The following is a 372295-nucleotide window of genomic DNA, read 5'->3' on the forward strand; positions in this document are numbered from 1 at the left end:
TATACGCTGAATCTCTTCCGTACGCTGGACTGAGCCATATATCATCATCTCTCACGTAGCGGCATTCAATTGGGAAGTGTACCTTATACTTTTTCTTTTCAATAAGATTTGAAATCTCTTCTACAACAGTCCTCATATACTTTGAAGGAACACTATACTCCATTTCATAAAATGGAACTGTACGTGATGTAGCGAACACTTCATAGCTTGCGCCAATTACTTTCGTGTTCGGTACAGCCTTAGCCGATAATCGGCTTACTCCTTTACTTATAGAAGGAAACCATTTACACCCTTTAGATAACAAAGCGAACATCCTATTTTCAAGTAGCTCCACCTTTAGTTTATGCCATTTCAAATCACTTTCTTTACTCGTTGTTTTGTTTGTAAATTTCACTTGCACTTCATCTGAATAAGGAAAAACGAAAAATTCAAAATGACGATTCTTCTTATATTCTTCTAGCTTGTTCATTACAGTAGTTAATGACTGTTTTTCGCTTTCATAAACGAGAGAATACGCTGGGATAACCTTCAATTTTATCTTTACAATGATACCTAGCATTCCAAGCGATAACTGCAATGCTTTCCAATATTCGGCGTTCTCGGTTTCTGAACAAACTATACTCTCACCTGTTGATAAAACTGCCGTGATCTCTATAACTTGTGTTGATAAACTCCCAAATGTAACACCCGTCCCATGAGTCCCCGTACTAATCGCTCCTGCAATAGATTGTGAATCAATATCCCCTAAATTTTCTTGCGCATAACCTTTTTCCTGAAGTAACTTCCCTAAATCATGTAACTTTGTTCCCGCCCACACTTCAACAGTCATCTTCTCTGCATCAATATTTGCAATGCCCTTCAATTCATCTAAAGAAACTAAAATTTCTTCCGTTTGCACAAGAGGTGTAAAAGAATGCCCTGAACCGACAACACGAATTTTCTTTCCTTTTTTTCGTGCAAGCCCCACAACTTCTACTACATCTTGTATACTTTTTGGATACATCGTATAATGCGGCGTTCCTTCTACATTCCCTGTCCAATTTCTCCATTTTTGTCCCTTTATAGAAAGCATTGTCCATCCCCCCGATATGTTGAATACTCTCCAACAATTTCCCCTTGTTTAATGCGATACAAAACAGGAAAACGCTCACATAACTCTCCAGCTTTACTATGACGAAACAAGATAGAATCTCCTATCGCTACTCGTTCCTCACCGTTATAAAAAATTGGTGTTTGCACTTCACCAGCACCTTCTAAAGCTAATAGTTTTGCACCACCCGGTCGCCAAACCTCAGGCTCTTTATCTTTACCAACTGCACCTGAGGCAATATATCCGCCACCTAGGCAAGTATAAATAAAAGGAGCCGGTTTGCGTACAACTGGTAAAGCAAATCCGGCAGCTGGCTGAAATTTCACTTCTTTATAATAGTCAAACAGTTTAGGAGAGTAAAAAGCGGATCCTACAGTAATCTCCGTAACTGAGTTATCTTGCTCAGTTGTTTTTATACTTCCTGTTCCTCCCCCATTTACAAATCTTAGTTCAATACCAAGGTTTTGTAGTTCTTTTACGATACGTCCTCTTCTTTCTTTAACCTCTAACACTGATTTCTTCTTTAAATACGAAACCACTTTACTTTTCATCCATTGATTCGGTATATGATCCCCCACCCCGGCAATTTGAGCTTCATATCCCATTACACCATCTAGTATTAAATATGATGAGCCCTTCACCTTTTCTACTATTTTCAAAGCGCTCTGCACATCTTTTACCGGGGATCTTTTTACACCAAAATGAAATTTCAAAAAACGACTACTCATATCAATATCCAAACAAACGCGAAAACACCCTTTAGACTTCTCAGCAATTTTTTCTAAATAAGTAATATGTTCTTCACAATCCACCATACAAGTTATAATGTGCCCTTGCTTTGTCAGCAAACTAATTTCATGTAAAGCTCTTTCATCATAAACAGGATATCCGAGCAATAAATCATTAAACCCTTGTTCAATTAAAAACAAAACCTCTCTAGGTGAAAAACACATAATCCCTTGAAATCGACCACTTGCAGCTAAAATCCGTTTCATAATTGGAACAGATCGTAACGATTTACTCGCTATACGGATCTTCTTATTTCCACTTAACTCTATAATCGATTGAATATTTCTATCTAAAGCCACTTCATCTAAAAATGCACACGGTAATGGAACTTCTTTAAAAATTCCTCTATCCACATTTTTCTCTCCTCTTCTATATATGTCTTATACATATTGGAAAGAAAGAATGATTTTCCTGTTTTCAAATAAAAAAAGTTTCTTCTTTACGAAGAAACTTTTTTAAGGCTACTCTACTTCATAGAAATAGTCGCCTCTACTGGATAATGATCCGAGTAATCATTATATGTATATTTTTTGAGCCATGACGTAACAGTCCATTGTGGCGATTTCGACTGTAACACCTTATTCTCTATATACGATGGATTAGCATGGTCCTTACTTGTAATAATATAATCTAAATACTCGGCAGGGCTATCGGGGAAGTTATATTTCGCAATACTGTTTGTCGTCGCATCCCAAGTTGCAGTATGTCCAGTATAAGATGGAATAGAAGCGTGCAATGTTTTGAACATGGATGCGTACTCTGAGTCACTATTGTTCTCAGCATTTATTTTATTCACATTCATATCACCACCAATTAACACATACTCGTTATTTGGTATATTTTTATTTTTAATAAACTCTTGAATTTCTTGTAGCTGTTTTGTACGTACAGATGCTGGCGAAGTTTGTCCACACATATTATCTTCAGCTTGTAAATGAGTCCCAATTACATGCACAAAACGATCATTTTTCTTAACTTTTGTGTATACAAATCCTTTATTTGATAAGTTATCTGGCCCGCAGCCTTTTTCGAATACATATTGAATCTTTTCAACAATTGGCCATTTACTCACAATCGCTACCCCTCCATCTTCAGGAGTCGAAGATGAATAGTTGCCTAACGTCTTATCCCACTCGCTTCCACTACTACGACCTAATACTGCCGTTTGATTTGGATATTCTTTCTTCAAATTTCCTAATAAGCGATTTGAAGCACTATTATCAAATACTTCATTTAATATAACAACATCTTGATTTTTCATATAATCCGCTGCCCCAATTAAATCCGCACGCTCATTTTGTCCCCAGTTTGGATATAAATTCGTTGATAACATATATACATTATGGGTCATTACTTTTAACGTATCATTTTGATTTGTAGACATTTCTGCTTGAGCTGAAGATCCACTATATAAAGCTCCTAAACCAATACCAAAGCTAAGTACACCTTTTAGCAATTTACCTTTCACGCTTCATACCTCCATGTACTGTGTAGTGATAAAAAGGCCAAATACTCTATTCTGAGATTTGACCTTTTTCAAATACTTAACGATTTCCGTACGTATCAAACCAAAGCTGGATGTACCCAGCAGTAACACGTTGTGCATCCATTAATCGCGTACCTGTCATTGGTGTAACTTCAGCGCGCCATTTATCTGCATATTCTTGTGATACAGCTGCTTTCACGAACCAATCTTTCGTATTATCATTTACAATGCCAGAGTAATCTTGTTTCGCAGCTACTGCCGCTCCATGAATCCAATCTTCTGGATTTGTACCTTTCCAGTTCCAATATCCATTTCCATCCGTTACTTTATAATTATCTTTTATCGTATCTACAAAGTTTTCATATTTAGAATGGAACCCTTGTGGATACGAAAGATTTGTAAAGTTTGCCGCATGCATCGGTTGATTTACATCCCCTAAGTAATGAAGAGATAACCCCAAATAGAAGAATGCTTGTTTCATATCTTTATTTTTGTATGACTCACCTGCTAATTTGAAATATTTAGCTCCAGTTTCCTTTGCCTGCTTTGCAAATGGAATATAAGTTTTTCCATTGTCTGGGTCATAGAAGTGTGAAGCAAATGTGCTATTATCATAATAAGGATTTTCATAGTCAGCAGCATAAATACCGTTCTCTAACTCCGTACGCCATTCATTTAATAGTGCAACTTGATCTTGTTTTACAAGTGTTGTATTACGAGACATAATATCCATTGCACGGTTTACAATCCATAAATGAGAGTTTACGCCTTCTTTATGCTTATCTTCAGCAGACCAGCGCGGAATAACTCCAACTCTCTGTCCTCCATCGTTTTCATGAGCAAATGCAACGCTTTGTAATGGCGCTACTAACGTAATAGCTGCTGCTAAAGCAAGAACTTTCTTTTTCATCTGAAATCCTCCATTTTATAATTGAATTATTGTTCATATTTTGTTAGGATCCTATGATGTCTTCCGGTTAACCTATGATTAGAATATCCCACCTTTCACAAAATTTCTATCAATAAATTAAAATATGCAAATGTTCATATCACTATAACTTTATACATAGTGAACGTAATGAATGAATACACTTACATTTTAATAAAGTATTGTTAAGCTACTGCAAATACTTGTCTAAATTAATGTAAAAAAAGAGTAAAGCGATTAACCGCTTTACTCTTTTTTTCTTTTCGATAATATACTTGGCAGTTGTACATTAACTGCCAATTTATGAATAAACCCAAACACTAATCCAATCCCGATAAATATGTATAAGATCGTAAATACCTTTCCAAAATCAGTTTGCGGACTAAAATTCCCATCACCGACAGTCGTCAACGTGACCACACTAAAATATAAAGCGTCAAGAGGACGTAATCCTTCAACTGTACTATAAAAAATCGTCCCCGATGTTAATGTCAAAATTGTTAATACGAATAACACTTGAAACTCTTTATCTTTCCATGCTCGTAAACAGGCTCTTAACATCCGTTTCAATGTCAACATAAATGAAAGCATTGGACTTCCCCTTCCAAACAAAAATACCTTTAGTTAAAGGAAAGTCTATCACTTTTCAGTATAGAAAAAAAGTAGCCCTTTTCTATTTCTAGAAAAGGGCTACTTTCTTCTATTATATATTATTTAGGTGAAACAAGAATTTTCACTTGTTTTTTATCTTTTACAAGTGCTTCAAAGCCTTCTTCAACAACTTGGTCCACTGTAATTTTTTTCGTAATTAATTTCTCTGCTTGAATTTGGCCAGAGCTAATTAATTTAATAACAGCTGGGAATATATGACGATATCCAAGAATACCGATAACTTCTTTTTCTTTTAATACAAGGTTGTTCGGAGTAATTGTCGCATCTTTTTCCCACACACTAACAATTACAGTTTGGCCTTCAAAGCTTGTACTTTCAATTGCTTGACGAAGTACAACTTCAACACCTGTTACTTCAAAGCTAACATTTACACCTAAACCATTTGTTAAGTTGCGAATTTCTGCTAGTACATCTTGAGTTGCTGGATTTAATACGTAATCAGCACCTGCTAATTTAGCTAGCTCTTGACGTTCTTTAGAAAGTTCCACTGCGATAACAGGAGTTGCTCCTGCTGCTTTTGCTGCTTGGATTACAAGAAGCCCAATCGGACCACAACCAAATACAGCTACAGCTTCACCCTCTTTTAATTTACTTTGACGTACTGCATGAACTGCTACTGCTGCTGGTTCTACAAGCGCACCTTGTTCATACGTCATTTCATCTGGAATATGATGAACCATATCTTCTGGTACTACTGTATATTCAGAGAAACCACCGCCATCTCCACCAAGACCGTGGAAAACAAGTTGTTCACAAACATTGTAATGTCCATGTTTACAAGCTTCACATTTACCACAAGAATAAATTGGTTCTACAACAACGCGGTCTCCCACTTTATGAGATGTAACGCCTTCACCGATTTCTACTACCTCACCACTAAACTCATGACCTAAAATAACTGGTGCTTTTACGTGTGTTAATGGATGTTCTTCTGTTGGAATAAAAATAGGACCTGCTAAATATTCATGCAGGTCTGTCCCGCAGATACCACACCATTTAACTTTAATTTTCACTGCTCCTGGTCTTACAGTTGGTTCTGGTACTTCTTCTACTCGTACATCATGTTGATTATGCCAAAGTAATGCTTTCATTTTATACATCCCTCTCTATGTATATACTTAACCTGGTGAAGTTTACAAATCTATTATAATACTTTTATCCATATATTTCAAAAAATAATCTCGTTTCCACTAATTTTTAACAAATAACGTTCAATATTTTGTCACTTTGTACTTTTTTCCACATCTGTTAATTCAATTTCATTGCGGTTGAAATTAACATTATGCCATAATAGCATAGGAGAGGTGAATATCGCTTGAAATATTTTATTTACTTTATTGTTATCGTAGCGTTTTTAGATACATTTTCACAATTACCTATTATGAGTACTTTCGCTCAAAGCCTTGGAGGAACCCCTCTTGTTATCGGGCTAGTTGTCGGTATGTACTCATTCGCTAATATGATCGGTAATATTATTGCTGGAGCCGCTGTTGATAAATTTGGTGCAAAAAAAATCCTTTATATAAGCATGGGAATTACGAGTTTCATAGTCTTGTTATACACCGTTGTTCAAAGTGGTGAACAACTATTAGTTGTGCGCTTTATGCACGGTTTTAGTGACGGATTTTTAATTCCTGCTGCCTTTACGTTTTTATCAAAACAAACAAATTCAGCAAGGCAAGGTAAGGCAATGGCTCTATCTGGTGCTGCTGTTGGAACAGCGGCAATCGTAGGACCTGCTTTCAGCGGCATTATGAAAGCAACAGCTGGTATAGAGTGGGTGTTCATTACCATTTCTATTTTAATGGTCCTTGGTACAATCGTATCTCTATTCTTCTTACCAAATAACGTATCAAGGAAGGATACATCAAGAACACAAATGATGAACAAAGAAGATATGATTGAACTATTGAGATCTGAACCTTTATTACAAGCATATATTGGTGCTTTCACACTAATGTTTTCACAAGGGATTGTCACTTATATGTTACCAGTAAAAGTTGAGGCGTTAGCACTTAAAGCATCTACAACAGGCATGATGTTAAGTGTATTCGGAATTACCGCTATCCTCTTCTTCTTACTGCCAACAAATCGCATTTACGATCGATTTAATCGTTCAAAACTAATGCTAATCGGGATTGCAGTAATGGCACTAGCGTTATCTTTACTCGGATTATTTGCAACAAAAGGCATGCTCTTTATCGTTATGATGATTTATGGAATTGGATTCGCTATCCTCTTCCCAGCAATTAATGCTTTACTTGTTGAAAATACAACAGATGGTAACCGAGGGAAAGCATTCGGATTGTTTTATGCATTCTTCTCGTTAGGAGTTGTTGCTGGCTCCTTTACAGTCGGAGCAATCGGGGCATCACCTAGCGCTAGCTTTGTTATCGGAACTGCATTCTTATTAACATTTGCTGGAATGATTTATGTAAGAAGCAAAGTAAAAAAGACAATGATGGGTTAATTCCATCATTGTCTTTTTTTCGCCTAATATATATTACTTTTGCATATAACCAAGTAATACTGTAAATAAACTTATGTATAAAAGCAATACTACTTTCTTTCTTAAAAAAAGAACCTGAATAAATACTGACGATACTTCGACAATTTCCTCGGAAATATTTCCTTTCCCCACATAATTTGATACACTATACATGAATCAACTGTTGTATTACATTAGCTAAAATAATAACTTACTGTACAAATAAAAAAGCACATTCTTCATATGAAGAACGTGCTTTTATTTTAGCCCGATTAGTGGGGGATGGACCCCCCCACACTGATTAAAGTTTCACTTTATTAACGTCTAATCCAAACAGCACCTGCAGACTTATCATCTGCTTGTCCAACAACTTGGAATTTAAGGCCAAGTTTTGGAACTTTGCGTCCTGCGTCAGCAATTTGTTTGTTGCTGTATACTTTTGAATCATCAAATGTTGTAACACCTTGTAATCCAGTATAATTAAATTGTCCACGTGTTAATGAATTTGCACTCCATGCTGGCGTTTGATCAAATGAAAATGCAGCATCCGCAATTTGCATTCCAGTATTACCGTACGCTGGTTTCCCGTTTAGATTGCCAACTAACGCTTCTGGATGAGAGTCAACAACACCCAGGAATCCTTCACCTGGATGCACCCCAACCCAGTTATCTTTGAAGCTATCATCTGCATACCAAACGACAAGACCTGTATTATACACCGGACCTCTTCCCGCTTTTAATCCATTATCTGACCCAGCATAGTTTCTCCATTCTAGATAATAATAATGTTGTTTCTTTTCTGTCCCATCAGAAACAACGAATCCATTTAACTTCATTTTAGATTGTCCTTCTGCATCATCTGAAAATACTACTTGTCCATCAACTGTTACATTTACATTATCCATTGCAAAACCCTTATATGTTAAAGCTGGATCTGTAATATAGTCGAATTGTAGTTTAACTTTCTTCCCTTTGAACTGACTTAAATCGTATGATTTATCAATCCATTTCCCATCTGTTGTATCTTTATCATCTTGTACTATCTTTTCTCCTAATCTATCAATCAATGTTTTCGTTCCATCTTCAGTTACAGCATGTACTTCGATGAAATCACACTCAGCTTCTAATTCATAATTCGCTTTATAATCAAACTTCACATTTGTTCCCTTCGTTAAATCCAAGAACGGTGTTTCTAATTTCGTATAAATATCATCGCCTCTTGTACTATAGTATACCTGTTTTCCAAACCCAGGCTTAATCGTTTCAACACTCTTATCTGGTAAATTGACACGTACTACACCTGGACGATTTGATTTTGTAACACTTTGATCAATATATGTAGGAATTCCTGCACCAAGCTTAATTTTATCGTAATCTACTTCTAAAATTTTTGCCCAGTTGCCGCCCATATTCTTTTGTAAGAAATCTTTATTTTGTGGTGAAAAACTAGTCGGCTCTGTTCCTGCAATTTTCCCAGTCCAGCTACCTCCACTCATTAACGACCAAGCTTCAACAGGAGATCCATTTCCAGTATATTTCGTATCATATTCATCTGGTAAACCAAGGTCATGCCCAAATTCATGTGCAAACACACCTACTGCACCGTCTTCTGGTTCAATTGTGTAATCATGCGCTGCTACTTTTCCACCAAAGTAATCTACCTTTGATTTTGTACCTTCAATCGCTACTGGATCTGTAGCTAATTTTGAACGATGTGACCAAATTGCATCATCGCCTAATTTACCGCCACCAGCTTCTTGACCAACACCAGCATGGATTACCATTAAATGATCAATTACACCGTCAGATTCATTTTGATTACCGTCACCATTTGTATCATATCTATCGAATTGATCAAATTGAGATAAATCTAATCCCTTTTCAGCTGCCGCATTTAAAGCTTCCTTCACTAAATCACGTGCTCCTTTTGGTCCTTTATTATCGTGACCACTACTACCATCAGCACCGTAGTCAGACGCTTTTCCTGGAACAGTTAGCCATTCCGTTACATATCCATCTGTCGTATAACTACCACCAGACTGCTCTTCATAATATTGTTTAAATGTTTTTACTTTCGAACCATCGAATAACGCGTATGGTTCCTTACCGAATAACATCTTTTGATAATGTTCTCTACTAAAGTCTTTCGAATACATATAACCTGGTATTTGTTCAATATTATTATGTTTATAATCACTAAATTCAACGAGTAACACTAACACTTTATCATTGCGAACAGGTCCACTATATGGAGCTTGTTTCGCCTTAGAAGTCGGAACTTTCCCATCTAATTGCTTTTTATTTGGCTCTGGCTTTTGATCAGGGCTAACATTTTTTTCAGCTTTCTTTACTTTTTCCTTTTCTTCCATCTTCTTGTCTTTTATCTTTTTCACGAAATCAGATGCTTCTTGGGCAGCATCATCTGGAAGAATTTCTTTATTTGCCTGATCCCCTTGTTTCTTTTCAATATATTGCTCTACAGCCTTTTTTGTCTCTTCTTTAGACGATGCTGGATTAATTGTTCCTCTTTCTTTCAGCGCTTCCGCTAAACGATCTTCTTGAATTAAATTATGATCAATCGGTGTTGTAGACACACTTTCTTTTGCGGGCGTTTCTGCGTATGCTAACGGAGCACTCATTACAGCTGAGCATCCGATGAGTGTCGCGATCGTTAATGATGACAACACTTTAAATGGAGCTTTTTTTCTCATTTTAATCATCCCCTTGTATCAATCTTAAACTTCAGATAAAAATATGTAATCTATCCTCCCTTGTATAATAAAAGACATGATTCTATAAGCAATAAGCTTTCTGTTATAGAATCATGCCCTCCAGTTTTCTGGTCAGACCCTCTATCTTTTTATGTCGAAATGTGAAAAATAAAGAGTGATTTGTTATATATTAAATAGCTTATATTAAAAATTTAAAAGACAATATGCACAATTGCATGAAAATTCTTTCAAACAAAAAAAAGAACCCAAGTTAATTAAACTTGGGTTCTCCATTTCGTATTATTTCTCTTGTGTTTTTTCCCAATCAGCTAAGAATTTCTCAATTCCTTGATCTGTTAATGGGTGCTTCACTAATGAAGCGATTACGTTTGCTGGGATTGTTGCAATATGTGAACCGTTTAATGCTGCTTCTGTTACGTGAACACTGTGACGTACAGATGCTGCAATGATTTCTGTTTCAATGCCGTGAATTGCAAAGATTTCTGCGATTTGGCGAATTAAGTCCATACCGTTATGACCGATATCATCTAGGCGACCTAAGAACGGTGAAACGTATGTCGCACCAGCGCGAGCTGCAAGTAATGCTTGCACTGCTGAGAATACTAATGTAACGTTTGTACGAATTCCTAAATCTGAGAATGCTTTTACTGCTTTTAAGCCTTCTGTTGTCATTGGAACTTTTACAACAACGTTTGGAGCGATTTTTGCTAACTCTTTTCCTTCTTCAATCATTTTATCAGCTTCTAAGCTAATTACTTCTGCGCTTACAGGTCCTTCAATAAAGCTGCAAATTTCACGAATACGCTCATGGAAATCTACGCCTTCTTTTGCTACAAGTGATGGATTTGTCGTTACTCCAGCTACTACACCTAATGCATTTGCCTCTTTAATTTCGTTAATGTTTGCTGTATCAATAAAAAATTTCATTTGTTATTCTTCCTTCCTAATTTTCATTTTATATTTATTTTTTCTTAATAAGCTCTAATTCAATCGGAATAAATTTGTCCACTTTTTTACCTTGTGTTATTTCTTTCGCTGTTTCCATCGCCTTCTCTCCAATTAATTCCGGTTTTTGAGCGACTGTTGCTGCCATGCGTCCATCTTTAACCGCTTTTACAGCATCATCCGTTGCATCAAATCCAACAACGACTACATCCGTTTTACCAGCAGATTTCAACGCCTCAAGTGCGCCTAATGCCATTTCATCGTTATGAGCAAACACTGCTTTTATATCGCTATTTGCTTGCAAAATATTTTCCATAACGGATAACCCTTTTGCACGATCGAAATCAGCTGCTTGTTTTGCTACTACTTTTAAAGACTTATCAGCTACGTTATGGAATCCTTTCCCACGCTCACGAGCAGCAGACGATCCAGGGATTCCTTCTAACTCAGCGACATTTGTTCCTTCACCAACTAATTCCCGAATGTAATCACTAGCCATTTGACCACCTTCGACATTGTTAGAAGCAATGTGAGAAACAACTTTACCTGAATTCGCAACTCGGTCTACTGTAATAACAGGAACATTGGCTGCATTAGCTGCACTTACCGCTGAAGCAACGGCATCTGAGTCAGTTGGATTAATAACAACTACATCGACACCTTTTTGAATTAAATCTTCAACATCGTTTGTTTGCTTCGCTGCATCATTTTGTGCATCAACAGCAATTAATTCAATGCCGCTATCTTTTGCTTTCTTTTCTGCACCTTTTTTCAACGTGACGAAAAATGGATTATTTAAAGTTGAAACAGAAAATCCAACTTTAATAGTTTTATTTCGACCTTTATCGCCAGAATCCTTTGCCCAATCTGGTGGTTCCATTGAACAACCAGCAGTAACTACCATGATGCATGCAACGAGTATCAGTAACCATTTTTTCATGAATTGCCCCTCCATTACGCTTCTTTTCGACGATCAATTAGTACAGCTAGTAAGATTACAAGTCCTTTTACAACTTGTTGGAAGAAAGAAGATACACCTAATAAATTTAAACCGTTATTTAGTACACCAATAATAAGCACACCGATGAATGTACCAACAATCCATCCTCTTCCACCTGAAAGACTCGTTCCTCCTAACACAACTGCAGCAATTGCATCTAATTCGTAAGAAGTACCAGCAGTCGGCTGTGCAGAATCTAATCTTGATGTTAAGACAATACCTGCAAGCGCTGCCAAAGTTCCGGAAAGACCGTAAATCATTACTTTAATTCTCGTAACATTAATACCTGATAAAGCTGCCGCTTCTTCATTTCCACCAATCGCAAACGTACGGCGACCAAACGTTGTTTTCTTTAAAATAAAGTACAGTACTGCAAAAGCGATCATCATTGTAACGGCTGGCACAGGAATACCAAGGAAATAACCACGGCCAAACATTTGGAACATTAAATGATCACCAAGACCAGTGATCGGACGTCCGTCCATATAAACAAGCGTCAACCCGCGAAAAATAGTCATTGTTGCTAAAGTCGCAATAAAAGGAGCTACTTTTCCCTTCGCAATAATGATACCGTTTACAATCCCCATTGCAAGACCTGCTAATAATCCAACTGCCATTGCAAGGAACGGATCCATACCACTTGCCATCATTCCGGCAACAAGTGCACTTGATAATGCTAAAATAGAACCTACCGATAAGTCAATACCCCCTGTTAAAATAACGAAGGTCATTCCAAATGCAATGAGTGCATTAATCGATACTTGGCGCAGTATATTAAATAAATTTGGAATTTCAATAAATGCTGGATTTAAAGCTGTAATTACTACGATAATTAATACTAACCCAATTAAAGAACCAAGTTGTTGTAATACATTCCCCTTCTTAGCCATATCTTACTCTCCCCCTGTTGCTAGTGCCATAATAGACTCTTGCGATGCCTGTTCTTTCTCTAAAATACCACCGATTTCACCTTCATGAATGACGAGCACACGATCACTCATTCCTAAAACTTCTGGAAGCTCAGACGATACCATAATAACGGCATCTCCTTGTTCGGTAAGTTTATTCATAATAGAGTAAATTTCTTTTTTAGCTCCAACGTCTACACCTCTTGTTGGCTCATCTAAAATGAGTAACTGTGGATGAATACCTAGCCATTTTGCAATTACAATCTTTTGCTGATTTCCACCAGAAAGAGATTTTACCGCTTGCTCTCCGTTTGCTGCTTTCACATTAAGAAGCTTCATCATATCCTCTGTAAATTGACGTTCTAAACCTTTATTAACAACGCTTCCCTTTGAAATATTTTCTAAATTTGGTAAAGCTAAATTTTCACGAATCGAAAAATCTAACACAAGCCCTTCAGATTTTCTATCCTCTGTAATAAAGGCAATTCGTTGTCTAATCGCATCAATTGGACTATCAATTTTCACTTCTTGTCCATTCATAAAAATTTGTCCTGAATCAAGCGGTTCATATCCAAATATCGCTTTCATAATATCCGTGCGACCAGCTCCCATCAAGCCGGCAACACCAAGGATTTCACCTTTTCTAACTTGAAACGAAACATTTTCAAATTTTCCCTTTTTCGTTCCGTTACGCATTTCAAAAATCACTTCGCCAATTTGACTATTTCGTTCTGGATAACGTTCACCAATACTGCGGCCCACCATCATGCTAACTACTTCATCAAATGACGTTTCTGGAATTAATCTCTTCCCTACATATTCTCCATCACGCAAAATCGTAATGGCATCACATATTGAAAAAATTTCTTCCATCCGGTGTGAAATATAAACGAACGAAACGCCCTCTTTACGCAATTTATTAATAACAATAAACAGCGTTTCAATTTCGCGATCTGTTAATGCTGCTGTAGGTTCATCCATAATGATAACGCTCGCATTTGTCATTAATGCTTTAGCAATTTCAATAATTTGCTGTTGTCCAACTGATAATTCACCTGCTAGCATAGCGCCTCTCACATGTAGACCAAGATCTGCCAATTGATGTTGGGCAATCGCATTCATTTGACGCGTACGTAAAATGCCCGTTTTCCCATACATTAACTCTTTTCCAAGAAACATATTTTCAGCTACCGTTAAATTCGGTAATATGTTCAACTCTTGATGGATAAATGCAATACCGTACTCTTCCGCTTCTTTCGCATTTTTAAAAGTTCGTTCTTGTCCATCAATTGTGACTGTTCCACTGTCTTTTTTATATACACCTGTTAGAATCTTCATGAGCGTCGATTTCCCCGCTCCATTTTCCCCCATCAATGCATGGACTTCTCCTGTTTCAATCATAAACTGTGCGTTTTTTAGAACAGGATTACCACTGAACGCTTTTGAAATGTTCTTCATTTCAATATGCATTCTCATCACATCCCTTTATTAAAAAATCACGCCTGCATGTAAAATAACATTCGCATAAGGCGTTGCTTCTCCGGTACGAATAATCGCCTTCGCTCTCTTTGTATACTCTTTAAATTCCTCATGAGACACATATTCAAATGCTGGCTCTATTAATCGCATCTCAACTTCTTTATTTACCTCTGCATTATTCATAATAACTTCTTCTGCTAACGTCACTTTCTCAATTGCCATATCATCAGCAACTACTTGTACTACGTCTAAAAAGCTAGGCTTTCCGATTTCAACTGCTAAATCAATTCGTTTTACTCCATCAGGAATAGGTAACCCGCAATCAGCAATTACAATCGTATCTGTATGTCCAAGTGAAGCAAGGACTGCCGCGATTTCGCTATTTAATACACCGTGCTTTTTCATCCAACAATCACCTGCACTTCACGTACTCTATCTCTCGTTGGCATACCGCCCTGTGCTCCAAGTTTCGTTACAGAAAGACCACCAGCAATATTTGCGAAACGAATAGCCTTTTGAAGTGTTTCTCCTTCAGAAAGCGCAACTGCTAGCGCGCCATTAAATGTATCACCTGCTCCAGTCGTATCTACTACATCTACGGCAATACTTGAAACTTGAACAACTTCCGTTCCGTTATGGAAACGAACACCATTAGAACCTTCTGTCATCAGTAGTTTGTTTGGATATTTAGCCAGTAACTCTTCAATTGGTGATGTGAAATCATTTAATACAATGCGACATTCATGCTCATTCGGCGTAATATAAGTCGCTTTTTCTAAAATATCTTCTGATAAGATTTGTGCTGGCGCTGGATTTAACATAACTGGAATTTTGTGCTCCTCACAAATAGACAGAACGTATTTTACTGTTTCAAGCGGAATCTCTAGTTGAAGAACAACCATATCTGCTTTTACAAGAAGGTCTTTTGAACGATCTACAATGGACTCATTTACAAGAGCATTTGCTCCTTGTACGACAACAATGCTGTTATCCTCTTCTGCTAAAACGATATGAGCGATTCCTGTCGTTCTATCTGTAACCGGTACCACATAGTCGATAAAAACGCGTTCGTTCTCTAAATTTTTTCTAACTACTGTTCCGTAATCATCATTTCCTACTGCACCAACCATCGCTACATTTGCTCCTAATCTAGCTGCAGCAACTGCTTGGTTGGCCCCTTTTCCTCCTGGAATCGTATGAAACGCTTCACCAATTACCGTTTCTCCTGCTTTCGGCCGTATTTTTGAAACAGCCACTAAGTCCATTGAAATACTACCCACTACTGCAATATTTGGCATCTGTCTCATCTCCTTACTTCGTTGTATTTCGTTCTATAATTTCAATCGGTAAACGATAGTGTTTCTCTTCTAATGGATTTCCTTCCATCTGCTCTAACAACAATTCTGTTGCAATTTTCCCCATTTCATAAATTGGCTGTGCAACAGTTGTAATAGATGGATACATCATTTCTGTTAAAGAAATTCCATCGAATCCGATAATTTGTAAATCGTCTGGAATAGAAATCCCCTTTTGAAGTGCAGCCTTTACGACGCCGATTGCAATTAAATCATTCCCAGCAACAATTCCATCAATATGCGGATATTCTTCCAATAATTCCACCGCGACCTGTTCACTATTAGCTGGATCGAATGTACTCTCTGCAATCATATAAGAAAGATTATTTTGCGTAATAACGTCTACAAAACCTTCAAAACGTTCATTTGCTGTGCTCACATCACGTGGTCCGCGAATATGTGCAATATGTTTACACCCTTTGTCTATTAATAACTTTGTCGCCGCCTGACTCCCTGCATAGTTATCTGCATATACAGTAGGAATGCGCTCATTAAACATACGGTCAATCGCAACAACTGGAATAGACAAATTCATGTAATTAACACTATTTTGTGGATTCGTTGCCACAATAAACCCATCCACATTATTTTGTCTAAGCACATCAATGTATTGTTTCTCTTTTTCTAAATTTTCATCAGAGTTACAAAGGACAACTGTGTAACCTTGCTTATGTGCTACATCTTCTACGGCACGTGCAACTTCTGGAAAGAATGGATTCACGATATTTGGAACAACTAAGCCAATTAAACGAGATTTTTTATTATATAAAGATCGTGCTACTGTACTAGGCTTATAATCTAGCATTTCAATTGCTCGCTCTACTTTTTTTAATGTATCCTCATGAACATATCCATTTTTATTTAACACTCTGGAAACGGTCGCAACAGATACCCCTGCTAATTTTGCAACGTCTTTAATCGTACTCATTCTCTTTTCTCCTCATTTCATGTAACCGTTTACAGAAAATAATATAACGCATTTATAAAAATACGTCAATCATTTCTCACTAAAAAGCTTTTAAGGTTATACTCAAAAAAAGCACCGCCATAAGGCGATGCTTTTTCATTATGAATATGATACAGTTTTTTCTTCCTCTTCTACAGCAGGCTCTTCAGCAACTTTTTTACGATCAGATAGTTTAATCTTCTGTAAGAAAATCGTGAAGATGGCACCTACTACGATAAATACCAATCCTGTTAAGAATACAGTATGAAGTGAATCCACTAAAGAACTTTTTAAAATTGGTACGATGCTATTAGAAAATGCTTCTGGCATTTGTTTTAATGCCTCAGGACTAAATAGCATAGAATATAAACTTTGTGGATCTGTATGAATCATATCTTTTAATTTTGTTACCATTTCTCCCGCTTCTTTTGGGAATGTGTCTAATACAGGTACTAATTTATTTGTTAACGTTGTACCTGAAGTGTTATTCATAATTGATCCTAAAATTGTAATCCCAAACGTTCCACCGATTTGACGGAAGAATTGACTTGATGATGTTACAACACCAAGATCTTTTTTCGGGAAGCTTTCTTGTAATGCTAATGTTAATATCGGCATAACAAGACCCATTCCTAAACCGATAACCATCATATAAGAAGTAGCGGTAAGCTTAGTTGTATGCATATCCATCGTTGTTAATAACCAGAAACCACTAGCCATAATAAGCATACCTGTAATAATTTGTGGTTTCACACCAATTTTTAATACAAGCTGACCACCGATAATACTCATAACGATCATTGTGATCATCATCGGTGTCATAATCGTTCCTGATTCAGCAGCACTTACGCCTACAATTCCTTGCATAAAGAACGGTACGAACATAATTGCTCCAAACATTCCGATACTCATAAAGAAACCGATCGCATTCAGTAGTGTAAATGTTCGGTTTTTAAAGAAGTGCATCGGTAAAATTGGTTCTTCAGCCTTCGTTTCAACGATAACAAAGCTAACAATACCAATGGCAGCTAGTGCAAATAACCCGATAATTTGCCAAGAACCCCATGCATAATCTTTCCCGCCAAACGTTAACGCAAGTAATAAACTTACAACACCGAGAATCATCGTGAAGATTCCAGCGATATCAATTTTAATTGGTCCTGTTTGTTTATGTGCTTTTAATCCCATTGCAATAAAGATTGTCGCTAAAATACCAACTGGTAAGTTAATATAGAATACCCATCTCCAGTTCACTGCGTCTACAATCCAACCACCAACTTGTGGTCCAATTACAGAGGCAAGACCGTATAGAGCTCCAAAAATACCTTGCCATTTAGCACGTTCTTTTCCCGTGAACATATCCCCGATAATAATCATAGCCATTGGCATCATAATACCGCCACCAAGACCTTGAATACCACGGAAAATAATTAATTCTGTCATACCGTTTGCCATACCACATAACGCTGAACCAACCATAAAGATAATTAATCCTGCTATATATACGTTACGACGTCCAAGTAAATCCGCTAATTTACCTGCAATCGGTACAACCGTTGTTGATGTTAACATGTAAGCTGTTGTTAACCATGTCATTAAACTTAATCCGCCTAGTTCACCGACGATACGGGGCATTGCTGTACCAACGATTGTTCCGTCCAATGCAGCAAATAGCATTGCGATTACTAAACCGATTAACAACAACTTTCTATTCTGATTTTCTTGTTGCTCCATGTAATCTCCTCAATTCCTCTTAGTTGTTCTCTTTTTTCTCTTGTGTCCCGCAAATAATTGTTTCTAGCTTTTCAAAGAGGCGTAACAAATCTTCCCTCTCTTGTAATTCTAAGTGTGAGAAGTATTTTGCAATATGCTCATTACGAGCCGCCATCGCTTCTTCTACTGTAGCTTTCCCCTTTTTCGTTAGCTCAATGATAACAACGCGGCGATCATTATCGTCGTGATAGCGCTCTACTAACCCATGATCAATTAAACGATCAATCATTACTGTAATCGCGCTCGGTTTCACGTACATTTTCTCCGCCAATTGTGTCGCTCTTGAAGCTCCGTAATGATCTAAAATCTTTAAAATATAAAACTGCGGTGGTGTAAGTCCTGATGCTTGCATTTGTTCTAATAGCTCTGTTTGCATTTTCTTTCCTATAGCGAATGTAAGAGCTTGAATCTTATCAATATGAGTCATATCATTTGGCATGTTATCCACCTCTTATTTAAGCAATAAAATATTTAACGTATTTAAATATTAATCCCACAAACAAAATACGTCAACAACTTTCTTTATAAAAACGTTTACATTCCTGTCGCAAAGTTGTATAATTTCTGGCTCATTTTCTTTCATTACAACGAGCATTATACTTATGTTTGTACTTAAGTTTTTAAATGGCTGGGTACAAGGTATGGGGTGGCGGATTCATTTTTCTCCTTGCTTCTTGTGTGCTTGCAATGTTCTTCCTTGCTCTTACTTTAAATACAGGATCTGCAAAATCAAAAGAAGTTTAAACAAAATATAATGTGTAGAAAAATAAACATAAAAATAGCTCTCAGCATTTACTTACATGCTAAGAGCTATTTTTTATTTATCGTTCTTCTCTTGCTATTTATATTAATCAATTCCCTTCTATTTTCTATTCATACGATTAAAACATTTGCTGAAACATCTTTATTAAAACAGCTAACATAACAGATCCAGCAAATCCACCTAAACAAATTAAACTTACCCCTTGGCTATAAGACAAATTTTGAAATGATTTCATACCTTCCATCCTCCCTATATCCCCTTTGATATTCTTATTTTATCAATGGAAAAAATTTCATAACATCGATTTCGCTGACAACTAACTTACAAATTTGTAAGTTAACAATTTCCCTCTAAACTTATACCTAGTATGTCCATAACCTCCCCCTCTATACATCAAAAAAGACCCCGAATTATATCAAGGTCTTACTTACACTACAGAATATCTCACTCAATTTATTTTATCCAGCTATTCGCCGGGCAGTAAGACCCCACCTCGAAATTCAGTGAAAGCAAAGAAGTTAGGTGGGGGATCAACTGCCCGTAAAAGCCCGATTGGTGAAGGCTAATAATCAGTGGGGATACCCCCCCACACTGATTAAAGTTTCACTTTATAATCATCACCGGGCATTTCACACGCTTTGCTATTTTATGACTTACACTACCAAGCACCATCTCTTGCAGTGTATTTAGACCTCTACTCCCAGCAATAACAAGATCTATATCTCCTGTATTTACATATTGAACGATTGTATCTCCTGGATCGCCATGTAGAATCGTAATTTTGTAGGAAATGTTCTCTTTCTTTAATAAACTCTCAATCTCTTTTAATTTATCTTTTCGACTAGCTGATATTGTTTCTAAATCCGTTTGTCCTTGTATAATATCTGATTTGGCCGTTCTATTATCTACTACGTACACAACTTCAACATGTGTTTCTTCGTTAAATTTCGCAATATATGTTGCATGCTCTGCTGCCCGAAGTGCATGTTCAGAACCGTCACATGCTAATAAAATTTGTTTGTACATATGCTGAATCCCCTTTTCGTTATCCTACTCGTATTATATAATAAAGCCCCCTAAAAAGGAGGCTTCTAACTAGCAATTCTCTTATTATAGGTAGCTAAATTTGAAACAATCTTCGAGCTTCGTTCATTTAACCCTGTAATCCTTACTTTCACACCGTTCTGTTCATACTTCATTATAACTTTATCAATTGCCGCTACTGCTGAATCATCCCATACGTGTGCGTGAGTAAAGTTCAGCTCAATTTCTTTCGCATCTTCATTGTATGAAAAAGCATTTATAAAATCTGCCGTAGATGCGAAGAATAGTTGGCCGTGAATTTCGTATATTTTCTTATTTTCAATATACAAATGTTTCACGTGAATCTTTGCCATATTGAATGCAAATAAAACTGCACTAATTATCGTTCCGATAATTACACCTAATCCTAAATTATGTGTAATTAGGACAATCACAACTGTTACGATCATAACAAATGCATTTCCTTTTGGTACTTTATGAATCGTTGCTACAGAGTTCCAATCAAACGTCCCAATCGAAACCATAATCATAACAGCAACTAAAGCTGCCATCGGAATATGAACAACGTAATCACCTAAAACAAATAGCGTAACACTCCTCTACTCTTTTATCATTTGATTTTCTCCGTAAGAAAATCAAGGCCGACTGTACGAAGGCTATTATATAACGAGCAAAGGATGTTGTGCTATGTAAAAGTTTCCTAAAGAAAAGACGCTACCTTAGCAGCGTCTTTTCTCATTTCATTAATGTCCACCGTGACCTTGACCACTTTCCTGAACAATTTCTAACCTCTCATCCAATATACCTTGTGTTTCAAATGAAACATCACTACTACTTCCTAATAGGAAACCATGGTTATATGGTCCAAGTGTTGGATCATCTTTAAACTTCGGCTGAATAGTAGCAAGGAAGTCATAAACTGGTTGTGAAGCTTTTCCTTCCTCAAGCAAAACAACAGGGGCATGTTTACCCATATGTGAAAACGGTGCTCCCGCAATTGCTAAGTCTGGTGTTTTGCTTGAAACAAATGACAAACCGTGACCTGGTTTTGTGAATCCCCAGCCAAATTTCGTTTTTTCATCTTTAAATTTCGCAAATGCAACCGAATTTTCTGTTGGAGTCTCCCCACTAATACGCGTTACTTTCCCGTATTTACTTAACTCTTTTTCTACTTCTTTCGAAACGATTTTTTCTGGTCCTAACACATATATATTCGCTTTATCTTTTCTCGTCTTTAATGCCTCTATTGTCGCTTCTGGCACTTTATTTTTTTCAGTATATAGAAGAGGTTCTGGCATATGAGAAATCCAATTTACAGCTGGTGTTGTATATAAACGTCCTTCTTCTTCAGACGAACCGATAATAACGCTATTTGGATAATTTCCTGTTATATCGGCATATTCTTTATCAACATCTTTAGCAAATGTAGCTGGGTCCGTTTCTTTTATTTGCTTTACTTTATATTCTTTTAATTGCTCTAGGCTAGATGCCCCTATATCCCCCATCACCATAATTTGCGTTCCATCTTTCGTTCCGAGCGGATTTAATCGTTTTATTTCTTTTAACGTCATTTCGGGTACCTTTTCTTTTTCTATAAATAAAATCGGTCCGTTATTCGGGTGATGAATAAGATCCGCACTTGCAATACCTAATTGCCACTCGCTTACTGGCACTAAAATAATAGCGCCTGGCTGATTCTCTTTATGCGTTGCTGGCCATATCGTTTGCGAAGTTAATACTGCCATTTGCAGAGGATCATTTGTATTTAATCTCGTTACATTTTTTAAACTTGTCGTTAATAAATCATTCGATGCACCTTGATTCATTTTTTTCGGCGCAGTTACCTCCTGATTCATTTTCATTTCCTTTTGCTCTGTTTTCTTCTCTCCTGTAGATTCATGATTTTTATGATCTGTACTCGTTTGTCCGCATGCCGCAAGACCGACTGCTGCAATTATTGTTATCCCCAAAATTCGGGTCATCTTTTTCACTATATCACCTCCGTATTATTCGTTTTCGAGCCAATATTATTACCTAAAATGGAATTTCAACTTTACAATAACAAGCAATTCTGAAGAAATTATGCAGATGCATTATAATCTGCACCATTTCTTCATGATTTTGACTTACAATTTAAGTAATAACTACAAATGCGGAGGTACTCTATGATCGATATACTACTCGTAGATGATGAACCGAGAATGCTTGAATTATTAACGCTTTATCTTACTCCAATCGGATATAACTGCGTATGTGCAGTATCCGGAGAAGAAGCTATTTCACATATAGAAAATCGAAACTTCAAATTTGTTTTACTCGATATTATGATGCCAAAGATGGATGGGTGGGAAACTTGCAAAAGAATTCGATCATTTAGTAACGTTCCTATCATTATGGTAACTGCTCGTGATCAAACGGTAGATGTCGTTCAAGGGTTAAAACTTGGAGCAGATGATTACGTGACGAAACCATTCCACGAAGAGGAGCTCTTCGCAAGAATTGAAGCTGTTTTACGCCGAACCAATCAACATGCACAAATCCAATATCACGGCATTTTATGGGATGAGGCCAAGCATTTCATTTCTGTCCATAATGAAGAACTTCTTCTCACCCCAATCGAATTCTCTTTACTCGGATTATTTTTACGTCATGTGAACTACGTATTAAGCCGTGATCAGCTCATTGAACGAATTTGGGGATTAAATACAAATACAGAAGATAGAACAGTCGATTCACATATTCGTAATTTACGTGATAAATTACGAAAAGTAAATTTCCCCATTGATCACCATTTAAAAACTGTTTACGGAGTAGGATATCGATGGATTGATATTGAAAACTAAGGAGCAAAACGATGAAGCGAATTTCTATTCAACTCGGATTTTATTTTCTAATTGTTACACTTTTAATCGAAAGTGTTCTATTTGTCTTGCTCTATTATAGCCTTGTAAACAATAGAGTGAATGAAGAAATGACTGCTTTATTAAAGCGTGGAAATAGTCACCGAGATGTCCTTGAAAAATATTTTGACAGGCAAACAATCTCCCATGTTGCTTTAATGGAATCCGAAGCTGAAACAACTGTTATTATTACAACTGCAAATAAGGAAATACTAGCTAAATCCAATGAAATAAATACTACTATAAAAAAACATATTGAAGGAATGCAAACACGAACAGATCATGATGGAGCAATTATAGAGAATCATTGGAAAACATCTAATTATATATGTACAGTTAGCCCAATTGTAGTGGCAGGAAAAACGGAAGGCTATGTATATATGTTTCTCGGGACGGAATCAATCGAAGAAATGGTTAACGGGCTCACACGGCAATTCATTATCGCTGGAGTCATTACTTTCCTATTAACAGCCATCACCATTTTTCTATTATCACGTTTGTTAACAAAACCATTGTTACACATGAAACAAGCGACTGAAAAAATGAGTAAGGGCGATTTATCCGTTTCATTAACAACTACTCGAAATGACGAAATTGGTGAACTAGCACAATCTATCCAAACTCTCGCAAATGATTTACATTATATGAAAACGGAGCGAAGTGAATTTCTGGCAAGTGTTGCTCACGAATTACGAACACCATTAACGTACGTAAGAGGTTATGCTGACATTGCATTAAAAGAAAACACACCCCCAGAGCAACGTTTACGATACTTATCCATTATAAAAGACGAGTCTGATTATATTACAAACTTAGTTCAAGATTTATTTTCACTCGCTCAAATGGAAAAGCATAACTTTTTCATTCAAGTACAGGAAGTGCATTTACACACCTTCCTTACTCGCATCACTGAAAAAATAAATGTGATGTACGGAGAAAAACAAATTAAAGTTGTTTTCACATGTCCTTCCTCACTCTTAGTAAAGCTAGATGAGCAACGCTTTGAACAAGTTATGGCTAACATTTTAAATAACGCGTATAGGCATTCAAAAGAACATTCTCATATTAATATTTCTGTTACAGAAGAACATAAACATATTTCCATCAAAATTAAGGACAAGGGAGAAGGTATTCCCCCTGAAGACCTCCCTCACATTTTCGATCGCTTTTACCGTGTTGATAAAGCGCGCTCTAGAGCTACAGGAGGCACTGGTTTAGGGCTCTCCATCGTAAAAGAAATCGTAGAACTACACGGCGGGAATATTACTGTCACAAGTGAAATTGATCACGGATCTTGCTTTACAATTTCATTGCCATCTATATAGAAACACGACTATCATCAATAGTCGTGTTTTCTTATCCTTTAGGACTTTACTTTATAATATAAATTTACGAATTGGCCAAAACGTTTCGTATCCGTTAAAGTTAAATGAATTTCCGGGTTCTTTTCTTTAAATAACGGAACTCCAGAACCTAATATGTGAGGTGTAATCGTAACAACATATTCATCAATTAAATTATTCTTAAAGAACTCTCTCAGTAGACTCCCTCCACCGACCATCCATATTTTAGATCCTTCCTGCTCTTTCAACCTTTTTGTAAACTCTAATACATCTTCATTTACAAACTCTACATGTTCGTTTGAACCTTTTTCTGAATTAGAAAAAACATAACATTTTTTATCTAGGTACGGGAATGTTTCCGTATGCTCTACCACATAATCGTACGTTCTCTTTCCCATAATTATCGTATCAATTGTTTCGTACATTTCTGTATAACCGTTGTCTCCCTCACCTTCTGTTTCCATTAACCACTCTAAATCATCATCTTCTTTCGCGATAAATCCATCTAAGCTCGCTGCAATAAATAAAACAATTTCACGTGACATATCTTTTCCTCCTTACAGCTTCTATTGATAAAATCATCTTATAAGCACTATACTAACCATAAAACATGACAACTTATGTCATGTTAAAAAAGAAAAGGTGATATCCTTGTCAAAAACAAAACGTTTACTAGACATTCTTATATTTGCTTCTACGAAAAAAACATTTACAGCTCAAGAAATAGCTGATGAATTTAATATTTCCGTTCGTACGGTCCATAGATATATTTTAGATTTAAGTGATATGGGATTACCCATTTACGCTGAACAAGGTCGTAATGGAGGATATAAAGTATTAACAAGCAGCATGCTTTCCCCCATTTTATTTACCGAAGAAGAAGCCGTCTCCATCTTTTTTGCTTTCCAATCTTTAAGCCACTATCGTAACTTGCCTTTTAATACAGAAATCAATTCTGTTACTCATAAACTGTATAGCTCTCTACAAAATGATGCGAAAGCTAAAGTTGATAAAATACGTTCTTATATCGCTTTTTGGAATCCGAAAAGAACAATTGATACACCTCTATTAAACGAAGTGTTAACTGCCGCTATTGAAAATAAAAATTTACACTTTCAATACGAATCTAAATCGGGGATAAAAACAAAACATGTTCATCCTATCGGTGTATATGCCCACGATGGTTTATGGTACTTGCCATCCTATGACTATAGTCGAAACAAAGTATTACTGTATCGCGTAGATCGTATTCTTTCCATATTATCGACCGAAGAAAATAAAGATAAGTTTATGAATTTAGAAGAATGGTTCGCCTCTAACTCTAACGTAATAAACATTCCTACTCGGTTACATGTTTTACTAACGACAGAGGGTGTGCGCCAATGCAAAAGCGTTCCTTACCTTGAAGAATTCGTTATAGTAGACGAAGATGGGACAGGATATATAAATTCAACAATTGATAAAGGTGAAATTAACTTTATTACTCCTTTATTTTATAGACTTGGAAAAGATGCAAGAGTTTTAGAACCGAAAGAATTGATAAATGGTTTACGTATACGTGCAAAAGAGGTTTTACATATGTATGAAGACGAAAAAAGCTGCTAAATATAAGCAGCTTTTTGTGTATTTGTTCCTATTGTTTTGACTGTTGACGAATATCAATCCACCAACGATATGACGCATTCATATTTTCAGTACTTCCATTCCCTCTGTAATGAAAAGCATCAAGGAAAATTGAATCTAGTTTATCCTCATCCACAAAATAACCCAAGTTAACTTTCATCGTTTGGCCAGGTCGGATACTGCCAATATTGTAAAAGCTTTTTCCATCTCCATGAGGTTCTAAATAATCGACTTCGCCCGTCATAATACGCGTTGCGTCCATTCCCTCTTCTTTAGCGTAGTTCCATGCATTTCCTTCAAATTTAAGCTGTTTTATGGATGGAGTCATATAGATTTCTTCTGTCACCTGTTTACCTATATTTTTCACTGTTGTTGTCAAGTAGACAAATTTAACATTAACTAATTTCGAATCTACTAATGTATCAATTGAATCTTTACCATTCCCTAATTTATATACATCCCGTCTGTACGATAGCAATTTTCCCGTCTGATCTAAAGCCTTCTTCTTGCTTAATATCCCTAAGCCAAGTTCATTAAAGTTCTCTTGTTTAAAATCTTTAATCGAATCAAAAACTTCAACTTTTTCTATCACATATTCAATTTGGCTGTTATCCATAGATATCGTTACTGGAACCTTTTGTCCTATGTGAAATAGTCGTTTACTATCTTTTTTCAAAGGAATCGCCTTAGTTTTTTTAGGTTCATCCGCTTCACTAAAATACTTTTTATCATAATCTGTTATATGTGCTGCCTTTTCTTTTGACGTAGGCTCAAGTGAAATGTTCCCTAACACATCCATCATTTGTTCTTCATTTACATCTGATCCAATAAAACTTTCTAACATAATCCCTTCTTTCTCAAAAAAGAGAAAGACCTTCCTATCAAACATTACATTGTTGTTTCCAGTTTCTTTATGAACAATTACTGCTTTCCTGCCATTTATCTCTTTTTCTTCATAGCTTTTTGAATATAAAGTTTGAAAGTCCGCATTTCCCCCCACTCTCCAAAGAGCGAATGAAAATCCACCCATTGCGTCGTTATCTTTAAATGAATATTTCATAGCCGAGTCATCAATTGCTTCCATATTTTCTAGTAATTTACCAACTTTCAACTTATACCACTTATCAATATTATTCGATTCCTTATTCGTTACTGAAACATTTACTTCGTAATTTTGTTTTTGAACAATCATATTATAGACTTTTACTGCACCAAAAACGGTTGTCGGCATACCAATCAATAAACAGGCCGCAGCGATTAACATACGATGTCTTTTACGCTTTGTCTGTGGTTGTCCATCTTTCAGCTTCATTTCCTCCATAAACAATTTCTTTTTGCGCGTATATGTATGTGAAAATTCATGTTGTTCATCCAGTTTATCAAAATCATCTAAAGCAATTTTTTCAGCAAGGTCATACATTTCTTTGGAGTTCTTTGAATTCGTCATTTTGTATACCTCCTATAATACTTTGTACTCGTTTTCGAGCGCGCTCAAATTGCTTGCGGACATTAGCCTCTGTTATCCCCATTACACTTGAAATTTCTTGATACGTTAAGTTATAGAAGACTTTGTACTTAAACACTTGTCTGTTAGATTCATTTAGCTCTTTTAGCAATGTATCAATCTGAACCTCAGACATTAGACGTTTTTCCCACTCTTCAATATTTTCATCTACTACCTCTGTTGATTCTCGTTGATATTCTTCTAAAAATGTTTCATGTCGTTTATTTTTCCGGTAACTATCAATCGCCTTGTTTTTCGCGATCCTCAAAATATACTGTTTAAGCTCTTGAGTGTTCAAACTATGCAGCTTTTCCAAATTCTTATAAAGAGTAATAAACGTCTCTTGAACCGCATCTTCAGCTTGCTGAATATTATTTAAAATAGAATAAGCTACATAATAAATTTTTTGCTCATACAACTCGTATAGCTCTTCCATCTTTTCGTAATCTTTGTTTGTAACTTTCATATAATTCCTCCTCTCATTCTATATAACGAATGAGCGATATACTTTGTGACACTGCAGAATTCTTTAATAGAGAAAATTGAATAATAGAATAAGGAAAAGCCCAATTTCTCTATTTTAACTGAGAAATTGGGCTTTTTAATATTAATATTTTCCTGACTGTTCCCTTAAGAACATCCCTCTTATGCCTTTTTAGTAAGTAATATTTTCTCTATTGATTCTCGTAACAAATGCTTTGTCTCTTCAAAGTTATGATTCTGCTGTTCTCCTGGCTGCACCGTATAAAACTCAGCAAACGAACGCTCTTTATATCTCAGCACAACATGCATGTGATAATGAGTTAACTCGTTAAAGATTCCACCATTTTGATAAAGTGAAACTTTAATCAGTGGGGGTTTTGTTCATCCCCCACTGATTATTAGTTGAACCAATCGGGCTTTTACGGGCAGTTGGATTCCCAACTAACTTCTTTGTTTTCACTGAATTTTGAGGTAGGGGATCTTACTGCCCCGTTAATGCGGGGCAAATTGTAATTCCGTCTGGTTTATATAATGCCTTAATCGCTTTTGCAATAAGCTTAGAAGCATCCATAATTGATTTTGCTACAACATCATCTAATTCGTCTACTTCTAAAACATGCTGCTTTGGCACGATTAAAGTATGTCCTGGATAGAAAGGCGCATGATCTAAAAAACAAGTTACATAATCATCCTCATACACTTTATATATAATTTCTTCTTCATTTGCTAATTTACACCCTAAACATTCCATCATACTTCCCCCTCTGTCAAAAACATAAAAACGTGAGCGCCCTATTCTCACGTTTTTACATTTCACTTCATTAATTCAATTGTTTCTGTAACTTTTATACTATCCTTTACAGATTGAACAATTGTGCAATTTTTCACCGCCAGTTGCAGTGCCTTGTCTAATTGTTCTTCTGTAATGTTTTGCGCTTTAATTTTATAGTGCAAATGAACACTTTCAACTGGTTTTGATAAAGCTTCACTTCTCCCAATTTCAGTTTCAATTGTAAACGTATCGTATGTAATACGTTTCTTTTCTAAAATCGTTCGAAAAACAATTGCACTACACCCTGCAATAGAAGAAACGAGTAATTGTAACGGTGAATACCCATTTTCTTTCCCAATCGCTAAGTGACCATACGATAAATCTGCCTCTATATCATCATGCTTAATTTTTATTTTCATACTTTGCTTCCATCTCCACTTTCATCGGTTTCTGCCGTTTCTTACTCATATAATAATATATGTAGCAGAAAATGATAAATGGAATACCACAATATAACGCCATTCGTTGTTCTGGAATAAACGCTAAACTAATAACAACGATGCTATTTGTAATTAAAGCTAAAATTGGAACAAGCGGATATAGTGGTGTTCTATACTTTAAGTCCTCTAATTTCCCTCCGCCTTTTAAATACTGACTTCTAAAGCGAAGTTGTGATAAAGCAATAATGATCCAACTTGAAACAGCAGATAAACCAGCTATAGATAATAAGTACATATATACTGTATCTTCTGCAAGGAAACTTGTTAATAAAGATAATGCCGCTACAGCAATCGTTACGACTAACGCTGTAATCGGAATACCACGTTTATTTACTTTCTTGAAAGAAGTTGGTGCCATTCCTTCATTTGCAAGTGACCATAGTATACGCGTTGCTGCATATAATCCTGAGTTCGCTACAGATAATAAAGCGGTAATAATAACGAAGTTCATAATATCAGCTGCATATGGAATACCGATTTTATCAAATACAACTACAAATGGGCTTTCAATTATCCCTGCTTCTTTCCAAGAAATTAACCCTACTAAAATTGTCATTGTTAAAATGAAGAATAACATAATGCGCCATACTGTATTACGAATTGCGCGTGGAATTGTTTTTTCAGGATTCTGACTCTCGCCTGCTGCAATCCCGATTAACTCTGTTCCTTGGAAGGAAAAGTTAACTGTAATCATCGTAAGAAGCACCGCAGCTAGTCCATTTGGGAATAGCCCGCCATCACTTACAAAGTTAGAGAAAAGAGGCGCTGCTTCTTTTCCATCGTATGGTAAAAATCCTAGTAATGCGCTACCACCAAGTAGAATGAATGCAATAATTGTAACTACTTTAATACTAGAGAACCAAAACTCTAATTCAGCATAACTCTTCGCTGATATTGCATTTGAAGCATATAAAATAACCCCGAATACGAGACACCATACCCAAACATCCACATTCGGAAACCATCTTTTCATCATTAAACCGATCGATGTTAATTCTAATCCTACTGTTACTGCCCATCCAATCCAGTATAGCCAACCGATCATAAACCCAGTTCCTGGTCCAATAAACTTCGTCGCATACTTTTGGAAAGACCCTGAAACTGGCATTGCTACCGTTAGCTCTCCGAGACAAAGCATTGTTAAATACATAATAACTCCGCCCACTAAATATGAAAGGATGGCTCCCCCTGGTCCAGCCTGATTAATGGTGTAACCTGAACCTAGAAAAAAACCAGTTCCGATTACACCACCTAGTGCGATCATAAATAAATGTCTACTCTTCATCGTACGATGTAATTGCTCATTCGTTGTTTGCTGCATCTTAATCCTCCCCTACAAGTACCCCTATATCTTGTTAAAATTTTCTGATAATAAAAATATACACGAAAGCGGTTACAATTTCTATATAAAATTAAAACTTTTCTGATAAAATAATATAAAAATCCAATTATTAAGAGTTTAATATACTAATTTGAGGTAAAAAAGGATTTATAAGTAAAAACCCTTACATTTATTGTAAGGGTTAACGTATTTCTAATCTTCTAGATAAAATTGATAAACCGTAGTTTACAACGAAATACATACAAGCTACTAGTATAAATGTCGGAATCATATAATTTACATTCTGCCCGCTAATAATTTGAGCATTATGCATAAGCTCTGGCAATGATATAACAACCGCTAATGACGTATCCTTTAACAATGAAATAAATTGACTAACAAGCGGAGGAACCATTCTTCTAAGTGCTTGCGGTAAAATAATGTGCCAAAGCGTCTGGACATATGTTAATCCCGAAGAGCGCGCCGCTTCAATTTGTCCTTTGTCGATAGATAATAAACCGCTTCTAACAATTTCAGATATCATCGCTGCTTCAAATATCGTTAAAGCAACAATTGCGGCTGTTATAATTTCTAACTTCAAACCTGCCTCTGGAAGTGCAAAATACGTAAAAAATATAATTAAAAGAAGTGGTAAATTTCGAATAACTTCAACGATAAAGCCTAGTATTGGTGAGATGACGGGTATTTTTGTATAGCGCAAAGTTCCTATTACACTACCTATAATAAAACTAAGTACAATCGCTACAAGAGCGACTTCTAGCGTGATAAGCAATCCTTTTAATAAAAAGAGTATATGATCTCCTGTAATAGCACCTTGAAAATCCATTTACACCCCCTCCTTTGCCAAGCGTCTTTCTAAATAACGCACTAGCATACTTAGCGGAATTGTTAATACTAAATAAAACATCCCGACAAATATATATACATCAAACGTAACGAATGTCTTCGTTGAAATTAAGTCTCCTTGATACATTAAATCCGTTCCAGCAATAATTCCGAGTATTGAAGAGTTTTTTACTAAATTGAGAAATTGATTTCCTAGAGGAGGAATTACGATTTTCATCGCTTGAGGTAAGACGACATAATACATCGCTTGCGTATAAGTTAATCCTGAAGAACGTGCTGCTTCCATTTGACCTTTCGCGACTGATAAAATACCAGCACGAATTACTTCCGCAATAAAAGCCGCTGTATAAACTGTAAGTGCAACTGTCCCTGCTACAAAACCGTTGAAAGTAATTCCTATTACAGGCAAAGCAAAATAGAAAATGAATGCAATTAATACAAGTGGAATATTTCTAACAAACTCTACAAAGGCGGATCCAATCCAATTCAAAATACGAATAGGTGAAATTCGCATCACTGCCATAATAATCCCTAAAACAAAACTTCCTATTAGCGCAACTACACTAGACATTACCGTATATTTAAATCCTTCTAAATACATATCAATATTATTCGTCAAAATAGAAAAATCAGGCACATATTCTCCCCTCTTTCTTTATAAGAAGAGGATGAGCATCCCCCATCCTCTCACTCTTACTATTTATCCCAATTAGTATAGGCTGCTAATCATCAGTGGGAGATAACCCTTCCCGACTTATTAAAGTTTCACTTTACCCCGCTATTTGCCGGGCAGTAAGACTCCCACATCAAAATTCGGCGAATGCGAGGAAGGTAGGTGGGAGATAACTGCCCGTAAAAGCCCGATTGGTGAAGGCTAATAATCAGTGGGGGATGGACAATCCCCACTGATTAAAGTTTCACTTTATTTTTCTTGCTTTTGACCGATCCATTTTTCATACAATTTATCGTATTCCCCATTAGCTTTCATATCTTTTAATAAACTATTAATCTCTTTCGTTAAATCGTCTGCACCTTTTTGTACTGCAATTCCATACGGTTCATCCGTGAAAATTTTCCCTACAACTTCATAATTAGAATCTTGTTTTGCCATTCCATAAAGAATCGCATTATCTGTCGTTAAAACATCGCCTTTACCTGCTTTTAAAGCTGTAAATGCCTCACTATAATTCTCAAACTCTAATACTGTTGCTTCTGGTGATTTTTGACGGATGTTATTTGTTGACGTTGAGCCTTTTACAGCCAATACTTTAACGCCTTGTTTCACATCATCAATATCTTTAATATTACTTCCTTTTTTCACAAGTAACGATTGACCCGCTTTAAAATATACATCTGAAAACTCCACTTCTTTTTTACGCTCTTCCGTAATTGTCATTGTCGCAATAATGGCATCAATATCACCATTTTTCAGCATTGGAATACGTGTTTTAGACGTTACCTCTTTCAGCTCTAGTTTCTTTTCATCACCAAGAATTTTTTTCGCAAGCGCCTTCGCGATATCAATATCGAATCCTTCTACCTGCCCTGTTGAAGGATTTTTCAATCCAAATAAATTCGTATCATTTTTCACTCCGACTACTAATTTCCCGCGCTTCTTAATTTGTTCAACAACTCCGCCTTGTTTCGTATTTGTTTCTTTCGCCTCGTCTTTTTTACCCCCGCATCCAGCAACAATAAGCACGAATAAACATGAGAATACGATTAGGGTAAACAGCTTTTTCATTTTAAGCATGAAATTCCTCCTTTAATGATTTAACACTCGGCTTAAAAATAGACGAGCTCTTTCTTGTTCAGGATTTGCAAAGAATTTTGCTGGTGTTGTATCTTCAATAATTTGACCATCATCCATAAATAAAATCCTATCTGCTACCTCACGTGCAAATCCCATCTCGTGTGTGACGACAACCATCGTCATGCCCTCTTTAGCCAGCGCTTTCATAACATCAAGCACTTCCCCAATCATCTCTGGATCAAGAGCAGACGTAGGCTCATCAAACAGCATAATTTCCGGTTGCATCGCGAGCCCCCTAGCAATCGCCACCCTTTGCTGTTGTCCACCAGATAGTTGATGTGGATATACACCTGCTTTCTCCGGGATTCCCACTTTCTCTAAATAAAACATCGCTGTTTGCTCCGCTTTTTCTTTGGAAACTTTATTTACTTTAATCGGTGCTAGTGTAATATTTTGAAGCACTGTTTTATGCGGGTATAAATAAAAGTGTTGAAAGACCATCCCAATATTTCGGCGCAATTCATTCATATTTGTTTTCGCATTGTGTACTTCCGTATTTTGTACAATTAATTCTCCATCGGTAATTACCTCCAATTGATTTATACACCGAAGCAACGTGCTTTTTCCTGATCCCGAAGGGCCAACTACTACTACCACTTCACCTTTTTTCACTTGTACATTAATATTTTTCAAAACTTGAAAGTTACCGTAATATTTATTAACTTTACGAAACTCAATCAACATACTCCCTCCTTCCCCTAACAAAGCATGTACATTCTTTTTATATTCAAAAATAGGCGAAAAAATAACTTTCATCTACATTTTGTCCATAAAAAAAGCAAAGGGATTTCCCTTTGCTCTCTCATTCCTATTCTATTAAGATACTTCTTCTTTTTTATCTTTCCCGTATTCATGCTCCCAGAAATCTGCATTTTTAATTCCTAACGACTGCGGATCGAATACTGGATCTTTTCCTTCTTTTTTCTGCTTTTCATAATCCTTTAATGCGATCAATGCCGGTTTTTGTAATAATAAAATCGCAATAATGTTAACCCATGCCATAATTCCTACACCAATATCTCCTAAAGCCCATGCTGTTTCTGCTGTTTTTACACAACCGTAGAATACAACTCCTAAGAATACAAACTTTAGTACGATAGACATCCAAGGGCGGTCTTTATCACGGTTTAAGTAAGCTATATTCGTTTCTGCAATGTAGTAATAAGCCATAATTGTTGTAAATGCGAAAAATAGTAGAGAGATTGCGACGAAACCGTTTCCAAATCCAGGGAAAACAGATTCTACCGCTGCCTGTGTATAACCAGGACCTGGCTGTGCACCATTTAATTTATTGACGATAAAGTTTTTTCCGCTTGCATCAAATACGTTATACATGCCTGTAATAATCATCATAAATGCTGTTGCTGAACAAACAAATAATGTATCAATGTAAACGGAAAATGCTTGTACTAACCCTTGTTTAGCTGGATGCGATACTTCAGCAGCTGCCGCTGCATGAGCCCCAGTTCCTTGCCCTGCTTCATTTGAATAAATACCACGTTTTACACCCCAAGAAATTGCTAAACCAATAATCCCGCCAAAAGCTGCTTCTAATGCAAATGCACTTTTTAAAATTAACATGAAAGCGTCTGGTAATTTTTCAATATTCATAGCTACAATTACACAAGCTACTAAAATATAACCAAGTGCCATAAACGGCACTACAACTTGCGCTACGTTAACAATTCGCTTAACTCCACCAAATATAATAAGTGCTAATGCCGCTACTAATACCGCTCCTGATACGGAAGTATTAATACCAAAAGCTGTTTCTAAACTTACAGCAATACTATTCGCTTGAACACCTGGAAGCAGCATCCCCGTCGCAAGAATTGTCGCTGCAACGAACACTAATGCGTACCATTTAACACCTAGTCCTTTTTCAATGTAATAAGCAGGTCCACCGCGAAACTGTCCTTGATGTTTCGTCTTATATATTTGTGCTAATGTAGATTCTACATAAGCCGATCCTGCTCCTAAAAAGGCTACCGCCCACATCCAAAATACAGCTCCTGGCCCACCGAATGCAACCGCTGTGGCTACCCCAGCTATATTCCCTGTTCCAACGCGTCCTGATAAAGAAAGTGCTAACGCCTGGAATGAAGAAACACCAGCATCTGATTTTTCTCCTTGAAATGTAAGCTTCACCATTTCCCCTACATGCCTTACTTGTAAAAACCTCGTTCGAATGGAAAAATATAGACCTACTCCTAAACATAAATAGACAAGTGCCGGACTCCAAACAATATTATTTATCCAACTTACGATAGCTTCCAACATTCCTCCCCCTTTTTATAAAGAATATTCAGAATATACATAAAATTATATAATGTATACCGAATCTATGACAATATTATTTTAATAAAACAAACATATTTTGTATAAAAAAACAAAGTATACATTTATTTTGTATACTTTGTTCCCTTATCTCTGTATTATATATTCACTATTGCCTCTTGCTTTATAATTCTTTCATACAACTCATCTGATAACTTTTGAAAATCCTCTGGCATATCTTTCCCTTTAAATTTCTTTTGAAGCGTACCGTATAAACCAATATCACGTAGACGTAAAAATAACGGTAACGATTCATACCAACTATCTGCTAATCTATTTTCAGACTCATAGCCTTTTCGTAATACTTGTAACTGTTTACGAGCAAATTCCGTCTTTTTCTCCAATGTCCACGGTGTAAAAAGAACAGAGTAATAAAGAACCATTGCAAAATCATGAATGAAGTAATTATAAGCTGCGTCATCAAAATCAAAGATTGTTAGCTCTTTTCCATCATAATGAAAATTACCTGGATGAATATCGCCATGCATAAGGCCGAATGTTTCTCTTTCAATTGGAAGAGCCTTTATTTCATCCATTAATATAGCAGCAATCTCTTTCACTTTCTCATCTTCTAATTCATTAACAATTGCACTCTCATCCTCTTCCCACGTATCACGGTAATCTGTTTTAGGATAATTCATTGTAAGGCGATGCAGTTGTCCAATCGTTTTTCCCCACGCTTCAAAGTAAGCATCTCCCCAATAAGGCGATTCATCTCCTTTTACTTGCTCCCCTTTTGCATATGTAAATAAGGAAGCGAAAAAGAAAGTCCCATCTTCTGCTACAATTTCTTCTACAAGATTTTGAGATGTTGAGTAAAGTGGTCCTGCTACCTTTGCCCCGTTCTCCGCAACATATCGTAAAAAATCTAATTCAGCTTCTACCTCTTTTTTTGAGCGATGAGAAGAATGCGTTAAACGTAATACGTAATCTTCATCATTTTTATCTTTCGCCTTAAAAATATAATTTTCAAAATCACCAAGTGGCTTTTCTTCTACTTTCACATTAAATATCTTTGCAGCTTCTGCTAAAATCTCATTTGTAAAAACTCGTTCCACAGCTATTTCCATATTTATTCCCTCCTATATGTACCCTCTAATTAATTCGACATGAATGTGAGAAGTACTGCTATGAAATTAAATAGTGCGTGAAGGATGAGATACCGTAAATTACAAGTAATTTTTTCCAAATAATCCAAGCATAAATTTCTCCCAAACAACAAAAATTAACAGAAGGAATTTTATTCTAAAAGAGGTGGAAATTATGATACAACAAGAGGAACAGCAAAAGAGCAAGAATCAAAAGCATATGTTTCCATCACTTCCGGAAAATATTAATTACATTGAAAATAAGCTCTGTCATTCAGATGATATAAAAAAAATAGATATCCCTTTTCAAAACGGAAAAGGAACAATTTTATATATCGAATCTTTAGCAGACCCAAATTTAAATTATGGTGTGCAACTTTTATTACAGGGTAAATCATTGTATTTCCATGAGCATGTCGAAAGCTTTTGTATTTTTGAAACAGCATTATCTTTAAAGAGAGCTATAACAGAGCCTGATAATGAAGGGATTGTACGCGGACCACATACTGGTTTCGTAGAAGATTTAGCAACCAATTTAGCGTCTATTCGTAAACTCATAAAAAGTCCAAATGTCGTCGTTAAATATTTCACACTTGGTGAAGAAATGCACACGAAAGTGGCAATTGCTTATATTCAAAATATAGCTAATGACGATCTCGTTGCAGAAGTGAAAAGAAGATTAGAAATGATTAAGACAGATGCACTCATACCACCAGGTTACATACAAGAATTTATAGAAGATACGTCTTTCTCACCATTTCCACAACAATTAAACACAGAACGCCCAGATAGAACAGTTGCAAATTTAATGGAAGGAAGAGTTGCCATTTTATCAGATGGTGATCCAACAGCTCTTATCGTTCCTGTTACGCTATTTGCTTTTTATCAATCACCAGATGATTATAATAACCGCTGGATTGTCGGTTCTTTCGTGCGAATGATTCGCTTAGTAAGTTTTTTAATCGCCTTTCTCTTACCAGCTATATATATCGCAACGGTCGCCTTTCATCCTGATGTATTGCCACTCGAACTCGTTTATACAATTAAAGCTTCATTAGAAAAAGTACCACTCCCTCCTATTTTTGAAGCTCTCTTAATGGAATTGATCTTCGAATTGTTACGAGAAGCTGGTATTCGTCTGCCAAGCCGAGTTGGACAAACAATTGGTATTGTAGGCGGCTTAGTCATTGGTGATGCGATCGTAAAAGCTGGACTCGTTTCTTACACGATGATTATCGTTGTAGCTTTAACTGCAATTGCTTCTTTTCTCGTGCCATCAAACGATATGAGTTCAGCAGTTCGGATTCTTCGTTTTCCGTTAATGATCCTTGCTGCCATATTCGGATATGTAGGAATTTCATTTGGCCTAATTATAACTTTCGTTCACTTATGTAAACTTCATTCTTTTCATACACCATATCTTTCTCCTCTTGCACCAATGCGTATAAAAGATATGAAAGATTCTTTTGTAAGACTTCCAATTTGGTCGTTTTGGGAACGACCACATGATTCAAAGCCGAAAAAAATGCAACGACAACATGTAACGAGAGAGGATGAGAACGGTGACAAACACGCAAAGTAAAATTTCATTAGTTCAATTGACCTTTTTCATTATTCAATGCCAAATCGGTGTTGGTATACTTTCTCTACCGAACCGTCTTCACCCAATAGCTAAAGGCGGTGGATGGATTTCTACACTCGTAGCGGGTCTTGCGATTCAAATTATTATTTTACTTATGTGGTTTTTATTAAAAAGATTTCCTAATGCAGATATATATAAAATTGTTTGTATGATGTTTGGTAATAAATTTGGAAAACTATTAGGATTCTCTTATGTTTTTTATTTTACCCTTATCGGTATGACCGTTATGTTAAATGCTTGTAATGTCATTAAAATATGGGTTTTGCAAGCAACTCCTTGGTCTGCAATCCTCATATTATTTACAATAGCTTGTTGTTATGTAGCTTATAATACGTTTAAAGTCATTGTACGATTTTATGTTATGGCCTCTATTCTCATTTTGCCCATGGCTCTTTTAATTGCCCTAGGGCTTACACGGGCTGATTTTTCTTATATTTTTCCAATTACAGAGGCTGGATGGTGGAATGTTATTCAAGCATCCAAAGAAACAATTACAGCAATGTATGGTTTTGAAATTATTCTTATTGCTTTTCCAAAGGTAAATGGGAATCCTGTGGAACGGCTGAAAGCAATTTCCATTGCTAATGGATTCGTAACACTTTTTTACACTTTTACGGTTTGGATTTGCTTTATCGTATTTAGCCCAAAGCAAATTGAGCTTATTCCAGATCCAGTCGCTTACTTATTGCGCTCCTTACATATCGGGATTATAGACCGCACTGATTTAATATTCATACCAATTTGGATGATAACTGTCGTAGCTTCTATTGCCAGTTGTTACTGTGCTGCTTCTATAGGTATTGGGCATATATTCAACCTTGCTAATCATAAAAAAGCTGTTCCAATTGTTGGACTTATCTCTTTTAGTATCGCCTTATTTATAGATACACCTGAAGAATTAAAAGTGATTGCAAATTTCACTGATAAATTCACTTATATTTTTATTGTCTTTCTTCCTTTTTTATTTCTTCTTTATTCCTTATTAAGAAATAAGAAAGGAGCTCCATATGCACAAAAAAACAGTTAAATTATGTAGCATCTTATGTGCTAGCTCTCTTCTTTCTGGTTGCTGGGATCAAGAACCTTTAAGGGAGGCTAGATTAGCTTATAGTATTGGATTTGATATTACAGAAGAAAATAAACTTCAACAAACCATCGAACTTGTAAGAAGTTCAGGAAGCGAACAATCTTCATTTGAAAATGAAATACATTCAGCAACCGGCCATAACATACGAGATACTAGCGATACTTTGAAAGAAAATGTGACTGGGAATATTCGCTATTTCAAATACGGTTTGCAACTATTGGGAACAAAAATTCAAAAAAAAGGAATATTACCTTTTTTAGATATTAGTTTTCGAGACCCAACAAACCCTACTGCTCTGGTAAAACTTATTTCAGTAGATGGTGAAACAGCTGAAATACTAAAAAAAAAGAAAGTAGGAAATTTACTAATTGGAGATTTTCTAAAGAAAAAAATTAAAAGCTTAGAGGACATGAGTGTATTTCCGAAAGAAACTTTAGAAACAGCCGCTACAAAAATGTTAGATCCGGGTAAAGATTTCACTCTCCCTTCTATAAAAATAAAAGGAAAAGAAGTTATTACAGACGGGTTAGCTTTATTTAATAAAGACAAATTAACTGGACATTTACCCCTGAAACAAGCTGTTTTATTCGTGTTATTAACCGGAAAAATGGGAACAAGTGCCCGTATAACCCAAAAACTTACTAGTGATGAATCAGAGAAGACATCTGATTATTTAACAATGGAAGTGAGCAATCAGAAATTAAAACGAGAATTAAAAATAACAACAGATAAAAAAGGAAATGTTTATGCTCACATTAAGCTCCAACTAAAAATTATAGCGCTTGAAGCTCCAAGGGATAATCTTTATAAAATGGGTGAAAGAGAAAAGCTAAATAGAGAATTATCGAAACAACTTACGAAAGAAGCTAAACAAATAACGAAAAAGCTACAAAAAGCAGATTGTGATGCTTTCGGTATCGGAAGACACCTTATCGCTTATCATCCTGATTTATGGAAGAAAAAAAATTGGAATAAAGATTATGCAAAAGTGAAATTTAAGCCCGAAGTAGAAGTAAGCATTTTATATAGTGGTGTCTTAAAATAAAAAGTTGTATGCCACTTGGGCATACAACCTTTTATTTCGTATATCGATATACAATTGATTCATATGGTCTTAAGTTAAGATTTGTAATATCCTTGCTTGAATCTTTATAATTTGACAATAATACTTCTTGTTTCATTCCATCTAATTGAACATTACCTGGTACAGAATATGTTATTTCTTCTCCATAGAAGTTATTTATAACAAGTAGTACTTCATTCTTTACAGTACGAGTATATGCCCAAATCTTAGAATGATTTTCATCTAAAATAGCATATTCCCCTTCTGTAATTACATCATAAGTTTTTCTAAGTTCAATTAACTTTTTATAATGATAAAATACAGATTCTTTCTCTTCTAACGCTTTTTCTACATTAATTTCTTCATAACTATCAGCCACTGAAATCCAAGGTGTATTTGTTGTAAAACCACTGTTCACCTCTTCATTCCACTGCATTGGAGTACGGGAATTGTCACGAGATTTTTGTTTTAAAATCCCTATAATCTCTTCTTTTGATAATCCTTCTTCTAGCTTTATATCATATATATTTAACGATTCCACATCACGATACTGCTCGATGGACTCGAATTTAGGATTCGTCATACCGATTTCTTCCCCTTGATAAATGTAAGGTGTTCCTTGCAACATATGCATAGCTGTCGCTAACATTTTAGCAGATTCATTTCGGTACTTACCATCATCACCAAAGCGTGACACAATGCGGGGCTGGTCATGATTACACCAAAATAACGCATTCCATCCCTCGCCCTTTTGCATTTCAATTTGCCAATTAGACATAATTTCTTTTAATTTAATAAAATCAAAATCAGCTTTCGTCCACTTATCACCATTGGGATAATCCACTTTTAAATGATGGAAACTAAACGTCATACTTAGTTCATTACGCTCTGGGTTTGAATATTTAATACAATTATCAATTGTCGTAGATGACATTTCTCCAACTGTAATTACATCTTTCCCTTCAAAAACATTTCGGTTCATCTCTTGTAAATATTCATGGACGCGTGGACCATCCGTATAATATTTACGCCCATCACTTGTAGCCAGGGTGCCTTCATCACTTAAAAATCTTTGATCTTTTGAAATTAAATTAATAACATCAAGGCGGAATCCTTTTACACCTTTCTCCAACCAAAAGCGCATCATATCGTACACTTCTTCACGAAGGTTTTCGTTTTCCCAGTTTAAATCAGCTTGTGTCTCATCAAATAGATGTAAAAAATATTGCTTAGTTTTTTCATCGTACTTCCAAGCTGATCCACCAAACTTAGACTGCCAGTTATTTTTTTCATCACGCCAAATATAATACTCACGATACGGACTATTTTTGTCTTTGCTCGCCTCTTTAAACCACTTATGCTCCGTCGAACTATGGTTTACAACAATATCGAGCATAATCTCAATATCACGTGCTTTCGCTTCTTCTAAAAGCTCTTCAAACTCTTCCATCGTTCCGTAAGATGGATCAATACTGTAATAATCACTTACATCGTATCCATTATCGTTTTGTGGTGATTCGTATATCGGTGTTAACCAAATATAATCCACTCCGAGTTCCTTTAAATAATCTAGTTTCTCTGTAACTCCTTTTATATCACCGGTTTCTTTATTGTAGTAACTATTAAAGCTCTTCGGATAAATTTGATAGACTACACTTTTATGCCAATCCTTCATGTTTAACTTCCTCCTACTTCTGTTTTACTCGTTTTGCAAATAACCATGTTAACGTAAATGGAATTACAACCGCGATAATCATCCCGACAATAAATATTGGAATCGATTTCGGAATGATAGAAATAAATGCTGGTAATCCGCCAATCCCGATAGCAGGTGCTAATACACCATTTAAAGTAATGAATATCGCCGCAATAGCAGATCCAATGATCGCTGCATAGAACGGGAATTTATTTCGTAAGTTTACACCGAACATCGCTGGCTCCGTAATACCGAAGTACGCTGAAATTGCTGATGTTGATGCCATACTTTTATCATTTTGACTTTTAGAAATCCAGAACATCGCTAGTGCCGCACTACCTTGTGCAATGTTAGAAAGAGCAATCATTGGCCAAATAAATGTACCGCCGTGCTGCGCGATTAATTGTAAGTCGATTGCAATAAACATATGATGCATTCCTGTAATTACAAGCGGTGCATATAATGCTCCAAATAATATTGCCCCAAGTGCTGGTACCGTTTCATATACTCCTACTAATCCGGCTGTTAATAAATCTCCAATATGACGTGTAACTGGACCGATAATCCCTAATGCTAATACACCCGTTACAACGATTGTTGTAATTGGCACAACTAATAATTGAATTGCGTTTGGCACATGTTTCTTTAAAAAGATTTCCACTTTACTTAATACGAATGCCGCTACTAAAACCGGCAGGATTTGACCTTGATATCCTACCTTTTCAATTTGGAATAACCCTAAAATATCGAAGTACTCAATCTTTTGTCCCTCTAAACCAGTCGCTGCTTTTCCATAATCCCACGCGTTTAATAAGGCCGGATGCACAAGCATTAATCCCATAACAATACCTAGTATTGGACTACCACCAAAACGTTTCGTCGCTGACCAACCAACAAGTGCCGGTAAGAATACGAATGCTGTATTGGCCATCATATTAATTAAGTCCCAAAGCCCGCCTAAGTTCGGATAAACATCTAATAAATTTTTACCATCAAAAAATAAGTCCTTTGCCCCTAATAAATTGTTAATCCCCATCAGTAAACCAGCTGTTACAATCGCTGGTAATATCGGCATAAATACATCTGAAAATACTTTTACAAACTTTTGAACTGGATTTAATTTTTTATCTCCTGAACCTTTTACGTCAGCTACCGTCGATTCTTCCATACCTGCAAGCGTTATCAATTCAGCGTATACTCGATCGACATCACCTGGACCAATTACAATTTGAAATACCCCAGCGTTATGAAACGCTCCCTTTACTAATGAAACAGACTGTAATTTATCATTATCTATTTTATTTTCATCTTTTAAAGCGATACGTAGCCTCGTTACACAGTGCGCAGCTTGTTCAATATTGTCTTTCCCACCAATATACTGCAACACTTCTTCTGCTGTTTTACGATAGTCTTTCCCCATATTCCCGTCCCTCTTTTCTTTTTTTGATACCGTTTACACTTACATATTAACTCGTATATATAAGTTAGTCAACACTCGTATATATAAGTTGATGATTTTTTTTATAAATAAAGAGATGGAACGATTATTTCGCTCCATCTCTTTATTTTCTTCGCGCCACATCCGAAAAGTGAAAAATATCTAAACGGTGACGTGATTCCGTATATTCGAACTGACTCCCATCGTATAAATGAGTAAAGTTTTTTACAACGACAACATAGTCTGTTCCATTTAAATCTAAATACTTTCGGTCATCATCTGTACATGGTTGTACTTCAATTACCCGCTGTGAATAGCTAATATGTAGCCCTAATTCTTTCTCAATGTATTTATAAATCGATGCAGTTGCAATTTCTCTCGTTAATCCTGGAATATACTCCGATACAAAATGGTTTATATCTAAAATTACTTTTTCTCCATCAATATTTCGTACACGTTTAATATGATCTATTTCCGTTTTTTCTTTCACGTTTAATAACTTTGCTACATCTTGTGTCGCTTTCATTTTCTCTATTTCCACGACTTCTGTAATACAGTAACGTCCTAAACGCTCATTTTCTTCTTGAAAACTTACAATACCACCAAAGTTAAATTCAATGTTTTTGCGCTTTAATACAAAAACACCTTTTCCGTGTATTTTTTGAACATATCCACGCTCTTGCAATAAATCTACAGCTTTTCTTACAGTACCCCTACTTGCCTCATACTGCTTCATTAATTCCGTTTCTGATGGAATTTTACATCCTTCTTTTAATTGTTTATTATCAATAGACTTGCTGATTTCTGTATAAATTTGTTCATACTTACTCATCATCTACAATAGCCCCTTGTCACCTTCTAATTCTATATGTATTATACCATGCTATACTCTTCTGCCAATCTCTCACTTATTTTCCAGTACAAGAAAACTATAGGTAAATATTTAGTCTCTAAAACGTATTTTTATAAATTTTTTTATATTTCTCTTTTCATTCAAAAAAACATGTAGTATACTAACTTCAAAATCAGAGGAGAAAGGGAGCAAAAAACTATGCTTACTTATACAACTGTAGTTACATTTGCACAAAAACATCATCATCATACTTAACCCTTGAAACCTAGCGGAAAAATTACGCGTAGGTACAAGGGTTATTCCCATTGTACCTACGCTTTGGCAAAGAGCCATGTAGGTATTTTTTATCTACATGGCTCTTTTTTTATTGCAAAAAATGCTAGTAAAAAATGATGTTTAAGCAAAACTTACTACAAAGGAGTTAACAAAAATGGAAACGAAAAAATGGGGATTATGGATTTTAACAGCTTTTGTTATCGGGAATATGGTTGGCGGTGGCGTATTTATGCTCCCAGCAAATTTAGCACACGTATCAGGTCCAATGGGATCTACACTTGCATGGAGTATTACAGGACTTGGTGTATTTATGATTGCACTCGTATTTGGAAATTTAGCAATTCGTAAACCAGAATTAAAAGCAGGACCACAAAGTTACGCCCAAGCAATGTTTACCTCCCAAAAGGCAGGTAAAGTTGCAGGATATAGTATGGCTTGGGGGTACTGGGCTGCTAACTGGGCTGCTACAGCATCTGTAATTATTTCCTTTGCAGGATATTTATCAACATTCTTCCCAGTTTTACAAAGTAAGCAAATTCTCTTTTCAGCAAACGGATTTTCATTAGAACTTGGAAAAGCTTTAACCTTCATAGTATGTAGTATGATGCTATGGGGAATTCAATATATTCTTTCTCAAAATATTGATAGAGCAGGAAATATGAACCTTCTTGCAACAATCGCAAAAATCATCGGATTTACAATGTTTATTGTAATCACATTATTCATTTTCAATGCCTCTAATTTCGGGGACGGTCAAACATTTATGAATGAAGCTGGACAACCTATTTCGTTGGGTGGACAAATAAATTCAGCTGCTATTGCAACACTTTGGGCGTTTATCGGTATTGAGTCAGCAGTTATGCTCTCTAACCGCGCAAAATCTCAGCACGATGTTAAGAAAGCTACGATTTTCGGATTAATCATCGCTCTTCTTATTTACATGGCAATTACTCTATTAACAATGGGTGCTCTTCCACAAGACGTTTTAAAAGAGTCTCAAAAGCCATTAGTAGATGCATTAAATTTAGCAATTGGTACTAAGGGTGCTTATATAATGGCCTTACTTGCACTCGTATCTTTATTCGGCTCTACTGTAGGATGGATCGTTGTTAGCTCAGAAGTACCTTACCAAGCAGCAAAAAATGGGGTTTTCCCTAAGTTTTTCGGAAAAACAAATAAAAAAGGAAGTCCTTCAAAATCATTATTTATTACAAATGTGATGACACAAATTTTCTTATTTTCAACGATTTCTGGTACTGTTTCCGAAGCATATAATTTCGCTATTGTTGTAGCGACATTAGCATATTTAATCCCGTACCTTGTTTCTACCTTGTACCAGTTAAAATTAGTTATTACGGGAGAAACGTATGATATAATGCCTGGATCTCGAATAAAAGATGGGATCATTACTGCACTAGCGTTTTTATATTCCATTTGGGTTATTAAAACAGGAACTGCTGATTTAAAAACGTTCTTCTTAGGAATTGGGTTGTTTGTATTAGGCCTTATTCTTTATCCAATTTTAATGAAAGATTCACAAAAAAAATAATAAAAAAGAGAAGCTTTCCGCTTCTCTTTTTTTTATTAAAAGTCAGTTAATAACTTTTCTTTTAGTTCACCTACATCTAACGGTTTCGCATAATAAAAACCTTGTACAAAGTCGCAACCCATTGATTTTAATAAACTTTCTTGTTCTACCGTTTCTACCCCTTCAGCAACCACTAATAAATTTAAACTATGGGCAATTTCAATAACCGATTTTACAATCGTTCGCTCTGGCTGTGCGTGATCATAATGAAACTCACGAATAAAATTACGATCAATTTTCACAATATCCAGTGGTAGTTTTTTCAAATAATATAATGAGGAATACCCTGTTCCGAAATCGTCTAAAGCGATTAAAATCCCCATACTTCTTAATTCTTGTAATGTAGCAATAATATAATCAAAATGACGTACAGCTATACTTTCTGTTATTTCTAATATTAAACGATTTGGCGGAAACCCTGTTCGCTTCAATATACTACGAACAGATAAAATAAATCGTTTTTGCATCAATTGTTGTATTGATAAATTAACAGATAACTTCAGTCCCTCTTGATAATCTGGCAAAGTTTTAAACAATCGACATGACTTTTCTAGTACCCAGTCTCCTAGTTTTATAATAAGTCCACACTCTTCAGCTACAGGTATAAATTCACTTGGTGAAATAGGACCTTCTTCTGTATTACAGCGTACTAAAGCCTCAATACCAGTACATTTCTTTGTTTTTAAATCAATAATGGGCTGTAATGCCACTTTTAATTCTTCGTCATGAATTGCTTTTTGCAAAGCAAACTCTATTTTCATTCTACGATTTATTTTCGCACGTAATTCATCTGTAAAGAAGCACGCCCCATTTCTTCCTTGCTCTTTCGCACTATACATGGCTAAATCTGAATTTTTCAATAACGTTTCGACGTCTTTTCCATCTTGCGGATAGGAACAAAGCCCTAGACTGGCTGAAATGTATACTTCATGACCTTCAAGCATAAATGGTGCTTGAAAGCATGACAACACAGATGTCGCTAACTGCCTCATCCCATCTTGTGTATGTTTGTTTGTTAATAGTACAAATTCATCTCCACCAAGCCTAGCCAGAACATCTTTATCTCCTAGTACGTAATGCAATCGTGAAGCGACTTCACTTAAAAGTAAATCTCCTATCATATGACCTAACGTATCATTCACTAATTTAAACCGATCTAAATCAAAGTAAATCATACCAAACTCTAGTTTCTCTGCAATCATCTTATTTACAGTCGTAATTAACTGTAAACGGTTTGGTAAACTTGTTAACGCATCGTGATAAGCAAGTTCCCTATAACGACTTTCGCTTAATCGTAATCTTTGCTCTGCTTCTTTCCTACTACTTATATCATTTCGAATTGCAATAAATTGATAGGGTTCTCCCTTTTCATTTAAAAATGGAACAATTGTTGTTTTAACCCAATAATACGTACCATCTTTTGCTTGATTTCGAATTTCCCCCGTCCAGACTTTTCCACTCAAAATACGCTTCCATAGGATTTGAAAAAATGCTTTCGGATGATATCCGGAATTTAAAATACGGTGATCTTTTCCTATTAACTCTTCTCTTTTATATTTTGAGATTTTACAAAATTTATCATTCACATATGTAATAAGACCATTTCGGTCTGTAATAGCAACAATTGAAGACTCATCTAATGCTAATTTTAAATCTTGCAATGAAGAGTCATATAATGCATGACCTCTTTGTTCTAGCATGCGCACCTCTCCTTGCTTCCTATCTGACTAAAACACAATTCGTTTCTCTTCATAGAAATAGAGATATTTCATTTTCTAACAATATGCCTTCACATAAAGTGAAACTTTAATCAGTGGGGTTTTGTCCATCCCCCACTGATTATTAGCCTTCACCAATCGGGCTTTTACGGGCAGTTATCTCCCACCTAACTTCCTCGCATTCACCGAATTTTGAGGTGGGAATCTTACTGCCCACAAATAGCGGGATAAATAACAAATTTTTTCTAAATAGGCCGATTAAAATAACATAATATTATTTATAAAAAAAAGCAATATAGTGCTGTTTTAATTATAGTAGAAGCTTCTCATCTCTCTGCTTATTTAAGCTTATTATACAGTATTCCCTTACATTTTTTTACTTTTTTAAGCGACAATTTCATCACTATTAGCCTCTGCTCCCTACTAACATTGCCTCACACCTAATCTCTTTTATTTCATGAAATGTTAAGATATAAATCTAACTGCCGATACATAATGAAATAGAGATTAAAATACAAAATGCAACGATTCACGAATAATAATATAAAGTGAAACTTTAATCAGTGGGAGTTTTGTTCATCCCCCACTGATTATTAGCCTTCACCAATCAGGATTTTACGGGTAGCAGGGCTTCCACCTGAATTTTGAGGTGAGAGTTCTACCGCCCACAAATAGCGGGATAAAATCAAAATTTGCATTTAATATACTGTATTACAATAACAAAATATTAACATATTTTCACCTTAATTTTGGAAGTATTTTATAAATAAATTATTAAACTAAAAAAAGAGGATATCCTCTTTTTTTAGTTTAATAATTTGAATACGGTATTTGCTGATAACCTGGGTATGGTGCCGGATATGGTGCTGGGTAAGTTACTGGATACGGCGCTGGGTAATATCCCCCACCACTAGCTGCACCTGTTAACGCTCCAGCTGTAAGTCCTCCTAATACTCCACCAGCAAAACTTCCTGGAAAGAATCCTCCCCCCCACGAGCCGCCACCCCAGCTGCCGCCCCAGCCGCCGCCGTGATGGTGGTGATGATGATCATAATGATTGTGTCCACCATGGTGATGATGTCCTCCCCCACCATGATGATTACGATAATATCCTCCGTGATTTAGCATATAGTTCATTTCTCTTCCTCTCCTTTTCAATTTCCCTACTTTAATATGTGTTGTATGAATAGTAAGGATACTGTTGATAATCCGTATAGTATGGATAACCATATCCGCCATAACCAAACGCAGGACTAAGTAAAGCCCCTTCCGGGAAAGAATCCTCCTCCCAAAAATGGAGAATGTACAAATCCACCAAATGGAAGACCATACATTTTATTCATCCCCTTTTCTATATAAAAATGTAATAATATACTGTATGTAGGACAAATGCGGAAAGCATGGGGAAAATGTCTATATTTTGTAAAAAAAACAAAACACTTTATAATAAGAATATCAGATTACACCTTTTATATAAGAAGTCTATATTTAAGAAAGATTAGAGGAATTTTATAGAAATGAAGAAGCCTATCGTTCAATTATTATTAATATTTACAATCGTATCTATCGTTCTTTTCCTATTAAATACATCGGTTATTTCGTTATATACGTTTGTTGGTGCTCTATGGTCCATCACAATCGTAGGAATTTCATTCGTTATTTTTATCGAAAACAGATCACCCCAAAGCACCTTAGCGTGGTTTTTAGTATTAGCACTTCTTCCTGTTGTAGGTGTGCTTTTATACTCCCTCTTCGGTCGTAGCCGTTGGAGAAGAAAAAAACATCTTCATCGTTCAGAAGAACAAAGAAAATTATTCCGTGAAATATTAGAAGGAAGACGACTAGAACTGTCTCTTACAGTTCCATTACATGAGCGTTCTATACATTTAACAGACGTAGTACAAAGATTTGGAGGCGGCCCTGCCGCAGATAGAACGACTACAACACTTTTAACAAACGGAGATCAAACATTTTCAGAAATTCTGCACGCTATTGAGCATGCAGAACACCATATACATATTCAATACTATATTTATAAAGCCGATGAGATTGGTACAAAAGTTCGGGATGCTTTAATAAAGAAGGCAAAATCCGGGGTTATTGTACGCTTCCTTTATGATGGACTCGGAAGTAACACGTTAAGAAGACGATTTTTACAGCCTATGAAAGAAGCTGGAATTGAAATTGTGGAATTTGATCCTATTTTTTCAGCTTGGTTACTTGAAACAGTCAATTATCGTAACCATCGTAAAATTGTTATTGTGGATGGAGAAATTGGATTTACTGGAGGACTCAACGTCGGTGACGAATATCTCGGCCGTTCAAAGAAATTTCCCGTTTGGCGTGATAGTCATTTAAAAATAGAAGGAAAAGCATTATATAAATTACAAGCAATCTTTCTAGAAGATTGGCTCTATGCCTCTAGTGGTTTAAGTAACTATTCTTGGGATCAATTTATGAATGTACAATACTTCCCTGGTAAAGAAATTTCGAGTGCAGAAGGTGCTGTTCAAATTGTAGCAAGTGGACCAAGCTCAGATGATAAAAGTATTCGTAATACATTACTAGCTGTTATGGGCTCTGCCAAAAAATCTATTTGGATCGCTACGCCATACTTTATTCCAGATCAAGAAACTTTAACATTATTACGCTTAAGTGCAATATCCGGCATAGATGTACGCATTTTATATCCAGGTAAAAGTGATAGTATTATTAGTGATCAAGCATCTCAATCCTATTTCACTCCACTTTTAAAAGCTGGTGCTTCCATTTACAGTTATAAAGATGGTTTTATGCATGCGAAAATTGTACTCGTTGATGATAAGATCGCAACAATTGGAACAGCAAATATGGATGTACGTAGCTTTGAATTAAATTATGAAATTATTAGTGTACTTTATGAATCAGAAACCGTTCATGATATTAAACATGATTTTGAAGAAGACTTTAAGCATTCCACTGAAATTAAATGGAACTCGTTCCAAAAAAGAAGTATCAAAAAACGAATATTAGAGTCTTTCATGCGACTCATTTCTCCTTTGCTATAAGCAATCAATATAATATTGATTGCTTTTTCTTTTACATTTCCCCTCTCTCCTTTTCTTTGCATACCATATTAAAACAAGTTATCATAAGATGTATTACTTTATGAAAATAATGTTAGGTGGGAAATACATGTTAGAACAATTTCATATACACGCTGATTTAAAACAACAGCTCTCAGCCCTTCACGAAAAAAACAAACAAGAAGCTGGCGAAAATGCACATTTAATTGGAAAGAAAATATATAAAGCATCTGATAACAGCATTATTGAAGATGCCATTACAGCACTTTTACTTGGTAAAAACATTCTACTAAAAGGACCAACTGGTAGTGGTAAAACAGTACTAGCGGAAACTCTTTCTTCTTTATTCCAAAAACCAATGCATAGCATTAACTGTTCTGTCGACTTAGATGTAGAAGGTATTTTAGGATACAACACATTACAAACAAAAGAGGGTGCATCTGAAGTTACATTCGTTAACGGTCCTCTTATGAAGGCAATGAAGAACGGTCATTTCTTATATATTGATGAAATCAATATGGCAAAACCTGAAACATTACCACTTCTTCATGGTGCGTTAGATTATCGTAAAATGATTACAAACCCATTTACACAAGAAGTTGTATACGGTGATGACGAATATCGCGTAATTGCTGCGATTAACGAAGGGTATGTTGGGACAAGCGAACTAAACGAAGCGTTAAAAAACCGTTTCGTTATTATTGAAGTTCCTTACATTCAAGGTGATACATTAAAAGAGCTATTACTATCTGAATCAAAATTAAATGATGTTGCAACAATTGAAAAGTTCGTTGCATTCGCAAGCGATCTTATGCCTTTAGCTCGTGATGGACGCGTAAGTGAAGAAGCAGCTAGTATTCGTGGCATTATCGATGCATGTGATTTAGGTGTATATATTCCTGTTATGCGTGCAATTGAACGTAGTATTATCGCAAAATTAAACGATGAAACAGAACAAATGACTGTCCGTGAATTAGCAGAAAGTTATTTCTTTGAGGGATAATTCATGAGACAAATTTTTAGTGACAAAAAAATTGATGCGTCGCTGTTTCTACAAATGGAAAACTTAATGTATGCTCTTCTAAAAGAAGACGATGCCTATCTTGAGTATGGCTATAAAGCATACTACGACGAAATTGAAAAAAAGGTTGTCATTAGTCACTTTTGGGATGATCGAAAAGAAGAGGATACAGTAATCGGATTAAAAAGCGAAGTGTTCTTAAAGGCACTTGGTAATAAACATTACTCGGACATGACTTTAATTCGTTCTTATGCGATTGAATTACAAGAATCGCCTCTAAAAAAGTTTTTAACACAATTATTTGTTCTATTAGAAGATTTACGTGTTGAGGAAATCGTCAAAAGTTTACGACCTGGCACAAAGCATATTTTTAAACGCCGAAAAGAAATGTATCGCAATTACTTTGGCTCACAAAATGAAATAAATCGTGTTCGTAACTATCACGGTGACCGTCTATTTTGTCTATGCTATCTTTCATTAACGAGTGATAAATATGAAATGTTTAATAATGAATATTTCGAGCAAATTGAATCAATTTTGCATGAAACATTCCAAGCTCGTAATACGGAAGATATTATGTATATCGTTGAGAAAATTCGCTATCGCTTAGAAGGACTTCTTGAAAGTGATATGCTTAATAATTATTTCGGACATGCCCCGCTTTACTTATCTGTTATTGCAGATGAGAAAGACAGTCGCGCTGAAAAATTAGCAAATGATGATACGCAGCTCCTAGATGACGATGATAACAAAAACAAAATGGATGAAAGCTTCTCGACATGGCACCGTGAAAATAAAAACAATGAAAACGAGAACTTTTTACGCTTTGAATTAGAAAGCGGAACAAAAACAAATATGATGGGTGATACTGCTCGTGAATCGGAAGATGGTGACCAAGCACTTGGTTCTGTACAAGGTACTTCCCAAAAAAGTACACAATCTAACTTTGATGGTGCTGATACAGAGGAAGCAAGAGCGTCTCATGCTTCTAGCCAAAACGACGGTGCATACGGCAAGTATAATGTGGGAGCTTCTCATACATTTAAAGAAGCTCGCAAATCAAATCCTGATGAGAAAAAAGATTACCAAGCTATCAAATCAGTCGTTAATAAAGATGTAAAAGAGTTAAAGAAAATTATCGAAAAAACGATTGAAAACAAAACGAATGCAAATAGTGATAAATATTACGGAAGACTTCGTAAAAAATTCCTTCGTATTTATACTGAAAAGCAGCCGCGTATGTTTTATAAAAAAGGGCAAGAATCTCAAGAATTAGACGTTGCATTCCAACTATTAGTGGACTGCTCTGGTTCTATGTATAACAAAATGGAAGAAACAAAGAAGAGTGTGGTCCTATTCCATGAAGCTTTAAAATCTTTAAAAATCCCGCACGCTATTAGCGGATTTTGGGAAGATGCTTCTAGTGCTAAACCTGAAGATAAACCGAATGTTATCCATGAAGTTGTTACGTATAAAAACTCAACATTACCAAACGTCGGTCCAGAAATTATGCAACTTCGCGAAGAAGAAGATAACCGCGACGGGTATATTATTCGTATCGTTTCTGAAAAGCTTGCGAAAAGACCAGAAAAACATAAATTCTTACTTGTCTTTACAGACGGTGAACCTTCTGCACTAGACTATCAACAAGACGGAATTTTAGATACGCACGAAGCAGTCAAACTCGCTCGTAAAAGTGGTATGGAAGTAATCGGCATCTTTATCGAAGAAGGCGAAGCGAAAGAAGCGACGTATCAACTAATGAAAAACATTTATAACCATCACTTCTTAGTTGCAAATCATGCTGAAGATTTACGCCTGAAGATTAAACCATTGTTGAAGAAACTATTACTGAAGACGATTGAATAGAAAAACAGGAGCCTCGTGGCTCCTGTTTTTCTTCGTTAACTTACTTTGTTTCTGGTTGAAACTTGTATGGAATGGAAACTTCTAATAATAATTCGAACCCTCCATCATAGTATGGGAATCGCTCATTCGCGATTTTTCTATCCACCCACTCGATTGCGGAAATTTCTCCTTCATCTTCTGCACGAAGTTCACCTGTTACTACATTTGCTCGGAATGTAAAAAATAATGCATGATGCCCTTTCTCTTCAAAAAACTTCTCATTTATTGCAACAAGTCCACTGAGTGTAGCAGCTAAACCTGTCTCTTCTTTCACTTCTCTTACTAGTGCTTCCTCTAACGTTTCACCTTTTTCAACAGCCCCGCCCGGTAGTGACCAAACGTTTTGTTCTACATTATGTACCATTAATATTTTATCTTTTTCGCTATCGTATATTAGTGCATATACAACATCAACTCTTTGCATGTTGCTTTTCTCCCTTCATAAAAAAAAGAGCCAATTCCTAAGAATCAGCTCTTCCTATTAATTCATCACTAACTCATCTGCAAGCTTTTTTTTTAACTTAGCAAGCATGTCAGTTGTCATTTTGTCTAAATCATATTCTGCTTTAAAGCCCCACTCTTTCATTGCTGCAGTTGCATCAATAGAGTTTGGCCAGCTATCAGCGATTGTTTGACGAGCTAGGTCTACTGCGTAATCCATTGTAAAGTTCGGGATGTGTTTACGAATTGATGCTGCAATTTGCTCTGGTTCAAAGCTCATTGCTGTAATGTTAAATGCATTTCTATGAACTAGTTTATTTGGATCAGCTTCCATTAATGAAATGATCGCTTGTAAAGCATCTGGCATATACATCATATCCATGTATGTTCCTTCTGCAATGTATGAGGTGTATGCGCCTTTTTTAATCGCCTCATAATAAATTTCAACTGCATAGTCAGTTGTTCCGCCTCCTGGAGGAGCTACGTAAGAAATTAAGCCTGGGAAACGTACGCCGCGCGTATCAACGCCAAACTTTTGATGATAATAATCACATAGTAATTCTCCTGCTACTTTGTTTACCCCATACATTGTAGTAGGACGCTGAATTGTATCTTGTGGTGTATTATCTTTTGGCGTTGATGGACCAAATGCACCGATAGAACTTGGCGTGAAAAACTTACAGTTTAATTCACGTGCTGCTTCTAATGCATTTACAAGTCCGCCCATATTTAAATTCCAAGCAAATAACGGATTTTTTTCTGCAGTTGCTGAAAGTAAAGCCGCTAAATGAATAATTGTATCTACTTCATTACGCTTTGCAATATCATGTAATTTTTGTCCATCTGTTACATCTAACGTTTCAAATGGACCAGACGTTACCACTTCACTATCTGTTTCACGAATATCTGTTGCAATAACATTTGATGCGCCGTATACATCACGAAGTTTCATTACTAGTTCAGAACCAATTTGCCCTAAAGAACCGGTTACTAGAATTTTTTTCATTTTTCCCACTCCTCATTTGCAAGCTATTCACAAGATGTCGTTAATTAAATGATACCCATTTCTTTCCCTACTTTTTCATACTTACGAATTGCTTCATCTAGCATTTCTTTCGTATGAGCTGCTGTAGGCATATTACGAACACGTCCCATTCCTTTTGCTACGGTTGGGAATACGATAGATTTTGCGTATACGCCTTCTTCATTTAGACGTTTACTAAACTCTTGTGTTAATACTTCATCACCAATAATACAAGGTGTAATTGGTGTTTCACTTTCTCCAATGTTAAAGCCAAGTTCTTTTAACCCTTGTTTTAAATAGCGACCATTTTCCCATAAACGATCGTGTAACTCTGTGCTTTCCATTAGAATTTCAATTGATCTCATACAAGCAGCTGCATCAGCTGGTGTTAAAGCTGTTGAGAATAAGAATGGACGTGAACGCACTTTTAACCAATCGATTAAGTTTTGTTTCCCAGCTACATATCCACCAATTACCCCAATTGCTTTTGATAATGTACCAATCTGGAAATCAACTTTATCAGAAAGGCCGAAATGTTTTACAGTACCTGCACCTTTGCCAAGTACACCTGAACCGTGTGCATCATCTACATATGTCATTAAATCCAGCTCTTCTGCAATTTCAACAATCTCTGGTAATTTTGCAATATCTCCATCCATTGAGAAAACACCGTCTGTAATAACCATTAATTTATTATAAAGACCTGATTCTTTTGCCTCGATTGCTTTTTTACGTAAATCTTCCATATCAGAATGCTTATAAACGATGATTTTCGCTCTTGATAGACGACTACCATCAATAATAGATGCATGGTTTAATTCATCTGAAAGAATCGCATCATTTTTATCCATAACAGCTGAAATCGCTGCCATATTACAGTTAAATCCTGATTGATAAGCAATTGCTGCTTCTGTATGTTTAAACTTTGCAATTGTTTCTTCTAATTTAATATGCAAATCTAAAGTACCGTTAATTGTACGAACAGCTCCTGCTCCAACGCCGTACTTATGAATTGCACCAATTGCTGCTTCTTGTAAGCGATTATCAGTCGCTAATCCAAGATAGTTGTTTGAAGATAAGTTAATATATTCTTTTCCACTAATTGTAATAATCGGTCCATTTGGACTTTCAAGCGGATCAATTACGTTATAAAGCCCCTTTGATTTTAAATCCTCTAAATTTTCTTCTAAAAAGTTTGCAAGTGTTTTACTAGACATTGTGAAGCCTCCCATCGTTCATGTAAACGGATTATTGTCTTAATAGTTCTAATAATCCCTCTACTAGCTTAACACGTTTTCAGAATTTATTATAGAAAAATAGTTTAAAGAAACCGCTTACAATTTTAGATTATATACGATTCATTACAAGAAATCTATCATTTACTTTTCATATTTGATAGAATAAAAAAAATATTTAGGGAGGCTTCAAACATGGCATTTACAGAATCTGATGTATATAATAACGAGGCATTTTTTGAGCAATATATGAAACGAAGATACCGCGAAAATAGCCCCAATGAATCCATTGAAAAGCCAACATTCTTTCAGCTCATTGGTAATGTGCAAGGAAAGCAAATTCTCGATTTAGGTTGTGGTGACGCTAAGTTTGGTGTGGAATTATTAGCAAATGGTTGCCACTCTTACACTGGCATTGAAGGCTCCGAGCTTATGTATGAAAAGGCTACAAAACAACTAGAAAATAAAAATGGCACCGTTCATTTTATAAACATCAAAGACTATGCCTATCCTCCTTCTACTTTTGATTTAGTAACATCTAGACTCGCCTTACATTATATTGAACATCTTCATATTATTTTTCAAAATGTATACCAAACGTTAAAAACAAACGGAACTTTTACCTTTAGCGTTCAACATCCCGTTATTACCTCTTCGTTTGAAAGCTTACAAACAAGTGGTAAAAGAACTAGCTGGCTCGTCGATGATTATTTCAAAACGGGAAAACGAGTTGAGCCGTGGATTGATCAAGAGGTTATTAAATATCATCGGACAACGGAAGAATATTTTACATTATTACAACAAGCCGGATTTACAATTACAAACTTAAAAGAAGCCACACCAAATCGAAACTGTTTTCAGGATAAAGTAGAATATGAACGTCGCTTACGTATTCCCCTTTTCCTACTATTTTCTTGCAAAAAATAACAAAAAAACGATGAATTACTCATCGTTTTTTTGTTATCTCATCGCCTGAACAGCTTCTTTACGTACACTTCTTCCTCTTCCATGCGGGATACAGAGCGGTGTTCCAAATAACGGATCAGCGCTTATTTGACACTCCATACGGAATACATCACGAACTAACTTTTGATCAACAACTTCTTCTGGTTTACCTTGCGCATATATTTGTTTATCCTGAATAGCTACAATGTTGTCTGCATAACGGCATGCCAAGTTCAAATCATGCAATACCATAACAATCGTTCTTTTCTCTGTTTCATTTAATTCGAATAATAAATCTAACACTTCAATTTGGTGAGTCATATCTAAATATGTAGTTGGCTCATCCAGTAAAATAATATCGGTATCTTGTGCAAGGGTCATTGCAATCCAAGCACGTTGACGTTGTCCACCTGAAAGAGCATGAACATCACGCTCAGCAAATTCTGTCATACCCGTTGCCGCAAGCGCTTTTTGTACCATTTCCTCATCTTTTTCTGACCATTGCTTCAGCCATGTTTGATATGGATAACGTCCTTGCTTAACAAGTTGTAATACCGTAAGTCCTTCCGGTGCTTGTGGCCCTTGCGGTAAAATCGCCATTTGACGAGCAATTTGCTTCGTTTGCATACTTTGAATTGCTTGATTATCTAACAAAATGTCACCGGTTGTTGGCTTTAATAATCTAGCTAGTGAACGTAATAAAGTTGATTTCCCACAACCGTTAGAACCGATGAAGATTGTAATTTCCCCTTTTGGAATTTCTAAATTCAGCTCATCAATAATAATCGTTTCACCATACGACAGCGTCAAGCGTTTCGTCTCCAATGCTTTTTGCATATTCATCTCCCTTTATGAATTCCGACTTTTATAAAGTAAATAAATAAAATAAGGTGCACCAATTGCTGATGTAAATACCCCTGCTGGAATTTCAAGTGGTGTGAAAATTGTGCGCCCAATTAAATCTGCAGCAAGTACTAAAATTGCACCGATAATCGCCGCAACTGGGAGCAATGCACCGTAGAAAGAGCCAACTAACCTTCGTGAAATATGAGGTGCCATTAAACCAACAAATCCAATTCCTCCTGCAAAGGCAACTGCCCCGCCAATTAAAGCTGTACTAAGTAACAACATAAATACACGCGACTTCGTTAAAGGAACACCAAGTCCCACTGCTATATCATCCCCTAGCTCTTGTGCATTTAAATGTCTCGCAGCGATAAATGATATTGTCGTTAAAATGAGAACCCACGGCGCAAGTACCATAACATTTTGCCATGAAGAACCGTAAACAGTACCTGTGATCCATACATTTGCTTGACTTGCTTGATAAATTGGTGCTAACAACATAAATAAAGTTGTTGCTGCTTTCGTTAATGCCCAAAATCCAACACCTATTAAAACGAGACTAATCGGTGATAATCCATCATTTTTCCAGGCAAATAAATATACAAAAAACGCTACAATTGTTGCCCCAGCAAAAGCTGCTAGCGGCATATAGTGAATGCTTACTGTTAGCGCATTGTTTTTATCACTAAATATAGCTAAAAAGAGTACAACTGCTACACTTGCCCCGCCCGTAATTCCGATGATATCCGGAGAAGCAAGTGGATTTCGAACGAGCCCTTGTAAAATACAACCTGCTACTGCAAGCGCAATTCCTACGAGAATAGCAATTAAAATACGCGGCATACGAAATTTATTTACAACCATATTTGACATCGCATCGCCATTTCCGGTAATCGCTTGCCATACGTCATAAGGAGCAATTTTCATATCTCCCATACCTGCGCTCGCAAAAAATAACCCTATTAAAATAGCTAGTAAACTGAATAAGACTAGAACAGCTCGTTTATACATCAAAAACGAGAGCCCCTCTTTTCCTATACGAAACGGAATATACTTCTTCATTTGCTAAGCCCTCTCTTACGTGCAATATAAATAAAGAACGGTGCACCAATAAATGCTGTCATAACCCCTACTGGTACTTCTTGTGGCATAATGACATATCTTGCTGCTATATCAGCCAAGATTAGTAGTATTGCACCTAACAATCCGCTATAGGGTACTCTCCACCTGTGATCTACTCCAACAAGAGATCTTGCAAAATGCGGAGTAACGATACCGATAAATCCAATTGGACCAGCGACCGCAACTGAACCACCAGACAGCAGTACAATAATAAGTAGTACGAATGATTTCATTAAAATTGTTCGTTGTCCAAGTCCTTTTGCAACGTCTTCCCCCATCATTAATGTATTTACTTTCCCTGCCATCATAAAAGATGCAATCCAACCTACTAATAAGTATGGGAATACAGATTGTAAAATCTCTAACTTTCTCCCCTGTACAGATCCAGCAAGCCAAAATAATACTTCCTCAAGAGCTTTTTCATTTAATACAAGTAACCCTTGTGTTAATGATGAAAATAAAGCGCTTATCGCTACACCTGCTAAAGTTAACTTGAGCGGCGTTGTCCCTTCTTTCCCTAAAGAACTAGAAGCGAATACTAGTACTGCTGCAACTGCCGTTCCTAAAAAGGCAATCCAAGTGAAAGCTGATAATGATGTGACGGAAAAAATCACAATTGCTACAACTATGAAGAAAGCAGCACCTGAATTTAATCCGATGAAATCTGGAGCAGCAAGCGGATTCTTTGTTAAAGTTTGCATTAAACAACCCGCAATGGCTAAACTAGCACCAACACTAGCCGCAATTAACGCCCTTGGTAGACGCACATTTTGAATAATAATATGTTCATTGGAACCATTAAAATGGAAAAAAGCATCTAGCGCTAATTTCCAACTCGTATTTGTATATCCGAAAATAATACTTCCCCAAATACAAATAACGACTGCAATGATTCCAACAAATAATCCAATCCATTTTGCTTGATTTGTTTTTAATAACATGCAGCGTTTCCCCTTCAATGTATAATGATACGTTGTTAGTTTATTTCAACTTAATTCGCATTGTCAACGATAATGAGAACTATTTTCAGTAATATATATTGACAATCAAAAGATAAAGGCTTAATATCATGCTTGCTATTGAAAAATATTCTCAACATGTAGGGGGTACATAATGAATTTCATGAAAAAGAAATCGTTTACAACATTTGTATTTTTACTAGCATTTTCACTTCTTTTAAGTGCTTGTGGAAAATCAAATAACAAAGAAGAATCAACAAAAGAAGATAATAAAAAAGAAATGATTACGGTTGAACACGCAATGGGTAAAACAGAAGTTCCGGCCAATCCAAAACGTGTAGTTATTTTAACTAATGAAGGAACTGAAGCTGTACTTGAATTAGGTGTGAAACCAGTTGGTGCTGTAAAGTCTTGGACTGGTGATCCGTGGTATCCACATATTAAGGACAAAATGAAAGATGTCAAAGTTGTTGGCGACGAAGGACAAGTTAACGTTGAAACGATTGCTTCTTTAAAACCAGATTTAATTATCGGTAACAAAATGCGTCACGAAAAAGTGTACGAGCAACTAAAAGCTATTGCACCTACTGTGTTCTCAGAAACATTACGTGGTGAATGGAAAGATAACTTCAAATTTTATGCAAAAGCATTGAATAAAGAAAAAGAAGGTCAAAAGGTTTTAGCTGATTACGAATCACGTATGAAAGATTTAAAAGGCAAACTTGGCGATAAAGTAAATCAAGAAATTTCTATGGTACGTTTTATGCCTGGTGATGTTCGTATTTATCATGGCGATACATTCTCTGGTGTTATTTTAAAAGAACTTGGATTTAAACGTCCTGGTGATCAAAATAAAGATGATTTTGCAGAGCGTAACGTATCTAAAGAACGTATTTCGGCAATGGATGGCGATGTATTATTCTACTTCACATTCGATAAGGGTAACGAGAAAAAAGGTTCTGAACTAGAAAAAGAATATATAAACGATCCTCTATTTAAAAACTTAAATGCAGTAAAGAACGGAAAAGCATACAAAGTTGACGACGTTATTTGGAATACAGCTGGCGGTGTAATGGCTGCTAACTTACTACTAGACGACATTGAAAAACGCTTTGTTAAATAATTTCATTCTAACCAGCTCCCTCTTTTATGGAGCTGGTTTTTTCATTTCACTGAAGTGTCACATTATTTCATTTTGTATTTTTATTCCCGATATGTTATATTATAAAAGTAAATATAGTTTATTTTCTCTATATCAGAATAAATATTCTAATCTAAATTTTCTGATTTATCACTATTTTACTTTCTTTTAGAATTCAATTACTACATTTGAAAACGCTTATTATCTTGTTTTCAGGGAAAAATACAATAACGGTTGAAGGAAAATAGATTTTTTTAGAAATTTTCTTGCTATTTCCATATAATTCTATTGACTTCTAAATATTTTGTGAATTAAAATAATTACATAAATATCCGTTATACAGGATTAGGGGGAAACAAACATGGATGCAGCTTTAAAATTAGACAAAGCTGGAGAGCAACAATCACCAAAAAAACATCCACCAGGATTATATTTGTTGTTCTTTACAGAGGCATGGGAAAGATTTAGTTATTACGGAATGCGTGGCTTATTAGTTCTTTATTTAACAACGAGCTTAGTAAGTGGCGGTTTAGGCTTTGATAAAGCAGTTGCTGTACAGATTTACGGTCTTTTCACAATGTTTGTATATTTCACACCGATTATTGGTGGTTGGCTAACTGACCATTTCATTACGAAACGACACGCCATTACTATTGGCGGTATCATTATGGCGATTGGTAACTTCGTACTATTTTCAATGAACACGAAAACTGGACTATTTTTAGGATTAGGATTATTAGTTATTGGTAATGGATTCTTCAAACCAAATATTTCGACTTTATTAGGTCAATTATATAGCGAAAATGATTCTCGTCGTGATAGTGCCTTCACTATCTTCTACATGGGAATTAACTTAGGAGCTTTTATCGCTCCATTCATTTGCGGTTATTTCACAGATTATAAATACGGATTCTTAACAGCTTGTATCGGTATGATTATTGGTCAGATTGCCTTTAATTTCTTAGCACCTCGTTACTTAGGTACAATCGGAACAACTGTTGTCGGTAAACAATCTAAAGAGCAAAACGCAAAAGTAATTGAGAAAAAACCTTTAACACCACAAGAGAAAAAACGTACAGCTGCAATTTTAATTTTAACTTGTTTCGTTGTATTCTTCTGGGCAGGATTTGAACAAGCTGGTAGTTCTTTAACACTTTATACAGATAAATTCGTAGATCGTACAATTGGTGGATTTACAATTCCAACACCTTGGTTCCAATCTGTAAACCCATTGTTCATCATCTTATTGGCATTACCTGTTTCTGCATTATGGATTAAACTTTCAAAAACAAAAAATGGTGATTTAAAAATTCCAACAAAAATGGCATTAGGTATGATTTTACTAGGAGTTGGATATTTAATTCTAACTTTAGCTGTTTTAAAAACTGGTAGCGATGAAGGTAACATTACAATGAAAGCAAACTTACTGTTCATTGTGTTCACTTACATGTTCCATACAATTGGTGAATTATTCTTATCACCAATCGGATTATCTATGGTAAGTGCAATCGCTCCTCTTAAATTAGCATCTTTATTAATGGGTGTATGGTTAGCTGGTACTGGCTGTGCAAACTTATTAGCAGGACAATTAGCTGCTTTCACTCAATCTTTAGGATATTTAGAAGTATTCGCAAGCATCGGTGTTATCGTAATCGTGCTAGGATTAGTACTTCTTATGTTCTCTAAGAAAATTGCACATATGATGGAATAGTAAATAAAAAAGACGCTTCTAAAATTAGAAGCGTCTTTTCTATTACATCTCTTCTAAAGCCGTCACATCCACGTGAACGCTCTCTCCTGGGTTGGATACGTCATACACTTGAGCACTCCCCTTCTGCTCATCACAGCTCTCAATCCATACGGGGACTCCCTCATATGTAACATCAATTCTACTTGAAGAAGATAATATCTGTTTCACACGTTTTACATCCATTATATTATTCCTCCTTTGGCTTACAACACTCCTTTCTATCTTTTCATATCCCTTCAGAATATATTCCGTCAATTTAGCACTTCAACCGATAGTTTGTTTCTTCCTAACGCGCTAATATATACGCTCTCAAATCTTCTTATTATTAGATCCTTTCCAAATAAAAAAAGACGTATATTTCACACGTCTTCTTTCCATAATATTCAAAAATTAAGAAAATAATGTTTTTACTACTTCACTTACTTTATCGTTATGAATTTGATAGTACACTTCTAACCCGCGTCTCTCAAAGCGTACTACTTTATTTTGTTTTAATTTCGTTAAATGCTGCGAAACAGTTGATTGCGGAATTTCTAATACCTCTTGTAATTGTGTTACATTACATGTTCCACGCTGCATCAGTTCCATTACTAAACGTAGACGCAATGGATGAGCTAATGCTCTTAACATCTGTACGTCTTCTTCTGAAATACGACAGTCAAATTGGTTTTGGTTCATAAAGTTCCCCTCATTTTCGTTTTTATTTTCTTTATTATTTATTTATATATCTGTTCTTATATTTCCTGTTACGACATAACTTTATCAACCTATAATGCTGAAAAATTTTTCCTCCTTTTATCAGCACACAGTTCAGGAAAAAATCCCTGCTGATTTTGAATATTATACTATATGATATAAAGAAAAAGCAAAACAAAGGGATAGTAATACTTTGCTTACAAATGTTGATTTATCAGCCTTTTTGTTATATTTTCACCTTACTGAAATGTACAGTAATGATATTGTAAAATACCGTCCATAATTGATAAACTTTCGTAAAGTAGTTGGAGCATACTTAACCTCTTTGTTACGTTAAAAGGAATTTTCAGTAAAAAGAGATGACGTTGTATTAAAAATTTGCTTCTTATTTTTTATTCGTATTGCAATCGACCGGGCTGTTATTCAAAACTTCCTATTAAATAAATACACCTTTCCTCCCCCACTAAATCAAAGTACTTTGCATCAAATATCCTTTATACTCGATACAAAAGACCTCATCTAATATAAGCATGTGGGGACAATGACATATAAACAAGTAAAAGAATATGCAAATAAATTATACAGCGCACTCAAATTCATCTGAATGCGCTTTTTGTCTACTTTATGAACAAAGCTTTTCTTTTAACACTATTATGGAATAATTATACTTTTTTACGTTGACAATAGTGTTGAAGGAGAATATACTAAGCATGTAAGTTGATTGTGAATTATTTCACAAATAATGTGAATTTCTTCACATATAATAGATAGGAGTTGTCATTATTATGAGTACTTGGACACAAATTTATGACCCATTAAACAACATTTGGTTATCTGCACTAATCGCAGCACTCCCAATTTTTTGCTTCATTATTTGTTTAGTGGGATTCAAAATGAAAGGTTACATGGCTGGGCTTTATAGTGTGATCGTCGCTATTATTCTTGCTATATTTGTTTATAAAATGCCCGCAACTGTAGCTGTAGCATCTGCCGGATTCGGTGTTTTATCTGGATTTTATCCAATTTGTACTATCGTTATCGCAGCTATCTTCCTTTACAAATTAACTGTTAAAACAGAACAATTCAATGTCATTCGTGATAGCATTTCAAGTATTACAAATGATCAGCGTTTACAAGTATTATTAATCGCTTATTCTTTCGGTGCTTTCTTAGAAGGCGCAGCTGGTTTCGGTGTTCCAGTTGCTATTACAGCTGCATTACTTGTAGGTATGGGCTTTAATCCATTAAAAGCAGCAGGTATTTGCTTAGTAGCTAATATCGCTGGTGGTGCTATGGGTGCTATGGGTATTCCAGTTACAGTACCTGCACAATTAACTGGGCTAGATGCATTAACTGTCGGTCGTCAAGCTGTTTACATTTTGCCATTCATTAGCATTGTTTTACCGTTCTTACTTGTTTCAATGGTAGATGGAATTAAAGGTATTAAAGAAACTTGGCAAGGTATTCTTGTAAGTGGTGTTTCTTTCGCAATTACTCAATTCCTTGTAACTTATTTCTTAGGTGCAGAACTTACTAATATTTTCGCAGCCGTTGTAAGTATGGTCTCTCTTGCATTATTCTTACGTGTGTGGCAACCAAAATCTTCTGCTAAAGAAGAAAAACAAGAAGAAAAAGAATCTCATACATTCAATCAAATTTTATATGCTTGGTCTCCATTCGTATTCTTAACTGCATTTGTAACAATCTTTAATTTAAAACCAATTAAAGCTTTATTTGCTCCGGATGGTCCATTGGCAAACTTAGTATTTAACATTCAATTCCCTGGTCTTCATAATGCGGTTATGAAAACTGCACCAATTACAAAGGCTGATACACCTTTCGCAGCTATTTTCAAACTAGATGTATTCTCTTCTACAACTACTGCGATTGTATTAGCAATTATCGTTTCACTTATCGTCTACCGCGTAAACGGCAAAATGATTAAAGAATTAATGATCGAAACAATAAAAGAATTAAAAGTTCCAGTATATACAATTTGTAGCGTTATCGCTTTAGCTTACGTAGAGAACTACTCTGGTATGTCATCTACACTTGGACTTGCATTCTCTTCTACAGGAAATGCATTCCCAGTTCTTTCTCCAATTTTAGGATGGATTGGCGTATTCATTACAGGTTCAGTCGTATCAAGTGGTTCATTATTCGCACCACTTCAAGCAGTAACTGCCGATCAGTTAAACCTCGTTCCATCTACTCTCGTTTCATTAAACGTAGTTGGTGGTACAATCGCAAAAATGGTTTCACCACAATCTGTAGCAGTTGCTTGTGCAGCAGTTGGACTAGTTGGTCAAGAATCTGCCTTATTTAAAACAGTGATGAAATATAGTTTAATCTTCTTAGCTATTATTAGCTTACTTCAACTTAACTCTGTATTTAATATCTTTTAAAATAAAACACCGATCCCTATATAAGGGGGATCGGTGTTTTATTTTATACTTTTTTATTTTTTAATAAAGATGCACCAGCAATTTCAGGATGCGTCATTTCGTATGGATCCAAAATAATATCAAGCTCTTCTGCTGTAAGTACACCATGTTCTAAACATAGCTCCCTAACAGATTTTCCTGTCGCAATTGCTTCACGTGCAATGCGAGAAGCTGCTTCATAACCAATATGAGGGTTCACTGCTGTAATAACTCCAACACTTTTTTCAACATATTGCTTAAGCAACTCTTCATTTGCTGTAATTCCTTTAATACAATATTCACGGAATACACGGAATCCATTGTTCATAATACTGATGGATTGAATTAAATTAAATACTAATACCGGCTCCATTACATTTAACTCTAATTGTCCAGCTTCTGACGCTAAGCAAATGGTATGATCATTTCCAATTACTTGGAAAGCAACTTGGTTAATTACTTCTGCCATAACTGGATTTACTTTACCCGGCATAATAGATGAACCTGGTTGACGAGCTGGTAATTGAATTTCCGCCAACCCAACACGTGGGCCAGATGCCATAATACGAAGGTCATTCGCAATTTTAGACATGTTCATCATACATACTTTTAATGCTGCAGATACTTCTGTGTATGCATCTGTGTTTTGCGTTGCATCAACTAAATGCTCTGCACCAACAAGTGGGAATCCGCTAAATGTTCGTAAATGTTTAACCACTTGTTCAATGTACATAGGGTTTGCATTTAATCCCGTACCGACAGCTGTCGCACCCATATTAACTTCGTATAAATGTTGACGAGACTGTTTAATTCTTTTTATATCACGCTCTAGCACTCTGCTATATGCTTCGAATTCTTGCCCAAGGCGAATTGGAACTGCATCTTGCAAATGTGTACGCCCCATTTTAATAACGTGATCAAACTCTTTTGCTTTATCATGAAAAGCAGAGTGAAGTTCTTCCATTGTAACAAGAAGTTCTTCTAGCATCATAAGAGTTGCAATATGAATCCCAGTTGGGAACGCATCATTTGTTGATTGCGCCATGTTCACGTGAGTGTTTGGGCTAATTTTCGCATATTCACCTTTTTCGTATCCCATACGTTCTAACGCTCTATTAGCAATTACTTCATTAGTATTCATATTAATTGAAGTACCTGCTCCGCCCTGAATTGGGTCTACGATGAATTGATCATGGAACTTTCCATCCACAATCTCTTGTGCCGCTTCTGCAATTTCTTGCCCGATATCTTTAGCTAAGTAACCTGTATCTATATTCGCAAGCGCTGCCGCTTTCTTTACAATTGCCATTGCCGTAATGAGTGACGGATGAATGCGGTATCCTGTAATAGGAAAGTTTTCTACGGCACGTAATGTTTGTACACCATAATAAGCTACACTCGGTACTTCCTTTTCACCTAAAAAATCTTTTTCTATACGTATATCCTTCGTTGCTATCATTTTTCATCACCTATACTTTTCATTCTAAACCCTTATCTAAAGAATTCGCCCTATAAAATACGAGTATCATTAAAAGAACTCTTCAGTATCCACCTTCACTATATAGCACCTTTTTTGAAAGCGCAAACATTTATTTTTCTATATATACTTTTTATTAAAGTTTATATAATAAAAAACCCATTCATTCTTCTACTTTCTTTATTTCAACTCGCTTAATTTGATGCATATCCTTTTCAAGAACTTTAAAAGAAAAGCAGTGTTTCTCAATAATATCCCCCTCAGCAACGATCTGTTTTTGTACCATAATCCAACCACCAATGGTATCAACATCATCAGCGACCAAATGTATGCCCAATAAATCATTTACTTCGCTAATAAGCACTTTCCCCTCTACAATTTTACACACTTCACTTATATGTTCTATAGGTGGATGCTCATCTTCATCGTATTCATCTCGGATTTCTCCAACAATTTCTTCTAAAATATCTTCCAATGTAACAATCCCTGCTGTGCCACCATATTCATCATATAATACAGCTAATGGAATGCGCCTTCTTTGCATTTGTAATAGTAAATCATGAATTGGGATATTTTCTAACACTTCAATAACTGGACGTGTATATGGTGTAATCGAACACTCTTCATCTCGATTACCATCCATATAACGAATAAATAAGTCCTTTACATTAACCATCCCAATAATTTCATCTTTATCTTCACCAAATACTGGATATCTCGTATATTTTTCTTGTGCGATTACTTTAATATGTGTCTCAAACGGCTCATCTTCATATAAACCAACAACTTCAGTACGAGGTACCATAATTTCCTTTGCTACCCTGTTATCAAATTCAAAGATGTTATTTACATATTTAAATTCAGTTTGATTAATCTCGCCACTCTCATAACTCTCAGACAAGATTAATCTTAGTTCCTCCTCAGAATGCGCAACTTCATGTTCAGAAGCCGGATGTAAACCAAATAAGCCTGTCACAAATCGTGCAGAGCCATTTAAAGCCCAAATAAATGGATACATAACTCGGTAAAAATAAATAAGGGGCTTTGATAATAATAAGCTAACTTGCTCTGCTTTTTGGATTGCAAAAGTCTTTGGAGCGAGTTCACCAATTACAACATGTAAAAACGTAATAACTGCAAATGCAATAATAAATGAAACTGTACTTGCAATTGCAGCAGATAAATCCAATTTTAAAAACAGCGGTTCGAGTAAATGTTTAATCGTCGGTTCTCCTAACCACCCGAGCCCTAAAGCAGTAATCGTAATTCCTAACTGACATGCCGATAAATACTCATCTAAATTTGAAGTTACTTTTTTAGCTGCCAATGCGCCTCGTCTTTTTTCACTAACGAGTTGATCGATACGACTGCTACGCACCTTTATAATTGCAAACTCTACAGCTACAAAGAAACCTGTTAGCGCAATAAGAACAGCTACCATCAATAATTTTAAAATATCCACATATGTCCTTTAGCTTTTCTTAGCTAAAGTTACACCTCCTTTAAATAAAGAAGTTTCACTTTAGTTTCTTCATTTACTTGAAAGCAACCCTATATAAAATTCACCAATTTTCAGCCCTCATACAATTCTAATGGCAAACCGTCAGGATCTTGGAAAAAGACGAATTTTTTTCCCGTTATCTCATCAACACGTATCAATTCCGTCTCAACATCGCATCGGTTTAAATGTTTAACAGCTTCTTCTATATCAGTAACCGCAAAAGCTAAATGTCTAAGTCCAGCAGCCTCTGGAAAACTTGCGCGGTCAGGCGGACTTGGAAATGAAAATAATTCAATTTGATACTCTCCTCCTACACATAAATCTAACTTATACGAATTTCGTTCCTTTCTATATACTTCATTCTTCACTTTGAAACCTAATATTCGTGTATAAAAATCCTTTGACACTTCATAATTTGAACAAATAATTGCAACGTGATGTATTCTACATATATTCATGATTCCTCTATTCCTCTCTTTACCAAACATGTATATTCTCACTTTAAATGAAAAACATATATATCAGAATATCTCTTTTTAGGGGGCTTATTATGAAATTTATCACTTTTTTCGTTGGACTTATCGTTGTTTTTTTCCTTGCCTACATTGCTAGTAACAATAAAAAACATATTAAATTCAAACCAATTTTTATCATGCTTATTATACAGTTAATTTTAACCTATTTATTATTAAATACAGAAGTTGGCCTCATACTTATTACGATAATTTCCAACCTGTTTACGAGGCTACTTGAATATGCTGCCAGTGGTATAAATTTTGTATTTGGCGGTCTTGCAAATAAAGGGGAAATGCCATTTTTCCTTAACGTATTATTACCGATTGTCTTTATCTCCGTCTTAATTGGTATATTACAACATTTCAAAATATTACCATTCTTCATTCGTTGGGTTGGTTTCTTTCTTAGTAAAATAAACGGTCTTGGGAAATTAGAATCTTACAACGCCATCGCTTCCGCTATTGTCGGCCAATCAGAAGTTTTTATTACGGTAAAAAAACAATTAGCCCAAATTCCAAAACATCGACTATATACACTTTGCGCCTCTGCTATGTCAACAGTATCTATGTCCATTGTCGGTGCCTATATGACGATGATCGAACCAAAATATGTAGTAACCGCACTCGTTCTCAATTTATTTAGTGGTTTTATTATCGTACTCATTATTAATCCTTACGACGTTAACGATGATGAAGACATTTTGGAAATCAAAGGGGAAAAACAAAGTTTCTTTGAAATGCTTGGAGAATACATTCTTGATGGTTTTCGCGTAGCAATTGTCGTCGGCGCTATGCTCATTGGATTCGTCGCATTAATGAGTTGCATTAATGACCTATTCCTCATTATATTCGGCATTACTTTCCAACAACTAATAGGCTATGTATTCGCCCCTATTGCATTTCTTATCGGCGTACCAAGTTCTGAAATTGTCACAGCGGGTAGCATTATGGCAACAAAGCTTGTAACAAATGAATTTGTAGCAATGATGGATCTTAGTAAAATTTCCAGCACTCTCTCTATCCGTACAGTTGGTATTATTTCTGTCTTCCTCGTTTCTTTTGCCAACTTTTCTTCCATTGGAATTATTTCCGGTGCGGTAAAAGGGTTAAACGAAGAACAAGGAAATGTTGTTGCCCGCTTCGGCCTAAAATTACTATATGGAGCTACTCTTGTTAGTATTTTATCTGCGATTATTGTAAGTATTATGCTTTAATTAGGAAAAATTTTATCATTTTCTTATCCCTGTCTTTTGTATACAATAACGAATAGATGTCTTATAAAGTGAAACTTTAATCAGATGGGGGCTATCCCCCACTGATTATTAGTTGAACCAATCGGGCATTTACGGGCAGTTATCTCCCACCTAACTTCCTTGCATTCGCTGGACTTTGAGGTGGGAGTTTTACTGCCCGTTAATGCGGGATAAATAATCAAGACATCTATTTTTTATACATGTACAATACCTTTTATTTAGCGTAAAATATTTTTTATGTGTTTTAATACGCTTCTAGATGTATACACTTTGATTGTTTTAAAGGAGAAAAAATGATGAAATCCGACATTAACAACGAAACTCGAGCCAAAAAAGGACGTTCAAAGAAAAAGCGCCTACTTTGGTTCATTCTTATTCCCTTACTTATTGTAGCAATGGGAGCAGGAGGCTATTCCTTCCATATATACAGTAAAGCAAAATCCGTCTTAAGCAACGCCTATTCTGAACTCGGCCGAGGAGATAAATCCAGCAAACGTGAAAAAGCTGTTAAACCTATGACTGACAATATTTCTGTCCTGATCATGGGTGTTGATGAAAGTGATATTAGGGAAAAAGGTTACGGAAAAGCGACTCGTACAGATGCATTACTACTTGCAACAATTAATAAAAATGATAAATCTGTTAAACTAGTTAGCATTCCACGTGATTCACGCGTCTACATTAAATCACGTGATAAATATGATAAAATTACACATGCACACGTATTTGGTGGTGTAGACAGCACAATTGATACAGTAGAAAAATTTTTAGATGTCCCAGTTGATTACTATGTAAAATTTAATTTCAAATCCTTTATCAAGATCGTTGATTCTCTAGGTGGTATAACTGTCGACGTTCCAGTTGAGTTCACAGAACAAAATAGTAGCGACGAAGCAGATGCAATTCACCTAAAAAAAGGGCGTCAACATTTAAATGGAGAAGAAGCACTTGCACTAGCTAGAACTCGTCATATTGATAGTGATTATATGCGTGGTCAACGACAACAACTTGTTTTAGAGGCTATTGCTGAAAAAGCCCTCTCTCTCAATTCCATTAATAAAATCGGAAGCCTATTAGATGCTGTCGATAAAGATTTAAAAACAAATTTAACTTTTGATGATATGATGGCTATTGCAAAAAATTCAATGGATTCAAATTTAAAAATGGATAAATTACAAGTAGAAGGTACTGATAAATATATAGGTGGTATTTATTATTACGTTCCAAACGAAAAAAGTGTTAATGATATATCGACAACACTTCAAGAACATCTCGGTGTTACGAATAAAAATGAGCATAAAAAATTATAATAAAAAGGCTGCTAGATTTTTCTAAGCAGCCTTTTTATTATAATTTTCAACATATTTCTCATGCATATTGTGACAAAAAGAGACAATTATTACAGCAGTGTAACATTTTTTATGAAAACATTACACGCATAGTGAAAATAATAGTATACTAGTACGTACATAATGTTATTTTCATCATTTTTATACAAAAAATGTAATACATATATTTATACAAATTTTTCTGGGGGGAAATAAATGAAGCTAAGCAAAATACTGATTGGTTCCGCTATTGCTGGTGGCATATTACTTTGTGTTGGTGGTGTTGGTGGATATCAATATGTATCCAAATTAAATAATCAACTAAATACAACTGCACTACCAAACACTACATTTGAAGGTATTTCTCTTGATGGAAAAAATAAAGCAGATATCCAAGCTATTGTTAATCAAAAGGTGAATGAATTAGATCAAAAATCTCTTAACTACGTATTCCAAAATGATAAACAAAATTACACGTGGAAAGATTTAGGAGTAGATTATAAAGAGAAGGATATTGTCGACAATATCTTTAAAGAACAAGAAGGGAACGTAATGAATCGTTACAACATGCGTAAGCAAGCTGAAAACGGTGAAGTAAAACGTGACTATAAATTAACACCACAATTAAATACAACAACTTATGAAACCTTTATAAAGGATAAATATAATGAAACATTAAAAAATCCTGTCAATGCCGAATTGAGTGTTGAAGGCTCTACAGTAAATATTAGCCAAAGTCAAAATGGGGAAAAAATTGATAAAGGAAAATTAACCGATTTAACAAGCGCAGCTATTACTTCTGGCACATCCGATGTTGCATTACCAGTTACACTAATAAAACCTGAACGTTCTACAGAAGATATACAACAAATGGGGATTAAAGAAGTGATTGCTGAATACTCTACCCCAATGGCTGGCCGTAATGGAAATCAGTCCTATAACGTAAATAAGTCAGCTAATACTTTAAGTGGAGTTATTGTAGCACCTGATGAAACGTTTAGTTTTAATGGCCGTGTTGGCGTAACTGATGCTGCAAATGGCTATAAATCCGCAGCAGTATATTCACAAGGTAAAGTTATACAAAGTGCAGGCGGAGGCGTTTGCCAAGTAAGTAGTACTTTATACAGCGCAGCTTTAAGGGCAGATTTAGGAATTGTTTCTCGAAGTAATCATTCTATGCCCGTAAATTATTTACCACTTGGGCAAGATGCAGCAGTGGCAGATTATGGTCCGGATTTAAAATTTAAAAACAATACAGGTAAGCATATTTACATTCAAGCATTTTCAAATGGCGGCAGTATTACTACACGTATTTTCGGTACAAATACTGGTAAAAATGTTGAAGTTTCTTCTCAAGTAATTAGTAATACTGGTGATAAAATAACAGCTGTTACGTATAAAAAAGTAACACAAAACGGTGAAGTAATATCGAATGGACAAATTTCAAAAAGCGTATATAAAAGTGCCCCAAAACAATGAGATAATATCAAACGGACAAATTTCAAAAAGCGTATACAAAAAGGCGTGATCTACTCACGCCTTTTTCTTTTGCAATAATAGTAAAAAATTTTCCAGATGATCTTTCGTTTCTTCTAAAGACCACACACGATTTCCTTGCTTCGCAGCTAATACGCACGCTTCTTCCCACGCGTTCTTTTTCTTCATATTTACTAATTCATCGCGTAATTTCAAAACAATTTCTTCGTCTTCTTGCTCTATGAACTCTTCCATCACACTTACTATTTCATCCTCATGAATACTTAACGTACAGTACGATTTAAGAAAGTATTGTAATGTTGGATACATATATACTCCCCCCTTTATTTATCTGATGGATAAGAAGTAATAATCTTAAATCCTAGATCTCCTGATTTATCTCTCGCTAAAACAGTAACAGTCTTTACTAGTTTGTCTTTTACATTCATATTTTTCTTTATTACTGTTTTTCCAACTGGGAATGAATGAGTTGTATTCAATACAAGGCGAGCCTCTTTAGAGTTTTTCAACCAATCCTGAATTTCTTTATCATGTTGTTTTAAACTATCTTTCACAGCCTTTGTCGCTGTTTCCTTATCATAGTATGTACTTGCCGCTGAAACTTTATCTGTCTTCAAACGATTCTTCAAATCCTCTTCTGATTTGCCTACATGCCTTTCAATCGTATGACCATTTTTAGGTGGCCCTTCCATTTCATCTAAAATATTATCACTAATTTTTTCTACTGATGTAGAATGATCCTCTTTTGTTTTTTCTGTTTTTTGTTCTTTTCCTGCACATCCACTTAAAATCAGCATTAGTGCTAATAAACTACTTAGGAAAAGACTACTTAGTCGTTTCATCGTATCACCTCTTCCATGATTATTATCGTAACTCTATTAAAAGTCAATTTCACAAAGGAAAAATGTATACAGTTTTAAAATGCCCCATTCATTTTTCTATATTTTCCAATCAAATTTCATCAAACCACTGTTTTCCGCCCACTTTAAAATATACCCCCATGTTTTTCGAATTATTTCCCAGATAAAAATGATAATCATAATACTCCATAAACCCCTTAAACAAGGGGTTTATGGAGTATTTTTTAAACGGATTAAATATACCCATACTTTTATATACCCAATACCTATATAAGGTATATAGACCCCTTTCCATCAACTGTTTTCTACATTATGTGAATTTACACTTGCCTATACAATGAAAATATGGTGTAATGCAAAAAAAGATAAAGGATCTTATAAGATGGCTGAAACAATTCAAAACTTCTTAACAGACTATTATTCAATCGCAATTCCACTTAGTATCTTAATCAACATCATCATCAGTCTTTTAGGTTTTATCCCTAGTATTTTTTTGACCGCCATTAATATACAGCTCTTTGGTGTAACAAATGGAACAATCATTTCGATCGCAGGTGAGGCATTAGGGGCTATTATCTCGTTTTATATTTATCGCATAGGCCTTCAAAAGTTCACTCACGATACAGTAAATAAGTATCCAAAGGTAGAACGCCTTCTTTACGTAGAAGGCAGAGAGGCATTTCTACTCGTCCTATCTTTTCGTTTTATTCCTTTCATTCCGTCCAGTATCGTTACTTTATTTGCAGCTCTAGGCAAAATGTCATTACTCTCTTTCAGTATTGCTAGCACAATAGGGAAAATACCGTCCTTATTGATTGAAGTATATTCTGCATATCATGTCATAAACGGAACAAATGAAGCGAAGTGGATTATAACAATCGCGGGTTGCGTTGGATTATTTTATTTGTGGAAAAAATGGAGAAAAAAATAAAGAAGGAGCATAGGCTCCTTCTTTATTTTTTGAAGTATATTCTATTAATACATATATATCTTACGAATAGAAATATCTTAGTTTACACCAACAGCACTAAATGATTGCTTAACTGCTGCTACTTCTGCAGAGCTAGCACCATATAAATCAGCTGCAGCTTGCACTAAGCCAGCACGCGCTTGGCTAAATGTAGTAGATTGCGTGAAGTACTGTGTATTTGCACGGTAGTAAATTGCACCTAATTTATCTTTGCCGATACCATTTACAGTTACACCAGAATGCGTACCGCCATTTGCTAATAAATAAGCTTGTTTGTTAATAATTCCACTGTTTGTATGAACACCGCCGTTATCACTTGAACCAGTGTAACGCTTAGAATAATGGTCTGGGTCACCATACTTTGCAGGATCACTCATAGAACGAAGTGCATCTCCCGCTTTACCAGGCGTGTAAATATCTTCACCAATCTCCCAATCTGGGTTACGATTATCATAATACTCTACTAATGTACCAAAAATATCAGAAACCGCTTCATTTAACGCTCCCGATTCATTCTGATAAATTAAATCCGAGCTATTTTCCGTAACAGCATGTGTTAATTCATGCCCAATTACATCAATGCCACCAGATAACGAAGTAAATGTTACACCATCACCATCTCCGTATACCATTTGCGAGCCGTTCCAGAACGCATTATTATATTTACTTCCATAATGAACTGTTGATTTTAATGGTGCTCCCGCATCATTAATAGAATTTCGGTTAAATGTAGCTTTATAGTAATCATATGTTCTGCCTGCATAGTAATGAGCATCAACTGCCGCTGCATCATATGCTGCATTGAAAACATTATCTGCATCTGCCCATAATGTTCCTGGTAACGTCGAACGATTTTTCGCATCATATGTGAAAATTGTTGCTCCGCGCGTATTATCTTGCAAGTAGTAAGATGATCCAGATAACGTTGTATTAAGCGATTTCGTATCTCCTAATACACCTTTACCAGTTCCCACTTTATTCGTTCCTGTTACAGGCTTTACAACCGCTTTCGCTTCCTGTTTAGGAGCATCTTGCTTAACTGGTGACTTATCATCATTCGTTACATGATCAAGTTTATTATATTTATTTAACACTTTACCGCTTTCCGCTTCAATGAAATAGTAATAGTTTCCTGGATTTGGCTCTAAGAAGTTTAAATTCACAACATATGCATATGTTGTTTCTTCACCGTTTTGATATACATATAAGTCCGCTTTTGGTTCCACCTCATATTTCGGTGTTACTCCTAAATCTTGCTGCGCGATTTCAATTGCTTTTGCGCCTTCAATCTTATTTTTATTTTTCAACTTTTCCTTTTTGTCTAAATCAGGCGCAACTGTTCCAGACAGTACTTTTAAAGAACCATCTTTACTTACGTGAGCTACTTGAGTAGACCCCCATACAGGTACTCCCTCGTAAACTTGTTGCATACGTACTACTGTTGAATCAGTGACAGAGTCTTTTTTCACTTGTTTCACTTTGAAAGAATCTTGCGCACTCTTTTCCCCTAACTTATAATCACCTTTTGCCGCATTTAAGTAATCAAACACAACAGATTCCGCTTTCTTACCAGTCGCTCCAGTTAGATCACCAGAAATAAACTCAGGTGACTGTACCGTCTCATTGTACTTCTTAGTAGAGAGCACATTTTTAGAATCCGCAAATGCAGAGCCTGTCCCTCCGAACGCTGTAACTGCCATTCCTGTCGCTAACACTAACGCTAAACTCTTCCTTTTCATATAACCTTCCCCCTAATAATTTTTTTTGAAAAAGAGTAGTTTCATATTAGCATTATGTTTCCACTATTAATATACTAAAAATTCAAATAATTGATTTCTCAAGTTTTGTATAATTTTTGGGAGCAAATATTGAGAAACCCCTTTCCGTTTGGAAAGGGGTTTTTTGGTTACGAATTAATTTGTTGAACTGTTTTAGCTTCTTGACCCAGAGTATCTGGCTTCCAAGCATACTGAATATCCAGTACTACTGCTGCAATCGCCATAACTACAAATGTTCCTGCAAGTAACTTTTTCATACTATCCCTCCTCTTTATTCTTCTAATAAGTTTATCGCTAACTTATAATAGCGATTACTTTCTTTAAAATCTGAGCACTCTTCTAAGTATTCAGCTAGTTCTAAGTATACTTTCTTTAAATCTTTTATATTTTCCTCTGTTTTAAAGAAAGGAACTACTTCTGTTTCTAGAAATTTTTTATAGACGTCTCTTTCTTCAAAATGCTTATATCTTAAACTTAATAATAAATATAGCATCCCTTTGTATCGATCATCTTTCCTGGCAGCAAGGATACCTTTTTCAATCCATTCAGCCGCTTCCTCAAGTTCTCCTAATTGAATACACTGTAACGAAAGTTCATACATAGCATCAATATAATTCATATCTTCTTCTTTTTTATATTTTAAGCATTCTATATAATATTCTTTTGCTTTGGTATAATTTTTTTGGCAATAGTATAGATAACCAATATTATTTAAAGCAATAGACAGAATATTATCTTTATCAGCAAAAGAAGTTGCTTCCCTTATGATATGATTATAAATTTCCATAGCTTCATTATATTGTTTTTTTCTAGTATAACTAAACGCAATTAAAAACTTACAATTAATGATATTCCTAAATTTATATTCACTTTTAAAACCTTCTAAGGCCACATTAGCAAAGTATAGTGTCATATGGTCTATTTCCATCTGACTATATGTCAATGCTAAATTATAATATATTCCTGTTTCATAATAGCCTAACTCTTTCGCCATCGCTTCTGTCTTTAACAAATATTCCAATGCCTGAGTGTATTTATACTGTACAGAATATAATAATGCCTTACTGTACGTATACAACATCTTCTGAAAAGGTGAGTATTTCTTGTACACTTTCTTCAATCTGTCCAATTCTTCTTCAATAGCAGGTAAATCCCTTTTCATAATTAAATAACGTGTATAAAGCAGTTTATAATAATTTATAATTTCAAAATCTACAACATGTTTCATTTCACCTTGTAACTCTTCATATATGCGTTCTACCTGTTGCTTGTCCAAATGAACTAGTGCATTCAACCACTCGTCCAACTTCACCTTCACATCTTCTTCTACATCTCTCAAATCCGTCACAGCAATTTCTAGTCTTGTGCAGAGCAATTGTAGAATTTCTTCTGATGCTTCAATCTTTCCATTTTCGATCTTACTTAAGTATGAGACAGAACAAATGCCCTGACATAATTCTTCTTGTGTCATTTTTTGCTGTAGCCGTTTATAAAAGACTTGTTTGCCTATTTTTTCTAATGTTTGTTGCATTGTCCTCCTCCATTCTCATTACCCCCATTACTCTAATAATACATAAAATCTAGAGAAATATAAATTAATAAATGTAAATTTTCTAAAAAATATGCATTATTTCATTTTTTCCTCTCTTGACTTCAATCCCCTATTACTTCTTTGCTACGAAAGGGGGAAAATTGGTATACTATAACCAAATTACGGAGGTGTTTTCGCAATGAATCATTATAAAGACGATAGTTACGCCTTACATACAGATTTATATCAAATCAACATGGCTTATACATATTGGAAAGATGGTATTCATACTCGCCGTTCTGTTTTTGATCTATACTTTCGAAAGCTTCCATTCGAAAACGGCTATGCTGTTTTTGCTGGTCTTGAAAAAATTGTAGAGTACATAGAAAATTTCAGCTTTACCGAAAGTGATATCGCTTATTTAGCAGAGCTGCAATTTGAAGAAGACTTTCTTCATTATTTACAAAATATGAAGTTCACTGGAATAATTCGTAGTATGCAAGAAGGCGAAGTTGTTTTTAATAATGAGCCTTTATTACGTGTCGATGCCCCACTTGGCGAGGCACAAATAATTGAAACCGCCCTCTTAAATATTGTAAATTACCAAACATTAATTGCTACAAAAGCTGCACGTATGAAGCACGCTGCAAATAATGATGAACTTTTAGAGTTTGGTACAAGGCGTGCTCATGAGTTTGACGCTGCCCTTTGGGGCACTCGCGCTGCCTTTATTGGTGGATTTTCATCTACAAGTAACGTTCGGGCAGGGAAACGTTTTGGCATCCCTGTAGCTGGCACACATGCCCACTCTTTCGTTCAAGCATATCGTGATGAATATGTTGCGTTTAAAAAATATGCTGAAACACATAAAAAATGTGTATTTCTCGTCGATACATACGACACTTTAAAATCTGGTGTTCCAAATGCGATTCGTGTTGCAAAAGAGTTCGGGGATCGTATCGATTTTTATGGCATTCGCCTTGATAGTGGTGATATGGCATATTTATCAAAGGAAGCAAGGAAACAACTTGATGAAGCTGGATTTACAAACACAAAAATTATCGCTTCTAGCGATTTAGACGAATATACGATTATGCACTTGAAATCTCAAGGGGCAAAAATTGATGTATGGGGTGTTGGCACAAAGCTGATTACAGCCTTTGAGCAGCCAGCATTAGGTGCTGTCTATAAACTAGTCGCTATTGAAGATACCAACGGGAAATTAAATGATACGATTAAAATTTCATCTAATCCTGAAAAAATTACAACCCCAGGACTTAAACGAATTTATCGTATTATTAACCGTGTTAACGATCATGCAGAAGGCGATTATATTGCTTTAGAGTCAGAAGAACCCGGAAAAGAAGAACGTTTAAAAATGTTCCATCCTGTTCATACATATATAAGTAAATTCGTAACAAACTTCGAAGCACGCGAACTGCATCAAGATATTTTCGTTAACGGTAAAAGAACGTATGAATTACCTAGCATATTAGATATTCAAAAGTATAACGAACACAGCCTCTCAGTATTTTGGGAAGAATATATGCGAACTTTAAATCCTGAAGAGTACCCGGTCGATTTAAGCCAAGAATGTTGGGATCATAAAATGAATTACATTCAAACCGTTCGAGAAAAGGTTGCGAAAAATATACAAAAATAAAGTGAAACTTTAATCAGTGGGGGGTTTTGTCCATCCCCACTGATTATTAGCCTTCACCAATCGGGCTTTTACGGGCAGTTAACTCCCGCCTAACTTCCTCGCATTCGCCAAATTTTGAGGTGGGAGTCTTACTGCTCGCCAATAGCGGGATAAACAGAGAAGTTTCTCCTTCTCTGTTTTTTTCAATATTATGTTACCAACAGTCACCATCAATAACACGGTAAAATAATAAAAATAAGCGAGGGCGTAATCGCGCCCTCGCTTATTTTTATAAATCTTTCACTCTCAGTACACGCATTGCATTTAAAACTGCAAGTAGTGTCACACCAACATCTGAGAAGACTGCTTCCCACATTGTTGCAATACCAAAGGCGCCGAGTAATAACACTAATCCTTTTACCCCTAATGCAAATATAATATTTTGCCATACGATGCTACGTGTACGTTTTGCAATTTTTACTGCTGTCACAATTTTTGAAGGCTCATCAGTCATAATAACGATGTCAGCAGCTTCAATTGCTGCATCTGACCCTAAACCGCCCATCGCAATACCAACGTCCGCCCTTGCTAGTACTGGCGTATCATTAATACCATCACCGACAAATGCAATCTTTTCTTTACCGCGTTTTGCTGCATCAATTTTTTCGATTTCTTCTACTTTTTGGTGTGGTAATAATTCGGCATGAACTTCATCTAAACCTAATTCTTTACCAATAGCTTCACCAACTGATTTTGCATCACCAGTTAACATGACTGTTTTCTTAATACCCAGTTCTTTTAACTTTTGAATTGCTTGTTTTGAATCCTCTTTTACCTCATCAGAGATAACAATATAACCTGCATATTTACCATCTACAGCAACATGAACTAGTGTACCTACTGTATTTGGTTGCTTAAATGTAATGTTTTCTTTTCTCATTAATTTAGCATTACCTGCGAAAATTTCTTTTCCTTGTACTTTTACAACCGTACCATGACCAGAAATTTCACTATAGTCTTCAATAGTATTTTCATCGATTGATTTTCCATATGCATTTCGAATAGATTGTGCAATCGGATGATTTGAATATACTTCTGCAAATGCTGCATATTCTAATAGCTCTTCTGCTGTAATACCTTCACTAGGCTCCATCTTCGTAACTTTAAAGACACCTTTTGTTAATGTTCCTGTTTTATCAAAAACGATATATTTCACATCATTCAATGCTTCTAAATAGTTACTTCCTTTTACTAAAATACCACTTTTAGATGCCCCACCAATACCGCCAAAGAATCCAAGAGGAATCGATACAACGAGCGCACATGGACAAGAGATTACTAAGAACACTAAAGCTCTATAAATCCAATCGGAGAATGTAGCACCCTCTAAAATAAGTGGTGGAATAAATGCCATTATTGCTGCTGTTATAACTACAACAGGAGTATAATAACGTGCAAACTTCGTAATAAAGTTTTCTGTTGGCGCTTTTTTGCTACTTGCATTTTGTACTAAGTCTAAAATTTTCGATACAGTCGATTCACCGAACTCTTTTGTAACTTCAACAGTTAATACACCATTTTGGTTTACAAAACCACTTAATACGTCATTACCAACTTCTACTTCTCGCGGTACAGACTCACCTGTTAACGCTGAAGTATCCATCATTGATGTTCCCTCAATTACTTTCCCGTCTAACGGTACTTTTTCACCTGGTTTTACGATAATATACTCACCAATTTGCACATCTTCTGGTGATACTTGTTTCGTTTCGTTTCCAACTTTCACATTCGCATAGTCAGGACGAATATCCATTAATGACGTAATTGATTTTCGAGAACGATTTACTGCAATACTTTGGAACAGTTCCCCCACTTGATAAAATAGCATAACTGCTACCGCTTCTGGATATTGTTGAATCGCGAAAGCTCCTAAAGTTGCAATTGCCATTAAAAAGTTTTCATCGAATACTTGGCCGCGAGTTATGTTTCTTACCGCTCTCCAAACGATATCTCCACCTATTAATAAATACGCAAGGACGAATAATGGAATTGTTATCATTTGCGGTAATCCGGCTAATGCAGCAATTCCTGTCAAAATTCCACCGACTACTAATCGTCCTATCATCTTTTTCACATTTCCATCACCATGATCATGACCGTGGTCGTGTCCCTTTTCCTCTTCACGAACAACTTTTACATCCGGCTCTAACTTTTGAACAACATTTTTTATATTTTGCACAGTCGATTCAAGTTCTCTTTTATTCGCAACTTCTACTCGTAATTTCTTTGATACGAAATCAACAGTCGCTTCTGAAACTGTTGGCATTTCCTTTACCTTATTTTCAATCTTCATTGCACAATTTGCACAATCTAAGCCTTCTAATACAAATACTTCTTTTATTGATTTTGTTTTTTGTTCTTCTTGTACTTTAATATGCGGCTCTAATTTTGTAACAAGTTGCTTCGCTTCCGTAACAACTTGATTTTCTTTATTTTGCGGTGTTTCTAAAAGCATCGTTTTTGTTGCAAAGTTTACGGAACAAGATGTTACTCCTTCTATATTCCCAACACCTTTTTCAATTTTCATTGCACAATTTGCACAATCTAAACCTTCTAGCATAAGTTTCTTTTTCACTAATGCTTCTGCCATCGTTTTCCCTCCTCGCGTTTTTATTCTTCCTCGTTTACGTGTTCAAACGCTTGCTCGAAGATATGAATTACGTGTTGATCAGCTAATGAATAATAAACTACCTTTCCTTCTTTACGGTTCTTTACAAGCTTTGCTTGCTTTAATACACGAAGCTGATGTGAGATTGAAGATTGCGTCATTCCTAATAAATAAGCTAAATCACAAACACACATTTCAGCTTCAAATAATGCATGTAATATTCTCGTACGTGTACGGTCACCTAATACTTTAAATAATTCTGCTACTTTACTTAAACTTTCATCAGCCGGAATTGTTTGTTTTACTTGATCCACGATTTCCTCGTGAATTACCGTTTGAGAACATGCTTCCTGTTGCGTTTCTACTTTATTTTCAGCCATCACAGCTCACCTCTTTATTTGAACATATGAACAACTATTCATATATCTTATACCTTTATTATATGAGCGTCCATTCATATGTGTCAATGAATTCTCATACATTTTTTAAAATATTCCGTTCACATTTCAAAATAAACATATAAATATTCTCAGCATCTATCATGATCTTCATACAAAAAGGATGCACGAAAGCTATCGTGCATCCTTTTCTTATGTATTAACTTTCACTGCATCCACGATTAGCGAAGCGAATCCTAACTTTCCATCTTGATTTCTATGGTCAAAGCGCTTCGAGCGATAAATAAAACCTCCTTGCTCATTCCAATCATTATAATGAAATTCTCCATTTTCATCGCAATACTCTAGCAACTTCACTTGAAAACCCGCTGCTTCAAACATAGATACAATCGTTTTATAGTTATGTACAATTTTATGACTTGCAGCCGGATGATCTAACGGGCCAGGTCCTCCCACTTGCACACCACGCTGATATTCTTCATTGGGGAAACATGCATCCGGCACTGCACACCGAATATAACCATCATCTTGTAAAAACTCATAGCATATTTTAGCTGCTTCTATACCTTCTTCATACGATAAATGCTCCCATACGTGCTCAGCCAAAATTACTGATAAAGAATTAGTCTGAAATTTATTAATCCACGTTTCTCTTTTTAATAAATTTAATTGTTCTTCATTTGTATGTAACCAACCTGGGTTATTATTATATCCCTCTGCTCCAACGACAACTTTCGTCTCCATCTTTCCACCCCTTTTTCATATTCCGACATCAAAGTTCGACAAAGTAACATTGCCCCCCTTTATTTCCCCAAAAGAAAAAGCCTTGCGCGCTCCCTAGACGCACAAGGCTTACTATCTTATATCCCTTTAATTAGCTTTTTCTAAACTATCTTGCGAACTTCCATCTTCTTTTAGATGACTGTGCTTTTTCGAATATACAAAGTATACAACTACTCCAATTGCCAACCAAACACCGAAGTATATCCATGTTTTTAACGGTAGATTTACCATTAAGAATAGACAGCATGCAACTGAAATAATCGGTAAGATTGGTACAAGTGGTACCATAAATCCGCGTTGTAATTTCGGATGCGTTTTACGAAGAATGATGACAGTTACACCAACCATCGCGAATGTTAATAACGCTCCAATATTCGCTAAATTTGACAATTCTTTTAAATCGATAAATCCAGCAATTACAGCACTACCAATTCCTGTTAACCAAACTGAAAATGTTGGTGCTTCTGTCTTCTTGTTAATTTTCGCAAAAGATTTTGGCAATAAACCGTCACGGCTCATCGCGAAGAATACACGTGTCGTAGCGTAGATGTATGCGAAAATTACAGCCATAATACCAATTACAGCTCCAATAGCAATTACACCAGCCACTTTATCTTGTCCTACAACTTCTAGTACATAGGCCATCGCTTCAGGTACATCTAATTCCTTGTAAGAAACCATACCTGTCATAACGAGACAAACTACAACATAAATGATTGTACAAATGACTAATGAAGCAATAATACCAATCGGTAGATCACGTTGCGGATTTTTTACTTCTTCAGCAGAAGTTGCTAATGCATCAAATCCTAAGAAAGCGAAGAATACTGCTGCTCCTCCGGCAAAGACTCCACTTAAGCCGTACGGTGCAAATGGTATCCAGTTTTCTGGTTTCACGTAGAATACACCAACTGCAATGAATAAAACAACAATACTAATTTTAATTAATACCATTATGTTATTCACACGCTTACTTTCTTTTGTACCTCGTGATAATAACCAAGTTATCACCAACGTAACGATAACTGCGGGTAAGTTCACCATACCACCTTGCGATGGAATCGTTAACAACGCTTTTGGAATTTCAAGCCCCAATCCACTCACTAAATTATTGAAATAACCTGTCCATCCGCCAGCTACTGCGGCAGTCGTTACGACATATACGGATAGCAATGTCCATCCCATTAAATGGGCAACAAACTCACCAATTGTTGCATATGAATATGTGTACACACTACCTGAAACAGGAAGTGCAGATGCAACCTCTGCATAGCATAAAGCTGCAAATCCACAAACAATTGCTGCAATCATGAATGAAAAAATAACTGCTGGACCAGCATCTCTTGCTGCTACTAATCCCGTTAATACTAGAACTCCTGTACCAATTATCGCACCAATCCCTAGCATTGTTAGGTCAAATGCCCCTAGCGTTTTCGTCAAAGTTTTACTTTTACTTTCCCCTAACAATTGCGTAACGGATTTCTTTTTGAATAGGTTGGCCACGATGAATGCCCCCTTTTACTAAGAAGAGCTAAGAGGTATTATCTCTTAGCTCTTATCATGTTGTATTATATATTGTTCGATTTTTTTTTGTATAATGCTGCTATTAGCAAGATACTGTTTCTGCTTCTAATAATTCTTTTGCACCTTTGTACTCTACACCGTGAGCTTCTGCAACTGCTTCGAATGTTACATAGCCTTCTAATGTATTAATACCTTTTAATAATGCAGTGTTGCCTAGGCAAGCTTCTTTGTAGCCTTTGTTAGCAATTTGTACTGCATATGGTACTGTTACGTTTGTTAATGCAAGAGTTGATGTACGTGGAACCGCACCTGGCATGTTTGCAACTGCATAATGCACAACGCCGTGTTTTTCATAAGTTGGGTTATCATGAGTTGTAATACGGTCAGTTGTTTCGAAAATACCACCTTGGTCAATCGCGATATCTACAACAACAGAACCTTGTTCCATTGATTTAATCATTTCTTCTGTTACAAGTTTTGGCGCTTTTGCACCTGGGATTAATACTGCACCGATTACAAGATCAGATTCTTTTACAGCTTCTGCAATATTGTAAGGATTAGACATTAAAGTTTTTACTTGGTTTCCGAAAATGTCATCTAATTGACGAAGACGTTCTGCACTTAAGTCGATGATTGTTACATCCGCACCTAGTCCAACTGCAATTTTAGCAGCATTTGTACCAGCTTGTCCACCACCGATAATTGTTACTTTACCACGTTTAACTCCTGGAACACCTGCAAGTAAGATACCTTTACCGCCTTTGTTTTTCTCAAGGAATTGCGCACCGATTTGTGCAGCCATACGACCAGCTACTTCACTCATAGGTGCAAGTAATGGTAATGAACGGTTTTCTAATTGTACTGTTTCATATGCGATAGCAACAACTTTCTTCTCAATTAATGCTTTTGTTAATTCTGGTTCTGGAGCTAAGTGTAAGTATGTGAATAAGATTAAACCTTCACTGAAGTGCTTGTATTCACTTTCAACTGGTTCCTTAACTTTCATAACCATTTCCATGTTCCAAGCTTCTTCAGCTGTATCAACAATTTTTGCTCCCGCTTCAACATACTGAGCATCTGTGAAACCAGATCCTACACCTGCATCCTTTTGAATGAATACTTCGTGATTGTTACGAATTAAATGTACAACACCTGCTGGTGTCATTGCCACACGGTTTTCGTTGTTTTTAATTTCTGCTGGTACCCCAATACGCATAATGAAATGCCCCCTTATAATTAACAGAAAAAAGGAATTCTTTTTTCTTTTTCAAATAATTAATAACTTATGTCCTTATTCTAGCATAACTTAAAAGTTATGAAAACGCTAACATACTATTTTTTTAAAGTTTATATATTTAGAATAGTGTAAATATACCGAACATTGATTTTATTGGGTTCTTCGTACCATTTCATCATCTATCACTCTATTTCTATTATATCCATTCAAAATGCATAGTAATTATTTATTATTTGACAATAATGTAACAATGTAAAAAAAACTAAGTAATGACGTATACATATACACTTATTACTTTGTTCAATACTTTAGAAATATATTCTTTTCACAAAAAAACAGCTACTAGCATTTAGCCAGCAGCTGGATAACTTATAAATAACTTTGAAAATAAATCTTCTGTCGTTTCAGTAATTTTATCAAACATATCACTTTCACGATCTTCTTGCTCTTTTAACATCTTAATTGTTTCACGTGCATCTTCAGGATAATCGGTAATGATACCATCCACGTTTAACTTATAATATGCCTTTAAACTTTCCATATCATTTACTGTCCATACGTAAATTGGTTTATTTAGCTTTCGCGCTTCTTTCACTAGGCGCTTATTTAACATATATTCTTCTGCTACATAGAAATCCGCCTGTACATTCTTTAAATTAGCCCTGCTTGCAAACAATACATACCCTACTTTTATATCCGGATTTGCACGCTTAAACTCTTTAATAAGCGGGTAATGTAACGTTTGAATTACACATTGTTTCTCAAAATCGTTCTCTTTAATTGTTTTTAGTACTTTCTTTACGAAATCCTTCTCATTACCATGAAGTTTCACTTCTATATTAAGTTTTATTTTGCCTTTTGCAAGCTTAATGATCTCATCAAGTGTACTTATTTGTCCCGTGAATCCATCTTGACTAAGAGTAAGATTTCTTAACTCATCCATCGTCAAATCTGATACATGCCCATTCGCATTCGCAAGACGTTTCAACTTCAAATCATGTATGACCGCTAGTTCGCCATCTTTCGTTTGCAAGACATCTATTTCAGCATAGTCTGCTTTTGCATCAATGGCACCTTGCACTGCTTCTTTCGTATTCTCTACACCTTTTGATATATATCCACGGTGCGCCATAATAATTGGTTCTTTATATGTGTTTGAAATAAAGGTCACAATGAAGGCAACGACCATTCCAGCAGTAATAATCCCCACGATATATACACCAATAAATTTCCAACGGTGTTTTTTGAAGAAACATTTATCTGCTTTTGTTTTTGAATAATCTAATCCTTCTTCTAATAAAACATCTTCAACCGAAACTTTCTGTAAGTATAATCTTGTTAACGCCATAATATAAAACGGCGTCATAATGAAGCTAAATAAATACAATGTACTCGTTAAGAAGACCGAAATCGTTGACTCCGCTAACAGCGCAAATGTCCCTTCTGGGTTCGTAAATTCGTATACTCCCCATAAACAGAGTAAATACACTCCTATAAACAAAAGAAAGACCATTCCTACAGAGATGAAAACTCCTACTAAAAAGAACAACACTTTAAAAAAGCTTTCTTTTACTAAGTTCGCACTTTTACGTGCTGCCGTGCGGAATGGTTTTTCTTCTAAAACAATAATAGGTAAAACAAAAATCCAGCGAAGATTTAAATAAGCAACTACAGCAAAGAAAGCATAATAACCAATCTGACCCATTGTCGTCTTAAATAGTTCACCTGTAATAAAATTAGGAATTTGAATTTCAGGAATCAATGCAGATTTGTATCCCATACTTAATAGCGGTAATAGCACAACTGCATACAACACAAATCCTGGTAAGCAATATGTAAAAAGAGAAGGTAAATACGTTACTGTTTTATACAAAATCGGACGTAATCTCACCTTTTGCCTTTTATGAGCGAAATACGAAATAATAATAAGCACTGCAAATTCTGTAAAAATAAGAAACAATGCTAGTATCGATAAAATTACAATCGCCAAAATCCCATACGGTGTTTTCACAAATGCTACTAATTCATCATTTGTCGCATTTGCATAACCACTAAAGTACAATAACTTATTGAAAACAATACCTAAGAGGGGGATAAACACAATTGCAGCTAACAATTTATAGACGAGCTGAAATGTTAACACATTCCAAAAAGCAAATTGTACTGTTTGAAAGGAATGTCTCATTACTCCTGGTATAGATAGTCTTTTACGGTGTTGCATATATTCCTCCACATTCTAAAACTATATTTGAGATGGATTCCACATTTCCAATTTCAATCCATCTTTTTAATAATAATATATTCCGCTTAACATGAACACTCTTATACATATAATGAAAAAAGTGATGGCTAATCCCATCACTTTTTTTCACTCACTCTATTTTTTCTCTAGCCCTTGTCCAAATGCTTTTAAGAAACTAAAACCGAATGTAATCGCCCTGTTGATATCTGGATCTTTTAATACCTTAAAGAAATCCATCACTTTTGTTTTCTTTCCGTTTTTCAGCTCATCCGTTGCAAATTGTAATCCAGTGACTAAACTAGATGTTATTTGTTTCGTTATTTCTGGGTCCACTGAAGATAATGCCTCTCCTGCCCCCATCATATTGTTTAGTGCGTTTTTTACTGGTTCACGATTCAATTGTTCAACAGCTATTTTGGAAACATCTTCTTTTGCAGCAAGTAAACTAATTGCTGCATCTAAAATTCCAGCTTTGTGCAACTGAGCTAATAGCTGCATCGTCTCTTCTACTGCTTCTCTATTTTCAGCTAGATCATTTAACAACTCATCTGTTACTTGCTGTTTTTTTTCTTCTTCTGTTACAATCTTCTTTTTAATTAAAGTAATCTCTTTTGCCATTATCCCCGCCCCCTAATTCTCGTCCACAAGTGATACGTATTGTTTTCTTTGCCACTTTTGCTCGATTTCAACACCATTTTGCGGATGACGTTTTTTATCTCTCGGGTTTGAAGATGGTAGCGGACGATTTCCTTTTTCACGTAATACGCGCAGTTTCACCATTGTTTGTTTATAAGCTGGTGTACACGTATAAATGTCTGTTGCTGTTCCTGTTAAAATATTGATTGCCTCTTCATTTACTGTCGCATGCATCGGCAAATATAACTCATTTCCAGTTACACGATCTGTAACAAGCGCTTGTACTTTAATCTTTCCAAATGGTGATGTTAATTCTACAAGACCACCATCTTTCACATTTCGTTCTTTAGCAAGTTCCGGTGAAATTTCAACAAATACTTCAGACACTTTAGATAAAATTCCAGCCGACTTATTCGTCATATTTCCTTCATGGAAATGCTCTAGCATACGGCCATTATTTAATAGTAAATCATACTCATCTGGGGCTACAACTGGCGGAACCCATTCATCTAGTGATAATCGTGCTAGTTTGTCTGGGAAGTTAAATCCATCTACATATAATAACGGTGTATCACTACCATCATGGCTACCCCAACATAAACTATTCCAGCCTTCTAAACGGTCATACGTTGCTTGTGAGTATAACGGGGCAAGCGATGCAATTTCATCCATAATTTCACTTGGACTTCCATAATTCCAGTCTCCGCCCAGTGCACGAGCTACTTTTTGTAAAATCCACCAATCTGGCTTAGAATCACCAAGTGGCTTCAATACTTCATACAATCTTTGAATACGGCGCTCTGTATTTGTAAATGTTCCTTCCTTTTCTAAGCTTGGTGATGCCGGTAAAATAACATCGGCAAAACGAGCTGTTTTCGATAAGAACATATCTTGAACAACAAGGAAGTCTAAATTCGCTAAAATATGTTGTACATGGTTGGCATTTGAATCTACTAAAGCCATTTCTTCTCCCATAACATACATACCACGCAGTTTTCCTTCTTCGGCCGCAAGTAACATTGCGATATTATTTAATCCCGGTTCTTTCGGAATGGTAGTACCGTATGCTTTTTCAAATTTCGCACGATGCACATCATCTGAAACTGCTTGGTAACCCGGAAGCCAGTTCGGTAATGTCGCCATATCACAAGCACCTTGTACGTTATTATGCCCGCGTAACGGATACGCACCGGCACCAGAACGACGGTAGTTACCTGTAACGAGAAGTAAATTTGAAATTGCTGCCGACGTTGTACTTCCTCCTGTATTTTGAGTTACACCCATTCCCCAAAGTATACAAGTACCATCTGCTTCATATACCATACGAGCCATTTCTTTTAACTGAGCTTTAGAAATCCCTGTAATTTTCTCAGTATAATCAAGCGTATATTTCTCTAGCATTTTGCTATATTCATCAAAATTCTTTACATTTTCAGCTATGAACTTTTTATCGTGCCAATCTTGATCGATAATGTATTTCGTTATCCCAGCAAGCCATACATAATCCGTCCCTTGACTCGGGTGAACAAATATATCAGCACGCTCCGCCATTTCATGTTTACGAAGGTCTGCGACAATTAGTTTTTGTTCATGTAATTTATGAGCACGTTTCACTCTAGTTGCAAGTACAGGATGTCCTTCTGTTGGATTTGCACCAACAATAATAACAAGACCTGCCTCAGCAATATCTTTCACTGTTCCAGCATCTCCGCCCATACCGACAGTTTTAAATAAACCGTCTGTTGCTGGAGATTGGCAATAACGGGAACAGTTATCTACATTATTTGTTCCATATATTTGACGAGCTAGTTTTTGCATAAGATAGTTTTCTTCATTTGTTACTTTCGAAGAAGAAATAAACCCAAACGCATCGCTACCATATTCTGATTTAATATGTTGCATATTAGATGCAACAACTTCAAGAGCCTCTTCCCATGAAGCCTCAACAAACATATCCCCTTGGCGAATTAACGGCTTTGTAATACGCTCTTCACTATTCACAAAGTCCCATCCAAATTTGCCTTTTACACATGTGGAAATACCATTAACCGGTGCATCTGAAACAGGTTGCACTTTTAAAATTTGACGATCTTTCGTCCATACTTCAAATGAACAACCTACACCACAAAATGTACAAACTGTTTTTGTCTTATTAATTTTCGTCTTACGCATCGCGGACTCTACTTCTGAAACTGCTAAAATACTGCTATATCCAGGCTCTACATCTTTTACAAAATCAATCATTGGATTTAGCACATCTGATTTTAAACCAGTCATAAATCCAGCTTCTCCTAGCATCGTTTTTTCCATTAATGCATTACAAGGACAAACTGTTACACATTGCCCACAGCTAACACAAGACGAGTCATTTATACTCACACCATTGTCCCAAATAACACGTGGACGGTCTAAACTCCAATCAATCGATAAAGTTTCATTCACTTGTAAATTTTGGCATACTTCTACACACTGCCCACAAGCAATACATTGATTTGGATCGTATCGATAGAATGGATGCGACGTATCCACTTCGCATGCACTTACTTTCGGTTCATATGGATATTTCTGTTCTTCAATTCCCATCATATCTACTGTATTGTGGACTTTACAGTTACCATTATTATTATCACATACCGTACAGTACAATAAATGATTCTCTAATATTCGATCCATCGCTTCAGTTTGTGCTTCCTTTGCACGTTCCGATTGCCTCTCAATATGCATGCCATCTTCCAACTTCGTCGAACAGGCACGCAGTAAACTTCCATTCACTTCTACAATACATGTATCACAAGTTTGAATAGGATCTACCTCTGGTACATGACAAATTTGAGGATGTTCTAAATTACTTTCGTTAAATAATTGGAGTATCGTCTTTTCACCTGATGCGAAAAATTCTTTACCATCAACGGTTACACGGACTGTCTGTTCTGTCATAGTTTCCCCTCTCCTTATAACTAACTGTACAACACAATTGTGAATCCGTTTTCAAAACTGCGTTGCTGTACATATTTTTGAAGCGCCCTGTTGAGATACTTTCCTTTGGAAGTCGATTCTAGATGTTATAAGGTATAACTACGAAAGCTTGAAAATGTCACTATTCTACAAATCTATTATATCGTACATATACAATAATAACCAAAATAATCTGCCATCTTCTTATTAGTAGATGCTTTTGGTTTTTCGATGTTTTATGATAAATATGGAGAGAAATACATATAAAGGGGAATTTAATATGGGGCCTATTCAAGAAACATATACAATTGTACGCTATCAATCTGGTACATTTTCAAAACAAACCGATGAGGTTGTTACGGAATCTCCTATTACAATTAAATTAAATAGCGAAGAATACGTAACAGTTGTATGCACTCCTAATTACATTGAAGATATGGTAATCGGTTTTTTAATTTCTGAAGGAATTATTTCTTCTTATAAAGATATTGAAGAATTATGGATCCAAAAGGAAAACGGAATTGTCCATGTAAAATCATCAAAAATTAATCCGCTCTATCAAACTTTATATAATAAACGGTACGTAACTTCTTGTTGCGGAAAAAGTAGACAAGGTTTTGTTTTCGTCAACGATGCAGCAAAAGCAAAGAAGTTACATGATATACATATAACTATTACTCCGGAAGAATGTTTTCACCTAATGACTTCCTTACAACAATCTTCAACTACATTTCGCCAAACGGGTGGTGTGCATAATACCGCTCTATGTGATCGAAAGAACATTCTTTTATCAAGAATGGATATCGGAAGACATAATGCGCTAGATAAAATATACGGTCATTGTTTACGAAACAATATCTCTGTTCGAGGGAAAATCATTGCGTTTAGCGGACGCATCTCATCTGAAATTTTGTTAAAGGTTTCAAAAATAGGTTGCGAAATTGTTCTATCTAAATCAGCTCCAACTAAACTAGCTCTGCAACTCGCCCATGATTTAGGTATTACCGTAGTAGGGTTTATTCGAAATGGATCTTGCAATATTTATACACATCCAGAACGAATCGATGGCTACAAAATAAACGATTGACTACGTAAAAGAAAGTGAAAACTTAATCAGTGGAGGTTTTTTCCCTCCCCACTGATTATTAGCCCCAACCAATTGGGCTTTTACGGGCAACCCGACTCCCACGAATAGTGGGATAAAAATGACTCCTTTACAAAGCGAGGATTTTAGTTATAAAAATGTAACATATTAAAACCTTGAATAGTTAATAAAGTTAATATATAATTTCATTACATAAATAAAATGAAAACATAGTAGCATAATCTTTTCATTCTTTTACAAATTAAGAATGAATAATCACAGAATGTATTTAGCTATCTTTATTCTTATAAAGTTAATGGATTAAATTAAGATCAACCTAGGAGGTTACAACTATGGAAATTCGCTTATTAACAACAGAGGACGCAGAAATTTATTTGAAAGTGTGTATGGAAGGTTTAATGAAAAACCCTGAGGCTTTTAGCTCTTCTTATGAAGATGTTCTTAAACAGGAAAACCCTGTCGCTGCTATGGCAAAGCGATTAAGCAATCCGGATAAGTATACTCTAGGTGTCTTCAAAGATAATGATTTAATCGGTATTGCTACTCTAGAAACAAAGCCATTTATTAAGCAAGAGCATAAGGCAAAAATCGGCTCCGTTTTTGTTTCTCCAAAAGCGCGTGGCCTCGGTGCAGGACGAGCTTTAATTAAAGCGATTATTGAAAATGCCGATAAATTACATGTAGAACAGCTTATGCTTGATGTTGTTGCTGATAACACTGCTGCAAAAAAATTATATGAGTCCCTCGGCTTCCAAACTTACGGTGTGCAAGAACGGTCCTTAAAACATAATGGCCAATATTGGGACGAAGAGCATATGGTTTTATTCTTAAATAATTAACATTTTAATATAATTTTTCAAAAGCATCTTCTTATTAATTAAGATGCTTTTTTCATTACAACAATGTAATCCTCATGTCACCTTTATCGATCGTTCCAATCCTTTCCATTCGTTATACTAAAAATATAAAGTGAAACTTTACTCAGCGAGGATGATCCATCTCCCGCTGATTATTTCATGAACGTATAGCATGCAATTGATATGTAGAGGAGAATGTAACATGAAACAAAATAAACAAGCTATCTTTTTAATATTTGCTACAGCAATTGTAACTTCTGGACTGGCAATTCTACCTTGGTTTATTATATAGAACACATTAAAAAAGCTTATTGCTTCTTAAGAAGCAATAAGCTTTTTTTCTATTATAAAATCCCGAAAAATTTATTTACACAACTTATCATAATAAGCATAGATACCGCAACACACATTACAATCGCATTACGATCTTGCTTTTCTTTTTGTAAAATTTCTACTTTTTTACTCATGTGTACAATCCCCTTTATATTAAAAAAAGTGTGAGATAGGAAATTTTTCTTATCCGATGCGAGGTGAATACGAAAACCCTCTCTATCTCACATACACAATAGAATGGAATTGTCATTTTATAAATAAAATGACATGACGTTATGTCGCAACATAGGGTATTTGTGTCGCTACGTTTTCTATTATAAAAAATAGTTGTGCAAAACTAGTGCATTTTTTATGTCAATTGCCCTGATTGAAAAAATCAGCCATCCATTCAATCACATAAAAAGAGTTTTTTATTATTTTCATGTAAACTATACAAGTAGAATGAATAGTTTGGGGTGCACAAGATTATGGTGAAAATTTTATTAGTAGACGATGAAGAACGTATGTTACGATTATTAGATCTGTTCTTAAGCCCTCGTGGCTATTTTTGTATGAAAGCTACTTCTGGCCTTGAAGCGCTAGAATTAATCGAACAAAAGGACTTCGATATTATTTTATTAGATGTTATGATGCCGAATATGGATGGGTGGGATACTTGCTATCAAATCCGTCAAATTTCCAACGTTCCAATTATTATGCTAACAGCTCGCAACCAAAATTATGATATGGTCAAAGGCCTGACCATGGGAGCAGATGACTATATTACAAAACCATTCGATGAACATGTATTAGTCGCGCGAATCGAAGCTATATTACGTCGTACAAAGAAAGATAGCTTTGTTAGCTTCAATGGTATTGAGTGGGATAAAACGAAACATACTGTTACAGTTTATAATGAAAAAATCTCACTAACTCCTATTGAATTTTCTTTACTCGGACTATTTTTACAAAATACAAACCGTGCCTACAGCCGAGACGATTTAATCGAAAAGATTTGGGGCTATCAAACAGATATCGAATACAGAACTATCGATTCACATATTCGTAATATACGGGATAAGTTACGCAAAAAAGGCTTTCCAGTTGAAGATTACTTAGAAACTGTCTATAAAGTCGGATATAAATGGAAAAATGAATAATTACTTCTGTCAGTGGGGATGGATAAAACCCCACTGATTAAAGTTTCACTTTATATGAAATAAGGTATGGTGAGAAAATGAGCAAACTTTCCCTTAAAGTTGGGACATACTTTTTAATATTAGCTTTATGTATTGAGGCAATCGCTTTCGTATCTTTTTATAAAAGTCTTTCAAAAATGCGTGTTGAAGAGGAAACGCTTGCTCTTTTAGAGAAAGGAAATCGCTATCGTAATACGATTGAACAACGTGCAAAATGGAGCAAATACGGCAAATACGCTGAGAAAAAAAAACATACTGAACATCTCAATCGCCCTGCCTCTTCCGGCTTCTCTATTGAAGATGCCGCTGAAGATTTAATGGAAACAGAAGCACTTACTAATTCTGATATAGCCATTGTTATAACTGACAGTAATGGAAAAATCACTTCGGCCTCAGAAACAGTAACAAAAGATATGCAAAAACAACTTCATTGTAAAATCCCCCCAGTTAAAAGGGGCGGATTAATAGTAGAAAAGAATTGGAAAAAATCAAAATTCGTCTCAACAGTAACACCAATTGACACAAAAGACTTTCAAGGCAAATTACACATGTTCTTAAAAACATCCTTCTTAGAAGATATGCTACTTAGACTCATGAATCAATTCATTATCGTGAGTATTTTAACACTTATTTTAACAACTATTTCTGTCTTTGTTTTTTCTCGAGTTATTACAGATCCTCTTATAAAGATGAAAAGAGCAGCAGAAAAAATGTCAAAATTAAACAAACCAATTCAATTAGGGATTAAACGAAATGATGAACTTGGAAGTTTAGCCACAACCATTGAGGAACTGTCTAGTGAACTGACGTATATGAAAAAAGAGCGAAACGAATTTCTTGCCAGTGTAGCGCACGAGTTACTAACTCCACTAACTTATATGAAAGGTTATGCGAAAGTGGCAAAGAGAGATTCTTTAACGAAGGAAGAACGTGAAGAGTATTTACAAATCATCGAGGATGAAACCGATAGTGTAACTGATCTCGTACAAGATTTATTTATGCTCGTACAATTAGAGCAACATCAATTCGTTATTAAAAAACAAAAAATGCTCCTTAGGCCATTTTTAGAACGCATGGTTGAAAAAACAAAAACAACATTAACCAACAAACAAATAGAAATTCATGTGTACTGTAAAAATGATTTAAAAGTTCGTATAGATGAAAGGCGTATGGAACAAGTGATGTTAAATTTATTGCATAATGCTTATCAACATTCGCCAGAAAACACTTCTATAACAATACGTGTACTAACCAATGCGAATACTTTTACAATAAGTATAAAAGATGAAGGTGAAGGTATTCCAAAAGAAGATATCCCACACATTTTCGATCGCTTTTACCGTGTCGATAAATCTAGAACACGAGCTACAGGAGGAAAAGGTATCGGACTAGCTGTTGCAAAGGAAATTGTAGAACTTCATAATGGTTCTATCGAAGTTAAAAGCGAATTAGAAGTCGGAACAGAATTTATAATTGAATTACCATTTGAATAATATATGCGTGAAATCACCAGTAGTAGTCAACACTACTGGTGCTATTTTATTTATAAAACCAGCTCATATAAGCTAAGGTTTTGAAATTATTCTTATTTCAATATAAAATATAGGTATAACTGTCAAAGATTTGGAGGGTGATATAATTGGATATCCATGTATTAACAAAAGACGAAGCAGAAATTTACTTAGAACTTCGAGTAGAAGGATTAAAACAAAATCCGGAAGCTTTCAGCTCTTCTTATGAAGATATTATTAATAAAGAATGTGCTATTGAATATAAAGCCCAAAAATTAGCACAAGATGAGAACTATACACTAGGTGCATTTAAAGATGGAGAATTAATCGGAGTTGCAACACTGGAAACGAAACCATATGTAAAACAAGAACATAAAGCGAAAATCGGTTCAGTATACGTGTCTCCAAAAGCACGCGGACTTGGAGCGGGAAAAGCACTTATTAAAGAATGTCTTGAGCTTGCTAAATCTTTAGAAGTAGAGCAAGTTATGCTTGATGTTGTTGTCGGAAACGATGGTGCAAAAAAACTTTATGAGTCATTAGGCTTTAAAACATTTGGCGTACAAGAACGCTCATTAAAATATAACGGACAATATTGGGATGAAGAGCATATGGTTCTTTTCCTAGATGAAGAAAAATAACAAAAAAACATCCTCCATTTATGAGGATGTTTTTTACTTTCTTGTAAACCATGCTGTATATAATAATTGAATGGCCTCTTCAATTTCTTCCTCTAATAAAGTCGCAAATCCAAGTAATACTGTACTTTTGGGAGAAGTCCCTTCCTTATAATACATCGAAACAGGATACACTTTAATACTCCTTTCAGCTGCAGCTTCCATTAATTCTTTCTCTGCCATCCCGTTATGCACTTTTAATAAAATATGTAGGCCGGAATCTTCCCCTATTACTTCAATGCGATTAGAAAAATATTTTTCTATTACCGAAACAAGACGGTCTCTCTTCTTTCGGTACACAACACGCATTTTATGAATATGTTTTTCCCAATGCCCGTCATTTAAAAATTTCCTAATGATCTCTTGATCCATTCTTGAAACGCTTTGTGTGTAAAATAAATATTGCTCTTGATACTGCTTAATGAGGGATTTTGGCAACACCATATAACTCATCCGTAATGATGGCAATAGCGCTTTAGACAGCGTCCCCATATAAATTACTTTCCCATCTCTATCTAACCCTTGCAGCGCTGGAATTGGCTTTCCTGAATAGCGGAATTCACTATCATAATCATCTTCAATAATATATCTTCCTTCTTTTTTTTTCGCCCATTGCAAAAGCTGCATTCTTCTCGTAATTGGCATAATCATCCCGCAAGGAAACTGATGCGAAGGTGTAACAAATACAACATTTGCATGGTTATCAGCTAACTGTGACATACGAATTCCATCTCTATCTAAAGATAACATTTGTACATTTTGTTCCCCTTGCTCAAAAACAACCATTTTCCGATGGTACCCAGGGTTCTCAACCGCATAACGACTTCCCTTTAACAACTGAAATAACATTTTTACTAATATTTGCGTACCCGCTCCTATTACAATTTGACTAGCTACGCATCGTACACCTCTAGATTCATACAAATAGCTCGCGATTGCTTCTCGTAAACTTACCTCTCCTTGCGGATGTCCAATAAAAAGTAAATCTTTATTTTCAAATTGCCATACCTCGTTCGTAATTTTTCGATATACATGAAACGGAAAAGTAGTAGTATCCACACCCGTTTGAGTGAAATCAAATTTATACTTCTTATCTTGAAAAGGCGCTTCTCCTATTACCTCTTCGCTGCCTTCCACATGAATCATTTGCTCGATTTCACATACAAAATAACCTTTTCTAGAAATCGACTCAATATATCCTTCGGCAAGAAGTTGCTCATAAGCAGCTTCAACTGTATTTTTACTCACTTGTAAATATGTCGCCAACTTCCTCTTAGCCGGTAATTTCGTAAAGGCCGGAATCGTTCCATCTTTAGTCTCTTTTTTTATATACTCATACAATTGTACATACAATGCTGTCTTACTATTTGCATTCAAATTAGGCGTTAATTCTAACACAACGTCTGACCCCTTCCAAAAATACATAACTGATACTTTTTACAGTACCAGAAGTTCTATATAATTCCTTTTATCATGTAACACATTAATAATCAAATGCTAGAGAGGAGATGCATGATAATGAACAATGGTAGACGCATCGGACTTATGATGATTATTACAGGAGCTACCCTATGGGGATTATCTGGTCCCATGATTCAGTGGCTATTTCAACATACGAACGTATCATCAATTGATTTTTTAACAATTCGCCTGTTACTCGCAGGAATATTCATTTTGGCTTTCTTGCTTATTAAAAAACAAAACATATTTCACATTTGGAAACATCCTAAACACTTTATACAACTTATAATTTTCTCTATTCTTGGCATGCTTGGTGCGCAGTACGCTTTTATCGAAACAGTTCATATTAGTAATGCCGTAACGGCAACACTATTTCAATTTCTAGGTCCTGTTCTTATTACCATTTACGCTGCGTTTGAGCAAAAGAAATTCCCTGCTTCTATGCAAATACTCGCAATTATAACTGCTCTAACAGGGACATACTTTATTATTACAAACGGTTCAATTGAAAATATTGTTTTATCTAAAGCAGCTATTACTTTCGGCCTGTTAACAGCGATTGGTTTTGCGTTTTATACCCTTCATCCGGCTTCTCTTATTAAAGAATGCGGAACAACTATAGTAATTGGCTGGGGGATGTTAATTGGAGGGATTGCACTGCTTATTTGTAATCGTTCTTTTGGATGGAATCAGATTTCGCAAACTTTCACACTTCAAACTTTTTCTATGCTTATTCTTATCATTATAAGTGGCACTCTTTCTTTCCTTCTTTATATCGGGAGTCTTAAATATTTAGCAGCAACAGAAACAAGTATTTTATCTAGTATTGAACCACTTGTAGCTGCCATCGTTTCAATCGCTTGGCTTAATGAATCTTTTGGAGCATACCAATTATTAGGCGGATTATGTATCGTTCTTTCTGTTATTTTCTTAACAATGCCTCAAAAAGAGCGAGAACCAACCTTTTCAACTGAACAAATATAAAGTGAAACTTTAATCAGTGGGGAGGTTCCATCCCCTACTGATTATTAGCCCTCACCAATCGGGATAGAAAATGTCAAAAGAGGTCGTACAAAACTTACGACCTCTTTTTATGATTTAAAGGAATTGTCTCGTCTGCTAGCAAATACAATTACACTAACAATAAAAATTAGGAGTGTGGCACCATGAAAAAAATCGGAACTATGCTACTTTTCTCCTTCCTCATTACTGGCTGCGCGGAAGTGCAACCCGATTCAAATGTACCTAAAAAAGAAGTACTAGAAACGTCATCCTCTCAAATTAACGCACCTTCCTTTTTTCATCTTAGTGTCTTAAAAGGTGTAAATTGGGAAGAAGCGCCATCATTCGTAGAAGGAAAAATACCGTTAAAAGGTATTGAAGGAAAAATTGCAATGGCTGATAGCTCTATTATCGCAAATGAGCAAAATGAAATAATGTGGTTCTTCCTAGATCCTGAAATGCCAACTGGAAAACTATCTATTATTGCACTAAAACAAGGATCAGTAACTCCAACACCCGTACTCTTTCAACAAGATACTTCTAAACCAACTTGGACTACTTCAAATACAATTGATTCTACTACAACCGAACTCCCACTCACTATGTCACTACCTTCATCTGGATTATGGATATTAAATATATATGTGAATGAAAAATATTATGAGCAATTTGTAATCAATGCCGAATAAAGTGACAAAACTGAAACACTTCCTTACAACAATGTAATTTCTACGTCACGTACTTCGATAGTTGGATTATCTCTCTTCTCTTATACTTAAAGTAAGAAATGACGCGAGGAGAGATGAGAGATGAAAAAAATGATAGAAGTGATCGTAGCAGTAACTGAGGTTTTAATAAATGGTAAACAAGTTGCAATGGAATTAAACAAATAGTGAAGAAACATAAATAATTCTACACTTCTTCATTATTTTGATTTCTTATCTCAAAAAAAGCAGTGCCTTTTTAAGGCGCTGCTTTTGACTATTTATAACTTGGCATTTTCGTAATTTGTGCCACACCTGAATCAATGGCTGCTTTCGCTACTGCTTCTGCAACATTTGGAACAACTCTTTTATCTAATGGATTTGGAATGACATAATTCGCATTACGCTCTTCGTCCGTAATGATGTTAGCGATCCCATATGCTGCCGCTAATTTCATCTCTTCTGTAATATCAGTCGCGCGTACGTCTAATGCACCACGGAATATACCAGGGAACGCTAATACATTATTTACTTGATTTGAATAATCAGAACGACCAGTTCCAACTACAGCAGCTCCAGCTTCTAATGCATCTTCTGGGAATATTTCTGGAATTGGATTCGCCATTGCAAACACAATCGCTTTCTCATTCATCGTCTGTACAAGTTCTTTCGTTAATACGTTAGGAGCAGATACGCCAATGAAAATATCAGCCTGATGAATCGCTTCTTTTAATGTTCCACGTACATATTCGCGATTTGTCTTCTTTGAAACTTCGATTTGTGCTTCGTTCATCCATGTTTCACCTTCACAAACAATACCTTCTAAGCTAACTAACGTAATATGTTTTGCGCCAGCTTTTAATAATAATTTTCCAATTGCAATTCCTGCCGAACCCGCACCGTTAATAACAATTTTCACATCATCCATTTGTTTACTTACAACTTTTAATGCATTAATAACAGCTGCTAAAACGACAATAGCCGTCCCATGCTGATCATCATGAAATACAGGAATATTCGTTTCTGCTTTTAATCGTTTTTCAATTTCAAAACAGCGTGGTGCTGCAATATCCTCTAAATTAATACCTGCAAATGTAGGCTCTAGATTTTTCACAAGGGTAACGATTTCATCCACATCAGTCGTACCTAAACATAACGGGAAAGCATCTACATTCGCAAATTTCTTAAATAAAATACTTTTCCCTTCCATAACAGGCATAGCCGCTTTCGGTCCAATATTCCCTAAACCAAGTACTGCAGTTCCATCTGAAACAACTGCAACCATATTACCACGTGCTGTATAGTCATAAGCTGTTTCCTCATCTGCCGCAATTGCTTTACAAGACTCTGCTACCCCCGGTGTATAAGTCAAACTTAAATCGTCCGCTGTATTCACTTCTACTTTACTTGTAATTTCAATTTTCCCTACTAACTCTTTATGCAATAACAATGATCTTTCATTAATTTGTTTTTCTAACATACTTATAATCTCCCCTTAATTTGACAAGCTAGCTATATGAATATAGCTAGCTTGTTTGATCATGAAAACATTTTTAATAAAATTGTCGCTGTTACGACCATTGCAGCCCCACCTAAACGCGTTGAAATTTGTGCGAACGGCATTAATTCCATACGATTTGAAGCTGATAAAATAGCAACATCTCCAGTTCCACCTAAACCACTATGACATCCAGTTACAATCGCTGATTCAACTGGATACATTTTCATCACTTTCCCTACAAGAAAACCTGACGCTACCATTGTAAGAACAACCGATGCGCACACAACAACATATCCTACCGAAAGAACTGCTGCTACGTCTTTTAACGGAATATATAGCAATCCTAAACCGACCATTAACGGCCAAGTTAAATTCTTTGAAATAAATTTATATAAATGGAATGCTCCTTGCTCCATTTTTGCTGGCATTAATTTAAAGTATTTCACAAGTGCTGCTGAGAAAATCATAATGATTGCCCCAGGAATACCGATGAACTTAGAAGCAAATCCTCCGAAGATGAAGAACGTACATGCAATTAATAAACCTGCTCCCATTAATGAGAAGTCAATTGGCTTCTCTGTATTTTGTTCTTTTAATAAATCTGCTTGATTGTCTGTTTTCACTAATACACCGTTACCACTAAGCTCCGGTTTCTTCTCACCTAAACGCTTCATATACCCTGCACTCACGATTGCAAACATATTCCCAATAATAGCTGCCGGAATAAGCTGTGATACAAATGTTGCTGATGATTCATTTAAAATATCACTGTAAGCTAGCGACAATGGTAAAATCCCTTCCCCGATACCACCACTCACAATTGGTACGATGATAAAGAAGAATGTCTGCTTCATTTCAAATCCAAATAGTGAACCGACTAATAAGCCTACTGCTATAGAAGCTAACGTCCCTACTACTAAAGGAATAAACATACGAACGAAACCTTGTACTAATACTTTACGGTTCATTCCTAAAATACTTCCAACTACTAAACAAGAAATATATAAATACAAAAAGTTCGATTTTTTCATTAACATAGTCGCAGCTTCCATTGAAGCTGGATTCATCCAGTTAAAAAATACAAGTAACGATGGAATAAATAATGAGAGAATTGCTGGACCACCGATATTTTTTAAAATTGGAATTCTCATCCCAATGTCACCTAAGAAAATACCCATAATCATAATAACTGCAAATCCACCAATCATATCTGCTGGCAACTTATTATATACAGATGCCCCATAAATAATGGCAGCCAATACTACATATAACGGTAAAGGTATTACACCGATTTTTACATTCATAATTTTAGAAACGAACGATTCTCTTTGTACCTCATTCCCCTCAGAAAATGATACCGCTTCCACATTCTTTTGAATTCCCATATGGCACCCCCTTGTTTTCTTAATAACAATATTAAAACGCTTTCAATAGTAAAAATAGTTTTTGTAAGTTTTGTAACTACTTTTGTAATTAAAAAAAGTATAAGCGACCTATAATAAGTCGCTTATACGTAAAAGTCTATTTTGTTTTGATCAATGCACCTTAATTTACTTACCGGCCTTCCCACATGTTGATATACCATTTCATTCTCTAAAACTCCAATTTCAGTCAAAAACATTACATACTTTCGAATAGAAACTCTTGAAACCCCTACTAATTTCGCCATTTCATCTGTTGTAAATGCTTGTCCGTGAAGCGATTTGATTTGCTGCCAAATTAGTTGCAATGTTTGCTTTGTTAATCCTTTCGGAAGCTCTTTATAGTCAAAGGACTCTCTTTTTTCTTTTTGTAAAATTAGCGAATCTAATTCCGATTGACTAATTTTTTGTTGTTCTTTCATGAAAGTAAATTTTTCTCGATACACAGTTAATGCTTCCTTAAAGCGTTCAAATGTAAATGGTTTAATTAGATAGTCTACAACCCCGTATTGTAATGCTTTTTTGATACTTCCCATATCATGCACAGCTGAAATCATCATAATATCAATTTCTTTTTCTTGATTTCGAATATACATTAACAGCTCAAATCCAGTCTCCTCAGGCATAAAAATATCAAGTAATATGAAGTCTACTCGTGACTTCTCTAATACTTCTATCGCTTCTTTAACTGAGTTGACTGCATGGACAAGTTCAAACCCTCCCACTTGCTCTAAATAATGCGTATTTAACATCGCAACCATCGGATCATCTTCTACAATCAAAACTTTGATCATCTTATCTCTCATCCCTACTTTTAGGTATTTCAATCGTTATTGTCGTTCCCGTTCCTAACAATGAATGAACATGAATTTCCCCATTTATTCGCTGTATGCTTTCCTTTACAAGATGCAAACCATACCCCCGATTATCACCCTTTGTGGAATAACCTTTTATAAATAATGCATCAATTTCATCTTCTTTTATGCCTTTCCCTGTATCTTGTACTGTAATAATTAATGTATCCCCATATTGTATTCCAACTTCAACCTGTTTCTTCTCACAGTTCGTCACTGCGTCTAATGCATTATTAATTAAATTTCCGACAATGGTGATCAGTTCATGAATGATACGCTCATCATATATTTCTGGTAAATAAGAATCTTTTTTTATAATTAACTTTATATTTTTCTCTCTAGCATAGCTAAGTTTACCTAATAAAAAACCAGCAAATACTGGGCTTTGAATTTTTTTCATAATCCCCCCAATTTCATATTGATGCTCTGATACCATACTACTTACATATTTCTGCAATTCTTCATACTGTTTCATATGTGTTAGCCCTAATACGACATGCATTTTATTCATAAATTCATGAGATTGAGCCCGTAATGCTTCCGCATATAGCCTAATACCAGTTAATTCTTCTGCCAATTTTCTGATTTCTGTTTTATCACGAAATGTTGCAATCGCACCAACTATTTCTCCTTTTACATATAAAGGAACACGATTCGTAACAATCGTAATTCCATAAATATTTTGTTCTTCGTTTAATTGTACCTCTCCTGTTTGCAACACTTCTTTTATACGTGAATTCGGCATATACAATTCAACAGATTTACCAATAAAATCCTCTTTAAGTCCGCTTTTCTTAAATATCCGTTTTGCTTCATTATTAATTAACGTTACCTTTGCCTCTTTATCTACGGCAATAATACCTTCTTTTACTGATTGTAACATCGTATTTCTTTCTTCAAGAATTTTCGCTATCCTGTGCGGTTCCAGACCAAACAGACTCTTCTTTATATGTCTAGCTAGCAATATCGCTCCTATAATGCCAATTAACAATCCAACTCCGACACCAATATAAATAATATGTCTACTTTCCTTAACTCTCTCTTTTACATTATCTGCTGAAATACCAACAGCAACCGCACCAAGCTGTTCACCTGTGTCAGCAAAAACAGGAACGAATACTCGCATTGAAATCCCTAAAGTTCCTTCTGCTAAAGATACGTGTTCCTTTCCCTTCAATACCGTTCCTTCATCCCCTCCAACGAAATGATGACCTATTTTTTGGGGATTTGGATGAGATTTTCTTATCCCATCCATGTCCATAACGACAATAAATTGAACACCTGTATTTTTTAATATCCTATTTGTATACGTTTGGATGGCGGACGTATCTGCTTTCCCAATTAAACCATCGATTACCACCGAATCATTCGCTACAATATGTGCAATCGTTTTTGCCTTCTCTGCTTGGCTTTCTTCTGTCGTTCGTTCAACATTATGGCTGATTAAAATATCTGTCACAAGTAAAGAAAAAATGACAACGGTACACACTAATAATGTAATCGTTTTCCATAAATTCCATAGTCTTTTTCTTTTTTTCATCCCGTTAATGACTCCCCTAATTGCTGAATAGAAAAATAAGTAAGGTGATATCATTTTCACCTTACTTATTTGCTGTTATTATACTTTAAATTTACTAGTCATTGCTTGTAGTTCTTCTGCCATCTCAGCTAAGTTTTGCGAAGCCGAACTAATTTCTTCCATCGAATTCACTTGTTCTTCTGTTGAAGCTGCAACACTTTGCATACTGGCTGTATTTTCTTCTGCCGCCGCTGCAATTTCATCAATAGCATTTGTTACTTCGTTTGCATCTCCAGCTATACTCTTCGTTGTTTCTACCATTTGATTAACTTGAGAAACAATTTGAGTAGTAGAATTTAAAATTTCTGCAAAACTTACTTTCGTTTTCGTTACAACCTCTAAACCATATTGGACTTCTTCACTAACATCATCCATCGCCTTAACAGTATGTTCAATACCAGCCTTAATTTCTGTAATTAAATTTGCAATCTCTCCAGATGATTCTCCTGATTGCTCTGCTAATTTTCTAACCTCATCTGCTACAATAGCAAATCCTCGTCCCTGTTCACCAGCTCTTGCTGCTTCAATAGCCGCATTTAAAGCTAATAAGTTCGTTTGAGTAGCGATGGTTTGAATTGCTTCAGAAATAGCCCCTACCTGCTTTGATTTCTCATCAAGAAGTTTAATAATAGCATCTGACTGGGATACCGACCTAGAAATAGACTGCATTTGTTTTGCGGTTTGTTCAACCAATTCTTCTCCCTCTTCAGCTCTTTCTCTCGCATGTAATGAGGAGATGGAAATTGACTCCGCGCTTCCAGTTACATCTTGAATTGCTATATTTACTTGTTGTAATGTAGCCGCACCTTCTTCAACACCTTGGCTTTGTGATTCAGCCCCACCTGATACTTGTTCCATTGCAATTGTAATTTGATCTGTCGCATCATTCGCTTGCTGTACGCTCGCTGTTAACTCTTCTGCCGATGCTGCAACATGTTCTGCTGAAAAGCTAATTTGGGTAATCACATCTTGTAAAGAGGTAGACATTTCATTAAATGAATCCCCTAATTTTCCTATATCATCCTTGGAGTAAATAGTAATTTTTTCTGTCAAATCCCCCTTACTAATCTTATGTGCCGAATCAGCTATTTTTCGTAATGGCCTTGTAATAGAATTTGTAATGAAATAAATTAATACACTACCAAATGCAATAGCGATGGTAATGACAATCAAAGTTTTATAAAACACTGGATTCGCAGCTTGGGTAATTTCTTCGTCAAACATAACTCCAACTATCTTCCATCCTGTTTTCTCATTTGTTGCAAAGATTAAATTCTTTTTATCAGCTTGTTCTGTATAAGATACATTTCCTTGTTTGTCTTCATAAATTGGTTTAATCCAAGGCTCAGTAACCTTTGAACCCGGTTTTCTAGACGGATGACTAACAATTTGCTTATTTTGATCTAAAATAACTGCATAGCCTTTTTCACCAATGTTAATCATTTTTGAAACCTTTAGGATGTTATCCAAATTCAAGTTAATCCCTATAACACCTTTACCATCTTTTACTTCCTTAGCAATTGTCACTACCATATTTTTTGTAGATGCTGATTGATACGGTGCGGTAACAATTACCTTTCCTTTATTTTCATGCGCTTCTTTATACCACGATCTATCTGTTGGATTATAGCCATCAGACATTTGAATAAATGGTTCTCTTATAAACTTTCCCGTCTGCGTTCCAATATAAATACCTTCTACTTCTGGATGAAGCTTTATATATTGTGCTAACTTCGTTCTTACTATTTCTTCTTGTCCATTTGGATATGTATCCTCTGTTAAGATGTCTGCAAAGTACGACGCATCAACAAATTTCTCTTCTATATTTTGAGAAATAACAGTATTTAAAACTGAAATATTCTCCTTTGCTTTATCTGTCATTTGATGTTCAAAATTTGTTTTGGCAGTTTGATATGAAACACCACCGATAATAAGTCCTGGTATAGTTAAAATAATAAAAAATGAAATGATTAATTTTTTATTGATACTCATACTTTTAACCCAATTGAATATATTTTGCATAATAAACCTCCTTTATGTAATGTAGAACACTTGTGTAATTTTATACAATCAACATATATAAAACAACATATAATGATAATATGTAATTTTTTTCGTCAATTATGCATTTTACATATTCACTTCCCCTAAACATTTTAATCATAAAAAACAAGAGAACTTTAGCATATATAATAAGCTAAAGTTCTCTTATTTCTTAACAGCTTCTCTTCAAAAAAAATCTACAAAACTTCTCTTACAATTCCTTAAATCTTTATCCTTCACCTTATAGTTATATAGTTCATGCTCTTCTTCCTAATTTATTTGGAGTTATTTACATAGCTAATTGCCTGACTCCCCATCTGCACCCATGCCTGTTCAAAGTTTCCTCTTGGCACTTTTACATCTAAGCTATCATCGAGGGGATCTCGAATATATACAGATTCCTTATCGTACCCAACAAGTACAACACAATGTTCATTATACGTAATAGAAACATCCCCACTATTTGTTTCCCATGTAGTAAATTCATCTTCATCTAAAGGAGCATATGTTGCATTCGTAATCATGACTACCGGTTGCCCTGCTTTTACACTCTTATAAATTTCTTCTATACTCTTCCCTGTTAAGTCCACAGCTTTATTAGGTAAATATTTTTTCGCTAACTGAAAAAGCGGTCCATGATATACACCGTATCCAGATTCAGAAAAAGTATAAATATTCCCTACAAACCCTTCATTCGGATTCCCACGTACACCATCTTCCATAAAATTAACTTTTTTTATTTCATTTGCTAATTGCATCTTATCTACAGAAACACCCGCATATTGTAACATCATCGCTAAGCTTGTCACTTCGCAGCCTCTCTCTAACTCTGGTAATTGCTGAATTAAAGGCACATTTGACAAGATGACCTTTTCATCGTTATTACTAAACTCCGTTCGTTTTCCGCTTTGTATATTGAAGAATGTTAACTTCTCTACATACTTTGTAATTCCATTTGTATATACACCCCAAATTACTATACATAGTACAGCCATACATATATACCACTTCCATTTTCGTATCACTTTCACGCCCTTTTTAATTCGTTAAATACAAATAAAACGCATCAGCATCTGTTTGAATCATCGGTACAAATTTTAGTTCGTTTCCTTTTTCAGGTTGTTCTCGTTTTATTTTTTCCGCTAGCTCTTGAATGCCTATATTCGTTCTATCCATATTAAGCTCATCTGCCATTTCTACTACTTTTTGTTCATTAATTTCTCTTAATACTTGATATATATCTTTGCCGTATAAATCAATATGATATTTTTTTGCTTCTCCCTGCACTTTTTGTTCGTACACTTCTTGTGCTAAATCTTCCATCTCTTTTCCTTTTTGAGAAATACCTAACTTTCCTGCTTCTTCTCTTACTTTCGTTCCATAGATTTCTTCCGCAATGTCTTCTATTTCTTTTCCATTTGTCGAAATACCTAATTTATCCGCTTCATCATTAATTTTAATCGTATTAATTTGAGTAATCAAATTCACAATCGATGTATTATCTATAGATATGCCTAATTTTGACGCTTCTTGCTTCACTTTTGTTTCATAGATTTCTTCTGAAAGAGTTCCGACATCTTTTCCTTCCGTCGAAATACCTAATTGTTCTGCTTCTCTTCCTACCTCAGTCTCATGAATTTCTTTTTCTAACGTAATTTGTTCTTTCCCATCCGTTTCAATGCCTAGCTTTTCTGCCTTTTCTTCTGTATGCATTGCATGTATTTTCCCATCATTTAATTGTTCTTTACTACGCTGCGTGTAATCTGTCTTTCCTTTTGTCGTTCCAGAAGGAGAGGCCCCCCCTAATATACTTAAACTCATTACTCCAATAGCACATACCATCATCATCTTCTTTTTCAAGCCTTCGTCCTCCTTCTCACGCTTTCTTTTTCCATCTTTCCCATAATTTTTTCAATACTATACATCAACTTCATCACTGTTAGAAATAACAGTATGATTCATCTAATTCATTCAAAAACATCTACTCCAGCGTCTCTTTCTATTACAAGTTTCCATGATGTAATACATGATACAAGTTGTTCCTTAACTTTCCCTTAAAAAAAGACGACCTTGTAAAAAACAAGGTCGCCTTCTCACTTATAATCTTTGGTTTTTAGGAAAAATCACTTCAAAACAAGTGCCCTCTCCCCATTTGCTCCCTACCGATATTTTCCCATAATGCTTTTCTACAATCCAATTAGCGATTGAAAGACCTAACCCCGCTCCTTCTGATGGACTTCTCGCTTTATCTCCTTGATAAAAACGATCAAATAACTTTGGAATATCCCCTTCTTTAACTCCTATCCCGTCATCTTTCACCTGTATGCAAATTGAACTACTCGTTTGCGTGCAAGCAATTTGAATATGCCCGCCTTCATTCGTATACTTCATCGCATTATCTAACAATATGACCATCAATTGATGGATTCTCTCTCTATCGCCAATAAATGATACGTCACGTTCTACTTTTAATATCATCTCTTTTTTTTGATAAGAAGCAATCTCCTTATATGGATCTACTATTTCTTCTAACAATTTACCCATTTCAAATGTTTTCTTATCCACCTCGATTTGATTAGAATCCGAACGTGCTAACAATAATAAATTAGCTACGAGCTTCGATAACCGTCTACACTCCTTTGAAATCGTAGAAATATCCAGCGCTTTTTCTTCTATCGTCGCAGATGGTGATTGAAATAATATATCTGTTTTTGATTGAATAACCGCAAGTGGTGTTCTTAATTCATGTGATGCATCAGAAACGAACTGCTGCTGTTTCTCCCATGAATTTTGAATGGGTACGAGTGCCCTCCCAGCTAAGAAAAAGCCGATTCCTATTGCACATACACTTCCTACGCTACAACCTATAACAAGAATTAAAAATAAAGTATTTAACATTTCTTCTTCAGCTGTTATATCGCGTACGATTTGAACTATTTTCCCATCTTTTTGAAACGCGAACGTTCTAAAATATAGCCCTTGCACTTCAATATCTTGCAAAGATCCTAATTTTTTTGGAGAAAACTTTTCCAAATTGTCTTCAAAGATAAAACGGCGTTTGCCGTTTTCGCCACCTATCTCCACTCTGTTTCCACTCCAAGTTAACTCTATTATCCTTGGATCCCCAATTGGGAGATATCCCCTAATTTTTTTAGGTAGTTTTTTATCATCTGAAATCTCTCTATGCTGAACCATTTTTTCTATGGATGTATCTACTTCATTATAAATGCGCTTATATGTGTATGAATAAATAATACTCCCTAATACTCCTATTAATAGGATAAATACTAATGAGTTTACTATAGTCAGACGAATACGTGTTTTTTGAAACATACTTCCCTTTTTCATTGGTCTTTTAATATATATCCAATACCACGAACAGTTTGAATATCTTTCTGATAACCGAATGGCTCTAATTTTTTACGTAAGTGATGAACATACACTTCTACGATAGCTACTGTTGTATCTGAATCAAATCCCCAAACACGATCAAAAATTTGTTCACGCATTAAAATTTTACCGCTATTTTGAACGAGGTACTCTAGAAGTTCATACTGCTTTAAGGTCAACTTAATTCCTTGTCCATCAACTTGTGCGTCTTTGTCTTTTCCAAACAATTCGATTCCTTTATAACAAATTGTCTGCTTTGTTGTTAAACTACCACTTCGTCTTAATAGAGCACGAATTCTCGCTTTTAGTTCCGGTGCTTGAAACGGCTTAACTAGATAATCATCCCCGCCAAAATCTAAGCCTTTAACTCGATCCTCCAAAGAATCTTTCGCTGTTAAAAATAAAACTGGCGTTTCAATCTTTTCATCTCGTATTTTTTGGATAACTTCAAATCCATCCATTTCTGGCATCATGACATCAAGTAATATTGCATCATATATATTTTGTAATGCTAAAAATAAACCGTCTTCCCCATTCATTGCCGTGTCCACTTCAAATTCATCACGTAAAATTTGTACTATAGACTCCAATAAAGAAGCATTATCTTCTACTACAAGTAAGCGCATATTCTCACCTTCCACAATATAGTTCAATTCTATTTATTATTATATTTCTTCTCTTCCTAACGAGAGAATGTAATAATATCATGTAATTCCATTCCCACATATCCCCTGCTGAATTTTTGCTCGATAGAGAATTTTAAACCTTTATTATAAAAGCTCTTTCTTAAATTTCGCTTAATAAAAAATTGAAAGAAATAAGATTGCCCTTATCTCTTTCAATTTTTTACTACATACACCTTTTTACTCGGCAACTCCAAACAATTTAACTGACCACCATACACAGCCCCGCCATCAATTCCAATAATACGATTACTACCAAAATACACTCCGAAATTCTCACTACCATGAAGCGTTTTTGTTTCCGTATGGCCAAATACAACAACCTTTTCGCCACTATACCCACTATGAAACTCATTACGGATCCACATTAACGTGTACGGTTCAGATTCAGAAACTTGTTTCATTGGCTCAACACCAGCATGTACAAAGATATACTCTTCTGTTTCAATGTAATGATCTAATTCTTTAATAAACTTTACATGTTCCCCTAATACATGAGATTGTAAAATCGGCTTTTGGAAGTCCTCCTCATTAACCGCAATGTCTTCTTCTACGAATCCATAGCTATATAATGTTTTATCCCCACCATTGCTTTTTACCCAATGGTTCCATGAACGTTCCTCATCTGTCGTGAACGCCTTAATCATCATATCTTCATGATTTCCCTTTAAAACGAACGCTCCTTCTTCTTTTAACTCTTTTACCTTTTCAATGACAGCACTTGCATTCGGGCCACGATCTACATAATCCCCCAACAAAATTAGTTGATCCTGTCTTGCATCGTATTGAGCTTCTTCCAATAACTGTTCGAACTTTTCTATTTCTCCATGAATATCACTAATAACAAGTATTCTCTTCATTTCTTCTCCTTCTTTCTAAACCATTCTCTTTCTAATTATAGATTAAAATGAAGGAAATTTCTGAATACTAATCCGAAATAGCATTTATTACAAATAAAACTATTATCCTTACAACACTGTAAGTCTCTTGTCATCCAATTCGATAGTTGCAATTACTATATTTCTTTATACTAAAAGTAAGAAATGAAAAAAAAAACAAGGAGAGATGAGATATGAAAAAAGTGATGGAAGTTGTAGTAGCAGTGGCAGAGGTTTTCGTAAATGGTAAACAAGTTGCAATGGAGTTAAACAAATAATGAAAAGGACAATATTCTTTCTAGACCCTTTACTCATATAAAATAGATAAGAATTCATCATTTCTTTGATCCCTTATCTCCTTATAAAGAAAGCCGTATCCCTAATAAGGATACGGCTTTCTCTTATTTTTGATTCGTACGGGCTGAAATACTAATTGCTCTATCTGTTGCTTTTGCAGCTTCATCTAAAGCTTCTTTACTATTCTTTCCGTCATACATTGCTTCTAATGCTTTTACAACTGCATCTCTTGATTCTGGGAATACACTAATTAATGCCCCTTGAGTTGCTGGAGATTGCTTCGTCGCTTGCAATTGTTCTACTGTTACTTTTAACTGTGGATATTTTTCGTATTGATCTTTTACTAACGGCCCATTATATGCATCTGGATTAATTGAGAAATATCCTGTTGCTGTATGCCATTTTGCTTGTACATCTGGCTTCGTTAAATATTTCATAAAGTCCCAAGCACCTTGCTGCGTTTCTTCTGAAACCATATTCGTCATCCATAATGATGCACCGCCAATAACAACACCATTTTGTTTCGAATCTTCTGGATACGGAATATACGAAACGCCTACATTAAACTTAGATGCATCAATTAAATCACGAATACCAGCTGAAGAATCTAAATACATAGCAACTTGTCCAGACTGGAACGCAGCACGAATATCATCCCAACTTGCTCCATACTTTCCAAGTGCACCAGCTTTATTTAGTTCATCTAACATTCCAAATACTTTCTGTCCTTCTTTACCGTTAAATACCGCTTTCTTTGCAGCATCTTTACGGCCGTTTTCGTTGTCTACATATAAAGCACCTTGTGTCGCTAACAATTCTTCAAAGAACCAACCATAATTCAGCATTGAAAATCCATACTGTTTTACATTTCCGCCTTCTTTAATCGTTAACTTTTTCGCCGCTTCTTTTAATTCTGCATATGTTTTCGGAGCTTTCTCTGGATCTAATCCAGCCTTTGCGAAAGCATCTTTATTATAAATTAATACTGGTGTAGATGAATTAAACGGCATAGAATACATTTTTTCATCAACTGAATAATAGTTCGTAATTGCTTTTTCTAATTTTGATGTATCGTACTTATCTTTTTTAATCCAGCTATCGATAGGCGTAATCTTTTTGCTATCAATCATATACTTCGTTGTAATTTCACTCGATTGAACAAGAGCTGGCGCTTCTTTCGTTGCAGACATCGTTTTAAATTTCGTTAAAGACTCTTCGTATGTTCCTTGGAACTCTGCCTTTATCTCGTATTTATTCTGCGACTTATTATAGTCTGCAACAAGCCCATCTAGTACACCTTGTGTTTTTCCACCCATTGCATGCCAGAAACGAATTACAGTTTTATCACCATTCTTTTCAACTGGAGCTACTTTTGCCTGTGCTTCAGGTTTCCCCTCTGTTTTACTATTTGAACAAGCTGCGCCGGTTAATGCCATTGTGGCTGCCATTAAAAGAGCAGCACTTTTTTTCAATAAACTCATCTCAATCCCACCTTTTCCTATGTATGCTTATTTAATTGCACCTTTTGTTAATCCTTTTTGTAATTGCTTTTGCCCTAAAAATAATAAAATCAATGTTGGAATGACGATAACCGTAACACCGGCCATTACACTGCCCCAATCAGTTGCAACTTCTTGAGATTGAAGCTGCTTTACACCAATTTGAACTGTTCTTACTTTTTCATCAGTGGTTACTAAAAGCGGCCACAAATACATATTCCACGTTGTTAAAAAGCTATATACTCCAAGAGTAATAAAACTCGTTTTACAATACGGAATTACAACGCTGAATAAAAACCTTACATTTCCAATCCCTTCAATAAAAGCAGCTTCTTTCAGTTCATTCGGAAGTGTCATAAAATGTTGACGTAGTAAGAAAATACCGAAAGCTGTTGCAAAGAATGGCACTGTCATCCCAGCAAAGCTATTGATCCAACCAAAGTTTTGAATCGTTAAAAAGTTCGGTACCATCGTTGCTTCCCATGGAATAAGCATCGTTGAAATAAACAGGAAGAAAATTACGTTTCTCCCTTTAAACTGAAGAAAAACAAAAGCATAAGCGGCTAAACTGGATACGATAAGTTGTCCAATCATAACAACTGTCGATACAATTAAACTGTTGTATAAGTATGTAAAAAGCGGTACTTTTTGAAAGATATTAATAAAATTATCGAAAGTAAATTGGGTCGGAAATAACCTTCTCATTTGAATATCGTCTGGTGTCATAAAGCTTATTAAAAACGCATAGAGTACAGGAAAAAACACCATTACTGCACTAATAATGAGCAGCATGTATAATAGGAAATTTTGTTTCCACTGTTTAACGATCATTTATAATGCACCTTTCTCTCAGCAAACTTAAATTGAAGTAATGTAGCAATGAAAATGAAAATAAATAATACCATAGCTTGTGCACTTGCTGTTCCAAATTGATGATTCACAAATGCCTCTTTATAAATCGAATACACAATTAAATTCGTTGCATCATTCGGTCCACCGTGCGTTAAAATATCAATTTGTCCAAAGCTTTGGAACGCACTAATTAACGTTACTGTCACGATAAAAAATAAAGTTGGTGATAGCATCGGTAATGTGACGCGGCGAAGCTTATATAAATAACTAGCACCATCTATAGATGCACTCTCATATAAAGACGTATCAATATTTTGTAAACCACCTAATATAACTAAAAATGCAAATCCTGTATTCACCCAAACCGTTGTAACCGATACAGAAAACAGTGCCCAGTCCGGACTCGTTAACCATGCGATTGCCGGAAGATTCATAGAGGCTAATATATTATTAAATAACCCTACACTTGGATGAAATAAAAATAGCCAAATCACTGCACTAGCAGCTACTGATATTCCCATCGTTGAAGAAAACAGTACTCGGAATAACCCGATGCCTCTTACTTTTTCATTTGCAATTAATGCAAGAAATAAGGCGAATACAATACTAGTAGGCACTGTATATAAAACAAATAATAAAGTTGACTTTATACTTTTATAGAAAGCAGGATCAGAGAATAAATATTGATAATTTTCTAAGCCAACGAAAAGATTAGCTTCTCCGTGTATATCTGTTAAATAAAAACTATAATAAATCGTCCTAAACAATGGATAGAAAAGAAAAATCGAAAATAGCAAAATAGATGGCGCCAAAAACAATAATCCTATTCTTAAATCTTTCGTTCTGCCCCATAAATGCTTCTTTTTTGACACTTTTGTTTGAACTGGTAACTTACCTACTTCAATCATTATTTCGCCACCACTTTCAACTCTTCTTCAGCTACCACTTTTAATCTTTCATTCGTATTTTGGTGAAAGAAGCATAGCTTTTCTTGCGAGAATAATAATTTTACTTTGTCACCTTTGTTCAGGAGTAACTGTCCGATGACTTTCGCACTCCAAGTTGTTCCGTTTATCGCAAAGTTTAATATAGATTCATTCCCTAGTACTTCTACAGATTGCAGCGTCACTTCTTGTCCTTCCTCAGACAGTGCAATATGCTCAGGACGCATACCTATTCGAATAGTTCCTTCTGGTAATTGCTTTAGCTGTCCAATAGATAATGGGATTTGCAATTGCCCTATATGTAATATGCCTTTTTCTTTATCCACTTCCCCATCATTTATATTCATAGAAGGAGAACCTATAAAACTTGCAACAAACTCGTTTGCTGGTTCGTTATATATATCAAGCGGTGTTCCAACTTGTTGTATACTTCCTTTATTTAAAACCATAATACGATCTCCCATAGTCATTGCTTCTATTTGATCGTGAGTAACGTAAATCATCGTAATTCCTAATCGTTGCTGAATTTCTCTAATTTCAATCCTCATCTGTGCACGTAATTTCGCATCTAAATTCGAAAGCGGTTCATCCATTAAACAAATCGGTGCTTGACTGACGATGGCCCTAGCAAGTGCAACACGCTGTCTTTGTCCACCTGATAGTTGCCCAGGCTTCATTTTGACATATTCCTTCAACCCTACCATCTCAACAGCTTCCATCAATCGTTTTTGTCGTTCTTCTTTCTGTACTTTTCTTACCTTAAGTCCAAATAAAATATTTTCTTCTACAGATAAATGTGGGTATAGCGCATAATTTTGAAATACCATTGATAGATTACGATCTTTTGGCTCTAAATCATTTGCAACATGTTCATTAATAATTAAATCTCCCGAAAAAATTTCTTCTAAACCAGCCAGCATTCGTAATAATGTACTTTTTCCACATCCCGAAGGTCCAACTAAAACAAAAAATTCTCCTCTTTTAATATGAACTGATACGTCTTTAACTGCTGTCTCTTCCGCATTTTTATATAGCTTTGAAACATTTTTTAATTCAATCACAAGGTTGCACTCCTTTTTTCTTCTTGTATCCACACTTCATAATGACTCGTTGAAATTGCACTTGCTCCTGCACGAATTGCGATTTCTGCATCCTCTCGCGTTTGAATCAGCCCACCTGCAATAATAGGGAATTTTATTTCCTCCGCTAGCTGTTTAATAATAGAAGGCATAATACCAGGCATAATCTCTACTGCATTCGGTTTAGTCGTTTTACAATTTTCAATTGATTTTGTAAGAGATAAAGTATCAACAATAAAAATGCGTTGAATCGTTTTCAATCCAATTTTATTGGCATTTCGAATTGTCGATCCCTTTGTCGAAATAATACCTTGTGCTCCGATAACATCTTGAATATATAAAAGTGCTTCCTCTGTGTTCGTATTTAATCCTTGTATAAAATCACAATGAAGAAATACATCGTGTCCATGTTTCTGTAGTTCATATACACGCTCTGGTAACTCCAGCATTGAACCAGTCATAAGAAAAACTGTTTTCGGTAATTTTTTGTATGTTTTATACCCTTTCCAATCCTTTATCATCGCAATATAAGGTTCTTTAAACATTCATTCCACCTAGCTTTTCTATTTTTATCCAAACTAAAAACACCTACTTACATAGAACACCCTTCTCCTTATTTGAACTCTAGGGAATAGAGCACACCTAAGAAAGTGGCACGTTATATGTAAGTGGGTGTTCTCAAATGTTCTCTACCCTAGTTATTTTGTTACCTTTACTATATTACGCATTTATTAAGTCAGTTTTGATAAATTGTTAATTAGGTGTTAATCGAATGTAAATATTCACCACATCATTTTTTAAATCAATCTATATATACGAATATACTTTTAAAAAATGCAACGATGTTTAAAATTCAATCAATATGTAAATTCATTCCATAGTTAATGAGTTTTAGTTTTCTCGCCACTGCTTGTGAAGCACAATTATCCCAAGAAGTACTATACAGTGGAATACGTTTTTCTTCTTTTATTGATATTGCCCATGCTGCAACAACATCCGAACCATATCCTTTTCCTTGAAACTCCGCTAAAGTTTCCACACTTGCCTCAGCAGCTATGGGCGTACTTCTGGCACTGCAACATATAGAAACTACCTTTTCATTTTTTATAATTGCAAAATAAGGTTGCCTCCATTCCATCTGTTCTATTAGATTAGGGAAATTTTCTCGCAAAAGCTCTTTATTTTTCTCTGTTATTTGTATCGCCCTAGTTGGCTTATTTAAATTATTTGGAAACATGTAAGCAGAACCCATCCAAATATTCTCCACCGTTCTCTCATCATTTAATACTTTAATAATCTTTGCTATCTCTATATGATTTGAACATTCTAAAATTAATTTCTCAATCTTACTTATCATTTCACTATCCAGATCATAATGATATCTCTTTATATTCCCTTCACGAGTTCTGCCAAGAAAAAAACGCGGTGCTTTCGGATTTCCCTGTTCATTTACACATATCATTTTTCCTACTTGATTATGAACAAATAAAACCTCTGCCTGAATTGCTATTAACTCAAGTTCTGAAAGCCTCATTTATATCCTCCTTAGTTACTATGTGTATTCTCCATATACTATCTATCCATTCATACTCTATTTTTCATGTTCAAAACAAAAATCCCATTTAAATACACATTACTGAATCCATCATACTAAATGACTTCTTCATTCTGTCTATCTAAATGGGATTAATTCGTACCCTTTATTTCTTCTTCTTTTTACTCCATTGGTTGTTGTGGCTGCACTACTTCATTCGCTCCAGCTATCCTCAACATATTTGCAATATCTTTAAAGCCTCTTTTTTCAGCATATTGCAATGGCGTAATATTTTCCTTATTGGCCATATTTACATCTGCTCCGTGGTCAATAAGCATTTGAATTACTTTCTTATGGCTTTCACTACCATTTCCTAATACAATTGCCTCTAATAGCGCTGTACCACCACGTTCATTTTTATAATTCACATCAATATCTGTATGCTCTAATAATTCTTTAACAACCTCTACATGACCACGCTCAGATGCAGAAATGAGTGCTGTGCCACCTGACTTAGTCGTTTCTTTCGTATTAACCCCTGCATTAATTAGTAGCTTTACAATATCCGTATATCCTTCTCTACTTGCATAAAGAAATGGATTGCTTTGTTTCTCATCTTTAATTTCAATATTAGCACCTACACCAATTAATGCTTTAACTGTCTCTACATGATTTTGATACGTTGCTGCAAGGACAGGCGTTTCTCCGTTGTCACCTTCTACGTTTATATTTGCTCCATCCTGAATCAACTTCATAGCTGTTTCTGTGTCTCCAAGAGTCGCAGAAAGTAGCAACTGTTTGTCCATTAAATTTATACTTTTTTCTTCTTTAACTTCATCTTGTTCTTTATGCTTTTCTTTTTTCTTTTCACTTTTCACATGAACCGGTTTCGATTCTGGTTCTTCTTGCTTATCGCAAGCCACTACCATCATTAAAAGTCCTAATAACATACATAATAAAATTTTTTGTTTTCTCACAACTACAGCTCCTATGAAAGATAATGTTTTCTTAACCATTCCTCCATCACATACAATAACTCTTCTTGAGTACATTTATCCATAAGCCCTTTATATTCCTTCTTTAATCGGATTATCTTAAACTTATACTATGTTTCTCAACCTATTGGAATGATACGCCTGATGGCCTCATCATTAACATTATGAAGCAATTAGTTTAGCACGTTTTTACCGCATTTGTATACATTTCTAAAAAGTACATAAATGATTGCTTTAGGTTACTATATTCCATTGTAACCGTTCTTCTGAAAATTTTACACCTTTTCTATATTTGCACCTGAGTAATAATAGAAAAGGACAACCATACATGGTTGTCCTACATTATAAATACTTCTTCACTTTAATGGGAATGCCCACCGTTATTCCCTTTTGTTGGTTTCCCCATCATCTCTTTATTCATTTCCCATTTATGCTCTGCTAGCTCTTTATACGAAAGAACTTTCCCCTTATAGTTAGATACAAAGCTCTCTGCATCTTTTTTATTTTTAAATGAAATGACATTATAAGCCATTGGTGTCGTTATTGTTTTATCATATACGTAAGTGGCATCTTCTAACGAAACCCAATCTTTCGAATCATAATCTCGAACAAATTTTTCTTTCGTCTTTTCACCTGAATTAATCTCCATCCATTTATACATACAACCAATATCATCAAACTTTAACGCTTTTCCGTTTTCTAAAATGATTTCTGTTGCAAATTGATTATCCATTACCCCAATTTGGCAAATATCACACTTATCATGTTTCTCATCAATCGCAACAGCTTTTAGTTCCTTTTTCCCACATCCTACTATCGTAAATATGAAACATAAACATATAACAAGTACGACATATTTTATCCTCATCAATATTCCTCCCTAAAAACCGTTTACTCCACGAAAAGAATATCAAAAGGTTGTGTGAGATTTGTGAAAAAACAATGTTCTTTTTGTAATATATGGAACAAAAAAGAGATGTGCAGTTACTTCTACACATCTCTCATCATTCACAACCAGTAATTAATAAATCATCTTCTAACTTAACTAATAATGTGTCCGCATCAATGTTCTGTCCAACTTCTACATTTACTAATCTTATATTTCCACTGATCCCTACTGCGATTTTTTCAACCTCACCGTCATTTTTTCGGATCATCATTAATTTCTCCCATTCATATACGTAAGAGGATTCATTAATACAAATCTCTTCTACTATTCCTGTACATGAACTATAAATCTCTTCTATTCTTGTTTTCATTCAAAATCTACTCCCTACTTCACGAGCTTCTCTTTTTCACCTTATTCTACCATTCTTGTATACAGGTATTTATCTTTTTAAAAATTCAAAATTACCTCGTGAACAAAATGATCAAAATAAAAATTATGCTTCTAATGATGTTATTTTTCTAATTATTTACCATCCCTACTGAAACTCTTATTATAAACAAAAAACCTTTTTTCAGAATTTTTATTTTATTTTGAAAGCGCAATCATTTTTGAGGGGGAGATTATGTGTTAGCATTACTTGGATTCGCAATGGTATTTGTCTTTATGTTTTTAATTATGACTAAACGTATGTCAGCATTAGTAGCATTAATATTAATTCCAATTATATTCGCGTTAATTGGTGGATTTTATGCAGATATGGGGCCTATGATGCTAGAGGGAATTAAGAAATTGGCACCTACTGGTATTATGCTTATGTTTGCCATTTTATATTTCGGAATTATGATTGACAGTGGTTTATTCGACCCCGTAATCGGTAAAATATTGAAATTCGTAAAAGGAGATCCTTTAAAAATTGTTGTCGGTACAGCTATATTAACTATTATCGTCTCTCTAGACGGTGATGGTACAACAACATATATGATTACAGTTGCTGCAATGTATCCACTGTATAAACGTCTCGGAATGAATCCACTTATATTAGCTGGGGTTGTTATGTTAGGAGCAGGAGTGACAAATCTTACACCTTGGGGTGGACCAACAGCTCGGGTTATGAGCGCACTTGGACTTGAAGCATCCGAGCTCTTCACACCGCTTATACCAGGAATGATTGCTGGTGCCATTTGGGTTGTTTTCGTTGCCTACTACCTTGGAAAAAAGGAAAGGAAACGTTTAGGAATTATGGATGTACAGTATTTAAAACAAATGCAAACAATGGATGAGCAAGCTGCAACAGTCGAAGCTACAGTACATAAACGTCCTAAACTGCTATGGATTAACTTTTTATTAACTGTTGCCCTACTCGTCTGTCTCATACTAGAAGTTATGCCGTTACCTGTGTTATTTACAGTTGCTTTTGCTATTGCCGTTATGATTAACTATCCAAACTTAGAACAACAGAAAGAACGTATTGCGTCTCACGCTGGAAACGTTTTAGCCGTTGTTTCTCTCGTATTTGCTGCTGGAATTTTCACAGGTATTCTATCTGGAACAAAAATGGTAGATGCGATGGCTCAAAGTGTGGTTACTCTCATACCAGATGCTCTTGGACCTCAGCTTCCAATTATTACAGCTCTTCTAAGTATGCCGTTCACATTTTTCATGTCCAATGATGCGTTTTACTTCGGGGTATTACCTATTTTAACAAAAGCCGCTGCGGCTTACGGAGTTAGCGCAGCTGAAATGGGGCGCGCTTCATTACTTGGGCAACCTGTTCACTTACTAAGCCCTCTTGTCGCTTCCACTTATTTATTAGTCGGAATGGCCAAAGTTGATTTTGGTGAACACCAACGCTTTACTTTACTTTGGGCTGTTGGAACAACAATGGTTATGTTGATTACTGGAATTGTAATTGGAATTATTCCAATATAAGATGAAACTAGAAAAAACAGTAGAGGAAATGTAATCCTCTACTGTTTTTATTGTTGTGAAAGTCCCCTATGAAGAAACGCGGAAATACCTTCTTTCTGGCCTCCCCACACTTCCATATATAAGCTCCGCATGCACTTTCTTTCCAGAGATCAAATACTCTAAATAGCGCCTCGCAGTTGATCGGCTTACACCTACCATTGAACTTAGCATCTCTGCAGTAATTCCCTCCTCATTAACAGTTAACATATGCTTTTTTATTTTTGCTAACGTTAAAGGATCGATTCCTTTTGGCGCATATTCTATTGGATTTGCCTGCACCCCTCTTTGGGACCATAGATGTTCAATCTGTTCTGAAGATAATTGAGCATTTTTCTTTAACTTCGTAATCTTCTTTTGATAACTTTCTAAACTTGTTTTAAACCGATCAAATGTAAGTGGCTTTACGATATAATCTGTTACCCCGCCTCGTAAAGCATGCCGCACTACATCCGTCTCTGATGCGGCTGTAATCATAATAATATCTGTATCATGCAAATTATGCCTAATATATGTGACGAGTTCTGTCCCTTGCATGTCAGGTAAATATACATCTAATAAAACGAGTTGTGGCTTTACAAACTCTAGCCATTCTTTCGCCTGTTCCCCAGTCGTTGCTGTTCCAATTACTTTAAACCCCTCAATTTTTTCAGTAAAACGACGATGAATTTCCGCAATCCGAATATCATCTTCTACAATCAATACTTCAATCCCCTCATTCATTACAATTCGCCTCTCTCTTTCGGTAATGCAATGATAAATAAAGCACCACCTAAATCCCCTTTTTCAATCGCAATACTTCCATTTAAATCTTCCACTAACTCTTTCACTTTCGCTAATCCATATCCACGTTTTTCGCCCGCCTTCGTCGAAAAACCTTTATAGAATATGCTTGTAATTATTTCATCATGAACACCTTGTCCTGAATCTTCTACTTCAATTAATATTTCTTCCCCAATGTCTGTTACAAACATTCTTACTTTCTTATCATGATCTTGATTTCTTTCAATTGCTTCAAATGCATTCGTGATCAAATTCCCTAAAATAGAAACAACGTAATTACTCTCAATATGTGGGCTTAAATTTTCTAAACTACTTTCCCGATCTAGCATAAAATCAATCTTCAACTCTCGTGCCCTATTATAAAATCCAATTAAAATCCCACCTAACCATGGATTTTGAATTCGTTTCATAATAAATTGAACGAACTCTTGATATACTGCCGTTTCCTTATGAATAAGCTCTAAAGCATCTTCATAAGACTCTAATTGAATAAGACCTGAAAGCGTATACAATAAATTGTTATATTCGTGCGTTTGCGCCCGTAATGCCTCTGTATACTGCCGTGTTTGAGACAATTCCGCTGTTAATTGATCCATCTCAGATTTCAGGCGTAAGCTGGATACTACACCCGTTACTTTATGATTAACTTTAATAGGGAGACGATTGGCAATAACATCCTGCCCCTTTATATTTAATTGGCGATCAAATTGTTCTTCTCCGGTTTGAAGTACATCCAGTATCGATGAATTAGGAATAACATCTAAAATAAATTTCCCTATTACATTTTGTTGTTTATCTAAAGAAAGGATATCGTATGCTGCTTGATTTACTAAACTAACCATTCCATTTTTATCAATTACTACAATCCCTTCACGTACAGATTGAATAACTGTACTATGCTCCTCATATAAAGATGAAATTTCTTCTGGCTCCATTCCAAACATCATCCGCTTAATACTTTTTGCTAAATATACAGAGCCAATTATCCCAATTAACAGACCTGTTATTGTAATCCAAAACACACGCTTTCCATACACTTCTATCGCTCCATGAATATCATCCATTGAAAAACCGACAGATACTACACCAATAATTTCATTATCCTGATTACGAATTGGGACTTTTCCGCGTAATGAAGGCCCTAATGATCCCGTTGCTTTCGAAACGTAAGATTTCCCTTCTAATAGAACCCCTTTGTTATCTCCGCCCACCATAGCTTCTCCTATTTTATCTCGCTTAGGATGTGCATAACGAATACCATCTTTATTTCCAACTACAATAAAGTCAGCATCTGTTTCGATTCGAATTTTTTCTGCAATTGGCTGAATAATAGAAGCTGGATTTTCTTTTTGAAAAGCTTCCTGGATTTCCGGTATAGCAGCAACTGTTTTCGCAACATGCAACGCTCTTTTTCCAATTTGCTCCTCTACTGTTTCAGATAATATGTAGTAAAATAAATAACTTGTTAACAGCAGTACAACAAGAATAAGTGTGCTAATAGTTAATGTAATTCTCGGTTGCAGCTTTAATTTTTTAAATTTCAAAACCATTCCCCTAACATGACTAAAGATAGAATTTAAAGAAAATACAGTTTTTTGATTTTCACCTTTAATCATAACACGGCTACTATATATTTCTTTATCTTTATCTTCATAAAAAAAGAAACGAAGTAAAATTACTACCCCGTTTCTTAATGCTTGTTATTACACTTTAAATTTACCAATCATTACTTGTAGTTCTTCTGCCATTCCCGATAAATGAACTGCTGCTGAATTTATTTCTTCTACTGAAGCTACTTGTTCTTCAGAGGAGCCAGCAATATTTTGAACGCTTGCTGCATTTTCTTCAATCGTTGCTGCAATTTCATTAATAGATGCACTTACTTGTTTTGTATCTATCGTCATTCGCTTCGCTACATCTACCATACTATCAATTTGTACAACTGTATCATTTGTAGATTTCAATATTTCTACAAAGCTTTGCTTCGCCTCATTTGCAACTACAAGCCCTGATTGTACCTCTGTCCCAACTTGATTCATAGAACTTACAGTTTCTTTTATATCAAATTGTATCTCTTTCACTAACTTTCCAATTTCCGTAGAAGACTGTCCCGATTGTTCCGCTAGTTTACGTACTTCATCTGCTACAATTGCAAAACCTCTTCCTTGCTCTCCAGCTCTTGCAGCCTCAATTGCAGCATTTAATGCTAATAAGTTTGTCTGCTGTGCAATATGTTGAATCACTTCTAGAATAGCTCCAATTTGCTTTGACTTATCATCTAATAACGTAATGACTTTGTCTGACTGTGAAACAGACTCATGAATTAATTGCATTTGATTCACAGTTTGTTCAACTAACTTTCCACCATCTTCAGCTTTTTTCTTCGTATACATAGATGCTGTGGATACTAATGAAGAGCTATCCGCAACACGCTGAATTCCTTCTGTAACTTCTTCTAACAAAGTCGCTCCTTCTTCAACTTCCCGCGTTTGTATTTCTGCACCACTCGATACTTGTTCCATCGCTTGTGTAATTTGCTCTATCGCTTCACCTGATTGCTTCATGCTAGCTGTTAATTCTTCTGAAGATGCTGCTACATGACTTGCTGAAATATTTATATTGGAAATGACATTATGTAATGATGATGCCATCTCGTTAAAGCTTTCTCCTAACTGCCCAATTTCATCTTTAGAATGAACTGTAATTGATTCTGTTAAATCACCTTCACTAATTTTTTTCGATGATATTACAAGTTGTTTTAACGGTTTAATAATAGAAGCAATTATAAAGTAAATTAAAACCCCGCCGATCATTAATGAAATACCAATAACAGTTATCGTTTTATAGAAAATAGGCTCCGCCGCTTGAATAATTTCTTTTGAAGGCATAATTCCTGCTATTTTCCATCCAGTTTTCTTACTCGTTTTAAAAGTAATATTACGATCTTCACCATCTAATGAATAATGAAAATCACCAGCTTCCTGTTTATAAAATTCCTTACTAAGTTTCTCTTCTAATTTCTCTCCTGGCTTCAGTGTCGGGTGTGCGACTACATTTTTATCTTGATCAAATATCGCTACATACCCTTCCTTACCGATATTAACCATCTTAGAAGTAGTTACAATATCATTGATAATTAAGTCAATCCCGAGAACACCACTTTTATCTTCGTTTTGTTTTGCTAGTGTAATAACAATATTCCCTGTCGTTTTTGACTTATATGGAGCAGTTACAATCACTTCTCCGCTTTTTTTCACTGCCTCTTTATACCAATCTCTTTCTGTAGGATTATATCCTTCGGGCATTTGAATAGCTGGTGATTGAATAAATTGTCCATTACTAGATCCTGTATAGATCGCTTCCATTTCTGGATGTAATTTATTATATTCTTCTAGTTTATTTTGGATGTTTTGAATTTGATCCGCTTGGTAACTTGATTGTGTAAATAATTTCGTAAAATAAGTTGCATCTACTTTTTTACTATCCAATTCCTTATTAATTACATTATCCAAAATTTTTATATTATCTTTCGCCGATTTTAAAATCGTTTCATTAAAATTTGTTTTCGCCTGCTGATAAGACGTCCAACCAATTACAATACTTGGAAGAATTAAAATAATAATAAATGACACAAGTAACTTTGTTTTTAAACTACTACTCCTTAATTTCCTTTGAAACATATTCCTACCCCTTCATACCGTTTTACATGCAATAACTTACAATTAATCTATTTATAAAAATTATAAGATATAAATACGTTAATGAGACTCTTTATTTCTCTTTACTCATCTTTCTAAATTTAAAAGATTATTGCATACATACTTCATTCTATAAAAATTTAATAATTAAAACAATGTATAAAAATGTATATTATTCGAAATATTATAATTCACCGAAGAACCTCTAGTATCCCACTTACTAGAGGTTCTTTCCATCTTACTATTCTTTAGTTTTTTCTACTTCTTTTTCCTTATCTTCTACTACAGATACAACAGGTTTATCATTTGCTAATTGTTGTACTGCCCCTTTTCCTGCAAACCCTTCTAATAACTCTTTTAAATCAATACCAGAAGAAGCTTTTAGTGTTTCCTGCATTGTTGCCATTAAATCAGTCGCATAACCTGCAACTTTTCCGGCGCCGCTATTCTTACCACCGCCGCCTGTATCGACAACTGTAATTTTATCAATATTGCTAAGTGGACTTGCAATTTCTTTCGCATAACTCGGAAGCATTTTTAGAACCATATCCATAATTGCCGCTTGCCCATATAATTCAAATGCTTCTGCAATTTTTTGTTTCGCTTCTGCTTCTGCTAAACCTTTTAACCTAATAACATCTGCTTCGGCTGTACCTTGTGCCTTTTGTACTTCTGCTTTTGCCTGACCTTGTGCTTTTTCAATTTCTGCTTTTGCTAAACCTTCTACACGAACTTCTTCTGCACGTGCTCTTGCTTCTGCTTCAATTTTATATTGATCTGCATCTGCTTTTTTCATTTGTTTTACTTTTTCCGCTTCAGCTGATTGTTCAACAGCATAGCGATCTGCATCTGCCTTTTTCTTTACTTCTGCATCGTATTGCTTTTCACGACGCGCAATCTCTTTTTCTTCTAACTCAATTTGCTTTTCACGCTCAATGATTTTAACTCGCATTTGCTCTTCTGTAACACCTTGTTGTGCTTTCGCTTGTTGTAATTCATAAGAAAGATCTGCATCTGCGCGAGCTTGTTCTTGGTCCCTCTTATAAGATTGTACTTTTAATTCCTTATGTTTTTCAGCTTCAGCGATTTGTGCATCACGTTGATATTCCGCTTCTTTTGCTTCTTTCTCAGCACGAGCTTTTTCAATTCGCGCCTCTTTTTCACGCTCTGCATTCGCAACTGTTGCATCACGCTTAACCATTGCAATTTGCGGCTGACCAAGTGCATCTAAGTAACCGTTTTTATCCATTATTTCTTTAATTGTAAAGGAAACGATGCGAAGTCCCATCTTCTTCAAATCAGTAGAAGCTACTTCATGCACCTTTTGTGCGAATTGCTCTCTATTACTATAAGCATCTTCTACTGTCATAGAAGATAGAATAGCACGTAGATGCCCTTCTAAAACTTCTTTTGCTTCTACTTTTAACTCTTCCGTTTCTTTTCCTAAATATTGTTCAGCTGCTGTAGAAACTTCTTCAATTGTCGATCCTACTTTAATAATAGAAACACCGTTTACTGTAATCGGTACACCTTGTTTCGTATACGTATCACGTGTTCCAACTTCTAATTTGTAGTTTAATAAGCTAAGAAGTTCTGCCCGTTGCATAATTGGAACAACGAAAGTACCACCACCGCGGATAATCTTAATCTTCTTTCCATCATCAGTGATAACAACATTCTTTCCACCACCAAGCCAGTTTCCTGTTACAATTAATGCTTCATCTGGACCAACTGTACGATACTTCGTAATGAATACTAAAATTAGTAGTATTAAAATTGCGAGTAAAACTCCACCGATAATTAATGGAATCGTCATGTAAATTCCCCCTTATAATTTTGGTTTTTTTAAAGAATAAGCGATGTTTTGTACAAGCAAAACACCATCTTGAACTCCCTCAATAATGACCTCGGTTCCTTGTGAAATATCTTTTTTCCCAATTGTTTTCGCTGGTATTGCATTACTTCCAAATTGGGATGAAATTAATACTTCTCCAAATCCTTCTTTCGGAATCGATATAATTACTTCTCCTTTTCGGCCAATAAATTCATCCATACGGTGCATTGTATTTTGCTCTGCCTCTGCAATTGGTTTTAAAATTAGTATTTTCATTATGAAAACACCGATAAAAGATATAGCAAATGAGCCCCCGAAAATAACGAGACTATTATAGGAATATAAATACTCTCCTATATAACTAAGTCCACATAACATGGCGAAAAAACTAAGTAGCAACGTTACAACGGATACAGATCCGCCTCCAAAACTAAATATTGATTCAAATATATCTCCAAAAAAGATATAAATAACAGTAAGTATAGTTGCAATTATAAATCCGTATAAATAAATTGTTTCAAGTGGATAACCAAACAAGATCATTTCTTATCCCCCTTTCTTAAACAATCCTTTTTTGTTATATCTGTGCCTCACCTCTTTCAAAGATCATCATTCTTAATTTTCAGTCATTTAACCTTTAAAGAAAAACCTGTAAGACAGGCCTCTAAAAAAGAACAGGAGAAACCTATTGTGACAGGCTCCTCCTAGTAAATAACCGATATATTGTATATCTATATAATATACTATTTTCCACAAAAAGTAAAGTTAAACATACATTGGAAACCCACTTATTTTATCCCGCATTAACGGGCAGTAAAACTCCCACTTCAAAATTCGGCGAATGCGAGGAAGTTAGGTGGGAGATAACTGCCCATAAAAGCCCGATTGGTTCAACTAATAACCAGTGGGGGATGAACAGAACCCCCGCTGATTAAAGTTTCACTTTACTGATAATGCGTATGTTCCATCGCCATTATCATATTTATATACATACAAGTAGTACTTACCTGGTTTTGCATTAAATTTTGCTTCTATATGATTTCCATTTGCTTGACCGTAAGCTGCATAATTTTGCATATTTGATTCATGGTGAAGTACCCATGTCATCCCGATTCCATGCTCATTTAAAACAGAAATATCGATATCTCTCGCTGATGCTACATTAAATGTATAAACATCGGTGTGATCCCCGCCGATAAGGCTACCTTTTATAGTAGTGTTTAGCCCGATACGATTTGCTTCCTCTGAACGATTATTTGGTTCAGATTCTGTTAAACTCCCATCTTTAATCGTAACAGTTGTTTCATTTCTGCTCTCTTTACCTTTATCATCTTTTACTCTTAACGCTACTTTATAAGTTCCTTCTCTTTCATATGCATGTACTGGATTAACTTCTGTACTTGTACTTCCATCCCCGAAGTCCCATAAATAAGAAACGATTTTTCCATCTTCATCGTTTGACCCATCACTTTTGAATTGAATTCCTTCTTTTACAAGCCCGTTATAAGGTCCGTTTACATTAACCGTCGGAGCTTTATTTTCTCCGTCATCTTTTGCGATACCGTGGAAGACTACATCATATTCAAATTGATTAGAGCTATTCACACGGTAATTGACGAAATATGCTGTAACAGTTTTGTAGCCACTCCATTCTTTTTGCGCCAATTGTTCTAAAGCTTCATTTACTCTTTTACTCATTGCGTTCCAGTCTTCTGACTCACCTTTTGTTACACTACCTGTAAACGTACCTTCTAATGTAAATGTATTAAAGAATTGAGACTCATGTTTTGTCATTTTTGCATCTTTCATAGAAAACGTCTCACTAATTTCTTTCTTCACTTCTGTTAACGATTTTGGTGCATGTTCAGCTAAATAATCATCTGCTACTTCTGGTACATTATACTTATCTTGATTATCAATTAGCTGCTGCATATACTCTTGATACTCTTTATTTAGCTTAGAATCTTTACTTAGATTTTCACGATATGCATCATAATTTTCCACTTCATTCGCACGAATTAAATCTTGAATTTTATCAAATGTTTCAAACTGATGCGTATATAAGTAAGACTGCAATGCGAACGAGTAGTTATAGAAATCCCAAGAACCATATTTAGCAAATAGTGTACGCTCTGCTGTATAACGGCTTGCAGGATCAGATGATAATCCACTAATTATGCTCTTTCTTGGTACTACATTATTTGTACGAGTAGATCCTGCGAAAAATTCTGCATTCCCTTCTTGGAACCAAGTTAATCTTTCATTTTGATACATATCTCCTCTTCCAAATAAACCAGGAACTTCATATCTCCCTTGAAGATAATGAGTGAACTCATGACGGAATAGCTCTTCTAAACTATAAATACTTTGCTCTGGCGTACGCTCATATGTAAAGAATGTGCCTGTCTCTTCAATATAAATCCCACCGTTGTTTGTCTCATAGCCGTACAGTTGTCTATTTAATTGATATTCATCTGGAGTGTTATAGATTACTATCGTTAATACGTCGTCTGCATTACCTTGTTCTAAAGCTTTATCATTACCGATTACACGGTGATATTGTGCCTTTACTTCTTTTGCTGCCCAGTATAATCTCTTAATTTTTTCCTCTGATACTTTATCTCCTGTTTTGAACACAATAGACCCATCATCGAATGTGTACGTTTTTGGTAAGTACTGCTCTTTTCCTTCTTTACGTATCTTCTCTAAATCTACCGTATTCCCGCTATAATCTTTCCCGTTATAGTTTGTTGTAATTTGTTCTACTGCAACAAAATACGGTTCACTTAAACGTGGATACATATGCATTGCTTGTGTAACAACTTCTAATCCTTTATTTGGATTGCTATGAAACTTCCCTAATCGGCTAGCAAAATAAATTCCATTATTAACGAGCCATTTATTTTCTGGCGTTACTTCATTTAGAAGAGCAATACGATTTATTTCATTAATAAACCCATCTACTTTTCCATACCACATCGTTTCATTCGCTTCTTTACGAGCCTCATTTAAGTAAGACTGTATATCATAATCAATGCCTTGCATCATATCGTATACAGCTTGTCCTTTCATACGATCGTCTACATATGCATTAAAATTATCATTATATTGTTTTAAAATATTCGATGCGTATTGCACCGTTTCAACATCACTTGATGCATTACTAATTAATTTTCCGTATGCAGATACGACTGTATCCTGCTCATTTGTTCCAAGCTTAAAGTTGGGATTTTTCGCAATAGCTTTTAACGCTGGTAAACATTTGTCCTGGAAGCTTCTTTCATTTAAGTCGCTTAATTCATTATTATAAAATGCAAGATAAAAAGCTGAACGTAACACTTCAGTAAACGTTTGAATTCCTTTTGAATCATCTTTCGTAAATGTACTACCTCTATGAGATAATTCGTCTATAATTACTTGCATTTTTCCGTTATCTTTATAAAAGGCTTTTGCATCTTCATTAAACTGGAATAAGTCTGTAATTTGGTGCCACTTAATACTGCCTAACGTTTCAATTAATTCTTGATCATTCATTTTGTTTAAATCAGCCATTGAATAGCTTTCTTTAGCTTGCTTTACTGCCGAGTTCTTCGTAATAGATGCTGGTCGCTGTGAAAAATCTCCTACTTTTAAACGTTCTTGAAATGATAATGTTTCCTCGGCTTTAGAAGCGTGTCCGATCTCATCTACTGGTTTTTCAATTCCAACTGGTTTCGAATGCAATACATTATACGGTACCTTTTCTTCTGCTGATACATTCGTTTGAATTGCTCCGAGCGATAGCGCCATTGTACTAATACTAAGCAACACTTTATTGATCTTTGATTTCTTGTTCATATTATTGCCCCCCTATTTATATATTCCATTCAAGAAATTAACATATTATCTGGATGAAATGATATAAAATGCAATATTTCATATTATTTCTTCATACATTTTGAACATATAGTGAACGAAAGGGACTTACAGTTTCCGCTACAGTTGCTCCATTATTTAAGCAATCGAAACATCCTCGTATTAATATCCTTCCCCTATTCAAAAAGACCTTATCATAAGCATATTTCAACATGAAATTGCTATAATAAGGTCTTCTCAAAAACTTATATAATCATTTTGTATAATAATAAGATAAAACGTTATTTATTTCTTAAATAATCTCTTTCTAAATACAAACATACTTAATGCTGAAAGAACAAGTGCTAATCCAGAAAGTAAGGTCGGTGTGTTAGCTTGACCACCAGTTGCTGCTAAAGACTTCTGATTTTCCTCTTGCTTATTAGCATGTTGTTTATTTGAATCTTTTTCTTTCGCACTCTCTTGTCCTACCACTTTTACTGGACCAACTTGATTATTCCCTTTTGGCTCTTGATCCAATCCAGTTGCTGATTCTTTTACCTCTTCTTTTGTACCTTCAACTTCTTTCGCCGGCTCTTTTACTTCTTCTTTTGTTTCTTCAATTTCTTTTACCGGCTCTTTTACTTCTTCTTTTGTACCTTCAACTTCTTTCGCCGGTTCTTTCACTTCTTCTTTTATTTCTTCAACTTCTTTTGTTGGTTCTGTCACTTCTTCTTTTTCAACTATATTCTGGATTACTGTTCCGTTAAAACTTATACTAGTTTCATCCGAATCTAAATCAAATTTATATACCTTTTCACCTGGAGTACTCCATTTCATTACTCCATTATTAAACGTTCCCCCCTCACTTGTTAGTTTAATATTCTCAATAGTTTCTCCTTCTAAGTCATATACGGGAACTTGAATTTCTTCATTTACTTTTGCTTCATTTAAAATGATTTTTTGTCTTCCGACATCAATTGAAAACCATTGACCTAATTGTATTAACGGCCTTACATCACGAATCTCATTTCCATCTAATTTTAAACTTAGTAGGTCTAACATTGAACCAAGAACTGATACATCTTTAATATGATTATCCGCAAGGTTTAACCACTGTAAATTTTCCAGTGAAGATAACGGCGTTATATCTTCAATTTTATTATGAGATACATTCACCTCTTTCAATTGTTTCAAGTTTGAGATGAACTCAATATTTTTCAACCCTACTCCTTCTAAAGTGATGTTTTCTAAGTTCGTCATGTATTCTAAACCAGTTAGATCTTTTATCTCTTTTCCTTTTTCTTTAAGTATCTCTAATGTTTTAATCTGTAATAAATCTTCTTTTGTTATAGGGGCATTTAGATTCTCTCTACCAAAATTCTTTTTATTAATATGTTGTTGTAAATTTTTATCAAGAATTACATTTTTACTTTCTGTTTGTTTTTCAACTATACTTTGTATAACCGTCCCATTAAATCTTATTTTACTTTCAGCAGAATTCGTATCTAGTTTAAATTCATATATTTTTTCTCCAGGACTATTCCATTTTATAAACCCGTTATTCAGAGTAGCCTCTTCACTTTTCACATTAATATTTTGAAGTGTTTCTCCTTTAAGATTGTATATTGGAATTTTTATTTCTTCATCCACGCTTGCTTCATCTAAAAAGATTTTTTGTCTTTGAATATCGATATACATTCTTTTTCCTAATTCTTGGACAGGTCTAACATCACAAATTTCATTCGAACCCAGCTTTAAATCATATAAACCTGTTAATTGACTAAGTGGTGTTATATCTGAAATATAGTTTTCCTCTAAATTAAGTGATTGTACAGTAGATAATCTTAATAAAGGTTCGATGTTTTTTAATTCATTTTTAGAAAGGTCTAACTCCACTAACTTTTTCATTGAGGTAATATGCTCGATATTAGTAAGTCCATTGTTACTTAAAGATAAATTTTTCACATTTTTCAATTGCTCAATCCCAGCAAGATTAGCATTACTAATTTGATTATTTGCTACAGTCAAAGTCCTTAAAGTCGTTACTGTAAATAATGGTTTAATATCTTTTATATAATTGCTGTTTAAATCTAACATTTTAATCTTCTTCATTTGACTCAATGGGCTTAAATCTGAAATTTTATTGTTTCTCAAACTTAAAATCTCAACATGCTCTAACTCAGCCAAAGGTCCAATATCTTCGAGTTCACCATAAGTTATACTTAATAATTTTAATTGTCTCATTTTCGAGATAAACTGTATATTTTTTAACTTAACTTCTTCCAACGTTAAGTTTTCTAAGTTCGTCATATATTCTAGACCGCTTACGTCTTTTATTCCTTTACTTTTTGCCTCAACGACTATTAAAGATTTAACTTTTAATAAATCTTCCTTAGTTATTGGCGTATTTAGATTCTCTCTATTCAAGTTATATTTATTAATATGCATTTGCAATTGCTTATCTACTATTACATTTGCACTTTCATCTTGTTGATCCACTTTATCTTCTTTATTTTCCTTTTGTTCTTCTGGAACATTGCCTTCTAAATTCAATGCATTTACTTCAAATTGCACTTGATACTTATTATCATAGGCCATTGTCGGAATATAAATATGCATTTGCATATTATATCTTTTTCCTAATTCTCCAACTTCAAATTGAATAACCTTCGTCCCATTTTTCTTTTTATCCTCTGATATGACTTTTACATCATGGAATACACCAGGAGTATCAATATCCTCTGTTTTCAAGTATTGAAAGAAATCACTATCACTTAACGTTGCCGTTACAATTTTCTTTCCATTCTCAATTGTTAATTTCGGATTTTTTATATAAACAGCTGCCATAGACTCTTCATTCGTTTTATCTTTATACGCTTTAATAACAGCATCATATGTACCATCTTCTAAAGCATGTCCAGTTTTGTTCGCCTCAATTGCTACAGCTGCTAAAGCAGGCGTTGAATACGTAGCAAATGGAAGCGATAACGCCGCAGCGATAATCATCGCATTTATATGTTTTCTTTTGTTTCTTTCCAACTTTACATCTCCTCCAAAATATATAAATCAAAATGTAATCATTTCTCGAATAAACGATAATGATTTTCATTATCGTTGTCAACTAACAATATAAATATTTCGCAAAAATTTCTTAAAAATTTCACAAAAAAATAACCCCTTTTATAAGAGGTTATGCCATTTTCTCTCCTGATTCTTCTTTAAAAAAGCTTTTCATTGCATGAAATACGTCTGCTTTTTGCTTTAAAATATAATATCTGAAATTCTCATCTTTAATGTTTTTGTAGGCTGACATAAGTGTACTGTGGCGGTTGTACTGGTTCACTTCCCCATACCCAAACATATTACACTTCTTCATTAACTCTTCCACAAGCTTTACGCATCTAGCATTATCCGAAGTTAAATTATCACCGTCTGAAAAATGGAATGGATAAATATTATAGCGATCTGGTGAATATTTATTATCGATTAACTCAAGTGCTTTTTTGTATACGGAAGAACAGATCGTTCCACCACTTTCTCCTTTTGAGAAAAACTCTTCTTCTGTAACGACCTTCGCTTCCGTATGATGGGCAATAAACTCAATGTCTACAGTTTCATACTTTGTGCGTAAAAATCTTGTCATCCAGAAAAAGAAGCTACGTGCCATATACTTCTCCCATATCCCCATCGATCCACTCGTATCCATCATCGCTAATACAACAGCTTTTGAATCTGGCTTTAACACTTCATTCCAAGTACGGAACTTTAAATCTTCTTGGTGAATTGGATGGAAAGATGCTTTACCACGCATTGCATTTCGTTTATATGCAGATATCATCGTTCGCTTCTTATCGATATTTCCCCATAATCCTGTTTTTCTAATATCATTAAATTCAATGTGTTCAATCCGGTTTTCATCCAGTTCTTTTCTCTTTAAATTAGGCAACTCTAACTCTTTGAAAAACGCTTGCTCCAATTCTAAAATTGAGACTTCTGCTTCATAATAATCTTCTCCAGCTGCATCTCCTGCCCCTTTTCCTGGTCCTTTCTGCTTTTGACCACCTGATCCATCTCTCGCAACGACATCGCCAACTTTGCTGTCACCGTTCCCTTGCCCAACATGTTTATTTTTATCATAATTGTATCTAATCTTATATTCATCTAAAGAACGAATCGGTATTTTCACAACATCCCTACCATTAGACATAACAATATTTTCTTCCGTTACAAGATCTGGTAAATTATTTTTAATTGCCTCTTGTACTTTTTCTTGATGGCGTTGTTGGTCGTCATATCCTTTGCGATGGAGGGACCAGTTTTCCTGTGAAATTGTATAGTTTGGTTGATTTTCTTCGCCCATGCCTTTCCCTCCTTACTTTATTTGTTTTCTCTTATGAACAGCAATCTATAATTTTGTTTTCTAGTGTGCGTAACTATAATATTTGAAAAATAACTGTTCATCGAAAATCATCCCATAAACATATATAGCGTTTTTCATACAATACTCCGAGCATCTTAAACAAAATTTTGCCACTCACATCATAGAAAGAAACATTCAGCCGTTGATAAGAAAGAAACACAATGCATTGTTGCACACATTTTCGTTTTGCAACATATTGTATTGTGTTGGCTTTTTTGTATGAATGGTTGGTTACTCTATCATATGCATATTGTAAAAATAATTGACAATAAATTCATAAAATCGCATCTTAATTTCTTATATTCGGACAAGCTATGACATTTTTTACAAATATCAATAGATAACAAAACGCCGTCCCAAGAATAAGAGACAGCGTTTTGTTATCAAACTATCGATTTAACAAACTACCTACATATCGTAACAATTCATTCGCGGATGAAGAATTATAGCCATGCTCATCAATTAAGCATGCAACAACATCATTGATTTTCTTAAGCTGATTTTCGTCTGGTGTTTTCGTTGATGTTGTAATTTTCACTATATCTTTTAAATCAGCAAATAGTTTTTTCTGAATCGCTTCACGAAGACGTTCGTGTGAATTATAATCAAAGCGCTTCCCTTTACGTGCATAAGCAGAAATGCGAATTAAAATTTCTTCACGGAATGCCTTTTTAGCATTTTCTGAAATGCCAATTTGCTCTTCAATCGAACGCATAAGTTTTTCATCTGGGCTCATTTCTTCACCTGTTAAAGGATCCCGTAATTTTGATTTATTGCAGTACGCTTCGACGTTATCTAAGTAATTATCCATAAGTGTCTTAGCTGATTCTTCGTATGAATAAACAAACGCTTTTTGTACTTCTTTCTTAGCAATTTCATCGTATTCTTTTCTCGCTAATGAGATAAAATTCATATAGCGCTCTCGGTCTTCACTACTAATTGACGGGTGCTGATCCAATCCGTCTTTTAGCGATCTCAGTACATCTAGTGCATTAATAGATGGTACCTCTTTTCGAATAATTGTAGAAGAAATTCGGTTAATGACATAACGAGGATCAATCCCCTTCATACCTTCATCTTGATATTCGCGTTGCAATTCTTCTACATCAATCGCATTATACCCTTCTACCGTTTCTCCATCATATAAACGCATCTTTTTAATTGCATCAATATCCGGACGCTTCGGATCTTTTAAACGAGTTAAAATAGTGAACATTGCTGCAACGCGAAGTGTGTGCGGTGCAATATGAACATTTGACACATCACTTTCACGAATCATTTTTTCATAAATATGTTCTTCTTCACTAACCCGTAAATTATATGGAACCGGCATTACAATAATTCGTGAATGCAATGCTTCATTTTTCTTATTTGCTATGAAGGAACGATATTCTGTTTCATTTGTATGCGCTACAATTAATTCATCTGCTGAAATAAGCGCAAATCTTCCTGCTTTAAAATTCCCTTCTTGTGTAAGCGATAATAAATGCCATAAAAATTTCTCATCACATTTTAGCATCTCTTGGAATTCCATCATTCCACGGTTCGCCTTATTTAATTCTCCATCAAATCGATATGCACGAGGATCTGATTCCGAACCGTATTCTGCAATTGTAGAAAAGTCTAGACTACCTGTTAAATCGGCAATATCTTGTGATTTTGGATCAGAAGGACTAAATGTACCAATTCCTGTACGGCGATCTTCAGAGAAGAAAATACGCTCTACAACTACATCCTCAATTCTTGACCCGTATTCTTGCTCTAGACGCATAACATTTAATGGTGATAAATTCCCTTCAATTCTTACTCCATACTCATCAAAGAAATCATTCCGTAAATGCTGCGGAATTAAATGAAGTGGATCTTCATGCATTGGGCAGCCTTTTAATGCAAAAATCGCTCCACGATCTGTTCGTGAATATGTTTCTAATCCTCGTTTCAACATCGTAACTAATGTTGATTTCCCCCCACTAACAGGCCCCATTAATAACAAAATACGTTTTCTAACATCTAATCGTTTTGCAGATGGATGAAAATATTCTTCCACAAGGCGTTCTAAGGCATCCTCTAATCCAAATAGCTGATTACTAAAGAAGTTATATTTTCTTCTACCATCAACTTCTTCAATTCCAGCATCTTTTATCATATTGTAAATGCGAGAGTGTGCTGTTTGAGCCACCCATGGTCTTTCTTTCACAAGCTCCAAATACTCCGCAAACGTACCTTCCCATTGTAAACGTTCTTCTGCTTCCCGATATTGTTCAATTTTCTTTAGAATATCCATTATAGCTCCTCCCCCATCTCCTTGTTCAATCGGATTATTATAAAAGGTATGCTAGGATGTCCTTAAACATTCTTTAAATCAAAACGAAATATATAATAGCGCTATAAAATTCTCTCCAAAATTCAAAGAAAATTCTGTATAATAAAGGTATTAAAGTTTTCACGCTGCTATTCATTGTAAATAAATTCTTTTCTTCTAGGAACCTTACATACATTTCGATTCACAAATAGGATTCATAAACCGAAAAAGTAAGGAGGAAATTAGGATGAAGTTATTATTAATTTTAGGTGTATCACTCACATTTCTTACAGCTATTTTCACATCTGGTTATAACGATAAACCAGGTACACATAAAAAGTGATGTGCTGAAAAGCACATCACTTTTTTTCTTGTTTTTTATACACTATTTAAAATAAATATTTTCCACATCGTATATCGATAAAGGACGATTATAAAAATAACCTTGTACGAGTTTCACATTCTTTTCCTTTAAAAATTGTATTTGTTCCGCTTTTTCTACTCCTTCTGCAATTACATTTAACCCTAGAGTATGTGCTAAATGAATAATTGCAGCCGTAATATTCGTATCTCTTTCATCTTTATATATGCCTTCCATAAAAGAACGATCAATTTTTAACGTATCAATCGGATATGTTTTTAAATAACTTAAAGATGAATATCCCGTTCCAAAGTCATCTAAATGAATCTTTAAATTTTGTTCTTTTAACTGCATTAACACTCTTTTCGATAAATCTTTATGTATAAGAGCCCCTTCTGTAACTTCTATTGCTAATAAATGAGGGGGGACGTTGTACTTATTTAAAGCACGTGTAATCATCTCTATTAGTGTAATAGAACGAAAATGTCTAGCTGAAATATTAACTGCAATTGGTACAACTTCATACCCTTTATTTAACCATTCACGTATCTGTTCACAAACTTGATGTACTACCCATTCATCAAGTTTAATAATAAATCCTGTTCTTTCAGCAAGTGGGATAAATTGATTTGGCGAGACAAATCCTAGCTCCTTATTCTCCCACCTTATTAAGGCTTCCATACTGGCTATCTTTCCCGTTTCAATATTAATTTGAGGTTGATAATATAGGAAAAATTCATTTTTCTCTATAGCACGATGTAACTGATTCTCTATTATAAACCTTTGTTCACGTTCACAATCTAATCCACTACAATAAAAATGATAATATCCTTTTCCTTTTTCCTTTGCTTTTTCCAAAGCTGTGTCGACTCTTTGGAAAAGCATTTTTTCATCCATTCCATCTTTTGGAGCCATTACAATCCCAATTGATGCACTCAAATAAACATCCTCTTCTTCTATTACAAAATGCTCACTAATTCTTTTTAATATTGTTTGTGCCACTTCCTCTACGCATTCTTTCGTTATATTTTCTATTAACATAACAAATTGATCATCATGTTCTCTAAATAAATGCATATCTTCTATTTTTAGTTCTCGTAGGCATTCAGTAACTTTTTTTAATACTTGATCCCCTTCTTTATGACCAAATGTATCATTAATAAGGTGAAATTCATCCAAATCTATAAAAACCAATGCAAATTCTTTATTATCATCTAAAAATTCATTTAGTTTATTTGTACATGATATTCTATTCATTAACCCCGTTAACTGATCGAAGTAAGCCAAATACTCTGTTTTCATCTCATTTAATACTTGCCTCGTAACATCCCTCGTAACAATGTACACCCCAACGATTTCACTATTCACAATAATGGGGATAGTCCTCACAGAAATATAAAGTTCATATCCTTCTTTATGAACATATTTCTTTGCAACAATTTGTTTTGCTTTTCCCTGTAAAGCATTCTTAAATATAATTTGAAAAGTTTTTTCATATTCTTTATTTATAAACTGAAAAATAAATTGGTCCTTTAACTCTTCATATCGATACCCAAAAATTTCATAAGTTGCTGGATTTGCATATGTAATTCTTCCAATAGAATCTACAGATACAATGGAATCATTATTATATTCTAGTAATGACTTAAATAACATTTGTTTTTCTTCTATTTCCGCTTTTTTCTTAACCTGTGCTGTAATATCTCTAGTAATACAAATAATAAACTGACATGTTCCATTTACATCGCATACTGGATTAAGTGAAGATTCATAATGTATATCACCAGTTGGCAAACTAATTACATCACAAAATGTATTTGCTCTCGCTTCTCTCATTACTTTTTCATATTGTCCTTGCAATAACCTTGCCGTATCTTCTGGTAATACTTCTGCAAAAGTTTTTCCATAACATTCTTTCCCTAGCCTGGCGTGATCCATTCCTATTTTATTCACATAAATATATTTAAAAGTTTCATCGTCAATAACTTTCACAATAAACACTAAATCTTGAATAGCATGTAACAGTCCCTGTCTTACTAAATCCATATCTATCATACTTAAAAAGGTATTTTGATTATTATATTGTTCCTTCATATTTATCTCAACCCGTCTTATCTATTTTTATTCATATATCTCATTCTATATGAATATGTACCTTTTTTAAAATGTATGATTACATATTTTTTAAAAAATAAAAAAGTCGCCAAATGGCGACTTTTAATAAACGATTTCTAAATCTAATCCTGGATAATTTTGTTGACGGAACGCTTCATAAATTAAAATTGCTGCTGTATTAGATAAATTTAATGAACGTACTTTATCCGTCATTGGAATACGTAAACAATGATCGAAGTTTTCTTCAATTACATTAGCTGGTAATCCATTTGTTTCTCTTCCAAATACGAAATAGTAATCCTTCTCACGTTTGCTATAATCAAATGCTGTATGAGCTTTCTCGCCATACTTTGTTAAATAGAAGAATTCACCATCTTTATTTTTCTCATAAAATTCTTCGATTGAATCATAATACGTAACTTTTACGTGCTGCCAATAATCTAGTCCTGCACGCTTTAACATTTTGTCATCCGTTGAAAATCCAAGCGGTCTAATCAAATGTAACTCTGTTCCAGTTGCTGCACAAGTACGTGCAATATTCCCTGTATTTGCTGGAATTTCTGGTTGATATAAAACAACATGTACTCCCACGCGATATTCACCTCTATTTTTTGTCTACTACGTATTATACCACTTGAACGAAAAATCTCTACCCATTAATAATATGAAAGAATTTATATTTCATTTGTGGTGTATATTTACTAGAGTCTTCATAGTTCCAATAACGCCTGCGGCTATTCGCTGAATGTGCATTTACAAGCGGCATACCATCTGCGTCTTTTGCTACTACAATTGTCGTATGATTCCACCTACCATCATCCTCAAAATCATACGCAATTACATCGCCAAGAATAAGGTCTTCTGGCTTTTCTACTGCTTCTGCTCGAAGACCAGCTGTAGCACCTGACAAATACCAATAAAAAGAGTGTGCTACAGCCCAGCTCCAACTCCACTGGTTTCCCCTTTGCCACCACCCTTTACGAATATTAGGATGTCCATTCATTGGCACTTCTCCAGTGTGCAGACATTGTGAAATGAAATTTGTACAATTATCAGGAAAATTACGGTATGCAGGATTGCGATCATCCCACCAACGCTCTGCATATTTCACTGCCTCTAAACGATTATATTGATATGAACCGTATTTTTCTTTCGTGACTTCCCGTTCTAACGTTTCACCTATTCCTATTTCTTCTGACACTTCAAGAGCATAATCATCTATTATACGACTATTTTTCAAACAAACTCGTCGTTTTAATTGTTCCTCTTCGATATAAAATAATTCTTTATGCTTAATTAAATATTTCAAGTGTATTTGATAATCAATTTCTTGATGCTCATTACTATTTAATTGTCTAATGAAAGAAATATCTGCAGTTGCTTTCACTATATGTGCACTACGCTTTTGAAACAATTGTTTCTTTCTCTGTACCATTTGTAACAAATCTACTGCAATACCATCTACATCTGTTCGTTTCTCTGTTATATATGCTAAAAACTGTTGCACTTGCTTTTCAATATTCGCTTTTACAACCATTTCGTCTCCCTCCCATATTACAATATGAAAAAGGGAGATATTATCTACTCTTTTTTCTGTGCTAACAATTCAAGTCCACGATTCATTTCATGAAGAACCTCTTCATCTTTCTCACGTTCCATCGCTTTTTCAATGGCGTCTCCTACTCCATCTCCACCAATTTTCCCAAGTGCCCATGCTGCTGTTCCCCGAAGTACTGGTCTTGGATCATCTTTCATAACACCGATTAAATCAGGAATTGCTGCTGTTTCTTTAAAATGTGCAAGTGCTAAAATAGCATTTCGTTGCAATGGCTTTTTACCTCTCCATGAACCAGACATAACCCCATATTTTTCCTTAAAATCACGATTACTAATTGTTAAAATTGGTGTTAATAATGGTTTAACTAATTCAGGATCAGGCTCCATTTCAGGATGGTTATGAAAATCCATTCCTTTATTTTTCGGACAAACAGTCTGACACGTATCACATCCATATATACGATTTCCTATTTTATCGCGATATTCTTCAGGCAGAAATCCTTTTGTCTGTGTTAAAAATGCAATACATTTCTTCGAGTCCAACTGCCCGCCTTGTACTAAAGCACCTGTAGGACAAATATCAATACATTTCGTACAACTTCCACATTGATCTTCTATTGGCCGATCAGGAGGGAATGGAACATTCGTAATCATTTCTCCTAAGTATACATACGAACCAAATTCCGGTGTAATAATAGCGCAGTTCTTACCACTCCATCCAATACCGGCACGCTCTGAAACAGCTCGATCACTTAGCTCCCCTGTATCAACCATTGATTTCACTTCTATATCCGGAAGCTTTTCGATTAAATACGCCTCTAACTTTTGCAAACGATCTCGTAAAACAAGGTGATAATCTTGGCCCCAAGAAGCACGACAAAAAATCCCGCGACGTTCTCCACGCTTACTTAATGGTGCATTTTTTAATTTTGAAGGGTACGCTAAAGCAATCGCAATAATTGATTTCGCACCAGGTAACAATAGCTGTGGATTCGTTCTCTTCTCTATATCAGGTTCTTCGAATCCAGACTGATAATTCAATTGTTGTTGCTGGATTAGACGCTGCTTTAACTCCTCAAATGGTGAAGCACTGGCAAAACCTATTTTATCTATACCAATCGTTTTACTATACGCAATTACATCTTGCTTTAATTGTTCAACATCCATTCTTTATCGCCTCCTCCGATGAATCCATCCCTTATGTAACGACTATATTGGTTAGCAATTCACTTTTGGAATAATATTCTTTACTTCTATTTTCGCATACAATTATGATTTTCAAACATTAAAAAAACGCAATGCTTCGTTTATCTTAGAAACGAAACACTGCGTTGATCACAATTTATTAGAAAAACATTAAATAAAATTTGGAGCGGGTGAAGAGAATCGAACTCTCGACCAGAGCTTGGAAGGCTCTTGTTTTACCACTAAACTACACCCGCAAATATGAATAAATATAAGATATTGAAATAACTTATGTAAAGTAGTATAGCATGTAAAAAAAATCGAAGCAAGAAATTTATCGAAAAAAGTCGAAAAAGTGATGAGATACCTCATCACTTTTTCAATTCTTTATCAATCGCCTTCTTCATACTATCGAAATCAGGGTTTGCAAGATTCCCATTTATATATACTGAAGGAGCACCTTGAACTTTTAATTTTTGAGCACGATCTGAATCTTTACGTACTTTGTCTTTCATTTCTTTACTGTGTAAATCTTTTTTAAACTGTTCTACATTAATTTTCGGAAGCTTTTCTTTCACAATATTAAGAAGTAATTCTTCTGTAATCCATTCTTCCGTATCTTTCTTCTGATTTTGATAAATCTCATCATAGAAAATCCAGAATGAATCTTGATCTTGTTTATAAATTGCTTCACCGGCAGCTGCACCTAAATCAGAGTCTTTTCCGATAAACGGGAAGTTAATAAAATATAACTGCACTTTACCTTTATCAATATACTCTTCTTTTAATCGTGGTAATACCGTTACATCCCAAGTACGACAAGCAGGACATTTAAAGTCTCCAAATTCAACTACCTTAACTGGAGCATCATCTTTCCCTAAAGATTGTTGCGTAGAATAAGCAAACATCTCATTCCCTTTATCTTTCTTGTCATTTATGATGCTATACACAATCGTCCCGATTACAATCAATACTGCGATAGAAAAAACTATACCAAGAACCATGAGTTTGTTTGATGATTTCATATACATTCCTCTTTAATTTCATATTCTGTATACATCATTGTACACAATACACATAATATCAATACTTACATAGATCACGCAATGAACACGCTCACATAAATTACAAAAATACAACATTTGTGACAATATTGTGTCGTCTTTTGTCACAAATTATTCAAAAAAAGAAGCCCCTATATAGGAACTTCTTTTAACTTACTGCTTTTTCACGTGCATTTTTTAACATGGACTGCTCTGTTTTTATATCATGACGAATTACTAATTTCTCACTAACTGCCTGCACATACTCATCATGATTTATATATCCTTCTTTCTCCATTAGTCTTAAAACTACATTTCGTCTTTCAACTGCTTTATCATAATTTTGTGCAGGTGAGTAATAAGCTGGTGCTTTTACTACAGCAGCCATCATTGCACTCTCTGCCAACGTTAATTGATCCACCTTTTTACCGAAGTAAAGGTTTGCTGCTTTTTCAATTCCCCATGCTCCTTCTCCGTAGTAAATATTACTCACATATAATTTTAAAATCTCATCCTTTGTGAATGTACGTTCAATTTTTTTCGTATAAAAAATTTCTTTCCACTTACGAGAAAATGTACGTTCATTAGATAAAAAAGCATTTTTAGATAGCTGCTGTGTAACCGTGCTTCCTCCTTGCACAACACCACCAGCTTTTATATTTTCAATAGAAGCTCGAATAATTGCTATATAGTCTAAACCATTATGATGATAAAACCTTTTGTCTTCCGTCGCAATAAATGCGTGTGTTAATGATTCTGGCACCTCTAACTTAGCGGGTACATGTAATTTACTAATATCACTTCGCTCAATCATTACATTTCCAACGAATAATAATGCAAAACTTAACAATAATAATAATATAATGGCTTTATAAAGAAATTTAGTTAATGGATTTAATGCAACTTTTTGATGATAATTCACTCTAGATAATACTCGTTCTTTCATCTCGAACACCTCTTTTCCACACAGCATATATAACTCTTAATTTAAGAATACCTTGTTGTAAAAGAATATCCCATCGATTTCTCTTACACCTACCTTACAACATTGTAAGGTGTAAAAATGTATTGTATCACAGTCCTTTTTTATCTACTATTCATATGAAATATTGAATATACATTTGTTTATCATACTATTTATAGGAAGTAGGATTCTCTTTAATTTCACTTTATTCTTTTATTATATCAGTTTATACATTTATACTTTTAAACATCTAGCAATCTAATTATATATGATATGTCACTATTATACAGAACAAACGTTCCATAAATCAATAGTAGCTTTCGAATTATCTCGCTATTTGTGGGCAGTAAGACTTCTCCCTCAACACTTGGCTAAAGCTAGAAAATTAGGCAGTATCCTTGCTTCCTCCACTAATTATTAGCCTACACTTTATTATTGTGACCTTTTTCTGAAACAGTATACATAAAGAAAAGGTTAGCAATTTGAGTTGTCCTCAAATAACTAACCAAAACTTTACAATCTTCCTATAAGATTATATGGATGAACTTCCCATGTTTCGTATGGAATGAAATGCATTGCTTTCATCGCATCAAGTGTCCTTGATTTCATATGAGGACGCGTTATATACTCATCAATGTTCTCTTCGTTTAAAGCAACAAATTTAGCCTCTTGTATTTCTTCAGGTTGAATTTTTATTTCACCACTAACATATGCTACTTTAAAAACAACAGCTACAATATGCATAGAAACATTATAATAAATCCCTGTAACTCCAATAGGCTTCACAGTTAATCCTGTTTCCTCCATTATTTCTCTGCAAACAGCTTGATCGAGCGCTTCCCCTTCTTCTACCTGTCCTCCAGGCATTTCCCACGTATCAGCTCGCCAGTGCACTTTCGTTAAAAGCACCTCATTCTTTTCATTTGTTAAGTAACCTGCTACGGCAACAATATGCTTTGGTGTTTTATGCTCCACAGAAATACCTCCTAGAAATACGATTATTTAAAATACAAACCTATAACCATATTCCCTAGCAGCTACAAAATACCTTTAATACTTTACCACCTTAATTAACCCCATAAAAAAGACCCTGTCCGTTAAAGGAAAGGGTCTTCTGTCTTATATTATTCCCCTAAGTCTACGTTGTGGTAAACTTGCTGTACATCTTCTAAATCTTCTAATGCATCAACCATTTTTTCAAATTGTACTTGAACATCTTCAGGAAGTTCTACATCACTTTGTGCAAGCATTGTTAATTCTGCAACTGTAAATTCTTCAACACCAGCACCTTTAAGTGCAGATTGTACTGAATGGAACTGATCAGGTTCAGCATAAACAATAACAGAATCTTCTTCTTCTAGAATGTCACGTGCATCTACATCTGCTTCCATTAAAATTTCAAGAACTTCATCTGATGTTTTACCTTCAAGACCGATAACAGCTGTCGCATCAAACATGTAAGCCACAGAACCGTTTACACCCATGTTACCACTGTTTTTGCTAAATGCAGCTCGTACATCTGCTGCAGTACGGTTTACGTTATTTGTCAGTGTATCTACAATTACCATAGATCCGTTTGGTCCAAAGCCTTCATAACGAAGCTCGTCATAGTTTTCTTCTGAACCGCCTTTTGCCTTTTCAATCGCACGGTCAATAATTGTTCTTGGCACGTTGTATGTTTTCGCACGTTCTAATACAACTCTTAACGTTTGGTTTGATTCTGGATCTGGCTCGCCTTGTTTTGCTGCCACATAAATTTCACGTCCAAATTTCGCGTATATACGGCTTGTATTTGCATCTTTTGATGCTTTTTTTTCTTTAATATTGTTCCATTTACGACCCATACTTTCCACTCTCTTTCCCGTTTTAAATCTACATAAAAATATTAATATGAAATATAATGTGTATTCAACACATTTTTAAAAGAAATATAAAAAGTTCATTTTTGATTCATATTACAGACATAATATAAATCACTATCATTTTGTTCTTTCGACAAGTTATATTATACATGAATTCCTAAGTTTATTACGAATTTTAGAATCACATAGCATAATTTAACAAAAAAGACCCTAACATTTCTGTTAGGGTCTTTTTTAATTCACCGATACCGATGGTCGGGGTCGAACCGACACTCCCGAAGGAACACGATTTTGAGTCGTGCGCGTCTGCCAATTCCGCCACATCGGCATAAAATAAAGGCGGCAACCGGATTTGAACCGGTGGTAAAGGTTTTGCAGACCTCTGCCTTACCACTTGGCTATGCCGCCATATGAAGTTAAAATGGAGCGGAAGACGGGATTCGAACCCGCGACCCCAACCTTGGCAAGGTTGTATTCTACCACTGAACTACTTCCGCAAAAATGGCTGGGCTAGCTGGATTCGAACCAGCGCATGACGGAGTCAAAGTCCGTTGCCTTACCGCTTGGCTATAGCCCACCGAAGTTTCACTTAATTATATGTAAGTATCCATTAATTTATTTGTAATTTTAAAAAATAAAAATGGGGCGACTGATGGGAATTGAACCCACGAATGCCGGAGCCACAATCCGGTGCGTTAACCACTTCGCCACAACCGCCATGTTGTGTTTATATATTTGGCAGGGGCAGTAGGAATTGAACCCACACTGGAGGTTTTGGAGACCTCAGTTCTACCTTTAAACTATGCCCCTATGTAAAATGGTGGAGGGGGGCAGATTCGAACTGCCGAACCCGAAGGAGCGGATTTACAGTCCGCCGCGTTTAGCCACTTCGCTACCCCTCCGAAACTTACATGGTGCCGGCTAGAGGACTTGAACCCCCAACCTACTGATTACAAGTCAGTTGCTCTACCAATTGAGCTAAGCCGGCATATTTGATTAAAATGGTGGCTCGGGACGGAATCGAACCGCCGACACGAGGATTTTCAGTCCTCTGCTCTACCGACTGAGCTACCGAGCCTTATTAAAATGGCGGTCCCGACCGGGGTCGAACCGGCGATCTCCTGCGTGACAGGCAGGCATGTTAACCACTACACCACGGGACCATTTGGTTGCGGGGACAGGATTTGAACCTGCGACCTTCGGATTATGAGCCCGACGAGCTACCGTACTGCTCCACCCCGCGATAATATTATTTATATAATTATATGATAAGTGTTAGCAACCAAATTACGAAAATATTTGGTTGCGGGGACAGGATTTGAACCTGCGACCTTCGGGTTATGAGCCCGACGAGCTACCGTACTGCTCCACCCCGCGACAATATTATTCATATAATTTATATGGTGGAGGATGACGGGATCGAACCGCCGACCCCCTGCTTGTAAGGCAGGTGCTCTCCCAGCTGAGCTAATCCTCCAAAAGTGGTGACCCGTACGGGATTCGAACCCGTGTTACCGCCGTGAAAGGGCGGTGTCTTAACCACTTGACCAACGGGCCAAATATTATAAAATGCTTATGGCGGAGAGCAAGGGATTCGAACCCTTGATACGCTTGTGACGTATACACGATTTCCAATCGTGCTCCTTCGGCCAACTCGGACAGCTCTCCAATGGCTCCGCAGGTAGGAATCGAACCTACGACCGATCGGTTAACAGCCGATAGCTCTACCGCTGAGCTACTGCGGAATAATATTGCCTGGCAACGTCCTACTCTCACAGGGACAATGTCCCAACTACCATCGGCGCTAGAGAGCTTAACTTCCGTGTTCGGTATGGGAACGGGTGTGACCTCTCTGCCATCATTACCAGACTATATTCGCTTGAGACAAACATTATTATACTTGATTCACTTAGAAAGTCAATAAGTTTTTTATATTCTCTCAAAACTAGATAACATTAGCTTCATATTATATGGTTAAGTCCTCGATCTATTAGTATTCGTCAGCTCCACATGTCACCATGCTTCCACCTCGAACCTATCAACCTGATCATCTTTCAGGGATCTTACTAGCTTACGCTATGGGAAATCTCATCTTGAGGGGGGCTTCATGCTTAGATGCTTTCAGCACTTATCCCTTCCGCACATAGCTACCCAGCTATGCCCTTGGCAGAACAACTGGTACACCAGCGGTGCGTCCATCCCGGTCCTCTCGTACTAAGGACAGCTCCTCTCAAATTTCCTGCGCCCACGACGGATAGGGACCGAACTGTCTCACGACGTTCTGAACCCAGCTCGCGTACCGCTTTAATGGGCGAACAGCCCAACCCTTGGGACCGACTACAGCCCCAGGATGCGATGAGCCGACATCGAGGTGCCAAACCTCCCCGTCGATGTGGACTCTTGGGGGAGATAAGCCTGTTATCCCCGGGGTAGCTTTTATCCGTTGAGCGATGGCCCTTCCATGCGGAACCACCGGATCACTAAGCCCGACTTTCGTCCCTGCTCGACTTGTAGGTCTCGCAGTCAAGCTCCCTTATGCCTTTGCACTCTACGAATGATTTCCAACCATTCTGAGGGAACCTTTGGGCGCCTCCGTTACACTTTAGGAGGCGACCGCCCCAGTCAAACTGCCCACCTGACACTGTCTCCCGGGTCGATAAGACCCGTAGGTTAGAATTTCAATACAGTCAGGGCGGTATCCCACCAGCGCCTCCACCGAAGCTAGCGCTCCGGTTTCAATGGCTCCCGCCTATCCTGTACAAACTGTACCAAAATTCAATATCAGGCTACAGTAAAGCTCCACGGGGTCTTTCCGTCCTGTCGCGGGTAACCTGCATCTTCACAGGTACTATAATTTCACCGAGTCTCTGGTTGAGACAGTGCCCAAATCGTTACACCTTTCGTGCGGGTCGGAACTTACCCGACAAGGAATTTCGCTACCTTAGGACCGTTATAGTTACGGCCGCCGTTTACTGGGGCTTCAGTTCAGAGCTTCGCTTACGCTAACCCCTCTCCTTAACCTTCCAGCACCGGGCAGGTGTCAGCCCCTATACTTCGCCTTACGGCTTCGCAGAGACCTGTGTTTTTGCTAAACAGTCGCTTGGGCCTATTCACTGCGGCTTTCCGTTAAGAAAGCACCCCTTCTCCCGAAGTTACGGGGTCATTTTGCCGAGTTCCTTAACCAGAGTTCTCTCGCACACCTTAGGATTCTCTCCTCGCCTACCTGTGTCGGTTTGCGGTACAGGCACCTTTTATCTCGCTAGAAGCTTTTCTTGGCAGCGGGGAATCAAAGACTTCGCTCCATAAGGAGCTTCCCCATCACAGCTCAGCCTTCACGATAAGCGGATTTGCCTACTTATCAGCCTAACTGCTTGGACGTGCACAACCAATCGCACGCTTCTTCTATCCTTCTGCGTCCCTCCATTGCTCAAACGATAAAGAGGTGGTACAGGAATATCAACCTGTTGTCCATCGCCTACGCCTGTCGGCCTCGGCTTAGGTCCTGACTAACCCTGAGCGGACGAGCCTTCCTCAGGAAACCTTAGGCATTCGGTGGACGGGATTCTCACCCGTCTTTCGCTACTCATACCGGCATTCTCACTTCTAAGCGCTCCACCAGTCCTTCCGGTCTGACTTCACTGCACTTAGAACGCTCCCCTACCACTGATACCATTGGTATCAATTCGCAGCTTCGGTGGTGTATTTAGCCCCGGTACATTTTCGGCGCAGAGTCACTCGACTAGTGAGCTATTACGCACTCTTTAAATGGTGGCTGCTTCTGAGCCAACATCCTAGTTGTCTAAGCAACTCCACATCCTTTTCCACTTAATACACACTTTGGGACCTTAGCTGGCGATCTGGGCTGTTTCCCTCTTGACTACGGATCTTATCACTCGCAGTCTGACTCCTAAGGATAAGTCATTGGCATTCGGAGTTTGACTGAATTCGGTAATCCGATGAGGACCCCTAGTTCAATCAGTGCTCTACCTCCAAGACTCTTACACTTAAGGCTAGCCCTAAAGCTATTTCGGGGAGAACCAGCTATCTCCAGGTTCGATTGGAATTTCTCCGCTACCCACACCTCATCCCCGCACTTTTCAACGTGCGTGGGTTCGGGCCTCCATTCAGTGTTACCTGAACTTCACCCTGGACATGGGTAGATCACCTGGTTTCGGGTCTACGACCACGTACTAAACGCCCTATTCAGACTCGCTTTCGCTGCGGCTCCGCCTCTTCAGCTTAACCTCGCACGGGATCGTAACTCGCCGGTTCATTCTACAAAAGGCACGCCATCACCCATTAACGGGCTCTGACTATTTGTAGGCACACGGTTTCAGGATCTCTTTCACTCCCCTTCCGGGGTGCTTTTCACCTTTCCCTCACGGTACTGGTTCACTATCGATCACTAGGGAGTATTTAGCCTTGGGAGATGGTCCTCCCAGATTCCGACGGAATTTCACGTGTTCCGCCGTACTCAGGATACATTCAAGAGAGAACGAAGTTTCGACTACGGGGTTGTTACCCTCTGTGACGGACCTTTCCAGGTCGCTTCGTCTACCTCGTTCCTTTGTAACTCCGTATAGAATGTCCTACAACCCCAAGAGGCAAGCCTCTTGGTTTGGGCTAGATTCCGTTTCGCTCGCCGCTACTCAGGAAATCGCATTTGCTTTCTCTTCCTCCAGGTACTTAGATGTTTCAGTTCCCTGGGTCTGTCTTCCATACCCTATGTATTCAGGTAAGGATACCATACCATTACGTATAGTGGGTTTCCCCATTCGGAAATCTTCGGATCAAAGCTTACTTACAGCTCCCCGAAGCATATCGGCGTTAGTCCCGTCCTTCATCGACTCCTAGTGTCAAGGCATCCACCGTGCGCCCTTTCTAACTTAACCAAACTAAAATTAAAAAAATATGAGCTACACTGTTATCTAGTTTTCAAAGAACATACATTTAAACTTGAGAGATAGTTCTCTCAAAACTGAACGAAACAAAACAAGTCAACGTTTATTGATGAACTGCGTTCATCAATTCTCCATAGAAAGGAGGTGATCCAGCCGCACCTTCCGATACGGCTACCTTGTTACGACTTCACCCCAATCATCTGTCCCACCTTAGGCGGCTGGCTCCATAAAGGTTACCCCACCGACTTCGGGTGTTACAAACTCTCGTGGTGTGACGGGCGGTGTGTACAAGGCCCGGGAACGTATTCACCGCGGCATGCTGATCCGCGATTACTAGCGATTCCAGCTTCATGTAGGCGAGTTGCAGCCTACAATCCGAACTGAGAACGGTTTTATGAGATTAGCTCCACCTCGCGGTCTTGCAGCTCTTTGTACCGTCCATTGTAGCACGTGTGTAGCCCAGGTCATAAGGGGCATGATGATTTGACGTCATCCCCACCTTCCTCCGGTTTGTCACCGGCAGTCACCTTAGAGTGCCCAACTTAATGATGGCAACTAAGATCAAGGGTTGCGCTCGTTGCGGGACTTAACCCAACATCTCACGACACGAGCTGACGACAACCATGCACCACCTGTCACTCTGCTCCCGAAGGAGAAGCTCTATCTCTAGAGTTTTCAGAGGATGTCAAGACCTGGTAAGGTTCTTCGCGTTGCTTCGAATTAAACCACATGCTCCACCGCTTGTGCGGGCCCCCGTCAATTCCTTTGAGTTTCAGCCTTGCGGCCGTACTCCCCAGGCGGAGTGCTTAATGCGTTAACTTCAGCACTAAAGGGCGGAAACCCTCTAACACTTAGCACTCATCGTTTACGGCGTGGACTACCAGGGTATCTAATCCTGTTTGCTCCCCACGCTTTCGCGCCTCAGTGTCAGTTACAGACCAGAAAGTCGCCTTCGCCACTGGTGTTCCTCCATATCTCTACGCATTTCACCGCTACACATGGAATTCCACTTTCCTCTTCTGCACTCAAGTCTCCCAGTTTCCAATGACCCTCCACGGTTGAGCCGTGGGCTTTCACATCAGACTTAAGAAACCACCTGCGCGCGCTTTACGCCCAATAATTCCGGATAACGCTTGCCACCTACGTATTACCGCGGCTGCTGGCACGTAGTTAGCCGTGGCTTTCTGGTTAGGTACCGTCAAGGTGCCAGCTTATTCAACTAGCACTTGTTCTTCCCTAACAACAGAGTTTTACGACCCGAAAGCCTTCATCACTCACGCGGCGTTGCTCCGTCAGACTTTCGTCCATTGCGGAAGATTCCCTACTGCTGCCTCCCGTAGGAGTCTGGGCCGTGTCTCAGTCCCAGTGTGGCCGATCACCCTCTCAGGTCGGCTACGCATCGTTGCCTTGGTGAGCCGTTACCTCACCAACTAGCTAATGCGACGCGGGTCCATCCATAAGTGACAGCCGAAGCCGCCTTTCAATTTCGAACTATGCAGTTCAAAATATTATCCGGTATTAGCCCCGGTTTCCCGGAGTTATCCCAGTCTTATGGGTAGGTTACCCACGTGTTACTCACCCGTCCGCCGCTAACTTCATAAGAGCAAGCTCTTAATCCATTCGCTCGACTTGCATGTATTAGGCACGCCGCCAGCGTTCATCCTGAGCCAGGATCAAACTCTCCAATAAAGTTAGTTTGTCTAGCATCTAAAAATAAAAATTGACGTTCACGTTGTTTGTTTCGTTCAGTTTTCAAAGAACTACTTCGTCGCTCAATTGCGACTTCCTTATGTTAACATCTTCGTTTTTCGATGTCAACTAAGTTTTTCAAATTTCTTTTTTGTCGTTTACTGCGTTTCCGCATCAGCGACGTTTATTAATATATCATGCAGTATATGTAGGGTCAATACTTTTCACAAAAAAATTTCACATCCCGTTAAAAAGCTAAATTAACTATAGAAAAAAATTACTACTCCTCTTTTATAGACATGCTTCTTCCACCTAATCTCTTTCTGTATTGCATCTTAAAAGAAAGCACTACTGTTCTTTAATAAGTGATAAATTTAATCATCGTCTTCGTTTTCATAAAATATTCTAAATTGTGTGTTATATTATTCCTATAGGAGTGTGGTGGGAATGGGTATTAAATATTCGAACAAAATTAATAAAATCCGAACCTTTGCATTGAGTTTAGTATTTATCGGCCTCTTCATTGCATACTTAGGTGTCTTTTTTCGCGAAAACATCATTATTATGACAACCTTTATGATGGTTGGTTTTTTAGCTGTCATCGCTAGCACTGTTGTTTACTTTTGGATTGGTATGTTATCTACAAAAACGATACAAATTATTTGTCCAAGCTGCGATAAACCAACAAAAATGCTCGGTCGTGTCGACGCATGTATGCATTGCAATCAACCTTTAACACTTGATCGAAATCTAGAAGGAAAAGAATTTGATGAGAAATATAATAAGAAGAGCTATAAATCCTAAATAGTAATATATAATAAAGAAAGAGGGTGACGAAATCGTCACCCTCTTTCTTTATTATATATTACGCCTTATGACACTCTGGACAAACTCCATAAATTTCTAAGCGATGACTATTAATAACGAAGCCTGTCGTTTTCGCAGCTTCCTCTTCAAGCTGTTCCAAACCTCCATAAGGAAAATCAACAATCTTACCACATTTTTCGCAAATCACATGATAATGTTGACTTGTAACATAATCAAATCTACTTGAAGCATCCCCATAAGTTAATTCCTTTACAAGTCCAACTTCTTTAAACACACGTAAGTTATTATAAACAGTTGCAACACTCATATTTGGAAACTTACCTTCTAATGCTTTATAAATGTCATCCGCTGTTGGGTGCGTCATAGATTCCACAAGGTACTCTAAAATAGCATGACGCTGTGGAGTAATGCGTACACCCGTATTTTTCAGCATTTCTAGCGCTTCTTTTAATTCTTCTTTGACCACCGTCATGCACCCCGATTCTATACGGATTATTATTTTATAATTCTTATAAAGAGTGTACTCTTTTTCTTATAAATCGTCAATATTTCTACTATAAGTATGTGGTTTATTTTTGTATATAGCCTTATTCTTATATAACTTCCCCCATTTCCTATATATTTACATAGAAAAAAGTGCGACATAATCGCACTTGGAATACTATCATCTGAGGAGGTATGCCCTACACTTTCACTTTATGTATCGCAAGAAAATATGTATAGACGCATGCCTTATATATATATTTTTTCTCCACATTAATATAGATTATTTTATCCCGCTATTTGCTGGCTAATAATCAGTGTGGATAGACACCCCCCACTGATTAAAGTTTCACTTTATATAAGAAAGAACATCCTCAATATGTCCTTTCACTTTCACTTTACGCCATTCTTTTACAAGTTCACCATCTTTATTGATAAGGAATGTAGAACGCTCGATTCCCATGTACTCTTTTCCAAAGTTCTTTTTCAACTTCCAAACATCGTACAATTCTGCTACTTTATGATCTTCATCTACTAAAAGTACAAATGGAAGCTCATGCTTCTCGATGAATTTCATATGTCTGTTCACCGAATCAGGACTGACACCAAGGATGACCGTGTCCTTCTCTTGGAATAATCCATATGCATCACGAAAATCACATGCTTCAGTTGTACACCCTGGAGTCATATCTTTCGGGTAAAAATATAAAACTACATTTTTACCTCGGAAGTCAGCTAAGCGAATTTGTTCTCCGGTACTTCCCTCTAATGTGAATTCCGGTGCTATTTCTCCTACTGTGATCATTGTTATCACTCCTTTTCTTTTCTATTACTATAACAAATGCTACCTTATTTTTCATTGTCCATTACAGTCCTTACCACAAATGCAAACGGTAATGTATATCCAATTAGCGCTTCTCCAATTGCAATCCATCTTCCGATTCCAATCGGAGCTATATCACCATATCCAACGGACAATAAAGTAACCGCGCTAAAATATAAACATATTTCAACAAGCTGAAAGGAATGAGCACTTAACCGATCCCCATCTTCTTTCAAAACTGCAAAACCCATTTCCTCTAGCACAACATAACTTAATCCAAACGCAATCAGTACCGTTGTATAAATTAAAAACAACGTAGCTAAATTATACAGCGAAAAGAAACGATTGGAATTTGAATATGAACTCCATAATAATTGGACACTTCTCAAAATAGCGATTGCTGCAATTAATAGAATAAATCCCCATAACATGTCCTCCACCTCATTTTATATGTATGAGGACTATAGCTGATTTATCCCTTAGAAACGAACAAGCTTCTATAATTAATTCCCTGCACCACGATATCGTTTAACCCCTTGATTCCAGAGGGTGATTGCAATAGTAAAACAGATAACACCAACAATTGGCGTTGCGAAAGCATAGCTATTCCACTCTGTTTTTCTTAAAAAGTATGCTGCTGGATATACCCCAACAAATGCAAACGGTAAAACAAACGTTAAAACAAAGCCAATAACACGGTTATAAATATCAACAGGGTAGCGTCCATAATTCCCTATGTTATACATAAGCGGCATAATGGAACTTTTCGAATCCGACCAAAAGCCAAGACTTGCAAGCGTAACAAATATCCCGCCGTACACAAGTGCCCCTCCCCCTACCATGAGTAGGAATAAGAAGAAATCATACCAGTAAAAAGATAATTGCAGCTCCATTGCTGCATAACCCATCACAATAATCCCCGTAATAGCTCCAATTAAAGATTCAAGTTCCATTCTTTCTAATATAATTTGAAATAAACTATGAATCGGTCTCGTTAATATACGGTCCATTTCTCCTTTAATAATGTAACGATCATTAAAGTCCCATATATTAAAGAAAGCTGAAAAAATGGCAAACGGTACTAAAAAGAAACCATAAATAAAGATTATTTCTTCTCGGCTCCACCCTTTTAGTGCTTGGGTATGCCCAAACACTACGAGAATGAAGATTAAATTAACAGCTTGTAGTGATAAATCTGAAAGTAATCCGACGATAAAATCGCCACGATACTCCAATTTTGTTTTTATATATTGACTTGCATATTGCAAAAATAATTTTATATATATCATCTCGTCATCCCCCTTGTACGATTAGACGTTTTCTCGCCGTTTTCCACATCAGTACAATTGGAATAATAAGTATAATTGCCCAAATCATTTGAAATAATAAAGCTTCATATAACTTACTTCCTTGTATACCTTCAGAGAAAATCATACTCGGAATATAACTAATTGCTTGAAACGGTAAAAACACCATTGCTTTTTGGGCCCATAACGGATAAAAACTAATCGGTAATAATAAACCAGAAAATAAATCGATAACAACACGTTTCGCATACATAATTCCACTATTATTAAATAAGAAGAATGTAAGCATTCCTGTCATTAAATTTATTTGTGTATTAATGATAAAACTAAATATTAAAGATAAGAAGAAATATAACCACGTTTGAAAATTCGTTGTAATTTGTAATGAAAATAATAACGTAACAATAACCATACCCGGAATTGAAAAGAAAGCAAAACGAAATATCCCTTCTCCAAGCCCTTGCATAACTTTCATACCTAAATAGTTATATGGACGAATTAGCTCTACCGCCACACGTCCTTCTTGAATTTCCATCGCAATTTCTCTATCTATATTATTGAAATAAAAAGCGCGTGCCATCCATGCGATCGCAATATACGTAGTCATTTGCGAAATAGATAAACTTTCAATATTCTCTTTCCCGCTATAAATTGCTTGCCATAAAAAATAATACGCACCAATGTTAATCGTATAAATTAAAATCCCACTGTAATAATTTGTACGATAAGCAAGCATCATTAAAAAACGAATCCGAATCATTTCAATATACTTACCCATGCATAATACCTTCTTCATAAATGTTACGAATAATTTCCTCTGTAGACACTTCGTTAATTTTCAAATCTTTAATTTGAAAGGCTTGTACTACTTTAGAAATCAACATAGAAATGATAACTTCTTCATTCGGTATTTTTGCAACCCATGCGTTTTCTTCTTTCGCTTTTAACCAAACAACATGACTATCTGGCATAACCATTGATAACTCCTGGTATGAAACTGGGGCAACAAACTGAAAATGTATTTCCTTCTCTACTCCCCACTGCGTACGAAGATTATCTAAAGATCCGTCATACATAATATTTCCTTCATCAAGCATGATGACGCGTTCACATAAAGCTTCAATATCAGTAATATCATGTGTCGTTAATAAAATTGTTGTTTTATAACGTTCATTCATCTCTTTTAAGAATTCTCGTATTTTCAATTTCACAAGAACATCTAGTCCAATTGTTGGCTCATCTAAAAATAATAACGGCGGATTATGAATTAACGCCGCTGCTAATTCACAACGCATTCTTTGACCAAGAGATAATTTTCGTACCGGTTTATCTAATAAAGGACCGATATCTAACGTTTCAATAACATGTTCCATATGTTCCTTATACTGAGCGTCTGATACACCGTACACTTTCTTCAATAGACGAAATGATTCTTGTACAGCAATATCCCACCAAAGCTGCGAACGCTGCCCAAACACAACACCGATTGTTCTTACAAATTCTTCTCTCTGTTTGTGTGGATTCATTCCGTTCACTGTAATTTGTCCTGATGTCGGAGTCAAAATCCCTGTAAGCATTTTAATCGTCGTTGATTTACCAGCACCATTCTCACCAATATAACCAACCATTTCACCTTGCTTTATAGTAAAAGAAACATCATTTACTGCTGGTACTATTTTATAATTACGATTTAATAAATCGCGAAATGCACCCTTTAAGCCCGGACGACTTGAATAAGCTGTAAACTCTTTACGTAACCCTTGTACCTCAATTACCGATTTCATAATCGGACCCCCTTCCTAAATGTCACAACGAATAGTTTACCCAACTGCTCCTTCTATCACAAACAATACGTCTTTTCGAAAAACATGTTAGAATAATACATAGATTTTTGTAAGGAGATGAATTGTAGTGAATTTCACGAAATCAGAAGCATTACATAAAGAAGCGTTAGAACATATCGTTGGTGGTGTTAATAGTCCTTCTCGCTCTTTTAAAGCAGTTGGAGGCGGTTCCCCTATTGCAATGGAACGCGGGAAAGGTGCTTATTTCTGGGATGTAGATGGAAATAAATATATCGACTATTTAGCAGCGTATGGCCCAATTATTACTGGACATGCTCACCCACACGTAACAGAAGCAATTAAAACAGCGGCTGAAAACGGCGTACTATACGGTACTCCAACAGCATTAGAAGTAAAATTCGCAAAAATGTTAAAAGAAGCAATGCCCGCTTTAGATAAAGTCCGCTTCGTAAACTCTGGTACAGAATCCGTTATGACAACCATTCGTGTTGCTCGTGCTTACACTGGTCGCACAAAAATTATGAAATTCGCTGGTTGTTACCACGGTCATTCCGATTTAGTACTTGTAGCAGCTGGCTCTGGTCCTTCTACCCTTGGAATTCCTGATTCAGCTGGCGTGCCAAAAAGTATCGCCCAAGAAGTTATTACTGTTCCATTTAATAATGTAGAAACTTTAAAAGAAGCGTTAGATAAATGGGGACATGAAGTAGCAGCTATCCTTGTAGAGCCAATCGTTGGAAACTTCGGTATTGTTGAGCCAAAACCTGGCTTCCTTGAAAAAGTTAATGAACTTGTTCACGAAGCTGGTGCACTAGTAATTTATGATGAAGTTATTACTGCTTTCCGCTTTATGTATGGCGGCGCTCAAGACTTACTTGGCGTAACCCCAGATCTAACAGCACTTGGTAAAGTTATCGGCGGTGGCCTTCCAATTGGTGCTTACGGTGGTAAGAAAGAAATTATGGAACAAGTTGCACCGCTCGGCCCTGCATACCAAGCTGGTACAATGGCCGGGAACCCTGCTTCTATGGCATCAGGTATTGCCTGCCTAGAAGTACTTCAACAAGAAGGCGTATACGAGAAATTAGATGCACTTGGCGCAATGCTTGAAAAAGGAATTTTAGAACAAGCTACAAAACATAACATCGATATTACAGTAAACCGTCTAAAGGGTGCATTAACTGTATACTTCACGACAAATACAATTGAAGATTACGATGCAGCCAAAAATACAGATGGTGAAATGTTCGGTAGATTCTTCAAGCTGATGCTTCAAGAAGGTATTAATTTAGCACCTTCTAAATATGAAGCATGGTTCTTAACGACAGAACATACAAAAGAAGATATTGAATATACAATTGAAGCTGTTGGCAGAGCATTTGCTGCTTTAGCAGACAATAAATAACCCCTGTAATTAAAAGGAAAAAAGAAAGCAACCTTTCTTTTTTCCTTTTTTCTATTTCATAAATCCCTCATTAATAGTATAATTATTCATAATTATCTGTTTTATATTCTTTTATATCCTTACTATCCCTGTATACAAGGCAGTTCACGCCTTAAATAGTAAGATTATTCAAAATTCATTTTCCAGAGGGGGGATTGACGGATGCTCAATAAAAAAAATAAATGGACACCGTCTTTATTTCGGAATTATAAAAATGCAGAACATGATGCGTGTGGAATCGTTTCCGTTATGGAAAAACGAAGAATTCCTACTAAAGAAAACATCGACCTTTGTATACAATCACTAGTCAAAATGAATCATAGAGCTGGTTTCATTAATGGCGAAGGAGATGGCATCGGAATTCATATCGACATGCCAAAAGCACTTTGGAATGAAAAACTGAAAAGTAGCGGATATAATCCAACGATTGTGGATCATCCCCACTTTATCGTTGGACATTTTTTTCTAAACAAAAAAGAAAACATTGCTGAGTTAAAAGATTACATTCGTACGCAACTAAACAATGCAAACTTTACAATTGTTCTCGAAAATGATGATGTAATAAACTCAGATGCACTCGGTCCTCTTGGTAAACAAGAAGAACCTTTATTTTGGCAAATTGCCCTTATCGCCGAAAGTGAAGTTAAAAATATTGAACAAACATTATTTTCTGTAACAATAAAAATCGAAGAAAATGAAGCAATTCATGTTGCCTCATTAAGTCATGAACATGTTGTATATAAAGTTCTCGGCGCTGGTGATACACTCGTTGCTTATTACAATGATTTACAACACCCACTTATCGCTTCAACTATGACACTAGGACATAATCGCTATTCTACTAATACGTTATCTAATTTTTTTCGTGTACAACCATTTAGTATTCTCGGGCATAATGGTGAAATTAACACGATTGCAAAATTACGCGATCAAGCTGACATGATTAATGTACCACTTACTGCCGGGGGCAGTGATTCCCAAGATTTAAACCGCACCTTAGAAACCCTTCTCGTTCAGTATAACTACAGTTTATTTGAAGCAATGGATATATTATTTCCACCAATTATTAATGAAATAAAACTTTACGAAACAAACTTACAAAACTTATACACTTATATACGTGAGGCTTGGGGGCATTTCGCACAAGGTCCAGCTGGCATCATTTCACGTTATAAAGATGAAGCTGTTTTCAGTGTCGATTCCCTTGGATTACGCCCTGTTTGGAAAGTAGAGACAGAGAGCTCCTATATTTTCTCTTCCGAACCTGGAGTTGTATCACCAGCCGAATATGTAGCAGAGCCGAAACCACTCGCTCCTGGCGAAAAGGTTGGATTAAAATGGAATGAACAAGATGAGCTTGTTCTCTATGAATACGATAATTATCAAATTGAAGTATACAACCGTTTTAAGAAACGAATCGATGTTACCAACTATCATGTAAACTTATCTATCCCTGAAACGAAAGAAACTGAGGGATTATGTGATTCTGTTCAAGTTGAAACGAAGCAATACGTCGCTTTCGGCTGGGATCGAGAACATATTCAGCTCCTTGAACAGATGGCGACAAAAGGCGTCGAACCAATTCGTTCACTTGGGCATGACTCACCACTTGCCGCACTTGATACAGATAGACGAAATATTGCTGATTTCATTAAGGAAAGTGTAGCCGTTGTTACAAATCCAGCAATCGATCGTGATCGAGAAGTCGAACACTTCTCCACACGTACTGTACTCGGAGAGCGTCCGGGTTTATTAGATAACTCTAAACAACCATTTGTAATCGAGATGCTCTCACCAATTATTTTAGAAGGAAATTTATCTCAATCTATCGCGGCAGACTTACACACGATTACGTACGAACAACTTATACAGCTATTCATCACTCATAGTTCTGTCTCTACAATTTCTGTTACATTTAACCCATCAGAAACTTTACAAAGCGCGTTAAATCGAATTAGTTCCGAAGCGATAGTAGCCGTTAAAAACGGGGCTTCCCTACTAGTATTAGATGACGCTAAATCTCATCAAAATGAACTGTTATGGATTGATCCACATTTAGTTACTGCTAAAGTACATCAAACATTAACTGAAAATAAATTACGCCGGAAATGCTCTCTCGTTATACGTTCTGGCGCCCTTCGCTCCTTACACGATATCGTCACGCTATACGGATTAGGGGCAGATGGTATTAATCCCTATTTATTGTTCGCAACGGTAAATGATGGAACAAAAGCACCAATTACTAATTTGTATACCGCACTTAATAAAGGACTAGAGAAAGTAATTTCGACGATTGGAATTCATGAATTACGCGGTTACGGTCGCCTCTTCTCCTCTATTGGATTACATGAGGAAATCGCAAATATATTACAAATTACAAATTTCTTCGGTTCAAATGATTTAGCTTTTTCACTTGAATCACTTGCTGAAGATGCGAAAATTCGAGCTGATGATTATAACAATCCAAAAGTTAGAATGCGAAAATCTTTTCATATATTCCCGCGGATTTGGAAAGCAATTGGTGATGTTGCAAAAGGAAACTCTTATGATGATTACCGCGACAAGTTAAGTGAATTAGAAGAAAATAACCCTATCGCAATCAGGCACCTTATTCAAACAAAACAAACAAAACATGTAATTCCAACTGAAGAAGTGTCCATCGGCATTCACAATCATGATTTACCATTTATTATTAGTTCTATGTCATTCGGTTCTCAAAATGAAATTGCCTTTCGCGCATATGCAGAAGCTGCCAATCAGTTAAATATGATTAGTTTGAACGGTGAAGGCGGCGAAATTAAAGATATGATTGGTAAATACCCGCATACCCGCGGACAACAAGTTGCATCTGGCCGATTTGGAGTAAACGCTGAACTACTAAATTCATCAAATTTAATTGAAATAAAAATCGGTCAAGGAGCAAAGCCTGGTGAGGGTGGACATTTGCCTGGTTCAAAAGTGACTGCCAAAATTGCGGAAGCACGTAATGCTACAATTGGTTCCGATTTAATTTCACCTTCTAACAACCATGATATTTATTCAATTGAAGACTTGGCTCAAATGATTACAGAAATTAAAACGGCTAATCATCTTGCAAAAGTAGCTGTAAAAGTTCCTGTCGTTCCTAACATCGGAACAATTGCTGTCGGTATCGCAAAAGCTGGCGCTGACTTTATTAACATTAGTGGATTTGATGGCGGAACAGGCGCCGCGCGTATTCACGCATTGCAACATGTAGGTCTTCCTGTAGAAATCGGTGTTAAAGCTGCACATAACGCTCTATTAGAAGCACATATGAGACATAAAGTAGAAATTTGGGCAGATGGCGGTATTCGAAGTGTCAATGACGCCTTAAAAATCATGCTCCTTGGAGCAAACCGGATCGGATTTGGCACATTATCAATGATTGCAATTGGCTGTACAACTTGCCGTGGTTGTCATCTCGATACGTGCCACGTCGGAATTGCAACACAAATTGAATCTGAAGCTCAAGCGAAAGAACATGGACTGCGCCGTTTCGTTCCACGTGAATTAGAAAGTGCAGTTACAGGACTATTAAGCCTATTCACTACTTTCGGTACAGAATTGAAACGTTTAACAGGGCAGCTCGGTTACACAAACTTACAAGATATTATCGGACGATCGGATTTATTAGAACAAACTCGAGGCAAGGATTTATTAGACTTACGTAATTTAATACAAACGATAGAAGATTCATCCGTGAAAATAACGGCATCTGTACAAGAAAAACAATTTGAAACAACAAATTCTCTCCAGTCAAAAGAATTAGTAAGCGTCGGCGTAGAGCAACGCGTAATGGGCGGTCTAGAATCCTGTTATCGTATTCGTAGCAAATTATATGAAAACACTCATCTTGAACCACTTACATTAAAGTATACAAACGGATCTGTTCCCGGAAACGGATTAGGCGCGTACAATAGCGAGAACTTATTTATACACGTAAATGGTGGCGCGCAAGATGGAATTGGAAAAACTTCATTTGGCGGTGGCATTTATATAACGAAAGCAAAAGGAAAAGATGGAACATATTATAACGGTTCTGTCGGAAAAGGATTTGGATACGGCGCTCAAAAAGGTGCATTATACGTGCAAGGTAACGCTGATGCTCGTGCTGGCATTCGCCTTTCTGGAGCAGATATGATAATTGGAGGCAGAATTACAAAACCACTCCGCGAAAAAGAACAAGGAAATATCGGCGTATATTCTAATATAAAAGGATTTGCTTTTGAATATATGACAAATGGTCGTGCTCTTGTTTTAGGAGATCCTGGTCCATGGATTTGTGCCGGCATGACTGGTGGTGTTGTTTATTTACGTCATGAGCCAAACTTAGGTTTAACAGAACACGCTTTAAAAAGAAGAATTGCTAAAGGTGCAAATGTAACATTGCAGCCAATTAGTAAAAATGGTTTGCAAGATGTGAATGAATTATTATTAGACTACATTCGTGTATTAAATGAGCATGAACAATATGAAGAAGTCGCTTTGTTAACACCATTATTAGATGATATCCAGCTTCACTTCTATGAAATTATCCCGAAAAAAGAACAGGCGGATCCATCTATTTCAACTGAATGACATGTACAATATTTATTTTCATAAAGTGAAACTTTAATCAGTGGGGGTTTTGTTCATCCCCCACTGATTATTAGCCTTCACCAATCGGGCGTTTACGGGCAGTTGATCTCCCACCTAACTTCTTTGCTCCAGTCGCATTTTGAGGTGGGAGTTTTACTGCCCGTTAATGCGGGATAAAAAAATTGACGAAGCGAGCATCGCATAGTAATCTAGAATAACAATTTGAAACCTGCTGAAATTCAGCAGGTTTTTTTATTAAAGAATAGATGTTTAAAGAGAATTTGGAGAAATTATAAATGGATTGTAATTTATTTATTAAACTTTTTAACGTCACTAAAATATCACTTGCTAACATATTGTAATGAATGTATAGTATCATGTTGTACATTCATTATGACAAGAGAAAGGATATCAATAAGGGTATGAAACTTGGTGCTCGCATTTTAAAAACGGGTATTGCCATTACATTAGCTTTATTTGCTTGTATTTTACTTCAATTACCGAGTCCAGTATTTGCGGGAATCTCAGCTATCTTTGCTGTTCAACCGTCTGTATACCGCTCGTATTTAACTGCTCTTGAGCAAATTCAAGCAAACGTAATTGGTGCGGTATTCGCTATCGTATTTGCTACTGCTTTTGGACATAATCCTTTTATTATTGGATTAACGTGTATATTAGTAATTGCTCTTACTTTACAATTACGCTTAGAAAAAACAATATCACTCGCTTTAGTAACAGTTATCGCCATTATGGAGTATCAAGGCGAAGATTTCTTTAATTTTGCCTTACTTCGATTCGCGACGATTATGATTGGAATTATTGCGGCTTCACTTGTAAATTTAGTATTTATGCCGCCAAAATATGAAACAAAACTTTACCATCGCATCGTTGATAATACAGAGGAAATTGTTAAATGGATTCGTATGAACAGTAGGCAAGCTTCTGATTTTACAACGCTAAAAACCGATATTGATCGCATGAAAGAAAAAATGATTAAACTAAATCATTACTATTTGCTGTATAAAGAAGAAAGAAGCTATACGAAAAAAATACAATTCGCAAAAATTCGTAAGCTCGTTTTATTCAGACAAATGTTAGCGACAACAAGCCGCGCTTTAAGCACGTTAAAGTCATTACATCGTACTGAAAATGAACTGCGCTATATGCCAGAAGAGTTTCAGGAATCTATTCAAAACGAACTTGATTCATTAACGCATTATCACGAACAGGTGTTATTAAAATTTATTGGTAAAGCAAAGAAACAACAATCCGTTGAGATGCTTGATGAAGTTGAAACAGGTAAACAAGAATTGATTGATATCTTTATGGATTATCAAAATAAGGACGATGAGGAAGCATATAAAATATGGTTACATCTCTTCCCTCTTATTTCTTCAATTATTAACTACAGTGAAGAAGTAGAGCATTTAGATTTACTTGTGGATAGCTTCTACACATACCATAAACCAGAGAGTGAACTCCAAATCGAAGATAAAAAAGAAGACGAATAAAAAACAGCTCCTTTTACGCTAAAGGAGCTGTTTCTGTTAGATGCTGAAGTTGATATAGATTGTAATAAAATCCCCTCTTTTTCATTAACTCTTCATGAGAACCCTTTTCTTTTATTTCACCATCTTCAACATAAATAATTGTATCGACATGCGTAATCGTCGCTAATCGGTGTGCAATGATAATTGTTGTCCGATCTGCAGCTAACGTTTGCAGTGCCTCTTGAATATATCGTTCATTCTCTAAATCTAAAGCGGAAGTTGCTTCATCTAATATAAGTAAAGACGGATTCTTTAGAAAAACCCGTGCGATTGCTACACGCTGTCTTTGCCCGCCCGATAATTTCACACCACGTTCCCCAACGACAGTATCATAGCCCTCTGGCAACTCTGTAATAAAATTATGAATTTGTGCAGCTTTGGCAGCTGAAATCACTTCTGCCTCTGTAGCTTTCGGATTTCCATATAAAATATTAGCCCCGATTGTATCGCTAAATAATAAATTATCTTGTAGCACAATTCCAATATGACTACGTAAATTTCTCATATTATACTTTCTTACATCTATCCCGTCTATATAAACTGCACCTTCAGAAACATCATAAAAACGCGGAATTAAACTAGCAAGAGATGACTTTCCTCCTCCACTTGCCCCTACAAGTGCAACCTTCTCTCCCGGGCGCATAGTTAATGACAGATTATGCAATATTTCTTTTTCATCCGCATTATAACGAAAAGAAACATTATCAAATATAACTTCCCCATTTAACCTTTTCGTTTGCACCGCATTTGGCACATTAACAATATCGTATTTTTCATCCAACAATTCAAACACTCGATCCATTGATGCAAAAGACTGTGTTAATGTTGTAGATGAATTAACAAGGCGGCGAAGCGGACTATACAAACTATCCATATATCCGACAAAAGCAACCATAGTCCCTAGAGTTAACTGACCTTGAATCACTTCATATGCTGCAAAACCAATCACAAGTAACGGTCCTAAATCCGTTAACGTATTCACTGCTGAAAACGTTCGCGCCGTCCAACTCGTATGAGTTAGTGCTTTCGTTAAAAATTCATTATTTCTCTTTTCAAACTGTCCTCTTTCATACTCTTCTAATGCAAAACTACGTGTCACTTGCATTCCTTGAATACGTTCATGTAAATACCCTTGCATAGTTGCTAACGCTTGTGAACGCTCTTTAGTTAATTTTCGAAGACGTCCGAAAAAATATTTCACTGCAACTACATAAATAGGTAAGATTAATAAAGCAACAAAGGTTAATTTTATATTCATAGAAAACATAACGATAATGGCAATAACAATTGTTGCAGTATCTAACCAAACATTCATAAGACCCGTAATTACAAAATCCTTCGTTTGTTCTACATCATGGATTACACGTGAAATAAGCTCCCCTGTTTTTGTGTTCGAATAATAACGTAAGCTCAATTTTTGCAAGTGCCCAAAAATGTATTTTCGTAAATCGTATAGTATTGTATTGGCAATGCGCTGCGCGAAATATTGACGATAATATTCTATCGGCGGTCTTACTACTGCAAAAATAAAAAAGGCAATCCCAATTGCGGTTATTAATTGAGACGTTTTTTCTTGAAGCGATCCCGTGCCTTGAATAACATCATCAATAATATACTTTAATAACCATGGCATAATAAGCGGGATACCAAACTTCACAAGACCAATAATAATTGTAATAGCAATGAGCCATCGATATGGTTTAACAAATTGTAAATATCTTTTTATACCTTGCACATAATCCCCCCTCTAATAGGACAAACCTGCCGGGAAATCCCCTGCAGGTTTGTTTTAATTTCTGTACATTAAATATCTTTCATACCACATATCTACGAAATCTGGTGCAAATGGACCTTTTCTTTGATGAATCCACTGTGTTAAATGTGCTACATTTCGTTTTAAAATTGTATCAATAACAGGTGGATACTGCATGATTTGACTATGCTTCTCATACTCATCTTCATCTAAAAGTGTATATGTCATATCCGGATACACTTTAATATCTAAATCGTAATCAATATACTTTAATGCCTCAGAGTCATATGCAAAAGGAGAACTTAAATTACAATAATAATATACTCCTTCTTCCCTTAGCATTCCAATCACATTAAACCAATAATTAGCATGAAAGTAACAAATCGCAGGTTCGCGAGTAATCCATGTTCGGCCATCTGATTCCGTAACTACTGTACGATCATTCGCTCCGATCACAAGACTCTGCGTCCCTTTTAAAATCGTTGTCTCTTCCCACATTCTATGAATGGAGCCATTATGTTTATAACTATGTATTTGTACCTTTTCTCCTTCTTTGGGAAATCCCATATATGCTCCCTTCTTTCAACTGCAAATGCCATTCTTAAGTTGTCTTAACTACCCCTTGAACTGCATTCACTTTTTTTCTATTATAACTTTTTTGTCGAAATTTTAAAACTAAAGCGATAGGACACTTGTTTTCATGAGGAATATAATGAAGTTTGTATTATTGAATACCACATCACCAACCCTTTTACTAAAGGAAAATCCTCTATGAATTAGTAATACGTATTTTAGAAGATTAAACGAAGATATAACAAAAAGAAAAGTCCCCTCATCTCTGTTTAAGAAAGGACTTCCCCCTAAAATCAACAACATATCTCACCCTTAATTTTAAATTATTTTTTCGGTTTCAAAAGATTGAATCACATTATTCGTTTGCTGTTCAAATTTTTCATGCAAAAGTTTTAATGCTATTTCTGTTCTGTATATTTCTTGACGGATAAAATGCAATTCTTTTTTATCGCACGTATCCCTTCCACTCATTTCAATTTGCTGATACTTCTCTAAATGTGATTGTAACTTTAAAAGCTCATCCATCGTTTCCAACTGCTCTCCTACCAACTTATCAAAGTCGTTCATCACTTACCCCCTTTTTGATTCATTCGCCAGTTATAATTCCTATTACATATTTCTAATCGTGAACTTCTTTCTCCTTTGACTACATTTGTTGACTTATTAGAAGTTATGTCGTTCGCTTTATTTTCATTACAGTGACACGCACACAAAGAAAACACTTCTCTCGAACGGAGAAGTGTTTTTCCTTCATTACTGATTTGAGCTAGAAGATTGTGATTGTTTTGCAGCTGATTGTGCATTTTGTTTTTTCACTGCATGCACATCTGTTTCAGTTGCAAACTCTGTACCATAACTAGCATTTGCACCTTGAGCACCAGAAGCTTGTGCTTTCTGTGCCTCTGATTGTGCGTTTGCTTGTTTTACTGCTTGTACATTCGTTTCAGTTGCAAACTCTGTACCATAGCTAGCATTTGTACTTTGAATGCTAGCACCAGAAGTTGCCTTATTATAACCTTGTTGTTTTTTACTCATCTTTCTCACCTCCACAATCAATAATATAACCAATTCACTTAGAAGTTATCCTTAATTTTCTTTTTAAAAATTCACGCATATATCTCTTATCACTCCTTCAAACTACATATGATGGAGGTGGGAATATGTATACTGGACGTGATATGACTGAGCTAACTATGATTTCCAAAAATGAATGGAAAGAGGATGAATTAGCTTATTTTCATCATTCATTTCAGCAAATTATGCCTTATCTAAATGTAGAGGGACAAACGATTTATAAAGAAATTGTGAAAGAAATCGAGTCACGGGGCGGATTATAAACGCGTGGATTTTCAACCTCAAAATACAAATTTATTTTCAATATAAAAAACGTGTTCCAAAGTTCTGGAACACGTTTTTTATTATTTATCCCGCTATTTGCCGGGCAGTAAGACCCCCACCTCAAAATGCAGCGAAAGCAAAGAAGTTAGGTTGGGGTCGGGCTGCCCGTAAAAGCCCGATTGGTGAAGGCTAATAATCAGTGGGGGATGAAGAAAACCCCCACTGATTAAAGTTTCACTTTATTGCATTGTAATTTTCTCAACGCACTTTTCGTAAATTGTACGATGCGATTTCGAGAAAGGTAACTGTTCAAACGCTTCTTTCGATACAAACTTTAATGTATCCGTTTCGACAATATTACCTGTTACTTTTCCGTAAAATATAAATATATCCCAAGTACGATGTGTAAAAGTATGTTGTACATTCATCGCGTACTCATCAATTGAAACAGAGAGATTAAAGCTCTCCTTCATATAATCCGTAAGCTGTTGTTTCTGATTACGAATACCTTCACCTAATTCAATATTCGGGAACTCCCACATATTAGCCAGTAATCCCGTACTTGGGCGTTTATTAATTACGTAACGGCCATCTTCAGTTTGAAGTATTCCTGCAACGAGCGGTACCATTGTAGGTGCTTTCGCTTTACTCTTCACTGGTAGTTCTTTTTGAACACCTTCAGCATACCCTCTGCAATGTTCACGTACAGGACAAAGTAAACAAGATGGATTTTTCGGTATACAAATTAATGCACCTAATTCCATCAAACCTTGGTTAAAATAAGATGGATTTTCTGTCGAAATAATTTCACGCACAATCTCTTCAAAAACTTTTCTCGTCTTCGGTTTTGCAATATCATCCCACACTGATAAAATACGAGATAATACGCGCATAACATTTCCATCAACCGCTGGCTCTGGTATGCCATATGCAATACTTAAAATGGCACCTTTTGTATATGGTCCTACTCCTTTTAATTTTTCAATTTTCTTTACATCGCTCGGTACTGTCCCGCCATATACTTCTTTTACCTCTTTTACTGCAGCGTGTAAATTTCGTGCTCTAGAATAATAACCTAAGCCTTCCCATGCTTTTAATACTTCTTCATCATCGGCAGTTGCTAGCGCTTCAAGCGTAGGAAACTTCCCCATAAAATTTGCGTAATATGGTTTTACAGCCTCTACCCTTGTTTGCTGTAACATAATTTCCGAAACCCAAACACGGTATGGATCTTTATTTTTTCGCCACGGTAAATCACGTTGTTCTTTTTCAAACCAACCAATTAAATCATTTTGAAACTGTTCTATGTTAAACTCATTTAATATTTCAAGTGTCAAACTTGATCCCCCTCATTTTTTTGCATATACGTACTATTATAAAGATTTTAGGAAAAAATTTAAGTAAGATGACATAGGAAATAGAAGGCAAAGGACTTGAGGTATCGAATAAAAAGAGTTACATTAATAAAAAACGGAGGTGGATTTCTATGGATACAGCCACTCACCTTGTTATGGGCGTTACTCTAGGCAGTTTGGCAACATTAGATCCAGCTATAGCACAAAGTGATATTGGACCACAAGCAGTGATGCTTGCAACAATTGCCGGTTCCAATATTCCTGACATCGATACAGTTTTAAAATTGCGTAATAACGCTAAATATATAAGAAATCATCGCGGGATTACTCATTCCATTCCTGCAGTGATTCTTTGGTCACTCCTTATAAGTGGCATCTCTTTCGCCTTCTTTTCAGACGCTCCCTATCTGCATCTACTACTTTGGTCATTTATTGCCGTCTTTCTTCATGTTTTTGTGGATATTTTCAATGCCTATGGTACACAGGCATTAAGGCCCTTCACAAAAAAATGGGTAGCGCTCGGCATAATTAATACGTTTGATACGGTCATTTTCTTTATCCATATACTCGCTATCGCCTGTATGCTTGTCGGAGCACATAAAGGCTATACTGCTTTAGCAGCGTATATATTAATGTTTGTTTACTACATCGGCCGCATTATGATGCATCGAAATATCAAAAGTGTAGTATACAAACGTTTCAAAAATGTAGAGAAAGTAATTATTTCTCCTTCTTACAAATTTTATCATTATCATTTAGCCGTCGTTACAACTGAACATTACTACGTCGCAAGATGGCACCGCGGTAATATCCTTGTATACGATAAATTTAATCGCGTACCGTTCCCGAATACTGCAATTATGCAAGCTGCTGTGCGAGATGAAAATATATCAGCTTTCTTATCTTTCTCACCTGTATATCGCTGGGATATTTTCGATTATGATAACTATTATGAAGTTCGATTTATTGATTTGCGGTATCGAAGTAAAGATTATTATCCATTCGTCGCAATCGTTCAGCTCGATCAAAATTTAAATATTATTAATTCATATACAGGATGGATTTTCAGCGAAGAAAAACTTCGAAAGAAACTAGAATTGCTTCCACATTAAAAAAAGCGACCTAAGTCGCTTTTTTTAATGTTTCAAATGATCTTCTTGATTGATTAAATGGCTATACTTCGGATTATTCGTACGCATTTCATGAAGGCGCCCTCCATGATTATTAACCCATGTTCGTACCACTTGTTCAGTCATTTCCTCACCTTGGTAACGACCTGATTTAGCATAAGTTGTTCGGAAGTCTTCCCACAGTAATTCAACCCATGCACGAGCTTGTGCGTAAGAAAGGTTGTCATTCTTATCTAATAATTCTTTCGTTAATGTTTCATAAATATCATTCATGTTCTATTCTCCTTTTATTTATCCCGATTGGTGCGGGCTAATAACCAGTAGGGGATAAAAAAACCCTGGTTAAAGTTGCATTTTATTCCCTTCATTTCTAAAGGATAGTTTCTTCAATTTTGCACATTCTATAAGTGATACTTCTTAAAGAGGTATCAACTGATAATGAGGGGGCGTTCTTAATGGGTAGACAAGCCGAATTTTGGTCTGAGTCAAAAAACAACAGCAAAATCGAAGGTCAACCGAAAGCGAAATCACGCTTCGCTTCGAAACGACCTAACGGCACAATTAACACGCACCCACAAGAACGTATGCGTGCTGCAAATCAGCAGGAAGAGTAGTACAAATTAAATTCCTACACGAGGTGATAAAGATGAGCTACCGTGACCATTTAGATCGTCGTTCTGAATTATTTAACCATACGTGGACTCGTCCAAAACATGCGAAGGCGCAAGTTAACGGACAGACGCAACAAACCCAGTCTCTCATTATACTGGCAAACGAATGTAAAAAACGCCAATTTTAGAATCTCCTATCTCCTTTAACGCCTACCAAAGATGAAAACCAGAGAGATTCGCTCTCTGGTTTTTATTTTTCTTGTAGCAAGGAAATTGGTATTCCAATCTCTTCATTATCATGTTGCTTATATCCCCAAGCAAATACCCCATTGAAATACGTAATTTTAAATACCATACCAGGTTCTTCTACTAATTCATATGTCTCACCAATATGGAATTTATTTATATCTATCATATAAGCACGAGCCATAGCCATTTTTCTCATTAATACATCGAATTCATTTACAATTCCAAGTTGCTCAGCCTTTACTGCTTGCTCCTTCAAAACCCCAATTTCTTCCCTTAACTCATGTGGTGTCATTTCACTGTAGCGTTTTGGCATACCCATCTTATTTCCTCATCCCTCTTCACGCTTCATTTGTAAAAATATATCTATCTCATCAATAGAGAATCCTTTTCGATATAACGCTTGCTTCACCTTATTTTCGAATGTCCAACCATCATACTTCTTATATTTCTCATAATATTTATTCCCATGATAGTGTAACGCTTCTTGTTGCTGTTCGTCATCTTTTTCGTCTTTCAATTCTTCCAGACAAATTTGAATTACCTCTCTAGGATACCCTTTACGAACAAGCATTTCTTCTAATTTTTGTTTCATTTGTAAAAATGAATGCTTTTGATAAGATTTTTTTTTCTTTTCTATAAGAAACAAAGCATTCTCAATTTGCTTCTCCTTTGGATACTCTTGTAAACTATGTGTAATGATTAAATCCTGAACACCTTTACTTAATAGCCCTCTCCTAATAACAGTTGGACCTTTTTGATTCACATTACTTTGCGTTCGCACGTATGAAATCGCGTACTCTTTATCATTAATATATCGATCATGTAATAATTTCGAAATGACTTCAGAGATGATGGCCTGTCCCACTTCTTTTTTTCGTAAGAAATCTTCTATTTCTTGTTTTGTTCTCATTTGATAGGATAAATAGGAAATTGCTTGTAAATATGCTTTTTGTACCTCTTCATTGTACAAAATATTCCCTAACGCTACTTCATCAATTTCTAAGCCTTTTTGTAACCCATGTTTCATTAAGATTGATTGATTCACACTAAACCCGTACTCTTCACCTTGGCCTTTATCAATATAAATATTAAATCGTTCTTTCGATCGTTTTTGCACTTCTATTTTTGTAATGACAGACATACTCTCACCTCTCTATTATTTTAACATAGTCAAGGAACGTTTTTGCTTTTCAAGAATATATATAATGAGGAGGAAATGATTGTGAAAATCGCAATTTCTGGTGGAACTGGATTTATCGGCAAATGCCTTTCTAATTTTTTTATTCAAAAGGGATATACTGTTTACATTCTTACTCGAAAAAAAACTGCTGAAACTTCACATACTAACCTTCAATACGTACAGTGGACACCGGATTTACAGACCTTCCCCCTCTCCTCTATCGATGTAGTTATTAATCTATCTGGAGAGTCTATTAATAGTAGATGGACAAAGAAACAAAAAGAAACAATTTTAAACAGTAGGATTCAAACAACAAAAGGACTCATTAAACAATTACAAGCACTCGCAACAAAACCACACACATTTATTAACGCAAGCGCTATTGGATACTATGGAACATCTGAAACAGAGTCTTTTACTGAGCAACAAGAAACTCCCGGAAATGACTTTTTAGCAGAAACAGTATTTTTATGGGAGCAAGAAGCATCTAAAGCACGTTCTCTTGGAATAAGAACAATCTACTCAAGATTTGGAGTCGTATTAGGTGCAGAAGGAGGAGCTCTTCCAAAAATGCTACTTCCCTATCAATTATATATTGGGGGGACAATTGGATCTGGAAACCAATGGTTATCATGGATTCATATAGACGATGTCGTTCGCATGATTGATTTCATCATTCACAAAAAAGAAATTGACGGACCTTTTAATATTACAGCGCCAACGCCAATACGGATGAAAGAGTTCGGTGAAATTATTGCCACTATAACTAGGCGACCTCATTGGTTACCTGTTCCTTCATTTGTACTGCGCGCTTTACTCGGTGAGATGAGTATACTTGTATTAGAAGGGCAACATGTATTACCCAATAAAGCGATTGAACATGGATATCGATACACATTCCCTACAGTTAACCATGCATTACAAAATATACTCTTGCATACAATGTAGTACTTCTAAAATAGTTTTACGGGTAGTTTATCTCCTTCAAAACTTCTCACTTTCTAAACTCTGGAGCATTACTACACGAACAACCTTTCAGTTACTTTGTCTTAACTCACACTAAATATTACAAAGTAACAGAAATGAGGTACCTATGAAAACATTGCTCAAACAAGCCATTGTATATCCTATTACCTCTCCAAAATTTCAAGGAGATGTACTGGTTACAGGAGAACGAATCACCGAGGTCAAACCTTATATTAAGCCTACTCAAGATATGACTGTTATAGACGCACGAGCTCTTCATCTTTTACCTGGATTTATTGATGTGCATACTCATCTTGGTCTCTATGACGAAGGCACTGGTTGGGCTGGTAATGATGCAAATGAAACATCTGAAGTTTCAACACCACATATCCGTTCTTTAGACGGGATCCATCCTTTTGATATTGCATTTCAAGACGCTGTACAAAATGGGGTTACGACTGTTCACGTTATGCCCGGAAGCCAAAATATTATCGGCGGTACTACTTGTGTAATAAAAACTGCTGGAACTTGTATTGATCATATGATTATTCAGGAACCTGCTGGTTTAAAAATTGCCTTTGGAGAAAACCCTAAAAAATTCCATAGCAATGGCACAAAAGAATCAATAACACGTATGGGAATTATGGGATTACTTCGTGAATCATTCTATGACGCACAACACTATGGGCATGAAGCTGATTTTCGAATGCTCCCTATTTTAAAAGCACTCCGCCGAGAAATACCGGTACGTATCCACGCTCACCGCGCAGATGATATCACTTCAGCTTTACGCTTTGCGACAGAATTCAATCTTGATTTACGTATTGAACATTGCACAGAAGGACACTTTATTGTTGAGGAACTTTCGAAACATAATTTAAAGATTTCAGTTGGTCCGACCCTTACACGACGTTCGAAAATCGAGCTTAAAAACAAAACATGGGATACTTATCATATATTATCGAAAAGTGGCATAGAAGTTTCTATTACAACAGATCACCCTTATACACCCATTCAATATTTAAATGTTTGTGCCGCTATCGCTGTTCGAGAAGGATTAGATGAAAAAACGGCCTTGGAAGGAATAACTATTTTTCCAGCTCGTAATTTACGTTTAGAGAGTAGAATTGGAAGCATTGAAGTTGGAAAAGATGCTGATCTCGTGTTATGGACTCACCATCCTTTCCATTATTTAGCCAAGCCTGTACTCACCATGATTGACGGAAAAATAATTTACAAAAAAAATAAAAAAAACTAGTTTATTTTTTTGACTAGATAAAGTATTATACGATTATAAACTGAATGAAACCATAATCAATTTGTGTCGTGATTATCATTTTCAAATTGATGAATGGGGAAGGCAAATGGTGCGCCACCAGCGTTATAAACTGGTTCTAGTGGGTTCGATTCCCACCCCGAAATTTTTTAAAGATTGATATAAAAATTTCGAGGGTGAGTGTTTTTTCGTCATGCTACCCCTCGTGTGAGGAGGAGTTAGTGTGTTGAAAAAACGCGACTTACACGACAGCCACGTTCTATACGAGTTAATGGTGGATCCAGCTGTCTTCCCTTTTGTGCGTCAAAAGGCTTATTCTTATGAAGAATATTTATTTTTAACGAAACAAACAATTGAAGCCGAAGAGCGTGGAGAATTAATCTCACGCACAATTTTAGATGAATGGGGTAACCCTATCGGTACAATTACTTTATTTGATGTGCAAGAAAAAGCCGGATTCCTCGGAACCTGGCTTGGCAAACCCTATCATGGTAAAGGATATAATAAATTAGCGAAAGATTCATTTTTTAGCGAACTTTTCTACGAATTAGATATTGAAACGATCTTTATGCGTATTCGTAAAATAAATATCCGGTCTATTAAGGCTGCCGAAAAACTACAATATGTAAATCTAGCAAACGAAACAAGAAAAGCCGTTTATGATGAAATTAACGAGCATGAAGAAGTATATAATTTATATGAAATTCCAAAAGATCAATATACACTTGCAACAATGCGAGATACAACATTCCAAGAAGCACACCAATTAAAAGAAGCGTAATCTAAAAATTCAGAAATGATAATTAATCATTACTAGTTTGACATATATGTATATCACCCCATGTCTTTGGAAACGATAGATAGTGACTTTAAGACACGAGGTGATTTGTAATGGATAAAAAGAAACGTGATAAAGCAAAAAACACATTATCTAGTACACAAGAAGTTCTCTATCAACGAGAATTTCGAAAAGCAGATCGTGCAGCGGGCTATCGCTCAAAAAGCATTTAAAGTGAAACTGAATAATTAGAAGGTTTCCCCCCTAATTATTCAGTTTCATTACATAAGATCTTCCAATAGATTAGCAAAAAAGGTTCCTTATAAATAAGGAATTTTTTTTGTGGACAACTTTATCCACAAAAATCGTAGAATTGTGCATAAATTCCAAAAGTATTTTACGAATTCATCTATTTAAATGAATTCTAAACGTGAGAATTGTGGATAATTTTCTAAAAATTGTGGACTATGTGGATATAGTTGTTAATATTCCGACTTTACTGTCTAATAGAAGCGTAATACCTTGTGGATAAGTTAATAATTCACGTTTACTTTTTTACAACACTAAAAAAACCCTCTTTAAATGCTTAAAAGAGGGGTTTCATATTAAGTAAAAGATTCGGCAAGAGCTGGTGATTTAATAGGTATATGATTCGGCTCTGCATGATTTTCTGCCAAAATTGTATCCACAATATGACCAGCTGGCTCAGGACGATAAATACTTTTCATTGCTTCTTTCATTTGAAGAAGCTTCATATCATCTTGTAATAACGCCTCTGTTTTTGCAAAAACTTCACTATCATCACGAATGACAACTGCAGCCCCTTTTTTTTCAAAATACAACGCATTTTCATTCTCTTGTCCTGGGACAGGTTTATATAAAATGACAGGTACTTGTAATGCGGCTGCTTCGCTTAATGTAATACCACCTGGCTTCGTAATCATACAAGAAGTAACACGGAACAACTCATCAATGTTTTCAACATAACCAAATACTTTTAAAGCATCAGAACTTTGTTCCTGTAGTTCCATTAAATCCTGCTTTAAAGCTTCGTTTTTCCCACAAACGACAACTACTTGTAAGTTTGGTACTGACATAAATGACTGGCATAGCTCTTTTACACTCCCTAGCACACCATGAGCACCTGCTACAATTAGTAACATCTTTTTATCCTTACATAACTGATATTTATTATATATAATTGCTGGATTGATCTTTAGCTCAAAACTGCTGCGAATCGGAATCCCTGTTTCAACAATTTGCTCTGCAGGTACACCGATATCAACCATCACTTTTTTCACATGATCGGTTGCTACAAAATAACGATCTACTTCTCGATGGATCCATATTTTATGCACACAAAAATCCGTTAATACGTTATAAACAGGAATAGAAATACCTATTTGCTTTTTCAATTCTGGTACAGCGATGATTGGAAAGGTATTAATAACAATATCCGGTTTCTCCACCTGTAATAGCGTCTTCAAACGCTTTCTTCCAAAATTCGCATACCAAGATGCTATTTTTTTATCATAAATTTTCTCTACACCATAATAAAACAAACGATATAATTCTTTTCCTACCGTATAGCTTTTTAAATATAAATATTTTGTAATATCGGTTATAACTGGATGTGATTCTCCAAACAAGTCGCATACAATTACATCTTTGATTCCTTTTTGACGAAAGGTTTGTTCTAATGTTTTCGCTACTTGCACATGACCGTTACCGTAATGTGCAGTTAATATTAAAACCTTGGGGTTTTTTATCAAACAAATCCACTCCTAGCTTTTTGTTTCTCCATATTGCATATACGACAATAGGAAAAACATTTTCCTTAAACATTACATACTCGGATTCCAATATTCCCCTGTTAGCTATGTACCTGTCGTGGATATGCAAAGCATATAAGATTGACCCCTTAATCCTATCTGTGCTCATATCTTTACATTATACTTTCCTATAAGAGCTTTCGCAATAACTTACAAATGTTCTATATTTCATGATACTCACTCTTTTACTTCTTAATTCTTTTTACTATTTTGATTTCCCTTTACAATTATGTAAATTTCTCCGCCTATCCTTTACAAAAATATGGATATTCTCTCTTCAGTATACTCTTTTCTAAATATATACTCTAGATTTTATTATAAAGTGCAACTTTAATCAGTGGGGGTTTTGTTCATCCCCCACTGATTATTAGCCTTCACCAATCGGGCGTTTACGGGCAGCAGGTCTCCCACAAATAGCGGGGTAAAGAAACAAAAAGTCTAATCCAATATTTGGATTAGACTGCTTTTAAAATATGTTTTGCATGCTCAACATTTTCTTCTGTCGGTGGATTCACATCCGCAAGTGGATACTTATGTCCAAGTGCCTCCCATTTATAAACACCGAGTTTATGATATGGCAGCACTTCCACTTTCTTAACATTAGATAGACTTTGAATAAAGTTTGATAAATTTTGCAGATCCTCTTCACCATCGGTAACACCGGGAACCAATACATGCCTTACCCAAATTGGCTTCTTTTTATCCGATAAATAACGAGCAAATTGTAAAATATGTTCATTTGGTTTCCCTGTTAATTTACGATGTTTCTTTGAATCAATATGCTTCAAATCTAATAAAACTAAATCTGTATAATCCATTAAAATATCTAGCTTATTTTGGAATTCTGGTTCTTCAGAATAACAACCGCCCGAAGAATCGATTGTTGTATGAATACCAGCTTCTTTGCACTTTTTAAACAACTCAATTAAGAAGTCTAGCTGTAATAGTGGCTCTCCACCGCTAACTGTTATACCGCCTCCAGAAGCTTCAATAAATGGAAGGTAACATGTCACATCCTGCATCACTTCTTCAACTGTTATTTCTTTACCTTTACCGATTTCCCATGTATCAGCATTATGACAATATTGACAACGTAATAAACACCCTTGTGTAAATATGACATAACGAATCCCTGGGCCATCAACAGTACCGCAAGACTCTACAGAATGTATTCTTCCTTTTACCATGTTACTTCCTCCTTTATTGAAACAGCCTCCCTCCGCTATATATTAAAAGCGGAGGAACACTTTTTTCACTTACATGCTTTCATGCATTGTACGGTTAATTACATCAATTTGTTGTTCACGAGTTAATTTAATAAAGTTAACAGCGTAACCAGATACACGAATTGTTAATTGTGGATATTTTTCAGGGTGCTCCATTGCATCCATTAATGTTTCACGGTTAAATACGTTAATATTTAAGTGGTGTCCTTGTTTTATTGCATATCCATCAAGCATAGATACTAAGTTGCGTACTTGTACATCATCTTCTTTACCAAGTGCTTTTGGAATAATAGAGAATGTATTTGAAATACCATCTTGTGCATCTTCATATGGTAATTTAGCTACAGATAATAATGACGCTAATGCACCTTTTGTATCACGGCCATGCATTGGGTTTGCCCCCGGTGCAAATGGTTCTCCAGTACGACGTCCATCTGGAGTGTTACCAGTTTTCTTACCGTATACAACGTTAGATGTGATTGTTAAGATTGACATTGTATGAACAGAATTACGGTATGTTTTATGTTTGCGAAGCTTGTTCATAAATGTTTTCACAAGATTTACTGCGATTTCATCTACACGATCATCATTGTTACCGTATTTAGGGAAATCTCCCTCAATTTCGAAATCAACTGCAATACCATTTTCATCACGCACTGGTTTTACTTGTGCGTATTTAATTGCACTTAAAGAGTCTGCTACTACAGATAATCCAGCGATACCTGTTGCCATTGTACGAAGAACATTTGTATCATGAAGTGCCATTTCAATACGTTCATAGCTATATTTATCGTGCATAAAGTGAATTACATTTAATGTATTTAAGTATAGTCCCGCTAACCATTCCATTGTCATATCGAATTTACGCATAACTTCTTCATAATCTAATACTTCAGAAGTAATTGGTGCGTATTCAGGACCAACTTGTGCTTTTGACTTTTCATCTTTACCACCGTTAACCGCATATAGTAATGCTTTCGCTAAGTTTGCACGTGCTCCGAAGAACTGCATTTGTTTACCAATTCTCATTGCTGATACACAACAAGCAATACCATAGTCATCACCGTAGTCAGGACGCATAATGTCATCATTTTCGTATTGAATTGCTGATGTTTTAATAGACATTTTTGCACAGTAGTTTTTAAAGTTCTCTGGTAATTGTTTAGACCAAAGAACTGTTAAGTTTGGTTCTGGTGCTGGGCCTAAATTATCTAATGTATGCAAGAAACGGAATGAGTTTTTTGTTACTAACGGACGACCGTCTAACGCCATACCACCGATAGATTCAGTTACCCAAGTTGGATCTCCAGAGAATAGTTCATTATAATCAGGTGTTCTTGCAAATTTCACAAGACGTAATTTCATAATGAAATGGTCAACAATTTCTTGTGCTTTTTCTTCTGTTAAAGTACCATTTGCTAAATCTCTTTCAATGTAAACATCTAAGAATGTAGAGGTACGTCCAAGGCTCATTGCTGCCCCGTTTTGCTCTTTAATTGCTGCAAGATAAGCAAAGTATAACCATTGGAAGGCCTCTTGTGCATTTGTAGCTGGCTTAGAAATATCGAATCCATGAGAAGCAGCCATCTGTTTTAACTCTTGAAGTGCACGCATTTGCTCAGATAATTCTTCGCGTAAACGCATTGTATCTTCGCTCATTACACCGCCAGTTAAATTATAATCAGCTTTTTTCGCTTCAATTAAATGATCTATACCATATAGCGCTACACGGCGATAGTCACCGATAATACGTCCACGTCCATATGCATCTGGAAGACCAGTAATAACACCTGATTTACGAGCCGCTTTCATTTCTGGTGTGTATGCATCAAATACACCTTGATTATGAGTTTTACGCCAGTCTCTGAAAATCTTGCTAAGTTCTTTATCCATTTCATATCCATACGCTTCACAAGCTTGTTCCGCCATACGAATACCACCATATGGTTGTAAAGAACGTTTAAATGGTTTATCAGTTTGGAAACCGACCACTTTTTCAATATCTTTATTTAAATATCCTGGTTCATGTGATGTAATAGAAGAAACAATTTTTGTATCCATATCAAGAACGCCACCGTTTTCACGTTCCTTTGTTGTTAAATCCATTACTTGATCCCAAAGTTTTTTCGTTGCTTCGGTTGCTTCCGCTAAGAAAGAGTCTTCTCCCTCATAAACGTTCATATTATTTAAAATGAAATCGCGAACATCAATCTCTGCTTTCCATTTTTCACCTTTAAAGTTTTCCCACGCGTTTTTTACATTTTCTAATACTTGAGTCATCCTAATCTCCTCCATTTTTGATTAGTACAGGACTACGTTTTTTTATATAACAGCTTACACACTTAGAATACTACTTTTTTTCGGGAGTGGACGAAATAGTTGTGACATGTTTGTGAAACGTTGAACAAACTACTACACTCGTAGTGTTAACCTCGTTTAAAAGTCTTTATAATTAACCCTTTCTTTAATTGTATTTTTTTGGTACTCTTATATACGAGTCCTATTTTGTAATATAAGAACGATACCCATTGTAGAGCTGTAATACTCTTATCTCCTAATCTGTTATAGTTTTTATAACAGAGCAAAAAAGTGTACATATGTTGTACCCTTTTTTTGTTACCACTATAAAGTGAAACTTTAATCAGCCCTCACCAATCGGGATTTTACGGGCAGTTATCTCCCACCTAACTTCCTCGTATTCGCCGAATTTTGAGGTGGGAGTCTTACTGCCCGTTAAAGCGGGATAAAACATCTCTTTTTCTATTTCCATCGTAAAATCCACCACGACTGTTTGTTAATGCAATTAATTGCTCTAATCCTTCTATATGATCACCAATAATTCGAAGGACAGCTGGAGGATGACCTATTTTTGCGAAATGTTCACTGGGACGAATACGGTTCATCTTATCAACATCGATACGACTTACACAAGCGATTTCAAAACCTGAAAGTACAGCTTTCACTTGTGCTACACAAGGTGACAATAATGATTTATACCCTATTTCCTTCAAACAAGTACGACTAAACGCATTAGGAACCGCAATAAGAGAGCCTACTCCTAAATCTTTTCTATCACAAGCTAAATTTAATGCATATTTAAATGCTGTTACAAGATGAAGTGGTACTCTCAAATCTAAATAATGATTTAAATCATTTAATGCGACATCCGTTCCATCTGCAATAGCTTTTGCAAAGGGATATAGCTCACTAGCTGGAATAACAAAATCACCGTCTATAAATAAAACAATTTCTCCTTTTGCAAAATAAGTTCCAAGTGAACGCCCCACATCGTTTCCAAGTGCTTCTTTATACACAATTGTTGTTGCTCCCTTGTCTTTTGCAATTGTTGCCGTTTTATCGGACGAACCATTTACAACAACAATGATTTCCAATGGTTCAATTTTGCGAAGCTCTTCTATAACGTTTCCAATTGTTTTCTCTTCATTTTGTACAGGAATAATAACCGATAATTGCTGTCCTTTATACAAATTAGATGTAATGCCCCATCCTTGATAAAAGTCTTCAAAATTTAGAGTATGGTAGACACTATCTCTTTTCCTATTTCCATCGCAATATCCCCCGCGCGTATCACTGCCTAATATCCTCTCTGCTACAGCTTCTATATGATCGCCTATCATTCGTTTTTCGGAATGAGCAAGATTCGTGCCGTATGCAGCATGCTCGAGTGGGCGAAATTTATTCGGAGTAATAACATCAATCGCACAATGACGGCTAATTCTCCATTTACTTTGTGCTAGGCGTAGATGAGCCACAATAGGATTAACAAAACATTCGTATCCAATATTTTGCACAACTTCCTTCGTCAGCGCATGAGGTACAGATAGTAAAGAATCAATTTTTAATTCTTCACGCTCTAACATTGCATTTAAGATTTGGCGCCATACTGTAATAGAATGTGGTCTTTGTTTCTTTAAAAATAATGCATCCAAATTATTTAAAACTACATCAGCCTGATCATATAAAATTGGATTAAGAAATAATTGCAATTGTGAAGTTCGAATAGCAAAATCACCATCTACAAATAATAGAACATCACCTTTTGCATGTTTGGCACCTACTGCACGCCCTACATCATTCCCAAGTGACTCTCTATAATTAATAATTTTACATCCTAAATTTTCAGCGACCTTATCTGTTCCATCTGTACACCCATTAGTCACTACTATGATTTCCAATGGTTTTAAAGGTATTATTGAATGAATAACATCAGAAATTGTATCTATTTCATTACAGGCTGGAATAATGACAGATAATGATTTAGTCATGGTTTTCTTCACGAAACCACTTCATAGTTTCTTTCAATCCTTGTTCCCACGTTACTTTCGCTTGAAACTGGACAAGTTCTCTTAATTTCGTTACATCCGGCTTTCGATTTGGAATTTCTTCAAATCCATGTGGATATACTTCCTCAAATGGAACGTGCACAATTTTGGAAACAGACTTCGTTATTTTTTTTATATCTTCCGCTACTTCCCTTATATTTTTTTCATTCTCAGAACCTATATTAATAATTTCACCATTTACCTTTTCATCCATTGCACAAATCGTTGCCTCGACCGCATCACTTACATACGTAAAGCAGCGTGTCTGCTTTCCATCTCCATAAACGAGAATATCGTCACCTTGCAAAGCCGCACGAATAAATCGTGGAATTACTCCTGCGTACGGACCATCTTTCGCTCTTGGACCATAAATATTAAAATAACGAACAATCGTTACAGGTAAGCCTTCTAATGCGTACCCTAAACATAATGTTTCCTCTAACGTTTTACAAATTGCATAACTCCAACGTATTTTGGAAGTTGCACCGTATAAACGATCTCCTTCTTCAGAGAATGGAGGTTTTCCCTTTCCATATACTTCCGAAGTAGATGCGAAAACTACTTTCTTCTTCCCTTTTAATGCTGCTTGCAAAATATTTCTCGTTCCATCGAAATTTGTTTCAATAAGCTCTACACTTTTTTCCATTGTAGTTTTGACTCCCAAAATTGCAGCTAAATGAAACACCACATCATGTTGATTTACTAATTCATAAATTGAATTTTTATCTAAAACGCTTATTGGAATAACCCGGAGCTCTTTCATTAACTCATTATGATATTTATTTTTTCCTTTATAGAAGTTATCAACAATAGTAACTTCATAACCTCTTTTCACCAATTCTTCAGCTAAATGCGATCCAATAAATCCTGCTCCACCTGTAATTAAACATTTTTTACTCATACACTCACCTTCTTTACGATTCCACGTGTATCTATTAATCGCTCAATTCCTTTAAAGAGTTTCCAATCGATACTAGAGTGATCCGTTACAATTAAAATACAATCTGCTTGTTTAATTCTTTGTTCATCTAGTGGAACGGATTGATATAGTGTATCTCCAATTTCCGCTGTAGAAATATACGGATCATGATATTCTATCTTGTATCCTTCTTTTATTAATAATTGAATAATTGGCAACGCCGGTGATTCTCTCAAATCATTTACATCTTTCTTATATGCAATCCCTACTATTAAAACCGTTGCGGGTGCTTGCACCACACCTTTTACTTTCCCGATTATTTTCGCTGGCATTTCTTCATTAATTACATGTGCCGCCTCAATTAATTGACTAATTGCTCCAGCCTTTCTTATTCTCCATTGAAAATATAAAGGGTCTACTGGAATACAATGTCCTCCTATTCCTGGTCCTGGCCAATACGGGGTAAACCCAAATGGTTTTGTAGATGCAGCTTCAAGCGCCTCATAAAAATCAATTCCTAAACTTTCACATAGTGTGTTTAACTCATTTACTAACGAAATATTAACTAAGCGCTGAATATTTTCAAATAGCTTACACATCTCGGCCACTTTCGGAGAGCTAACTGGAACAACTACATCAAATATAGTGCTATACAAATCCTGTACTTTTTGTTTACACTGCTCGGTTTGTCCACTAATAACTTTTGGAATCGTTTCAACTGAATACTGGCTATTCGCTGGGTCAATTCGCTCTGGAGAATACCCAATATAATAATCTTCTCCTACCTTTTTACCTGCTTGAGAAATAATAGGAATGATAACTTCCTCCAGTGTACCTGGATATGTGGAGCTTTCAAAAATGAAGGTTTGTCCTTTTTGAAGGTGTTGTTGTATATAATGGGAGGCTGAAACGAGTGCACTTAAATCGGGTTCTTTATTCTCATTAATTGGCGTTGGCACAGTCACAATAACATACTCACTATTTTGGAACTCCGCAACACCTTTATCTGGTGTATTTACTATTAATTTTCTCTCGTTCAATAAATTTTGTAATACGTTTGAAGAAACATCAGGAATATAACTTTCTCCTTTAATTATTGATTCTATCTTCCTAGTATCTTTATCTAATCCAAGTACAGCATGTCCTCTTTCTGCAAAAAGGACCGCTAAAGGAAGGCCAACATATCCTAATCCAATAATGGTTACTTTACTACTAGCATTCATCTATATTCTCTTCTTCCCTTCTCAATTGTAGTATTATATCTCTATCCCTTTCTCCGTCTGTAAAACTCCCACGCTCATTCGTATGTTGTAATAAATAAGCAATCGCCTCAAGCTGATCACCGAAAATACGATCGAATGCAGGAATTCGTCCATTTACAAACCCATGTTGCTCTGGACGTACTCGATTTGTTTTTATAACATCTACAAATTCCACTGCTGTAATAGAGCATTCTTCTAAAATAGCTTTCATTTGAGCTAATGGTGGAATGATAAGAGAATCATATCCAATTTTCTCTATTACCTTTTTATGCATAGCATGTGGCACTGCCGTTAATGAGTTGTTCCATAAATCTGGTCGTTTCGCTACCAAATTCACGAAATATTTCCCCATACTAATTGGATCTGCCGGGTGAAACATATCTAACAAACATTGCAAATCATTTAACGCCACATCATTTCCGTCTTCAATAGCATGCAAAAATGGAATTAGCTTTTTTGCCGGAATAGCAAAATCACCATCAACAAATAAACAAATATCTGCCGTAGCATGCATAGCCCCTATCGCTCGTGCTACATTATGTCCAAGTGCCTTCGCGAATTCAACTACACTAACATTCTCTAGTTTTGCTTGTTTAATTGTCTCTACATCCGCTCCATTCGCAACAACTATAATTTCATCTACACCTGCTTTTTTCACTTCTTGTATGACAGATCTTATAGTCATTCTTTCTTCTGATACTGGTATAATCGCACTGTATTTCGCTTTTTTCCTTTGTAATAAAACTGGTTTATACTTCCCTATAAACTCTCTATCCCTGTTTCCCTCCGAAAAACCGCCGCGTTTACCATATGTTTCGATTACATATTGCAAAGCACGTAAATGATCCCCCATAATACGACTAGTCGCTTTCGGATAAGGAGAACCAGGTGATGTACCCGTATGCACAGGACGAACCTTATTCGTGTGAATTACATCGACCGAAGCCATATCGGCAATATCTACTTCTCTAGACATCACCATCGCTTGAAATAATGCGGGATCTGCTAAATTCCACCATCCAAGTCTCTCGATAACTTCCCGGCTCATCGCATGTGGAATTGCGATTAAAGAACCAACAACAAGCTCTTTTTTATTCAAATAACGATTCAACATGAATTTTCCAACTGTCGTATAATGTGGTCTCATCTTTAAATAAACAGACCATGTTAAATTATTCACAACAATTTGATGCCCCTGCTGAATTCCTTTCACGAAACGTTGTAGCTCTTTACTCTCAATAACGATGTCACCATCTAAAAACAATACAATTTCGCCTTTTGCTTCCCTAGCTCCAATTGCCCTTCCTACATCATTGCCAAGAGAATGTTTATAATAAATTACATGGCAACTATGCTGTAATGCGACTTCCTTCGTTCCATCTGTCGATCCATTATCTACTACAATAATTTCATACGGCTTCAACTTTTCCACTTCTATTAAAACTTGTGATAAAGTACTTGCTTCATTATGCGCTGGAATAACAACTGATATTCTCATACTTGTATCACTCTTACCCTTCCAAGCGAACATAAGCAATAATAGGAATACGTACAAGTACATCTTCAGGTGGTCCATAAGAAGGAGATGTACGAACGCTTACTGCCCCGTCCGTCACAGATAAAAGAATACCTGCAACAATTTCAACAGCTGTCACAACTTGCACTAATTCACCAACATGGTTACGCAATTCATCAGTAAATAACATATATAAGTCTCCTTTCTTACGCTTCTTTCATTGATATAATACTTGTAAACGGTAATAAAACTTCTGTTCCTATTCCTTCTTGCAGCGTTAAGAAATCGTCACCAACTGCTACAATAACACCTGTTAACTGTCCAACTGTCACAGTAATTTCTACGTTTTTACCTAAATACTGCTTTGCAATCTCTTTAAAAGGTGATGTATTGCATTCTTTTAAAATGTTACAAATAATAGATTGAAATTGACTTGATTCTATAAATTCTTCCACGGCTTGCTTAGAATTTCTTTGAATAAACCTCGCGAAGTTTTGCGAAAATAAAAGTCGTTCCACAGCAGGCAGTAACTTATTATCTAAAAAATAATCTAATTGTCTATTAAACAATCTCGATAACTTTTTCCAATACTTACCGAACAGACACATATGCTTCTCCTCCTATTATTTTTAAAGTATAAAATTTCACATCCATACATCTTAATTTATACAAAGCAGACTTTTTTTGTGATAGGTAAGACATACATTTTCTAAAAGAAATAATTGTTTCAGAGCATAAAAAAAGATAGATGGTTTCCCATCTATCTTTTTTTATATTTTAATTTTTAATTGTAATAATGGCAGCTATACTGTAATAAACTGCTCTTGATAATTCTGCTTGTTCGGATATAGAAGCTGTAACAAGGGATCCACCACTTGCAGAAAAATATTTTGCAGCTTCTAACGGAATACCATCTTCTTTCACATCAATATGTGTTCCATCTTGCCAATCTATTTTCTGCATTGTTGCTGAAAAGTCTCCAGTCACTTTACCAATTTCCTTGCCATTCATCTCTAAAAATATCCATTCCCATTTTGTTAAACTTAGTACTTGTTTCAACTCTCCAATTTTCTTTCCATTTATACTATAAAATATATAGAAGTTACGCACTCCCGTCTTCTTTTGAACACGCAACAGTTTTTCTCCCGATTGATTATATAAATAAAATTGTTGCTCATGTAGCCCTTTAACAAGAAAAGAGAGTAGCACTTTCCATATACTTTGAATAACGGAATTATACTCTTCTTTTAAAGCACCTACTGCACTTCCATCTAATCCAAAGTACTTTATTGCTTTAAATATTCCTACCTCTCCACGAACAACAAATTTTTGTTGCTCAAATAATTTAGAAGTCTCTATATTGCAATTATCCTGCTTAAGCACTTTCGCTCTTCGTTTTTCTATAAAACTATATATTAGTAATCCAAACGCTGGTAGCAAAATACCTATTAATTTCAGGATTTCTTTATCTGAAGTGAATATTGTTCCCTTTTTATATTCCATAACTAATCCAATTACAACGATAATCCATACAATGATAGCTATAAACAAAGTTCGTTTCGCATTGCGTGCATGATGCTTATGTATACTCATAACCCTCCCCCTTTTCCATTTATTTCATTATCACACCGCACATATATTTCCTCAATACAAAAAAACTATCCAAAAGGATAGCCTCTTACACTTCTATATTTCGTAATATTGTATAAATGTCGTTATTCACTTTACCAAATGATTTGATGTTGTTTTGAATGTTAGATAATAAAACAACGTATACACTACCATTTTTACTAAATCCATTTAAGCAATTCCAACCTGGCATTACACCGTGATTTGAATAACTGCCCGGATCTACATACCAGCCGAATCCGTAATCCTTTTTCACGGCTGTAAACATTTGATCATAACTCTCTTTTGAAATTAATTTTCCAGAGAATAGCGCTTCATTAAATAAATATAGATCATGAGCACTTGTATATATATCACCGCAACCATATAGTTGTGACATGCTCGGAATGTTAGGTGTTGTCATATTATTATTCACTATTTTATAACCTGTCGATGGAAACCTTGTTTGCTCTAACGCTTTACCGAAACCAGAATGCTTCATACCAGCAGTCGCAAAAATATGTTGTTTAATATATTCTTCTAATGGTTGTCCACTTACCTTCTCGGCAATGTAGGCAAGTATAGAGTAGTTCGAATCTGAATACTTCCATTTCTCTCCTGGTCCTGCAATACGCTTTTGGTTTCCTATTCGTTTTATCAACTCTTCATGAGAAATATCTTCTTTTCCCTGCTCATACTCTGGAATCCCTGATGTATGTGTTAATAAATGTTTTAGCTGAATGCTATTACCTTGCGGAAAATCTGGAATATACTTTGCAACCGTATCCTCTACTTGCAACTTATTTTGATCTTTGAGTTGCATAATAGCGGTCGCTACAAATGCCTTTGAAATAGAGCCAATATAAAAGGTCGTCTCTGAATTATTCGGCACTTGCTTCTCTTTATTAGCCATGCCGTATCCTTTATTCACAAGAACTTTCCCATTCTTCACAATAACAGCTGTCCCACTAAATCCCATGCTCTGTAAATATTGATCCAATTGAGCGTTTTCATTAATTTCTTGAGGCGGTCCCTCAGCAGGTTTCTCTATAACTTGCGCCTGTTTTATCTGTTCTTCCTGTTCTTTTTGTTTTCTTTGTTTTTCAGCTTCTTGCCTTTTCACTTCTTCTATCTTTTTTATCTCTTCTTGCTTCTTCATTTCTGCTGCTGCTTTTAAAGTTTCCTCTTTTTTATTATGCGCAACAATTTTTGTATACATGAAATATACAAGTGACAGTAGTAGGGCTAGAATGATTGTTCTTTTTATGTATACAATCGACCGATTTGCTTTCCTATTAACAGTATTTTTTTCCTGATCCATGATTACCTTTTTCCCCTTATTTACCGATAATTTAATTCATCTACACAAGACTTATTTCAAATCATTTCCGCAGATTATGGACACTCCATTTTATGTCATCACTACTGTATCATGCACCGAACATATTACCAACCTATATGTTCAAAAAAGAAAAAGAAAATTTACAAAAGTAAGATTCCCTTTAAAAAATTAACAAAAAAAGAGGATATCCTGTAAAAGACTGTTGTTATCAATCTTTTTGGATATCCTCTTATCTAACTATTTACACATGTTTTTTCATATCATCGGCAACAGATTCAACGTTTGTGCCTACGATAACTTGTACGCTTGTGTTACTTAATTTCATAACGCCTTTTGCACCTGCACGTTTTAATGCCGCTTCGTTTACTTGACTAGCATCTTTCACTTGTAAGCGTAGACGTGTTGCACAGTTATCAATAACTGTTAAGTTGTCTTTTCCGCCTAAAGCCGCTACGTAAGTTTCACCAATTGAACCTGCAACTGATGCCTCACCATCTTCAACTAACTCATCGTCATCTTCACGACCTGGAGTTTTTAAGTTGAACTTCTTAATTAAGAAGTAGAATACCGCAAAGTAAATTGCTGCATAAATTAAACCGATACCTGCTAATAATACAGGTTTTGTTGCAATACCAAAGTTGATAACATAATCAATAGCACCAGCACTAAATGTGAAACCATCATGAATGCCAAGTGACGTTGTTATGAATAAAGAAAATCCTGTTAATACTGCATGCACACCATATAATACTGGTGATAAGAACATGAATGAGAATTCGATTGGCTCTGTAATACCAGTTAAGAATGAAGTTAATGCTAGACCACCTAACATACCTGTAACCATTTTACGTTTTTCTGGTTTAGCAGCCGCAATCATTGCGAAACATGCTGCTGGTAAACCGAACATCATAACTGGGAAGAAACCAGTCATAAACATACCTGCTGATGGATCTTTTGCAAAGAAACGAGCGATATCACCATGAACAATATCACCAGCTGCATTTGTAAAGTCACCAAGTACGAACCAGAAGTATGTGTTCATTACGTGGTGTAAACCGATTGGAATTAATAAACGGTTTAATAATCCGAATAACCCTGCACCGATTGAACCTAAGTTTACGATACCATGTGATACTGCATCAATACCAGTTTGGATTGTTGGCCAAATTTGACCGAATACTAATCCTAAAAGAAGCATTACAACAGACGTAATGATTGGTACGAAACGTTTTCCAGCGAAGAATCCTAACCATTCTGGTAGTTTAATCTTATGGAATTTGTTGTATAGTAATCCAGCGATAACCCCAGCAATAATACCACCGAGTATGGCCATATTTATTTTTGGCGTCAACGCTGCTGCTTTTGAAATTTTATTCATTGTATCCGCTAATTTAGTTGGATCTACTGAACCGACTAAATCTTGAACACTTTTTAATTTATCGTTTAGTTCTGCTGTTGAGTAAGTAACACTTAAAGCATTAGTTGTATTCTTCATAACTAAATAACCAATTGCACCTGCAAGACCAGCTGCACCACTACCGTCAACAGATAAACCGATTGCAACACCGATTGCAAAAATAAGTGCTAAATTATCAAAAATTGCTGCACCGGCCTGTGCCATAACAGGAATGTTTAATACGTCTTCTTGTCCTAGACGAAGCAATAATCCTGCTGCTGGTAGTACTGCGATTGGAAGCATTAATGCTTTACCAATACGTTGTAAAAACTGCAACATTTTAATTCCCCCTAATTCAATTTATGAAATCGTTATCATTATAAGTACGCTTTAGAAAACGCTTTCTATTACATAACCATAATAACATATAGTTGTATAGATGTGTAGTTTTTATTTCCGAACTTTTTATGGATAAATCTCCTATTTCCAAACTGTTATATAAAAGGAAAATTTTCCTTGCTATTTACGCAATATGCAGACAAAAAAACTTATTATAGCACAAATAACTTTCGTTTTATCATTCCACTTTTTCATGTTATTATTTATTTCCGAGCATATCGGGAAAAGTAAACTTAGTTAATTCGAAATAGGAGCGTTGGTACTATGCAGTGCATTGAAACAAACAACTTACAGCAGTTGTTAGAACAAGTAAAACCATATACGAAAAAAGGAAAACTTGCTACTTATATCCCCGAACTAGGAAATGCAGATCCAGATGATTTAGGGATTGCCATTTTCCATAAAGAAACAGAACATATCCATGCTGGCAACTCACAAACACTATTTACTCTTCAAAGTATTTCCAAAGTAATTACACTTGCACTTGCCCTTTTAGATCGTGGTGAAGAATATGTATTTTCTAAAGTTGGAATGGAGCCAACTGGTGACCCTTTCAATTCTATTATTAAGTTAGAAACGACAAGTCCTTCCAAACCTCTTAATCCAATGATTAATGCAGGAGCACTAGCTATTACAAGCATGTTAGCAGGAAAAGATAACGAAGAAAAAATGGAGCATATTCTTCATTTTATACGTGAAATAACAGATAATCCTACTATTAATTATTCTTCTACAGTTGCCAATTCAGAATTAGAGACTGCTTACTTAAACCGTTCACTTTGTTACTATATGAAACAAAACGGCATTATCGATTGTGATATTGAAGAACTTATGGATTTATACACTCGTCAATGTGCAGTTGAAGTAAACTGTATCGATTTAGCACGTATTGGCTTAATTTTTGCAATGGATGGATATGATCCATATAAAAAGAAACAGATTATCCCTAAGCATATTACGAAAATTTGTAAAACATTTATGGTTACTTGCGGGATGTATAATGAATCTGGTGAATTTGCAATTCGTGTTGGAATCCCTGCAAAAAGTGGTGTAGCGGGCGGCATTTTCGGCTGCGTAAAAGGCGAAATGGGAATCGGTATTTTCGGACCAGCTTTAGATGCAAACGGAAATAGTATCGCTGGTTTTAAAATTCTTGAATTACTTTCTGCCCAAGAAGGTTGGAGTATGTTTTAATTTGGAAGTTATCCTGCTATATTGGCAGGATTTTTTATTTCAAGAAAAAGTCCGTTCTACTAGGCATCAACCCAATTCAAAAAAACAGTAATGAAAGTTCTCTTTATTATGCATATTTGCTCCCCCCTCCTGAATAATATAGTACAACCTAGCGCTGTATGTGGAGGTGTAAAAGATGAAACTCATATTTCAAATGGAGAAACAACCTGTTCTCGAAAAAACAATTCTTCTTTTCATATTGAGTATTGTAGAAAGTTTGAAACTAAAAGTTGTTTCACTCGATGAAGCTCACCGATACATATTCAATTTAGAAGTGCTTGAACTATTAATGGATCGGAACATCGATGATCAAGTACTAGAACTTATTCATTTCGGAATGGGACTTGAAGACATTTACCATGTACTTCCCGAAGAACTTGAGCATAGTATTGAAGAACTGAAATGGCTTTGTATTCAAGTTTTAAGTGAGTACAGTATGCATGATGATGAATGTGTACAACTAATTGAAGATATACGCTAAAAAGCACCTATACAGGTGCTTTTACTTTTTTAAACCTTTTTACCCACAAAGATTTGGATAATACTTACAACCTTTCATTACCGTGAAAAGATTTCACGTCGATATATGCAATTTCTTAGTGTATTTCCAAGGAAATACTCGAAAACTGTTTTCTCTATCATTCTTACAACAATTGATCAATTCCAATAAGAATTAATAACACACCTGCAATTATAGTTGCCCATTTTCCTAAGTATTCAGCTAAAAACCTTTTACCAACATACATAAAACCACTAATACAAATAAAACTAAAAATCCCAGAAATACATGCCGTAAGCCAAAGATTTAAATTTGTTACTCCAGCATCAAATCCACCTGCAATATTATTTATGGATAATGCAACTCCTAAAACAATTGCTTCCGAAAAACTAATTGTTTTAGAACCATCAAAATCTGCTTTTTCTGGATCACGTAAAATCCCCATAAGTAGACTACCATCTTTAGATCCTAGGGTATCTTGTTGACTCAAGAAAGGCTGACATAAAATAAACACCCCAATTATTCCTAAAACAATTGCTCCAATAAGGTTTGCTGTGAACTCTGAAATAAATAATGCGATCCAATTCCCAAAAAATCCAGCTAGTAAAGTAAATGAAAATCCAAAAAATGCGATGATAAAATTGTTAAACCACGAAATTCGAATTTTACGAATGCCATACGCAATCCCAACACCTGCATTATCTAAATTAGACGCAATCCCGATTAAAAAAATTGAAAATAAACCCGCTGTACTCATCGTACAGTCACCCCTTTCTCACTTTTCAATGCATATTATGAAAATGTTGAGCAACTGTGCCTGTCTGTTTCATATACTTGTAATAAATGCTCAACATTTTTTCAACGATAGACAATAGAAAAGGAGTGCCTACATTATGCCCAATGAAAATCCAAATGAGCGGCTCGGTAAATTAATAAAGAAACTGTTAAAGGAGCGCGCTCTATCTATGCGCCAACTAGGAACACTGACAAATATTGATCCTGCAACAATTTCAAGAATAATTAATGGCAAACAACAACCGAAGCAAAATCATTTACAAAAATTTGCAAAATGTCTACAAGTTCCACCGCAATTATTACTTGATGAAATGTATCCTGACTCTCCACACATAAATAAGGAAAAAGCAGATATGTACACATCTCTCGATACAATTCAGCAAACATTACAATCCTCTAACCTATTCGACTTCGAGTACACAACAACTCGTGTGAAACAAGAACTTGAAAATTACGAGCGCTATGCTCAAACTACTGAAGGCGAAAAACGTATTCACGAGAGTTTCAAAAGTAAACTAGATCAAATTGATAGTGCCGGCCCTTTCATTGAACAATTAACAAGTATGTACCAACAATTTTGTACAGAAACCATTTCAAACGAAGAACGTGCAATTATTGGGGGTGCCTTACTATATTTCATTTTATCAACAGACATTATCCCCGATTATCTTTTTCCAATTGGCTATTTAGATGATGCCATTGCCGTTGAATTAGCTAAAGAGAAATTAATTGAAGTCAAACGAAGAACATAAAAAGCATAACAAGCTATTTCAGATATTGAATTTATCCACCTCTGAAATAGTTACAAAAAAATCGTACAAGCATACTTACTCGCACGATTCAAAAATCAAACTATTTCCTTATTTTCTCGTATGACACCATTCATATATAAACGCTGTTATTACTTTTGTAAATTCAATTAACTGCTCAACTTCAACTTTCTCATTTATTGAATGAGCTTCTTCTAATGTACCTGGTCCGTAAATAACAGCTGGAATGTTAAACTCACTAAACCATCCGCCATCAGTTACTGTAGCAGACATATCTAAAGTTGCGACTTTCTGTAATATAGATTCATGTGCAGAACTTAGTTTCTGAATGGCCGGATGACTACTATCTACTTCTAAAGAAGGAAAAATTTCGCCACGATCAACAATCATTGATTCTCCGCCCCACTTAAATTGTGGTGGATTTTCACTTAACCACGGATCGGCAGCTGCTACTTTCTCAATATACTCTTCTATTTCTTCTATTATTTGTTCATGCGTTTCATTTGGATAAAAGTGTACTGTTATCCATAACCGGCACTCATCCGCAATAAATGCTGCATGACGCCCTCCTTCAATGACAGCAGGATTAATTGTTGTCGTCCCTGATGGATATCCTTCATACGTTTTCATTACTGCCCAATGACGCTCTAACTCCTGTAAACTTTGAACAATTTTCATCATTTTCTCAATAGCACTCGCTCCAAATAAACGTCCTCCAGCATGAATCATCTGTCTACGTGTTGCATCATGAAACGTTTGCGGGCTTTTCACAGTAATCCATCCAGTAATTACGCCGCCTTGTCCTTGCATATGTAAATCGCTCGTATCCACTACTACTGCAAAATCAGCATCGTAACCACGTTTACAGCATTGAAGTGTCCCTGCTTCTCCTACTTCTTCGCCAATTACCGATTGAAAAATTAAATCCCCAGGTAATTCAATCCCCGCTTCTTCTAAAAGTTGAATAGCAAATAAGGCTCCAGCTAGTCCACCTTTCATATCTGCCGCACCTCTCCCAACTAACCAACCGTCTTTTATAAATGGCTCAAACGGATTTGTTTCCCACGGCTCGTCCTTTGATACTTCTGCAACATCTATATGTCCATTAATAATGAGACTTTTATGTGACTCACTTGCTGTCCCTTTTTTCACTCCAACAACATTCGGATCATTCGGATATACATCCCATTTATCAATACTAAAATTTCGTTTTTTTAGAAACCCTGCAACAAATTCTTGCGCCTCATTTGTATTTCTTGCTGGTGGTGCTGGTGTTTCAAAGCGAATTAAAGCTTTTGTAAGTTCTAGTAGCTCATCTTTTCGTAAATCAATCTGTTTTAATAGCTGTGAAACTTCTTGATTCATTGCTAATTCCCCTTTGCATACGTAGTATGTTTCCAGCTTTATTTTCACAAAAAAAGAGACTGTTTACAATCTTACAGTCTCCAAATTAATCACTATTATAAACTTTCTAATTCTGTTGTATTTGTCTTTTCAATAAGTTCTACTTTACTTCGCTTATTTTTGGTAGCACGATAAAACAGTAAGCAAATAATCATAAATGGAATACCACAATACAATGCCATTCTTTGTTCCGGAATAAAAGCCATTCCAACAATTACAGTTAAATTTAATACTAACGCAAGAATTGGGACAAATGGATACAGTGGTGTTTTAAATTTCAAATCCTTAATATTCCCGCCCTGCTTTAAGTATGTCCTTCTAGCTAATAGGTTAGATAAAGCAATAGATGCCCAAACTAATATCGCTCCGAACCCTGCAATTGAAAGAAGCCATAAATAAACTGTATCTTCCGCATAAATACCTGATAGTAATGAGAGACACCCTACAAACGTACTTACAATCAATGCATAAATAGGAACACCGTTTTTAGATAATTTACCAAAAATCGGGCTAATCATTCCTTGATTCGACATCGACCATAGCATACGGGAAGTTGCATATAATCCTGAATTCGCAACTGATAGTACAGCTGTAATAATAACGAAATTTATAATATCAGCCGCATAAGGAATACCAATTTTATCAAATACAACTACGAATGGACTTTCTATCACGCCTGCTTGCTGCCAAGGAAATAGTCCCGCAAGAATAAAAATAGATAGTACAAAGAAAATAAGTATGCGCCAAACTGTATTATTAATTGCCTTCGGGATAGTTTTCTCTGGATTTTCACTCTCACCAGCTGCAATACCAACTAGTTCTGTTCCTTGGAAAGAAAAATTAACTGCAATCATCGTAATTAAAATGGCTGATAATCCATTTGGGAACAATCCACCATAATCAGTAAAGCTAGAAAACATCGGCGCTGGTTCATTTCCTTTCATATCTAGAAAACCAAACATTGCTGCCCCGCCCAAAATAATAAATGCAATGATTGTAATTACTTTAATACTTGCAAACCAAAATTCAACTTCCGCAAAACTTCTTGAAGATAATGCATTAATAGCAAAGAGCAACACTGCAAACACTACACACCAAATCCATGACGGTACATCCGGAAACCATCGTTTCATTAAAATACTAACTGCAATTAATTCAATACCTATCGTAGCAGACCAGTTTAGCCACGACATCCATCCCACTACATAACCTGCTGCAGGGGAAATGTGCTTTGTAGCATACGTTTGATAAGATCCTGCGTCAGGCATCGCAACCGCTAACTCTCCAAGGCAGAGCATCGTTAAATACATAACAAACCCACCGACAAGATACGCTACAATTGCCCCTCCAGGTCCAGCTTCATGAATTGTATAACCCGATCCTAAAAAAAGTCCTGTACCAATAACTCCCCCGAGTGCAATCATAAATATGTGCCGACTTTTCAATTCCCTTTTTAATCCCTGGTTTTGATCCATCATATAAATCCCCCCTTTTCACTTAGCAAACCCTTTTAATGTAAGCGTTTTTAAAACCATTCATAGTAAAAATAATTATTAAAAAGTGCAAAATACATATTACTACTATTAATCACTACCTGTTATTAAAAGGTCATCCCTCATTGTTATTAATAATTTTTGATCAGCGATAGCTTGTCCTTCTACCACTTCTAATGATTCGATATACCCACTGATTCCCACTTTAATTTCCACTTGCTGCTTATCTATTGTTTCAATTAACGCTAATTTTTCCCACTCATATACGTAAGAACTTTCAGTAACAAATAATTTCTCTACTTTCCCGTAACAAGGACTATACACGCCTTCTATAACCGTCTTCACTTTATAAATTCCTCCCTCTTATTAATTGGCACTGAAACGTTGCATAACCTATAAAGATTCATAATCCCCCTACTCTTTAAATTTAGAGATCTTAACTACTATTCATGCAAAATACGTACCAACCTCAACACCTATGTAAAATTGGGCTTTCTTACGAAAAAAATCTACATAACCGCAAAATTTTTCTATCATTTGAAAAGTTTTAAGAGAAAATAGCAAAAAAATTTTGCGATTTTATGAGAATTTTAATAAAATTATAAAAAGTCAGTCTTCATAGGGTATAACGAGGAGAAGATAATACATGCATACAGAAGAAATCAATTTTAAAAAGATTATTGAAATGAATGTGCTATATGAAACTTTACTAAATGAACTAGATATTGGGATTCATATTATTAATGAGGAAAGTAAAACGATTATCTATAACCGCAAAATGATGGACATTGAATCAATGGATCGTTCTGATGTGCTAGACAAAAATCCTTTAGAAGTATTTGCATTTGAAGAAAATAAAAATAGTACTCTTATAGAAGCATTAAAACTTGGAAAAACAAACAAAAATATAAAACAAACGTATTTTAACAATAAAGGACAAGAGATTACGACGATTAACGATACTTTTCCTATAATAGAAAATGGAAAAATTAAAGGCGCTATTGAAATTTCAAAAGAGATTAGTCATTTAAAGCAAACAATGAAAACGAACCTTTCTCGCAAACAAAATACTAAGTTTACCTTTGATCACATAATTGGTGATTCTAGAGCTATTCAATCGGTCATTGCAGAGGCAAAGAGAGTAATACGTACATCCTCCTCCATACTTATCATCGGAGAAACAGGGACCGGTAAAGAGCTATTTGCGCAAAGCATCCATAATGAAAGCCAGCGTTCAACAAAACCATTTATTTCGCAAAACTGTGCCGCTATACCAGAAACCTTAATGGAAAGTCTACTATTTGGTACAAATCGAGGTGCTTTTACAGGAGCAATAGATAAACCTGGTTTATTTGAAGAAGCAAACGGCGGGACTTTGTTATTAGATGAGATCAACTCATTAAGTCCAACACTTCAAGCTAAATTGCTGCGGGCTATACAAGAAAAAACAATACGAAGAATCGGAGGCACACAAGAAAAAGAAATTGATGTTCGTATTATAGCAACTATTAATGAAGATCCTCTTGAAGCCATAGCACACAATCGATTAAGGCAAGACTTATATTACAGATTAAGCGTTGTTACTCTATGTCTTCCACCTTTACGGGAACGAAAAGAAGATATTGCATATCTTGTTCAACACTTTATTGAAAAATACAATATCCAATTTGATCTTAGCGTAAAAGATGTAGATTTAAACGTAAATAACTTCTTCTATAAATACGATTGGCCTGGTAATGTGAGAGAACTAGAGCATATAATTGAAGGCTCCATGAACTTAATAGAAGATGAAGATATCATTACAGCGTTCCATATGCCAACGCACTTTCGCGAACTAGCAAAAAAAGAACTCAATATGCAGACTCCGCTAACTAGTCACAATACTGATACACCACAGACTTTAAAACGTATAATAGAAGAAATGGAAAAGAAGTATATCCATCAAATTCTTAAAGAAAATAAAGGTAATATCTCACAAGCTGCAAAATTTTTAGGATTGAGCAGACAAAACTTACAATATCGAATTAAAAAATTGCATTTACACATATGAAATGAATCTCTCTAAGTACAAGTGATCATTTGGAAAAATATGTTATAATATACATATAACACGCTAGAAAGGGGCTATATATATGAGTAATGATAAAAAATTAAAGTTATTACAATACTTATACCTTCTCCCTGCCGTTCTATGTATGATGTTATTCATTAATGTTGATATGAGCAGCTTTCCTTATGCAAAGCTCTTAGGAACAATTAGCGGCTCCTTTGCAGCTATTATGCTTGCGGCTTTTTGGAATTTGAAGCTACGTATGAAGAAAGAGAAATCTTCTTAATTTCAGAGTGCAAAAAAATCGAGCCTTATCAGCTCGATTTTTTTACTTATTATTAAAATTCAACATTCTCCAAGTACAATCCACTCGCCTCAGCAAGACAATTAATTTGATTACGTTGTTTTTCCTCTAAAATGTTTGGAATTGCGTCCGCCTCTAATTGTCCTAATCCAACTTCAATTAATGCTCCAACAATTTTCCGCACCATGTTATGAAGGAATCCGTTACCACTTACTCTAATTTGTACAAATCCTGATTCTTCGGAAACATCAAGTGTATACACTTCTCGAACCATAGATTTTTTCTTAGACTTTGCATTTGAAAAAGCAGTGAAGTCATGTGAACCAACTAAATGTTTCGCAGCTTCTTTCATGCTTTTCACATTTAATTGTTTATTCACGTGCATGCTGTATTTACGCATAAATGGGTTCGTATGCTCTTCATTCCAAATTTTATAAAGATATGTTTTTGCTTTAGAATTGTAACGAGCATGGAAACGATCTGGTACTTCTTCTACACTCGTAATACTAATATCATTTGGTAAATATTGATTTAAATACTTTTTCACTTTATGTTCTACTAACTTCTCATCACTTTGAAAGTTAGCTACTTGATTCAAAGCGTGTACACCAGCATCCGTTCTACTACAGCCGATAATTTCAGTTTCTTTTCCGACCATTTCAGATATTATACTTTCGATTTTCCCCTGAATCGTATTGTCATTATTCCCAAGACGTTGCCACCCTTTATAACGCGCACCGTCATATTGAATCGTCAATTTATAATTATTCATCGTATTCTCCTTACTTCCATTCGCTAAATAAAATATACCCTCACATAACTTCTGCTTTGTGAGGGACATATCCTTATTGAATGTTACTTTCTAACAAGTTTCACTACATTTTCTACATGAGCTGTATGTGGGAACATATCAACTGGTTGCACATACTCCACTTCATAACTCTTCATTAATGTTTGCACATCACGTGCTAATGAGGATGGATTACAAGACACGTAAACAACTTGTTTCGGTTTCACTTTTAAAATCGTTTCAAGTAATTTATCATCGCAACCTGTACGCGGTGGATCGACAACAATGACATCTGGACTCCAGCCTTCTTTCACCCATTTCGGTAACCATTGTTCCGCTTTACCAGCTTCATACTTTGCATTTGTGAATCCGTGGCGTTTTGCATTTTTCTTTGCATCTTCAATTGCTTCTGGAATTACATCCATACCACGTACTTCCGCTGCATCATTCGCAAGCCAAAGTCCAATTGTACCGACACCGCAATACGCATCCACAATCTTCTCGTTTCCTGTTAAAGCAGCTGCTTTTTTCGCTTCATCGTATAAAACAACCGTTTGTTCTGGATTTAATTGGAAGAATGCGCGTGCTGATAATTCAAATGATAAATCACCTAGTGTTTCTTGAATTACTTCTTTTCCAGCTAATTTAAATGTTTTATCACCGAAAATAACAGATGTTTTACGCCAGTTTACGTTTTGCATAATTGATTTAACACTTGGCATTTGTTTTTGTACTTCTGCGATAAATTGATCTTTATTTGGTAATTCTTCTTTTGTTGTAATAAGTGTGACTTGCACTTCCCCTGTTTGAACTGCAGTACGTGTCACAATTGTGCGTACTAAACCTTTTTGTTTTTTCTCATTGTAAATAGAAACATTTAATTTTTCTAATATACGTCTTACAACTTTTGTCGCTTCATTCGTTGCTTTATGTTGAATTATGCAATGAGAAATATCAATTAACTGATGTGAGTTTTGCTTATATAACCCTGTAATAACCTTTTCGTCTTTACGCCCCACTTGCAATTGACTTTTATTACGATAATGCCATGGATTTTCCATACCAAGCGTCGGACGAATTTTCTCTTCTAGACTGTCATTCATATACTTCTCGAATGCTTGTACAACGATATCACGCTTTTGATTTAATTGTTCTTTATAATCTAAGTGCTGCAATTGACAACCACCACACTCCTCATATACTGAACATGGTGCTTTCACACGATGTGGTGATGATTTACGAACTTTTTTCACTTTCGCTTCAGCGAAGCCACGCTGAATTTTCGTTGCTTCAGCAACAACTTCTTCTCCTGGTAATGCCCCTGGAATGAAAACAACTTGTCTCTTAAAATAACCAACGCCTTCTCCGTTAATCCCAAGACGTTTAATTGTCACAGGAAACGTTTGACCAACTTCCAACTTACTCTCTTGTTGCTCTTGTATCATTATTACACCTCTACTCTATACTTTTCCATAAATATAACGCTGCATAACTGCAATATGGTTCACACTCTTGTTTCACTTTTTCTAAAAATGCATCATCAGGCTTATTATCTAATTGAAATATGCCTTGAAGTGCACGCCTAATCCCGATATCTGCTTCTGGGAACATATTTTTCCGGCCAAGCCCAAACATTAAAAAGTTTTGCACTGTCCATGCTCCAATACCCCTTATTGGTAACAATTGTGCCGATACTTCTTCTTCTGTTTCGTTTTCTATCCTTGCTAAATCTAATTTACCGCCTGCAATATGTTTTGCTAATCCTACTATATATTCGGCTTTTCGCTGACTAAACTTCTGCTCTCTCAATTCCTCTATTGAAATATTCGCTACTCTTTCTGGTGTTGGGAAAAAGAAAACGCCGTTCTTCTCTGTCCCATATCGTTTTACAAATTGATCTGTTAGCACCATAGCAAATTTCAAATTTATTTGTTGATGAATAATACAACGAAGAAGACAAGCGAAATAATCAAATTCTAATATAATTGGAGTATAAGCATATGTTTCAAACAGTGGACGTAATGATGTGTTTAAAAAATGATCTTGTATATTTTGAAACGGTTCATTCCAGTGAAAAATGGACCTCATTCGTTTCATTAATTTCTCTTGATCTCCTGCCTGACTAGAAATCCAAAACTGTGGATTTTGAACAGTACCAATCCCTTGCAAACGAACAACAATTTGTTCTTCGTCTATAAAAAGCGGGACATAAATTACTTTCTCGTCTAATTGAATGACGTTTAACGGGTCGAAAGCTAAACGCTTTAGCACTTCTTCAAAATGGTACGGATATTCTAACGTAACATGTTCGCTCCACATACGTTTCCCCATCCTTTTTACACATCATTATAGCATGAGAAAACCGCAAGCATACATGCTCACGGTTGATTGCTTTTTACTAAATCATCTAGGCTTTTAAAATGATACCCTTTCTCGCGCAAATCATCAATGATTTTCGCAAGTGCTTCTGCATTATCTTTTGATATTGCATGAAGTAACAAAACAGATCCTGGATGAATCATAGTCATTACATTATTATGAGCGTATTGCCATCCTCTTTGCTGATCTACTTTCCAATCAAGAAATGCAAGCGACCAAAACACGTTATAATATCCCATTTCTTTCGTAAGAGCTAACGTTCTTTCGCTAAATACACCTCGCGGAGGGCGTACATATTTCACTTCTTTTTGCCCTGTTACTTTTTTAATCTCTTCCGTTACGCTCGTTAATTCTTCACGAAGTTTTGCATCATTTACTGTTGTAAAATCTGGATGACTCCAAGAATGATTACCAATAATATGTCCTTCATTTTTCATTCTTAATAATAAATCTTTTTGTGTTTTTATATAATGTCCCGTCACAAAGAAAGTTGCTGGTACTTTTTTCTCCTTTAATACATCTAAAATCTTTCCTGTGTATCCATTTTCGTATCCATTATCAAATGTTAAATAAATATCTTTTTTCTTCGTATCTCCTAAATAAAACCCACCATTTTTTTGAAGTAATTCTGTATATAGTTTCCCTGCATCTGGCACCGTTTCATTTTTAGGACGTGGGATTCCCCAGTTATGTGGTGTATTCGTATAAGCAAATGTTGAAACTGGAACAAGTGCCATCATAATTGAAAAAATGAGACCTATATATAACCATTTATATTTCATAAATAGTCTCCTTTCCATATATAATCGTACCTGTAGTTTCTGTTTCCCTGCTTTCTTTCATGCTGAACATGTTTTTCTATATATACCAAAAAATGCACCTCGAATAATTCGAGATGCATTTCTCTTTACTTAAATACAGGTTCTTTAAAGCTCGCCAATTTTTCAAGTGATGTTTTATCAACATCAGCATGTAGACTTTTACCATGAGAATCCATCGTTACAACTGCTTTAAAACCATCGATACGTAAATGCCACATTGCCTCTGGGATACCGAATTGTAAGAAATCAACATCTTTCACTTCTTTAATACATTCAGCATAATATTGTGCTGCACCACCAATTGCATTTAAGTACACACCACCGTGTTCTTCTAAAGCTGCTAATGTTTTAGAACCCATACCGCCTTTACCAATTACAGCACGAATACCGAATTTTTTCATAATATCGCCTTGATATGGCTCTTCACGAATGCTTGTCGTTGGACCTGCCGCTTTAATTTGCCAATTGTCATTCTCATCTTTCACTACAACTGGACCGCAGTGATAAATAATTTGTCCCTTTAAATCTACTGGACAATCGTTATCCATTAAATGTTTATGAATCGCATCACGTCCTGTATACATCATGCCGTTAATTGTAACAACATCACCAACACGAAGTTCACGAATTTGCTCTTCTGTAATTGGAGCTTGTAATACGATTTCACGCTGCTCTGTTTGTTCTTGCGCAGCATCTTGCTGAAGTGTATCTTCACCTTCTTGGTATAACCAATCCATAATTTCACCTGTTTCAGGATGAATTGTTACACCAAGACGACGATATGCCCAGCAATTATATGCAACAGATACGTAGAAGCTCGCTGGCAAACGATTATATACTCCGACTTTGCAACCTAATAAAGTTGTTTCTCCGCCAAATCCCATCGTACCAATGCCAAGCTTATTTGCATTCTCTACTACGTACTCTTCAAGCTTTTGTAATTCTGGAACTGAATTTACATCATCTAATGTACGGAATAATTGATTTTTTGCTAATTCGTAACCTGATGTGCGGTCTCCCCCGATACCGACGCCGATTACCCCAGCGCTACACCCTTGCCCTTGCGCTTGATATACTGCATGAAGAAGGCATTTACGAATTCCTTCTAAATCACGCCCAGCTCGTCCAAGTCCTTCTATTTCACAAGGCAAGCTATATTGAATATTTTTGTTCTCACAGCCCCCGCCCTTTAAAATTAAACGTGCATCAATGTAATCTTTTTCCCATTGTTCAAACTTAATAACAGGTGTACCTGGTCCTAAATTATTTCCGCTATTGTCTCCAAAAAGAGAATCAACAGAGTTTGGACGAAGTTTACCATCTTTTGTCGCCCGCTCAAGCGCACTATAGATAGCTTCCTTCAGTTTTAATTGATTCACACCAACTGGTGTATAAATTTTAAACGTTGGCATCCCTGTATCTTGGCAAATTGGCGAGATATTATCATCTGCCATTTTAATATTATTCGTAATTGTGCCAAGTGCCATCGCCGAACGAGTTCCTGCATTTTCTCGTTCTTTCGCTTGTTGAATTGCGCGACGAACATCTTTCGGTAAGTTCGTTGACGTTTCAACAATTAGTTGATACATGCTTTCTTGAAGCTTTTCCATTGTTACTTCCCCCTCAATTGTGAACGCTACCAAAACGTTATGAAATGAAAATTCCATTGTTATACTCTTCAGCTGTTTATTTATCCCGCTATTTGCGGGCAGTAAGACTCCACCTCAAAATTCGGCTAGAGCAAAGAAGTTAGGTGGGAGCTCTGCTGCCCGTAAACGCCCGATTGGTGAAGGCTAATAATCAGTGGGGATGAACAAAACCCCCACTGATTAAAGTTTCACTTTATTTCACGCCATTAAAGGTTAAATGAAATTTTTCACAACTTGATTATACCTTTTTTTCTATATTCCTTCTATTATCCGTACAGAAAAAGGCTGCCAATTTTGTAGTGGCAGCCTTTTTAATATATTATTCGTCTTTTTTAAATTGCTCACATTTCAGTTCTAATTCATCTAACATTGCAAGAAGACGATCTACATCTTCTAATTCTACCTCTTCTGGTTCAATCGTATCAATTACTTCAATAAACATATTTAAACGTTTTTTCAAATATACTAGTTGTGAATCTTTATCTTGAATTGCTTTTCCCATGAAGGCACTCTCCTTTTAATTCGAGTTGCTTTTATTATACCGCAAAAATGATGGATATGGGCATGTAATTTCATCAAATTTGTCGCAGTAATTCATTATAATGTAAGCCCTCTCTCTTTTTTCACAAAAAAGTTTCACTTTATAAAAAGCACATATTCTTCTATTATAGAGAATGGACAAATTGTTATTTCAATAGTCAAAGGAGTATTTCATATGACGATATCACAAATAATGAAGCCGATTACTCCTTCTTACGATCCATGGGAAGCGTATATGGACCTTGAAGAGTACGGCAAACTACTATTAACAAACGTTGAGTTTACAACAACGACGTTATGCAATATGCGTTGCGAGCATTGCGCTGTTGGTTACACATTACAGCCGAAAGATCCAAATCCGCTTCCGATGGAGCTTTTATTAAAACGATTAGATGAGATTCCTTATCTACGTTCTTTAAGTATTACAGGCGGAGAACCTATGCTTTCAAAAAAATCCGTCGACAACTATGTAACACCACTCTTAAAATACGCCCATGAACGAGGCGTTCGCACTCAAATCAACTCAAACTTAACTATAGATTTAGCACGTTACGAACAAATTATTCCCTACTTAGATGTATTGCACATTTCACATAACTGGGGAACAATCGATGACTTCGTTGAAGGCGGATTTGCAATGATGGAGCGTAAACCTACTTATGAACAGCGCGCTAAATTATTTGAAAGAATGATTACAAATAGTAAAGCTCTATCAGAGGCAGGTGTACTCGTATCAGCCGAAACTATGTTAAACAAACGAACTCTACCGCATATGGAACATATTCACCGTCAAATCGTTGAAGAAATGGGCTGTAAACGTCATGAAGTGCACCCCATGTATCCGAGTGACTTCGCTAGCACACTTGAAATTTTAACAAAAGAAGAAATTCGAAATGCAATTGAACATTTATTAGAGATCCGTGATGAAAATGTATGGATGTTATTTGGAACATTACCTTTCTATGCATGTAGTGATGATGAACGTGATTTATACACATTGAAGAGATTACATGAAAGTAAAAATGTAACTGTCCGCAATGATCCAGATGGTCGTTCTCGTTTGAACGTAAATATTTTCGATGGAAATATTATCGTGACCGATTTCGGTGATGTCCCGCTTCTAGGTAATGTACAAACAAATACACTACAAGAAGCTTACGACAAATGGTGTGACTCAAAAACAGCAAAATCATTAAGTTGCCATTGTCCTGCCGTGAAATGCCTTGGACCAAATGTTCTTGTGAAAAATAGCTACTATCCAAAAGAAGATTTCTTATCAAAAACATCAAACATTATGTTATAAATAAAAAAACGTCAGCCTGTGTGCTGACGTTTTTCATTTCATTGTGAATGCGATGAAGAAACAAATTTAAAAAATAAATGATCATGAATTGGAATAGCAGCTCCGATTCCTTGAGATGTAATATTTTTCACGACAAGCCTTTTTTGATTCCCTTTTAACACAAGGTAGACTTCTCCAAATGTTACTTTTCCTTTTTCATTTACTGCTGGTGTATACGCATATAAATATCCAAGTTGACTTGGACTAATATTATAAACACGCTCATGTCCGGTACCATAGCCAATGGTTGTTTTAAATGAAAGTGGCAATTGTACTTTTTCAAGCGCTTTGAGAAGCATCATTTTTTTCACATCTGTAGCATCTTTCATATCTGCTGTTAAATCACCTTCGATTGTCTTTTGGGTTTCTTGCTTATAGCGAAGTGGGTATAAGCGATCACCTCCGCGATTATCATATACATTTCGATTTACTTGCTTATATTCCCAATTAATCGATGTGTCTATTGACTCATAATTTAATGCCCATTGACCTAAATAAATTTTCGCTCGGTATCCTACTGCAAGCGGTGCATTCGAAATTGTTGTTTCGTTAAACATTCGAATTAAATCAGGGTTTTCAATTTTGATATTTGCTGTTTTCAATAGTTCTTGCGCAAACTTACTTGGCTGTAAACGCGGTAAATCTTGTGCATCATTCGGAAATGTATTATCTTTTGAAATATTTAAAACAGATGAAGGCATTTTTACTTCTACCGTTGTCTTTGCAAAACTACTGTTAGGAAATAATAAGATAAACGAGACCATGGTTGAAAGACATATGCTGTATACTCGTTTCACCTGTCTGGCTCCTTCCTACATAAAGGTATATAATTTACTGTATTTATCCCGCATTAACGGGCAGTAAAAGCCCGATTGGTTCAGCTAATAATTAGCAGGGGATGGAGATCCCCCACTAATTAAAGTTTCACTTTATTGTTTTCTCTCATACGCATTGTTATCCCTATTTTTCATAATAAATAAAAACCAATTCCCATAATGACATACGCCGCTAATAAAGTGCCTCCTTCAAACCAGTTTGTATCCCCATCATTTGAAATCGCAATGGTTAAGAAAACAGCTGTAATCATAGAAACAAGTTCTGGTATTGTAAATACTAAAGGCATCTTTTGTGCAAAAAGCATCGAAAGAAGTACTAACACAGGAGCAACAAACATGGCGATTTGTAATGTAGAACCTACTGCAATTTCTACTGCGATATTCACTTTATTTTTATATGCCATAATAATCGCAGATGCATGTTCTGCTGCATTACCAACAATTGCAACGATAATAACCCCTATAAATAACTCTGACCAGCCAAACGACTTTGCGACCGTTTCAAAAGTATGTACGAGTGCCTCTGACACATAAGCAACTGCAAGTGTTGCTATCGCTAAAACGAGTAGCGCTTTACCTTTGGACCACTCTGGCTCTTCCTCATGTGCTACTTCATCACTTTTATGTTGATATACACCACGGTGCGTAACTAACTTAAATAGCAATGCAGCAAGGTACATAATAATCATGATAATAGAAACACCTATACTTAATTGATACGTCTTTCCAGCATCCATCTTCATTGAAAAAATCTCCGGAATAACAAAGGCTACAACAACAGCAAATATTAATAAAGCTGAATTATGTCTTGCATCATAAACATTGAAACTTTGCCTTTTATACTTAAGGCCACCTATAAAGAAGGATAGCCCTCCTACCAATAATAAGTTTCCAAGTACAGAACCAGTTAAAGAAGCTAAAACAACTTCTGTTAATCCTGCCTGAAGTGCAAAAATTGAAATGATAAGTTCAACGGCATTACCGAAAGTGGCATTTAATAAACCACCTATCCGAGGCCCAGAAACGATTGCTAAACTTTCTGTCGCCCTCCCCATAAAACCAGCTAATGCAATAATAGTAATGCAGTATACAGCAAACATAATGGTTTGTGGCCAATGAAGTGTTTTTCCGATTACAGAAAGTGGTACACCTATAAGCGCTACTGTAAGAAATATTTTATTAAACATGCTTTTCATCCTTCCATCGTATGTATTTCTCCTCGATATTATTATTATTCATCTCCTAACTTGTCCGATTTCATCACAATTACGTTTAAAAAATCGGGTTGAAGAAAACAGTATGAAAGATATTTAAATTATCTTGTTCAGACAGAAAAAATTATGAATTATGAAAAGAGGCTAAAAATATGCACTTAAAAGAAAAAATCGCAACTATTATTCAAGGTCAACGTACTGGTGTATTATCTACTGTACGTAACGATAAGCCACATAGCGCCTTTATGATGTTTTTCCACGAAGATTTTGTACTATATGTTGCAACAGATCGAAATTCAAAAAAGATAACAGATATCGAAAAAAATCCCAATGTACATGTACTACTTGGACGCGAAGGAAAGAAATTAGATGAAGATTACATTGAAGTTGAAGGTATAGCTTCCATCGAAGAAGATCAAACATTAAAAAACAAATTTTGGACTAATAGCTTAAAACGCTGGTTACTAGGTGCGGAAGACCCTAATTACGTACTAATAAAAATTAATCCCGATACAATTTATTACATCGATAGTGCCGGTACGACCGAGCCCGAGTTTTTACGACTATAAAATAAAAACAAGCCCCCTTAGGTGGGCTTGTTTTGTCGAAAGGTTCTTCTGAAAAAACAATAAAATAGGTGGAACTTTCTAAAGATTCTGTTATATAATAGAAGTAACTTAAATAAACTGTATTAAAACAGATTGAGGGGAGAAATAAAAATTGATGAAAAGAGAAGAACGAAAAAACATGATTGAGTTTATTGAAAAGAAAAAAGGGATTGAACGTGACGAATTATTATTTATGACAGATGATGAAGTAGAGCATATTTATAATGTAACGTACTTTTTATATGAAGAAATAGCAGAGTAGCATAATAAACCCCCACCTTATTAAAAATATAGGGCGGGGGTTTATTTCGCTTTTTATACATGAGAATGATTTTCATGTATAATAATGTAAGATTGGAGGAATTTCACTATGAGTTCATGGCTATTATTCGCACTATTATCAGCAATTGCTGCTGCCCTCGTATCTATTTTTGGAAAGATTGGCTTAGATGGAATCGATGCCAACGTCGCAACAACGGTTCGCTCTATTATTATGGCATTATTTATGGTAGGAGTTATTATTATACAAGGTAAATTTCAAAATATCGGTGATGTCCTCCTAAATAAAAAAGCACTGCTATTTATCACATTAAGTGGAATTGCAGGTGCTTCGTCATGGCTATTTTATTTTCTTGCCCTAAAAACAGGAAAAGTCTCACAAGTAGCACCTATCGATAAATTAAGTGTAGTGTTTTCCATTATTCTCGCGATGATTATATTAGGTGAAAAGTTAAACTTTATGACTGGTATTGGTGTAGTCTTTATTACAGCTGGTGTATTATTTATTGCTTTCAGCTAAAAAAACCGCTATTATTAGCGGTTTTTTCTTTTCCTTATGTAAATCCACACAATCAATATTACAATTGCCGAAACTAATAAAATCCATATTCCATAATGATGTAAACTGTATTCAACAAAGCGCCACTTCTCTCCCAGTTTCCAACCTAAGCCAATAAAAACACTTATCCAAATTAGTGCACCACCGTAAGCATACAAACAAAATCGCCACAATGTTAAATTTGAAACTCCAGCAAAATATGCTGTTAAATGACGTACTCCCGGTATAAAGTAGCCAATCATTAAAAGAAATGGACCGTATTTTTCAAATAAAATATGTGTTTTTTCAATATGATGTTCTTTAATTCTAACTTTCGGACCATATTTTTTTAAAACAGGGAGCCCAAGTTTTAAACCTAATATGTAACTTAATGTAATGCCAAGCATTGCACCTGCCATTCCACTTGAAAAAGCAGCTGTTCCTGACATAACTCCTTTTGAAATGTTATATCCAATAAAAGTCAATAAAAACTCATCCGGTATAGGTAATCCAACAATCCCGCCAGCTAAAGCTATAATAATTCCAAAATATCCATAATGTGCGATTAACTCGCCAATATGTTGTTCCATTCGGAAGACACATCCTATACACGATCGTTATTCCATATTGTGCCCATTCTATCTTTAAGACAAACATGGTATACATATTCACTATACATTGTTTTTATAATGAACTCTACTTCTATTCCATTCCTTAAACAGAGATTTAATCAGTGGTTTTTTTATCCATCCCCACTGATTATTAGCCTGCACCAATCGGGATTAAAAAATAAAAATTCATAGGCTTATTTTTTTGTTACAATAAAGGGAAGTTACTTTTTGCAACGGTTTAACTCTCAAGAAAAATGATATATCTAGCAAAAACATAGTTTGGTCTATATAATGCAACTTCTACCTATTAGAGTAACATGCACCCTTTTACATACAACATCATTTTTCTAAATTATACAGGGGGAACGAACATGACCATTGAAAAACAATTTATCCAAAAGATTTACTATAAAACATTTTTAACAGAAGACTCTTCCATTCCGGTAGCGGAAGTACTCGGTGAAACATATATAAATGAATCAAAAAATGAGTTCTCCAATATATCTAATATTCGCTTCGCACAAGGTGAAGTTTATTTTCAAACTAACGACTTTGAAGCAGCAATATTTAAATGGGAGAAAGTAAATAATGAACTTGCTCTCTGGGCTATGAAGAATATTGCAGATGCTTATTTCGAATTAGGTTTCTTACCAAAAGCAGAGGAACTTTATAAATCTATTCAATCAGAAGATACAACTCTTACGATGGAAGTTTCCCTACAACTTCTTTCTCTTTATATCGAGCAAGACCGTCTAGGACTGGCATTTAAGACGATTAGTGAAGCTGTTGCATTTCAACCGGACTATCCGAATATTACTGCGATTGCTCGCTCTTTCTATGAAAAACAAGAAGATTGGAATAATGCTATTGAACTCACTGTTCAAGAAGGAATTCGAACAAAATCATTACACTGGTTTGATACTTTAATAAATTATGTGAACAGAGGCTTTACTAAAAAAATTAAACCTGAGTATTTCTATGAATCTTTAAAAGCCTTATATACAATTGATCAAGTTCAATTTAAAGAGCTTGTTATTTCACTTTGGAACAGTTATCAAAATGAATCATTACATCTACCTTGGATTCAAACAATAAATCACCTATTCTTACATATTGAAGTAGACGCTAATGATGATTGGAATGAAATTTCTACTCGCTATCAAGAGACCTATTTTGACTTGATTACTGGACAATATTTCATGCACGAATTACAAGGACTTGTACCAGATTTATTAACAAATTGGTTTAGTTTAACGAAAGCCGAAGATTCTTTACTTGTCTCCGCAGCAGTATTAGCATGGAATGAAGTTTCACCGACAACTCTAGAATCATTACTCGTAAAAAGCGCAGGTGCCTTACTTTCAAATGCATCAGCTCATGCAAATGTTGATATGGCAGACGTATCAGCATTATTTGAAACGATTGCTGTATGGGCTGAGAAGAATGATGTAGATTTAGGTCATCAATTCACACTACTTGTTCGTGAGTTATACGATTTAACTGTTACACAACTTCTAGTAGCAGGCGCTAGCGATTATGATAAATCAGCCTTTATTAACTCTATACTAGGAGAAAATATATTAAATGAGGCTATAACAACTTCAATTACATTTAAAGATGATAGTCAAACTGAAATAACTGAGCTTACAGAACTAGATATACGAAATATACCAAACTTTGACGAACTTCATAACATACTAGCAGTACCTTCTCAGTCAAAACTAGAAAGAAAATGTATTGAAGTTAAATTACCAAGTAGATTTTTACGAAAAAATAAGTTTTCATTCCTTGTCACACCTACTGTTCATGGACAACTTGACAAAAACAGCTCTCACTTTGAATACTTACAGGCAGCAGATAGTCTCATCTATGTACTAAATTCAGCTTCACCATTACATGATGAAGAGCTCGATACATTATTATATATTCGTGAGCAAGTACCAAATTTACAAATTCAATTCGTCTTACAAACAATTGATACGAATACTAGTGAAAACATCACGAACAACATTAAAAAGAAAATACTCGTACATTTCCCAGAGGCACAATTTTTCCCTTACTCTCCTTCACAAGAGAGTAGTGAACAGCTAGGTAACGTAACCGACTCTATTCTTTCTAACCTTACTCAGCGTAATGTTGAAAAAGAACGCATTGAAAAATTATTATGGTTTATCCAAAAAACAATCGCATACCTTGTCAATGAGCGTGTGGAATTAGAAAATACGTTAGTGAAATCCGTCCGCTGGAATAAACATATTTTAGTAAAACTTGATGGTTTTATTAATAATCTTACTGCCATCCAAAAAGATAAAATTCGTTCTATTACAGAATCTTATCTCTTAACGAAAGAAGAGATTACGCAGGATATACATTCTCAAATTCCTGAATTGTTGCAGAGTTGCTCTGATCTTGTTCAAGAAGATAGTGATTTCAAATTGGTCCATGAAGAACTAAATGTAGCAATGAATGAAAGAATTCAAAAACATGTACAGCAAGTGCTTCTTCCTAAATTTACTGGGTCTATTCAAGAATGGATTGAAACTGCTCATAATGAATTCATTCAAGCTCAGGCTTATTTAGATGAAATGGGCGATACCTTTAATAAGCTCTATGAGGAAGAGCGTATTAAACTTCCTTGTGATTTCAAATTACTAGATGACTGGGATAGAGATGTTGCAAGAATGACGAATAGAATTACAGTAGCTAACATCAATATTTTATTACGCTTTACACCGACACAATTTTTCTTAAAGAGTGCAGGGAAATTATTCGGTAATATGCAAAAAAATCAATCTATGCTATCAAATAAATATAAACAATATATTGAAACAGAAGATTATACAGAAGTTGCTCAGATGATTTCAAAACAATTCTTCCTTCAATTTGAAGTATTTGAAGGTGCGCTAGAACGGGATATCATGATGTTCTTTAAAGACCCTCTTAGCATATTGAAACAAACCGTAGAAGCAGCCCAACTTGAAATACAAGAAGATGAGCAAACATTAACAAAGCTAAGAACGAACCCAGAAACTTATCATGATCCTTTAACACTCTTTAAATTGCAATTGTTACAACGAAAATTCATGTTAAATATCGACCGAAACAATGAAAACATTGCTTCACAAGAAACAATAAATAACACACCAACTGTTTAAATAAGAAAAACCAAGCAACTAATTTGCTTGGTTTTTCTTATTTCTAATTTGCAATTTTCACATGTTCAAATGGATAATATATCGCCATGAGCTTTCCTAATACTTCTGTTCTATCAATGAGCCCTAAGCCGTTCCTACTATCCCTACTAACTAAACGATTATCTCCCATCACAAAAATTTTATTTTTAGGAATTGTAATCGGTCCAAAATCTTCAGTTAAATTGATAAGTAATTTTTCTGCCTGTTTTTTATTATTCTTTAAATACTCTTCGTTTTTCACTTGATGATTAACATATAATTGATCATTCTTCATCTCAATCACATCTCCTGGCAATCCAATAACTCTCTTCACGTAGAAATTATCTGTCTTCACGACAATAATATCCTCTCTCTCATAACTTTCAAATCTCTTTGCAAGTTTATTAATAATTACTTTATCTCCATCTTGTAACGTCGGCCTCATCGATGCTCCTTTTACAGTCGTAGGAAAAAACAAAAAGATTTTTGCCAAAAACACCAATAAGCATGCAATTGCAATTATTTCAAAGAATTCACGCAAACTTTTTTTCTTTTGCATCATTCCACCATCTCATCATCTTTTTATTTTTATTATAAGTACTCCGACCGGTGAATTTCCACAAAATTCTGAATTATAACATTAGAATATTACAAATATAAAAATAATAACCCCATAAATTTGCTATTCTTATATACTATATTTTTCATCTGCTAAGCAGGACTTTTTCTATGAAATTCATACTTATAAAATACTGTACAAATTAAACAAACAAATATAGTAGCATAGCAATAAAAAAGATACTCTCAAAATAGTCTATCAACTATTTTTGAGAGTATCTTTTTATAATCCTACATATACGATACACATCTGCGCTGCGACATATGTAAACCAAATCCAAAGTGGTTCATACTTCAGTTTGCGCCCCCCGATATCTGTAACACCGATAATAAAATCAGAAATCACAAATAATAAACCACCAAGTGCTGGCACCCACCATATCCCTATATTCTCGTAATATAAGGCGAATGCAAAACATGCCATTCCTCCAACCCACAAACCGTAAATTAGAGCCCCTATTGTAAAAAGTTTGTCTTGTTTTTCATTTCGAATAAAGAAAAACCACCCTATAATTAGAAAGAGTCCGTATACGAGTAAACCGATCCAAAAACCATTCCATGAAATACCTGTTTGTAAAAATGCTTTCACATAGAAACAATGTGCAAGAGCGAAAGTAACCATTCCTCCAATTAATCGATGACCAATTGGAATTAGTCCTGCCATAAATAAATCCCCTACAGTTGATAAAGTCATACCGAGTGCAACCCACGTACTGTACTCAACCGATGGATCTTGTAACCATATCCAAATTGCACTTCCTGTTAAAGAAAAACTAAGAATAAGACGAACCGCTAAAGGTAACGGCATATTATTTCTCGTTCTTTTCGTCTGTCCTATTGCATAAATTGCTCCTATTAAAAAAAGAATAATTTGCCCGACTAACACAATGTAAAGTACATTCATAATATGTTCTCCTCAATAAATGCTTTTTCTATCTTTTTTTCGTTACATATAGCACGTTCTCCTTTTTCTATGTAAAAAAAGAAGAACAATACTGTTCTTCCATTTTAATCGTTTTTCTGTTCTCTATGCTAGTTGTTTTTCTTGCTCAACTTTCTTTTTAACCGGGTTACGATTTACTACAATAATTCCCGCTGCAACACATGCTAAACCAAATAGTACAAAGGAATGAATTGCTTCCCCTAAAATCAGACTTGATAGTAGCACACCAAACACTGGTATAAAGAACATATACATCGAGACTTTCCCTACTTTGTTATACTTCATAATTGTATTCCATATACAGAATCCTGCTGCTGATAAGAACGATAAATATATGAGCATAAGTATTGCATGTAGATTAAATGCGAATGGCATCATTCCAACTTGAAATGCACCTATACATATCAACCCAATTGATCCGAAAATCATCTGATATGCTGTCATATACCCAATATCTAACTTTTTACTACCTTCTTTCGCTAATATGTTTCCATACGAATACATCATCGCTGCTCCAAGAAGTAATAAGCTACCTATTCCAAAATGGAATGATAAACTTCCATCACTCGGTACATTCACTAAAATCACACCGCAAAAACCGATAGCTACTCCAATTACCTTTCTCCTATTTAGAGCATCATCTTCATATAAAAAGTGTGCGAGTAAAATTTGAAAGAATGATGATGTTCCTGAAATAATCGCTCCTTCAATTCCTGAGCTGTAACTCATTCCAATATAAAAACATATATATTGAAGAAAAGTTTGAAACAGGCCAATTTGAACTAACTGCTTTCCTGTTCCTTTTTTGAACTTCATATCTTTTCCTAACGCTTTAAAAAATAATAAGAGCATTACACCAGATAAGAAAAAGCGATAGCCAGCAAATAATATTTGTTCCCCGACTTCTTGTGGCTGAATTCCAAGTTCAACATAGCTTAATTTAATAAAGGGAAATGCGCTTCCCCATAAAAATGTTGCAACTATTGCAGCAATAAACACACCAATCGGATGGGTGAAAAATTTCTCTGTCTTCAACTTGATGTCTTCCTTTCCGACCTTTTTATGAACAATATTCATATATACCAAAGGAAATGCGAAAATACAAGTTTTCAGTTTATCCCGCTATTCGCCGGGCTGTAAAAGCCCGATTGGTGAAGGCTAATAATCAGTGGGGGATGAACAAAACCCCCACTAATTAAAGTTTCACTTTATACTAAAACAAAAACATATCATCTAAGAAAAACATATGCTATACTATAGAATAATTACAACATAATAACTATTAAAATCAGATTCAACAGAAATGCTGCTATCCACTATGGATGGCAGCTTTCGTCGTTTTATAGGGGTTTCGATTTTGATTCTTTTTCTCAATAAGAATTTGGAAGGAGCGAGTATTAATGAACGCAGAAGTAAAAACATTACAAGCACAAAAAGATATTTCTCATCCCTCTTTATGGGATACATTAAAGAAACATTACGAACTTATATTTGCAATCGCATCTGGTATTTTTATTTTAGCTGGCTGGTTATTCACAAAAAATGATGCAATAAGTGCAGGTATTACTTTCTATATCCTTGCTTATGTAATTGGAGGATTTGCAAAAGCGAAAGAAGGTATTGAAGACTCAATTGAAGAGAAAGAGCTAAATGTTGAAATGCTCATGATTTTTGCAGCTATCGGCGCCGCAGTTATCGGTTACTGGGCAGAAGGTGCTATTTTAATCTTCATCTTTGCATTAAGCGGAGCAATGGAATCTTATACATTAAGTAAAAGCCAAAAAGAAATTTCGGCGCTTCTTGATCTACAACCTGAAGAAGCATTACGTATTTCAAACGGAATTGAGGAACGTATTCCAGTTGGACAATTACAAATTAACGATATTATTTTAATTAAGCCAGGTGAGCGTGTTCCTGCTGATGGCACAATTCATACTGGTGAAACAAATATTGATGAAGCTGCTATTACAGGAGAACCTATTCCGAATGAGAAAAAATTCGGCGATGAAGTATTTGCTGGCACTGTAAATTTACGTGGAGCTATTGAAGTTAAAATTACGAAGCCGAGCGATCAAACATTATTCCAAAAGATTATTCGTCTCGTTCAAAGTGCACAAAGCGAAAAATCACCATCACAACTATTCATCGAAAAATTTGAAGGAACATACGTAAAAGGTGTACTACTTGTTGTTGCGCTTATGATGTTCGTTCCTCATTTCTTACTTGATTGGAGTTGGAATGAAACGTTTTATCGCGCGATGATCTTACTTGTAGTCGCTTCTCCTTGCGCCCTAGTTGCAGCCATTACACCGGCAACTTTATCAGCAATTTCAAACGGAGCGAGAAACGGTATTCTCTTTAAAGGTGGTATTCATTTAGAACGTCTAGCTTCAGTAAAGGCGATTGCCTTTGATAAAACAGGAACATTAACACAAGGAAAACCTACTGTAACAGATGTATATGTTCGAGAAGGCATAGCAGAAAGTGAAGTACTTTCTATTACAGCAGCGATTGAAAGTCACTCTACACATCCTTTAGCAGAAGCGATTGTTAAATATGCAAAACACGCTTACGACATTACGATAAAAAAACCAGAAAACGTTGAAGATGTAACTGGTTTTGGATTAAAAGGAATATTAGAAAACAAAGCTTATAAAATTGGTAAAGCTGATTTTATTGGAGAAGAAATAAAAACATTCCATAATGGCATTTCTGCTTCACTTGAAAAAGAGGGGAAAACTGTCGTTTATATTAGTGATGAGGATGGTATTCTTGGACTGATCGCTTTAAAAGATACCCTTCGCCAAGAAACGATAGCGGCTATTCGTGATTTGCAAAGCATTGGTGTCGAAGCAATCATGATTACTGGTGATAATGAAGAAACAGCAAAAGCAATTGCCAATGAAAGTAATATAAAAGAATATTACGCATCATGTTTACCGGAAACAAAAGTTGAAACGATAAAGCAGTTAAAAGAAAAGTACGGCATAGTCGCCATGGTTGGAGATGGTATAAACGATGCACCTGCCCTCGCTACTGCTAGTATTGGTGTTGCAATGGGTGAAGGAACAGACGTAGCATTAGAGACTGCAGACGTTGTTCTTATGAAGAACGAATTATCTCGTCTCTCTCAAGCAATCCGTTTATCAAAACGAATGAACCGTATTGTGAAACAAAACGTTATCTTCTCTTTAGCTGTCATTGCAATGCTGATTTGTTCTAACTTCTTGCAGTTTTTAGCTCTTCCATTCGGTGTTATTGGCCATGAAGGAAGTACCATTCTTGTAATCTTGAATGGCTTACGATTATTAAAAGGCAATAAGTAACGGGTCCCTGATAAAGGACCCGTTTTTTTTTAATGGTAGCTATTATGACCGTTCGCACTGCTGCTCGTTTTATGCTTTGGATGCGAACTGCTCTTTTGTTTATTATTGCTTTTATTATTGTGGTTCTTTTTATTATTACTCATGAAATATCCCCCCTGTTCCCTTTTATTATGGAACAAGAGCTCATTTTTCATTACGGGAATTATTGTCACCCGTTCTATAATGATGGAGTAAACCATTAATTTCACCGCCAAGTAAAATTACCCACGCAGTTAAGTAAAACCATAACATTAAAATAATGATACCACCGAGACCACCATATGTATTAGCGTAATTTGCAAATTTATCTACATAATAGGCAAATGAGTACGATACCACAATCCATCCTACGGTAGCAAATATTGCTCCCGATATGACTTCTCTTCGCTTTAATTTCCGATCAGGCGCAAATGTATATAAAAAGCTAAACAAAGCGATCAAGACAAAGAAACTTGCTACTAAACGCGTAATACTCCACACGTAAGAAAAACTATCCGATAAACCAATTGCTTTAAACACGGCTGCCCCAATCACTTGTCCAAATACTGGGACGATTAGTGCAAACACAATCATAAAAATTATCGCTAACGTGAACACGATAGATAAAGCTCTTGTTTTAATAAAGGAACGGGTTTCTGTTACATCATAAGCGCGATTAAAAGCGTTCATAACCGCATTTACCCCGTTTGAAGCAAACCATAACATCGATAGTAAACCGAATGATAATAAACCACCATTTTGTTCGTTTACAACTTTATCTACGTTTACTTCAATTAAGTTCATCGCATCTTCTGGTACGTACGGTTCTAATAAATTGAGCACACTTTCTGTTTGAAGGTCAATAAAGCCAAGAAGCGTAATTAAGAAAACAAGCCCAGGGAAAATCGCAAGCAAGAAGAAATAAGCGAGCTGTGCTGCTAAGCCCGCTACATCATCGCGCATCGTCCGGTCATATAAATCTTTCCCAAACGAAAAAGTACGATTTCTTTTTGCTTTTTCTAGAAATTTTCTCATATTTTTTAGACGCTTTTCTTCTCTTCTTTATTTTGCTTTAGCTCAATGTATGCTTCAGTTTTTTTTTCCTCTGCATTTGAGTCCTTCATAAATAATTCACGCGCTTCTTTCATACCACCATCTTCAGCTACCACTGGCTCTTCTTCTGCTTTAAGCTCATCTACCTTTGGAGATACAGCTTGAATTTCAATCGTTTCCGGCTTTTCTACTGGCACAATTTTTTTCTTACTAAAAATTTCTTTCGTTTCTTTTAACGTTTCTACAACAGACGGCGTTAATTTTTTAATTTCTGCTACTTTCGCTTTCACTACATTGAAATCAGCAAGTTCGCGTCCTTTATCTGTAACAGTTTGCACTTTTTCTTTTATCTTCGCATTTTCACCAATTTCAATCATCTTTGTTTTTGCCTTTTCTGCCGTATTTTTTACTTTTTCACGGTTTTCTTTCTTTAACATAGATACAGCTACACCTGCAGCTACACCAATCGCAATGTTTCGAGCAATATTATTTTTCTTTGCCATATTCCTTCACCCTTTCATTTCTTATATTAGAAAGTATTACTTTCTAAGCTTCCTCATATTCCTTGTTCATTTCGAATGAAAGCTAATAGCTTTACACACCCTTCTGTTACAAGGTCATACACTTCTTGGAAGTTCCCTGTAAAGTAAGGGTCAGGAACGTCTGTCCAGCCACCGTCTGGAACAAAATCGGACAGTCTACCAATATAGCCTCCAGTTTTACCAAAACTTTTTAAATCCGCTATATTCTTGTTATCCATGGCAATAATATAATCAAACTTTGTTAAGTCTTCTTTTTCTACTTGCCGTGCTTTAATTCCTTCAAAAGAGACTTCATTTTCTTTTAAAATTTTTTGTGTCCCTTTATGTGGCGGATGACCAATATGCCAATCTCCAGTTCCTGCAGAATCAATGACAATTTTCTCTTCGAGTCCCTCTTTTACGACAAAATCTCGAAAAATTGCTTCTGCCATTGGAGAACGACAAATGTTCCCAAGACAAACAAACAATACTCGGACCATATTTTTGTTTCTTCCCTTCTTGGTGCATTTCTTACCATATACTTATATAGTATAAACAACCAATTATTAATTATAAAGGAAATCCCTACTAATTTAATAGGATTGAAAAGTTTCATTAACGAAAATGATAAAAAAATGTTAAGATAACCTTATGTTATTTTAAAGGGGGACACTTCGGTGGATTTATCCGTAAAATCAGAAGCAAACGTTGAATATATGGTAGAAGCTATTAAAGAAAAATTACGCATGGTTAATGCTGGGGCAATGAGAGCTGCTAGTTTTAATGAAGAAATGTACGAGGACTTACGTGACATTTATGAGCACGTTATAAAACGTGAAACATTCAGTATTAGTGAAATGCAAGCTATTACTGAGGAATTAGGTACATTAATTAAAAAATGACAAAGAGCCTCACGTATTCGAGGCTCTTTTAATTTCAACAAATTCATGACAACTCTTCTCTTTTCCTCCTCACATTCTAAATTACTGTACAATGAAAGTAGAACCTCACCTTAGATTTTTTCTCCATACATACTACTCTAAAAAAATTGCCACACTACCATTGCTAACTGTTTTTACTGGGGGGTGCTTACTTATGAGCAATTGGTACAGTAAGACGAAAGATCAAACATTAATCGATTTAGAAACAAATGAACAGCACGGTTTAACTGATGAAAACGTAAATGAACGTTTAAAGCAATATGGCCCTAATGAATTAGCTACAAAACAAAAACGTACTTTATGGCAGCGAGTTTTCGCCCAAATTAATGACGTCCTCGTATATGTCCTTATTATAGCTGCCCTTATTTCCGCCTTTGTAGGTGAATGGGCCGATGCAAGTATTATCGCGCTCGTTGTAGTTTTAAATGCTGTTATCGGTGTAATCCAAGAATCGAAAGCAGAACAGGCTTTAGAAGCATTGAAAAAGATGGCAACACCTAAAGCTATTGTAAAGCGAGATGGTGAACTAAAAGAGATTCCATCTGAGCATGTCGTTCCAGGTGATATCGTTATGCTTGATGCTGGGCGGTATATCCCCTGCGATTTACGACTTATCGAAACTGCGAATTTAAAAATTGAAGAATCTGCTCTAACTGGTGAATCTGTCCCTGTCGATAAAGAGGCAGTCTACCACCCTTCCATGCAAAGTGATGAGCAAGTACCATTAGGCGATCAAAAAAACATGGCATTTATGTCGACGTTAGTAACGTATGGACGTGGCGTCGGTGTTGCTGTTGAAACTGGGATGAACTCACAAATTGGCAAGATCGCTACCCTTTTACATGAAGCAGACGATGATATGACACCACTTCAAAAAAGCTTAGCACAGGTAGGAAAATATTTAGGATTTGTCGCTGTAGCTATTTGCGCTACTATGTTTCTCATCGGTTTTTTACAGGGCCGGGATACGTTAGAAATGTTTATGACCGCAATTAGTTTAGCTGTTGCAGCCATTCCAGAAGGCTTACCAGCTATCGTTTCCATCGTTCTTGCAATTGGTGTTCAGCGTATGATTAAACAAAACGTTATCATTCGTAAACTACCAGCTGTTGAAGCTCTCGGTTCTGTCACAATTATTTGTTCAGATAAAACAGGTACATTAACTCAAAATAAAATGACCGTTACTCACTTTTATAGTGATCGCACATACGACCAGCTAGAAAATTTGAATGTAAATAATGATGCACACCGTCTATTATTAGAAAATATGGTTTTATGCAACGATGCTTCTTACGGTACCGCCTCACAAACAGGGGATCCTACAGAAATTGCCCTTCTTGTTGCCGGAAGCTCGTTTAACATTCAAAAAGATCATTTAGAAAATAAACATGAACGTGTTAACGAATTGCCTTTCGAGTCTGATCGTAAAATGATGTCAACTGTACATACGTACGATGAAAGCTACTATAGCATGACGAAAGGTGCAATTGATAAACTTTTACCTCACTGTACCCACATTTTTATAAATAATAAACTGGAGGTCCTAACAGATTCTGATAAAAATCAAATATTAGAAGCTGCCGGGTCAATGTCGCAAGAAGCCTTAAGAGTACTTTCATTCGCATATAAACGATACGATTCAAACGATGTGGATATAAATCACCTCGAAGAAAATCTCATCTTTATCGGTCTTGTCGGTATGATTGATCCACCACGCACAGAAGTAAAAGATTCAATTACAGAATGTCAAAAAGCTGGTATTCGCACAGTTATGATTACTGGTGATCATAAGGATACCGCCTTTGCAATTGCCAAAGAACTTGGCATTGCTGAAGAAAAATCTGAAATTATGATTGGAACTGAATTAGATACCATTTCAGATACAGAACTAGCAAGTAAAATTAATCACTTAAATGTATTCGCTAGGGTCTCTCCAGAACATAAAGTGAAGATTGTAAAAGCATTACGTGCTGAAGGAAATATCGTTTCCATGACTGGTGACGGGGTAAATGATGCTCCTTCTTTAAAGCAAGCAGATGTTGGAGTAGCAATGGGAATTACAGGAACAGACGTCGCAAAAGGCGCAGCAGATGTAGTTTTAACAGATGATAACTTCTCATCTATTGTGAAAGCTGTTGAAGAAGGAAGAAATATTTATCGTAATATTAAAAAGTCTATTCTCTTCCTACTTTCTTGTAATTTCGGCGAAATTATAGCTCTCTTTTTAGCTATTTTACTCGGCTGGGCAACACCACTACGCCCGATTCACATTTTGTGGGTAAATTTAATTACAGATACACTGCCTGCATTATCACTCGGTGTTGATCCTGAAGATCCAGATGTGATGAAGGAAAAACCACGGCATGCGAAAGAAAGCTTATTTAGCGGCAGCGTTCCTTTTCTTATTTTCAATGGGGTTGTAATTGGACTGCTTACTTTAACAGCCTTTATCGTTGGGGCAAAGCTCTATACAGGAGATACAAATTTATTTCCTCTCTTCCCAGAGCAAATTGATGAAGACGCGCTATTACACGCTCAAACGATGGCATTTGTCGTTCTTAGTTTTTCCCAGCTCGTTCATTCATTTAACTTACGTTCAAGAACGAAATCAATTTTTTCAATTGGGATATTTACAAATAAATATTTAGTCTTCTCACTTCTAATCGGTGTTCTTATGCAAGTGTGTATCATTTCCATCCCACCTCTTGCCAATATATTTGGTGTACATGCATTAACATTACGCGATTGGGGATTCGTTCTCTTGTTAAGTATCATTCCGCTTGTTGTGAATGAAATCATTAAATTATTTAAGAGAAAATAAAGTGCAACTTTAATTAGTGGGGATTTTGTTCATCCCCACTAATTATTAGCACGCAAATAGCGAATAAAAGGCAATGAGGAATATTCCTCATTGCCTTTTTGTTTATCCTTGTAATTCTTTTTTAATATTTTCTGTTAATGTAGCCATACGCTTACGACTTTCTTCACGCTCACGTTTATTTTGCTCTTCAATTTGTTGTGTTTCTTGCATACCTCTTGAAATAATGTTCCAAGTTTCCTCAAGTGTTTCCATCTTAATACTAGAAGAACCTGATATTCTCGCTACTTCCACACTTTGAGTTGCGATATTTTGTGCATTTTTCTTAAGTAATTCATTTGTACGGCGATCAAGTTCAGCCATCGAGTCCGCAACAAGCTTTTGACGTTTCGCATTTACCGCTTGAATGATACCATTTTTAAAGATAGGAATCGTTGTAATAAATGCTGTATTGATTTTACCGATTAATTTATTGTTACCGCGTTGAATCATACGGATTTGTGGCGCTGTTAATAGAGCAACCATACGTGCTTTTTCTAAATCATCAATACGTTGTTCTAAAATTTCAACAGAGTTTTTAAGCGATTCTAATTCAATACCTGCTAACTGATCATTATTACGTATGCGCTCTTCGTACATCGGAACTAACTCTGTATTTAAACGCTCTAATAGCATTTCCCCTGCTACTACGTATTTTTCTAAGTCTAAATAATACTTTAAGTTTTGCTCATATAAACCATCTAACGTACCAATTGATTTTTTCATTTCATCTTGATACTTCGTAATTTCTACGTATACTTTATCCATTTCGCGACCCATCGTCTGATACTTACTAAAGATTTGTTCAATCATTTTATCTGCTTTTTTGAACATACGTGAGAAGAAACCACTTTTCTCTTCCGCAAAGTCTTTACTATCAAATCTGTCCATAATTTTACCGAGCTGCTTTAATAATTCACCAGAGTCTTCTACTTTCGATAAAGACATTGTATGTAAAATTTGATCAGCGAAACGTGAAATTTCCATAGAAGGTTCTTTTCCGAGTTCAATTAATTCTAATTGATCTTTAATATCTACTGCATTATAAATACGTTGCACTTCTGCATCTTGTCTAAGTTGCAAGCGAACATCTTGTGCGGTTTGCTCATTCAATTCTGTTTTCGAATCTAGTACGACTGGGTTATTCATATGATATTCTCCCTTTCCTTATAAAAATGGACGAAATAGTCCTTTTATTGTTTGTGATAAATTTTTATAGGCTGATGAACCATGAAATTCAAGATCGAAATTAACTTCTTCAAGCCAATGTGAATCAAATGCTCCTGATTGAATATAGGGTTCAATATCGTTTCTCCCCGTTGGATTAAAGTGGAATACATCTACTCCAATTTGATTTAAAAATAGTAATAACACAGCATCAGAACGACTTAATTCTCCGCTCTTCTCATTATTAAATATAACAATTTTCGGTACTTCTTGCGAATAATCAAATTTCTCAAGCTGCTCTAAAATGTTCGGTGGTATTTGAGAGAGTTGCGCGAAAACATACAGTGCTACATCTTGTTTCGTCTCTTTCGTAATTGGTTTACACATTTCACTTTCACACGTATGGATGATTGCTTCTGCAATACCATGTTGTAATCCTTCTGGTAAACGCTTATGTGGCCACCAATGGCTGTTCATAATTAAATCCGGATGTAACTTCCCTGTGCGGTCCAATGCATCTCGATAATGATATTGGAAATTCGCTTTTTGTTCTTTCGTAAACGGGAATGTATTAATTAAAAAACTGTTATCAAATGATGTAACAGCCTTTAATCGCTGGAAATATTCTTTATCATTCTTTGAAACCCCTGATATTTTTGCAAATAAAGAAGGAATATAAATATGCTTATTTTCAACAAAGAATGTTGGACGTACAAATGCCTTTTCTTTCGTAATTAAAAAAAGTTCATCGTACGTCGTTTTGAGCGTACGGGCTACAGGTGTATACGAACGGAATTGCCACGGTTTGTATAATAATGAATTATCGTGGTGAAGTACTTGCTCGATTTCTTTTGAAGCTTGATAAGCTACTGTTGCGACGCGTTCACGACGCCGATCAGGAAATGGTTCCAATGAAATACGGCCTGAATGAGATACGACAAAGGTCTTTCCTTCCTCATCTACACTCTCAAATCCATCTTTTCCTTCGGGGTGATAATAAAGCACATCACAGCCGAGCATAATAAGAAAGTATAAGAAATATATGCGACTCTCCGTCGCATCACCGTACCAAACGATACGCGGCATTTGTTTCTTATAATTAATGATAGAGAACCACTTCGCTACGTAATTTTCACTTAATTTAATCATATCGATTAAGAAACGCCGGAATCCTTCTGTTTTTAAAGATTGATTATGTTGTTTCTCATACAATTTCAATATAGAAATAAACGTCGTATGTATATAATGCTGTAAATCAGGATTGTCTACTTGCGGTAATAGTTGTTTTCCAGACAAATGTGCTACAAGCCTATTTACTGTAAGTCCATTCGGCGCTTCTTGATGTAATGCAAAAACTTCTTGAATATGGCGCAGTTTTTCGGGATCAATCACCTTATTTAAATTTTGTTCATGCAAAACCTCAATCCCTTTTGCTTCACTATAATCAAATAGTTCATTGAAATATTCATCTACATCATTAGGAACACCAAGAATGCGACTTGCTATGTAACTAAATTTCATCTCATTCTCTGTCAGTTCATATTGTGGGCGTTTTTCTAAAAGCGCTTCAAATTGCTTTAAATCTGATTCATCTTTTAATGCACATGGTTGAAGTGTAAAACGTGCAAACACAACAGTTCACCTCCAAAAACATTTACGTTTTTTATAAAGTCTCTCTTCTATTATAAACTATTTTTAGTTATAAAAAATGGGCGCTCGCATAACGAGCAAACCCATTTCAATTATTTATGTTCATTTTTAGTAGCTGCAACTTCTTCTTTAGCTTGTCCAGAATTCTTCATGTAGTGAAGTATAAATGTTGCTCCAAACGCTATAACTAAAATAATAAAGAACAGCGCATGACTTACTTCAATATGAATGACAGACAGTAGCATTTTTGCTGCAATAATTAAAATTAAAATATATGCTGTCGTCTCCAATTCTGGAATACGCTCTAACAATTTTAAGAATACGCCAGCGATACCGCGCATCATTAAAATACCGAGCATTCCACCTAATAATAAAATCCAAACTTCATTCGATACACCAAATGCAGCAAGTACACTATCTACAGAGAATGCGATATCCATTAATTCAACCATCGCAACCGTTCCCCAGAAAACACCGAACATTCTGAAGAGAATACTGTTTTGGTTCATACCATGGGCTTCCTCTTCTTCTGAAGTGCCTTTTCTTTTATCAATGAAATATTTAATTGACAACCAAGCTAAGTAAAGCGCACCTAACACTTTTACCCAGGCCAATTTAATTAAGAACATTCCGATTCCAATTGCAATAAAACGGAATACATAAGCTCCAATCAGTCCATAGAATAATGCTTTTTTTCGTTTTTCTTCTGGAAGATGTTTTACCATTACCGCTAACACAAGTGCATTGTCAGCAGATAATAAACCTTCAAGTACAACAAGTGTACCTATTAACCCCCAAGATACTGGATCTTGTAACACTTTAATCCACATGTCCAAGTCGAAAAACTGAGCATACGTATCAAGGATTCCTTGCAAAATACTCATCTTACCTTTATCCCCTATTCTTTGCTAGATTTATAGAAAGGTCAAAAAAAGGAAACGAATGTCGTTTCCCTTCTTATGCATCCAAGCCATACGCTTTTACAAGCGCACCTAATCCACCTTGGAATCCACTTCCTACTGCACTAAACTTCCACTGTCCATTATGACGATATAATTCACAAAAGACAACTGCTGTTTCAATGGAGAAATCTTCCCCCAAATCAAAACGAAGAACTTCTTCGTTTGTTTCTTCATTTGCTAAACGAACGAATGCATTTGCAACCTGTCCAAAGTTTTGATTACGGCCTTCTCCATCATAAATTGTAACTGTAATAGCAATTTTATGAACATCTGCTGGAACCTTTTTCAAATCGACAACAAGTTGCTCATCATCACCGTCACCTGCACCTGTACGGTTATCTCCTGTATGTAAAACTGATTCACAAGGAGACTGTAAATTATTATAGAAAATAAAATCAGTTTCCTTCGTACATTTCCCGTTCGCATCTAATAAAAAGGCAGATGCATCTAAATCGAAATCAGATCCACCATCATAAGATTTAATATCCCATCCAAGACCAATTACTGCTCTTGATAAACCTGGGCTTGTTTTAGCTAAATCAATTTTCTGTCCTTTTTGCAATTGAATAACCATATATATTCACCTCTATCTTTTAATTTCAAAAAATATATCCATCAGTAAATACTCGTTTCACTGATGGATATATAAATCTATTACTCTACATCTAAACCAAAGTTATTACATAGAGAACCTAATCCACCTTGGAATCCACTTCCGATTGCATTGAATTTCCATTCACCTGCGTGACGGTATAATTCGCTTACTACTACAGCTGTTTCAATAGAGAAATCTTCTCCTAAATCGTAACGAATTAATTCTGCACTCTTTTCTTCATCCAGAATGCGTACGAAAGAGTTAGAAACTTGTCCGAAGTTTTGGCTACGGCCTTCTCCATCATAAATTGTGATTGTGAAGCAAATACGTTCGATATGTGCAGGAACATTTTTTAAGTCTATTTTAATTGTTTCATCGTCGCCTTCACCTTCACCTGTACGGTTATCTCCTAAATGCTCTACAGCGCCATTCGCACCTTTTGGATTATTATAGAAGACGAAATCCTCTGCTCCTGAAACTTTACCGTTAGCACCTACTAAGAAGATACTAACATCTAAATCGAAATCGTTTTGTCCGTCATAACGATTCGTATCCCAACCAAGTCCTACAAGAACTTTCGAAAGACCTGGATTTGTTTTTGTTAAGTCTACCTTTTGTCCTTTTTTCAATGAAATTGATGCCATATACAATTCCTCCTTGGTTTATTTTATTGGTAACGTGATACAATCTCACTTAAGTTTTTATCTTGTGTTCCTTCTCCAACTGCTGAAAACTTCCATTCGTTTCCATCTCGATACATTTCCCCTGCAATTAAAGTCATTTTGCCAGCGTAATTATCTGACAAGTTATAACGTGCTAATTCTTCACCTGTTTGTGGGTTTTGAATACGAATATATGCATTGCGAATCATCCCGAAATCTTGACGACGATTTACACAGTCATAAATATTTACAACGAATACTAAACGATTAATACGGCTCGGAACTTTATGTAATTCTACGAAAATTGTTTCGTCGTCACCAGCGCCTTCACCTGTTAAATTATCTCCTGAATGAATGATACTACCACAAGTAGAAAGTTTGTTGCCGAAGTAAACTAAATCATTTTTGTTTAAAAAGCGATCCCCTTCTAACATAACAACAGATGCATCACAATCTACACTTGGTTTACTTCCAAATAAAGAAGACAGAAACCCACCTGATTGCCCAATTGGATCCCAGCCTAAGCCAACCTGTAGTTTCGCTACTCTCGGTTGTCCTTTCGTTAAATCAATCTTTTGTCCTTTTTCTAAAATAATAGGCATGAAGTTTCTTCCTTTCTACAAAGCATTTTCCAAATCGGAAAACATTGTATTCTCCTCTTATATTGTAGCATTATTTATCTAATGAGAAAAAGGATAAATTCTCAATTATATGAAAACAGATACTATATTTATTTATACTGATGTAATAAGTGGTAAATAGAACCAATCATTCCTGCACAATTGCCACTTTGCACAAGTTTAATCTCACAATTACTATAAATATCTTGATTTAAGTATGTTCCTATCTCTTCCTTCACTTCATTTAAGAAATCATCTCCTCTTTCAGTAATTCTCCCATCAATATCAAATGCAATATATTCTTTCATCCGTTGCCACTTCCTCTACTGTTATGAGTGTAAATTCTCCATCACTCTACTGTTTTCAAGAAATTTACATTAACTCTTTTCTCCCTTTAGAAATACACCACCTTTTCTATATATAGTTTTTTTTGCATAAAAATCTTTTCCCTATGAAATATTACAAAGGGATGTATTTTAGATGGAACAATAATTTTTTCTTCAGGAGGAAAACAATGACAAAAATCTTCATTTTAGCATCAACACTTTCTTTATCTTTTTTTAGCGGCTTAAATATTGGTAATGCTGCAACTGAAAACTTCAATCCAATAACAAACGCTATTGTACAAAATAACGATAATTTAGCAGAAGGTAATTCAAAAGATAATAATAAACCTCCAGGAAACAATGGTTCTCAGGACGATAGTGGTTCTGGCGGCAGTGGTTCTGGTGGCAATGGTTCTGGTGGCAGTGGTTCTGGCGGCAGTGGTTCTGGCGGCAGTGGTTCTGACGGCAACGGCTCTGGTGGCAGTGGTTCTGGTGGCAACGGTTCTGGCGGCAGTGGTTCTGACGGCAACGGCTCTGGTGGCAGTGGTTCTGGTGGCAACGGTTCTGGCGGCAATGGCTCTGGTGGCAATGGTTCTGGTGGCAGTGGTTCTGGTGACAATGGTTCTGGTGGCAATGGCTCTGGTGGCAATGGTTCTGGTGGCAATGGTTCTGGTGGCAGTGGTTCTGGTGACAATGGTTCTGGCGACAATGGCTCTGGTGGCAATGGCTCTGGTGGCAACGGTTCTGGCGGCAATGGCTCTGGTGGCAGTGGTTCTGGTGACAATGGTTCTGGTGGCAACGGTTCTGGTGGCAATGGTTCTGGTGGCAGTGGTTCTGGTGACAATGGCTCTGGTGGCAACGGTTCTGGTGGCAATGGCTCTGGTGGCAACGGTTCTGGTGGCAGTGGTTCTGGCGGCAACGGCTCTGGTGGCAGTGGTTCTGGCGGCAACGGCTCTGGTGGCAACGGTTCTGGTGGCAGTGGTTCTGGCGGCAGTGGTTCTGGTGACAGTGGTTCTGGTGGCAGTGGTTCTGGTGGCAATGGCTTTGGTGGCAGTGGTTCTGGCGGCAACGGTTCTCAGGGAGGCAACCGTGTTAAAGGCGACAGCAGTTCTCAAGGTGGCAACGGCTCTCAGGGAGGCAACCGCGTTAAAGGTGATAGCGGTTCTCAAAGCGGTAACGGAAAAGATAATTCAGTAAAACAAGGCGATAAGTTACCTAATACTGCAACGCATTATCCTGCATCTATTTTAATTGGTCTTTCAACATTCCTAATCGGTGTGTTACTATTTATTCGTCGTAAAAACGCAAAATAAAAACATCATCCTTCCATCTAAAAAACACATGAAACAAATTATAAAGTGAAACTTTAATCAGTGGGGGTTTTGTTCATCCCCTACTGATTATTAGCCCTCACCAATTGGGCGTTTACGGGCAGCAGGGCTCCCACCTAACTTCTTTGCTCCAGCCGAATTTTGAGGTGGGAGTTTTACTGCCCGCAAATAGCAAGATGAAACTAAAAAGGACCTTGGATTGCATTTCATTATGCAATCCAAAGTCCTTTTTGTCATCTAGCAGAAAGCCTATTAATACGCTTTTCCCCAATAGACCATCTGCTTCGCTTTTTTACTACAGCAAATACATTCGTCAACTAAACTTTCTTGTTCAAACGGAATACAACGTGAAGATACTCCAACTTCTTCTTTTAGTTTTTCTTCACAAGCTAGTTCTCCGCACCACATCGCTTTAATAAAGCCTTGTTTTTCATCAGCTATTTTTTTCATCTCTTCGAAATTCGTCACACTATAAGTACTCTCATCTCTAAATACTTTTGCTTTACTAAATAAAGAATGATGAATCTCCTCAAGTAATGTTGGGATGCGCTCTTCTAATTGATCCATTGCTATAAACTCTTTTTCTTTCGTATCTCGCCTTACAAGTACAACTTGATTCTTTTCAATATCCTTTGGACCAACTTCTAATCTAATTGGAACACCCTTCATTTCATACTCATTAAATTTCCAGCCAGGTGTTTTATTACTAGCATCTATTTTTACTCGCGCAACCTTTTGAATGCGCCCTTGTAACTCTGTTACTTTTTCTAAAACTCCTTCTTTATGCTGAGCAATAGGTACGATAACAACTTGTAATGGTGCGACTTTCGGTGGCATTACAAGTCCGTTATTATCGCTATGAACCATAATAAGTCCACCTATCATTCTTGTCGATACACCCCAAGATGTTTGATGTACGTATTGCCATTTACCATTACGATCTAAAAACTTAATATCAAATGCTTCTGAGAAGTTCGTTCCAAAGTTATGGGATGTTCCTGTTTGAAGTGCTTTTCCATCATGCATTAAACTTTCAATCGTATAAGTTGCCTTCGCTCCTGCAAACTTTTCTTTTTCTGTTTTTTGCCCTTTAATAACCGGAATTGCTAAATACTCTTCACAAAAAGCAGCATATAAATTTAAAATATTTAATGTTTCAATTTGAGATTCTTCTGCCGTTTCATGAATCGTATGACCTTCTTGCCATAAAAATTCAGTTGTACGAAGAAATGGTCTCGTTGTCTTCTCCCAACGAACTACTGAACACCACTGGTTATATAACTTTGGTAAATCATTATATGATTGAACAATTTTTGAAAAATGCTCACAAAATAGAGTTTCAGATGTAGGGCGTATACAAAGTCTTTCCGCCAATTTCTCATCCCCGCCATGAGTAACCCATGCTACTTCAGGAGCAAATCCTTCAACATGATCTTTCTCTTTTTGTAATAAACTCTCTGGAATAAACATTGGCATGTACACATTTTCATGACCAGATTCTTTTAATTTTTCATCCATCACTTTCTGCATATTTTCCCATAATGCATAACCGTATGGACGTAAAATCATACAACCTTTCACACTTGAATAATCAACAAGCTCCGCTTTTTTTACAATATCGGTATACCACTGAGCAAAGTCTTCTTCCATCTTCGTAATGGCTTGTACTTGTTCTTTTACCATAGTCATTCTTCCTCCTTTAGACAATAGAAAAAGCCCGCGTCCCCAAATAGGGACCGAGCTTTGTCGGCGTTACCACCCTGATTCATACACAAAAACAATTGAGTATGCTCTCTTTTTGATAACGGGAATTTCCCGCTGCATATGCAGAACTCAAAGGTAGGTTCCATATCGCCTTTTTAAGAATCTTCCAGCCAAAAGGATTCTCTCTCTGCAAAAAGGTAAGACATGTACTATTCCTTTTTCATCGTTATAACAAAATAAATTTGTTCAATATCATAATATAAATTTCATTTCAAAACAAGAGCCAATTTTCTTATTTTTCTATATTCTTTTCAGTTATTACTGTTTTATACATAACTTTTCCGAACTATTTTTACAAGTTGATGAGTAACCATACCAATTAGTGTACCAATTAAAACGAAGAAACAAATAAATCCGTATCCCATTCCTTCCCATCCACCAATAGCGATCATTGTTACAGGAAAGAAAGCTAAACAAAGAAGTACTAAACTAAGTGCAAATATAATATCAAACTGTTTGTCTGGAAAACGTTTCTTTAGTAAATATGACATAAAAAATACAAGGAGAATTGTAACTCCACCAACGATGTAAAAGATACCAAATCCATCTAACCAATCCATAGTATTCCCTCCTTCCATTCATTCCCTTATACTTATTATATGTTTAATTTTTCTGAAAATAAACAATAGAATTTTATTCAGAAATATATTTTTATTACTAGGTATTAATAGTAATATATAATAATAGGTTTTATATAATCAGGAGGGAAACTTTATGGATAAAGCATTAACAAATCACGTCATTATTTTATCTTTCGACTGCTTATCAGCTTTAGATTTTCCTATATTACAAAAACTACCTAATTTCCAAAATTTAATAAAAATGGGCGCGATTGCGAAAAAAGTGGAGCCGATTTATCCTTCTGTAACATATCCAAGCCACTCAACAATCGTAACCGGTAATTATCCTAATAAACATGGCGTTGTCAGCAATACATTACTTCAACCAGGACGTGAGTCACCAGATTGGCATTGGTATCGAAAGTCCATTAAAGGAACAACTTTATATGATGAAGCACGCAAAGCAAATTTAACGACAGCAGCCCTTCTATGGCCTGTTACTGGAAGAGCAAATATCGATTACAATTTACCAGAAATTTTTCCAAATAGACCGTGGCAAAATCAAATTTTAGTTTCATTATTTAGCGGTAGCCCGCTATATCAATTAGATTTAAATCATCGTTTCGGCCATATACGAAATGGATTGTCACAGCCTGAGCTTGATGATTTCGTCCTTGCTTCTGCCGTACATACAATTCAGACGAAAAAACCTAATGTTATGTTTGTACATTTTACTGATTTAGATACTCAAAGACATTACCATGGCTTCGAGTCCGAGGAAACAGTAGCTGCAATCCATAGACACGACGAACGCCTTGGAAAAATTATTCACGCATTAAAAGAAAGTGGGATATATGAAGAAAGTACAATTATTGCACTTGGCGACCATAGCGCTTTAAGTGAAAACAAAGCAATCCAATTAAATGTCCTATTCCGTCAAAAAGGACTTATATCCGTAAACAAAAATGGAAAGTTACTAGATTGGAAAGCTTATTGCCAAAGCTGTGATGGATCTGCCTACGTACATGTAAAAGATAAAAATGATACTGAAACAATTAAAGAGATTCAACTTCTTCTTGAAGGACTTCTTCAGGATAAACAAAATGGAATTGAATTTATTCTGCACGATGAAGATGCAAAAGAACATGGTGCTGATGGTAATTGCTTATTTATGCTAGAAGCCATGGAAGGTTATTACTTCATTGAAAATTATACAGGTGATTTCATAAAAGAAATTACTAAAAAAGATGTTACTTCTAGTAAGAAATATACATTTGGAACACACGGATATTCCCCAACAAAACCTAACTATGAAACAATTTTTATGGCTGCTGGGAAAGGCATTCAAAGTGGCGTTACAATCCCGTATATGAGACTGATTGATGAAGGTCCCACTATTGCTAGGTTACTCGGTTTGCACTTAGGTGAAACAGACGGAGCAATTGTAGAGGATTTACTTCAATTGTAAAGAACTGTGTATATATGTAAAAGTTATGTAAAAATCATCCCTGTTTCTCTTTTTACAATTTTTATTTTTGTACACTGTTAGTAGAACAAATTTAAGGGGGAACATTATATGAAAAAAATGTCCAGACAAGAAAAAAGCTGGATATTATATGATTGGGCAAACTCGGTATATTCGCTCGTCATTACAACTGCATTATTTCCAATTTACTTTAAAGCAGCTGCAAAAGAAGCTGGACTATCTGGTGCAACTTCAACAGCCTATTGGGGATATGCAAACTCGTTCGCTACACTTTTAATTTCTATACTCGCTCCTATTCTCGGCACAGTTGCTGATTATAAGGGATTTAAAAAACGATTTTTCACATTCTTCTTTGGACTCGGTATCGTATTTACGAGTATGCTAGCAGTTGTTCCAACATCTCAGTGGTACTTATTACTAGGATGCTATATGCTCGCATTAGTCGGCTTTGCTGGAGCAAATATTTTTTATGATGCATTTTTAATAGATGTTACATCTAAAGATAGAATGGACCGAATTTCTACAAGAGGCTTTGCATTAGGTTATATTGGGAGCACAATTCCTTTTATCGGTTGTATTGCTCTTATTATTCTTTCTCAAAAAGGAACTATCCCCTTATCAGTCGGCATTGCTAGTCAAATTTCTTTCGCAATAACAGCTCTTTGGTGGGGACTATTTACAATTCCAATGCTAAAAAACGTAGAGCAAACACACTATATTGAACGCCATCCAAGACCAATTGCAATGAGCTTCAAGCGCCTTGCTAATACTTTTAAAAATATTAAAGAATATAAAACTGTATTTATGTTCCTAATAGCTTACTTTTTCTACATTGACGGGGTAGATACAATTATCACTATGTCTACCGCTTACGGAACAGATCTCGGTATTAGTGCAACCAATCTATTAATCATCTTATTTGTAACACAAATTGTCGCTTGTCCATTCGCTTTATTATATGGAAAACTATCAGAAACATTTACCGGTAAAAAAATGCTATATGTCGGTATTATTATTTATATCATTATTTGCATATATGCTTATTTCTTAAAAACGACACTAGATTTCTGGATTTTAGCAATGTTAGTTGCTACTTCTCAGGGCGGAATTCAAGCACTTAGCCGTTCTTATTTCGCAAAACTAGTACCGAAAGAATCTGCAAATGAATTCTTCGGATTTTATAATATCTTTGGTAAATTCGCAGCAATTATGGGTCCAGTATTAGTAGGTGTCACAACACAATTAACAGGAAAAACGAACGCTGGTGTCCTTAGTATTATTGTCCTATTTATTATCGGCGGATTCTTATTAACTAGAGTACCTGAAAATGATACGTCCGTTACACCACCTAATCCGAAAACTAAAACAATATAAGAAAAAGATCCTCTTCAAACGAGAAGAGGATCTTTCCCTTTATTTTTAACGATAACGTCGTACAATTAAAAACTCTACAGCTTGTACAAAAATAGTTTATCGACAGTTGTTCCTAATACTTCTGCTAACCGGAATGCTAGCGCTAAGCTTGGATCATACTTATTATTCTCAATTGCATTTATCGTCTGTCTTGATACGTTACACTTATCCGCTAATGCACCTTGTGAAATATTATTTTCAGTGCGTAATGCATAGATTTGATTTTTCACATCTTTCTCCTAACCTGTAAAATTATTTTTACAACATCAGTATATAGTTGGGGCATGTCATTGTCAAAAGATTGCCACAAGAAAAGGGAGCAATTATGCTCCCTTACAATAGCTATTTCGAAACTAATCAATTCGTCATTTCCTCTCGATTCACAATATCTTCTTTCTTTATTTGCATACGTAAAACCGGACCTATCGCAAATAAAATAAGTGCCATTGCTATACAAAATACAGTAACTAGTGAGGTCATCTCCTTCAATCCTCCAGCTAGTGAAGTTCCAATTAACATTGCCCCCATGAAAAGTGGTAAAATCGTTCCATTTACTCTGCCAATCATATTTTCTGGTACAAGTTGAATCATAAGCGTACCGACAACGATATTAACACAAGCTAAACAAATACCTGTTCCAAATCTCATGAAACTAGTAATCCAAAATGATGTAGATAACCCTTCTACTAAAAATGATATCGCTAATATGCTCATACCGAATACAAACATCTTTTTCGGATTCACTTTTGAAGCGAAAACTGCAGCAACAATACCACCAATTAACATACCGATTCCATCAGCTGCGGCTAAATATTGAACGGCTTCTTTTTCCATTCCAAGCCGTTCTATTACAAGAAACACTTCTAATGGATTCGTTAGTCCAACAGCTAAGCCCATAATGGTGAAAGTGATCGTAATCATACGTAAATTTTTCGTATGAAGAACGTATTTCCAACCTTCTTTTATATCATTTTTTAATGAACTTCTCGCCAATTGCTCTTGCTCCACCCATTTTGGTAAAAATGAAAGAGCGATAGCAGATAACAAAAATAAAATAATTAAGCTATATAGTGACGTAAATAAACCAAGTTGTGTGTACACAAGCGATCCTACCACTGGTCCAAAAATCATAAATAGCGACTGTAATGTTTGATTAAATGCAATCGCATTTGCTACCTGTTCTTCTTTTACATAGCGTTTAAATATACGCGAAGATGATGGCTGAGAAAACTGACCTACAATCGCGGAAATGAGTGTTGCAAAAAATATAGCCTGCCAATAATCCAGCTTTAACAACAAGACAATTCCTACAATAGACAGTACACTTAATACATCTCCAGCAACCATCGTTCTTTTCGGATTCCAGCGATCAGCTAGCGCCCCACCGATAAACGAGAAAATAAAAATAGGTGCATATTCCATAACCGATAACAAAGAAACTGAAACTGGATCATTATTCGTTCGCTCCATTATGAAATACAAAAGAGCCATATTTCTGATCCAAATTGCAAATTGTTGTAAAATATCAGATGCCATAACGAGCATAAATGCTCGGTTTTTAAATAAAGCGTTCATTTTCATTCCCCTTTCATAAACCGACCGTTCGGTCTAATTTATTTTGTAAGAAAAGCAACTGACCTATTATTCAGCTGCCATTCCTTTTAACAATACATCTATTGCCTTTTTATAAATACGTTTCAGCTCTTTATAATCTAACTCGTAGTAAAGTACTCCAAGCCCCGATAATAATCCATTCACAATATACATAAGATCACGCGTATCATCTTCTTGAAACTCTCCAGACTGTATACCTGCTTCAATTAATTTCTCAACCATAACATATGATTCTCTAGTTAAAGCTAACAGTTCATCCAGAATTTCTTTACTTACAACTTGGCTCATAGAGAATTCCTCTATTGCATTTGAAATGGGTTGCTGTATGTCCTCTACATAATATTCCGCGAGACCATATAGTTTTTCAGTACTAGTACTATACAACTTCTCTTTTTCATTCCATTTTTCAAGCCAATCATACGTATGCTGTTTCACTACAAATAAAAATAATTCTTCTTTACTTTTAAAGTGATAATAAATGCTTCCTTTACTTCTCTCTGTAATTTCACAAATCTCTTCCATAGATGTAGCTGCATAGCCCTTCTGTGAAAACAGACTTTCTGCTTTATAGGCAATTTCTTTCTTTATCTCTTCTGCGCTTCTTCTCATATTCACACCTCTTTAAACCGACCGTTCAGTCTAATAATAACAAATAAAAAACCTCTATCGCAAGAGGCTATACTCCTTATTTAAGAAAACGTACTTTCAAACCACATTCGAATCATATGTATTATTCCAAATTTAAATCCTAATTTAGTAAGAAATACGGTTCCCTTTTCATTTCCCCTAGCATGTTAAAAATATTTAATCAAACGTTTGTTTAAAAAGAAATACGCCCCCTATAAGGCGTATTCTCATCAATCACCGCCGCCTCCACCACCGCAGCTACCTCCACTATCTCCACCAAAAGAACCTCCGCAATCATGTGAACCTCCATCGTGCGAGCTATCATTATCCGATCCAGCAAAGAAAAATAATGGTGATGAGCTGTTGGATGAATTATGAATGTTATTTTGTTTTGTAAGATTTACCTTCTTTTTGTTTGATCGAACTGCTGTTACGATCGTTCCAACTACAACAAATAATAGTATGACAATAATAAATTCCATATAAAAGCCTCCCTTAATCTTCGAATAATTGAATGGTTCTCTCTAAATTTTCAAGTGAAATGAAGCGCGATTCACGAAGGATCTCTTTTCCATTATAAAATAATAAAACTGTTGGCCCTGTAAATACTGCATATCGCCCCGCAACCTCTTGCATGTCTTGTAGTAATATTTCTACTTTCTCTACGTAATCATAATTCTCTAATACGCAATTTACTTTTCTTAACATAACATCACAAACACCACAATTTTCCGTTTTAATAAACAGCAGTACTAATTGTTGTCCTTCAATATATGTCGCTAATTCTTCTATCGTTTCAAATGTATTCATCTTATCCCTCTTAGCGTAATTTACGAAATACTTTACCCTGATACATACGAAAAGCTGAACTATCTTTAATCTTTCTCTTTTCCATTACCTGCTGAAAACGCAGCGTTTTTGCTGTTAACTCTTCTTGTAATTCTTTTCTCTCTACTTCATCATAACAGCACGCAATTAAGTCTTCTATTTTTAATATATCTTTTTGTAGTTCCATTTCTGGTGGAATCATACCTGCATTTTTCAAGATTTTATAACTCATTCTAAGTTCTGGAGTTACCATTGAAAGGTCTTCTAATTGTAGTGGTTTTCCTTTCCCCGGAATATGATCGAGATCACCATTCCGTATTGCTTGTCGAATTTTTTCTTCAGCAATGCTCAAAAAGACATCCACACCATTCGCTCCTTTACATATTTTTACTATTATTTTACATGATATTTTCTCATCTTGCTACGCTATTACAAATTGACTTTATACAATTTTTTCTCAAATTTAATTACAAGGAGCCTTTTCCTCCCTAATCAATATTTTATTTTCATGTGTAGTCTGTATTAGAGCCATTTAATATTGAGAAAATCTTTGTGAATCAAATAAAGCGTTTACACCAAATCTTGCATTTGCTACGATTTAATCACCCCCAGCTCCCTTGTATAGACTTCGTGATGTCTGATCATTTTTATCTAGACGTTTCATACGTCTAGATTCACTTTGGTTTATTGGCGCATGCCTTTAAATATATCTTTTATTTTGAAAGGAGAAATGACTATGAGATCAAAAAAATTCACGCTGCTATTACTATCCCTACTACTTTTCTTACCTCTTTTTCTCACAAACTTTATTACTCCAAATTTCGCATTAGCAGATTCACCAAAGCAAGGTCAAAAAATTGTAGGGTATTTTCCTTCATGGGGCGTTTACGGACGTAATTATCAAGTTGCAGACATTGATGCATCAAAGCTAACTCATTTAAACTATGCTTTCGCTGATATTTGCTGGAATGGAAAACATGGAAACCCTTCTACTCACCCCGATAATCCAAATAAACAAACGTGGAACTGTAAAGAATCTGGTGTACCACTGCAAAATAAAGAGGTCCCTAATGGCACTCTCGTACTCGGTGAACCATGGGCTGATGTCACAAAATCTTATCCCGGATCGGGTACAACTTGGGAAGATTGTGATAAATATGCCCGCTGTGGAAATTTCGGAGAACTGAAACGATTAAAAGCTAAGTATCCTCACTTAAAAACAATTATTTCAGTTGGTGGCTGGACTTGGTCTAACCGCTTTTCTGATATGGCCGCTGATGAAAAAACAAGAAAAGTATTCGTTGAATCTACAGTAGCTTTTCTTCGCGAATATGGATTTGACGGCGTTGATTTAGACTGGGAATACCCGGGTGTTGAAACGATTCCTGGTGGTAGTTATCGTCCTGAAGATAAACAAAACTTCACCCTTCTCCTTCAAGATGTTCGAAATGCATTAACGAAAGCTGGTGCAGAAGATGGTAAACAATATTTACTAACAATCGCGTCAGGTGCAAGCCAACGTTATGCGGATCATACAGAGCTAAAGAAGATTTCTCAAATACTGGATTGGATTAATATTATGACATACGATTTCCACGGTGGATGGGAAGCTACTTCTAACCATAATGCTGCACTATACAAAGATCCAAATGACCCCGCAGCGGATACGAAATTTTACGTAGATGGTGCGATAGACATTTATACAAATGAAGGGGTTCCAGCGGATAAACTCGTATTAGGTGTACCTTTTTACGGACGTGGATGGAAAAGTTGCGGAAAAGAAAATAATGGGCAATACCAACCTTGTAAACCAGGTAGTGACGGAAAGCTCGCTTCTAAAGGTACTTGGGATGATTATTCTACCGGTGACACAGGTGTGTACGATTATGGTGATTTAGCAGCTAATTATGTGAATAAAAATGGTTTTGTTCGCGGATGGAACGATGTAGCGAAAGTACCTTATTTATATAATGCGACTACAGGCACGTTTATTAGCTATGATGACAACGAATCTATGAAATATAAAACAGACTATATAAAGACAAAAGGTTTAAGTGGCGCAATGTTTTGGGAACTAAGCGGGGATTGCCGTACAAGTCCAAAATATAGTTGTAGTGGACCAAAATTACTTGATACGTTAGTAAAAGAATTACTTGGTGGACCTATTACTCAAAAAGATACTGAATCACCAACAAATGTAAAAAACATTTCTGTTACAAATAAAAATTCAAACTCAGTTCAATTAAACTGGACTGCATCTACTGATAACGTAGGAGTTACGGAATATGAAATTACTGCCGGCGAAGAGAAATGGAGTACAACAACAAATAGCATTACAATTAAAAACTTGAAACCTAATACAGAATACACATTTTCAGTATTAGCAAAAGATGCTGCTGGTAACAAATCACAACCTACTTCTATTCTTATAAAAACAGATGATGCTAACACAACACCTCCTGGTGGAAATGGCAATGCTACCTTTTCAGTCACTTCAAATTGGGGAAGTGGTTACAACTTCTCAATTATAATTAAAAATAGCGGAACGACCCCTATTAAAAACTGGAAATTAGAATTTGATTATAACGGCAATTTAACACAAGTTTGGGATTCTAAAATTAGTAGTAAAATAAATAATCATTACGTAATTACGAATGCAGGATGGAATGGTGAAATTCCTCCTGGTGGATCAGTTACAATCGGAGGGGCAGGAACAGGCAATCCCGCCGAACTTGTAAATGCATCCATTAACGAAAACTAAACGTAACCTCCATTAATTATTTCACTAAAGTTTGAATTTAGGTTTGAGTGCTCTATCCTAAATTCAAACTTTTAATTTTATGAAAAATCACAATTTATATTATAATAACCTATTATAATTATATTTAGTTTCTAATATGAAGTTCGCGTGAAGTTCATCTGAATTTTACATGAATTTCCTTTAAGTTCTATTGTCTTCCCATACTAATCACATTATCCTTTACATATAGGAATCATTTCCATTCCATTTCAAACTATCTATATATATAAAAAAGATAGTAGCCTATTAGGGAAAGGCATCTAGTATTATTATAAATATAACCAAATAAAAAGAACTCTTATGGTGCGCTTATAAGCGCACCATAAGAGTTCTTTTTCATACAATTCTCATTTGAGAGTTCTCGAAAATCATGTTAATCACAAAGAAAAGGCATTAGCTCATAAAAGCTAATGCCTTTTCTTTGTGATTATTTTTAAACGTTCCATTCTTCAATATTCCATACTTTTGTTATCCACGTTTTATAGAAAGAGGGCTCATGTGAAACAATTAAAACTGTACCTTTATATTGTTTTAACGATTCCTGTAAAGCCGTCTTAGTCTCTGTATCCAAATGGTTAGTTGGTTCATCTAAAATTAAAACATTGCTTTTAGTTACGATAAGTTCGCATAATCGTACTTTTGTTTGTTCTCCTCCACTTAATAACTGAATAGGTTTTAATACATGTTCTTCTTTCAATCCACACTTTGCTAATACTTGTCGGATTTCTTTTCTTGTCATGTCTGGTCTTCCTGCCCATACTCTCTCTAGTGCAGTTATTTCTGAGGAAAATTCCTCTTGTACAAAATAAGCGGGTTTTACTCGTTCCCCAACAGAAACTGAACCGCTTAACGGTTTTATTTGTCCTAGTAATGTTTTTAACATTGTTGTTTTTCCAATCCCATTATGACCAATAATTGCAATCTTTTCCCCTTTTCTCACTTGAAAATCCAATTCTGGAAATAACGGTTCACCATAACCAATTTTCAGTTTCTCTACCTGTAATATACGACTCACAGGCTCAGTATAAACATTAAAATCAAAACGGGCACGAGATACATCGTTGACCTTTTCAACCTTTTGCATTTTCTCTAATACTTTTTCACGACTTTTCGCTTGTTTCGCTTTACGAATTTTATTTTTTTGAATAAAACTCTCTAAATGTGCAATTTCCTTTTGCTGTTTCGTATATGCTGCTCGTAATTGTTTCTTTTGCAGTTCATAATTACGCAGAAAACTATTGTAATCACCTACATAGCGATTAATTGCGCGCTCCTCTAGATGATAAATAACATTCGTAATATTGTTCAAAAATATTTCATCGTGCGAAATGATAATATAAGCTTTTTCATACATTTGTAAATATGATTGCAACCATTCTATATGCACTGTATCTAAATAGTTTGTTGGCTCATCTAATAATAAAACATCCGCTTTTTCTAAAAGGAGTTTCCCAAGTAACAACTTTGTCCGTTGACCACCACTTAACTTTGAAACATCCTTTTCCATTCCTACTTCAAACAAGCCTAAGCCGGTTGCTACTTCTTCAATTTCTGTATGAATTTGATAAAAATTAGAATTCTCCAATATAGTTTGTAACTCTCCATACCTTACTAACAATTTTCCTACTTCTCCTGCTCCAGCCATCTCTTCTGTAAGTTTTAACATGTCACGTTCCAACTCATACAGATTAGAAAACGCACTTTTCAAATATTCTTCAATTGTTATACCTTCTTGCAAATCTATATGTTGTTGTAAAAAGCCAATCTTCACATGTGGAAACCATTCAATTTTCCCATCATCATGTATAAGTTCTCCTGTTAACAAGCGTAATAATGTTGATTTTCCAATTCCATTTTTCCCTACTAGCCCAACATGTTCACCCTTTAATAATCGAAAGCACGTATTATATAAAATGGTTTTCTCACCATATGAATGACTTACATTTTCTACTGTTAATATACTCATTTTTTCTCTCTCCTTTTCTTATGATCCATAAGCTAAATAGAGAGAACAACAGTATAAAGCCTTATTTAGTTATACATATAAAAAATGGGTAAGGTGAATACACCTTACCCATTACATATTATCGTAAGAAAGGATTAAGGTTCTTTACCTGCTGTCTTCAATTTAGCTTATTTGTTAAAAATGGGCAGACTTCTCCCATATCAAGCTAAAACCATTTGAAGAACAGTTGATAAAGTCATTTTATCCTTTCACTCCTTTAACATTTGTTATATTAAGAGTATAAACTACTCTCTTATATTCTATTCTCTATTTTTTCTTTTGTTCCTTCTTCCAATTTATCCGATGTCAATGAATCCACTATTTCCCCTATAGATTTCATCTTTTTCCCCCTATATAAAAAAGCCTCTTAACAGCAATTATACCAAAAACTGTTAAAAGACTTTTTCTATTTTTTCATGTAAGGAGCCAATACTCTTAAAATTTCTTCCTTATCCTTCTTTAACTCAAGAGATGTTAACATATCCATCGTTCGCGGCCTAGGTAATTCCACTTGTACCTCGCCAACTATTGATGCTGGTCTTTGAGATAAAATAAATACGCGATCAGAAAGTAAAATTGCCTCATCTAAGTCATGTGTAACCATAACAATTGTCTGCTTTTCTTGATGCCAAGAATTTAAAAGCCAACTGTGTACTTCCATTTTTGTAAATGCATCTAATTTTCCAAAAGGCTCATCCAGCAGCATAATTGGCTTTTCACATAAATATGTGCGAAGGAAACTAATTCTTTGACGCATTCCACCTGATAACTCATCTGGATAATGGTCCGCATATTCATCTAGCTCAAACTGCTTTAATGCTTCCATTCCTTCTGTCAGCCTTTGTTTTTTAGGCTTCCCTTCAATTTCCAATGGAAGAACGATATTTTGCAAAGCCGATCGCCACGGTAGTAATAAATCTTGTTGCGGCATATAACTAACAACATCTTGTTTTTTTACATACTCCTCGTTATAAAACACTTCTCCGCTCGTTGGCTCTTCAACACTCGCGATCATATTTAACAAAGTGCTTTTTCCACAACCACTTGGACCTACAAAAGAGACGAATTCTCCCTCTTGTATAGAAGCACTAATATTTGCTAATACATTCTTTCCATCGAAAGCTTTTACAATATCTTTTATTTGTAATCCACTCATTTTTCACTTGGAAGGAATTCATTTGTAAAGGCATCTTTTACATCGATTTTCTTTTTAATAACTTTGTTGTCATATAAGAAATTCATGTAATTTGTCCAAATCTCTTCCTTCTGTACTCCCCACGCTTTTGCATCATCTTGATACTTTGTACTTAACCACTTTTGGCTTTCTTGTACTAATTCTTTATTCACATCTGGAACAGCTTTAATTAAAATATCCGCAGCTTTTTTCGGTTCTTTAATTGCAAAATCATAACCTTCTGTCGTTGCCGTCATAAATTTTTTCACAAAATCTTTATCTTGCTTCGTATGTTTTTCACTTGTAATAATAACAGGACTATAGAAATCAAGCGCTGGATCTAAGTCTTTCACCATAATTGTATTTAACTCTTTTCCTTGACGCTTCGCTTCAATTCCATCCCATCCATAATAAATCCATTCAAAGTCTGCATCACGACCGATTGATTTAAAGAAATCTGTTTGTCCAAGAATAATTTTTTCAACTTTATTAAAATCAGCTTGATGTTTCTCCATAATCGTCTTTAACGTCGCTTCTTCTGCTGGTCCCCCCCAGCCGCCGTAACGTTTACCTTCAAAATCTTTTGGTGACGTCATATTATCTTTTTTAAGTGATGCAAAAGCTGAAGTGTTATGCTGGATAATCGCTCCTACAGATACAACAGGAATACCTTCAACACGAGCTAACGTTACATTTTCTTGTGCACTTATTGCAAAATCAGCTTTTCCTGAAGCTATCATTTGTTCCGCTGTAACATTATCACCTGGTTGAATAATTTCTACATCTAATCCTTGTTTTTTATAATAATCTTTCGTCTTCGCTACGTATAAACCAGTATGGTTTGTATTAGGGAACCAATCTAAAACGACTTTCACTTTCTTTTCTTTGCTTGTATTCTCTTCTTTCTTCGCCGTATTACATCCGGCAACACCAACTGCTAATAATGCAGCTAACATAATTTTTAAACCTTTTTTCATTTTCTGCCGCCCTTTCTGTATATCCATGGTGCTGTTATTCTTGCCATAAATTCAACAATAAAGTATAGAAATAGTGTCACCATGACGATAATCGCTGCAACACCAAATACCCGGGCCGTTAAAAAGGATTTCGTTGCTCTTGTAAGCATAACTCCTAATCCTTCGCTAGCACCAAGCCATTCCCCAATAATCGCTCCCATCACACTATATGTAACAGCTATTTTTAAACCTGAGAAAAAGTACGGGAGCACTGCTGGAAATTTTACTTTCTGATAAATTTGCCACTTTGTGGCCTTCATCGTTTGTAACAACTTCAGCATATTTTTATCTACCGTTTGGAACCCTTCTAAAATACTAAGTGCAATTGGGAAGAAACAAACAAGAATAACAACCATTACTTTTGGCAACATTCCGTATCCAAACCAAATAATAAATAATGGTGCAAGCACAACGATTGGAATTGTTTGCGAAATAACGAGCAACGGATTCAGTAAAATCCGAAATAAAGGGATGACATCCATAATGATAGCAATACTCGTCCCAAGTAAAATTGCAAAAAATAACCCAATTATTACTTCCTGTAACGTTTGCACTGTATTCGGTAATAGTAAATCTTTCATTCCAATTAACTCTTGCACAATTGCAGACGGCTTCGGTAAAATCCACGGCTCAATTTTAAATAATGAAACAGATCCTTCCCATATAGCAATGAGAAGGATAAGCCAAATTGTTGTGATTATTTTAGATCGCTTCTGGTTTTGCATATTCATCACGGTACTTCCAAACTTTTTCGTCAATCGTTACGCCCGTACTTGGACGATAGTGAATTTTAATAGAAGTGATTACTTCTTCTGCTCCAGCATCGACGCAAGCTTGTTGCGCGCGTTTAATGACGTCAAGAAGTACATCTAATTCTCCTTCCAACGTTGTTTCCATTGCCCCTACTTCATAACGAACTCCCGACTGTTGTACAACTTCAATTGCTTTATCAACAACGGAATACACATCTTTGTTCTTCGCTTGTGGTACTACTGAAAATGAAATTGTAACTTGTTGTGACATAATAAAATCCCCCTTACAAAATATGGTTTCAAAAAAAGAAAAGGCTTTCCTACCATGTAGGAAAGCCTTGTATACAAGTTATTATAGAATAACTTATGCTACATCACTTTAAAGTAACTCCCTACGCTGGCATTATCCAGATCAGGTTGAGGGTCGATGTATACTTACATCCTCTCAGCCAATTGGCTCCCCGGTTCTTAATTCGTTTTCATTGTAGCATGATTTATTTTATTGAACAAACAAAAGCGTACATATCATTTCATTATTTTCGGAAAATATCCAACTTCTTCACCATGAGCTAATAATTGCTGAATAAATTCTTTATTAATCGCTGGCACTACCAGTTCTTTTTTCTTAATCCATTCATTCGTTCTACGAGTACCCATTACAATTTCAGATTGCTGTGCTCCATCTCCTGCAACTTGAGAAGCAATTAGCTCTGCTATTACTTCATCTTCCTTCGCTAATATAAGCCCCATATTTATATATTGCGAGAGTGGAACCATTTCAAGATTGTATCCACATTCCTCAATTAACTTTATAAAATGTTCAAATTCAATTTGATGTGGATGACAAATATGTAACGTCTCTCCTACAATTTTTTGATCTTGTAAATACGATACAATCGACTTACTGGCAAAGTCAATTGGTGTAAAATCAACCTTCCACTTCACATTTGGTGCCTTTCCAATTAGAAGCATCGTTTTAATAAGACGATAAAATGCATTTCCTTCAATGTTTTGTTGGAACGAACCCGTTTCTGAATGACATGCTAGGTTACCTGCACGATAAATATTCCCTTGTATGCCGCTCTTCAAAGCTTCACGAACAAGATTTTCCGCCTGTAGTTTACTATCGGAATACACATTCTCTAACTCTACATTATAATTGAAATCACCTGTTTCCATATATGTATCCCATTGCTCTACCGCTAAATCTATTGGAATACCAATTGTAGAAATAAAGTGGAATGTAGCACCATTCTCAGCTAATGCTAGCATACGGCCCGTGCCTTGGACATTCACATTTTCAAATTGTTTTACATCTCCAAAATGTCTTACATCTGCACCACAATGAATTACCGTATCAATCTTAGAACTAATTAAAGTGAATTCCTCTTCGCTCATCCCAAGATACTCTTCTCCGAGATCACCAGGTACAGCCTGTATACGCTGTAACCACTCTTCACATATATCATTAAAGTAACTTGCTAATGTATCGATAATTCTTTGCTGCACATCTTTTGTCGGCCTTACTAAACAATAAATAGTAGCAGATGTATCTCTCAGTAATTCATATAATATGTGCGACCCCAAATAACCAGTAGCTCCTGTTAAAAAGACATTTGAAATGTGGATGTCTTCCAAAGCATTTGAATAAGTAATGGTATCCGGTTCATGAATCACCTTATATTCACGGAACACTTCTTCTGTCTCTACTTTTACTTCTCTCTCAATTCTAGCTAATCCATATATCGTTCTTTCTTTAAAGAAATCCTGAATTGTTAAGTGTGAAAAATCTTCTTTTAACAATGTTAAGACTCGTAATACCTTCAATGAATGTCCACCAATTGTAAAGAAATCATCATGCACTCCAATTTTTGAAACCCCTAATACCTCCACCCAAGCGTTCGCTATCTGTTTTTCTGCTTTAGTAGAAGGCGCAACATATTCTTGTAGACGGATCGGCTCGTACTTTTCTTCTAACTGGGCTAACTTCTTAACATCAATCTTTTTATTTGGTGTAAGTGGTAGTTCATTAATATAAATTAGTTTAGATGGCACCATATAATCCGGTAACTGCTCTTGTAGCTGATAAACTAATTCTGGTATTTCCTTTTTGTTTAAAGTTGTATAGAATGCAATTAAATATTGGCTACCTTCCTTACTCTTCTTAGCAAAAACAGCATTTTCTTTTATATTATGATCTTGAGAAATTTTACTTTGAATTTCTCCTAATTCAATACGATGTCCTCTAATCTTTACTTGATCATCTTTCCGATGTAAAAACTCTATATTTCCATCTTCTAATAGTTTAACAATATCACCTGTTTTATATATATTGACTATAGGATTAAAAGGGTTTGGAATAAAAGCTTCAACTGTTTTTTCAGGCTTATTAAAATACCCCTTTGCTAATCCTACTGAATCTATATACAATTCACCAGGTACACCAATTGGACAAAGCTTCATATTCTCATCCAAAATTATAACTTGATAATTAGCACATGGCTTACCAATTGGGATACTCGCATCATCCTCATTCAACTGACTAGGTATTTGATAGGTTGTCGTCACTACAGTACATTCTGTTGGTCCGTATACATTATGAATTTCAACATTTGTACCTATTCTTTCTCTCCACAATTTAATAACCTCTACAGGCAACATTTCACCGCCAATAGCAATTCTTTTTAAGGAAGCTAGCTTATATACATCTTCTTTTGCTAAATAAGTTGCTACTTGTCGAACAAAAATTGTCGGCAACGCCAAGATTGAAGTCGCTTTTACTTTATGGATTGCAGTTGCAAATGCTTCTACAGACAATCGCTCTTCCTCTAATAATACATACAAGTTTCCTCCGCAAAATAAAGAAGCGAATGACTCCCATACAGAAGCATCAAAGCTAAAGGAAGGAAATTGTGCAAATACATCTTCTTCTATCAATTCATATTGCCTTTGCATCCAAGTGTACAGGTTAATAACACCTCTATGTGCTAACATCGTTCCCTTTGGATTTCCTGTTGAACCAGATGTATAGATCATATATGCTACATCATCACAATGAATAGACAACTTTACATCTGTAGCCTCACAAGTTTCACTATCATAAATTGAGACAGTTTGAACCTCATCACATGTTATAGGTGTTTCTTTCATTAAAATAACTTTCGCTTGGCTATCTTGAATAATGTACTGAATTCTACCTTCTGGATAATCTGGATCAATTGGAACATACGCTGCACCAGCTTTCAATATGGCCACCATACTTACTACTGTGTCTATGCTACGTTTCATAAATATTCCAACATAGTCGCCTAACTGCACACCGTTCTTAATTAACAGATGGGCTATTTGATTACTTTTTTTATTTAGTTCCTCATATGTTAAAGTACCCTCTTTTGAAGATAAAGCTGTACGATTCGGAAATTGAGTAACAGTTTTGTAGAACATATCGACAATACTTTTCTCAGGGTATACTGCTGTCGTGTCATTCACTAGATTATAAAGTGCCATCTCGGCCTCTGTAATAATATTAAAATGCTTTATATACTTACTTGTATTTTGTAATGCATCAATTAAAACACCATTTATTTGTTGTGCATAACGAATAATTGTTGTCTCTTTCCAATTAACACTATTAAATATCATTTCTACACTTTGCATATTTTTATTCAATACAAATTGTAACGTATTCTTGTCTTGTAAATCATAATACGTTTCACCAATAATAATAGGTGAAATTTCAGATGAATTATTACTGTTTTGAAACTCTCCTATTTCTTCCTCATTCATTTCTTGGATTTGTTCCACTTGCTCTACAATCTGCAAATTCAAACTTTCATAGGAGAGATAATTAGAAACTTCAATAGTAATAGGAAATAAACTTCCTCTTGTATGATAGAGCACGATAATGTGCTTTTCTTTAGAAATATGATATAACCACGTTGCAGTTGCTCCTATTAAATCTACAATATGAGTCAGTTTTGGAGATGGTATAGTTTTTCCTTTTATTCTAAACTCCATCTCCTGCGCATCTTTAGGTATTTTAATACTTCCTTCTACTTTTCCTAAAAATTCTTTTACCATCTCATTATAAGAAATCGCTAATTTCATATTTATGTAAATTCCTTTCCTAAATATAATAAAGGTGTGAAAATCCACACCTTTTTTCATCCCGTATTTACAGGCAGATTGGTTCAATTCATAATCAGAGGGTTGGATAAACCAACCCCTGATTAGAATTTCACTTTCTCCTTATTCGCTTTTAAACTCACCAATTAGCTCTTGTAATTCCTGAGAAAGCCAACTTAAAGAAGTCGCCAATTCTGCAATATCTTGTACTGATATTTCTTGCTCCTTCATACTTTCTTCAACATTACTACTGCTATTCGCATAAGTATTCGCGATATGTGATAATTCATTTACGACTTGAACGATATTCTGGCTATTTTGTAAAATATCACCTGAGTTGCTAGAAACAGCCCTAACTTGATCTGTAACAGACTGTGCTGACTTTGAAATTTTCTCGAAGAACGCACCACTACTTTGAACAAGAGTAATTCCAGATTCTACTTCTTTTGAACCTTTCTGCATTGAAACTACAGCCTCTTCTGTTTCAGTCTGCGTTTCACTAATTAATTTCGCTATATCTTTCGCTGACGTTTCAGTTTGTTCTGCTAATTTGCGCACTTCATCAGCAACAACTGCAAACCCTCTTCCAGCTGCTCCAGCACGTGAAGCTTCAATAGAAGCGTTTAAGGCTAATAAATTTGTTTGATTTGAAATACCTGTAATTACAGTTACAATATCACTAATTTCTTTTGACCTTGTTTCTAACGAATAGATGATAGAAGATAAATCTTGTACTGCATTTTGGATTAAACTCATTTGATTAATGATTTGTCCAATGACTTCATTACCTTCAATTGAATGTTGCTCCATACCTTCTGAAGCAACTGCAACTTGTTTCGCAGCCCCAGTTATCTCTTCTACCTTATTTTCCATTCCATGTACAATTCCTAGGCATTGTTGTACTGAAGTTTCTTGAGATTGCGCTCCTACTCTTAAACCTTCAATAGAACTTGCAATCTCTTGAACTGCCATACTGTTTTCCTCTGTACTTGCCGACAATTCTTGTGAAGAAGAAGAAACTTGCTCAGCAGTCTGTCTTACTTTATCTATAATTCCTTTAAATTTATCAATCGTATTATTGAAATATATATTAATAATTCCAATATCATCTGGTCTTTCTTTTAATTTAATACTTAAATCACCTTCACCAATCTTACGTAATCCCTCTCGTAAATCTTTTAATGGAGCTAACGAGTGACGTACGATAAAGAATTGAGTAATAGTTGCAATTGCTAATGAAATAATAATAAAGAGTATACCCTGTATCACAAAATTCTTCTTTGTACTAGGAACGATAGAAGCATCTAAGTCAGCCGCAACAATTGCAACAATATTGTTTTCTCCATCTGTAATTGGCTCTAATATTGTCACCCACGAACCTAATTCATCTTCATATACTTCTGTCATCTGAGCCTTTTTCGTATCCATCACTTTATCGTATGCATTCATCCAATGAGCGGGTTGTTCATAATAATCTCCCGGCTTTACAGGGACTGCATTTGTTAACTCTGTAGTCAAACCAACGAGTTGTAACTCTCGCTTTTCATTCGCTTTTGCTCCTGTAACATACGTTTGTCCAACACTTTTCAATTCTTTTGACACTTCATCTAATTGCTCTGTTAACTTTTCTTTTTTCACTCTTTCGGCTGTAGGATCTTTCGTCATGTCTCTAACTAATTCTACATCCAGTTTTTTTAGCACTATCTCTCCCGTTTCAATAGACTGTCTTTCAAATAAAGACATCATACTATTTTGAAACATGTTGAAGCTTAATGCACCCATACTTCCAACAAGCGTCAAAATAACTAAGACAGTTAATAAGACGTTCTTTTGAAGAAATGATAACTTATGCCAATACTTTTTCACTAATATTCACCTTCCTTAATTATCAAAATTAAAAACAAAAAAACAAAATATACGAATATTTTGCTTGAAAATAATTCTCAATATGTTCGAGAATAAAAAAAGACCAATGTAAAAACATTGGCCAAGACCAACCCTATCCGTCCGGTAACTGGCTAGCATAGCCTTTCGACCTTAGCTCCTGTAGTTTTGCGTCCTCATGTTTCCATAAGTTTGCCTTTCTCGCTGAACGAGTTGAACGATATGGGAGTTCTATGAGAATTACAATATTCTCTTTCAAAGATTACAACATAAAAATTAAAATGTCCACCCATTTGTACATATAAATATAAAGTTTTAACGGATTATTTTTTCGAAATAATTTAACAAAGTACGTGAATGTTACATTTCTTGTGTTATATAATAAAAAATGTATATAAAATAAGGATTATTACGGATGTTTATTTAATTTTCATTCAAATTAAATTATTCGAATATATCTTAACTTACGAATTTCGGAGGTAGTTTATCATGTTTTGGCTACAATTTCTTACGTTACTACTCTGCATTTTTATTGGCGCACGCCTAGGCGGAGTTGGTCTAGGAGTAATGGGTGGCGTTGGTATGGCAATACTTGTTTTCGTCTTCCACTTACAACCTACAGCCCCTCCTATTGATGTAATGCTTATGATTTTATCAGTAATTACAGCTGCCGGTGCTTTGCAAGCCGCTGGAGGGATGGACTATCTTGTTCATCTAGCTGAGAAAGCTTTACGAAAAAATCCAAAGCGTATTACTTTTTTCGCTCCAATTGTTACGTATTTATTCACACTATGTGCTGGCACTGGTCACGTTGCTTATTCTGTACTTCCTGTTATCGCGGAAGTCTCTCGTGAATCAGGAATTAGACCTGAACGACCAATGTCAATTGCCGTTATCGCTTCCCAGCAGGCAATTACAGCTAGTCCAATATCGGCTGCAACAGTTGCACTTTTAGCAATGTTAGCCGACTATAAAATCACCCTGTTAGATATTTTAAAAGTCAGTATCCCTTCTACTTTCATCGCTTGTATGGTAGCTGCATTCGTTGCTAGTAAAATGGGAAAAGAATTAAATGAAGACCCTGAATACTTGAAGCGATTAAAAGAGGGAATGATTCCTAAACTTGAAGAGAAAAAAGAATTTGTAAGTTCAAAAGGCGCGAAATTATCAGTTATTCTTTTCCTAGTCGCAACTTTCCTTGTTGTACTTCTCGGTTCATTTGAAACACTTCGTCCAGGATGGATGGTTGATGGGAAATTAATTCGTCTGTCAATGCCAAACACAATTGAAATGGTCATGTTAACCATTGCTGCTCTTATTATTATTTTCTGTAAACCAAATGTGGAAAGCATTGTAACTGGTAACGTCTTTAAAGCAGGCGCAACAGCAGTTGTTGCTATTTTTGGTATCGCCTGGATGGGAGATACGTTCTTCAATGGAAACTTAAATATAATTCAAGGATCAATTCAACACTTAGTAACAAGTGCACCATGGCTATTTGCTATCGCACTATTCATTCTATCTATTTTACTGTATAGCCAAGCAGCAACAGTTCGTGCTTTAGTGCCACTTGGACTATCACTTGGTATTCCGCCGGCATTACTTATTGCAATGTTCCCTGCGGTAAATGGATACTTCTTCATTCCAAACTACGGGACAATCGTTGCTGCAATTAATTTTGATCGCACTGGTACAACAGGAATTGGTAAATATGTTTTAAATCATAGCTTTATGATTCCGGGCCTGATCGCAACCTTTACTTCTATTGGAATTGGAATGCTCTTAATTTCCATTATGTTTTAAAGAAAAAGCACAAACCTTTATTTAAAAAGGTTTGTGCTTTTTTAATCAAACGTTTGTTTAAACTTTTTTGGCAGTCTATTCCTCCATATAGCATTTAAAATATTACATGGGCTTTTTCTACAAACTTTTATTTACTTCTTCAGCTAATTTCCTCGTACTTTCATAAGCAGATTCCGCTAAACTAATTGCTGAAATAACTGAAACACCGTCCGCACCCGCTTCTATAACCGCAGCTGTATTTTCAATTGTAATCCCACCAATACCAACAATCGGCATTGTAATTCCTTGTTCTCTAAAATGAGCTAAACCTTTCGTTCCTTGCACAGCTTTCGTATCTTTTTTTGTACTCGTTGGGAAAATAGGGCCAACTCCTAAATAATCAGCCCCGTTTTCAATTGCAAAGCGTGCTTCTTCAATTGTATGGGCAGATACACCGATAATTTTATCTCCCATCTTTTCACGAACAGATGTAATTCCTTCATCATCTTGTCCAACATGCACGCCATCTGCATCTAACTCGAGGGCTAGTTCCACATCATCGTTTACGAGGAATGGTACACCGTACTCCTTGCAAAGCGCTTGTAGTTCTTTCGCAAAATCAATACGTTTCTCTCCCGTTAAAGCCCCTTCTCCCTTTTCACGAAGTTGAAAAATTGTTATACCACCTTCTAGTGCATCTCTCAATACTTGTAGTGGCTCCTTCGTACAATTGTTACTTCCCATAATAAAATATACTGGTAATACCCTAGACATTTTATCCATTGTAATGCGCGACATCTAGTTCCCCTCCTTACTGTATAACCTCAATCTTTCCATACTTCTCAATATCATCTGAAGTTGTATTCGCTAACTGATTTAAAAATTCAATTTGAAAGCTTCCTGGTCCACTCTCTACTGTTTTCGAAGCCGCTATTTCTGCTGCTACTCCATAGAATGTTAATGCGGCTACTGCTGCCTTTACATAATCCTTTTCTACCGCTACAAATGCTCCTATTACAGAAGTTAGTAAACAACCTGTTCCAGTAACTTTCGTTAAAATAGGATGTCCATTTCGAATAAGAATAGTTCGCTCTCCATCTGTAACAACATCTTCTTGTCCAGTAATTATCGCAACTGTATTTAATTCATCCGCTGCCTGTTTTGCAATATTTACAACATTACCGTTTCCAGTACCAGCATCTACACCTTTAATTTCCCATTTCTCATTAATAACGTTAGCTATTTCAGCTGCATTCCCGCGGATAACAGCTAAATCGATTTCAGCTGGAATATATCTCGCAACTTCTGTTCGATAAGAAGTTGCTCCTGCCCCAACTGGATCAAACAATACTGGTACATCATTCTTATTTGCTGATTTACCAGCAAGTAACATCGCTTCTACCTCTTCAGGACGAAGTGTACCCATATTTAAAACAAGGGCTCCCGCAATGCTAGCCATTTCTGCTACTTCTTCTTTTGCATACGCCATTACAGGTGATGCTCCTAATGCTAACAAACCGTTTGCTGTAAAATTTGTTACAACAACATTTGTAATATTATGCACGAGTGGATTAGACTCTCTCACCAAATCCACTACTTTACTAATTTCTTTCATATTCATCCTTTTCATCTCCTAACTATAGTGATGGGAGATACACAAAAAGGCACTTTGCGCGTACGCAAAGTGCCTGAACATGTGCTTTTACACTCTCCCTACGCTGGCATTATCCAACAGGTTCAAATGGTCAATGACGGACTAGTCATACTCTCAGTTTGCATCCACAAACTCCCATGTGTTTATTATTCATCTACTTCAAAGTCTACTCTTATTCTAGTAAAATAACAAGTTCTTTACTTTTATAGAATGATAGAGATCAGAACTCTCCTGGTTCAACCATTCTTCGCCTTTATATAAGTAAAACTCTCACACGTATATTTCACCACAAATAACTCAAACCGTCAGCAAGACTGAATAGAACAAAGATGTATGCTATATTTAACGTATGGAAATTTGAAAGGATGTTTTTAAATATGGCAAAAAGTATTGTAATTGCTGAAAAACCTTCTGTTGCACGTGATATCGCACGTGTACTGAAATGTGATAAAAAAGGGAACGGCTATCTTGAAGGTAGTAAATATATTGTTACTTGGGCTTTAGGTCATCTCGTTACATTAGCTGATCCAGAAAGCTATGATGTGAAATATAAACAGTGGAATTTAGAAGATTTACCAATGCTACCGGAGCGTTTAAAACTAACCGTTATTAAACAAACAGGGAAACAGTTTAACGCTGTAAAAAGTCAGCTTCTTAGAAAAGATGTAAATGAAATCATTATAGCTACTGACGCCGGTCGTGAGGGAGAGTTGGTCGCACGCTGGATTATCGATAAAGTTAAAATGCAGAAACCGATTAAACGTCTATGGATTTCATCTGTTACCGATAAAGCAATTAAAGATGGCTTCGCAAATTTAAAACCAGGAAAAGCATATGACAATCTATACGCTTCAGCTGTCGCACGTTCAGAGGCTGACTGGTATATCGGACTTAATGCGACTCGAGCATTAACTACTCGCTTTAATGCCCAACTAAATTGTGGTCGTGTTCAAACACCTACTGTAGCCATGATTGCAAGCCGTGAAGATGAAATCAAACATTTCAAAGCTCAAACTTACTATGGTATCGAAGCTCAAACAGCTGAGAGATTAAAGCTAACTTGGCAAGATACAAAAGGAAATAGCCGTAGCTTTAATAAAGAAAAAACTGATGCAATCGTGAACAAAATTAGTAAACAAAATGCTACTGTTGTAGACATTGATAAAAAACAAAAGAAATCGTTCGCTCCTGGTCTTTACGATTTAACTGAGCTACAACGTGATGCGAATAAAATATTTGGTTACTCTGCGAAAGAAACATTAAACATTATGCAAAAATTATATGAACAGCATAAAGTTTTAACGTACCCTCGTACAGATTCACGCTATATTTCATCTGATATTGTCGGAACACTTCCAGAGCGTCTGAAGGCTTGCGGAGTTGGAGAATACCGTCCTTTAGCACATAAAGTATTGCAGAAACCTGTAAAATCTAATAAATCATTTGTTGATGATAGTAAAGTAAGTGATCATCACGCAATTATTCCAACAGAGAGCTATGTAAACTTCTCAGCTTTCACCGATAAAGAACGTAAAATTTATGACTTAGTTGTAAAACGTTTCTTAGCTGTTTTATTCCCGGCCTTTGAATATGAACAACTAACATTGCGCACGAAAATTGGTGACGAAACGTTCATCGCACGTGGAAAAACGATTTTACATGCTGGTTGGAAAGAAGTTTATGAAAATCGATTTGAAGATGATGATGCAATCGATGATGTAAAAGAACAAATCTTACCTCGCATCGAAAAAGGCGATACATTAAACGTAAAACTAATTGTCCAAACATCAGGTCAAACGAAAGCACCTGCGCGCTTTAATGAAGCAACATTACTTTCAGCGATGGAAAACCCAACAAAATACATGGATACGCAAAACAAACAACTTGCTGACACGTTAAAGTCAACTGGTGGATTAGGTACTGTAGCTACACGAGCTGATATTATCGACAAGTTATTCAATTCGTTCTTACTTGAAAAACGTGGTAAAGATATTCATATTACTTCAAAAGGCCGTCAGTTACTTGATTTAGTGCCAGAAGAACTAAAATCTCCTACACTAACTGGTGAATGGGAGCAAAAGTTAGAAGCTATCGCTAAAGGAAAATTAAAGAAAGAAGTATTCATTTCAGAAATGAAGAACTATACGAAGGAAATTGTTGCTGAAATTAAATCAAGCGATAAAAAATATAAGCACGACAACATTTCAACGAAGTCTTGTCCAGACTGTGGTAAACCAATGTTAGAAGTAAACGGTAAAAAAGGAAAAATGCTTGTATGCCAAGATCGCGAATGTGGTCACCGTAAAAATGTATCCCGCACCACAAACGCACGCTGTCCTCAGTGTAAAAAGAAACTAGAACTTCGTGGTGAAGGAGCAGGCCAAATTTTCGCATGTACATGTGGCTATCGTGAGAAACTTTCTACATTCCAAGAGAGACGTAAAAAAGAATCTGGCAGCAAAGCTGATAAACGTGACGTCCAAAAGTATATGAAACAACAGAACAAAGAAGAAGAACCATTAAACAATCCATTCGCAGAAGCATTAAAGAAATTAAAATTTGATTAAACAAAAAGGTTCCTACCACTATCGGTAGGAACCTTTTATTTTTAATGAATAATTTTACTTCCTTTTGCGTTCTCAACAAACTTTTCACTTGATTTGTTAATTGGTTTTTTCAGTAATAATGCAGCCACAACCATGATTACTACGAAAACACTTAACACGAGTAAATCTCTAGTTACTATATCCCAAAGCATTCCACCTACTGTTTCACGAATTGCACTAATAGCATATGTGAACGGTAAGAACGGATACAGTGCTTGGAAGAACGGTGGTGTCATTTGAATTGGGAACGTGCCGCCCGATCCTGCTACTTGCAGTACAAGTAAAATGATCGCCATCGATTTCCCAACGTTTCCGAAAATAGAAACGAGTGAGTACACGATACAAACAAATACTCCCCCAATAAATAAACTAAATAACACAAACCAGAATTTATCGACTACGTACGTACCGAGTAAGAATATATCACCCATCGATACGATAAACGCCTGTGAAAGACCTATCGTTAAGAATGTTAATAAACGTCCAAAGTAAACTTCATGGCTCTTATAATTCGCGCCCTCTTCGTGTACTTCTACCGTTAATAATGAAACCATTAATAATGCGCCTACCCATAATGCAAGCACTGTATAGAATGGTGACATTGCTGAACCGTAGTTCGGCATTGCAAATAATTTATTCTCTTTTAAATTTACTGGATTTGCAAAGTAGTCACTTTGCTTTTCAACATCGTTTTTCAATAAGCGTATGATGTCTTTTATATCCTCTTCTGATTCAAAATCACGAATTTTATCTGCTAATTCTTTAATCTTTTTCTCAGTAGCTGGCATTTCAGCTTTAATATCTGCAATTTTCTTTTGACCATCTACTAAGCCTTTTGATGAGTCTTCAAGTAATTTTTTTACATCTGGAAGCTTCTTATCTGCCTCGCCTAAAATTTGAGATGTATTTTTAGACATCTCTTTTGTACGAGCAATTGCTGCGTTAAAGTTTGGAACAATTTCTGAATCGTAATTAGCTAAGATGTCACCTATTTGTCCTGAAACACTTTTAGATACTTGATTAATACTTTCAATAACATCTGCTGCTGGTTTTTGACCTTTATTAATAGCGTCAATTCCTTTATCAGTTAAATCCATTCCTTTTTGCAAACCATCTTTTGCCTTATTTAACTTAGCAATTGTGCCATTAAGATTTTTACCACTATTCACATCGGCCAAAACTTTATTTGTACTTTCCATAACCGGAATCATATCATTAACTAAATTCCATCCTGCTTGGAACTGTCCATTTAAATCATTTAAGGCTACTTTTGTGGAATCTAATCCATTAACGCCTTTGTTACTTAAGTCTGCTGTTGCTTTTTCAAGATTAGTTTTTAGTTTTGCATAATCCGTTACAGCTTGATCATAGTTCTCTCTACCATTGTTTAATATCTCATTAGCTTTGTTTATATCTTGATTTAAATTGCCTCTTAGCTGCTGAGCATCTCCTTGTACATTTTCAGCCTTATTTTTCAATTGTTCAGCTGTGCTTACTGCTTTTTCAAAGTCAGCTACAAATGTTGCATTATAGTCTTTTTCAGCTTGATTTACTAAATTATTTACTGCATCTAATTTTTGATTTACAGCATCTCGTACATCTTGTTTAACTTCTTGACCAGAACTAATTAAATCCCCTACATGCTTAACTCTATTGTTAGCATCCACCATAGAATTTTTAAGCACTTTTAGACTTTCCGCTCTGTTTCCAAAGAACTGCTTACCAAAGTCCGTTGAAGCTGATTCTTTAAAAGTTGTAAAGAAATCAATTAAATATGAAACACTATCAATACGGTCTTGGAGAAGTTTTGAAGCATCCTGAACATTTTTCTGAGCTACAGTTGGGTCCACGCCCTTATTTTGAAGCCCATCCATAACACTTTTCACATATGCCGTTCCAACACGAGTAGAATTGAAAACATTGTTTACAGTTTGATCAATATTTGTAGCAATATTTTTATATCCCTCACCATTCACTTGCGGTAACTCTGGAAGCGTTGGTATTTGTGGAATAGTTATATTAGGTAACTCTGGTAATTTAGCTGGATCTGGAAGTGTCAGATTAAAATCAAATGCCGGATTTTTTAAGTAATCCGTAATTGCCGCTGCACCATCTAAACCTTTTTGCATTACAATTAAGTTATTCTTAATAGTTCCTGGAGCACGTTTCAATGTTTCATCATTTCTCGCAAAGAATTTATCTAAATTCCCTAACGCTTCTTGCCCATCATTAATAACACTTTCTACAACTGGCAACTCTTTTTGCGCTACTTTCACAACATCTTCCGCTCGAGTCGCATCATCTAATGCCTTATCCACAAGTGTATTCATTTCTGGGAACTGTGCTTCTAACTTAAAGACAAGATCCTTGACCTTCTCAATACTCGGTAAGTTAGTTTCTAAATCGATTCCAAGGTCATTGAAGATTTTAAAAATCTCACCGTTTGCTGTTTTAACAAAGTTTTTACTAACCTCTTCTGTAAGACCCGATGCACCTTTAGCTGTAATCTTCGGTGCAATGGCATTCACCTTTTCATTTACATAGTAATCAATTTCCGGTTTCTGTGGATTTTCATTCAAGACTGTTGCAATCTTTTCAGAAAAATCTTTTGGAATAGTAATACTTGCGGAATAATCTCCACGCTCTACTCCATAAATTGCTTGCTTTTCATCAACAAACTTCCACCCGAAATTTTTGTCCTTCTTAAGTGAATCTACAATTTCTTCCCCGATGTTAATATCTTTCCCTCTTAAATTTGATCCAACATCTTGGTTAGAAACTGCAATCTGGATTCCTTTCGTATTTCCGTAAGGATCCCAAGAGGCTTCAATGTTAAACCACGCATATAACGATGGTAAAATCATTAACCCTAAAACAATAACAATTGCAGCCCAATGTTTGGCTACATTCCGTAAATCTGTCTTATAAATACGCCAAATCTGTTTCATATAAGCAATCACCTAATTATATATTTTTCTTTCTTTAGAAAATGATACATACATTTTGCAATTATATCACTTTCTACATCGTGGATTAAATGAAAACATACTATTTTTCCCATTAAATATTTCACTTACTTCATTATATAACGAAGTAAAAAAAGTATGCATACAAAATGACCAAATTAGTTTTACATTCAATAATAACAAATATATAGGAAATGTCATAAAAAATACAAGTATTTTCTCTTGGGAATACTTGTATTCACAAAAAAACCTCACAGCTTTTCATTATCTGTGAGGTTTTCTTCTATTATATATCTAATTGTACTTCTACACCGAAATGATCAGAAATTACATTTCGATTTGTTCCATTAAAAATGACTTTTGAAGAAGTAACTGTTTTACTTTGATTGCTTAATATTAGGTCGATTCGTAAGTTTTGTTTATTTTCATCCCAACCAGCAATTTCACCTTGGACAGTTGTTCCTTCATCCTTCTCTATCGCTAGTTCATATGTGTCATATAAACCTTTTTGCATCGTATACTCATAACCCTCTCCTTCCAAACGAGCATTGTTATTAAAATCACCCATTAAGAAGGAAAGTTCATTGCTATTTACACGCTCCATTAAACGATCAACTTGGTCTTTGAATGATTCTTCTTCATCATTCCACCAACCGAGATGGCAAGAATAAAACGTTATATTCTTATCATTATACACAATTGTTGCACTTACAATTTTGCGTGTTTTCCAATACGTTGTATCCTTATTTTCTGAGACAAAGAACGTATCTTCCCTTACAATGTTGTGCTTTGTTATAATTGCTAATCCTTCTTCGTACACATCATATCCAATATGAGAGAAATCCCAAATAATATTGTATTCTTTTACATTTAATGCTCTTAACTCTTTTAGCAGTAAAAGTCCAAAATTATCTTTTTTCTTGTTACCGCATACATTTTCAGCTTGTATAGACTGACTTACTTCTTGCAATGCGATCACATCATAATCTTCTTCTTGAATTGCTTTAGCAAGATACTTTATTTTTTCAATTTGATTCTCTTCTTGCCAAGAGTGACAATTTAAAGTTAGCAATTTCATATTATTACGCACCTAACATATCTTGAATATCTGACTTTAATACGTCAGCTTTCGGGCCATATACTGCTTGTACACCTTTATCTTTTACAATAAGTCCTAAAGCACCATTTTGTTTCCATTTTGCTTCTGGTGCAACAACATCTAAATCTTTTACTGTTACACGTAAACGTGTCATACAAGCATCTACGTCAGCAATATTATCTTTTCCGCCCAATAAATCAATAACTTTTGTTGCTAATGAACCATCTTGTACATTTCCTGTTCCTTCTGTTGACTCATCTTCATTATCAATATAGTTACCTGCACGTCCTGGTGTTGGTAAATTGAATTTTTTAATTAAGAAATTGAATAACGTAAAGTTAAGACCGAAGAATACTAATGAAACAATGACAAAGTTGATTAAATCCCTCGTTAATCCTGCATTGACCATCATTGGTGTACGTGTAATTAACTCAATAAATCCGAATGCATGAACACGTAGATCAATTAAATCTACTAATGCGAATGCAAGTCCTGTTGTAATTGCATACACAACATATAATACTGGCGCAATAAACATGAACATGAATTCAATTGGTTCTGTTACACCTGTTAAGAATACTGCTAATGCAGCTGATAAGAACATTGGTTTATATTTTGCACGTTTTTCCTTATCAACATTACGGAACATCGCAAATGCAATCCCCATTAACGCTGCTGTTGAGCCGATAACTTGTCCAGCTTTGAAACGAGCTGGTACAACGTTATTTAATAAATCGTTATATGCTTTCGTATCTCCATTTGCTAATAAGTTATTTAAATCTGTAATCCATGCAAGCCATAATGGATCTTGTCCTGCTACAATTTGTCCAACCTTTGAGCCAGTTAACATCGTATATGTTCCGCCTAGCTCTGTGTAGTTCATTGGAATCGTTAACATATGATGTAACCCAAACGGTAATAATAAACGTTCTAACGTTCCGTATACAAACGGTGCAACAACCGGTGCACTGTCTTTAGATGCTGCAATCCAGCGACCAAATTCATTTAATCCACTTTGGATAAATGGCCATACAAGTGATAATACAATCGCTGTGACTGTAGACCATACAATTACAACGAATGGTACGAATCGTTTTCCATTAAAGAATGCTAATGCCTGTGGCAGTTTGTTATAATTGTAGTATTTGTTATATAAAGTAGCTCCTAAGAAACCTGTGATAATCCCTACGAAAACTCCCATGTTTAATGCTGGTGCACCAAGTACAGAAGTGAAATAATCTTTTACAAGTAAATCACCTGCTAATGATGAAGAAACTGTCGCTTTTGAATCCGCTAACATTTGGGCGTTTACGCCAAAGATAGCTCCTGTAATTCTGTTTGTTAAGACGAATGCTAATAGTGCTGCAAATGCACCACCTGCGCGATCCTTCGCCCAAGATCCCCCAATTGCTACTGCGAATAAAATGTGTAGGTTTGTAATAATTGCCCAACCGATGTCTTCCATTACTCGAGCAATTGTATGAACTGCGTTAATATCCCCAGCAGACATCCCAATTAACTTACCGATCGAAATCATTAAGCCCGCTGCCGGCATTACAGCTACAACAACTAATAATGCCTTCCCGAACTTTTGCCAAAAATCAAAAGACGTAATTTTCATCTGTTCTTCCTCCCCTTTATTTATAACAACATAATGATTTAAATTATAATTTCTGTTTCTCTTATGAAAACGATTCCTTCTTTTTTGTTACGCAACCGTTTTCATAAATCTATTTTAATAAAAGCGTTTTCACATTGCAATAGAAATTTTTTTTTTTTAATAAAAAAAGATGCTCAAAGAGCATCCTTTTTTATTATGCAATGCGATAAACCCTTGTTTCATAAGGTTTTAACGTGATTGTAGTTAATTGATCATGCTCGGCAACTTTATAGTTATTTAAAAGCAAACGTTTGCGTTCTAGTGCAAATTTCTCCTCATTATACACTGCTTCCTCTTTCGAGATATTACTAATAACAATGATTTTTTCATCGTTTAATGTACGAGTATATGCATAAATTTGCGGATTATCTTCTAAAAGTAAATCATACGTACCATAATTTAATACATCGTGCTCTTTTTTCAAGGCAATCATCTTCTTGTAGAAATTGAAAATAGATCCCTCTTCATTTTTCTGATTTTCAACATTAATTCCCTTGTGGTTTGGGTTCATACCAAACCAAGGTGTACTCGTTGTAAATCCAGCATTACTTTCAGCATTCCATTGCATAGGTGTACGTGAATTATCGCGGCAAGAAGCCCATATAATTTCCATCATATCTTGATGAGATACTCCTTCTGCAATTTTCTCACGATATAAATTTTTAACTGCTACATCATCATAATCTTCAATATTTGGGAACTGAACATTTGTCATACCAATTTCTTGTCCTTGATAAATAAACGGTGTGCCGTGCATAAAGAAATACATCGCACCTAAAGCCGTTGCACTTTCACGCCAATATTCTTTATCATTTCCCCAAGTAGACACAATACGTGGCTTATCATGATTTTCAATGTATAAAGCATTCCATCCCTTATTTTCTAAACCTTTTTGCCACTTTGTTAATACTTTTTTCAACTCAACAACGTCAAGATCTTTCTTCTTTTCTGCATCCCATAAGCTTAAATGCTCGAACTGGAATACCATATTGAATTTACCGTTCTCTTCTCCAACCCAAAGATCAGCATCTTCAACTTTCACACCATTTGCTTCTCCAACAGTCATAATATCGTATTTAGCAAATGTATTTTCTTTTAATTCTTCTAGTAATGGCTGGATACCATCTACATTCATATGTTTGTCAAAAGAAGGCACATACTTTAACCCTTTTGGGTTTGGCATATCCTGTAAACCATCTTCTTTTTTTATGTGGCTAATCGCATCGACGCGGAAACCATCAATACCTTTATCAAGCCACCAATTAACAGTATCATATAAAACTTCACGAACTTCTTTATTCTCCCAGTTTAAATCTGGTTGTTTACGCGAGAATAAATGTAAATAATATTGCTCTGTCACTTCATCATATTCCCATGCAGAACCATTAAAGATACTTTCCCAATTGTTTGGTTCCGCGCCGTCTTTACCATCATGCCAAATATACCAATCACGCTTCGGATTGTCTTTAGAAGAACGTGATTCAATAAACCACGGATGTTCATCACTTGTATGATTAATAACTAAATCAATAATAAGCTTCATATCACGCTTATGAACTTCATCTAGTAATGCATCAAAGTCTTCCATCGTACCAAATTCATCCATAATATCTTGATAGTCACTAATATCATAACCATTATCGTCATTAGGTGATTTATACATTGGACAAATCCAAATTACATCTATACCTAAATCTTTTAAATAATCCAGTTTTGCAATAATACCTTGTAAATCTCCAATACCATCACCATTTGAATCCATAAAGCTACGTGGATAAATTTGATAAGCGACAGCTTCTTTCCACCATGTCTTATTCATACTAATTCTCTCCTTTTGCATCCCATCTGATTTTTTTATGCAAACGTTTTCGTAACACTATCATAACAAAATATGAATAGTTTGCAACTGTTTTCATTGAACTCTATGTAGATTCCTTATTCTTATGCTTTATTTATTTCTCACAAAGATAAAGTGAAACTTTAATCAGTGTGGGGTGTCCATCCCCCACTGATTATTAGCCCTTACCAATCGGGCTTTTACGAGCAGCCCTATCTTCTTGCTTCAGCCGGATTGTCTTACTGCTTGGCAAATAACGGGATAAATCTAATCCTTCTCCTCTTCTCGTCCATGCGTGTTAAATATACTCCTCATATAATAATACAAGCTCATATTATTTCAGAAAGGAGATATAAATTGAAACAAACAAAATTAACTGGTCGTATCGTCGTTCCCTCGAATCCTGGGTATGACATAGCCCGAATAAATTTAAATTTAAGCATTCCAAAATTTCCTTGTATTATTGTTTTTTGTCAAAATAAAAATGATGTGTGTAACGCCTTAAAATGGGCACGTGAGCGTCATATACCATTTCGCTTAAGAAGTGGACGTCATAGCTACGAAAATTTCTCTCTTTTAAATGGCGGACTTATTATTGATGTGAGTGAAATGAAGCAAATTACGGTTAGTACAGAGAAATTAACAGCAACAATTGAAGCTGGTGCAAATCTTGGAACTGTTTATAAAGAACTTTGGAAATATAGTGTTACAATACCAGCTGGCACAAGTGCAAGTGTCGGAATTGTGGGGTTAACACTCGGCGGTGGCATTGGCATGCTTTCACGCTTATTTGGACTAACATGTGATCAATTAGTAGAAGTCGAAATGGTACAAGCGTGCGGAAAATTTGGTGCAAAAATCATTCGTGCAAATGAACAAGAAAACCCTAACCTATTTTGGGCATGCCGTGGCGGTGGTGGTGGAAATTTCGGAATTGTTACTTCCTTAACCTTTCGAGTCCACCCTATTAAAAACGTATCAATTTTCTCACTTACATGGGAATGGAAAGACTTTATTGCTGCATTTCAAGCTTGGCAAAACTGGGCACCTTATATAGATGAACGTCTCACTTCATCAATTGAATTATTCTCTAAACAACGAAATAAAATCGAGGTGAAAGGTGAATTTGTCGGCTCTCCTTCTGAACTCTATCATCTATTATCTCCTCTTCTTGAAACTGGTAATCCTTCTCTCTTTATAGATGAAGTCCCGTATATAAAGGCTGTTCAATTCTTTAATAGCGGCAATATTCCTGAAAAATTCAAACGTTCTGGTTCCTACGTATATAAACCTATCCCTCTTAAAGGTATTCAAATCTTACAATATTTTCTTTCTCATGCACCAAATAAAGATGCGAGTATTTGGCACCAATCACTCGTAGGTGCTGTAGAAAACATTTCGCCTAATGAAACAGCTTATTTCCACCGCAAGGCAATTATTGCTCAAGAATATATTACTTCTTGGAAATGCAACGATGAAGAAAATCGAAATATACGCTGGGTTAAAGATTTACGGGAAAGCTTAGATCCTTACACACTGGGAGACTATGTCAATTGGCCCGATATCGACATAAAAAATTGGCAAACTAGTTATTATGGCTCTAATTTTCAAAGGTTGCGTAAAGTGAAGACAGCATATGACCCTTGTAATGTTTTTCGTTTTCAACAAAGCATTCCTCCTTTCCATACGTAAAAAGGAAGAACAGAATTCTGTTCTTCCTTTTTACATTGAAAATCGTTCAATGGTTTGTTTCAAGTCCGCTGCTTGCTTCTCTAAATCCTTTAATAATTGATCGATTACTACCATATTTTTAGATTGTTGCAACGTCACACGTGCCACTTCTTGTGAACCAGCTGATGTTTCCTCAGCAATTGCTGCTACAGCCTTCGTCTGTGCTCCTGTTTGATGAATGTGACTCACTTGTTCGTTCATATAGCTACTAATTTGCTTAGTTGCATCAGCAACTTCCATAATACTCGATGACATTTCTTTTAAAATTAATTCTGTAGCTTCTCCGCGTTTCGCCTCTTCTTTAGCTGTTTTCACTTGCTCCGTCATTTTCAATGCGACTTGTTGCACTTCCTCTTGCATATTTCGTAATAACTGCGATATATTTCTTGCAGAATGATCGCTTTCATCAGCAAGTTTACGTACTTCTTCAGCTACAACTGCAAAGCCCCTTCCATGCTCTCCAGCACGAGCTGCCTCAATAGAAGCATTTAATGCTAATAAATTCGTTTGACTAGCAATCTCACTCACAACAGAAACAATATGTTCTACTTGTTTCATTCGTTCTTCTAACTTCTGTACATTTTGCATCGAATCTTCATTCTCTTTTGCCAATGTTTGAATGCCTTGAATTAAAGAAGTAAAGACACGTGTACTTTGTCCTAAAGCTTGAACCATTTCTAAAGACAACTCGTCGGACTGTTTTGCTTTTTCTTCTACTTCACTCGCAATAGAGGTTGTTGTATCGACAGTTGAAACAATCGCCTGAATGGAAGCTGCTGATTGCTCGGCGCCAGAAGAAATCTCTGCAAGAGTTTCAGACACACCGCGTGCTTGCTTTGTCGCTTCCCCTGTTTGTCTTCTAATTTGCTGAACTTGATTATTTGTATACCAAAATGTAGTATCAATATTTTTTACCATACCTCTTAAGTTCTCGAGCATCATATTAAATGCAACACTTAAAGATTTAATCTCATCATCCGTTTTTGGTAACGGGACATCTTCACGAATATCGCCATCGGCCGCCTTCCTTGCAGCCTCTTCCAATTTTCGAAGTGGTTTAATTAAAAAGATTGCTGCTCCATACGCTAAAATTCCAGACCATACTACACCTAATAACATAACGATAATATTATAGACAGTTTGACTTACATAACTTTGAAAATAATCGTATATCACGTAAATAAAAAATATGCTTGTTGAATATGTAATAAAAGCTAAAACTGTAGTAAATAGCATAAGTTGTGTACGTAAACCAAAGGAAAAAGTTTTCCTTTCTTTTCCCATCTTTTCTTCCCCCTTTTTATAAGCAATATATGTACTGCCTATATATTATTATCCATATTTTCGTTATAGAAAGATATAGGGATTTTTAAAATCATTATTTCCTTGAATATCAAATCCCCTGAAAAAAATAAAGGATTCTGACAATTTATGACTAATAACAGAAATACGGGGCAACATTTGTAAATATATTTTTGACTGGGGGTTTTGTATGATTCAAGTTCGAAATCTAGTAAAATCATTCGGCTCACTTGATGTTTTAAAAGGAATTGATTTAGAAGTAAAAGAAAAAGAAGTTGTTGTTTTAATCGGTGCCAGTGGTTCCGGCAAAAGTACATTACTTCGCTGTCTTAACTTTTTAGAAATGTACGATGAAGGTGAAATTCACTTACAAGGTGAGCGAATTGATCCAAAGCATTCAAATTTAAACAAAGTCCGTGAAAATGTCGGTATGGTTTTTCAGCACTTTAACCTCTTTCCTCATATGACCTCACTAGAAAACATCATAGAAGCACCTATTCACGTAAAAAAATTGGAGACAGCAAATGCAAAGGAGATTGGAAATCAACTCCTACAAAAAGTCGGCCTACAAGATAAAGCAGATGTAACTCCCCACCTTCTTTCCGGTGGTCAAAAACAACGAATTGCGATTGCACGAGCTCTTGCCATGAACCCTAAAATTATGCTATTTGATGAGCCTACCTCAGCTTTAGACCCTGAACTTGTTGGAGAAGTGTTGCAAGTTATGAAAGAACTTGCTGAAGAAGGAATGACAATGGTCATTGTTACTCATGAAATGAATTTTGCAAGAGATGTAGCTGACCGCGTTATCTTTATGGATGACGGGAAAATTGTAGAGGATGCTTCACCAGCGCAATTTTTTTCCGCTCCATCGCATGAACGGGCAAAGCAATTCTTACGCAACGTTTTATAATATAACTTCTGTTTCAAACATAAAGAAATGCATTCATACGGGGCACAACTAATTGTCCAAATAAAATATCTCCATAACATATTGAAAACAATCCGTATGATCAATATATAGGAGGGGTTTTATGAAAAGAAAACTATTAACCATTGTTGCGAGTATTACATTATGCACATCCTTCATACTAGGAGCCTGTAGTAAGGAAAGCTCTACCACTTCATCTAATGGTGAAAAAGAATTTCGTTATGCGATGAGTGGTTTATACAAACCTTTTAACTATAAAGAAAATGACGGGAAACTTGTCGGTTTTGATGTAGAAATAGGTGAAGCTCTCGGGAAAAAGATGGGAATGAAACCTGTTCCTGTTACAAATCCTTGGGAAACATTGATTCAAGGTCTACAATCAAAAAAATATGATGTGATATTAGGAAGTATGGCTATTACAGAAGAGCGATTAAAAGCCGTGAATTTCTCAAATCCATATTATCGCTCTGGTGCACAAATTTTTGTAGCTAAAAAGAATACATCTATCTCTTCTCCAGAGGACTTGAAAGGTAAAAAAATAGGTGTTGTAAAAGCAAGTACTTTCAAAACCCTTGTTGCAAAACATACAGATCAAATTACAGAATATGATAGTGATATTACTGCACTTATGGACTTAGAACCAGGACGTGTAGACGCAGTTATTACTGATCAAATGGTTGGTCTTCGTATGATTAAAGAAGGTAAATCCAATATAAAAGAAGCTGGAAAACCGTTAAACCTTGATGAAATGGGAATTGCTATTCATAAAGACAATAAAGACATGGTCGAAAAGGTAAATAAAGCGCTAGATGAAATCATTAAAGACGGCACGTATGAAAAGATTAGTAAGAAATGGTTTGGGCGTAATATTCTTGGAGACGAGGCAAAAACAAAGTAAGTTGGCTATTCAAAGATTTCATAAATCATGCCCCACTTTTTATGTGGGGCATTTCATTCCTACTAAAATCCATACAATATGAGGTGACACATATGTTTGAAATTTTTATCTCTACCTATCCCACACTGTTAAAGGCTACTATTGTCACATTACAATTAACATTAACATCCCTATTACTCGGTTCACTAATTGGATTACTAGTCGCTTTCTTTCGAATCTCTAACAATAAGGTTTTAAATAGTATTGCTCATGTATACATCGCCATTATTCGTGGTACACCTTTAATTGTTCAAATTGCTATTCTCTATTTTGGGATTACATCTGTTGTTGTTTTTACCCCTTTTTGGGCAGGAGCAATCGCTTTAGCCATTCATAACGGTGCATATATTACTGAAATTTTTCGCGGATCAATTCAATCCGTTGACCGGGGACAATTAGAAGCCGCTCGCTCTTTAGGGATGCCTTACCCTTTAGCGATGCGCCGGATTATATTACCACAAGCATTTCGTCTGTCTCTTCCCCCTCTAGGGAACCAATTTATTATTGGATTAAAAGATTCTTCACTTGTCGCTTATGTAGGATTGTCCGAATTATGGGGATCAGGTTTATCCATCGCTGCAGGTAACTTCCAACAATTAGATACATATATAATCGTTGGTTTATATTATCTCGTACTTGTTCTTCTATTTACTTATTTTGTTAGTCTTCTAGAAAAAAGACTACAACGGAAAGAAAATAACTCTGTCCACGTCAAGACGAAGAACAAGAAAGAAGTTTCTTTATAACAAAAAGCAAGCTCTAAGAGAGCTTGCTTTTTCATCGTAAAATATATCTATTATTGATTTGCTTTTTTTATAGTCTCTTTTTCCTCTATATGTTCCTCACGATATGAAATATTATGAGGATCCAATCCATTTCCTAAAGAGCCATAGAAATGCTCCCTATGCGGATCAACTAATTCACTTCCGTGATAATACACACGTGGTGTATTCCAAAGTGCTGCCAATGCTTTTGTCATCGGCATTTCGTGATAGCGTTCCGGCCACATTTCTTTAATTTTATCTTTTACTAATGGATAGTATTTAGAACTCATAGCAGGAAACAGATGATGTTCTGTATGATATGAGAAATTGAAATGTAAAACGTCTACCCAGCGCGGCACTGTTACTGATAAACAGTTTGCTAACGGATCATTTACTGGAACAATTGGATTTAAGCGGTGATTTGTTGCGATATACGCCATTACAATAAAGTTAGCAATTAACAACGGAATCACGTATGCAAAGAACCACTTTGCAGGTCCCATAATAAACAATAAACTAATCCAAACTGTCCAGGGCAAAAGAAGTTGCAGCCATACAGATTTTTGATTGGATGACTTAAATTCTTTTATAAAATGAAAGAACATTCGAGTCGAATGTAACGTGAATTGAATTGTTAGTGACAGAAAACTAAAGAATGAACGTACATGAAGAGGCATGCGATATACCCAATTCAAAAACTTACTCTTTTTCAGTTTCTCAAATGTCGGCCATGCATCTGGATCATTCTCTTCATGCTGTGTGTGGACATGATGCGTTGCATTATGCCACTTTCTCCAAAGCTTTGGGCCAGTTGATAATGGCATAAATGCTATCGCACCTAAAAAATCACGAAGCCATGCCTTTCTTACAACTGTTCCATGTAAAATTTCATGTCCTAAAAATCCAAGTGAAGCAAAACATAATCCAAGAACAATTGCAATTCCTAGATTTACCCACACATTCAATTCAAATACACCGATCGTTATTAAACCAGCCAATGCCACAAGTAAATAAGCCAATCCACCAAATAAACGATTAGGAACTGGTTTAAATGCTTTTTTCGGCAAATGTGGTGATACACGCGCTGCATACCACCCAAACGTATGAAGCTCCTTCATCCTTTTGCCCCTTTCTTATGCCGCGTCCTGCGCAACTTGCATATATTGATTCTTGCTTCCAGATTGATTTTACTAGGTGATCCAAAAAGCATTTATCATAAGGAAAATATACTCACTCTATCGTCACTTATTTTTCCGCTTTTATTATCAATGAAAAACATTTCTCTTTTTACTCTCTATCAACCTTTCCACATGATGAATCATAACAATAGAATTTCTATATTGTCAACAACTTTTATGACCTAGTAATAAAAGTTGGTTATATTTTTATAATTATACTTTATTCCACTAAAGAAAAAGCATAGATTTCATAAGGCTTTATCCGCTATATATACACATCCACTTAATCAACACAGACTCTATCTCATTCAAGAACTCTCTATGTAATCAACAAATGGAATCACTTGAATTTAGCTTTATATAAATCCTACTTCTTCATACTGCCCCAATAAAATAATTATATTAAAATAATTTTATCTTTCGTTTAATAAAAATAGAACGCTACGAAAACAACATACATGAATTCCATATAATATGGAAATATTAAAAGGAAAATTGTTCTAATTTAGGAGGTTTTCAAAATGACAGATGACACATTTCCGCAGTTACCATCATCCTATTGGATTGAATCTACTCAATTTCCTACTTTTCCTCATTTATCCGAAAATATAAAGACAGAAGTTGCCGTTATCGGTGCTGGTATTACAGGCATTACCACCGCCTATTTACTCGCTAAAGAAGGAATGAAAGTCGTTTTAATTGATTCTGGTTCTGTTTTAAATGGAACAACTGGGCATACAACCGCAAAAGTAACAGCTCAACATGATCTCATTTATGATGAATTAATAAACAATTTTGGTGTTGAAAAAGCTCAACTTTACTACGAATCAAATAGTAAAGCTCTACAATTCATAAATGAGACTGTGCAAACATATAAAATCGACTGTAATTTCACAAATGAAGATTCGTATTTATATACAACTACCAATAGTGGCCTGCGAAATTTAACGAAAGAATATGAAGCCTATCAAAAATTAAATATACCTTGTGACTATGTTCAATCTCTGTCGATTCCTATTCCCGTACAATCTGCACTTGTGATGAAAAATCAAGCGCAATTCCATCCCCTCCTTTATTTAAAAACACTTTTAGAAAAGTTTGTGGAAATGGGCGGAATGGTTTATGAGCAAACAACAGCTATTGATGTGGAAAAAGGAGATTATCCACAAGTAATTACAAAGGGTGACCATCGCATCACTTGTAAATATATTGTCTCTTGTTCACATTTTCCTTTTTATGATGCTAATAGCTTTTTCTTTACGCGAATGTACGCAGAACGCTCCTATGCTCTTGCAATAAAAGCAAAAACAGATTATCCAGGGGGCATGTATTTAAGTATCGATGATCCAAAACGCTCCATACGTTATACGACAAGCAATGGAGAAAAGCTAATATTGATTGGCGGAGAGAGCCATAAAACAGGCCAAGGAATTAATACGATGCTTCATTATGATGCACTATATTCCTTTGCTGAATCTACTTTTGGAGTAGATGAAATTCCTTATAGATGGTCAGCGCAAGATTTAATCACGCTAGATAAACTCCCTTATATCGGACATATTAACGAAAGGAATCCAAATATATTTGTGGCAACAGGATATCGTAAATGGGGTATGACAACTGGAACTGCAGCAGCTCATTTACTGAAGGACTCCATTCTAAAAATCCAAAGTCCATATAAAGAACTGTTTGCACCATCACGTTTTCATGCAAATCCGGATATAAAAACATTTCTCTCACAAAACATTGACGTTGCGAAACATTTAATTGAGGGGAAAATTGAAACCGCATTACGTAAGCCAGAAGATCTTGAAGTTGGCGAAGGATCTGTTGTACATGTCAACGGTAAACGAGCAGGTGCTTATAAAGATAAAGAAGGAAAATTACATATCGTCGATACAACTTGCACACACCTTGGCTGTGAAGTTGAATGGAATAACGGTGATTGTACGTGGGATTGCCCTTGTCACGGTTCCCGTTTTTCAATTGATGGGGATGTTATGGAAGGTCCAGCAGATCAACCATTAAAGCGAGTTGATAACGAATAATTACAGATTCAGCGTGAATTTTCATTTACTCTCTTTTGTAAGACTAATCGTCACTAGCACCGTTTTCTTTATTCCTAAAACACAAAAAGAGCACAAACTCACTTGTGCTCTTTTTCATATACTTCAAACAACATATTTCGAAATAATGTATTCAAACTCTCAATATCAATCCCTAATCTCTTTTCCATCCCTTTCACATATTGCTGATAGTAATTAATTTGTTCTTCTAAAAATCGATTCAACACCTCAATTTTCAAACCCATATCTAATTCAGTACCCGCCTTTTTCTTTATTAACAACTTTTTAATTTCATCTAATACGCTACGTTCTAATGATAATTCTGTAATCAATCGATCAAATTCTACAGGAGGCAAAGTCGATTTCTCCTCTAACCATTTACAAGCTAAAATAGGACGTAATACATAAAAGTACTTTTTCAACTTTACATTCTCACCTTGTAAAAATTCACGATAGTTTTTTGAGGCCATATGTAAGTAATGATATATCGTTGATTTCGGATTAAAATCCTTTTCAATCATTTGCTGAAGCTGTTCTGGAAGATTCGAGTTTTTCGAATAAAAAATCGGTGATCGAATCCATTCGAGTAACGCTGGATTTGACTTTGCAAACAGTTGCAATGCCTTTTTAAAATCCCAGCCACTTATGTCTAAATCATCACTAATTGGGTATTCAATTACATCACGTTTATCATGAATTGATAAATACCACTCTACAGGACGTATATAAACAAACCTAACATCATAATCACTATCTTTCGATGGAAATCCCCACGCCCGGCTCCCTGATTCTACAGCAAATAAAATTTTCACATCATTCTCTTTTTCAATTCTTTCTAGTTCTAATTCAATTTTCTCTCTCATTTCATATCCTCCCCATTTTTTGATCATTTCCCTGGAAATTCGACAAATATAAGACTAATTTTACCAGATACTAAAATAGCTGTCAGAAAATTCCCGACAGCCTAACAAAACATCTATTTTTTCTTTTCAATTACAGTAACTGCAATTCGTTCAATCTCTTTTTGGATTTCTTCTCTATATGCATCGACTTTTGAAAAATCCATAGCGGCAATATAAATTCGTTCTAATTTATCACGAACTGATTTTGCCTTTGCTAAGAAAGACATCGCCTCATTCATTTTTGTTTTATACTGAATTGAAACGTCGCGAATTTCCGTAGCATATTTTTCATCTGTCCCTGGTGCAACAATGAGATCATACATATCGATAATCTCATCCCCCTCACGGCTTGGGAAGTATTCATGCGGTGCTGTGCTATCAAAAATTGCAAATCCTAATTCCCTTACAATAATCATATCGAGACTATTTGGATCAAATCCACAATGATACACTTCTACTTCAAACCCTTTTTCTTCTGCTGCCTTTGCTAATTTTTTAAGCATTGTTGATTTTCCAGAACCTGGGCGACCTTTTATAAAATAGCGATGCGGAAGCCCTTCTGTCAAATTAGGAACGAAATCAACTGCTCCCTTCGGTGTAGCAGCCCCTAAGAAACGATGTTTCACAATTGATTTCTTCCCGCCTTTATCTGCAAATAATTTCTGTATAAGCTGATCTGTTAATTCGTTTGCTTTATTAAAATCAATATTATTAATATATATTTTCTCCCACTCATCATGTATAACTAGCGCCTCTTTAAAACACCCGTAAGCTGCTTGAAAGGCTTTGCTTGCTTCTGAAACAAATCGTTCAATCTCTATTTTCTGCTTTCTTAATTTATCTGAGTCCCAAGCAACACCTAAATTTATATACTCTTCAACAACTCCAGGCATTTTCGGCTCAATAACGTGCGGTGATGTACCGTCAACAATCCCTACTTTTAATTTTGGAATAATCACACCATCAACTGATTTATTGTCAGAAGAACAATGTAAAAATTCAATATTATACCCTTTATCGACCCATTCACGCCCTATTGCCTTTATTAAAGAAGATTTTCCCGTTCCTGGGCCTCCCTTTAAAATAAACAACCTGTCTAACCCCTTCAAATTCTCTTCGTATAAGCTGTGAAATCCTCTAGCTGTATTTCCACCGGCATAATAATTCAATACATTCCCTGTCACTGCACTCACTCCTTCGCAGCATTCTACTTACATAAGCTACAATATGCGAAAATCTTTATTTGGGTGAATACCTATTTTGTATTGCACTAAAAAAGCAAAGATCATTTTTGACCTTTGCTTTTATATTTTTTATTTAAGTTAAGAAAGAATTGTTCCACCCTTGGACGTACCCAAGCTAAATAATCTTTATCTTTTTTCTTTGTACAAGCTATCTCTTCTCCATCTACCATTCCGACAAGCTCTAGTTCTAACAGTTGCCTCGTGAATGTTAGCATATTTACTTCTTCTGCTGGATACTCTTCTTTTAATTTCTCCTCAATTTCTCCCAATGAAAAACCGTCACGCATCATTGCTAGTGCATCAATCCAAAGTGGCGGCATTTCATATGTTTCTCCTGTAATTGTATCTTTTACAATATAATTTAATCTCTCTTTTCGAAATTGAATTGTGTGTAAACATACAGTTGAATTCAATGTTAATTCCATCATACCACCCCTTTCATCATATCTGCATAGAAAAAAGGATGCGCGTGCACCCCTACTTTTCTTTTCATAACACTACCGAACCGTTACATGAGCTAAAAGCTCTATGTCGATATTTTCCTCCATTATAAACGAAGTGTTTTATAAAAAAAACCCTTCTTTAAACATTTTATAAAATGTTTATATTTACACAACAAGAACACTTTTCTGAAAAGTAATTTCGTCTAATGTACTACACTGTTGGTAAATAAATTTCCACTTTCGTTCCTACCCCCATACTACTTTGAATCACGATACTCCCTTGATGTTCTTCAATAATTTTATATGTAATCATTAATCCAAGGCCTGTACCATTCTCTTTTGTTGTATAAAAAGCTTTTCCGATCTTTTCTATTTTCTCATTTTCTATCCCAAAACCTTGATCTTCAACAGAAATACACAAGTTCTCTCCAACTTTTCCATATGCATGAATCTGAATATTTCCACCTTCTGGCATCGATTCAATTCCATTTTTGATGATGTTTAACAACACTTGTTTTAATTGCTTATCATCACCATTTATAACGGGTAAATTTCCATCTACTTGCAAATGAAATTTCACTTTATATTGAGTTGCATAACTTTCCATTAACTGCACAACATATAAAAGGATTTCCCTTATATTACACCATTCATAATTTGTTGGCTTCGGCTTTCCCAATAACATCAATTCACTAACGAATCCATTAATCCTCTCAATTTCTTGTAACATAATTTCATAACTCATCGCATCTGCAGGATTTCTTTCTTTTTGGATTTGTGTAAATCCTTTTAAAGCCGTTAACGGATTTCGAATTTCATGAGCAATTGTTGTAGACATAGTCCCAATAACCGCTAAATTTTCTGTCTCTTTCATACTGTTCATCATCTCAACAACTGTCCTTACATAAGATTGAAATCTCTTTAATAAAGAATGCGAAATGATGAAAAAGAATATACATAATACAAGCGGAATCACAACTTTTACATCTTGTAATATCAAAGTAAAAAATACATATTTTCCAATTACACTACAGGAAACGAAATAAAAATATTTTCTATTCACGAAAATCGGTGCAAATAAAATTAAAAATATTTCAACCATATTTCCATTTTCAAAAACACGATCACTGTGTAAATAAATCATTAAGTTATTAATAAGATCAATAAGCATATACCCAATTAAAAATAAATATTTTACAAAATATACATAACCTTGTTTTTGAAGATATATTGAAATGGGAAATAAAGATATTACTAGTATATATACACCTATCCCCATACCACCTTCTGGCCACCCTACCCTTGCTTCATTAATATTCATGGCAGGATAAACGAAATAATAAATAACATCATATAAAAAGAATATAATATAGAATAATAATATAAATACTTTTAAAGCTTCTCTTTCTTCATAAATCAAGCTCTTGTATTTGTTCATATAAAAACTCCTCTTGATCAATACCAAAAAAAACATTTCAACTATTATCTCTTTAAATTATAATTATGAAATTGCTTTCAGAGCAACATGTAACCTTCTCATACTATAAAAGGAAGGAGATACAGCTCCTTCCTTTTCAGTCACAATTTATATCCATCTTACCCTATCATTTAGCAATCCATCTGTAAAACTATTATGTCCTACTACAAAATCCTTCATATATAAATTTAAATATTCCCCATACTTACTTTCAGTATTTAATAATAATTCTTCTACATAATAAGCACCTTGTCCAAAAGTATCTAACAGTAAGCTACATAAGCCAGCATAAATTCCACACCCTACTTGAAAGTACGTCGCATTTGTTTTATATTTTCGAAAAACTTGGCTACTATTCATTACATTATACATGTATGTCTCGTTATTTTCATAAACGAGTAACACACCGACTAAATCTTCTCCTATAATATCATCTTCTGCTGGATTAAATACTTTACGATTCCAATTCCATAAATCTTCCACTTTATCTAAGTTCTGTCTAATTAAGTTTGTTGTATACTCATTGATCCGATAAAGAAAACCCACTTCCATATTAAAAGATTTCCCCAAAATTAAAACTTCTTCATGCGGCATTAAGCAACCATAAAATTCTTTTTCACCTAACTTTACTTTATACTCTGAAGCATATACATCCTCATAAAAGTAAAGTGGACGATGATGGCTCATATACATAGGATAACTCCATATCGCTTCATCAAGAAAACGCTCTACTGCCCATGATGCATAAAGTGTATGAGGTTTTATTAGCCCTTTATCACCCAAAAATGAATTATCATGTTCTACAATATAGCATGCTCGCGGTTTTTCATTTGGACGTTCTTTCATAAGTTCAACAACCATCCATTGAACAACACCCGGATTCATACCTGAGCCTATAATCGCTCTTGTATTTGTAAATGTTTCTTTCTCCTTCTCAAACCTCGTATACCTTTCCGTAAGCTGAAAACCAAGTAAACTATCGTCTTGATCTACCGCCTCATTTTCCAAAGCCGAATTAATGTAACAAATGCCAAGGTCATTACAACAACTCAGTACCCTAATCGTATCTGCCCCTGAAACATCAATAACAACCTTCGTTCTTTTTTCTTTTAAATGTTGTTTAAATTTGACTACATCTTGAAGGTTTATTTCATATAAAAAAAATTGCTCTTTCAGATTTGGAAACAACTCATCATAATAACTTTTATCTTTTTGTTTTATATCCACCAAATGGAAGTTCATATTTTTTATCACTTCATAAATTGGATCTTTTTCATTTACTACCGCTTGATTCAAAATTGCTAACACTGCTTTTGCTGCTCCACCAGCACTGCCAAGCAATGTAATCGAAAACGAATTTGGAAACTGCTCCACAAACAAAACCCCTTTAATAAAGTAGTTGAGCAGCACTTCCTCAAAAAGTGAATTGAATACAACAAAAGGTAGCTCGTACATCTTTTTTATAATTTCGTACAAGATTACCTCTTTATAAGTAAAAACAGTAACATACTTATATATTCAATTCACTTGCCCCCTCATATCCAAATAGCGGTAAAAAAATAGGCTCGACCTTTTCTTCCGTATATATAAAAGAAAAAGCCAGCCCCTTTAACTAATCTACGGACAATGGACCGATTTCACATGTTGAATATTCACATACAATTTTGCATCACGAGCTTTTAATATTTCAATATGCCCTTCATCAATTTTCGCCATCTTTCCGATTTTGTTAGATTCTTCACCTAAATCAAACACCATAATTTTCCCAGACATTTTAATAAGCTGTTCTTCGAACGTTCTAGCTAAAGTAATATTTAAGGGATTTACGGGGAGTTCATTTTTATTGAGGGAATAAGGTACTTGGTTCTCTTTATAAGGAATTAACCATTTCAAATGCTTTAAAGATATATATACTGTTTTGTAAACAGGGCTATAAAAAACAATATAATCGTTCATAACACTTGTAACATAACCATGTATCGGAGCATTTCCTGCCACATAAATTTCTGTAAAAATCCCTTTAGATGTGATTAATACTTTTCTCAAAGAAATTGAAGGGGATTCCCTCTTAATTACAGAATCCACATCTGGTTTTAATATTTCTTCATCATGCTCTCTTAAAAATTTATAATATTGGATATGGTATAAAGATATATATACATAGTCTTGTCCATTGTAGAGAACAACAATATCATTTCCTACATCAATTAATACACCTTTAAATCTTTTTTCACCGATTAATTTAACGTATATATTTTCCCCAATGTTCTTGTTTAACTCATTCATCTATATCCTCCTTTCTATGAAATTACAATTTTCCTGTCATTCATTTCTAAAAAAATAATCAGGGGCAGTGTTCTGTCTTTTAATAGTAAGAAATCCTTTTCATATACAGCGAAATAAGAAATCGTTCTTCCATTTCAATCATAATGCCCCTCTTATTTATTAAACATTATTCTTCTTCATTCTTTTTATATTTAACTACTTGATTTACGCTTTTAATATGAAAATTAATCACGTAAATGACTTCTTCACCGTTTACTAGTGTGATACATCCGTCATGCACTTCACTTAATAAACCTTCCACACTCTCTGGTCCGCCACGATTAATCTTTATCCACTTATACTTCAAGTCACTTAATACATCTAAAAAAGTATCTTCATCAGAATAGAAACATGAACCATAGTAATCGTCACATTTTGTTTCTTTCACTTTCTTGACTAGACTCTTCACATGTTTCAGCTGATAATACACTACTTCTCCATGAGGTAATTGTAGCGTAAGGTAATCTTTTCCTAACGATAACAGTACACCTATTCGACTTTCTGGTCCGCGAAGATTTACTTTTACATTCTCACCGACTAAACCCTTGATTTGATCACAGCATAATACACTCTCCAATTTCGCATCCCCCTTTCTGTATTATCTTCCTCTACTTGATTGTCTTTGTGCGCGAGCTCGACTTGAATTATTGCTATTTTCATTACTTTTCTCATCGCTACTCTCATCACTCTCTCCACATACTGGTGCGTTATAATTAACACTTTTAATATGAGGTAGTGCAATTAACACAACTTCTTCTTTTATAATTAACGTTACATAATCGCAAGAAACGTCTTGTAAAATGCCTTCAACTTTCTCTGGACCACCACGGTTAATTTTCACCCAGCGGTATTTAAAACTTTGAAGTAACGCTTCAAAGTCCTCTGCACTATCGTCTTCCGCCCATCCGTAATCCGCTGCTCCACAATCTTTCGTATTTTTTGTAATACTTTTCAGATGGCGAAGCTGATAGTAATGGTACTCTCCTTTTTCATTCTCTAATACAAAGTAGTCCGCATATACCGCTACTATTATTCCTCTTTGAGATTCTGGACCACCCCTGTTTACTCTCACGTAAGATCCAATTAAGTCTTTCAAAAAATCACAATGAAATAAACTCACGAGAAAACCCCTTCCATTAATTTATAAGCTTTTGCACTGATAGTATATGTATCTGTACAGGTTACGTTCTCTATGTTTGTCCCCTGTATAAAAAAATATGCTTTTAACTAATAGTACTAATCCCTATAAAATCTTCTTTCCCTTAAAGTAACTCTAGGATTTCGGATGACCTTTTCATCCCTTAATATAAAAATCCCCCGTATTAAGATACATTTATGCATATCTTAATACGGGGGATTTTTATAAATTTAATCTTCGTCTTTAACATCCATATCTTCTGGAATTGGTTCGTTTAATATTTCTTCCACTAACTGCTTATATTTCTCCATTTGTTCTAAATGTGTATTAAACTGTTCCTTGTTTATTAAATATTGCTCTCCATCAAACAGTGCACGCACTTTCTTTCGCTGAATTAAGTCTTCAACATACGATTTTGGTAATTTCAAATACTCCGCAGCTTCTTCTATTGTTATATACAACGCGTTCATTCCTTTATTGTTTTTTCATATATACTGTATCTTACTTTATTTTTGTAAACAAATAAAAAAGATTTTGTAAATGCCGTTTAAAAAGCAGGTAGAACCATTCCATATATTGTATAATAATATAGTAAGTATTTTTTTAAATATAGAATGGTATCACCCATTTACACAAAGGAGCGTTAACATATGGCTACTCGTCACATCATTACAATGTTAGAAAAAACATTACAAGTTGAAACAGAAAACACAACTTCTCATTTAACTACATCTTTATCTGATCGTATTCTTTCTCAAAGCGTAGCAATACACGAAACCAATTGTTATCATACAATTGGTGAATGGTACAAAAATCATTTCTTATTCCAACAAGATGATTTCCTTTGGGCTAAATACGTTTTCTATGACGCATATTGTGAGTCTATAAAAAAACAAGGTCATCTTACAAAACGCGTTCGCCAAATATTAGAATCATTGGCTCGAAAACACGGAAAACAATACATTGCATCTATACTAAATATGCCATTTCCTAATGAACAGGCAAAAGGGACAGCATAAACCAATCCTAGATTCATTGTTTTCTAGAGAGATTACAAATAAAACGTTCATGTCACATGAACTAATGAAACCGGTGTCATGATAATGATTGAAGATATAATAAACAGGAAAACCCCCATTTACCTCTCTCGTCCATACGAATAGAGAAGTAAATGGGGGTATACTTGTTCCTTTATCCCGCTATTTGTGGGCGGTAAGACTCCCACCTCAAAATTCAGCGAATGCGAGGGAGTTAGGTGGGAGATCAACTGCCCGTAAAAGCCCGATTGGTGAAGGCTAATAATCAGTGGGGGGATGGACACCCCCCACTGATTAAAGTTTCACTTTATTATTTCATCATCTGCTTAATTAACTCTCGATTTCTCTTCTTAAATACTTCATTATGAGAAGAAACCATTCCGTACTCACTTGCATCGGGTTGAATAAATTGTTTCGCTTTATTCACAGCATTTCCAGCATCTTGGAACGCTCCTGCGATTAAATGTAATTTTCCGTCATGCTTTAAAATATCTCCAGCGGCATATAATCCGTCTACCGAGGACTCACTATTTGCATTCCCTGCAATATAATAATTATCAACAATAGCGACATCTAGCTCACTATTTTCCAATAATGTAATGTCACGTTCATATCCATGATTAATAATAACTTCTTCAACAGGTAAATGAGAAACCTCTCCAGTTTCATGATTTGTTAATTCTACATGTTCAATCGCTTCATGGTTATCACCGGCAATTAATTTTGTAATCGATGTATTAAAGAAACATTCCGCTGAACTGTTCATAAGTTGTTTTACTTGTGCCTCATGACCAGATAATTCTTCTTTTCTATATGTTAAATAAACTTTTTTCGCGATTGGTTCTAATTCATTCGCCCAATCAATTGCAGAGTTCCCTCCGCCTGAAATAATTACCGTTTTATCTTTGAAACGTTTTAACGATTTAACTGTATAATTTAAATTTGAGACTTCGAATCTCTCCGCACCTTCAATTGATAACTTTTGTGGATTCAATATACCACTCCCAGTTGCGACAATCACTGTTTTGGAAAAATGTTCTTCCCCAGAGCTTGTTGTTAACGTAAAAATGCCATCCTGATTACGAATAATTGATTCTATTTTTGTATTCAATACAACTTCAGGCTGAAATGTTAATCCTTGTTGTACAAGTTGCTCAATTAATTTCTCACCAGTAACCGGTAATAATCCGCCAATATCCCAAATCATTTTCTCCGGATAAACATGTATTTTTCCACCTAACTGTGGTTGGAATTCTATTATTTTCGTTTTCATCTCTCTTAGTCCACTATAAAAAGCTGAATAAAGCCCCGCAGGCCCTCCGCCTATCACGGTTACATCAAACAATTCTTCTTGATTCATTCGTGTTCACCCCTCAGCTACTAATAATTGATTATCATTCTCAATAAAATATAACTTGTTTTTATAAATTTTACAATCAAAATCACTATTGACAATACACCTATATAAAATTATAGTATTTAAAGAATCAATAGTGATAATCATTATCAATTTGTTAATTATTAGCAACTGTGAGATTACATCTTCTTCTATTACTATGGTGAATACTATATGGTAAACTCTCAAATTCAAGATTGTTAATAAGACTTTTGTATTACCACTAACTCTTCAAAAAATCAAAGCTAAACAATTTATTGTATATCACATATCATCTATCAAAAGGAGAAAGACGATGAAAAAATTATTTATTTCACTAACAGTTCTGTTCGTCCTTGTTATGAGTGCTTGTAGCAACGGTTCAACAGACAAGAAGAACGACGCAAAAGGTAAGAAATCAGAAACAATTACATACCAATCTGAAAATGGTAAAGTAGAAGTTCCAGCAAATCCACAACGTGTTGTTGTCCTATCATCATTCGCTGGTAACGTAATGTCATTAGGTGTAAATCTTGTTGGGGTAGATTCATGGTCTAAACAAAACCCACGTTTCGATAGCAAACTGAAAAATGTCGCTGAAGTATCAGATGAGAATGTTGAAAAGATTGCAGAATTAAATCCAGATTTAATCATTGGTTTATCAAATGTTAAAAATGTTGATAAGTTAAAGAAAATCGCTCCTACTGTAACATACACTTACGGAAAAGTTGATTACTTAACACAACACTTAGAAATCGGTAAATTATTAAATAAAGAAAAAGAAGCAAAAACTTGGGTTGATGATTTCAAGAAACGCGCACAAACAGCTGGAAAAGACATTAAAGCGAAGATCGGTGAAGATGCAACAGTTTCTGTTGTTGAAAACTTCAACAAACAGCTTTACGTATACGGCGAAAACTGGGGCCGTGGAACAGAAATTCTTTACCAAGAAATGAAATTAAAAATGCCTGAAAAAGTAAAAGAAAAAGCTTTAAAAGAAGGATACTACGCATTATCTACTGAGGTATTACCTGAGTTCGCTGGTGATTACTTAATCGTAAGTAAAAACAAAGATACTGATAACTCATTCCAAGAGACAGAATCATATAAAAACATTCCAGCAGTGAAAAATAATCGTGTATATGAAGCAAACATGATGGAATTCTATTTCAATGATCCACTTACATTAGATTTCCAACTAGACTTCTTCAAGAAGAGCTTTCTTGGTCAATAATACAAACAAGAGGAATTCTTAATTTAAGAATTCCTCTTCCTTTATTCTATGAAAAGAAAAGATGTGAAACTGATGAAAAAAGAGCAAGACAACCTACGTTCCAATGCTTTTACATACAAAGTAATTTTGAGTATCATTGCATTCTTTCTTATTTTTATGTTTGCAATGGTATTAGGTGCTGCAGATACTTCTATAAAAGACGTATGGTTAGCACTCACTTCCTCCGCTAAAGGAGACAAAATATCTATTATTCGCGAAATACGTTTGCCACGTGAAGTTGCTGCTATTTTTGTAGGAGCTGGACTTGCTGTTTCTGGGGCGATTATGCAAGGATTAACACGAAATCCACTTGCCGATCCGGGATTACTAGGCTTAACTGGTGGCGCAAATGCTGCACTTGCACTAACACTTGCCTTCAATCCTTCTATAAGCTACCTTTACTTAACACTAGCTTGCTTTATCGGTGCTGCAATTGGCGCTATTATGGTATTTGGAATTGGTATGGTGAAAAAGGGTGGACTTTCCCCTCTTCGAATTGTATTAGCTGGTGCTGCTGTTTCAGCATTTCTACTTGCAATCTCAGAAGGTGTTGGCATTTACTTTAAAATTTCACAAGATGTATCAATGTGGACGGCTGGGGGCGTAATTGGAACGAGTTGGAGCCAATTAAAAATTATTATTCCGGTTATTTCAATAAGTATATTTATCGCTATCTTACTTGCAAAGAAATTAACAGTTCTTAGTTTCAGTGAAGAAGTTGCCGTTGGACTCGGTCAAAAAATTATCGTTATTAAAACGATTTTATTTATCATTATTATCTTGCTTGCAGGTGCTTCTGTAGCACTTGTCGGAAACATGGCATTTATCGGACTTATGGTCCCTCATATGGTTCGTCCAATCGTTGGACCAGACTACCGTTTTGTTATACCGATGTCAGCGATCGCTGGTGCTTCCTTTATGCTACTCGCAGATACAATCGGACGTACAATTAACGCTCCGTATGAAACACCAGTTGCTGCAATCGTCGCAATTGTAGGATTACCATTCTTCCTATTTATTGTACGTAAAGGAGGAAAAACTTTCTCATGATGCAATCTATTCTAAAGAAACAACGCCTTATCATACTTGCATTACTTATACTTACCATCACAACAATTGTAATTGGAATGGGACTCGGTTCTGCCGCTCTCTCCTATGACAGATTAATTCCAACACTTATGGGACAAGGTACATTTAAAGAAGAATTCGTTTTATATTCTTTAAGGCTACCTAGAATCGTCATTACATTATTAGCCGGTATGGCACTCGCGTTATCAGGTGCTATATTACAAGGTATTACCCGAAACGATTTAGCTGAACCTGGTATTCTCGGCATTAACGCTGGTGCTGGTGTTGCAGTTTCTGTTTTCTTTCTATACTTTCCAATAGACGTAGGTTCATTTCTTTACCTACTACCATTCGTTGGATTTATCGGTGCGTTTCTAACAGCTGTTCTAATTTACGTATTTTCATATAGCAAATCAACAGGACTTCAGCCAATACGATTAACATTAACCGGTATCGGTTTTTCCTTTGCACTATCTGGAATAATGATTGTCCTTATTTCATCCGCTGATCGTATGAAAGTGGACTTTATCGCCAAATGGATTGCCGGAAACATTTGGGGAGATGACTGGACATTTGTTTTAGCAATGCTTCCTTGGCTAATCGTATTAATCCCATTTGTCTTCTATAAAGCAAATCGATTAAATATACTAGCATTAAACGAGCCAGTAGCAATCGGTGTTGGAATTGAAATTGAAAAAGAACGAAGATACTTATTAATCGCAGCCGTTGCACTTGCTGCCGCTGCTGTTTCCGTAACAGGAGGCATTAGCTTTATCGGACTTATGGCTCCTCACATCGCCAAATCTTTAGTAGGTCCAAGGCATCAAATATTCATGCCAATCGCTGTTTTAATTGGTGGATGGCTATTACTATTTGCAGACACAATCGGACGAAATATCGTTGAACCTAACGGTATTCCCGCTGGTATTGTCGTTGCTTTAATTGGTGCACCTTACTTTATGTATTTGTTGCTCAAGAAAGCATAAAGAAACCCCCTCAAGATTTTTTCTTGAGGGGGTTTTCATTTCATTCTACTGCTGCCCATACCCTTCAAACTTCTTCGCCAAATTCTCCATCTCGTCTTCTGGCAGTAATTTCGGTTCTCCGATACTTTTCGTTTGATAATAAATTTGAGCACAAAACTCTATTTCTTCTGCAATAGTAAACGCCATTTTTATATTATTCGCACCAGCCATTAAACCATGATTCGCAAGTAAAACTGCACGACGATCAATCATTCCTTCAAAAGCAGCCTCTGCTAATTGCTTCGTACCAAACGTTTCATACGATGCACAGCGGACATTCGGTCCTGCAAAAGCAATTAAATATGACACAGCAGGAAGTTCCCATCCTAATGATGCGATTGTCTTCGCATAAGGAGAATGTGTATGTACAAGCGCATTTATATCTTCACGATTTCTATAATAGATAAGATGCATATCTAATTCACTTGATGGTTTTCTCCCTCCCTCTATCACTTCACCATCTAAATTCAATATAACTACATCTTCAGGCGTCGTTTCATAATAATCTAAACCGCTTGGGCTAATTGCAACAAGACCTTGTTCACGATTAAAAATACTAATATTGCCGCCAGTCCCCTTTGTTAAACCACTAGAGATCATTTTCTTTCCATACGCTACAATTTCTTCTCTTTCGTTTTGCAATAACATATACATCCCCCTAAGTATGAAGCTTATGATGACTATTTTTCTAAAAAACTATCTACTTATTGAAATAGCTTTTTAAAATTCTCCGTAAACGGTGCTTTCACAATTCCTTTTTCCGTAATAATCGCTGTTACATTGTCAGATGGCGTGACATCAAATGCCGGATTGTATACTTTACTTCCTTGCGGAGCAGAGTATTGTCCGAAACGATTAATCACTTCAGAAGCATCCCTTTCTTCAATTGGAATTTCTTTTCCTGTCAGTGTTTTCAAATCAATTGTCGGCGTTGGTGCTGCTACATAAAACGGAATGTTATAATATTTAGCTAAGATCGAAACACCTAATGTTCCAATTTTATTTGCTACATCCCCGTTTGCTGCTACGCGGTCACATCCAACGATTACTGCATCAATTTTCCCTTGTGACATGACCATTGCTGCCATATTATCTGTAATGACCGTTACATCAATTCCCGCTCGCTGCAGTTCTAATGCTGTTAACATTGAACCTTGTAATCTAGGGCGTGTTTCATCGGAATAGATTTTTAAGTCCCATCCTTTTTCTTTCGCTAAGTACATTGGAGCTGTCGCAGTACCATACTTAGTCGTTGCTAAAGCACCTGCATTACAATGCGTTAATACCCCCATGCCATCATGGAATAATGTTAATGCATGTTCTCCAATTTGACGGTTAATTTCTTCATCTTCTCTATGAATCTCTTTTGCTTCTTCTAATAATCTATCTTTCAACTGCGCAATTGATAAGTGAGCATTCTCTTTCGCTACACTTTCCATTCTTTCAAGCGCCCAAAATAAATTTACTGCCGTCGGTCTTGATGTCGCTAAGTATGCACATACCTTTTTTACTTCCGCTATGAATTCTTCCGCCGAACTTTTCGTAACTTCCTTTCCCCCTAAATACACACCGTAGGCTGCTGAAACACCTATTGCCGGTGCTCCTCGTACTTTCATTACTTGAATCGCATCCCACACACCCTCAGCCGTTTTAAAAGATTCATAGATTACTTCGTTCGGTAATACCGTTTGATCCAATAACACTAAAGCATCATCTTTCCACTGAATTGGTATTAATTGCTCTGCCATCATCTTCTCCCCTTACTTCGCACTATGCATTGACTGTTTTTTTAACGTTTCTACAAAGCTGCTACCTGTTTTATATTGATTCGCTTGTAAAATAAACTTCTTCGCTGCCTGAAGACAAATTCGCTCCGCTCTAGCACGCGCTGCATCATTCTCAATACAAGTCATATCCTTTACCTTCGCTAGACCAACAATACGACGAATTAACTCAAGACCCGTCACTGCAGCTGTATCCTCTAATACAGATTGTAAATAAACTCGGTTAAAGCCTTCTTCCTTCGCCATAATCTCTGTCACATGAATATCCCAAGCATCTAAAAACTTCTTCTTAAATAAATCAATTACATCTATCATGGTAGATTCTATCCAGTTCATATATGTATCTTTCTCAATACCAGCTTGCATCACTGCATCTGCATTCACCCAAGCAAACATTAAATTTGCCATTACATTCCCAACGTCATATCCCATCGGTCCATAAAAAGCAAATTCAGGATCAATAACCTTTGTAGAATCACTTTTTACAAAAACAGAACCAGTATGTAAATCACCGTGAAGTAGCGCTTGTGCATTCGTCATAAACGAAAACTTAAGTTTTGCTACTTCTATACGAAGCTCTTTATCACTATAAATATGCTCTCTAATCCATCCTTCATTTAATTGAAACAATTCGTTGCGTTTATTATGATCTGTGAATGGCTCTGAATATACGAGGTCCTCTGTAATCTCACACAACTCAGGATTTATATAATTCTTCACGAGTTCCTTCTTCTCTTTATGATTCATTACAACATCTGATGTTAATAGAAGAGTATTTACCATAAAAGTAGTTACATCATCAGCAAGCCTCGGAAACATTTGATGATTTATGAGTGCTGTGCGTAATATTGTGTGATCTGATAAATCTTCCATCACGCAACAATTCATCACACTATCAAACAAATATACATTTGGCGCGAGTCCAGGTGCTAACTTTCCTTCTAATCGCAAAACATCGGATTCTATACGGATTCGATTCGTCGACAACTTAAACTCATCTGAAATACGCGCTGTATCCCCAGCTTGCTTTACAATGACAGAAATGTTCTTCTGTTCATCCCAAACGCGGAACACATAATTTAAATTACCATCACCTATTTCTTTACACTTTAGCCCCTTTGCATGTTCGAACTTAGGTAATTTCTCTTGCACATATGCAATCACATCTTTAGCTTCCATTAAAAAATACTTCGTGAACTTAGACATGGTTTCCCCTCCACACTAAATGTAAACGTTTTCTAAAAGCCGTGAAAAAATAATAGACTGAAATTTTTTCAATCTATACTATATCTTCTTTATTGCAATACATATCTCGTTTTTATTATATCTTGTTAGAAATGAGCGTCAATGTTTCTATTTCTCATTGCAATATAGTTCTTATTATATATATTTAAGCTGACAATAATTGTTCACAAAGATTCCGATACATTTTGTTTTATTTATTACACAATTCTTTGTACAATAAAATAAGAAGTTACTTTTCAAATCCACAACTTCTAAGAAATATTTCCTTCCTAAGAATTTATACTTACACCATATCTCTAACATACACACTACTCTTTCAAACACTCATTGAAAATTTATGACTTGGAAATTACCTTTTAATTCGCTAACAGCCTTAATTGAGAATAAATATTAATTAAATTGGTATAAAGTTGGTTTATTCTCTTGACAAAATAACCACTTCTATATGATAATTAATATCGAATTAGAATTATTATAGTTAATTAAAAAATATATTTTATGAGCAAACTAATTTCCGATGCTCAAAACCAACCTTTAGGAGGAATTTTAATATGTTATTAATCGGCACAGAAGTAAAACCGTTTAAAGCTAATGCTTACCATAATGGAGAATTTATCCAAGTTACTGACGAAAGTTTAAAAGGAAAATGGAGCGTAGTTTGTTTCTACCCAGCAGACTTCACATTCGTTTGTCCAACTGAACTTGAAGACTTACAAAACCAATACGCAACTCTAAAAGACTTAGGCGTTGAAGTATACTCTGTATCTACAGACACTCACTTCACTCACAAAGCATGGCATGATAGCTCAGAAACTATCGGCAAAATCGAATACATTATGATTGGTGACCCAACTCGCACAATTACTAGCAACTTCAACGTTTTAATTGAAGAAGAAGGTCTTGCTGCTCGTGGTACATTCATCATCGATCCAGACGGCGTTATCCAATCTATGGAAATCAATGCTGACGGTATCGGCCGTGACGCAAGCATTCTTGTTAACAAAATTAAAGCAGCTCAATACGTACGTAACAACCCAGGTGAAGTTTGTCCAGCTAAATGGCAAGAGGGTTCTGCAACACTTAAACCAAGCCTTGACCTTGTAGGCAAAATCTAAGGAGTTCGATCAAAATGATACTAGATGCAGATATAAAAACACAACTATCCCAATACCTTCAGTTAATGGAGAACGATATTTTACTTAAAGTAAGCGCAGGAGAAGACAACGTATCTAAAGATATGTTAGCTCTAGTAGATGAATTAGCTACTATGTCATCTAAGATTACAGTAGAAAAAGTTGAACTAGAGAGAACACCAAGCTTTAGCGTAAATCGCCCTGGCGAAGACACTGGTATCGTATTCGCTGGTATTCCATTAGGACACGAATTTACTTCATTAGTGTTAGCTTTACTACAAGTTAGTGGACGTGCTCCAAAAGTTGAACAAAAATTAATCGATCAAATCAAAAACATTCAAGGCGAATATCATTTTGAATCTTATATCAGCCTAAGTTGTCATAACTGTCCTGATGTTGTACAAGCTCTTAACGTGATGAGCGTTCTAAACTCTGGTATTACACATACTATGATTGATGGCGCTGCATTCAAAGAGGAAGTAGAAAGTAAAGACATCATGGCAGTACCAACTGTTTACCTAAACGGCGAATCTTTCGGAAGCGGTCGTATGACACTTGAAGAAATTTTAGCTAAAATGGGTAACGGTCCAGATGCATCAGAGCTTTCTGATAAAGATCCATACGATGTTCTTGTTGTTGGTGGCGGCCCAGCTGGTGCAAGTGCAGCAATTTATGCAGCACGTAAAGGCATCCGCACTGGTATCGTTGCTGAGCGCTTCGGTGGTCAAGTAATGGATACTATGGGTATTGAGAACTTCATCAGCGTAAAACGCACTGAAGGTCCTAAGCTAGTAGCAAGTCTTGAAGAGCACGTAAAAGAATACAACATCGATGTAATGAATCTACAACGTGCGAAACGTTTAGAGAAAAAAGAACTTATTGAAGTGGAACTTGAAAACGGCGCTATTCTGAAAAGTAAGAGCGTAATCGTTTCAACAGGTGCTCGCTGGCGTAATGTTGGCGTACCGGGTGAAGCTGAGTTCAAAAACAAAGGTGTAGCATACTGCCCACACTGTGACGGTCCATTATTCATCGGAAAAGACGTAGCGGTTATCGGCGGTGGTAACTCTGGTATTGAAGCAGCTATCGACTTAGCAGGTATTGTTAAGCACGTAACTGTTCTTGAATTCATGCCAGAATTAAAAGCTGATGCTGTATTACAAGAACGTCTTAACAGCTTACCAAACGTAACTGTTCTGAAAAACGTTCAAACGAAAGAAATCACTGGTACTGACAAAGTAAACGGTATTTCTTACATCGATCGTGAAACTGAAGAAGTTCATCACGTTGAATTACAAGGTGTATTCGTTCAAATCGGTCTTGTGCCAAACACAGACTGGTTAGGCGAAACAGTTGAACGCGTTCGCGGTGAAATCGTAACAGACAAGCACGGCGCTACAAACGTACCAGGAGTGTTTGGTGCAGGTGACTGTACAAATAATCCGTACAAACAAATCATCATCTCTATGGGTTCAGGTGCGAATGCAGCTTTAGGTGCATTTGATTACTTAATCCGTAACTAATTATATAGACGTGAGTTTTAAAAAAGCAGGTGCCAAGGCACCTGCTTTTTTTATAACCCTAATGTATAAACTAAAAATCTCTCATTCCCATTCTTCTCATAAGCACCCGGCAATCTAACTTCTCTCTTCAATTCAAATGCAGTCTGATTCTCCAAGAAGAAAATATAATCTTCAGAAGGATAGTATAAAATAATATCAATTGCTCTCTCCGCCGCTTCTACCGAAAGCAAAATGTTATTTACTACGTTCATAAACACTTGTACAGAAAATGGATTGAAGAAATAAAATCGGTTATCACGCGGATCAATCTCGTATTCCTGTGCTAAACAACATTCAAATTGAATTTTATCTTTACTGTTTCTTACCTTCCTTGCATAACGTTCACGATTTTCCATTGCTTCTTTATAAAACTCTTCATTCATTTCAATTCCAACCGCTGATGCATCGCACTTATGATGCATGTAAAAATTCAATCTCCCTTTTCCACATCCAAAGTCTACAATTCGATCGCTACTTTTTATCTCATATTGATTCAATAACTCATCCAACCCGCTATATGGTGTCGGTTCATAACGGTGATAGTGCATAGACTTATTAAAGCCTTTTTGCTCACCGACAGTTTTTATATGTAATACAGCATCGTAATATTGTTCGTTCATTCGTTTGCTCCTATTAAGAAATATTACTATTATTATACACCACGTACTGAATGCTCATTTTTTATCAAATTAATTGGTGCGTGAAATTACACAGTCGTTTCGACAAGGAATATCGACCTTCCAACAAATTCCTACAAAAAAACAGGAGCTTTCTAGCCCCTGTCTTCCAGCACTTTCAATACAGTTTGTTTCAATATTTCTACTCCATCCATTATACAACTATGATCAAACTTCATATACGGATGGTGTAATCCAGGTTGTAGGTTTGCCCCTAGTCCGAGCATGACAGCTTTTAAATGTGGTCTCTTCACTGTGTAGTAATGGAAATCATCGCTTCCTGTCGTATACAGCGGTCCGGTACATCCCTTTTCTCCGTACACTTCAAGAATACCTTTTCGCATAAAGCGCTCAGCTTCTTCTGACACTTCAGCTCCTGGTGCGAGATCGATCCACTCATAAGAAAGTTTAGATCCCATTGATTCAGCTGACTGAATTACTTGCTCTATTTTTCGCTTCAATTTATCTAGTAATATGTTATTTTCTGCTCTTACATCTAAACTAAAATGCCCGTTACCTGGAATAATATTTAGATTATCACCACCAGCTTGGCATCTCGTCATCTTAACAGAATACGACGTCTGCGGCGGTAGCCATATATTTTTCAATCCAATATTAATCATCGAGATGACATCAATTGCATTTATACCTTGATGTGGGCGTGCCCCGTGTGCATCATCTCCATGAATCGTCCCTTCTAAAAATCCTGCTGCTCCGTGACGAATAGATGGTGCAGCTTGTTTCAAAGGCAGTTCTTCAATTGGTCTTAAATGAACACCAAACAAGAAATCAGCATCATCCACGGCGCCCTTCTCTACCATCTTTAAGGAACCATTCCCTTTTTCCTCTGCCGGCTGAAAAATAAATCTAACAGTACCGCCATCCCATCTCATATTTTTCAATTGTAAAATAAGGCCTATCACAATTGTCATATGAGCATCGTGGCCGCATGAATGATTTGCTTTAAATTCTCCGTCTACTTCTTGCCATAACGCATCCATATCAGCACGAATCGCGATAACTGGATTCCCGCTTCCGATTTCAGCAATCACGCCAGGGCAATCATCAAATATTTTATATGAAATTCCTTCTTCTTTTAGAAAGTTAGTAATATAAGCTGTCGTTTCATATTCCTTCCAGCTTACTTCAGGGTTTTCATGTAAATGCTGAAAAATTTCAGTTAAACGCTCTTGTAGTTCTAATGTTTTCAACTTTTCATTCTCCTTCCCAAATTACAAACCATTAAAGTTAATTATATTTCTGAAAAAACAGATGTTTTTATGAACATATTGAATTTTAAGAAAAAAGTCAATTGTTTATTTTCGAATGCTATCTATAACTCATTTCCACTCACTTTATACAGATAGAACATTCCTTATTTTCTGTTTTTTATTGACGCTTGTATATATTTTTAGTTATTATAACTTAATAAACGTCTATTTTGCGACAATTCTAAAAATACAAACATACATAATGAGGAGGCCTTTTATGAAAAAAGAAATACCTTTTGGCGTAGCAATAATCCCTATTATCATTACAGTTGCAGTTATGATGGTTACAATTGTTGTATTAGAACAAAGCCCTCACGTCCCACTTATTATCGGTACAACCGTTGCTTCTATCGTCGCTTGGCGATACGGTTACAAATGGAATGACATTGAAGAATCGATGTATAAAGGAATTCGCCTTGCATTACCCGCTATCGTTATCATTATTCTTGTAGGTTTAACGATCGGTGCTTGGATTGGCGGTGGAATCGTCGCTACTATGATTTATTACGGCTTAAAACTTTTAACTCCATCACTATTTTTAGTTTCAATTACAATTATTTGTTCTATCGTTGCATTAGCAATCGGTAGCTCCTGGTCTACAATGGGAACAATTGGTGTTGCTGGAATGGGAATTGGCCTAAGTATGGGAATCCCAGCTCCAATGGTTGCTGGCGCTATAATTTCCGGTTCTTATTTCGGCGATAAAATGTCACCGCTTTCAGACACAACAAACTTAGCCGCAGGATTAACAAATACAGATTTATTCACACATATTCGTCATATGTTATTTACTACAATTCCAGGTTTAATTATTACTCTTATCGTTTATGCGTTCTTAGGAAGAAGCTTTGGCGATAACAATATTGATGCAAAAAGCATCGATCAAACGTTACAAGTATTGCAACAAAACTTTGTTATCTCGCCTTTCCTATTAATTATACCAGTAGTTGTTATGGTATTGGTCGCTAAAAAAGTCCCTGCTATACCAGCTATTCTCGTAGGTGTTATTTTAGGATTCTTATCACAAGTCTTTATTCAAGGTGGTTCTGTCTCATCAGCTGTCGGTGCACTCCAAAGTGGATTTGTTATAGACACTGGAAACAAGCTAGTAGACGAACTATTTAACCGTGGTGGCTTAAGCTCTATGATGAATACAGTCTCTATGACAATTGTCGCTATGACTTTCGGAGGAGTACTAGAACATACTGGTATTCTTCGCTCAATTGTAAATCAAATTTTAAAATTAGCGACATCATCAAAAGGACTTATCGCTTCTACTATCGCATCTTGCTTTGCAACGAATCTTACTTGCTCTGAACAATATATTTCGATTGTTGTTCCTTCAAGAATGTATGCAAATGCGTACACAGAAAAAGGACTACATTCTAAAAACTTATCCAGAGCATTAGAAGATGGTGGAACATTAACTTCTGTTTTCGTACCTTGGAATACATGTGGTGTATTTATACTCGCAACACTTGGAGTAGGCGCATTCGAATATGCTCCTTATGCTATATTGAATTTCATCGTACCTATTATTTCAATCATTTATGGTATAACTGGCTTCACAATTACGAAGCTATCGGATATTGAAAAAGCAGACCTAATAAAAAAACAAAAAGCGCAACTAGAAGCTTAAAATTTTTGAAACGAATACAATGGTAAATTCAGCTCATATATTGCGCGAGGGCGCCCTTGTTGATAGGGCATTTCCTCGCCGCAAATATTGGCATACCTGTAATCAACTAATTTCTTTAACAGCCTTTCCGTCGATCGCCGAGTCACTTGTAAGTACTCCGAAAGATCGGCCGCTGTAAATTTCAATGATGGATGCGATTGACTAAATTGAATAATTTTTGACAAGTTTGCAGGACTAAGCTTCGTTTCCTTCGCTATTTTCATTAATTCAGGATTATCGTTTTTTAAACTTTGTACTCTCTGTTCTTTCGGGAACGGACCAAATAATTCTTTATCACTTGTTAGTATATAAAAGCGGCGCTCTATCGGATTATTTTTTGCGAAACCTTGAGCGATTTTTGCATTTTGTTCCGCTTCATTTACTGTTTTTCCGTAACCAAATCCAATCGATACCGCTCCTTCTATATTCGTAAATAAACGATCTATCGTATTTGTTTTTGTACTCGATTCGATATCACCACGAGTTGTATACAAAATAAAAGTCATTTCATCAACTTGTTTAAATGAACCACGTAATTCTTTTGAAATTACATTTAATTGTTCGAGCGATCTTTCTTGTAACTCTACAAAGGATATAATACAAGCACCAACAGTAGCTGAATGGCTTTTTGCTAACTCAGCTTTTATTTTTGCATCTTTTAACCCATGTATAATTGATTGCGTCGGATCTATCATACGCTCTGAAGGAATACCTATTTTTTGAAGTTCGTCGTAGACAGCGTGAATACTAGTTAAAGCTAAATCAACCTCTCCAGATTGATATTTAGCTAAATGAAAATCAATGATGCTCTTAATTTCATCATTACTCCATAACATATTTTCATAATCCATCACTTGCGGCGTTTCTTTCAGACCGATATCATGGAACACATTTGTAATAAACGAACGATCTACTAAATCAATTGAAATTTTATGAGGTTGGATACTTTGATGATATATGATAGAAAGGAGTGAAGATGCGACAGTTGTCTCGTCTTGCTGTAAGTACGTACTTGGAATTCGCAATTGTTCTCTTATTTCTTTTGCCATATAATAAGGTAGGGCACCCGAGAAAAAGATAGCATCACAAGGTTTTAAACGCTTTAATATTTCAGAAGATTCTGCCGGGTGAAGGTAAATATATGGATCAATCTCTATTTCTTCTAGTTTATGAGCAATAGGTAAAAGATTCTCCATAAACTCTTTTGAACCGACAACTGCAATTTTTATCATCATTTTCTCTAACTCCTTATCATTAATTAACGACTATTTAACGTCAACTATATCAAATGTACAAAACCATTGTAAACAGGAAGGGGTCTTTATTCAATGAAAATTACAGCTATTCATCTTTACGCAATTCGTTTACCGCTTCGCGATCCGTTTGTTATTAGTTATGGTTCTTATTCTGATATGCCTTCTATTATCGTCAAAATGGAAACAGATGAAGGTATGATCGGTTACGGTGAAGGCGTTGCCGATGATCACGTTACAGGTGAATCATGGGAAAGTACTTTCCATGTTTTAAAACATACACTAGCTCCTGCTCTAATTGGGCAAAATCCAATGAATATCGAAAAAATACACGATATGATGGACAATACAATTTACGGTATTCCTACTGCGAAAGCTGCGATTGATATTGCTTGTTTTGATATACTGGGTAAAAAATTAAATCAGCCTGTATATCAATTAATTGGCGGACGCTACCATGAAGAATTTCCTGTCACTCACGTCTTAAGTATTGCAGGTCCAGAAAATATGGCTGAAGAAGCTGCCTCTATGATTAAGAAAGGTTACCAATCTTTCAAAATGAAAGTCGGTACAAATGTAAAAGAAGATGTAAAACGAATTGAAGCTGTACGTGAACGTGTAGGAAATGATATCGCGATTCGTGTTGATGTAAACCAAGGCTGGAAAAATAGCGCAAACACATTAACAGCACTTCGTTCATTAGGACATTTAAACATCGACTGGATTGAACAACCTGTTGTAGCCGATGATATTGACGCAATAGCTCATATTCGTTCTAAAACAGACATTCCGCTTATGATTGATGAAGGACTAAAAGGCTCTCGTGAAATGCGCCAAATCATTAAATTAGACGCAGCTGATAAAGTAAATATAAAACTAATGAAATGCGGCGGCATATATCCAGCTGTAAAACTCGCTCATCAAGCTGAAATGGCAGGTATTGAATGCCAAGTTGGATCCATGGTCGAATCATCTGTTGCCTCTTCCGCAGGATTCCATGTCGCTTTCTCAAAAAAAATCATTACTAGCGTCGAGCTAACAGGTCCATTAAAATTCACGAAAGACATCGGAAACTTACATTACGACGTACCATTTATTCGCTTAAACGAAAAGCCGGGACTCGGCATTGAAATAAACGAAAATATATTACAAGAATTAACCGTCTTTCAAGACGTTGTACGCTAAAGGAGGACTAACACATGACGACTCTTTACGAAGGAAAATTAAAACAAAACAACGATCCATTTCACGTTACATTACTATCTTTAGAACATATGGAACAAATTTTATCATTACAAAACGTTGTAGTTGAAGCGCTAGAAGATAAAGGTCGTTTACAACCACTCTCGCTAGAAGAATTTCAGTACATTCTAGAAGGAAACGGAATGATGATCGGTGCCTTTATAGAAAACGAGCTCATCGCATTTCGTGCCCTACTAGTCCCTCCTATCGACGATGAACATTTAGGACTTGATATTGGCCTACCAGAAAGTCAGCTACACCGCGTCATCTATCAAGAAATCTCAAACGTTCATCCAAACTGCCGAGGAAATGGCATGCAAAAAATATTAGCAACAGTCATCATGGACGAATTACAAAAAGAAGACAGCAAATACGATTACGTTTGCTGCACCGTTGCACCTTTCAACATTCCTAGTTTAAAGGATAAGTTCGCGCAAGGAATGGAAATTGCTGCTCTGAAGGAGAAATATGGTGGTAGTATGCGGTATGTTTTTGTGAAGGAATTACGTAAGGATACAGAAAGAGATTGGACGGATGTTAAAGATATTCCAATGAGTGATGTTAGTGAAAAGCAAGCGTTGCTTTCGGAGGGGTATCGTGGATATGAGCTGGAGAAAATAGATGGGAATTTCGTTGTGAAGTTTGGACGATAATTCCTACGCCCGAAAAAGGAGATGTCCACTGTGACATCTCCTTTTTTCGAGCCGTTGAACAATTCTGTGGTAAATAAAATTATATCAACGATTTTTCGAATATATCTATCACAACTCACAATATATCAACGATTTTTCAAATATATCTATCATAACTCACAATATATCAACGATTCGACAAGAAATATCGATTTACCGACAAAAATCGATATTCCCTACTAAACCGTCATCTTCCAACTCGATAACGCTAACCAGTTTTCCATTTCCTTATAATCAGGCATTATCTTCCCAACAAGACGCCAAAAAGAACGATCATGATTTAAATGAACCATATGACACATTTCATGAACAACTACATAATCGATTACTCGCTGTGGTGCCATTGCTAACTTCCAATTGAAGGTTAGCTGTAAATTCGAATCACAAGTTCCCCACGTACGGCTACTATCTGTAATACGAATAGAACGCGGTTTTGTTTTAAAGTTACTTTGATGCTCTTTAATACTCTTCTCTACTAATGCTTTGCACTGCTTATAGTAAAATCGTTTCAAAGCTTGTTGTATTTTCTCATCCTTAAGCTCATTCACATAAATGTGTAGCTTATCCCCTTCAAAAACTGCATTGTCTTGCGTAATACTTGCATCTTGAGAAATCTGTATCGGATACGTATTCCCTAAATACAGAAAGCCCTCTCCTTGATCATAACCCTTTTCCTGTGGACCAAGCGCTCGATCCTGCATTTCCTTACGGGTTTTCTGAATCCAATCCCATTTCTCCTCTAGCAACTGGACTAAGTATTCAACAGGCGTCCCTTTCGGAGCTTGCACTTCCACATTTCCATACGAATCTACATAAAGACGTACTGATTTTTTCTTCTTATAAGTTATATGAAAATTAATTGTCTCACCTAAATATGTATGTACCATTTCATCACCTAACGTATTCGTTCATAATTATTTTTGCAAATAAAAAAGAGCAGGCTACTAACGTCCTACTCTACCTATTATATCATTTACTGCTTTAACAAACTTATTATCCTCTATACTTTACAGCTAGTCCCTTTAAGAAATTCCTTGCGTATCTATCGCCGCACTCTTTGTAATTCTTATGGCCTTCTTTTCTTAATAGAGCGCCTAATTCTCCTTTTGTTACGATGACTCCTACGTCTTCTAATATATCAAGCATATCTTCACTTGTTAATGATAGTGCTATCTTCAATTTTTTTAGAACGAGATTATTAACACTTCCATTACTCTTTAAAGACATCGCTTGTCTATCCGATTGCCCTGGTTTTGGATCTTGTTTTCCTCTTTCAAAAGTAATAAAACCATTCAAAAATGACTCTAACATAACATTATTGCATTTGATTTCGTAATCATTTTCAAATACATCACTATCATCGTCAGCTTCATCATAGTAACTGTTTTTTAATTTTGTCAGCATCTTTCGCACTTCTTCTTTTGTCACTTCTACGCCACCAAGTTTAAATATCTCTACCATATCAATATCTTTTATATCCAGAGCATATCTTACTCGAATTAAAATATCATTATTGCTTATAGCCATTGTGTTTCCTCCTGAAATGTTGATTATAGTAATGCTTTTAGCATGTGTAAATTAATGTCGTTAAGTTACTACTTTAACATTTTAGAGGTAGGTTTTGTAGTCTTAGGTGGATTAATGCTTGTGGGGATGATTTTAAAACAGCAAAAAAGGATGGGATAATCGTGCGAAATTACGGATGGGGATTTACTATTAATTAACACACTTGAAAATGGACTAACCTGATATAGGTTAGTCCATTTCTTTTTATGCAACTCTAATTTAGTGGGAAACTCAAACATGAATGTTTCGCAAAATTCAGGTGAAATATATTGATTATGTTTACTTAAGTTTTACTTTTTATTTGTGGTACAGTTCACCGTAACTAATCTAAACGAGGTTATTATTCATTATTTTCATAATTAAATTTAACAAAAAAGGTAGTGCCTTCCGATCCTGTTTGAATTTCTATTTTTGCATTATGACGGGCAGCAATGGCATAACATATGCCTAACCCCAATCCAGTTCCATTATCTTTGGTCGTGTAAAATGGAGTACCCAGTTTCTCTAATACTTCAGGCCTGATACCTTTTCCTTGATCCCGCACTGCAAGCACCACACAATTTTGACCTTCCTTGTAGGTACTAATGGTTAGAACTTTCCCTGTGCTCATCGCTTCTAAGCCATTACGGTATAGGTTTATTAATAATTGTCGTATCTCATTACGATTTAAAAATAATTCCGGAATGTCATTTGTATCGACTTGAATAGATTTATTTTGATTATACGTATCAATCTTTATTAAAGGAATACTATCGTGGATAATTGAATTTAAATCTAACATCTGCAAATCCGATTTCCTTGTATTACCGATCGAGAGAAATTCAGTAATAATAGAATTGGAACGGTCAAGTTCTTCAATCATTAAATTAAAGTACTTATTATGTTTCTCATAGGTGTTCTCTTCTTTTAATAACTGCAAAAATCCTCGTACTGTTGTCATTGGATTTCTAATCTCATGGCTGATACCTGCTGCCATTTGCCCTATTAAATCTATGTTGGATAACCTTTTCAATTCCTGCTCATATTGCTTTTTTTCCGTTATGTTTTTAAAAATACAACAAATACCATCATCATACGGGTATGCAATAACTTCGTGCCAATATTCATCAGAGATAGAAAAAAATTCGAAATGAACTGTAGTTCGCTCTGACATTGCACGATGAAATTCCTTATATATAACTGCGTCGACGCTACTCGGGAAAACCTCCCATATATTCTTACCTAATACATCTTTTGCTGTTTTTCTTTGTGGAAAATATTGATGCTTATTTACGTACGTAAATTCCCATTTATTATTCAAAGTAAAGAATCCATCCGTAATACTTTCAATCACACTTGTAACTTTTTCATTAGCAGCAGCTAGTTCTCTCGTTCGCTCTTCCACCATACTTTCAAGTTGATCCATATATAACAAGTTTGAAAACGTAGGAGCTGTGGCATCAACGATAGATTTTGCCAGTTGAATTTGGGAATTATCGTAATTGTGAGCTTTTCCCTCTTTGCCAACGACGATTACCCCTAATATTTCTCCCATTGAAACCAATGGAATCATCAGTAGACCCTTACTATCTATATTTTTTGTTTGAATAACCTCTTGGATTTTGGCTTCATAGCTTTTCTCCATCCAATCCGCTTCTGTCCAATCACAGTCCTTGCTTAACTTCGTTGTTTTAATCGTTGTTTTGTCTAGCGGTTCTAAAAGGTGGGCAACCATGTTTTTACTCTCTAAAATCTGTCCTAAGTAAAAAAAACATTTATCAAAACTCTCCTGTATCGAGGAACACATTGATAAATCACGGGTAACATTTAGTAACAGCTGCTTCTCGGCAATAAGGTTTTCCTTTTGTGTTAAATTATTTGCGTTTTGAATTGCGACCGCAGCCATATTTACATAAGCTTCAACACTTTGAATTTCTGAATCTGTTAAGTTCATTGGAACTCCATAATCAAATAAAAAAACCAGACCAAATAACTCTTGCCCAAATGAGATAGGCAGAGCTAATAAGGACTTAATTTTGAACGCATCAACTGGTCTCGGATCCGGCCGATGATCCTTTGAGGTATCAGGGATATAGATGGTTTTTTTGGTTTCAATAACTTCTTTTGCCAGTAAGTCTATTTCAGGATCAATTACCTGAGTATCGAGCGTTACGCCATTTATGGTCTCTGGTTTTCCTGCAAACCCTCTAAATGTTCCATCTTCCTGGGGTAAATAAATTCCAACAGCGTTGCACCTAACAATCTCCTCTGATATCGCCATTGTTACACGCTGCAATACTTCACGTAGTTCTAATTTTGTATTTATTATTTTTGTTATATTCGCGAGCCTAGAATATCTCGTCTGATCACTTAACATTCACATAGCCTCCAAGTTATAGGCATAATAAAATAAACATGATAATATCAGTGAAAATCAAGACCAACCTGCCATTTTCAATTTTCTCCTGTATTCTTTTCTTACCCTTGTTTTACATAGAATACCTCACTTACTTATGATACGGTTCACCTTAATTAAAATGGAACAAACACTCATAAAATCGCTACACCCTATCCCCTCTAACTTTCAAAAGTTACACTGTTTCACTATCTCCATCCTTATCAACACTCGCCTCAAACTTATCAAGCAACGCACGCACTTCATCAGTTGATTTCGTGTTCATCAATTGATTTCTTAGTTCAGCAGCTCCAGGGAATCCTTTTACATAAATTTTGAAGAAGCGGTGAAGCCCTGTGATTGAGCGTGGTAGTACTTCTGCATATTGATCTTGAAGGTCAAGCTGCAGTCTTAAAAGATCGATATATTCTTTACTGCTATGTTCTCTCGGCTCTTTTTCAAAAGCAAATGGATTTTTAAAGATTCCTCGTCCGATCATAACGCCATCAATACCGTATTTTTCAGCAAGTTCCATTCCAGTTTGACGGTCAGGAATGTCTCCGTTGATTGTTATTAGCGTATTTGGTGCGATGCGGTCACGTAATTTTTTGATTTCTGGAATTAGTTCCCAGTGTGCATCTACTTGGCTCATTTCTTCTCTTGTACGTAAGTGAATAGAAAGGTTTGCAATATCTTGTTTAAAAATGTGCGTTAACCAATCCTCCCACTCACTTAACTCTTTAAAGCCAAGTCGTGTTTTTACACTGACAGGTAGTCCGCCCGCTTTTGCTGCTTGAATAAGTTCTGCCGCAACGTCTGGACGTAGAATAAGGCCACTACCTTTTCCTCTTGATGCTACATTCGGTACAGGGCAGCCCATATTAATATCGATACCTTTAAATCCTAGCTCTGCCATACCAATACTCATTTGGCGGAAATATTCAGGATTATCTCCCCAAATATGCGCGACTATCGGCTGTTCATCTTCTGTAAAAATTAAACGGCCACGTACACTTTTCATACCTTCTGGATGGCAATAGCTATCCGAGTTTGTAAACTCTGTGAAAAATACATCTGGGCGACCAGCTTCACTTACTACGTGACGAAAAACAACATCTGTCACATCTTCCATTGGTGCAAGTACAAAAAACGGTCGTGGTAAATCACTCCAAAAATTATCTATCATTTCAAATTCAAATCCTCTCACTATGAATACATCTTCAAACTCTCAATTTATAATTTGTGAAAATCAGCAATATTTATTTTAACTAAAATCGCTTATGAATGGTATTTTTATAAACCAAAAAGCAGATGGTATAGATTTTTTCTATATCAACTGCTTTTTTATTATACCAACTTAAGCCAAGCCACACACTCCACATGAGTAGTATGCGGGAACATATCAACAGGTTGTACTTCCTGTGTTTTATATCCGCCTTCTTCTAGTACTTTTAAGTCGCGTGCTAATGTTGCTGGGTTACATGATACGTATACGACGCGCTTTGGCTTCATGTCGATGATTGTGTTTAGTAATGCTTCGTCACAGCCTTTACGCGGTGGGTCTACGACCATTGTGTCGGCGATTACGCCTTCTTTGTACCATTTAGGAATGACTACTTCTGCTTCTCCTACGCCAAATTCAGCGTTGGTCATGTTGTTTAGTGCTGCGTTTCGGTTTGCGTCCTCGATTGCTTCTGGAACAATTTCAACACCGTATACTTTTTTCGCTTTTTGCGCTAGGAATAAGGAGATTGATCCGATTCCGCAATAGGCATCAATTACTGTTTCGTTACCATTTAACTTTGCGTATTCTAACGTTTTATCGTATAGCACTTTCGTTTGTTCTGGGTTTACTTGATAGAATGAACGTGCTGAAATCGCAAATTTAATGTCACCGATAAAGTCATAAATATATTCTGATCCGTACAGTACTGTCGTTTTGTCTCCGAAAATAACGTTTGTACGTTTCGTGTTTACGTTTTGAACAATTGATTTTACTTCTGGGAATTTCGCTGCGATTTCTTCAATGATTGCTTCTTTATTTGGCAGTTCAGCTGTACGTGTAATGAAGACAAGCATAATTTCCCCTGTTACTTGTCCGTAGCGGGCCATTACGTGGCGAAGTGTTCCTTTGTTACGCTCTTCGTTATACGCCGAAATACCGTTTTTTTCACAAATACGTTTTACTTCTTGAATTAATGCATCGTTTTCTTCCGCCTGAATTAAGCATGATTCCATATTAATGATGTCATGCGTTCCTTGACGATAGAAACCAGCTACAAGTCCACCTTCGCGTTCTCCAATTGGTACTTGTGCTTTATTACGGTATACCCACGGGTTCTTCATGCCCAGTACAGGATGAACAGGAACATCACTTAATCCGCCGATGCGCTGCATAACGTCACGTACTTGTTTTTCTTTCGCTTTTAATTGTCCTTCGTACGTTAAGTGCTGAAGCTGGCAACCTCCGCACTCGTTGTACACGGGGCATTCTGCATCTTTACGATATGGACTTTCTTGATGAAGCTTCATTAAACGACCAAACGCGAAGTTTTTCTTCACTTTAATAATTTTAATTTGTGCTTCCTCACCTGGTAATCCGTTTTTTACGAAAATAGGATATCCCTTCACTTTCGCAACACCGGCACCATCATGTGTTAAATCTTCAAACACTACATCTATAAACTCGTTTTTTTCAACTGGTGGCGTCATTTTTGTACTCATTTTCCGACCTCTCTTTTTCATAACACTGCGTTACATTTTATCATACTTATATGGTCTATTTCTATTGGAAGAAAAAAAGCTATTGACGATAGTTCTCTAGTAATGTTACGCTACTACTAATTTAATACGGACGATGTTACCTCATATATAGTCGATAATATGGATCGAGAGTTTCTACCCGGCAACCTTAAATTGCTGGACTATGGGGAAAACTAATGAATATTAGCCTATGTATAAAAAAGACTCCTATTGATTAGCTTTCTCTTATAGATGAAAGTGAATCAATAGGAGTCTTTTTTTTTTTTTTTCAAAAAGGTCAGACATCTTACGTATGACATGAAACTTCCATTACTTTATTTTTAGTAATATAACGAGCGTTTTATGTAAAAACTTTATACGAACTTCTGAAAGGGGCAACTACATGCAATATGTAATGAGCATTATCGGTATTCTTGTCGTTTTAGGTTTATGCTTTGCTTTGTCAAACAATAGAAGTAAAATCAACTTCCGTGCAATTGCTATTATGATTAGTTTCCAAATTTTAATCGGTTGGTTTATGTTTGGCACAAAGATCGGACAGCAAATTATCATCTTCATTAGTAAAGTTTTCAACAAACTAATTAAACTTGGTACGACAGGTGTCGATTTTCTCTTTAATGGAATTCAAAGAGATTTTGTCTTTTTCTTAAATGTATTATTAATTATCGTATTTTTCTCAGCACTACTTTCTATCTTTAGTTATTTAGGTGTTTTACCATTCATCGTTCGTATTGTCGGCGGTGCACTTTCAAAAATTACTGGTTTACCGCGCGTTGAATCATTCCACGCAGTAAATTCTGTATTCTTCGGTTCAAGTGAAGCGTTAATCGTTATTAAAAATGATTTACAACATTTTAATAAAAACCGTATGTTTATCATTTGTTGTTCAGCAATGAGCTCCGTTTCTGCTTCTGTTACAGCATCATACGTTATGATGTTAGATGCGAAATATGTATTAGCGGCTCTTCCGCTAAACTTATTCTCAAGCTTAATCGTTTGTTCATTATTAACACCAGTTGATACGAAAAAAGAAGACGAAGTGGTTCAAAAATTTGATAGAAACCTATTCGGAGATAGCCTTATCGGCGCTATGATTAACGGTGCGCTTGATGGTTTAAAAGTAGCTGGTATCGTTGCTGCGTTAATGATTGCCTTCATTGGTGTTATGGAAGTTGTAAACTACGTAATTAGCGCTGCTTCAGGTGCAATGGGATATGCTGTTACTTTACAACAAATCTTCGGTTATATACTTTCTCCATTCGCATTCTTAATGGGTATTCCAACTCAAGATATTATCCCAGCTGGTGGTATTATGGGTACGAAGATTGTATTAAACGAGTTTGTAGCAATCCTTGATTTAAAAGGCGCTGCTGCAACATTAGCTCCACGTACAGTTGGAATCGTTACAGTATTCTTAATTAGCTTCGCAAGTATTAGCCAAATTGGTGCGATTGTTGGTACAATCCGTGCACTTTCTGAAAAACAAGGAAGCATCGTATCTAAATTTGGTTGGAAAATGCTATTTGCATCAACACTTGCTTCTATTTTATCTGCAACAATCGCTGGATTGTTTATTTAATAAAAAATCACCTTACTCTTTTAAGTAAGGTGATTTTTTTATTATCATCATTTAAGAAACTGAAGAAAACTCTAATGCCTCTTCCTTATTAATAATTTCTCCCTTATATTCACCTTTCACCGAAATATCAATAATTGATTTATTTCCTGTTTCCATTTTCCCTAAAGAAAACATATATATTAAGTCATCTTTTTTTAACATCCATTGTTTTCCGTGCCAAGGACCAGTTAACTTCTGTTCTGGCGATGCCAGTATTTCTCCAAAATATTCACATTCGCCTAGAGATGTTTTTACTGTATTCTTCTCCGTATCAATAACTATATATTTAAGAAGTTTTATACTTTCACTTGAAAAAATCTCTACTTCATGTTCACTTTTTTTCTTGAATTTCAGCTTTCCATCCTTTGTATTAACCAATTTACTTTGATCAATTGCATTTAGTACAAACTCATACTCTTCTTTTGTAACACCGAAATTAGGATGATATGGAAAACTTTTTTTCTCTGCATGCTCTTCTACGTATTTTAAATACCATTCCATATTATTCACTAGATGCTCTCTCATTCTTTGACCAATATTCCCTACCTTTTTAAGAGCATCTGGATCCATCTCTAATGTCATAATATCCGCCGTCACTTCCGCATTCATAAGATGCGGCGGAATATACTCTTCCACACTATTCGCTTTACTCGTTTCACTTTGACAACCGACTATGAATAGCGATATGAGAAGGATATATACTATTTTTTTATATTTCATTTCTATTCTCCACTCCATACATCATTCTTACTTAAATTTATAGCGGTTTTATTATAGTCTAAAACCCTTATATTTTAATATAAACTAATCTATATATGCAAAATTGCATATTAATAAACCTTTCTCTTACTTTAAAATTAACTTAAATCATTTACCAAAATATACAAATCAGAAGCTTACAATGTTATAATTTGTAAAAAAAACGTTGGAGGATATTATGAAAGCCCACGCCCTTTTCGACTTCTTACATTTATTAATTTTAAGCATGAAAAGCTATTATGTATGGGGTATACCTATCTATGTCTTCATTATCCCTCTTATCTTTGTGGTCGGTTATATTATTATCAATTCTAATAAGAAACGAAAGAATATCTCTATTCAAAGTCACTAACCTACCCTTCACCTAAAAATGCTATGATGAACAAGGGTATATCCCCACCCCTCTTACAGAGGTGGGGATTTTAAATGTAAGTATGCAACATAATACACAATAGAAGGTGATTTTATGAGAAAATACGCAGCGATTGCTTTATGTACGTCTGCCATTCTAGCAGGCTGTAACACAAATAATGCTAGCCCAGAACCTGCAAAAGAGAAAAAGGTACAAGAAGTAAAAAAACAAGAAGAGACTGTACAAACACAAGGTGAAATTTCTTATAATCCAATTACGCACGAATCTACAAACTCAAATATTCATATTACAGACATAAAGGATTCTTTAACCGAAGTACAATATAAAATTTGGCGCTCTGCTGATGGAAAGGAAAGTGCTAAATCTTTTTCTTCTAAAGAGAAAGATCAACAATTTACACTGCCCTTTGATATAAAAGAATTTGAAGGAAAACGCGGTGAATACCAAATTGAAGCTACAGGAACAACAGAGGGCGGAAAAGCTATTCCACTTACGAAATCTACTATTACTTTCGAGCAAAAAGTTCCTGTTCTTATGTACCACGCAATTGATGATTATCATGGGCAAGGTATTAAAGATTTATTCGTATCACCCGCTAACTTTGAAGCACAAATGAAGTATTTAAAAGACAATGGTTATACATTATTAACATTTGAACGCTGGAGCGATATAAATAAAGTAAACAAGCCGGTTTTCGTTACATTTGATGACGGTATGAAAAATAATATGAATGCATTTCGCATTTTACAAAAGCTAAAAGATGATACTTTTAAGCCAGCGGCAACGGAATATATGATTGTTGATAACGTTGATGTAGAAGGCGCCCTTTCTACATCTGAAATAAAAGAAATTGTTGATTCAGGTATTTTTTCTGTACAATCCCATACAGCAACACATGCAGACTTGCCGAAAATTACAAACTATGAAGAAGAGTTAAAAGGATCAAAAGAAACGCTAGAGAAAATAACAGGTAAGCCTGTTATCGCAATTGCTTATCCATTCGGTCATGTAGACGATAAAGTTGTCGCAGAAACAAAGAAATACTATCAATTTGCAACAACAACGAAGCCTGGACAATTCATTACGAAGGGTGAACCCGATGAGTTGTTAAAAATGAAGCGTGTTCGCATACACCATACAACTACTGTGGAGCAATTTGCTTCTTCGATTAAATAACTATTAGAGCTCAATACATTTTGAGCTCTCTTTTTACGTTATATTTATATATATTTTTAGAATTTTCTTGTATTATATATAGTAAGAAATCTTTCAAACTAAAGGAGATTATACATATGTCATTTGAACAAACGTTAGAGAAGTATGCTGCCCTTGCAGTCAATGTTGGTGTTAATATTCAGCCCGGACAAACTTTATCAATTAGTGCACCTCTTGAGGCTGTACAGTTTGTACGCCTCGTTACAGAAAAAGCATATCAATCTGGTGCAAAACACGTATATGTTGATTGGAATGATGAGACGTTAACACGCTTAAAGTTCGATCTAGCTCCTGAAGAAGCTTTCTCTGAATTCCCTTCTTGGAAAGCACATGCTCGCGAAGAATTAGCAAAAGAAGGCGCTGCATTTATGTCCATCTATGCAGAGAATCCTGATCTATTAAAAGGTGTAGAACCAAAGAAAATTGCAACAGCTCATAAAGTAGCTGGAGAAGCGATGAAAGTATACCGTGATTATGTACAAGCAGATAAAGTAAGCTGGTGCGTAATTTCTGTTCCTACGAAAGAATGGGCTGCAAAAGTATTCCCTGACGTAGCGCCAGAAGAACAAGAAACAAAACTATGGGATGCTATCTTCAAAGCTACTCGTGCTGATTTAGAAAATCCTGTGGAAGCATGGAAAGAACATGATGAAACACTACATACAAAAGTAGATTACTTAAACGAAAAACATTATAAAGCTCTTCACTATACAGGTCCTGGAACAGACTTAACAATCGAACTTCCAGAGAAGCATGTATGGGCTGGTGCTGGTAGCTTAAATGAAAAGAACGTAGCATTTATGGCTAACATTCCAACTGAAGAGGTATTTACAATGCCACTTAAAACAGGTGTGAACGGCCAAGTGTCTAGCACAAAACCGTTAGCATTTGCAGGTAACATTATCGACAACTTTACGTTAACATTTGAAAACGGACGTATCGTAGACTATAAAGCTGAATCTGGTGAAGAAGCTTTAAAACATTTAGTAGAAACAGATGAAGGTTCTCACTTCTTAGGCGAAGTAGCTTTAGTACCTCACGATTCACCAATTTCAAACACAAATATTTTATTCTACAATACGCTATTTGATGAAAATGCATCTTGCCACCTTGCAATCGGAAATGCTTATGCATTTAACTTAGATGGCGGGAAAACAATGTCTAAAGAAGAACTTGCTGAAAATGGTGCGAACGCTAGTATTACACATGAAGACTTCATGATTGGTTCAGCTGAGCTTGATATCGACGGTATTACAGCTGATGGAAGACATGAGCCGATCTTCCGTAAAGGTAACTGGGCGTTTTAATTTCATGAATATAAAAACACATTGGATTACCCAATGTGTTTTTATTTATTCGGCTTCAATTCAAATTTTATCGTTCTATTCTCATGCGTAAACTCAGGCCTGTATGTAGCGATATATGTATTTTCTTTCGTTACATCAAATAGCATTACATCTTGAATTTTTCCATCTGGCGCTACCTTTTTACTCGTAAAGCTATCATATTTATATTCTTTAAACTTTGTACCTTTCTTATCTGTAATCTCAAATTCGTAAAATGCAAACGGTATGTCCTTTTTACTATTATTTTTCACCGTGAAAACAATCCCTAAAATATCATCTTTCTTTTTATCTGTAGTGTAATCTGGATACCCTAATTGAACTGAATCGAGAGTTACTTGCAAACCATCCACGTCCACCGTCTCTCCTATTTTATAAACTTTATCTTGAACGTCCTCTTGTTTACTTTCATCGCTGTTTTTAGTTTCTGTGCAAGCACTTAAACTAAAAGCCATGCCACAAATTAAAACAATTCGACTCACTTTCTTTAACATACCCTTCCCCCTATATGAGACAAGATTTTTATATTTATCCCGCATTAACGGGCAGTAAAGCTCCCACCTCAAAATTCAGTTGGAGCAAAAAGTTAGGTGGGAGATCAACTGCCCGTAAACGCCCGATTGGTGCGGGCTAATAATCAGTGGGGAATGAACAAAACCCCCACTGATTAAAGTTTCACTTTATCATAGCAAAACTCTTTACGTTTTCTTGTCATATTTTGTCGTAGTAATTGCTAACTACACAAATAGAAAAAAGCTATCTTCTACAAAAGATAGCTTTCATGATGCCGATGACACTTTCAGTCCAATTACTCCTAAAACAATAAATAAAATGCAAAATGCTTGGAATAAGTTAATATGCTCTTTAAAAAAGTACACACTAATAATCGTAATAAGAAGTGTTCCTAAGCCCGACCAAATCGCATAAGCAATACTTAAGTTAATCTTCTTTACGACGATAGCAAATATACTGAAACAAATACCGTAAAAGACAAAAATAAGTACACTTGGAACGAGCTTTGTTAAACCGTTCGATAGTTTCATCGCTATCGTTCCAGCTACTTCAAAAATAATTGTTACGAGTAATAATAGCCAATATACCATACTAGAATCTCCTTCTCTGTTACCTTATAGAGATTCTAGTATACTACTTATAGTCCTAACGAAATATATTTAATTTCTAAATATTCCTCGATGCCGAAATGGCCTCCTTCGCGGCCGATACCACTTTCTTTAAAGCCACCAAATGGTGCTTGTGCAACTGATGGAAGGCCATCATTTAAACCGATAATACCGTACTCTAACGCTTCACTAATTTGGAATGCTTGGCTAATATCTTTTGTGAAAATATAAGCAGCCAAACCATATGGTGTATTATTTGCTCGCTCGATTACTTCTTCAACTGTTTTAAATTTCGCAACTGGTGCAACCGGTCCAAATGTTTCTTCATTCATACAAAGCATCGTGTCATTTGCCAATCCAATTACTGTTGGCTGAATGAAATAACCATCTAACTCTGCAAATTTATGGCCACCGTATAAAACTTCTCCGCCCTTTTGAATTGCATCTTCAATATGTTCTTGTACTTTCGAAACTGCATTCGCATCAATAAGTGGACCTACAGTTGTTCCTTCACCGAATCCATCTCCAACTTTAAGCTGCTCTACAGCTTTTGTGAACTTTCCTGCAAATTCTTCGTACACTTCTTCTTGAACAAAGACGCGGTTTGTACATATACACGTTTGTCCTGCGTTACGGAATTTCGAACCAATTACCGCTTCTACCGCCTTATCTAAATCAGCATCATTCATAACAATAAATGGAGCGTGACCACCTAATTCAAGCGAAACCTTTTTCATCGTTTGCGCAGCGCTAGCCATTAATTCTTTCCCAATTTCAGTTGATCCTGTAAAGGAAACTTTTCGAACGCGCTCATCTTCCATCCACGTATCAGCAATTGCTTTTGCACTACCTGTTACAATATTTATTACACCTTTTGGAATGTCTGCTTCATGTGCTAATTCAACTAACTTCAATGCAGTTAATGGCGTTTGACTCGCTGGTTTCACAACTGCCGTACAGCCTGCTGCAAGTGCTGGAGCTACCTTTCTCGTAATCATAGCAGCCGGGAAGTTCCACGGTGTAATAGCTGCCATAACCCCTACTGGTTGCTTCATAACTAAAATACGCTTATTCGGATGAGAAGCAGGAATCATTTCACCGTATATTCTCTTTCCTTCTTCTGCGTACCATTCAACAAAACTATTTGCATAGTTCACTTCACCAAGCGCTTCTGCAAACGGTTTTCCTTGCTCTCTCGTCATGATTGCTGCAATTTCTTCTTTATTTTCATCAATGAGTGTGAACCACTTTTTTAACTTTACTGCGCGATCCGCTGCCGTTAATTTTGACCATAATTTAAAAGCCTCATGCGCAGCATCAACTGCTTGCTTTGCCTCTGTAATCCCGCCCTTTGGTACAGTTGCAAATACTTCCTTTGTCGCTGGATTATTCACTTCGATTTGTTCTTGCAGTGTAATCCACTCACCATTTATATACATCGCCTTTTTCTCTAAATTTACGAACGTCGCTTTTTTATCCAATGTTTTCTTCCTCCTCTATGAACTTCTTAATCTTCCTAGTGGCAGCAGATTGACTTATTTGCAAAAACTCAGCCACTTTATAACTTGATCCATACGTTTTATACGCTTTAAGAATAATATTTCTCTCTACCTCTTCCAGCATTCTATAAAGACTTTGTCCGGATTGTTCAACCGTTGTCTCTTGCATAGATAGTGGCAAATCTTCTACCGTTACAAAATCATCAGCAGTGATAACAATTCGTTCAATTACATTTTCAATCTCTCTATTATTTCCTTCCCAAGGGTACCCTACAAACATTTGTAACGTACTAGGAGCTAACTTCACATCACGTCCGTACTTTTTATTAAAATGCTGTAAATAATGATAGATGAGCGGCAAAATGTCTTCTGTTCTCTCCCGAAGTGGCGGAATTGAAATTGGAATGACATTCAGACGATAGTATAAATCTTTCCGAAATGTTCCTTGTTTCACCATCGTACTTAAATCTCTATTTGTTGCCGCTACAATTCTAACGTCCACCTTTTTTAATTCTCTTCCGCCTATAGAGCGAAACGTTTTTTCTTGCAATACTTGCAAAAGCTTCGCTTGAATTTCAAGCGGCATTTCACCAATTTCATCTAAGAAAAGGGTCCCTTTATGTGCTGATTCTAATAGCCCCTTTTTCCCTTCACGATTTGCACCTGTAAAAGACCCACCTGAATATCCAAAAAGCTCAGATTCGATTAAATTCGTCGGCAATGCCGCACAATTAATTTCATAGAAACTTTCATTCTTCCGGTGACTCACTTCATGCAAATGGCGTACTAATCGACTTTTCCCCACTCCAGTCTCACCTAATACGAGAACAGTACTATCTACCACAGATACTTTTTTTATTGTTTCGATTATTTTTTGCATAGCGATGCTTTTAAAAATAAGCCCTTCATGCTCATATGTTTCTCTTAATTCTTTCTTATATGTCTTTAGCTGATTATCCATTTCCTCTACCTTTTGACGTAATTGATAGAGTTCAGTAAGATCACGAGAATAGCTAATCACTCTTCTTAAATTTCCTTCATCATCAAAAACAGGCCTTGTACGCACATGCAAATACTCTCCTGATTTCGTTGTTTGCACAAGTTCAACTGGCCTTTTCTTTTCAATTACTTCTAACGTTGCAGACGGATAAAAAATCCCTTCTTTCTGTAGTTCTTGTACATGCTTTCCTACTAATTCCTTAGCAGAGAGCTGGTAATGTCTTTCACACATACTATTTACACGTACAACGATTCCCTTATCATCCGTAACAAAAATTTCATCAAATGCATATTCAAATACATCTTGTAAATCCATCAACATTCGTTCCTTTTCTGCAACCATTCTAGCCACTCCCTACTTCAAATCCATCGATTCACTTTACTACCTTTATTATAAAATGAATTTTCTGCATTTTATATAGAGTAAGCTAGAATGTTTTCAATTTGTTATTTATACAAATCTATTTATATTTTTTAACACATAATTCGCTGCCTTAAAAAATAAAGAATGCCATCGCAACCACACCCTCACTTTGTTTTAGCTTGGCATGGGGCAGGAAAAGGGGCTGACCGATTCTATGCATGGACAGATGCTCTCTTCCGCCTAAAAAGAAAAGCTTTATTCCCTTTTTTAAGTTATCCCAATTCTTTATACACGAGCGATATTTGCTTGCTCATAACAAGCTTGCAATGATTCTTCAATTATTGTTAAACCTTCCTCAAGTTGCTCATCTGTAATCACTAATGGCATTAATACACGAATAACATTTCCATATGTTCCTGCGGATAATAAAAGTAGTCCACGCTTATTTGCTTCTGCACACAAATTAGACGCTAATGTTTTATCAGGCGCTTTCGTCTTGCGATCTTGAACGAGCTCGAATGCACACATTGCCCCTAAGCCGCGCACATCACCGATGCAATTATATTTATTTTCCATCTCTTGGAATCGGTTCATTACGACTTTCCCTATTTCTATTGCTCTATCATTTAATTTTTCTTTTTCTATTACATCAAGCACAGCTAATGCAGCCGCACATCCTAGTGGGCTTCCTGCATACGTTCCGCCAAGTTCCCCCGGTGCAGACTCATTCATAATTTCTTTACGCCCAATCACACCGCTTATCGGTACACCAGCACCTAATGATTTAGATACCGTAATTAAATCTGGAACGACATCATAATGATCAATTGCAAAGTATTTTCCGGTACGACTAAAGCCTGTTTGAATTTCATCAGCCACAAATAAAATACCGTGCTCTGAACAAATACTGCGTACTTCTTGAACAAATTTCTTACTTGGAACGATAAATCCACCTTCCCCTTGAACAGGTTCCATTACAACGGCTGCAATTGTTTCTGGTGCTACTTCTGATATGAAGAAGTTCTTAAACTCTTCAATGATAAAGTCATCATACTGCTCTTCTGTTAACCCTTCTGGGCGACGGTATTCATATGGGAATGGTGCTTTATATACTTCTGGAGCAAATGGGCCAAATCCAAATTTATATGGTTTTACTTTACTTGTCATCGTCATTGTCATTAATGTACGCCCATGAAATCCTTTAGAAAATGCGATAATTCCAGGTCTCTTCGTATATTTACGAGCAATCTTCACTGCATTTTCAACCGCTTCTGCCCCACTGTTTAAAAACAGCACTTGTTTGTCGAAATTACCTGGCGCTAATGCGGCAAGCTTTTCTGCCAATTCAATATATGGCTCATACATCATCACATTAAAACCAGTATGAATATATTGATCTACTTGTTTATGAAGCGCTTCTTTAACAGTAGGATGACAATGTCCTACATTAATTGTCCCGATTGCTCCTGCGAAATCAATGTACTGATTTCCATCCACATCTGTTACGAGTGCACCATTTGCAGACTGTACAAATGTTGGAATACCATTACTTACTCCTTTTGGTACTATATTTTGGCGGCGTTCTAATAAAGACGCTGCTTTCGGTCCTGGAATTTGTTCATCTACTTTAGCAAATTTTTTTGTGTTCATTATGTACCCCATCCTTTTCTATACAATGTTTTCTCTTTATATTGCAAGATGTGTGCCAACTTCCCATTTCTAGTATTCATCCCATTCCCTGAATATCTCGGCATAAAAAATAAGTCTATAAAGACTCATATAGAGTCCTTATAGACTTATTAATTTATACATTAGACTTTCTTTGTTTCCAAATAAACTCACCTGAATGAGAAATTAAATCTTCAACAGATTGTAATATTAAATCTGCAAGTGGTTCTAACGTTTGACGATCACCCGTACCAGATAGTACGCCAATCGCATAGCAGTCGCCACCATTTTTCGCTAAATGTAAATCCGTCGGTGTATCCCCGACGACCGCTACTTCACATGTCTCTAAATTAAATCTCTCACAAAACGATTCTACAATTTTTTTATCTGGCTTCTGTGCTGGAAATGTATCTGAAGCTATAACACAATCAAAAAAAGCTTCCAATTGATATTGCTTTAAAAATAATTCTGTCGGCGCGAAATCATCAGCTGTAACGACACCTAGAATAAATCCTCTATCCTTTAACGCCTGTAAAACTTTCGGTAAATCTGCCGTCATTCTCATATGTGAACGATGCTCGTACATAAGAGCAAATAACTTTTCACTCACCCATTGATGCATCTCTTCTTCTCTAGATGATGCAATATACTTACAAAGCCCCTTTGCCACATCAAGACTCGTTCCAGCAGCGATCGCACTACGAGGATGAACAAATGCTCCGTCTACACCAATCTCTTTTAATAAATCCTGCTGCATTGATTCTGGTAATTGATATAAATTTATACACTCTGTAACAAGCTCTTCAGCTACTTTTATCCAAATCGAATGAAAATCCATTAATGTCCCATCTTTATCAAATAGTATTGCTTTTACCTTCTCCATAGCACCCTACCTCTCATTTCTTATCTCCTCCAGTGTATCAATAAAGTATGTACATAAAATAAACAAATTGTAAAAATACCATAAAAATCAAACTAACTTCCAATTTACAATTCAGCTGTATAAAGTGAAACTTTAATCAACAGAGGCTTTTACAAGCAGCCCGACTCCTACCTAACTTCTTTGCTTCAGCCGAATTTTAAGATGGGAATGCTGGGGAAAAGCAAAAAAGGATGCCTTTAAAGGGCATCCTCTTGATGTTCAGGAACAAATAGTTCCAGACAATGATATATATTTTCAAATTCCATTGGTGCGTCTCCGCCATATTCACCATCTAAGTTGATCATTAATTTATCAGGGGAATGAACTTTAATACGATTCGCTTGTGTATATAGCACTTTCGGATTGTTAATATGTTCCCCACGCTGCGCTTGTGTTGCTGCTTTAATTAAATCAGCGATAGAACCTTTTTTCAGTACTAATAAATCAAATAATCCATCGTTAATAGATGCATATGGTGCTACTTTTTCGAATCCACCAACTGAACGAGTATTCGTAATTAAAAACATCGTAATTTCTTCTTGTAGCAGTTTCCCATCATACTCAATTTCAACATATGTTGGATGTAATGATGGTAACATTTCGATTCCTTTTAAATAGTAAGCAAGTTGGCCTAATACCGTTTTTAGCTTGCTTGGTACTTCATATGTTAATTCTGTAATACGGCCGCCACCAGCGATATTAATGAAATATGTATCATTCGCTCTACCAAGATCTAACGGTACCGTTGTTCCTTCACAAATAATATCCGCAGCCTCTTCAATAACACGAGGTACACCGATCGCACGCGCAAAATCATTTGTCGTTCCAACTGGAATAATACCAAACTTTGGACGATGCTCATGTCCTACTAAACCGTTCACTACTTCATTTAATGTACCATCACCACCAGCTGCGATAACAACATCAAACTTACGATCAGCAGCTTGCCTCGCTGCCACAGTCGCATCTCCAGGACCAGTTGTCGCATGACAAGACGCTTCATATCCAGCTTGTTCTAATTTCTGTAATACTTCTGGTAAGCTCTTCTTAAATAGCTCGCGCCCAGAAGTAGGATTATAAATAATTCTTGCTCGCTTCATATTTATTAGCACAGGAAATTCCTTATTCATTGAAAAACGAATACACCGAACCCTTATTCAGTATCCCTATGCCTACCTCCTCTCATCTTCCTATCCTTCTTTAATTCCGCTCAAACAGGCAGTAAGAACCCGATTCGTGTAGCCCATCAAAAGTAACTGTTCACTCCTGATAGTTTTGTTTTATTTAACCAAGAAATTTATCCCGCATTAACGGGCAGTAAAACTCCCACCTCAAAATTCGGCTGGGGCAAAGAAGTTATGTGGGAGATCAACTGCCCGTAAATGCCCGATTGGTGAAGGCTAATAATCAGTGGGGGATGAACAAAACCCCCACTGATTAAAGTTTCACTTTATGTCTATCCATTCTCTCACATCAATTTACATATAATGAATAATAATTATCTATTATTTCACGAGATGAAAAAAACCTCTATGTCTAGATTTATCATTATTCCCACCTTTTTGCAACTATCATACCATAGTTGCTATAGAAACATTTTTTCACTTTTGACAGTTAATCAAACGTTTGTTTAAATTATTTTTCACCATTTAAACAAACGTTTGATTAACTCAGAAAAAACACCCAAATACGGGTGTTTTTTCTGTTTAATCTTTAAGAATCTATACTATTTTAGCGCTTATTAATCTCTTCAAGTAAGATTTTGTTAACAAGCGGTGGATTTGCTTGTCCTTTTGTAGCTTTCATAATTTGACCAACTAAGAAGCCAATTGCACGGTCTTTACCGTTTTTAAAGTCTTCAATAGATTGCTCATTATTATCAAGAATTTCTGTTACAACCTTACGAAGTGTTCCTTCGTCAGAAATTTGAACAAGCCCTTTCGCTTTAACGATTTCTTCTGGGTCTCCACCTTTTTCAATTAATTCGTTAAATACTTTCTTCGCGATTTTAGAAGAAATTGTACCTTTTTCAATTAATTGAACCATTTTAGATAAGCCAGCAGGCGTTAATGCAACGTCTTTTAATTCTTTTTGTTGTTTGTTTAAGTATGCAAGTACTTCACCCATTAACCAGTTTGATGTTAATTTCGCATCAGCACCTTCTGCAACTGTTGCTTCAAAGAAATCAGACATCTCTTTCGTTAATGTCAATACATGCGCATCATAAGCCGGTAAACCAACTTCTTCAACATAGCGAGCTTTACGTGCATCTGGAAGTTCTGGAATAGAAGCACGAATTTCTTCTTTCCACTCATCGTCGATGTAAAGTTCAACTAAGTCTGGCTCTGGGAAGTAACGGTAATCGTCAGATCCTTCTTTTATACGCATTAAGATTGTTTTCTTCGTTGCTTCATCATAACGACGTGTTTCTTGTTGGATGATACCGCCAGATAATAATTCTTTTTCTTGGCGCACTTGCTCATGCTCAAGACCTTTTTGCACGTAATTGAAAGAGTTTAAGTTTTTCAGTTCTGCTTTTGTACCGAACTTCTCTTGTCCAACTGGACGAAGGGAAATATTCGCATCACAACGAAGAGAACCTTCTTCCATCTTACAATCAGATACACCTGTATATTGAATGATTGATTTTAACTTCTCTAAGTAGGCATATGCTTCCTCTGGAGTACGCATATCTGGCTCAGATACGATCTCGATTAAAGGCATACCTTGACGGTTGTAGTCTACTAATGAACCTTCAGCTGTATGCGTTGATTTACCAGCATCTTCTTCTAAATGAAGACGTGTAATACCGATACGTTTCTTTTTACCGTCTACTTCGATTTCAATCCAACCATTTTCACCAATTGGCTTATCAAATTGAGAAATTTGGTAAGCTTTCGGATTATCTGGGTAGAAATAGTTTTTACGGTCGAACTTCGTTTCCGTTGCGATTTCACAGTTTAATGCCATTGCAGCTTTCATTGCAAAGTTAACTGCTTCCTTATTTAAAGTAGGAAGTACCCCTGGGTATCCTAAGTCAATTACACTCGTTTGTGTATTTGGCTCCGCTCCGAATTCTGTTGGACTCGCAGAGAAAATTTTCGAATTTGTTTTTAACTCAACGTGAACCTCTAAACCAATAATTGTTTCTAAATTCATCTATGCTCGCCTCCTTACAGACTTGCTTTTTTTGTATGATAGTCTGTTGCTTGCTCAAACGCATGTGCAACGCGGTAAATTGTCGTTTCATCGAAGTGTTTACCAATGATTTGTAAACCAAGTGGCATGTTGTTAGCACCGAATCCACATGGAACAGAAATCGCTGGAACACCCGCTAAGTTTACTGGAATTGTTAAAATGTCATTTGCATACATTGTCATTGGATCGTCCACTTTTTCGCCCACTTTAAATGCTGGAGTTGGCGTTGTTGGTCCAATAATAACATCGTAGTTAGCAAATACATTTTCAAAGTCATTTTTAATTAATGTACGTACTTGTTGTGCTTTTTTGTAATATGCATCATAGTAACCAGAGCTAAGAGCAAATGTACCAAGCATAATACGACGTTTTACTTCATCACCGAAACCTTCGCTACGTGTGTTTTTGTAAAGATCTAATAAATTATTTACATTATCAGAACGAACACCGTAACGTACGCCATCAAAGCGTGAAAGGTTCGCAGATGCTTCAGAAGAAGATAATAAGTAATACGTTGCTAGAGCGTATTTAGAGTGCGGAAGAGATACTTCCTCCCAAGTTGCGCCCATACCTTCTAACACTTTTAAAGCAGCTAGTACTGACTCACGAGCTTCTTCGCCAACACCTTCGCCTAAGTATTCTTTCGGTACAGCAATGCGTAAACCTTTAACGTCGCCTGTTAAACCAGCTAAGTAGTTTCCTACTTCAACGTTTGCAGAAGTTGCATCCATACGGTCAATACCTGAAATAGCTTGTAATAAGTATGCATTGTCTTCTACTGTACGTGTAATCGGTCCGATTTGGTCAAGTGAAGATGCGAATGCTACTAATCCGTAACGAGATACGCGTCCGTAAGTTGGTTTTAAACCTACAACGCCGCAATATGCAGCTGGCTGACGGATAGAACCACCCGTATCAGAACCTAGAGAGAATAATACTTCTCCTGCTGCTACTGCTGCTGCAGAACCACCACTAGATCCGCCTGGAACGTAATCTAAGTTCCATGGATTTTTTGTAGCGTAGAAGCCTGAGTTTTCATTTGAAGAACCCATTGCGAACTCGTCCATATTTAATTTACCGATTGTAACTGTGTCAGCAGCTTTTAGCTTTTGTACAACTGTCGCATCGTAAATTGGATCGAAGTTTGCTAACATTTTGCTCGCACAAGTTGTACGAAGACCGTTAGTTACAATGTTATCTTTTACACCGATTGGCATACCGAATAATAAACCATTATCCTCAGCACCAATCTTTGCATCTAATTCTTTCGCTTTCGCGCGTGCATTTTCTTCATCTAATGTAAGAAAAGCTTTTACGTTATCTTCAACATCCGAAATACGTTTGTAAGATTCTTCTACTAAATCCGTAACGGAAATTTCTTTGTTGTTTAACTTCTTATGTAACTCTGATACAGAATGATCAAATAATGACATCGAAATTCCCTCCTCTATTCTAATACTGCTGGAACACGGATTTGATTATCTTTGTGATCCGGTGCATTTTTTAATACTTCTTCTACTGGTAAACCTTTTTCTGGCACATCTTCACGCATAACATTTTTCATAGTTAATACATGAGTTGTTGGTTTTACATCAGTTGTATCTAATTCATTTAACTGTTCTGCAAATGTAACAATTGCATCTAGTTGTTTTTGGAATTTTTCTGCTTCTTGATCAGTAATTGCAAGACGTGCTAAATGTGCTACGTGCTTTACATTCTCAACGGAAATTCTTGACACGGCTAGGCCACCTCCATAATATATCGTTCAATCTACAATACTATTGATGATACCAAATTTCCAGTACTTCAAGCAAGTCAACACACGGCACTTACGGCATTTTTACATAAAAAAAGAAAGGCAAGTGCCTTTCTTTACAATTTACTCTTTATCTAACGATTTATTTTTCGGAAATCTTTCATTATCTTCCTCATTATCACGAATTGTTTTTTGTAATACAAAACAAGACATCGTTAAAAATAATGTTCCTATTAAATAGTACCCTTTTACACTAAGCGTTTCATCTAACGTGTAAATCCCAATTAGCATTCCTGACAGCGCACAAACAAATGAAGTCCATGCTAAAAACGTGAACGCTTGCGTATTTCGTCTTCTCATCGTTCTCCCCCTCGTTAGCTGTACACCCATTATAGATAAATATATTTATCACAATGGATTTTTATGTAAATTTTCTTTTTTCTATTTATTAATCTATCACAAAAAATTGCTATTTTGAAGATAATTTTCTTTCTAATCTGAAAAAACAATCAAAATCATTGACATTTATTTCAATTCCACATAAAATAAAAACAAATATTACGAACCTCGAAATATACTGGAGTGGAAATAATTGTTGCAATATGAACATTTTTTAGACTTACTGCTAGATAACGCCAAGAAACTTTTCTATCCTGAAGAATGGGTAAGCCTTGATTTAACACTTTCCAAAACAGAAGTATTTTGTTTACTTTGGATGGAGCGAAATACAGATATTACAATGACAAAAATCGCTGATCTTCTTGATATACCGATGAGTACAACGACAGGCGTTGTAAATCGCCTTGTAAAAAAGGGCTATATTGAACGCTACCGTGATGAAAGCGATCGACGCATTGTATTAATTCATTTAACAGAAAACGGCGTAATGCTCGTTCAAGAAGTGAAACAAAATGCGGCCCATTACTTTAGCCTAGTGACGGAAGCATTGTCAGAAGAAGAAAAAGCATTCTTACTACAAATCTTCCAAAAGATCATGAATCACATTGCTACGTCACAGCAAAAAACAGAAGAAAAGGTTTCTACACCTAAAATGAAAAACATTCCAATTGAATAAAACCCTAGTTGGGTTTTTATTCAATTAAATATTTCGCAACTCGTAATATTCGATACTCGAAACAAAGGGGATAGAATGATGAGAATTATTTTGTATACGGGTAAAGGCGGCGTAGGAAAAACTAGCATTTCAGCAGCAACAGCACTTCAAAGTGCAAAACAAGGATTAAAAACATTAGTAATGAGCACAGACCCCGCTCATAGTTTAGGAGATTCCTTTGGTATAAAGCTATCTTCTGAGCCATTAGAAATTCGTGAAAATTTATGGGCACAAGAAATTAATACGATTTATGAAATGGAAAAAGGCTGGGGGAAATTGCAGAAATATATTACACTACTCTTCACTTCCAAAGCAGCCGATGATATCACAACAGAAGAATTAACGATGTTCCCTGGTATGGAAGATTTAATTAGCTTACTTCGAGTACTCGATTACTATAAACACAACACTTACGACGTCATCATTATTGATTGCGCACCGACTGGAGAAACTTTAGCAATGCTCAGCTTTCCAGACATGCTCGGCTGGTGGATGGAAAAACTCTTTCCTATTAAAAGAAAAGTTTTAAAAGTCGTTCGTCCTGTAGCTCAACCACTCCTTGGTATCCCCCTTCCAACCGATGATATTATGGACGAATTAACAAATACACTTGAACAGCTTGGAGAAATGAGAGATATTTTATCAAACCGAGAGGTAACAAGTATCCGCATCGTTGTAAATCCTGAAAAAATGGTCATTAAAGAAGCACAGCGCAGCTTTACGTATTTAAACTTATACGATTATAACGTTGATGCCATTATGATTAACCGCGTCATCCCTAACACTGTCACCGACCCTTATTTTCAAGCATGGAAAGATACACAAAAGAAATATAAAACATTAATTCAAGATAGTTTTCAGCCACTTCCTATTTACGAAGCTCCGATGTTTGAACAAGAAGTTGTTGGTTTGTCTATGTTAGAGCGTGTAGGAGACGCTTTATTTAAATCTGACTCTTCTCCTACGGAAGTGAAATTTAACGGTCGCACACAATATGTAAAAAAAGATGGCGATGAGTATATTTTCGTTCTGTCCATTCCCTTCTCAAACAAAAGTGAACTTTCATTAAATCAAAAAGGTGATGAACTTATTATTCGAGCCGGTTCTGCGAAGCGAAATATCACCTTGCCAAAAACATTAACGCACCTTTCTATTCAAGGAGCTAAGTTTGAAGATGATGTACTAAACATTCGGTTTGGAGGTGTAGTACATGCATGATGAACTACTAAGAAAGGTAATTCGTACAAAAATAAAAGTCGGTATGCGTATATTAGAAGAGCTACCGAATCCGATTCAGCAATCAGCTAAGCAAGTACTAAATATTTTACAGGAGGAGCTAGCTACTTATCCGAAAGAACAAGAGCATCACGAAGGTAATTTAAAAAGTATTATAATTGAATAACTATCTTTGTATAGAGGGCCTTTTTAGGCTTTCTATACCTTTATTGGAGTGATGTAAGTTGCTGAAAAAACATTCCACTATTATGCTTTGGATCATTCCTTTACTATTTTTCATTCATAACCTTGAAGAATCTTTCCAGATGCCACAATATCTTGCTAATCAATTTTCCATTCATCTTATAACTAGCCAACAATTTTTCATTGCAATTTCCATATTAACAACCTTTGTCTTAATCATAGTCATTCTATATCAATTAAGCATCATATCTTCTATTTACTGGATCATTTTTATACAGGGCTGTATCTTTTTTAACGCCGTTCAGCATATTATCTTGTATTTCATTTATCGTTCTTATAATCCAGGTGTAATATCAGCAGCTTCCATTGTTCTGTTTTCTTCTTTTCATCAGAAAAATGCTTAATCAATAAAAGGAATTTAGCAATTACACTCATTTTCAGTTTACTCTCTTACCCAATCATAATTTGGATTACCTTATTATTAGCTAACTGTTTTAAATAAAAAAAGACCAGGAAAACTCCTGGTCCATCACTCTACTTAACAAACATTGGATTCTATGTTATACAAAATTGGAAGGTACAGAATTAGGGTTTTGTTTGTTAAGTAGATTATATGTTGAACGAGCTAACAGCGGAGGGGTTCCTACTGTTAGTCGTTAAACCCGATAATTATTTTACGATTTTTTCAAGCTCATCAAGTGAAAGATCTACTGAAATGGAACCATCATTTGTTTCTTTCTTAATTGCATCTGTTACTTCTTTTGAATGGTATAATTCAATTACTTTTTTCAGTGTTGGATCCTTTTTATCTTTCGTACGAGCTGCGAAAATATTAATATAGGCCTTTGCATTTTCATTATTTGGATCTTCTAAGAAAATCGGATCCTTCGCTGGGTCTAATCCAGCTTGACCAGCAACACCGTTATTAATAACTGAAGCCGCTACATCTTTTAACACACGAGGTGTTTGCTGTGCGATAACTGGTGTAATTTTTAACTTCTTCGGATTTTCAGCAATGCCACTTGGATCCCCAAATAGACCGAAATCTTTCTTAAGCTTTAATAATCCAGCTGCATCAAGAAGTTTTAATGCACGCGCTTGGTTCGTTGGATCATTTGGAATAGCAATTTCTGAACCATCTGGGATTTCATTTGCTTTCTTATATTTTTCAGAGTATAAGCCCATCGGTGCAATTTGTGTTGTACCAACAGCTGTAATATCTAATTTATGCTCTTTTTTAAATTGCTCTAAGAAAGCAATGTGCTGGAATGAGTTTAGTTCAATATCTCCATCAGCTAACGCTTTATTTGGCGTTGTATAATCAGAGAACTCAATCAGTTTAACTTTAATCCCTTCTTTTTCAGCTTTTTCCTTTACAATTTCCCAAGCGTTTCCATCCGTTCCAGTTACACCAATGCGAACTACTTTCTCTTTAGCTCCTGCACCTGTGTCTCCACCTGAGCAGCCGCTTAAGGCTGTAATTCCTACGATCGCTGATAATGCAAATGCTAAAATTTTCTTCATTTTCTTTTCCCCTCTTCCTTTTATGATCTGCGTAAAAAGACTTTCGCAAAGTAGTTTCCTAAATTTTGAGCTACCTGTACAAGAATAATAAGTAAAACGACCGTTACGAACATAACTGACGTATCAAAGCGTTGATAACCATATGTCATTGCTAAGTCACCAAGACCGCCACCACCGACAAGCCCAGCAACTGCAGAAAATTCAATTAAACCAACTGTCATAAACGTGACACCTAAGATTAATGGTGCTAACGCTTCTGGCACGAGGATTTCAAAAACAATTCTGAGTGGCGAAGCCCCCATTGCTTGCGCTGCTTCAATTACCCCTTTCGGAACAGAAACAAGATTTGTTTCAACCATTCTAGCAATACCAATTGATGCAACTAACGTCATTGGGAAGATTGCTGCCGCTGTTCCAATCGTTGTTCCAATAACACTTCTTGTTAGTGGGCTTAAAGCTACTAAAAAGATAATGAATGGAACCGGACGAATTGTATTAATTATGATATTAAGAATAGAAAAGACCCATTTATTTTCTAAAAAGTTTCCTTTTCTCGTTACATATAAAAGTAAACCTAGAGGTATACCAAGAATTGTAGCGAATATAAGGGTTACAATTACCATTAAGAGGGTATCCCCCGTCGCATCTAATATGCGAGGCCAAAATATACTCCAATCAACTCGCATGAGCTTCTACCTCCTTCAGCTGCACTTGCAGTCTTAGATGTTGTAATGCTTTTTGAATTTCTTTCTGTTCACCTTGTAGTTCTACAAGAAGATTTCCAAATAGCACATTTTGGAGTTCAATAATATTTCCGTAAAGAACATTTACATCGACGTTATAGTTTTTCGCAATATATGATAGTACAGGCTGCCCTGTCTCTTCCCCAGTAAAAGTCAGGCGATAAATCTGACCTCCGTTTTGAATTTTCGCTAGAACACTTTCTGGTAAGTGATCATTAATAACAGAGCGTACAAAATTTTGAGTTGTCTTTGTTTTTGGTTGTGTGAAAACGTCAAACAGTTTTCCTTCTTCAATTACTTTTCCTTTTTCCATAACAGCTACACGGTGACAAATTTCTTTCACAACGTGCATTTCATGTGTAATAAGTAGAATCGTTAAATTGTACTCTCTATTTACTTTCTTTAATAAATTTAAAATTTCTGTTGTTGTTTCCGGATCTAAAGCTGATGTTGCCTCATCACATATGAGAATATCCGGTGATGTCGCAAGTGCTCTTGCAATCCCAACGCGCTGCTTTTGTCCACCTGATAACTGTTCTGGATAATAGTTCGCTTTATCTTCTAAACCAACAAACTTTAGTAGTTCATTCACTCTTTCTTTTATCTCATTCTTCGGCAATTTCGCTAACCTTAATGGATAAGCAATGTTCCCAAACACTGTTCTTGAATTAAATAGATTAAAGCTTTGAAAAATCATCCCAATTCTTTGTCTTAGTTTCCGTAACTCTTTCGCCGATAATGATGTAATATCTTTATCGTCTATTGAAATTGTTCCTGCAGTTGGTCGTTCTAACATATTTACTAAACGTAATAACGTACTCTTTCCAGCACCACTAAATCCGATAATGCCAAAAATTTCGCCCTTTTCAACTGACAGCGTTACATCCTCCACCGCATGAACAGATTGCCCACCTGATTCATATACTTTACTTACATTGTTAAAAGAAATCATTTTCTTCCCTCCTATATGCTGTAAAACTTGAAGTAGAGCTTTCGAGGTAAAATAAAAAGTGCTCTCCTTCTTATCACTTGTAAAAGATAAGAAGGAGAGCACTTATATGTACTCGTTCACATCTTCTCATCTTCCAAGCCTACTTTAAGCTTGCTGGAGTTAGCACGGTATTAAAAAACCCGTTGCTGAGGTATCGTAGGGCCAGTCCCTCCACCTCTCTGGATAAGAGTGTATCGATTTAATTGTCGTTTAATTAATTCTCATTATAGAACTCAGAATAATAAGAGTCAATATATTTTTTAGAAAAATATTAATTATTCCTCTATTAAAATTTTCAAATAAAAAAATCACAATACAATAGTAATTTTTATAGTTATGTAACATCCTCCTCACTCATACTTTTAAAGAGGAGAATCTTCTCTACTAATTGAATAACAGTATTTCAATATGAATTCGGAGGAAGATAAATATATGAAAACAGCCCTTTTGCTCGTCGATATTCAAAATGATTATTTTCCAAATGGCAAGATGGAATTACGTAATCCCGTAGAAGCAAGTGAATATGCTGATCAGCTACTACAACATTTTAGAATTAGAAACGAACCTATTTTTCATATCCAACATGTAGCTATAAAGGATAGTGCTACTTTTTTCCTACCCAATACAGAAGGTGTCCATATTCACGAAAATGTCCGTCCACTTAGAGAGGAATCCGTTATCCTTAAACATTATCCAAATAGCTTCCGAGAAACTGATCTTCTAGAACGATTACAACGTTCAGGAATTGAGCACGTCGTAATCTGCGGGATGATGACCCATATGTGTATTGATGCTACGGTAAGGGCTGCTTTTGATTTTGGCCTTCACTGTACCGTAATACACGATGCTTGTGCTACAAAAGATCTTTCATTTAAGAATGCTACTATACCAGCTGTTTATATTCATAATACAATTTTGGCGAGTTTAAATGGAGTATACGCAAATATAATGAGTACAGAAGAGTTTTTAGCGACCTAAAAAAACACCCCTTTCAGTGAGCAAAACCGAAAGGAGTGTTCTCTTGTCAAACCATAGATTTTCTTTCAAATTGTATTATACAGGAAATCCTCAAAATGAATACTAAAAAATATGACTAATAAGTCAATTTTTCTCGCTGTTTTGTTTCTATTTTCATGTTTATCCCGATATTAATAGGGTTTAACTAATCCTAAAGAATACATAGTAATATTTGGTAACTATTTCTCGATTTAAATTAACTAGCTTCTATTATAGAGAATTTCTCAAAAAAAAGAGATCTTCACAAACCGTGAAGATCTCTTTTACCATTTCTTATAAAGTTTCAGAAGTAGTTTTTGCTTGCATATGAAGTGCTAAGTAGTCAGGGCCACCAGCTTTAGAGTCTGTACCAGACATGTTAAAGCCACCGAATGGTTGGTAACCTACGATTGCACCAGTACATCCACGGTTGAAGTATAAGTTACCAACGTGGAAGTCTTCACGTGCTTTTTCAATATGGTCACGGTTGTTAGAAAGAACTGCTCCTGTTAAACCGTATTCTGTATTATTTGCAATTGCAAGTGCATGATCAAAGTCTTTTGCTTTACAGAATGCTACTACTGGTCCGAAGATTTCTTCTTTCATTAAACGAGCATCTTCTGCAACGTCAGCAACGATTGTTGGTTGGATGAACCAGCCTGTAGAATCGTCTCCTTCGCCACCTGATACGATTTTACCTTCTTCTTTACCAATTGCAACATAGCTCATTACTTTATCGAATGCAGCTTGGTCATTAACAGGTCCCATGTTGATGTCTTTTGCATCTGGGTTACCTACTGTTAATTCTTTTGTTAATTCCACAGCACGATTTAATACATGATCGTATACATCTTCATGGATTACTGCACGAGAACATGCAGAACATTTTTGTCCTGAGAATCCGAATGCTGATGCAACGATAGATTTAGCTGCGAATTCAAGATCTGCTTCTTTATCAACAACGATTGTATCTTTACCGCCCATTTCAGCGATAACACGTTTTAGCCAAATTTGGCCTGGGTTTACTTTCGCTGCCCGCTCATAAATACGAATACCTACATCGCGAGATCCAGTGAAGCTAACGAAACGTGTACGAGGGTGATCTACTAAGTAGTCACCAACTTCAGAACCATTACCTGGAACGAAGTTTACTACGCCAGCTGGTAAACCAGCTTCTTCTAATACTTCCATAAATTTCGCTGCTACTACAGGAGTTGTACTAGCTGGTTTTAGTAATACTGTGTTACCAGAAACTACAGCAGCTGTTGTCATACCTGCCATAATTGCGAATGGGAAGTTCCAAGGAGAAATGATAACACCTACTCCTAATGGAATGTAAGAGTAACGATTATATTCAATTGGACGGCTTTCTACTGGCATACCGTCTTTTAATTTCAACATTTGACGAGCATAATATTCCATAAAATCGATTGCTTCTGCTGTATCAGCATCTGCCTCATTCCATGGTTTACCTGCTTCTTTTACAAGAATAGCAGAGAACTCATGTTTTCTACGACGAACGATTGCTGCAGCACGGAATAAAATATCTGCACGCATTTCTGGTTTTGACTTTCTCCAAGTTTGGAATGTTGCATCCGCTACTTGCATTGCTTTTTCAGCTAATTCACGGCTTGCTTTTGAAACGCGACCAACAAGTTCCTCTTTATTTGCAGGGTTTACAGAAACAATTTTGTCTTCTGTAGTGATTTTTTCTCCCCCGATAATTAATGGATAGTCTTGTCCAAGATAAGATTCTACTTTCTTTAAACCCTCTTCAAACGCTAATTTGTTAGCCTCTACTGAAAAATCTGTAAATGGCTCATGTTTGTATGCTACTACCATCTTTTTAGCCTCCCCTTAGAAAAACGTTTACATTTTACAACATTATTCTACACGATAATTTAGATTTATTCAAATATTCCTAGACTTATATTTTGAAAATTAATAAATTTTTAAAATATAATAAAAAAAAAGAGATTCATACATACGTATGAATCTACAAAATATGAGTATATTCCAAAACATTTTTCCCAATTAATAAAATAGTAACTAATAAAAATAAGGTCCTTACATATCCAATACCTTTTTGAACTGCAAACTTCGATCCAAAATAAGCACCTAAAATCATTGATAATCCCATAATTATACCGTATTCAAAATGAATCACATCTAAAAATAAAAAAGTAATTAAAGATACGATATTACTAACGAAGTTCAAAAGTTTTCCAGATGCTGCCGCTTGAATAAAATCCAAACCAATTAATAAAAATGCAAAAATTAAAAAGGATCCTGTCCCTGGTCCAAAAAATCCATCATAAAATCCTATCATTAAAATAACAAAGAAAAACATTAATGTTTTTCCTTTTGTCATCTTTTTATAGGTAGATGCACTTCCCCAATCTTTTTTCGCAATAATATAAATGGCAATAAAGACCAACATTACGAGCACTAGTGGGCGCAAAATATCAGGCGGAATAAACTTTACTACTAAAGCACCTGCGACCGCTCCAATAATAGTTAATGGGATTAACTTTCCTACAATCCGAAAATCCACCTTGCCTGATCGAATAAAATAAATTGTACTCGTAAGCGTCCCCATCGTTGCTGCCAATTTATTCGTTGCGATTGCCGAAGCTGGTGATAAACCAACAAACATAAGTGCAGGAAGCGAAATTAACCCTCCCCCTCCAACAACCGAATCAATAAAAGCAGCTAAAAACCCGAATGCAATTAATAAAATAATGACTTGAAAGCTTAGTTCTTCCATGAATTTGCCCCTTACCCCTTTATTTGTAACATTTAAAATTATAACAAAATTTTTCAAGAAAAAAAGCTGTTCCTTTACGGAACAGCTCTCATCTTTTAATCTAAAATTTTCACAAACGGTTCATCTTGCTTCGCTTCACGTATAATAATCGCTTCTGGACGTTCTACAGATTTAATTGTTACTTGTACTTTCATATAATTCGGGAAGTATTCCATAACAAGTCCAGCTACATATTGTGTAAAACCAATTACTTCAGCTTTCCCATTGAATTGAACAGGAATATCAAGCTTCATTTCTTTTAATTCATCATCTCTATACATTCCAGTACCGATAACAGCTGTATAATCACCTTGGAAATACTCACTTAACTTCGCTTTAAAGTTTGACACCCTTGCAAGGTCTTCACGTTTATTATCCGCTTTTGCTTGTTCAGACGGGAACAAATAATATTTCTCATTGATTGCTTTCCAATCCTCAACCGTTTCACTGCCTTTTTCTACCTTAGCATAAGAAACAAAATTCCCTGGCACAAGTGAAGACTTTGGACCTTGACGATAAATTGCAAATGTTATCGGAACATTTTTTGTGTTAGCGTCTTTTTGATGCATGAATTTCAAGATTTCTTGTGCCATTCTTTTCCCTTCAGCTAACATTTTTTCATCTGGGATTGCAGCTTCACGTGGATACCCATGCTCTTCCTCATAATATTGAATAGAATTCATCGCTAATCCAATTACAATGCCATCAGGTTCATTATCGTTCCCACCTTTTTGTACATAGTAATCATGCTCTAAAATATTTGAGATATACATTGGATTTTTTTTATTTTTCACTTCTAGTGACTCCGAACCTTCACTTAAGGCTGGATTCAGTCCGATATTCGGAAATTTAACTGCATCTTTTTTCAACTTATCCTCTAGCTCTTTTTGTTCAGCATCTGTACGCTTCCTTTTTACAAGCATTTGTATATTTTGAGCCTCTAGAACCTTTCCACCTTTAAAGAAATAATCTTTCGTACTAAATGATTCTTTGGCAATGCGCATTAGTCCTGTTTCAAATTCATCTATATCTAGACGACTATTTAAACCTTGTACAACTAAACCACGTGCCTTACCTGAATCAAATGGAACCGTTGTCTTATAATATTCATCCGAAATGGAGTATTTCGGGATAACTGCTTGTTCTTTCGCTTTCCCTGATTTCTCAACTGCTTTTTCATCTTTATTGGAACCCATACTACACCCACTTACAAGTAGGCTAAGACTTAATACCGCTAACGCTATTTTTTTCATCGTAAGTTTGCACCTCTTACTTATTCAGCTCTTGTAAGAACCTCTCTTCATTCCAAACTTCAACATTGTGCTTCTCTGCTTGCGCTAATTTTGAACCAGCAGCTTCACCAGCAACAACTAAATCCGTACTTTTACTAACACTTCCTGTTACTTTTCCACCTAATGCCTCAATCTTCTTCTTTGCTTCACTGCGTCCCATAACTTCTAATTTACCTGTTAAGACGACAGTTTTTCCTGCAAAGTACGATTCAACATTTTGTAGATCAGCAACTTTTATACCTTTGTATGCCATGTTCACGCCATACTCTTTAAATTGTTGTAATAGCTCTAATACGTCTTCATTATCGAAATACGTTACAACGGATTGAGCCATTTTTTCACCAATCTCGTTAATTGTTTTTAGTTCTTCTTCCGTTGCTTTCACAAGCTCATCCATCGTTTCGAAATACTCAGCAAATGTACGTGCGGCTTTCGCACCGACATGACGAATACCAAGACCGAATAACAATCGCTCTAATGAGTTTTCCTTCGAATTCTCAATTGCTTGGACTAAATTTGTTGCTGATTTTTCACCGAAACGTTCTAGTTGTAATAATTGCTCTTTCGTCAATGAATATAAATCAGCAAACGTACGAATATAATCCGCATCAAAGAGTTGTGTAATTACACGTTCTCCAAGTCCATCAATATTCATTGCATTTCTTGAAACGAAATGGATTAATCCTTCACGAATTTGAGCTGGACAAGTCGGATTTATACATCGAAGTGCTACTTCTTCTTCTAAACGAACAAGTTCACTCTCACATGCTGGACAATGCGTTGGCATATGATATTCTTCTTCCTCACCAGTACGCTTATCAAAAATAACGTTCACAACTTCAGGAATGATATCTCCAGCCTTTTTCACAACAACGTAGTCACCAATTCGAATATCCTTTTCACGAATTAAATCTTCGTTATGTAAAGAAGCACGACGAACGATAGTACCAGCCACTCTAACTGGCTCGAGCTCCGCAGTTGGTGTTACAACCCCTGTGCGGCCGACACTTAATTCAATCCCTGTTAATCTCGTAACAACTTCTTCAGCTGGGAATTTATAAGCTATTGCCCATCTTGGACTCTTTGCTGTAGTTCCTAAGCTTTCTTGAATAGCAACATCATCTACTTTTATAACGATTCCGTCAATCTCATAATCAAGATGCGGGCGTTTTTCTTGCCACTCTTCTACATAGGCTATTACGTCTTCAATTGTTTCACATGTACGACGATTTGGATTCGTCTTAAATCCAAGCTCACCTAAGAAATCCAGTGATTCACTGTGGGATGGAATTGTTTTTTCTTCTACATTAGCAAGACCATACACAAACATAGATAAGTTACGCTTCGCTGCAATTTTCGGATCAAGTTGACGTATCGATCCTGCTGCCGCATTACGCGGATTTGCAAATACATCTTCACCATTTTGCTCTTTTTCCTCATTTAATTTAACAAATGAACGCTTCGGCATATAAGCCTCGCCTCGCGCTTCTAACGTTACTTCTTCATTTAATCGAAGTGGAATTGCTTTAATCGTTTTCAAGTTTTGGGTAATATCTTCACCCGTTACACCATCACCACGTGTTGCACCTTGAATAAAGCGCCCTTTTTCATAATGAAGTGAAACAGCAAGTCCGTCAATTTTTAATTCGCATATATATCTTACATTCGTATCATCAATTCCTTGACGTACTCTTCGGTCAAAATCACGCAAATCTCCTTCATTAAATGCGTTACCTAAACTTAACATCGGTGATTTATGCGTTACCTTTTCAAATATATCAAGTACAGCTCCCCCAACTCGAATAGAGGGGGAGTCTTCCGTTACAAATTCAGGGTTCTCTGCTTCTAATTTCATAAGCTCCTGCATATCACGGTCATATTCCGCATCAGAAACAGAAGGATTGTCTAATACGTGATATTGATAGTTAAATGTATTTAACAAATCACGCAGTTCTTCTATACGTTTTTTTGTTATCTCTTTTGACATATCCTCAGTCCTTTCCTATTGTTTCGTCACAGGTGCAAATTTTGCTAATAAACGTTTAACACCAATTGGGCTTGGGAACGCAATATCTAATTCTTTTGAATCACCTTCACCCTTTACACTTACAACTGTACCGACTCCCCACTTCTGGTGAGAAGCTTTATCGCCTACTGCCCAGCCAATTTGCTCGCCACCTGTTGTCTTAACAGCCGGACGCACGAAAGCTGAACGAGAACGTGTTGTAGTTGCGCTTGTCGTTCTTCCTTTTGCACCAAACGAAGTTTCACGCTTCGGTGCTGTTTCATTTAATGATTCCACCAATTCTGCCGGAATTTCTGTAATAAATCGAGATGCTGCATTCATACTTGTTCTACCAAATAAAGTACGCATTTGCGCATTCGATAAGTATAACTCTTCTTCTGCACGAGTAATACCTACATATGCAAGACGACGCTCTTCTTGCATTTCATCTTCTTCCATAAGAGAACGAGTATGTGGGAATATCCCTTCCTCTAAGCCAACAATAAAGACAACTGGGAACTCTAATCCTTTTGCTGAGTGCATCGTCATTAAAATAACTTCCTCACCAGCAGTTGGATCTTCATCTACACGATCAATATCAGCAACAAGAGCTAAGTCTGTTAAGAATGCAACAAGGCTCTTATCTTCACTTTGAGATTCGAATGTTTGCGTAACAGATAAAAACTCGTCTAAGTTTTCTAAACGGCCTTCTGCTTCTAAAGAACGCTCATTTTTCAACATATCGCGATAACCTGTTTTTTCAATAACTTCTTCTACTAATTCTGTAACAGATAAATACTCTTGCATATTTACCCAGTTGTGTAATAAACCTGCGAATTCTTTTACTGCCTTTGTAATTTTTGCACTTACTCCAACATGCTCAATCTCATCAAATACAGCAATTAATGAGATTCCGTTTTGCACACCATAATTAATAATTTTATCGATAGAAGTCGCACCAATCCCGCGCTTTGGCATGTTAATAATACGCGCGAAACTAATCTCATCATCTGGATTCCCAATTAAACGTAAATATGCCAAAATGTCTTTAATCTCTTTACGGTCGTAGAACTTAGTACCGCCGACAATTTTGTAAGGGATATTAGATTTCAGGAAAATCTCCTCGATCATACGAGACTGGGCATTCGTACGATATAATACTGCAAAATCAGTATATTTTCGGTTCCCCATTTGAATATCGTCACGAATTTTTTTCGCAACAAAATACGCTTCGTCCTTTTCGGTTGCAGCACGATAATACGAGATTTTGCTTCCAATTTGATTGTCTGTCCATAATTTCTTCGGTTTACGGTTTGAATTTTTTTCAATTACAGCATTAGCTGCATTTAAAATATTTTGTGATGAACGATAGTTTTGTTCTAACAGAATAACTTGTGCATTCTCATAGTCTTTTTCGAATGACAAAATGTTAGAAATGTCAGCCCCGCGCCAGCGGTAAATAGACTGATCTGAATCACCAACAACACAAAGGTTTTTAAAACGTGATGCCAAATGTTTAACAAGAAGGTACTGGGCTTTGTTCGTATCTTGATACTCATCAACGTGAATATATTGGAACTTACGCTGATAGAACTCTAGCACTTCTGGAACACGTTCAAATAGCTGAATCGTCGTCATAATTAAATCATCAAAGTCTAATGAGTTATTTTTTAGAAGGCGTTTTTGATATTCTGTATATACATCGCTCGTTAATTTTTCATATGGATCAGCGGTTGTAATTTTTTTTGCATATTTATCTGCAGATAACAGTTCATTTTTCGCATTACTAATACCCGCTAAAATAGAGCGTGGTTCAAACTTCTTCGGGTCAATATTGCGCTCCTTCATAATTTTCTTTACTACAGTTAACTGATCACCTGAATCTAAAATTGTAAAGTTACGATTAATCCCAATGCGGTCAATATCACGTCGTAAAATACGTACGCACATAGAGTGGAACGTAGAAATCCAAATATCTTCTGCTTCTGGTCCAACAAGTTTATCAATACGCTCACGCATTTCACGAGCAGCTTTATTTGTAAAGGTAATTGCTAGTACATTCCATGGCGCCACACCTTTTTCACCAAGTAAATACGCAATACGGTGTGTTAACACACGTGTTTTCCCACTACCTGCGCCTGCCATTAATAGAAGTGCTCCATTTGTTGTTTGTACTGCTTTTTGTTGCTGCGGATTTAAACCATTTAATAACCTATCTGTCGTACTCATATGCGCCTGCACCTACTCTCCTTTTACTGCCTTAACTGTTTTTAACGCAGCTTTTATATCATCATAAATAACATTTCCAACAACTACTGTATCAGCATACTGTGCCATTTCTTTCGCTTGTTCTGCATTAGAAATACCACCGCCATAATATAGCTTAGCTTGCTTCAATTCTGCTTTTACATTTTTAACAAGTTCAATATCTCCATACGTCCCGCTATATTCTAAATAGAATATAGGTAAATGTAATAGCCTGTCTGCTAAACGTGCATATGCAATAACATCATCTTCTGTTAAATCACATTTTGCATCTGTAAGCTGGGCTACTTTCGCTTCTGGATTTAAAACACAATACCCTTCCATGAAAATTTCGTCCCAGTCCATAATATCCCCAAATTCTTTCAATGCCTCATGATGAACACCTGTTACCCATTCTACTTTTCGACTATTTAAAACACTTGGGATGTAATAAAAATCAAATCCCGGTGTAATTGCTTCCAAATCAGAAACCTCTAACACACAAGGAACTGCATATCTACGAATGCTAACTAGCATGTGTAATACGTTATCAATTGTAACTCCATCACTTCCGCCTACAATAACAGCATCCGTACCAGATTCACAAATCATTTCTAAATGTTCGTCACTTAACTCCTTATTTGGATCAAGCTTAAATACATGTTTCCATTTGGAAATATCGTACATGAAAACACCCTTTCTTTTCTCTAGTTATATCTATATTTCTGTTCAAAATAACAGTTAATTTTTATCAGGATTTTTCAAATTCCTTGCTATATCTTTACCGGGCTTTTTGAACTTCCTTACTATATTTGTTCAAAAAGGAGGATATAGAGAGCCGAGCAGGTCGAGGCGTATTCACCAGGAGGAACAGAATGTAGTTTTCCCTACATGAGTACCGGACTGGCGTATGCAACGATGACATGCGACAGCTATCTTTACCGGTCTTTTTGAACTTCCCTACTATATTTGTTCAAAAAGGAGGATATAGAGAGCCGAGCAGGTCGAGGCGCATTCGCCAGGAGGAACAGAATGTAGTTTTCCCTACATGAGTACCGGACTGGCGTATGCAACGATGACATGCGACAGCTATCTTTACCGGTCTTTTTGAACTTCCTTACTATATTTGTTCAAAAAGGAGGATATAGAGAGCCGAGCAGGTCGAGGCGCATTCGCCAGGAGGAACGGAATGTAGTTTTCCCTACATGAGTACCGGACTGGCGTATGCAACGATGAAATGCGACAGCTATCTTTACCGGATTTTTTGAACTTCCTTTTACGCATTCTTTCATTATAACAAAAAAAGCTACCTACACACACGCCCAATCCAACATCTTTTTCAACGTCAAATGTTGGATTACATATCAAAAAGCTTATACGGAATACTAACAAATGAAATAGTATTTCTATTTCGAAGTTCATCAAAAAGGAGTGTTTTTCTAATGAAGCAAAACATCGGCACAATTAGTGCTCTAATTCGAATTACACTCGGACTCATCCTCTTCGGTTGTAGTACAGCTAAACTCGTACGTAAACCTTGGTGCACTTGGTCTAAAGTTTTGCTATGGATTGGTGCCATGAAAATTGCGGAGGGAATCGTTCGTTTCTGCCCTATTGTTGAAGCCTGTAAATTTGGAAAATATATGAATATGAGCGCATTTAAAATGCCTAGCATGAACTTTACTGAAAAAGGCCATAATAAAGAGGAAGTTAAGCAAGCTTCCAGTCATGACAAACCAAAGTCAAATGGAAGTTATGACACTTCTGACAAAGAGATTGAGTCAGCGATTGAAGAATTAATCCTGGCAAAACCGCTTTGAATCATTTGTCACGATGCAAGATGCTCTCAAAGAGACTTAGCTGCTGCAGTGGGCGGCTAAGTCTTCTTTATTTTACCACAAAACAGAACGTACATTCTTATCTTTTTGGAGTTTTATCCCTAAAACGTACATAAATCAATCAACAAGATTCAGAAAATTAGGTATAAAAACCTTGCATGTAATGATATAAAAGTGATATCATTTTTATATCAGGAGGCGATCATATGAAAGAAAAACAAGTATTTTATGTTAATGGTTTTCTCGGTGTTATCGGGATTTTAATTTTAGCCGCTATCGGTGTATTTTGCCTTGTGCAAGAAATTTTTATAGTAGCAGCATTAACTATTATTTTAGCCGCGGTTCTCGCGACAGGTATTGGTATCGTTCAACCAAACCAAGCAAAAGTAATTACGTTTTTCGGTAGTTATTTAGGAACAATTCGTCAAAATGGTTTATTTTTAACAATTCCATTCGCGTTTCGTCAAACTGTATCTTTGCGTGTGGAAAACTTTAACAGTAAAAAATTAAAAGTAAACGATGTTGAGGGAAATCCAATTGAAATTGCAGCTGTTATCGTATATAAAGTTGTTGATTCTGCAAAAGCAATGTTTGGTGTTGAGCATTACGATCGATTCGTAGAAATTCAAAGTGAAACAGCAATTCGCCACGTTGCTACAAAATATCCTTATGATAATTTCCAAGATGAAACTTGTATCACGTTACGAGGAAATACTGAAGAAATCTCTGAAGAATTAAAGCGTGAGTTAGAAGCACGCCTTGAAATCGCTGGCGTAGAAGTATTAGAAACTCGTTTAACACATTTAGCTTACGCAACAGAAATTGCCCATGCAATGCTACAACGTCAACAAGCAAAAGCAGTATTAGCTGCTAGAAAAGAGATTGTTGAAGGTGCTGTGAAGATGGCGAAAGATTCAATCCATATGTTAGATGAAGAAGGCGTACTGGAACTCGATGACGAGCGTAAAGCAAGTATGGTGAACAATTTATTAGTTGCCATCGTTTCAGATAAAGGTGCGCAACCAGTTATTAATACAGGAAGCCTATACTAAAGGTTGTAAGTGATTATGGCCAAAAAGAAAAGCTTTCCATTACGTATTGATCCTGAATTACACGCAGTCATCGAAAAATGGGCGAATGATGAATTTCGTAGCGTCAATGCTCACATCGAGTATTTGCTTCGAGAAATGGCAAAGCAAAAAGGGAAATTAAAAAAGGATAAAGATGCATAAAAATCCCGCTGAGAAATCAGCGGGATTTTTATGCATTAGCTTCTCGTCATCTCATGCCCAATTGCACGATATCCTATATCACTTCGGTAAAATAAACCATCACTCTCAATTTTACCGATTTCTTTATATACCTTATCTTTCGCTTCTTGTAAACTATTCGCCTTACAAGCAACAAATAATACACGGCCACCGTTTGTTACAAAGTCACCATGTTTCATCGCTGTACCCGCATGGAAAACAATCACATCTTGCAGTGCATCTAATCCGTTAATAATTTCACCTTTTTCATATGCTTCTGGATATCCTTTCGAAGCAAGTACGACACCAATAACTGCTTCCTTTGACCATTGTAACGTTAATTCACTTTCATCTAATACAGCGTTACATACATCAACTAAATCATTTTCTAAGCGTGGTAATACAACTTCCGTTTCAGGATCGCCAAAGCGTGCATTGAACTCAATTACCTTTGGACCATCATTCGTTAAAATAAGCCCCGCATATAAAATCCCTGTAAACGAACGATTTTCTTGGATCATCGCTTTAGCAGTTGGATGTAATACTGTTTGAATCGCTTCTTGAACCGCTGACTCCGGAATTTGTGGTACTGGGGAATATGCACCCATTCCGCCTGTATTAGGACCTTTGTCGCCATCAAAAGCTCGTTTATGATCTTGAGCAATTACCATTGGATGCACAGTTGTTCCATTTACAAATGCCATTAATGAAAATTCTTGTCCATCTAAAAACTCTTCAATAACGACCTTCTTGCTTGCTGCGCCGAATTTCACATCTTGTAGCATTTCTTTCACAGCTTGCAATGCCTCTTCAAGCGTCATTGCTACGGTTACACCTTTACCAGCAGCTAATCCATCTGCCTTAATTACGATCGGTGCACCAACTTTTTGAATGTACTTTACTGCCTCTTCATAGTCTGTAAAAGTTTCATATGCCGCAGTTGGAATATCATACTTTTTCATCAATTCTTTTGTAAAAGCTTTACTACCTTCAATAACAGCAGCCGCTTTATTAGGCCCAAATACACGAAGTCCCTCTTCCTTAAAGCGATCAACGATTCCATTCATAAGTGGAATTTCTGGTCCAACGAAAGTTAAGCCTACATTGTTTTCTTTTGCAAATAAGACTAATGCATCAAAATCATTCTCATCAATATCAACTGGTGTTGCAACGTCTCGCATACCTTCATTACCTGGCGCTACATATATTTTTTCTACCTTTTCAGATTGTGCAAACTTCCAAGCTAAAGCATGCTCACGTCCACCGCGGCCGATTACTAAAACATTCATATTTCATCCCCCAATACTTAAATAAGTACAAACTAGAAGCTATGCTCCTAGTTTGTTTTCATATCAATAGAAGTTTTAAAAGGAGGGTCAAGAGAACCGAGCAGGTCGAGGCGCATTTGCCAGGAGGACACGGAGTGTAGCTTTCCTACATGAGTACCGCACTGGCATTGCAACGACGACATGCGACAGTTATCTCGACCGGACCTTTTAAACAACCCTAACAATAACAGTTTAAAAGGGAGGATCAAGAGAACCGAGCAGGTCGAGGCGCATTTGCCAGGAGGACACGGAGTGTAGCTTTCCTACATGAGTACCGCACTGGCATTGCAACGACGACATGCGACAGTTATCTTGACCGGACTTTTTAAACAACCGCTATTAGTGTTTGAAATGACGTACACCAGTGAACACCATAGTAACCCCATACGCATCTGCCATTTTAATAGAATCTTCATCACGAATCGATCCGCCTGGTTGAATGATCGCTGTAATTCCAGCTTTTGCTGCTGCTTCTACTGTATCTGGCATTGGGAAGAAAGCATCAGATGCAAGTGCGCTACCTTGTGCTTTTTCGCCAGCTTGTGTGATTGCAATCTTCGCAGAACCTACACGATTCATTTGTCCAGCACCAACACCAATTGTCATATCATCTTTCGCTAAAACAATTGCATTTGATTTCACATGCTTTACAACTTTCCAAGCTAGTTTTAAATCTTTCCATTCTTGCTCTGACGGTTCACGTTTCGTTGGAATTGAAATTGCACTTTCATCTAATGATAATGTATCTTCCTCTTGAACAAGAAGACCACCTTGTACAGAAGTTAGCTTTTTGCTTGCAGTCGTTGCCTTTTCAATATTTACAGTTAGTATGCGCAAGTTTTTCTTACTTTGCAACACTTCTAAAGCTTCTTGTGAGAACGAAGGTGCAATAATAATTTCTAAGAAAATTTCATGTAACTTTTCAGCTGTAGCTTTATCAATTTCACGATTTGCTGCAATAATACCGCCGAAGATTGATACTGGATCCGCTTCATAAGCACGTGTGTATGCTTCATGAATATCCATACCTACTCCAACACCACATGGATTCATATGTTTTACCGCTACTACTGCCGGTTCTGTAAATTCTTTCACGATGCTCAGTGCTGCATCCGCATCATTAATATTGTTGTAAGATAATTCTTTACCGTGCAATTGTTCTGCATATGCAACAGAAGAAGTTGCTGCGAATGGCGCTTTATAGAACGTTGCTTTTTGATGTGGATTTTCGCCATAGCGTAAATCTTGTTTTTTCTCAAATGTCACCGTTACTGTTTCAGGGCTTTCTTCGCCCATTTGCTCTGTTAAATAGTTAGAAATTAACGCATCATATGCTGCTGTATGACGGAATACTTTCGCTGCTAATTTACGTTTCGTTTCCTCTGTTACTTCACCGTTCTCTTTCAGTCCTGCTAATACAACATCATAATCTACTGGATCTACAATTACCGATACAAATTTATGATTTTTCGCAGCAGAGCGAATCATTGTTGGGCCACCGATATCAATATTTTCAATTGCATCAGCAAATGTTACATCAGGCTTAGCGATTGTTTCTTTAAATGGGTATAAGTTAACAACAACAAAGTCAATTGGCTGAATACCTAATTCATTCATTTGCGCTACATGCGTTTCATTATCACGAACTGCTAATAGACCACCATGAATATTTGGATGTAATGTTTTTACACGGCCATCCATAATTTCTGGGAAACCAGTTACTTCAGAAATACCAATTACTTGTAAGCCGTTTTCTTCTAATAATTTTTTCGTACCACCTGTTGAAATAACTTCAATCCCTTGTTCAAGTAAACCTTTAACAAATTCTACTACTCCTGTTTTATCTGAAACACTTACTAATGCACGCTTTTTCATTTATCCTTCACCCCTGGTTGTATGTTAGTTAACAGTTGTTTTTTTCACAGACTGAACAATTTGATTCACTGTATTTACGTATAATTTATGTTCAACTTGTTGAATTTTCTTTTGTAAGCTTTCTCTCGTATCCCCTTCAGAAACAACTACTGCTTCTTGTGCAATAATTGGACCTGTATCCATACCTGCATCTACATAATGAATCGTTACTCCAGTTACTTTCACACCTGCTTCTAACGCTTGACCAACAGCATCTTTACCTGGAAAGCTCGGTAATAGTGATGGATGAACATTAATAATTTTTCCGCCGTATGCTGCTAGTAAAGTCGGTCCAATTAAACGCATATATCCAGCTAAAATAACATAATCAATTTCATACTCTTCTAGCTTCTTTAATATCTCTCTTTCAAATGCTTCTTTTGACTCATATGCTTTCGCTAAAAAGGTGAAACACGGAATATGGTGATAATGTGCCCGTCCAATAGCGCGTGCCTCTGGTTTATCACATACTAATAAACTAATATCTGCATCCAATCTTTTTTCTTCTATCGCATTAATAAGAGATTGAAAGTTAGAGCCGCTCCCAGAAGCAAAAACTGCTAATCTACTCATACTTCTGTTCCCTCAATAAAGGTAACACCAGATCCTTGTACAGTCTGTCCAATAATGTGAGCTTTCTCGCCTTGTTCCTCAAGAAGACGAACAATATCTTTTGCCTCTTCTTCCTTCACTGCTACTACCATACCAATACCCATGTTAAAAATATTGAACATTTCTTTCTCTTCTAGTTTTCCAACCTCTTGAAGTAAACTAAAAATCGGTTGAACTTGCCAAGATCCTAATTCAATTTCCGCACCGATTCCTTCTGGCAACATACGTGGAATATTTTCAATGAATCCACCACCTGTAATATGTGCCATACCGTATACTTCATGTTTCTTCAATAGTTCTAAAATAGGTTTGACATAAATTTTCGTTGGTTTTAATAATTCTTCACCAAGAGGTAGTTCTAAGCGTCCGTAAATACGATCTAAAGATAGTTCTCCATCTTCTAGTAGTACTTTTCTTACTAAAGAATAACCGTTACTATGAATGCCGCTAGATGCTAAGCCAATTAATACGTGACCAGCTTCAATTTTTTCACCTGTTACAATTTTCTTTTTATCAACAATTCCAACTGTAAAACCAGCTAAATCGTATTCTTCCGTAGAATACATTCCTGGCATTTCAGCTGTTTCTCCACCAATTAATGCACAACCAGCTTGGCGACAGCCCTCTGATATACCTTTGACGATGTTTTCAATTTTACTAGGTTCAGCTTTACCACAAGCAATATAATCAAGGAAGAAAAGCGGCTCTGCTCCTTGGACGACAATATCATTTACACACATTGCTACTGCATCAATACCAATTGTGTCATGTTTATCTGCCATAAAAGCGAGCATCAATTTCGTTCCCACGCCATCTGTTCCAGATACTAATACAGGTTCTTCTAATGCAAATTTTGATAGATCAAACATACCTCCAAAACCGCCTAAACCGCCTAGCACTTCTTTTCTCATTGTTGTTTGTACGTGTTTTTTCATGCGAGATACCGCTTCATATCCAGCTTCAATATCTACTCCTGCTTGCTTATATGCATTCGCCATCGTTTTTTACACCTCGTCTTTTAATTTCTCCCCATCCAGGGCGGCCAGTTTAAGAAAGAAGCTAGCTTCTACATCAAAAGAAGTAGAAGCTTTTTCTTCTTATTTCATACTTTCTAAAAGCTCTTTCTCATAATCATAAAGAGCTGTTGGATAGTCTCCATTGAAGTAAGCCATACATAGACCACCGTATTTCCCTTCATATGGGCGTCCAATTGCATCTACTAATCCATCTTCACTTAAAAATGTTAAAGAATCTGCTCCGATGATTTGACGGATTTCTTCTATTGAATTATTTGCTGCGATTAATTCTTTTCTCGTTTGAATATCAATGCCGTAGAAGCATGGATACCTAAGAGGTGGTGAAGCAATTCTTACATGGACTTCTGTCGCTCCAGCCTCACGAAGCATGCGAACAATTCGTTTACTTGTCGTTCCTCTTACGATAGAATCGTCAATCATAACAACTCGTTTTCCTTCAACTACACCTCTTACTGCTGAGAGCTTCATCTTAACCCCTTGCTCACGCAGTTCTTGAGAAGGTTGAATAAACGTACGTCCAACGTAACGATTTTTAATTAATCCTAACTCATATGGAATTCCTGTCGCCTCCGCATAACCAATTGCTGCTGAAATACTAGAGTCTGGTACACCAGTAACAACATCCGCTTCAATAGGAGCTTCCGCCGCTAAACGTTTCCCCATGTTTTTGCGTGCTGCATGAACATTAATACCAGCGATATTAGAATCTGGACGTGCAAAGTAAATGTATTCCATACTGCAAATCGCATGGTCTACTTCATTTGTAAAACGATCTACGTGAATTCCTTCATCATTGATAATAAGCAATTCACCAGGTTCTACATCACGAATGTATGTTGCACCAACCACATCGAAAGCACATGTTTCTGATGCTACAACGTAAGCATCCCCCATCTTTCCAATTGAAAGAGGACGGAACCCATTCGGATCTAACGCAACGATCATTTCATTTCCAGTTAGTAAAAGATATGCAAATGCACCTTTCACTTTATTTAGAGCCTCTTTTACACTATCAATTAAAGAATCTTTTGTACTACGTTTAATGAGGTGTAAAAGTACTTCTGTATCTGAACTTGTTTGAAAAATACTTCCCTCTGCTTCTAATTCACGGCGAAGCATCTTTGCATTAATTAAATTTCCGTTATGAGCTAATGCCATACTATGATCAGAAAAACGGAATAATAATGGTTGAACGTTAGCAACTTCATTTCCACCAGCTGTTGCATATCGTACGTGTCCAATTGCTGATTTTCCGTTTAATCCCTCTAGCTCACCTCTTGAAAACACTTCTGATATTAAACCTAACCCCTTGTGACCGACGATTTTCTCCCCATTATTTACAACAATGCCTGCGCCTTCTTGCCCACGGTGCTGCAAACTATGCAACCCGTAATACGTAACTTGTGCTGCATTTTCATGCCCCCAAATTCCGAAAACACCACATTCTTCATTTAACCCCTTTATTTCAGCAAGCATGGGATTGCCCCTTTCCAAGCCTTTCTCATTTCATCTACATTTGCTGTAAGTAATACTTCATTTTCTTCATTATGAATTGTTACTTCATTTGTATTTGTAACTTCTCCAACTTGAATTGCTTCAACCGCTTTCTCAAATGCTTCTTTATTTTCACGTTTTACAGTTATAACGAAGCGAGATTGTGATTCTGCAAATAATACCGCTGTTGCTTCTCCGTCTAATTTCACAATAGCACCTAAACCGTTAGCACCAATTGCACTTTCAGTAATTGCAACTGCTAAACCACCTTCTGCAACATCATGTGCAGATTGAACAAGTCCAGCTTGAATTGCTGCTAGTAATTGTTTTTGGCGTTTTAATTCTACATCTAGATCGATGCTTGGTGATTGACCGAAAATTTTCCCGTAGATCATTTTCTGTAATTCACTTCCGCCAAACTCAGCTTTCGTCTCCCCAATTACATAAACTAAATCGCCAGCTTGTTTAAATTCTTGTGTTGTTACGTGTTTTAAATCGTGTACAAGTCCAACCATCCCAACAGTTGGTGTTGGATATACAGCTTCACCACTACGCTCGTTATACATTGATACATTCCCGCCGATAACTGGCGTTTGTAACTTGCGGCAAGCTTCACTCATACCGTCTACTGATTTCTCAATTTGCCAGAAGATTTCTGGTTTTTCTGGGTTACCGAAGTTTAAGCAATCTGTAATTGCAAGTGGCTCCCCGCCAGAACATACGATATTACGTGCCGCCTCTGCTACTGCAATTTTCCCGCCCATTTCTGGATCTAGATAAATGTAGCGAGAGTTACAATCTGTCGTCATTGCTAATCCTTTTTCTGTACCGCGTACACGTATAACCGCTGCATCTGAACCTGGTGTAACGATTGTGCTAGTGCGCACTTGATAATCATATTGATCATATACCCACTCTTTACTTGCAATCGTTGGTTGTTGTAATAGAGATAATAACGTTTCTTTATAATCCTCTACTTGCGGTGTTTCCATTTTCATCTGCTGGAACTCAGCAAAGTATGCTGCTTCTTTTGACGGTTTATAATAAATTGGCGCTTCTTCTGCAAGAGCATCCGCCGGTACTTCAGCTACCATTACATCTTTATGGAATAAGCGAAGCATTTTATCTTCAGTTACTTTCCCCATCGTAACTGCTGCAAGACCATACTTCTCAAATAAATCTACTATTTCTTGCTCTCTACCCTTTTTCACAACGATTAACATACGCTCTTGTGATTCAGATAACATCATTTCATATGGAGTCATTCCTGTTTCACGCTGCGGTACATCATCTAAGTACATTTCAATACCCATACCTGCTTTACTTGCCATTTCTGCAGAAGATGATGTTAAACCAGCAGCTCCCATGTCTTGAATTCCAACAAGTGCATCCGACTGAATAAGTTCTAAACATGCTTCAATAAGAAGTTTCTCCATAAATGGATCCCCTACTTGAACTGCCGGACGCTTCGCTTCTGAGATTTCAGATAACTCTTCAGATGCGAATGTTGCACCGTGAATACCATCACGACCAGTTGATGCTCCTACATACATTACTGTATTACCAGCACCATGTGCTTGCCCTTTTTTTATATCTTCATGATTAATCAGGCCTACACACATTGCATTTACAAGTGGATTTCCTTCATAACATGGATCAAACTGTACTTCTCCACCAACAGTAGGAATACCGATGCAGTTACCGTATCCTGCGATTCCTGCTACTACTTCTTCGAATAAATATTTCACCCGTGGTGATTGTAATTCACCGAAACGAAGTGAGTTTAATAGAGCTACTGGACGTGCGCCCATAGAGAATACATCGCGAATAATACCACCGACACCTGTTGCTGCCCCTTGATATGGCTCAATTGCAGAAGGATGGTTATGACTTTCCATCTTAAATACAACCGCTTGATTATCACCGATATCTACAATTCCAGCGCCTTCTCCAGGTCCTTGTAAGACACGCTCACCTGTCGTTGGAAACTTACGAAGAACTGGCTTTGAATTTTTATAACTACAATGTTCAGACCACATAACAGAGAATAGTCCCGTTTCTGTATAATTCGGCAAACGGCCTAAAATCTTTTCAACCATGGCAAACTCTTCGTCTGTTAGCCCCATTTCCGCATATATACGCTCTTCTTTAATTTGTGTTGGATTTGGCTCAAGCATTAACGACATATGTTTCCCTCCACTGTTTTAAGATAGATTGAAAGACTTTTAACCCTTCAGCACCGCCAAGTAATTCATCTACAGCACGCTCTGGGTGTGGCATCATACCAAGAACATTTCCTTTTTCATTTACAATACCTGCAATATCTGAAACGCTTCCATTCGGATTTTCTACGTAACGGAATGCGATTTGATTATTCTCTTCTAATTGTTTAAGAGTCGCTTCATCACAATAGTAATTTCCTTCGCCATGTGCAATTGGAATGTTAATTACTTCATCTTTTTCATATTGTGATGTAAACATCGTTTCATTATTTTCAACACGTAACTGAACAGTACGGCACATAAACTTTAAGTTTTCGTTTCTCATTAATGCTCCTGGTAGTAATCCTGATTCAACAAGAATCTGGAATCCATTACATACACCTAAAATCGGCTTTCCTTGCTCAGCAGCTTTTTGCACTGCTTTCATTGCATTAGCAAAGCGAGAAATAGCACCACAGCGTAAGTAGTCACCGTAAGAGAATCCACCTGGTAATAGAATCGCATCATACTCATCTAAGTTCTCTGTATCATGCCAAACGTAATCTACTTCTTCGCCAAGCTCATCTTTAATTGCATGAAACATATCAACATCACAGTTCGAACCTGGAAATACTATTACGGCAAATTTCACTGTGCGACAACCTCCTCAACTTCATAACGGTAGTCTTCCATTACAACGTTTGCTAATAATTTTTCACACATTTCTTTTACCTTGCTATCCAGATCAGATACTGATTTATCAATTGTTAATTCCATATACTTTCCGATTCGAACGTCTTGTACTTCTGTAAATGAAAGACTATGAAGTGCTCCCTTTACCGCAGTTCCTTGTGGATCTAATACACTTTCTCTTAACGTTATATATACCTTAACTTTATACATGTGAAGCTCCCCCTAAACGTTTTAAAATTTCTTCATATGCTTCTGTTAAATTCCCAAGATCACGACGGAATACATCTTTATCAAATTTTTCATTGCTCGTTTCATCCCATAAACGGCAAGTATCTGGTGAAATTTCATCTGCTAATATGATTTCCCCTTCTTCTGTTACGCCAAACTCTAATTTAAAATCTACTAATCTTACACGACAGCTTGCGAAATGCTCAATCAACACTTGATTGATTTGTAGAGCTGCATCTCGTAATACGCTTACTTGCTCTGGTGTTGCAACATTTAACAAACGAATATGATCTTCCGTTACAAGTGGATCTCCTAAATCATCATCTTTGTAGTAAAATTCTACGATTGGTGTTGTAAGAGCAGTTCCTTCTTCCATTCCTAGTCTTTTTGAAAGACTACCTGCAATTACGTTTCTTGTGACAACTTCTAATGGAATAATACTCACCTTTTTGACAAGTTGTTCTGTATCAGATAACTTCTCCACAAAGTGCGTTTCAATTCCGACTTCTTGTAACTTTCTGAACAATAAAGTTGTAATCTCATTGTTCAAACGACCTTTTCCTGTAATTGTCGCTTTTTTCTCCCCATTGAAAGCAGTCGCACTATCTTTGTACTCTACCCAAACCATATCTGCTGCTTCTGTACGATAAATTCTTTTTGCCTTACCTTCATACAGCAATTCTAGCTTTTGCATTTCGCAAGCCCCCTGTAGTTTGAAAAATGTGAATAATATTTTTATAAAGAATGGCACAGAATGACTCTATTCTGTGCCATATGAAATTTTACGCTTCGTTTAATCCAAGGCGTTCAAAGATTGTATCAACGTGTTGCATATGATGTTCATAATTGAAACATTCGTTAATTTCTTCTTGCGTTAACTTACTTGTAATACGCTCTTCAGCTTCTACAAGCTCTTTAAATTGTACTTGTGTTTCCCAAGCTTCCATTGCTTTAGGCTGTACGATATCATAAGCTTCTTCACGTACCAGACCTTTGTCAATTAGTGTAAGCATTACGCGCTGAGAGTAAATTAAGCCGTATGTTCTTGTCATATTGCGTTTCATATTCTCTGGGAATACAGTTAAGTTTTTAACGATATTACCAAAGCGATTTAACATGTAATTTAACGCGATTGTAGCATCTGGTAAAATTACGCGTTCTGCAGAAGAGTGAGAGATATCACGCTCATGCCATAACGGAACATTCTCGTAAGCTGTCATCATATAACCGCGGATAACACGAGCTAAACCAGTCATATTTTCAGATCCAATTGGATTACGTTTATGTGGCATTGCAGAAGAACCTTTTTGACCTTTTGCGAAAGCCTCTTCAACTTCACGTGTTTCACTCTTTTGTAAACCACGAATCTCAACTGCCATCTTTTCAACAGATGTTGCGATTAGTGCAAGTGTTGACATGTAATGTGCATGACGATCACGTTGCAATGTTTGTGTTGAAATTGGTGCTGCTTCTAATCCTAAGTTTTCACAAACATACTTTTCTACGAATGGATCAATATTTGCATATGTACCAACCGCACCAGATAATTTACCAACGCGAACTGTATCAGCAGCTTGTTTGAAACGCTCTACGTTACGTTTCATTTCTTCATACCAAAGACCAAGTTTTAAACCAAATGTTGTTGGCTCTGCATGTACACCGTGTGTTCTTCCCATCATAATCGTGTATTTATGCTCTTTCGCTTTATTAGCTAAAATGCTAACAAAGTTTTCTAAGTCTTTTAACAAGATTTCATTTGCTTGTTTTAAGATATAAGATAAAGCTGTATCTACTACGTCTGTAGATGTTAAACCGTAATGAACCCATTTACGTTCCGCGCCTAATGTTGGTGTTTCTGATACAGCACGAGTGAAAGCAACTACATCATGACGTGTTTCTTTTTCAATTTCATAAATACGATCAATATCAAATGATGCATGTTCACGAATTTTTTTCACATCTTCTTTTGGAATATCGCCAAGCTCAGCCCATGCTTCACACGCTAAAATCTCAACTTCTAACCACGCTTTAAATTTGTTCTCTTCCGTCCAAATCGCACCCATTTCAGGGCGTGTATAACGATTAATCATCTTTTTCCCTCCAACAGTTGTTCTTGATGGTCCCAAATATGCAAACTCTTCGCTTTTTCTAGAGCGACTTCAATATTATCATTTAAAATATTAACATGCCCCATTTTTCGCTGTGCTTTTGCTTCTTCTTTTCCATACAAGTGTAAATAGCACCCGGCTAATCTATTCACTTGTCCTAGGACCCCTTCTATATGTTCGCCTAAAATGTTAATCATGACAACTGGTTTTAACAAATTTGTTTCTCCAAGAGGTAAATTACAGATTGCTCGAATATGTTGACCAAATTGACTCGTTTCACATGCATCCTGTGTATAGTGTCCTGAATTGTGAGGTCTTGGTGCTAATTCATTAATGTAAATCTCACCGTCAGCTGTAGCAAACATCTCTACCGCTAGTGTTCCCACAAGTTTTAATTCATCCGCAAGTACTCTTGCATAAGTAATTGCTTTTTGAGAAAGTTCTTCTGTAATGCGAGCTGGAACGATAGATTCATGTAAAATGTTATTCACATGAATATTTTCCGCTACGGGAAATACTTTCGTTTCACCACTTACACTACGAGTTACAATAACTGATATTTCTTTTTCAAAAGGTACCCATTTTTCAAGAATGCATTCTGCTTTATTAGTAAGCTCTTTTGCTCTCACAACATCAGCTTCACTCTTTAAAACCACTTGCCCTTTACCATCGTATCCACCTGTCGTTGTTTTTAAGACAGAAGGGAAAGATAACTCTTTAATTGCTTCTGTAAGTTGATCTTGATTTTGAACCAATCTATACGATGCTACCGGTAACCCCGCTTTTTCAATTGCATTCTTTTCAGTAAAACGATTTTGCGTTTTATTTAATAATTGACTACCTTGTGGTAAATACGCATGTTTCTCAAGCCATTGTAAACATCTATAATCAATATTCTCAAATTCATATGTGACAACGTCGCTTATCTCTGCTAAATGCTGAATTGCTTTTAGATCGTCATAAGATGCAACAATCTCAATATCAGCAACTTGTGCACATGGTGAATGCTTTGTAGGATCTAAAACAGCAATTTTATAACCCATCTCCTTAGCTGCCAGCGCCATCATTCTTCCAAGCTGGCCGCCTCCAATAATGCCGATTGTTTTTCCAGGTAAGATGATTCTCGTCATACTAGCTCACTACCTTCACGCACAGTTTTCTCAATAGCCTCTCGTCTCAACTCTAATGCATCATGTATGTCATCATGAAATGATCCAAGTATTTGTGCAGCAAGCAATCCAGCATTTGTTGAACCAGCCTTACCAATTGCAACAGTTGCAACTGGAACCCCTCCTGGCATTTGGACAATGGATAATAACGAATCTAGGCCGTTTAACGCTTTTGATTGAACTGGGACACCGATTACAGGAAGATTTGTCTTCGCTGCAACCATTCCTGGTAAATGTGCTGCTCCACCAGCTCCAGCAATAATAACTTTTAATCCACGTTCACGAGCTGTTTCTGCATATTCAAACATATAATCCGGAGTCCGATGAGCCGATACAACTTTTTTCTCATACGGTATATTTAATTCATCTAAAATGTCACAAGCATATTTCATTGTTTCCCAGTCTGACGTGCTTCCCATTATGACTCCAACTAGTGATTTCATATTAGAATCCCCCCGATTCAAATAAAAAAAGCCTGAAATAGAACAGTTTCTCTTTTACTATGAGAGAAAGCGCTCTACTCAGGCATACGTATCCCTTGTGAATAGAAAAATACCGAGTGACTTTCCCTCATAGTCTAACGAATAACGGTCGTTAGGTAGAGACTTGCAGGCCATATCCCCGCGATTATATGAGGTCTTATATATTATTGTTTCTATGGCTATATTAACAATATTTCATAAACAATGTCAATAAATAATCGAATGTTTTTTTATTAGTCATCGATAACGTTCGTGTTTTAGTTATATTCAAAAGAAGAATTGCAACTATATACAAGAAGGAAAGGGAATTAGAATATATATTTCTAGAGATCTATTTTACGTATAACTGTTTATATGGTACTTCAGTATGTTTTAATTAAAATATATACACTCTTCTGTTCTATACATCAATAGAACTTATATTATAACGATTTAATTTCTAAGGGGGAATAACCGTGAAAAAAATAACTGTGTTATTATCCTATTTATTTTTCTCCATCGCAGTAATTGCTGTAATTATTGAATACTTATTTATATCATCCCATTTTTTCTACTCTCATTATTTTAAATATACACTTATGATAGAAATAATCTTTCCTATCTTAGGGATTATTTTAGGAGCATTCGGAAAATCAGGAGTACAAAAAATCATTGCCCTTATTTTAAGCAGCCTCTATTTCATTCTTTTTTCTTCTTTAGCGTTATTAAATTTATGGATTTTAACATTCGGTAAATAAAAATAAACACAAAAAAACCTAAGTCGAAACGACTTAGGTTTTTGCTTGGCAACGTCCTACTCTCACAGGGACAAGGTCCCAACTACCATCGGCGCTAGAGAGCTTAACTTCCGTGTTCGGTATGGGAACGGGTGTGACCTCTCTGCCATCATCACCAAACTATTGAAGGTATATTCCTTCAAAACTAGATAACATTAGCTTCATATTATATGGTTAAGTCCTCGATCTATTAGTATTCGTCAGCTCCACATGTCACCATGCTTCCACCTCGAACCTATCAACCTGATCATCTTTCAGGGATCTTACTAGCTTACGCTATGGGAAATCTCATCTTGAGGGGGGCTTCATGCTTAGATGCTTTCAGCACTTATCCCTTCCGCACATAGCTACCCAGCTATGCCCTTGGCAGAACAACTGGTACACCAGCGGTGCGTCCATCCCGGTCCTCTCGTACTAAGGACAGCTCCTCTCAAATTTCCTGCGCCCACGACGGATAGGGACCGAACTGTCTCACGACGTTCTGAACCCAGCTCGCGTACCGCTTTAATGGGCGAACAGCCCAACCCTTGGGACCGACTACAGCCCCAGGATGCGATGAGCCGACATCGAGGTGCCAAACCTCCCCGTCGATGTGGACTCTTGGGGGAGATAAGCCTGTTATCCCCGGGGTAGCTTTTATCCGTTGAGCGATGGCCCTTCCATGCGGAACCACCGGATCACTAAGCCCGACTTTCGTCCCTGCTCGACTTGTAGGTCTCGCAGTCAAGCTCCCTTATGCCTTTGCACTCTACGAATGATTTCCAACCATTCTGAGGGAACCTTTGGGCGCCTCCGTTACACTTTAGGAGGCGACCGCCCCAGTCAAACTGCCCACCTGACACTGTCTCCCGGGTCGATAAGACCCGTAGGTTAGAATTTCAATACAGTCAGGGCGGTATCCCACCAGCGCCTCCACCGAAGCTAGCGCTCCGGTTTCAATGGCTCCCGCCTATCCTGTACAAACTGTACCAAAATTCAATATCAGGCTACAGTAAAGCTCCACGGGGTCTTTCCGTCCTGTCGCGGGTAACCTGCATCTTCACAGGTACTATAATTTCACCGAGTCTCTGGTTGAGACAGTGCCCAAATCGTTACACCTTTCGTGCGGGTCGGAACTTACCCGACAAGGAATTTCGCTACCTTAGGACCGTTATAGTTACGGCCGCCGTTTACTGGGGCTTCAGTTCAGAGCTTCGCTTACGCTAACCCCTCTCCTTAACCTTCCAGCACCGGGCAGGTGTCAGCCCCTATACTTCGCCTTACGGCTTCGCAGAGACCTGTGTTTTTGCTAAACAGTCGCTTGGGCCTATTCACTGCGGCTTTCCGTTAAGAAAGCACCCCTTCTCCCGAAGTTACGGGGTCATTTTGCCGAGTTCCTTAACCAGAGTTCTCTCGCACACCTTAGGATTCTCTCCTCGCCTACCTGTGTCGGTTTGCGGTACAGGCACCTTTTATCTCGCTAGAAGCTTTTCTTGGCAGCGGGGAATCAAAGACTTCGCTCCATAAGGAGCTTCCCCATCACAGCTCAGCCTTCACGATAAGCGGATTTGCCTACTTATCAGCCTAACTGCTTGGACGTGCACAACCAATCGCACGCTTCTTCTATCCTTCTGCGTCCCTCCATTGCTCAAACGATAAAGAGGTGGTACAGGAATATCAACCTGTTGTCCATCGCCTACGCCTGTCGGCCTCGGCTTAGGTCCTGACTAACCCTGAGCGGACGAGCCTTCCTCAGGAAACCTTAGGCATTCGGTGGACGGGATTCTCACCCGTCTTTCGCTACTCATACCGGCATTCTCACTTCTAAGCGCTCCACCAGTCCTTCCGGTCTGACTTCACTGCACTTAGAACGCTCCCCTACCACTGATACCATTGGTATCAATTCGCAGCTTCGGTGGTGTATTTAGCCCCGGTACATTTTCGGCGCAGAGTCACTCGACTAGTGAGCTATTACGCACTCTTTAAATGGTGGCTGCTTCTGAGCCAACATCCTAGTTGTCTAAGCAACTCCACATCCTTTTCCACTTAATACACACTTTGGGACCTTAGCTGGCGATCTGGGCTGTTTCCCTCTTGACTACGGATCTTATCACTCGCAGTCTGACTCCTAAGGATAAGTCATTGGCATTCGGAGTTTGACTGAATTCGGTAATCCGATGAGGACCCCTAGTTCAATCAGTGCTCTACCTCCAAGACTCTTACACTTAAGGCTAGCCCTAAAGCTATTTCGGGGAGAACCAGCTATCTCCAGGTTCGATTGGAATTTCTCCGCTACCCACACCTCATCCCCGCACTTTTCAACGTGCGTGGGTTCGGGCCTCCATTCAGTGTTACCTGAACTTCACCCTGGACATGGGTAGATCACCTGGTTTCGGGTCTACGACCACGTACTAAACGCCCTATTCAGACTCGCTTTCGCTGCGGCTCCGCCTCTTCAGCTTAACCTTGCACGGGATCGTAACTCGCCGGTTCATTCTACAAAAGGCACGCCATCACCCATTAACGGGCTCTGACTATTTGTAGGCACACGGTTTCAGGATCTCTTTCACTCCCCTTCCGGGGTGCTTTTCACCTTTCCCTCACGGTACTGGTTCACTATCGATCACTAGGGAGTATTTAGCCTTGGGAGATGGTCCTCCCAGATTCCGACGGAATTTCACGTGTTCCGCCGTACTCAGGATACATTCAAGAGAGAACGAAGTTTCGACTACGGGGTTGTTACCCTCTGTGACGGACCTTTCCAGGTCGCTTCGTCTACCTCGTTCCTTTGTAACTCCGTATAGAATGTCCTACAACCCCAAGAGGCAAGCCTCTTGGTTTGGGCTAGATTCCGTTTCGCTCGCCGCTACTCAGGAAATCGCATTTGCTTTCTCTTCCTCCAGGTACTTAGATGTTTCAGTTCCCTGGGTCTGTCTTCCATACCCTATGTATTCAGGTAAGGATACCATACCATTACGTATAGTGGGTTTCCCCATTCGGAAATCTTCGGATCAAAGCTTACTTACAGCTCCCCGAAGCATATCGGCGTTAGTCCCGTCCTTCATCGACTCCTAGTGTCAAGGCATCCACCGTGCGCCCTTTCTAACTTAACCAAACTAAAATTAAAAAAATATGAGCTACACTGTTATCTAGTTTTCAAAGAACATACATTTAAACTTGAGAGATAGTTCTCTCAAAACTGAACGAAACAAAACAAGTCAACGTTTATTGATGAACTGCGTTCATCAATTCTCCATAGAAAGGAGGTGATCCAGCCGCACCTTCCGATACGGCTACCTTGTTACGACTTCACCCCAATCATCTGTCCCACCTTAGGCGGCTGGCTCCATAAAGGTTACCCCACCGACTTCGGGTGTTACAAACTCTCGTGGTGTGACGGGCGGTGTGTACAAGGCCCGGGAACGTATTCACCGCGGCATGCTGATCCGCGATTACTAGCGATTCCAGCTTCATGTAGGCGAGTTGCAGCCTACAATCCGAACTGAGAACGGTTTTATGAGATTAGCTCCACCTCGCGGTCTTGCAGCTCTTTGTACCGTCCATTGTAGCACGTGTGTAGCCCAGGTCATAAGGGGCATGATGATTTGACGTCATCCCCACCTTCCTCCGGTTTGTCACCGGCAGTCACCTTAGAGTGCCCAACTTAATGATGGCAACTAAGATCAAGGGTTGCGCTCGTTGCGGGACTTAACCCAACATCTCACGACACGAGCTGACGACAACCATGCACCACCTGTCACTCTGCTCCCGAAGGAGAAGCTCTATCTCTAGAGTTTTCAGAGGATGTCAAGACCTGGTAAGGTTCTTCGCGTTGCTTCGAATTAAACCACATGCTCCACCGCTTGTGCGGGCCCCCGTCAATTCCTTTGAGTTTCAGCCTTGCGGCCGTACTCCCCAGGCGGAGTGCTTAATGCGTTAACTTCAGCACTAAAGGGCGGAAACCCTCTAACACTTAGCACTCATCGTTTACGGCGTGGACTACCAGGGTATCTAATCCTGTTTGCTCCCCACGCTTTCGCGCCTCAGTGTCAGTTACAGACCAGAAAGTCGCCTTCGCCACTGGTGTTCCTCCATATCTCTACGCATTTCACCGCTACACATGGAATTCCACTTTCCTCTTCTGCACTCAAGTCTCCCAGTTTCCAATGACCCTCCACGGTTGAGCCGTGGGCTTTCACATCAGACTTAAGAAACCACCTGCGCGCGCTTTACGCCCAATAATTCCGGATAACGCTTGCCACCTACGTATTACCGCGGCTGCTGGCACGTAGTTAGCCGTGGCTTTCTGGTTAGGTACCGTCAAGGTGCCAGCTTATTCAACTAGCACTTGTTCTTCCCTAACAACAGAGTTTTACGACCCGAAAGCCTTCATCACTCACGCGGCGTTGCTCCGTCAGACTTTCGTCCATTGCGGAAGATTCCCTACTGCTGCCTCCCGTAGGAGTCTGGGCCGTGTCTCAGTCCCAGTGTGGCCGATCACCCTCTCAGGTCGGCTACGCATCGTTGCCTTGGTGAGCCGTTACCTCACCAACTAGCTAATGCGACGCGGGTCCATCCATAAGTGACAGCCGAAGCCGCCTTTCAATTTCGAACTATGCAGTTCAAAATATTATCCGGTATTAGCCCCGGTTTCCCGGAGTTATCCCAGTCTTATGGGTAGGTTACCCACGTGTTACTCACCCGTCCGCCGCTAACTTCATAAGAGCAAGCTCTTAATCCATTCGCTCGACTTGCATGTATTAGGCACGCCGCCAGCGTTCATCCTGAGCCAGGATCAAACTCTCCAATAAAGTTAGTTTGTCTAGCATCTAAAAATAAAAATTGACGTTTACGTTGTTTGTTTCGTTCAGTTTTCAAAGAACTTGTTTGTCGCTCATTTGCGACTCCCTTATGTTAACATTTTCATATTTCAATGTCAACCAAGTTTTTTTATTTCTTTTGTCGCTTTCTGCGTTGTTGCTATCGGCGACTTGTTCTATATTACACCTCTATAGGATAATCGTCAATACCTTTTATTCAATTAATAATAAAAAAATCCCAAAAGGTATTTTCTATATTAATTTCAGTTATCCTATTTCTCTATTTCAATGAAAATAATAAAAAAGGACATCCCATTACATACAAGACGTCCTTTTAATTACACATTATATACATGCACTCTTTAAACTTTTGAACTCCTCCTCTCTATTTAAACTATCGTCCTACTCATTCCTTGAGGCGGGCCTTTTCTGTCGGGAAATGATAAATAAATCAATTAATTTACTTTTATCCGCCCATACCACTCCAAATAAAACTAAGCCGCCGCCTATTACTATTCTCCACGTTAAAGATTCATTTAATAGAACAATTGAAGCAACAATACTTATTAGCGGCAATGCATTTAAATATAATCCACTTACTGATGCTGTAACTCTCTCTAGCGCTTTATTCCAACACCAATATGCTAAAATTGTCGCTCCAATAACAAGATACATTACACTAAGTCCAGTCTTCCAGGTTTCAACCTTTGGGAAACCGTAATAAAAAGTTTCTACCATTGCAAATGGTAATAAAATAACCGATCCAATAATTAAAGTTAATGTTGTAAAAACCTTGTTTGATAGATATTGTTCCTGTTTCGGCTGTTTTAACAATACTGTATAGAAAGCAAACAAGAAGGTGCTTAATAAAATAAGGATATCTCCTATTAAAGATACCTCTTGATCAGCATTATTAGATGAAATTGTAATAAGAAGTACTCCTATAGCCCCCAATATAATCCCGATCCAATAATTCGGCTGAATTTTCTCTTTCAAAAAGAACGCTGAAAAAAGAATTGTAACTAACGGCAATGCAGCATCAATGATACTAACATGTAATCCACTTGTTAAAGAAATTCCGTAGGATGTGAACATAAAATACCCAGCTACACCAGTAAAAGATAGCAAACTCATTCTTTTCCATGGAATATGTTTATGTACGATCGCTTTTTGAAGTTGGCCATATGAAAAAAGCATACAAATTCCACCCGCAAAGAAAAGACGAATAAATAACAAAGTAAATGGTTGAATAGATTCTAATGCCCATTTCGTTGGCGCAATTGCCGCCCCCCATAATATAACAGCCACTAATAACATGCATATTTCTTTCATAATCCCCCACACCCATCAAAAAATATATGTTAACTACCTTAATTATAGATTTTTTCTTAGGTAAAATCCTTTAAAACCACAAAAAGGTTATGCGAAAAATAGCCATCCAGCTCTTTTTCACATAACCTTTTCATATTAAATCAAAAACATCATTGTTCACTCTACAACCAAATTAACATAAAAAGGTAATTCTTACCTTCAATTGATATTTAAACGTATTACTTTATAACCTTCTTATCACTTTAATATCAAAATTTCATTTTATACCGTTTCTATTTCATTCTTTTTTCGTCTTTAGCGTTATTAAACTTATGGATTTTAACATTTGGTAAATAAAAATAAACACAAAAAAACCTAAGTCGAAACGACTTAGGTTTTTGCTTGGCGACGTCCTACTCTCACAGGGACAAGGTCCCAACTACAATCGGCGCTAGAGAGCTTAACTTCCGTGTTCGGTATGGGAACGGGTGTGACCTCTCTGCCATCATCACCAAACTATTGAAGGTATATTCCTTCAAAACTAGATAACATTAGCTTCATATTATATGGTTAAGTCCTCGATCTATTAGTATTCGTCAGCTCCACATGTCACCATGCTTCCACCTCGAACCTATCAACCTGATCATCTTTCAGGGATCTTACTAGCTTACGCTATGGGAAATCTCATCTTGAGGGGGGCTTCATGCTTAGATGCTTTCAGCACTTATCCCTTCCGCACATAGCTACCCAGCTATGCCCTTGGCAGAACAACTGGTACACCAGCGGTGCGTCCATCCCGGTCCTCTCGTACTAAGGACAGCTCCTCTCAAATTTCCTGCGCCCACGACGGATAGGGACCGAACTGTCTCACGACGTTCTGAACCCAGCTCGCGTACCGCTTTAATGGGCGAACAGCCCAACCCTTGGGACCGACTACAGCCCCAGGATGCGATGAGCCGACATCGAGGTGCCAAACCTCCCCGTCGATGTGGACTCTTGGGGGAGATAAGCCTGTTATCCCCGGGGTAGCTTTTATCCGTTGAGCGATGGCCCTTCCATGCGGAACCACCGGATCACTAAGCCCGACTTTCGTCCCTGCTCGACTTGTAGGTCTCGCAGTCAAGCTCCCTTATGCCTTTGCACTCTACGAATGATTTCCAACCATTCTGAGGGAACCTTTGGGCGCCTCCGTTACACTTTAGGAGGCGACCGCCCCAGTCAAACTGCCCACCTGACACTGTCTCCCGGGTCGATAAGACCCGTAGGTTAGAATTTCAATACAGTCAGGGCGGTATCCCACCAGCGCCTCCACCGAAGCTAGCGCTCCGGTTTCAATGGCTCCCGCCTATCCTGTACAAACTGTACCAAAATTCAATATCAGGCTACAGTAAAGCTCCACGGGGTCTTTCCGTCCTGTCGCGGGTAACCTGCATCTTCACAGGTACTATAATTTCACCGAGTCTCTGGTTGAGACAGTGCCCAAATCGTTACACCTTTCGTGCGGGTCGGAACTTACCCGACAAGGAATTTCGCTACCTTAGGACCGTTATAGTTACGGCCGCCGTTTACTGGGGCTTCAGTTCAGAGCTTCGCTTACGCTAACCCCTCTCCTTAACCTTCCAGCACCGGGCAGGTGTCAGCCCCTATACTTCGCCTTACGGCTTCGCAGAGACCTGTGTTTTTGCTAAACAGTCGCTTGGGCCTAT

310 protein-coding genes, 17 tRNA genes, 8 rRNA genes, 8 pseudogenes, 6 riboswitches and 1 other annotated feature (2 of these 350 cut by a window edge) are annotated in these 372295 nt (G+C 36.1%); of the genes and pseudogenes, 85 read left to right on the top strand and 258 right to left on the bottom strand.

Annotated features, from left to right (window positions below; genetic code table 11):
* The 6 genes from MKX77_RS20775 to bdhA form a co-directional block, all read right to left on the bottom strand.
* Nucleotides 1–1072 carry the 5' portion of a D-arabinono-1,4-lactone oxidase gene (locus tag MKX77_RS20775; protein WP_341307680.1) on the bottom strand. Its footprint begins 242 nt before the window's first position, so only the first 1072 of its 1314 coding nucleotides appear in the window; the start codon lies at nt 1070–1072; the stop codon falls past the left edge of the window.
* Entirely contained in the window at nt 1060–2232 is a 1173-nt protein-coding gene (locus MKX77_RS20780) for an amino acid deaminase/aldolase (protein WP_215555251.1), read from the bottom strand. Before MKX77_RS20780 ends, MKX77_RS20775 begins: the two co-directional genes overlap by 13 nt.
* 113 nt (nt 2233–2345) lie before the next feature.
* Nucleotides 2346–3347 carry a sphingomyelinase C gene (gene sph, locus MKX77_RS20785; RefSeq protein ID WP_341307681.1) on the bottom strand — a complete coding sequence of 334 codons (1002 nt, stop codon included), beginning with the start codon at nt 3345–3347 and terminating at the stop codon, nt 2346–2348.
* Between the two features lie 76 nt (nt 3348–3423).
* Nucleotides 3424–4275, bottom strand: a complete 852-nt coding sequence (cerA, locus tag MKX77_RS20790) for a phospholipase CerA (protein ID WP_193656167.1) — start codon at nt 4273–4275, stop codon at nt 3424–3426.
* A gap of 264 nt (nt 4276–4539) precedes the next feature.
* The gene (locus MKX77_RS20795; protein ID WP_002114144.1) at nt 4540–4884 is read right to left on the bottom strand and encodes a potassium channel family protein; all 345 of its coding nucleotides are present in this window, start codon (nt 4882–4884) and stop codon (nt 4540–4542) included.
* Nucleotides 4885–5003: 119 nt separating this feature from the next.
* Nucleotides 5004–6056 carry a (R,R)-butanediol dehydrogenase gene (gene bdhA, locus MKX77_RS20800; protein ID WP_002114142.1) on the bottom strand — a complete coding sequence of 351 codons (1053 nt, stop codon included), beginning with the start codon at nt 6054–6056 and terminating at the stop codon, nt 5004–5006.
* A 224-nt stretch (nt 6057–6280) separates the two neighbouring features.
* On the opposite strand from bdhA, the gene MKX77_RS20805 reads away from it, so the two are divergent.
* The gene (locus MKX77_RS20805) at nt 6281–7435 is read left to right on the top strand and encodes an MFS transporter (protein ID WP_002114139.1); all 1155 of its coding nucleotides are present in this window, start codon (nt 6281–6283) and stop codon (nt 7433–7435) included.
* A gap of 335 nt (nt 7436–7770) precedes the next feature.
* On the opposite strand, the gene inhA2 is transcribed toward MKX77_RS20805, so the two are convergent.
* The 14 genes and pseudogenes from inhA2 to MKX77_RS20875 form a co-directional block, all read right to left on the bottom strand.
* Entirely contained in the window at nt 7771–10164 is a 2394-nt protein-coding gene (gene inhA2, locus MKX77_RS20810) for a M6 family metalloprotease immune inhibitor InhA2 (RefSeq protein WP_341307682.1), read from the bottom strand.
* A gap of 300 nt (nt 10165–10464) precedes the next feature.
* Complete coding sequence (gene fsa, locus MKX77_RS20815) at nt 10465–11112, bottom strand: fructose-6-phosphate aldolase (RefSeq protein ID WP_000667669.1); 648 nt, start codon at nt 11110–11112, stop codon at nt 10465–10467.
* 34 nt (nt 11113–11146) lie between these two features.
* Nucleotides 11147–12070: a ribose ABC transporter substrate-binding protein RbsB gene (gene rbsB / locus MKX77_RS20820; protein WP_002204435.1), complete on the bottom strand. Its 924-nt coding sequence runs from the start codon at nt 12068–12070 to the stop codon at nt 11147–11149.
* A gap of 14 nt (nt 12071–12084) precedes the next feature.
* A complete protein-coding gene (locus MKX77_RS20825) occupies nt 12085–13020 on the bottom strand; it encodes an ABC transporter permease subunit (protein WP_341307683.1) in 936 nt (311 codons plus the stop codon).
* A gap of 3 nt (nt 13021–13023) precedes the next feature.
* Complete coding sequence (gene rbsA / locus MKX77_RS20830) at nt 13024–14508, bottom strand: ribose ABC transporter ATP-binding protein RbsA (protein ID WP_341307684.1); 1485 nt, start codon at nt 14506–14508, stop codon at nt 13024–13026.
* A gap of 18 nt (nt 14509–14526) precedes the next feature.
* Nucleotides 14527–14922, bottom strand: coding sequence for a D-ribose pyranase (rbsD, locus tag MKX77_RS20835; protein WP_215555243.1), 396 nt, complete (start codon nt 14920–14922; stop codon nt 14527–14529).
* Nucleotides 14919–15815 (bottom strand): ribokinase, encoded by an 897-nt coding sequence (gene rbsK / locus MKX77_RS20840; RefSeq protein WP_341307685.1) that lies wholly within the window; start codon nt 15813–15815, stop codon nt 14919–14921. The genes rbsD and rbsK overlap by 4 nt, the downstream gene beginning before the upstream one ends.
* Before the next feature lie 13 nt (nt 15816–15828).
* A complete protein-coding gene (gene rbsR / locus MKX77_RS20845; RefSeq protein WP_113937912.1) occupies nt 15829–16800 on the bottom strand; it encodes a ribose operon transcriptional repressor RbsR in 972 nt (323 codons plus the stop codon).
* Nucleotides 16801–16938: 138 nt separating this feature from the next.
* A complete protein-coding gene (locus MKX77_RS20850) occupies nt 16939–18552 on the bottom strand; it encodes an MDR family MFS transporter (protein ID WP_341307686.1) in 1614 nt (537 codons plus the stop codon).
* Nucleotides 18553–18571: 19 nt separating this feature from the next.
* Nucleotides 18572–19030, bottom strand: a complete 459-nt coding sequence (locus tag MKX77_RS20855; protein ID WP_215555241.1) for a MarR family winged helix-turn-helix transcriptional regulator — start codon at nt 19028–19030, stop codon at nt 18572–18574.
* Nucleotides 19031–19472: 442 nt separating this feature from the next.
* Nucleotides 19473–19589, bottom strand: a complete 117-nt coding sequence (locus MKX77_RS20860) for a DUF4027 family protein (RefSeq protein ID WP_002125236.1) — start codon at nt 19587–19589, stop codon at nt 19473–19475.
* A gap of 368 nt (nt 19590–19957) precedes the next feature.
* Complete coding sequence (locus MKX77_RS20865) at nt 19958–20380, bottom strand: universal stress protein (RefSeq protein ID WP_341307687.1); 423 nt, start codon at nt 20378–20380, stop codon at nt 19958–19960.
* Between the two features lie 65 nt (nt 20381–20445).
* A pseudogene (locus tag MKX77_RS20870) lies at nt 20446–20991 on the bottom strand (STAS domain-containing protein); the annotation flags it as partial.
* Nucleotides 20992–21141: 150 nt separating this feature from the next.
* Complete coding sequence (locus MKX77_RS20875) at nt 21142–22389, bottom strand: cell wall-binding repeat-containing protein (protein WP_341307688.1); 1248 nt, start codon at nt 22387–22389, stop codon at nt 21142–21144.
* Nucleotides 22390–22563: 174 nt separating this feature from the next.
* Between MKX77_RS20875 and MKX77_RS20880 the strand changes: the two genes are divergently transcribed.
* Both MKX77_RS20880 and MKX77_RS20885 read left to right on the top strand, forming a co-directional pair.
* The gene (locus tag MKX77_RS20880; RefSeq protein WP_002029819.1) at nt 22564–23241 is read left to right on the top strand and encodes a response regulator transcription factor; all 678 of its coding nucleotides are present in this window, start codon (nt 22564–22566) and stop codon (nt 23239–23241) included.
* 11 nt (nt 23242–23252) lie between these two features.
* A complete protein-coding gene (locus MKX77_RS20885) occupies nt 23253–24623 on the top strand; it encodes a sensor histidine kinase (RefSeq protein WP_341307689.1) in 1371 nt (456 codons plus the stop codon).
* Between the two features lie 38 nt (nt 24624–24661).
* Here the strand turns inward: MKX77_RS20885 and MKX77_RS20890 are convergent, their stop codons facing one another.
* Complete coding sequence (locus MKX77_RS20890) at nt 24662–25186, bottom strand: dihydrofolate reductase family protein (protein WP_016101817.1); 525 nt, start codon at nt 25184–25186, stop codon at nt 24662–24664.
* 106 nt (nt 25187–25292) lie between these two features.
* On the opposite strand from MKX77_RS20890, the gene MKX77_RS20895 reads away from it, so the two are divergent.
* Entirely contained in the window at nt 25293–26246 is a 954-nt protein-coding gene (locus MKX77_RS20895; RefSeq protein WP_341307690.1) for a helix-turn-helix transcriptional regulator, read from the top strand.
* Nucleotides 26247–26274: 28 nt separating this feature from the next.
* On the opposite strand, the gene MKX77_RS20900 is transcribed toward MKX77_RS20895, so the two are convergent.
* The 13 genes and pseudogenes from MKX77_RS20900 to MKX77_RS20960 all read right to left on the bottom strand — a co-directional run.
* Nucleotides 26275–27711, bottom strand: coding sequence for a DUF4367 domain-containing protein (locus MKX77_RS20900; RefSeq protein WP_341307691.1), 1437 nt, complete (start codon nt 27709–27711; stop codon nt 26275–26277).
* On the bottom strand, nt 27677–28234 hold the full coding sequence (locus MKX77_RS20905) for an RNA polymerase sigma factor (RefSeq protein WP_201034708.1): 558 nt from the start codon (nt 28232–28234) through the stop codon (nt 27677–27679). Before MKX77_RS20905 ends, MKX77_RS20900 begins: the two co-directional genes overlap by 35 nt.
* A gap of 179 nt (nt 28235–28413) precedes the next feature.
* Nucleotides 28414–28599: pseudogene (locus MKX77_RS20910) on the bottom strand (HIT family protein); the annotation flags it as partial.
* A gap of 154 nt (nt 28600–28753) precedes the next feature.
* Nucleotides 28754–29002, bottom strand: a pseudogene (locus MKX77_RS20915) (HIT family protein); the annotation flags it as partial.
* 62 nt (nt 29003–29064) lie between these two features.
* Nucleotides 29065–29442: an OsmC family protein gene (locus MKX77_RS20920; RefSeq protein ID WP_215555231.1), complete on the bottom strand. Its 378-nt coding sequence runs from the start codon at nt 29440–29442 to the stop codon at nt 29065–29067.
* A complete protein-coding gene (locus MKX77_RS20925) occupies nt 29426–30844 on the bottom strand; it encodes an amino acid permease (protein WP_341307692.1) in 1419 nt (472 codons plus the stop codon). The genes MKX77_RS20920 and MKX77_RS20925 overlap by 17 nt, the downstream gene beginning before the upstream one ends.
* A 202-nt stretch (nt 30845–31046) precedes the next feature.
* Nucleotides 31047–31691, bottom strand: a complete 645-nt coding sequence (locus MKX77_RS20930) for an amino acid ABC transporter permease (RefSeq protein ID WP_341307693.1) — start codon at nt 31689–31691, stop codon at nt 31047–31049.
* A complete protein-coding gene (locus MKX77_RS20935) occupies nt 31692–32348 on the bottom strand; it encodes an amino acid ABC transporter permease (RefSeq protein ID WP_341307694.1) in 657 nt (218 codons plus the stop codon).
* A gap of 285 nt (nt 32349–32633) precedes the next feature.
* Complete coding sequence (glnH, locus tag MKX77_RS20940) at nt 32634–33464, bottom strand: glutamine ABC transporter substrate-binding protein GlnH (protein WP_341307695.1); 831 nt, start codon at nt 33462–33464, stop codon at nt 32634–32636.
* Nucleotides 33465–33476: 12 nt separating this feature from the next.
* Nucleotides 33477–34280, bottom strand: a complete 804-nt coding sequence (locus MKX77_RS20945) for an amino acid ABC transporter ATP-binding protein (protein WP_341307696.1) — start codon at nt 34278–34280, stop codon at nt 33477–33479.
* A 60-nt stretch (nt 34281–34340) separates the two neighbouring features.
* Nucleotides 34341–35801: an alanine/glycine:cation symporter family protein gene (locus tag MKX77_RS20950; protein WP_033714297.1), complete on the bottom strand. Its 1461-nt coding sequence runs from the start codon at nt 35799–35801 to the stop codon at nt 34341–34343.
* A 158-nt stretch (nt 35802–35959) separates the two neighbouring features.
* A complete protein-coding gene (locus MKX77_RS20955) occupies nt 35960–36931 on the bottom strand; it encodes a phosphotransferase enzyme family protein (protein WP_341307697.1) in 972 nt (323 codons plus the stop codon).
* Nucleotides 36932–36960: 29 nt separating this feature from the next.
* Nucleotides 36961–37106 (bottom strand): annotated as a pseudogene (locus MKX77_RS20960) (CPBP family intramembrane glutamate endopeptidase); the annotation flags it as partial.
* Between the two features lie 18 nt (nt 37107–37124).
* Between MKX77_RS20960 and gerKA the strand changes: the two are divergent.
* From gerKA to MKX77_RS20975, 3 genes are read left to right on the top strand one after another with little or no spacing between them, the layout of a single operon-like run.
* The gene (gerKA, locus tag MKX77_RS20965) at nt 37125–38531 is read left to right on the top strand and encodes a spore germination protein GerKA (RefSeq protein WP_341307698.1); all 1407 of its coding nucleotides are present in this window, start codon (nt 37125–37127) and stop codon (nt 38529–38531) included.
* The gene (locus MKX77_RS20970) at nt 38512–39618 is read left to right on the top strand and encodes a GerAB/ArcD/ProY family transporter (RefSeq protein WP_341307699.1); all 1107 of its coding nucleotides are present in this window, start codon (nt 38512–38514) and stop codon (nt 39616–39618) included. The genes gerKA and MKX77_RS20970 overlap by 20 nt, the downstream gene beginning before the upstream one ends.
* Entirely contained in the window at nt 39599–40723 is a 1125-nt protein-coding gene (locus MKX77_RS20975) for a Ger(x)C family spore germination protein (RefSeq protein WP_341307700.1), read from the top strand. The genes MKX77_RS20970 and MKX77_RS20975 overlap by 20 nt, the downstream gene beginning before the upstream one ends.
* A 31-nt stretch (nt 40724–40754) precedes the next feature.
* On the opposite strand, the gene treC is transcribed toward MKX77_RS20975, so the two are convergent.
* The 3 genes from treC to treR form a co-directional block, all read right to left on the bottom strand.
* Nucleotides 40755–42416, bottom strand: a complete 1662-nt coding sequence (treC, locus tag MKX77_RS20980) for an alpha,alpha-phosphotrehalase (protein ID WP_341307701.1) — start codon at nt 42414–42416, stop codon at nt 40755–40757.
* 13 nt (nt 42417–42429) lie between these two features.
* The gene (gene treP, locus MKX77_RS20985) at nt 42430–43857 is read right to left on the bottom strand and encodes a PTS system trehalose-specific EIIBC component (protein WP_341307702.1); all 1428 of its coding nucleotides are present in this window, start codon (nt 43855–43857) and stop codon (nt 42430–42432) included.
* Nucleotides 43858–43999: 142 nt separating this feature from the next.
* Nucleotides 44000–44710 carry a trehalose operon repressor gene (gene treR, locus MKX77_RS20990; protein ID WP_341307703.1) on the bottom strand — a complete coding sequence of 237 codons (711 nt, stop codon included), beginning with the start codon at nt 44708–44710 and terminating at the stop codon, nt 44000–44002.
* Between the two features lie 448 nt (nt 44711–45158).
* On the opposite strand from treR, the gene MKX77_RS20995 reads away from it, so the two are divergent.
* On the top strand, nt 45159–46553 hold the full coding sequence (locus tag MKX77_RS20995) for an amino acid permease (RefSeq protein WP_215555219.1): 1395 nt from the start codon (nt 45159–45161) through the stop codon (nt 46551–46553).
* Nucleotides 46554–46588: 35 nt separating this feature from the next.
* On the opposite strand, the gene MKX77_RS21000 is transcribed toward MKX77_RS20995, so the two are convergent.
* Together MKX77_RS21000 and MKX77_RS21005 are read right to left on the bottom strand one after the other, a co-directional pair.
* Nucleotides 46589–48292 carry a putative bifunctional diguanylate cyclase/phosphodiesterase gene (locus MKX77_RS21000; RefSeq protein WP_215555218.1) on the bottom strand — a complete coding sequence of 568 codons (1704 nt, stop codon included), beginning with the start codon at nt 48290–48292 and terminating at the stop codon, nt 46589–46591.
* A gap of 828 nt (nt 48293–49120) precedes the next feature.
* Nucleotides 49121–49447, bottom strand: a complete 327-nt coding sequence (locus MKX77_RS21005) for a hypothetical protein (RefSeq protein ID WP_341307704.1) — start codon at nt 49445–49447, stop codon at nt 49121–49123.
* A 380-nt stretch (nt 49448–49827) separates the two neighbouring features.
* Between MKX77_RS21005 and MKX77_RS21010 the strand changes: the two genes are divergently transcribed.
* The 3 genes from MKX77_RS21010 to MKX77_RS21020 all read left to right on the top strand — a co-directional run bounded on the left by MKX77_RS21010 (nt 49828) and on the right by MKX77_RS21020 (nt 54265).
* Nucleotides 49828–51357 carry a cardiolipin synthase gene (locus MKX77_RS21010; protein ID WP_341307705.1) on the top strand — a complete coding sequence of 510 codons (1530 nt, stop codon included), beginning with the start codon at nt 49828–49830 and terminating at the stop codon, nt 51355–51357.
* Nucleotides 51358–51484: 127 nt separating this feature from the next.
* Nucleotides 51485–52378 carry an ATP-binding protein gene (locus tag MKX77_RS21015; protein ID WP_002159316.1) on the top strand — a complete coding sequence of 298 codons (894 nt, stop codon included), beginning with the start codon at nt 51485–51487 and terminating at the stop codon, nt 52376–52378.
* A gap of 3 nt (nt 52379–52381) precedes the next feature.
* Nucleotides 52382–54265 (top strand): vWA domain-containing protein, encoded by a 1884-nt coding sequence (locus tag MKX77_RS21020; protein WP_341307706.1) that lies wholly within the window; start codon nt 52382–52384, stop codon nt 54263–54265.
* 40 nt (nt 54266–54305) lie between these two features.
* On the opposite strand, the gene MKX77_RS21025 is transcribed toward MKX77_RS21020, so the two are convergent.
* From MKX77_RS21025 to MKX77_RS21035, 3 genes are read right to left on the bottom strand one after another with little or no spacing between them, the layout of a single operon-like run.
* Nucleotides 54306–54728, bottom strand: coding sequence for an NUDIX hydrolase (locus tag MKX77_RS21025; protein ID WP_341307707.1), 423 nt, complete (start codon nt 54726–54728; stop codon nt 54306–54308).
* Nucleotides 54729–54785: 57 nt separating this feature from the next.
* The gene (locus tag MKX77_RS21030) at nt 54786–55751 is read right to left on the bottom strand and encodes an L-threonine 3-dehydrogenase (RefSeq protein ID WP_341307708.1); all 966 of its coding nucleotides are present in this window, start codon (nt 55749–55751) and stop codon (nt 54786–54788) included.
* A 44-nt stretch (nt 55752–55795) separates the two neighbouring features.
* Nucleotides 55796–56986, bottom strand: coding sequence for a glycine C-acetyltransferase (locus MKX77_RS21035; RefSeq protein ID WP_078180279.1), 1191 nt, complete (start codon nt 56984–56986; stop codon nt 55796–55798).
* 213 nt (nt 56987–57199) lie between these two features.
* On the opposite strand from MKX77_RS21035, the gene MKX77_RS21040 reads away from it, so the two are divergent.
* Complete coding sequence (locus tag MKX77_RS21040; RefSeq protein WP_341307709.1) at nt 57200–57931, top strand: class I SAM-dependent methyltransferase; 732 nt, start codon at nt 57200–57202, stop codon at nt 57929–57931.
* 33 nt (nt 57932–57964) lie between these two features.
* Here MKX77_RS21040 and MKX77_RS21045 read toward each other — a convergent pair whose 3' ends face one another.
* Genes MKX77_RS21045 through MKX77_RS21055 form a run of 3 tightly spaced genes read right to left on the bottom strand, consistent with a single transcriptional unit; the run spans nt 57965 to nt 60858 of the window.
* Complete coding sequence (locus MKX77_RS21045) at nt 57965–58786, bottom strand: ABC transporter ATP-binding protein (protein WP_002114020.1); 822 nt, start codon at nt 58784–58786, stop codon at nt 57965–57967.
* A 12-nt stretch (nt 58787–58798) separates the two neighbouring features.
* Nucleotides 58799–59857 carry a FecCD family ABC transporter permease gene (locus MKX77_RS21050; protein WP_341307710.1) on the bottom strand — a complete coding sequence of 353 codons (1059 nt, stop codon included), beginning with the start codon at nt 59855–59857 and terminating at the stop codon, nt 58799–58801.
* Nucleotides 59854–60858, bottom strand: a complete 1005-nt coding sequence (locus MKX77_RS21055; protein WP_341307711.1) for a FecCD family ABC transporter permease — start codon at nt 60856–60858, stop codon at nt 59854–59856. The genes MKX77_RS21050 and MKX77_RS21055 overlap by 4 nt, the downstream gene beginning before the upstream one ends.
* Nucleotides 60859–61030: 172 nt before the next feature.
* Here MKX77_RS21055 and MKX77_RS21060 point away from each other — a divergent pair, with 172 nt between their 5' ends.
* Nucleotides 61031–61999 (top strand): ABC transporter substrate-binding protein, encoded by a 969-nt coding sequence (locus tag MKX77_RS21060; protein WP_215555207.1) that lies wholly within the window; start codon nt 61031–61033, stop codon nt 61997–61999.
* A gap of 379 nt (nt 62000–62378) precedes the next feature.
* Entirely contained in the window at nt 62379–63728 is a 1350-nt protein-coding gene (locus MKX77_RS21065) for a peptide MFS transporter (protein ID WP_341307712.1), read from the top strand.
* A 42-nt stretch (nt 63729–63770) separates the two neighbouring features.
* Here MKX77_RS21065 and MKX77_RS21070 read toward each other — a convergent pair whose 3' ends face one another.
* Together MKX77_RS21070 and MKX77_RS21075 are read right to left on the bottom strand one after the other, a co-directional pair.
* Complete coding sequence (locus MKX77_RS21070) at nt 63771–63950, bottom strand: acid-soluble spore protein H (protein ID WP_002010492.1); 180 nt, start codon at nt 63948–63950, stop codon at nt 63771–63773.
* Nucleotides 63951–64157: 207 nt separating this feature from the next.
* The gene (locus tag MKX77_RS21075; protein ID WP_001075217.1) at nt 64158–64445 is read right to left on the bottom strand and encodes an ArsR/SmtB family transcription factor; all 288 of its coding nucleotides are present in this window, start codon (nt 64443–64445) and stop codon (nt 64158–64160) included.
* Nucleotides 64446–65248: 803 nt separating this feature from the next.
* Here MKX77_RS21075 and MKX77_RS21080 point away from each other — a divergent pair.
* A complete protein-coding gene (locus MKX77_RS21080) occupies nt 65249–66868 on the top strand; it encodes an L-lactate permease (protein ID WP_002091004.1) in 1620 nt (539 codons plus the stop codon).
* 43 nt (nt 66869–66911) lie between these two features.
* On the opposite strand, the gene aspA is transcribed toward MKX77_RS21080, so the two are convergent.
* The 3 genes from aspA to gloA2 all read right to left on the bottom strand — a co-directional run bounded on the left by aspA (nt 66912) and on the right by gloA2 (nt 70322).
* On the bottom strand, nt 66912–68345 hold the full coding sequence (gene aspA / locus MKX77_RS21085; protein WP_341307713.1) for an aspartate ammonia-lyase: 1434 nt from the start codon (nt 68343–68345) through the stop codon (nt 66912–66914).
* A gap of 181 nt (nt 68346–68526) precedes the next feature.
* Nucleotides 68527–69825: a hemolysin family protein gene (locus MKX77_RS21090; protein ID WP_341307714.1), complete on the bottom strand. Its 1299-nt coding sequence runs from the start codon at nt 69823–69825 to the stop codon at nt 68527–68529.
* Between the two features lie 110 nt (nt 69826–69935).
* Nucleotides 69936–70322: an SMU1112c/YaeR family gloxylase I-like metalloprotein gene (gene gloA2, locus MKX77_RS21095; protein WP_088098695.1), complete on the bottom strand. Its 387-nt coding sequence runs from the start codon at nt 70320–70322 to the stop codon at nt 69936–69938.
* Between the two features lie 92 nt (nt 70323–70414).
* On the opposite strand from gloA2, the gene MKX77_RS21100 reads away from it, so the two are divergent.
* From MKX77_RS21100 to MKX77_RS21110, 3 genes are all read left to right on the top strand, one after another.
* Nucleotides 70415–71593: a NupC/NupG family nucleoside CNT transporter gene (locus MKX77_RS21100; protein ID WP_341307715.1), complete on the top strand. Its 1179-nt coding sequence runs from the start codon at nt 70415–70417 to the stop codon at nt 71591–71593.
* 332 nt (nt 71594–71925) lie between these two features.
* Nucleotides 71926–72942: an LCP family glycopolymer transferase gene (locus tag MKX77_RS21105; RefSeq protein ID WP_341307716.1), complete on the top strand. Its 1017-nt coding sequence runs from the start codon at nt 71926–71928 to the stop codon at nt 72940–72942.
* Between the two features lie 234 nt (nt 72943–73176).
* Nucleotides 73177–74439, top strand: coding sequence for a VanW family protein (locus MKX77_RS21110; RefSeq protein WP_341307717.1), 1263 nt, complete (start codon nt 73177–73179; stop codon nt 74437–74439).
* A 54-nt stretch (nt 74440–74493) separates the two neighbouring features.
* Here MKX77_RS21110 and MKX77_RS21115 read toward each other — a convergent pair whose 3' ends face one another.
* Nucleotides 74494–74766, bottom strand: a complete 273-nt coding sequence (locus tag MKX77_RS21115) for a hypothetical protein (RefSeq protein WP_016097207.1) — start codon at nt 74764–74766, stop codon at nt 74494–74496.
* Between the two features lie 14 nt (nt 74767–74780).
* Nucleotides 74781–75299 (bottom strand): RNase A-like domain-containing lipoprotein, encoded by a 519-nt coding sequence (locus MKX77_RS21120; protein WP_215555200.1) that lies wholly within the window; start codon nt 75297–75299, stop codon nt 74781–74783.
* A gap of 400 nt (nt 75300–75699) precedes the next feature.
* Here MKX77_RS21120 and MKX77_RS21125 point away from each other — a divergent pair, with 400 nt between their 5' ends.
* Nucleotides 75700–76248, top strand: coding sequence for a TVP38/TMEM64 family protein (locus MKX77_RS21125; RefSeq protein ID WP_341307718.1), 549 nt, complete (start codon nt 75700–75702; stop codon nt 76246–76248).
* A 77-nt stretch (nt 76249–76325) separates the two neighbouring features.
* Here the strand turns inward: MKX77_RS21125 and MKX77_RS21130 are convergent, their stop codons facing one another.
* The 3 genes from MKX77_RS21130 to MKX77_RS21140 form a co-directional block, all read right to left on the bottom strand.
* Nucleotides 76326–78026, bottom strand: coding sequence for a M4 family metallopeptidase (locus tag MKX77_RS21130; protein WP_341307719.1), 1701 nt, complete (start codon nt 78024–78026; stop codon nt 76326–76328).
* A 167-nt stretch (nt 78027–78193) separates the two neighbouring features.
* Complete coding sequence (locus MKX77_RS21135) at nt 78194–78322, bottom strand: NprX family peptide pheromone (RefSeq protein ID WP_199661436.1); 129 nt, start codon at nt 78320–78322, stop codon at nt 78194–78196.
* 14 nt (nt 78323–78336) lie between these two features.
* Nucleotides 78337–79596 carry a tetratricopeptide repeat protein gene (locus MKX77_RS21140; RefSeq protein ID WP_199661435.1) on the bottom strand — a complete coding sequence of 420 codons (1260 nt, stop codon included), beginning with the start codon at nt 79594–79596 and terminating at the stop codon, nt 78337–78339.
* A 199-nt stretch (nt 79597–79795) separates the two neighbouring features.
* On the opposite strand from MKX77_RS21140, the gene MKX77_RS21145 reads away from it, so the two are divergent.
* Nucleotides 79796–81259 carry a nicotinate phosphoribosyltransferase gene (locus tag MKX77_RS21145; protein ID WP_341307720.1) on the top strand — a complete coding sequence of 488 codons (1464 nt, stop codon included), beginning with the start codon at nt 79796–79798 and terminating at the stop codon, nt 81257–81259.
* A 268-nt stretch (nt 81260–81527) separates the two neighbouring features.
* Here the strand turns inward: MKX77_RS21145 and MKX77_RS21150 are convergent, their stop codons facing one another.
* The 8 genes from MKX77_RS21150 to fdhF all read right to left on the bottom strand — a co-directional run bounded on the left by MKX77_RS21150 (nt 81528) and on the right by fdhF (nt 93663).
* Complete coding sequence (locus tag MKX77_RS21150) at nt 81528–83888, bottom strand: heavy metal translocating P-type ATPase (protein ID WP_341307721.1); 2361 nt, start codon at nt 83886–83888, stop codon at nt 81528–81530.
* A gap of 20 nt (nt 83889–83908) precedes the next feature.
* The gene (locus MKX77_RS21155; RefSeq protein WP_193647566.1) at nt 83909–84286 is read right to left on the bottom strand and encodes an ArsR/SmtB family transcription factor; all 378 of its coding nucleotides are present in this window, start codon (nt 84284–84286) and stop codon (nt 83909–83911) included.
* A 210-nt stretch (nt 84287–84496) separates the two neighbouring features.
* Nucleotides 84497–85048 (bottom strand): class I SAM-dependent methyltransferase, encoded by a 552-nt coding sequence (locus MKX77_RS21160; RefSeq protein ID WP_341307722.1) that lies wholly within the window; start codon nt 85046–85048, stop codon nt 84497–84499.
* Between the two features lie 126 nt (nt 85049–85174).
* Complete coding sequence (locus MKX77_RS21165; RefSeq protein ID WP_341307723.1) at nt 85175–86590, bottom strand: amino acid permease; 1416 nt, start codon at nt 86588–86590, stop codon at nt 85175–85177.
* A 103-nt stretch (nt 86591–86693) separates the two neighbouring features.
* Nucleotides 86694–87827, bottom strand: coding sequence for an alanine dehydrogenase (gene ald / locus MKX77_RS21170; protein WP_002091029.1), 1134 nt, complete (start codon nt 87825–87827; stop codon nt 86694–86696).
* A 370-nt stretch (nt 87828–88197) separates the two neighbouring features.
* A complete protein-coding gene (locus tag MKX77_RS21175; RefSeq protein WP_341307724.1) occupies nt 88198–90069 on the bottom strand; it encodes a glycerophosphodiester phosphodiesterase in 1872 nt (623 codons plus the stop codon).
* Nucleotides 90070–90225: 156 nt separating this feature from the next.
* Complete coding sequence (locus MKX77_RS21180) at nt 90226–90708, bottom strand: DUF1641 domain-containing protein (RefSeq protein WP_002113965.1); 483 nt, start codon at nt 90706–90708, stop codon at nt 90226–90228.
* A 12-nt stretch (nt 90709–90720) separates the two neighbouring features.
* Nucleotides 90721–93663, bottom strand: a complete 2943-nt coding sequence (gene fdhF, locus MKX77_RS21185; RefSeq protein WP_341307725.1) for a formate dehydrogenase subunit alpha — start codon at nt 93661–93663, stop codon at nt 90721–90723.
* A 298-nt stretch (nt 93664–93961) separates the two neighbouring features.
* On the opposite strand from fdhF, the gene fdhD reads away from it, so the two are divergent.
* A complete protein-coding gene (gene fdhD, locus MKX77_RS21190) occupies nt 93962–94768 on the top strand; it encodes a formate dehydrogenase accessory sulfurtransferase FdhD (protein ID WP_341307726.1) in 807 nt (268 codons plus the stop codon).
* 350 nt (nt 94769–95118) lie between these two features.
* Nucleotides 95119–95625, top strand: a complete 507-nt coding sequence (locus tag MKX77_RS21195; RefSeq protein ID WP_002010444.1) for a GNAT family N-acetyltransferase — start codon at nt 95119–95121, stop codon at nt 95623–95625.
* A gap of 362 nt (nt 95626–95987) precedes the next feature.
* Here the strand turns inward: MKX77_RS21195 and MKX77_RS21200 are convergent, their stop codons facing one another.
* Nucleotides 95988–96110, bottom strand: coding sequence for a hypothetical protein (locus tag MKX77_RS21200; protein WP_341307727.1), 123 nt, complete (start codon nt 96108–96110; stop codon nt 95988–95990).
* A gap of 333 nt (nt 96111–96443) precedes the next feature.
* Here MKX77_RS21200 and MKX77_RS21205 point away from each other — a divergent pair, with 333 nt between their 5' ends.
* From MKX77_RS21205 to MKX77_RS21215, 3 genes are all read left to right on the top strand, one after another.
* Entirely contained in the window at nt 96444–97115 is a 672-nt protein-coding gene (locus tag MKX77_RS21205) for a response regulator transcription factor (protein ID WP_002063734.1), read from the top strand.
* Nucleotides 97116–97192: 77 nt separating this feature from the next.
* Nucleotides 97193–98647 (top strand): sensor histidine kinase, encoded by a 1455-nt coding sequence (locus MKX77_RS21210; protein ID WP_341307728.1) that lies wholly within the window; start codon nt 97193–97195, stop codon nt 98645–98647.
* Nucleotides 98648–98793: 146 nt separating this feature from the next.
* Nucleotides 98794–99306 (top strand): GNAT family N-acetyltransferase, encoded by a 513-nt coding sequence (locus tag MKX77_RS21215; protein WP_000351210.1) that lies wholly within the window; start codon nt 98794–98796, stop codon nt 99304–99306.
* 33 nt (nt 99307–99339) lie between these two features.
* Here MKX77_RS21215 and pdxR read toward each other — a convergent pair whose 3' ends face one another.
* Entirely contained in the window at nt 99340–100740 is a 1401-nt protein-coding gene (gene pdxR / locus MKX77_RS21220; protein ID WP_341307729.1) for a MocR-like pyridoxine biosynthesis transcription factor PdxR, read from the bottom strand.
* A 120-nt stretch (nt 100741–100860) separates the two neighbouring features.
* Here pdxR and MKX77_RS21225 point away from each other — a divergent pair, with 120 nt between their 5' ends.
* Together MKX77_RS21225 and MKX77_RS21230 are read left to right on the top strand one after the other, a co-directional pair.
* Complete coding sequence (locus MKX77_RS21225) at nt 100861–101787, top strand: DMT family transporter (RefSeq protein WP_341307730.1); 927 nt, start codon at nt 100861–100863, stop codon at nt 101785–101787.
* Between the two features lie 182 nt (nt 101788–101969).
* Nucleotides 101970–102494 carry a DUF4871 domain-containing protein gene (locus MKX77_RS21230; protein ID WP_341307731.1) on the top strand — a complete coding sequence of 175 codons (525 nt, stop codon included), beginning with the start codon at nt 101970–101972 and terminating at the stop codon, nt 102492–102494.
* 292 nt (nt 102495–102786) lie between these two features.
* On the opposite strand, the gene MKX77_RS21235 is transcribed toward MKX77_RS21230, so the two are convergent.
* The 19 genes from MKX77_RS21235 to MKX77_RS21325 form a co-directional block, all read right to left on the bottom strand.
* Nucleotides 102787–103989: an NAD(P)-dependent malic enzyme gene (locus MKX77_RS21235; protein ID WP_341307732.1), complete on the bottom strand. Its 1203-nt coding sequence runs from the start codon at nt 103987–103989 to the stop codon at nt 102787–102789.
* Between the two features lie 59 nt (nt 103990–104048).
* The gene (locus MKX77_RS21240; RefSeq protein WP_199674512.1) at nt 104049–105395 is read right to left on the bottom strand and encodes a 2-hydroxycarboxylate transporter family protein; all 1347 of its coding nucleotides are present in this window, start codon (nt 105393–105395) and stop codon (nt 104049–104051) included.
* Between the two features lie 122 nt (nt 105396–105517).
* Nucleotides 105518–106225: a response regulator gene (locus MKX77_RS21245; protein ID WP_078180324.1), complete on the bottom strand. Its 708-nt coding sequence runs from the start codon at nt 106223–106225 to the stop codon at nt 105518–105520.
* A gap of 1 nt (nt 106226) precedes the next feature.
* The gene (locus tag MKX77_RS21250; RefSeq protein WP_341307733.1) at nt 106227–107825 is read right to left on the bottom strand and encodes a sensor histidine kinase; all 1599 of its coding nucleotides are present in this window, start codon (nt 107823–107825) and stop codon (nt 106227–106229) included.
* Between the two features lie 78 nt (nt 107826–107903).
* The gene (locus MKX77_RS21255) at nt 107904–109886 is read right to left on the bottom strand and encodes a methyl-accepting chemotaxis protein (RefSeq protein ID WP_341307734.1); all 1983 of its coding nucleotides are present in this window, start codon (nt 109884–109886) and stop codon (nt 107904–107906) included.
* A gap of 296 nt (nt 109887–110182) precedes the next feature.
* Nucleotides 110183–110902, bottom strand: a complete 720-nt coding sequence (locus tag MKX77_RS21260) for a C39 family peptidase (protein WP_341307735.1) — start codon at nt 110900–110902, stop codon at nt 110183–110185.
* A 43-nt stretch (nt 110903–110945) separates the two neighbouring features.
* Nucleotides 110946–111767 (bottom strand): transporter, encoded by an 822-nt coding sequence (locus MKX77_RS21265; RefSeq protein ID WP_341307736.1) that lies wholly within the window; start codon nt 111765–111767, stop codon nt 110946–110948.
* Between the two features lie 237 nt (nt 111768–112004).
* On the bottom strand, nt 112005–113240 hold the full coding sequence (locus MKX77_RS21270; RefSeq protein ID WP_215555176.1) for a sensor histidine kinase: 1236 nt from the start codon (nt 113238–113240) through the stop codon (nt 112005–112007).
* 11 nt (nt 113241–113251) lie between these two features.
* Nucleotides 113252–113923: a response regulator transcription factor gene (locus MKX77_RS21275; protein ID WP_215555175.1), complete on the bottom strand. Its 672-nt coding sequence runs from the start codon at nt 113921–113923 to the stop codon at nt 113252–113254.
* 212 nt (nt 113924–114135) lie between these two features.
* Nucleotides 114136–114840, bottom strand: coding sequence for a metallophosphoesterase family protein (locus tag MKX77_RS21280; RefSeq protein WP_341307737.1), 705 nt, complete (start codon nt 114838–114840; stop codon nt 114136–114138).
* A 419-nt stretch (nt 114841–115259) separates the two neighbouring features.
* Nucleotides 115260–116636 carry an ABC transporter substrate-binding protein gene (locus MKX77_RS21285; RefSeq protein ID WP_341307738.1) on the bottom strand — a complete coding sequence of 459 codons (1377 nt, stop codon included), beginning with the start codon at nt 116634–116636 and terminating at the stop codon, nt 115260–115262.
* Between the two features lie 27 nt (nt 116637–116663).
* Nucleotides 116664–117485, bottom strand: a complete 822-nt coding sequence (locus tag MKX77_RS21290) for a carbohydrate ABC transporter permease (RefSeq protein ID WP_341307739.1) — start codon at nt 117483–117485, stop codon at nt 116664–116666.
* Nucleotides 117482–118414: a carbohydrate ABC transporter permease gene (locus tag MKX77_RS21295; RefSeq protein WP_341307740.1), complete on the bottom strand. Its 933-nt coding sequence runs from the start codon at nt 118412–118414 to the stop codon at nt 117482–117484. Before MKX77_RS21295 ends, MKX77_RS21290 begins: the two co-directional genes overlap by 4 nt.
* Nucleotides 118414–119511, bottom strand: a complete 1098-nt coding sequence (locus MKX77_RS21300; RefSeq protein ID WP_341307741.1) for an ABC transporter ATP-binding protein — start codon at nt 119509–119511, stop codon at nt 118414–118416. Before MKX77_RS21300 ends, MKX77_RS21295 begins: the two co-directional genes overlap by 1 nt.
* Nucleotides 119508–120074, bottom strand: a complete 567-nt coding sequence (locus MKX77_RS21305) for a glycerol-3-phosphate responsive antiterminator (RefSeq protein ID WP_002010401.1) — start codon at nt 120072–120074, stop codon at nt 119508–119510. The genes MKX77_RS21300 and MKX77_RS21305 overlap by 4 nt, the downstream gene beginning before the upstream one ends.
* A gap of 308 nt (nt 120075–120382) precedes the next feature.
* Nucleotides 120383–121063, bottom strand: coding sequence for a GNAT family N-acetyltransferase (locus tag MKX77_RS21310; RefSeq protein WP_341307742.1), 681 nt, complete (start codon nt 121061–121063; stop codon nt 120383–120385).
* 182 nt (nt 121064–121245) lie between these two features.
* Nucleotides 121246–122115 carry an ankyrin repeat domain-containing protein gene (locus MKX77_RS21315; protein ID WP_215555172.1) on the bottom strand — a complete coding sequence of 290 codons (870 nt, stop codon included), beginning with the start codon at nt 122113–122115 and terminating at the stop codon, nt 121246–121248.
* 304 nt (nt 122116–122419) lie between these two features.
* Entirely contained in the window at nt 122420–122926 is a 507-nt protein-coding gene (locus MKX77_RS21320; RefSeq protein ID WP_215555171.1) for a nitrous oxide reductase accessory protein NosL, read from the bottom strand.
* Nucleotides 122927–123062: 136 nt separating this feature from the next.
* Entirely contained in the window at nt 123063–123317 is a 255-nt protein-coding gene (locus MKX77_RS21325) for a hypothetical protein (RefSeq protein ID WP_341307743.1), read from the bottom strand.
* Between the two features lie 254 nt (nt 123318–123571).
* Between MKX77_RS21325 and MKX77_RS21330 the strand changes: the two genes are divergently transcribed.
* A complete protein-coding gene (locus MKX77_RS21330; protein ID WP_341307744.1) occupies nt 123572–124876 on the top strand; it encodes a CitMHS family transporter in 1305 nt (434 codons plus the stop codon).
* Between the two features lie 66 nt (nt 124877–124942).
* Here the strand turns inward: MKX77_RS21330 and MKX77_RS21335 are convergent, their stop codons facing one another.
* From MKX77_RS21335 to MKX77_RS21515, 38 genes and pseudogenes are all read right to left on the bottom strand, one after another.
* The gene (locus MKX77_RS21335; protein WP_199674495.1) at nt 124943–125635 is read right to left on the bottom strand and encodes a response regulator; all 693 of its coding nucleotides are present in this window, start codon (nt 125633–125635) and stop codon (nt 124943–124945) included.
* On the bottom strand, nt 125635–127245 hold the full coding sequence (locus MKX77_RS21340) for a sensor histidine kinase (RefSeq protein WP_341307986.1): 1611 nt from the start codon (nt 127243–127245) through the stop codon (nt 125635–125637). The genes MKX77_RS21335 and MKX77_RS21340 overlap by 1 nt, the downstream gene beginning before the upstream one ends.
* A gap of 153 nt (nt 127246–127398) precedes the next feature.
* Nucleotides 127399–128346: a methyl-accepting chemotaxis protein gene (locus MKX77_RS30725; protein ID WP_445819119.1), complete on the bottom strand. Its 948-nt coding sequence runs from the start codon at nt 128344–128346 to the stop codon at nt 127399–127401.
* Nucleotides 128341–129375: pseudogene (locus MKX77_RS30730) on the bottom strand (HAMP domain-containing protein); the annotation flags it as partial. The pseudogene MKX77_RS30730 and the gene MKX77_RS30725, both read right to left, overlap by 6 nt.
* Before the next feature lie 259 nt (nt 129376–129634).
* Nucleotides 129635–131209, bottom strand: a complete 1575-nt coding sequence (locus MKX77_RS21350; protein ID WP_341307746.1) for a flotillin family protein — start codon at nt 131207–131209, stop codon at nt 129635–129637.
* 12 nt (nt 131210–131221) lie between these two features.
* Entirely contained in the window at nt 131222–131770 is a 549-nt protein-coding gene (locus MKX77_RS21355) for an NfeD family protein (RefSeq protein WP_215580519.1), read from the bottom strand.
* Between the two features lie 396 nt (nt 131771–132166).
* On the bottom strand, nt 132167–135064 hold the full coding sequence (colA, locus tag MKX77_RS21360; RefSeq protein WP_341307747.1) for a collagenase ColA: 2898 nt from the start codon (nt 135062–135064) through the stop codon (nt 132167–132169).
* Nucleotides 135065–135367: 303 nt separating this feature from the next.
* On the bottom strand, nt 135368–138103 hold the full coding sequence (locus MKX77_RS21365; RefSeq protein WP_341307748.1) for a leucine-rich repeat domain-containing protein: 2736 nt from the start codon (nt 138101–138103) through the stop codon (nt 135368–135370).
* 151 nt (nt 138104–138254) lie between these two features.
* Nucleotides 138255–139424 (bottom strand): sporulation protein YhbH, encoded by a 1170-nt coding sequence (gene yhbH / locus MKX77_RS21370; protein WP_341307749.1) that lies wholly within the window; start codon nt 139422–139424, stop codon nt 138255–138257.
* A 448-nt stretch (nt 139425–139872) separates the two neighbouring features.
* Complete coding sequence (locus MKX77_RS21375) at nt 139873–141768, bottom strand: PrkA family serine protein kinase (protein WP_341307750.1); 1896 nt, start codon at nt 141766–141768, stop codon at nt 139873–139875.
* Nucleotides 141769–142171: 403 nt separating this feature from the next.
* Complete coding sequence (locus tag MKX77_RS21380; protein WP_341307751.1) at nt 142172–144241, bottom strand: sensor domain-containing protein; 2070 nt, start codon at nt 144239–144241, stop codon at nt 142172–142174.
* 123 nt (nt 144242–144364) lie between these two features.
* Nucleotides 144365–144853, bottom strand: a complete 489-nt coding sequence (gene trmL / locus MKX77_RS21385) for a tRNA (uridine(34)/cytosine(34)/5-carboxymethylaminomethyluridine(34)-2'-O)-methyltransferase TrmL (RefSeq protein ID WP_000538149.1) — start codon at nt 144851–144853, stop codon at nt 144365–144367.
* Nucleotides 144854–144911: 58 nt separating this feature from the next.
* Nucleotides 144912–145799 carry an amidase domain-containing protein gene (locus MKX77_RS21390; RefSeq protein ID WP_002204546.1) on the bottom strand — a complete coding sequence of 296 codons (888 nt, stop codon included), beginning with the start codon at nt 145797–145799 and terminating at the stop codon, nt 144912–144914.
* Between the two features lie 44 nt (nt 145800–145843).
* On the bottom strand, nt 145844–146986 hold the full coding sequence (queG, locus tag MKX77_RS21395; RefSeq protein ID WP_341307752.1) for a tRNA epoxyqueuosine(34) reductase QueG: 1143 nt from the start codon (nt 146984–146986) through the stop codon (nt 145844–145846).
* Between the two features lie 201 nt (nt 146987–147187).
* A tRNA-Gly gene (locus tag MKX77_RS21400) sits at nt 147188–147261 on the bottom strand.
* A gap of 114 nt (nt 147262–147375) precedes the next feature.
* Nucleotides 147376–148029, bottom strand: coding sequence for a DsbA family protein (locus MKX77_RS21405; RefSeq protein WP_002204548.1), 654 nt, complete (start codon nt 148027–148029; stop codon nt 147376–147378).
* A 187-nt stretch (nt 148030–148216) separates the two neighbouring features.
* Complete coding sequence (locus tag MKX77_RS21410) at nt 148217–148993, bottom strand: transglycosylase domain-containing protein (RefSeq protein WP_215555161.1); 777 nt, start codon at nt 148991–148993, stop codon at nt 148217–148219.
* Nucleotides 148994–149524: 531 nt separating this feature from the next.
* Nucleotides 149525–149986 carry an NUDIX hydrolase gene (locus MKX77_RS21415; protein WP_215555160.1) on the bottom strand — a complete coding sequence of 154 codons (462 nt, stop codon included), beginning with the start codon at nt 149984–149986 and terminating at the stop codon, nt 149525–149527.
* Between the two features lie 149 nt (nt 149987–150135).
* Entirely contained in the window at nt 150136–150855 is a 720-nt protein-coding gene (locus tag MKX77_RS21420) for a YebC/PmpR family DNA-binding transcriptional regulator (protein WP_215555159.1), read from the bottom strand.
* A gap of 264 nt (nt 150856–151119) precedes the next feature.
* Nucleotides 151120–151201, bottom strand: a tRNA-Leu gene (locus MKX77_RS21425).
* A gap of 9 nt (nt 151202–151210) precedes the next feature.
* Nucleotides 151211–151281, bottom strand: a tRNA-Cys gene (locus MKX77_RS21430).
* Nucleotides 151282–151295: 14 nt separating this feature from the next.
* Nucleotides 151296–151370, bottom strand: a tRNA-Gly gene (locus MKX77_RS21435).
* A gap of 5 nt (nt 151371–151375) precedes the next feature.
* Nucleotides 151376–151450: transfer RNA gene (locus tag MKX77_RS21440), tRNA-Gln, on the bottom strand.
* Between the two features lie 64 nt (nt 151451–151514).
* Nucleotides 151515–151590, bottom strand: a tRNA-His gene (locus MKX77_RS21445).
* 19 nt (nt 151591–151609) lie between these two features.
* Nucleotides 151610–151683: transfer RNA gene (locus MKX77_RS21450), tRNA-Trp, on the bottom strand.
* An 8-nt stretch (nt 151684–151691) separates the two neighbouring features.
* Nucleotides 151692–151775: transfer RNA gene (locus MKX77_RS21455), tRNA-Tyr, on the bottom strand.
* Nucleotides 151776–151785: 10 nt separating this feature from the next.
* Nucleotides 151786–151861, bottom strand: a tRNA-Thr gene (locus tag MKX77_RS21460).
* Between the two features lie 14 nt (nt 151862–151875).
* A tRNA-Phe gene (locus tag MKX77_RS21465) sits at nt 151876–151951 on the bottom strand.
* A 9-nt stretch (nt 151952–151960) separates the two neighbouring features.
* Nucleotides 151961–152036 (bottom strand) — tRNA-Asp (locus MKX77_RS21470).
* A gap of 3 nt (nt 152037–152039) precedes the next feature.
* A tRNA-Met gene (locus tag MKX77_RS21475) sits at nt 152040–152116 on the bottom strand.
* 57 nt (nt 152117–152173) lie between these two features.
* Nucleotides 152174–152250 (bottom strand) — tRNA-Met (locus MKX77_RS21480).
* A gap of 24 nt (nt 152251–152274) precedes the next feature.
* Nucleotides 152275–152350 (bottom strand) — tRNA-Val (locus MKX77_RS21485).
* Nucleotides 152351–152355: 5 nt separating this feature from the next.
* A tRNA-Glu gene (locus MKX77_RS21490) sits at nt 152356–152430 on the bottom strand.
* Between the two features lie 19 nt (nt 152431–152449).
* Nucleotides 152450–152541, bottom strand: a tRNA-Ser gene (locus MKX77_RS21495).
* 2 nt (nt 152542–152543) lie between these two features.
* Nucleotides 152544–152618: transfer RNA gene (locus MKX77_RS21500), tRNA-Asn, on the bottom strand.
* A gap of 8 nt (nt 152619–152626) precedes the next feature.
* Nucleotides 152627–152742: ribosomal RNA gene (gene rrf, locus MKX77_RS21505) — 5S ribosomal RNA — on the bottom strand.
* A gap of 101 nt (nt 152743–152843) precedes the next feature.
* Nucleotides 152844–155765: ribosomal RNA gene (locus MKX77_RS21510) — 23S ribosomal RNA — on the bottom strand.
* Between the two features lie 146 nt (nt 155766–155911).
* Nucleotides 155912–157463, bottom strand: a 16S ribosomal RNA gene (locus MKX77_RS21515).
* The 16S, 23S and 5S rRNA genes sit together here with 16 tRNA genes alongside, the layout of an rRNA operon.
* 447 nt (nt 157464–157910) lie before the next feature.
* Here MKX77_RS21515 and MKX77_RS21520 point away from each other — a divergent pair.
* Entirely contained in the window at nt 157911–158267 is a 357-nt protein-coding gene (locus tag MKX77_RS21520) for a YgzB family protein (RefSeq protein ID WP_002125074.1), read from the top strand.
* Between the two features lie 61 nt (nt 158268–158328).
* Here the strand turns inward: MKX77_RS21520 and perR are convergent, their stop codons facing one another.
* The 6 genes from perR to MKX77_RS21550 all read right to left on the bottom strand — a co-directional run bounded on the left by perR (nt 158329) and on the right by MKX77_RS21550 (nt 162688).
* Nucleotides 158329–158757 (bottom strand): peroxide-responsive transcriptional repressor PerR, encoded by a 429-nt coding sequence (perR, locus tag MKX77_RS21525; RefSeq protein WP_000237831.1) that lies wholly within the window; start codon nt 158755–158757, stop codon nt 158329–158331.
* Nucleotides 158758–159123: 366 nt separating this feature from the next.
* Nucleotides 159124–159579, bottom strand: coding sequence for a thioredoxin-dependent thiol peroxidase (gene bcp, locus MKX77_RS21530; protein ID WP_002010353.1), 456 nt, complete (start codon nt 159577–159579; stop codon nt 159124–159126).
* 44 nt (nt 159580–159623) lie between these two features.
* Nucleotides 159624–160028 carry a potassium channel family protein gene (locus MKX77_RS21535; protein ID WP_002091112.1) on the bottom strand — a complete coding sequence of 135 codons (405 nt, stop codon included), beginning with the start codon at nt 160026–160028 and terminating at the stop codon, nt 159624–159626.
* 72 nt (nt 160029–160100) lie between these two features.
* Nucleotides 160101–160886, bottom strand: a complete 786-nt coding sequence (locus tag MKX77_RS21540; RefSeq protein ID WP_341307753.1) for an ABC transporter permease — start codon at nt 160884–160886, stop codon at nt 160101–160103.
* Nucleotides 160887–160890: 4 nt separating this feature from the next.
* Nucleotides 160891–161682 (bottom strand): ABC transporter permease, encoded by a 792-nt coding sequence (locus MKX77_RS21545; RefSeq protein ID WP_002113871.1) that lies wholly within the window; start codon nt 161680–161682, stop codon nt 160891–160893.
* Nucleotides 161675–162688, bottom strand: coding sequence for an ABC transporter ATP-binding protein (locus MKX77_RS21550; RefSeq protein ID WP_215555157.1), 1014 nt, complete (start codon nt 162686–162688; stop codon nt 161675–161677). Before MKX77_RS21550 ends, MKX77_RS21545 begins: the two co-directional genes overlap by 8 nt.
* A gap of 127 nt (nt 162689–162815) precedes the next feature.
* Here MKX77_RS21550 and hemL point away from each other — a divergent pair, with 127 nt between their 5' ends.
* The 3 genes from hemL (at nt 162816) to MKX77_RS21565 (ending at nt 170263) form a co-directional block, all read left to right on the top strand.
* Nucleotides 162816–164114, top strand: a complete 1299-nt coding sequence (hemL, locus tag MKX77_RS21555) for a glutamate-1-semialdehyde-2,1-aminomutase (RefSeq protein WP_215555156.1) — start codon at nt 162816–162818, stop codon at nt 164112–164114.
* A 201-nt stretch (nt 164115–164315) separates the two neighbouring features.
* A complete protein-coding gene (locus MKX77_RS21560) occupies nt 164316–168752 on the top strand; it encodes a glutamate synthase-related protein (RefSeq protein WP_341307754.1) in 4437 nt (1478 codons plus the stop codon).
* Nucleotides 168753–169174: 422 nt separating this feature from the next.
* Entirely contained in the window at nt 169175–170263 is a 1089-nt protein-coding gene (locus MKX77_RS21565) for an aromatic acid exporter family protein (protein ID WP_002063696.1), read from the top strand.
* Between the two features lie 13 nt (nt 170264–170276).
* On the opposite strand, the gene MKX77_RS21570 is transcribed toward MKX77_RS21565, so the two are convergent.
* The 4 genes from MKX77_RS21570 to MKX77_RS21585 form a co-directional block, all read right to left on the bottom strand.
* Nucleotides 170277–172037 (bottom strand): ABC transporter ATP-binding protein, encoded by a 1761-nt coding sequence (locus MKX77_RS21570; protein ID WP_341307755.1) that lies wholly within the window; start codon nt 172035–172037, stop codon nt 170277–170279.
* Nucleotides 172038–172091: 54 nt separating this feature from the next.
* Nucleotides 172092–172622: a nucleoside tri-diphosphate phosphatase gene (gene ntdP / locus MKX77_RS21575; RefSeq protein ID WP_000506627.1), complete on the bottom strand. Its 531-nt coding sequence runs from the start codon at nt 172620–172622 to the stop codon at nt 172092–172094.
* Between the two features lie 324 nt (nt 172623–172946).
* Complete coding sequence (locus MKX77_RS21580; protein WP_002091121.1) at nt 172947–173195, bottom strand: YgaB family protein; 249 nt, start codon at nt 173193–173195, stop codon at nt 172947–172949.
* A 186-nt stretch (nt 173196–173381) separates the two neighbouring features.
* Complete coding sequence (locus MKX77_RS21585) at nt 173382–173663, bottom strand: gamma-type small acid-soluble spore protein (RefSeq protein WP_215555153.1); 282 nt, start codon at nt 173661–173663, stop codon at nt 173382–173384.
* 125 nt (nt 173664–173788) lie between these two features.
* Between MKX77_RS21585 and MKX77_RS21590 the strand changes: the two genes are divergently transcribed.
* Entirely contained in the window at nt 173789–173965 is a 177-nt protein-coding gene (locus MKX77_RS21590; RefSeq protein ID WP_002159377.1) for a hypothetical protein, read from the top strand.
* Between the two features lie 240 nt (nt 173966–174205).
* Here the strand turns inward: MKX77_RS21590 and mutY are convergent, their stop codons facing one another.
* The gene (gene mutY, locus MKX77_RS21595) at nt 174206–175303 is read right to left on the bottom strand and encodes an A/G-specific adenine glycosylase (protein WP_341307756.1); all 1098 of its coding nucleotides are present in this window, start codon (nt 175301–175303) and stop codon (nt 174206–174208) included.
* Between the two features lie 149 nt (nt 175304–175452).
* On the opposite strand from mutY, the gene MKX77_RS21600 reads away from it, so the two are divergent.
* Nucleotides 175453–176433, top strand: coding sequence for a metal-dependent hydrolase (locus MKX77_RS21600; protein WP_002151725.1), 981 nt, complete (start codon nt 175453–175455; stop codon nt 176431–176433).
* Between the two features lie 24 nt (nt 176434–176457).
* Here the strand turns inward: MKX77_RS21600 and MKX77_RS21605 are convergent, their stop codons facing one another.
* Nucleotides 176458–176724 carry a YfhJ family protein gene (locus MKX77_RS21605; protein ID WP_002010328.1) on the bottom strand — a complete coding sequence of 89 codons (267 nt, stop codon included), beginning with the start codon at nt 176722–176724 and terminating at the stop codon, nt 176458–176460.
* A 182-nt stretch (nt 176725–176906) separates the two neighbouring features.
* Between MKX77_RS21605 and MKX77_RS21610 the strand changes: the two genes are divergently transcribed.
* Nucleotides 176907–177065: a small, acid-soluble spore protein K gene (locus MKX77_RS21610; RefSeq protein WP_002113845.1), complete on the top strand. Its 159-nt coding sequence runs from the start codon at nt 176907–176909 to the stop codon at nt 177063–177065.
* 32 nt (nt 177066–177097) lie between these two features.
* Nucleotides 177098–177250, top strand: a complete 153-nt coding sequence (locus MKX77_RS21615) for a YpzG family protein (RefSeq protein WP_002010325.1) — start codon at nt 177098–177100, stop codon at nt 177248–177250.
* Between the two features lie 62 nt (nt 177251–177312).
* On the opposite strand, the gene MKX77_RS21620 is transcribed toward MKX77_RS21615, so the two are convergent.
* Both MKX77_RS21620 and recX read right to left on the bottom strand, forming a co-directional pair.
* Nucleotides 177313–177630: a YfhH family protein gene (locus MKX77_RS21620; RefSeq protein WP_215555151.1), complete on the bottom strand. Its 318-nt coding sequence runs from the start codon at nt 177628–177630 to the stop codon at nt 177313–177315.
* Nucleotides 177631–177639: 9 nt separating this feature from the next.
* Nucleotides 177640–178452 (bottom strand): recombination regulator RecX, encoded by an 813-nt coding sequence (gene recX / locus MKX77_RS21625; protein ID WP_215555150.1) that lies wholly within the window; start codon nt 178450–178452, stop codon nt 177640–177642.
* Nucleotides 178453–178533: 81 nt separating this feature from the next.
* On the opposite strand from recX, the gene MKX77_RS21630 reads away from it, so the two are divergent.
* The 4 genes from MKX77_RS21630 (at nt 178534) to MKX77_RS21645 (ending at nt 181744) form a co-directional block, all read left to right on the top strand.
* Entirely contained in the window at nt 178534–179439 is a 906-nt protein-coding gene (locus MKX77_RS21630) for a TIGR01777 family oxidoreductase (protein WP_341307757.1), read from the top strand.
* 145 nt (nt 179440–179584) lie between these two features.
* Nucleotides 179585–180715, top strand: coding sequence for an amidohydrolase (locus MKX77_RS21635; RefSeq protein ID WP_215555148.1), 1131 nt, complete (start codon nt 179585–179587; stop codon nt 180713–180715).
* Between the two features lie 241 nt (nt 180716–180956).
* Nucleotides 180957–181514: a GNAT family N-acetyltransferase gene (locus MKX77_RS21640; RefSeq protein ID WP_215555147.1), complete on the top strand. Its 558-nt coding sequence runs from the start codon at nt 180957–180959 to the stop codon at nt 181512–181514.
* Between the two features lie 110 nt (nt 181515–181624).
* On the top strand, nt 181625–181744 hold the full coding sequence (locus tag MKX77_RS21645; protein WP_000358484.1) for a YfhE family protein: 120 nt from the start codon (nt 181625–181627) through the stop codon (nt 181742–181744).
* A gap of 372 nt (nt 181745–182116) precedes the next feature.
* Here the strand turns inward: MKX77_RS21645 and MKX77_RS21650 are convergent, their stop codons facing one another.
* The 12 genes from MKX77_RS21650 to nagE all read right to left on the bottom strand — a co-directional run bounded on the left by MKX77_RS21650 (nt 182117) and on the right by nagE (nt 197294).
* The gene (locus MKX77_RS21650) at nt 182117–183283 is read right to left on the bottom strand and encodes a diglucosyl diacylglycerol synthase (RefSeq protein ID WP_002113823.1); all 1167 of its coding nucleotides are present in this window, start codon (nt 183281–183283) and stop codon (nt 182117–182119) included.
* 515 nt (nt 183284–183798) lie between these two features.
* Nucleotides 183799–184530, bottom strand: coding sequence for a pyruvate formate-lyase-activating protein (gene pflA, locus MKX77_RS21655; protein WP_341307758.1), 732 nt, complete (start codon nt 184528–184530; stop codon nt 183799–183801).
* A gap of 69 nt (nt 184531–184599) precedes the next feature.
* A complete protein-coding gene (gene pflB / locus MKX77_RS21660) occupies nt 184600–186849 on the bottom strand; it encodes a formate C-acetyltransferase (protein WP_341307759.1) in 2250 nt (749 codons plus the stop codon).
* A gap of 443 nt (nt 186850–187292) precedes the next feature.
* Entirely contained in the window at nt 187293–188855 is a 1563-nt protein-coding gene (locus MKX77_RS21665) for a glycosyltransferase family 2 protein (RefSeq protein ID WP_341307987.1), read from the bottom strand.
* Entirely contained in the window at nt 188848–189813 is a 966-nt protein-coding gene (locus MKX77_RS21670) for an NAD-dependent epimerase/dehydratase family protein (protein ID WP_341307760.1), read from the bottom strand. The genes MKX77_RS21665 and MKX77_RS21670 overlap by 8 nt, the downstream gene beginning before the upstream one ends.
* The gene (locus MKX77_RS21675; RefSeq protein WP_341307761.1) at nt 189810–191054 is read right to left on the bottom strand and encodes a nucleotide sugar dehydrogenase; all 1245 of its coding nucleotides are present in this window, start codon (nt 191052–191054) and stop codon (nt 189810–189812) included. Before MKX77_RS21675 ends, MKX77_RS21670 begins: the two co-directional genes overlap by 4 nt.
* Nucleotides 191044–192591 carry a glycosyltransferase family 2 protein gene (locus tag MKX77_RS21680; RefSeq protein ID WP_341307762.1) on the bottom strand — a complete coding sequence of 516 codons (1548 nt, stop codon included), beginning with the start codon at nt 192589–192591 and terminating at the stop codon, nt 191044–191046. Before MKX77_RS21680 ends, MKX77_RS21675 begins: the two co-directional genes overlap by 11 nt.
* A gap of 13 nt (nt 192592–192604) precedes the next feature.
* Entirely contained in the window at nt 192605–192799 is a 195-nt protein-coding gene (locus MKX77_RS21685) for a hypothetical protein (protein ID WP_002029614.1), read from the bottom strand.
* Between the two features lie 16 nt (nt 192800–192815).
* Nucleotides 192816–193217 (bottom strand): DUF2642 domain-containing protein, encoded by a 402-nt coding sequence (locus tag MKX77_RS21690; protein ID WP_341307763.1) that lies wholly within the window; start codon nt 193215–193217, stop codon nt 192816–192818.
* A 169-nt stretch (nt 193218–193386) separates the two neighbouring features.
* On the bottom strand, nt 193387–194202 hold the full coding sequence (locus tag MKX77_RS21695; RefSeq protein ID WP_341307764.1) for a sugar ABC transporter ATP-binding protein: 816 nt from the start codon (nt 194200–194202) through the stop codon (nt 193387–193389).
* An 85-nt stretch (nt 194203–194287) separates the two neighbouring features.
* Complete coding sequence (locus MKX77_RS21700; RefSeq protein ID WP_341307765.1) at nt 194288–195538, bottom strand: serine hydrolase domain-containing protein; 1251 nt, start codon at nt 195536–195538, stop codon at nt 194288–194290.
* Nucleotides 195539–195800: 262 nt separating this feature from the next.
* Nucleotides 195801–197294: an N-acetylglucosamine-specific PTS transporter subunit IIBC gene (gene nagE / locus MKX77_RS21705; protein WP_341307766.1), complete on the bottom strand. Its 1494-nt coding sequence runs from the start codon at nt 197292–197294 to the stop codon at nt 195801–195803.
* A 324-nt stretch (nt 197295–197618) separates the two neighbouring features.
* Between nagE and glsA the strand changes: the two genes are divergently transcribed.
* Complete coding sequence (gene glsA / locus MKX77_RS21710; protein WP_341307767.1) at nt 197619–198548, top strand: glutaminase A; 930 nt, start codon at nt 197619–197621, stop codon at nt 198546–198548.
* A gap of 175 nt (nt 198549–198723) precedes the next feature.
* Complete coding sequence (locus MKX77_RS21715; protein ID WP_002151696.1) at nt 198724–199068, top strand: DUF3969 family protein; 345 nt, start codon at nt 198724–198726, stop codon at nt 199066–199068.
* 163 nt (nt 199069–199231) lie between these two features.
* Here the strand turns inward: MKX77_RS21715 and MKX77_RS21720 are convergent, their stop codons facing one another.
* Entirely contained in the window at nt 199232–199843 is a 612-nt protein-coding gene (locus MKX77_RS21720) for a manganese efflux pump (RefSeq protein WP_341307768.1), read from the bottom strand.
* A 136-nt stretch (nt 199844–199979) separates the two neighbouring features.
* Between MKX77_RS21720 and MKX77_RS21725 the strand changes: the two genes are divergently transcribed.
* The gene (locus MKX77_RS21725) at nt 199980–200633 is read left to right on the top strand and encodes a helix-turn-helix domain-containing protein (protein ID WP_341307769.1); all 654 of its coding nucleotides are present in this window, start codon (nt 199980–199982) and stop codon (nt 200631–200633) included.
* Between the two features lie 108 nt (nt 200634–200741).
* Here the strand turns inward: MKX77_RS21725 and MKX77_RS21730 are convergent, their stop codons facing one another.
* From MKX77_RS21730 to MKX77_RS21740, 3 genes are all read right to left on the bottom strand, one after another.
* Complete coding sequence (locus MKX77_RS21730; protein WP_341307770.1) at nt 200742–202064, bottom strand: acetylornithine deacetylase; 1323 nt, start codon at nt 202062–202064, stop codon at nt 200742–200744.
* 47 nt (nt 202065–202111) lie between these two features.
* Complete coding sequence (locus tag MKX77_RS21735) at nt 202112–203533, bottom strand: amino acid permease (RefSeq protein ID WP_341307771.1); 1422 nt, start codon at nt 203531–203533, stop codon at nt 202112–202114.
* Nucleotides 203534–203638: 105 nt separating this feature from the next.
* Nucleotides 203639–203893, bottom strand: coding sequence for a biotin/lipoyl-containing protein (locus MKX77_RS21740; RefSeq protein ID WP_341307772.1), 255 nt, complete (start codon nt 203891–203893; stop codon nt 203639–203641).
* A gap of 301 nt (nt 203894–204194) precedes the next feature.
* Here MKX77_RS21740 and MKX77_RS21745 point away from each other — a divergent pair, with 301 nt between their 5' ends.
* Nucleotides 204195–205598, top strand: coding sequence for a sigma-54 interaction domain-containing protein (locus MKX77_RS21745; RefSeq protein ID WP_215555137.1), 1404 nt, complete (start codon nt 204195–204197; stop codon nt 205596–205598).
* Between the two features lie 82 nt (nt 205599–205680).
* Nucleotides 205681–205884, top strand: coding sequence for a hypothetical protein (locus tag MKX77_RS21750; RefSeq protein ID WP_341307773.1), 204 nt, complete (start codon nt 205681–205683; stop codon nt 205882–205884).
* Nucleotides 205885–205936: 52 nt separating this feature from the next.
* Here MKX77_RS21750 and truA read toward each other — a convergent pair whose 3' ends face one another.
* The 6 genes from truA to MKX77_RS21780 all read right to left on the bottom strand — a co-directional run bounded on the left by truA (nt 205937) and on the right by MKX77_RS21780 (nt 212043).
* The gene (gene truA / locus MKX77_RS21755; protein ID WP_341307774.1) at nt 205937–206674 is read right to left on the bottom strand and encodes a tRNA pseudouridine(38-40) synthase TruA; all 738 of its coding nucleotides are present in this window, start codon (nt 206672–206674) and stop codon (nt 205937–205939) included.
* Nucleotides 206675–206757: 83 nt separating this feature from the next.
* Complete coding sequence (gene rlmD / locus MKX77_RS21760) at nt 206758–208137, bottom strand: 23S rRNA (uracil(1939)-C(5))-methyltransferase RlmD (RefSeq protein ID WP_002113776.1); 1380 nt, start codon at nt 208135–208137, stop codon at nt 206758–206760.
* Between the two features lie 10 nt (nt 208138–208147).
* Nucleotides 208148–209011: a DNA-3-methyladenine glycosylase family protein gene (locus MKX77_RS21765; protein ID WP_341307775.1), complete on the bottom strand. Its 864-nt coding sequence runs from the start codon at nt 209009–209011 to the stop codon at nt 208148–208150.
* A gap of 59 nt (nt 209012–209070) precedes the next feature.
* A complete protein-coding gene (gene pdaA / locus MKX77_RS21770; RefSeq protein WP_016093405.1) occupies nt 209071–209853 on the bottom strand; it encodes a delta-lactam-biosynthetic de-N-acetylase in 783 nt (260 codons plus the stop codon).
* A gap of 125 nt (nt 209854–209978) precedes the next feature.
* A complete protein-coding gene (gene fumA, locus MKX77_RS21775) occupies nt 209979–211502 on the bottom strand; it encodes a class I fumarate hydratase (protein WP_341307776.1) in 1524 nt (507 codons plus the stop codon).
* A 358-nt stretch (nt 211503–211860) separates the two neighbouring features.
* Nucleotides 211861–212043 (bottom strand): SE1561 family protein, encoded by a 183-nt coding sequence (locus MKX77_RS21780; RefSeq protein WP_002091170.1) that lies wholly within the window; start codon nt 212041–212043, stop codon nt 211861–211863.
* A 213-nt stretch (nt 212044–212256) separates the two neighbouring features.
* On the opposite strand from MKX77_RS21780, the gene yfkAB reads away from it, so the two are divergent.
* A complete protein-coding gene (gene yfkAB, locus MKX77_RS21785) occupies nt 212257–213384 on the top strand; it encodes a radical SAM/CxCxxxxC motif protein YfkAB (protein ID WP_215555132.1) in 1128 nt (375 codons plus the stop codon).
* A 38-nt stretch (nt 213385–213422) separates the two neighbouring features.
* Here the strand turns inward: yfkAB and MKX77_RS21790 are convergent, their stop codons facing one another.
* The gene (locus tag MKX77_RS21790) at nt 213423–214220 is read right to left on the bottom strand and encodes a YfkD famly protein (protein ID WP_215555131.1); all 798 of its coding nucleotides are present in this window, start codon (nt 214218–214220) and stop codon (nt 213423–213425) included.
* A gap of 170 nt (nt 214221–214390) precedes the next feature.
* A complete protein-coding gene (gene cax / locus MKX77_RS21795) occupies nt 214391–215446 on the bottom strand; it encodes a calcium/proton exchanger (RefSeq protein WP_002159406.1) in 1056 nt (351 codons plus the stop codon).
* A 179-nt stretch (nt 215447–215625) separates the two neighbouring features.
* Here cax and MKX77_RS21800 point away from each other — a divergent pair, with 179 nt between their 5' ends.
* From MKX77_RS21800 to MKX77_RS21810, 3 genes are all read left to right on the top strand, one after another.
* Complete coding sequence (locus MKX77_RS21800) at nt 215626–216042, top strand: pyridoxamine 5'-phosphate oxidase family protein (RefSeq protein WP_002140268.1); 417 nt, start codon at nt 215626–215628, stop codon at nt 216040–216042.
* 154 nt (nt 216043–216196) lie between these two features.
* A complete protein-coding gene (locus tag MKX77_RS21805) occupies nt 216197–216343 on the top strand; it encodes a BH0509 family protein (protein ID WP_000817786.1) in 147 nt (48 codons plus the stop codon).
* A 108-nt stretch (nt 216344–216451) separates the two neighbouring features.
* Nucleotides 216452–216880 (top strand): EamA family transporter, encoded by a 429-nt coding sequence (locus MKX77_RS21810; protein WP_002029573.1) that lies wholly within the window; start codon nt 216452–216454, stop codon nt 216878–216880.
* A 14-nt stretch (nt 216881–216894) separates the two neighbouring features.
* On the opposite strand, the gene MKX77_RS21815 is transcribed toward MKX77_RS21810, so the two are convergent.
* Entirely contained in the window at nt 216895–217488 is a 594-nt protein-coding gene (locus MKX77_RS21815) for a DedA family protein (protein ID WP_341307777.1), read from the bottom strand.
* Between the two features lie 392 nt (nt 217489–217880).
* Here MKX77_RS21815 and MKX77_RS21820 point away from each other — a divergent pair, with 392 nt between their 5' ends.
* The gene (locus MKX77_RS21820; RefSeq protein WP_341307778.1) at nt 217881–220664 is read left to right on the top strand and encodes a tetratricopeptide repeat protein; all 2784 of its coding nucleotides are present in this window, start codon (nt 217881–217883) and stop codon (nt 220662–220664) included.
* Between the two features lie 43 nt (nt 220665–220707).
* On the opposite strand, the gene lepB is transcribed toward MKX77_RS21820, so the two are convergent.
* The 3 genes from lepB to MKX77_RS21835 all read right to left on the bottom strand — a co-directional run bounded on the left by lepB (nt 220708) and on the right by MKX77_RS21835 (nt 223278).
* Nucleotides 220708–221244: a signal peptidase I gene (lepB, locus tag MKX77_RS21825; RefSeq protein WP_215555128.1), complete on the bottom strand. Its 537-nt coding sequence runs from the start codon at nt 221242–221244 to the stop codon at nt 220708–220710.
* Nucleotides 221245–221523: 279 nt separating this feature from the next.
* The gene (locus MKX77_RS21830) at nt 221524–222204 is read right to left on the bottom strand and encodes a lysoplasmalogenase (protein ID WP_341307779.1); all 681 of its coding nucleotides are present in this window, start codon (nt 222202–222204) and stop codon (nt 221524–221526) included.
* A 123-nt stretch (nt 222205–222327) separates the two neighbouring features.
* Nucleotides 222328–223278, bottom strand: a complete 951-nt coding sequence (locus MKX77_RS21835) for a DMT family transporter (protein WP_341307780.1) — start codon at nt 223276–223278, stop codon at nt 222328–222330.
* Nucleotides 223279–223907: 629 nt separating this feature from the next.
* On the opposite strand from MKX77_RS21835, the gene MKX77_RS21840 reads away from it, so the two are divergent.
* Entirely contained in the window at nt 223908–225569 is a 1662-nt protein-coding gene (locus MKX77_RS21840) for a heavy metal translocating P-type ATPase (protein ID WP_429698457.1), read from the top strand.
* Between the two features lie 183 nt (nt 225570–225752).
* On the opposite strand, the gene MKX77_RS21845 is transcribed toward MKX77_RS21840, so the two are convergent.
* From MKX77_RS21845 to MKX77_RS21855, 3 genes are read right to left on the bottom strand one after another with little or no spacing between them, the layout of a single operon-like run.
* Complete coding sequence (locus MKX77_RS21845; protein ID WP_002063656.1) at nt 225753–226622, bottom strand: YihY/virulence factor BrkB family protein; 870 nt, start codon at nt 226620–226622, stop codon at nt 225753–225755.
* Nucleotides 226623–226627: 5 nt separating this feature from the next.
* Nucleotides 226628–227143 (bottom strand): DUF4075 domain-containing protein, encoded by a 516-nt coding sequence (locus MKX77_RS21850; protein ID WP_002115844.1) that lies wholly within the window; start codon nt 227141–227143, stop codon nt 226628–226630.
* A gap of 53 nt (nt 227144–227196) precedes the next feature.
* Complete coding sequence (locus tag MKX77_RS21855) at nt 227197–227661, bottom strand: low molecular weight protein-tyrosine-phosphatase (RefSeq protein ID WP_002125006.1); 465 nt, start codon at nt 227659–227661, stop codon at nt 227197–227199.
* A 177-nt stretch (nt 227662–227838) separates the two neighbouring features.
* Between MKX77_RS21855 and MKX77_RS21860 the strand changes: the two genes are divergently transcribed.
* Together MKX77_RS21860 and MKX77_RS21865 are read left to right on the top strand one after the other, a co-directional pair.
* The gene (locus MKX77_RS21860) at nt 227839–228063 is read left to right on the top strand and encodes a DUF1128 domain-containing protein (protein ID WP_215555125.1); all 225 of its coding nucleotides are present in this window, start codon (nt 227839–227841) and stop codon (nt 228061–228063) included.
* Between the two features lie 193 nt (nt 228064–228256).
* Nucleotides 228257–230923 carry a cation-translocating P-type ATPase gene (locus MKX77_RS21865; RefSeq protein WP_341307782.1) on the top strand — a complete coding sequence of 889 codons (2667 nt, stop codon included), beginning with the start codon at nt 228257–228259 and terminating at the stop codon, nt 230921–230923.
* Between the two features lie 102 nt (nt 230924–231025).
* Here MKX77_RS21865 and MKX77_RS21870 read toward each other — a convergent pair whose 3' ends face one another.
* The 7 genes and pseudogenes from MKX77_RS21870 to MKX77_RS21900 all read right to left on the bottom strand — a co-directional run.
* Entirely contained in the window at nt 231026–232108 is a 1083-nt protein-coding gene (locus tag MKX77_RS21870; RefSeq protein ID WP_002113709.1) for a toxic anion resistance protein, read from the bottom strand.
* 18 nt (nt 232109–232126) lie between these two features.
* Nucleotides 232127–233758 (bottom strand): YceG family protein, encoded by a 1632-nt coding sequence (locus MKX77_RS21875; protein WP_341307783.1) that lies wholly within the window; start codon nt 233756–233758, stop codon nt 232127–232129.
* Nucleotides 233759–233868: 110 nt separating this feature from the next.
* Entirely contained in the window at nt 233869–234660 is a 792-nt protein-coding gene (locus tag MKX77_RS21880; protein WP_341307784.1) for a TerC family protein, read from the bottom strand.
* A 73-nt stretch (nt 234661–234733) separates the two neighbouring features.
* A complete protein-coding gene (locus MKX77_RS21885; protein WP_002091197.1) occupies nt 234734–235312 on the bottom strand; it encodes a TerD family protein in 579 nt (192 codons plus the stop codon).
* Nucleotides 235313–235392: 80 nt separating this feature from the next.
* Complete coding sequence (locus tag MKX77_RS21890) at nt 235393–235977, bottom strand: TerD family protein (RefSeq protein ID WP_215555121.1); 585 nt, start codon at nt 235975–235977, stop codon at nt 235393–235395.
* A 23-nt stretch (nt 235978–236000) separates the two neighbouring features.
* Nucleotides 236001–236597 carry a TerD family protein gene (locus MKX77_RS21895; RefSeq protein WP_002029589.1) on the bottom strand — a complete coding sequence of 199 codons (597 nt, stop codon included), beginning with the start codon at nt 236595–236597 and terminating at the stop codon, nt 236001–236003.
* A gap of 128 nt (nt 236598–236725) precedes the next feature.
* A pseudogene (locus MKX77_RS21900) lies at nt 236726–236899 on the bottom strand (ROK family protein); the annotation flags it as partial.
* A gap of 230 nt (nt 236900–237129) precedes the next feature.
* Between MKX77_RS21900 and MKX77_RS21905 the strand changes: the two are divergent.
* Nucleotides 237130–238254, top strand: coding sequence for an LPXTG cell wall anchor domain-containing protein (locus MKX77_RS21905; RefSeq protein ID WP_341307785.1), 1125 nt, complete (start codon nt 237130–237132; stop codon nt 238252–238254).
* A 270-nt stretch (nt 238255–238524) separates the two neighbouring features.
* On the opposite strand, the gene proS is transcribed toward MKX77_RS21905, so the two are convergent.
* Both proS and MKX77_RS21915 read right to left on the bottom strand, forming a co-directional pair.
* Nucleotides 238525–239955, bottom strand: a complete 1431-nt coding sequence (proS, locus tag MKX77_RS21910) for a proline--tRNA ligase (RefSeq protein ID WP_341307786.1) — start codon at nt 239953–239955, stop codon at nt 238525–238527.
* Nucleotides 239956–240000: 45 nt separating this feature from the next.
* Nucleotides 240001–240209: a binding site (T-box leader), on the bottom strand.
* Between the two features lie 93 nt (nt 240210–240302).
* Complete coding sequence (locus tag MKX77_RS21915) at nt 240303–240596, bottom strand: YesK-like family protein (RefSeq protein ID WP_341307787.1); 294 nt, start codon at nt 240594–240596, stop codon at nt 240303–240305.
* A 154-nt stretch (nt 240597–240750) separates the two neighbouring features.
* Here MKX77_RS21915 and MKX77_RS21920 point away from each other — a divergent pair, with 154 nt between their 5' ends.
* On the top strand, nt 240751–242064 hold the full coding sequence (locus MKX77_RS21920; protein ID WP_215555117.1) for an alkaline phosphatase family protein: 1314 nt from the start codon (nt 240751–240753) through the stop codon (nt 242062–242064).
* A gap of 108 nt (nt 242065–242172) precedes the next feature.
* The gene (locus MKX77_RS21925) at nt 242173–243456 is read left to right on the top strand and encodes an MFS transporter (protein WP_215555116.1); all 1284 of its coding nucleotides are present in this window, start codon (nt 242173–242175) and stop codon (nt 243454–243456) included.
* Nucleotides 243457–243530: 74 nt separating this feature from the next.
* On the opposite strand, the gene MKX77_RS21930 is transcribed toward MKX77_RS21925, so the two are convergent.
* The 7 genes and pseudogenes from MKX77_RS21930 to MKX77_RS21960 all read right to left on the bottom strand — a co-directional run bounded on the left by MKX77_RS21930 (nt 243531) and on the right by MKX77_RS21960 (nt 246928).
* Nucleotides 243531–243725 (bottom strand): helix-turn-helix transcriptional regulator, encoded by a 195-nt coding sequence (locus MKX77_RS21930; RefSeq protein ID WP_215555115.1) that lies wholly within the window; start codon nt 243723–243725, stop codon nt 243531–243533.
* A gap of 127 nt (nt 243726–243852) precedes the next feature.
* Complete coding sequence (locus MKX77_RS21935; protein ID WP_341307788.1) at nt 243853–245070, bottom strand: MFS transporter; 1218 nt, start codon at nt 245068–245070, stop codon at nt 243853–243855.
* A gap of 66 nt (nt 245071–245136) precedes the next feature.
* On the bottom strand, nt 245137–245718 hold the full coding sequence (locus MKX77_RS21940) for a TetR/AcrR family transcriptional regulator (RefSeq protein WP_002124986.1): 582 nt from the start codon (nt 245716–245718) through the stop codon (nt 245137–245139).
* A gap of 80 nt (nt 245719–245798) precedes the next feature.
* Nucleotides 245799–245882: pseudogene (locus tag MKX77_RS21945) on the bottom strand (histidine kinase); the annotation flags it as partial.
* An 84-nt stretch (nt 245883–245966) separates the two neighbouring features.
* The gene (locus MKX77_RS21950; RefSeq protein ID WP_000394370.1) at nt 245967–246218 is read right to left on the bottom strand and encodes a hypothetical protein; all 252 of its coding nucleotides are present in this window, start codon (nt 246216–246218) and stop codon (nt 245967–245969) included.
* Nucleotides 246219–246231: 13 nt separating this feature from the next.
* On the bottom strand, nt 246232–246546 hold the full coding sequence (locus tag MKX77_RS21955; protein ID WP_341307789.1) for a thioredoxin family protein: 315 nt from the start codon (nt 246544–246546) through the stop codon (nt 246232–246234).
* Nucleotides 246547–246556: 10 nt separating this feature from the next.
* Nucleotides 246557–246928 carry a DnaJ family domain-containing protein gene (locus MKX77_RS21960; RefSeq protein ID WP_341307790.1) on the bottom strand — a complete coding sequence of 124 codons (372 nt, stop codon included), beginning with the start codon at nt 246926–246928 and terminating at the stop codon, nt 246557–246559.
* Between the two features lie 372 nt (nt 246929–247300).
* Here MKX77_RS21960 and MKX77_RS21965 point away from each other — a divergent pair, with 372 nt between their 5' ends.
* A complete protein-coding gene (locus MKX77_RS21965) occupies nt 247301–249325 on the top strand; it encodes a glycosyl hydrolase family 18 protein (protein ID WP_341307791.1) in 2025 nt (674 codons plus the stop codon).
* Nucleotides 249326–249797: 472 nt separating this feature from the next.
* On the opposite strand, the gene MKX77_RS21970 is transcribed toward MKX77_RS21965, so the two are convergent.
* The 7 genes from MKX77_RS21970 to MKX77_RS22000 form a co-directional block, all read right to left on the bottom strand.
* Nucleotides 249798–251330, bottom strand: a complete 1533-nt coding sequence (locus tag MKX77_RS21970; protein WP_341307792.1) for an ABC-F family ATP-binding cassette domain-containing protein — start codon at nt 251328–251330, stop codon at nt 249798–249800.
* Nucleotides 251331–251775: 445 nt separating this feature from the next.
* Nucleotides 251776–252525: an ABC transporter ATP-binding protein gene (locus MKX77_RS21975; RefSeq protein ID WP_002139487.1), complete on the bottom strand. Its 750-nt coding sequence runs from the start codon at nt 252523–252525 to the stop codon at nt 251776–251778.
* Entirely contained in the window at nt 252522–253520 is a 999-nt protein-coding gene (locus MKX77_RS21980; RefSeq protein ID WP_341307793.1) for an ABC transporter substrate-binding protein, read from the bottom strand. Before MKX77_RS21980 ends, MKX77_RS21975 begins: the two co-directional genes overlap by 4 nt.
* Nucleotides 253517–254290 carry an ABC transporter permease gene (locus MKX77_RS21985; protein WP_341307794.1) on the bottom strand — a complete coding sequence of 258 codons (774 nt, stop codon included), beginning with the start codon at nt 254288–254290 and terminating at the stop codon, nt 253517–253519. The genes MKX77_RS21980 and MKX77_RS21985 overlap by 4 nt, the downstream gene beginning before the upstream one ends.
* The gene (locus MKX77_RS21990) at nt 254262–254582 is read right to left on the bottom strand and encodes an MTH1187 family thiamine-binding protein (protein ID WP_000082898.1); all 321 of its coding nucleotides are present in this window, start codon (nt 254580–254582) and stop codon (nt 254262–254264) included. The genes MKX77_RS21985 and MKX77_RS21990 overlap by 29 nt, the downstream gene beginning before the upstream one ends.
* Before the next feature lie 101 nt (nt 254583–254683).
* Nucleotides 254684–254785, bottom strand: a riboswitch (TPP riboswitch).
* Between the two features lie 51 nt (nt 254786–254836).
* Nucleotides 254837–258418, bottom strand: a complete 3582-nt coding sequence (locus MKX77_RS21995; RefSeq protein ID WP_341307795.1) for a non-ribosomal peptide synthetase family protein — start codon at nt 258416–258418, stop codon at nt 254837–254839.
* Nucleotides 258419–258559: 141 nt separating this feature from the next.
* Nucleotides 258560–260302: a methyl-accepting chemotaxis protein gene (locus MKX77_RS22000; protein WP_215555109.1), complete on the bottom strand. Its 1743-nt coding sequence runs from the start codon at nt 260300–260302 to the stop codon at nt 258560–258562.
* 140 nt (nt 260303–260442) lie between these two features.
* Nucleotides 260443–260527: riboswitch (cyclic di-GMP riboswitch) on the bottom strand.
* Nucleotides 260528–260809: 282 nt separating this feature from the next.
* On the opposite strand from MKX77_RS22000, the gene MKX77_RS22005 reads away from it, so the two are divergent.
* Nucleotides 260810–262123 carry an anaerobic C4-dicarboxylate transporter family protein gene (locus tag MKX77_RS22005; RefSeq protein WP_215555108.1) on the top strand — a complete coding sequence of 438 codons (1314 nt, stop codon included), beginning with the start codon at nt 260810–260812 and terminating at the stop codon, nt 262121–262123.
* Nucleotides 262124–262240: 117 nt separating this feature from the next.
* Here MKX77_RS22005 and thiE read toward each other — a convergent pair whose 3' ends face one another.
* Both thiE and thiM read right to left on the bottom strand, forming a co-directional pair.
* Nucleotides 262241–262900, bottom strand: a complete 660-nt coding sequence (gene thiE, locus MKX77_RS22010) for a thiamine phosphate synthase (RefSeq protein ID WP_341307796.1) — start codon at nt 262898–262900, stop codon at nt 262241–262243.
* 13 nt (nt 262901–262913) lie between these two features.
* Nucleotides 262914–263723, bottom strand: a complete 810-nt coding sequence (thiM, locus tag MKX77_RS22015) for a hydroxyethylthiazole kinase (RefSeq protein WP_098167864.1) — start codon at nt 263721–263723, stop codon at nt 262914–262916.
* A gap of 72 nt (nt 263724–263795) precedes the next feature.
* Nucleotides 263796–263905: riboswitch (TPP riboswitch) on the bottom strand.
* Between the two features lie 228 nt (nt 263906–264133).
* Between thiM and topB the strand changes: the two genes are divergently transcribed.
* Entirely contained in the window at nt 264134–266323 is a 2190-nt protein-coding gene (gene topB, locus MKX77_RS22020; protein ID WP_341307797.1) for a DNA topoisomerase III, read from the top strand.
* A gap of 41 nt (nt 266324–266364) precedes the next feature.
* Here the strand turns inward: topB and MKX77_RS22025 are convergent, their stop codons facing one another.
* The 4 genes from MKX77_RS22025 to MKX77_RS22040 all read right to left on the bottom strand — a co-directional run bounded on the left by MKX77_RS22025 (nt 266365) and on the right by MKX77_RS22040 (nt 273906).
* The gene (locus MKX77_RS22025; RefSeq protein ID WP_341307798.1) at nt 266365–269310 is read right to left on the bottom strand and encodes a YhgE/Pip domain-containing protein; all 2946 of its coding nucleotides are present in this window, start codon (nt 269308–269310) and stop codon (nt 266365–266367) included.
* Between the two features lie 304 nt (nt 269311–269614).
* Nucleotides 269615–270406 carry an endonuclease/exonuclease/phosphatase family protein gene (locus MKX77_RS22030; RefSeq protein WP_341307799.1) on the bottom strand — a complete coding sequence of 264 codons (792 nt, stop codon included), beginning with the start codon at nt 270404–270406 and terminating at the stop codon, nt 269615–269617.
* A 4-nt stretch (nt 270407–270410) separates the two neighbouring features.
* Complete coding sequence (locus tag MKX77_RS22035) at nt 270411–272048, bottom strand: PTS transporter subunit IIBC (protein ID WP_341307800.1); 1638 nt, start codon at nt 272046–272048, stop codon at nt 270411–270413.
* A gap of 193 nt (nt 272049–272241) precedes the next feature.
* Nucleotides 272242–273906: a glycoside hydrolase family 13 protein gene (locus MKX77_RS22040; RefSeq protein WP_341307801.1), complete on the bottom strand. Its 1665-nt coding sequence runs from the start codon at nt 273904–273906 to the stop codon at nt 272242–272244.
* Between the two features lie 375 nt (nt 273907–274281).
* Here MKX77_RS22040 and MKX77_RS22045 point away from each other — a divergent pair, with 375 nt between their 5' ends.
* Nucleotides 274282–275616: an FAD-binding oxidoreductase gene (locus MKX77_RS22045; protein WP_341307802.1), complete on the top strand. Its 1335-nt coding sequence runs from the start codon at nt 274282–274284 to the stop codon at nt 275614–275616.
* Between the two features lie 30 nt (nt 275617–275646).
* On the opposite strand, the gene MKX77_RS22050 is transcribed toward MKX77_RS22045, so the two are convergent.
* The gene (locus MKX77_RS22050) at nt 275647–276939 is read right to left on the bottom strand and encodes a methyl-accepting chemotaxis protein (protein WP_341307803.1); all 1293 of its coding nucleotides are present in this window, start codon (nt 276937–276939) and stop codon (nt 275647–275649) included.
* Between the two features lie 208 nt (nt 276940–277147).
* On the opposite strand from MKX77_RS22050, the gene MKX77_RS22055 reads away from it, so the two are divergent.
* The 3 genes from MKX77_RS22055 (at nt 277148) to MKX77_RS22065 (ending at nt 279571) form a co-directional block, all read left to right on the top strand.
* Nucleotides 277148–277870 carry an amino acid ABC transporter ATP-binding protein gene (locus MKX77_RS22055; RefSeq protein WP_002113623.1) on the top strand — a complete coding sequence of 241 codons (723 nt, stop codon included), beginning with the start codon at nt 277148–277150 and terminating at the stop codon, nt 277868–277870.
* 121 nt (nt 277871–277991) lie between these two features.
* Entirely contained in the window at nt 277992–278786 is a 795-nt protein-coding gene (locus MKX77_RS22060) for an ABC transporter substrate-binding protein (protein WP_215555098.1), read from the top strand.
* 92 nt (nt 278787–278878) lie between these two features.
* Nucleotides 278879–279571, top strand: coding sequence for an amino acid ABC transporter permease (locus MKX77_RS22065; RefSeq protein ID WP_215555097.1), 693 nt, complete (start codon nt 278879–278881; stop codon nt 279569–279571).
* Nucleotides 279572–279621: 50 nt separating this feature from the next.
* Here MKX77_RS22065 and MKX77_RS22070 read toward each other — a convergent pair whose 3' ends face one another.
* The gene (locus MKX77_RS22070) at nt 279622–280707 is read right to left on the bottom strand and encodes a fatty acid desaturase family protein (RefSeq protein WP_341307804.1); all 1086 of its coding nucleotides are present in this window, start codon (nt 280705–280707) and stop codon (nt 279622–279624) included.
* 581 nt (nt 280708–281288) lie between these two features.
* Between MKX77_RS22070 and MKX77_RS22075 the strand changes: the two genes are divergently transcribed.
* Nucleotides 281289–282815: an FAD-dependent oxidoreductase gene (locus MKX77_RS22075; protein ID WP_341307805.1), complete on the top strand. Its 1527-nt coding sequence runs from the start codon at nt 281289–281291 to the stop codon at nt 282813–282815.
* A 98-nt stretch (nt 282816–282913) separates the two neighbouring features.
* On the opposite strand, the gene MKX77_RS22080 is transcribed toward MKX77_RS22075, so the two are convergent.
* From MKX77_RS22080 to MKX77_RS22120, 9 genes are all read right to left on the bottom strand, one after another.
* Nucleotides 282914–283696: a nucleotidyltransferase domain-containing protein gene (locus MKX77_RS22080; RefSeq protein ID WP_341307806.1), complete on the bottom strand. Its 783-nt coding sequence runs from the start codon at nt 283694–283696 to the stop codon at nt 282914–282916.
* A 113-nt stretch (nt 283697–283809) separates the two neighbouring features.
* Nucleotides 283810–284919, bottom strand: coding sequence for a PRK06851 family protein (locus MKX77_RS22085; RefSeq protein WP_341307807.1), 1110 nt, complete (start codon nt 284917–284919; stop codon nt 283810–283812).
* A gap of 101 nt (nt 284920–285020) precedes the next feature.
* Nucleotides 285021–285404, bottom strand: coding sequence for a hypothetical protein (locus MKX77_RS22090; protein ID WP_033714284.1), 384 nt, complete (start codon nt 285402–285404; stop codon nt 285021–285023).
* Between the two features lie 229 nt (nt 285405–285633).
* Nucleotides 285634–286860, bottom strand: a complete 1227-nt coding sequence (locus tag MKX77_RS22095) for an ATP-binding protein (protein WP_341307808.1) — start codon at nt 286858–286860, stop codon at nt 285634–285636.
* A 147-nt stretch (nt 286861–287007) separates the two neighbouring features.
* The gene (locus tag MKX77_RS22100; RefSeq protein ID WP_341307809.1) at nt 287008–288273 is read right to left on the bottom strand and encodes an S-adenosylmethionine decarboxylase related protein; all 1266 of its coding nucleotides are present in this window, start codon (nt 288271–288273) and stop codon (nt 287008–287010) included.
* A 243-nt stretch (nt 288274–288516) separates the two neighbouring features.
* The gene (locus MKX77_RS22105; protein WP_341307810.1) at nt 288517–289185 is read right to left on the bottom strand and encodes a DUF2642 domain-containing protein; all 669 of its coding nucleotides are present in this window, start codon (nt 289183–289185) and stop codon (nt 288517–288519) included.
* 166 nt (nt 289186–289351) lie between these two features.
* On the bottom strand, nt 289352–289801 hold the full coding sequence (locus tag MKX77_RS22110) for a spore coat protein (protein WP_341307811.1): 450 nt from the start codon (nt 289799–289801) through the stop codon (nt 289352–289354).
* 21 nt (nt 289802–289822) lie between these two features.
* Nucleotides 289823–290344, bottom strand: a complete 522-nt coding sequence (locus MKX77_RS22115) for a spore coat protein (protein ID WP_341307812.1) — start codon at nt 290342–290344, stop codon at nt 289823–289825.
* Nucleotides 290345–290592: 248 nt separating this feature from the next.
* A complete protein-coding gene (locus MKX77_RS22120) occupies nt 290593–290832 on the bottom strand; it encodes a helix-turn-helix domain-containing protein (protein ID WP_341307813.1) in 240 nt (79 codons plus the stop codon).
* 180 nt (nt 290833–291012) lie between these two features.
* On the opposite strand from MKX77_RS22120, the gene MKX77_RS22125 reads away from it, so the two are divergent.
* The gene (locus tag MKX77_RS22125; RefSeq protein WP_341307814.1) at nt 291013–291381 is read left to right on the top strand and encodes a hypothetical protein; all 369 of its coding nucleotides are present in this window, start codon (nt 291013–291015) and stop codon (nt 291379–291381) included.
* A gap of 328 nt (nt 291382–291709) precedes the next feature.
* On the opposite strand, the gene MKX77_RS22130 is transcribed toward MKX77_RS22125, so the two are convergent.
* Entirely contained in the window at nt 291710–292759 is a 1050-nt protein-coding gene (locus MKX77_RS22130) for an NAD(P)/FAD-dependent oxidoreductase (protein ID WP_341307815.1), read from the bottom strand.
* Nucleotides 292760–293090: 331 nt separating this feature from the next.
* On the opposite strand from MKX77_RS22130, the gene MKX77_RS22135 reads away from it, so the two are divergent.
* From MKX77_RS22135 to MKX77_RS22145, 3 genes are read left to right on the top strand one after another with little or no spacing between them, the layout of a single operon-like run.
* Entirely contained in the window at nt 293091–294008 is a 918-nt protein-coding gene (locus tag MKX77_RS22135; RefSeq protein WP_002159458.1) for an iron-hydroxamate ABC transporter substrate-binding protein, read from the top strand.
* 48 nt (nt 294009–294056) lie between these two features.
* Complete coding sequence (locus tag MKX77_RS22140) at nt 294057–295097, top strand: FecCD family ABC transporter permease (protein ID WP_341307816.1); 1041 nt, start codon at nt 294057–294059, stop codon at nt 295095–295097.
* Nucleotides 295094–296101, top strand: a complete 1008-nt coding sequence (locus MKX77_RS22145) for a FecCD family ABC transporter permease (RefSeq protein ID WP_341307817.1) — start codon at nt 295094–295096, stop codon at nt 296099–296101. The genes MKX77_RS22140 and MKX77_RS22145 overlap by 4 nt, the downstream gene beginning before the upstream one ends.
* A 45-nt stretch (nt 296102–296146) precedes the next feature.
* Here the strand turns inward: MKX77_RS22145 and MKX77_RS22150 are convergent, their stop codons facing one another.
* From MKX77_RS22150 to mtnK, 3 genes are read right to left on the bottom strand one after another with little or no spacing between them, the layout of a single operon-like run.
* Nucleotides 296147–296788, bottom strand: a complete 642-nt coding sequence (locus MKX77_RS22150) for an L-fuculose-phosphate aldolase (protein ID WP_215555083.1) — start codon at nt 296786–296788, stop codon at nt 296147–296149.
* Nucleotides 296789–296844: 56 nt separating this feature from the next.
* Entirely contained in the window at nt 296845–297888 is a 1044-nt protein-coding gene (mtnA, locus tag MKX77_RS22155; protein WP_341307818.1) for an S-methyl-5-thioribose-1-phosphate isomerase, read from the bottom strand.
* Between the two features lie 12 nt (nt 297889–297900).
* Nucleotides 297901–299130, bottom strand: a complete 1230-nt coding sequence (mtnK, locus tag MKX77_RS22160) for an S-methyl-5-thioribose kinase (RefSeq protein WP_341307819.1) — start codon at nt 299128–299130, stop codon at nt 297901–297903.
* 590 nt (nt 299131–299720) lie between these two features.
* On the opposite strand from mtnK, the gene ahpC reads away from it, so the two are divergent.
* A complete protein-coding gene (ahpC, locus tag MKX77_RS22165) occupies nt 299721–300284 on the top strand; it encodes an alkyl hydroperoxide reductase subunit C (RefSeq protein ID WP_002115711.1) in 564 nt (187 codons plus the stop codon).
* Nucleotides 300285–300298: 14 nt separating this feature from the next.
* Nucleotides 300299–301825, top strand: a complete 1527-nt coding sequence (ahpF, locus tag MKX77_RS22170) for an alkyl hydroperoxide reductase subunit F (protein WP_341307820.1) — start codon at nt 300299–300301, stop codon at nt 301823–301825.
* 50 nt (nt 301826–301875) lie between these two features.
* Here ahpF and MKX77_RS22175 read toward each other — a convergent pair whose 3' ends face one another.
* Both MKX77_RS22175 and MKX77_RS22180 read right to left on the bottom strand, forming a co-directional pair.
* The gene (locus MKX77_RS22175; protein WP_341307821.1) at nt 301876–302484 is read right to left on the bottom strand and encodes an SAM-dependent methyltransferase; all 609 of its coding nucleotides are present in this window, start codon (nt 302482–302484) and stop codon (nt 301876–301878) included.
* Nucleotides 302485–302636: 152 nt separating this feature from the next.
* The gene (locus MKX77_RS22180) at nt 302637–303752 is read right to left on the bottom strand and encodes a M20 peptidase aminoacylase family protein (protein WP_341307822.1); all 1116 of its coding nucleotides are present in this window, start codon (nt 303750–303752) and stop codon (nt 302637–302639) included.
* A 277-nt stretch (nt 303753–304029) separates the two neighbouring features.
* Between MKX77_RS22180 and nhaC the strand changes: the two genes are divergently transcribed.
* The gene (nhaC, locus tag MKX77_RS22185) at nt 304030–305451 is read left to right on the top strand and encodes a Na+/H+ antiporter NhaC (protein ID WP_341307823.1); all 1422 of its coding nucleotides are present in this window, start codon (nt 304030–304032) and stop codon (nt 305449–305451) included.
* Here nhaC and MKX77_RS22190 read toward each other — a convergent pair.
* On the bottom strand, nt 305448–306725 hold the full coding sequence (locus MKX77_RS22190) for a transcriptional regulator (protein WP_341307824.1): 1278 nt from the start codon (nt 306723–306725) through the stop codon (nt 305448–305450). The two genes, nhaC and MKX77_RS22190, sit on opposite strands and share 4 nt — an antisense overlap.
* Before the next feature lie 93 nt (nt 306726–306818).
* Between MKX77_RS22190 and MKX77_RS22195 the strand changes: the two genes are divergently transcribed.
* Both MKX77_RS22195 and MKX77_RS22200 read left to right on the top strand, forming a co-directional pair.
* Nucleotides 306819–307928: a mandelate racemase/muconate lactonizing enzyme family protein gene (locus tag MKX77_RS22195; protein ID WP_341307825.1), complete on the top strand. Its 1110-nt coding sequence runs from the start codon at nt 306819–306821 to the stop codon at nt 307926–307928.
* A gap of 14 nt (nt 307929–307942) precedes the next feature.
* Nucleotides 307943–308638, top strand: coding sequence for a GNAT family N-acetyltransferase (locus MKX77_RS22200; protein WP_215555075.1), 696 nt, complete (start codon nt 307943–307945; stop codon nt 308636–308638).
* 218 nt (nt 308639–308856) lie between these two features.
* On the opposite strand, the gene MKX77_RS22205 is transcribed toward MKX77_RS22200, so the two are convergent.
* The 5 genes from MKX77_RS22205 to rlmD (MKX77_RS22225) all read right to left on the bottom strand — a co-directional run bounded on the left by MKX77_RS22205 (nt 308857) and on the right by rlmD (MKX77_RS22225) (nt 315341).
* Nucleotides 308857–309564 (bottom strand): M48 family metallopeptidase, encoded by a 708-nt coding sequence (locus tag MKX77_RS22205; RefSeq protein WP_215555074.1) that lies wholly within the window; start codon nt 309562–309564, stop codon nt 308857–308859.
* Nucleotides 309565–309670: 106 nt separating this feature from the next.
* Nucleotides 309671–310204: a YehS family protein gene (locus MKX77_RS22210; RefSeq protein WP_215555073.1), complete on the bottom strand. Its 534-nt coding sequence runs from the start codon at nt 310202–310204 to the stop codon at nt 309671–309673.
* Between the two features lie 379 nt (nt 310205–310583).
* The gene (locus MKX77_RS22215; RefSeq protein WP_341307826.1) at nt 310584–312599 is read right to left on the bottom strand and encodes a GAF domain-containing sensor histidine kinase; all 2016 of its coding nucleotides are present in this window, start codon (nt 312597–312599) and stop codon (nt 310584–310586) included.
* Nucleotides 312600–312813: 214 nt separating this feature from the next.
* Nucleotides 312814–313803, bottom strand: a complete 990-nt coding sequence (locus tag MKX77_RS22220) for a tRNA dihydrouridine synthase (RefSeq protein ID WP_341307988.1) — start codon at nt 313801–313803, stop codon at nt 312814–312816.
* Nucleotides 313804–313964: 161 nt separating this feature from the next.
* Entirely contained in the window at nt 313965–315341 is a 1377-nt protein-coding gene (gene rlmD, locus MKX77_RS22225; protein ID WP_341307827.1) for a 23S rRNA (uracil(1939)-C(5))-methyltransferase RlmD, read from the bottom strand.
* Nucleotides 315342–315462: 121 nt separating this feature from the next.
* Nucleotides 315463–315564: riboswitch (purine riboswitch) on the top strand.
* 198 nt (nt 315565–315762) lie between these two features.
* Between rlmD (MKX77_RS22225) and MKX77_RS22230 the strand changes: the two genes are divergently transcribed.
* Nucleotides 315763–316959, top strand: a complete 1197-nt coding sequence (locus MKX77_RS22230; RefSeq protein ID WP_016093450.1) for a NupC/NupG family nucleoside CNT transporter — start codon at nt 315763–315765, stop codon at nt 316957–316959.
* Nucleotides 316960–317010: 51 nt separating this feature from the next.
* Here the strand turns inward: MKX77_RS22230 and MKX77_RS22235 are convergent, their stop codons facing one another.
* Complete coding sequence (locus tag MKX77_RS22235; protein ID WP_341307828.1) at nt 317011–317718, bottom strand: hypothetical protein; 708 nt, start codon at nt 317716–317718, stop codon at nt 317011–317013.
* A gap of 505 nt (nt 317719–318223) precedes the next feature.
* On the opposite strand from MKX77_RS22235, the gene MKX77_RS22240 reads away from it, so the two are divergent.
* Together MKX77_RS22240 and MKX77_RS22245 are read left to right on the top strand one after the other, a co-directional pair.
* Entirely contained in the window at nt 318224–319306 is a 1083-nt protein-coding gene (locus tag MKX77_RS22240; RefSeq protein WP_341307829.1) for a polysaccharide deacetylase family protein, read from the top strand.
* Between the two features lie 116 nt (nt 319307–319422).
* A complete protein-coding gene (locus MKX77_RS22245; RefSeq protein WP_341307830.1) occupies nt 319423–320652 on the top strand; it encodes an aminopeptidase in 1230 nt (409 codons plus the stop codon).
* A 41-nt stretch (nt 320653–320693) separates the two neighbouring features.
* On the opposite strand, the gene MKX77_RS22250 is transcribed toward MKX77_RS22245, so the two are convergent.
* The 11 genes from MKX77_RS22250 to MKX77_RS22300 all read right to left on the bottom strand — a co-directional run bounded on the left by MKX77_RS22250 (nt 320694) and on the right by MKX77_RS22300 (nt 332575).
* Nucleotides 320694–321182: a DUF4352 domain-containing protein gene (locus MKX77_RS22250; RefSeq protein ID WP_215555066.1), complete on the bottom strand. Its 489-nt coding sequence runs from the start codon at nt 321180–321182 to the stop codon at nt 320694–320696.
* A 285-nt stretch (nt 321183–321467) separates the two neighbouring features.
* Complete coding sequence (locus MKX77_RS22255) at nt 321468–321791, bottom strand: DMT family transporter (RefSeq protein WP_002113527.1); 324 nt, start codon at nt 321789–321791, stop codon at nt 321468–321470.
* 47 nt (nt 321792–321838) lie between these two features.
* Nucleotides 321839–323290 carry an NADP-dependent succinate-semialdehyde dehydrogenase gene (gene gabD / locus MKX77_RS22260; RefSeq protein ID WP_070169792.1) on the bottom strand — a complete coding sequence of 484 codons (1452 nt, stop codon included), beginning with the start codon at nt 323288–323290 and terminating at the stop codon, nt 321839–321841.
* Nucleotides 323283–324650, bottom strand: coding sequence for a sigma-54 interaction domain-containing protein (locus MKX77_RS22265; RefSeq protein ID WP_341307831.1), 1368 nt, complete (start codon nt 324648–324650; stop codon nt 323283–323285). The genes gabD and MKX77_RS22265 overlap by 8 nt, the downstream gene beginning before the upstream one ends.
* Before the next feature lie 306 nt (nt 324651–324956).
* Nucleotides 324957–326321 (bottom strand): 4-aminobutyrate--2-oxoglutarate transaminase, encoded by a 1365-nt coding sequence (gabT, locus tag MKX77_RS22270; protein WP_341307832.1) that lies wholly within the window; start codon nt 326319–326321, stop codon nt 324957–324959.
* 154 nt (nt 326322–326475) lie between these two features.
* Nucleotides 326476–327222, bottom strand: a complete 747-nt coding sequence (locus MKX77_RS22275; RefSeq protein WP_341307833.1) for an HAD family hydrolase — start codon at nt 327220–327222, stop codon at nt 326476–326478.
* A 236-nt stretch (nt 327223–327458) separates the two neighbouring features.
* Nucleotides 327459–328361, bottom strand: coding sequence for a diacylglycerol kinase (locus MKX77_RS22280; RefSeq protein ID WP_033714579.1), 903 nt, complete (start codon nt 328359–328361; stop codon nt 327459–327461).
* A gap of 631 nt (nt 328362–328992) precedes the next feature.
* Nucleotides 328993–330420, bottom strand: a complete 1428-nt coding sequence (gatB, locus tag MKX77_RS22285; RefSeq protein WP_002201956.1) for an Asp-tRNA(Asn)/Glu-tRNA(Gln) amidotransferase subunit GatB — start codon at nt 330418–330420, stop codon at nt 328993–328995.
* A gap of 14 nt (nt 330421–330434) precedes the next feature.
* Complete coding sequence (gene gatA / locus MKX77_RS22290; RefSeq protein ID WP_002139408.1) at nt 330435–331892, bottom strand: Asp-tRNA(Asn)/Glu-tRNA(Gln) amidotransferase subunit GatA; 1458 nt, start codon at nt 331890–331892, stop codon at nt 330435–330437.
* A gap of 14 nt (nt 331893–331906) precedes the next feature.
* The gene (gene gatC / locus MKX77_RS22295; RefSeq protein WP_000086999.1) at nt 331907–332197 is read right to left on the bottom strand and encodes an Asp-tRNA(Asn)/Glu-tRNA(Gln) amidotransferase subunit GatC; all 291 of its coding nucleotides are present in this window, start codon (nt 332195–332197) and stop codon (nt 331907–331909) included.
* A 141-nt stretch (nt 332198–332338) separates the two neighbouring features.
* On the bottom strand, nt 332339–332575 hold the full coding sequence (locus MKX77_RS22300; RefSeq protein WP_002029490.1) for a YiaA/YiaB family inner membrane protein: 237 nt from the start codon (nt 332573–332575) through the stop codon (nt 332339–332341).
* A gap of 232 nt (nt 332576–332807) precedes the next feature.
* Between MKX77_RS22300 and MKX77_RS22305 the strand changes: the two genes are divergently transcribed.
* The 4 genes and pseudogenes from MKX77_RS22305 to MKX77_RS22320 all read left to right on the top strand — a co-directional run bounded on the left by MKX77_RS22305 (nt 332808) and on the right by MKX77_RS22320 (nt 335250).
* Nucleotides 332808–333290, top strand: a complete 483-nt coding sequence (locus tag MKX77_RS22305) for a MarR family winged helix-turn-helix transcriptional regulator (protein ID WP_341307834.1) — start codon at nt 332808–332810, stop codon at nt 333288–333290.
* A gap of 75 nt (nt 333291–333365) precedes the next feature.
* Nucleotides 333366–334547, top strand: a complete 1182-nt coding sequence (locus MKX77_RS22310) for an ArsA family ATPase (protein ID WP_341307835.1) — start codon at nt 333366–333368, stop codon at nt 334545–334547.
* A complete protein-coding gene (locus MKX77_RS22315; RefSeq protein WP_215555059.1) occupies nt 334540–334731 on the top strand; it encodes a DUF3926 domain-containing protein in 192 nt (63 codons plus the stop codon). Before MKX77_RS22310 ends, MKX77_RS22315 begins: the two co-directional genes overlap by 8 nt.
* A gap of 58 nt (nt 334732–334789) precedes the next feature.
* Nucleotides 334790–335250, top strand: a pseudogene (locus MKX77_RS22320) (HXXEE domain-containing protein).
* Between the two features lie 167 nt (nt 335251–335417).
* Here the strand turns inward: MKX77_RS22320 and MKX77_RS22325 are convergent.
* The 3 genes from MKX77_RS22325 to MKX77_RS22335 are packed head-to-tail and all read right to left on the bottom strand — an operon-like array spanning nt 335418 to nt 337967.
* Complete coding sequence (locus tag MKX77_RS22325; protein WP_215555057.1) at nt 335418–336272, bottom strand: MetQ/NlpA family ABC transporter substrate-binding protein; 855 nt, start codon at nt 336270–336272, stop codon at nt 335418–335420.
* A gap of 20 nt (nt 336273–336292) precedes the next feature.
* A complete protein-coding gene (locus MKX77_RS22330) occupies nt 336293–336958 on the bottom strand; it encodes a methionine ABC transporter permease (protein WP_002091343.1) in 666 nt (221 codons plus the stop codon).
* A complete protein-coding gene (locus MKX77_RS22335; RefSeq protein ID WP_002029486.1) occupies nt 336948–337967 on the bottom strand; it encodes a methionine ABC transporter ATP-binding protein in 1020 nt (339 codons plus the stop codon). Before MKX77_RS22335 ends, MKX77_RS22330 begins: the two co-directional genes overlap by 11 nt.
* Before the next feature lie 123 nt (nt 337968–338090).
* A riboswitch (SAM riboswitch) is annotated at nt 338091–338196 on the bottom strand.
* Nucleotides 338197–338438: 242 nt separating this feature from the next.
* On the opposite strand from MKX77_RS22335, the gene MKX77_RS22340 reads away from it, so the two are divergent.
* Nucleotides 338439–338984, top strand: a complete 546-nt coding sequence (locus MKX77_RS22340; RefSeq protein ID WP_002159488.1) for a cysteine hydrolase family protein — start codon at nt 338439–338441, stop codon at nt 338982–338984.
* 312 nt (nt 338985–339296) lie between these two features.
* Here MKX77_RS22340 and pruA read toward each other — a convergent pair whose 3' ends face one another.
* The 6 genes from pruA to MKX77_RS22370 form a co-directional block, all read right to left on the bottom strand.
* Complete coding sequence (gene pruA, locus MKX77_RS22345; protein ID WP_215555054.1) at nt 339297–340844, bottom strand: L-glutamate gamma-semialdehyde dehydrogenase; 1548 nt, start codon at nt 340842–340844, stop codon at nt 339297–339299.
* Nucleotides 340845–340998: 154 nt separating this feature from the next.
* On the bottom strand, nt 340999–341769 hold the full coding sequence (locus MKX77_RS22350; RefSeq protein ID WP_002091347.1) for a TSUP family transporter: 771 nt from the start codon (nt 341767–341769) through the stop codon (nt 340999–341001).
* 95 nt (nt 341770–341864) lie between these two features.
* Nucleotides 341865–343061 (bottom strand): CamS family sex pheromone protein, encoded by a 1197-nt coding sequence (locus tag MKX77_RS22355; protein ID WP_215555052.1) that lies wholly within the window; start codon nt 343059–343061, stop codon nt 341865–341867.
* A gap of 16 nt (nt 343062–343077) precedes the next feature.
* Complete coding sequence (ligA, locus tag MKX77_RS22360) at nt 343078–345087, bottom strand: NAD-dependent DNA ligase LigA (protein WP_341307836.1); 2010 nt, start codon at nt 345085–345087, stop codon at nt 343078–343080.
* Nucleotides 345088–345102: 15 nt separating this feature from the next.
* Complete coding sequence (pcrA, locus tag MKX77_RS22365) at nt 345103–347334, bottom strand: DNA helicase PcrA (protein WP_341307837.1); 2232 nt, start codon at nt 347332–347334, stop codon at nt 345103–345105.
* A gap of 12 nt (nt 347335–347346) precedes the next feature.
* Nucleotides 347347–348036 (bottom strand): heptaprenylglyceryl phosphate synthase, encoded by a 690-nt coding sequence (locus MKX77_RS22370; protein ID WP_341307838.1) that lies wholly within the window; start codon nt 348034–348036, stop codon nt 347347–347349.
* Between the two features lie 755 nt (nt 348037–348791).
* Here MKX77_RS22370 and MKX77_RS22375 point away from each other — a divergent pair.
* From MKX77_RS22375 to MKX77_RS22385, 3 genes are all read left to right on the top strand, one after another.
* Nucleotides 348792–349169 carry a YgaP family membrane protein gene (locus tag MKX77_RS22375; protein WP_002159494.1) on the top strand — a complete coding sequence of 126 codons (378 nt, stop codon included), beginning with the start codon at nt 348792–348794 and terminating at the stop codon, nt 349167–349169.
* Between the two features lie 224 nt (nt 349170–349393).
* The gene (locus MKX77_RS22380) at nt 349394–350239 is read left to right on the top strand and encodes an SPFH domain-containing protein (protein ID WP_215555049.1); all 846 of its coding nucleotides are present in this window, start codon (nt 349394–349396) and stop codon (nt 350237–350239) included.
* A 15-nt stretch (nt 350240–350254) separates the two neighbouring features.
* The gene (locus tag MKX77_RS22385; protein ID WP_001085171.1) at nt 350255–350419 is read left to right on the top strand and encodes a toxin-antitoxin system HicB family antitoxin; all 165 of its coding nucleotides are present in this window, start codon (nt 350255–350257) and stop codon (nt 350417–350419) included.
* A gap of 35 nt (nt 350420–350454) precedes the next feature.
* Here MKX77_RS22385 and purD read toward each other — a convergent pair whose 3' ends face one another.
* The 12 genes from purD to purE form a co-directional block, all read right to left on the bottom strand.
* On the bottom strand, nt 350455–351726 hold the full coding sequence (gene purD / locus MKX77_RS22390) for a phosphoribosylamine--glycine ligase (protein ID WP_215555048.1): 1272 nt from the start codon (nt 351724–351726) through the stop codon (nt 350455–350457).
* 378 nt (nt 351727–352104) lie between these two features.
* Nucleotides 352105–353640, bottom strand: a complete 1536-nt coding sequence (gene purH / locus MKX77_RS22395) for a bifunctional phosphoribosylaminoimidazolecarboxamide formyltransferase/IMP cyclohydrolase (protein WP_341307839.1) — start codon at nt 353638–353640, stop codon at nt 352105–352107.
* A gap of 24 nt (nt 353641–353664) precedes the next feature.
* Nucleotides 353665–354252 (bottom strand): phosphoribosylglycinamide formyltransferase, encoded by a 588-nt coding sequence (gene purN / locus MKX77_RS22400; protein WP_341307840.1) that lies wholly within the window; start codon nt 354250–354252, stop codon nt 353665–353667.
* Nucleotides 354249–355289, bottom strand: a complete 1041-nt coding sequence (gene purM / locus MKX77_RS22405; RefSeq protein ID WP_341307841.1) for a phosphoribosylformylglycinamidine cyclo-ligase — start codon at nt 355287–355289, stop codon at nt 354249–354251. Before purM ends, purN begins: the two co-directional genes overlap by 4 nt.
* A gap of 99 nt (nt 355290–355388) precedes the next feature.
* Entirely contained in the window at nt 355389–356804 is a 1416-nt protein-coding gene (gene purF, locus MKX77_RS22410) for an amidophosphoribosyltransferase (protein WP_215555044.1), read from the bottom strand.
* A complete protein-coding gene (gene purL / locus MKX77_RS22415) occupies nt 356789–359008 on the bottom strand; it encodes a phosphoribosylformylglycinamidine synthase II (RefSeq protein ID WP_341307842.1) in 2220 nt (739 codons plus the stop codon). The genes purF and purL overlap by 16 nt, the downstream gene beginning before the upstream one ends.
* On the bottom strand, nt 358992–359675 hold the full coding sequence (gene purQ / locus MKX77_RS22420) for a phosphoribosylformylglycinamidine synthase subunit PurQ (RefSeq protein ID WP_002159503.1): 684 nt from the start codon (nt 359673–359675) through the stop codon (nt 358992–358994). The genes purL and purQ overlap by 17 nt, the downstream gene beginning before the upstream one ends.
* Nucleotides 359672–359926, bottom strand: a complete 255-nt coding sequence (purS, locus tag MKX77_RS22425) for a phosphoribosylformylglycinamidine synthase subunit PurS (RefSeq protein WP_002159504.1) — start codon at nt 359924–359926, stop codon at nt 359672–359674. The genes purQ and purS overlap by 4 nt, the downstream gene beginning before the upstream one ends.
* Nucleotides 359919–360638, bottom strand: a complete 720-nt coding sequence (gene purC / locus MKX77_RS22430; protein WP_341307843.1) for a phosphoribosylaminoimidazolesuccinocarboxamide synthase — start codon at nt 360636–360638, stop codon at nt 359919–359921. Before purC ends, purS begins: the two co-directional genes overlap by 8 nt.
* 88 nt (nt 360639–360726) lie before the next feature.
* Nucleotides 360727–362034 (bottom strand): adenylosuccinate lyase, encoded by a 1308-nt coding sequence (gene purB / locus MKX77_RS22435; RefSeq protein ID WP_215555042.1) that lies wholly within the window; start codon nt 362032–362034, stop codon nt 360727–360729.
* Nucleotides 362031–363182 (bottom strand): 5-(carboxyamino)imidazole ribonucleotide synthase, encoded by a 1152-nt coding sequence (gene purK, locus MKX77_RS22440; protein ID WP_215555041.1) that lies wholly within the window; start codon nt 363180–363182, stop codon nt 362031–362033. Before purK ends, purB begins: the two co-directional genes overlap by 4 nt.
* A complete protein-coding gene (purE, locus tag MKX77_RS22445) occupies nt 363179–363664 on the bottom strand; it encodes a 5-(carboxyamino)imidazole ribonucleotide mutase (protein WP_002010008.1) in 486 nt (161 codons plus the stop codon). Before purE ends, purK begins: the two co-directional genes overlap by 4 nt.
* Before the next feature lie 110 nt (nt 363665–363774).
* Nucleotides 363775–363876: riboswitch (purine riboswitch) on the bottom strand.
* A gap of 282 nt (nt 363877–364158) precedes the next feature.
* On the opposite strand from purE, the gene MKX77_RS22450 reads away from it, so the two are divergent.
* A complete protein-coding gene (locus MKX77_RS22450; RefSeq protein ID WP_341307844.1) occupies nt 364159–364440 on the top strand; it encodes a hypothetical protein in 282 nt (93 codons plus the stop codon).
* Nucleotides 364441–364483: 43 nt separating this feature from the next.
* Here the strand turns inward: MKX77_RS22450 and rrf (MKX77_RS22455) are convergent.
* The 6 genes from rrf (MKX77_RS22455) to MKX77_RS22480 all read right to left on the bottom strand — a co-directional run.
* Nucleotides 364484–364599: ribosomal RNA gene (gene rrf / locus MKX77_RS22455) — 5S ribosomal RNA — on the bottom strand.
* 50 nt (nt 364600–364649) lie between these two features.
* Nucleotides 364650–367571: ribosomal RNA gene (locus tag MKX77_RS22460) — 23S ribosomal RNA — on the bottom strand.
* A gap of 146 nt (nt 367572–367717) precedes the next feature.
* A 16S ribosomal RNA gene (locus tag MKX77_RS22465) occupies nt 367718–369269 on the bottom strand.
* Nucleotides 369270–369680: 411 nt separating this feature from the next.
* Nucleotides 369681–370610, bottom strand: coding sequence for a DMT family transporter (locus tag MKX77_RS22470; RefSeq protein WP_341307845.1), 930 nt, complete (start codon nt 370608–370610; stop codon nt 369681–369683).
* Nucleotides 370611–370989: 379 nt separating this feature from the next.
* A 5S ribosomal RNA gene (rrf, locus tag MKX77_RS22475) occupies nt 370990–371105 on the bottom strand.
* A 50-nt stretch (nt 371106–371155) separates the two neighbouring features.
* Nucleotides 371156–372295: ribosomal RNA gene (locus MKX77_RS22480) — 23S ribosomal RNA — on the bottom strand (it continues 1782 nt past the right edge of the window).

This window comes from Bacillus sp. FSL R9-9410, assembly GCF_038050385.1.
Lineage (GTDB): Bacteria > Bacillota > Bacilli > Bacillales > Bacillaceae_G > Bacillus_A > Bacillus_A cereus_U.

Excerpts from the sequence above, each read along its gene's own strand:
- cerA (WP_193656167.1), bottom strand. The coding sequence starts at position 4,275 with ATGAAAAAGAAAGTTCTTGCTTTAGCAGCAGCTATTACGTTAGTAGCG.
- MKX77_RS20795 (WP_002114144.1), bottom strand. The coding sequence starts at position 4,884 with ATGCTTTCATTTATGTTGACATTGAAACGGATGTTAAGAGCCTGTTTA.
- bdhA (WP_002114142.1), bottom strand. The coding sequence starts at position 6,056 with ATGAAAGCATTACTTTGGCATAATCAACATGATGTACGAGTAGAAGAA.
- inhA2 (WP_341307682.1), bottom strand. The coding sequence starts at position 10,164 with ATGAGAAAAAAAGCTCCATTTAAAGTGTTGTCATCATTAACGATCGCG.
- fsa (WP_000667669.1), bottom strand. The coding sequence starts at position 11,112 with ATGAAATTTTTTATTGATACAGCAAACATTAACGAAATTAAAGAGGCA.
- rbsB (WP_002204435.1), bottom strand. The coding sequence starts at position 12,070 with ATGAAAAAATGGTTACTGATACTCGTTGCATGCATCATGGTAGTTACT.
- MKX77_RS20825 (WP_341307683.1), bottom strand. The coding sequence starts at position 13,020 with ATGGCTAAGAAGGGGAATGTATTACAACAACTTGGTTCTTTAATTGGG.
- rbsA (WP_341307684.1), bottom strand. The coding sequence starts at position 14,508 with ATGCATATTGAAATGAAGAACATTTCAAAAGCGTTCAGTGGTAATCCT.
- rbsD (WP_215555243.1), bottom strand. The coding sequence starts at position 14,922 with ATGAAAAAGCACGGTGTATTAAATAGCGAAATCGCGGCAGTCCTTGCT.
- rbsK (WP_341307685.1), bottom strand. The coding sequence starts at position 15,815 with ATGCCAAATATTGCAGTAGTGGGTAGTATTTCAATGGACTTAGTGGCT.
- rbsR (WP_113937912.1), bottom strand. The coding sequence starts at position 16,800 with ATGAGTACGATTAAAGACGTTGCAAAATTAGCAGGGGTATCTGTTGCG.
- MKX77_RS20850 (WP_341307686.1), bottom strand. The coding sequence starts at position 18,552 with ATGGAGCAACAAGAAAATCAGAATAGAAAGTTGTTGTTAATCGGTTTA.
- MKX77_RS20855 (WP_215555241.1), bottom strand. The coding sequence starts at position 19,030 with ATGCCAAATGATATGACTCATATTGATAAGATTCAAGCTCTTACATTC.
- MKX77_RS20860 (WP_002125236.1), bottom strand. The coding sequence starts at position 19,589 with ATGAAATCATTTCAAAATTTGTCTTATAGCCAAGGGGTAAGTTTAATT.
- MKX77_RS20865 (WP_341307687.1), bottom strand. The coding sequence starts at position 20,380 with ATGTACAAACAAATTTTATTAGCATGTGACGGTTCTGAACATGCACTT.
- MKX77_RS20880 (WP_002029819.1), top strand. The coding sequence starts at position 22,564 with ATGATCGATATACTACTCGTAGATGATGAACCGAGAATGCTTGAATTA.
- MKX77_RS20885 (WP_341307689.1), top strand. The coding sequence starts at position 23,253 with ATGAAGCGAATTTCTATTCAACTCGGATTTTATTTTCTAATTGTTACA.
- MKX77_RS20890 (WP_016101817.1), bottom strand. The coding sequence starts at position 25,186 with ATGTCACGTGAAATTGTTTTATTTATTGCAGCGAGCTTAGATGGATTT.
- MKX77_RS20900 (WP_341307691.1), bottom strand. The coding sequence starts at position 27,711 with ATGACGAATTCAAAGAACTCCAAAGAAATGTATGACCTTGCTGAAAAA.
- MKX77_RS20905 (WP_201034708.1), bottom strand. The coding sequence starts at position 28,234 with ATGAAAGTTACAAACAAAGATTACGAAAAGATGGAAGAGCTATACGAG.
- MKX77_RS20920 (WP_215555231.1), bottom strand. The coding sequence starts at position 29,442 with ATGAAAATAAAAATTAAGCATGATGATATAGAGGCAGATTTATCGTAT.
- MKX77_RS20925 (WP_341307692.1), bottom strand. The coding sequence starts at position 30,844 with ATGCAGCAAACAACGAATGAGCAATTACATCGTACGATGAAGAGTAGA.
- MKX77_RS20930 (WP_341307693.1), bottom strand. The coding sequence starts at position 31,691 with ATGGATTTTCAAGGTGCTATTACAGGAGATCATATACTCTTTTTATTA.
- glnH (WP_341307695.1), bottom strand. The coding sequence starts at position 33,464 with ATGCTTAAAATGAAAAAGCTGTTTACCCTAATCGTATTCTCATGTTTA.
- MKX77_RS20945 (WP_341307696.1), bottom strand. The coding sequence starts at position 34,280 with ATGAAAGTTATTTTTTCGCCTATTTTTGAATATAAAAAGAATGTACAT.
- MKX77_RS20955 (WP_341307697.1), bottom strand. The coding sequence starts at position 36,931 with ATGGAAATAGCTGTGGAACGAGTTTTTACAAATGAGATTTTAGCAGAA.
- gerKA (WP_341307698.1), top strand. The coding sequence starts at position 37,125 with ATGATACAACAAGAGGAACAGCAAAAGAGCAAGAATCAAAAGCATATG.
- MKX77_RS20975 (WP_341307700.1), top strand. The coding sequence starts at position 39,599 with ATGCACAAAAAAACAGTTAAATTATGTAGCATCTTATGTGCTAGCTCT.
- treC (WP_341307701.1), bottom strand. The coding sequence starts at position 42,416 with ATGAAGGATTGGCATAAAAGTGTAGTCTATCAAATTTATCCGAAGAGC.
- treP (WP_341307702.1), bottom strand. The coding sequence starts at position 43,857 with ATGGGGAAAGACTATCGTAAAACAGCAGAAGAAGTGTTGCAGTATATT.
- treR (WP_341307703.1), bottom strand. The coding sequence starts at position 44,710 with ATGATGAGTAAGTATGAACAAATTTATACAGAAATCAGCAAGTCTATT.
- MKX77_RS20995 (WP_215555219.1), top strand. The coding sequence starts at position 45,159 with ATGGAAACGAAAAAATGGGGATTATGGATTTTAACAGCTTTTGTTATC.
- MKX77_RS21000 (WP_215555218.1), bottom strand. The coding sequence starts at position 48,292 with ATGCTAGAACAAAGAGGTCATGCATTATATGACTCTTCATTGCAAGAT.
- MKX77_RS21005 (WP_341307704.1), bottom strand. The coding sequence starts at position 49,447 with ATGAACTATATGCTAAATCACGGAGGATATTATCGTAATCATCATGGT.
- MKX77_RS21010 (WP_341307705.1), top strand. The coding sequence starts at position 49,828 with ATGAAGAAGCCTATCGTTCAATTATTATTAATATTTACAATCGTATCT.
- MKX77_RS21015 (WP_002159316.1), top strand. The coding sequence starts at position 51,485 with ATGTTAGAACAATTTCATATACACGCTGATTTAAAACAACAGCTCTCA.
- MKX77_RS21020 (WP_341307706.1), top strand. The coding sequence starts at position 52,382 with ATGAGACAAATTTTTAGTGACAAAAAAATTGATGCGTCGCTGTTTCTA.
- MKX77_RS21025 (WP_341307707.1), bottom strand. The coding sequence starts at position 54,728 with ATGCAAAGAGTTGATGTTGTATATGCACTAATATACGATAGCGAAAAA.
- MKX77_RS21030 (WP_341307708.1), bottom strand. The coding sequence starts at position 55,751 with ATGAAAAAAATTCTAGTAACCGGTTCTTTAGGGCAAATTGGTTCTGAA.
- MKX77_RS21035 (WP_078180279.1), bottom strand. The coding sequence starts at position 56,986 with ATGTCTAGTAAAACACTTGCAAACTTTTTAGAAGAAAATTTAGAGGAT.
- MKX77_RS21040 (WP_341307709.1), top strand. The coding sequence starts at position 57,200 with ATGGCATTTACAGAATCTGATGTATATAATAACGAGGCATTTTTTGAG.
- MKX77_RS21045 (WP_002114020.1), bottom strand. The coding sequence starts at position 58,786 with ATGCAAAAAGCATTGGAGACGAAACGCTTGACGCTGTCGTATGGTGAA.
- MKX77_RS21050 (WP_341307710.1), bottom strand. The coding sequence starts at position 59,857 with ATGAAGAAGTATATTCCGTTTCGTATAGGAAAAGAGGGGCTCTCGTTT.
- MKX77_RS21055 (WP_341307711.1), bottom strand. The coding sequence starts at position 60,858 with ATGTTATTAAAAACAAATCAAGCAAAATGGATTGGATTATTTGTTGGA.
- MKX77_RS21060 (WP_215555207.1), top strand. The coding sequence starts at position 61,031 with ATGAATTTCATGAAAAAGAAATCGTTTACAACATTTGTATTTTTACTA.
- MKX77_RS21065 (WP_341307712.1), top strand. The coding sequence starts at position 62,379 with ATGGATGCAGCTTTAAAATTAGACAAAGCTGGAGAGCAACAATCACCA.
- MKX77_RS21070 (WP_002010492.1), bottom strand. The coding sequence starts at position 63,950 with ATGGATGTAAAACGTGTGAAACAGATATTATCTTCTTCAAGTAGAATT.
- MKX77_RS21075 (WP_001075217.1), bottom strand. The coding sequence starts at position 64,445 with ATGAACCAAAACCAATTTGACTGTCGTATTTCAGAAGAAGACGTACAG.
- MKX77_RS21080 (WP_002091004.1), top strand. The coding sequence starts at position 65,249 with ATGAGTACTTGGACACAAATTTATGACCCATTAAACAACATTTGGTTA.
- aspA (WP_341307713.1), bottom strand. The coding sequence starts at position 68,345 with ATGATAGCAACGAAGGATATACGTATAGAAAAAGATTTTTTAGGTGAA.
- gloA2 (WP_088098695.1), bottom strand. The coding sequence starts at position 70,322 with ATGAATATATGTAGAATACATCACGTTGCAATTATTTGTTCAAATTAT.
- MKX77_RS21100 (WP_341307715.1), top strand. The coding sequence starts at position 70,415 with ATGAAATTTATCACTTTTTTCGTTGGACTTATCGTTGTTTTTTTCCTT.
- MKX77_RS21105 (WP_341307716.1), top strand. The coding sequence starts at position 71,926 with ATGATGAAATCCGACATTAACAACGAAACTCGAGCCAAAAAAGGACGT.
- MKX77_RS21110 (WP_341307717.1), top strand. The coding sequence starts at position 73,177 with ATGAAGCTAAGCAAAATACTGATTGGTTCCGCTATTGCTGGTGGCATA.
- MKX77_RS21115 (WP_016097207.1), bottom strand. The coding sequence starts at position 74,766 with ATGTATCCAACATTACAATACTTTCTTAAATCGTACTGTACGTTAAGT.
- MKX77_RS21120 (WP_215555200.1), bottom strand. The coding sequence starts at position 75,299 with ATGAAACGACTAAGTAGTCTTTTCCTAAGTAGTTTATTAGCACTAATG.
- MKX77_RS21125 (WP_341307718.1), top strand. The coding sequence starts at position 75,700 with ATGGCTGAAACAATTCAAAACTTCTTAACAGACTATTATTCAATCGCA.
- MKX77_RS21130 (WP_341307719.1), bottom strand. The coding sequence starts at position 78,026 with ATGAAAAGGAAGAGTTTAGCGTTAGTGTTAGCGACAGGAATGGCAGTT.
- MKX77_RS21135 (WP_199661436.1), bottom strand. The coding sequence starts at position 78,322 with ATGAAAAAGTTACTTGCAGGAACATTTGTAGTTATGGCGATTGCAGCA.
- MKX77_RS21140 (WP_199661435.1), bottom strand. The coding sequence starts at position 79,596 with ATGCAACAAACATTAGAAAAAATAGGCAAACAAGTCTTTTATAAACGG.
- MKX77_RS21145 (WP_341307720.1), top strand. The coding sequence starts at position 79,796 with ATGAATCATTATAAAGACGATAGTTACGCCTTACATACAGATTTATAT.
- MKX77_RS21150 (WP_341307721.1), bottom strand. The coding sequence starts at position 83,888 with ATGGCAGAAGCATTAGTGAAAAAGAAACTTATGCTAGAAGGTTTAGAT.
- MKX77_RS21155 (WP_193647566.1), bottom strand. The coding sequence starts at position 84,286 with ATGGCTGAAAATAAAGTAGAAACGCAACAGGAAGCATGTTCTCAAACG.
- MKX77_RS21160 (WP_341307722.1), bottom strand. The coding sequence starts at position 85,048 with ATGGAGACGAAAGTTGTCGTTGGAGCAGAGGGATATAATAATAACCCA.
- ald (WP_002091029.1), bottom strand. The coding sequence starts at position 87,827 with ATGCGTATTGGGGTACCAGCAGAAATTAAAAACAACGAAAACCGTGTG.
- MKX77_RS21175 (WP_341307724.1), bottom strand. The coding sequence starts at position 90,069 with ATGCAACACCGTAAAAGACTATCTATACCAGGAGTAATGAGACATTCC.
- MKX77_RS21180 (WP_002113965.1), bottom strand. The coding sequence starts at position 90,708 with ATGGCAAAAGAGATTACTTTAATTAAAAAGAAGATTGTAACAGAAGAA.
- fdhF (WP_341307725.1), bottom strand. The coding sequence starts at position 93,663 with ATGACAGAACAGACAGTCCGTGTAACCGTTGATGGTAAAGAATTTTTC.
- fdhD (WP_341307726.1), top strand. The coding sequence starts at position 93,962 with ATGGGGCCTATTCAAGAAACATATACAATTGTACGCTATCAATCTGGT.
- MKX77_RS21195 (WP_002010444.1), top strand. The coding sequence starts at position 95,119 with ATGGAAATTCGCTTATTAACAACAGAGGACGCAGAAATTTATTTGAAA.
- MKX77_RS21200 (WP_341307727.1), bottom strand. The coding sequence starts at position 96,110 with ATGAGTAAAAAAGTAGAAATTTTACAAAAAGAAAAGCAAGATCGTAAT.
- MKX77_RS21205 (WP_002063734.1), top strand. The coding sequence starts at position 96,444 with ATGGTGAAAATTTTATTAGTAGACGATGAAGAACGTATGTTACGATTA.
- MKX77_RS21210 (WP_341307728.1), top strand. The coding sequence starts at position 97,193 with ATGAGCAAACTTTCCCTTAAAGTTGGGACATACTTTTTAATATTAGCT.
- MKX77_RS21225 (WP_341307730.1), top strand. The coding sequence starts at position 100,861 with ATGAACAATGGTAGACGCATCGGACTTATGATGATTATTACAGGAGCT.
- MKX77_RS21230 (WP_341307731.1), top strand. The coding sequence starts at position 101,970 with ATGAAAAAAATCGGAACTATGCTACTTTTCTCCTTCCTCATTACTGGC.
- MKX77_RS21235 (WP_341307732.1), bottom strand. The coding sequence starts at position 103,989 with ATGTTAGAAAAACAAATTAATGAAAGATCATTGTTATTGCATAAAGAG.
- MKX77_RS21240 (WP_199674512.1), bottom strand. The coding sequence starts at position 105,395 with ATGGGAATTCAAAAGAATGTGGAAGCGGTATCATTTTCTGAGGGGAAT.
- MKX77_RS21245 (WP_078180324.1), bottom strand. The coding sequence starts at position 106,225 with ATGATCAAAGTTTTGATTGTAGAAGATGATCCGATGGTTGCGATGTTA.
- MKX77_RS21250 (WP_341307733.1), bottom strand. The coding sequence starts at position 107,825 with ATGAAAAAAAGAAAAAGACTATGGAATTTATGGAAAACGATTACATTA.
- MKX77_RS21255 (WP_341307734.1), bottom strand. The coding sequence starts at position 109,886 with ATGCAAAATATATTCAATTGGGTTAAAAGTATGAGTATCAATAAAAAA.
- MKX77_RS21260 (WP_341307735.1), bottom strand. The coding sequence starts at position 110,902 with ATGGCTGTACTATGTATAGTAATTTGGGGTGTATATACAAATGGAATT.
- MKX77_RS21270 (WP_215555176.1), bottom strand. The coding sequence starts at position 113,240 with ATGTTTCAAAAAACACGTATTCGTCTGACTATAGTAAACTCATTAGTA.
- MKX77_RS21275 (WP_215555175.1), bottom strand. The coding sequence starts at position 113,923 with ATGCGCTTACTTGTAGTAGAAGATAATGCTTCTTTATTGGAGTCTATA.
- MKX77_RS21280 (WP_341307737.1), bottom strand. The coding sequence starts at position 114,840 with ATGAAGAGAATACTTGTTATTAGTGATATTCATGGAGAAATAGAAAAG.
- MKX77_RS21285 (WP_341307738.1), bottom strand. The coding sequence starts at position 116,636 with ATGAGTTTATTGAAAAAAAGTGCTGCTCTTTTAATGGCAGCCACAATG.
- MKX77_RS21290 (WP_341307739.1), bottom strand. The coding sequence starts at position 117,485 with ATGATCGTTAAACAGTGGAAACAAAATTTCCTATTATACATGCTGCTC.
- MKX77_RS21295 (WP_341307740.1), bottom strand. The coding sequence starts at position 118,414 with ATGATTGAAGTAGGTAAGTTACCAGTTCAAACAAAAGTGTCAAAAAAG.
- MKX77_RS21305 (WP_002010401.1), bottom strand. The coding sequence starts at position 120,074 with ATGTTTAAAGAACCTTATATTGCGATGATAAAGGATTGGAAAGGGTAT.
- MKX77_RS21310 (WP_341307742.1), bottom strand. The coding sequence starts at position 121,063 with ATGAGGCTTTCAGAACTTGAGTTAATAGCAATTCAGGCAGAGGTTTTA.
- MKX77_RS21315 (WP_215555172.1), bottom strand. The coding sequence starts at position 122,115 with ATGTACTCAAGAAGAGTTATTGTATGTGATGGAGGAATGGTTAAGAAA.
- MKX77_RS21320 (WP_215555171.1), bottom strand. The coding sequence starts at position 122,926 with ATGAGGATAAAATATGTCGTACTTGTTATATGTTTATGTTTCATATTT.
- MKX77_RS21325 (WP_341307743.1), bottom strand. The coding sequence starts at position 123,317 with ATGAAAACAAGAATAGAAGAGATTTATAGTTCATGTACAGGAATAGTA.
- MKX77_RS21335 (WP_199674495.1), bottom strand. The coding sequence starts at position 125,635 with ATGAATGAGGGGATTGAAGTATTGATTGTAGAAGATGATATTCGGATT.
- MKX77_RS21340 (WP_341307986.1), bottom strand. The coding sequence starts at position 127,245 with ATGGTTTTGAAATTTAAAAAATTAAAGCTGCAACCGAGAATTACATTA.
- MKX77_RS30725 (WP_445819119.1), bottom strand. The coding sequence starts at position 128,346 with ATGGCATCATCATTACATAATGTCATTTCCAATATAAATATTTCAGCA.
- MKX77_RS21350 (WP_341307746.1), bottom strand. The coding sequence starts at position 131,209 with ATGACGATTCCATTAATTATCGGTGGAGTTTTACTCGCAATTTTAATA.
- MKX77_RS21355 (WP_215580519.1), bottom strand. The coding sequence starts at position 131,770 with ATGATCTTGTTTGGTTATCCACTTGAAACAATTTATTTATACGGATTT.
- colA (WP_341307747.1), bottom strand. The coding sequence starts at position 135,064 with ATGAACAAGAAATCAAAGATCAATAAAGTGTTGCTTAGTATTAGTACA.
- yhbH (WP_341307749.1), bottom strand. The coding sequence starts at position 139,424 with ATGGGCGAAGAAAATCAACCAAACTATACAATTTCACAGGAAAACTGG.
- MKX77_RS21375 (WP_341307750.1), bottom strand. The coding sequence starts at position 141,768 with ATGGATATTCTAAAGAAAATTGAACAATATCGGGAAGCAGAAGAACGT.
- MKX77_RS21380 (WP_341307751.1), bottom strand. The coding sequence starts at position 144,241 with ATGAAGGAACAATATAATAATCAAAATACCTTTTTAAGTATGATAGAT.
- MKX77_RS21390 (WP_002204546.1), bottom strand. The coding sequence starts at position 145,799 with ATGGTTGTAAAAGCGAATATTGAAAAGCAAGTGCAACAGTTTTTAGCA.
- queG (WP_341307752.1), bottom strand. The coding sequence starts at position 146,986 with ATGGATGTTGAACAATTAAAGCAAGATGTAATTGCGTATAGTAAAACG.
- MKX77_RS21405 (WP_002204548.1), bottom strand. The coding sequence starts at position 148,029 with ATGAAATCATCAAACAAACTCATGGTTCTTGGTATAGTTTTTTCTATC.
- MKX77_RS21410 (WP_215555161.1), bottom strand. The coding sequence starts at position 148,993 with ATGAAAGAACGAGTATTATCTAGAGTGAATTATCATCAAAAAGTTGCA.
- MKX77_RS21420 (WP_215555159.1), bottom strand. The coding sequence starts at position 150,855 with ATGGGTCGTAAATGGAACAATATTAAAGAAAAAAAAGCATCAAAAGAT.
- MKX77_RS21520 (WP_002125074.1), top strand. The coding sequence starts at position 157,911 with ATGGGTATTAAATATTCGAACAAAATTAATAAAATCCGAACCTTTGCA.
- bcp (WP_002010353.1), bottom strand. The coding sequence starts at position 159,579 with ATGATCACAGTAGGAGAAATAGCACCGGAATTCACATTAGAGGGAAGT.
- MKX77_RS21535 (WP_002091112.1), bottom strand. The coding sequence starts at position 160,028 with ATGTTATGGGGATTTATTCTATTAATTGCAGCAATCGCTATTTTGAGA.
- MKX77_RS21540 (WP_341307753.1), bottom strand. The coding sequence starts at position 160,886 with ATGATATATATAAAATTATTTTTGCAATATGCAAGTCAATATATAAAA.
- MKX77_RS21545 (WP_002113871.1), bottom strand. The coding sequence starts at position 161,682 with ATGGGTAAGTATATTGAAATGATTCGGATTCGTTTTTTAATGATGCTT.
- MKX77_RS21550 (WP_215555157.1), bottom strand. The coding sequence starts at position 162,688 with ATGAAATCGGTAATTGAGGTACAAGGGTTACGTAAAGAGTTTACAGCT.
- MKX77_RS21560 (WP_341307754.1), top strand. The coding sequence starts at position 164,316 with ATGCTCAATAAAAAAAATAAATGGACACCGTCTTTATTTCGGAATTAT.
- MKX77_RS21565 (WP_002063696.1), top strand. The coding sequence starts at position 169,175 with ATGAAACTTGGTGCTCGCATTTTAAAAACGGGTATTGCCATTACATTA.
- ntdP (WP_000506627.1), bottom strand. The coding sequence starts at position 172,622 with ATGGGATTTCCCAAAGAAGGAGAAAAGGTACAAATACATAGTTATAAA.
- MKX77_RS21580 (WP_002091121.1), bottom strand. The coding sequence starts at position 173,195 with ATGAACGACTTTGATAAGTTGGTAGGAGAGCAGTTGGAAACGATGGAT.
- MKX77_RS21585 (WP_215555153.1), bottom strand. The coding sequence starts at position 173,663 with ATGAGTAAAAAACAACAAGGTTATAATAAGGCAACTTCTGGTGCTAGC.
- MKX77_RS21590 (WP_002159377.1), top strand. The coding sequence starts at position 173,789 with ATGTATACTGGACGTGATATGACTGAGCTAACTATGATTTCCAAAAAT.
- MKX77_RS21600 (WP_002151725.1), top strand. The coding sequence starts at position 175,453 with ATGGATACAGCCACTCACCTTGTTATGGGCGTTACTCTAGGCAGTTTG.
- MKX77_RS21605 (WP_002010328.1), bottom strand. The coding sequence starts at position 176,724 with ATGAATGATATTTATGAAACATTAACGAAAGAATTATTAGATAAGAAT.
- MKX77_RS21610 (WP_002113845.1), top strand. The coding sequence starts at position 176,907 with ATGGGTAGACAAGCCGAATTTTGGTCTGAGTCAAAAAACAACAGCAAA.
- MKX77_RS21615 (WP_002010325.1), top strand. The coding sequence starts at position 177,098 with ATGAGCTACCGTGACCATTTAGATCGTCGTTCTGAATTATTTAACCAT.
- MKX77_RS21620 (WP_215555151.1), bottom strand. The coding sequence starts at position 177,630 with ATGGGTATGCCAAAACGCTACAGTGAAATGACACCACATGAGTTAAGG.
- recX (WP_215555150.1), bottom strand. The coding sequence starts at position 178,452 with ATGTCTGTCATTACAAAAATAGAAGTGCAAAAACGATCGAAAGAACGA.
- MKX77_RS21635 (WP_215555148.1), top strand. The coding sequence starts at position 179,585 with ATGAAAACATTGCTCAAACAAGCCATTGTATATCCTATTACCTCTCCA.
- MKX77_RS21645 (WP_000358484.1), top strand. The coding sequence starts at position 181,625 with ATGGATAAAAAGAAACGTGATAAAGCAAAAAACACATTATCTAGTACA.
- pflA (WP_341307758.1), bottom strand. The coding sequence starts at position 184,530 with ATGGTAAAAGGAAGAATACATTCTGTAGAGTCTTGCGGTACTGTTGAT.
- pflB (WP_341307759.1), bottom strand. The coding sequence starts at position 186,849 with ATGACTCAAGTATTAGAAAATGTAAAAAACGCGTGGGAAAACTTTAAA.
- MKX77_RS21665 (WP_341307987.1), bottom strand. The coding sequence starts at position 188,855 with ATGACTAAATCATTATCTGTCATTATTCCAGCCTGTAATGAAATAGAT.
- MKX77_RS21670 (WP_341307760.1), bottom strand. The coding sequence starts at position 189,813 with ATGAGTAAAAAATGTTTAATTACAGGTGGAGCAGGATTTATTGGATCG.
- MKX77_RS21675 (WP_341307761.1), bottom strand. The coding sequence starts at position 191,054 with ATGAATGCTAGTAGTAAAGTAACCATTATTGGATTAGGATATGTTGGC.
- MKX77_RS21680 (WP_341307762.1), bottom strand. The coding sequence starts at position 192,591 with ATGAGAATATCAGTTGTTATTCCAGCGCATAATGAAGCAAGTACTTTA.
- MKX77_RS21685 (WP_002029614.1), bottom strand. The coding sequence starts at position 192,799 with ATGTTATTTACTGATGAATTGCGTAACCATGTTGGTGAATTAGTGCAA.
- MKX77_RS21690 (WP_341307763.1), bottom strand. The coding sequence starts at position 193,217 with ATGTGTCTGTTCGGTAAGTATTGGAAAAAGTTATCGAGATTGTTTAAT.
- MKX77_RS21695 (WP_341307764.1), bottom strand. The coding sequence starts at position 194,202 with ATGAGTATACATAAGCATCATGCACGCAATGCGAAACGAACTTTGTTT.
- MKX77_RS21700 (WP_341307765.1), bottom strand. The coding sequence starts at position 195,538 with ATGGATCAGGAAAAAAATACTGTTAATAGGAAAGCAAATCGGTCGATT.
- nagE (WP_341307766.1), bottom strand. The coding sequence starts at position 197,294 with ATGTTGCAGTTTTTACAACGTATTGGTAAAGCATTAATGCTTCCAATC.
- glsA (WP_341307767.1), top strand. The coding sequence starts at position 197,619 with ATGCAGTGCATTGAAACAAACAACTTACAGCAGTTGTTAGAACAAGTA.
- MKX77_RS21715 (WP_002151696.1), top strand. The coding sequence starts at position 198,724 with ATGAAACTCATATTTCAAATGGAGAAACAACCTGTTCTCGAAAAAACA.
- MKX77_RS21720 (WP_341307768.1), bottom strand. The coding sequence starts at position 199,843 with ATGAGTACAGCGGGTTTATTTTCAATTTTTTTAATCGGGATTGCGTCT.
- MKX77_RS21725 (WP_341307769.1), top strand. The coding sequence starts at position 199,980 with ATGCCCAATGAAAATCCAAATGAGCGGCTCGGTAAATTAATAAAGAAA.
- MKX77_RS21735 (WP_341307771.1), bottom strand. The coding sequence starts at position 203,533 with ATGATGGATCAAAACCAGGGATTAAAAAGGGAATTGAAAAGTCGGCAC.
- MKX77_RS21745 (WP_215555137.1), top strand. The coding sequence starts at position 204,195 with ATGCATACAGAAGAAATCAATTTTAAAAAGATTATTGAAATGAATGTG.
- MKX77_RS21750 (WP_341307773.1), top strand. The coding sequence starts at position 205,681 with ATGAGTAATGATAAAAAATTAAAGTTATTACAATACTTATACCTTCTC.
- truA (WP_341307774.1), bottom strand. The coding sequence starts at position 206,674 with ATGAATAATTATAAATTGACGATTCAATATGACGGTGCGCGTTATAAA.
- rlmD (WP_002113776.1), bottom strand. The coding sequence starts at position 208,137 with ATGATACAAGAGCAACAAGAGAGTAAGTTGGAAGTTGGTCAAACGTTT.
- MKX77_RS21765 (WP_341307775.1), bottom strand. The coding sequence starts at position 209,011 with ATGTGGAGCGAACATGTTACGTTAGAATATCCGTACCATTTTGAAGAA.
- pdaA (WP_016093405.1), bottom strand. The coding sequence starts at position 209,853 with ATGAAATATAAATGGTTATATATAGGTCTCATTTTTTCAATTATGATG.
- fumA (WP_341307776.1), bottom strand. The coding sequence starts at position 211,502 with ATGGAAAAGCTTCAAGAAAGCATGTATCAACTAATTGTTGAAACGTCA.
- MKX77_RS21780 (WP_002091170.1), bottom strand. The coding sequence starts at position 212,043 with ATGGGAAAAGCAATTCAAGATAAAGATTCACAACTAGTATATTTGAAA.
- yfkAB (WP_215555132.1), top strand. The coding sequence starts at position 212,257 with ATGACGATATCACAAATAATGAAGCCGATTACTCCTTCTTACGATCCA.
- cax (WP_002159406.1), bottom strand. The coding sequence starts at position 215,446 with ATGTTTAATAAAATATTTCTTACAGTAGCGCTTATAGGTGTACCACTT.
- MKX77_RS21800 (WP_002140268.1), top strand. The coding sequence starts at position 215,626 with ATGCACTTAAAAGAAAAAATCGCAACTATTATTCAAGGTCAACGTACT.
- MKX77_RS21805 (WP_000817786.1), top strand. The coding sequence starts at position 216,197 with ATGAAAAGAGAAGAACGAAAAAACATGATTGAGTTTATTGAAAAGAAA.
- MKX77_RS21810 (WP_002029573.1), top strand. The coding sequence starts at position 216,452 with ATGAGTTCATGGCTATTATTCGCACTATTATCAGCAATTGCTGCTGCC.
- MKX77_RS21815 (WP_341307777.1), bottom strand. The coding sequence starts at position 217,488 with ATGGAACAACATATTGGCGAGTTAATCGCACATTATGGATATTTTGGA.
- MKX77_RS21820 (WP_341307778.1), top strand. The coding sequence starts at position 217,881 with ATGACCATTGAAAAACAATTTATCCAAAAGATTTACTATAAAACATTT.
- lepB (WP_215555128.1), bottom strand. The coding sequence starts at position 221,244 with ATGATGCAAAAGAAAAAAAGTTTGCGTGAATTCTTTGAAATAATTGCA.
- MKX77_RS21830 (WP_341307779.1), bottom strand. The coding sequence starts at position 222,204 with ATGAATGTACTTTACATTGTGTTAGTCGGGCAAATTATTCTTTTTTTA.
- MKX77_RS21840 (WP_429698457.1), top strand. The coding sequence starts at position 223,908 with ATGATTTTTGCAGCTATCGGCGCCGCAGTTATCGGTTACTGGGCAGAA.
- MKX77_RS21845 (WP_002063656.1), bottom strand. The coding sequence starts at position 226,622 with ATGAGAAAATTTCTAGAAAAAGCAAAAAGAAATCGTACTTTTTCGTTT.
- MKX77_RS21850 (WP_002115844.1), bottom strand. The coding sequence starts at position 227,143 with ATGGCAAAGAAAAATAATATTGCTCGAAACATTGCGATTGGTGTAGCT.
- MKX77_RS21855 (WP_002125006.1), bottom strand. The coding sequence starts at position 227,661 with ATGGTCCGAGTATTGTTTGTTTGTCTTGGGAACATTTGTCGTTCTCCA.
- MKX77_RS21865 (WP_341307782.1), top strand. The coding sequence starts at position 228,257 with ATGAGCAATTGGTACAGTAAGACGAAAGATCAAACATTAATCGATTTA.
- MKX77_RS21870 (WP_002113709.1), bottom strand. The coding sequence starts at position 232,108 with ATGAATAACCCAGTCGTACTAGATTCGAAAACAGAATTGAATGAGCAA.
- MKX77_RS21880 (WP_341307784.1), bottom strand. The coding sequence starts at position 234,660 with ATGAGTATTTTGCAAGGAATCCTTGATACGTATGCTCAGTTTTTCGAC.
- MKX77_RS21885 (WP_002091197.1), bottom strand. The coding sequence starts at position 235,312 with ATGGTTATTCAATTGCAAAAAGGACAGAAAATTGATTTAGCTAAAACA.
- MKX77_RS21890 (WP_215555121.1), bottom strand. The coding sequence starts at position 235,977 with ATGGCATCAATTTCATTGAAAAAAGGACAAAAGGTAGACTTAACAAAA.
- MKX77_RS21895 (WP_002029589.1), bottom strand. The coding sequence starts at position 236,597 with ATGCCTATTATTTTAGAAAAAGGACAAAAGATTGATTTAACGAAAGGA.
- MKX77_RS21905 (WP_341307785.1), top strand. The coding sequence starts at position 237,130 with ATGACAAAAATCTTCATTTTAGCATCAACACTTTCTTTATCTTTTTTT.
- proS (WP_341307786.1), bottom strand. The coding sequence starts at position 239,955 with ATGGTAAAAGAACAAGTACAAGCCATTACGAAGATGGAAGAAGACTTT.
- MKX77_RS21915 (WP_341307787.1), bottom strand. The coding sequence starts at position 240,596 with ATGGATTGGTTAGATGGATTTGGTATCTTTTACATCGTTGGTGGAGTT.
- MKX77_RS21920 (WP_215555117.1), top strand. The coding sequence starts at position 240,751 with ATGGATAAAGCATTAACAAATCACGTCATTATTTTATCTTTCGACTGC.
- MKX77_RS21925 (WP_215555116.1), top strand. The coding sequence starts at position 242,173 with ATGAAAAAAATGTCCAGACAAGAAAAAAGCTGGATATTATATGATTGG.
- MKX77_RS21935 (WP_341307788.1), bottom strand. The coding sequence starts at position 245,070 with ATGAACGCTTTATTTAAAAACCGAGCATTTATGCTCGTTATGGCATCT.
- MKX77_RS21940 (WP_002124986.1), bottom strand. The coding sequence starts at position 245,718 with ATGAGAAGAAGCGCAGAAGAGATAAAGAAAGAAATTGCCTATAAAGCA.
- MKX77_RS21950 (WP_000394370.1), bottom strand. The coding sequence starts at position 246,218 with ATGGAATTTATTATTGTCATACTATTATTTGTTGTAGTTGGAACGATC.
- MKX77_RS21955 (WP_341307789.1), bottom strand. The coding sequence starts at position 246,546 with ATGAATACATTTGAAACGATAGAAGAATTAGCGACATATATTGAAGGA.
- MKX77_RS21965 (WP_341307791.1), top strand. The coding sequence starts at position 247,301 with ATGAGATCAAAAAAATTCACGCTGCTATTACTATCCCTACTACTTTTC.
- MKX77_RS21970 (WP_341307792.1), bottom strand. The coding sequence starts at position 251,330 with ATGAGTATATTAACAGTAGAAAATGTAAGTCATTCATATGGTGAGAAA.
- MKX77_RS21975 (WP_002139487.1), bottom strand. The coding sequence starts at position 252,525 with ATGAGTGGATTACAAATAAAAGATATTGTAAAAGCTTTCGATGGAAAG.
- MKX77_RS21980 (WP_341307793.1), bottom strand. The coding sequence starts at position 253,520 with ATGAAAAAAGGTTTAAAAATTATGTTAGCTGCATTATTAGCAGTTGGT.
- MKX77_RS21985 (WP_341307794.1), bottom strand. The coding sequence starts at position 254,290 with ATGAATATGCAAAACCAGAAGCGATCTAAAATAATCACAACAATTTGG.
- MKX77_RS21990 (WP_000082898.1), bottom strand. The coding sequence starts at position 254,582 with ATGTCACAACAAGTTACAATTTCATTTTCAGTAGTACCACAAGCGAAG.
- MKX77_RS21995 (WP_341307795.1), bottom strand. The coding sequence starts at position 258,418 with ATGAAATTAGCGATTTCTTATAATGAGATGGTAAAAGAATTTTTAGGA.
- MKX77_RS22005 (WP_215555108.1), top strand. The coding sequence starts at position 260,810 with ATGTTTTGGCTACAATTTCTTACGTTACTACTCTGCATTTTTATTGGC.
- thiE (WP_341307796.1), bottom strand. The coding sequence starts at position 262,900 with ATGTCGCGCATTACAATGGATAAAATGTCTAGGGTATTACCAGTATAT.
- thiM (WP_098167864.1), bottom strand. The coding sequence starts at position 263,723 with ATGAATATGAAAGAAATTAGTAAAGTAGTGGATTTGGTGAGAGAGTCT.
- topB (WP_341307797.1), top strand. The coding sequence starts at position 264,134 with ATGGCAAAAAGTATTGTAATTGCTGAAAAACCTTCTGTTGCACGTGAT.
- MKX77_RS22025 (WP_341307798.1), bottom strand. The coding sequence starts at position 269,310 with ATGAAACAGATTTGGCGTATTTATAAGACAGATTTACGGAATGTAGCC.
- MKX77_RS22030 (WP_341307799.1), bottom strand. The coding sequence starts at position 270,406 with ATGAAATTGCTAACTTTAAATTGTCACTCTTGGCAAGAAGAGAATCAA.
- MKX77_RS22035 (WP_341307800.1), bottom strand. The coding sequence starts at position 272,048 with ATGAAAATTACGTCTTTTGATTTTTGGCAAAAGTTCGGGAAGGCATTA.
- MKX77_RS22040 (WP_341307801.1), bottom strand. The coding sequence starts at position 273,906 with ATGAATAAGACATGGTGGAAAGAAGCTGTCGCTTATCAAATTTATCCA.
- MKX77_RS22050 (WP_341307803.1), bottom strand. The coding sequence starts at position 276,939 with ATGGGAAAAGAAAGGAAAACTTTTTCCTTTGGTTTACGTACACAACTT.
- MKX77_RS22055 (WP_002113623.1), top strand. The coding sequence starts at position 277,148 with ATGATTCAAGTTCGAAATCTAGTAAAATCATTCGGCTCACTTGATGTT.
- MKX77_RS22060 (WP_215555098.1), top strand. The coding sequence starts at position 277,992 with ATGAAAAGAAAACTATTAACCATTGTTGCGAGTATTACATTATGCACA.
- MKX77_RS22065 (WP_215555097.1), top strand. The coding sequence starts at position 278,879 with ATGTTTGAAATTTTTATCTCTACCTATCCCACACTGTTAAAGGCTACT.
- MKX77_RS22070 (WP_341307804.1), bottom strand. The coding sequence starts at position 280,707 with ATGAAGGAGCTTCATACGTTTGGGTGGTATGCAGCGCGTGTATCACCA.
- MKX77_RS22075 (WP_341307805.1), top strand. The coding sequence starts at position 281,289 with ATGACAGATGACACATTTCCGCAGTTACCATCATCCTATTGGATTGAA.
- MKX77_RS22080 (WP_341307806.1), bottom strand. The coding sequence starts at position 283,696 with ATGAGAGAGAAAATTGAATTAGAACTAGAAAGAATTGAAAAAGAGAAT.
- MKX77_RS22090 (WP_033714284.1), bottom strand. The coding sequence starts at position 285,404 with ATGGAATTAACATTGAATTCAACTGTATGTTTACACACAATTCAATTT.
- MKX77_RS22095 (WP_341307808.1), bottom strand. The coding sequence starts at position 286,860 with ATGAACAAATACAAGAGCTTGATTTATGAAGAAAGAGAAGCTTTAAAA.
- MKX77_RS22105 (WP_341307810.1), bottom strand. The coding sequence starts at position 289,185 with ATGAATGAGTTAAACAAGAACATTGGGGAAAATATATACGTTAAATTA.
- MKX77_RS22120 (WP_341307813.1), bottom strand. The coding sequence starts at position 290,832 with ATGAACGCGTTGTATATAACAATAGAAGAAGCTGCGGAGTATTTGAAA.
- MKX77_RS22125 (WP_341307814.1), top strand. The coding sequence starts at position 291,013 with ATGGCTACTCGTCACATCATTACAATGTTAGAAAAAACATTACAAGTT.
- MKX77_RS22130 (WP_341307815.1), bottom strand. The coding sequence starts at position 292,759 with ATGAATCAAGAAGAATTGTTTGATGTAACCGTGATAGGCGGAGGGCCT.
- MKX77_RS22135 (WP_002159458.1), top strand. The coding sequence starts at position 293,091 with ATGAAAAAATTATTTATTTCACTAACAGTTCTGTTCGTCCTTGTTATG.
- MKX77_RS22140 (WP_341307816.1), top strand. The coding sequence starts at position 294,057 with ATGAAAAGAAAAGATGTGAAACTGATGAAAAAAGAGCAAGACAACCTA.
- MKX77_RS22145 (WP_341307817.1), top strand. The coding sequence starts at position 295,094 with ATGATGCAATCTATTCTAAAGAAACAACGCCTTATCATACTTGCATTA.
- MKX77_RS22150 (WP_215555083.1), bottom strand. The coding sequence starts at position 296,788 with ATGTTATTGCAAAACGAAAGAGAAGAAATTGTAGCGTATGGAAAGAAA.
- mtnA (WP_341307818.1), bottom strand. The coding sequence starts at position 297,888 with ATGGCAGAGCAATTAATACCAATTCAGTGGAAAGATGATGCTTTAGTG.
- mtnK (WP_341307819.1), bottom strand. The coding sequence starts at position 299,130 with ATGTCTAAGTTCACGAAGTATTTTTTAATGGAAGCTAAAGATGTGATT.
- ahpC (WP_002115711.1), top strand. The coding sequence starts at position 299,721 with ATGTTATTAATCGGCACAGAAGTAAAACCGTTTAAAGCTAATGCTTAC.
- ahpF (WP_341307820.1), top strand. The coding sequence starts at position 300,299 with ATGATACTAGATGCAGATATAAAAACACAACTATCCCAATACCTTCAG.
- MKX77_RS22175 (WP_341307821.1), bottom strand. The coding sequence starts at position 302,484 with ATGAACGAACAATATTACGATGCTGTATTACATATAAAAACTGTCGGT.
- nhaC (WP_341307823.1), top strand. The coding sequence starts at position 304,030 with ATGAAAAAAGAAATACCTTTTGGCGTAGCAATAATCCCTATTATCATT.
- MKX77_RS22190 (WP_341307824.1), bottom strand. The coding sequence starts at position 306,725 with ATGATGATAAAAATTGCAGTTGTCGGTTCAAAAGAGTTTATGGAGAAT.
- MKX77_RS22195 (WP_341307825.1), top strand. The coding sequence starts at position 306,819 with ATGAAAATTACAGCTATTCATCTTTACGCAATTCGTTTACCGCTTCGC.
- MKX77_RS22200 (WP_215555075.1), top strand. The coding sequence starts at position 307,943 with ATGACGACTCTTTACGAAGGAAAATTAAAACAAAACAACGATCCATTT.
- MKX77_RS22205 (WP_215555074.1), bottom strand. The coding sequence starts at position 309,564 with ATGGTACATACATATTTAGGTGAGACAATTAATTTTCATATAACTTAT.
- MKX77_RS22210 (WP_215555073.1), bottom strand. The coding sequence starts at position 310,204 with ATGGCTATAAGCAATAATGATATTTTAATTCGAGTAAGATATGCTCTG.
- MKX77_RS22215 (WP_341307826.1), bottom strand. The coding sequence starts at position 312,599 with ATGTTAAGTGATCAGACGAGATATTCTAGGCTCGCGAATATAACAAAA.
- MKX77_RS22220 (WP_341307988.1), bottom strand. The coding sequence starts at position 313,803 with ATGATAGATAATTTTTGGAGTGATTTACCACGACCGTTTTTTGTACTT.
- rlmD (WP_341307827.1), bottom strand. The coding sequence starts at position 315,341 with ATGAGTACAAAAATGACGCCACCAGTTGAAAAAAACGAGTTTATAGAT.
- MKX77_RS22230 (WP_016093450.1), top strand. The coding sequence starts at position 315,763 with ATGCAATATGTAATGAGCATTATCGGTATTCTTGTCGTTTTAGGTTTA.
- MKX77_RS22235 (WP_341307828.1), bottom strand. The coding sequence starts at position 317,718 with ATGAAATATAAAAAAATAGTATATATCCTTCTCATATCGCTATTCATA.
- MKX77_RS22240 (WP_341307829.1), top strand. The coding sequence starts at position 318,224 with ATGAGAAAATACGCAGCGATTGCTTTATGTACGTCTGCCATTCTAGCA.
- MKX77_RS22245 (WP_341307830.1), top strand. The coding sequence starts at position 319,423 with ATGTCATTTGAACAAACGTTAGAGAAGTATGCTGCCCTTGCAGTCAAT.
- MKX77_RS22250 (WP_215555066.1), bottom strand. The coding sequence starts at position 321,182 with ATGTTAAAGAAAGTGAGTCGAATTGTTTTAATTTGTGGCATGGCTTTT.
- MKX77_RS22255 (WP_002113527.1), bottom strand. The coding sequence starts at position 321,791 with ATGGTATATTGGCTATTATTACTCGTAACAATTATTTTTGAAGTAGCT.
- MKX77_RS22265 (WP_341307831.1), bottom strand. The coding sequence starts at position 324,650 with ATGGTTGCAGAAAAGGAACGAATGTTGATGGATTTACAAGATGTATTT.
- gabT (WP_341307832.1), bottom strand. The coding sequence starts at position 326,321 with ATGAACACAAAAAAATTTGCTAAAGTAGATGAACAAATTCCAGGACCG.
- MKX77_RS22275 (WP_341307833.1), bottom strand. The coding sequence starts at position 327,222 with ATGGAGAAGGTAAAAGCAATACTATTTGATAAAGATGGGACATTAATG.
- MKX77_RS22280 (WP_033714579.1), bottom strand. The coding sequence starts at position 328,361 with ATGAAGCGAGCAAGAATTATTTATAATCCTACTTCTGGGCGCGAGCTA.
- gatB (WP_002201956.1), bottom strand. The coding sequence starts at position 330,420 with ATGAATTTAGAAACAATTATTGGTTTAGAGGTTCACGTTGAGTTAAAA.
- gatA (WP_002139408.1), bottom strand. The coding sequence starts at position 331,892 with ATGTCATTATTTGATCATTCTGTATCAGAGTTACATAAGAAGTTAAAC.
- MKX77_RS22300 (WP_002029490.1), bottom strand. The coding sequence starts at position 332,575 with ATGAGAAGACGAAATACGCAAGCGTTCACGTTTTTAGCATGGACTTCA.
- MKX77_RS22310 (WP_341307835.1), top strand. The coding sequence starts at position 333,366 with ATGATGAGAATTATTTTGTATACGGGTAAAGGCGGCGTAGGAAAAACT.
- MKX77_RS22315 (WP_215555059.1), top strand. The coding sequence starts at position 334,540 with ATGCATGATGAACTACTAAGAAAGGTAATTCGTACAAAAATAAAAGTC.
- MKX77_RS22325 (WP_215555057.1), bottom strand. The coding sequence starts at position 336,272 with ATGAAGAAAATTTTAGCATTTGCATTATCAGCGATCGTAGGAATTACA.
- MKX77_RS22330 (WP_002091343.1), bottom strand. The coding sequence starts at position 336,958 with ATGCGAGTTGATTGGAGTATATTTTGGCCTCGCATATTAGATGCGACG.
- MKX77_RS22335 (WP_002029486.1), bottom strand. The coding sequence starts at position 337,967 with ATGATTTCTTTTAACAATGTAAGTAAAGTATATGAATCAGGTGGGCAA.
- MKX77_RS22340 (WP_002159488.1), top strand. The coding sequence starts at position 338,439 with ATGAAAACAGCCCTTTTGCTCGTCGATATTCAAAATGATTATTTTCCA.
- pruA (WP_215555054.1), bottom strand. The coding sequence starts at position 340,844 with ATGGTAGTAGCATACAAACATGAGCCATTTACAGATTTTTCAGTAGAG.
- MKX77_RS22350 (WP_002091347.1), bottom strand. The coding sequence starts at position 341,769 with ATGGAAGAACTAAGCTTTCAAGTCATTATTTTATTAATTGCATTCGGG.
- MKX77_RS22355 (WP_215555052.1), bottom strand. The coding sequence starts at position 343,061 with ATGAAAAAAATAGCGTTAGCGGTATTAAGTCTTAGCCTACTTGTAAGT.
- ligA (WP_341307836.1), bottom strand. The coding sequence starts at position 345,087 with ATGTCAAAAGAGATAACAAAAAAACGTATAGAAGAACTGCGTGATTTG.
- pcrA (WP_341307837.1), bottom strand. The coding sequence starts at position 347,334 with ATGAGTACGACAGATAGGTTATTAAATGGTTTAAATCCGCAGCAACAA.
- MKX77_RS22370 (WP_341307838.1), bottom strand. The coding sequence starts at position 348,036 with ATGTACGATATTTCCAAATGGAAACATGTATTTAAGCTTGATCCAAAT.
- MKX77_RS22375 (WP_002159494.1), top strand. The coding sequence starts at position 348,792 with ATGAAGCAAAACATCGGCACAATTAGTGCTCTAATTCGAATTACACTC.
- MKX77_RS22380 (WP_215555049.1), top strand. The coding sequence starts at position 349,394 with ATGAAAGAAAAACAAGTATTTTATGTTAATGGTTTTCTCGGTGTTATC.
- MKX77_RS22385 (WP_001085171.1), top strand. The coding sequence starts at position 350,255 with ATGGCCAAAAAGAAAAGCTTTCCATTACGTATTGATCCTGAATTACAC.
- purD (WP_215555048.1), bottom strand. The coding sequence starts at position 351,726 with ATGAATGTTTTAGTAATCGGCCGCGGTGGACGTGAGCATGCTTTAGCT.
- purH (WP_341307839.1), bottom strand. The coding sequence starts at position 353,640 with ATGAAAAAGCGTGCATTAGTAAGTGTTTCAGATAAAACAGGAGTAGTA.
- purN (WP_341307840.1), bottom strand. The coding sequence starts at position 354,252 with ATGAGTAGATTAGCAGTTTTTGCTTCTGGGAGCGGCTCTAACTTTCAA.
- purM (WP_341307841.1), bottom strand. The coding sequence starts at position 355,289 with ATGGCGAATGCATATAAGCAAGCAGGAGTAGATATTGAAGCTGGATAT.
- purF (WP_215555044.1), bottom strand. The coding sequence starts at position 356,804 with ATGCTTGCTGAAATAAAGGGGTTAAATGAAGAATGTGGTGTTTTCGGA.
- purL (WP_341307842.1), bottom strand. The coding sequence starts at position 359,008 with ATGTCGTTAATGCTTGAGCCAAATCCAACACAAATTAAAGAAGAGCGT.
- purS (WP_002159504.1), bottom strand. The coding sequence starts at position 359,926 with ATGTATAAAGTTAAGGTATATATAACGTTAAGAGAAAGTGTATTAGAT.
- purC (WP_341307843.1), bottom strand. The coding sequence starts at position 360,638 with ATGCAAAAGCTAGAATTGCTGTATGAAGGTAAGGCAAAAAGAATTTAT.
- purB (WP_215555042.1), bottom strand. The coding sequence starts at position 362,034 with ATGATTAATCGTTATACACGCCCTGAAATGGGTGCGATTTGGACGGAA.
- purK (WP_215555041.1), bottom strand. The coding sequence starts at position 363,182 with ATGACGAGAATCATCTTACCTGGAAAAACAATCGGCATTATTGGAGGC.
- purE (WP_002010008.1), bottom strand. The coding sequence starts at position 363,664 with ATGAAATCACTAGTTGGAGTCATAATGGGAAGCACGTCAGACTGGGAA.
- MKX77_RS22470 (WP_341307845.1), bottom strand. The coding sequence starts at position 370,610 with ATGAAAGAAATATGCATGTTATTAGTGGCTGTTATATTATGGGGGGCG.